Raw genomic sequence first — 457,938 nt, forward strand, 5'->3', positions numbered from 1 at the left:
CTCGCATAACCTCCCTCGCGGAAGGCTTGGAGCATCTGGTTGTTTGCGACCGCAGCAACCAGACCGTGTGGCCGTTCGCTGCGGTGACACCCCTCTAGGGCCCATCCCCAACCCCGTCAAACGCAAATTTCACTTTTATGGCAATTTTTCGCTGCGTAACCACTGCAAGGCTTGTGGACCGCCCTACCCTCGCTTCCTGCCAGTCTTGATGAGCCGGATCGTGCAACTCCGCGTCCCGGTACCGCGCTATAAGCCGCTTCGCCCTATTGAAACGCCAAACGAAAAAGCCGGCGCACGCTAATTGCGTACGCCGGCTCTATCTTCCGCTCATCCGACATCGGTCGGACGGGAATTACTTGCGGAGCGTGAGACCGCCACCGAAACGCTTGTTGAAGCGGGCGACCTGGCCACCGGTGTCGAGCATGGTGCCGCGACCGCCGGTCCACGCCGGATGCGCGAGCGGATCGATTTCAAGCGTCATCACATCGCCTTCCTTACCCCAGGTCGACCGGGTCTGGTACTTGGTACCATCGGTCATCTGGATCGTGATCATGTGATAGTCGGGATGCGTATCGGCCTTCATCGTATGTCTCCGGTATAAACGGCTGGTTCCGACCAGCCTAAAGCACGGCGGGCCCGTACACACAGCGGCGCCGCGATGCAAGCGAGCCCCCCGTTTCGGCAATTACGCCTTAGGCGGGTCGGCGATCATCGCGGTGAAATTCGCTTCTGCGACCAGCTGACCGTCGACCAGGGCGAGCCCTGCGAATTTACAGACGCTTGCGCGCTTCTGCACGAACGTCACGTCGAGCTGAAGCAGAACCCCGGGCTCGACCGGCTTGCGAAACTTCGCACCGTCGATCGCCATGAAATAGACGAGCTTTCCCGAACCCGCGAGACCGAGCGATTCGACCGCCAATATGCCGGCGGCTTGCGCCATCGCCTCGACGATCAGCACGCCGGGCATGATCGGCCTGCCGGGGAAATGCCCCTGAAAGAACTGCTCGTTCATCGACACCGCCTTGATGGCGCTGATCGATGTGTCGGGGACGAGATCCACGACACGATCAACCAGCAACATCGGGTAGCGGTGGGGCAATGCCGCCATCACCCGGCCGATATCGAGCGGTCCGCTCGATCGACCGGGCGCAGCGTCAGCCACGTCGACGTTCACGTTATCCGTGCTCACCGACGAAGTTCTCAGCGGCCCTGCGGCGTCGTGCGCGCAGGCGTCGCGCGGGCGGGTGCCGCTGCGGCAGGTGCGGCTGCCCCACCCTGCTGGCCCTGCTGGTTCGGCTGCCAGCCGGCAGGCGGCGTGATGCCGACGGTCGGGACGAGACGGTCGAGCTCGGCCGTGATCGACGCCGTGATATCGGCAGCCGGCTGTGCGAACAATGCGGCATCGGGACGAAGCAGCAGGGTCACGTTCTTGGCGCGAACCGCATTGCTGACCGCATCGCCGAGCTTCGCCTGGATCTGTTCGATGACATATTGCTGGGCGCGCTGTGCCGGCTGGGTCAGACGCGCGAGTTCCTGGTTTGCCGCGGTCTCGCGTGCCTGGATCGCCTGAGCCTGGCTCTGGAGCGACGCCGCATTCGGGGTCGGCGCGCGCTGTGCGGTCTGGAAGGCGGTCACGAGCGGCTGGAGTTCGCGGGCGATCGCCTGGCGGCGGGTCTCGGCCTGGTCGAGCTGTGCCTTGTAGGTCGTCTCGATCTGGCCACGCGCGGTGGTCCAGGCCTTGGAGCCTGCGATCGCGCCCTGCGGGTCGGCGACCGCGATACCCGAAACCTGGGCCTGCGCCGGTGCGACGATCGCCGCCGGTGCGAGCACGGCTGCGGCGAGAAGAAGCGTCTTGAACGTCGTCATCAGAACTGTGTCCCTACGTTGAAAGTAATAAGCTTGGGGTCATCACCCGGCTGCGTCAGGATCGCCTTGGCAAGATCGATACGCAGCGGGCCGAACGGCGAATTCCAGTTCACGCCGATACCCACCGACAGACGCGGTCGCGGCGAATTGCCAAGGAAGGTCTCCTTGAACGGCGCGATCGCGCTGGTCGCAATGACATTGGCCTCGGCGCCTGCGCAGGCGCCGCCGAGCGTATCGGAATAGCCCGTCTGACACGTCGTCGCCCGCTGCGCCGTTTCGGTCGCGCCGGTCGGCGTGTAGGTGTTGAAATAGAGCTGGCGGCCTGCGCTGTCGAACAGCGGCGTGTTGATCGGCAACACGGTGACATTGCCGGCCGCGTCGACCGACGTTGGGAAGACCGCGGTTGGCAACGGCTTGGTGATGCCGAACAGGCTGCCGATCTGTGCATAGATGGTCGGCCGAAGCCCCAGTTCGCGCGCGCCAGAGCCCAGCGGAATCTCGATTTCGGCACGAGCCAGATAATAAGCCCGGCCGCCGAGCGCGTCGTCGACGATCTGATTGCGATCGGTCACTACCGTCTGCGTGCCATCGGCCGCAGTGACATATTGCTGGCGCAGGACCCGCGGACCGACGCCCCGAATGTCAAAGCCGCGGAATTGCGGCTCGCCGAGATAGAAGCGGTCGGTGATGCGGACGCGGTCGACACCCTCGCCACGGCTCTTCTCAAGCGAGTGGATATAGCCGCCCTCGGCGATGATCGAGCCGATAAAGCCGCTGCCGAGGTTCCAGAACTTCGATCCTTCGGCGCGCGTACGGATATACTTCACGTCGCCGCCCAGACCGGCAAAGTCCTGGCTGAACGAGAAGCGCTGCCCGGCGGTCGGGCGCAAACGGCTGTTCAGCGTATCGTAGATCAGCGAATAGCCGATCGACGACGTCCAGCGATTGCCGAGTGCTTCACAGAGGTAGCGCCCGGCCTTGAGCGGGTCGCAGACGCCGTTGGTGAAATAGGAGGCCTGATCGAGGCCGACCTCGTCATAGGACAGGCCGTAGCGGCCCGACAGCGACCAGAACTCGGTCAGCGGCACACCGGCACGGATCTGGAAGCCCGTCGAGACCTGTGAATAGGTCGTCTGGCGGTCGTTCCCGACATAGTTGAAAGAATTGTAATCGCGCCGGAATATGTCGCCGCCGAGCGCGATGTTCTTGTCGAACAGATAGGGCTCGGTGAAGCCAAGCTCGATCGACTTGGAATAGCTCGAATAGTTCACGCCGGCGCGCAGTTCCTGGCCCTTGCCGCGGAAATTGCGCTGCGTGATGTTCGCCTGGATGATGAACCGCTCGAGGCTCGAATAGCCCGCCGACAGCTGCAATTCGCCCGTCGAGCGCTCTTCCAGATTGGTTTCAAGGATGACGCGGTCAGGCGCGGAGCCTGGCGTCTGCTTGATTTCCATCTTGTCCTGGAAATAGCCGAGCGAGTTGATGCGATCCTGCGAGCGCTTCACCTGGAAGCTGTTGAACGCGTCGCCCTCGGCAAGACGGATCTCGCGACGCACGACCTTGTCCTGCGTCTGCGAATTGCCGTTGATCTCGACCCGCTCGACATAGGTGCGCTTGGCTTCGGCGATGTTGAAGTTGATACCCATGGTCAGGGTATCGACGTCCTTCTGGAACTCCGGGTTCACCTCGGTGAACGCATAGCCGAAGAGGCCCGCGGTCTGGCTCAAATTGTCGACCGAATCCTCGACGAGCTTCGCGTTATACCACTCGCCCTTCTTGAGCGGCAGCGTCGAGGCGAGCTTCTTGTTGTCGAAGTCGCGGATCTGGCTGTCGACGGTGACGTCACCGAATTTGTAGCGCTTGCCCTCCTCCACCACGTACGTGATGATGAAGTCCTTCTTGTCCGGCGTCAGCTCGGCGACCGCGGACGTTACGCGGAAATCGGCATAGCCCTCAGTCAGGTAGAACTGGCGCAGCTTCTGCTGGTCGTAGCTCAGGCGATCCTGGTCATAGCTGGTCGCCGAGGACAGGAGGCGGAAAAGCCGTGCCTGCTTGGTCGCCATCTGGCCGCGGATCTTGTCGTCCGAGAACACCTCGTTGCCGAGGATGTTTATCTGGCGGACCTTGGACTTCGGCCCTTCGCTGATCTCGAACACGACATCGACGCGGTTCTGGTCGAGATTGACCATCTTCGGATCGACGACCGCGGCAAAGCGGCCCTGCCGGCGATAGAGCTCGATGATCCGCGCGATGTCCTGTCGGACCGCGGTGCGCGTGAAGATCTGCCGCGGCGCGAGCTTGATCTCCTTGGTGATCTTGTCCGCCTTGAGCGCCTTGTTGCCCTCGAGGATCACGCGGTTGATGATCGGATTCTCGCGGATACGCAGGACGATATTGCCGTCCTCAACCCCGGCGATCGAGTAATCCGCGAACAGGTCGCTCGCCTGCAGGTCCTTGAGCGCCTGGTCGAGCGTTTCCGCCGTGTACGGGATGCCGACACGGAGCTTGGTGTAGCTCAATACGGTCTCGGGCTCGATGCGCTGCGAGCCTTCGACACGCAAAGTCTTGATCAGAGTCTGGGATACAGGCGCCGCTACGGGCGTTGTAGGAGCAGATGCAGGGGCAGCCGCCTGTGCACGTGGCGGACCGGATCGTGCCTGCGCAGCGGGGGCTGAACCCGCAGGCGCAACCTGTGCCCAGACCGGCACGCCGGACAGCATCGTACCTGCCAGGAGCAGGGCGCCGTTACGCGCCAAAGTGTAACCGTTGATTGCTGTCACCAAACCCACCCCAAGAAACTTGCATACGCAAGGGCGCGCCCGCCCTGCCCTAACCGCGTCAGCCGATCAAGCCGGCCAGATTCTTCCACAACCCGAAATTGCCGAGATCGTTGAAGGTCACGAGAAGCATCAGTGCGAGGATCGCCGCAAGACCGCCGCGATACGCCCATTCCTGAACGTCGGGACCGACGGGCTTTCGTCGGACTGCCTCTATCGCATAAAATAGCAAATGTCCGCCATCAAGCATCGGCACTGGCAGCAGGTTGATGAACCCCAGATTGATGGACACCAACGCAATCAGAAAGATATAGGCATCGAGGCCGAGCGACATCTGCTCACCCGAGACCTTGGCGATACTGAGCGGTCCGCCTAGCTCCTTGACGGAGCGACGGCCCGAAATCACCTGGCCCAGCGTCTCGACCATCATCGAGACGATCTCGCCGGTCCGCTTCACCGCGACGGCCGGTGCTTCGAGCAAGCCGACGCGAACGACGATGGGTTTGCCACCGGCGATCCCGAGCCGGCCGATCCGATATTCATTCCCGAACCGGTCGCGCTGGAGCTCGGTACCGATCACGACATCGCGCGACACCAGTCGTCCATCACGCAGTACATCAATGCGGGTGCGCTCACCGGCACGGATGCGGGCATAGCGTGCCATGTCGTCGAAGGTTTCGACCGAACGCCCGCCCAGCGCGGAGACTCGGTCGCCCTGCTGCAGCCCGGCAAGTGCCGCCGCGCTGCCCGGAACGGTCGCCCCGATCACCGGCGGCATCCGGACGTCGCCATAGGCCAGTGCGAATCCGGCAAGGATGACGATTGCGACGACGAAATTGACCACCGGGCCTGCGGCAACGACGATCGCACGCTGCCAAACCGGTTTCGACTGGAATGTCCGCTGACGTTCCTTGGCGGGCAAGGCGAGCCATTCAGCGGAGGGCTGGCTTGCCGGGGTCATGTCCCCGGCGAATTTCACATAACCGCCAAGCGGCAGCCAACCGAATTTCCAGCGGGTTCCGCGACGATCCGTAAAGCCGGCGATCTCGCGCCCGAACCCGATCGCAAAGGCGTCGGCCTTGATCCCGAATATCCGTCCAGCGAGATAATGGCCCATCTCGTGGACGAACACGAGCGGTCCGATGACGAGCATAAAGGACAGGATCGTCAGCAGGATACCGGGCGCTTCGATCAAACCACGCAATCCTTCACACGCTCGCTCGCAAGGCGCCGCGCCTCGGCGTCGATCGCCAGAACGGCATCGACGCTATCCGGTGCGGCCGGATCGTAGCGTATCAGCGTATCCTCCACGATTGCGGCAATTTCGAGGAAGCGGATCCGGCGGTTGAGAAAGGCTTCGACCGCCACCTCGTTCGCCGCGTTGAGAATCGCCGGGCGCGCCCCGCCCGCGTCCAGTGCTTCGCGCGCCAGCCGCAATGCGGGAAACCGGACCGGATCGGGCGCTGCGAAATCGAGTCGGCCGATGCCAACGAGATCGAGCGGCGCCATCGGTGTCGCCATCCGGTCGGGCCAGGCCAGGGTATGCGCGATCGGCGTGCGCATGTCGGGCGGGCCGAGCTGCGCGAGAACCGAACCATCGACATAGTCGACCAGGCTGTGGATCACCGACTGCGCATGGATGACGATCTCGATCCGGTCGGGCGCGAGCGGGAACAGCCGGGCAGCCTCGATCAGTTCGAGCCCCTTGTTCATCATCGTCGCCGAATCGACCGATATCTTGGCGCCCATCGACCAGTTGGGATGCTTGACCGCCTGTTCGAGCGTCACGCCGCGCATCTGATCGGTCGTCCAGTCGCGGAAGGGCCCGCCGCTGCACGTCAGAATGATCCGCCGCACGCCTTCGGGCCGCGCTGCATCAAAGCATTGGAAAATCGCGTTATGCTCGGAATCCGCCGGGAGCAGGGTCGCGCCGGACCGCGCAGCTGCGCGCAAGATGACGTCGCCCGCGGAGACCAGCGGTTCCTTGTTCGCGATGACGACCGTGCCGCCCTGCTCGATTGCCGACAGGACGGGCTTGAGGCCCGCACAGCCGACGATCGCGCCCATCGTCCATTCGGCGCCCGATGCGGCGGCCTCGGCGATCGCGTCCGCACCGCCACCGGCTCGGACACCCGTTCCCGCCAGCGCCGCCTGCAGCTCTGGCAGGCACTGCTCGTCGGCAACCACCGCGAATTCGGCGCGGGTCCGGATCGCGGCCGCGGCGAGCCGCGCGACGTCACAATTTGCGGTCAGCGCGACGACGCGAAAACGATCGGGCTCGCGTTCGACGAGATCGAGCGTCGACGTACCGACCGACCCGGTCGCACCGAGAATCGTGACGCTTTTCATGAGTATAAGCTCGGCAACATGATGAGTAACGCCGCGACCGGGGCGACCGGGACAAGCCCATCGAGACGGTCCATCACGCCACCATGCCCGGGCAGCGTATTGCCGCTGTCCTTGACGCCTGCGACGCGCTTCAACCAGCTTTCGTACAGGTCCCCCATCTGCGCCAGCGCCGCGAGAAACGGCGTGGCGAGCGCAAGGTGGAACGGCAGCGCATATTCGACGTGAAGGATCGCCGCGACGATGCCCGCGAGCACCACGCCGCCAATCAGGCCCGACCAGGTCTTGTTCGGGCTGATCACGGGTGCAAGCTTGGGTCCGCCCAATGAGCGTCCGGTGAAGAACGCGCCGATATCGCACGCCCATACCAGCGACAGCGCCCAGAGCGTCAGCAGCACGCCGTCCTCCTGACGCCGGATGATCATCAGCGCGAGCACGGGCAGCCCGCAATAGATAATTCCGAGCGCCAGCGGAGGCTTACGCGTGGTGATGACGACGAAGAACGCCGCCCCGGCAAGCAGGCCGAGCGTGAAGAAGTCGTGCACGACGAGGATCAGCGAGGCCGGCGCCATCAGCGCGAGCGGCACGGACAGCGCGAACTGCGTCATGCGCCTGGTTTTCGCGTCGGCGCCCTGCAGCATCGCCCATTCGGCCATCATGAACAGCGCGGCCACCACGCCCAGCAGCCAGAAGGCGATGCCGCCCAGCGTCAGGGCAATGCTCGCGACGACGATCATGCCAACGCTGGCGATCATCCGGAGCTTGAGGTTGGACGGTGTGCGAAGCGCCTGATCGGGGGCGCGTTCGGGATCGGTAAGCGTCACAGCCCACCGTAGCGGCGTTGCCGCACGCCAAAGGCCGCAACGGCCTCGGCGAGCGCGTCGCCGTCGAAATCGGGCCAGAGCGTGTCGACGAACAGCAGTTCGGCATAGGCCGCCTGCCACAACAGGAAATTCGACAGGCGTTGTTCGCCCGAGGTGCGGATCATCAGGTCCAGCGGGGGAAGATCGCGCGTGTCGAGTTCGCCCTCGACCATCGCCGCGTCGATGCTTGCCGGATCGAGCACCCCGTCGCGCGCGCGTTCGGCCAGACGGCGGGCGGCGAGCACGAGTTCGGCATGGGCGCCGTAGTTGAGTGCGATCGCGAGTAGCGGACCGGTGTTGGCCGCGGTCCGCGCGATCGCATCATCGACCATCGCGACCAGATCGGGCGAAAAGGCATGATAGTCGCCGATGACGCGCAAACGGACATTCTCGCGCGTCAGTTCGTCGAGATCGCTGCGGATGAAATGCCGCAGCAACCCCATGAGATCGCTGACCTCTTCCGCGGGGCGGCGCCAGTTTTCGGACGAGAACGCATAGAGCGTCAGCGCCTCGATCCCCATCGCACGCGCCGCGCGGGTAACGTTTCGCACCGCATCGACGCCCGCCTTGTGGCCGGCAAAGCGGGGGAGGAAGCGCTTCTTCGCCCACCGCCCATTGCCGTCCATGATGATCGCGACATGACGCGGCACCGCGCCGCCCCCAGGAACGGCGACGAGCGACGCAGCCTGGGAGGCTCCGGCCGAAGCAGCGCCAAGCGGCCTCACTTGCCCAGGATTTCCTTTTCCTTGGCGCCCGCGGTCGCATCGAGATCGGCGATCGTGCTGTCGGTGAGCTTCTGCACCTCGACTTCGTGACGCTTGCGCTCGTCCTCGCCGAACACACCCTTCTTCTCGTCGACCTTCAACGAATCCATCCCGTCGCGGCGGACGTTACGGACTGCAATGCGGGCCTTTTCAGCATATTGGCCGGCGAGCTTGGCGAGTTCCTTGCGACGCTCCTCGGTCAGATCGGGAATCGGCAGACGCAGCGTCTGACCGTCGACGATCGGGTTGAGACCCAGCCCGGCGGAGCGGATCGCCTTGTCGGTCGGGCCGACATTCGACTTGTCCCAGACCTGCACCGACAGCATCCGCGGCTCAGGCGCCGACACGGTCGCGACCTGGTTGAGCGGCATCGACGAGCCGTAGACCGTGACCATCACCGGATCGAGCAGCGCGGTCGAAGCGCGGCCAGTGCGAAGCCCGGCCAGATCATGCTTCAGCGCTTCGACGGCACCCGCCATGCGGCGTTCCAGGTCGCTCTTGTCATACGCTGCCATCTTAACTCTCCTGCTCGTTCTGGACGATCGTCGACACGCCATCACCCGCCAGCACCGCGGCAAGATTGCCGGGTTCGCGGATGTTGAAGACGACGATCGGGATATCATTGTCGCGGCACAAAGCGATCGCGCTCGCGTCCATGACCTTGAGGTCCTCGGACAGCACCGTGCTGTACGAGATCGTCTCGTAGCGCGTTGCGTCCGGGTCCTTTTTCGGATCGGCGCTGTAGACGCCGTCGACCGACGTGCCCTTGAACAGCGCGTCGCACTTCATCTCGGCAGCCCGCAGCGCGGCGCCCGAATCGGTGGTGAAATAGGGGCTGCCGACACCGGCGGCGAAGATCACGACGCGGCCCTTTTCGAGGTGCCGTTCGGCGCGACGCCGGATGAAGGGTTCGCAGACGCTCGCCATCGGGATCGCCGACTGGACGCGCGTGTCGATGCCGATCTGCTCGAGCGCGTTCTGCACCGCAAGCGCGTTCATCACGGTCGCGAGCATGCCCATATAATCGGCGGTCGCGCGCTCGAAGCCCTTGGCAGCGGCGGCGAGGCCACGGAAGATGTTGCCACCCCCGACGACGATGCAGATCTCATAGCCCTTGGCGCGGACGTCGGCGATCTCGCCGGCGACACGTGCGGTGACGGTGGGATCGATCGAAAGACCGGCGGGTCCCATCAGGACTTCGCCCGACAGTTTGAGCAAAATGCGTTTGAAGCGCGGAGGCGTCATAAATCTCGAATTGTGATTGGCGGGGCGGCGCGGACCTTAGGCGGCGAGGCCGGGGATGTGAAGCGCTGCGACGTGCCTGTGTGGACTCTGAGCGGTCAGGAGACGGAAAATCGTCGACCGCAGGAGGGCGCGCGAGGGGAAATGCCGTCATTTTCGCGGAGATGGAGGCCCGGAAGGGGGCGGCGTCGCGAACGAACACCGATTGCATAGGGCCTGGATCCCCGTCTGCGCGGGGATGACGGAGTAGTACGCGGTTACTCCGCGATCCTTCTCCCCTCGGGGAGACGGTGGACCAGCGGGGCCGGATGAGGGGCGTGAGGTTCGAGACCTCGCCACTCCCCTCACCCTTCCCACGACCGAGTGGCCGTGGGCCCCTTCCCTCTCCCCGGACGGGAGAGGGAGGGCGTTGTTACGCCTGCGGAACGCCCGAGGCGGCAGCGACTTCGGCGGCGAAGTCGGACTGTTCCTTCTCGATGCCTTCGCCGAGCTGGAAGCGGACATAGTCCACCAGCTTGATCTCGGCGCCCGCGTCCTTGCCGGCCTTGGCGACGACGTCGGAGATCTTGGTCTTGCCGTCCATCACGAACAGCTGGCTGACCAGGGCGTGCTCCTTGCGGTACTTGGCGATGCCGCCTTCGACCATCTTTGCAATGATATCAGCAGGCTTGCCCGATTCGGCGGCCTTTTCGGTCGCGATCGCGCGCTCACGCTCGATCTCGGCCTCGTCGAGATCGGCTTCGTTCAGCGCCTTCGGGAACGCCGCTGCGATGTGCATCGCAAGCTGCTTGCCGAGCGTCTGGAGCACTTCGTCCGAAGCCTCCGACTCGAGCGCGACGAGCACGCCGATCTTGCCGAGGCCCGGCGATGCCGCGTTGTGGATGTACGGAACGACCGCACCCTTGCTGACTTCGAGCGTGCGCGAACGGCGCAGCGACTGGTTCTCGCCGATCGTCGCGACGTTGTTCGTGAGAACCTCCTCGACGGTCTTGCCCGATGGCATCGCCTGCGTCTTGAGCGAGTCGATGTCGCCACCGGTGGCGAGCGCGATCTGCGTCACGTCACGGACAAACGACTGGAACTGATCGTTCTTTGCGACGAAGTCGGTTTCCGAGTTGACCTCGACCGCAGCACCCTTGGTGCCCGAAACGGCGACGCCGACCAGGCCCTCGGCCGCGGTGCGGCTGGACTTCTTGGCGGCGGCGGCGAGACCCTTGGTCCGCAGCCAGTCCATCGCCTGCTCCATGTCGCCGGCGTTCTCGCTGAGCGCCTTCTTGCAGTCCATCATGCCCGCGCCGCTCTTTTCGCGCAGATCCTTGACCATTGCTGCCGTGATATCAGCCATGTCCGTAAATCCTCTTTAGTCTGAATGTAGTTGCGGGCGAGGTAAGGCCAGATGCCCTACCCCGCCCGCATGACGGTTCGGCGACGACGCTTATGCGTCGATCTGGCGCTCGCCCTCGGCCGCGAACTCTGCGGCGGTCTCGGCATTCGCCGCAACCTGCGTCGTGTCGGCGGTCGGCTCGACGGTCGGCTCGGCGATCGCCTCTTCCTTCGGCGGCTCGACCATCGCACCGATGTCGGCACCGGTCCGGCGCCGCTGCTCCTGGCCACCACGAGTCGCTGCGATTGCAATGGCTTCGCAATAGAGGCGGATGGCGCGCGCGGCGTCGTCGTTCGCGGGGACCGGGAAGGCGATGCCGTCCGGCGAGACGTTCGAATCGAGGATCGCCACGACGGGAATACCCAGCGTGTTGGCTTCCTTGATCGCCAGCTCTTCCTTGTTCGCGTCGATCACGAACATCACGTCGGGAATGCCGCCCATGTCGCGGATGCCGCCGAGCGAAAGCTCAAGCTTGTCCTTCTCGCGGGTGAGCTGGAGCACTTCCTTCTTGGTCAGGCCGACGGTGTCACCCGACAGCATTTCCTCGAGCGTCTTCAGACGCTTGATCGAACCCGAAATGGTCTTCCAGTTGGTGAGCATGCCGCCCAGCCAGCGATGGTTGACGAAGTGCTGACCTGCGCGACGTGCGGCGTCGGCGACGGGCTCCTGCGCCTGGCGCTTGGTGCCGACGAACAGGACCTTGCCACCGCCGGCGACGGCCGACGAGACGAATTCGAGCGCGCGCGCGAAGAGCGGCACGGTCTGCGAGAGGTCGAGGATGTGGACGCCGTTGCGGTCACCGAAGATGTAAGGCTTCATCTTGGGGTTCCAGCGATGCGTCTGGTGACCAAAATGTGCGCCCGTTTCAATGAGCTGCTGCATCGAGACGACTGGTGCCGCCATAGGATATGTCCTTCCGGTTGTGCCTCTGGGAAGCGGATGACGTGCCGGCCGAATGACCGAAACGCACCGGGCTATGATGCCTCCCATGCGGGGTTAGAGGCGGGGCCCTTAGCCGGGGACCGCGCCAAATGCAACGGCTTACCTCCGACTTGACAAAAGAACGCAATAAGAACATAACGGGGCCAGAACAGAACAGAGGTTCGACTCGGCGCAGAATCACCCCGGAACGGCGGTGATCCAAATGCGACGAACGGAACGATGTTTTCGACCGGGTGTTGCGAACCTTAACACAATGTTCGCATTTGCAGGGAAGGCGAGCGGGAAGATGAGCGGGATGATGATAGTGAGCTTCATGGTGTTCTCGGGGTCGTTCGCAGTCGCGACCGCGGTGATCCTGACGTCGATCGCACCGCAATGGTCGCGCATCGTCAGCCTGGCATCGGGCAATGTCGAGCCGGCCTTCGCCCCGCTGCAGACGCTCGCGCGCGCCGAGCGCCGGATCGCGGTCCGCCGCTGGTCTTCGACCGGCATGCCGCAGCCGTCGCAGCGCTGGAATGCCGCCGCCTGAACCTTGGCGGGTTGGCCTGGGCGCCTGATCGACAGGCGTCTTACTGATCCGCGGGCGTGGCCGGCTTGTGGATTACACGGGGATCGAACTTTACGGGTCTGCCCCGGGTCAGCAGTCCCGGGGCTCGGTCGGTCGGATCAGAGACCCGGTTTGGCGGACGTCTCGCCGCTACGGACGCCGGCGCGCTGGCGGCGGACCCTGGCATAGCTGGCGATGCTGAACGGCATCGAGACGATATAAAGAAGGCAGATGACGCTGAGCGTGTGCCAGGGGGCGCTGACGAGCGCGGCACCGAGCAGGACGACGAGCGCGATCGCCTCGAACCGGACGTTGCGACGCAGCTTGAGCGAACTCCACGACCAGGTCGCGATGCTCGACACCATCAGCAGCGCGACGAACGCGATCCAGGGTGCGACGATATAGGGCGAGGCGAAGAATGGTTCGTCGGTCCAGAACCAGAAGAACATCGGCATGAGCGCGAGCCCTGCCCCGGCGGGCGCGGGCACCCCGGTCAGGAAGCCCGCGGACTTGTGCGGCTGATGGCTCTCGTCGATCTTGGCGTTGAAGCGCGCGAGGCGGAGCGCGCAGAACACGGCGAAGATCAGCGCGCAGATCCAGCCCATCCGCGGCAGCGCGGCAAGCGACCAGAGATAGACGATCAGTGCCGGCGCAACCCCGAAGGAGATGGCATCGGACAGCGAATCGAGTTCCGCACCGAACCGGCTTTCGCCGTGGAGCATGCGCGCGATCCGGCCGTCGAGTCCGTCAAGCACGCCTGCGACCATGATCATCGCGACCGCGCTTTCCCATTGGCCGCCGATCGCGAACCGGACGCCGCTGAGGCCCGAGCAGAGGGCGAGTGCGGTGACCGCATTGGGTGCGACCGCGCGGAGCGGCAGACCGCGACGCGGCCGGCGCGCCCGCATCGCGCGGCCCGCCGCCTGCGACTCGTCGGCGCGGCTGGCGGATCCGTAAGGCGTCCCGTCCCGATCGTTCACCGGACCATCATTCAAAGGACCATCATGCTCTGGTCGATCATTCGAAGGACCATCGATCGCAGGACCATCGATCATTGGGCAATGCCGCCGACGGGCACGCCGCCGACACGGCCGAGCACGGTTTCGCCGGCGATGCTGCGCTGGCCGAGACAGACCTGGGGGACGACATGATCGGGGAGATAGACGTCGACGCGGCTGCCGAATCGGATGAGCCCGATCCGCTGGCCGACCGCGACCATGTCGCCCGCCTTGACGAAGCCCAGGATGCGGCGCGCGACAAGCCCGGCGATCTGGGTGAAGCCGATCCGCATGCCGTTGCGATCCTCGACCACGAAATGCTGGCGCTCGTTTTCCTCGGACGCCTTGTCAAGATCGGCGTTGAGGAACTTGCCCGAGATATAGACGACCTGGCGGATCGTGCCCGCGATCGGCGTGCGGTTGATGTGCACGTCGAACACCGACATGAAGATCGACACGCGCACCAGCGGGGCGTCGCCGAGACCATTCTCGCCGGCGAGTTCGCGCGGGATGGGGACGCGCTGGATCATCGTGATCAGCCCGTCGGCGGGGGCGACGATCAGCCCCTCGCCCTGCGGCGTGGTGCGGACGGGGTCGCGGAAGAAGGTCGCGACCCAGATCACGACGCCGACCATCGGCCAGAACAGCACATGGCTGAGCATCGTCAGCAGCAATGTGATGCCGGTCGCGATGGCGACGTATTTATAGCCTTCCGGATGGACTGCGGGAAATCGCCATTTGACCGTGGAGGTCGTGACGGGCGGCTTGTCGAGCGATGCCATAGCGTGCGGGTCTATCCGTGCCGGACGCGCGATACAACGATGAACAGCCTTTTCGCGACAGGACCGTGGGTTGCGCGAGGTTGCTCGAGGTTGCCTCGCACGACATTCGGTCGTCGATCGGCGCGCGCCCGACGGTTGATCGGCGGGGCCGGCTCCCCTAGACGCTCCCCCAACCCCCTCCCCCGAAGGATGATATATGGCGAAGATCAAGGTTAAGAATCCGATCGTGGAGATCGACGGCGACGAGATGACCCGGATCATCTGGGAATGGATCCGCGAGCGCCTGATCAAGCCGTATCTCGACATCCAGCTCGATTATTATGATCTGGGCGTCGAGCATCGCGACGCGACCGACGACCAGGTGACGATCGACAGCGCGCTCGCCACGCAGAAGCACGGCGTCGCGGTCAAGTGCGCGACGATCACGCCCGACGAGCAGCGCGTGACCGAATTCGGCCTGAAGAAGATGTGGAAGTCGCCCAACGGCACGATCCGCAACATCCTGGGCGGGACGATCTTCCGCGAGCCGATCGTGATCAAGAACGTCCCCCGCCTGATCCCGGGCTGGACCCACCCGATCGTCGTCGGCCGCCATGCGTTCGGCGACCAGTATCGCGCGACCGATTTCCTCGTCCCCGGCCCCGGCAAGCTGCGCCTGGTGTTCGAAGGCGATGACGGCGCGACGATCGACCGTGAAGTGTTCCAGTTCCCGTCGGCGGGCGTCGCAATGGCGATGTACAATCTCGACGACTCGATCCGCGACTTCGCGCGCGCGTCGATGCATTACGGCCTGAACCTGAAATGGCCGGTGTATCTGTCGACCAAGAACACGATCCTGAAGGCCTATGACGGCCGCTTCAAGGACCTCTTCGCCGAGGTTTTCGAGAGCGAATTCAAGGACAAGTTCAAGGAAGCGGGCATCGTCTACGAGCATCGCCTGATCGACGACATGGTCGCATCGGCGCTGAAGTGGAACGGTGAGTTCGTGTGGGCGTGCAAGAACTATGACGGCGACGTCCAGTCGGACCAGGTCGCCCAGGGCTTCGGCTCGCTGGGTCTCATGACCTCGATCCTGCTGACCCCGGACGGCAAGACCGTCGAGGCCGAGGCCGCGCACGGCACGGTCACGCGCCACTTCCGCATGCACGAGCAGGGCAAGGCGACCTCGACCAACCCGATCGCGTCGATCTTCGCCTGGACCGGTGGTCTCAAGTATCGCGGCAAGTTCGACGACACGCCCGACGTGACGAAGTTCGCCGAGACGCTCGAGCGCGTCTGCGTCCAGACGGTCGAGAACGGCCACATGACCAAGGATCTCGCGATCCTGATCGGCCCCGACCAGCCCTGGATGACGACCGAGCAGTTCTTCGAGCAGGTCCGCTCGAACCTCGAAGCCGAAATGGCCAACTGGGCGTGACGGACGGCCCCTCCCGGAAACGGGAGGGGCCTTTTTTTTTGGGTGCGGGTTGGGTGGTAGCGGCCTTCCGTGACGCCGCGCGCTCCTGCCGCGGCGAGGCTCGGCCGGCCCGGCGTCCAAGGCCCGCCCGGCTCTCCGACTCCCCCGCCTTAGCTTTCCGGTCCTGGCCCTCTCCGCCGTAATCCTGACGGAGGTCAGACCCAGGGTTACGGGCGGTGCGCTGCTTGGCTCTGGGTCCTGACTTTCGTCAGGATGACGGTTGGGAGATGAGGCGTGGGTGGTTGCCGAGTAGCGGGGCTTGGCTTTGCGCAGCTTCGGTTTGCGCTGGTCAATCGCTGCCTGCTCCGCGCCGCGCCCCCACCCCGCCCCGCTCCGCCCCGCCGCGCCGCGCCGCGCGTCCCTTCCCGCCCTGCGCCCCGCCACCTCCGTCATCCTGACGGAAGTCAGGATCCAGGGTTACGGGTGGTGCGCTGCTTGGCTCTGGGTCCTGACTTTCGTCAGGATGACGGGTTGGGGTGGGGTTGGTGTCCCGTGCCCGGCATTGCTCGGCTCGCCTTGGCCCGGCTCGGCCCCCCTCGCCCCAGTCCCGCCCGGCTCGCCCCCCGCGCCCGCCGCTCTCAGGAACGCGAACCGCGCGGGCGGTGGGGCGGTATTATTCCCTGACGAATCGGGGAGGCGTCGCCTAAGGTCGGGGGATGGCATTACGGCTCGACAATCAGGGTTTCAGCGACACACTCGTCATTCTCGGTGCGGCGGGGCTGGTGATCCCGGCGTTTGCGCGGTTCAGGGTCAGTCCGGTGATCGGGTTCATCCTGGTCGGGCTGCTGGTCGGGCCGGCGGGGCTGGGGTCGCTCACCGGAGCGGTGCCGTGGCTCTATTACCTGACGATCTCCAACCCCGAGGCGATTGAGCCGTTCGCCGAGTTCGGGATCATCCTGCTGCTGTTCTCGATCGGGCTCGAGCTGTCGTTCCGACGGCTCTGGTCGATGAAGCGGCTGGTGTTCGGGACGGGGGCGGCCGAGCTGATCGGGTCGGCGATGATCATCGCGGTCGCGCTGCATTTCATCGGCCAGGGCTGGGCAGGCGCGATCGGGCTGGGCTTTGCGCTGGCGCTGTCGTCGACCGCGCTGGTGCTGCCGCTGGTCGGGACGACCGGCGCGGTCGGGCGCGGGGCGTTTGCGATGCTGTTGTTCGAGGATCTGGCGCTGGTGCCGCTGATCTTCGTGCTGGGCGCGCTCGCCCCGACCGCGACCGCGGACGGGTGGAGCAATCTGGCAGGCGTCGCCTTGCGCGGCGCGGCCACGGTCGTGGCGATGTATGTCGGCGGGCGGCTGATCCTGCCGCGGCTGTTCGGGCAGGCGGCGCGGACCAAGAGCCCCGAACTATTCCTGGCGGCGTCGCTGCTGGTGGTGATCGTGGCGAGCGTCGCGACGACCGCGGCGGGGCTGTCGCCGATCGTCGGCGCGCTGCTCGCCGGGCTGCTGATCGCGGAAACCGAATATCACAGCGAGGTCGAGGTGATCACCGCGCCGTTCAAGGGGCTGGCGCTGGGCGTGTTCCTGATCACGGTGGGGATGAGCCTGGACCTGCGGCTGATCGCGCAGAACTGGCCGTCGCTGCTGCTCGCGGTGACCGGGGTGGTGGCGACCAAGGCGGTCGTGACGTTCCTGTTCCTGCGCGTCGCCAATTCGCGGCGCGGGGTGGCGGCGGAGACCGGGCTGCTGATGGGGAGCCCGTCCGAGACGACGCTGATCGTGCTGGCGACCGCGGCGCAGGCGCAGCTGATCCTGCCGTCGACCGCGAGCTTCTGGCAGACGGTGACCGCGATCGGGCTGACGATCACGCCGCTGCTCGCCAAGCTCGGCCGCACCGTGTCGCGTCAGCTGGAAAGCCGGTCGACCGCGGATGCGGGCGATGTCGAGATCGACGAGGAGGGGCCGGGGACGGTCGTGATCGGCTTCGGCCGGGTCGGGCGGATGGTCGCGGACATGCTCGCGGTGCACGGCCAGCGCTATGTCGCGGTCGAGGCGGATATCGATTCGGTCGAGGCCGCGCGGGCGCAGGGGCATCCGGTGCTGTTCGGCGACGTCGCGCGGCTCGAACTGGTCGACCGGCTGAAACTGGATACCGCCAAGGCACTGATCCTGACGATGGACGACCCGGTGCTGACCGTGCGGCTGGCGCGGCGGGTGCGGCTGCTGGCGCCCAATTTGCCGATCGTCGCGCGCGCGCGCGATACCGCGCATGCCGCCGAGCTGTACCGCGCAGGCGTGACCGATGCGGTGCCCGAGACGCTGGAGAGCTCGCTGCAGCTGGCGGAGGCGGTGCTGGTCGACCTGGGCGTCGCGATGGGGCCGGTGATCGCGTCGATCCACGAGAAGCGCGACGAACTGCGGCAGGAGATCAAGGCGGCGGCGGACATGCTGGTCGAGCCGCGGGTCCGCAAGGCCAAGCGGACGCCGCGGAAGGTCTAGCGCGGGGCGTCACGCGTCGGTGAGGGTGAAGTCCCTGAACCGTTCGCGCAGTGCGGTCTTCAGGAGTTTTCCCGTCGCGGTGTGGGGCAGTTCGTCGACGAAGACGATCGCGTCGGGGAGCCACCATTTGGCGACGTGCTGCGCCAGGTGATCGCGGATCGCGGTGTCGGTGACGGTGCTGCCGGGTTTGCGGACGACGATCAGCAGCGGGCGCTCGTCCCATTTGGGGTGGTGGATGCCGATCGCGGCGGCCTCCGCGACGCCGGGGCAGCCGATCGCGGCGTTTTCGAGATCGACCGAGCTGATCCATTCACCGCCCGACTTGATGACGTCCTTCGACCGGTCGGTAATCTGCATCGTGCCGTCGGTGTGGAGCATCGCGACGTCGCCGGTGTCGAACCAGCCCTCCGCATCGACCGCGTCGCTGTCCGCGCCGAAATAGCGCTGCACCACCCAGGGCCCGCGGACCTGGAGCGAGCCGGCGATCGAGCCGTCGCGCGGCAGCACCTGCCCCTGATCGTCGATGATGCGCAGTTCGATGCCGAAGGGGACGCTGCCCTGCTTGGTGACGAGATCGAGCTTCTCGTCATGCGTCATCATGTCCCAGTGCGGCGGCGCGAAGCCCGCGGTGCCGATCGGCGAGGTCTCGGTCATGCCCCAGAGGTGCTTGACCGACGCGCCCATGGTCATGATCCGGTCGATCATCGCGCGCGGGGCCGCCGCGCCGCCGATCGTCACCAGCTTCAGATGCTCGGGCGCCTCGCCGGTGGCGTCGATATGCCCGAACAGCGCGAGCCAGACGGTCGGCACGCCCGCCGAATGCGTGACATGCTCCTGGTTCATCAGCCGGCACAGCACGCCGGGATCGTTGATCGCCGAATAGACGACCTTCGCCCCCGACAGCGCGCAGGCGAAGGGCAGCCCCCAGGCGGCGGCGTGGAACATCGGCACGACGGGCAGCACGACCGCGCTGGGGGACAGATCGAACACCCAGGGCGCGACCTCCGCCATCGCGTGGATCAGCGTCGAGCGGTGCGTGTAGAGCACGCCCTTGGGATTGCCGGTGGTGCCGCTGGTATAGCAGAGCATGCACGGATCGCGCTCCGGCCCCTCGACCCAGGCATAGTCGCCATCCTGCTCGTCGAGCAGCGCGCGGAAGCCGTCGGGGCCGAGATCGTCGAAACAGACATAATGGCGGATGCTCGACCATTGGCCGCGCAGCCGGTCGACAATGGGCTGGAACGCCTTGTCGTAGAGCATCACCCGGTCTTCGGCGTGGTTGGCGATATAGACGAGCTGTTCGTCGAACAGCCGCGGGTTGATCGTGTGGATCACCCCGCCCATCCCGATCGTGCCATACCAGGCGATCAGGTGGTGCGCGTGGTTCATGGCCAGCGTCGCGACCCGGTCACCGGGACGGACACCAAGCTTCTCAAGCGCTTGGGCAAGTTTCTTCGCGTCGCGTGCGATCCCGGACCAGTCGGTGCGGGTCTCGCGGCCGTCTGCCCAGTAGCTGACGATCTCGCGGCGGCCATGCTCGCGCGCGGCATGGTCGATCAGCCGGGGGACGCGAAGCTCAAAGTCCTGCATTCCACCCAGCATTCTCGCTCTCCCAAGCATTTGGCCCAAGCCGTTATCCGACGAGAGCCAGCCGCGTTTCCGAGGTCTTGAGCTCCACCTTTGTCACACCGTGCAACGACTCGATGTGCTCTGCAAGCTCGCCGTCGAGCAGGAAATCGCGGCCGAGCAGGATGCTGACCTCGCCGTCGGGGAGCATCGCGCGGACGCGGACCTCGCCGCGCGCGCCGCGGTGATCGGCGAGCAAGGACGCGAGCCCGGCGAAGGCGGCCATGTCCGAGATGGTCACGACGACCTGGAAGCGCGCGATGTTGGCGAGCCCCTCGAACGGCTGGATCCGCTTGATACTGACGCGCGGCGTGTCCTCGCCGGGCTTGCGGTCGAGCTCGACGGTGATGAGGCCGCAGCCGCCTGCCTTGGCGGCATCCTCGAGATCCTTCGAGACCTGATCGTCGAAACAGGTCGCCATGAACTGGCCGCTGGCGTCCGAGCATTGCGCCATCATGAAGCGCTTGCCGCGCGCCGACGTGCGGTAGCGCGCATCCTCGACCAGCACCGCCATCGTCGCGCCGGCGCGGCTGCCGTCGTCGGGGATGTTGAGCTCCGACAAGGCGGTATAAGCGCGCGCGCCGTGGCTGTTGGCGATGTGGCGGTGGCGGTCGACCGGGTGCGCGGAGAAATAGAAGCCGAACGCCTCCTTCTCCTGATCCATCCGCTGGCTGAGCGTCCAGCGCACCGAGGGCGGCAGCTTGATCGCGTCGCCCGCGGGCTCCGCGTCGCCGAACAGACCGCCCTGCCCGCTGGTCTTGGCGGCGTGGGTGCGTGCGGCGATCGCGAGGATCGTCTCGGCGGTGGCGTGGATGCCGGCGCGGTTGGGCTCGAACCCGTCGAACGCGCCCGCGGCGGCGAGCGTCTCGAGCTGGCGCTTGTTGAGCAGGCGCGGGTCGACGCGCTTGGCGAGATCGTCGAGCCCGGCGAACGGGCCGTTCTGGACGCGCTCGACGATGAGCTTCTCCATCGCGCCTTCGCCGACCGACTTGAGCGCGCCAAGCGCGTAGCGCACCGCGGGTTCGCCGTCCTTCACCTCGACGTCGAACTCGGCCTGGCTCGCATTGATGCAGGGCGGCAGCGTGGCGATGCCGAGGCGGCGCATGTCGTCGGTGAAGATCGCGAGCTTGTCGGTCTGGTGCAGGTCGTAGCACATCGACGCAGCGAAGAATTCGTGCGGGTGGTGCGCCTTCAGCCACGCGGTCTGATAGGCGAGCAGCGCATAGGCGGCGGCGTGGCTCTTGTTGAAGCCGTAGCCGGCGAACTTGTCGATCAAGTCGAACAGCTCGTTGGCCTTGGCCTTGGGAATATTGTTCACCTTCGCGCAGCCCTCGACGAAGATCGCGCGCTGTGCGTCCATCTCGGCCTTGATCTTCTTGCCCATCGCGCGGCGCAGCAGATCGGCGCCGCCGAGCGAGAAGCCCGCGAGGATCTGCGCGGCCTGCATGACCTGTTCCTGGTAGACAAAGATCCCGTAGGTCTCCGACAGGATCGATTCGAGCGCGGGGTGCGGATATTCGATCGTCTCGGTGCCGTTCTTGCGGCGGCCGAAGGACGGGATATTGTCCATCGGGCCCGGTCGGTAGAGCGAGACGAGCGCGATGATGTCGCCGAAATTGGACGGGCGGACCGCGGACAGCGTGCGGCGCATGCCTTCCGATTCGAGCTGGAACACGCCAACCGTGTCGCCCTTCTGGAGCAGCGCGTAGACGCCGGCATCGTCCCATTCGAGCGCGTCGAGATCGACCTTGATCCCGCGCTTGGCGAGCAATTGCACGCCCTTCTGGAGCACCGAGAGCGTCTTCAGCCCGAGAAAGTCGAACTTCACGAGGCCCGCGCCCTCGACATATTTCATGTCGAACTGCGTGACGGGCATGTCCGAACGCGGATCACGGTAGAGGGGGACGAGCTGGGCCAAGGGCCGGTCGCCGATCACCACGCCGGCGGCGTGAGTCGACGAGTGGCGCGGCAGCCCCTCCAGCTTCATCGCCAGATCGAGCAGCTTTCGCACGCCATTGTCGTTGGCATATTCCTTGGCGAGCTCGCCGACGCCATTCAGCGCGCGCTCGAGCGTCCAGGGATCGGTCGGGTGGTTGGGGACGAGCTTTGCGAGCCGGTCGATCTGGCCATAGCTCATCTGCAGCACGCGGCCGGTGTCTTTCAGCACCGCGCGCGCCTTCAGCTTACCGAAGGTGATGATCTGCGCGACCTGATCGCGGCCGTATTTCTCCTGGACGTAGCGGATCACCTCGCCGCGGCGGGTTTCGCAGAAGTCGATGTCGAAATCGGGCATCGACACGCGTTCCGGGTTCAGGAAGCGTTCGAACAGGAGCCCCAGCTTGATCGGATCGAGATCGGTGATGGTCAGCGCCCAGGCGACGACCGAGCCTGCGCCCGAGCCACGGCCGGGACCGACCGGAATGTCGTGATCCTTCGCCCATTTGATGAAGTCGGCGACGATCAGGAAATAGCCGGGAAAGCCCATCTGGACGATCACGTCGACCTCGAAGGCGAGCCGCGCGCGATAGACGTCGCGCCAGCCGTCCTCGGCCTCTCCGTGCAGTTCGGTGATGCGCGCGAGACGCGCCTCGAGCCCGGCCTCGGCGTCGTCGCGGAGCAGTTTCGCCTCGCCCTCGATATCGCCGGCGAGGCTGGGGAGGATCGGCTTGCGGTAGGGCGCCATGACCGCGCAGCGCTGGGCTACGACGAGCGTGTTGGCGATCGCCTCGGGCAGGTCGGCGAACATCTCGTGCATCACCGGCGCGGGCTTCATCCACGCTTCGGGGCAGCTGCGGATGCGGTCCTCGGTCTCGACATAGGTCGAGTGCGCGATGCAGAGCATGGCGTCGTGCGCGTCGCCGAACGCACTTTCGGTGAAGCAGCACGGGTTGGTCGCGACGAGCGGCAGGTTGCGGTCGTAGGCGATGTCGATCAGCGCGTCCTCGGCGGCGATCTCGGTCGCGTCGCCGCGGCGTGAGAGTTCGATGTAGAGGCGGTCGCCGAACAGGTGCTGGAGGCGGTCGAGATAGGCGCGGGCGCGGTCGGGCTGGCCCTCCGCGAACAGCCGCGCGAGACCGCCCTCGCCGCCCGCGGTCAGCGCGATCAGCCCGTCGGCATGGCGTTCGAGCGCGGCGAAATCGACATGCGCCGGCATCTCGATCGGGCGGTCGAGATGCGCCATCGAGACGAGCGCGCAGAGATTGTCATAGCCCTTCGCGTTCTGGGCGTAGAGCGCGATCCAGTCGAACGGGGTGGCGATGCCGTCGGGCATGTCGGGGCGGCTGAGGCCGAGCATCACGCCGATGACGGGCTGGACGCCGTCCTTCTTGGCGGCGTCCGAATAGGCCATCGCGGCGTAGAGGCCGTTGCGGTCGGTCAGCGCGGCGGCGGGAAAGCCGAGCGCGCGCGCCTGCTTGGCGATCGCCTTAGGATCGATCGCGCCGTCGAGCATGGTGTAGCAGGAAAAGACGCGGAGCGGGACGTAACCGGAATGCATGGGTGAGAGGTAGGCGTTGCGGCGTGATTCGACCAGACGCGATGGCGGGGGGTGCGGGGTGGGACGCGATGAGTTGAGTCTGTGTGTGTGGGTTTTTGGTTCGAGGCTGTTCTCCCGCGAAGGCGGGATTCCAGTCTGGGCCGCCGCCTTCGAGGGGGAACATCCTTGTGGCGAGGGTGCTCCCCACAAGCACCACCCCGGCGAAGGCCGGGGCCCAGTTGGGGGACGTTGCCAACTGAGGTCTGCGCTTCGTTACTGTGGCCTTTCCAACTGGGCCCCGGCCTTCGCCGGGGTGGTAGGAAAGGAGGTGGGAGTCCGGGCTGGGTCCCTGCCTTTGCGGGGGACCAGTCTTGTGGTGCGGGTGCTGCCTACAGTTACCACCCCGGCGGAGGCCGGGGCCCAGTTGGGGGACGTTGCTGACTGAGGTCCACGCTTCGTTACTGCGACCTTTCCAGCTGGGCCCCGGCCTTCGCCGGGGTGGTAGGAAGGGCGCGCTAGAGCAGTTTTTCGATGTCGGTGCGGATGTCGGCGGGTTTGGTGGTGGGGGCGTAGCGGTCGACGACCTTGCCGGCGCGGTCGATCAGGAACTTGGTGAAGTTCCATTTGATCGCTTTCGACCCCAGCACGCCGGGGGCGTCCGACTTCAGGCGGTCGAACAGCGGGTTCGCTTCGCCGCCGTTGACGTCGACTTTCGCGAAGACGGGGAAGGTCACGTCGTAGGTGAGCGTGCAGAAATTCGCGATCTCCGCCGCGTCGCCGGGTTCCTGCGCGCCGAACTGGTTGCAGGGGAAGGCGAGAACCTCGAAGCCGCGATCGGCATAGTCGCGGTGGAGCGCCTCGAGCCCCTCATATTGCGGGGTAAAGCCGCATTTGGAGGCGGTGTTGACGATCAGCAGCACCTTGCCGGCATAGGCCGCGAGCGACGCGGGGGTGCCGTTGGTGGCCTTCACGGTGAAGTCGGTGATGGTCATGCGCGGTCCTCGTGTCGGGCGAGCAGATAGGTCAGGTTCTGACGGACGCCCGGCCATTCGTGCGCCAAAATGCTGTAGACGATGGTGTCGCGCAAGCGGCCGTCGGCCATCACCTGGTGCCCGCGCAACACGCCGTCGCGTTTCGCGCCGAGCCGCTCGATCGCGGCCTGTGAGCGTTTGTTGAGGCTGTCGGTGCGGATCTGGACGCATTCGCAGCCGAGCGTGTCGAACGCATGGGTCAGCAGCATCCGCTTGGCCTCGGTATTGACGCCGGTGCGCTGGACCGCGGTGGCGTAGAAGGTGCCGCCGATCTCGAGCCGCCGGTTCGCCGCGCTCATCCGCATGAAGCGGGTGCTGCCGCGGACGATGCCGTCCACCACCACCGCAAAGACCCGCGCGCGGCCAAAGTCCTGCTGCTCGAACGCCGCCGCGAGCCAGCGATCGGGCGCCTTCATCAGCGCGACATTGGCGTAGAACAGGTCCCAGAGATTATCCGCAGACGCGGCGGCGACCAGCGCGTCCTTGTCCGCCGCGACGAGCGGGCGGAGCGTGACGTGACGCCCGACGAGCGTCGTTTTCGCGTCCCAGCTCATGCCCGGTCGCTCATGCCAGCCGGCCCTCGTGCAGCCGGAACACGCGGTCCATCCGCGCGGCGAGCCGCTCGTTGTGAGTCGCGACCAGCGCCGCTGTGCCCTGTTCGCGGACCAGCCGGACGAATTCGGCGAAGACGATGTCGGCGGTATGCTCGTCGAGATTGCCGGTCGGCTCGTCCGCCAGCACGAGCGCGGGCTTGTTGGCGAGCGCGCGGGCGACCGCGACGCGCTGCTGCTCGCCGCCCGAGAGCTGGCTGGGGCGGTGCGTGAGGCGGTGGCCGAGCCCGAGCTGGGTCAGGAGTTCGGCCGCGCGCGCATCCGCCTGTGCGCGCGTCGCGCCGTGGACGAGCTGCGGCAGGACGACATTCTCGGTCGCGTTGAAATCGGGGAGGAGATGATGGAACTGATAGACGAAGCCGAGGCTGTCGCGGCGCACCACCGTGCGCTCATGCGCGTTGAGCTTCGACGCCTCGGTACCGGCGATCTTGATCGATCCCTGGAAGCCACCTTCCAGCAGCCCGACCGCCTGGAGCAGGGTCGACTTGCCCGAGCCCGAGGGGCCGAGCAGCGCGACGATCTCGCCCGGCGCGATTCCGAGGTCGATGCCGCGCAGCACGTCGATCGTCGCGCCGCCCTGCGTGAAGCTCTTGGTCAGACCGCTGGTCTGCAGGACATAGTCGTACGCCTGCGCGCTGCGCCGCTCGATCGGAAGGCCATTATTCATAACGCAGCACCTGCACGGGGTCGGTACTCGCCGCCTTCCAGGCCGGATAGAGCGTGGCGAGGAAGCTGAAGATCAGCGCCATCAGCGCGATCACGATGATCTCGACCGGATCGGTCTTCGACGGGAGTTCGGTCAGATAGCGGATCGAGGGATCCCAGAGATTCTGCCCCGTCACGAGCTGGACGAAGTTCACCACGCCCTGGCGGTAGAACAGGAAGACGAAGCCGAGCCCGAGCCCGGCGAGCGTGCCGAGCGCGCCGATCGTCGTGCCGACGACGATGAAGATCCGCATCAGCCCGCCGCGCGTCGCGCCCATCGTCCGCAGGATCGCGATGTCGCGCGTCTTGGCGCGGACCAGCATGATCAGCGACGACAGGATGTTGAAGACCGCGACAAGGATGATGATCGACAGCACGGTGAACATCGCGACGCGCTCGACCGCCAAAGCCTCGAACAGCTGGGCGTTCATCGTCCGCCAGTCCTGGATGACCGCGCGGCCGCTGATCTTCTCGGCGAGCGGCCTCAGGATCTCGCCGACCTTGTCCGCATCGACGGTCTTCAGCTCGACCATGCCCGCGGCGTCACCCATCAGGAGGAGCGTCTGCGCATCCTCGATCGGCATGATGATATACGCCTTGTCATAGTCGTAGACGCCGATCTCGAAGATCGCGCCGACCTTGTAGCTGACGATGCGCGGGACGGTGCCGAACGGCGTGGTCTGACCCTGCGGGCTGAACAGCGAGATGTCCGAGCCGACCTGCGCGCCGAGCGACTCGGCGAGCCGCGAGCCGATCGCGATCCGGCCGGACCCTTGCGTGATCGACTGGAGCGACCCCATCAGCACCTTGTCCTGGATCGTCGAATTGCGACGGATGTCGTCGACGCGCATGCCGCGGACCAGCACCGCCTCCGCGCGGCCGTTATAGGTGGCGGCGAGCGGCTGTTCGATCAGCGGCACCGCGCTGGTGACGCCGGGGGTGGCGCGCGCCTGTGCGACGATCTCGCGCCAGTCGGGCATCCGGCCGCCGAGCGGCTGGACCACCGCATGGCCGTTGAGACCGACGATCTTGTCGAACAGCTCGGCGCGGAAACCGTTCATCACGCTCATCACGATGACGAGCGCGGCGACGCCGAGCATGACGGCGACGAGGCTGATCGAGGCGACGAGGAAGATGAACGCCTCGCCCTTGCCCGGCAGCAGATAGCGCCGGGCGATCATCCGTTCATAGCGTGACAGGATCATGGGTGCGGGGGTTCGATCGTTAGAAGAGATGTCCATCGGCTCTAGGACGCGGCCCCGCGCGAGGCAACCATGGCCGCGTCTGGATTGGTCTGTTGCGGATTCGACACAGCCCCCTGCCAATCGTGTGGCGCGCCCCGCAAACAGGGTGACAAACACCACGCAATTACTTAGCAAAAACCTCGCTGAGACACAGGCAACGGCCGTGGTTCGGGGAATGCTTTGACGCCGCACCGAAGGTGCAGAGCGGAAGCGACAAAATGGGGGCTGACGAGCGATCGTCACGCAGGCGCCCGGATCGGAAACGGTCCGGGCGTTTGCTTGTCCGGGCCATTTTCCTTACAACGAATACACTATTCGCCGCTCCCGGAACCCCCGAAGTGCAACAGGCACCGGACGAAGAGTGGGAGCTTCCAATTCTCACCCTTCGCCCGGATCTCTCTTTATAGCAGATAGAGTAGAGCAGCGTTTGTGAACCGTATCAGAACGAGCGCGAGATCGTGACGCCGTAGGTGCGCGGATCACCCGGCTGGCCGACGACCAGCCCCGTGCTGCCCGATTGCAGCGCGAGCAATTCGTAATAATCCTTGGCGAAGACGTTGCGGACCCAGCCGAAGACGTTCAGCCGGTCCTCGCCGCGGAAGCCCAGCCGGACATTGCCGAGCGCATAGCCCTTGATGTCCGTATAGGCCGAGGCGGACGGGTTGGACGAGAAGGTCGAGCGGTAGCTGCCGTCATAGCCCAGATACACCTGGCCATCGAGACCGCCGATCCGTGCGGGCAGGTCATATTCCGCGCCGTAGGAAAAGGCCCATTTCGAGATGCCGGGCAGACGCTGGCCCGATATGTCGCAGTTTGCCGGGCTGATCCCGCCCGGGGTTCCGGCGGGGCTCGGCGTCTGGCCTGCGGTCGCGGTGGTGCCGCCCGACAGCTCGGGCGGGCATGGCGCATCGACGAAGCGGACATATTTGGCGTCGGTATATGCGCCGTTGACGTAGAGGTTGAAGCGCGACGTCGGGCGGAACGCCGAGTCGAATTCGAACCCGCGCGTCCGCACCTTGCCCGCATTCGCCAGATAGCCGCGCAGCACGCCCAGCTGCCCGTTGGTGACGGTCGCCTGGTAATCGTTGATCTCGGTCCAGAAGCCCGCGAGGTTGAGCGTCACGCGGCGGTCGAGAAACTGTGTCTTGAGGCCGAGTTCGTAATGGTTGACGGTCTCGGGCTTGACCGTCGCCGAGGCGAGGATCGGGTTGTTCGCGCCGTCGAGCGGGAGCCCCGACAGGTTGATGCCGCCCGATTTATAGCTGCGCGCATAGGTCGCATAGGCGTGGATGTCCTGGGCGACGTCATAGGCGAGCGTCGCGTCGCCCGACACGTTCCAGTCGTCGAAGGCGGGGGTGTAGACCTGGGGCGCGAGCGTGCTGCACCGGTCGCGGGTGACCGAGCTGGCCGCCTGCGCGGTCGTCGAGCAGTTGAGCACCGCGCCTGCCCCCGCCCCCGCCCCTGTCGTCACGACCGAGACGTAGGAGCCGGTCTTCTTGTCGTAATTGACGCGCAGGCCGGGGGCGAAGGAGAGGGTGTCGGCGATGTGCCAGGTCACCTTGCCGAACCCGGCCGCCGACGTGTTCTTGAAGCCGATCGTGTTGGTCGCGGTCAGGCCGTCGAGCACCGCGGGGTTGGACGCGTTCGCGCTGGTCGGGTTGAGCAGGTAGCGGCTGGCGGCGGCGCCCTGGACCTGGAGCCCCTGCGTGTCGATCGTCTGGTGGAAGTAGAACAGCCCGGCAACGTAATCGACCGTGTTGCGGCCGTTCGACGAGAGGCGGACCTCCTGGCTGACCTGTTCTTGCTGCGACGGGTTCGCCGAGACCGAGGTGATCGGCAGGCCGATGAAGTCGCGGTCGTTCGACGGCTTCCAGTCCCAGATGCGCCATGCGGAGACCGAGGTCAGCGACACGGGTCCGAGATCCCATTCGGCGAGCAATGCGGCGCCGCCCAATTCCTGCCGTGCGCGCAGCGGGGTGTCGAGATCGGTCACGCGGTCGAACGCGTCGCGCGACGGCGGGGTGTAGTTGAGCGCGGCGGCGAGCGCGTCATATTGCCGCGACACGGGCCGCTGCGTGGTGCCGACGCGTGCGAAGATCTGCGCGCAACAATCGGGGTTCTGGTGATTATAATCACCAGACAGCGTGAGATCGAGATTGCCGGTCGCGTGCCAGAAGAGCTGGCCGCGCAGGCTCTGATTGTCCTGCGCGTTGACGTCCTTGCCGGTGCGGAGATTGCGGATCGTGCCGTCGCGCCGGGTGATCGACGAGGACAGGCGGATCGCGAGCCGGTCGTCGACGAGAGGGCCCGACACCGACGCCTTGGCCTGGACGAAGCGGAGATTGCCGGTGGTGAGCTCGATCCGTGCCTCGGGAATGAAGCTGGGCTTGCGCGTGTAGATGTTGATCGCGCCCGCGGTGGTGTTCTTGCCGTAGAGCGTGCCCTGCGGCCCGCGCAGGATCTCGATCCGTTCGGTGTCGGTGAAGTCGAACGTCGCCGAGGCGATGCGGCTGTAATAGACCTGGTCGACATAGATGCCGACGCCCTGCTCGATGCCGTCATTGGTGAGGCCGAACGGCGCGCCGAGCCCGCGGATGTTGGCGGCGGAGTTGCGCGGGTTGGTCGAGTAGAATTGCAGCGTCGGCTGAAGCTGCGTGATGCGGTTGACGTTGTACGCGCCGGTGTCGGCGATCGCCTGGCCGCCGATCACCGACATCGCGATCGGCACGCTCTGGATCGTCTCGGCACGGCGGCGCGCGGTGACGACGATGTCTCCCCCGCCCTGCTGTGCCGCGCCGAGCCGGCCGGTGTCGCGCTGTGTGTCCTGCGGCGCGGGTGCGGCCTGATCGGCGGGTGTGGGCAGCGGTGATGCGGCCGCCTGCGCGGCGACCAGCATCGCGAAAATATGGGCCATGATCGTCTCCCTTGAACCTTGGCACTAAAAGTCCATTGATTTGGTGGGATTTCAATCTGGAACGGCTTTGCGGGGGCAAAGCTGCGCTATCGGGGGCGCGGAAAAAATCTTCGCGGGGCGATCTTGAAGGTTTTTTCGGGGTGACCAGATCACTGCCGCACGGCGCCTGATGGGCCGTGTGCCCGGGCCGCGCACAGGCGGGCCAGGGCTGATGTTGGATTGCTCAAGACGAGGATTTGACCATGCGACTCGACCTTACCCCCTATCGCCGCTCGACCGTCGGGTTCGACCGGCTGTTCGACATGATCGAGACGAACGCGCGCGCCGCGACGTCCGACAATTACCCGCCGTTCAACCTCGAGCGGATCGCGCAGGACCGTTACCGCATCACGCTGGCGATCGCCGGCTTCTCGCGCGACGAGATCGCGATCACCGCGCAGCAGAACCTGCTGCTGGTCGCGGGCAAGAAGGAGGAGCGCGCGCCCGAGGGCCAGCTGCTCCATGTCGGCATCGCCAACCGCTCGTTCGAGCGGCGGTTCGAGCTGGCGGATTTCGTGCTGGTGGAGGATGCGCGGCTGAACGACGGGCTGCTGGTGATCGACCTGGTCCGCGAGGTGCCCGAGGCGATGAAGCCGAAGAGCATCGCGATCAAGACCGGCGCGCCGCTGGCTGCGGTCGATACGGTTGCTGTCGATCAGGCTGCCTGATTTTTGATCAGCGCTGTGGGGCGTCCGGATCCTTTGGGTCCGGGCGCCTTTTTTTGTGTCTGGGGTTCGGAGTTGGAAGAATTTGTTCGCGCGGAGGCGCAGAGATTTTCTTGGCCGCGTTGCGGCCCTCATGAATTCCTGCGCGAACCGGAGTGAGGCCGACTGCGATAGGCCAAAAATGCACTCCGCGTCTCCGCGTCTCCGCGTGAACACATTCTTCTGTTCGGACCAGACGGAGCAGGGTTTGTTCGCGCGAAGGCGCGAAGGCGCTAAGATTCTGGGTCCCTTTGCGCCTTTGCGCCTTCGCGTGATCGATATTTCGCCCTTGCGGGCGCCCGTGAGGGCGCCCGGTCGGGTCAGACGAGGCGGCTCTGTTTTACGGCGGCTTCGATGAAGCTGGCGAACAGGGGGTGCGGGTCGAAGGGTTTGCTTTTGAGTTCGGGGTGGAACTGGACGCCGACGAACCAGGGATGGTCGGGACGCTCGACGATTTCGGGGAGCGTGCCGTCGGGCGACATGCCCGAGAAGACCAGACCGCCCTGTTCGAGCACGTCCTTGTAGCCCGTATTCACCTCGTAGCGGTGACGATGGCGTTCCGAGATGTCGGTGCCGCCATAGATCGCCGCGACGACGCTGTTGCCGTCGAGCTTGGCGTCATAGGCGCCGAGCCGCATCGTGCCGCCGAGATCGCCCTCGGCCGCGCGCGTCTCGAGACCCTCGCGGCCCATCCATTCGGTGATCATGCCGACCACCGGCTTGTCGGTCGGGCCGAATTCGGTCGACGAGGCATCGGGCACGCCGCCGAGACCGCGGGCGCCCTCGACGCACGCCATCTGCATCCCGAAGCAGATCCCGAAATAGGGGATCTTGCGTTCGCGCGCGAACTTGACCGAGGCGATCTTGCCCTCCGCGCCGCGTTCGCCGAACGCACCGGGGACGAGGATCGCGTCGCAGGGCTCGAGCTGGCCGGCGATGTCGCTTTCGGCATTCTCGAATAGCTCGGCGTCGATCCAGCGGACGTTGACCTTGACGCGGTTGGCGATGCCGCCATGGACCAGCGCCTCGTTGAGCGACTTGTAGGCGTCCTGCAGCCCGACATATTTGCCGACCACGCCGATCGTGACCTCGCCCTGCGGATTGGTCAGCCGGTCCATGATCTCGGTCCAGCGCGACAGGTCGGGCGCGGCGGCGGGTTCGATCCCGAACGCGCGCAGCACCTCGATATCGAGGCCCTCGCCGTGGTACTGGAGCGGCACCGCATAGATGCTCTTCGCGTCGAGCGCGGGGATGACCGCGCTGGCGGGGACGTTGCAGAACAGCGCGATCTTCGCGCGCTCCGACGGCGGCAGCGGGTGTTCGCAGCGGCAGACCAGCACGTCGGGCTGGACGCCGAGCGCGGCGAGTTCGCGGACCGAATGCTGGGTCGGCTTGGTCTTCAGCTCGCCCGCGGCGGCGATATAGGGGACGAGCGTCACGTGGATACTGATCGCCTTGCCGCGCCCTTCCTCGTTCTTCAGCTGGCGAATCGCCTCGATGAAGGGGAGCGATTCGATGTCGCCGACGGTGCCGCCGATCTCGCAGAGCACGAAGTCGACATCGTCGGTCTCGGCGCGCGCGAACGCCTTGATCGCGTCGGTGACGTGCGGGATGACCTGCACCGTCGCGCCGAGATAGTCGCCGCGGCGTTCGCGGGCGATGATCTGCTGATAGATGCGGCCGGAGGTGACGTTGTCCGACTGGCGCGAGGGCACGCCGGTGAAGCGTTCATAGTGACCGAGGTCGAGATCGGTCTCGGCGCCGTCGTCGGTCACATAGACCTCGCCGTGCTGATAGGGCGACATCGTGCCGGGATCGACGTTCAGATACGGATCGAACTTCCGGATCCTGACGCTGTAGCCGCGTGCCTGGAGGAGGGCGGCAAGCGATGCCGCCATCAGACCTTTACCGAGCGACGATACCACGCCCCCGGTGATGAAAATGTACCGAGCCATGGGAAGAGTCTCGTAGCGTGTGTTGGGGACGAACGACAAGCGCCCGCGGATCACGCAGGGCGCTTTTGTCGGCGAATGGAGTGTTTAGCGGGCGAGCGGGACCGCGCCATTGTCGGCAGGCGCCGGTGCGGCGGCGCCGGCATTCTCTGCACCACCGGCGAACGGTGCCGCATCGCCCTTGGGCTCGGCGGTCGGAACCGCGGTGGCGGCGGCGGCGGGCGTGCGGGCGAGCGACGTGTCGATGTCGGTGCTGCGGTGATTCGCCGCGAGGATCGCGAGCAGGATCGAGAACAGCACGAACATCGTCCCGAGCACGCCGGTTGCGCGCGTCAGGAAATCGGCGGCGCCGCGGGCCGACATCAGCCCCGAGGGACTGCCGCCCATGCCCAGACCGCCGCCTTCCGACCGCTGCATGAGGATCACGGTGACGAGGGCGGCCGCGATGATCGCGTGGATGACAAGCAGGAAGGCGAACATTGCGCGGAAAACCCCGGAACTTTACGAAGCCGCGCACATAGGCGAGCCGGCGGCAACGATCAACCGCATCCCGGGCTCCGGATATCGCACACGACACCGAAACACACGGAAACAAGCCGTGCGGGCGGGCGTTGTGACAGCGTAATGACGTTCCTTAACGGGACGTAGACCCTGAAATTCAGATGGCGGATCAACGCTGTGGCATCAATGGCAGTCAATACTCTATCGACGTGGATGACGGCTCTGGTCGATTATGTCCGTTCGGGTGAACCGGATCTGACCAATCGCCAGATGGCGCTTTTGCTGCTCGTCTATCTCAAACCCGGCCCGCATACGGTGCGCGGTCTGGCGCGTGCACTGAACGTATCGAAGCCCGTCGTCACGCGCGCCTTGAACAGATTGGGTGCCCTCGGCTATCTGCGCCGGCAACGCGACGATAGCGACAAGCGCAACATCTTCGTCGCGCGGACGAGTGAAGGGGCAGATTTTCTTGAAGAATTCGGGCAGTTCATCGGCGATAACGACGCCGCGCCCCGCGCCGCGACAGCCTGACGGCGTCATTCAGCCGCGTGATTCTGCCGACTCGCGTCGCCAGAGTTTCGCGCTGACCGGGCGTTCGGTCGATCTCGACCTGCGCACGCACGCGGTCCGCCGCGACATTGCCGACATCCGCCTTGCCGAGCATGTCTTCGCGCCGCATTATGCGGTGCCGATGATCCGGCTGGTCGCGCGCACCGCGACGCTGCGCGCGGGCCGCGACACGGCCAGCGATCCGGTCACCGCGCTGGCAGTCGGCGACACGATCGAAGTGCTCGAGATTGCGGGATCGTCCGCCTGGGGCGTCGCGCAGCCGCACGGCCTTGTCGGCTATGTCGAGATCGACGCGCTCGACCTGCCGGACGGCAAGGCGGTGGCGGCATGACCGCGACGGTCTTCATCGACGGTGCGGCGGGCACCACCGGGCTCGAGATCCGCGACCGGCTCGCCGGGCGGTCCGACATCCGGATCGCGTTGCTCGACGAGGCGAACCGCAAGGATCCCGCGGCACGCCGCGCGGCGCTCAACGATGCCGATTTCGTCATCCTCTGCCTGCCCGACGACGCCGCGCGCGAAGCGGTCGCGCTGATCGACAATGACCGGACGCGGGTGATCGACGCGTCGAGCGCACACCGGGTCGCGCCGGGCTGGACCTATGGGTTCGCCGAGCTGCCGGGCCAGGCGGCGCGGATCGCCGCGGCGACGCGGGTGTCCAACCCCGGCTGCTATCCGACCGGCTTCCTCGCGCTCGTCGCGCCGCTGGTCGCGGCCGGGCTGCTGCCGGCGGGCCATCCGCTGAGCGTCAACGCGACGTCGGGCTATTCGGGCGGCGGCAAGGCGATGATCGCCGAGTTCGAGGGGGCCGGTGCCACCCCGACCGCGTTCCGCGCCTATGCGCTGGGCCTTGCGCACAAGCATATCGCCGAGATGACGCAGCATGCCGCGCTGACGCATGCGCCGATCTTCGCGCCCGCGGTCGCCAATACCTATCGCGGGATGGTCGTCGAGGTGCCGTTGCACCTTCATGCCCTGCCCGGCCGGCCGACGCTGGCGGCGGTCGAGGACGTGCTGCGGCAAGCCTATGACGGCGCCGCGCTCGTAACCGTGGCGGCAGGCGATGCGGCGGCGATCGCGATCGAGGAAAATGCCGGAACCGACCGGTTGACGTTGCGCGTCTGCGGCAACGATGCGACCGGTCATGCGCGGCTGGTCGCGACACTCGACAATCTGGGCAAGGGCGCCGGCGGCGCCGCGGTCCAGAACCTCAACATCATGGCCGGGGTCGACCCGGTCGCCGGTCTGGTTTCGTAAGACCGACTGACCCAGGAGCTCTCATGCACCGTAATCCCGTAGCCAAGCTGCTCCTGTTCGGCGCGACCGGCGATCTCGCGCAGCGGATGCTGTTGCCCTCGCTCTATGGCCTGCACGCCGACGGGCTGCTGCCCGAGGGGCTGACGATCACCGGCGCGGCGCGTCACGATCACGACGACGCGGCGTATCGCACCTTCGCGCGAGCCGCGCTCGACGAGTATCTGAAGGACGATCGCAAGGACGAGGCGACGATCGACGCGTTCCTCGAGCGTGTGCATTACCAGCCGACCGACCTGTCCGATCCGGCGAGCTTCCAGCCGCTGGCGGACAAGATCGGCGACATTTCGGGCGGGCTCGCCATCTATCTGTCGACCGCGCCGTCGCTGTTCGAATCGGCGATCGAGGGGCTGCACAAGGTCGGGCTGGCGGGCGAGACGGTCCGCGTCGGGCTGGAAAAGCCGCTGGGCTATGACCTGCCGACAAGCCGCGAGATCAACGACGCGGTCGCCAAGGCGTTTCCCGAGAACCGGACCTACCGGATCGATCATTATCTGGGCAAGGAAACCGTCCAGAACATCCTGGCGCTGCGCTTCGGCAACTCGTTCTTCGAGCCGGTGTGGAATGCGCAAGGCATCGACAACGTCCAGATCACGATCTCCGAGACGGTCGGGCTTGAGGAACGCGCGGGCTATTACGAGAGCGCGGGCGCGCTGCGCGACATGGTGCAGAACCATATCCTGCAACTGCTCGCGCTGATCGCGATGGAGCCGCCCGCACGGTTCGAGGGCACCGACGTGCGCGACGAGAAGTCGAAGGTGTTCCGATCGCTCCGGCTGATCAAGCCCGAGGAGGCGCCGCACGTCACCGTGACCGGGCAATATGCCGAGGGCGCGGTCAACGGGAAGTTCGTGAAGAGCTATTCGGAGGAGCTCGGCCAGACGTCGACCACCGAGACGTTCGTCGCGATCAAGGCGCATGTCGACAACTGGCGCTGGCAGGGCGTGCCCTTCTACCTGCGCACCGGCAAGCGCATGGCCGCGCGCGGCAGCGAGATCGCGATCCAGTTCAAGGCGGTGCCGCATTCGATGTTCGCAGGGCGCGGCGGGCTGCTCCAGCCCAACATGCTGATCATCCGCCTGCAGCCCGAAGAGCATGTCCAGCTGCTGGTGATGGCGAAGGAGCCGGGTCTCGACCGCGAGGGCGTGCGGCTGCGCGAGGTGCCGCTCAACCTGAGCCTCGACGCCGAGTTTGCGGGTACGCGCCGGCGCATCGCCTATGAGCGGCTGCTGCTCGACCTGATCGAGGGCGACCAGACATTGTTCGTGCGGCGCGACGAGGTCGAGGCGCAGTGGACCTGGATCGATGCGATCCGCGAGGGCTGGAAAGCGAACGGAATGAAGCCCAAAAGCTATCCGTCGGGCAGCTGGGGCCCGTCCGCCGCGATCGCGCTGACCGAGCGCGACGGCGTGACCTGGCAGGACGACTGAGCATGTTTTCCTCCGTTCGTCCCGAGTAGCCGTCGAGCTTGTCGAGATGGCGTATCGAGGGATCGGCCCGGTTGTGGCATTGTACCTCGATACGGGCTCTCGGCTTCGCTCGATCCCTACTCGGTACGAACGGGACTGGTTGGTACGAACGGGCCGCTGAGTACGAACGGGACTGCTGGGTGCGAACGGGACTGGCGGACACGACCTGAACTGTTGGGCACGAACACTAATTTCTAAGTGAGTTTGAGCATATGACCGAGATCGAATGGTGGGATTACGAGGACACCGAGGAGCTCGCAGCCGCGGTTGCCGGCGACATCCAGTTCGTCATCGAGAGCGCGCTCGACGCGCGCGGCTCGGCGGTGATCGCGCTGGCGGGCGGCAAGACGCCGATGGCGGCGTATGAGAAGCTCGCCCAGGCCAAGCTCGACTGGAAGAAGGTCACGATCATCCCCGGCGACGAGCGGATCGTGAAGCTGGGCGATCCGATGTCGAACGTTACCGCGCTCGCCAAGATCTTCCTGCCCAAGGGTGCGCGGGTGAAGCCGATCGTCCCCGATGCGATCTCCGACTACAAGGCGGCAGGCCGTTCGGCGGATGCGCTGATGCAGGACCTGCACTGGCCGCTGGACTTCTGTTTGCTCGGCATGGGTACCGACGGCCATACCGCGTCGATCTTCCCCGGTCCCGATTTCGACGAGGCGCTGAGCGGTCCCAAGGAACGCCGCGCGGTGGGCGTGATGCCCGAGCCGCTGCCGCCCGAGGCACCGGTCGCGCGCGTGACGCTGTCCGCGGCGGCGATCGCTTCGTCCAAGGCGCTGATGATCATGATCACCGGCGAGGAGAAGAAGACGCTGCTCGAACAGGCGATCGAGCAGGGTCCGTCGTCCAAATATCCGATCGGGCGCGTGCTGGCCGAGGTCGAGCTGCCCGTCGACATCCACTGGGCCGCCTGAGATGCTGAACGCCGTCGTCTCCGCGGTCACCGACCGGATCATCGAACGGTCGCGCGACAGCCGCGCCGCCTATCTCGCGCTGATCGACCGCGAGGGCGAGGCGCAGGTGCGCCGGCCGTCGCTGGGCTGTGCGAACCTCGCGCATGCCTATGCGGGGACCGAGGAGGACCGCGATGCGATGAAGGCCGATGCCGGCATGAACATCGGCATCGTGACGGCGTATAACGACATGCTGTCGGCGCATGCGGTCTATTACCGCTATCCCGAACTGATGAAGGTCTGGGCACGCGAGGCCGGTGCCACCGCGCAGGTCGCGGGCGGCGTGCCGGCGATGTGCGACGGCGTGACGCAAGGCTATCCGGGGATGGAGCTGTCGCTGTTCAGCCGCGACACGATCGCGCTCTCCACCGCGATCGCGCTGAGCCACGGCACGTTCGAGGGCGCGGCGCTGCTCGGCATTTGCGACAAGATCGTGCCGGGGCTGCTGATGGGCGCGCTGCGCTTCGGGCACCTGCCGATGGTGCTGATCCCGGGCGGGCCGATGCCGACCGGATTGCCCAACAAGGCCAAGGCCGCGGTGCGCGAGAAGTTCGCCGAAGGGCTGGTCGGCCGCGAGGAGCTGCTCGAGGCGGAGATCGGCGCCTATCATTCGAAGGGCACCTGCACCTTCTACGGCACCGCCAATACCAACCAGATGATGATGGAGGTCATGGGCCTCCACATGCCGGGCGCGGCGTTCGTCAATCCGGGCACGAAGCTGCGCCAGGAACTGACGCGCGCGGCGGTCCATAGGCTCGCGAAGATCGGGGCACGCGGCGACGACTACCGGCCGCTCGGCCGCTGCGTCGACGAGCGGGCGATCGTCAATGCGGCGGTCGGCCTGCTCGCGACGGGCGGCTCGACCAACCATCTGCTCCACGTCCCCGCGATCGCGCGTGCGGCGGGGATCGTGATCGACTGGGAGGATTTCGATCGCCTGTCGGCGGCGGTGCCGCTGATCGCGCGCGTCTATCCCAACGGTTCGGCGGACGTGAACGCGTTCGAGGCGGCGGGCGGCATGCCCTATGTGATCCGCGAACTGCTGGGCGAAGGGCTGCTCCACGGCGACATCATGACGATCGGCGGGCAGGACCTGTCGGCCTATGCCAAGACCGCGGTGGTCGCGGACGGTGCGCTCGAATGGCGCGACACGCCCGACAGCGGTGACGAGACGATCCTGCGTCCGGCCACCGCGCCGTTCTCGGCGGATGGCGGCATGCGGATCCTCGCGGGCAATATCGGCCGCGCGTGCATCAAGGTGTCCGCGGTCGAGCGCGATCGCTGGATCGTCGAGGCCCCCGCGATGGTGTTCGACGACCAGCTCGACGTGATCGAGGCGTTCAAGCGCGGCGAGCTGGAAAAGGACGTCGTCGTCGTCGTCCGCTTCCAGGGGCCGCGCGCGAACGGCATGCCCGAGCTGCACAAGCTGACCCCGCCGCTGGGCGTGCTGCAGAATCGCGGGTTCAAGGTGGCGCTGGTCACCGACGGGCGCATGTCGGGCGCGAGCGGCAAGGTGCCGTGCGCGATCCATTGCTCGCCCGAAGCACTGCTCGACGGCGCGATCGGGTTGATCCGCGACGGCGACATGATCCGCGTCGATGCGGTCAACGGCACGCTGGAAGCGCTGGTCGATGCGGACGTATGGGCGACGCGCGAGATGGTGACGCTGCCACCCGCGGTCAGCGGCATGGGTCGCGAGCTGTTCGGCATGTTCCGCGGGCTGGCCGACGAGGCCGAAAAGGGCGCGTCGGCGATGCTGGCGGGCGCGGGGCTTTAAAGCCCGCGCGAACCGTTCGTTCCGGGCGATGTCCTTCAACGTCGCTCAGGACGAACGGCGATAAGAGATCAAGGATCGGGAGAGACCAATGGAAATCGTAGCGGCAGATATCGGCGGGACGCATGCGCGCTTTGCGATTGCCGAGGTCGAGAATGGCCGCGTCGTCAAGCTGGGCGAGCCGGTGACGATGAAGACCGCGGACCATGCGTCGCTGCAGACCGCCTATCAGGCGTTCGAGGCGGGGCTGGGACGGCCCCTGCCCCGCGCGCTGGGCATCGCCGTCGCGTCGCCGGTCGCCAACGACGTGATCCGGCTGACCAACAATCCGTGGATCATCCGCAAGTCGCTGATCACCGAGCGGCTGAACGCGGACCAGTGGGTCGTCGTCAATGATTTCGGCGCGGTCGGCCATGCCGTCGCACAGGTTCCCGACAGCGACTTCATCCATCTGTGCGGCCCCGACACGCCGCTGCCGTCCGAGGGGATCACGACGATCTGCGGGCCGGGCACGGGGCTTGGCGTCGCACAGCTGCTGCGGCACCGCGACCGGTACCAGGTGCTCGAGACCGAGGGCGGCCACATGGACTTCGCGCCGCTCGACGGGATCGAGGACGCGCTGCTCAAGCGGCTGCGCAAGACCTTCACGCGCGTTTCCGCCGAGCGCGTCGTCGCCGGGCCGGGGATCGTCGCGATCTACGAGACGCTGGCCGAGATGGAGGGGCGTTCGGTGCCCAGCCGCGACGACCGAACGATCTGGACCGAGGCGATCGACGGCACCGATTCGATCGCGCTCGCAGCGCTCGACCGTTTCTGCCTCGCGCTTGGCGCGGTGGCGGGCGATCTCGCGCTCGCGCAGGGCGCCAAGGCGGTGGTGATCGCGGGCGGGCTCGGCTTCCGGATCAAGGACCGTCTGGTTCGCTCGGGCTTCGACCAGCGCTTCGTCGCCAAGGGCCGGTTCCAGACGATGATGGCGGCGATGCCCGTCAAGCTGATCACCCATCCCCAGCCCGGCCTGTTCGGCGCCGCGGCGGCCTTCGCACAGGAACACACGCAATGACCGCAACTATCGCAGACATCATGCAAACCAGCGCCGTCATCCCGGTGCTGGTGATCGAGGACGCGGCACTCGCCCGTCCGCTCGCCGAGGCACTGGTCGCGGGCGGCCTGCGCGTGCTCGAGGTGACGCTGCGCACCGGCGCCGCGCTCGAGGCGATCGCCGAGATGAAGAAGGTCGAGGGCGCGATCGTCGGTGCGGGCACCGTCGTCAACACCCGCCAGTTTGCCGAAGTGATGGACGCGGGCGCGGAGTTCATCGTCTCGCCCGGCCTGACCGAGCGGCTCGCGACGCCGATCATCGAGAGCGGCGTGCCGTTCCTGCCCGGCATCGCCAATGCGGCGGACATCATGACCGGGCTCGACCTCGGCCTCACGCATTTCAAGTTCTTCCCGGCGGAGGCTAGCGGTGGGCTGAAGGCGCTGAAGGCGCTGGCGGCGCCGTTCTATCAGGCGCGGTTCTGCCCGACCGGCGGGATCACCGAGGCGTCCGCGCCCGAGTGGCTGGCGTTCAAGCCGGTGCTGTGCGTCGGCGGGAGCTGGGTGACCGGCGGCACGATGGCCGAGATCGAGATGAAGGCACGCGCGGCCAACGCGTTGCGGGGGTAAGCGTGCAGATCGTCACCCCGGCTGAAGCCGGGGTGACGATCGCGCTACATCTCGCCGCGGGCCTTGCGGATTGCGTACCATTTGCGGACATTGGCGTTGTGCTGGTCGAGCGTGTCGGCGAAGACATGGCCGCCGGTGCCGTCCGCGACGAAATACAGCGCCTGGGTCTGCGCCGGGTCGAGCACCGCGTCGATCGAGGCGCGGCCGGGATTGGCGATCGGGCCGAGCGGCAGGCCGGGGCTGGCATAGGTGTTGTAGCCGTTTTTCGCCTGCAGTTCGGAGCGCAGGATGCGGCGGCCGAGCGGGCGCCCCTTGGTGATCGGGTAGATGACGGTCGGATCCGCCTGGAGCGGCATGCCGACGCGCAGGCGGTTGCCGTAAACCGCGGCGACCATACGACGCTCGGACGGCTTGCCGGTTTCCTTCTCGACGATCGAGGCGAGGATGATCGCCTGTTCGGGGGTCGCCACCGCGATGCCCGGCTTGCGCGCCGCCCAGGCCTTGGCGAGATAGGCGGTCATCGCCGACTGCATCTGCGCGACGACCGTGGCGCGCGTGTCGCCGCGTTCGAACGCATAGCTGTCGGGCAGGATCGAGCCCTCGGCGGGGACGGGCACGGTACCGGTCAGGCCGTCGGCCTTCATCAGCGCGTCGTGGACGAGGACCGAAGGATAGCCTTCGGGGACCGCGACGAGCCGCTGGACGACCTTGCCGCCCTGCATCAGTTTCAGGATGTCGGACGGGCTGGCCTGGGCGGGGATGCGGTATTCGCCCGCCTTGATCGGATCGCCCGAGCCGAAGATGCGCGCGTAGAGCCGGAAGCGGCTGGCGGAGCGGATCGCGCCGGCCTTTTCGAGTTCGGTCGCGGCGGCGGCGAGGCTCGACCCCTGCGGCACCTGGACGGTGAGCGTGCGCGCGGCCGGGCCGGCGCCGCCCCAGCCCTGGACGACGAGGAACAGCGCGACGATCGCCACGAGGGCGAGGATCACTCCGAAACAGCCGACCTTGCGCATTAAAGTTCCCCGGCGGAGGCCGGGGCCCAGTTGGGCAGGCCCTCCGATAAAAGCACCATTCACCCAACTGGACCCCGGCCTTCGCCGGGGAACAGGTTACTTGACCAGCGTCATCACCAGCGAGGCGTTGGTGCCGCCGAAGCCGAACGAGTTGTTCAGCACCGCGCGGACTTCGCGCTTCTTGGCGACGTGCGGCACCAGGTCGACGCCGATGCAGCTGTCGCTCGGATTGTCGAGGTTGAGCGTCGGCGGCACGATCTGGTCGCGCAGTGCGAGGATGCAGAAGATGCTCTCGACCGCGCCGGCGCCGCCGAGCAGATGCCCGATCGCGGACTTGGTCGACGACATCGACAGGCCCGAGATCGCATCGCCGAATAGCCGGCGGACTGCGCCGAGTTCGAGCTCGTCGCCCATCGGCGTCGAGGTGCCGTGCGCGTTGATGTAGTCGATGTCCTCCAGCTTGAGGCCCGACTTCTTGATCGCCATCTGCATCGAGCGGAACGCGCCGTCGCCCTCGGGATGCGGCGCGGTGACGTGATAGGCGTCGCCCGACAGGCCATAGCCGATCACCTCGGCATAGATCTTCGCGCCACGCGCCTTGGCGTGTTCATATTCCTCGAGCACGAGCACGCCCGCGCCCTCGCCCATCACGAAGCCGTCGCGGTCCTTGTCATAGGGACGCGAGGCCTTTTCGGGCGAATCGTTGAAGTTGGTCGACAGTGCGCGCGCCTGGGCGAAGCCGGCGATGCCGAGCGGGCAGACGGTGCCCTCCGCGCCGCCCGCGAGCATCACGTCGGCATCGTCCATCGCGATCATCCGCGCGGCGTCGCCGATCGCATGCGCGCCGGTCGAGCAGGCGGTGACGACCGCATGGTTGGGTCCGCGCAGACCATATTTGATCGAGACCTGACCCGAGATCAGGTTGATCAGACGGCCATGGACGAAGTGCGGCGAGACGCGGCGCGGCCCCTTGGTGTGGAGGACGATCGATTCGCTCTCGATGCCCGGCAGGCCGCCGATGCCCGAGCCGATCGACACGCCCGCGCGCCAGCTTTCCTCGACCGTCATCTCGGTCAGGCCGGCGTCTTCGAGCGCCTGGCCCGCGGCGTCGATGCCATAGATGATGAAGGGATCGACCTGGCGCTGGACCTTGTGGTCGACGCGCTTGGCGGGATCGAAGCCATATTCATGGTCTGCGGGCTTCACCTCGCAGGCGATGCGACAGACCTGGTCCGACGCATCGAACCGGGTGATCGGGCCCGCCCCCGACTTGCCGGCGAGAATGTTCGCCCAAGCCGTTTCAACATCGGCCCCCAGGGGGGTGACCAGGCCTAGCCCGGTTACGACGACACGCCGCATGACCTCAAACTCCACATGCTTCCAAAACGAAACGGCTCCCCGCCCTCTTAGCCCAAGGACGGGGAGCCGCTCAGATCATAGCCACCAGGGCAAGCCCGACGGATCGGACCTCAAGCCCTGATCAGGCCTTGTGCTCGTCGATATAGGTGATCGCGTCCTTGACGGTCGCGATCTTCTCAGCCGCGTCGTCAGGGATCTCGACGCCGAATTCTTCTTCGAACGCCATGACCAGCTCGACGATGTCGAGGCTGTCGGCACCCAGATCGTCGATGAAGCTCGCATCTTCGGTCACCTTGTCGGCTTCGACGCCGAGATGCTCGACGACGATCTTCTTCACGCGGTCTGCGGTCTCGCTCATGTTCGTTCCCTCTATCTTTGGGGGTTTTTACCAGTTCCTGAACGCCCGTAGAACGGGGTCCGTTTCGTGGCAAGGGTCAGTTCATCGCCTTGCCGGGTCGCTTTGCGCGATTGCGGGCGAAAACCGGGCGTTAGCCCGGCTCATGCCGCGGATCCGTGACGTCAGATCATCGCCATCCCGCCGTTCACGTGCAGCGTCTGCCCGGTGACATAGCCCGCCTCGCGGCTGGCGAGATAGACGATCGCGGCGCCGATGTCCGCGCCCTCGCCCAGCCGGCCGGCCGGAATCTTGGTCGTGAGCGCGGTCTTCTGCGCGTCGGGGAGCGCGTCGGTCATCGGCGAGGTGATGAAGCCGGGGGCGACGCAGTTGACGGTGATGCCGCGGCTGGCGAGCTCCTGCGCCATCGATTTCGACATGCCGATCAGCCCCGCCTTCGACGCGGCGTAATTGGCTTGGCCGGGATTGCCGGTGACGCCGACGATCGAGGTGACCGAGATCATCCGGCCGAAGCGCGCCTTCATCATCGGCTTGGCGGCGGCGCGCATCAGGCGGAACGCGGCCTCGAGATTGACGCGGATGACGCTGTCCCACTCGTCGTCCTTCATCCGCATCGCGAGATTGTCGCGGGTGACGCCGGCATTGTTGACGAGGATGTCGATCTTGCCGAGCTTCTCCACCGCCTGGGGGACAAGCGCGTCGACCGCGGCGGGGTCGGACAGGTCGCAGGGGAGCGCGACGTGATCGCCGCCGAGGGTGGCGAGGAAGGCGTCGAGCTTGGCGGCGTTGGAGCCGGATATGGCGAGGCGCGCGCCCTGTGCGGCTAGGGCTCGGGCGATCTCGGACCCGATCCCGCCCGATGCGCCGGTGACGAGGGCGGTCATGCCTGTGAGGTCGAACATTCTAGTCTCCAATAATTTGGTTCACGCGAAGGCGCGATGGCGCGAAGGGGGTGTAGCCGTTGACGATCCGACGGAGCCCCTCCTTCAGCGTTTCGCCTCCGAAGTTGATCAGCAGCCCAAGTGGCTGCCTGGTAAGTCGCAAATAGGTCAGCAATTGCTTTGCGTGAGCGGCGTTCAGCCGCTCGACGGATTTGATTTCGACGAGCAGTCGATTGCCGATGATGAGGTCGATCCGAAATGCCGCATCGAAGTGCAGGCCTTCGAACTCGATCGAAACAGGTCGCTGCCGCTCGACCTGATAGCCCAGAGTGGTGAGCTTGGACGCCAGAACAGTTTCGTAGACGCTCTCGAGCAAGCCTGGGCCCAGTTCGCGGTGAAGGCGCAGAGACACGTTAATGACGTCAGAAGCGGCAGCCTCGATATCCATCATCTTCGCGCCTTTGCGCCTTTGCGTGAATTACATCTTCTTCACGAAATCCTCGATGTCGTCCATCGTGATGACGCTGGTGGTTTCGGCGTCGGGGGCGGTGCGTTTTACCATGGGGGCTAGGACCTTGCCGCCGAATTCGACGAAGTGGCCGACGCCCGCTGCGTGCATTGCGAGCACCGATTCGCGCCAGCGGACCATGCCGGTGACCTGCTGGACGAGCAGGTGGCGGATCGCGCCGGGGTTGGCGACGGCGACCGCGTCGACATTGGCGAACACCGGCACCAGCGGCGCGCGGAGGTCGGCGTCGAGGAGCGCGGCCTCCATCGCTTCGGCGGCGGGCTGCATCAGCGGGCAGTGGAACGGCGCGGAGACGGGGAGCAGGACCGCGCGCTTGGCGCCGAGATCCTTGGCGAGGCCGATCGCCTTCTCGATCGCGAGGCGGTGGCCCGAGATCACGACCTGCGACGGGTCATTGTCGTTGGCGACGGTGCAGATCAGCTCGGCCCCGCCCTCGGCGAGGATCGAATCGACCGCGGCGCCGGCGATCAGCTGCGCCTTTTCGAGGTCGGTGCCGAGCAGTGCGGCCATCGCGCCCTCGCCCACCGGCACTGCCGCCTGCATCGCCCGGCCGCGCAGCTTCAGCAGCCGCGCGGTGGTCGAGAGGTCGAGCGCACCCGCGGCGCAGAGCGCGGTATATTCGCCGAGGCTGTGCCCGGCGACATAGTCGGCCTTGTCGGCGAGGCGCAGACCGCCCTCCTTCTCGGCGACGCGCAGCGTGGCGATCGCGTTCGCCATGATCGCGGGCTGCGCATTCTCGGTGAGGAGGAGGTCGTCGGCGGGCCCCTCTTTCATCAGCCGGAACAGATTCTGGCCGAGCGCCTCGTCGACTTCGGCGAAGACCTCGCGCGCGGTGGCGCTGGCGTCGGCGAGCGCCTTGCCCATGCCGACAGACTGGCTCCCCTGGCCGGGGAAGATGAACGCGCGCATGACCTCTCCTCTTTGAAGCGGGCGGACTAGAAAGGTGTGGCCCGAGTTGCAACCGCGCGAACCTGAACGAACCCGCCAGGTTTGCGACAAAATGCGACCAATTCGCGACCCCTGCGACAAGCGCCTGCGACAAGCGGCCCCCAGATTATGGAGGACGCCGCAGCATCGGCGCCGTGTTTCAACGGGAGAGTATCATGAAAAAGTTCATCCTCAGCGCGCTTGCCGCCACCCTCGTCGCCAGCCCGCTGCTGGCCGCCGCTCCGGCCGAGGCGCAAGCGCGTCGCGAAGTCACCACCGTGCGCCAGAACAACAATGGCCGCACCGTCGTCACCAAGCGGACCACCGTCCGCCCGAACCAGTATCGCAATTTCCGCACCGGCCAGCGATTCGACCGCCGCTATGCGCAGAACTACCGGGTGATCACGACCTACCGCAACTATCGCCTCGCCGCGCCGCCGCGTGGCAGCCAGTGGGTCCGTTCGGGTCGTGACGCGCTGCTGGTCAACGGCCGCGGCAATGTGGTCCAGGTGCGGGGTGGTGCGTTCCGGTAATCGCGCCGTCAGGGTCGTAACCAACCTTGCCTTTCCCCGATAATCGGGTAAGGGCCATCGCAACCGGGGTGAGGGATTCGCGTCTCTCGCCCCGGTTTGCATTCTAGACGACAGCCGGAGGGGTGCACGCATGGGGCGTGTATCAGCGATCGGCCAAGACGAAGGACAAGACATGGCTCTTTACGAGCACGTGTTCCTTGCGCGCCAGGATCTGGCACAGGCGCAGGTGGACGCTCTGGCGGAAATCGCCACCAAGATCGTGAACGACAACGAAGGTCGGGTCGTAAAGACCGAGAACTGGGGCTTGCGTTCGCTGGCGTACAAGATCGCCAAGAACCGCAAGGCGCACTATGTGATGCTCGAGATCGATGCCCCGGGCAACGTGATCGCAGAGCTGGAGCGCCAGACGCAGATCAACGAAGACATCATCCGTTACATGACGGTCAAGGTCGACACGCTCGAAGAGGGCCCGACCGTGATGATGCGCAAGTCGGACCGCGACCGTGAGCGTCGTGGCGACCGCGAAGGTGGCCGTGAAGGCCGTCCTGACCGCGGCGATCGTCCGGACCGTGGTCCCCGTCGTGACCGCGAAGAGGGAGCTGAATAATCATGGCACGTCCATTCTTCCGCCGCCGCAAGAGCTGCCCGTTCTCTGCCAAAGACGCTCCCCGGATTGACTATAAGGACGTCCGGTTGCTGCAGGGCTTCGTGTCCGAGCGTGGCAAGATCGTCCCGTCGCGTATCACTTCGGTGGCCGCAAAGAAGCAGCGCGAACTGGCCCAGGCCATCAAGCGTGCGCGTCATCTGGGCCTGCTGCCCTACATCGTTAAGTAAGGAGCGCCCCCATGGACGTCATTCTGCTTGAGCGCGTCGAAAAGCTCGGCGCCATCGGCGACGTGGTGAAGGTCAAGGACGGCTATGCCCGTAACTTCCTTCTCCCGAACAAGAAGGCGCTTCGTTCGAACGAAGCCAACCGCAAGGTTTTCGAAGCGAACCGTGCGCGGATCGAGTCGGACAACGCATCGCGCCGTGCCGATGCCGAGACCGAAGCGAAGACCTTCACCGACGCGAGCGTGACCCTGATCCGTCAGGCGTCGAACACCGGTCAGCTCTACGGCTCGGTCGCGGTTCGCGATCTGGTCGATGCGCTGGTGGCCGATGGTCACAAGGTCGGCAAGTCGGCGATCGTGCTCGACAAGCCGATCAAGGCGATCGGCGTGTACACCGTCAAGGTTGCACTCCACCCCGAGGTGTCGGTGTCCGTCAAGGTCAACGTCGCCCGGTCGCCGGAAGAAGCCGAGATGCAGGCTCAGGGCGTCGACGTCATGTCGTCGATGTTCGAGCGTGACGAGGCTGGCTTCGTCGAGGATTACGATCCGAACGCAGAGCCCGGCGCGACCGCCGAAGCCCCGCGCGACCAGGAGGAAGAGGCACAGGGCTAACCCCCTCGCCTTTCCTGGCCAAATCGAAAAAGGCCCGTCCGGAGCGATCCGGGCGGGCCTTTTTCATGTCCGCGGCAGGAACGCCAGCGGCTCAGGGGCAGGTGACGCAGGCGCCGACCATCGCGGCGAGGGGGACGAGCGCGAAGATGACGGGGAGGATCTGTTTCATGGCCGGCGAACTCTATGAAAAGGGACGCGGCGATAATGCCCAAGGCCGGTGAAAGGTTGCGGGCAGATGAACCGCGCGGCGCGGCGAACCGGCGGCATTCCCCCCGCCCCCTGCTCCACCGCAGAAGACGCACATTCTGGCCAAAATCGATTGTCAGCGCGCGATTGTGATCGCTGAGTGCAGGTTCCAGTTTTTGGAAAGGTTAAGATAATGCGTACGAGTCTCCAGAAATATCCGACGGTTGCCCTCCTGCTGATCGGGTCGATCGGGCTGGGCGGTTGCGCCACCAAGGGCTTTGTCCGCGAGCAGATCGCGACCGTCAACACGCGCATCGACGGCATGGACGGCCGCCTGCGGACCGTCGAGGGCACGTCGGGCGAGGCGCTGACCCAAGCACAGGCCGCAGCCGGCCAGGCGCAGCAGAACGGCCAGCGGATCGACCAGATCAACGGTCGCGTCGACGGCATGGAGCAGAAGATGCAGCAGCAGATGCAGCAGCGCCAGCGCAAGCCGCGCGGCTGAGCCTGACCCTGCATCCATGCCAATACCCGGGACGGCTTTCGCCGCGCAGGATCGCAATCGTGAGAGGATCTTGCGCGTGAGAGGGCCGTTACCGGGACGGTACCGGGCGGCGGCGCTTGCCGGCCTGGCGCTGGCGCTCGTCGCCGCGCCGGTGCCGCTGGCGGCCGCTGCCGGCGCCAAGGTCGCCGCGAAGACTGGTGGCAAGGCGGGTGGCAAGACGCGCGCGAAGCCGCGGCGCGGGGTGGCGGTGGCCGCCCCGGTCGTGCCGCTCGCGCTGCCGCTGCTGTCGCCGGCCGCGGACCAGATCGTCGCCTGGGTCGCGGCGGCGAAGGACAATGCCGGCCTGCCCTATGCGGTGATCGACAAGCAGGCGGCGTCGCTGCTGCTGTTCGATGCGAAGGGCGCATATCTCGGGCAGACGCCGGTGCTGCTCGGCGTCGGAATCGGTGACGATTCGTCGCCGGGCGTCGGCGCGAAGGATCTGGCCGAGATCGGGCCCGCCGAGCGGACCACGCCTGCGGGCCGGTTCGTCACGAAGTTCGGGCGCGCGTTCGGACGCCAGTCGGTACTGTGGGTCGACTATGCCAATTCGGTCGCGATCCATGCGGTGATCACGACGCATAAAAAGGAACGCCGGGTCGAGCGGCTGGTGTCGCCGAGCCCCGACGACAACCGGATCAGCTTTGGCTGCATCAATGTCGGCAGCAAATTCTATACCGGCGAGCTGAGCCCGCTGTTCCGCCGCAAGGGCGGCGTGGTGTATATCCTGCCCGAGAGCCGGACGCTCGACGACGTGTTTCCGCGGGCCCGGCTGCTGCCCTATCTGAAGCCGACGCCGGTCGCGGCGACCCCTGGTGCGGAAAGCGAACCGACATGATCCTGCTCTGGCTCGCCGCGGTGGCCGCTGCCCCCGCTCCTGCCCGCACCCCCGCTCGCGCCGACCGCCCCGTGGTGGTGAGCGCGCTGACCACCGAGGAGCTGATCGCGCAGTGCCGCGGCAAGGATGCGGACCCCGCGCCGAGCTTCTGCACGGGCTATATCCTCGGCGCGTTCGACACGCTGTCGATGGCGCGCGAGATCTGCCCGTCGGCGACCAAGGGCTCGACGATCGACGCGGTGGCGACGACGCGCAAATATCTGCGCACCAAGGGGAAGAAGGCGAAAGCCGCGCCGATCTTCGTGGTCCGCGATGCGCTGCGCCGGTCCTTTGCGTGCAAGCGGAACGCCAAACGCTAGCCTGCCCGCCGTACCGGTAGCGGTACGGCCCTATGACAATCCGCCGAAGTGCCACCCGCGACGATTCGTCGGCGGGCGGAATGGCAATGTGCAACGCCATGGTGAACGGCGGTGGCCTTCGATAACCGAAATAGTGCCTATTCTGAACGTCGTCGCAACATTCGTATGAATCGGTCATATTTGGGTATTGTCATATAAGTCATAATGGAGAATTCATGTCCCCGGAACCGGACCAAGCGCGAACGCGCAGCCGGACAAGGGGGCCTTCATGAACTTCAGACATACCACGTCCTATATTGCGCTGGCCGGATCGCTGTTGCTGACGGCGATCCCCGCTGCGGCGCAGACCGCGACGGACAGCCCGGCGACGCCGGCCCAGGCCAAGGTCGAGGCCGATGCGCAGACCGCGTTCGCCGCGGGCGATACGGCCAAGACCGTGTCCGACGACATGATCGTCGTCACCGGATCGCGGATCCAGCGCCCCAACATGACATCGGCCGCGCCGATCACCTCGGTCACCGCGCAGGACATCCGCGCGCAGGCGGCGATCACCGTCGAGGACGTGCTCAACCGCCTGCCGCAGGTGTCCCCCGACAGCCAGCAGACCTATCAGGATTCGGACGGCCGCCAGCGGATCAAGCTGCGCAGCCTCGGCTTCGAGCGGACGCTGGTGCTGGTCGACGGCAAGCGGCTGGGCACGCAGAACGGCCAGGACGTCGGCATCATCCCGCCCTCGCTGCTCGAACGCGTCGACGTGCTGACCGGCGGCGCGTCGTCGGTCTATGGATCGGACGCGGTCGCGGGCGTGGTGAACTTCATCCTGAAGAAGGATTTCGAGGGGATCCAGCTCGACGGCAATTACAGCTTCTACAATCACGAGAACAAGGACACGATCGTGTCGCCGCTGGCGCGCGCGAACGCGTTCGAGGCGCCGCGCGGGCTGACCAATGACGGCGGCCGGTCCGACGTCACGCTGACCGCGGGCACCAAGCTGTTCGACGGCGCGCTGCGCGTGTCGGGCTTCGTCAATTACCGCCAGGCCAATGACGTCCCCTATGACGCACGGTCGAGCTCGGCATGCCAGCTGGTCCAGACCGGCAAGGACGGCCCGCTGTCCTGCTCGCTGTCCACCTATTCGCCGAGCGGCTATATCTCGCCGCGCAGCGGGGCGAACAGCGGCGTCGGCTATGTCAACGATCCCGCCGGCACGCGCAGCTTCGTGCCGTACGGCGCGGGGGCGGGCAACGCGGCCAACCCCTATGACGGCTATTCCTACCAGCGCGAATTCGAACGCTATACGGCGGGCGGCTTCGTCAGCGCGAAGATCGCGCCCGAGCTCGAGCTCTATGGCTCGGGGATCTGGTTCCGCGACAGGTCGGTGAACCCCTATCCGACGCGCGTCTACAGCTACACCGCCTATGGCGACACGCCGTATCAGGTGAACTGCAACAACCCGTTCCTGTCGACGTCGCAGGCCAGCACGATCTGCGGTGCGCAGGCGGGGACGTCGGCGCTCGCGCCGCTCGACGTGCGCTATCGCTTCAACGACCTGCCCTTCTCGCCCGACGTCTATCTGAACAAGGGGATCCGCGCGACCGCGGGCATCCGCGGCACCGTCGGCGAGGCGTGGACCTATGATCTGGGCGGCGTGTTCTCGCGCAACCAGCAGGACATCACCTTCGGCAATTTCGCCGATTTCGACCGGGTGAACCGCTCGCTCAACGTCGTCAGCGTCAACGGCACGCCGACCTGCGCGGCGACCGTGTCGGGGGTCGACCCGGCCTGTGTCCCGTTCAATGCGTTCAGCGCGGGCACGCTCGGCGGACCGCTGGCCGATTACCTCTTCACCGCGCGCAGCGGCACTTCGACCGGCGTCGCCAAATTGTGGGACATCGTGTCGTCGGTGACCGGTGACCTCGGCAAATACGGGATCACCTCGCCCTTTGCGAACCAGGGCGTCGCGATCGCGCTGGGCGGCGAATATCGCAAGGACAGCTATGCCTCGTCCGCGGATGCGATCTACCGCGAGCAGAATGGCGGCGAGGATTTCAACCTCAGCCAGGACGTCTGGGAATCGAACATCGAGGTCCAGGCGCCGCTGATCGAGGAGCGCCGCTTCGCGCATCTGCTGCAGGTCACGGGCGGCTATCGTGTGTCGAAATACAGCAGCAATCCCAAGACCTTCAACACGTGGAAGCTCGAGGGCACCTATGCCCCGGTCAGCGACCTGACGTTCCGCGCGTCGTTCAACAAGGCGCAGCGCGCACCGACGGTGTTCGAGATCCGCCAGGCGACCGCGATCAACTATAGCCGGCAGGGCGGATCGCAGAACGACTTCTGCGCCCCCGTGCCGCGCCAGATCGCGGACCCCGCCAATCCCGGCCGGACGATCACCACGACCACGCCGATCGCCTCGCGCGAGGTGTGCGCGGCGACCGGACTGTCCGACGCACTCTATGGCAGCGCGACCCTGCTGTGCCCGAACGACCAGTGCACGGTGCGATCGGGCGGGTTCACCGCCGATCCGGAAACCGCCTATACCCAGACCTATGGCCTGGTCGTGAAGCCGAGCTTCCTGCGCGGGCTGGTCTTCTCGGTCGATCGCTACCGGATCAAGATCAACAACTCGCTCGGCTATAACGACGACAGCTATTACACCGATGGCTGCCAGCGTTCGAACGGCGACCCGTTCTTCTGCTCGGGGATCGTCCGCCAGCCCGGCACAGGCATCCTCTACGCCGCCGCCGCGAACAACCCGACCAGCGGCTTCATCCGCGCGGGCACGACCAATTATTACTTCTCGATCGCGCGCGGCTGGGACTTCCAGAGCCAGTATACGCTGGGTCTGGGCGGGGCCGGCAAGATCGACTGGAACTTCAACGGGTCGCTGACCACCTTTGCCGGCGGGCAGGATTCGCCGCTCCAGCCCAAGCGCAATTGTGCGGGCTATTATGGCAATGGCTGCGGCCAGCTGCTGCCGAAATGGTCGCACGGGCTGCGGACGACCTATACGACGAGCGACGGCATCTTCAGCACCTCGTTCAACTGGCGCTATGTCGGGTCGCTGACGAGTGCGGACAATTCGGGCGATCCGGCGATCGGCGGCACGCCCGACCGGGCGCGGACGACCTTCTACAGGATCGCGCCGGTGAATTATTTCGACCTGGCGCTGACCTTCGCCGTGTCGCGCGACTTCTCGCTCCGGCTGATCGCGAACAACCTGCTCGACAAGACGCCGCCGATCCTGGCGAATTCCTATGACATCAGCCTGGCGCGCAGCAACACGATCCCCGCGCGCTACGACGCGCTGGGCCGCAACCTCGCGGTCGGGGCGACCGTGCGGTTCTGATCGAACCGGGGCGTATCGGGGGGCTCGTCGTTCGCGACGGGCCCCTTTTTTTTGGGAAGCGCGCCGGCGACGTCCGTCCGTCGCTCCGCCCTCAAGACGCGTTAAGATCCGCGTGCCGGGCGCCGGCAATTTCGACGTCATGACGCAAACGGAACAAGACTGCGTCGAGAGTGTTCGAACCTGTTGTAAGTACAGGGAGAGTTAAATGTCAGATTATCGGGGCGGCGAGCCAATTCGTCAGAAGAGCGGCGCAGGCAAGACGATCGTCATCGTCCTTGTCGTCATTGCGGCCATCGTCGGTGTCCTCTTTGCGACCGGGTTCTGGAGCGCCAACGTGAAGGAAGGTTCGCTTCCGGAGGTCTCCGTCAAGGGCGGCGACATGCCGAATGTCGATCTCGACTCTAAGGCGGTCGTCGTCGGCACGAAGAAGACCGAAGTCGAGGTCCCCAAGGTCAAGACCGAGACCGAAACGGTCGACGTGCCCACCGTGGGCGTCAAGGACAATGGCGAGAAGTAAGACTTCGCCCGATGTCACGAGCCCTCACCTGACGGTGGGGGCTTTTTTTGTGACGCGACGCGGATGTAAGGGCGTTATCGCCGGGCACCGGGCAGCCGGTGTCAACGGCTCAACTTGGTGGAAACTCGACTTTCAGCCTATAAAGCGAGCATGAGAATCCTCATGCCGAGAAGGTGCAAAGCCGGCAGTGCGAGCGCAGTGACGAAGCGCCATTTTGTCAATCGGCGATAGCAGAGAAAGCCCGCCGTCATAGCAGCGACGAGCATGATAGGCTGAGCGAGCAAGAACAATACCAGCGCCCACGCGCCGACAGACTGTCCACCGTCCATCGCCATCGGCGAAACTAACGCGAGCATTGCCGCTCGACCCAATAGAGTGCCAGACAGCAGCGATGCCGCGAGCGGAAGCATACGCGTCACGGTAATTGCCAGATGTTTTGCCGGGCATGAACGCTCCTTTGCTTCCAACCTCGCTAAGCTTCGAATGTCTGCAATTACGCGAAGGTGGAAGTGTCAGCTTAATCCATGTGCCAAGTTAACCTGTTACGAACAAGGTTGACAATGGCCATGGACGACGCTCGCAGCATATAGAATTCCTGCCACGAAAGTACTGAAGTATCTCGTCGAATCAAGGTACGCAGAAGCACAAAGAAGTCGATCTCAAAACATAACTTATGTTATGCATTCTGTGATTTATCCATGTCCGCATTAGCCGTAAGGTACGTCTTAAAGGCGTATTTTCCATAAATCGTAGTATCAATAGTTAATTGTGGATACTGGGATCAAACTTAATAATAGTCCTGAGCAGCCTGTTTTATTACACGCCGGTGCGTTCGGCAGGCGGTTCTGCTGGGGGGGGGGGGGGTACCGTGAGCAGTGCCTGTCGAACACCATCGTTGGTCAAAGCTCTTGTATCTACGATAAGCACGAACGGGAGTGTGGGGGGCCGTGGGAGATGGCGCCCGCCCCCCCCTCGCCGTACCGTTTACTTGCGGCCGAACAGTTTCTCGATGTCGCCGTGCGCGAGCTTCACCCAGGTGGGGCGGCCGTGGTTGCATTGGCCCGAATGGGGGGTGATCTCCATTTCGCGGAGGAGCGCGTTCATCTCGGGGACCGAGAGGATGCGGCCGGCGCGGACCGAGCCATGGCAGGCCATCGTGCCCGCGACCGCGTCGAGCCGTTCCTTGAGCGACAGCGCCTCGTCGAACGCGGCGAGTTCGTCGGCGAGGTCGGTGACGAGCCCTTTGGGATCGCTCTGGCCGAGCAAGGCGGGGGTCGCGCGGACCAGCATCGCGCGCGCGCCGAAGCGTTCGAGGTCGAGCCCGAAGTCGGACAGTTCAGCGGCGCGCGCCTCGAGCCGGTCGCAGGCGGGTTCGTCGAGCTCGACGACCTCGGGGATCAGCAGCGCCTGGCTGGCGACCGTGCCGCCGGCGAGCGCGGCGCGCATCCGTTCGAGGACGAGGCGTTCGTGCGCGGCATGCTGATCGACGAGGACGAGACCGTCCTCCGCCTCGGCGACGATATAGGTCTTGGCGACCTGGCCGCGGGCGACGCCCATCGGGAAGGAGGAGGTTTGCGGCGGCGGCGTCCAGGCGGATTCGGCTCTTGCCTGCGGGGGGGCGGCGAAGAAGGTCGGGCGGGCGTCGCTGACGCTGGCGTAGCTGCGGGATTCCAGGGGTAGCCTTTGGGGCGTGCCCTCACCTTCCCACCCGCTTTGCGGGCGGGCCCCTTCCTCTCCCCCGGGGGGAGAGGAGGTTTCTGGCTGCCACATGGCGAGCGCGGAGTCGCTGGCGCGCTGGCTGCGGTGGCCGGCGGCGTCGAGCGCGCGGCGGAGGCCCGAGACGATGAGGCCGCGAACCATTGCCGGGTCGCGGAAGCGGACCTCGGTCTTGGCGGGGTGGACGTTGACGTCGACCTGGTCGGTGGGGACGTCGAGGAACAGCGCCACGACCGCGTGCCGGTCGCGCGGGAGCATCTCGGCATAGGCGCCGCGGATCGCGCCCATCAGCAGCCGGTCCTTCACCGGCCGGCCGTTGACGAACAGATACTGGTGATCGGCGATGCCGCGATTGTAAGTGGGGAGACTCGCGACCCCGCCGAGCACGAGCATGCCCGAGTCGACCGGCCGTTCGAGATCGATCGTGACCGCATTGTCGGCGAGCGAGCGATCGGTGAGCGTCGCGACCCGGCCCGGCCGGTCCTCGACCTGCGTCGCCGCCAGCGTGCGGCGGCCGTCATGCTCGATCGTGAAGCCGATATCGGGACGCGCCATCGCCAGCCGGCGGACGACGTCGAGACAGGCGGCATATTCGGCGCGCGGCGAGCGGAGGAACTTGCGGCGGGCGGGAACGCGCGCGAACAGATCCTCGACGACGACGCGCGTGCCGGGGGGCAGCGCGGCGGGCCCCTCGCGCTCGACGCGGCCATTGTCGACGATCCGCGACCAGCCCTCGGCCCCCCTCACCCGGCTCTCGATCGTCAGCCGCGCGACGCTGGCGATCGAGGGCAGCGCCTCGCCGCGAAAGCCGAGCGTCACGACCGATTCGATGATCTCGTCGGGCATCTTCGAGGTTGCGTGCCGTTCGAGCGCGAGCATCATGTCGGCGGGCGTCATGCCGCATCCGTCGTCGGCGACTTCGATGCGCGATGTGCCGCCTTCGACGAGGAGAATCGCGATGCGCCCGGCGCCTGCGTCGATGGCGTTCTCGACTAACTCCTTCAACGCGCTGGCGGGTCTTTCCACCACTTCACCGGCGGCGATACGATTGACGAGATGCTCGGGGAGACGCCGTATTGACATGGGTTTGCGTCTAGACCAAGCGACGGCATCCCGCGACCCGCAAACGCCCGCTTATTAGGCACCCGGTGCTCGAAAACACCGGCGGGGCCCGCGAGATGATGTGCGAAATGCCGCCCGTCCGGCGGCCAGGATTACGGGACCCTGATTGAATGGCCTTCTACTCGCGTTTCTTCAAGTTCATGTCGCACGACATGGCGATCGACCTCGGCACCGCGAACACGGTTGTCTATGTCCGTGGCCGCGGCATCGTCCTGAACGAGCCGTCGGTGGTCGCGGTCGAGACGATCAACGGCATCAAGCGCGTCAAGGCGGTCGGTGACGACGCGAAGCTGATGATGGGCAAGACCCCGGGCAACATCGAGGCGATCCGCCCGCTGCGCGACGGCGTGATCGCGGACATCGACGTCGCCGAGCAGATGATCAAATATTTCATCCAGAAGGTGCACGGCCCGCGCCGCTTCGCCCGCTGGCCCGAAATCGTGATCTGCGTGCCGTCGGGGTCGACCAAGGTCGAGCGCCGCGCGATCCGCGACGCCGCGTCGAACGCGGGCGCGAGCACGGTGTGGCTGATCGAGGAGCCGATGGCGGCCGCGATCGGCGCCGACATGCCCGTGACCGAGCCGATCGGCAGCATGGTCGTCGACATCGGCGGCGGCACGACCGAGGTCGCGGTGCTGAGCCTGCGCGGTCTGGCCTATACGACGTCGGTCCGCGTCGGCGGCGACAAGATGGACGAGGCGATCGTCAGCTATGTCCGCCGCAACCACAATCTGCTGATCGGCGAAGCGACCGCCGAGCGGATCAAGCAGGAGGTCGGCATCGCCAAGCCGCCGGTCGACGGCATCGGCACGATCATCCACATCAAGGGCCGCGACCTGGTCAACGGCGTGCCCAAGGAAATCCAGATCAACCAGGGCCAGATCGCCGAGGCGCTGAGCGAGCCCGTCGCGACGATCGTCGAGGGCGTTCGCGTCGCACTGGAGAACACCGCGCCCGAGCTGGCCGCGGACATCGTCGACCAGGGCATCGTCCTGACCGGCGGCGGCGCGCTGCTGCAGGGGCTGGACGAGGTGCTGCGCGACGAGACCGGCCTGCCGGTGACGGTCGCCGAGGACCCGCTGACCTGCGTCGCGCTGGGCACCGGTCGCGCGCTCGAGGACCCGCTGTTCCGCGGCGTGCTGATGAGCGGCTGAGAAGCGTGTAGGTGGGAAACGGGTCAGTGGAAATCGCATCGACCGAGTCGCGGGGATAGGGCCCCGGACCCGGCGATGCCCGAGAACGAGGGGACAGGCGCATGGCGCCAGCCCGCGATCGCCGGACGGGGTTTTCCCGACGGCGTCAATATGGGGTGTTCGTAGGCTATGTGCTCGCCATCGCCGGTGCGGTGGTGGGCGCAGCGTTGCTCGTCGTCTCGACCTTCAATCCGCCCGCCTTTGCCGGCGCGCGGATGGGCGTGGCGGGCCTCACCGCGCCGGTCTCGTCGGGTCTCGCCTGGGTCGTGGGCGGGGTCGCCGCGGTGCCCGAGGCGATCGGGACCTATTTCTTCGTCCGCCAGGAAAATGTCGCGCTGCGCCGCGAGCGTGACCAGACGCGGGCGCTGCTGATGCGTGCGCGGACGATCGCCTATGACAATCGCCGGCTGCGATCGCTGCTGAAGGTCCGCGACCGGATCGCCGAACCGGTCGTCACCGCGCGGCTGGTCAGTTCGAGCGCGTCGAGCGGGCGCCGCTTCGCCTTGCTCAACGCGGGCCGCTGGAGCGGGGTGCGGCCGGGCATGGCGGTCCGTGGCCCCGACGGGCTGGTCGGGCGCGTCGTCGAGACCGGCCCGAATGCGGCGCGGGTGATGCTGCTGACCGACGGCGACAGCATCGTGCCGATCCGCCGGACGCGCGACGGCCTGCCCGCGATCGCGGTCGGGCGCGGCGACGGCATGCTCGACGTCCGGTCGGTCAACGCGACCAACGTCAAGTTCAACGCGGGCGACCTGTTCGTCACGTCGGGCGTGGGCGGGCTGTATTCGCCCGGCATCCCGGTCGCGCGGGTGATGACCGCGGGTGCGGATTCGGTGATGGCGCGGACCTTCGCCAACCCCGACACCTTCGATTTTGCGGTGGTCGAGCCCGGCTTCATGCCGGTGCCGCCGCCGCGCGCCCTTGCGCCGTCCGACAATAGCGCCAAGTGACTGCCAAACCACCCTATCCCGTCTTCCCCCAGATGATCGACCAGCCGTGACCACCCGCAACAGCGTCGACTACAAGCCATTCGAACCGAAGGTCGCAGGCGGCCGGGCGCGGGCGATCCCGTGGCTGACCGTCATGGCGGGATCGCTGATGACGATCGTGCCGCTGATCGCGACGATCCCGATCCTGCCGCCGTTCGGGTTCGTCATGCTGCTCGCATGGCGGCTGCTCGCGCGCTACGCGCTGCGCCCCTGGGCGGCGGCACCGCTCGGGCTGTTCGACGACCTGCTCAGCGGGCAGCCGCTGGGCAGCGCGGTGCTGCTCTGGTCGCTGGCGTTCGTGGCGATCGACATGATCGAGCAGCGGCTGGTGTACCGCGATTTCTGGCAGGACTGGCTGATCGCGAGCGGCGGGATCGCGTGCTGCGTGATCGGCGGGCGATTTCTGGGCGTACGGGTCGGCACGCATGTCGACACCGTGCTATTGGCGCAGATCGTGATCACCATGATGCTCTTCCCGCTGGCGGCACGGATCGTCGCGACGATCGAACGACGCAGGGTCCAGGAATGAGGCGGGTTTCCGAATGAGACGGCCGCCGCGTGTCGTGACCGAGATGTCGCAAGCCTATAGTTTCTCGCGCCGTGCCTGGATGCTGGGCGCGGTGCAGGGCGGCGTCGGGCTGATGCTGGCCGGGCGGATGGCATGGCTGTCGATCGCGCAGAACGAACGCTACACGATGCTGTCCGAGAGCAACCGCGTGAACATGACGCTGTTGCCGCCGCGGCGCGGCTGGATCGTCGACCGCCACGGCGTGCCGATCGCGAACAACCGCACCGATTTCCGCGTCGACATCATCCCCGACCGGTTGCGCGACAAGGAGCGCGTGCTGCCGCTGCTCGGCCGCATCCTCCAGCTGCCGCCCGAGGAGATCGAGCGGATCGCGATCGACCTCGACCATGCCGCCGGGTTCCAGCCCGTCCAGGTCGCGGAGAATCTCGACTGGGAGCGGTTCGCCGCGGTCAGCGTGCGGCTGCCCGAGCTGCCCGGCGTCGCGCCGACGCGCGGCTTTGCGCGCAACTATCCCGCGGGCGCCGCGGTCGCGCATCTGACCGGCTATGTCGGCGTGCCCAATGCCGAACAATACAAGAAGACGCGCGACCCGCTGCTCGTCACCCCCGGCTTCAAGCTCGGCAAGGACGGGCTCGAGAAGATGCTCGAACCCGCGCTGCGCGGCGAGGCGGGCGCGAAGCGGGTCGAGGTCACCGCGCGGGGCAAGCTGGTCGCCGAGCTCGCGACCAAACCCGACGTGCCGGGCAAGACCGCGCGGCTGACGATCGACGCGGGACTGCAGGAATATGCCGCGCGCCGGCTGGGCACCAATTCGGGGTCGGTGGTCGTCATCGACTGTCGCACCGGCGAGATGCTCGCGATGGTGTCGATGCCCGCCTATGACCCCAACAGCTTTTCGGACGGGATCAGCCATCTCGAATGGCAGATGCTGAGCGACGACGATCACGTGCCGCTGATGAACAAGGTCACGCAGGGGCTGTATCCGCCGGGTTCGACGGTCAAGCCGATGAACGGGCTGGCGCTGCTCCATGCCGGCGTCCCGGCCGACGCGCGGGTCAATTGCTCGGGCGCGATGCGGCTGGGGACCAGCGTGTTCCATTGCCACAAGCGCGGCGGGCACGGGCCGCTCGACCTCAAGAACGCGATCATGCAGAGCTGCGACATCTATTTCTACGAGATGGCGCGGCGGGTCGGCTATGCCGCGATCGCGCCGATCGCGCGGACGCTGGGCATGGGGCAGAAGTTCGACCTGCCCTTTTCGACGCAGCGGTTCGGGACGATGCCCGACCCCGACTGGAAGCTACACAAGTACAAGCGGCCCTGGACGGTCGCGGATTCGCTCAACGCGTCGATCGGCCAGGGCTATGTACTCGCCAACCCGTTGCAGCTCGCGGTAATGGCGGCGCGGATCGCGTCCGGCCGCGACCTGCAGCCGAGCATTCTCGCGAGCCAGGTCCACCGCGACGCGCCCGCGCTGGCGATCGATTCGGAAAATCTCGCGCGGGTGCGCGAGGCGATGTTCGGCGTGATCAACCAAGGCGGCACCGGCGGCGCGGCCAAGCTGCTGATCCCGGGCGTCGCGATCGCGGGCAAGACCGGCACCGCGCAGGTCCGCCGCATCACCATGGCGGAGCGGCGCTCGGGCGTGCTCAAGAACGGCCAGCTGCCGTTCAAGCTGCGCGACCATGCGCTGTTCATCGGCTTCGCGCCCGCGGACAACCCGCGCTACGCGCTCGCCGTGGTGCTCGAGCATAACGGGCATACGGTGCGCAACCTCGACACGCCGATGATCGGGCGCGACATCATGACCTACATGCTCGACCGCGAGCGCGCGCTGAAATCGCTTGCCGAGGTCGAACCGACCTGGGGCGGCGACATCAGGACGCGGATGGCGGCGACCGCGGCGAGCTATCGCGCGGCGCAGAGCGCCCCGCCCGCCGCGATCGCGACCAAGACCGACGCGACCGTGCCAAGCGACGCGCCGGCGGTCGAGAACGCCACCGATGTCGCCAACCGGACCCAGGCGGATCTGGCCACCGCGGGCGGCGGGGTCGCGGAAGACGGAACCACGGAGCGCGGCCAATGACATCGCGGATCATCCCCGAACAGCTTGCCACCCTGCCCTGGCGGACGTTGCTGCTGGTCACGGCGATCGGGACCTTCGGGCTGGTCGTGCTCTATTCGGCGGCGGGCGGCTCGCTGCGCCCCTGGACGCTGCCGCAGGGCATCCGCTTCTTCATCCTCCTGGCAGGCTCGGTCGTGCTCTCACGCATCCCCGAGCGCGTCTGGAAGGCGGCGGCGTGGCCGACCTATGGTGCGCTCGTCCTCGCGCTGGTGCTCGTCGAGCTGCTCGGCGCGGTGCGCGGGGGCAGCCAGCGCTGGCTCGATCTCGGCTTCATCCGGCTGCAGCCATCCGAATTGATGAAGCCGGCGATCGTGCTCGCCTGTGCGCGCTTCTACGACATGCTGCCGCCCAACGAGACGCGGCGGTTCGCGGCCGTCTGGCCCGCCGCGGTGCTGATCGGCATCCCCGCGGCGATCGTGATGAAACAGCCCGATCTGGGCACCGCGCTGATGATCTGCGCAGGCGGCGCGACGGTGATGTTCCTGGCGGGCATCCCGCTGAGGCTGTTCGTCGGCGGCGCGGTGGCCGCGTCGGTCGCGATCCCGCTCGCGATCAACTTCGCGCTGCACGATTATCAGCGCAACCGGATCCTGATCTTCCTCGATCCCGAAAGCGATCCGCTGGGCACCGGCTATCACATCAGCCAGTCCAAGATCGCGATCGGATCGGGCGGGCTGTGGGGCAAGGGGTTCCTCAACGGCACGCAGAGCCATCTCGACTATCTCCCCGAGGGGCATACCGACTTCGTGTTCGCGACGATGGCCGAGGAATGGGGGCTGGTCGGCGGCTGCCTGCTGATCCTCGCCTTCCTGCTGGTGATCCGCTGGGGGATCGAGGTCGGCCAGCGCGCGCAGTCGCGGTTCGCGCGGCTGGCCGCTGCGGGGCTCGCCACGACGATCTTCTTCTATGTCGCGATCAACCTGATGATGGTGATGGGCCTCGCCCCCGTGGTGGGCATCCCGCTGCCGCTGTTCAGCTATGGCGGGTCGTCGCAGATGACCGTGCTGCTGTGCCTGGGGATATTGATGTCGATCGACCGGGAAAATCGCAAGACGACCCGCTGGTAAGCAGAAAAAGACAGCAATTTGGACGAAAGGGGGTTGCGGCCCCCGATGAGTCTGCTAACAGCGCGCCTCCAGCAGCGGGGCGCCACACCAGGGCGCCACTCAAAACCGCCCCGGAATGGACGCATAGCTCAGTTGGTAGAGCAGCTGACTCTTAATCAGCGGGTCCTTGGTTCGAGCCCAAGTGCGTCCACCATTCTCCACCGCAGAAAACAGATGTTTTCCACTGCGGCGGAGTCATGTCTGTTCGACATGGTCTGATCTGTCTTCCGACAGTTTCTCTCCCAACTGAATGATATGCGCCTGCCGCGCGACCGCGATCTTTCGCGCCTTGTTCGCGATTGGCTCGCTGCAGGTTCGCATGACGTTGAGCATCGCGTGACCGGAGATCGGCCGCACGACCGGGTTGCCCGTCTTCGACTGTATCAGGGGGCCTACTCGCCTAGCTGAGCCCCTGCCCGCGCGATCGCGCGGTACCCTGCGCCTGTGGCATCCTTGGAGCCGAATACGTCCCAGACGCGCCGGCAGCGGCGCTCCGACTAGGTCATTGGGTCGCAGTCCCTGCCCGTCCCAGCTGGGGCGGCATCGTGACGAGCAGGGAACCCTTGCGGGGAGGCGAGGCCTCATCGGCCGGATGAGGCTTTGTGGTTAAGAAATGGTTAACGCCCTCGACCGGAGCGCCGTTTGTACGCACGGTGACGCTGGTCGAAGGCCGTGGCACCTCGGCACGGATCGACTTCGGTAATGTCCCGACCATGACGGGACAGATGATGTGGAGTAATAGCTCGTCCGCATCGCGCATCGGCCCCGCCTCGCGGGTGGTCGCAAGCATGCGTTCATATTCGGCAACTGCGATGGCTGAACCGCTTCTACGGCTCACCATCGCTGACCTTGCCGATCTCTCAGCTGTGCACCTGACGTCTGTTGCCAGTGACAGCCGGGCTCGACTCTGACTTAGATATAGGCCGGCGTCGTACCATGGCCCTGGTATTTCTCGCCTTTCACGCTGCTGCGATTGAACATGCCGAGATCTCGGTTGCCCGCCTTCATACTGCTCGGCATCCGCTGGCAGTAACCACGATCCTGGTTTGTCGATCCAGCGCCATGTGGTGTCGAAGCCTTGTCGCGCATCGTGAACTCCCATTAACCCTATTGTTTAACTCTTTACACATTCGCGTTAATTGCGACGTAACTGAGTTCGTCAGAGTCCAAGAATTGAGCGGCGCATTGGTTCCGACCGAAAATTCCGGTAAATTTAGCGAGCAACCAAAGTACCATAGTGCGCTTGGTGCCGTGATACCCAGGGCCGAGGACGTGGCGAGCCGGGCAGGCCCCAGGGTCGCAACGAGCGCCTGTTCGAGCAAGCCGCGATCAACCCGCATCGTGGTTCGCGGTCGCTGATGGGCAAGCGCAAGGTTTTGCCAAACCGTCTCACATCCCTGCGGCCGGAGCTCGGTTCGTTGCCGCCTGTCGAGCGCATCCGACACCCGATCGTGCTTGAATGTCCGCCATGGTCTGCGACGGTCCGCTACGACGGGCGTTGGCCCCTGCCATGCCATCAGGCGGGGGCCGGACTGGCGAAACTCGGTACGCCCGACATGGGCATCACCTGCCTTTATGGTGGACGATTAGCGCCCCGTCAGCCGCTCATCATAGCTCGAGGTCGGCGCCGTGAAGAGCGCATCGGGAGGCTTATAGGGATCCTAGGACCCGAATGCTTTGCGGGCCTAACCATGGTCGACTTGGACATTCTTACCAAGAGAACGCACCATGGGTGACCGGGAAAACCGCGCATACAAGAAGCGCTACGCCAAGGGCCGCACCGCTTACGGCCGCGATCGCGCAAAGGGCGCTGATGCCAATGGCGGCACGTTCAACACCTCCCTGACGAAGCGGTACGCGGGCTATTATGACGCGATGTGACCAAGGTGCCCGGTTCGAAAGAGCCGGGCGCTTTACATGGGGCGGCCCTGCGCATGTTCCCTGAAAACGCTTGGGCCATTCCAATCAATTTGAACGGCACTATTCAGCAGACGCGCTCGCGTTATGCCCGATGTTAATAGCCGCGCATGATCTAAAATGGGAAACCTAAGGTAAGAATTATTTTGCGATCATGCTCCATCGAACCGTATGGGCCGGAGAACAAAGAAAAGGCCGGGGGGCGTATAGTGACATCGAGCAGCGGCATCGGAACAGAATTTAGGCAGGACACTGCAAGGAAACCGGGCCAGATCGATGCAATACAAGCCCTGCGGGCGTTTGCGGCTCTCGCGGTCGTTGCGCATCATGCGTTCCGCGCCACGACGCTGCATGACGCGCCCCCGGGCGCTTACGCACCGCAAAGCTGGATTATCCAAGCCGGGGCTGCCGGCGTAGACGTCTTCTTCGTCATCAGCGGCTTTCTGATGGCATTCATTTCTCAGAAATTTTTCCTAGGCCGGAATTCGCCTGCTGACTTCATGATCGACCGGATCGTGCGCGTCTGGCCCCCATATGCATTGGTCACCTTGGTGGCGTGCGCCCTGATCGCTGCGAGGTCTGGCTTCGGCCCGGAGCTCGCTATGCCACGCCTATTGACGATCTTTTTCATCCCCTCATTCGACATATCAGGCAACCTGCAGCCAATTATCGGGCCGGGGTGGACGCTATGTTATGAGATGATGTTCTACGCCTGCTTTACTCTCGTAATCGCAAGTGGCCGCAAGCACGCCATACTGAAGCTTTCCATTTTAATCGGCGCTCTATATCTTTTGGGTGTCTTTAGCACCAATAAGGTAATGCACGTATTCTTAGCCGAGCCTATCGTTTTCGAGTTCGTCGTCGGTGCGCTCATCGGCTTCAGGTTTAGGGAGACAAATCAGACGGTGCGTTTGCCGATCGTGTGGATCGCTGCTGGCTTGATGGGCATGCTCGTCGGAGTATATGCTGACATTCCCCTGCAATACCGGGTGTTCACCTACGGCATCCCAGCGACCCTGCTGTTCGTCGGGTTTCTGTCTCTAAGCGATAACATCCGGTGGCCCTCGGCGCTGCTCTTCATCGGAAATGCCTCATACGCTATCTACCTGACGCACATACTCGTGATCTATATGTTCACTCGTCGCATGCCCATCTTCGTAGAGCACGGGTTGGAACCGCTCGCCGTCTATGGGGCATCGTCGATTGCGATATTGGCCGCCATCGTCGTCGGTTCGCTATTCTACATGGCTGTCGAAAAGCCGGTGTTGCGCTTATCTCAGCACCTAGTTGCTGGTCCGGCAATGGCGCGAACGCGGCCTTCAAGAAGCGCACCTGCAACTGCCGTGAATGGTGCAGAATAGCAGAAGGGCTAATATTGCAGCAGCGCCTCGTCCCCAGGCAGGTAGCGCTCTTCGGTCAGGTCCAGTGACCGGACTGTCGACGACCTGGCCGCGTCGCGGTGCAGCCACCCCGGCGGCGCGGTCTTCGGCCGCTTGCCGCACTCACCGCAACGGAAGAACCGGGTCAGCCTCGGTCCCCCGGTAGGCTTCGAGGTTGACCTCCGTATGCCGTCCACAGCCATAGATCAGATCTATGGTCTGGATATCGAGGGGCCGCATGTTTTCGAGGTCCATGGGGAGCGGGATCGACCACTGCAGTCGCGCCTCATCGACCGCGTCGACCGCTGCCGCGATGCGCGCCCAATCAGCCTGGTGGAGATCATCCTCTAAGGTATCGAGCAGCGTGGCGACAACAGGCGCAGACGCCAGCGTGCCATGCTTCTCACGGCGGAGGATGTCTCCGCCATGGAGGGCAACGGCTCGCGATCAGTCGCGACGTCGGCGTGTCAATTTTCTCAGCTGGGCTTGATTGAGTTCCCGGGTCCGCTTGCGATCGGCGATCAACGCCCGCCGAAGCGCTGCACCGTGCAGCGGCTGTGCAATCCACCTTGACGACCGCGCGCGCGCAGGCCGCGCCTTACGTCTCGCGGGTGAAAGCCTCCGTGCCTTTTTGAGCATTGACGCTCGAGCCTGGCTCAGTGCGGCATTGGCCTTCTGCGCCACGGGAGTGTTGCCACCGTCAGCGGGAACTGCGGTCGAGATGGCGGCTGTCTGCGGTCTGACAGGCGGTGCGATGGGGGCTTTTGGGGTTTGGGCGACGGGAGCCTTGACCAGAGCCGGGCGGGGATCTGCCTGGCGGGTGTAATAGGCTGCGCCAACCGTGCTCATGATCCCCAGAACGACCGCGGCGATCGCCGAATATCGTGCCGTACGGATGCTTCGTTGGTTACGGGCCGTGAGGACCGACAAACGCTTGTCGATGTCCTGACGCTGGTTCGCGAGCGCCCAGAGCGCCGCGTTGCTCCCGATCCTCGCGCCGTAGTGCGAACCCGGAATCGTGCTCGCGGCGACCAGATATTCTCGATCGGCCGGCTCGATGGCCGGCGGTTGCAGGGGAGGATCGTCGGGGAGTGCTTCCGCAGACCGGGTTGCCGTTGAGGGAGATTCGCTGCTTGCCATGGCAAAGCTACGTATCAGATTGAATTAGGTTTTATGCAGCCAATCGGTCCCGACATAGCACACCGACGCCAATACTCCCCGGATGGCAGGCCGGGTCCTGCTTCAGGCCGCGACCGTTCCTCGTGGCGCAGGGCCATTCGATCGGGACGGCTGGGGCTTGGGCGCGGTGGCCGCCATATAGCCGACCAGCATCCACAAGGGGGCGGCGACCTTCATCGAGAAGATCGCGGTGCCGCCGATCATCATGTTGGCGAAGAGATAGACCGCGGTCGCCCAGGCGCAGCGCTTCGAGGCGGTGTCCGTCGCGCGCTGGCCGAGCGAGAAGAACAGCCAGATCGCGATCAGCCCGAAGATCGAACTCGACGCGGTGACATAGCCGAAGCCGGTATCCATGAGATGCCGCGCCTTCATCGCATTCGCACCGAATATGGTCGGAATGTCGAGCTTACGCAGCGCCTCGGTGGTGATGCCCAGTCGGCCGATCAGATCGTCGGTATGCTCAACATTGTCACCGACGACGAGAAACGCCAGCAGGACCAGGACCGGTGCAATTAGGAGGGTGAACCACCGCGACAGATGGGGAAATATGAAATATCCCATCATCGTCACCACCGCCAGCGCCGATGACGTCCGCGTGTTGTTCGAGAGCAGGATCAGCAGGATCGTCGCCACCATCGTCGTCCGGATGGCGACGCTCAGCCGCCCCCATGTGGCGACGAGGAAGACGCAGAGGATTCCGGCGAAGTTCGCGTTCGAAACCTGCTCCAGGAACACCGACGAGGTCCGCGCGCCCGAAAACACGCCAAAGGAAAAGCGCGATTCGAACCCCGCCGCATTGTTGAACAGGCCGGTCTCGTTGAACTCGCTCACCTCCATGCCGCGCGTTGCCGCATAGTAATTGCCCGGCTGGAACACCGACACATAGGCGGTCGGGAAGGCGATCTCGAAGATCAGCACCGTCAGCGTGATGATCGTGAGCAGCGCAAAGGCGAGATGCACCTGGGGAAAGCTGCACCGACGGCCGAGCAGGAAGAAGGACGCGATGATCGCGACGTTGCGAAAGGCATCGGGGAACACCGCATCGCTCGCGAGCGACGTGAACACCGCAAGGAGCGCAAACAGGTAGAGCAAGCCGATCGCCGGAGCGTCTTCGCCGTCTGGACGGCGCTTGAGCAGCGCCAGCCCCATCGCGCCGCCGAGCAGCAGCCCCTCCATCGCGATCGGCGCCGCGGACGTGAGGCCCTTCACATGCGCGCTGATGATCGCGAGCATCGCATTGTACAGGCTCGCGGAGAAGACGAGCGTGACCGCGAGGATCCCGAACCTTTGATCGCTGATCAGCGCCTTGCCGCCGGGTGGCGCCGCCGTCTTGGGCCGCGCCCTGACCCCGGTGATAGGTTGTGAAGTCTTCATGGTGTCACCGTTTGCAGTTGGTGCGGATAATCGAGGCCGACGCGCCGCTCGAGGAACATTCTACGGCTGCGCGTCGATGGCCAGCCCTAAATCCCGGCTCAGGATGTGCCCAGTTCGGCGGCGGCGGGCGGCTTGCGGCCACCGCGCAGCAGCCTGTTCATGCCCTTGAGCAGCGGGAGTTCGATGGTCCGGTGGACGACGATCCCGGCGACGCTGCTGACGACGAGCGCGAGGATAACGAAGACGGCACCGTTCGCCATGCCCAGATCGAGACCGACGACATGGGCCGCGACGCGGGTGCCCGCGATCACGAAGATATGGCTGAGATAGATGCTGTAGGACGCGTCGCCGAGCAGGGACAGTTTCGGCAGGTCGGGCAAATGGCCCGAGATCTCGATCTGGAGCGCCGCGCACAGCAGAATGACCGCGGGTATGCCGAGGACAATGAATTGCGAGACGGAAGGCCTTTCGAGATCCATCCAGAACAGCATGGCGAACGCGCCAAGCCCTGCCACCGCCCAGATGCCGGGCGACAGGCGCGGAAGACGGCGGATCGTACACGCCAGAACAATCCCCGCGAGAAATTCGGCGAGGCGGTCCGTACCGTAGAAGGCCGCGGTCGTCCCGGAGAGCCACGTCTTGGCCGACACGTACACGAGCGCCAGCAGCACGGCGACGAACAGGGGCCTGAGCGACTGCCTGACGGCCAGCGCGCACGCAAACACCGCGTAGAACATCATCTCGGTATTGAGCGTCCAGCCTGGAACGATGACCGGTGTCAGGACTTCCGCATTGGTCGCGGCAACGGCCGGGTTCCAATAGGGGAGAAACAGGAGCGAGAAGCCGAGATGCGGGAGGTCGAACTTGGTCGACCGCAACAGATCGCCGAAGAACAGCGCGACCATCGCGGCAAATATCGTCAGGACCCAGTAAAGCGGCGCGATCCGGATCAGGCGCTTGACCAGGAAGTCGCCAATGCCGACCTTGCGGTCCCTGGTCGTCCACCACATGACGAACCCGCTCAGGACGAAGAATATGTCGACGCCGAAGGATCCGGACAGCGGAAGTTCGCGAATATTCGCCACCTGCTCGACTTGTACGACCGCGTGGAAATAGACGACGGCCAGTGCAGCGACACCGCGCAGATATTGCAAGGACGACAGGTGCATCCCGGATTTTGGTACGGAGGTCACTGATTGTCCGCCTTACAGTTTAAACAGGTTTACTAGCCCTGCGGCACGCGACCGGTGCTGCAGGACAGGATATTCAACTATTATACGCTCAGAATTGGGCATCTGACGGGGTACAACCTCAGAGTCATAGGGTGCTCGTCGAACCACGTCGGCGGTTCAGCGCCATGTCGACGGGCTTAAAACCGCGTTATCAGATAGATAGAGGGCATATCTGACCGCACGCTGGTCCCCATCCGGTGTCGTGAGCGGGCTTCTGGCATAGAATGGCGCTGACTTCCACGGGATTCCCGGCGTCGGCGCGACCCGGAATGGCACTGACCGCGGCGGACAGGCGTGTCGTCGCATCGAAGCATCTGGTTACCGGACGATTCACTTTAGCGATGATCTCGGCCATGTTCATGCCGGACACGCGCCACCTGTGTCACACGAGTCGACGGCATCTCTCGAACTCTGTCAGTAATTGTGACGCTCTCGATAATTATTCCACGGCAACGTCTTGTTGCGGAAGAAAAATTTAACACAAATTGGCTATTTGAGGGATCGCACTGTGCTTCACATCGAGAGCACGGCATTCCATCCAAACCTCGTAGGTGAAGTAAGATGATTCTTCCTCGTGTCATCGCCGCTGCCACGGCCCTGCTGTCCTTCGCCACGGCCGCCGAGGCCGCGCCGCGGTTCGGCGTCAATCTCGCGGGATGTTCGTTCGTCGCGAACGGCGCCCTGTGCCCGACCGTGGCCGACGTCGCCTGGTACGTCGACAAGGCCGGGTTTCGCAGCATCCGCCTGCCGTTCAACGGCAGCCAGATGAATGACCCCGTCGTCCTCCAGCGGGTGGTCGACGTCGTCAAGGCGGCCAGCGCGCGCAACGTGCCCGTGATCCTCGACCGCCATGACTATAAATGGCCGACGCCGGCGGAGCAGATCGCATTCTGGCTGCCGATCCTGCGCAAGCTCGACAATTCCGAAATGGTCATGATCGACCTGATGAACGAGCCGCGCTTCTTCACCGATCCCGTGGTGACGAACGACTGGATGCAATGGGTTCGCGATACCAACCAGATCGTCGCAGGCATTCGCAAGGCGGGGTTCAAGCACCGCATCCTCGTCGAGTGGCCACAATGGTCCGCGTCATTCCGGTTCGACAAGAACGAACCGGCCAGCCGGGACTGCGAGAGCGCTGCATGCGCGATCGATCGCTCGGGCGGCCTCATCGACCCGCTGAACCGCATCATCCTGTCGCCGCATCGCTATTTCGACACCGGCTCCAGCGGTACCAATGCGGAGTGCGTCAGCGAACCGGCGGGCGACGGCGGACTGAAGATCTTCGCTGCGGCTGCCCGGAAGCGGGGATATCGGGCGATCCTGGGCGAATATGCACTGGGAAGCTCCAAGGGGCTGCCCGCATCCTGCACCGCGATCGCGGCGAACGTCGTCAAGTCGATCAAGACCGACAGTGACGTCTGGCTCGATGCGATGGCCTGGGGCGGCGGTCGCGCGTGGACGGAATCCTATTTCTTCAAGATCGAACCGACCAAGGGCACGCGGGAATCGGTGCCGGTGGCGGCCTACACGAAGATGATCGCGGGACAGTAAGCCGCGAGGGCCCCTCCCTCGCAGGCGCGGCGTGAAGGGCCGTATTCCGGCTCTTCACGCCCCTACCGGCCGACCTGCATCAGGATGGCGTCGGAGGGGAGCAGCTTGTCGAGGAAGGGCAGCAGCGCGGCGCCGATGACCGGTGCGTCGGCGGCGAGGGCGCCGCGGATGATCGTGGTCATCGGGGGCTGTACGGTGACCGCCAACGCGCCGGCGAGGCGGGCGATCAGGCGGTCGAGCAGCGCGGTGTCGAGCCGGCCGCCGATGACGATGGCGTCGGGATCGATCAGGCAGGTGATGTTGATCAGCGGTGCGATCAGCGCCTTGGCGGCGAGATCGACCCAGCGTTCGAGCACGCGGTCGGTCTGCGGATCGGCGGGCCGGATGTCCTTCTGGCTTTCGACATCGAGGCCGGCGTCCTTCAGCATCTGCAGCAGCGCCGAGATCGAGACGATGTCCTGCACGACCGCGCCCGGCGCCGGGTTGGTCGCGTCGGGCAGCAATCCCAGTTCGGCGCTGCGCTTGTTCGCGCCCTCGACGAAATGGCGGTCGATCATCAACCCGCCACCAAGCCCGGAATTGATCAGGATATAGAAGAAGCTCGCCAGCGGTGACCCCGCCCCCGCCTGCGCCTCGCCGATCGCCGCCGCCGCCGCATCGTTCTCGATCACGGTCGGCCAGGGCATGACCGGGGCGAGCAGCGCGGGGATCGAGAGGCCCGCCCAGCGATCATAATCCGACGGCCGCCCCGGCAGCGTGATGACGCCCAGATCATTGGGTACCGCGACCCCGACGCCGATCACGCGGTCGCGTCCGACCCCGGCCTCCGCGAGCAGCGATTCGAGGTTGTGCGCGACGAACGCGACGACGTCCTCGGGCATCGCAAAGGCGATATCCTGCGCGATCCGGCTGCGCACCTGACCCGCGAGATCGAGCGCGACCAGCGTCAGGTGATCGCGATCGATGTTGAGGCCGATCGCGACGCAGCCCAGCGGCTCGATCGTCAGCTGGATCGCGGGCTGCCCACGCGGGCCCTGAAGGCGGCCGACCTCTTTCACCAGACCGGCGTCGATCAGCCGGCGCGTGATGTTGGCGATCGTCGGCGCGGTCAGCCCGGTCGTCCGGCTCAGCTCGACACGGCTGGTCTCCGGGCTGAGCCGGATGGCCTGCAGAACCACGCGCTGATTATAGTCGCTCGCACGCGCCAGGTTCGTGCCCGACAACGACACTGCGAGGCGCGCACCGCGCGCTTCCCGTATCGGTTTGTCCATCGTGATATGCCCCTCCGACGTATTCTTACACGTCCGGCGAAAGAAAAGTCGATGGGCCCGGCCGGGCTCATCGATCCGCCCGGGCCCTATCACGCGCCACCCCGCTGCAACCGCATGGAAAACCGACCGCGTGAAAGAAAATTAAATTTCTTAATCTGCTTGCGCCCCGGTACGTCGGCCCCTAGCCTTGACCCCAGCACATCATGTCGCGCCGCCGTTCAATGGTTCGACAGTATCTTTCCGGCAATCCCGACGAGGACGCCGGCCCCGGACGTGTATTGGAGAGGCGCATTGGCAGCATCACGAGGCATCGCCTGCAAGGACACCGGGCGATTAGTGAAGCGTGTACGGAGCAATGTTCTTCCCGGACTTGCGGGTGCGGAGATGTCGGCCGCATGATCGGGGTGTCATCTGCTGCACTACTTCGCCGCGACATGCTGAAGGCCGGCGCTGCGGCGCTGTGCGCGGCAGCGGCGACGCCCGCGTTCGGCTTCGCGGCGTCGGCGCCCGTCGCTGGCGGCGCCCGGCCGCCGCGCGATCAGCGTCGCTTCGTCAGTCCGGCGGTTGAGCAGGAGATCGTGCGGGTGAAGGCGAGGATCGCGGATCCCGCGCTGCGCCATCTGTTCGAGACCTGTTATCCCAACACGCTCGACACGACGGTCCGGTTGGGGATCGTCGACGGCAAGCCGGACGGGTTCGTCATTACCGGCGATATCGAGGCGATGTGGCTGCGCGACAGCTCGGCGCAGATGCAGACCTATGTCCATCTCTGCCGCCGCGACCCGGCGCTGCGCCGCCTGTTCCACGGCGTCATCCAGCGCCAGGCGCGGTGCATCCTGATCGATTCCTACGCCAATGCCTTCATGGCGGATCCGCAGGCCAAGTCGAACCTGGGCGCGATCGACGACCTGACCGAGATGCGCGCGGGCGTTGCCGAACGCAAATGGGAGCTCGATTCGCTCTGCTATCCGATGCGGCTCGCCTATGGCTACTGGAGCGAGACGCGCGATACCGCGCCGTTCGATGCGCTCTGGGCCAAGGCGATGGCGCGGGCGGTGGCGACGATGCGCGAGCAGCAGCGCAAGACCGATGACGGCCCGTACCGGTTCGAGCGCGTCAATCGCCACGCGACCGAAACGCTGATGCTGAAAGGCGTCGGGGCGCCGACACGCAAGGTCGGGCTGATCCATTCGATGTTCCGCCCGTCGGACGATGCCTGCACGCTGCCCTTCCTGATCCCGTCGAATCTGTTTGCGGTGTCGGCGCTGCGCATGCTCGCCAAGGTTCATGTCGAGGCGCGGCACGACGGCGCCGCGGCGGCGGAGTGCGTTGCGCTCGCCGACGAGGTCGACGCGGCGCTGCGCACGCATGGCCGGATGGCGTATCGCGCGGGCGGCACGGGCGGCACGGGCACGGGCGGAGACGTCTGGGCGTTCGAGGTGGACGGGTTCGGCAATGCGATCTTCATGGACGATGCGAACGTGCCGAGCCTGTCGGCGCTGCCGCTGCTCGGCGCCGCGTCGCGCACCGATCCGCTGTACCGTCGGACCCGGGCAGCCGCCTGGAGCGCGCGCAACCCGTATTTCTTCACCGGCAGCGCGGCGGACGGAATCGGCGGCCCGCACAAGGGGCTGGGCATGATCTGGCCGATGTCGATCATCGTCCGCGCGATGACCAGCGATGACGATGCGGAAATCCGGCAATGCCTGCGCTGGCTGAAGACCACCGACGCGGGCACCGGCTTCATCCACGAATCGTTCGACAAGGATGACCCCAAACGCTTTTCGCGGCCCTGGTTCGCCTGGGCGAACGGGCTGTTCGGCGACCTGATCCTCGATCTCGAGCGGCGCCGCCCCGCCCTGCTGCGCGAGACCTTCTGATTCCCCCGACAGCCCGACCTTTAGGAGACCACCGCGTGATCCGCGCTACCCGTCGCGAGCTGCTTGCCGGCTCGACCCTTGCCGCGTTCGGCACGGCCCTTCCCCTTGCCGCACGCGCGCAGTCGCCGGCAGTGACCAGGCCCGACCTGTTCATCGGCACGGGCGGGCATGGGCACACCTTCCCCGGCGCGACCCTGCCGTTCGGGATGGTCCAGCTTTCGCCGGATACCAACAATCATGGCTGGGATGCCTGTTCGGGCTATCACCAGTCCGACCGTTCGATCATGGGCTTCTCGCACACGCATTTGTCGGGGACCGGGATCGGCGACATGCTCGACGTGCTGCTGGTGCCGACGCGCAAGCCGCTGAAGCTCGTCGCGGGGCCGCGCGAGACGCCGTCCGACGGCTATCGCCAGCGCTATACCGACGAACATGCCGAGCCGGGCTATTACCGCGTCAAGCTCGAGTCGGGGGTGCTCGCGGAGCTGACCGCGACCGAGCGGACCGGGCTGCACCGCTACACCTTTGCCAAGGGTCCGGGGCATATCCTGATCGACCTGACGCACTGCAAGCAGGAGACCGCGGAGGAGGCGATCCGGATCGAGGACGCGTCGTTGTCGATCGGCGAGGACGGCCTGCTGACGGGCAGTCGCCAGGTCTTCCGCTGGGCGGAGGGGCGCCGCATCCATTTCGCGATGCAGCTGTCGCGCAAGCCCGACCGCGTGCAATTCTATGGCGACGGCGACACGCCGGTTGCGGGCGGCGGGCGCGGCGTGACCGGGCACCGGCTGAAGGTCGCGCTGTTCTTCGACGATGCGGGCGCGGCACCGATCCTGGTCAAGACCGGCATCTCGGCGGTCGACGTCGCAGGCGCGCGCGGCGCGCTGGCCGAGGCACCGGGCTGGACATTCGACGCGACCTGCGCCGCTGCGCGCCGGATCTGGGCGAAGGAACTGGACATGGTCCGGGTTGCGGGCGGGACGCCGGCGCAGCGGACGATCATGGCGAGCGCGCTCTACCACACGCTGATGGGCCCGACCTTGTTCAGCGACCGCGACGGTCGCTATGTCGGGCTCGACCAGCAGGTCCATACCCTGCCCGCGACCGAACGCGCGTACAGCGCCTATTCGCTGTGGGACACGTATCGCGCGCTGCATCCGTTGATGACGCTGGTCCGCCCCGACATGGCGGAGCGCTTCGTCCACGATCTCATCCGCCAGACGCAGCAGAGCCCCTATGGCCCGCCGACCTGGCCGTTGCAGGGGTTCGAGACCGGGTGCATGAACGGCTGGCATTCGGTCGCGGTGCTCGCCGAGGCGCATGCCAAGGGGATCAAGGCCGATTATGCGGCGGCCTGGCCCAATATCCGCCGGCGTGCCTTCGACCCGCAGTACAAGGACAGCCTCGCGACGCTCGGCCGCGATCATTACATGCGGCTCGGCTATATTCCCGCGGACAAGATCAAGGAGTCGGTCAGCCGGACGCAGGAATATGCGTATGACGACCATGCGATGGCGCTGCTCGCCGACGCGATCGGTAAGACCGACGATGCGGCGCTGCTCCGCAAGCGCAGCGGCAACTGGCGCAACGTGATCGATCCGAAGATCGGCTTTGCCCGGTCGCGCTTCGCCGACGGAAGCTGGTGGGCGGCCTATGATCCGATCCAGCTCGGCCACATGCCACAACCGCGGTGGCGGGACTATACCGAGGCGAATGGCTGGCAGGCGACCTTCCTCAACCAGCACGACATATACGGGCTGATCGCGCATTTCGGCGGCGATGCGGCGTATGACGCGAAGATCGATTCCTTCTTCAACGCGCCCTCGACGCTGCCCGCCAACGCGCCACCCGACATTGCCGGGCTGGTCGGGCAATATGCGCATGGCAACGAGCCCGGGCATCATGTGGCGTATCTCTATGCCTATGTCGGGACGCCGTGGAAAACCCAGGCGATGGTCCGCCGCTTATGCACCGAGATGTACAAGGACGATCCCGACGGCGTGATCGGTAACGACGATTGCGGCCAGATGAGCGCGTGGTTCATCCTGTCGTCGCTCGGATTCTATCCGGTCGATCCGACGACGGGGATCTATGTCTTCGGGTCGCCGCTGTTCGACAGCGGCGAGATGCGCGTCGGCGCGGGCAAGACGCTCCGGGTGCGCGCGATCGGCAATGCGCCCGACCGGCCCTATGTCCAGTCGGTGCGCTGGAACGGCAAGCCCTGGACCCGCAACTGGATCGCGCATGCCGACCTGATCCAGGGCGGCGAGCTGGAATTCACGATGGGCGCGAAGCCGTCGCGCTTCGGCACGCGCGCCGAGGACCGTCCGCCCTCGGCGCCGCGCTGACGCCCGCTGTCGAGGTCGGGATCAGAAGAAGGTCTCGACCACCTCGACGCAGGTGAAATCGTCATCGACCACCAGCACCCGCCGCCATTTGTCGAAGGTGAGGCAGGGGTGCGAGATGTCGAAGGCGATGACGTCGCCGACCGCGATGTCATCGCCGGGGGTGATCGCCAGATAGGCGTGCTGGTCCATCAGCCCGGTCACCGCCCAGTGCGCGGGGGCGTCGACCGGGCGGCGGTCGCGCGCCTTGCGGAACAGCGTCGCGGGCCGGGGAAGCCCGGCATCGAAGGCAACGTCGCGCTTGCCCATCGCGATGACCGCGCGCGCCGGATCGGGGATCGACTGCACCACCGCCCATACGCGCAGCGCGGGCAGCAGCGCGTCGCCAAAGCTCGGCGCGACCGGATTGCGTTTCAGGATCTGGTCCTGCGCGATGCGGTACAGGCCGTCGTCATGGCTGATGTAGCAGCCAGGGCGCAGCACGACCTGGACATCGCCGGCCTTTGCCAGCGCGGCGGTTTCCTCTGCGACCACGTCGTACCAGGCCGAGCCCGCCCCCGACAGGATCGCGGGCGTCCGCGCGATCCGCCCCGTCGCGAGCAGATCGCGCGTGATCGTCACCGCACGACGGATGAACCGCCGGACCTCCGCCTCGTCGCTCAGCACCCCTTCGTAGAATTCGACCCCGGCGAGATGGAGATGCCCCGGCCAGTGCGCGACCGCGTCGAGCACCCCGGCGAGCGCGGCGGCATCGCGGACGCCGGTGCGGAAGCCCGACTGGTCGGGCTCGGGGGCGAGTTCGACGAGCAGGTCGAGCGACACGTCGGCGGCGCGGCACGCCTCCCCGAGCAGCGCCACCCCGGCGGCGGAATCGACGATGCAGATCAGCCGCAGCGCAGGATCGGCGAGCAGATCGACGATCGCGGCGATATTGGCGTCGCCGACGATCTGGTTCGCGATCAGGATGGTGTCGATGCCATGCGCCGCCGCGACCTGCGCCTGCTGGCTGGTGGCGACCGTGATGCCCCACGCGCCGGCATCGATCTGGCGCTTGAAGAGCGCGGGCGCCATCGTCGTCTTGCCATGCGGTGCGAGCGACACGCCATAGGCATCGATGAACGCGCGCATCCAGTCGAGATTATGCTGCATCCGCCGCGCATCGAGCACCGCCGCCGGAAACATGACGTCCCCCGCGAGCAGGTTCCAGCGCGCGGCCGCATCCCGACCGATACCCTTGTGCAGCTTCACACCGACGTCGCTCACGGCAGACCTCCCAGATAAAGAAAATTGTTTACATTATTTCGACCCGCGGTGACAGTGTCGATCCAGCCCGGCCACGACAGACGCGTGGCACTGACCTCTGGAACCTCTGGGAGGTGAAATGATGGCGACAGTCATTGCCGGTGTCGACGTGTATGACGGCAGCGGCGGCGCGGCCTTCCGCGCCGACGTCGAGATAGGCGACGGGATCATCGCGCGGGTCTCGGCGGCCGCTGCGTCGCCGCCGCCGGGCGCGATCGACGGGCGGGGCCTGGCGCTCGCACCCGGGTTCATCGACGCGCATACGCATGACGATCTGGTCGTGATCGCGGCGCCCGCGATGACCGCGAAGGTGACGCAGGGCGTGACGACGGTGGTGGTCGGCAATTGCGGGATCAGCGCAGGCAGTGATCTGAGCGCGCATGCCCCCCTGCCCGACCCGCTGGTGCTGCTCGGTGGCGCGGACGAATTCCGCTATTCCGATTTCGCGGCCTATGCGCAGGCGGTGGACGCCGCGGTCCCGGCCACCAATGTCGTCGCGCTGATCGGCCATACCGCGCTGCGTGCGCGACACATGGACGGGTTCGACCGCGATGCGAGTGACGACGAACGCGCGGCGATGCGCCGCGACCTGGAGGACGGGCTGGCGGCAGGCGCGTTCGGGCTGTCGACCGGGCTCGCCTATGCCAATGCCAACGCCGCCTCGACCGCGGAGGTGATGGCGATCGCACAGGCGTTGCGCGGTACCGGCGCGCTCTATTGCACGCATCTGCGCAGCGAGGCGGCGGCGATCGTCCCCGCGCTGGACGAGGCGTTCGCGATCGGCCGGCACGCCGCCGCGCGCGTGATCGTGTCGCATCTCAAATGCGCGGGCGCGCCGCAATATGGTCGCAGCGGCGAAATCCTCGCGATAATCGAGGACGCCGATGCGCATCAGCCGGTCGGGTGCGACTGCTACCCGTATACGGCAAGCTCCTCGACGCTCGATCTGAAGCAGGTCGTGCCGGAGACGCCGATCCGGATCACCTGGTCGGACGCCGAGCCCGCCCAAGCGGGACGGATGCTCGCGGACATCGCCGCCGAATGGAACGTCGACCTGCGCGCCGCCGCAACGCGGCTGCAACCGGCGGGTGCGGTGTATCACTGCATGACCGACAGCGATGTCGACCGGATCCTCGCGCATCCGCTGACGATGGTCGGGTCGGACGGCCTGCCCTGCGATCCCCGGCCGCATCCGCGGCTATGGGGCAGTTTCCCGCGCGTGCTCGGCCATTATGCGCGCGACCGCGGCCTGTTCCCGCTGGCGACCGCGATCCGCAAGATGACCGGGCTTCCCGCCGATCGCTTCGGCCTGCACGACCGGGGCTATGTCCGCGCAGGGCTCGCCGCGGATCTCGTATTGTTCGACCCCGCACGCATCGCCGACCGTGCGACCTATGACGAGCCGACGACCGCGGCTGATGGCGTGGTCGGTGTCTGGGTCAACGGCGTCGCGACGCTCGCGCTCGGTCGACCGACCGGCGCCCGCGCGGGCCGGCTGCTGCGCCGCGCAAACCCCATTACCCAGTGAAGGAATGATCAGATGACGGACGGACTCAAGCGTTATGGCGTCGAAGGCGGCAGCGGCACCGGTGGCCAGCATCTGCCGTTCGCGCGCGCGGTCGGCGCAGATGGCTGGCTGTTCGTATCGGGCCAGGTGCCGATGGTCGATGGCGAGGTGATCGACGGCGGCATCATCCCGCAGACGCATCAGGCGATCCGCAACGTGCTGAAGATCCTCGATGAAGCCGGATATGGCCCCGAGCATGTCGTACGCTGTGGCGTATGGCTGGACGACGCGCGCGACTTCATGTCGTTCAACCGCGTATTTCAGGAATATTTCGGCGCGCATCCCCCCGCGCGCGCCTGCGTCGTGTCGCAGATGGTCGTCGACTGCAAGGTCGAGGTCGACTGCGTCGCCTGGAAGAAACCGTAAGTGCAGCCGGGCGGCATGCTGCTGACCGAGGCGGCGATCGCCGTCGCCGCGCTCATCGTGCTGATCGTGCGGGTGCGGCTCAGCCCGTTCATCGCGCTGACGCTGGTGTCACTCGCGCTCGCGCTGGTCGTCGGCATCCCGCTCGGATCGATCGTCAAGAGCTTCGAGGCGGGCGTCGGTGGCGCGCTCGGGCATATCGCGCTGGTCGTCGGGCTTGGCACGATCCTCGGCAAGATGATGGTCGAAAGCCGCGGCGCGGAGCGGATCGCGGACAGCGTGATCGGCTTTTTCGGCCCTGCGCGCGCCGACTGGGCGATGATGACGGTCGCGCTGATCGTCGGCCTGCCGGTGTTCTTCGAGGTCGGCTTCGTCCTGCTGGTGCCGATCGTCTTCACGCTGGCGCGGCGGCTCGGACAGCATCCGATGCGGATGGGGCTGCCGATGGCGGCGGGGCTGTCGGTGGTGCATGCGATGGTCCCGCCGCATCCGGCGGCGTTGCTGGCGACGCAGGCGTATAATGCGGATGTCGGGCTTACCGTGCTGTTCGCGTTGATCGTCGGCATCCCGACCGCCGCGATCGCCGGACCGCTTTATGGCCGGCTGGTGATCCGGCATCTCGCACCGCAGCCGATCGCCCCCGCCGCGGTCGTCGAGGCCGAGGACACACGGAGCCTGCCCGGCTTCGGCATCACGCTTGCGACATTGCTGCTGCCCGTCGTGCTGATGCTCGCCGGCAGCCTCGCGACGATGATCGCGCTGCCCGGATCGCGGCTCGACGGCATCCTCCGCTTCGTCGGCACGCCGGTCGTCGCGCTGCTCGCCGCGGTGCTCGTCAGCTACTGGACGCTGGGGCTCGCGCGCGGGATGAACCTCGGGACGATCCAGAAGTTCACCAACGACTGCCTCGCGCCGACCGCGATGATCACGCTGGTGGTCGGCGTGGGCGCAGGATTCGGCCGCGTCCTGATCGACAGCGGCGTATCCGACGCGATCGTCGCCGCAGCGACCAGCGTCCACATGCCGATCGTGCTGCTCGCCTGGCTGATCGCGGCGCTGATGCGCGTGGCGACCGGGTCGGCGACGGTGTCGATGGCGACCGCCGCGGGGATCATCGCGCCGCTGGCCGCGGCCAATCCCGGGATCCGGCCCGAGCTGCTGGTGCTCGCGACCGGTGCGGGATCGGTGATTCTCAGCCACGTCAACGATGGCGGCTTCTGGCTGGTGAAGGAGTATTTCGGGCTGAGCGTCGCCGACACGATCCGTAGCTGGACCGTGTGCGAAACGCTGATCTCGGTGGTCGGGCTGGCGCTGACGCTACTGCTGTCGCTGGTCGTCTAGCCTATCTGCCCCCGATCGTCGTCGCGGGGCTGTTCCACCCGCGCAGCCGCACCGTGGCGACGCCGCGGTCGCCCGGATAGGAGACGGTGACGTCACGCGTCTCTCCGGGCAGCAGCGAGACGTAATTGTCGCTGAAATAGGCTGGCAGGATCTGCACGCCCTTGCCGTCGAACAGCGTCAGCTTGGTCTGCAACGCGGGTGTCGTGCCCCGATTGGACAGCGTGACCCGGAGCGAGCGTTCGCCCGCCGCCGCCGCCGCTGCCGCCACGTCAGCCCGGAGCGTGGCCTGTGGCATCGCCGACAGCGCGCGCAGATCCGCGGGGTTCGCCGCCTGCCAGTAGAAATTCTCCGACACGCGGCTCCCGTCGGCGGCGGACGCGTCGAGCCGGACCAGCACTGGCCCCTTCGCCAGCGCCGCATCGAGCGCCAGCGGGAAGAGCGCGACCGTGGCGTTGGCGGGCAGGTCGACGGTCTGCGCGTGGGTCGCGACGGTCGCGCCGGTCAGATCGGTAACCCGCGCGGTTGCCCTGACGCCGGTCAGCGGCCGGCGCGTGGTGTTGACCATCACCACCTGACGGCCCGGCTGGTTCATCTGGATATGAACCGGCTCCGCCCCCTTCTTGGTGCCGTAGAACGCGGCGTGCGTGTCATAGTCCGACGAGTAGATCTGGAAATCGCTCGAGGGCCAGGCAGGGTGCGTCATCCACAGCATCCGGGCGCTGTTGGTGGTCCACAGCCCGGCATTGAACCCTTCGAAGATCGCGCGGTGCGACTCGTAGTTGAGCATCTGCGCCTTGCGCTCGAAATCGGCGAGATCGCGGGCCGGACCGAATTCGGTGTCCATCGCGCGCACGAAGCTCGCCATCGAGACGCCGCGTTCCTGATGCCAGTCGTGATAGACCCAGGTGTCGCTGATCGGCCAGCGATCCTCGACGGGGACGGTGCGCTGCCACGATTCCAGCGTCGGAAAGCTCGCCGTGCCGACCTCGATCGCGAAGCCGTGCGGATAGCCGGTGAAATAATCCTCCGGCGGGTGCCATTCATAGGGCCCCGATCCGCCGAGATTGATGACGCGCGAATTGCCCTTGTAAAGCCGGGTGCCGTCCTCCTGCCAGACCATGTCCTGCAGCGCGGTCTGCAGGATCGGTTGCGGCACACCTTCGTTGCGGCCGAACCAGAGGATGATCGACGGGTGGGTGCGATAGCGCCGCACCACGTCACGCGCATTGGCGACGAACAGCGGCACGTCCTGCGCCTCCGCGTCATTGTCCTGCGTCGATTCCCAGAAGTCGTTGAGCACCATCAGCCCGTGGCGGTCGGCGAGCGCGTAGAATGCCTCTTCGGTGCTCTGCCCCATCCAGTTGCGGATGATGTTCATCCCCGCCTCGCGGTGGAGCCGGAAATAGGGGGTCAGCCGGTCGGTGCCGACCCGCTTCATCATGTCGTCCATGCCCCAGTTGCCGCCGCGCGCGGCGATGCGGACGCCGTTGACGCGCAGCACCATCTGCGGCGACAGCGGATCGTCGGGCAATGCAGTGACCGCAGGCGATGTCTCCGCCCCCGGCATCAGCGAATTCGCCCAGCCGCCGCGGACCTTGCGCAGCGCCGGGTGACGTTCGTCGATCACCGGCGTGCCGAGATCATGCGCGAGCGCGGTATCGACCAGCACACGCCGCAGCGCCCCCGCGGTGTCGAGCGACGACAGCTCATACGTCACGCTGCGCATCCCGAAATCAAGACTGCGGCGGTCGGACACGACCCGGTCGCTCACCACCGTCAGATCGAGCCGGTGCAGCGCCGGGTCGCCATAGCCGTTGGGCCACCAGAGTTTCGGCTTCTGCACCGCGAGTTGCGGGAAGCTGCTCGGGGTGAAGCGCACGACCTGGCTGGCACCGGGCGGAAGCGTCACACGCTGTTCAACCGCGACATCGTCGAACGCCGCACGCACGGTCGCCGAGGCCGGCGCGGTGCCGTGGTTCGTCACCGGGACCTCGATCGAGACCTCGGCGACCGCATTGTCGGGCCGCGGCAGGCGGGTCGAGACCGCCGGATCGCCGATCGTCACGAACCCGGTCGCGGCGAGATCTACACCCTGCCACAGCCCGGTGTTGCGATCGCGCACGCCGGGGATCCAGTCCCACCCCTCGCTCGCGCCGAAGGTCGGACCGTCGCTCATCAACGCGCCGCCATTGTCGCCGCGCCCGCCGGCGAGCGACTGTTCGTGCGCGATGCCGGGATGCGGCGGCGGCGCGACGAGCACCGCGATGCTGTTGCGCTGCCCGGGCCGGAGCCGGTCGGTCACGTCGAACCGCCCGCGGATAAACGCGCCCTTCACGTCGCCGATCGCGGTGCCGTTGACCCACACCTGCGCCGCATAGTTGACGCCGTCGAACGTCAGCGTCAGCCGCTTGGCCGGGGTCGCGGGCAGCGTGAATTCGCTGCGATACCACCAGGATTGCCGCGACAGGCTTTCGGGGATCGCCATGTTGTTCAGGCCGATCGTCGGATCGGGATAGACGCCGCGATCGACGAGCGTCGTCAGCACCGTGCCCGGCACGGTCGCGGCATACCACGAGCGGGCATCGAACCCCGGCTGCGAGATCGCGGCCCCGTTCACTTCGACGGTCGGCGCCGCGACCAGGCGCCAGGCATTGACGGCATAATGCCCCTCGCGCGTCGGTGCGAGTGCGGGGGCGGTCGATACGGGGCTTGCGACGGGTTTCGAAAAGGGCGCCTTGCCGGTCGGGAGTTCCCAGGCCGGTTGCGGGGCGGTCAGGCCATATTGCGTCTTGACCTGCAGCGGCCAGGACGGGCTGGCATCCTCGAACCGGATCAGCGCCGCGTCGGGCTGACGCCGGGCGAGCGACGCGATCGCGGGTGCGGCGAGCAGCATGGGATCGAGCGCGAACGCGGCGATCCGCCCCGCAAACCCGGGCTGACCAGGCAGGCGCGGTCCGAGCGCGACGACACCGGTGGCCGGCGGCATCGCCGCGGCGGTGGCGGTGCCGACGAGCCGCCCGTCGACGAAGAAGCGCACCCGCCCCGCATCCGCGGTCGCGGTCAGCAGGTGCCAGGACTCGCGGGTGATCGCCGCAGTGGCGCGGAGCGTCGTCGCGCCCATCTGGAAAACGGGCTTGCCATCGTCGAGCGCGAACATCCGTGCGGCCGCGCCGGCGGGTTTGCCGATCGCCGCGACCGGCACGCGCCCCTTGGGCAGCAGCGTCGGGTTGATCCATGCGCGCATCGTCCATTGCGGCATCGGCGGCAGTGCCTCGTCGGCGGCATAGCCCTGTACCGGACGTTCGAGACCGTCGGATCCGGCGAGGAACACCGCGTTATACGGCCCGATCGCCGCCCGCTTCGGGTGCGCGATCCGCGACGACGGCCAGTCGACCTGCTGTGCCGCCGCCTGCGCCGGCCCCTGCATGGGGGCGACGCCGGCGCACAGCGACGCCGTATAGATCCTGATGGCACTCATCTCGCAGGCTCCCCTTGGGTGTCGTTCGCGTTATTTCGGCAGCACGGTCCGCGTCCCGGTGATCGTCACGTCCGTCCAGATCCCCGCCGCGTCCCCGGGCTGCCCGCCGCCGACGAACAGCCGGTAGCGGCCCGGCACGACGGCATGCGTGCCGTCATGCTCGACCATGCCGAGGCTGCGCGGGTCGATGGCGAAGTCGACGGTGCGGACTTCGCCGGCGCGCAGCGGGATCCGGCGGAACCCGACGAGCTGGCGTTGCAGCACGGGAATCGTCCGCCCCTGTTCCTGCGCGTCGACGGGTGCGAGATAGGCCTGGACCACCTCGTCCCCGGCGAGCTTGCCGGTGTTGGTCACGGTGACGCTGACCGCCAGCGGCTGTCCCGCGGTCACACTCGCTGAAGGTGCCGTCCTGGGGGCGTAGGCGAAGCGCGTGTAGCTGAGGCCGTGGCCGAACGGGTAGAGCGGCGTACCGCTGAAGAAACGGTAGGTCCGGTTCTTCATGCTGTAATCGATATAGGCCGGCAGATCGCGCGTCGTGGCATAGACCGTCACCGGCAGACGCCCGCCCGGATTGATATCGCCCGCCAGCATCCGCGCGATAGCGGTCCCGCCGGACTGGCCCGGATACCAGGCGGCGACGACCGCATCGGCATGGTCCCTGCTCCACGGATCGGCGATCGCGGAGCCGGTCAGCTGCACGACCACGATCGGCTTCCCGGCGGTGGCGAGCGTTTCCAGAAGCGCGCGCTGCGGCTCGGGCAGTTCGATCGCGGTGCGGTCGCCGCCGAGGAAGCCCGGCACGTCGAGCCGCAGCGCCTCGCCCTCGAGCGTCGGCGACAGGCCGGTGAACACCACGACCACATCCGCAGCGCCGGCGGCGGCGAGCGCCTCGCCGCGCTGCGCGTCGATCGGCGCGACCCAGCGCAGGCCGATCCCGCCATCCTCGCTTGCGTGCACATAGTCGATGCGGAGGTCGTGCGGTTTGGCGTCGGTGACGGTGACCTCCGCCTCGACTGCGCTATCGCTGCCGTCGTCGGTGATCAGCGGCTTGCCGTCGAGCCACAGCTTAACCGGATCATGGCCTTCGCAGTCGAAGCAGCGGGGGACGTCGAGCCGCAGCCGGTAGCGGCCGGGGCCCGGCGGCGTCAGTTGCCCGGTCCAGCGGACGCCGTAGCCTTTGCCCGACAATCCTGGAACGGGCGGTGCGCGATCCCAGTCGAAGTCGATCGTGCGGTCCTGCCGGGTCGCGACCCGCCGGGTCATCGCGCCGTCGCTGAAATACTCGCCTGTCAGCCCCGGCCTGCCATTCGCGGACAGGGCGGTTTCGGGGACGGGCAAGGCGACGCCCGCCGCCAGCCCGCTGCCCTGCGCATAGGTGACGCGATCGGCGCCGAAACGCGCGCGAATGCCCTGCAACGGCGTGACCGGCGCGCTGGCGGTGCCGTGATAATTCGCCTCGAGCACGTCGAGCGAGTCGGCATTGGGCCCGATCACCGCGATCCGGGTCCCGGGCTTGAGCGGCAGCCGGTCCTTGTTGGTGAGCAGCACCAGCGACTTTTCCGCCGCGGTCTGCGCGAGCGCGCGGTGCGCGGGCGTGTCGACCTGCGACGGCGCGATGCGCGTCCAGGGGCTGCGCTGGCCAAAGGCGATGCCGAGCGCCGCGCGCGACGCGAGCACACGACGCAGCGACGTGTCGATCGCGGCTTCGGGTACTAGACCCTTGCGAACCGCGGCGGGCAGCGCATCATAGCTCGGCCCGCAATCGAGATCGGTGCCCGCCTGCAGCGCCGCCGCGGCCGCCGAGGGCAGATCGGGGCGGTAATAATGGAAAACGGAGATATAGCCGACCGCATCGCAGTCCGATACGACCATGCCGTCGAACCCCCAGTCGCCGCGCGCGCGGTCGGTCAGCAACGCGGACGACGCACAGGCGGGTACGCCGTGAAGCGAGTTATAGGCGCACATGATCGACCGCGCGCGGCCTTCGGTCACCGCCATGCGGAAGGCCGGCGTATAGGTCCCGGCCATGTCGCGCGGGGAGATATCCGCGTCGAAGCTGTTGCGCCCCGCCTCCGGCCCCGAATGCGCCGCGAAATGCTTCGGCGTCGCGATCGCCCTGGGATGCGCGGCATCGGGCCCCTGGATGCCGCGAACGAACGCGACGCCCAGCTTGCCCGTCAGATAGGGATCCTCGCCATAGGTCTCCTGCCCCCGCCCCCAGCGCGGATCGCGGAAGATGTTCAGGTTGGGCGACCAGATGTGCAGCCCCGCGAAACGCCGCCGGTCGCGCGTCGAGCGCACGCCGTTGTACTTCGCCCGCGCCTCGGTCGAGACGACCGTGCCGACCTGATCGAGCAGCGCGGTATCCCAGCTCGCCGCCAGACCGATCGCCTGTGGAAAGACGGTCGCGATCCCGTTGCGCGCGAGGCCGTGCAGCCCCTCGCTCCAGTAATCATATGCGGGCAGATCGAGCCTGGGCAGCGCCGGCGCGCTGCTGCCGAGCTGCGCGGCCTTCTCCTCCAGCGTCATCGCCGCGATCGCCGTCTCGACGGCGGGTGGCGTCGCTTGAAGATCAGGCGCCTGGATATCGGCGGCCATCAGCAGGAACGGCAGCATCGGCTTTCCCCAGTTAATCGGATCCGATGACCGACCCGGTCATGCTCAACGGCATACCGGGCCGGGGTCATCAGAAGTTCGCGCGCATGCCGACCCGAAACGCGCGTCCGACGACGTCGTAGAGACCGGGGTTGGTGATATCGCTGGGGACGGTGGCGGCGTCCTTGTTGAACATGTTGTCCACCTTGACATAGCCCTGCACCGCGTCGGTGAATTTGTACGAGGCGCTGATGTCGACGTAGAAGGCGCTATCGAGGTGATTGCGATCGATCGTCGGGTGATCGATCGTCGAGACCGGGCAGTTGGTCTGGCAGACGATATATTCGTTGCTGATCACGCCCGCGCTGATCCACCGCTCCTGCAGCGTCATGCTGAAGAGGTCGGTCGTCCAGTCCTGGACCGCGAGAACCTTCCAGCTCGGCGTCGCACCCTGCCCCAGATTCACGCCCGCACCCTGAATGGGGATCGTGTTGGGCAGACCGCGATCCGAGACGAAGTTCTTCACATGGGTCGCCAGACCGCGCAGCGACGCCTGGCCGGGCAGCCCGATGCCCGACAACGGAACCTGGTAGCTCGCCTCGATGTCGAAGCCGTCGGTGAAGATCGACGCGAAGTTGAACGGCTGGACGGTGACCGAGGCGTTGTTCGGATCGCTGATGTCGAAGCTGTTGCAGGTGAAGGTCACGCCGGCGAAGCAGAGGTTGATCTGGGTCTGCGCATCGAGCGCCGCGATCGCGCTCTTGATCTTGATGCGGTAGTAATCGACCGAGATGTTCAGCCGCGGCGCCCAGGACGGACGCGACAGGATCACGCCGAATTCGGTATTGCGCGCGACTTCGGGGCGCAGCGCGGTGTTCCCCGTGGTCGTCTGGAGCACGGTGAGCGTACGACCCGGATTGAACGGATCGGTCGTGCCGGTGCGATTGCTCGTGACCGGCGCGGCGAAGAGCTCGCTCAGATTGGGCGCGCGGATATCGCGCGAGGTCACGCCGCGGAAGCGGATGCCGTCGACCGGCGTGTCCCAGGTCGCGCCGACCTTCCACGTATAGACCGTCCCCGACGTGCTGTAGTTGGTCGCGCGCCCGGCGGCATTGAGGTTCGCCTTGCCGACCCCGTCCGAGTTGAACAGCGGGGCATTCACCTCGAGGAAGGATTCATAGACGCTATAGGCGCCGCGGCCGTCGCGGTAATTGCCCGCATACCAGTTGCCGCCCTGCGGGTTCAGCAGCGGGTCGCTGGGGTATTGCGCATCGTACGCGCCGCTGGTCACGACGCCGTTGCCGTAAGGATCGGCATTCACCTGATAGAATTCATGCCGATATTCGCTGCCGAACGCGACCGACAGTGCGCCGGCTGGCAGCTGCAGCGGCTCGCCGCTGACGGAGAAGCTCGCGACGTCCTGGGTCTGGCGCGTATGCTGGTACGGTCCGTTGCCCGGAAGGATATAGGCGAGCGCCGCGGCGCTGGGCGTCTGGCCGCCGATGATGTTGAGCGGGACACAGCCGCTGGCGACAGCGGCGGGATTGGCACAGGTGATGCTGCCATCGGGCGCGCGGACCGCCTGGATCGCGGCATTGTAGCGCGGCATCAGCGGGATATCGCGGACGGTGATGTCGGTGATGCCCGTGCCGTGCTGATAATAGGCATCATAGCGCCAGTCGCCGCCGAACGCCTGGATCTTGCCCTTCGCGCCGGCGACGAAGCGATATTGCTCGCGCTCGGTACGGACGCTGATCGAGTCGGGGAAGATCGCGTTGTCGACGCCGTAGCGGAACTGGGTGATCCCGTTCGCCGCGCAGGCCTCCTGGACCGAGGTAGGGACATAGGGGTTGGCGCATTGCAGCGTCAGGTTGCCGAACTGCGCGGATCCGACATTGGGAATGTTGCCCGTCGTCACCCGGGCGACGTTGACGGTGGTGTAGAGTTCATTGTCGGGATCGATGTCGAAGCCGATCCGGCCATAGCCGCTGAGCCGCGTGATCGTCGACTTGAGCGAATTGGCGTTGGTCACGTTGCCCGACCGGTCGCCGCCTTCGCACACGCCATTGTAGCAGCCGAGCACGTTGCCGTTCGCATCCTTCAGCGGCACGCCGTTCGAGCCATATTCGAACTGCCGCGGATTGCCGTTCACGTCGAACGCAGTGCCCTGGAGCGGGCCGGCGGTGATCAGGCCGTAGAGCGCCGTGTTGTTCGCCTGGGTGAAGCTGCGATCGAGATATTGCGGGCCGCCGTCATTGGTGATGCCGCGGTTGATCAGGTTGCGCGAGACCAGCCAGTTGCGCCCGCCCGGACCGCTGCCGTCGGGATTCGATCCGACGCCGAAGCCGGCCGATCCGATCCCGTCCTCGTGGCTGTATTCGCCGCTGCCGATGAGATGCAGCCGGTCGTTGAACAGCGACTTCCCGACCGCGGCCTGGACCGTGTAGTTGCCGTCATCGCCGTAGGTGCTGATGCCCGACTGGAGATTGGCCTTGAAGCCGGTGAAGCGGGTGTTGGTCACGAAATTGACCACGCCGCCGACCGCGTCGGAGCCGTAGGAGGCGGAGGCGCCCCCGGTCACGACGTCGACCCGCTCGATCAGCAATTGCGGGAACAGGCTGACATCGGCGACGCCGGTGACGTTCGCGCCGACGACCCGCTGGCCATCGATCAGGGTGAGCGTGCGGATCGGCTGAAGGCCGCGAAGACTGAGCGCGCTCAGCCCCTGCACGCCGGTCGAGGTGCCGTTGGCGCCGACGGTGGCGCCCGTGCTGCCCTGGAGCGAGGGCAATTGCGCGACGGTCGTGAAGACGTTGGGCTGCGCGTTCTTGGCGATCGACTCGGCGCTCAGCACCTGAGTCGGGGTCGGTGCGGTGAAGCCCGACGAGATGATCCGCGAGCCGGTGACGACGATGTCGGACTGCGGGGTGGCGGGCGCGGGAGCCGCTTCCGTTGCGGGCGCGGCGTCCGGTGTCGGGGCCGCCTGCGCCGCGGGGGTCTGGCTCTCGGCGGGCACCGGCTTCGTCGCGTCCTGCAGCACGTCCTGCGCAAAGGCCGGTGTCGCCAGCATCGTCGATGCCGCCAGAACCGAGCGCAGCACTGCAAAATTGATCACTTGGCGCATCACATACTCCCCACATCAACCGGGGCGCTTGCTGGCCCAATGTCGTTTCGGGGGTCGGCTTAAGTCGATCAATCTCCCTGCGCAACATAAGTTTCATAAAATGTCTTTTTATATTTATATCCATCTTTTGAGACTTTTTTGGTAATATATTGGTACCCTGCACCTGATAGTCGCCCGGAATTAACCGTATTTGTGAGCGGCTTGCAGCATGTTGTCGATACATAACATGGATTAGATATGTTCAGTCCGCTGCGGCGCGCGATTGGCCTTTCCAAGGGCTAGGTGCGCCTCGAAGGTTCGGAAAATCCGTTGGCACGCTAACGATCGTCCGATTTGCCAGACGTGACAGTATCGGGAGGGTGGACCCCGTCTTCATCCGTGCGAATGCGTCTTCCGTCAAGCGCACCGAAAAGACCAACAACAGACATAAACAATACCAGATCGACTCACCTGGATAAAAAGATTATAAAAATATCAATGCCGGTGAGCGTTTCGCAATGTCGCCCGTCATATTAGCGTAATAACAGGGGGGCGAGATCATGGTTGGGCATTCTTTCGGATCGATGTTGGTGCGGACAAGCGTCGTCGCAATCGCCGCGGTGGCAGCGACGCCGCTCGCTGCACAGTCAGCGATGATCCGCGTCGACGTCGCGCCGCAGCCGCTGGCCCAGGCACTGCAGACGCTGGCGCAGCAGGCCCGTGTCCAAGTCGTGTTCGATCAGGCGCGGGTCGGCACGCGCCGGTCGACCGCGCTGGCCGGGTCGATGACCGCCGCCGACGCGTTTCAGCGCCTGTTGCGCGACACCGGCCTTGCGGTCTCGCAGACCACGCAGGGCGTGTTCGTGGTGGCGGCGCAGGATAGCGCAGCCCCCGCCCCGCCCACCGGGTCCGCCCCCGTCACGCTCGACCCCACGTCCGAAACGCCAGCGCCGGCGCCGGCGGACATCATGGTCACCGGCACGCGCATCACCCGGCCCAATCTGAAGTCGGCGAGCCCGATCACCAGCATCGGTGCCGCGGAGATCAAGGCGCAGGGCGCGGTCAACCTCGAGGAGGTGACGAACCGGCTGGGTCAGGTGCAGCCCGATGCGCAGCAGAACTACCAGCAGAGCAACGGCCAGCAGCGCGGCGTCAAGCTGCGCGGGCTGGATTTCAACCGCACGCTGTCGCTGATCGACGGCCAGCGGATCGCCGGGACCGAATCCGTCGACACCAACCTGATCCCGGTCTCGCTGGTCGAGCGCATCGACCTGCTGACCGGCGGCGCATCCTCGGTCTATGGCTCCGACGCGATCGCGGGCGTCGTAAACTATGTGATCCGTCGCGATTTCGAAGGATTGCAGCTGTCGGGCAATTACAGCTTCTACAATCACGACAACCGCGCCAACGCTTCGACACCCGTCGCCCAGCGCTACGGGATCGCCACGCCGACGGGGATGACCAACGATGGCGGCCGCGCGGATCTGAGCGCGACCTACGGCCACAACTTCCTCGACGACCGGCTGAATGTCTCGGTCTACGGCACCTACCGGACCGCGGACGGCATCTTCTTCCGTGACCGCGACGCGTCGGGCTGTCAGCTGCGCCGCGACACGGGCAACCCGCTCAGGGTCAACAACCTGATCTGCGGCGTGACCGCGGCGTCGCCCAACGGGACGCTGACGGCGAACGGCGTGAATTATTCGAACGTCACCGGCAGCCCCGGCGTCTTCGCGCCCGCATCGACGATTCCGGGCTATGCGAACCAGGCGGACCGGCTCGCGGCGCGTGGTTATGAGCGCTTCAACGGCGGCGGCTTCATCAATTTCAAGGCGTCGCCCGCGGCCGAGTTTTCGGCGGGCGTGATGTACCTTCGCGATACATCGGAGAACCTGCTCTACGGCCCCTATGTCCAGGGCAGCTACCGGGTGAACTGCGACAATCCGCTGATGTCCGCATCGCAGGCGCAGACGATCTGCGGCGCGAATGCCGGGACCGGCGCGTCGGCGCCGCTCGGTGTCCAATATGGTTTTCCGGGGCTGGCCGGCGACCGCGACAAGGAAAGCTTCAGGAACACGCAGACGCGCATCAACGCGTCGGTCCGCGGCGAGATCGCCGAGGGCTGGCGGTATGACGTCGGCGGCGTCTACAGCACGAGCCGGCAATTATGGGAGCCCGGCGGCAACCCGGTCGCCGCCAAGGTCAGCCGCGCGCTCGACGTCGTCAACGTGAACGGCGTGCCGACGTGCCGGTCGGTGGTCAACGGCACCGACCCCGCCTGCGTCCCGCTCAACGTGTTCACCGCCAACAATCCCGGCAGCGCCGCGCTCAGCGACTATCTGTTCGACGAGGGGCTCGGCGTGCAGGACCTGCGCGCCAAATTCTATGACGTGACCGCCAATCTGACGGCGGACTTCACCCGCTACGGCATCCGGTCGCCATTCGCCGAACAGGGCCTGGCGGTGGCGGTCGGCGGGGAATATCGCCGGCAGGAGGAGCGGACGACGCGCAACACGCGCTTCATCGAAGTCTATGGCGGCGTACCCGACAGCCTGACCACGCAGGACGTCGTCGAGGGCAATGCCGAAGCCCAGCTGCCGCTGGTGCAGAACGTGCCGTTCTTCAAACTGCTGCAGGTCAATGGCGGCTATCGCCTGTCGAAATACAGCACCAATCCCCAGACCTTCAACACGTGGAAGATCGAGGCGGTCTATTCGCCGAGCGAGGACGTCACGTTCCGCGTCGGCCGGAACCGGGCCGCGCGCGCGCCCGGCCTGAGGGAGGCCGATCAGGTCGTCGGCTATCAGAATGCGACGATCGTCGACCCCTGTGCCAGCGTCAACGGCGTCGCGCCGAGGGCCAGCATCGAGGCGTGTCGCCTGACCGGATTGCCCGACGCGCAATATGGCAATGGTCTGGCCGCGGGTATTCCGGGCAGCCTGCGCTGCGTCGACGATGTCTGCCGCCAGCGCAACAACGGCACGCCGATCGATCCCGAGGACGCGCAGACGCTGACCTATGGCCTGGTGCTGACGCCCCGGTTCCTGCCGCGGTTCAGCTTCTCGGTCGACCGGTACAAGATCCGCGTCGACAACGTGATCAGCTATCTGGGTGCAAGCTTTGCAGTCGATGGCTGCGTGATCACCGGCGACCCCTATTATTGCAGCCGGCTGGTGCGCGATCCGACGACCTATCAGCTGAACGGCACGGGCACGACGGCGGGCTATATCCAGGGCGGCAATCTGAACGCGTACCGGCTCTATGCGAGCGGCTATGATTTCCAGGCGCAATATTCGGCGCGGCTGGGCGGGACGGCGGGCAAGCTCGACTTCCTGATGAACGGCACGCTGACCACCGACCAGGGCGGCCAGGCCGCACCCGATCAGCCGCGGACCAATTGCGTCGGCTATTTCGGCGGATCCTGCCCGCAGCCGACACCGCGCTGGATCCATAATGTCCGCACCACCTATTCGAGCGACGACGGAATCTTCAGCGCGTCGGTCGCGTGGCGCTATATCGGTGGCACGACCGCGGGTCAGAATGGCGGCCCGAACTCGACGCCGGCGACCGAGGTCTCCGACTTCACGCGGATCCCCGCCTATCATTATTTCGATCTGTCGCTGGGCGTGAACATCGCCAAGCGGATGACGCTGACCGCGGCGGTCAACAATATCTTCGACCGCCAGCAGCCGATCCTGACGAACACCTATGATTACGCGCTGTCGCGCGGGAACACGATTCCCCAGCGTTACGACACGCTGGGACGCCAGATCTCGATTTCGGCAACGACGCGCTTTTGATGCGCGTGGTCCAAGGGGCGGTCCGCCGGCGCATGGCCCTCGTCATCGCGCCGTGCGTTGCCGCGGCGTTCCTGCCGGTCGGCCAGCCCGCGGTTGCCGGCCCCTCCCCGCTGCTTCCGCTGCCCGCGCATGCGACAGCCGGTACGGGCAGCGTCCGCATCGACAACGGTGCGCGGATCGTCGTCCCTGCCGGCGACACGGGCGCTGCCAGTGCGGCGCGGCGCGCGGTCGAGATCGTCGCCCTCACGCGCGGCATCACGCTGAACGTGGCCGACCGCGGACCGGGGGCGATCAGTTTCGTGCGGCTGCCCGCAGCAAATGGGGGGAGCAGCGAACGATACCGGCTCGACGTGACGCCCGCGGGGATCCGCATCGCCGCGGCCACCGATGCCGGGCTGTTCTATGGCACGCTGACGCTGGCGCAGATGCTGTCCCCCGATGCGCGGTTCGGGACGGGCGTCGCGGTCCCCGTCGTGGCGATCGACGATGCCCCGCGCTTTGCGTGGCGCGGGGTGATGCTGGACGTCGCGCGCCACATGCAGCCGATCGCATCGATCGAGCGCGTCATCGACATGATGGCGCAGCACAAGCTGAATCGCCTGCAACTTCATCTGACCGATGACCAGGGCTGGCGGATCGAGATCAAGCGTCATCCCGAGCTGACGCGGATCGGCGCCTGGCGCGCCTCGTCCACGTCCAACGCGGGTGCGCCGGCGGGCCGCTATGGCGGCTTCTACACGCAGGACGAGCTGCGCGCGCTGGTCGCCTATGCCGCGGCGCGCGCGGTGACGATCGTGCCGGAGATCGACCTGCCCGGCCACGCACAGGCAGCGGTCGCCGCCTATCCGCAGATCGGCGTGACGGGGGACCGGCCGCCGGTGTCGGGCGACTGGGGCATCAACCCCTATCTGTTCAACGTCGACGATCGCAGCATCACGTTCGTCAAGCAGGTGCTCGACGAGGTCATGGCGATCTTCCCGTCGACGTATATCCATATCGGCGGCGACGAGGCGCTGAAGGAGCAGTGGCAGGCATCAGCCGCGGTCCAGGCGAAGATGCGCACGCTAGGCATCGCCGATGAAAAGGGCCTGCAGAGCTGGTTCGTCGGTCAGCTCGGCGCGCACCTCGCCAAGCGCGGGCGCCGCCTGATCGGCTGGGACGAGATCCTCGAGGGTGGGCTGCCACCGACCGCGTCGGTGATGTCGTGGCGCGGCGAGGCGGGCGCGATCGAGGCGGCGAACATGGGGCACGACGTCGTGCTGTCGCCCGGCCCGGTCCTGTATCTCGACAATCTGCAAAGCGGGCGCGACGACGAGCCGCCGGGACGCATGGCGGTACAGACGCTGGCCGACGTCTATGCCTATGACCCCCTGCCCGCCGGGATTGCCGCGGCAAAGGCGCATCACGTGCTGGGGCCGCAGGCCAATCTGTGGGCCGAATATATGGTCACCCCCGCGCAGCGCGAACATGCGCTGTTTCCGCGCATCGCGGCGCTGGCGGAGATGGCCTGGTCGCCGCGCGCCGCGCGCGACTGGCCGGGCTTCCTCGCGCGGCTCGATTCCCAGCTCAACCGCTATCAGCGGCAGGGGATCGCCGCCGCGGACAGCGCCTTTGCGGTCGATTACACCGTGGTCGGCGGGGTCGGTCCGGCGGTGCGCGGCAAGACGGTCACGATCGGCATGGCGAACCAGGCCGGCTATGGCACGATCCGCTACACGACCGATGGCGCGGCGCCGTCATCGACTTCGCGCGCCTATGCCCGACCGCTGAGCGTGGCGCCGGACACGGTCGTCCGCGCAGTGACGTTCGCACCCGACGGCCGCGCGCTCGCCGCCGTGCGCAGCTTCGATACCGCACCCGCCGCGCTGTTGACGCGGGCAAGTGCGAGCCTCGAAACCTGTGCCGGCGCGGGGATCCGGCTGCGCCTGCCGCTGACGCCGGATGCGACGGGCGGCGGGCCGGCGTACAGCATGAACATCTATGACGGCTGCTGGCTGTACCGCGCCGCGCCGCTCGGACAGATCCGGGGCATCACGGTCTCGCTCGGCCGGCTGCCGCGCAACTTCGCGCTGCGCCAGCCGCAGCGCCAGATGGTCGCGTGGCGCTACAACCCGACATATTTCGGGACGCTGATGGTGCATGCGCGGACCTGCGACGGGCCCGCGCTGGCGATGGTGCCGCTGCCCGATCCGGCGACCACGCCGAACCGGTTCACGCTGACCGCGCCGCTGGCGGGTGGGACGACCGACACGGACCTGTGCCTGATCGTCGCGCCGCCGGTCGGTGGACCGCTCTACGGCGTCGACACGGTACGCTTTACGCTGAAGGACATTCGATGACCGATCCCCTGCGCCCATCGCGGCGCGACGCAATCGCCTTCACGGCCGGAACGCTTGGCGCAGCGATGGCCTTTCCCGGCGGCACGTTCGCGGCAACCATTGGCGCGGCGACCACCGGTGCGGCGCTCGTCCCCTTCGGTGCCACGCCGTCGAAGCGGCAACTGGCGTGGCACCGGCTGGAACAGACCGCGTTCGTCCACTTCACGATCAATACCTTCACCGACCGCGAATGGGGCTATGGCGACGAGGATCCCGCGATCTTCGACCCCAAGCAGTTCGATGCCGACCAGATCGTCGCCGCGGCAAAGGCGGCGAACCTGCGCGGCCTGATCGTCACCGCCAAGCACCACGACGGCTTCTGCCTGTGGCCGAGCAAGTTCACGAAACACAGCATCGCAAGCAGCCCCTACAAGAACGGCAAGGGCGATATCGTCGGCGAACTGGCCGCCGCATGCCGGCGGCAGGGGCTGAAGTTCGGGATCTACCTGTCGCCCTGGGATCGCAACCATCCGGACTATGGCCGGCCCGAATACATCACCTTCTTCCGCAACCAGCTGCGCGAGCTGCTGACGCAATACGGACCGATCTACGAGGTATTCTTCGACGGCGCGAACGGCGGCGACGGCTATTATGGTGGTGCGCGCGAAGTGCGGAAGATCGACGCGGTCCCCTATTATGACTGGCCGTCGATCATCGCCTTCGTCCACGCGCTACAACCGATGGCCTGCACCTTCGATCCGGTCGGCGCGGACCTGCGCTGGGTCGGCAACGAGGAGGGCGAAGCCGGCGACCCGTGCTGGGCGACGATGGACGACAAGGGCTTCACCGAGGAAAAGGGCAATGCCGGCGTTCGCGGCGGCGCAATCTGGTGGCCGGCCGAGGCGGATGTCTCGACCCGCTATGGCTGGTTCTGGCACGCCTATGAGGACGGGCAGAGCCGCAGCCCCGCCAATCTGATGAAGATCTATTTCGAGACGGTCGGGCGCAGCGCCGGGCTGTTGCTCAACCTGGCCCCGGATACGCGCGGGCTGGTGACCGACGAGGATGTCGCGAACCTGACCGCGTTCGGCACGGCGATGCGCGCGATGTACGCCACCGACCTGAGCAAGGGTGCGATCGCCTCCGCGAGCAGCGTGCGCGGCGGGCATGACGCGGCGCTGGTGCTCGACGGCAATCCCGAAAGCTTCTGGGTCAGCGCCGATCGGGCGCCGGTCCCGACGTTGACGCTCGACCTGAAACAGCCACGGCTGTTCGATGTCGTCAGGCTGGCGGAGCATCTCCCGCTCGGGTTGCGCGTCGACCGGTTCGCGATCGACGCGCAGGGCCCGACCGGCTGGACCGAAATCGCCAGCAAGCAAGGCATCGGATCGCAGCGGCTGATCCGGCTCGACGCGCCGATCACCGCGCGGCGGGTCAGGCTGCGAATCACCGCAGCCGCCGCGGCGCCGGCGATCACCGAATTCGGCGTGTATCTCGCGCCCGTGCTGCTCGATCCGCCGCACATCGTCCGCGACCGCGAGGGCGTGGTCACGCTGACCAGCGATTCCCCCGGGCTGGCGATCGCCTACACCACCGACGGCAGCGTGCCGACGATCGCATCGCCACGCTACACGGTGCCGTTCGCGATGCGCGATGCGGGGATCGTCCAGGCGATCAGCATCCACGCGGCCAAGGGTGCGGTCAGCAACGTGGGGCGTCGCAACTTCGACATCCGCAAGAGCGACTGGAAGATCTTGCGGGCCAGCGCGCCGCTGGCCGAGCTGCTGATCGACGAGAAGAACCGCACCGACTGGGTCGCGCCGCTGACCGGTGCGGACGGCAAGCCGTGTTCGGTGACGATCGATCTCGGACGCAGCGTCGAGCTGCGCGGGTTCGTGCTGAAACCCGCCTGGCACGCGCCGCAGGGGGCCGGCGACCCCGCCGCCTGGCGCGTACGCATCGGCGACGACCCGGGGCTGGCCGACGCGCCACAAGAGCAGGGCGAGTTCTCGAACATCGCTGCCAACCAGGCGCCGCAACGCCTCGCCTTCGCGCGGCCGCACCGTGGCCGCTACATCGAGATCGCCTTCACCCGGACCGCCAAGGGCGAGACGCGGCTGGCCATCGCGGAGCTCGGGGTGCTGACGCAGTAGACCGGTCGCGGCGCGGCGTGTGATGGCGAGTAACCAAAAGCTAAGTCTTTGTTGTTTAACATAGCGCAATGTTCATATCGCTTACTGCGCGGATCGTCGCGATCGGCCTCATCGTGGTCCTGGCACTGGGGTCGCTGGCCGGGCTGCTCGCCGACGCCTCGTACCAGGCCAGCCAGAGCTTCCAATGGGCCGCCCATTCCGCGCAGGTCATCGAGACGACCGAGGCGGCGCTGAACGATCTGCGCGAGGCCGAATCGGGCCAGCGCGGGTTCGTCATCACGCGGGATCCGGCCTATGCGCGGTCCTTCGCCAAACGCCTGGACAGCGCCGCCCGGACCATCGCGCGGGTTGCGGGCCAGACCCGCGACAACCCGCGCCAGCATGCCCGTGCGCGCGAAATGGCATTGCTGATGAAGGAGCGGTCCGCCTTTCTGCGCCAGCCGCTCGACCTTGCCCGCCGGGGCAATTTTGCGGGAGCGGTCACGATCATCGCCAGCGGCCGTGGGCGCGACCTGATGGATGCGATCAGCGTGCGCGGGGAGGCGTTTCTCGAAGAGGAACGCGCGTTGCAGACCACGCGGCAGGATGCGGCGGCGCAGCGCCTGCGCCGCGGCAAGCGGCTTGCCATCTTCGGCGCGATCGCCGTCGCGCTGATCGTCATCGGCGGCTTTACCTTGCTGGTGCAAGGTATCCGCCGCCCGCTGGAAACCATGTTGCGCGCGATGACCGCGCTCGGCAGCGGGGACGAGCAAACACGGATCGATACCGCGATGGGGTCGCGCGAATTCAACCGCCTCGCGATCGGCTATAATGCGATGGCCGACCGGCTGGAGGGCGCGGTTTCCGATCAGGGCGCGAGCGAGCGCCAGCTGCAGGTCGTCAACGCCGAGCTCGAGCGCAATACCAAGACGCTGCGCGAACGCGGCGACGTGATCGAGCTGCTCGGCGGCATGGCGCATCGCATGCAGGCCGCACGCACCGACGACGAGCTGGCCCAGATCATCCGGGTGTTCGTACCGCAGGTCCTGCCCGACATTCCCGGCGCGTTGTACGCGCACAACAACTCGCGCAACTGCCTGGTCCCGGTCGCCAGCTGGGGAGACATCGTCGTGCCGGACGACGGCTTCGCGCCGGAGCGGTGCTGGGCACTGCGCCGTGGCCAGAGCCATTCGGTCGTGGATCCGCGCCGCGACATCGTCTGCGCGCATGTCGCCGAGGGCGAGGTCTATCACTGCGAGCCGCTGCTCGCGGGCGGCGAGGTCATCGGCGTGCTCTATCTGCGCGGCAGGATCGAGGCCGAGAACCGCTTCCGGATGAACGTGCTGACCGAGAACATCGCCTCGGCGCTGGTGAACCACCGCCTGCAGCGGTCGCTGCGCGAACAGACGATCCGCGATCCGCTGACCAGCCTGTTCAACCGCCGCTACATGGAGGAGGCGCTCAAGCTGGAGATCGCCCGCGCCTCGCGGTCGGGCAATCCGCTCAGCCTGGTCATGTGCGACGTCGATCATTTCAAGCGGTTCAACGACGAGTTCGGTCACGACGCGGGGGACGCGGTGCTCCAGCAGGTTGCCGCCGAGATGCGCAGCCGGTTCCGCGACGGCGATGTCGTCTGTCGCTTCGGCGGCGAGGAGTTCACCATCATCGCGCCGGGCACGACCGCCGAGGCGCTGGCCAAGCGTGTCGATATCGTCCGGCAGGCGATCTCCGAGATCGCCGTCCGCCACGGCAACCGCGCGCTGGGATCGACCAGCATGTCGTTCGGCATCGCGACCTGGACGGACATCATGGACCGGGAGGGCGCGACGCTGATCCAGGCGGCGGACATGGCGCTGTATCAATCCAAGCGCGACGGCCGCAACCGCGCGACGATCAGCGCGCTCGCGGCCTGATCGGGGCGCTCCGGAGATCGATATCCTCCGCCGTACCGGGCGGTGTCAGAAGAGCTTGCGCAGCCCCACCCTGACGGACCGGCCGACCGGATCGATATACGCCGCCTGGAACCGGTTCGGCGTCCGCCCGAGCCGGTCGCGAACCGCGATACGGTCGTTGAGCAGGTTTTCGACCGTCAGCTGCAGCGTCATGTTGCTTGCCCAGGGATGTTTGACGATCTGGTCGACCTTGAGCGAGCTATAGGGCACCAGCCAGGTCCGACCTGAAAAGCGCAGATCCGACGCCGCCAGGTCGCTGCGGATCCGGGTCGGCCCCTGCAGACGGCCGAACACGCCGATACGCGCAGCCCCGAGCGATCCGCTGAGGTTCAGCTCGGTTTCCCAGCGCGGTCGTCCGCCGGTGCCGGTCAGCGTGTCGCCATCGAGGAGATCGAGTGCCGGCCCCCCGCTCCGCAACGACAGGCGATCGTCGAGCCGCCACGTCGTGGTCATCGACATGTTGAGGTGCGCCCGGGGCCGGGGTGGCGCCGGCGGTGGCACATCCTTCGCGGCGATGCCGACGGGCGGCGTCAGCGGCGCAGGCGCACGCCCGATCGGCGTCGACAGGCTGATCGTCGCCTGCATCTTCGTTTCGCGTTCGCGGGCGATGTTGACCGGCCGCAGGTCGGCGCTGACGAGCTGTCCTGTCGCATCACGCTGGAACGCCCCGGCAAATGCGGTCTGGAAGGCCGGGGTGGCGCTGCCCAGCGTCGCGGTCTGATTGTCGATGCGCGTCTGGAGATAGTTGAGCGTGAGCCGCAGATCGCGGGCCTTGATCGGCGACACGGCGACACCCAGCGTGACGAGCCGCCGGCGTTCCGGGTCGAGCGCGGGATTCCCGCCGGCGATCGTCGTGACGAGCACGCTGGTGCCGGTGGTGAAATCGAAAAACGGCGTGTTCGGGGTGGTTACCGTCGGGTTGGTCAGCAGCGCGATCGCCGGCGGGGTCTGCGCGGCATTGACCGAGGCGATCAGCTGGACCGGCCGCACTGGCGACCATGTCAGGCCGTAGTTGGAACTGAGCAGCCGGCCATAATCGGACACGTCCGAGACGCCGATCATGCCGTTGACCGACAGCTGTCCGAGAAACGCGAGAACGTCCTGATTGGCAGAGGCGATCGGCAGATCCGCGTTGACGCTGCCCCCCCCGGTGGTGCGCGTCAGATCGAGCGTCGTGTCGCGCAAGCCCGGCAGGCTGCCCGAACTGCTCGACCGGGCATAATCCCCCGAGAGCGTGATCTGCGCGTCGCCGGCCGGCAACCGGACCAGCGGGCCGTTCGCGACCGCCTTTGTCAGCAATGTGCCGGTAACGGTCCGGCTGCGATCGGCCAGCCGAAGCGCCGCCGCCTCGGAACTTACGCGCGCCAACGGATCGCCCCCCGCATCGATCGCGGCCTGCAGATCGTTGATCGGCACGCCGCGTTCGGACCGCGCCACCCCCTGCACCCGGTCATAGCTGGTCGTGACGTTCCACCCCCAGCGCCGGATACTGCCCTGAACCATGCCCGATCCATGCAGCGTCAGGCTGGTGCTCCGCTGCCGGAGCACCGCGTCGGGCAGGTAGCGATAAAGCAGGACATCATCCGCAAAGGGCAGCGCGCCGCGTCCTCCCGGCACGCTCAGCAGCGCGGGCGCCAGACCGTTCACGCCGATGTTACGCTGCGCCTCCATCGACAGGTTGAGCGATCCGCTCATCGTCCGCCCGATCGGCGCCGCGAGCGTTCCGTCGACCGAAATCCTGTCGCTGCGCTGCTGGAGCGAGCGATAACGCCCGATATCGGTGACCGCGGGTGCGCCGGCGCCGGCGGCATAGCCCGCCAGATTGTCGCGCCCCGCCGGGTCGTCCGGCACGGCGGCGATCGTGACCGGGGCCCCGACGAGCGCATCGAGCGCGGGATCGATACTGGCCCCGCCTACTCCCGTAACGGTGCCGCCAAGCGCATAGAGGGTGTCCGGATCGGGCAGGATCGCGCGTTCGCTCTGCAGGATCGGGTTGAGCCGAAGATGCGACAGCGTCAGCGTCGCGCGGCGCGGCCCGTCGATCCGCGCGGCGGTCACCTCGGCATAGCTTGTCTCGCCCCCGCCTTCGGTCGTGACACCCGTGGCCTGCTGGTAGGTGACCGCGCGAAACCGCTTCTTGGTGATGAAGTTCATCACCCGGATGGTGGACGGAAACCCGAAGCGTGCGGCCTCGGACTCGGGCAGGACCTCGATCTTCTCCATCGCCTCCTGCGGCAGGCTGTAGAGTTCGTTCATGCTCGACATGCGTCGACCGTTGAGCAGATAGACCGGATCGCCGCCGCTCGCCGACGTCGTCAGTGGCTTCAGGCGTTCGAGCAGCGTCTTGAGATCGGTCGCACCCAGCGACTGGATCCCGGCCTGATCGAGGGTCGCGGTCGGATCGATCGCCCCGACCGCGCTGCCCGCGCTCCGCTGGCCCGTGATGACGATGTCGTCGCCCGACGCCGATGCCGGCACGGGTATCGCCTGCGTCGATCCGGCCGCGGGACAGACCACGCCGCCCCCGAGGCAGACGAGGATCGACGGGTACAGGCGGACCGGCGCGTGAACCCTCACGAACGGCGGATCGGGATGGCGGGGGGATCGATCATCGTCACACTCTCACGCAGGGGCGACATCGAGTGGAGCGGTATTATATGTCGGGAATAGGGCGGCTTATGAAAGCAGGCAGGGCAGAATGCCTGAAGGCAGCGCGGTCACGCCGCGGATCTTGGCGTCGGGACGCGATCCGGCGCATCGGCGGCATGGGATGACGCAAGACTATTGCCTATCGTCCGGGCCGGATTACGCTTCGTAACCGTAGCGCGAGACTGCGAGTCGGAGATCGATGGTCGCGCGCTGCTGCAGGTCTATCCGAGGTGATCCGCTATGGCCGTCAGGGACAAGGCTTCGATCGATACCCAGCATGCCGTGATCGTCGTGATCCGGGGCGATCCCGTCCCCGACGCCGCGATCCCGACGATCGAACTGGATCTCGCGAAATTTCAGAGCGGTCGCTGGGCACTGCAGCTCGACGCGGCATTTGCCCGGCGCGAGGAGCCGGCGGTGATCCTGGCGCAGGGGGTCGCGTGTCTGGCCGTCGCGTGGTGGGCGCAATTGTCGCCGCGCAGCTATCTGCAGGCGATCGAGGGCGCGGTCCTGCTGTCGCCGCTGTCGGTCGGTTTCGGTCAGGAGGCGATCGCGGCGGCGGCGCGGCCAGGGCCGACGACACGCCTGCCCTTCCCGTCGGTCGTCGCCTGTGCCCCCGGCCCGTTCATCGACCGGGTACTGGCGCTGGCCGATCGCTGGGGCAGTCATTTCGTCGAGCGCGGATCGATTGCCGCACAGCCGCCGACGACGCGCACCGCCACCCCGACCGAGGAAGAGGCAGGGCTGATCGCGCTGCTCCCGCTGCTCGAGCACCGGGTGCCGGGCGATGCGTTCACGCCCGGCCCCAGCCCCGCACGGCGCCTTCGCCGACCCGCCGCGATCGACTGAGCGCGCCGCAGACCAGCGGCGTCCTGCGCGAGCGGAACCGGCCGCGGATCCACTCGCCGAACGGCTGGGTGAGCGCATCGGGATAGGGGAAGGTCGAGGCGGCAAGCCCGACGCAAGGTGGCAAAGCGTGCCGCGTCGAGATCGCGCAGGTCGATCCCGGGGATTGATTGGAGCGACCGCCGGCGCCGGCGCCGTTCCCTAAACCCAGGCTTGATCGCGCCAAAGCCGCTATCGATGGCGGTTGGCGCGTCGGCGTGGCAGAGGGCGCGCTCAATTCATCCGAGGCTTCATGACCGATCTCGCCGTCCTTTACGAACATCCCGCCTGGTTCGTGCCGCTGTTCGCGGCGCTCGACGCGCGCGGCGTCGAGTTCTCGCGCGCCACGCCGGACGGGTTCTGGAACCCCGCGGACCAGACCGCGCCGGCGCGCGTCGTGTTCAACCGCATCGCGATGTCGAGCTTCCTGCGCAGCGACGAGCATCCGATCTTCGACACGATGGCGATGCTCGATCACTGGCGCCGCACCGGTGCGCGCGTGATCAACGGCGCCGACGTGCTCGCGATCGACGCCTCCAAGGCGCGGCAATTGTCGCTGATCGCGTCGCTCGGCCTCGCAATCCCCGAGACGCGTATCGTCCACCGCGCCGCCGACGTCGTGGCCGCGGCGCAGACGCTGCGCTTCCCGCTGGTCGTGAAGGCCAATATCGGTGGATCGGGCGCGGGGATCATCCGCTTCGACAGCCTCGACGAACTCCGCACCGCGGTTACCGACAATGGCCTGCCGAGCAGCGTCGACGGCGTGCTGCTGGTGCAGGAATATGTCCCCGTCCGGGGTGGCGCGATCACCCGGATCGAGACGCTCGACCGCAAGTTCCTCTATGCGATCGAGGTCGCGGGCGGCGGCGCGTTCGATCTCTGCCCGGCGGATGCGTGCGTCGTCCCCGGCTCGGGGATCAAGATGGCCGCGGTCGAGCCGTCGCAGGTGCTCAAGGATGCCGCCGAGGCGATCGCGCGCGCGGTCGATCTCGATGTCGGCGGGGTCGAGGTGATGATCGACGACCGCGACGGCGTCGCGCGCTTCTACGACATCAACGCGCTGTCGAACTTCGTCGCCAGGCCGCTCGACGTCCTCGGCTGGGATCCGCACGACCGGCTCGTCGATTACCTGATCGAACAGATTGGGAAGACTCGTTGATGCGCTATGGATACTGGACTCCGGTTTTCGGCGGGTGGCTTCGCAACGTCCCCGACGAGGGGATGGAGGCGAGCTGGGCCTATACCAAAGCGCTGACGCAGAATGCGGAGCGCTGGGGCTATGATCTGACGCTGATCGCCGAGCTGAACCTTAACGACATCAAGGGCGTAGAACAGCCCGCGCTCGATGCGTGGTCGACCGCGGCGGCGCTGGCGGCGGTGACCGACAGCATCGAGCTGATGGTCGCGGTGCGCCCCAATTTCCACCACCCCGCGCTGTTCGCCAAGGCGGCCGCCAATATCGACCGGATCTCGGGCGGGCGGCTCGCGCTCAATGTCGTGTCGTCCTGGTGGGCGGACGAGGCGAAGCAATATGGCCTGCAGTTCGACCAGCATGACGATCGCTATGCGCGGACCGACGAATGGCTCTCCGTCGTCGACGGGTTGTGGACGCAGGAGCGGTTCGACTTTGCCGGGCAGTTCTACACCACCGAGCAGGCGATCTGTTCGCCCAAGCCCGTCAAGCGCCCGACCGTCTATGCCGGCGGCGAGAGCGAGAAGGCGAAGGCGATGATCGCGGCCAAGTGCGACGCCTATGTCATGCACGGCGACCCCGCGGCGGCGATCGCACCCAAGATCGCCGACATGGCGGCACGACGCGAAGCCGCGGGCGGTGCGCCGATGCAGTACGGCATGGCCGCCTATGCGATCGTCCGTGACAGCGAGGCCGAGGCAAAGCGCGAACTCGAGCGCATCACCAGCGTCACCGAACTGCCCGCGGGCTATGCCAATTTCGACCAGTGGCTATCGGGCACGCAGCTCGAACGCGAGTTGAAGATCCAGGAATATTCGGTCTCCAACCGCGGGCTGCGCCCCAATCTGGTCGGCACGCCCGAACAGCTGAAGGAGCGGATCGCGGAATATGAGGCCGCCGGTCTCGACCTGCTGCTGCTCCAGATGAGCCCGCAGGCCGAGGAAATGGAGCGGTTCGCGGTGCAGGTCATGGGGTCCGCATGATCCGCCTGCGCGACGTTTCCAAAACCTACCCGGCAAGCGATGCGGCGGCGCTCGACGGCGTGTCGCTGGAGATCCCGGCGGGCGGCGTGTTCGGGGTGATCGGTCAGTCGGGCGCGGGCAAGTCGACGCTGATCCGGCTGATCAATGCGCTCGAACGGCCGACGTCCGGGCGCGTCGAGGTCGACGGTATCGACGTCGCAAGCCTGTCGGCGGCGGATCTGCGCGCGCTCCGGCGGCGGATCGGCATGATCTTCCAGAATTTCGGGTTGCTCTCCTCGCGGACGGTCGCGGCGAACGTCGCCTTCCCGCTGGTGCTCGCGGGCGTCGCAAAGGCAACGCGCGAGAGCAAGGTTGCCGCCTTGCTCGACCGGGTCGGCCTGTCCGATCACGCCGCCAAATACCCCGCCCAATTGTCCGGCGGCCAGAAGCAGCGCGTCGGCATCGCCCGCGCGCTCGCCACCGATCCCGACATCCTGCTGTGCGACGAGGCGACGAGCGCGCTCGACCCCGAAACCACGCGCTCGGTGCTGACGCTGCTCCGCGACCTCAACCGCGACCTCGGGCTGACGATCGTCCTGATCACGCACGAGATGGACGTCGTCCGCTACGTCTGCGACCGCGTCGCGGTGCTCGAACGCGGCCAGGTCGTCGAGACCGGCACCGTCACCGACATCTTCGCCAACGCCGCGCATCCGGCGACCCGGCGCATGCTGGCGGCCCTCGCCGCATGACCTTCTTCGAAAATGTCGACTGGTCCGATATCGGCCAGGCGTGCCTCGACACGCTCATCATGCTCGGCGGGTCGCTGGTGTTGACGATCCTGCTCGGCGTGCCGCTGGGCGTGCTGCTGTATCTGACCGGCAAGGGGCGGCTGATCGAGAACCGGCTTGCCAATGGCGCGCTCGGGATCGCCGTCAATATCCTGCGATCGGTGCCGTTCATCATCCTGCTGATCGTGATGATCCCGCTGACCGTGCTGCTGGTCGGCACGTCGCTGGGCGTCGCGGGCGCGATCCCGCCGCTGGTGGTGGGGGCCGCGCCATTCTACGCACGACTCGTCGAGGGATCGCTGAAGGAGATCGACCGGACGACGATCGAGGCGGTGCAGGCGATGGGCGCGACGACCCGCCAGATCGTGACGCGCGCGCTGATCCCCGAGGCGATGCCGGGGCTGATCTCGGGCGCCACCGTCACCGCGGTCGCGCTCGTTTCGTTCACCGCGATGGCCGGCGTGGTCGGCGCGGGCGGGCTCGGCGATCTCGCGATCCGCTTCGGCTATCAGCGTTTCCAGACCGACGTGATGGTCGTCACCGTCGTCCTGCTGGTCGTGCTCGTCCAGATCATCCAATATGCCGGCGACGCGCTCGCCCGCCACTTCACCCGCCGCTAGGAAATGCCATGAACCGCCGCACTCTGCTCGCCTCGCTCTCGCTGCTCGCGCTCGCCGCATGCGGTGGCGCCAAGACGGATGACGGCACGGCGCTGACCGTCGCCGCGACCGCGGTGCCGCATGCCGAGATTCTCGAATCGATCAAGCCGGCGCTCGCCAAACAGGGCGTCGATCTCAAGATCCGCGTCTTCAACGACTATGTGCAGCCCAATCTGCAGGTGGAGCAGAAGCAGATCGACGTCAGCTATTTCGAGACCAAGCCCTATCTCGACGAGTTCAACGCCTCGCGCGGCACGCATCTGGTTCCCTATGCGGGCGTCCATGTCGAGCCGCTGGGCGCCTATTCGCGCAAGTGGAAGACGATCGCGCAGGTCCCGATCGGCGCGACCGTCGCGATCCCGAACGAGCCGAGCAACGGCGGCCGCGCGCTGCTGCTGCTGCAAAAGGCCGGGCTGATCACGCTGAAGAACCCGACCAACCCGCTGTCGAGCCTCAACGACATCGCGACCAACCCGAAGAGCCTCAAGTTCAAGGAGCTGGAGGGCGCCACCCTGCCCCGCACGCTCGGCGAGGTCGATCTGGCGCTGATCAACACCAACTACGCGCTCGACGCGAAGCTCAATCCGGTGCGCGACGCGCTCGCGATCGAGGACAAGAACAGCCCCTATGTCAATTTCGTCGTCGGCCTGCCCGGTGGCGACAAGGATCCGCGCGTCGTCAAGCTGATCGCTGCGCTGCGAAGCCCCGAGACGCGGCGCTTCATCGCGGACCGTTATGCGGGCGCGGTGCTGCCGGCGTTCTGAGCCGCGGTGACGAATGGGTCGCTGCACGTCATCCGCCCGGGCGCGTCGACCCGCCCCGAGACGCGGCGGCGATAGGTCGGCGCCGACGCCGCCGTGATCGTGACGTCGTACCAGCCATGGCTGTTGCGGAGCGGCCAGCGGTAGTGCGCGTCGACCAGCCTGGTCGTCAGCACCCCTGCCCCGACGCGTTCAACCTGCGCGACCAGCCCGTGTTCGCGGTGTCCGGCGGGGAGCACTAATGCCAGCTCGGTCGGTGTCGCGTGCCAGACGAGCCGCGACACCAGGCCCGGGTCGTCACGATGCCCCGTGAAATGCCGATGGAATCCGTTGGGGCCGAGCACCCAGAGATCATAGCGCCCCTCCGTGTCGAAACCCCATTGCCCATCCAGCGTGCGCCCGGGCTCGACGGTGAAGCGGCGTGGCGGCTGGTCCAGGCTCCGGCGGTCATAGACGTGGAAGACCGCGGCTTGCGTGCCGTCGGCCGCAAAGTGCAGCCGGATCGCGTCACCCGTCATCGTCTCAGCGACGCGCAGCGCATAGGGTAGCGGGCGGGACCGGCGGATGCCGGGTTCCTGCCACGGGAGGGACTCACCCCGTGGTGCCTGCGGGCTCGGCTGCCGGGGGATCGCCGCGGCGCGGGCGGCATCGGCGCGCGGATCGGGCATCGCCGCGAAGGGCGCGACGTCGGCGGCGGTGAAGTCGAACGCCGAGGTCAGGTCGCCGCAGACCGCGCGGCGCCACGGCGCGATGTTGGGCTCGTGGACATCGAACCGCTGTTCGAGGAAGCGGATCACCGAGCTGTGGTCGAACACCTGCGAATTGACCCACCCGCCCCGGCTCCACGGCGAGACGACGTACATCGGCACGCGCGGCCCCAGGCCATAGGCGCGGCCGCGATAGGCGGGGAGGTCGAGTGCCGCATCGCCCTTGCTCGGGTTAAGGTGATAGCTGCCGGTCAGATCGACCGTCGATCCGCCAAGCAACGTGCCGTCGGCAGCGCGCGACGGCGGCGCGGGCGGCGGGACATGATCGAAAAAGCCGTCATTCTCGTCGAACATGACGAACAAGGCGGTCCGCGCCCAGATTTTCGGGTCCGCGGTGAGCGCGTCGAGCAGCTCGGCGGTATAGGCCGCGCCCTGTGCCGGGCTCGACGGACCGGGATGCTCGGATCCCTTCGCGGTGGCGATGACATACGAAACCTGCGGCAACCGCCCGGCCAGCACGTCGGCACGCAGCGCGTCGAGCCCGCGCGTCGTCAGCGCCCGATCGCGCAGGTCCGCGTCGCCAGCCGCATGATGCGCCGCGCGGAAGGCGGCGAACCCGACCAGCGGGTTGTCGGTGAAATTGTCCGCCATGTCCTGATAGATGCGCCAGTCGACCCCCTTGGCCTGCAACCGCTCGACGACCGTGGTCCAGCGATAGGGGTCGGGATCGCCGCCATCCTCGGGCAAGCTGTCATGCGAATTGCCGATCGCCGGACCGCCCAGCGTGCCGCCGGGATCGTTGGTACCGCTCCACAGGAACAGCCGGTTCGTGTTCGTCCCCGTCTGCACCGAGCAGTGATAGGCGTCGCACAGCGTGAACGCCTCGGCGAGCGCGAACTGGAACGGCAGGTCCTCGCGCCGGTAATGGCCCATCGCCCGCTGGCTCTTCGCCTCGGGCCAGTGCGCCATCCGCCCCTCGTCCCAGCCGCGCTGCGCATCGGGCCAGCTGTGCGGCGTTCCCTCCATCCGCATCAGGTCGAAATTGGTGCGCGTGGCGAGATGGAAGGGCAGCACGGTGCGCGCGCCGCCCGGTGCCGTCCGGTCGCGCTGATACCAGACCGGCGCCGTCGCCCCGCCCACAGACGATGCGGCCACGGGGATCGGCAACCGGTCGGCAAAGCCGCGGACGCCGCGCAACGTGCCGAAATAATGATCGAAACCGCGATTTTCCTGCATCAGGATGACGACATGCTCGACATCCATGATCGAGCCCGTCTTCACCTCGGGTGCGATCGCCGCCGCGCGCGCGATCGCCGCGGGAAACGCGGACAGCGCGGCCCCGGTGACGCCTGCACCGAGCAGTGTACGACGGGAGACATCGGTCATCGGGGCAACCCACAGGAGGAGCGCATGGTAAGCAAACGCGAGCGGACCATGCCCGGTTCAGATCGGCAGTCGAGCGACAGCGGCGACGGCGTGTTCATCCAGGATCGCTAAAGCCGACAGGTTGCACGAGCGTGACATGCGATCGTCGACGATGTCCGTAACAGGTCCTCTGCTGGTCAGCGGCCGGAGCCGTCGCAGCCCCGTCCGCGCCGACGCAGGCGCGCGGCATGGACGGCGTCGACCGTGTGGCTGTGCCCGCGGCGTTCCGCCCGGACCATCTGCCCGACGCGTTTGCCGTGGATCATCAGCGGCAACCCGAGCAGCGCGAGCGGGAAGAAGAGGAGCATGAGCGGCGATCCGTCGACCGCCACGCACAGCGCACAGGAGACGGCCATCAGCGCGAAGCCGCCCGCCTTCCATTGCAGGTCGCGCCGCGTCATGCCGCCTGCCTCCGCACGCGCGTCGCGACGGGATCGCCGATCACGAGGGTGCCGGCGGCCGCCAGCAGCCGCGCGATGCCGCCGTCCTGGTCGTGGCACAGCACGATGTCGGCGGGGAAATCGGCTTCGCGGGCGAGCGCCTGCGCCAGACCGCCAACCTCGAAGTCGAGCCCGATCGCGGGATCGTGCAGCCGCGCTGCAGCGGCGCGGGCGCGGCCGATCAGCGCCGGCGCATCGGCGACGCCCTGCCCCTCGATCGCGGTGAAGCCGAGCGCGCGGGCGTAACGCACGGTTTCGATCAGCAGCGTCCCGCATGCACAGTCGGCATCGACGATCCGGACCGCGTGGCGATGCCGTTCGCGCAGATCGGCGAGCGCCGCCGCGATATGCGGCCAGCGCGGATCGCGCGTCGCGCGGCGTGCGCAGGCTCGGGTCATGGTGGCGGGCATGTCCGCCTTCGCTTCAGCCGTGGCGCCGAGTGCCGGGGTCACACGCCCGTGGCCCGCCTTGTTCTGGCCGAGAGGAATGACGCGCCCGCGTGCGCGGGGCTCCGGCGTGGGTTCAGACGACATGTTCGCGCTTTTGCCTGTGTGATCGGGCGTCCAGGCGCCCGCAAACCCGAATTACGAACCGCGGCATAGGGATTCGAGAGCGATTCCCCGAAACCCCATAGTGGCGCCATAGTGGGCGCAACGGCTCGTCGCATTTCAGTGCGTGGTCGCTGGCGTGGCGCGGACGCGGGGCCGCCAGCGCTCGCTGACCGCGATACCGTCGAACAGGTGATGCCCGAGTAGCACCATGACACTGCCCGCGCTCGCCCCCAGAAAGCCGATCGCGGCGAGCGCGAAGGCCAACGCACCCGCGGCGTGAGGGGAAAGCGCGAGGGCGGACAGCCGCCACACGGCGATGTACGCCATTGCGCAGAGGAGAAGTCCCACCGCGCGCAGACCAAGATCCGCGCGCCGCGAACGATGCCACGCTGCCATGCCACTCTCCTTGTCGTGGCCCTCCAGCTATCGGCCGCGGCATAGCAATTCGAGAGCGATCCCGGCCTTTTGCGTAGCGGCGGCATAGGGTTGGGCAGTTTTCTCGCATGCGGCGGCCGCCGCGGGGGCCCCGGAAGGGGGTGTCTGCCCGCGCCATTTATGCGTAAACCCCCGGCATGAACCGACCCGAAATCCTGATCCCCGCCCCCATGCTGCCGAGCGTCGTCGACGCGCTGGGCGAGCGGTTCGTCGTGCACCGGCTATGGGAGCAGGAAGACCCCGACGCGTTCCTCGCGACGGTGGCGCCGCGCGTCCGCGGGCTTGCGGCGAGTTCGCTCGCGGGGCGGATTGACGCGTCCTGGTATGACCGGCTGCCCGCGCTCGAAATCGTCGCCAATTTCGGCGTGGGCTATGACGGGATCGACGCAGACGCCGCCGCGGCGCGCGGGATCGTCGTGACCAATACGCCCGGCGTGCTGGACGAGGAGGTCGCCGATCTGACCATCGGGCTGCTGCTGGCGACGCTGCGCGGGATCCCGCAGGCCGATCGCCATGTCCGCGACGGTATCTGGGCGGAAACGTCGTTTCCGCTGTCGCCGAGCCTGCGCGGACGACGGATCGGGATTCTCGGGCTTGGCGCGATCGGCAAGGCGGTGGCGCGGCGGCTCGCGGCGTTCGACGTGCCGATCGCCTATCACGGCCGGTCGCGACAGGCGGATATCGGCTATGACTATCACGACACGCCGGTCGCGCTGGCCGCGGCGTGCGACGTGCTGATCGCGATCGTGCCCGGCGGTCAGGGGACGCAGCATCTGGTTGACGCCGCGGTCCTCGAGGCGCTGGGCGCGCAGGGCGTGTTCATCAACGTCGCGCGCGGCAGCGTCGTCGATCAGGACGCGCTGATCGCGGCGTTGCAGCAGGGCACGATCCTGGCCGCCGGGCTCGATGTCTATGAGGACGAACCCAATGTCCCGGCCAGCCTGCGCGCGTTGCCGAACACGGTGCTGCTGCCGCATATCGGTTCGGCGTCGAAGACGACGCGCGCGGCGATGGGCGGGCTGGTGGTCGACAATCTGCGCGCGTGGTTCGAGACCGGGCAGGCGCTCACCCCGGTCGCGGAGACGCCGAACCCCGTCTGAGGCGGGTCACCGCCGCACGTCGGCGGGCGCGCCGGTGAAGTCGGCGAGATCGGTCAGCGTCGTCCGGCTGTGATCGCCCGCGGTGCCGTGCTTGAGCGCGGCGAGCGCGAGGCCGCGGCGCGCCGCCGCCTCGCACCCGTCGTCGAGGCAGGAGAGCACGCCCGCGGCGAACGCGTCGCCGGTGCCGATCCGGTCGACGATCTGCGTGACGAGGACAGTCTCGGTCTCGAACGAGTCGTCGCGGCGATCGACGCGCGCGGACAGGGCGTGCGTATCGGCATCGATCACCCGGCGCGCGGTCGAGGCGATGCAGGCGAGCGTCGGAAACCGCGCGAACGCGGCCTCGCACGCGCGACGCCGCGCGTCCGGCGTGTCACCGGCATGGTCCTCGCCGAGCAGCAGCGAGATATCGCGGTGACTGCCGAACAACAGGTCCGCACCGTCGACGTGGTCGACCAGCACGCCTTGCGGATCGGCGCACCAGCGCGCCCACATGCTCGCGCGGAAATTGCCGTCGAACGAGACCCTGGCCCCCGCCGCCCGCGCCGCCGCGATCGCATCGAGCGACAGCTGCGCGGCACCCGGACCGATTGCGGGAATGATCCCCGACAGATGCAACCAGCCGACGCCGTCCAGCATCGCGGGCCAGTCATAGGCGCTCGACGGGGTCACGGCGAAGCTGCTGTCGAGGCGGTCATAGACGATCTGCGCGCCGCGCGACCCGCTTGGCGGCGACAGGAAATACAGGCCGAGCCGGCCGTCCGCGCGCACCACGCGCGAGACGTCGACGCCGGCGGCACGGACCGAATCGAGCGCCGCATTGCCGATCAGGCCGTGCGGCAGCGTCGTGACGACCGCGGCGGGCACGTCGATCCGCGCGAGTGCGACCGCGACGTTCGCCTCCGCGCCGCCGAAATGCGCGTCGAGCCGGGCGTCCTGGAACAGATGCCCGCGATCGGGCGCGGCGAGCCGCAACAGCATCTCGCCGAAACACACTATCGTACCGGTCATGCGACGGGCTCTCCGATGGCGCCGCGCAGCGCGGCCTCTGGCCCCTGCGCCTGCCACGTTACCACCGCATCGCCCAGCGCCGCGTGGTCGAAATCGGCGGGGAATATGCCGAGCTCGCCGACGAACCGCGCGACGACCCGGCGCGCGTCACCCGCCGTGTCCGCCCAGATCGCGGCGTAGCGATCGCGGAGCGGATCGTCGGCCATGGCGGGCGCGGCGGCGGTATAGGCGATCCACGCGGCGATGCTGAGCCGATGCTTCGGGCTGTCGAGCCCCTGCGCCTGCCGCCCGGCGACGGTCGCGATCCAGCGTTGCGGGAGCTTCTGCGATCCGTCCATCGCGATCTGGTCGAGACGGTGGTGCAGATCGGCATTGGCGAAGCGGTCGAGGATCGCGTCGATATACGCCGCCGGGTCGAGCCCCGCCGCCGCGGTCAGGCTCGGCACCGCCTCCTCCTGCATCTGCGCGATCACGAACGCGCGCAGCGCCGGGTCGGCGATCGCCTCATGGACGAAGGCGTGGCCCCGTTGCAGCCCGACATAGGCGAGCGTCGAATGGCTGGCGTTCAACAGCCGCAGCTTGGCGAGTTCAAACGGCGCGACGTCGTCGACGATCTGCGCCCCCGCCGCCTCCCAGCGCGGGCGCGGGCCGGCGAAGCGGTCCTCGATCACCCATTGCCGGAACGGTTCGGTGACCAGCGCGGCGGCGTCGTCGACCCCGATCGCGGTCGCGACGCCCGCACGGTCGGCCTCGGTCGAGGCGGGCACGATCCGGTCGACCATCGTGTCGGGCGCGGTCACGTGCGCGCGCACCCAGCCGGCCAGATCCGCATCGCGGCGCTCGACGAACGCGAGCAGCAGGCGCATCAACAGCGCGCCATTGCCCGACAGATTGTCGCACGACACCAGCGTCAGTCCCCCTGCCCCCGCGCCGCGCCGCCGATCGAGCGCCGCCGCCAGAAAGCCGAAGATCGTCCGCGGCACGCCGCCGCTCAAATCGTGCGCGATCGCCGGGTCGTCGACGAGCAGCGCGCCGGTCGCCGGATGCCGGTAATAGCCCTTTTCGGTGACGGTCAGCGTCACGACCTGGGTCGCGGGGTCGGCGAGCGCGGCGATCACCGCGTCGGGATCCTCCGCGGCGACCAGCAGCGTGTCGATCACGTCGATCAGCCGGGTCGCGCTGACGCCGTTCGACCGTTCGGTCACGGTATACAGCCCGTCCTGTGGTGCGAGCGTGTCGCGCACCTGCGGCGAGCGCAGCGACACGCCGGTGATCCGCCACCCTACGTCCGGCGTCGACGCATCCTGCGTATAGACCGCCTGATGCGCGCGGTGGAACGCGCCGATCCCGAGATGGACGATCCGCCCGACCGTGACCGCCGAGGATGCCGGCTGCGTCACGTCAGAGGCGAGCGCGGATCGCGTGGCCCTGGACAGCCTCACAGCCGGTATGCCTTGCGGACCAGATCGCTCGTCAGTTCGCGCGCGAGCTCCGCTGCCTCCCAATCCTCCAGCCGGTGCTCGGCGACCAGCCGCGCGAGATAGCCGCAGTCGATGCGGCGCGCGACGTCGTGCCGCGCCGGGATCGACAGGAAGGCGCGCGTGTCGTCGTTGAAGCCGACGGTGTTGTAGAAGCCCGCGGTCTCGGTGGTCATCTCGCGGAACCGCCACATGCCCTCCGGACTATCGTGGAACCACCATGCGGGGCCGAGCTTCAGGCACGGATAATGCCCCGCCAGCGGCGCCAGCTCGCGTGCATAGACCGTCTCGTCGAGCGTGAAGAGGATGATCGACAGCGCGGTCGAGGTCCCGAACCGGTCGAGCAGCGGCTTGAGGGCGTGGACATAGTCGGTGCGTCCGGGAATGTCCGCGCCCTTGTCACGGCCATGACTGGCGAACAGCCCGGCATTGTGGTTGCGGACCGAGCCCGGATGGATCTGCATGACCATGCCGTCCTCGACGCTCATCGCCGCCATCTCGGTCAGCATCTGCGCGCGGAAGAGCTCGGCGTCGGCCGCGGTCCAGTCATCGCCGGTGATGCGCGCGAACAGCGCCTCGCATTCGGGGGTCGACAGGTTCGCGGTCGCGGCGGTCGGGTGGCCGTGATCGGTCGCGGTGGCGCCCGCCGCGCGGAAATCGGCGCGGCGCTTGCGGTGCGCGGCCAGATAGCCCTGCCAGCCATAGACGTCCTCGCCGGTCAGCTCGCCGAAGCGGCGTAGCGCGCCGGCGAATTGCTCGTGCTCGACATCGATCACGCCGTCGGGGCGATAGGTGGTGACGACACGGCCGTTCCACCCGCTCTCGCGGATCCGGTGATGCGCGTCGAGGCTGTCATGCGCGCCTTCGGTGGTGGCGAGGAAATCGATCCGGAACCGGTCGAACAGCGCGCGCGGGCGGAACGCCGCGGTCGCGAGCTTTTCGCCGATCGTGTCGAAATACAGGTCCGCGGTCGCCGGCTCGAACGCGACGTCGAACCCGAACACCTCGGCGAAGACATGGTCAAGCCACATCCGCGACGGCGTGCCGCGGAACAGCGCATAATGGTCGGCGAGCAGCCGCCACGCCACGCGCGGATCGGCGCTCCGCGTGCCATCGCGCCGCGGGATCGTCAGCGCGTCGAGATCGACGCCCTGGCTGTAGAGCATGCGGAACAGATAATGGTCGGGCGCGAGCAGCAGCGACGTCGCGTCGGTCCAGTTGGCGTTGTCGGCGAACCAGGTCGGATCGGTATGGCCGTGCGGGCTGACGATCGGCAGGTCGGCGATCTCCGCATAGAGCGTGCGGGCGATCGCGCGGGTCGTCGGATCGGCGGGGAACAGCCGGTCGGGATGAAGCTCGAGAGGACGGGTCATGCAAGGGCTCCTGCCGCAAAGGCGATACCGCGTTCAAGTCCGCGCAGTTCGGCGAGCCCGCGCATCCGGCCGAGCAGCGAATAGCCCGGATTGGTCGTGCGCGTCAGGTCGTCGAGCATCTGATGACCGTGATCGGGACGCATCGGGATGCTGCGCCCTTCGCGGACCGACAGCCGGTGGACCGCCGCCATGACCGCCGCCATGCCCGCATCGCCCTCCAGATGATCGGCTTCGTGGAACGCCCCATCGGCCTCGCGCTGGACCGAGCGCAGATGGAGGAAGCCGATCCGTGAGCCGAGCCGGTCGACCATGCCGGGCAGGTCGTTGTCGGCGCGCACGCCGAACGACCCGGTACACAGGCACAGCCCGTTCGAGACGTTGGGCACGCGCGTGAAGAGATCGGTCACGTCGGCCTCGGTGCTGACGACGCGCGGCAGGCCGAAGATCGGAAAGGGCGGATCGTCGGGATGGACGACCAGCGCGATGCCGAGCTCGTCGGCGAGCGGGCACACGGCCTCGAGAAACGCGACATGGTTGTCGCGCAGCCGCGCCGCGTCGATCGCGTCGTAGCGGCCGATCGCCTCGAGGAAGGCGGCCGAGGTGAAGCCCTCCTCGCTGCCCGGCAGGCCCGCGAGGATCGTCCGTTCGAGATCCGCGCGCGCCGCTGTGTCCATGGCCGCAAAACGCGCCGCCGCCGCGTCGCGCACCGCAGGCGCATAGCTCTGCTCGGCACCCGGCCGCTGCAGCATGAACAGGTCATAGGCGGCCACCACGATCGCCTCGTACCGAAGCGCGCGCGATCCGTCGGGCAGTTCCCAGGCGAGATCGGTCCGCGTCCAGTCGAGCAACGGCATGAAATTATAGGTGACGACGCGAATGCCGCAGGCCGCAAGATTGCGCAGGCTCTCGCGGTAAGCGTCGATCAGCCGGTCCCATTCGCCCGAGCGGGTCTTGATGCCCTCGTCGACCGGCAGGCTCTCGACCACCGTCCAGTCGAGCCCGGCGTCGCGCACCATCTGCTTGCGCGCGGCGATCGCCTCGCGCGTCCAGACCTCGCCTTTCGGGACCTCGTGCAGCGCGGTCACCACCTCGGTCGCGCCGGATTGCCGGATGCTGTCCAGCCGCACCGGATCGTTCGGCCCGAACCAGCGCATCGTCTGCGTCATCAACACACTCGTCATCCTCTTAAACCCTCAACCCCGTGCGCGGCGTAGCGCGCAGCAAACTCCACAAGACGACCGCCGCGAGCAGATCGAGCGCCGCCAACGCCGCGAACAGCGGGTCATATCCCCACGCATCCGCGCTCTGCCCGATCAGCAGCGTGAACAGCATCCCGCCGACCCAGGCCGACGTCCCCGCCATCCCGGTCGCGGTGCCGACCGTCCGGCTGTCGAACATGTCGGAACACAGCGTCACCAGCGCGCCGCTCAGCATCTGGTGCGCGAAGCCGCCGATGCAGAACAGGATGATCGCGACGCCGGGCGATTGCGCAAGACCGATGCAAGCCGGCCCGATCATGCACAGCGCGCCGATCGTCATCGTGATCTTGCGCGACGCGACCAGCGGCACGCCGCGCTTCATCAGCCAGCTCGGCAACACGCCTGCGGCCAGACTGCCGAAATCGGCGGCGAGGAACGGCATCCACGCCCATAAGGCGATACTCTTCAGATCGAGCTTCCACACCGACACCAGATAGAGCGGGATGAAGAAGTTGAACGTCTGCCACGCCGGTTCGGCCAGGAATTTGGGGACCGCGATCCCCCAGAAGCTGCGGCTGCGCAACAGGTCGCCGCGCGTCGCGGGCTTGGCGGTGACGTCCTCGCCGCGGGTCTCGATGATTGCGGCGCGCTCGTCCTCGCTCAGCGCGGGATGGTCGGCGGGGCTGCGATAGCCCCAATACCACAGGAACGCCCAGACGAGGCTGAGCCCCCCAGTCACGATGAATGCCGCCTGCCAGTTCCAGGCGAGGATGCAGAAGGCGACGAGCGGCGGCGCGATCATGTTGCCGACGCTGGTGCCCATCTGGAACACGCTGGTCGCCAGCGACCGCTCACGCGGGGGGAACCATTCGGACACCGTCTTGGCGCCCGCGGGGATCGCCGCCGCCTCGCTCGCGCCGAGCAGCGCGCGGAACAGCGCGAGGCTCGGCCAGCCGGTCGCCAGCGCATGCGCCATGTTGGCGAGCGCCCAGCCGACCGCGAACAGGAAGAAGCCGAGCCGTGTGCCGAGCAGGTCGAGCACGCTGCCGGCGACGGTCTGCATCACCGTGTAGCTGGCCTGGAACGCCAGCACGACCCAGCTGTAATCCTCGGTCGACATGCCGAATTCGGTCTTGAGCTGCGGTGCGGCCACCGACAGGGTCGAGCGCGCGAGATAGTTGAGGATCGTCCCCAGCGTCACCAGCGCGATCAGCCGCCAGCGCAGCGGCACGCTGCGCCAGCCGCGCCGCGGGTTGCCCGGCGCGCTCATCGCGTGATCTCGATACCGGACACGATCGCATCGCCCTTGATCGGCACGAATTTCAGGTCGAGCATGCCGTCGGTGACGCCCACGACGATCCGCCGCGTGACGCGCGTGAGCGGCGCGCCCGCGACCGCGGCGATGTCCAGCGCGGCGATCGCGCGCTTGCCGTTGGCGACGACGTCGAACTGTCGGGCGCCGGCCGCGAGCGCGGGTTCGACGAAGCTCAGCTCGACCGTGTAGCGCCCGTTGGCGAGCGGCACGCGGTAGCTGAACCGGCCTTCGCGGTAGGTTTCGGCGACCGCGCCTTCGGGCGTCCCCGCGACGATTTTCTTCTCGGGGCGCGGCCCATAGCCCGAATAGGCGTTGATATCGCCGAAACTGCCGCCGGCGAAGAACGCGTCCGAGCCATAACGCTTGCCCGCGATCTCCGGTGCGACCAGCGCGCCGCTGTCGATCCGGACCGACCGCGCAGCCTCCGGCGCCACCCGCCATTCGATCCCGTCGTCGACCGCCCCGGTCGGGAAGACGCCGCGCGCGACGACGCGGTTCGCCCCCGCCGCCAGCGCGACGTTCGACCAGGCGCAGATCATCTGCGGACAGGCGCTCAGCGTGCCGACGACGCGGTCGTTGACGAGCAGGTCGGTGCGCGGCGCGTTGCTGTACACGCGGACGTCGGCGACCGGATAGGCGCGGTCGACATAGCGCCGCCCGGCGACGTGCACGGTCGGCGTCGCGGTCCAGTTCGCCTTGTAGAAATAATAGGCGTCCTTGCGGATCTTCCGGTCGTAGGTGACCAGCCCCTTGGTGTTGATGTCGATCGCATCGCCCTCGCGCCGGACGGTCGTCGCGAAGTCGAACGAATTCCACAGCCATGTCCCCCACAGATAGGGTTTGGCGGACAGCGTCGCCCAGGCGGTTTCGTGGATGTAGCTCTCATATTCCTCGGGCTGGTTGCGACCGCGCTGGTCGACCTTGCCGCCGAGCGGATTGTCGGTGTGGATCGTCGTCGCGCCGCCCGCGCCATATTCGGTCACCGACACGGGCTGGTTCGGGCGCAGCACGCGGAGCGAGTCGAGATGCTTGCCGAGATCGCCGGGCTGTCCGTAATACCAGCCGAAATAGCGGTTGGCCCCGCCGAGATCGGCGGCCTCCGCGGTGATCGGAACGTCCGCGGAGCCGAGCAGCCGGCCTTCGCAACAGGTCGCCAGCGCGGTCGCGCGGGACGGATCCTCGCTCTTCGCCAGCGCGTTCAGTTCGCGCAGCAGCGGCAGCGGATCGGGCGCGGGCGTATCCTTGCTGGTGGTGATGAACGCCGGCAGCGACTTGCCGAAATCGACCTCGTTCGCGATCCCCCAGTTGAACACCGACGCATGGTTGCCGTTCTGCCGGATCAGCTCGCGCAACTGTTGGCGCGCATCGTCGCGCAGCCCGGCAGTCGCGACCGCATCGTCCCCCCAGGTCCAGCGCGACACCAGCGGGATCTCGTCCCACAGCACCATGCCGTACCGGTCGGCGAGGTCGTGGATCGCCTGGCCGTGCTGGTAATGGGTGAGCCGGATGCTGTTCACGCCCATTTCGCGCATGATCGCGAAATCCTGCTCGATATCCGCAGGCGCGGTCGCCCAGCCCTTGCCCTCGCGATCCTGGTGATAGCCGACGCCCTGGAGCCGCAGCGGCTTGCCGTTGAGCATGAAGCCGCGGGCCGGGTCGGCGCGCATCTCGCGGATGCCGAATGCCTGCTCAACCCGGTCGAGCACCGCGCCGGACGGCGTCGCGATCTCGACCACCAGCCGGTGCAGATACGGATCGGCGACCCCGTTCCACAGATGCGGCGTCGCGATCGACAGCGACTGGACGCTCTCGGACGCGGCGTCGGCACGCAGGGGGATGCGGCGGGTTCCGGTCGCGACCGTCTTGCCGCCCGCGTCGATCAGCCTGACCACCGCGTTGACCGCCTGAGCCTTGGTGCCGTCGTTCCGGATCCTCACGCGCACGGCGACCTTCGCCATCGTCGCGTCGATCGAGCTGGTCGTCGCGAAGATCCCGCTGCCGCCGGCATCGAGCATGTCGACATGGACCGCGTTCGTGACGATCAAGCTGACCGGACGATAGAGTCCGCCATGCACGAAGAAATCGCCCGCGAGCGGCAGGATGTCGGCGGTCGAGGAGCCCTGCGCCGGCTGCGTATTGTCGACCTTGACCAGCAGCGTGTTCGCCTGCCCGGCGCGGAGCGCGCGCGTGGCATCGAGCCGGAAGCGTGAAAACCCGCCCTTGTGCCCGCCGATCCGCTGGCCGTTGAGCCAGACCTCGGCAGTGCGGCTCGCCGCGTCGAACTGGAGCCAAGCGTGCTGTCCCGCGTCCATGGCAGGCGGGGTGAAGGTCATGCGGTACCAGCCGACGCCCTGATATTTGTCGACCGACTCGGCATTGTTCAGATGGGTCTGGGGGTCGGGCATGTAATAGCCGACGCGGTTCCAGGTGTGCGGTACGCTGACCCGCTCCCAGGATCCGGCGGCCTGTGCCGCCTGCGCCGGATCGACGTCGCCGCGCTGGAACTCCCAGCCCTGAGCCAAGGGGACGACCGATCGCTCGCTCTGTGCGGCAGCGGGCGCGGCCATGACGGCGATGACGGCCGCCGCGACATATCTGGTCTGCATAACCCTCTCCCTGATCTTTTTTTGGCAGCTTAATTCCTGACAATTGGCCTGACCAGTTAATTTTTAAGTTTGGCTTGGATTTTGGACGGTTTTTGGAAGGTCGGGTTGCACGGTGCCACCTCTCCAACGCGCCCGGCCCTCTGCGTGTCAGGACAATAAGGCTGTCGCGGCTTGGCATGTGATCGGGTTTGCGGCCGTCCGGTAAGGCAGGTCGGGCGCCCAACATCAGCCCGCGCGCGGACCTCTTTTTTGATTCAAATCAAGAACAGAGATCAACGTTAAGAGAAAGGTAACGGAATCGGGGTATATTTTAGTTGTATTCGAAGGACTAAGCCACCGCGGCCGTTCGTTTTATACAACGATCGACCTTCTTCTCATCAAGACCTTCGCCACCGACATTGCCGCATTCAGCGGCTCTTCCGACGCCTTGCTACTACGACTCCCGCTGCTGCGGATGGGAGGTTCGTAGCGTCCATCCGCGGTGACTTTCGAGGTATATCCAATGACGTCGATCCTTCGGGCAGCCGCGTGTGCGGCGGTGAGTATGGCTGCGCTCGTGGCAGGCGGCGGGGCCGCGCAGGCACAGGTGCCGGTCGGCGCCGGTGGCCAGCTGCAGCAGATCCCGCCCCTGCCGCTGACCGATACGCCCGATCCCGAGCTCGGCCTGACGCGCAAGACGCCGGTCGCGATCCCGGCCGCGGGCGGACCCTCGGCCCGCGTGGATGCGATCCGCGTCACCGGCGCCATGCTGTTCCCCGAAGCGACGCTGGTCGCCGCGACGGGGTTCGCGCCTGGTGCGACGCTCGATCTCGCAGGTCTGAAGACGCTCGCGGCGCGGATCACCGACTATTATACCAGCCGCGGCTATTTCGTCGCGCAGGCCTATCTGCCCGCGCAGGACGTGCAGAGCGGGACGGTGACGATCGCGGTCGTCGAGGGCCGCCTCGGCGCGATCGGGCTGCGCAACGAATCCCGCCTGGCCGACAGCGTCGCGAACGGCATGCTCGACGGGCTCGAAGTCGGTGATCCGGTCGCGGTCGCGCCGATCGAACGCCGGCTGCTGATGCTGTCCGACCTGCCCGGCGTGCGCGTGCGCTCGACGCTGAGCCCCGGCACCGCGGTCGGCACGTCGGACCTGCTGGTCGACATCACCCCGGGCCGCAGCATCACGGGCAGCGTCGAGGCCGACAATGCGGGCAATCGCTATACCGGCGCCTACCGCGTCGGCGGGTCGGTCAACTGGAACAACCCGACCGGCTCGGGCGACGTGCTCGGCTTGCGCGCGCTGACGTCCTTCTCGGGGCTCGCTTATGGCCGCGCCTCCTATCAGGCGCCGATCGGCAAGGTCACACTCGGCGTCGCCTATGCCCATCTCGACTATGAGCTCGGCAAGGAATTCGACAGCCTCGACGGCAGCGGCAATGCCGAGATCGCCAGCGTCTATGCCAGCTACCCGCTGATCCGGTCGCGCGGCAGCAACCTGTACGTGACGGTGGCGGGCGATGCGAAATGGTTCGACGACCGGTTCGGGATCGTCGACACGGTCACCTATCGCCGTGCGCAGGTCGTCACGGGCGGCCTCAGCGGCGACTCGCACGACACGCTGCTCGGCGGCGGCTGGAACGCCTATTCGCTGAGCGTCTCGGTCGGCACGCTCGATATTCGCGGCGCCTATGAGCGGTCGGTCGACGCGCTGACCGCGCGCACCGATGGTCGCTACGGCAAGATGCAGTTCAGCCTGGCGCGGCTGCAGACGATCAGCGGGCCCGTCTCGGTGTTCGGCTCGGTCCGCGGGCAGGTCGCGTTCAACAATCTCGACATCTCCGAGAAGATGGAGCTGGGCGGCGCCTATGCGGTGCGCGCCTATCCCGAGGGCGAGGCCTATGGCGACCAGGGCTATGTCGCGACCGCCGAGGCGCGGCTCGCGCTGCCGCGGGTCATCCCGGGCGCGCTGCAGCTGTTCGCCTTCGTCGATGTCGGCGAGGTCGATTATGTGAAGCGGCGCTATTTCGATGGGTCGAACCATGCGGTGCGCAGCGCCTATGGCGCCGGCGCGACCTGGACCACGCCATACGACATCGTGCTGCGCGCGACCTATGCGCGCAAGCTGGGCAACGCCGAGGCGACCGCCGCCCCCGACCGGTCCGGCCGCGCCTGGTTCCAGATCGCCAAGAGCTTCTGACGCCCGCGCGCGCGCCAGCGACCAGCACCGACATTTCGCGGCCATCCGCCGCCACCCGAGGATACCGCCCATGACCCCGATCCCCGCATCGATCCGCCATCGCCCCGCCGCCGCCGCTCCCTCCACCGCACCGACGCGTCAGCGCCGCGGCGGGCTGTTCGGCACGACCGGGCTCGCGCGGTTCGCGTGGCTGATCGGCATCAGCCTTGCCGGCACGGTCGCCGCGCGCCCCGCCACGGCGCAGACGCTGCCGACCGGGGGCGAGGTGGCCGCGGGCCAGGCGAGCATCGCGACGCGCGGGCCGGCGATGACGGTCACCCAGACCAGCGACCGCGCGGTGCTGAACTGGCAGTCCTTCTCGATCGGCAAGGGCGCCAGCGTGACCTTCGACCAGCCGGGCACGAGCTCGGTCGCGCTCAACCGCGTCGTCGGGTCGGACCCGTCATCGATCCTTGGCAACCTGTCGTCCAACGGCAAGGTCTTCCTGGTCAACGGCAATGGCATCGTGTTCGGCAAGACCGCGAGCGTGAACGTCGGCGGACTGGTCGCATCGACGCTGAACATCAGCGATGCGGATTTTATGGCCGGCCAGTCGCGCTTTGCCGGGACCAGCACCGCGGGCGTCCAGAATGACGGCACGATCACCGCCAAGGGCGGCTATGTCGCGCTGCTCGGCGCGCAGGTCGGCAACAGCGGCGTGATCCGCGCCAATTTCGGCACGGTCGTGCTGGCGGCGGGTGAGGCGATCACGCTCGACGTCGCGGGCGACGGGCTGCTCAACGTCGCGGTCGACAAGGGCGCGGTGGGCGCGCTGGTCCGCAACGGCGGGCTGATCCGCGCGGATGGCGGCAAGGTCGTGATGACCGCGCAGGGTGCGGGCGAGCTGCTCCACACCGCGGTCAACAATAGCGGCATCATCGAGGCGCGGACGCTGCAGAACCGCAGCGGCACGATCCTGCTGCTCGGCGACATGCAGACCGGCACCACCAATCTCAGCGGCACGCTCGACGCGAGCGCACCGGTCGGCGGCAATGGCGGCTTCGTCGAGACGTCGGCGGCGACCGTCAACATCGCCGACGGTTCCAGAGTCTCGACGCTGGCGCGGTCGGGCACGACCGGCAGCTGGCTGATCGATCCGCAGGATTATGTGATTGGTGCAGGCGGCAACATCTCGGGCTCGACGCTGTCGGCGCAGCTCGTGACGACCAGCATCACGATCAGCACGCTGCCCGCGGCGGGCGACACGACGACGGGCAATGGCGACATCTTCGTCAACGACGCGGTCGCGTGGACCGCTTCGGGCGTGCCGACGACGCTGACGTTGAACGCGTTTCGCGACGTCGTCATCAACGCGCCGATCAGCGCGACCAACGGCAACATCGTCGCCTGCTGCGGCCGCGACGTGAACGTCAACGCCGACCTGACGACGGTCAATGGCAGTATCCTGCTCAACGCCGGGCGCAACGTGAACGTCTATCATGCGATCACGACGACCGACGGCAACATCGCGCTGTGCGCGGGGCATGACGTGATGATCGACGCTGCCGTCACGCTGACGCGCGGCACGACGATCCCGGCGCAGAGCCTGGGCCTGCCGGTCGGGCTGACGCTGATCGCAGGCGCGGACGGCACCGGGCCGGGCGTCAACGGCGGCACGATCGTGTTCTCCGCGCTGTCGCCGCCGACGACGGTGACCGCGGCGCCGGTGTCGATCACCTACAACCCGGTTTCGTATACGACGCCGACCGACTTCTCGAACGAGTTCGTGCTGACCGAGGGTGCGGCGATTTCGCAGCGGATGCTGGTCTTCCCGTCCGCGCAGAAGGTCGCGGACGGCACCAATGCGGCGGTGCTGAGTGGGTTCAACGCATCAGACACGTCGGGGCTGCCGAGTGGCGTCACCCTGGTCGCGGGGACGGACGCGACGGCGACGTTCGACAGCGCGGACGCCGGGGCGGGCATCGGCGTCAGCTATAGCGGCTATACGCTGACCGGCGCGAATGCGGACCAATATGCGCTTGCGGGATCGTGCTGCACGGCGGGCTTCCGGACTACGGGGACGATCACTGCTGCTCCGGCGCCTGCTCCGGCGCCTGCTCCTGCACCGGCTCCTGCTCCTGCTCCTGCACCAGCACCAGCTCCTGCCCCTGCTCCCGCACCTGCACCTGCTCCTGCACCCGCTCCCGCACCTTCGCCAGCACCGGCACCGGCACCGGCACCCGCACCTGCTCCTTCCCCGGCTCCAGCTCCAGCTCCAGCTCCAGCGCCTGCGCCTGCGCCTGCGCCGGCTCCTGCTCCCGCTCCAGCTCCAGCACCAGCACCAGCACCAGCACCAGCACCAGCACCGGCGCCGGCACCAGCACCCGCACCCGCACCCGCACCCGCACCCGCACCCGCACCCGCACCCGCGCCCGCGCCGTCGCCAGCACCCTCGCCTTCGCCAACGCCGATACTGACGCCGACACCGACACCGACGCCGGTGATCGTCACCGTCCTGCCGACCGCGACGCGGCCGTTCCTCGAGGTGCCACCAGCCCAGGTCCGGCGGCCGAACGTGCCGGTCGGGACGGTGGTCGACGGCGGCGTGAGCGTGCCGCCGGAGGGTCCGGGACCGTTCCCGATCCCCCCGGCCCCCGTGACGCCGGTCCCCGTGACGCCGCCGACCCAGTCGTCGCTGGGGGAACTGACGCAGCCCGTGCCGCGCACCCCCGTGGTCCCGGTCTATCCGCGCAAGCAGGCGCGCCACTGATATGGCAGGCTTCGGGTCGCGAACAGCGCGGCGCGCGGTGCTGGTCGCGGTCGCCCTGGCGGCTGGGGGCGCGTCCGCCGCCGGCGCCCAGCCGGTCGCGGCCGGCACATCGGCGACCGCGCGGTTCGGGGCTGCCGCTGCTTCCCGCGATGCCCGCGACACGGTCGACTGGGTGATGCGGTCGCGCGACAACCAGGCCCTGCCGTTCGTCGTGATCGACAAGGTGAACGCGGTGGTCTTCGCGTTCGATGGCGTGGGGGTGCTCCGCGGCACGGCGCCCGCGCTGCTCGGTCTCGCCCGCGGCGACGACAGCGTGCCGGGGATAGGCCAGCGCAAGCTCGCGACGATCACGCCCGCCGAGCGGACCACGCCCGCCGGCCGGTTCCAGGCGTCGATCGGCGCCGATTTCGAGCAGGATATCCTGTGGATCGACTATGCCGCTGCGCTGTCGCTCCACCGCGTCATCGCCGGCCGCCGGGTCGACGACCGCGCCGGACGGCTGGCCTCGGCGACGCCGCAGGACAACCGGATCTCCTATGGCTGCGTCAACGTGCCTGCGCGCTTCTACGACGGGGTGATCAAGCCGTTGTTCACGGGCACGGTCGGGATCGTCTATATCCTGCCCGAGACCCGACCGCTGCGCAGCGTGTTTGCAATGACGGCCTCAGCGCCGGACGCCGTGCCTCACTGACCCCAGGAGCGCTCGCGATACCATTTGGTCAGCACGTACTTGACCCCCTGTTCGACCGGCATGCCCTGGTGCACCGACCCCGGATTCGGCGCGCCATAGTCGTCCATGTTGTTCCAGATGACGAGGTTGCCTGCCTTGGGCGCGATGATCACGTCCGCTGTCGGAAAATTGGTCCGGCCTCCCGCCTCCGGTTCGTTCAGGAACGTCATCGCCGACCAGGTCCGCTGTCCGCCGACCGCGACCTGATCCTGCCAGTAGAGCTGGCCGGTATCGAAGAAGTCGTGATGCGGCTTGAACTCCTGCCCGACCGCATAGCGCTGGCCCTGCAACGCCTCGCCGTAGCGCGGTTTCAGCCCGGTCAGCGCGTCGAGCCGGGTCTCGACCGCGGTGACCGCGTCGGGGCCCGCATAGAGGTAACAGGTCTCGCTGGTCCGGTAGGCGGGACGCGGATCGTCGGCGACGACCGGCGACGGCACGCGATCCGCATCGATCAGTGCGATCAGCGTCGCGCACACGTCGAGCGGTAGGAAATCGCGGACGATGTACAGCTCGATCCCGGGTGCCGGAATGCGAACGGCGCCGGGATAGCACAGGATCTGCTCGCGGACCTGTGCCGCGGACTCCGCGCGCGCGAGCGCTTCGACCGGGCCGTCGCGTCGGTCGGTGGCGGAAAGTGGCGATGTGGCGGACGGAACGGCGACCATGGGCACTCCAGACTGTCGGGCGCGTCGGTGGCGGACCGGCGGTCCGGCCCCGTGGCCAGACCATCACATAGATCAAGCCGTACAGGCGCAAAAGCCGTTTCACCGCCGAATTCGGCCGCAATGCTCGATACTTGTCCGCGGGGAAGGCAAAATCCGGGTGCGACTTAATCGCGTGACGATCGTTGAGCCGCCATTCCCAAAGGAGACGAATGATGAGCAACGAGACCGACGTGTCCGTCCTGAACGGCCTGATCAAGACGACCCTCGACAGCATGAAGGGCTATGAGGACGCGGCCAAGGACGCGGAGAGCACGCAGTATGCGACGATGTTCGCCGATTTCGCGCGCGATCGCGCCCAGGTCGCGACGAACCTGCAGGCACAGGTCCGCGCACTCGGCAGCGAGCCCGAGATGGATTCAAGCATGCTCGCCGCAGCGCATCGCACCTTCATGGACCTGAAGCAGGCGCTGACCGGCAAGGACGACAAGGCGATCATCCTCGAGGTCGAGCGTGGCGAGGACCACATCAAGGCCAAGTATGAGGACGCGATGAAGGACGGCCAGCTGTCGCCCGCATCGCTCGACGTGGTCACCAAGGGCTATGCCTCGGTCCGCGAAGGCCATGACAAGATGAGCGCGCTCAAGCACAGCCTCACCTGATCCGAAGGGGCGACCGGTTTCGCCGGTCGCCCTTTTTCCTCCGCGCTATCCTGCCGCCTTGCGCAGGATCCGCGACAGGTCCTCGACCGAATAGGGTTTGTGCAGCAGCTCGAACCCGTCGGTACCATCCTGCGCCAGCACGTTGCTGTAACCCGACGTCAGCACCACCGGCAGCCCGGGATGCGACGCCCGGATCGCCTTGGCCAGATCGATGCCGTTCATGCCCGGCATCACGACGTCCGAAAACACGATGTCGAAGCGCGCCGCGTCCTCGCCCAGCACCGCCAGCGCCTCCTGCGCATCCGCCGCCCAGACCGTCACATAACCGAGCTCGGCAAGCGACTGGGTGGTGAACGTGCCCACGTCCTTGTTGTCCTCGACCACCAGCACGCAGTTGCCATGGCCGTCCGCCAGCCCCTCCGGGACCGCCCCCGGCAGGTTCGCGGTGCGCTCCTCCGCGCGCGGCAGATAGAGCGTGAAGACCGTGCCGCAGCCGACTTCGCTCTCGACGATGATGTCGCCATCGGACTGTTTGGCAAAGCCGAACACCTGGCTGAGCCCAAGGCCGGTGCCCTGCCCGACCCCCTTGGTCGTGAAGAACGGCTCGAAGATCCGCTCGAGCTTTTCGGGCGGGATGCCCGACCCGGTGTCGCGCATCGAGATCGCGACGAACTGCCCCTCGACCGCCGGATGCGAGCGCACCGCCGGGATCATCGTGGCGGTCCGCAGCGCGATGTCGATCCGCCCGGCGCCGTCCATCGCGTCGCGCGCATTGACCGCCATGTTGACCAGGGCGGTGTCGAGCTGGCTCGGGTCGACATTGGTGAAGCAGGGCGTGTCGGGCACGTCGATCGCGATCGTAATCCGCGATCCGGTCAGCGTGCCGAGCATGTCGGCGATGCTGCCGAGACTCTGGCCGACATCGATCACCTCGGGCTGGAGCGCCTGCCGCCGTGCGAAGGCGAGCAACTGTCCGGTCAGCTTTGCCGCGCGATCGGCGGTGTCCGAGATCGCGTCGATATAGCGCTCGCGCCGTTCGGGCGGGAGGTCGGGGCGCTTGAGCAGGTCGGTTGCGGACCGGATCACGGTGAGCAGGTTGTTGAAGTCGTGCGCGACACCACCGGTCAGCTGGCCCACCGCCTCCATCTTCTGCGACTGGCGCAGCGCGTCCTCGGCGGTCTGCAGCTCGCTCGTCCGCGCGATGACCTGCTGCTCGAGCGAGGCCGCGAGCGCGGCGAGCGCCTGTTCGGTGCGGCGGCGCTCGGTAGCGATGCGGGTCCGATCCGCAACCTCGCGCGCGAACGCGACCTCGTCCGCGCGCCAGTGCCGCGCCCAGCCGCTGGCGAGATACAGCATCGCCACGATCCGGCCGTTTTCGGTGATCGGCATGTTGATGATCGCGCGGGCCTGCACCGCCTCGAGCGCGGCGCTCGTCGCGTAGGTCCGAGGGTCGGCGCGCGCATCGGTCACGCAGACCTCCTCGCCGCGCTTGAGGTCGTCGATATAGGTGCCGAAGTCGCGAAGCCTGAACGTGCCCGAAAGCTGGTCGACCCCTGGCGCGGTCCAGTCGCTGTGCACCGTCACGGTCTCGGCGTCCGGATCGATCTCGCCATAGCCGGTCCGGCTGAGGTCGATCGTCCGGCCGATGATCTGGACGGCCTGGTAGGAAATGTCGTCGGGACAGTCGGTGTCGCGGAACATGTCGCCCAGCTCGACCAGCGCCGCGCGCATCATCTCGCCGCGGCGCTGGTCGGTGATGTCGGTCGACACGCCCGCGATCCGCAACGCCTCGCCGGTGGCGGAATAAAAGGGCTGTCCGCGCGATCCGATCCACCGCAGTTCGCCGTCCTGGCGGTAGATGCGGTAGACGACCTCGTAATCCGTCCCCTCCTCGACGCAGCGTTGGACCTCGGCGACGCTCAGCGCGCGATCGTCGGGATGGATCGCGGCCAGCCGGTCGTCATAGGAAAACGGCGCGTCCGTAGGCCGGCCGAAGATCTCCTTGCAGGTATCCGATGCGGTCAGCCGCTTCGTCGCGATCTCGAGGCTCCAGGTCCCGAACCGCGCCGCCTTGAGCGTGAAGGCGAGCTCGCGCTCATGCTCCTGCTGCTGTCGCAACCGGTCGGTCAGTTCCGCCATCAGCGAGGCGTTGCTGCTCTCGAGTCCCTTCAGCCGCTCACGCTCGAGCGTCACGTCGACCTGGCTGGCGAAGAAATAGGCGAGCACGCCGTGCGTGTCGAAGACCGGCGCCATCAGCAGCCGGTTCCAGAACGTCTCACCGTCCCTGCGGTGGTTCTGGATCTCGATCTCGATGGATTCGACCCGGCGAACCGCGTCGCGGATCCGGTCGATCGTCGCGGGATCGGTTTCCGGCCCCTGGAGGAACCGGCAGTTGCGCCCGAGTATGTCCTCGCGCGGATAGCCGGTGAGCCGGCAGAACGCGTCGTTCGTGAACACGATCGGATTGTCGGGCAGGCGCGGATCGGTGATGATCATCGGCATCCGCGTCGCCCGCACCGCGGCGACGAACGGGTCGGTGCCGAGGTCCTGCCCGATCAGCTCGGCGGCGATTCGCTCGGCGTCGGCCGTCAACGGACGAGCGCCGGGGTCGGCGCGGTCGGGTGTATCGTTCAAGACCGTCTACTCGCCCTTTGCACTAAGTCGCTGATATCTAGGCTACGCGCAAAGACACCGCAACGCCGGGCTGGCGTGACGAATAATCGAGATCAATATGCGACGAAGGGCGGCCGCGTGATGCGGCCGCCCCTCCCCTCATCAGCGCACCGAACCGCGGCGCACCATGTTGACGATCGCGAGCAGGATCACCGCACCGACCAGCGAGATCAGGATCGACTGGATGTTGAGCGCGCCGTCCATGATCGAGGCGCCACCAATGAGCGGCGTGATCAGGAAGCCTGCGAGCAACGCGCCGACAATGCCGACGACGATGTTGAGGAAAACGCCCTGCTGTGCGTCGGTCCTCATGATCATGCTGGCGACCCAGCCGATGAGTCCGCCGACGACGAGAAGGATGATGAGGTTCATGATGAGGCTCCTGTTGATACTGGTACAGGCTGCTCAACGGACCGGGTGCTGCTAACGTTCAGTTCGGCCGCGCATAGTGCTTTGTGACATTGGTATAGGGGCACTAGTCCGGTTGGTAGGTCGGGGTTGGCCGTGACGGAACCGGTCGTGCGCTCCAGCGCTAAGGAGGCATGACCAGTACCCCCGGCAAGCCGCTGCATGCGCCCACCCTGCATCATCTCGAACAGCTCATGGCCGGATTGCTCGAAGGGGTGATCCTGATCGACCCGACCGGCGTGATCCTGAGCGCCAACCCCGCCGCGCTCAAGATGCACGGCGTCCGCGGCGTCGGCGAGCTGGGTGCGACGGCGGACGATTATGCCGCGCGGTTCGCCCTGCGCTACCGCGACGGGCGTAAGGTGCCGCGGCGCGAATATCCGCTGCTCCGGCTGCTCGCGGGCGAGAGCTTCCCCGACCTGATCGTCGAAGTCACGCCGCGCGATGCGGACGAACCATGCTGGGTCCATCAGGTCCGTGACATCGTCATGGACGAGGATGGCGGCGAGCCCGACTGCCTCGCGCTGGTGATCAGCGACGTGTCCGAGCGGTTCGACGCGGAGGACCGGTTCGAGGCGATGTTCCATGCCAACCCCGCCCCCGCGCTGATCATCCGCATCGCCGACCAGCGTTTCGTCCTGGTCAATCAGGGGTTTGTCGACCTGTCGGGCTATGACCGCGACGCGATCATCGGCAAGACGCTGTTCGATTTCGACTTTCTCGCCGATGTCGAGCGCAAGGCGTTCGTCAAGGCGTGCGTCGCGCGCGGCGAGGTCGTGCCACAGCTCGAGGCCGAGCTGCCGCTCGCCGGCGGCGACACGACGCTGGTCATCCTGGCGGGGCAGCCGATCGAGGTCGGCAACCGCGACTGCCTGTTGTTCACCTTCGCCGACCTCGAACCGCGGCGGCGCGCGGAACATGCGCTGAAGGCGAGCGAGCGGCATTTCGCCGCGGTGTTCGAGATGGCGCCGGTGGCGATGGTCGTGACCCAGACCGACGACAATCGCATCCTGCAGGTGAACGCGGCGTTCAAGACGCTGACCGGCTATGACGATCGCACGGTGATCGGCCGGGTCGCCGACGACCTGCAATTGTGGAATGATGCGGGCCAGCGCGAACAGCTGGAAACCGAGATCCGCGCGCAGGGCGGGTTCCGCGGACAGGATGTCCGCCTGCTCCACAAGAATGGCGAGGCGCTCGACTGTCTCGCCTCCGCCGAAAACATGCGGATCGACGGCGATGCCTGCGTGCTCTGGCTCTATCAGGATATTACCGCGCGGCGGCGCGGCGAGCTCGAGCTGGTCGAGGCGATCGAGGCGGTGATGAAGGACGCCAACTGGCTCGGCCGGTCGATCATGGACAAGCTGGCGACGCTGCGGAACCCGCGCCCCGGCGCCGCCTCGGACGCGCCGCTGCTCGATCTCAGCAAGCGCGAGCGCGAGGTGCTCGAGCTGATCTGCCAGGATCTCGACGATGCCGCGATCGCCGAGCGGCTCGAACTGTCACGCAACACCGTGCGCAACCATGTCGCGCGGCTCTATGCCAAGATCGGCGTCAACCGGCGCAGCGCCGCAGTGGTCTGGGCGCATGAACGCGGGGTCGGCGCCTGAGAAAGCGCGCGCCGCCCCGAGGGGCGGCGCGGCCGGTGGTCAGGCGGACTGCGGGATGATGCTGATCATCGCGTCCTCGCTCGGCTCCTTGGCGGGCTTGAGCTTGAGCGCCTGATCCGCGGTCACATGCCGCGTGCGGGTCGCGGGCTCGAGCGTCACGGTCTCGCCCGTTTCGAGCGACCGCTCGACCGCTGCCAGCACGCGCATGTCGAACAGGCCCTCCTGCCCGTCGGCTTCGGGATGACGGTCGTTGAGGATGCAGTCGGAGAAATACTGCGTCTCGTTGCCGAACTGCTCGACCGGATCGAAGGCGTGCGTCTTCTCCTTGCCGTCCGCGGTGCGCTCGACATAGGTGATGCCGGTCGTCGGGCCGAACATGAAGGCGGGCGCGGCATGGATGCTCGCCTTGGTGCCGACCAGTTCGAACCCCTCGGACGAGGCGGTCGCATAGCTGACGGTGAACTGCGCGATGCGATCGTCGGCGAATTTCAGCGTCACCGCGACGGTGTCGTGGAAGTTGAAGCCGCGACCCGGCGTCTTCGTCCCGACAGCATGCACGGCGATCGGCTCCTGCCCGAACAGGTTGCGTACCGCGTTCAGCGGATAGGTGCCCATGTCGGGGACGGGCCCGCCCCAATAGCCGTTATGCCCGCGCGAATTCTCCTCGCGGACATTCTGCATGAAGGTCGACGAGAAGGCGCGGAGGTCGCCGAACTCGCCCGCCCGCGCGCGCGTGATCATCTCGACCGTGCCGGGTTCGTGATGCAGCCGGTAGGCGATCATCAGCTTGGCGCCGCCCTTCTTCTCGGCGGCGATGATCTGCTCGGCCTCCGCGACGCTCGACGCCATCGGCTTTTCGAGCAAAACATGGATGCCCGCCTCGAGCGCGGGGACGGCATATTGCATGTGCAGGAAATTGGGCGTCGCGATATAGACCGCATCGATTTCGCCCGAAGCCAGCAGCTCGCCATATTGCGCGTAGGAATAGGCCTTGAGCTTGTAGAGCTTGGCCAGCTTGTCCGCCTTGACCGGGTCACCGGTGACCAGCGCGGTCATTTCCGAATTATTGGTCCGCGCGATCCCCGGCATGAACGCCTGCTGCGAAATCTGCCCGCCGCCGACGACGGCGTAGCGCACCTTCTTGGTAAGTCCGAACATGACAGTCTCCGTGGTTCAGGAAGGATGGAATGAGGCTGGCAACTCCGCGCGACGGGGTTTTGTTGCACTGCACCCTGCGCAACGAAGCTGGCGAGCGAGGTCGTTACGGACGCGCGCGGATTATCTGCCGACGGTCTTGGGCTAACCGCCAGCGCGCGCGTTATCCTGTCGGCCATTTGCGGTCAGAGGACTGATAGTGCTGAAGTTTCTAGTGGCCGAAAGCGAAACACCCGAACAGCGCGACGCCCGCCGCGAGCATGCGGGAAAGAGCTCGGGCGAGACCTATGCGGCGACGCTCGAACAGCTCCGGCCCGATGCGCAGATCACGATCGTCGCACCCGCGGACGACGACGCGCGCGTGCTTACGACGGGCGAGATCGGCGATTTCGACGCGGTGTTCGTCACCGGCTCGCCGCTCCACGTCTATGACGACTCGCCCGAGGTGCAGCGCCAGCTCGCCTTCATGCGCGCGGTGTTTGCGTCGGGGACACCGTCTTTCGGTTCCTGCGCGGGGCTGCAGCTTGCGGTTGCCGCAGCAGGGGGCACCGTCCGCAAGATGCCGCAGACGATGGAGGCCGGGATCGCGCGCCGGATCACACGGACGCAGGCGGGGCGCGATCACCCGCTGCTCGCCGGCCGCACGGAGAGCTGGGACGCACCCGCGATCCACGGCGACGAGGTCGAGCGGCTGCCGGACGATGCGACATTGCTCGCGAGCAACGCAGTCACCGCGATCCAGGCGGCCGAGATCCGGCATGACGGCGGGATTTTCTGGGGCGTGCAATATCACCCCGAACTGGCCCCGCGCGAAATCGCGATCGCGCTCCGCCGCCAGGCCGGAAGCCTGATCGAGGCGGGGCTCGCCGAGCGCGAGGCCGATGTCGAACAGCGCGCGGCGCAACTCGACGCGCTGCACGACGAACCCGACCGCCGGTCGCTGCTCTGGCTGCTCGGCGTCGGCGACGATTTCGCGCAGGAGGCGGGTCGCCGGCTCGAACTCACCAATTTCCTGACGCATCTGGTCGAGCGGGGCGACTGACCCCTGCCCTTGCATTCTCACGCCGCGCCCACATCTGCCGTAGCGTAAGCAGCGCGATCTCCGGGGGGATCGTGCGCCGAACGGGGAATGGGGCGGATGTACGATCAACTGGCCGAGAGCGTCATGCTCGAAAGCGACAATGGCGACGTGCGGGCGATCCTCGAAAAGGTCGCGGCGCTGACGGGCATGGGGTTCGTCGCGGTCGCGCGCGTCACCGACACGCGCTGGATCGCCTGCCAGGTCCTCGACCAGATCGATTTCGGCATGTCGCCGGGGGACGAGCTGCGGATCTCGACGACGATCTGCGACGACATCCGCCAGTCGGGCAAGGCCGTCGTCATCGACGACGTGTCGACGAACGATCGCTGGCTGACGCATCCCGCGCCGTCGCTCTATGGCTTCAAGAGCTATGTCTCCTTCCCGATCACGCTCGCCGACGGATCGTTCTACGGCACGCTGTGCGCGATCGATCCGCGCCCGCGCCAGCTGAGCGGACGCGAGACCGCCGCGGCGCTGGCGGGGTTCGCGGCGGAAGTCGGCGCGGTGCTGTCGCGGAACGTGGCCGCGGGCTGAGCGGGCCGGATCACCGAAGACCGAGCCAGCGTCGCGCCGCCGTCCAGTCGCGCAGCACCAGCCGCTCGACGACCAGCACCAGCAGCATCGACACGCCGAACAGCGGCAGTGCGAGACCCAGCAGGATCAGCAGCACCACGAACCCCGCCGCAACGCGCGGTCGCGGCCGCGCGGGCGGTGCGCCGAGCGTGTCGGCGGGCCGACGCCGCCACCACAGCACCACGCTGCTGACCGACACCAGCGCCAGCCCGATCGCGGTCAGCAGCCCGAGCAGCTGGTTCGCCCAGCCGAACAGCTGTCCCTCATGCGCGGCGACGCCGTAACCGACGATCCGGTCGATCAGCCGGCGCTGCGCGAAATCCTTGCGCGTCAGGATCGCACCCGTGGCGCCGTCGAGCGTCAGGTCGGTGCGCAGCGGCCGGTTCGCGGCATCGGACTTGGCGGTCCAGGGCTGGCCCATGCCCGCCGGCGGCGCGATCAGGACCGGCGGCGCGAGCGCGAGCGGGCGCAGCGTCGCGATCAGCCGGTCGAGCGGCACGTCCGAGACCGCGGGATGCGCCATCGTCATCCCGCCATGTTCGGCATGCGCGCCCACCATCGCGCGCGTGCCGGCATCGGCGGCACCGCGCGCGCGCAGCTCCGCGGCATTCCCCGCCGACCAGTCCTGCCTGACCACCCGCCCCTCGGCGACCGTCCGGATCGCCTTCAGGTAACTCCCCCAGCTTGCGGCCCAGGGCAGGCCCGATATGAGCAATGCGAGCGCGAAGACCGATACCCAGAGCCCGGTGACGCCGTGCAGGTCGCGCCAGAACCGCCGCCCGCCCGCACGCAGCCGCGGATAGACCACCCCCGCCAGCCCGCTGCCGCGCGGCCACCACAGGACCAGCCCCGACAGGATCATGACGATCGCCCAGGAGGCGGCGAGCTCGACCAGATAGGAGCCGGGCGTGCCGATCAGCAATTCGCCGTGGAGCCGGAAGATGATCCGCATCAGCCGGCTGTCCTCGTCGACGGTGTGGAGGACCGCCAATGTGTTCGGATGGACATAGACGCGCGTCTCGGTGGTGCCTGCGCCGACGATCACCTGCACCGCCTCGTCGGGCCGCTCGGGCAACTGATAGCGGTGGAGCACCGATCCCGGCACCGCGCGCACCGCCGCATCGGCCTGTCGCGCCGCCGAGGCGCGCGCGCCGTCCAGCGGGAGATGCGTATAGGGGCGATCGATCAGCGTCTCGATCTGCGGGCGGAACAGGTAGATCGAGCCGGTGACCGACAGCCACAGCACGAACGGAAGGCAGAACAGCCCGGCATAGAAATGCCAGCGCCAGATCGTCGGATAGCCCGGCCAGCCACGACCGGGGCCGGGTCCGCCTGGAGAGGCCGGGGCGGCGGCGGGAGCGGACGCACGCATCAGAACCGCGCCTTCACGCCGGCATAGACGGTGCGCGGGACACCGGCATAGATCGACCCGGTCGCCGTCCGCAGCACCGCTTCCGGATTCTGCTGCCCGGTCGCCGCGTTCAGGCTGTTCGCAATTACCGAGGCCGAGCCGACATAGGTCGTGTCGAACAGGTTCTGCACCGAAGCGAACAGCCGCAGCCGCGACCACACCCCCTCCCCCCTTGGTGGATCATAATGGAGGTTGAGATTGGCGAGCGTATAGCCCGCCACACTCAGCAGATTGCCATTGTCGATCGCATAGCGGTCGCGGTAGGTCAGCTCGACGAACCCGCCCAGCCCCGCCACCGCGCCACCCGGCTGGTCATAGCCGAGGCGGACATTGACGAAGGTCGGGATGACGCCGGGGATGCGGTTGCCCGCGCGGTCGAACGTCGCCGACACCGCGCCCGATGTCAGCCGCTCGACGAACGCCGTATAGTGGTGGTCGTTGTAGCTGTAGCTCGCATCGATCCGCGCGCCCGGCAGGACGGCTGGCAGCGGCGTCCAGCTGAGCCCGAGCTCGACGCCGCGGTGGACCGAGCGCGGCGCGTTGGTGGTATAGGCGAGCAGGTTGACGCCCGCCGACTGGCTGACCTGTTCGTTGCGGAACCATTCGTAATAGCCCGTCACCTCCGCCTTCAGATTGGTCCCGAGCGCGACTTCGGCGCCGAGGTCGATCCCGGTGTTGCGCTGGGTCTTCAGCGTCACGTTGTTGCCCGGCACCCCTGCCGCGGTCACGAACAGCGCGCCGGCCTGCGGGATGCCATAGCCGGTGCCGACGCGCGCATGCAGGCGGACCGCGTCGATCGCCTGCCAGACGAGCGAAGCCTCGGGTGCGACGTTCCAGAAATGGCGCTCGGCGGGGATCACGCTCAGCACCGGGTTCGCGCCGAGCGGATAGGCATAGCCGGTCTGCGTCACGCCGATGATCGATCGCTCCGTGCCGATGCCCGCGATGAACTGGAGCCGCGACGTCAGGCTCAGCTCCTCGCGGGCGCGTGCGCCCATGTTGCGGACGTCGCCGAACACCGTCTGGGTCGGCGCGCCGATGCCGTCGCGGCCCGCGGGCGTCTTGTTGAAGCTGTAGCTCTGGTTATCGAGGTAATTGTAGAACACGCCGACAAAGCTGGTCGCCGCCATTCCGAACAGCGTGCCGCGATGCGTGACGTCGCTGGTGATGTTGTAGCTGTCTAGCGTGCCCTTGAACGGCGTCGCGCTGGTCGGCTGGTTGACGACGCGGCTGTCGAACGTCGCCTGCGCCCGCCACGTCGCGGTCGTGCTCAGGTCATGCTCGTAGCGGGTGCCGATGATCGTCCGGCGATCGTTGCGCGCAAGGTCGGCCTCGGCCGCGGTCTGCGCGATCCGCGCGCCGTTGACGCCGTTGGCGAGCACCGAGATCGTCCCGCAACCGGGCGCCGCGCCGACCCGTGTCGCGCAGCCGCGCTGATAGGGATTGGCGTGATACTGGTCGAGCGAGAGCCGCGTCGAGAGCGCGAATTCGCCCTCATTGTAGATGATCTTCGCGGTCAGCCGGTCGCGGTCCGAGATCGCATAGGTCGCCAGCGCGTTGATCGTGCCGGTCTCATACCCCGTATGCCCGGTCGACCCGTTCGCGCGGACGAAGCTGCCGAACAGCGCATAGTCGAAATCCGCGCCGGCATCGCCGATCGTCGCATAGACATTGGCATAGCCGTCGCTGCCCGTGTCGATGCCGATCTCGGCACCGTCGATGTCACGGCCGCGCCGGGTGCGGAAATTGACCGCGCCACCGATCGCGTAATTGCCATAGCGTGCGGAGGATGGCCCGCGCACCACGTCGACCGCGCCGTAAGCATGCGGATCGGTCAGGTCGAACCGGGCCAGCCCGTCGGGCTGGGTGACGGGGAAGTCATCCTCGAACACCTGGATGTTGCGCGCGCCGAAGCTGTTGCGCGCGTTCGAGCCGCGGATCGACACGCCGACGTCGCGCGGGCCGTTGCCCTGGATGACGACGACGCCGGGCGACAGCTTGACGATGTCGGCTATCGTCGTCGCGGGGGTGTTGCGGAACGCGGCGTCGTCGATCGTCGTGACGGTCTGCCCGGTCACGCGCGTCGTCAGCGACAATGCGTTGCCGGTGACGATGATGTCGTCACCGGCAATCGCCACGGGGGCGGTACGACGCGGCGCGTCTGTCGGGCTGCTCGGTTCGTCGAGCAGGCGCAGTTCGGCATCGATCGCGGCACGATCGCGCAGCAGCGCCGCGCGCCGGGCTGCGATATCGGCATTCTGGGCGGCAGGGAGAGGCGCAGCCGCGATCGGCGCGGCACAGGCGATCGCGGAGATCGCCGCCATGAGATGGCATCGGGACATGAAGAGTTCCTGGTCGGACGCGGCCGGGTCCCGTCGGGACCGGGCCGTATAGGGGTGGCGGGCAGCCGCCACCGGCCCGCGCTTTGGCGGACAGGGTCGGCATCGCATGGGGTCACCGCGCGGCCCGTTCAGGGCATCGCGCTGGCAACCGCTCAGCCGCGGACCGGGGGACCTCGCAAGGGGGGACGCAGAAACTCGGGTGCGCGGGCGACGACGGGCGTCGCGACGCGGAAGACGGTGGCGACGACGAACGCGATCGCCAGCGCGAGCAGCACCGGATCGGCCGCGGCCAGCCCCGCCGTCGTCAGGCCGGAAAAGGCGCAGGGCATGTCGCGGCCCGCATGCTGAGTCTTATCCGGGTCATGCGTCATCCCCGGCATCGCCGCGTGCGTCGTCTGCGACGTCGCCGTAGCGAGGGGGGAAGGACCGGCCCCTGCACATAACTGGATCGTGAGCACGCCGTTCGCCACGACCGGCATGAACCCGCCGGGGACGAGGATCTTCATCGCCAGCGCGACCACGACCAGCCATGCGGCGAGCGCAGGATGATCGCGGAGCAGGCGGCGAAGCGGTGTCACGCGCCTGTCCTAGCGAGTCGGTGCGGATCTGTCGCCGGTCGTCGCGGCGGTCGGGCAACCCGCCTGTCCCGCCGCTGGACTCCCTGCTTCCCGCGGCTCGGCGAGCCGCGCGCAGACGCCGCCGGGCGGCGCTGCGCCGGTCCAGCTGAGCCGGTAGCGGACGAGCAGCCCGTCATGATCGGACAGCTTCGGGCTGCCCGGCGCGCCATCGAACATCGCGCGGACCGCGACCGGCACGATCCGGACGCGCGTGCCCTGCGCGAAGAACTGGAGATCCTGCGTGTCGAGCCACGGCGCGTCGCCGTCCCAGGACAGCGACACCGAGCACGCCGCGCGCGCCTGGCAATATTCGTGCACCAGCCCGAACGGGTGATGCAGCCGGAAATCGTCGAACCGGGCGGGCGAGCGGCGCATGTTGAAGTCGCCCCCCAGGATCATCGGCCGCGACGGCGTGCGGCGCGCGGCGAGAAACGCCTCGAGCTCGCGGGTCTGCGCGCGGTGCGCGGCGCGGTGCCGCGCGGGCGCGACCTTCGACGCCTTGCGCGCATTCATGTGCGTGTTGGCGATGTCTATTCCTTCGGGAACGCCGGGCACCGCGAGTGTCGCCAGCACCACGCCCTTGTTCGACAGGCAGTCGAACCCCGCACAGGCCCGCCGCGAATAGGGATCGCGGGCGACGCCGGTGATCGCGAAGCGGCTGGCGATGACCAGTCCCGAGCTCATCAGCCGCACGCCGAGCTCGCCCTTGGCCAGCTTGGCACGCCCGGGCAGCCGGTCGTCCTGCGAATAGACGCTGCGCCGGGTCCGTGACGGTCCGCTCGCGAGCGACGGATAACCGGTGGCGACCACCCCGCGCACCGCCGCGCGCGAGAAAACCTCCTGGAACAGCACCACGTCGGGGGCGGTCCCGGCCGCGCGCAGATCGCGCAGGATCCGCCCGATCGCCGCAAGATCACGCCCGCGCCCCGACCGGGCGGGCCATTGCAGCCCCTCGATATTATAGGTCAGCACGTCGATCGTCGTGCTGCGTTCGCCCGACGCCGAGACCTGGATCGCAGGCGGCCCGCCGCCATCCCCGACGTCGACGCCGCCACAGGGCAGCGTCCGGAACCGCGGCAAGGTGGCGCATCCTGCGAGGCCGAGCGTGAGCGCGACCCCCAGCAGGATGCGGCCTGAAATCACCTACCAGCTCAGCCCGGCGCGGGCGTAGAGATAGCGGCCGTTGAAGCCGAACGGCGAGTAATAGGGGAAGCCGATCACGCCGGTCGTGTTGTTCGCCGTGATGGTCGCGTCGGGATAGACGTCGAACAGGTTGCTGACGCCCAGCCCGAGCTGTGCGCCCTTGGTCGCCTGATAGCGGAGCTCGACATCGGTGATGACGTGCTTGCCGCTGTGCACGTCCGCGGCGGGCGTCGTCCCCGGCTGGTTGACGTCGCCATAATAGGTGACGCGGGCGAGCGCGCCGAGCTGGTCGAGCGACCAGTCGATCGAGCCGGTGACCTTCTCGCCCGGCGTGCCGTCCTCCAACGTCAGGATCCGGCTGCGCGCGAACAGCGTCGGCGCGGGGTCGAGCGTCGAGGTCGAGGTCGGGACGCGGGTCACCTTGCCGTCGTTGATGTTGCCCGCCACCGTCAGGTCGAAATTGCCCGCCGCGACGGTCCGCACGCGGTAATGCGCGACCGCGTCGATGCCCTTGGTGGTCGAGGCGAGCCCGTTGATGAAGAACCGCGCCGCAGTCGCGCCCGATCCGGCGAGCAGCCCGGCGATCTGCGCATTGACTTCGGGGGACTGGCTCGTCGACGTGGTGATGTTCTCCGACAGCCCGATCTGGTTGCGGATATGGATGCGATAGGCGTCGACGGTCAGGTCGAACCCGCCGAACCGCAACACCGTGCCGAGCGACAGGTTGGTCGATTTCTCGGGCTCGAGCGGCAGCCCGCCGAGCCGCGCCGCAACCGGGCTGACCGAGGGGAAGGTGCCGGTCTGGATCGGCGCGCCATTCTGGATCACGGTCGAGATCGAGGTGAAATATTGCTGCTGCAACGCCGGCGCGCGGAAGCCGGTCGAGGCCGTTCCGCGCACCGCGATCCAGGGTGCGACGTCATAGCGTGCGGAGATCTTGCCCGTCCCGGTCGAACCGAAGTCCGAATAATCCTCGCCGCGCCCCGCCAGCCCGATCAGCAGCGCGTCGGTCACCTGCGCCTCGAGATCGAGATAGGCGCTGAAGTTGCGGCGATTGCGGTCGACGACATTGTCGGTCGAGAAGCCGCCAAAGCCCTGCGCGCCCACCGCCGCGCCCGCGACCGCGCCCGTCACGGGCGTAGTGTAGGAGGCACGTTCGCCCGCCTGGATCTCGAAGCTCTCGCGCCGCGCCTCGAGCCCGAAGGCGACGTTGAGCCCCTGCAGCACGTCGAGCTTGCGGTTGACGTCGAGCCCGGCGACCAGCTGGCCATAGATCAGCGCGCCGTCGGAAAAGTCCTGCGGCGTCGCGGCGCCATAGGCATAGTTGGCGGAATTGAGCGTGCGGAAGCCGATCTTGTTGCGGCCATAGCTGACGTTCAGGTCGACGCTCCAATCCGCGACCTCGCCCTTGAGTCCGACCGCCGAATTGATGTCGCGCGACTTGGTGTTGATCAGCGGCAGGAAACCGTCGGGATAGCCGGCCAGCGCGGTCGTCGCGCTCGCCAGCCGCGGGAAGGCCGCGCTGCGCGTGTCGCGGTCCTGATAGCCGAACCAGCCATAGAGGCCCCAGCTGCCCGTCAGCGTCGTGCCGGCATTGGCGAAGACGCTATATTGCTCGACCTGCGGATCGCCGAAGCGTCCGGTGACGCGGGTCGGGGTCACGCGCGGATCGAAATCGGCGCGGTTGGTCGCCTGGCGGTTCAGATATTCACCCGACAGCGTCAGGAACCCGTCCTCGCCAAAGCCCAGCCCCTGCCAGCCCGAGACGGTCACGGCATGCTCGCCGGTCGTGCTGCGGCTGCCGCGCGCGGTATCGATGTCGGTGTTGTAGAAGCCGTAATTGACCGTCGCGCCGCCGCCCGAGCGGGCTTCGCGCAGCCGCAGGTTGACGACGCCCGCGATCGCATCCGACCCATATTGCGCCGATGCACCGTCGCGCAGCACCTCGATCCGGTCGAGCGCGACGGTCGGGATGGTGTTCAGATCGACCGCCGCCGAGCCGCGGCCGACCGAACCGCCGATGTTGAGCAGCGCCGCGGTATGCCCGCGCACGCCGTTGATCAGCACCAGCGTCTGGTCGGGCGACAGGCCGCGCAGCGTCGCCGGACGGATCGCATCGGTGCCGTCGACCGCGGAGGCGCGCGGGAAGTCGATCGACGGGGCGATCGCCGACAGCGCGGCGCCGAGCTCGGTCGTGCCCTGGCGCTGGAGCGACGCGCCGCTCAGCACGTCGACCGGCGACACGCTGTCGAGCCGCGACCGGCCGACCGCGCGCGTCCCCGTGACGATGATCTCGTCCTGCGCGGCCGGCGCTGCGCCGTTGGGCCCCACGGCGGCGGGTGCATCCTGCACGGCCTCCGCAGGCGCGGGCGCGACTTGCGCGTCGGCCTGCGCGGCCACGAAAGCGAGAGTCGAGGCGGCCAGCGCCAGCGCGGTACGATAGGCAGTCATGTCGAAGTCCCTGTTGGCGATCGTTCTGTGACGATCTTTCGCGTGCACGAAGATGCACAACGCATTCACCCGGCCCGATAGGTCCCAAGCGACTGGGCGATAAGTGAAAAGAATGCGCGACCGGATGCGCGGGCTGCAACGGGGCATCGCGGCGGCGACATCGAACCGTCACCGTAACGACGCGGGGGCGTCACGGATCTGGTTAATGGATCCCCCCGAGGCTGCGCGGTCGCGGCCAAGGGGACGCTTCATGACCTATCTCTCCACCTTGCTCACGGGCGTCGCCACGGTCGCGATCGCAGTCACGGCGCCGGCGGCCGCGCAGACCGCAGGCGACCCTGCGACGCTGCCGGTCGCGACGCCCGCCGCCGACGCGCCGCCGGGTGACGAGATCGTCGTGCTCGGCTTTGGCGAGAGCCGCCAGGTGCAGAGCGTGACCGCCGCTGATCTCTCGCGGCTGACGCCGGGGTCGAGCCCCTTGAAGGCGATCGAGAAGCTGCCGGGCGTCAATTTCCAGGCCGCCGATCCGTTCGGCGCCTATGAATGGGCGGTCCGGATCTCGCTGCGCGGGTTCAACCAGAACCAGCTCGGCTTCACGCTCGACGGCGTGCCGCTCGGCGACATGAGCTATGGCAACGTCAACGGCCTGCACATCAGCCGCGCGATCATTTCGGAAAACGTCGCGCGGACCGACGTGGCGCAGGGGGCGGGCGCGCTCGGCACCGCCTCGACCAGCAATCTCGGCGGTACGATCGAATTCTTCAGCGACAGACCGCGCGACACGCTGAACGTCACCGGCGGCGGCACCTATGGCTCGAACGACACCTATCGCGGCTTCGCGCGGATCGACAGCGGCGATCTCGGCGGCGGGCTGAAGGGCTATCTGAGCTACGGCTTTCTCACCACCGACAAGTGGAAGGGCGCGGGCGTCCAGCGCCAGCACCAGGCGAACGGCAAGATCGTCAAGGATCTGGGCAGCCTCGGCAGCCTGTCGGCGTTCCTCAACTTCTCCGACCGGCGCGAGCAGGATTACCAGGATCTGAGCTACGACATCATCCGCCGCCGCGGGCTGGGCAATGACAACATCGCCGACAATTATCCGCTCGCGCTGCAGATCGCGAAGGTCGCGCAGAACCAGGCGGCAGCCGCGGCCGGCGCGGCACAGCCCTGGGCGGGCGTCGGCACCGCGTTTCCCGCCGGGATCGGCACGGTCGACGACGTCTATTTCGACGCCGCGGGCGTCCGTCGCGATTATCTGGGCGGGGTCACGTTCGACGCCAACCTCACCCCCGGCCTGACGCTCAGGACCACCGGCTATTATCACGACAACAAGGGTCAGGGATCGTGGATCACGCCCTATTCGCCGACCCCGGCCGGCGCCGCCAATGCCGATGGCACGCCGATCGCCGCCGCCAGCCCGCTCGGCTTCCGCACCACCGAATATGCGATCAAGCGCGGCGGGGCACTCAGCAACCTCGCCTATGAAACCGGCGCGAACACGCTCGAGCTCGGCGGCTGGTATGAAAGCAACAGCTTCACCCAGGCGCGCCGCTTCTACAGCATGACCGATACCGCGACGCCGAACCGCGACGTGCTGAAGTTCCAGGACAATCCCTATGCGACGCAATGGGACGGCAAATACACCACCGACACGATCCAGTATCATGTCGGCGACACGCTCCGCCTCGCCGACGACCGACTGACGCTCAATGCCGGGTGGAAGGGCTTCACCGTCACCAACCGTGCGATCATGCTGCCCGCGACGACCTCGCCGCTCGCGGTCGGGCGGATCTCCGCCAAGGACTGGTTCCAGCCCCAGGCCGGGCTGCTGTTCAAGCTCGCGCCCGGCACCGAGCTGTTCGCGGACTATAAGGAAAACGTCCGCGCCTATGTCTCGTCGGCGACGACCGGGCCGTTCTCGACCACGCAGGCCGGGTTCAACGCGATCCGCGACCGGCTGAAGCCCGAACGGTCGAAGACCGCGGAAGGCGGGCTGCGCTTCCGCCAGGGCCCGGTCCAGGCCTCGGCGGTCGGCTATTATATCGACTTCTCGAACCGGCTGCTCGGCTTTGCCAATGGCGCAGGGATCATCGGCAACCCGGCAACGCTCAACAATGTCGGCAGCGTCCGGACCTATGGCGCGGAGGTCGCGCTGACCTACCGCGTGTTCACGCCGCTGTCGCTGTTCGCGAGCTATTCGTACAACAACTCGCAATATGCCGACGACGTGCTCGACGCGCGCGGTGCCGTGCTGGTCGCGACCGACGGCAAGACCGCGGTCGACAGCCCCGAGCACATGGTCAAGGGCGAGATCGTGTTCGAACAGTCGGGCGTCACCGCACGCGTCGGCGCGGACTATATGAGCAAGCGCTACTTCACCTATCTGAACGACCAGTCGGTGCCGGGCCGCGTGCTCGTCGATGCCAGCATCGGCTACCGCTTCGAGGGGGACGGTCCGCTTCACGGCGTGTCGATCGAGGGCAGCGTCACCAACCTGACCGACAAGGGCTATATCTCGACGATCGGCTCGAACGGCTTCACCGCCAGCGGCGACAACCAGACGCTGCTGGCCGGTGCACCGCGCCAGGTGTTCGTGTCGCTGAAGAAGGGGTTCTGACGCACGGGCCGGATCGGGACGCTGACGCCCCGGTCCGGCACGCCCGCGTTCAGAACGCCGCAGACAGCCCGGCGAAGGCGGTCACGCTGTCGCGGTCGTCGCGCAGCGCATAGCCCGCGACGCCCGCGCGCAGCGACAATGCGCCGGCGACCTGTCCGTCGACCCCCATTGCATAGCTCATGTAATTGCGATCGGCGCGTTCGACGCTGCTGGTGAAGCGGATCGGCGCGCCGGTCGGGGTCATCGTCAGCGTGCGGGCATCGTCGTCGAACTCGCGCTCATAGCCCGCCCGCACGAACACGCGGACCGGCTCGCCCGGCAGCGACCGCACGACCGCGCCGAACCGACCGGTCAGGCTCTCGATCTGCTGGCGACCGAACGCCGCCGCGGTCGACAGCCCGCCCGCCTCGGCATAGCCCGCCAGCCGGACGCGGTCATATTGCACCGCCAGATCGGGCCCGAAGGCGAGACCGCCGGTGCGGACCAGGTCGAGCGCGCCCGTGATCCGGCCCGCGACGTAATTGCCGTCGGTCTCGCCGTCATGCGTGCGGATCGTCGGCCCGAGCTGCACGCTGCGCTGGATCTGGCGATAGTCGATCTCGCCATAGCTGCCGTCCGCCAGCAGCCGGACCGGCCCCAGCTCGCCGCGCGCATAGCCGCTCGCGGACCAGGCGCGCGGCTTGTAGCGTCCCGCGCCGTTCTGGAAATCGCCCGTCCCGTCCGAATAGGCGCCGGCGATCCCGACGCCCGAGGCCGCGCCGATCGCGAGGTCCGCACCCAGCGTCCCGCTGAAGCCCCGCTCGGTGATGCCGACGCGCTGCGCCGAATTGCCACTCGCGTAATAATGATAGGCCGCACCGCCAAACACCGACAGCGCACGACCGTCACGCTGCGACCCGCCGCGTTCGGGGCCTTCGAGCAGGTCGCGTTGCGCGCGGAACATCGCCTGCGCGGCATAGCCGAGCCCGGCGATCTGCTCGGGCGCCTGGACGAGGCTGGCGATCGCCTGCCCCTGGATCCGCTGCGTGATGCCCGCGGGGTGAACGCTGTCGGCGAGGATATAGGTCTCGTTCGCATTAGGCGTGACCAGGGTTGCGCGGGTACAGGCGAGCGACGAGGGCACGGTGCAGGCGACCCCGGTGATGTTGGTGTAGCCATAGGTCGCCGGGCTCGTCACGAGTTCGTTGAACAACCGGTCGGTATCGAAATACAGCGCGTTGACGTTCGCCGCCGCGAGCGCCGCGGCATAGGTCCGGTTGAACAAGGCGAGCCCCGCCGCACCGCCGGTCTGCACCGCGAGCGTCACGATCCGCTGCGCGCCTACGGCCTGCAGCCGGCTGACCTGCGTGGCGAGCTGCGTCGCGGCGGTGGTCAGGATCTCCGGGTTCGCGCCGCCCCCGGCCAGGAACGCGAAATAGTCGTTGCCGCCGCCCTGCACATAGACGAGGTCGCGCGGCCCGAACGTGCCGCCCGCGCCGAGGAAGTTGGTGATCTGAGTCGTGATCGGGATCGACAGCGCGTTCGCTGCGGTCACGCGCGCGCCGCCGACCGCATAATTGGTCCCGCCCTGGCCATAGACCGGGGTCAGCGGCAGCCCGAGCCGCGCCGCGACCACTTCGGGTGCCACCGGATCGGGATTTGTCGTGAAGCTGCCCGCGTCGCGCGGCAACCGCGGGTCGAGCGTCAGATAATAGCCCCCATCGGCCAGGCTGTCGCCGAACACGACCATGCGGTTGACCGGCGCGGCGGCGGCGGTCGCGCCACTCGCGGTCTGGGCCACTGCGGGGGATGCGATCGCCAGGGTCGTGCCCAGCAGCGCCGCGACGGCGGACGTCGTTTTCATAGATCCTCTCCTGTGCGGCAAGGGGTCGTTGCCCCCTGCTCTGGCACTGTCGTGGATCTGTCACATTGTGACGTCAAGCCGTCTCGCGCGGGGTATCAGCCGTCGAGCTGTGCGCGGGTCGTCGCGCCGACGCGCATCCCGGTCACGCTGACCACGAGCGTCTCCATCTGCGCCTCGACGAACCCCGCGGCAAGAAACGCGCGGATCTCGGTCATCGGCAGCGCGAAGCCGCGGCGCCACGCATAGACCGCCATCCGCCGCAGCGCCTCGAGCCGCGGATCGGCGAGCTGCGACCGGCTGCCCAGCCCGAACAGCCCGCCCATCGCGCGCGACACCGCACCGGGGCTGGCAAGACTGCGCAGCGTGTCGCGCTTGGCGAGCGCGATGACGCTCCATTCGAGCGCGGAAAACCCCGCCGTCTCGTCGGCGGCGTCACCAGAAAGATCGACCACCAGATCGGCGGCCAGATCCGCGGCGAGGTTCGCGGCCGGATTTACCGGCGCGGCGGCTGCAACCCGCGCGGTGTTGCGTGTGCCACAGGGTGCGGCGAAATGCGTGTCGAGGTCGAGATAGGCCATGAATATCCCCTTTCGGATCGGGCAGCACCGGACCTGCGTCGATGGAGGGTCCATCGGCACGGCATGGGGCGGCGCGGGTGCGGTCGTGGTGACAGTGTCGTTCCGACGTCGGAGCAACCTTCGATACCGAGCGGTATACAAACCGATCGACCCGAACGTCAACCACCTTCTGTACCGGGCGGTAGTTTTTTATGCGTCGGGGTTCCCCGCCGCCCCGCCGGAGAGAAATCTACTGAGCGACATCAATTTCCCGGGTGGCTGACGACGAGCCGTCGCTGTGTTGCGACGAACCGCCCGGCGCCCACCGGCTCCCCGCCAGACTGACGCGTTGGGACAGCATCTTTGGACAGGAGAACGGACATGTCGCAGTCCCCTACCGACCATACCGACGACGCGCCCCCGACGACCTGGAAGAAGGGCGACCCGATCGCCGCCGAGGGCCTGCCGACCACGACCGGGGACAGCATCGTCGGCCGCACGGTGACGATCAACCGCCCGGCAGCCGAGCTGTTCGCCTATTTCCGCGACTTCACCAACCTGCCGCGCTTCATGGAAAACGTCGTGTCGATCACCCCGATCGACGCCACGCGGTCGCACTGGGTGGTCAAGGCGCCCGCCGGCCGCACGGTCGAATGGGACGCGGTCGTGACCGACGAGACGCCCGACCGGGTGATTGCCTGGACGTCCGAACCGGGCGCCGATGTCGCCAACAGCGGCCGGGTCGAGTTCCGCGATGCCGGCGCACGCGGCACCGTCGTCACCGCGACGATCGTCTATGATCCGCCCGCCGGCATCGTCGGCAAGATCGTCGCCAAGATGTTCCAGCGCGAACCCGCGATCCAGGCGCGCCGCGACCTGCGCCGGTTCAAGCAACTGATGGAGACGGGCGAGATCGCGACCGCCGCCTTCACCCGCAAACAGCATGACGAGGAGTTCGCCTGATGCGCGCATTGGCATGGCATGGCCGCCACGACGTCCGCGTCGACACGGTCGACGACCCCGAGATCCTCAACCCGCGCGACTGCATCATCAAGGTGACGTCGACCGCGATCTGCGGCTCCGACCTGCATCTCTATGACGGCTATATCCCGACGATGCAGGCGGGCGACATTCTCGGCCACGAATTCATGGGCGAGGTCGTCGAGACCGGTCCCAAGTCGACGCTGAAGAAGGGCCAGCGCGTCGTCGTGCCGTTCACGATCGCGTGCGGCAGCTGCTATCACTGCGGCAAGCATCAATATTCCGCCTGCGACAACGGCCTGCCCGCGGACAATCAGGACATCGCGCAGGAGCTGTACGGCCAGCCGATGAGCGGGCTGTTCGGCTATAGCCACATGACCGGCGGCTATGCGGGCGGCCAGGCGGAATATGTCCGCGTGCCGTTCAGCGACGTCGGCCCGATCGTCATCCCCGACGGGATCGAGGACGACAAGGTGCTGTTCCTGTCCGACATCCTGCCGACCGGCTGGCAGGCGGCGGAGAATGCGCAGATCGAGCCCGGCGACACGGTCGCGGTCTGGGGCTGCGGCCCGGTGGGGCTGTTCGCGGTTCAGTCGGCGTTCCTGATGGGCGCCGAGCGTGTCATCGCGATCGACCATTTCCCCAAGCGCCTCGCGCTCGCCAAGCGGTTCGGCGCGGAGACGATCAATTTCGAGGAAAGCGCGGTCTATGAGGCGCTGATGGCTATGACCGGCGGGATCGGTCCCGATGCGGTGATCGACAGCGTCGGGCTGGAGGCGCACGGCTTCTTCGTCGACAACGTCATCGACCAGATCAAGAAGTCGACCTTCCTCGGCACCGATCGCACACACGCGATCCGCCAGGCGATCATCGCGTGTCGCAAGGGCGGCCGAGTCTCGATGCCCGCGGTCTATGGCGGGCTCGTCGACAAGTTCCCGCTCGGCGCGTTCATGGAGAAGGGGCTGACGCTCAAGACCGGCCAGACGCACGTCCAGCATTACATGCCCGCGCTGCTCAACGCGATCCTCGAGGAGAAGATCGACACGACCTTCCTCATCTCGCACCGCATGGATCTCGAGGAGGCGCCGCAGGGCTACAAGATGTTCCACGACGATCAGAACGAAGTGACCAAGGTCGTGCTCAAGCCCGGCTTCAACTGAGAGGATATCGACCCATGGCTACAGCATCACCACACGGCAAATTCGCCGTCATCACCGGCGCCTCGACGGGCATCGGCTTCGAGCTCGCGACGATCGCGGCGCAGGACGGCTATGACATCCTCGTCGTCGCGGACGAGGCGCTGATCGAGGCGGCGGCGGCCGACTTCCGCCAGTTCGGGACCACGGTAACGGCGCTCGAGGCCGACCTGTCGACCACCGACGGCGTCGACGCGCTGCTCGCCGCGACCAACGGGCGCCAGATCGACATATTGTGCGCGAATGCCGGCCGCGGACTGGGACACGGTTTCCTCGACCAGAGCGTCGCCGACTGGCGCGCGGTGATCGACACCAACATCACGGGCACGCTGTATCTGGTACAGAAGGTGCTGCCCGCGATGGTCGCGCGCAACGACGGCAAGCTGCTCGTGACCGGGTCGGTCGCGGGCTATATCCCCGGCGCGTTCCAGGCGGTGTATAACGGGTCGAAGGCGTTCATCGACAGCTTCACCGAAGCGCTCCGCAACGAGATCAAGGACGCGGACGGCGTCACGCTGACCACGCTGATGCCGGGGCCGGTCGACACCGAATTCTTCGACCGCGCCGACATGAACGACACCGATGTCGGCACCGATCCCAACAAGCGTTCGCCCAGCGATGTCGCGCGCGACGGCTGGGACGCGCTGATGGCGGGCAAGGGCTCGGTATTCTCGGGCTGGATGACCAAGCTGCAGGGCGTCATCGCCAATGTCGTGCCCGGCTCCGTCCTGGCCGAGCAGCATCGCAAGATGGCCGAACCCGGCAGCGCGAAGGACTGATCGCGGCATGAAGCGACGCGGCGGGCTTCGGTCCGCCGCGTCGTTTGCCACGATAAACATCGGCATGGTAGGTCTCCGGCTCAGCCAGGAGCCCCTATCGTGCCCGATCAGCCGCCATCGTCCGATACCGTCCCCCCGCCGCTCCCGCTCGACGAGCAGCTCTGCTTTTCGCTCTACGCCGCGACGATCGCGATCAACCGCGCGTACAAGCCGATGCTCGACCAGCTCGGCATCACCTATCCGCAGTTCCTCGTGCTCCAGACGCTGCACGAGGCGGAGGATGGCCGGACGATCGGCGCGATCGCCGAACGGCTCGCGCTCGAGCCCAGCACGATCACGCCGCTGGCCAAACGGCTCGAGGCGGCGGGGCTGGTCACGCGCCTGCGCAACCCGGCGGACGAGCGGCAGATGCATGTCCGGTTGACCCCGGCGGGCCGGACCTGCTGGGCGGGTACGGGGTGCCTCGGGCCGATGATCGTCGACCGCAGCGGGATGACGCCCGACCGGCTGCGCGCGCTCAACGCCGAGGTCACCGCGTTGCGCCGCGCGCTGGGCGATCCGGACAGCGCAGGACGCTAGCTGGCACCGCCGCCGGACCCGGCGACGTGCAATGCCGACGATGCTTTCCCATATAGGTCAGGCACCTGACACGATCGGGGCACGAACGGAGACGAAGCATGGCAGGCGGCTGGACGCGCGATGGCGCGGTGCAGGATCAGATCGACGATACCGTGATGGATGCGGTGATGGCAGCACGCGCGCGGATGCCCGTCGGCGAGAGCGAGGAACAGTGCATCGCCTGCGGCGACGACATTCCGGAGGGCCGACGCCAGGCCGTGCCGGGCGTGCGGACATGCATCGCCTGCCAGAGCGGTCGCGATCGCCCCGCGGCATCGCTGTTCAACCGCCGCGGCAGCAAGGACAGCCAGCTTCGCTGATGCGGAGGGTGTTGGGGGATCGCGTGCCGCCTGAGTCGGCGCTAGGGGTGACGCCATGCTGACGACGACCGCGCTGCAACCGCTGGCCCATGACCTCGACGAGACCGCGCCCGATTTCGTCGTGATCGACGTCGAGACAGCCTGTGCGCGCGTCAGCAGCATCTGTCAGGTCGGGATCGTCGGCTTCCGGAACGGTGCCGAGGTATTCGCCTATGAGACGCTGGTCGATCCGCGCGACGAATTTCACGCGTTCAACACGCGGATCCACGGCATCGCCGCGCATCATGTCGTCGGCCAGCCGAGCTTTGCCGACATCCATGCGACGGTCACCGCGCATCTGTCGGGGCGGACCACGGTCGCGCATTCCTATTTCGACAAGGGGGCGCTCGCCGCCGCGTGCCGCGTGCACGATCGCCCGGCGATCGAGACGACCTGGCTCGACAGCGTGCGCGTTGCCAAGCGTGCCTGGCCCGATCTGGCGAACCACAAGCTCGGGCAGCTCGCGCGCTATCTCGGGATCGAGCATCGTCACCACGACGCGCTGAGCGATGCGCGCGCCGCGGGCTGGGTGATCGTCAAGGCGATCGACCATACCGGCCTGACGCTGGCCGACTGGCTCGCCCCGCCGCGCGTCGCCGGCCCCGCCCCCGCCGCGGCGCTCGACGGGCCGTTGCGCGGCGAACGGATCGCGCTGCTCGGCCAGCCGCGCGACGGGCCGCTCGCGCACCGTGTCGCCGCGCTCGGCGCGCGGGTGATGACCTCGGTCGGCGCGACCACGACGATCCTGCTCGTCGCCGGCCCCGATCCGCAGGCGCGCGCGCTGCGCACGCATCCCGCCCGGCTGAAGGCGGAGGCCTATCGCCGTGACGGTGGCGCGATCCGCATCCTGGGCGAGGCCGACCTAGACGCGCTGCTCCACCGGGTCTGACGTCGGGACGTGCCGGGGATCGGGTAAAGCTTCCGACTTCGCATGCGGCTGTTTGCCCGGCTCGTCCGTTGGGGGCGCGAACATCAGGAGTTTGACGATGAAGGCCATGACGCTGCGATCGCCCGCGGGGCTCGACACGCTGCAGAGCGAAGACCGTGCGGATCCGGGCGTGCCGGGCGCGGGAATGATCCGTGTCGCGCTGCACGGCAGTTCGCTCAACTACCATGATCTGGGCGTCGTCACCGGCCGGATGCCGACCGAGGACGGGCGCATCCCGCTGTCCGACGGCGCAGGCGTGGTCGAGAGCATCGGCGACGGGGTGACCGAATTCGCGGTCGGCGATCAGGTCGTGTCGTGCTTCTTCCCCGACTGGCAGACCGGCACGCCGACGATCGGCGATTTCTCGCGGACGCCCGGCGACGGCATCGACGGCTTCGCACAGGCGCATGTCGTCCTGCCCGCGACCGCCTTCACGCACACGCCCAAGGGCTATGACGCGGTCGAGGCGGCGACGATCACCACCGCCGGGCTGACCGCGTGGCGCGCGCTCGTCGTCGACGGCAAGCTGAAGGCGGGCGACACCGTGCTGCTGCTCGGCACCGGCGGCGTCTCGATCTGGGCGTTGCAGATCGCCAAGGCGATGGGCGCGCGGGTCGCGATCACCTCGTCATCGGATGAGAAGCTCGACCGTGCGCGCGCGCTCGGTGCCGATTTCACGCTCAACTATCGCGACGAGTCCGATTGGGGACGCAAGGTCGTCGACTGGACCGGCGGGCGCGGCGTCGACCATGTCGTCGAGGTCGGCGGCCCGGGCACGCTGGCGCAGTCGATCACTGCGGTCCGTGTCGGCGGGCACATCTCGCTGATCGGCGTGCTGACGGGTAACAGCGGCGAGGTCCCGACCGCCGCGCTGATGGGCAAGCAGGCGCGGCTCCAGGGCCTGATCGTCGGCAGCCGTCAGGAACAGCAGGACTTCGTCCGCGCGATCGACGCGACCGGGATCAAGCCGGTGGTCGACCGCCGCTTCCCGCTCGACCAGCTTGCCGAGGCGTTCGCGCTTCAGCAGAGCGGCGCGCATTTCGGCAAGATCGGCATCGAATGGTAAGCGCAGCGACCGGGTGATCACCCCCGGCGCGGCGGGATCGGTGCCGCGCCGGTCAGCCGCGGCGGGCGGTAGTCGAGCGCGGCGTGGTCCGCGCTCGGATACCGGACCTTGGACGGCCGCCCCTCCCCGCGCATCCGCCGATCCGCCTCGTCCCAGCCGGGCAGGTTCGCGGTCTTGGTAGTCCAGTGGGCGATGCTGGCCTCGTCACACCAGTGCATCAGCTTCGGCATCGCCTTCAGATGCGAGCCGTCGGTAATATAGCGCTTCATGTCCGCGGCATCGCGCCAAACCGTCATCGTCCAGAAGGTCAGTGCACGGTCGCGCAGGATGGCCCCGGCGAGATACCCCTCCGCGCGGCGCACCTGCGCGCTGGTCTTCAGCGCATCGAGCGCAAACAGCGGCACGAACCGCAGCGTGCGCAACCGAAGCCGGGTGATGCTGATAAAGGCCATGCGCGACACCTACGCCTGCCCGCATTGCCCAGCAACTGCACGATCGGCCCTGCACGGCGGAGCGATGCGCGTGCTGGTTCGTTCGACCCGCATATCCCCCCTAAACTCCACGCAGGACACGAGATTATGAGCGATCCCCGCAGCAGCGCCCCCACGTCCTTTCCGAACGAACCGCAGCAGCCGAGCCCCGGTCTCGAGGTCCAGATGCGCAACAAGCCCGATCATGGCGAGGACAGCTATGTCGGCAAGGGGCTGCTGAAAGACCGCGTCGCGCTGATCACCGGCGGCGATTCGGGGATCGGTCGCGCGGTCGCGATCGCCTATGCCCGCGAAGGCGCCGACGTCGCGATCTCCTACCTCGCCGAGGAACAGGCCGATGCCGACGAGACCAAGGCCTGGGTCGAGAAGGCCGGCCGCCGCTGCATCCAGCTGCCCGGCGACATTCGCGACCGCGATCACTGCGCGGCACTGGTCGAGCGCACCGTGGCCGATCTCGGCAAGCTCGACATCCTCGTCAACAACGCCGCCGCGCAGACGACCAACGAAGGGCTCGACGGGATCGACGACGACGAGATGCAGGATGCGTTCTCCGCCAATGTCTTCGCGATGATCCGCCTCGCCAAGGCCGCGGTGCCGCACATGAAGCCGGGCGCCGCGATCGTGAATTCGACCAGCGTGCAGGCGAAGATCGCGACCGAGAACATGATCGTCTATTCGACCACCAAGGGCGCGATCGCGAGCCTGACGATCGGGCTGTCGAACCTGCTCGCCCCCAAGGGCATCCGCGTGAACTGCGTCGCGCCCGGCCCCGTCTGGACGCCGATCCAGCCGATCGCCAAGGGCGGCGACGAGCTCGAGACGCTCGGCCAGAACACGCCGCTTGGCCGCGCGGGCCAGCCGGGCGAGCTCGCCCCGGCCTATGTCCTGCTCGCCTCCGACGAGGGCAGCTACATGTCGGGCGCGCTGCTGCCGGTGACAGGCGGCATGCCGATGCTGTGAGCGCCCGCCCCGCGCTCCACTTTGTCGGGTTTCGCGGCGACGAATACAGCGTCGCGCTGCGCATCTTCGGCCCGCCGGATTTCATCCATATCGGATGGGACCGGTGGGCCCGGCAGGAAGTGATGCCGGGCGACATCGCCGTCTTCGCGCGCGGCACCTCCGACGACGAACCCTCATTCTACAGCGTCCCCGATCTCCGCGAGGGCTGACGCTGCTCCCCCAATTTCTCCAGAACAAAGATCCTTCCATGTCAGACCCCAGCGTCACGACCGACTATTCCGCACGCGATGCGCGGATCGCGATCAACACCTTCACGACGGTGCTGCGCCGACCGCAGGTCCCGCACGAGGTGTTCGCGACCTATTGGCGCGACGTCCACGGACCGCTCTGCTCGCGCATTCCCGGGCTCGGCTGGTACGTCCAGATGCATCTCGATCGCGCGCAGGATGCGCATCTCTGGCCGGCGATCGACGGGATCGCGCCGTTCGACGACTATGTGCTCGATGGCGGGGTCGAGATCGGCTTTGCCAGCGCCGCGGATCAAGAGATTTTCAACGCCGCCTGCCCGATCCTGTTCGCCGACGAACAGAACATGTTCGCCGCGACCGTCGCCTATGCGCTGCCGCAGGGGTCGCGGACGCTGGTCGACCGGATCGCCAACCCGGTGCCCAATGGCGGGGAGAGCATCGACCGGCTGCACGTCCATTTCGGGATCGGCGACACCGATGCCGCCGGGTTTGCGGACTTCATGACGCAGTTCGCCGAGACGCTCGCCGCCGACCCCGCGGTGCTGAAGCTGCGGCTGCATCTGCCCGAGCGCTACGACAATGCGGACCCCGCGCCGCCCGCGCCCGACGTCGCGCACACCGTGCCGCCCGAGCGTGAACAGGTCGCGATCCTCGAATTCGCTTTCGAGACACCGATGACCCGCCGCCGCTTCTTCGCCTCGGACCGCTTCACCGCCACGATCGACGGACAGAAGGCACATATCGGCCATGTCGCGGCGTTCGCGGTCAGCGGCGTCTACACCTATGTCCGTGACGGCGAACTGACCGTCGCGGGCCTCCGCGGCAGCCGTCCCGCGCAGCTGATCGAGCGGCTGGGCGCCGCCAACCAGGTACAGGACGACGTCCGCAAGCTGCTGCTGACCGGGGCGCTCTGACCCCGTTCAATCAATGCGCCAGAAAGACGGGGATCGGGCTGCTGGTCAGCATGGTCCGCGTCACCCCGCCGAACAGCGCTTCGGTAAAGCGCAGATGCCCGAACCCGCCCATCACGACATAGCCGTACTGCCCGCTCGCGGCGGCGGCGAGCAGCTGTTTGGGCGCGCCGCCGGGCTGGACTTCGATCCGGCGGATGACGGGGTGGATGTCGTAGCGCGACAGATAGGTGGCGGCGTCCTCGATCGGCGACGCCATCGCCCCGTCGTCGACCGAGAACAGCGTGACCTGGTCCGCGAGCCTGAGCATCGGCACCGCCGCGCGCAGCGCCGCCGCGGCGCAGGGCGACCCGTCCCACGCGACCAGTGCGGTCGCCAGATCGATCCCCCGGGACTCGCCCGGCACCGCAAGCACCGGCTTGCCCGACTTGACGATCAGCTCGCTCGCGGTGCGGCGCATGTCGATCACCGACGGGTTGTCGAGCCGGCGGTTGAGGACGATGACGTCGGCGAGCGCCGCGGCACGGACGATGCACGCCGCCGCCTCCCCGGTCGCATCGACCCAGTCCCACGCGACATCCTCGCGCGCGAACCGAGCCTCGAGCGTCACCTTGTTGGCACGCTCGCGCGTCGTTTCGTCCGCCAGCACCGCCGCCATCGCATAGCCGGCCTCGCTATAGTCGTTGCCCAGGATCGGCGGGATATAGGTCACGTCGAGACAGGTGATATGCCCCGTCAGCGCACGCCCGAGATCGAGCGCGGCCTGGAGCCGGGCCTCCTGGCCCTCGTCGTCATGCGCCAGCACCAGAATGTTTTTCATCGGACGCCTTTCGGGTTGGATACAGCCCCGGTGCTAGGCCGTCCGGCGGGCGCGCGTTATTGCGGTTTATACGGATCCGCCCCGGGTTGCGGGGTCGCAGGCCGCTCGGTGAATTCGCGCTCGACGATCGTGATGCGCGCGACCATCGCGACGAAGAAGGCGGTCGACCAGCCGAGCAGGATCACGCCATTGGCGCCCTCGATCGCGCCGACGATCCGCCACGATTCCCCGAGCAGCACGTCGCCATACCCGATCGTCGCATAGGTCGAGGTCGAGAAATACAGCGCGGTGCCGAAATCGGCGAGCGCGCCCGTCCCGCTGTACAGCAGCGCATAGGCCCAGATCTCGATCCCGTGGACGACGAACAGCGCGGTCGCGGCGCCGACGATGCCGATCACGTCATGCCAGCGCCGCCGCACCCCGGTCCTGCGCCCCTGCCGCCGGATCACCAGCAACAGCCCGGCCAGCCCGGCAAGGTGGACCAGGATGGTGGCCAGCACCATGCCCGTCGCCACCGCGAGCTGGACGAAGAGGTTCATCGGCCGAGCCTAGGGCGGCTACCCGCGCTTTCCCATGCGGGTATCTACCTAGAGCGGCCCCGGTGCAGGCGGGATGAACACTGTACGCCGATGGCCGCGCGGCGTAGAACCGGACGACCGGGGAGACAGCAGATGACGGCACGACGCGATGGCGCACGGCGCTACAATTTGGGCGCGATCGCGTTCCACTGGATCATCGCAGCGCTGGTCTTCATCCAGCTCTATGTCGGCTGGACCTTTGCCGACATGCCGCGCGGCGACCTGCGCACCGGCTGGTTCGACTGGCACAAGACGCTCGGCTTCACGATCCTCCTGCTCAGCATCGCCCGGCTGATCTGGCGGATCGCCAATCCGCCGCCGCCCTTCCCCGCTGCACTCCAGACCTGGGAACGCGTGCTCGCCCGCGCCAACCACGCGCTGTTCTACGTCATCCTGATCGGCCTGCCCGCGACCGGGTGGATGTATCTGTCGACGGGCAAGCCCGCGCTGACCAGCAGCACCACCTCGCTGATCGGCGGCTTGAGCTGGCCGTTCATCCCCGGCCTGCCGCGCGGCGCGCATGAGGGGTTCGAAGAGGCGCACGGCCTGCTCGTCTGGCTGACCTGCGCGCTGCTCGTCCTGCATGTCGGCGCCGCGCTGAAGCATCAGTTCGTCGACCGTATCGGCAACCGGATGCTGCCGTCGGGCGCGCGGGGCGACGGCTGACCGCCGCCCCGCCGCCTCAGCGACGCGGCATCCGCGCCGCGGTCGCCTCGATCTCGACGAGGTAATTGGGGCCTGCGAGTGCTGCGACCTGCACCGTCGACCGCGCGACCGTATGGGGGTTGTCCGCGCTCCCGAAGAACTGCTTGAAGCCGTCGTTCATGCCGGCAAAGTCCATCTTGCCGTCGCCGCGCTTCGGATCCGCGGTAACGAACACCGTCAGCTTGTAGACATCGGCCATCGTGTAGCCGTGCTCGGCCAGGATCGCCTTGATCTTCGTGAAAATGCTGACCGTCTGCGTCCTGGTGTCGCCGAACGACTCGACGCCGGTGACCGGTTTCGACGGATCGATCGGCGCGGCGAGCTGCCCCGACAGCACCAGCGTCTCCGCGCCCGCGGGGATGGTCACGCTCTGCAGGATCAGCGACGGTCCCGGCCCGGGATTGGCGTGGCGGACGATCTGCGCGGTTGCCGGCGTCGCGAGCATCGCCGCCGTTGCTAGGCCCAGACCGGCACGGGTCAGTCTGCGCGAGACGCGGTTCACGATCGGTCGCACTGGCATGGTCGTCTCTCCCAAATATTCGGTGGTCCCGCGCGTCAGGACGCGTCGGGTGTGTGAAGGGCTTTGGTCATCGGCACGAACGGGACCGCGATCCCGTCCGCGTCGACGGTGATCCCGGGCTCCGCGACGAAGCCGTGGCTTTCGTAAAAGGGGACCCCCGACAGCGTCGCCATCAGCGCGAGCTTGTCGAAGCCCGCCGCGCGCGCCGCCGCCTCGCTCGCCGCCATGATCGCCGATCCCACCCCGCGCCGCGCAAAGCCGGGGGCGGTAAACATCGCACGGATCCGCGCCGCATCCTGCCCCGGTACCAGCAGCGCGGCGGACCGGTCGGCATAGCGATCGCCGCCGAACAGCGTGGCGAAGCGGCTCCACCCCCCGCACCCCGCCAGCGCGCCGTCGATCTCCGCGACCAGATAGCTGCTGTCGTCGACCAAATCGGTGTCGACCCCGAAGATCGTCCGGATCGCACTCGCCAGCGCATCGGGAGCGTAGAAGCCCTGCCCCAACGTCGCCGCCGACGTCGCGATCAGCTGCTCCAGCGCGGGGACATCCTCGCGCCGTGCCGCCCGGATCGTCACCCCGCCCGTCGTCGCCGTGCTCATCACCATGCCGATCACGCCGCCACCCGGTCCGGCCGCGCACCCAGATCGGCACGCTGAAGCCCCGCGATCGCGGCGATCGCATGATGCGCGGACTGGACCGCGCCTTCCTGCCATCCCGGCGTCTGGCTCAGCGCGGCGCTGGCAAAGACGGTGCGGCCCGCGGGCTGGCACAACAGACGATAGCCTTCGGTATCGATATCACCCTCCTGATGCCCCGCCATCCCGACGAACCAGTTCGGCCATGGCCCCAGGCTGTACGGAATCTTGTTCCAGTTGACCGCGACGCCATTGACCAGATCCTTGCCGTGCCCCGGGTGCAGCCGCTCGACCGCCGCGCGCGCGCGCTCGACCTGGTCGGCGATCGGCAGCTTCGCAAAGCCTTCCGCCCGCTCCCCCGAGGTATAGCAGGCCAGCAGCATCCCGCGCGGACTGAACAACCCCGCACTCGGATACCAGATCAGCGACGTCTCGCCACCGACGAACGAGATGCCGCCATAGATCTGGTCCTGTTCCCAGAAGCGCGGCGAATCGAACGCGACCTTGTTCGAATGGTCGTACACCACGCCCGCAATCGCCTGCGCGACGGGTTTCGCAAAGTCGCAATCGACCTTGGCGAGCACAGGAAAGGGGATGGTGCAGACCGCGAAATCGGCGCGCGCGATCCGGCCCGCGCCCGTCTTCGTATCGCGCCAGGCGATCTCGACGCCATCGGGGCGGTTGCGGATCCGTGTCACGTCCGCGCCGCGCACCACCTTGCGGGCCAGCGCGCGCTCGAACCCCGCGGGGATCCGGTCCATCCCGCCGACCGGCTGGAACATCGTCGCCTGCATGTAGACATTGTCCTCGAACAGCATCGCCGGCAGCTGTTCGTTGGCGAGCAGCCGGTCGAGCGGCATCGGCGCGGGCGGTCGCGCGAAGACGCCGACGCCCGCATCGGGAAACGCCTGGAATCCCGATCGCAACGTCCCCGCGAAATGCCCCGTCGCGTCGAGATCGCCATAGGTCTTGAGAAACGGCAGCAGCGCCTGCTTGTCCGCCGCGCTGAGACTCTGGTCGAGCGCGCCCTGGTTGACCGCCTTCATCAGCAGTTCGGCGACATGCCCGCGCGTGTCGTTGATCGCGGTGCGCATCCGCACCTTGTCGCCCTTCTGCCCCATCAGGAAGGCGCTGCGGCTCGAATTGATCTCGACCTCGAGCGGAACGCCGAGCTTGCCGCAATAGCCGAGGATGCGGTGGTGGAAGCTCGGCAGCCGCGCCGGCCCGGCGTTGAAATAGGCGCCGTCGGAGAAGCGCGCGACCTGGTCCGCCTCGCCGTCCATCACGATCCGGTCACCGTCGCGGACCGTCCAGTTGCGCCCGCCGACCCGGTCGCGCGCCTCGAGCACGGTGACGTCGAACCCCGCCTGCTGCAGTTCATAGGCGGCGACCAGCCCGGCGATCCCCGCCCCCAGCACGATCACCGACCGCCCCTTGCCAAAGCCGGCGGGCAGATCGGGCATCGGCGCCGCCGCCGCGACATTGCCCGCGATCCCCAGCGCCTCCATCGCGCCGAAGGTCGCGGCCGCGCCGCCCGCCATGCCGATATGCTGTAGGATCGATCGCCGCGTGATCATCTGTGAGTCCGCCCCGTTTGCGCGGCCTCGACCGCGCGTCCCCTGGAAAGTCGCTCACCTTCGCGTCGTCCGTCCTGTTGGCTCGGATCCGCGGCACACTCCCCCGGCGACCGGCGCGTTGCCCGCACCAGCTCGTTATCGTTCGTCCCTGCGTTTTGTTATGACCCCATGACACCCCAATTGAATCGATCGCGCAAGCAGTTTTTGTCCTGTTTCGCGCGCATCCCGGTGCTATTGTTACGCGCAAGGAGATTGCGGTATTCCAATCCATCGCTCCGCCGCCGCGCGGTGCCGGTCCGTCCATCATGCACGGCGCAGGCCGGGGCAATCGGCAGAACCCGCGGCAACCCGCACCCGCCATCCCGCGTTAAGCCCGCGCACATGATCAAGGTCGCCAGCTATAATATCCACAAGGGCATCGGTCTCGACCGCCGCCGGAACCCCGAACGCGTGGTCGAGGTGCTGCGCGAGATCGACGCCGACGTCATCGCGCTGCAGGAGGCGGATCGGCGGTTCGGCACACGCGCCTGCGTGCTGCCCTATCACCTGCTCGAGGAGCATAGCGACTGGAAGCCGATCCCCGTCAGCCTCAGCGCGCTGAGCATGGGGTGGCACGGCAATGTCGTGCTGGTGCGCAAGTCCGCGGTGATCGTCGACAGCGAGGCGATCCACCTGCCCTCGCTCGAGCCGCGCGGCGCGGTGATGGCGGACGTGCGGACCACGGGCGGGATGATCCGCGTCGTCGGCATGCATCTCGACCTGTCGGGGCTGTGGCGACGGCGTCAGGCGGCGGCGGTGCTCGCGCATGTCGACGCCTGCGCGACCCGCCACCCGACCGTGCTGATGGGCGACCTCAACGAATGGAGCGCGGGCTCGGGCTGTCTGCGCGACTTCGGCCGAGACTTCGCGTTCGCCGATACCGGCGCGAGCTTCCATTCGCGCCGCGCGATCGCCCGGCTCGACCGGATCATGGCGTCGCGCGACCTGCGCATCGCTAGCTGCGGCGTGCACAGCAGCGCCGCCGCGCGCAAGGCGTCGGATCATCTGCCGATCTGGGCGACGCTGGAACCCGCATGACGCGGACCGTTCCCGTCAGCTCTTATCGCTGCCCGGTCGGGGGCTGAGCAGGTGCGCGAGAAGGAACTGCGCCTCGCCCTGGTCTGCTATGGCGGGATCAGCCTGGCCGTCTACATGCACGGCATCACCAAGGAGATCTGGCATCTCGTCCGCGCCAGCCACGGCCATCATGCCGGTGGTGACCGCGGGACCGGCAGCCAGGCGGTCTACCGCGACCTGCTCGACGAGATCGAGGCGCAGGGTGCGCTCAAGGTCCGCGTGCTCGCCGACATCATCGCCGGCGCCAGCGCGGGCGGGATCAACGGCATCTTCCTCGCCCAGGCGATCGCGACCGGGCAGAGCCTCGATCCGCTCACCGATCTCTGGCTGAGCTCGGCCGATGTCGAGGCGCTGATCGATCCCCATGCCGCGCCGCATTCGCGCTTCTCGAAGGCCTGGGCCCTGCCGCTCGCCTGGATGGCGGCGGGGCGCAGCGCGGACAAGGTCCAGACGCTCGACGACACGACGCGCGAGGAGGTGAAGGCCAAGCTGTCGCATTTCGTCCGCTCGCGCTGGTTCGAGCCCCCGTTCGGCGGCGCGACCTTTACCGGGCTGCTGCTCGACGCGTTCGACGCGATGGCCGCCAGCGAACGCGGGCCGCGGCTGTTGCCGCCGGGCCAGCCGCTCGACCTGTTCGTGACGGTCACCGATTTCACCGGCCATCCCGAACGGCTCAAACTCAATTCGCCGCCCGAGGTGGTCGAGACCGAGCACCGCGTCGTCGTCGACTTTTCCGATCATGGCGCGCCGACCGACAGCCTGGCGGGCATCCCCGAACTCGCCTTCGCCGCACGCGCGACGTCGAGCTTTCCGGGTGCGTTCCCGCCGTTCATGGTCGCCGAGCTCGACGGCGTGCTCGCCGATCGCAAGACGGCCTGGGCGTCGCGCGATGCCTTCCTCAAGCGCATCCTGCCCCGCCAGTCGGCGACCAACGGCGCGGATCAGGTCGTGCTGATCGACGGATCGGTGCTCGCCAACGCGCCGTTCCGCCCCGCGATCGACGCGCTGAAGGAACGCCCCGCGCGCCGCCAGATCGACCGCCGCTTCGTCTATATCGATCCGTCGCCGGGAATGAAGTTCCGCCTCCCGCCACAGAACGGCACGCCGGGCTTCTTCCAGACGATCATCGGCGCGATCAGCGAATTGCCCCGCCAGCAGCCGATCCGCGACAATCTCGACGCGATCGCCGCGCGCTCGGCGCAGATCGACCGGATGCGCGCGATCATCGATGCGATCCGCCCCGATGTCGAGGCGGAGGTCGAGCAGCTGTTCGGGCATACGCTGTTCCTCAACAGCCCGACCGCGGCGCGGCTCGCCAACTGGCGCGCGCGTGCGCAAAAGGCGGCGGCGGCCAGCGCGGGCTATGGCTATGCCGCCTATGGCCATCTGAAGGTCGCGGGCGTGGTCGAGACGCTGACTTCGCTGCTGTTCCACGCCGGCGGCGAACCCGGGCCGCAGCGCTGGGACCGGATCCGCGCGGCGATCGCGACCGCGGTGACGGCGAGCGGCGCCGAGGAGATCGGCGCGGCGCATGGCGGCGGCGCGAGCCCCGCGACGATCGCGTTCCTGCGACGCTTCGATCTCGGCTTCCGGATCCGCCGATTGCGCCTGATGGCGCGCCGCCTGACGGTGCTCGAAGCCGAGGTCGAGGAGGTCGCACTCGCCCCGATCCGCGACGCGATCTACGCGTCGCTGTCGGACTATCTCGAATGCCAGCGGACCGATGCGCATGCCGCGCTGCGCCGCGAGGTCCGAACGCTGCGCGACGACGCGATGCCGCTGCTCGACGCGCTGGCCGCCTCGCTCGACCTCAACCGCCGCGACGCCGAGACTGATGTGCGGCTCGCGGAGGCGTTCGTCGCGCTCGACCGGCCGGTGCGCCGCTCGATGCTGCTCGCCTATCTCGGCTTCCCCTATTTCGACACCGCGACGCTGCCGCTGCTGCAGGGTGAAGGACTCGACGAATTCGACCCGATCAAGGTCGACCGGATCGCCCCCGACGACGCGGTCGCGATTCGCTCGGGCGGGGCGGAGGCGACGCTGAAAGGGATCCAGTTCAACAGCTTCGGCGCGTTCTTCAGCCGTGCCTACCGCGAGAACGACTATCTCTGGGGCCGGCTGCACGGTGCCGAACGGATGATCGACATCACCGTCTCGACGCTGCCCCCGTCGGTGCGGATGAAGCCCGGCCGTGTCGCCGCGATCAAGCGCGCCGCGTTCCTCGCCATCCTCGACGAGGAGGAGGAACGGCTGACCGCTGTGCCCGGCCTGTTCGCGGATCTGCGCCGCGAGATCGGCTGAAACGCACCGTCGGCGACCGCCAGCCCGGTCCGGAACAGGGTTAAGTTGGCGCAAGGCTGGCCAAAAGCGGACGGCGGCTTTACCCCCGGGCGGATGCAAGGGGATAAGTCATGCAGTTCCTGAAGATCCTGTTCTGGTGCCTGCTGGCGTTCATCGCCGCAGTCTTCACCATCGCCAACTGGGCGACCGTGCCGATCCGGCTCTGGGGCGGCCTGATCGCCGACGTGAATCTGCCGATGCTGTTGCTGGTCACGTTCCTGATCGGGTTCCTGCCGACCTTGCTCTACAATCTCGCGATGCGCTGGCGCCTGCGTCAGCGGCTCGCGACCGCGGAGCGGACGATCCTCGACCTGCGCGCCGCGCATGCCGTGCCGCCGGTGGGCTACCCTACCCCGTCCTATCCGACTCCGTCCTACCCTGAGGAACCGGCAGTCGCGTCCGCCATCCCGCCCGCCGCCGCGCCGACCGCGGTCCCGCCGGGAGTCGCATGATGAGCAGCCCGATCTATGTCGCGATCGACACCCCCGATCTGGCCCGCGCCAAGGCGATCGCCGGTCGCGTCCGCCACCATGTCGGCGGGATCAAGCTCGGCCTCGAATTCTTCTGCGCGCACGGCCAGCCCGGCGTGCATGCGATGGCCGAGTTCGAGCTGCCGATCTTCCTCGATCTCAAGCTGCACGACATTCCCAATACCGTCGCCAAGGCGGTGCAGGCGCTCGGCGGGCTCGCCCCCGCGATCCTGACCGTCCATGCCAGCGGCGGTCGCGCGATGCTCGAGGATGCGAAGGCCGCCGCGCCAGTCGGGACCAAGGTCATTGCGGTGACGATGCTCACCAGCCTCGATGCGTCCGATCTCACCGCCACCGGGATCACCGGCAGCGCGCATGACCATGTCGCACGGCTGACAGAACTGGCGCGCGACTCCGGGGTCGACGGCATCGTCTGCTCGGGCGCCGAAGTCGCCGCGGCCAAGGCGATCTGGCCCAAGGGGTTCTTCGTCGTGCCCGGTGTCCGCCTTCCCGACGGCCATGTCGGCGACCAGAAGCGCGTCGTCACCCCGCGCGCGGCGCTCGACGCCGGCGCCTCGATCCTCGTGGTCGGTCGCCCGATCACCCAGGCCGAAGACCCCGACACCGCCGCCCGCGCGATCGCCGCGACGCTCTGACCCCGCCGTCCACGGTCATCCCGACGATCTACCCCCGTCATCCTGACAGAGAATGTGGGAATTCACAGGCCGCCGGGATCTAAGGAACACCATGACTACCGCCAAGATCTGCGGCCTCTCGACCCCCGCGACGCTCGACGCCGCGATCCGGCACGGGGCGAGCCATGTCGGCTTCGTCTTCTTCCCCGCCTCGCCGCGCCACGTGACCTTCGACAAGGCCGCCGAACTCGCCGCGCGCGTGCCGGGCCATGTCGCCAAGGTCGGCGTGTTCGTCGATCCCGAGGACGAGATGCTCGAACAGGCGATCGCATCCGCGGCGCTCGACGTGCTGCAGCTCCACAAGGTCACGCCCGCACGCGCCGCCGCGATCCGCGCGCGGTTCGGGATCGAGCTATGGGTCGCCGTCGCAGTGCGCACGCGCGGCGATCTCGACGGCGCGCACGCGTTCGTCGGTGTCGCGGATCGCATCCTCTACGACGCCAAGACGCCCGATTCGGCCGCGCTGCCCGGCGGGATGGGGCTGCGCTTCGACTGGGACCTGCTCGACGGGTTCCGGCATCCGCTGCGCTGGGCGCTGTCGGGCGGGCTCGACCCGGCGAATGTCGCCGAGGCGATCCGGCGCACCGGCGCAGAGCTGGTCGACGTGTCGTCAGGGGTGGAGAGCGACCCCGGCACGAAGGACGACGCCAGGATCGCGGCATTTCTGAAGGCGGTTGCTGCGTTCTAGCACCACCCCGGCGAAGGCCGGGGCCCAGTTGGGGACGGTACATTGCCAGGTCCTGCCCGTCACCACGACCTTCCCGACTGGGCCCCGGCCTTCGCCGGGGTGGTGCGTATCGGAAACGCTAGGGGTGACAGCGTTTTCCGAAATGCTAAAGCGCTCCGCATGAACGCTCCCAATTCCTACCGCGCGCAGCCCGACGAACGTGGCCATTTCGGCGATTTCGGCGGCCGTTACGTCGCCGAGACGCTGATGCCGCTCGTCCTCGAACTCGACGAGGCGTATCGCGCCGCCAAGGCCGACCCTGCGTTCAAGGCGCAGTTCGACGACCTGCTCGAACATTATGTCGGCCGCCCGAGCCCGCTCTATTACGCCGAACGCCTTACAGAGGCGCTGCGTGAATCCGCAGAACCTGGCATGGGTGCGCAGATCTGGTTCAAGCGCGACGAACTCAACCACACCGGCGCGCACAAGATCAACAACTGCATCGGCCAGATCCTGCTCGCGATCCGGATGGGCAAGACACGGATCATCGCCGAGACCGGCGCGGGCCAGCACGGCGTCGCGACCGCGACCGTCTGCGCGCGCTTCGGCCTGCCCTGCGTGATCTACATGGGCGCCAAGGACGTCGAGCGTCAGGCGCCCAACGTGTTCCGCATGAAGCTGCTGGGTGCGGAAGTCCGTCCCGTGACCAGCGGCGCGCACACGCTGAAGGACGCGATGAACGAGGGGATGCGCGACTGGGTCGCGAACGTCCACGACACCTTCTACATCATCGGCACCGCGGCGGGCCCGCACCCCTATCCCGAGATGGTCCGCGATTTCCAGAGCGTGATCGGCACCGAGGCGCGCGCGCAGATGCTCGACCGCGTCGGCCGCCTGCCCGACCTGCTCGTCGCCGCGATCGGTGGCGGATCGAACGCGATCGGGCTGTTCCACCCGTTCCTCGACGATGCCGATGTCGCGATGCTCGGCGTCGAGGCGGCGGGCCATGGGCTCGACAAGCAGCATGCAGCGAGTCTTGCGGGCGGCTTCCCCGGCGTGCTCCACGGCAACAAGACCTATCTGCTGCAGGACGAGGACGGCCAGATCACCGAGGCGCATTCGATCTCGGCGGGGCTCGACTATCCGGGCATCGGCCCCGAGCATGCCTGGCTGCGCGACATCGGCCGCGTCGACTATGACAGCGCGACCGATCAGGAGGCGCTCGACGCGTTCCAGCTGCTCTGCCGGACCGAGGGCATCATCCCCGCGCTCGAACCATCGCATGCCATCGCCACAGTGACCAAGAAGGCGCGCACGATGCGGCAGGACCAGATCATCCTCGCCAATCTGTGCGGCCGCGGCGACAAGGACATCTTCACGGTGGCCGAAGCGCTCGGGGTGGCGATTTGAGCCGCCTCGCCGCCACCTTCGCGCGCACCGCGGCCGAGAACCGCGCCGCGCTCGTCGCGTTCGTCACCGCGGGCGATCCCTCGACCGCCGCGACGCCGGCGATCCTCGACGCGCTCGTCGCGGGCGGCGCCGATGCGATCGAGCTCGGCATGCCGTTTACCGACCCGATGGCCGATGGCCCCGCGATCCAGGCCGCCAACATCCGCAGCCTCGCGCAGGGGACGCGCACCGCGGACATCCTCGCGATCGCCACCGCCTTCCGCGCGCGCCATCCCGAGACGCCGCTGGTGCTGATGGGATACGGCAACCCGATGCTGCGGCGCGGCGCGGACTGGTTCGCGCAGGCCGCGGCTGCCGCGGGCGTCGACGGCGTGATCTGCGTCGATGTGCCGCCCGAGGAAGACGATGCGCTTGGGCCCCAGCTGCGCGCCGCCGGGATCGACCTGATCCGCCTCGCCACCCCGACCACCGACGCGGCCCGGCTGCCGACCGTGCTCGATGGCGCGAGCGGGTTCCTCTATTACGTCTCGGTCGCGGGCATCACCGGGCTGCAACAGGCGCAGCAATCCTCGATCGAGGACGCGGTCGCGCGGCTGAAATCGCAGACCGACATCCCGGTCGCGGTCGGCTTCGGCATCCGCACCCCCGAGCAGGCGGCGAACGTCGCGCGCGTCGCCGACGGCGTCGTGGTCGGCTCGGCGATCGTCGAGCTGGTCGCGCAGCACGGCACCGCTGCGGCCGAGCCCGTCCGCGCCTATATCACGTCTCTCGCCGATGCCGTCGCGTCCGCAAGAAAGGAAATTCGCATGGAGATCGGCGCATGAGCTGGCTCAACAGCGTCCGCAACGTCCTGCCGTTCGTCGCCAAGCGCGAGACGCCCGAAAATCTCTGGCACAAGTGCAAGGGCTGCGGGCAGATGGTCTTCACCAAGGAGCTGGAGGAAAATCTCCACGTCTGCCCGAAATGCGACCATCACGACCGCATCGGGCCGAAGATCCGTTTCGCACAGCTGTTCGACGAAGGCAGCTGCAGCGAGCTGCCCGCGCCGCCGGTGCCCGAGGATCCGCTCAAGTTCCGCGACCAGAAGCGCTACACCGATCGCCTCAAGGCGGCACGCACCGACAACAGCGAGCGTGACGCGCTCGTCAATGCCCGCGGCGCGATCGACGGCCACCGCGTCGTCGTCGGCGTGCAGGATTTCGGCTTCATGGGCGGATCGATGGGCCTCGCGGTCGGCGAAGCGTTCGTCCGCGGCGTCGAGGCAGCGATCGAGGATCGCGTGCCCTATGTGATCTTCACCGCCAGCGGCGGCGCACGCATGCAGGAGGGTATCCTCAGCCTGATGCAGATGCCGCGCAGCACCGTCGCGATCCAGATGCTCCACGACGCCGGCCTGCCCTATATCGTCGTGCTGACCGATCCGACATCGGGCGGCGTGATGGCAGCCTATGCGATGCTCGGCGACGTCCAGATCGCCGAACCCAAGGCGACGCTCGCCTTCACCGGCCGCCGCGTGATCGAGAGCACGATCCGCGAGAAGCTGCCCGAGGATTTCCAGACGTCGGAATATTATCTCGAACACGGGATGATCGACATGGTCGTCCACCGGAAAGACCTGCGCGAACAGCTCGGCACCGTCATCGGCTATCTGAGCGCCCGCGAAGCGGCGTAACCTACCCCCTCTCCCCTCGGGGGAGAGGGTCGGGGTGAGGGGCAGCCCAGCACTGCTGCGCCCGGAACCGCCCCTCACCCCAAGCCCTCTCCCCGAGGGGAGAGGGAGTTAGAAGAATGCCCGACCACGCCACCTCCTCCTCCCCCGCCGTCCAGGCGCAGCTCGACCGGCTGACCACGCTGTCGCCCGGCGCCGACATCCTCGGCCTCGAGCGCATCACCGCGTTGCTGGCGCGGCTCGGCGACCCGCATCTGTCGCTGCCGCCGGTGTTCCATGTCGCGGGCACCAACGGCAAGGGATCGACCTGCGCGTTCCTGCGCGCCGCGATCGAGGCGGCGGGGCTCAGCGTCCATGTCTATTCGAGCCCGCACCTCGTCCGCTTCAACGAACGCATCCGCCTCGCCGGCCGGCTGCTCGACGACGACGCGCTCGCCGCGCTGCTGTCCGAGGTGCTCGACCACGCCGCGGACCTGCAGGCGAGCTTCTTCGAGGTCACCACCGCCGTCGCGTTCCTCGCCTTCGCGCGGACGCCCGCCGCGGCGACTATCGTCGAGGTCGGGCTGGGTGGCCGGCTCGACGCGACCAACGTCATTCCGAACCCCGTCGTTACCGGCATCGCCGCGCTCGGGATCGACCATCAGGCGTTTCTAGGCGACACGCTGCTCGCGATCGCGGGCGAGAAGGCGGGCATCGCCAAGCGCGGCGTGCCGCTCGTCACGATGGACTATGCCCGCCCGCTGCGCGCGCGGATCGCGGGAATCGCCGAGGCGGCGGGCGCCCCCGTCCTCGCGCGCGGCACCGCCTGGACGAGCGAGACGACGCGCACCACGATGCGCTACACCGATGCGGACGGCACGCTCGTCACCAACCGCCCGCGGCTGGTCGGCCTGCACCAGTCGCGCAATCTCGCGCTGGCAATCGCGATGCTGCGGCATCAATCGGCGCTCGCCATCCCTGACGCGGCGATGCGCGCCGCCGCGGACGCCGCGCACTGGCCCGCGCGGATGCAGCGCCTGTCCGACGGCCCGCTCCATGCGCGGCTGCCCGCGGGCAGCGACCTGTGGCTCGACGGCGCGCACAATCCCAATGCCGCGCAGCCGGTCGCGCGCGTGCTGCGGACGCTGGTGGCAGGCCGTCCCGCGACGCTCGTGCTCGGCATGCTCGCCAACAAGGATGCCGACGCGGTGCTCGACATTCTCGGCCCGCAGGTCGGCCACGTCGTCGCGCTCCCCGTTCCGGGTCATGCGCATCACGCCCCCGACGCGCTGGCGGCGATCGCCCGACGCGCCGGGTGCAGCGCGGAGACCGCCGCGAGCCCCGCCGAGGCGCTCGACCGCATCGCCGCGCAGGGTGACGCGCCGCAGTTCGTGCTGATCGCCGGTTCGCTCTACCTCGCGGGCGAAGTGCTCGCCGGGAACGACGAGCTGCCGCACTGATCCCTTATTGCTATTGACTATCAATAACGAACAAGCGACCTTGGTCTTGTAACCACGGAGTCGCGTATATGACCGATGCCAACCACTTCGCCGGCACGGCGCTTGCCAGCATGACGACGCTGCTGCCGTATCCGCTGCCGTCGTGCGAGAATGCGCGGATCGCGCTGTTCGCGATGCGGCGGATGGGCGCGAACGGGCTTGGCGACGCGCGCGCCGCGCACACGCTGTTCACCGCGTTCGGACAGGGTTTCCGCCGGCCGCTGATCCTGATGCGCGCGCTGATGGCCGATCTGGCGGGCAGCGCGGCGGGGACGATCGCGATCGCGCCGTGCTGCTGCGCGCGGATGACGCCCGCGGAGGCGGCGCTGCTGTCGATCCTCGCGCGCGTCGAGACCGCGCCTGACACCGCGCGGCTGCTGATGACCGACCTGCTCGGCGTCCGCCGCGTCGACGGCGTCCTCACCAGCGCCGCCGCAGTCGCCGCCGCTTTCGCGGACGAGGGGCGCCCGGTTACGAGTTGAGCCGGGTCACGCGCCGGTGTCAGTCCGCCCCGGCCGCGATCGCCGGGTCGCGCCGCACGCTTTCGACGACGAACCCCTGACGCCACAGGATCCACAGCAGCACGAGCCCTGGCACCGCGACGACCATCGTCAGCATCCAGAAGCCGGGCCAGCCCAGCGCGTTGGCGGCATAGCCCGCGGGTGCCGCCAGCCACGTCCGCCCGACCGCCGCGAACGACGACAGCAGCGCGAACTGAGTCGCGGTATAGGCAAGGTTGGATAGGCCCGAGAGATAGGTGACGAACACCGTCAGCCCGATCCCGCTCGTCACCTGCTCGGTCGCGACCGCGATCGTCAGCCAGGTGTTCGAATGCCCGTGCCAGGCGAGGATGACGAACATGAAGTTGCTGAGCATCATCAGCATGCCCGACACGAACAGCGCGCGGCTGAGGCCCAGCCACGCCATGAACGGCGCGCCCAGCGCGGTTCCGACGATCAGCCCCCAGAACCCGACCAGCTTGTTGATCGCGATGAATTCGGTGTCGCTGAACCCCAGCTCGACGATCATGGGGTTGAGCATGCCCTGCCCCATCGCATCGCCCAGCTTGTAGATCAGCACGAACAGCAGGATCAGCACCGCGCCGCGACGCTGGAAGAATTCGCGGAACGGCCCGATGATCGTATCCTCGAGCCAGCGCCCGCGCGACGCCTGATCTTGCGATGCCAGCACCCGGTCATGCAGTCCGCGCCCCGCCCAGAGCGCCGCGAGTGCGCCGGGAATGACGCAGAAGGCGGTCAGTCCATAGCCCATCGCCCAGCCGAGCCCGAGCCCTTCGGACGAGGCGATCGCGATCGTGCCGACCCCCGCCGCCAGATTGCCGAGCCGATAGCCGAACTGGTTGTTCGCGGTCCCGTGCGGCAATTCGTCTTCGGGCAGGATCTCGATCCGGTAGGCGTCGATCACGATATCCTGAGTCGCGCCGAGGAACGCGGTCACGATCGCCCAGAAGGCGAACACCCCGAGATGCTCCTGCGGCGCGCTGAACCCCAGCATCCAGACCGAACCGAACAGCAGCGCTTGGACGAAGAACAGCCACGCGCGACGCTGTCCGACCCAAGCCGTCAGCACCGGGATCTGGAACCGGTCGATGAACGGCGCCCAGAGAAATTTCAGCGTGTACGGGGTCGTCAGGCCGATCGCGAAGCCGATCGTCTTCTTGTCGATCCCGACCTTCGACAGCCAATAGCCCATCGTCCCCAGCAACAGCGCGAGCGGAAAGCCGCTCGATATCCCCAGCAGCAGCGCCGCGATCGGCCGGGGCCGCAGATAGGGGGCCATGGTGGCGAGCAGGGATCGGCGCGGAACGGCTGTACTGGACATGGCGCGACCATAGCGGGCTGTCGACGCGAGGGAAGGCGGAAGACGTCGCCGCTTCGCCTTGGTCGCGACGAAGCTAAACGCGCCCCGTCAGACGGGCGCGCTGAACAGCCGCAGGCCCGAGGGCAGCTTCTTCGGCTCGCTCCCCGCCATCCGCGCCTCGATCGCGGCGATCGCGGCAAGCAGGTCACGCTGCGAATAGGGTTTGGAGAGACACCCCGCGGCCAGCGTCGTCGCCTCGACCGGGCAGTTGCCCGTGACGAACAGCACCGGCACCCCGCGTTCCAGGGCCGCACGCGCCACGTCGAGCCCCGATCCGTCGCTCAGGCTGACATCGGCGAGGATCAGGTCGATCGCGGACTCGCTTTCGATCACCGCCAGTGCATCGCTGACCCGGTCGACCGTCGCGACCACGGTAAATTTCGATTCGGTCAGGAAATATTCGGTGTCGAACGCGACCAGCGGTTCGTCCTCAACAACCAGCAAGCGGATGATCAGCCGCTTCTTCTTTGCGAACAGCATCGACATCACGCCCCTTCGCGCAACGAATGGTCGTTACGCCCATGCGACATAACGCACCGCATCACGAAGGGACGCAAATATTTTCGCGCTGCACCCCGATCCATAGTATCAGCCGCGCCATGACGACTTCAAAAGACGATAACCCGACTGCCAGCCCGTCGAACGACGCGCCTGCAACAGCCCCCGCAGCCCCCATCAAGGGCGACCGCATCGCCAAACTGCTCGCGCGCGCGGGCGTTGCGTCGCGCCGCGACATCGAACGGATGATCGCCGAGGGGCGCGTCGCGCTCAACGGCACCACGCTCGACACGCCGGCGACGATCCTGCGCAACCTTTCCGGCGTCACCGTCGACGGCGATCCGGTCGAGGCGCCCAGCGCGGCACGGCTGTTCCTGTATCACAAGCCGACCGGGCTGCTCGTCACCGAGCGCGATCCCGCGGGCCGGACGACGATCTACGACCGCCTGCCGCGCGAACTGCCGCGACTCGTTCCCGTCGGCCGCCTCGATCTCAACACCGAGGGGCTGTTGCTGATGACCACCGACGGTGGCCTCAAGCGCCAGCTCGAGCTCCCCGCGACCGGCGTCGAGCGCGCCTATCGCGCCCGCGCCTATGGCAACATCACCCAGCCGCAGCTCGAGGAGCTGATCGAGGGGATCGAGATCGAGGGCGTCCGCTACGGCTCGATCAACGCGAATATCGAACGCCGCACCGGCGCGAACGTCTGGATCGAGATGATCCTGACCGAGGGCAAGAACCGCGAAGTCCGGCGCGTGCTCGAGCATCTGGGTCTCCAGGTCTCGCGCCTGATCCGCACCCGCTACGGTCCGTTCGTGCTCGGCGATCTCGCCCCCGGCCAGATCGGCGAGGTGCTCCAGCACGACGTCGTCGCCTTCCAGAAGGAGCTCGCGCGCGGCAAGCCCGAGGGCCCCGGCGCGCGTCCGAACATCGGCATCAGCGCCAGTGCCGGCGCGGGTGCGGGGATCGGCGCCAAGTCGCCTCAGCGCGGCGCCAATGCGCCCCGCCCCGCCCCCTCGGCCCGGCCCGCGACCGCGGCACCGCGCCAGCCCGCGCGCAGCCCCTATGCGGCGCCGGCAAGCTCCGGCTTCTCGAGCGGCGCACCACCGGTCGATCGCGCCGCACGACCGGCCCGCCCGGCCCGGCCCGAGCGCATCCGCCCGACCGCGGCGATGGTCCGCGGCGACGTCACCGATCCCTGGGCCAAGCCCGATGCGCGCGGCGGCAACCGTGCGGCCGCGACGCATCACGCCCAGCCGACCGGCGCCGGCACCGGTCGCCCGACCTATCGCCAGGAGCGCGCGGACCGCGGCGAGGAGCTGAGCACCAGCCCCAAGATCAAGCATTTCCGCGCCGCCAAACCGCCCCGCGACCGCGCCGCCCCGACCCGCGTCGGCGGCGGCGGTAGCGGGGGCACGACGGCCCCGCGCCGTCCCGACTCGCCCCAGCGCCAGGACCAGCGCCAGGACCAGCAACGCGGCTTCCGCCCTCAGACGGACGACTCCCGCGCGCGGACCGGTCTCGACAAGCGCGCCGCGCGGAGTGCCGCCGGTCGCCCCGGTGCGGATCCCCGCCCGCCGCGCGATGCGGCACCGCGCCCCGAACGCGGCAGCCGTCCGCCCGCGCCCGGCAAGGGACCATCAGGGGGGCGCGGTCACCCGCCCCGCGCACCACGCGGAGGTAAACGCTGATGCGGATCATCGCAGGCCAGTATCGCGGTCGCCAGATCGTCGCGCCCAAGGGTGACGCGACCCGCCCGACCGCCGATCGCATGCGCGAGGCTCTGTTCTCGATGCTGACCAGCCGGGTCGGCAGTTTCGAGGGGCTCGCGGTCGCCGATCTCTTCGCGGGCTCGGGTGCGCTCGGGATCGAGGCCTTGTCGCGCGGTGCGGGATCGTGCCTGTTCGTCGAACAGGACAAGCCCGCGCTCGATGCGCTGAAGGCCAATCTTGCCAAGCTCGGCATCCGCGGCGACGTCCGCGCGACCTCGGTGATGGCGATGGGCCCCGCGCCCGCGCCGCTCGACATCATCCTGATGGATCCGCCCTATGACACCGGGGCGGGCCTCGTCGCGCTCGACAAGCTCGCCCGGCTCGGCTGGACCAGCCCGGCGACGTGGATCAGCCTCGAGACCGCGAAGGCGGAGGTCGTCCATCTGCCGGGCTTCGAGGTCGACGCCACGCGCGTCCACGGCAAGGCGCGGCTGACGCTGCTGCGCCCCGCCTGACGTAACGGTCTCCCGCGCAAGCGGGAGACCCCGTCCTAGGCGGCGGCGCGGCGCCCGACGATCAGCAGCCCGCCAAGGCTCAGCACCCCCGCGGCCATCAGATACACCCCGACCAGCCCAAGCCCGCGCGGCGCCAGCGCCTCCGCCACGATCGGCGCGAGCGCGCCGCCGAGCACGCCGCCAAGGTTGAACGTCATCGACACGCCGGTGTAGCGCACGCCCGCCGGAAACAGGCTCGGCAGCCACCCGCCGAGCGGGCCATAGGCGAACCCCATCACGAACAGCGCGCCCGACAGCCAGAGCGACACCGTGACCAGCGATCCCGACCCCAGCATCGGCCCCATCAGCGCGCCGACGACGACGCAGCCCGCAAACCCGACGCTAAGCATCCGCGTCGCCGTATACCGATCCGCCAGCACGCTCGCGAGGATCACCCCCGCCGCGAGGAACCAGATCGCGACCAGCTCGACGCCAAGGAACGCTTCGCGCGAATAGCCGAGCGTCTTGGTGCCGTAGCCAAGCGCAAACGCGGTCGCGAGATAGAAGAGCGCGAAACACGCGATCACCCCGAACGTCCCCGCCAGCGTCGCACGCAGATGCCGCGTCAGCAGCTCGGCGATCGGCACGCGCGGGATCGCCTCGGTCTTCTCCGCTTCCAGAAACGCGGGCGTCTCGGTCAGCTTCAGCCGCACCCACAGCCCCAGCCCGACCAGCACTGCGCTGACCAGGAACGGGATCCGCCATCCCCAGGCAAGGAACTGCGCCTCGTCGAGGACCAGACCGATGATCAGGAACAGTCCGTTGGCGGCGAGAAATCCGACCGGCGCGCCGAGCGGCGGGAACATCCCGAAGGTGTTGCGGCGGTGCGGCGGCGCATTCTCGACCGCGAGCAGCGCGGCCCCACCCCATTCGCCGCCCAGCCCCAGCCCCTGCCCCAGCCGCATCAGGCAGAGCAGCGCCGGCGCCCACCAGCCGACCTGCGCATAGGTCGGCAGGAACGCGATCGCCACGGTCGATCCGCCCATCAGCAGCAGCGACGCGACCAGGGTCGACTTGCGCCCGACCCGGTCGCCGAAATGCCCGAACAGCACCGCGCCCACCGGTCGTGCGACGAACGCCAGCCCGAACGTCGCATAGCTCAGCAGCAGCTGCGCCGACGCCGACTGGCCCGCGAAGAACAGCGGCCCGAACACGAGCGCCGCCGCGGTCGCGTAGATGTAGAAGTCGTAGAATTCGACCGCGGTGCCGACCAGGCTGGCGGCGAGGATGCGGCGGCTGGACCTAAGCGTGCTCATGCCGCGTGCATCGCCGCCCGCCGCCGCCCCGTCAATCGCGCGCTCGGCTTTAGCGCCCCAAGGCGTGCGCAACCCCGAGCAGCATCCAGTACAGCCCGCCCGACAACAGCATCGCGACCGGCAGCGTCATGATCCACGCCAGCCCCATGTTCACCAGTGTCCGCCGCTGCAGTCCGCCGCCATTGGCGACGCTCGAACCGGCGATCCCCGACGACAGGATATGCGTCGTCGACACGGGCAGGCCGAACCGGTCCGCCATCAGGATCGTCGCCGCCGCGACCAGCTCCGCCGACGCACCCATGCCATAGGTCAGATGCGACTTGCCGATCCGTTCGCCGACGGTGACGACGATCCGCTTCCACCCGACCATCGTGCCGAGCCCGAGCGCGAGCGCGACCGTGACCTTCACCCAGATCGGGATGTAGCGCGTCCCCTGCTCCAGCCCGCCGCCATAGGTTTTCAGCTCCGTGATCTCCTGCGCGGTGAAGCGCGCCTGCGCGGTCTTGTCCGCCGCGACCAGCTTGGTCGTGTCGAGCACGAGGTACATGTCGTTGCGCAGGTTCGACGTCGCCGCCGCGGGCACCTTGCCGAGCGAGCCATAGCCCTCGATCCGGCGGGTGACGTCGTTCGACAGCGTGGCCAGCGCGCCATAGACGACGGGCTCGGCGACCTGCTTGGATTTCAGCGCGGTGGTGACGCGCGCGCGGGCGGCCTCGACCGTCGAAGGCGTGCCGTCGGCATGCGCGGCATAGGCCGACGACGCCGCGCGGGCGCTCTGGACGAACGCCGGCGTCGCGCTTTCGGGCATCGTCCGGTTCAGCGCATAGGCGGTCGGCGCGCAGCCGATCAGGATGAGCATGATCAGCCCCATCCCCTTCTGGCCGTCATTGCTGCCATGCGCAAAGCTGACCGCGGTGCAGGTGCCGATCAGCAGCGCACGGATCCCGCGCGGCGGCGGCGTATCGCTCTCGGGCGCCTCGTACAGCTTGCGGTCGCGCAGGAAGCGCTTCATCACCAAGAGCATCAGCAGCGCGCCGACAAAGCCGACCACCGGGCTGAACGCGAGCGCGGAGAGCACCTTGGTCACCTGCGCCATGTCGACGCCCGACGTGCCGTCCGCGCCGCCGTTGATCAGCTGGTTGGCGAGCCCGACGCCGAGGATCGAGCCGATCAGCGCATGGCTCGACGAATTGGGCAGCCCGACCGCCCAGGTCGCGAGGTTCCACAGGATCGCCGCGAGCAGCAGCGCGAAGATCATCGCGAACCCGCCCGCGCTGCCGACGTTGAGGATGAGGTCGACCGGCAGCAGCGTGATGATCGAATAGGCGACCGCACCCGACGACGTCATCACGCCGACGAAGTTGAAGAAGCCCGACCAGACCACCGCGAGCGGCGCGGGCATCGAATGCGTGTAGATGACCGTCGCGACCGCATTGGCGGTGTCGTGGAAGCCGTTGACGAATTCGAACCCGAGCGCGATCAGCAGCGCGAGCCCGAGGAACGCGAACGCACCGACCGCGAGCGTCTCGCCAACCTGCGCGGTATCGGTGGCAATGCTGAACCCCGCATAGGCCAGCCCCCCCAGCAATATTGCCAGAAAGATCCAGCGCCCGGCCGGATGCAGATCATGATCGAGCCGCGGTCCGCTGCGCGGTGCGCGGTCGATCGCGTCGACCGTTAATGGGGAAGTAGCCATGATCGCGCAGTCGGCCCTAACGATTACAACTTTATGACAACGCGATGCATCGCCGCGCGGCGATACCAGAATGACACAGTGACGAACCCCACCCAGAGCGCAACCGCCCATGACCCTCCCCCGCCAGGGGGAGGTGGCAGGCGCAACCTGACGGAGGGGGAGGACCGCCGCGCCTCTGATAGAGCGGTCCTCCCTCGATCGCGCATCGGATCGAGCGCGACGACGCTACCGCCCCGCGAGGCTCGCGAGCTGCGTCCCGTTGCGCGTCAGCAACGCGGCGGTCTGCACCGTGGCGTCCTGCATCATTTCCGCGCGGCACCGACGCGACTCGGCAAAGGCATTCAGCCCGCCGGTCCGCGGGGCGCAGGTCCGGTTAACCGCCGACTGCACGCGACGCGCAAGCACACGCCGCCCGGCGTCGCTGGCCACGTCGAGCCCGGCATGCGAGACACGGATCGTAACGGGGTCGCGCACCGGATCGGCGGCAGCGCCGGTCGCAAAAAGGCACGCGGAAGCGATCGCCGCCGAAGCGACGCTGTGGAGGATCTTCATGATGACGTCCTTTGCTGGTCCTGCGGTCCGCAGGCACGCCGGCCTGCGCGCGACTAAGCCTGACCGTCGGGAGGACCGTCTCTGCGCGGCCTCTCCGACGAAGACCCTCGTCGCTGCGCACGCCCTACGCCCGGATCGTTACGCGCCCGCGACGGTTTGGCGACGGTTCGTCGGTCGCCCCGCGATTTCGATTCCCCCCTTCCGGATGGCGACCGAACGCGCGCTCACATCCCCTGATAGCGCGCGAATTCGGGCAGGCTCGCCAGGTCCGCCATCCACGCCAGCCGCTCCGCGACCTGGATTAGCGCGCCCGGTGCGACCGACTCGGGATCGTCGAGCGTGCACGACTGGATGTCGATGATCCCCGGCAGCGCGACCGGGTTGGTGTAGAACAGGCCCGTCCCGCACGTTCCGCAGAACAGCCGCCGCCCGTGCTCGGACGACGCATAGGTCACCGGATCGCCCGAAATCGTCACCTGCTCGGTCCTGAACGCGATCCAGCCGACCATCGGCGCGCCTGCGCTGCGTCGGCAATCCTCACAGTGGCACAGCGCGTGATGCGCCGCCTCGCCCGTCGCGACATAGTGGATCGCTCCGCAGTGGCATCGTCCCGACAACATGCACGCCTCCTGTTGATATTCTCGATTTGTTCCACACATCGCTGCGCCGTGCAAGCCTTAGCCGCTTGCCCGATCGCGCCCCGTTCCCTACCTGTTCACCGGTGAACCAGATCGCCCATCCGTCCGACGCAAACCGCCAGCCGCCCTATCTCCGCGGCCTCAACGATCCCCAGCGCGAGGCGGTGCTGACCACCGACGGCCCCGTCCTGATCATCGCCGGCGCGGGCACCGGCAAGACCGCGGCGCTGACCGCGCGACTCGCGCATCTGATCTTCACCAAGAAGGCGTGGCCGTCGGAGATCCTCAGCGTCACCTTCACCAACAAGGCCGCACGCGAGATGCGCGAGCGCGTCGGGCGTCTGGTCGGCGACGCTGTCGAGGGGATGCCGTGGCTCGGCACCTTCCACGCGATCGCCGCCAAGATGCTGCGCCGCCATGCCGAGCTCGTCGGGCTGCAGTCCAACTTCACGATCCTCGACACCGACGACCAGCTGCGGTTGCTCAAACAGCTCATCCTCGCCGCCGATATCGACGAGAAGCGTTTCCCGACGCGCAGCCTCGCCGGGCTGATCGACCAGTGGAAGAACAAGGGCCTCGTCCCCGCCGATATCGATGCGGGCGAGAGCGAGCGCTACGCCAACGGCCGCGGCGGCGAGCTGTACGAGCAATATCAGACCCGGCTGCGCGCGCTCAACGCCTGCGACTTCGGCGACCTGCTGCTCCACATGCTCGTCATCCTGAAGACACACCGCGACGTGCTGGCGCAGTATCAGCAGCGCTTCAAATACATCATGGTCGACGAGTATCAGGACACCAACTCGTCGCAATATCTCTGGCTGCGTCTGCTCGCGCAGGAGCGCAAGAACATCGCCTGTGTCGGCGACGACGACCAGTCGATCTATTCGTGGCGCGGCGCACAGGTCGAGAACATCCTGAAGTTCGAACGCGATTTTCCCGGCGCGAAGGTCATCCGCCTCGAACAGAATTACCGCAGCACGCCGCACATCCTAGGCGCGGCCTCGGGCGTGATCGCCAACAATGGCGGCCGCCTCGGCAAGCAGCTCTGGACCGAGCTCGACGTCGGTGAGAAGGTCAAGGTCATCGGCGTCTGGGACGGCCCCGAGGAAGCGCGCCGCGTCGGCGAGGAAATCGAAAGCGTCCGTCGCACGGGCAAGAGCCTCGACGAGGTCGCGATCCTGGTCCGCGCGCAGCACCAGACGCGCGAGTTCGAGGATCGCTTCATCGCGATCGGCATGCCGTACAAGATCGTCGGCGGATTCCGCTTCTACGAACGCGCCGAGATCCGCGACGCGCTCGCCTATCTCCGCGTCGTCAACCAGCCCGCGGACGATCTCGCCTTCGAACGCATCGTCAACGTCCCCAAGCGCGGCCTGGGCGACAAGGCGGTCGCGCGCATCCACCAGCTCGCGCGCGCCACCGGCACCCCGCTGACCACCGCCGCCGCGCGCATCCTCGACACCGACGAACTGACCGGGGCCGCCAAGAAGTCGCTCGGCCGCCTCGTCGGCGACATCGCGCGCTGGCGCGACATGGCGACCAGCCTGCCCCACGCCGAACTCGCACGGCAGCTGCTCGACGAGAGCGGCTACACCGCGATGTACCAGGCCGAGAAATCGGTCGAGGCGACCGGCCGGCTCGAGAATCTGAGCGAACTCGTCCGCGCGATGGAGGAATATGACTCGCTCGGCGCGTTCCTCGAACACGTCTCGCTGGTGATGGACAATGAGGGCGGCGCGCAGGATCCGCAGGTCACGATCATGACCATCCACGCCGCCAAGGGCCTCGAATACGACACCGTGTTCTGCGTCGGCTGGGAGGAAGGACTGTTCCCGTCGCAGCGCTCGCTCGACGAGGGCGGCGTCAAGAGTCTCGAGGAGGAACGCCGCCTCGCCTATGTCGCGATCACGCGCGCGCGGCGGCTCGCCGTCATCCTCCACGCCGCCAACCGCCGCATCTACGGCCAGTGGAATTCGTCGATCCCGTCGCGCTTCGTCGCCGAACTGCCCGACGAGCATACCGACACCGAGACGACGATGTCGGGCGGCGCGAGCCTCTGGCAGGCGAACTGGTCCGACCGCGCCGATCCGTTCGCCGACGTCGCACGCGGCACCGGCCGCGGCCCCGGCTGGCAGCGCGCGGCCACGCCCGGCGGCGGCTTCTCGACCAAGCCCGCCCGCGTCGTCGAAAGCCGGTCCAGCGCGATCAGCCTCGGCAACAAGGGTCGCGACGACCTGTCGCTCGGCCAGCGCGTGTTCCACCAGAAATTCGGCTATGGCAGCATCGCCGAGATCGAGGGCAACAAGCTCGAGATCGACTTCGAACAGGCCGGCCGCAAGCGCGTCATGGACAGCTTCGTGACGATCGCGCCGTAGGACGACCGGTCGCCGCCAACCTGTACGGGAGCCGACAACCCCGTTCAGGAACGATGCCGAACCAGGATCGTATCGTCCTTCCAGCCCGATCTCGGGCAAGAGGACACCTCATGAAGTTTACGCATCTCATCGCCGCCGGGCTCGCCTTCGCCACGCTCGGCCTCGGCGTGGCCGCGCCCGCCGAAGCCCAGCGCGATCGGGGCCATAGTCAGCAGTATCGCGACAACGATCATCGCGGTGATCAGCGTGCCGATCGTCGCGACTATCGCCGCAACGACCATCGTGGTCGCCACGACGGGCGTCGCTTCCGCGGCCGCGACAATGACCGCCGCAACTGGAACAACAATCGCCGCTGCCGCACCGAATGGCGCAACCATCGTCGCGTCCAGATCTGTCGTTGACGAAAGCCGGGTGGCGGCGCGATGTCGCCACCCGTTACCGGGACACCCTACCGTGAAAGGATTTCGATCATGAAGCGTTCTCTCGGCCTCGCGACGATGATCGCCGCGACCTGCCTGTCCGCCGCCGCACCCGCCGTCGCGCAGACCAGTGCCGACAACGCCCGTTTCGCCGCCGCCCAGGCGCGCCTCGACAGCGAGTTGCAGATCTTCCGCGAGGAATTCGATCGCTACCAGTCGCTGCGCGGCAATCGTGGCGGCAGCTATGTTCCGCCGGCGCCGCAGGGCGGCTATCGCCAGGCACCCGACCGGTACGAAGGCGGCTACCCCGACGAACGCGACGAGGGCAATTACGACCCGGCCCGCGACTATCGCGTTGGCCCGAATTATCAGGAGCGCACCCTGTCCGCCAACGACCGCGTCTATGCGGGGCAGGACGGCCGCTATTACTGCAAGCGCAACGACGGCACGACCGGGCTGATCATCGGCGCGGCAGGTGGCGGCATCCTCGGCAACGTGATCGACGGCGGCCGCTCGCGGATCGTCGGTTCGCTGCTGGGCGCCGCCGCAGGTGGCCTCGCCGGCCGCGCGGTCGAGCAGAACAACAGCCAGATCCGCTGCCGCTGATCGGGTGCGGCGACCGGGCGTCCAACACGCCCGCCGCCGTTCGCGCCCCCTCCCCCGAAACCCCGTCATCCTGACGAAAGTCAGGATCCAGAGCCACAAGCGATACCGCATCCGGCTCTGGATCCTGGATCAAGTCCAGGATGACGGGCTGCTACTTCGCCGGCCCCATCAGCTTCTGCGCGAAATAGGTCATCTGCAGCGCCTGCATCCGTGCCCCCTGCTCGATGTCCGCGTCGCCCGAATGCCCGCCCGCGGTATCCTCGTAGAACAGATACGGCAGGCCATATTCCTTCAGCCGCGCGGCGAACTTGCGCGCATGCTGTGGCCCGACCCGGTCGTCCTTGGTCGTCGTCCAGATATAGGGCTCGGGATAGGCCCCGCCGCGCTTGATGTTCTGATAGGGCGAGATCGTCTCGAGAAACGCCTTCTCCGCGGGGATCTTCACCGACCCATATTCATCGACCCATGACGCGCCCGCGGCGATCTGTTCGTAGCGGATCATGTCGAGCAGCGGCACCTGGATCGTCACCGCCTTCCACAGATCGGGATGCTGGTTGAACTCGACCCCCATCAGCAGCCCGCCATTCGACCCGCCATAGATGCCGAGCGTCGCCGGGCTGGTCAGCTTGCGCGCGATCAGGTCCTGCCCGACCGCGGCGAAATCGTCATAGATGATCTGCCGCTTGGTCTTGCGTCCTGCATCATGCCATTTCGGCCCGAATTCGCCGCCGCCGCGGATATTGGCGAGCACGAAGCTGCCCCCGCGCTCGAGCCACAGCTTGCCCATCACCCCCGAATAATAGGGCGTCATCGACGATTCGAACCCGCCATAGGCGGTCATGATCGTCGGCGTCGTCCCGTCGAGCGGCACGTCCTTCCGGTGGACGATGAAATAGGGGATCTTCGTCCCGTCGGTCGAGACCGCCTCGAACTGCTCGACGACGTCGCGCGACGCATCGAACTTCGCCGGCAGCGCCTTGATCTGCTTGGGCACGCCGCCAGGCCCCGCATCGAGCGTCCACAAGGTCGTCGGCGCGAGGAACCCCGTCACCTGCACGAACGTCGCATTGCTGCGATCGGTCGTGCTCGCGACGTCGACCGAGGCATTGTCGGGCAGCGCGACCGCCCGCGACGTCCAGCCCGCCTTGCCGTGCGTGAACACCATCGCCCGCCCGCGGACATTGTCATAGACGCTGGCGACCACGTGATCGCGCGTCACCGACACGCCGTCGACCGACTGGCGATCGGTCGGTGCGAAGACCAAAGTCGGCGTGAACTTGCCCTTGCGCACCTCGGCGAGCGGCGCCGAGGCGATCGCGCCGGCGGGGATCTGCCCCCACGCCTCGCTGGTCGAGAAGATCACCTGACCGTCGACCATCCCCGACGGGAAGACGCGGTCGGGAACGTCGAGCTTCACCAGCCCGGCCGGCGTGACGACATGCTTCTCGCCACCGAAAAAGGTCGGGCGCCGCTGGATCATCGTCACGCGGTTGCCCTGCCCGTCGGTCATCACGCTGGCATAGGTGCCAAGCTGGTCCGACGCCTCGCCGCGGAAGATCTCGCGCGCAGCACTCAGCGGCTGGCCGCGCTTCACCTCCTTGACCACGAACGGATAGCCCGATGCGGTCATCGACCCCGCGCCCCAGTCGCGCGCGACCAGCAGCGTGTCCTTGTCGACCCAGCTCGCGCCCTGCTTCGACGTCGACAGCGCAAAGCCGTTCGCGACGAACTGCCCGGTCTGCAGATCGAATTCGCGATACGACACCGCATCCTCGCCGCCCTCGGACAGCGAGACGAGGCACAGCCGCTCGTCGGGCTGAAGGCAGGTCGCCCCCTTCCACACCCATTTCTTGCCCTCGGCCTTGCTCAGCGCGTCGAGGTCGAGCGCGGTCGTCCAGACCGGATCGGCCTGCGCGTAGCCTGCCTCGCTCGTCCAGCGCCAGATCCCCTGCGGATGATCGGCATCGCGCCAGAAATTGTAGATCCGGCCGAAGCGCTGGTCGGGCATCGGGATCCGGTCCTTCGCCGCCGCGATCGCCAGCGCCTCGGCATAGAAGCTCTTGTAGCGCGGATCGTTCTGCAACCGGGGAAGCGTCTTGGCATTCTCCGCCTCGACCCAGGCGAGCGGCTTGGCGCCATCCTTGTCCTCGAGCCAGATATAGGGATCGGCGGCGGTGTCCGCGGCCGGGGTCGGGGTTGGGGTTGGGGTCGGGGCAGGCTTTGTGTTCGTCATCGGTGCGACTTGGGCGAGCGCACCGCCCGCCGCAAGGCCGGCGCCGCCCGTCAATATCGTTGCCGCAAGCGCAGCCGTAAGAACCCGCATCGTCCATTTCCCCGAATAGCTTGGCGTCATTCATGACGGTGTCTATCGCGGTCCGCAATGCAGTCCGACCAGACAACGGCCCTGGATGGCCTTCCCAAGCCCCGCCGCTTCCTCGCGATCGCCGCCATCTCGGCGGGTACCGCGCTGACCATCATCGACGGCGGCGTCGCCAATGTCGCGCTGCCGACGATCGCACGCGATCTCGGCGTCGACAGCAGTGCGGTGGTGACCGTCGTCACCGTCTATCAGCTGATCCTGGCGATGGCGCTGCTCCCCTTTTCGGGGCTCGGCGACCGGATCGGGCTGAAGCGCATGTATCAATATGGCCAGCTCGTCTTCACCGTCGCGACCCTGCTCTGCTTCTTTGCCAAGAGCCTGCCCTTCCTGCTCGTCGTCCGCGCCGCACAGGCGCTCGGCGCGGCGGCCGCGCTCAGCGTCTCGTCCGCGCTGATCCGCTCGATCTATCCCGCCAAGCAGCTCGGCCGCGGGCTCGGGATCAATTCGGTGGTGGTGTCGAGTTCGGCCGCGCTCGCGCCGACGCTAGGCGGGCTGGTCCTCGCGGTCGCGCCCTGGCCCTGGGTCTTCGCCAGCGCGGTGCCGTTCGCGATCCTCAGCCTGATCCTCGGGCGCGCCCTGCCCGATCCAAGCCCGCGGAGCGAACCGTTCGACGTGCTCGGCGCGGTCATGTGCGCGGCGATGATCGGGCTCGTCATCGGCGGGTCGGAGACCGCGGTGCACGGCGACAGCCCGGTCGTCTCGGCGGCGATCGTGCTGACCGGGGTGGCGATCGGCTGGGTCTTCGTGCGGCGCGAGCGCGGCGAGACCAAGCCGATCTTGCCGATCGACCTGCTCGCCCGCCCCGTCCTCGCGCTGTCCGCGATCGGCGCCTACACCGCGTTCATCGCGCAGATGACGCTGCTGTTGTCGACGCCGTTCCGGCTGACCCAGGCTTACGGCTTTTCCGCGGCCGAGGTCGGTGCGGCGATCGCGCCATGGCCGCTCGCGAACATGGTCGTGGCGCCGCTGTCGGGATGGCTGTCCGATCGCTATCCCGCCGGGCTGCTCGGCGGCATCGGCATGGCCGTCTCGATCGCCGCGCTCTTGCTGCTCGCGTTCATGCCCGCCGATCCGAGCTATTTCGCCATCGCCTGGCGGATGGCGCTCTGCGGCTCGGGGTTCGGGATGTTCATGGCGCCGAACGCGCGCCTGATCATCGGCTCGGCTCCCCGCGAGCGCGCCGCCGCTGCCGGGGGGCTGATCTCGACGGTCCGGCTGGTCGGCCAGACGACCGGCGCGACCGTCGTCGCCGCGCTGCTCGCCATCGGGGTCGGCGCGGGCACGACGCCGCCGCTGGTCGCCGCCGGCATGGCGCTGGTCGCGGGCCTGTGCAGCGTGTCGCGCCTGCGCCCCTCGATCCGCAACCCGCCGATCGACGAGACGCGCGACGTCCAGCCCGCCGCGCAGGCGCGCTAGCCGCCGGTTCGCTCAGAACGCCGCGATCGGCCTCGCCTCGCCCAGCATCGCCTGCCGGACCAGCGGGATCGGTGGCCCGCCATAGCGCAGCAGCCGGTCGTGGAACGCCTTCCACGCACGCCGCCCGCCCCGGCCCGCGGTCCAGTCCTCGCGCAGCCGGCGGATCATCAGCTTGCCCATCGTGTAGTTGAGATAGGCCGGATCATAGGTCCCGCGCAGCGCCTGTTGCCGCGCATTGCCCTCGTCCTGGTAACATTGATCGACGAACAGCGTGAACGCCTCCGCCTGGGTCATGCCGCGCGCATGCATCCCGATCGCGGCGAGGAACCGGCAGTCGCGCAGCAAAGCGTTCGACAGCTGGCCGATATGGATGTCCGCGCGGCCGCCGCCCAGCCCCGCCTCCCACATCATCTCCTCGGCATAATGCGCCCAGCCCTCGGCATAGCCATAGCCGACGAACACCCGCCCGATCAGCGACGGCACGCGATTGGCGTGGAGGAAATGGACGAAATGCCCGGGCATCGCCTCGTGGATCGAGGTGAAGAGCAGGTCCGCCTTGCCCGGCACGAACGCGTCCCGCACCGCCTGCGTCCAGCGCGGATCGGGCGGCGAGATGTAATAGACCGACGGCACGCCGCGATCGAACGGGCCCGGCGGATCGATATAGGCGAGATTCTGCCGGCTATAGGGCGGGCTCTCCTCGACCAGCGCCTGTTCGCTGCCGGCGAGCGTCAGCAGGTCGCGCCGGACGATGAACGCGCGCAGCATCGGGATCTGGCGGCGCGCCTCGGCGACCGGTCCGTCGACCGGCTTGTCCGCATTCACCTGCGCCAGACAGTCGCGGACCGTCAGGCCGAACGCGAACCGGGCACAGGCCGCGGCGAGCGCACGTTGGTTGCGCGCCAGGTCGGCCCGCCCCGCCGCCTCGAGCGTCGCGATCGGCGTGTCGACCCCTTCGGTCTCGCGCAGCATCTTCGCGAACAGCGCGGGCCCCAGCGCGAACGACCGTGTCGCGCCCGGCCGCTGCGTCTCGACCCAGAGCGCCAGGTCGCGCATCGCCTCCGACGCGGTCATCGCCGCATCGGCGAGCTCGCGCTGCAGCCCCTCGTCCGCGACCCCGGCGAACGCCTTGACCGAATCGTCCATGTAATAGGACGCAAAGCCGCGGAACGCGTTGGCGGCATAGTCGATATGGCTGATCGGCATTGGCGTCGCGAGGTTCGCGCGGATCTGCAGCGTCGCCGCCGGGATCCGGCGCAGCAGCGCGATCAGCGCGCGCATCCGCCGGACCGGGTCGGCATAGGCACGCACGACATAGACATTGGGATCGAGCCCGCCCGCGACATACCAGGCCGGGTTGCGATGCGGCGCGTCCGCCGCCTCGAGCCAGAACAGCTTGTCGCGCGCGACCATCACTAGATAGTCGCGCTCGAACCGCTGGTCGGGGCTGAGCGCCGCCGCCTCGAACCGCCCCGCCGCCGCGATCGACCGGTGCAGGAACGCCGCCTGCCGACCCAGCCCTTGCGCGCTCCAGTCGGGCAGCCCGCCATCATGCTCATGCCGCCCCTGATAGACCGCAAAGGCCGGGTCGAGCGCGAACCACGTGGCGACGAACCGGTCGCGGAACGCGGTCCACGCATCGGGCGCGATCGCAGCGACGGGGGCGGTGACGGGCGTGGCGGCGACGCGGTCCCGCGTCTGCGGATCGTCGGGCGTACAGCTGCCCAGCGCCAGCAGCAGCGCCGCCGTCCTCGCCGGGAACCTCGTCCGCATCAATCTCCCCCCTCACGCCGTAGCGTGCCCGCAATGCTGCCAGCGGAATCGCGCGGACGCCAGAGTTGGAACGGCCAATAGCCCGGACCGTTGACGTGAGGACTTTGGCGACAACCCCGGAGATTGACATGCCCTTCATTAAAACCCGCGACGGTACAGACATTTACGTCAAGGACTGGGGCAGCGGGCGGCCCGTGATCCTCACCCATGGCTGGCCATTAAATGCCGACAGCTGGGATGCGCAGGCGATGGCGCTGGCCGAAGCGGGCTTCCGCGCGATCGCCTATGACCGCCGCGGCTTCGGCCGGTCGGGCCAGCCCTGGTCGGGCTATGACTATGACACGCTGACCGACGATCTCGCCGACGTCATGGCCGCGACCGGCGCGACCGAGGACGCGACGCTGGTCGGCTTCTCGATGGGCGGCGGCGAGGTCGCGCGCTACATGAGCCGCCACGACGGCAAGGGCGTGATCGCCGCCGGGCTGATCGCCTCGGTCGTGCCCTATATGCTCAAGACCGACGACAATCCCCACGGCGTGCCCGAGGCAACACTCGCCGGCATCGGCAACGGGATCCAAGAGGATCGCCCCGCCTTCTTCCGCACCTTCCTGCAGCAGTTCCTGGGCGTCGGGTTCATCACCTCGCCGGTCAGCGACGAGATGGTCGACTGGGTCTGGGGTCTGGCGATGCAGGCGGGGCTGCGCCCGACGCTCGCCTGCGCCGAGTCGTTCGGCCATACCGACTTCCGTACCGACCTCGCCGCCTTCCGCGTGCCGACGCTGATCGTCCACGGCACCGCCGACAAGACCGTCCCGATCGACGCCACCGGCCGCGCCGCGGCCAAGGGCATCGCGGGTTCGCAGCTGGTCGAATATGACGGCGCCCCGCACGGGCTGACGCTCACCGAGAGCGACCGCTTCACGCAGGATCTGCTGCGCTTCCTCGGCCGGTAACCCCGCCTATCAATCCTCCCCCGCAAGGGGGAGGATCGTAAGTCAGTTCCCCAGCGGCACGATCACCTCGTCCGGGTGCGCGACGTTCAGCTCCTTGCGGACCATCTCGTCGACCATGTCCGGATTGGCATGGTCCGGGTTGAGCAGCGCCACCCGGTTCTTGAGCACCTCGCGCTTGCGGTCGAGCACGGCATAGTCGCGCTCCCGCTTCGCCAGCTGCCGCTTGTAATCACCGTACGCGAACATCCCGTTCGGCCCGAGCACGGCATAGGCGCCGAAGAACGCCATCAGCGTCAGCCCCAGCGCAGGCCAGGCGGCCTTGCGCATCGTCCGCCGCAACTTGGTGCTCTTCGTCGTGCTGGTCGTGCGCGCCATGGGGTCCTCCGGGTCTTAGCCTATCAGCCGCCGATCAGGATGTCGCGACCCGCATAGCGCGCCGCGTCGCCCAGCTCTTCCTCGATCCGGATCAGCTGGTTGTACTTGGCGAGCCGGTCCGACCGCGCAAGGCTGCCCGTCTTGATCTGCCCGCAATTGGTCGCGACCGCGAGGTCGGCGATCGTCGAATCCTCGGTCTCGCCCGAGCGATGCGACATCACCGCGGTGTACTTGGCGCGCTGTGCCATCGACACGGCTTCCAGCGTCTCGGTCAGCGTGCCGATCTGGTTGACCTTCACCAGCAGCGAATTGGCATAGCCGCCCTCGATCCCGCGCTTCAGCCGCTTCGGGTTGGTCACGAACAGATCGTCGCCGACCAGCTGGACCTTGTCGCCGATCAGGTCGGTGAGCGTCTTCCAGCCCTCCCAGTCGTCCTCGCCCATGCCGTCCTCGATCGAGAAGATCGGATAGCGGCGCGTCAGGTCGGCCAGATACTCGGCCATCTCGGCGCTCTCGAGGATCTTCCCCTCGCCCGAAATGTCGTACTTGCCGTTCTTGTAGAACTCGGTCGCGGCGCAATCGAGCGCGAGCATCACGTCCTCGCCGGGCTTGTAGCCGGCCTTCTCGATGCTCGACATGATGAAGTCGAGCGCCTCGGTCGTGCTGCCGATGTTCGGCGCGAAACCGCCCTCGTCGCCGACGCTGGTCGACAGGCCCTTCGCGCTCAGGCCCTTCTTCAGCGTGTGGAAGATCTCCGAGCCGCAGCGCACCGCCTCGAGGATGTTCGATGCGCCGACCGGCACGATCATGAATTCCTGGAAATCGATCGGGTTGTCGGCATGCTCGCCGCCATTGATGATGTTCATCATCGGCACCGGCAACAGATGCGCCTGGACGCCGCCGACATAGCGGTACAGCGGCAGGCCGCGCGCTTCGGCGGCCGCCTTGGCCGCGGCCAGGCTGACGCCCAGGATCGCGTTCGCGCCCAGCCGCGCCTTGTTCTCGGTGCCGTCGAGCTCGATCATCGCGCGGTCGAGGTCCGACTGGTCCTCCGCGTCCATGCCCAGCACCGTGTCGGTGATCTCGTCATTGACCGCATCGACCGCGCTGTCGACGCCCTTGCCGCCCCAGCGCGTGGCGTCGCCGTCACGCTTCTCGACCGCCTCGTGCGCACCGGTCGAGGCGCCCGACGGCACCGCGGCGCGGCCGAAGCTGCCATCCTCGAGCAGGACGTCGACCTCGATCGTCGGATTGCCCCGGCTATCGAGGATCTGGCGGGCGTGAATGTCGATGATTGCGGTCACGTAACGATGCTCCTACAAATCCCCAAGCTGGTCGATCGCCCGGGACGTTCGCGCTGCCTCTACCGCCTCGCGTCATATCGGGCAATCAGGCCGACTAGGGGAACCGTGCCTGCGCACCGGTGTTGAGGGCGTAGCATTTCGAAAGGGACGACCATGGCCGATACCGACGCACAGCCGATGACCACAGGCGATGTCGCCGCCGCCGGCACTGCCACCACCGCAGAGCCGCTGAAGGGCGGCGTCATGCGGCTCGACGACGCCGCTGACACCACCGGCACCAAGGCGACCGAGGCCAAGCAGGTGATCAAGGACAATGCCAGCAAATATGGCCAGCAGGCCGCCGACAAGGCGCGCCTGTTCGCCGAGGACGGCAAGGCCCGCGCCGGCACCGCGCTCGAGCAGGTCGCACAGCTGCTGACCGACGCCGCCGCGCAGGTCGACGACAAGCTCGGCGCACAATATGGCGGCTATGCCCGCAGCGCCGCGGACAGCGTCTCGGGCTTCGCCGAGCAGGTCCGTAGCAAGGACATCGACGCACTGGTCGACGACGTCACCGCGCTCGTCCGCAAGTCGCCCGCCGTTGCGGTCGGTGCGGCCGCGGCCCTCGGCTTCGTCGTGGCACGACTGGTCCAGTCGGGCATCGATGCAAATCCGAAGGACTGAGGTCTTGGCGGATCCCATCCCCTTTGCGCTCGATGGTGACGAAAGCCTGACCGCGGTCGTCGGCCGTCTGGCCGGCGAGACGCGCGCGCTCGCGACCGCGGAAATCGCAGTGTACAAGGCAAAGTTCGGCGAGACGGCAACGGCGTACAAATCGGCGGCGATGTTCTTCGCCATTGCCGGGGTGTTGGCGCTGGCCGCGTTGATCGCACTTCTGGTCGGTGCGATCTTGACGCTGGCGACGCTGGTGGGGCCAGGATGGGCGACGGCCATCGTCGTCCTTGTCGTGCTGGCGATTGCCGGCGCGCTCGCGATGGTCGGCAAGTCGAAGCTTAAGCCCGAAAGCGAGCCCGCCACATGACATCCGCCAAAGTCGCCGCCGCAGAGATCGAAGCGGCCCTCGCCCGCCAGCGCGTCATGATGACGATCGGGCAGTTGCAGGACCGCCTCAATCCGCGTCGGCTGGCGCTCAACGCCAGCCGCGACGTCGCCGATGTCGGCACCGCCGCGCTCAATGCCAGTGTCGAGACGGTACGCCGCAATCCCGGTCCCGCCGCGGGCGCTGCGGCTGTGGCGGGACTGTTTCTCGCCCGTCACCGTATCGTCGGACTGTTTCGCCGCGGGCGCTGATCGCGCCCCAACCATATTGTCCCGGCCGCGTCCCGATGGCGCCGCCGGAAATCAGAAAGACCGTCCCATGACCGACGCCCACACCAAGATCGAAAACGCCGAACATCGTCTGCGCGAGGGTCTCGACACCGTCCGCGACACCGCCGCCAAGGTCTATCACGACGCCGGCGACAAGGCCGCCGAGGCGCTCGACGCGTCGAAGGAGACCGCACGTCGTACCGTCAACAGCCTCGAATCCAACCCGCTCGGCATTCTCGTCGGCGGCCTGGTCGTCGGTGCGCTCGCCGGTGTGCTGATCCCGCGCTCGGCGCGTGAGAAGTCGCTGCTCGCGCCGCTCGGCAAGCGTCTCGGCGAGACCGCGATCGCCGCCACCGCCGCCGCCAAGGCGGCCGGCCAGTCGGAGCTCGGCGAGCTCGGCCTTACCAAGGACAATGCCCGTGGCCAGGCCAAGGGTCTCGTCGAGGGGATCGTCAAGGCGCTGACCACCGCGGGTACCGCAGGTGCGAAGGCCGTTTCGCAAAAGACCCCCGGCTAAAGGACCGGTCCGCAAAGGGTTCAAAGCGCGGGTCGAACACGCTAGGGCGTCTGCAACCCCCATTCCAAGGACAGCAGCGCATGAGCAAGCTTCATCTCGTATTCGGCGGCCGCGTCAGCGACCCGCGCACCCTGGATTTCAACGACCTCAGCAAGATCGAATTCGTCGGCGTGTTCCCCGACTATGCCAGCGCCGAAAAGGCCTGGCGTGCTGCGGCGCAGCGCACGGTCGACGATGCCGAGATGAAGTTCGTCGTCGTGCATCTCCACCGCATGCTCGAACCGAACCTGACGACGAACCCGACGGCGTAACACGCCGCGCGGCGACGAGGCGGCCCGGACCGCGGTCGGCACCCGGTGCCCGACCGCCCACCGCCTCTACTCGCTATAGCTGGCAAAAGACGGTCACCCACCTCCCGTCATCCCGACGAAAATCGGGACCCAGAGCCGCAGACGCCATCCGGCGTCACCTGCCTACCGGCTCATCCCCACCCCCGTCATCCTGACGAAAGTCAGGATCCAGAGCCACAGGCGACACGTTCCGTAAATCTGGGTCCTGACGTTCGTCAGGATGACGGAAGAATTTTGGACCGCTAAACCAGCATCCGGCCCCTCAGGCCGTCCGGTACCGCCACAGCAACAACGGCCGCGCGAGCACCAGCCCCGCCAGAAACCCGCCGATATGCGCGCCGACCGCGATCGAGCCATTGGCCCCGACCGAAGCGCCGAACCCCGCGACCCCCATCATCAGCTGAATGCCGATCCACGCCGCGGCCAGCCATAGCACGTGCACGACCCCCGCCGGCACCGGCCCGATCGCGCGCGCGCGTCGCTCGCCATAGAGCAGCGCATAGGCACCCACGACCGCCGAGATCGCGCCGCTGGCGCCGACCATCGGCGCGATCGATCGCGGATCGAGCACCCATTGCCCGGCCGCCGCGAAATACGCGCCGACGATGTAGAGGACGACGATCTGCGCGGTACCGATCGCCCGCTCGACGAACTGGCCGCAATAGACCAGCATGACGAGGTTGAGCGCGAGATGCGCCCAGCCGCCATGGAGCAGCGCCGCGGTCAGCGGCGTCGCCCAGGCGGGGATCGCAAAGTCGTGACCGCCCGCCATGCCCAGCTCAGTCAGCCGGAGCGGGATGAAGCCCGCATTCACCACCCAATAGGGCAGCGCGCCGGTTACCAGCAAAAGCCCCGAGATCACGACCGTCACGATCGTGATGATCGCCGTCGCCCGCGTCTCGAAAAATGTCATGATGCCTAGATGAACTCGATCTTGGAGACGACGTAATAGCGCTCGCCCGCGGGCACCGTGACCTCGACCTCTTCGTCGAGCTTGCGCCCGATCAGCCCGCGGCCCAGCGGCGAGTTGTACGAGATCCGGCCGGTCTTGGCGTTCGCCTCGGTCTGGCCGACGATCTGGTACTTCACCGGCTTGTCGTTCTCGTCGAGCAGCGTGACGGTCGCGCCGAACACGACCTTGTCGCCCGAAAGCTCCTTGGGGTCGATGATCTGCGCGCGGCTCAGCTTGTCCTCAATGTCCGAGATCGATGCCTCGACCTGGCCCTGACGCTCCTTGGCGGCGTGATATTCGGCGTTCTCCGACAGGTCGCCATGCGCCCGCGCTTCCTCGATCGCATCGACGATCGTCGGGCGTTCGGCCTTGAGGCGCTTCAGATCCGCCGACAGCGTCTCATAGCCCTCTTGCAGCATTGGCATCTTTTCGACGGTCGCCATATCTCGTCCCCAATTCATTACCCAACGCAAGCCGTTACGCGGCCCGCTCACACATCACGCTCTCATGTCGGGATCAGTTGTGCGACTGCGAATAATAGGATTGCAAGGGCCGTACTTCAAGGCTGTGCGTCGAAAGCTTCGCGATCGCCTTGGCCGCCTCGAGCGAGGCGGGGGCGGTCGTGAAGTAGGGAATCCGCTGGCCGAGCGCGGACGCACGGATCGGTTGCGAGTCCTTCAGGCTCTGCCACCCTTCGGTCGTGTTGAAGATCAGCGCGATGTCGCCGTCCTTGATCCGGTCGACGATATGCGGCCGCCCCTGCGCGACCTTGTTGACCGTTTCCACCGGCAGGCCGGCGCGGGCGAGATGCTCCGCGGTACCCCCCGTCGCGACGATCGAGAAGCCGGTGTCGACCAGCGCCTTGACCGCCTCGACGATCATCGCCTTGTCGCTGTCCTTCACGCTGACGAAGACGCTCCCCTTGGTCGGCAGGATCGTCCCCGCCCCCAGCTGCGCCTTGGCGAAGGCAATCGTGAAATCGGGATCGATTCCCATGACTTCGCCGGTCGACTTCATTTCGGGTGACAGCACGGGATCGACGCCGGGGAACTTGTTGAAGGGGAACACCGCCTCCTTCACCGCATAATAATCGATATGCCGGTCGATCTTGGGCAGGTCCTTCAGCTGCTCGCCCGCCATCACGCGCGCCGCGATCTTGGCGATCGGCGCACCGATCGCCTTGGCGACGAACGGCACGGTCCGCGACGCGCGTGGGTTCACCTCGATGAGGTAGACCAGCCCGTCCTTGACCGCGAACTGGATGTTCATCAGCCCGACCACCGACAGCGCATGCGCGAGCGCGATCGTCTGCCGCTCGATCTCGGCGACGATCTCCGCCGACAGCGAATAAGGCGGGATCGAACAGGCGCTGTCGCCCGAATGGACGCCCGCCTCCTCGATATGCTGCAACACGCCCGCGACGACGACATCGGTCCCGTCGCAGATCGCGTCGACATCGACCTCGATCGCATCGCGCAGATACTGGTCGATCAGCACCGGCGAGTCACCCGACACCTGCACCGCGGTCGCGATGTAGTGCTCGAGCTGCCCCAGCGTGTCGACGATCTCCATCGCCCGCCCGCCGAGCACATAGCTCGGCCGCATCAGCACCGGATAGCCGATCCGCTCGGCCGCCGCGACCGCCTCGTCGCGGCTGCGCGCAAGGCCATTGGCAGGCTGCAGCAGCCCCAGCTTGGTGATCAGCGCCGCGAACCGCTCGCGGTCCTCCGCCAGATCGATCGCGTCGGGCGTCGTCCCCAGGATCGGAATCCCGGCGGCTTCGAGCGCACGCGCGAGGTTCAGCGGGGTCTGCCCGCCGAACTGCACGATCACGCCGACCAGCTCGCCCTTCGACGCCTCGACATGCAGGATCTCGAGCACGTCCTCGGCGGTCAACGGCTCGAAATACAGCCGGTCGCTGGTGTCGTAATCGGTCGACACGGTCTCCGGGTTGCAGTTGACCATGATCGTCTCATAGCCCGCATCGGCGAGCGCGAAGCATGCATGGCAGCAGCAATAATCGAACTCGATCCCCTGCCCGATCCGGTTCGGCCCGCCGCCGAGAATGACGATCTTTTTCCGGTCGGTCGGCGCCGACTCGTTCTCGGGCTCGCCGAAGCTCGGCGCCTCGTAGGTCGAATACATATACGGCGTCTTGGCGTCGAATTCCGCCGCGCAGGTATCGATCCGCTTGAACACCGGCCGGACGCCGAGCTTCAGGCGATGCTGGCGCACCTCCTCCTCGGTCACGCCGCCGGTCATCGCCTTGACGACCTCATGGATCAGCCCCGACCCGCGCGCGATCCCGCGGTTCATGCCGCGTAGATTGGCGGATTGCAGCGCGAGCCAGGCGAGCCTTTTGTCGCTGAACCCCATGCTCTTCAGACGCCGCATGCCCGCCGCGTCGATCGGCAGCCCGTCCTTCATCACCTCGGTCTCGGCCGCGATGATCTCGGCGATCCGCTCGAGGAACCACGGATCATACTTGGCGATCGCGTGCACCTCGGCGACGGTGAAGCCCTCGCGCAACGCCTGCGCGGCGACCAGCAGCCGGTCGGGGGTCGCGACGGCCAGTGCCGCCTCGATCTCCGCGCGCGGCGCGCCAACCAGATGGTCGACCTGGTTGAAGCCCGACAGCCCGGTCTCGAGCCCGCGCAACGCCTTCTGCATCGATTCATGGATGTTGCGACCGATCGCCATCACCTCGCCGACCGACTTCATCGCGGTGCCGAGCGTGCTCGACGCACCCTTGAACTTCTCGAACGCGAAGCGCGGGATCTTGGTGACGACGTAATCGATCGTCGGCTCGAAGCTCGCGGGCGTCGCGCCGGTGATGTCGTTCTCGATCTCGTCGAGCGTGTACCCGACCGCGAGCTTGGCCGCGACCTTGGCGATCGGGAAGCCCGTCGCCTTCGACGCCAGCGCCGACGAGCGCGACACGCGCGGGTTCATCTCGATGACGACCAGCCGGCCGTCCTTCGGATTGACTGCGAACTGGACGTTCGAACCGCCTGTTTCGACACCGATTTCCCGCAGCACCGCGATCGATGCATTGCGCATGATCTGGTATTCCTTGTCGGTCAGCGTCAGCGCCGGCGCGACCGTGATCGAATCGCCGGTGTGAACGCCCATCGGATCGACATTCTCGATCGAGCAGATGATGATCGCGTTGTCCTTGCGGTCGCGCACCACCTCCATCTCGTACTCTTTCCAGCCGAGCAGCGATTCCTCGATCAGCACCTCGGTGGTCGGCGACAGGTCGAGCCCGTTGCGGACGATCGCGATGAACTCCTCACGATTATACGCGATGCCGCCGCCCGAGCCGCCCATCGTGAAGCTCGGCCGGATAATCGACGGAAGCCCCGTCTTTTCAAGCCCTTCCAGCGCTTCCTCGACAGTATGTGCGATCGCCGAGCGCGCGCTTTCCAGCCCGATCCGGTCCATCGCGTCGCGGAACTTCAGCCGGTCCTCCGCCATGTCGATCGCATCGGCATCCGCGCCGATCATCGTCACGCCGAATTTCTCGAGCGTGCCGTCATGGAACAACGCGAGCGCGGTGTTGAGCGCGGTCTGCCCGCCCATCGTCGGCAGGATCGCGTCAGGCCGTTCCTTCTCGATGATCTTGGCGACGATCGCGGGCGTGATCGGCTCGACATAGGTCGCGTCGGCCAGCTCGGGATCGGTCATGATCGTCGCGGGGTTCGAATTGACGAGGACGATCCGGTAACCCTCCTCCTTCAACGCCTTGATCGCCTGCGTGCCCGAATAATCGAACTCGCACGCCTGGCCGATGACGATGGGTCCTGCGCCGATGACGAGGATCGAGGTGATGTCGGTGCGTTTTGGCATTTACTTCGATTCCGTTGGCGGCTCGGAAATATACCCGAGCATGATGCGGCGGTCTGCATTCCTAGAAAGGTAACATCTGCCCGCTTTGGTGAGCTTGCCGACCGGGCCGGCTTTCACCAATGCGCGCGTTGTATGATAGCTTTCGAGTGAGATCTGACACGTCTGGGCGATTTGTTCATCGCTCTGTCCCTTCTGCGCGCAAGCCGACTGGCTGACGACCAGGCTCGCAAGGAACAGCAGCAGCTTCATAGCATTCCCACAAACCGCTCGAACAGATACAGACTGTCCTGCGGCCCTGGGCTCGCTTCCGGATGATACTGCACCGAGAAGGCCGGCTTGTCGGTCAGCTCGAGCCCCGCATTCGACCCGTCGAACAGCGACACGTGAGTCTCGCGAACGTTGGCCGGCAGGCTGTCGCGCTCGACCGAGAAGCCGTGGTTCATGCTGGTGATCTCGACCGCGCCGTCAGACAGGCGCTTGACCGGATGGTTGGCGCCGCGGTGGCCCTGGAACATCTTGGTCGTGGTCGCGCCGACCGCGAGGCCGAGCAGCTGATGGCCCAGACAGATGCCGAACAGCGGCTTGCCCGTCTCGAGCAGCTGGCGGATCACCGGCACGGCATATTCGCCGGTCGCGGCGGGATCGCCGGGGCCGTTCGACAGAAAGATGCCGTCGGGGGCGAGCGCCATCACCTCGTCATAGGTCGCGGTGGCGGGCACGACGGACACCTTAGCCCCCGCCGCGACGAGGTTGCGGAAGATGTTGCGCTTCGACCCGTAATCGATCGCGACGACATGCGGGCGGGCCGCGCTCGCGACGGGGGCATCGCCTTCGCCCGGCGCGAACGGTTGGGGCGACGCATCCCCTTCCCCGTTCGTGCTGAGCGCAGTCGAAGCACCGCTCTCCCCATAGCCAAACCCCAGCCGCCACGTGCCGCCCGGCGCCTGATCCCCCCAGCCATAATGCATCTCGGTCGACACGCCCTTGGCGAGGTCCATGCCCTCGAGGCCCGGCCAGCCCCGCGCCATCGCCAGCAGCGCGGCGACGTCGAATTCGCCGCTCGCCGAATGCGCGATCACGCCGTTGGGCGCGCCGCCGACGCGGATCCGCCGCGTCAGCGCGCGCGTGTCGATCCCCGACAGGCCGATCCGCGCATGCCGCTTCATCCAGCCGTCGAGGCCCTCGACCGCGCGAAAACTCGACGGCCCGGTCACATCCTCGCGGACGATGATGCCCAGCGCGTGTGGGTCGTCCGCCTCGATATCGTCGGGGTTCGCGCCGACATTGCCGATATGCGGAAAGGTGAAGCAGATCATCTGCCCGGCAAAGGACGGATCGGTCAGCACCTCCTGGTATCCGGTCATCGCGGTGTGGAAGCACACCTCGCCGACCGCCTCGCCCTCGGCGCCGAACCCGCGCCCCCAGATCACGTCGCCATTGGCAAGCACGAGCACGCCGGTCGCGCCGGCGGGCTTTGCCGAAGACATGGGTGTAGGCTGGGCGTCGGCCATCAGGCTGGGCACTCTCTTTACGTTGACGATGTCGCTAAGTGGTGTCCGCTAAGGCCGGCTTGCCGCAGCGTCAATCTGTTAAACCTTGGCTCGACGCGCTATCGCGTCCGGCTATCCCGAACCGCCTGAAAGACCCGTATATGATTCGCGACGACATCAAGGCCGCGCAGCTCACCGCGATGAAGGCCGGCGACAAGGAGAGCCGCAACGCCATCTCGTTGATCCAGGCCGCAATCAAGAACCGCGACATCGAGGCGCGGACCGGCAAGGCGCCCGAAAGCGACGACGCGCTGGTGATCGAAGTGCTCCAGAAGATGGTGAAGCAGCGCCGCGAGTCGATCGAAATGTTTTCGAACGGCGGCCGCCAAGAACTCGCCGACGCCGAGGCCGCGGAGGTCGCGGTGATCGAACGATTCCTGCCCGCGCAGATGAACGAGGCGGAGACGACGGCCGCGATCCTCAAGATCAAGGACGAACTCGGCGCGACCGGCATGAAGGACATGGGCCGCGTCATGGCCGAACTGAAGGCGCGCCACGCGAGCGAGCTGGACATGAGCAAGGCGAGTGGCCTGGTGAAGGCGGCGCTGTCTTAAGAAGATTTTGTTCGCGCGGAGGCGCGGAGGCGCGGAGGGGGTTGCGCTCGGGGCTTCTGCTGCGCGTCAGCGCAAGTATTGCTCTTATCTGCCGCTGCGCGGCGATAGTGGTGCGCACCCGCTCCCGGCGGACGCACCCCCTCCGCGCCTCCGCGCCTCCGCGCGAACAAGCCCTGCTTCTTCTCCTCTTCGGATTGCAGGTATCACCCCAACAGTGATACCGAGCTATACTCGCGCGCATGGCCCTGACCCCGCAATTTCTGGACGAGCTACGCGGCCGCACGTCGCTGTCGGCGCTGATCGGCAAGACCACCAAGCTCACCAAGGCCGGGCGCGAGCACAAGGGCTGCTGCCCGTTCCATAACGAGAAGACGCCCAGCTTCTACGTCAACGACGACAAGGGCTTCTACCACTGCTTCGGCTGCTCCGCGCATGGCGACGCGATCAAGTGGATGACCGACCAGCGCGGCCTGCCGTTCATGGACGCGGTCAAGGAGCTCGCCCAGGCCGCCGGGCTCGACATGCCCGCGATGGACCGCCAGTCCGCCGCCAAGGCCGAACGCGCCAAGGGCCTGCACGAGGTCATGTCCGACGCCGCCGACTGGTTCGTCGAGCAATTGAACGGCCTCGCGGGCAACGACGCGCGCGCCCTCCTCGACCGCCGCGGCATCACGCCCGAGACCGCCCGCGCCTTCGGCATGGGGTTCGCGCCCGACAGCCGCGGCAAGCTGAAAGCCGCGCTCAAGACCTACGGCGATCCGATGCTCGTCGAATCGGGCATGCTGATCAGCGTCGACGGCAAGGACCCGTATGACCGGTTCCGCGGTCGGCTGATGATCCCGATCCGCGACCCCCGCGGCCGGACGATCGCGTTCGGCGGGCGCGTGCTCGACGGCGGCGAGCCCAAATATCTCAACTCCCCCGACACCCCGCTCTTCGACAAGGGCCGCACGCTCTACAATCTCGACCGCGCCGCCCCCGCGTCGCGCAAGTCCGGCCGCGTCCTCGTCGTCGAGGGCTATATGGACGTCATCGCGCTCGCCCAGGCCGGCTTTGGCGAAGCGGTCGCCCCGCTCGGCACCGCGCTCACCGAGGCACAGCTCGAACGGCTGTGGCGGATGGTCGACGTCCCCCTCCTCTGCTTCGACGGCGACTCTGCCGGCCAGAAGGCAGCCCTGCGCGCCGCACACCGCGCGCTCCCCCTGCTCGCCCCCGGCCGCAGCCTCGCCTTCGTCACGCTCCCGCAAGGCCAGGACCCCGACGATCTCGTCCGCGCGGGCGGCCCCGGCGCGTTCGAGGCGCTGCTGAAAACCCCCGAACCGCTCGTCGACCGCCTCTGGGCGTCCGAAGTCGCCGCTGAGGCCCTCGACACCCCCGAACAGCGCGCCGGCCTCAAGCGCCGTCTCCACGAGCTTGCCGAAGGGATCGCCGATCCGTCGGTGAAGCAGGAATATCAGTCCGAGTTCAAGGACCGCTTCTACAAGCATTTCAAACCCGTCCGCGCGCCCTTCGTCCCCCGCGGCGAACGCCCCAAGGGCGGGTGGAAGCCCCCCTCCGCGCCGGTCACCGAGGACGCAAAGGCCTTCCTCGCCACGGGAATCGACCGCGTGCTGGCAAAAGCCGTGCTCGCCGGGCTGATCCGCCATCCGGTCGAGATCGCCCGCCACATGGAGGTGCTGGGCCCGCTGCAACTCATCGACGGCGCGCTCGGCCGGCTGTTCGAGGCGGTCGTCGATGTTGCACTTGAGGACCAGAAGCTTGATAGCGGCCGCTTGCTCACCATATTGGCGAGGTCCGGTTTCAATTCAGTCGCGAGTGACCTGTTGCGAGCCGATACGATGCCCTACTCGTTCACGCAGACCACGGCCGATCCCGCCCGCGTCCGCGCCGACCTAGACGAGGCGATCGCGATCATGGTCGCGCGTCCCGAGGTCGATGCGGCGCTCAAACAGGCGACCGCGGCGATGCAGACGCACTTCACCGAAGATGCGTTCGAACGACAAGTGGCAATGGTAAGAGAGAAACAGGCGTTGGAAGTCCGACTTGCAAATCTTGTACAGTCGAACGAAGACGCCCGAGCGTTGGGTACCGAGGGCGATTGATGGCTAAGGCGAACATGGCGGAACCCGCCGAGACGAACGACACCGGCGATGCGCCACTGATCGACATGAACGATGCGTCGATCAAGAAGGTCATCGCGCGCGCCAAGAAGCGTGGCTACATCACCTATGATCAGCTCAACGAGGCCTTGCCGCAGGGCGAGATGTCGTCCGACCAGATCGAGGACATCAGCGCCGCGCTGAGCGAGATGGGCATCAACATCGTCGACAACGACGAAGCCGGCGAGGAAGGCGAAGCCGAGCCCGCCAAGGACGACGACGACGAGCCCGAGGCCGCCGACGCCGAGGCCGACACAGGCCCCGCGATCGAGAAGAAGAAGGAGACCGTCGATCGCACCGACGATCCGGTCCGCATGTATCTTCGCGAGATGGGCGCGGTCGAGCTGCTCAGCCGCGAGGGCGAGATCGCGATCGCCAAGCGGATCGAGGCGGGTCGCGACACGATGATCCTGGGTCTGTGCGAATCGCCGATCACCTTCAACGCGATCATCGACTGGTCGACCGCGCTCAACGAGGGCACGATGCAGCTGCGCGAGATCATGGATCTCGACGCGATGCTGTCGAAGGACCCCGCGCCTGAGGCGATGGCCGAGGACGGCGAGGCCGACGACGGCGAGATCAGCGAGAAGAACGCCGGCCCCTCGTTCAAGGAAGAGGCCGAGCCCGAAGAGCCGTCCGCCGACGAGGACGAGGATGGCGAGCGCCGCGCCCCGCGCGCGTCCGACGACGAGGAGGAGGACAACACCCTCAGCCTCGCGCAGATGGAGGAACAGCTCAAGCCGATCGCGCTCGAGCGCTTCGCCAACATCACCGCGCTCTACAAGAAGTTCAGCAAGATCCAGCAGAGCCGCGTCGACGCGATGGGCATCGGCGGCGATTTCTCGGCCGCCGACGAGCGCAAGTATCAGAAGCTGCGCGAGGAGCTGACCGCCGAGGTCGAGAGCGTCCAGTTCCACAACGCCAAGATCGAATATCTCGTCGATCAGCTCTATGCCTATAACCGCCGCCTGACCGCGCTGGGCGGCCAGATGCTGCGCCTCGCCGAGCGCCACAAGGTGCCGCGCAAGGACTTCCTCGATCGCTATATCGGTCACGAGATCGACGAGAACTGGCTGGCGACGGTCAACAAGGTCGACAAGAAGTGGACCGCGTTCGTCGCCAACGAGAGCGAGGCGGTCGAGCGCATCCGCGCCGAGATCGCTGACATCACGCAGCAGACCGGCATGGCGCTCACCGAGTTCCGCCGGATCGTCAACATGGTCCAGAAGGGCGAGCGCGAGGCGCGTATCGCCAAGAAGGAAATGGTCGAGGCGAACCTGCGTCTCGTGATCTCGATCGCCAAGAAATACACGAACCGCGGGCTTCAGTTCCTGGATCTCATCCAGGAGGGCAATATCGGCCTGATGAAGGCGGTCGACAAGTTCGAGTATCGCCGCGGCTACAAGTTCAGCACCTATGCGACCTGGTGGATCCGCCAGGCGATCACCCGCTCGATCGCCGACCAGGCCCGCACGATCCGCATCCCGGTCCACATGATCGAGACGATCAACAAGCTGGTCCGCACCAGCCGCCAGTTCCTCCACGAGCAGGGCCGCGAGCCCACGCCCGAGGAAATGGCCGAGCGCCTCTCCATGCCGCTCGAGAAGGTCCGCAAGGTGATGAAGATCGCCAAGGAGCCGATCAGCCTCGAAACGCCAATCGGCGACGAGGAGGATTCGCATCTCGGCGACTTCATCGAGGACAAGAACGCGATCATCCCCGTCGATGCCGCGATCCAGGCGAACCTCAAGGAAACCGTGACGCGCGTGCTGGCGAGCCTCACCCCGCGTGAGGAACGCGTGCTGCGCATGCGCTTCGGCATCGGCATGAACACCGACCACACGCTCGAGGAAGTCGGCCAGCAGTTCAGCGTGACCCGCGAGCGCATCCGCCAGATCGAGGCAAAGGCACTGCGCAAGCTCAAGCATCCGAGCCGCAGCCGGAAAATGCGGAGCTTCCTCGACCAGTAAGGGTTGCGGAATTTCTGATCGAACGAACGGGCCGCGGTGGAAACACCGCGGCCCTTTTCGTTATCGTACCGGCGTCAATGCGAGAAAGCACTGGCCCCCATATCCCCCGAACAACGACGAGCCGGCGTTCGCAAGACACCATGCCCTCCCCTGTTCTCCCGCGAAGGCGGGAGCCCAGTCTGAATCCCCGCCTTCGCGGGGAAACAAGTCTTATGTGTCCGAAAGGGATGGCCGCCGAGAGCATCCGCGCTAGGTTGCGTGAGCGTAACGCCACCCTCGGCCCGCCGGCGCTGCTCACAGTCTCGCTAGGTTGTTCTGGACAGTTCCGATAGCGGATCGTTCGTTAACTGTGACACGTCATGCAGGAATGGAGAAATTACGGGCGATAACGCAAGTCACTCTAGCCGTATCATAATCGCCTGGGGCTGGGGCCGCGCATACGGAGTAAAGTTCGCTCACTCCTGTCTGAACTACCCTCTCGCAAATCTCTATCAATTTTTCTCCGTGGGCAGATTAGGCCTGCCCACCCTTTGCTTAACCGTTGTCGATGAAACAGGCTTTTTTGCCTGCGGAGCAACCTGATGAGGCGACCTACCCCTCGGAGCAGGTACAGTAAACTTTACCTTGCAGTCATCAGATATGAGGGCCCGTGAATTATCAGGCATTATAGCTAAAAATTTACCAGACATTTGCCTTAAGACTACCGCTCGAGAGCATGCTGTATGGCTATTCTTAGCCTCTTTATATGTCCTAAAACGATCCGCCTGCCCGTGCCCGGCGCCTATGCAAAAAAGAGCAATGAGAAAGTTACTAAGAATGGATCCTGCTTCATAAGTCCAGTTGCTGACCCCACGCTTTTCGCAGAATAACATCCACAAAAGAGTTCCCGGCAATAGAATGCCCACCCATAACAGCCGATATGAGAACTGGTCGTCGTTCCACAGCCTCCAGAGTATTATGGTTGAACAGACGGCAAATGCTGAGATCGCTGTTCCCATTACGACCCGCCGAAATGTACGGAAGTGAGAAATTCCCTTAACTCTCTGGTCTTCAGGTAGCGCGTTGATTTTGTCGATCGTATAGGGGTTAGGAGAACTCAACCGCGCCAAAGTCAGCAAAAGTGGTATGATGAGGGATAGGACGTATACCGGAACCATATCGTTAATAGACACGGATACGAGATCAGCAGCGGACGCATGCACTACGAGATCCGCGCCAAATCCTAAACAGTAGCTATACAGATAAAACGCCGACCCGAGAATATGTGCAATCGGAATGGCAACAAGAGTGTGACTTAGGCGCTCGTTACTGGTCATCGCAACTTGATAGCAAGATCACCTTCAATCCGCTATCCGTTTCGTCACGTTCTCCTACCGCAAGGCCATTGCATCATCTGGTCTAAACGGCTAACGCAACGGTCACGACGCCAAAATAGATACCTTTATTTATCAATAGTTAGCGGATTTGCCGTGCTTACCCTCGGCTGCACCGATAGCGCCCTGTCGCATCGCATCTGCAGTCAAAACCACCCCAGAATACGTCAAAGCCCCGCCATGCCCCGCCTGATCCTCTTTAACAAACCCTACGACGTCCTCAGCCAGTTCACGGACGCGAAGTCGCCGACGCCGCGCGCGACGCTGTCGCAGTTCGTCGAGGTGCCCGGCGTCTATCCGGCGGGGCGGCTGGATCGCGACAGCGAGGGGCTGTTGCTGCTGACCGACGACGGTCGCCTCCAGGCGCGGATCGCGGACCCGAAGTTCAAGCTGGCCAAGACCTATCTCGTGCAGGTCGAGGGCGAGGCGGGCGAGGCCGCGCTCGATGCCTTGCGCGACGGCGTCGTGCTGAAGGACGGCCCCACCCGCCCCGCCGAGGTCGAACGGATCGACGCGCCCGACCTCTGGCCGCGCGTGCCCCCGATCCGCGTGCGCGCGAGCATCCCCGATTGCTGGCTGAGGATCACGATCCGCGAAGGCCGCAACCGCCAGATCCGCCGGATGACCGCGGCGATCGGCCACCCGACGCTCCGCCTCGTCCGCTGGAGCATCGGCGACTGGACCCTGGCGGATCTCGCCCCCGGTCGCTGGCGCGACGCCTGACCCGGCCCCGCGCCGCCCGCCTCAACACCACGGCCCACGATCGACACAAGCCACCACCCCACCCACACCGTCATCCTGACGAAAGTCAGGATCCAGGGTCACGAGGGCGGCCCTCCATGGCGCTCGTCACCGCCCCGCCCGCTGTAAGGAACGCTGCTGGCCTTATCGCGGCAAAAGGCGCAGCCTGCCCGCATGGCCTGGTCTGATCCAGCCTCGACTCGCACCCCCGCCTCCGCGGTCGCCGGGTCATGCCCGACAGGGGGTCGTCACCCCCGCGCGAAAAAACGCGCTATCGTCTCAACATTCGCAACATTCGCGGTCCCCGCCCCTGCCCCGAACCCTGCCGGGTGCCCGACGGCAGGCACGAAAAAGGGCGCGGGGACCATCGCCCCCGCGCCCTCGATCGCGTCTCGCAGGATCCGATTACTCGGCGGCTGCGGTGCCCTTGGCGGGGCGCATGTCGCGACGCTCGGCGATACGCGCTGCCTTGCCGGTGCGGCCACGCAGGTAATACAGCTTGGCGCGACGCACGGCGCCCTTGCGGACGACTTCGATCGAATCGACGTTCGGCGAGTAGAGCGGGAAGACGCGCTCGACGCCCTCGCCGAAGCTCATCTTGCGCACGGTGAAGTTGCTGCCCATGCCCTTGTTCGAGCGCGCGATGCACACGCCCTCATAGTTCTGAATACGGGTGCGCTCGCCTTCGACGACCTTCACGCCGACCTTCAGCGTATCGCCGGGGCGGAAATCGGGGATCGTCTTGTTGGCCAGGAACTTCGCGATGTTCTCGGCTTCGATCGTCTGCAACAGGTTCATAGTCAGTCCTCGTGTCGCCGCGCGCCAGAGGGCGACTGGACCCGAGCGCCCTCATGGCGCTCCCAAAGGTCCGGTCGCCGTGACCGTGTATCGATCTCCGCGCGGCGTTTGCGCCATGCGTCGATCTTCGCATGATCCCCCGATCGCAGCACCTGCGGGATCGTGCGCCCTTCCCATATCTGAGGTCGGGTATAATGCGGATATTCGAGAAGCCCCGTTTCGAAGCTCTCGTCATCCCCACTAGAAGCCGCGCCCATTACGCCGGGCAGCAGCCGAATGCAAGCATCGAGGAGCACCAGCGCGCCCATCTCGCCGCCCGACAGGATATAGTCGCCGATCGACACCTCCTCGATGGCGCGCGCCTCGAACAACCGCTCGTCGAACCCCTCGAACCGCCCGCACAGCACGGTGACGCCGGGGCCTGCTGCGAGCTCACGAACGCGCTCCTGCGTCAGCGGCCTGCCGCGCGGCGTCATCGCCAGCACCGGCCGCCCGTCCGCGACGCTGTCGATCGCCGCGGCGACCACGTCCGCGCGCAGCACCATCCCCGCGCCGCCGCCCGCCGGCGTGTCGTCGACCGAGCGATGCTTGTCGGTCGCGAAGTCGCGCAGCTGGACGGGCTCGCATGACCACCGTCCCTCCCCCAGCGCCCGCCCGGCCAGCGACGTGCCGAGCGGCCCGGGGAACATCTCGGGGTACAGCGTCACGATCGTCGCCGCCCAGGGCAGCTCGCCCGCGGCCAGCCGCGCCAGCCGCGCCTCCTCCTGCGCCGCGGCGAGGATCTTGGGCACGACGTCGGCGGGGAATTCACACCCCCGCGCCTTCAGCCATTTCAGGCGTGCAAGGAACGCGTCGGCGCTGTCCTCGACATACTCCGCCTCCACCCCGCACCGTTCGATCGCAGGCTCAGCGACCTGCGCGACGTACCGGCGCACCCCGTCCGCGGTGTGCGACGCATAGGCGTGGAGATCGCCTTCCGACCAACGACAATAGCTCATGCCGCACGCCGCTATCACTCCCGCGCCCGGCTTGCGATAGCGATCGAGCGTTTCGCCACCGGAACGGATTCGCCGCGCCGCGCTTATAGCGGGATGGACGATTGCATCATCATCGGCGCCGGCCCCGCAGGCCTCACCGCCGCGATCTATCTCGCGCGGTTCCACCTCTCGATCCGGCTGTTCGACTGCGGCAGCAGCCGCGCCGCGCTGATCCCCTGCACGCACAACCACGCCGGCTACCCCGAAGGCATCCGCGGCACCGACCTCCTCGCCCGGATGCTGGCGCAGGCGGAGACCTATGGAGCGGTACGCGAGGCCGCGCGGGTCGATGCGATCGAGGTGGACGACGACGGCTTCACCGTCCGTTTGGGCGACCGCCGCGCCCGCGCCCGCAGCGTCCTGCTGGCAACAGGCGTCGTCAACAACCGCCCCGCCATGCCCGACGCGCTCCATGACGAAGCCCTGGAGGCCGGGCTTCTCCGCTATTGCCCGATCTGCGACGGCTATGAGGTCACCGACAAGCGCGTCGGCGTGATCGGCACCGGCGATTACGGCATGCGCGAGGCGCTGTTCCTGCGCGGCTACACCGCCGACGTCACCCTGATCGCCCCGGACGGCGGCCATGATCTCGATCCCGCCTGCGAGGCGGCCCTCGACGACGCCGGTATCGTCCGCGTCGGCGGCCCCTGCGGCAACTACGCGATCGAAGACGGCCGGTTCGCGCTCGACACGGTCGACGGGCGGCTGTCGTTCGACAGCGTCTATCCGGCGTTAGGCTCGGTCATCCGGTCGGAACTTGCCGTCGCCGCCGGCGCACGTGCGACGGACGAAGGCTGCCTCGAAGTCGACGACCACCAGCGCACCTCGATCCCCGGGCTGTTCGCGGCGGGCGACGTGGTGAAGGGGCTCGACCAGATCAGCCACGCGATGGGCGAAGCCGGAGTGGCCGCAACGACCATCCGCAACATGCTGTCGGAGCAGCGCCCGATCCGGCGCTGACTTTGGATGCCTCACCGCGAAGGCGGGGCCCCCGCGTTCGTGAAAGAGCTAAGCTCGAAGGAACTATTCGGTAGCGAAAGACGCCTCGACTACGAGTCGTTCCGCATCCCACTCTGGAACCGCCTCAACGCGCATCGGCACCATGAACCGCTTTGCAGTCGGCCGTTCGATCTCGATCACGTCGCCCGCACCGAAATTATCGATTGCGACAACGCGTCCGATCGCCTCACCATCGGTAGAGACGACGGGGAGCCCGATCAGGTCGGTGTGGTAATATTCGCCATCCTCGAGCGGTGGCAACGACGATCGCGGCACCGTCAATTCGGTCCCGCGCATCGCTTCGGCAGCGTTCCGATCGGCGACCTCGGCAAAGCGAGCGATCGTGCCGTTGTTGCCAGGGCGCGCCGACTTGAGCGTCAGCGTACCGTCGTTGAAACTCTTATAGCCCGACATGGTCTCGGCAAAGACCTTCAGCCGCACTTCGCCGCCGATACCGTGCGCGCCGATCACGACGGCGAGCGTGACGCTACCCTTGCGCGGAGCCGGTGTCGGGTCCGGGGCTATCGTCGGCGCCTTCTGCGGGGTCTTCGGCGGAGACGCCTTCATTGCTGGCATCTTCGATGTCCTCGGGTGCGGGGGCTGTTCTTGGATCTGGATCGGGGGTCATCATGCGCTCCTTGTGGGTGATGGACCGACAAAGAACGCATGAACCGCCATTCGGGTGCGGGCGTGGCCCACTCCAAACCGTCATCCTGCGCTAGACCCAGGATCCAGAGCCAAGGACGCTGCCGTCTCTGGCGCTGGATCCCAGCCTTCGCTGGGATGACGTGGAAGACGATCTTACGAAGCGGCTTCTTCGGTCTCGGCAGGAGCATCCGCGTCGGCAGCAGGTGCCGCCTTTGCAGCCGCTTCGGCCTCGGCAGCTTCGGCCGCCTTGGTCGCACGCTCTTCAGCGCGCTCGGTGGCCTTCTCGCCGGGCTTGCCCTTGTTCGGGTTGTTGCGGGCCGAACGCTCAAGAACGCCTGCTGCGTCAAGGAAGCGGGCGACGCGGTCGGTCGGCTGTGCGCCGACGCTCAGCCAATGCTTTGCGCGATCGGCGTCGAGCTGCACGCGCTGCTCGTTGTCCTTGGCGAGGAGCGGGTTGTAGTTGCCGATCTTCTCGATGAAGCGGCCATCACGCGGGCTGCGCGCATCGGCAACGACGATCTTGTAATAAGGACGCTTCTTGGAGCCGCCACGTGCGAGACGAATGTTAATTGCCATGATATTTTCCTTCGTTTTCTAATATTTCGCCCGGCAAACGCCGGGGTAATGGGTTGAGTAAGAGGTTATTTCTTCTTCAGAAAATCGTCGAAGCCCGCAGGCAGCTGTGGCATCTTCCCGCCCAGACCCGGCAGGCCACCCCCGGAATTGCCCCCAGGGAGCCCACCTGCGCCGGCCTTGTTGAGCATGTCGCCCATCTGCGGCCCGCCGATCGCGTTACCGATGCCGCCAAGACCGCCACCCATGCCGCCCTTGCCGAGCATCGCCATCATGCCCTTCATGCCGCCCATCTTCTTGATCTTCTTCATGGCGGTCGACATTTCGAGGTGCATCTTGAGCAGCTTGTTGACCTCCTGCACCGTGGTGCCGGAGCCCTTGGCGATGCGGATCTTGCGCTTGGCGTTGATCAGCTCGGGCTTGGCGCGCTCCTTGATGGTCATCGATCCGATCATCGCATCCATGTGGACGAGAACTTTCTCGCCGCCGACCGAAGCGACCGCGCCCTGCGCCTTCTTCATGCCGGGGATCATCCCCGCCAACGCGCCGAGCCCGCCCATCCGCTGCATCTGCGCCAGCTGAGCCCGCAGGTCGTTCATGTCGAACTGCCCCTTGGCCATCTTGGCCGCCATCCGCTCGGCGTCTTCGGCCTGGATCGACTCCGCGGCGCGCTCGACGAGGCTGACGACGTCGCCCATGCCGAGGATCCGCCCGGCGACCCGCTCGGGATGGAACGCCTCGAGCGCATCGAGCTTCTCGCCGGTACCCGCAAACTTGATCGGCTTGCCGGTAACCGCACGCATCGACAGCGCCGCACCGCCGCGCGCATCGCCGTCCATCCGGGTCAGCACGATCCCCGTCAGCGGCACCTGATCGGAGAAGTTCTGCGCGACGTTGACCGCATCCTGACCCGTCAGCGAATCGACGACGAGAAGGATCTCGGCCGGGTTCGCGACGTCGGCGACCGCCTTCATCTCGTCCATCAGCGCCTGATCGACATGGAGGCGACCCGCGGTATCGAGCATCAGGACGTCGAAGCCCTGCAGCTTGGCCGCCTGCATCGCGCGCCGTGCGATATCGACCGGCTGCTGGCCGGTGACGATCGGCAAGGTCGCGACCGAAATCTGCGTGCCGAGCGTCGCGAGCTGTTCCTGCGCGTTCGGGCGATTGACGTCGAGCGACGCCATCAGCACCTTCTTGCGATCGCGCCCACCCGGCCCTGCCGACAGCCGCTTGGCGATCTTGGCGGTGGTGGTCGTCTTGCCCGAGCCCTGAAGCCCGACCATCATGATGATCGCGGGCGGCGTGACGCCCAGATCGAGCTCGGACGCATCCGCGCCCAGCATCTCGACCAGCGCATCGCTGACGATCTTGACGACCTGCTGCCCCGGCGTGACCGAGCGCAGGACGTTCTGGCCGATCGCCTTCTCGGTCGCCTTATCGACAAAGTCGCGCGCAACGGGCAGCGCGACGTCGGCTTCGAGCAGCGCTACACGAACCTCGCGCATCGCCGCGCGCACGTCCGCTTCGGTCAGCGCACCCCGGCCGCGAAGGCGGTCGAAGACGCCGCCAAGACGATCGCTCAGGCTTTCGAACATCGAGACACTCCCAATCACCATTACCGGACACATGACGACGCCCAACGCAAAAGCGCCGGCGGGCGAAACCTCGCCGGCCAGCGTGCATCCTTGGATGCTCGTCACATGTGCCCCGTAACGGAACGTGGCGTGCTGCTTACGCGACCCGGGCCGCCGACGCAAGCGACCCGTCCGTCGATGCGCTGCGACGGCGTCCAGCGTCAAAGTCCCTCCCCGGCATATTGGACGGATCGACCCTCTTAACCGGTCCTACACTTATGCTATGTCATATGTGTGTCCGCCCCGACCTCACAGGCGATCCAGCCCATGACCGCACCGCCGGCGGCGACCCGTTCGCCCCGCACCATCAACCGGGAATTCGTCACCGGCGCCGTGACCGGGGCTGCAGCGTTGATGCTCGTCGGTACGGGCGGCGCCGTTCTGGTCGGCATCTTTGCCCGTCTGACGGGACGCAGTTCCGGTATCGACCAAGGTCTGGTTGTCGCCGTGCTGCTCAACGTCGCGCTGTTGCTCTTTGGCTGCCTGCGCTATCGCACGCTCACTGCCGAGCTCAACGAGGCGACCGATGCGGGTCATCGCGCCCGCGTTCTGGCACAGCGGGATTCGCTGACCGGATTCCTCAATCGCCGCAGTCTGTCCGAAGATGGCGCGACCCTGTTCGGCAGCGCGAGACGCCGGGGCAAGGTGGTGGCGATGCTCACGATCGACGTCGACTTCTTCAAGAGCGTCAACGACATGCACGGCTATGCCGTCGGCGACCAGGTGCTCGTCCATGTCGCGGAAACGATCGCGGCCATCGCCCCCACATCAAGCCTTCTGGCACGCTTGGGTGCGGACGAGTTCGCCTGCGCCTTCGTCTTCGATCCGGCGCATCAAGGGGTAGCCGATCGGATCGCGGAGCGTCTCGTCACCGGCTTCGCGCGGCCCTTCCGTGCGAACGGCGTCGACATTCACGCCACCGTGTCGATCGGTGTCGCGCGTTCTGACGCGGACTGTGCCTCGATCGACGCGCTGTTGCGCAACGCGGACATCGCCCTCCACGCGGCCAAGACGGCGGGCCGCAATCGCCACGTCTGGTTCAACACCGCGATGGAGCAGTCGCTGCAGGTGCGTGGCGAGCTCGAGTCCGGACTTCGCCTCGCGGTCGCCGCGCAGGACATCATTCCTTATTTCGAACAGCAGGTGGATCTCGCCACGGGGCTTACCACCGGGTTCGAGGTTCTGGCGCGCTGGGACCATCCAACACGCGGGATGATCCCCCCGGACGTCTTCATCCCGATCGCCGAGGAGATCGGCGTCATTGGCGACCTGTCACTGTCGCTCATGCGCCAAGCCTGTACTGCGGCACGCGACTGGGATTCGGCGCTGACGCTGTCGATCAACATTTCCCCGGTACAGCTGCGCGACGCATGGCTGGCGCAAAAGATCATCAAAACGCTGGTCGAGACGGGCTTTCCCGCCAGCCGGCTCGAGATCGAGGTCACCGAAAGCGCGCTGTTCGACAATCTGGCGCTTGCCCAGTCGATCGTCGGCAGCCTGAAGAATCAGGGCATCCGGCTGGCGCTCGACGATTTCGGCACCGGCTTTTCGAGCCTTGCGCATCTGCGCGCGCTCCCGTTCGATCGCATCAAGATCGACCACAGCTTCGTCGCGTCGATCCTCGACAATGCGGAGAGCATGGCGATCGTCAACACGATCGTCCGGCTTGGCGACAGCCTGAACCTGCCGGTCACCGCCGAGGGCATCGAGGATGCCGCGGTCGAGGAGCGGCTGCGCGCGCTCGGCTGTGCCAAGGGACAGGGCTATCTCTACGGTCGCCCCATGAACGCCGCGCAACTGCGTCGACTGCTCGCCGAACAGCGCCTGCTCGCACACCAGCCCGATGGCGACTTCCCGCCGGTCCGCGGCATTGCGCCACGACTCGCGGGCTGATCGCGGACCCGCTCCGGCCTGACCACGGACGTCCCGACTGCCCAGCGGCCATCCTTACTCCAGCCCGGCGCTGCAAGCCGTGGACTTTGCCCCCCGCCCCTCCTAGATCGCGCATCATGCCGTCTGCCCCGCTGCCAGAGGTCGTCAGCCTCGGCTGCCGTCTCAACATCGCCGAAAGCGAGACCATCCGCGCGCTCGTCGCCGGGCGGGACGTGGTGGTGGTCAACAGCTGTGCCGTCACCAACGCGGCAGTAAAGGCGACGCGGGTTGCGATCCGCCGGGCCCGGCGCGATCGCCCGGATGCGCAGATTGTCGTCACCGGATGCGCAGCGCAGATCGACCCGGGTGCCTTCGCGGCGATGCCCGAGGTCGATCGCGTGATCGGCAATGCCGACAAGCTCTCCCCAGCCGCATGGGCCACGCTCGCACCGGTGGTCGTCAGCGACATCATGCAGGTTCGCGAAACCGCGCCGCATCTGGTTGCTAGCTTTTCGTCGCATGCCCGCGCCTTTGTGGAAGTCCAGAACGGCTGCGATCATCGCTGCACCTTCTGCGCGATTCCCTTCGGACGCGGACCAAGCCGCTCCGTCCCCGCGGGCGCGGTCGTCGACCGGGTCGCCGGGCTGGTCGATGCGGGACACCGCGAGATCGTGCTGACGGGCGTCGACCTGACCAGCTATGGCCCCGACCTTCCCGGCGCCCCCACGCTCGGCCAGCTTGTCGAGCGCATTCTGCACGCGGTGCCGCGGCTCGAGCGGCTCCGTCTGTCGTCGCTCGACGGCATCGAGATCGACGACCGGCTCTTCGCGCTTCTGACGACCGAGCCCCGGATCATGCCGCACGTCCACCTCTCGCTCCAGGCGGGCGACGACATGGTGTTGAAGCGGATGAAACGACGTCATTCGCGCGCCGAGAGCGTGGCGCTCGTCCAGCGGCTCAAGACCGCCCGTCCCGACATCGCGATCGGCGCGGACCTGATCGCCGGGTTTCCGACCGAGGACGAGGCGATGTTCCAGAACACGCATGCGCTGATCGCTGACTGCGACATCGTCCATTCGCACATCTTCCCCTATTCACCGCGGGCCGGCACACCCGCCGCCCGGATGCCGCAGGTCGAGCCCGAGATCCGCCGCCGACGCGCCGCGATCCTCCGCGAGACGGGCCAGGCTGTTCGCGCGGCATGGTTGCAGAAGCTGGTTGGGACGACGCAGCACCTGCTGGTCGAACGTCCGGGCGACCGCGGCCATGTCGGAAATTTCGCGGAAGTCCTGCTGGACGCGCCTGCGGCACCAGGCGACATCCTTCGAATCACGATCACCGGCGTTCTGGGCGAGCGCCTGAGCGCAACACGGGAATCCCTATGAGCACCACCCCAAGCTGGCACGACAAACTCATCGGCGGCTTCAAGCGTACCTCTGACCGGCTCGTCGGCAATCTTGCGGGCCTTAGCGGCGCGCGGCTCGACGATGCGACGCTCGACGAGATCGAGGAGGCGCTGATTGCATCGGACCTCGGTCCCGAAACCGCCGGCCGCATCCGCCATCGTCTTGCCGAGGGCAGTTTCGAGCGCAACATGGAAGAGCTCGGCATCCGCGTCATCGTCGCGGAAGAGGTCGAAAAGGTCCTCGCCAAGGTCGCCAAGCCGCTCGAGATCGACGCCTTCCCACGCCCGCAGGTTATCCTGGTGATTGGCGTCAACGGGTCGGGCAAGACCACCACCATCGCCAAGCTCGCGCATCTGCTGATGGAACAGGATTACGGCGTCATGCTGGCGGCAGGCGACACGTTCCGCGCCGCTGCGATCGGCCAGTTGCGCACCTGGGCCGAGCGCGTTGGCGTGCCGATCGTCACCGGACCGGAAGGCGGCGACGCAGCAGGCGTCGTCTGGGATGCGGTAAAGAAGGCGACCGAGACGGGGATCGACGTGCTGATCGTCGACACCGCGGGCCGCCTGCAGAACAAACGCGAACTGATGGACGAGCTCGCCAAGATCCGTCGCGTGCTCGGCCGTATCAATCCCGAGAGCCCGCACGACATCGTCCTCGTCCTCGATGCAACGACCGGGCAGAATGCGCTCCAGCAGATCGAGGTCTTCAAGGAAGTGGCGGGCGTGACCGGGGTCGTGATGACCAAGCTCGACGGCACCGCGCGCGGCGGCGTGCTGGTCGCAGCGGCGGAGAAATACGGCCTGCCGATCCACGCGATCGGTATCGGCGAAGGCATGACGGACCTGCGCCCGTTCGACGCAAACGAGGTCAGCCGGATCATCGCGGGCGTCGAAAGCGTCCGAAAATAACACGCCGCCCCGCTCTCCGGTCTTACCGCAATTCCTGGATACAATAGTGACCAAGCCCCCCCTGTCTCCCGGCCTGCGCATGGCGATCGATTATGGTCCGCTGGCGATCTTCTTCGCGGTGAACTTCCTCACCCCCGGCGCACCGATCGCGCGCGTGGTCACCGCGACGACCGCGTTCATCGTCGCGACGATCGTCGCGATGATCGTCTCGAAGGTAAAGGCGGGCCATATCTCGCCGATGCTGTGGATGTCGGGTGCCCTGATCGTCGTGTTCGGCGGCCTGACGATCTATTTCCATGACCAGCGCTTTATCCAGATGAAGCCCACGATCATCTACGCGATGTTCGCCGCCATCCTGACCTTCGGGCTGGTGACCGGGCGCCCGCTGCTTCAGTCGCTGCTCGGCACCGCCTATCCAGGACTGACCGCCGAGGGCTGGCGCAAGCTCACGCGCAACTGGACCGTGTTCTTCGTGTTCATGGCAGTGTTGAACGAAGTCGTCTGGCGGAACACCACGTGGGATTTCTGGGTCGGCTTCAAGCTCTGGGGCGCGATCCCGATGACGTTGATCTTCGCCTTTGCCAACATCCCGATGCTGCTCAAGCATGGATTGCAAACGGGCGACAAGGCCGTCACCGACCTGCCGCCCGAAGGGTAATCCTTTTCCGTCATCCCGGCCAACCCGGGATGACGGTAACGGGATCGGCTCAGCCAGCGACCTTCGCGTAACGCTCGCCGACGACGTCCCAGTTCACGATATCCCACCACGCCTTCAGATAGCCCGGACGATCATTCTTGTACGTCAGGTAATAGGCGTGCTCCCAGACGTCGTTGCCGAGCAGCGGCGTACCGGGCTCCTTGGCATCGTCCATCAGCGGGTTGTCCTGGTTCGGCGTGCTCGTCACCTTCAGCTTGCCGCTGTCATCGGCGATCAGCCATGCCCAGCCCGATCCGAACTGCCCTGCACCCTTGGTGTTGAACTCGTCCTTGAGCTTGTCGAGGCTACCGAAGTCGCGATCGATCGCTTCGGCGAGCCTGCCCGACGGCGCCTGCCCCGTCTTGGCTGCCATCGTCTTCCAGAAAAAGTCGTGGTTCCAGAAACCGCCGCCATTGTTGCGCACGAGCGGTGGCTGCGACGAGATCATGCCGAGGATATCCTCGATCGACTTGCCCGCGAGCGCGGAGTCCTTCTCGACGCCCTCGTTCAGCTTGGCCGTGTATGCCGCATGATGCTTGTCGTGATGAAACTTCATCGTTTCCTGATCGATCACGGGCTCGAGCGCGTCATAGGCGTAAGGCAGCGGGGGAAGTTCGAAAGCCATCAGGAGTCTCCTCAAAGACAATGGGTGAATGGGGTCGGACGTCAAACGCCCGCGGCCCCCAAATGGTCCCCGGACGGTCGTTACACAAGCGGACCGGACGTCGATCAGCCGCTGGCGTGCAACAGCTCGTGCCGCTTGAGGGCATGTCGCAACTGATCATAGCTGAGCCCGAGCGCCTCGGCGGTAGCGCGCTGGTTGAAGCGATGCTCGGCCAGCGCGCGCGACAGCAGGTCACGCTCGAACCGGGACACGCGCGACTTGAAATCCGACGGCCCGTCCTCGCACGCGACGACCGGATCGTCGGCGTCATCCTCTGCCGCGTTACCAGTCCCGCCGGCAGACGGCGCCACCGCGGCCGGCGGCTGGATTGGCTTGCGATCCGCAGCGCCTGGCCTGTGCGGCGACTGGAACGGATCGATCTCGATCGCATCGATCGGCCCCTCATGCTCCCAGCGATAGACCGCGCGTTCGACGACGTTACGCAGCTCGCGGACATTGCCCGGCCAGTCATAGTCCGCGAGAGCAGTGCGTGCGGAGGGTCCGAACCCCTCCCACCGCTCGCGCCCGAGCTCGGACGCCATTCGTCGACCGAAATGGTCCGCCAGCACCATCACGTCACCCGCCCGCGCACGCAGCGGGGGCAGCGTGACGACCTCGAATGACAACCGATCGAGAAGGTCGGCGCGAAATTCATGCCGCATCACCTTGTCGGGCAGATGCTCGTTGGTCGCAGCCACGATCCGGACGTCGACGCGCAGCGGCCGCGACGAGCCGATCCGCGTGATCTCGCCATATTCGACGGCGCGCAGCAACCGGTCCTGCGCCGCCATCGACAGCGTGCCCAGCTCGTCGAGGAACAGGGTTCCACCATCTGCCTCCTCGAACCGCCCGACCCGTGCCTTGGTCGCACCGGTGAAGGCGCCGGCCTCATGTCCGAACAATTCTGCCTCGATCAGCGTCTCGGGCAGCGCGGCGCAGTTCATGATCACGAGCGGCTGGTCCCAACGCGGGCTCAGCCGGTGGAGTCGCTCGGCGACCAGTTCCTTGCCCGTGCCGCGTTCCCCGATCACGAGCACCGGTCGGTCGAGCGCCGCCGCGCGCGACGCACGTTCGAGCGCTCCCATGAACGCGCCGGACTGGCCGATGACCTGCGTTGTTCTCTCCATTGCCAAAGTGTGGCGGAAATTCCCAACGCATAGCAAGGAACAATCTGCGCGCTCGACGCTCAGCCGGCACAACCGCATGATTTCCGGGCTTTTCTAAAACTGGCACGACTGATGCAAAGCTTTGGACAACCCGCCCAAAGGCGGAACCAACCATCGCCTCAAAGGGGACTCATCATGATCAAGACCGACATCGTCCGCACCGTCGCAACGCTCGCCTGCACCTTCGTCGTCAGCGCCACCTTCATTCTCGCGGCGGTGGCGCCCGCGCATCAGGCGCCCGCTACGCGACACACCGCAATCGTGGCATAAGGTTCGTCCGCCGCACGAAGATCCCTGGAGTAGAATTTACATGGGCATTTTTTCCCGCACCCGCGACATCGTCGCCGCCAACTTCGCCGACCTCATCGAGAAGGCGGAAGATCCGGCCAAGATGATCCGGATGATCATCCTGGAGATGGAGGAAACGCTGGTCGAGGTCCGCGCCTCCGCCGCGCGCACCATCGCGGACCAGAAGGAGATGCGCCGCCATATCGCCAAGCTGGAACAGCTCCAGGAAAACTGGACCGAGAAGGCCGAGCTCGCGCTGAGCAAGGACCGCGAGGATCTTGCCAAGGCTGCGCTGGTCGAACGCCAGAAGGCGTCCGACATGGCCGAGCAGCTCAAGGCGGAAGTCGGCGTCCTCGAGGACGCGCTTAGTGCCTCCGAGGCGGACATCGCCAAGCTGCAGACCAAGCTGCGCGAGGCGCGGACCAAGCAGAACGCAGTTCAGACGCGGCTGGAAAGCGCGAACAACCGCACCCGGCTTCGCGAGATGTACAACGGCCCGAAGACGCACGAGGCGTTCAGCCGCTTCGACATTCTCGACCGACGTGTCGACGAGGCCGAGGGTCGCGCCGACGCGATGGGGCTCGGTGTCGTCAAGACGCTTGAGGAAGAGATCGCCGAGCTGCGCAGCAACGACAAGGTCGATGCCCAGCTCGCCGCGCTCAAGGCCCGCCTGAAGAAGGACGACTGAAATGGATTTCGAAGGACTCGTCGCCATTCTCGGCGCGCTCGTCGGGCTGCCCTGGCTGATCCTGCATTATGTCACCAAGTGGAAGACCGCACCCAAGATCACCGATGAGGACGAACGACTGCTCGACGAGATGCAGCTCCTCGCCCGCCGGCTCGAGGACCGGGTGCTGACGGTCGAGCGGATCATCGCCGCCGACAATCCCGACTGGAAGCCTGGGCTCGGCACCAGCCAGTCGTCCTATCTGTCCGATCGCCAGGCTGACCGCCCGATCGACACCCGCTTTGAACGCAACATGGATCGGAGGAACTGAAATGTCCGCCAGCCGCACCCAATTCTACCTCGACAAGCAGAACGCCAAATGGAAGGGCGTCTGCGCGGGGATCGCCGACTATACCGGGATCGATGTACTCATCGTCCGCGTCTCGGTCGTCCTGCTGACGCTGGCCGGGGGCTTTCCCTGGACACTGATCGCCTATTGGCTGGTCGCGTGGATGGGACAGCCAAAGCCGTTCGGTCTGTACGAAACACCCGACGACGCGAAGTTCTGGCAAGGCGTCCGCTCGAACCCGAAGCGCTCGACCGCAGAGGTCCGCAGCAAGTTCCGCGACATCGATCGTCGTCTCGCCGACATCGAGACGCACTATACCAGCCGCAGCAGCAGCAGCCTCGCGGCAGAGATCGACAGCCTGCGCTGAGACGCGGCGTAGACGGGGAGAATGACGATGAATTGGGGTGGACCGGGCTTCGTCGTCGCGATCATCGCGATCACGACGATGGGATGGGTGATCAACAACTGGATCCGCGCAAAGCACGGCTATGCGCTGGCGGATGAGTGGAGCGGAAAGACGCACCGGGTCGACCCGAACGACGCCCGCAAGCTGGAGCTACTGTCCGGTGAGAACGAGCGCCTGACCGGCCAGGTCTCCCGTCTCGAAGAGCGGATTGCCGTTCTTGAGCGCATCGCCACCGATCCCGCGGAGCGTACCGCCCGCGAGATCGAGGCTCTCCGCCTCCAGCCGCGATAGAGGACGCCGCCATGATCAGCCCCCTGCTCATCCCCATCCTCGGCATATCCTGCGGCCTGCTCGCGATCTTCGGCGGCGTCTTCGTGAAGCCCTGGTTCGCCTATCGGCAGCGCCGGATGGAAATCGATGCACAGCTCGTCGCTGAAAAGTCCGCACAATATGCGGCACAGAATGAACGTCTCGAACAGCGCGTGAGGGTGCTGGAACGGATCGTCACCGACCGCGGGATCGGCCTGGCGGACGAGATCGACCTGCTCCGCGACGAGCGCCCCCTAAACTAATCCGTATTCAGGAGCTGACCGATGAATCCCTTCACGATGGTCGTCTGTATCGTTTTGATCGTGGCGGTCTCCCGCGTGCTCCGGGCGCGGTACCAAGCCCAAGGATCGCTTTCCGCCCCGGCTGACACCGCCGACACGCTGCGTCTGCGCGACGAGGTGCGCCAGATGAAGGAGCGCATCCAGGTGCTCGAACGCGTCATCACCGACAACCACAAGAGCGTCGATCTCGACCGAGAGATCGAGCGGCTCCGCGACCGCTAGGAGGAGGCGGACATGACCGAACCGAACGTCTATATCACGCTCGCGCTGACCGGCCTGGTGGCGCTCGCGATGATCGTCACCGCGGGACTCGCCGGCTGGCGCGGCTGGCTGTCGATCAGGCGCCTGGAGATCGACCAAGCGCACGACACCGGCCTGCCCGTGGCGGTGTCGACTGGCGCGCGCATCGAGATCGCAGACCTGAAGGAACGCATCAAGAAGCTGGAGGCGATCGCCGCCGGGGTCGACCTGTAGCGCGGCAATCGTGTCCTGCCGCACGCGCAGCGGTTGCGGGCGAGATGACGCGGGAGTACCGCGACGCCATGCCCAAGCTAGCCGATATCCATGAGGAATATGACTTCCTCGAACCCGACGACCGCTACCGCCTTCTGATCGACCTCGGACGCGATCTCGAACCAATGCCCGATGCGCTGAAGACCGATGCGACGCTGGTTCGCGGCTGCTCGGCATCCGTGTGGGTCTATCCGATGAAGACCGACGACGGCCGGCTCCATTTCCTCGCGGACTCGAACGCCGCGATCACAAAGGGGATCATCGCGCTCGTCCTTCAAGCGGTGCAGGACCAACCGCCGGCGGCGATCGTCGCGACCGACATCGGTGCGGAACTGGCGCCGTTCGATCTCGGCAAGCAACTCAGTTCGAACCGGACGCAGGGAATTCCGAACATGATCGCGTTGATCCGCGAGACCGCCGAACGCTACGCCAGCTAGGCGGCTTTGAGGCCGTCTTCCACCCGGGAAGGGGACGGCGGAGCGGCATCACCCCCGCGCAGCGTCGTTACGATCTCGCCAACGTCGGCGCCGGCGGGGACCAGCATCCACCGATCCGGCTTGGCCGCATCGATCATCACGACCGCATTCTTGGGGCATACCCCGAGACATTTGACTTCGACCACGCCGCGGTCGGCCTTGCGTCCCTTCTTCAGCCCGAACGCGGCGCGCAACAACTTGGCGAGCGGCGTGCGGCGCTTGTCGCCGAACCCGCCTGCAAGCTTCTTCGAACATTTGCCGCAGACCAGCACGCTGCCCTGCCAGCGGCTCGCCAGCACGCGGATCACGCCGGCTTCCACGTCCGTGCATCCTCTGCGGCGCGCAAGACCTCGTAAGCGGCCTGGACACCCTGGAACCGTGTTGCTGCATCCTTGTCGCCCGGACGCACATCGGGGTGATTGGCCTTGGCCATTCGCCGCCACGCGGCACGGACATCCTCGAACGTCGCATCGGGTTCGAGCTGCAGCACTTCAAGCGCACGCATCTCGTCGCGCGACCGACTGCCGTCGCCCGATCCCGCCCAGGCATAATGCTTAGGATCCGCATAGCCATCCGCGGTGCGCGTTTCCGCCGCCTCGCGCTCGGCGGCTTCCTCAGCGCTCAGACCTTCGAAATAATTCCAGCCGCGATTATACTCGCCCGCATGCGTCATGCAGAAATACCAGCGGTCCGGGCTGTTGGGCGATTTCGGCGCCGGGCAATTGCCGGGTTCGTTGCAGCCGTGCCGGTCGCACAATCGAACCGTCACCGCCTCGCTGCTCGAGCCATAGCCGCGCCACCGCGGAAATCCCCAATCGGGTGTACGTGTCGTGCTTCGCGCCATAGCCGTTCGAGATAGGCGTCCCCACCGACAACGCAACCGCGTACCGCACCGCCAAACGATCAAGCCACGCGGCCGTACCTGCGGCCGGGACCGACATTGCGCCTTGAGTCAGGAGGCGTTCATCGCCTAATGAACATGAATAAATTGTCATCTGGCATAGGGTAAAGCGTCTGCTCCGGGCGCATCCCGGCCGACGTCGCGGCGACAGGAGCCTTGGTGCAAACTCTCATTCCGAAGCTAAGCACGTGGCGGGCCGATCTTCCCGCGTCGATCGTGGTCGCCCTTGTTGCCCTGCCCCTGTGTCTGGGCGTTGCGCTAGCGTCAGGTGCGCCACTGTTCGCAGGCGTCATCGCCGGAATCGTCGGCGGCATCGCTGTTGGGCTATTCTCGAAATCGCCGCTGTCGGTCAGCGGACCGGCTGCGGGCCTGACGGTAATCGTCCTTGCGGCGATCGAAAGCATGCCAAGCTACCAGATGTTCCTGATGGCCGTCGTGCTGGCGGGCGTGCTTCAGATCGGGTTTTCGCTGACGCGCGCGGGTATCCTCAGCGAATTCGTGCCCTCCTCGGTGATCACCGGGATGCTGGCCGCGATCGGCCTGATTCTTATCCTCAAGCAAATTCCGCACGCCGTCGGCTTCGACCGCGAGGCCGAGGGGATCTTCGAATTCTCCACCGCCAACGGCGTCAACACCTTCTCGCGAATCATCGAAAGCCTGAGCGCGAGCGTGACCCCCGGTGCAATCCTGATTGCCGGGATCAGCCTGGCATTCCTGTTCTGGTGGGACGGCGCGAAACCAAAAAATGGCCCGCTCCGGTTCGTCCCCGGCCCGCTCGTCGTCGTCCTGATCGGCGTACTCGGCAATGCGTTGCTCGGCGCTGTGAAGCCTGATTGGCAGCTCCAGGCGACACATCTCGTCCAGGTACCCGTCACGCAGAAGCTTTCCGAATTTCCCACGCTGTTCACGCTCCCGGACTTTTCCGGCATCAGCATGGGCATCGTCTGGACAACTGCGGTCACGCTCGCAATCGTCGCGAGCTTGGAGTCGCTGCTCAGCGTGAAAGCGGTCGACGAGATCGATCCGCGCCGTCGCTCCACCGACAAGAACTGGGAGTTGCTCGCGCAGGGCGGGGGTAACATCCTGTCGGGAATGATCGGCGGGCTTCCCGTCACGTCGGTGATCGTCCGATCGTCGGCCAATGTCGACGCCAAGGCGGAGAGCAAGCTTTCGACCATGCTCCACGGCTTCTGGCTGCTGATCAGCGTTGCACTGATCCCGTCGCTGCTGAACCTGATCCCGCTCTCCGCGCTTGCCGCGGTGCTGATCGCGACCGGTTACAAGCTGACCAAGCCGAAGCTGTTTCTGGAACGCTACAAGCAGGGCTGGACGCAGTTCATCCCCTTCGTCGTCACGGTCGGCGCGATCCTGTTCACCGATTTGCTCGAGGGCATCGTGATTGGCATCGTAGTCGGCTTCGTGTTCGTCATTGCACGCAACTTCCGTACCGCGATCACCTTTGCCTGCGATGGCGACGACTGCCTCGTCCGTGCCCGCCGCAACCTGTATTTCATCCACAAATATGAATTGCAGAAGTCGCTGAACCGCGTGCCTGACAATACCCAGGTGCTGATCGATCTGTCGTCGACCAGCTATGTCGACCTCGACAATATCGACATCATCAACGCATTCATCAAAGGCGCGGAATATCGCGGTATCACCGTCAGCCTGCGCGGCGATATCGCCGGCAAGCGTGCTGCGTTGATCAACGCGCCATCGAGCGAGGTTCTGTACACATGAGACGCTACAAACAGCTGCTGCTCGCCAACAAGGCCTGGGTCGCAGAGCATACCGACGAGAATCCCGACTTCTTCAGCCGCCAGACGGTCGGCCAGAAGCCGGAATTCTTGTGGATCGGCTGCTCGGACAGTCGCGTCAGTCCCGAACAGATGACGATGACTCAGCCGGGCGGGATGTTCATCCACCGCAACATCGCCAACCTCGTCAACGATCACGACCTGAACCTCATGTCGGTGCTGCAATATGCGGTCGACGTGCTGAAGGTGAAGCATGTCATCGTATGCGGCCATCACGGTTGCGGCGGCATCATGGGTACGCTGCAAGGTGGGCTGGACGGCCCCGTGGACGAGTGGCTCGACACAGCGCGCGAAGTACTGCGCGATCACCGCGACGAGATCGATGCGCAGCCGACCCAGGAAGCGAAGGTCAACCGGTTCGTCGAGGTCAACGTCCGCGACCAGCTCGTTCGCCTCGCGCGTACCAAGACGGTGCAGGATGCATTCGCCAAGGGCCAAGAACTGGCGCTCCACGGCTGGGTGTACGACATGCGCGACGGCCACATCAAACCGCTGATGGAGATCGCCGCCGATACGGTTCTCGACGAGATCGGCCGGCCGGAGAAGGTGCTGGTGTGACGTCAGTCCCTCCCCCTACGGGGAGGGCAGAATCATCCCGGCATCTTGAACCGGACATTCTGGGAAAGCCCGCCGCAGCCGACACCGCCATCGGGGCGAAACGTCTTCGTATATCGGGCGCCCGCGACGGTCTGTGTGCCGGCCTTGGTGAAAACGAACGGCGGATAGCTGAGCACGGCGCGCTCGTTCAGCACCTTGCCGTCCGGCCCCACATCGAACTGTGTCCGGGTCCAGCCTTCAAATCCCCAGATGCGGGCCTCATCCGGGAACGTGCCGCCGGCCGAAAGGAATCGGGGCGGGGCATCGAGGATCGCGCACTGGCTGGCCGCCAGCCCCGACCGGTCGAACGTGGCACGTGCCGCCACCGGATCCCCCGCCTGCTGCTGTAGCGACGCCAGCCGGATCAGCGCACCGACACGCATCGGGTCGTTCGCTGCCAAACCCTTGTCGTCCGCGACCGCCTGTAACGGCGCCACACGCCGGCTTCGGCTTCTGGTCGAGTCCGCTATGAGCAGTTGCAGCGCCGATCGCGCTTGCGGATCCTGCGCATAACCGGGCTTCGACAGCAGCGGCGTGATAGCGCGGGCATAGGCACCCTGCTTCCAGCTATCGGCACTTTCGGTCTCACGCACACGGATGTCGAGCGGGAGCAGCGCGATCGGCGGGGCGCCGTTTGCCTGAGCAATAGCGAACGCCCGCTGCGCCAGCTCATGCGCCTCCTCACGACCCACGACCGCATTGCCGACGAGCTGGTACAAGGGTGGCAGCGTGGCGAGCGATGTCGGCCCCGACTTGCCCTCCGCCGCCGCGAGTGCGGCACGTTGCCCGACGATGGCGGCGGCATCCGCGCCACGTTCGCGTACCGGTATCGAAAACCCCTTGGACTCGAGCCAGGCCGCCATGTCCGCGTCGAGAAACTTGGTGATCGACGGCCGCTCGAACGCGGTCGAGCAGCGCATCTCGACGCGGATATTATAGCGGAAGAACGCGGGAAAGGACTTGGTCTGCTCGGGCGTCCATGACCAGTCGCGGACGGCACGCGCAAATTCGAGCGCCACCGCGCCACCGCCTGCGGCATAGATGGGCGAGACGCCGCGTACCACGCCGTCATTGTCGATCGTGAATTCGACGACCGCCATGTCCGCAGGCCTCAGATCGGCCTCGCCACCGCAGGCGGGTACCTCCATCTGTACCGCCGGATCAAACTCCCCCTTGCTCAACCGGCCCGCGCCGGTCATCGCCATGTACCGGCGGGCCTCTTCGCTCTTACCCGCCAACAGTGACGCGATCGCCGCATCTGACCGCGCGGAAACGTCGCGCGAATCTGTCTGCGACGTCATCCCGCCATAAAATTTGACCGCCTCAACCGCTTGCGTCCGCGCCTGTTCATACTGCCCCCGGTTCAGCGCCAGGATCGCGCGCCGCCGCGCGATCAGAGCCTTTACATCCGCATCGGCAGGCGCCGTCCGGACGAGCGCATCGACCTTCGCAAGGGCTGCATCCGCGGCGGCGGGATCGGTGAACGTCGTCGTGTCAGCTAGGGACAACAGCGCCGCGACCTTCAGCGACGCTCCGTCCGCCGCAGCGGCGGCGCTCGCAAACGAAACGCTCGCCCCCGCATAATCGAGCGCATTCTGCGCAATGAGGCCCAGATCAAAATAGGCCCGCCACCGATCCTCGGCGAGCGTCGGGTCCTTCGCAGGCAACAGCGCGAGGCCGTCGCGTGCCGCGGTCACCGCATCGTCTGAGCGATCGAGCTTGAACAGTGCCGCACTCTTGCGGATCAGCGCAATGCCCCGGCTCCGCGATCCCGGCTTGGTTCGTGCTTCAAGCGTCGTCCAGGCCGCAAGCGCAGCGGTACTGTCGCCCTTCGCATCCAGCGCCGCGGCCGCTTCGAAATCCTGCTGCACCGTGGTTGCGGGCCCCTGTGCCGCGACCTGCGCAGCGATCGCCGCCATCACGATGCCTGCACCCATCAGTCCTGCCCGGTCGATACGCATCACATCCCCCACGTCTTTCGGGCAGTCTGCATGCGATCGGGCGAGGATGCCAGAGGGTCTGTAAGCCGGGTTCTGTCCATTTCCGACCCTTCGGTCGAAAGTTGGGCGACCATTCCTCTAGGACGACGGTTGCCCGCCGCCTCAAGCAATCAACCCGGGTGACGAGCCGGAACGAAGCCCATGTGCCACCCCTATTCGATCTTGCTCCCGGTGGGGTTTGCCGTGCCGCCCCTGTTACCAGGCGCGCGGTGCGCTCTTACCGCACCCTTTCACTCTGACCGCCCCGACTTGCGCCGAGGGTTGGCCGTCTGCTCTCTGTGGCACTGTCCCTGGGGTCACCCCCGCCGGGCGTTACCCGGCACCGTCGTTCCGCGGAGCCCGGACTTTCCTCGCGGATGCCATTACAACATCCCCGCGGTCGCCCGACCCTCTGGCGCGCCGATCCCTAGTCGTCGCCCATCGGTTTGGGAAGCAGCAAAGCGAGCAGGATGCACCGGCATTCCGCATCGATCTCGCCGTCTACAAGCTCGGGGCGAAACCGGCGCTGGAACGCCATGATCGCCGCCATCCGGTTCTCCACGTCATAGCCGAACCGTTCGAGCGCGAGGCAGAAGCCGCCCTCCGTCCAGCCGGGATCCATCAGATTCTTGGTCGGCCGCGGCAGCGCAAGCCGGCGTCGCGCCAGTTCGTGCCACGGGAACAACTCGCCGGGATCGCGCTTGCGCGTCGGCGCGATGTCGGAATGACCGACGATGTTACCCCGCGTGATCTCGTGGCGGTCCTTGATCTGCGCCACCAACGGCAGCAGCGCGGCGATCTGTTCCGGCGGGAACGGGCGATAGCCGAACTCATGCCCAGGATTGACGATCTCGATGCCGATGCTCGCCGAATTGACGTCCTCGATCCCGCGCCAGTGCGATCGTCCCGCGTGCCAGGCGCGCTTGTCCTCGGCGACCATCCGCAGGACGGTACCGTCCTCCTCGATCAAATAATGCGCCGACACCTTCGCGTCCGGATCGCGCAGGCGGGCAATCGCGGACGGGCCGTCCTGCATGCCGGTATAGTGCAATACGATCATGCTGACAGGCAGCGTTCGGTCGTCGAAATTCGGTGACGGCGTCTCGATGATCGTCAAGCCAGCTTCCCCTCCAGCCGGTCCGCGCGTGCGGTCCGGATCGTGACGATCGCGACGCCGAGCATCGCAACGCCTCCGCCTGCAAGCATCAATAGCGTCAACGGGTTGCCGAAGTAATAGGCCGCGGCGAACACAGAGATAATTGGTGCGGCGAGCGTCATCGGCGTGACAACGCTAACCGAATGACGCTGCAACAGCCACGACATCGAGCCCTGGCCGATCACCGTCGATCCGATCGCGGAAAACGCCACCCAGCCGACCGTGCGGAGCGGCAGGTCAGGGATCGCGCGCATCGCTACGGGCTCGGTGATCATCGCCACGACCGCCATTACCAGGCTCCCCATCAGCCCGACCCAGGCATAGATCGTCAGGACCGGCACGCCGACGAGCCGCCGCTGGATCAGCGAGGTGATCGCCCAGATCAGGCTTGCCAGCGCGGTCAGCGCAAGACCGGCGCCCTCGCGCGCTGCCGACGGATCGAAGACCAGCAGCACCACTCCCAGGATCGACAGGCCTATCCCCAGCATCCGGGGCCAGTGGATCCGTTCGCGAAAAACGACGATCGCGAGCAGCAGCGCGAACGGGACGCCAAGCTGGCCGGCGATCGCCAAGGCGCCGATATTCGTCGCGACCGACAGCGACAGATTGATCACCAGATAGAAGATGCCGCCCGACAACAGTCCGAGCAGTGCCAGCGTCGCGGTCCGTCCCGGCACCAGCCGGAACCAGCTCGCGCAGACTGCGAACACGATGACCTGACGCAGGAACCCGGCCGTCATCGGCGCGATCTCCGTCACCGCCATCTTCACGGCGATGATGTTGAGCCCCCACAGCACGTTCATCACGACGACGATCGCAAAGTCGCGCAGGCCGAACCGATGCGTCGCTGGAGGTGCGGCCTGGATCGTCATCCCCCAACGCTTGCCGGGATCGGGCCGCGATGTAAACCGCAGCGGCACTCTATCTCGGGATCACGGCGCGGACGAGCGAAGCCGCAGATCGCCAGTGGTTGACGACGGCGTTTCGTAGAAGCCGCGATAGCGCTGGCTGGGTTCGAACAACGGGGTCTGCCCGCTCACCGTCTCCCCCGCGCCCATGACGAACAGGCCGCCGGGCCGCAACGCCCGTGCGATCGTCGAGAACACCCGCAATTTCGTCTCCGCCGTCAGGTACAACAGGACATTGCGGCACAGGACCAGGTCGAAACGTCCTGCGGGCGCCGCATCGGACACGAGATTCACGCGCCGGAACGTGACAAGCTTTACCAGCTCTGGCTTGGCGACCCAGTCCGCGCCGACACCGTCGAACCACCGCATCATCCGACGGATCGGCAACCCACGCTGAATTTCGAACTGCGTGAAACGCCCCGACCGTGCGCGGGCGATTGCGGCGCCCGACACGTCGGTCGCGATGATGTCCGGAACCGGCGCACCGGTCGTCTCGTGCCGCTCGGCGAACAACATCGCCAGTGACAGCGGCTCCTGCCCGGTCGAACATCCCGCGCACCAGATCCGGATACGATGACCGGCTGCCTCGGCATCCGCGATCGCCGCAACGAGGTGCTCGAAGACCTGCGCGTCGCGGTAGAAGGACGTTTCCTGGTTTAGTAGCGCATCGACGATATGCTCGCCGATCTCCCGATCCTTTCCGGCCAGCAACTGCGCAACCAGCTCGTCAAGGCTGCCGAGCTGGCGTTCACGCAACAGCGGCTTGAGCGCTGTATCGAGGCGCCAGGAGCGATAGGCCGCGATCTGCTGCCCCGTCCGCGCTTCCAGCAGCGCGGTCAGCACGTCGATCGTCGCCTGGGAGGCCGCCGGGGCCGGTGAGGATGACGGGGCCGTGGTCGGCATGCTCCGCCCGCGCAACGCTGACGCGCCCATCATGGACGACGCTGCGACGCGATGAGCCGCCCGATCGCCTCGGGGGGCAGTATCGCCGCAGCAACACCCGACGACACGACTGCGCCCGGCATGCCCCAGACGACCGACGTCGTCTGATCCTGAGCCACCACGCTGCCGCCGGCGTCATGGACCTGTCGCGCCCCCTCCGCACCGTCGCGGCCCATGCCGCTCAGCATGATAGCCAGCGCGCGCGCGCCAAAGACTTGGGCGACCGATCCCAGCATCGGATCGACCGAGGGCAGGCAACCGCTGCTGACGACGCCCTGCCTGAGGCGGATCGCGGCACCGCCGTCGCTCAGCCGCACGCAGGTCATGTGGGCGTCGCCGGGGGCGATGAACAGGCGGCCGGGGCGGATCCGCAGGCGGTCGGTCGCGACGTCGCACGGCCGGCCGGACAGGACCGTGAGTTGTGCCGCGAAATACGGCATGAACGACGCGGGCAAATGTTGCGTGATCAGGATCGGCAGCTGGAACGTGGCGGGCAACTCACGCAGCAACTGGCTCAGCGCGTGGATCCCGCCGGTCGATGCACCGATCGCGACGATGTCATAGGCGTCGCCGGCCGCGACGGAACGGCCCTGATCCGCAGCACCCCGGCCGCACAGCGGCTCAACCGCGGCCGTGACGTTGCGCGCGCTTCTCAGTCCCGACGCGCGGGTAGGCACGATCGCGGCCGGGGCTTCGCACAGGCGTTCGAGCTTTTCGACCAGTGCGGTTGCAAAGCGGCCAGACATGCCGCTGGCGCCCGGCTTCACCAACGTTTCCGCCGCCCCGAGCGCGAGCGCCTGGACCGCGGCCGCACCGCCCTCATCGGCTGAGGAGGAGACGATCAGGATCTTGGCACCCTGCCCCGCGGCAATCAGGTCCGGCAGCGCGGTCAGCCCATCGACCCCCGGCATTTCGATATCAAGCAGGATGAAATCGACCTCGGCGGAGCGCAGGAACTCGAGTGCGGCTCCCGCATTGGCAACCGCGCCGACGACCGTGAACTGCGAGCTCGCGTCGATCAGCCGCGCCATCACCGCGCGGGCGACCACCGAATCATCGACGATCAGGACACGCGCGACGGCGGACGAAGGCGACCGCGGCAGCGGTGGAAGGGGCAGCGAGGCGGCCACGGCGTCGTAAGACCCGCTCAGGCCATGCCGACGATTTGCAACTTCGATGCGAGGGTTTCGCGGTCGAACGGCTTCATGACATATTCGTCGGCACCCGCCTCGATCGCGGCGCGGATATACGCCATGCCGTTCTCGGTCGTGCAGAAGACGACCTTGGGACGCTGCGTGATATCGCTGTCGCGCAGCGCTCGCAGGAAATCCATGCCGCTCATGACGGGCATGTTCCAGTCGAGCAGGATGACGTCTGGAACCGACTCCAGACAGCACTGGAGCGCCTCCTGGCCGTCACATGCCTCGCGAACGGTAAAATCAAGCGTTTCGAGGATGTGTCGCGCGACCTTGCGGATCACCTTCGAATCATCAACGACAAGACAGGTCTTCATGGAAAGCCTTCCGGGGTGATCATGGCGCCCGCCTTAGCCGGCAAAGCGTAAGCACCGGGTTAAGCGCGCGCGAGTAGGCCGCCGTTTAGGCGACGAGCGCGGGCAAGGACGACGGCACCACCGCGGCCAGGTCGAGCACCAGCATCGGCTCGCCATCGCGATCGACCAGCCCCGACGCCGCTGCCGCCCAGCCGTGGTTGAGCGCCAGCCCCGACGACAGCGGCAGCCGCTCGAACGGCGCGACATCCTCGAGCGAGTCGACCAGGATCGCATAGTCATGCCCGTCGACCTGCGTGATGACTGCCCGCCTGGCGGTTTCGGGCGTCGGCGCGAGCCCCAGTGCAGTGCCGGTATCAATCACCGTCACAACCCGACTGCGAAGCGCGGTCAGCCCACGGATCGCCGCCTCCGCCTGCGGCACAGCGACGACATCACCGATATCGACGACCGAGCCGACCTGTTCTGCCGGAATCGCGACGCCGCGTCCGGCAATATGCGCGATCAGAAACAATTCCATCAGCGCGCTCCCCCACTCGTCACGGCGCGAATATACGGTGCTGAATCCCCTTGTAGCGCGCCGGCCTGCGCCGCGACCCGCCGCGCGAGTTCCTCGATCAGCGCCGGACGATCATAGCGATAGATGCTGTGGTCCTGCGCACCTGTACCCTCCCGATTACGGCGCAGCGTGACGATCGGAGCGGCGACCGCCTCGACCGGTCCATCCTCCATCGCTAGCGCGACCGCAGGCGTCTCGCCCGCGGCGAGGCGTGTCACACACCGATAGCCCGACGCCTCGAGCGCGGGTTTGAGGAACGTCTCCATCCACCCGCTGCTGTCGCTCTGCAACAGGCAGACCGGGCGCGAGGCGCGCCGGACCGGCTCGCCCGCGAACAACGCGTGCGGATCGATCAGCTCGACCTGCTCACCGCCGATGATCACGACGCCCGCGATCGGCCCGCCGCCATGAGCCGGGGCCATTTCGGGCGGCAATTCGACGATCTCGATCGCCTCCGCGATCGCATAGGCCATCTCGCTATCGCCATCGGTCAGACGGAGTACCGCGACTTCTTCGCGGTCGCCAATCGTGCCGACCGAATGCAACGGCACGATCGCCCCGCCGATCGCGAGACGCAACGCGCCCGCCGTAAAGCTGATCGCCGACGTCGCCACCGGTTCGACCCGGTCGATCACCGCCAGCGCGATCACGCGGCGCTTTCCGTCCAGATCGTCGAACAGCAGCGCCTGTACGCCGGCCACGCTGTCCGCCGCCGCCTCGTCGTGCGCGACCGCGAGGGCGGAAAACCGCAGCCCCGCGACATGCGCGATCCCCGCTCCGTCGAGCAGCAGCATCGGCAGGCCGCTGTCGGGCAGCGTCTGGCCGGCATAGACGCCGGTCGCCATCACGTGCGGCGAGGCGGGTTTGACGACCAGTTCCTCCGCGTCGAGCACATCGTCGACGCCGAGCGCATAGTCGCCTTCGCGGGTCGACACGATCACGAGCGTGCCCGGGTCATGGTCGCCCAGCCCGAACAGCGCGGCCAGCGAGACCAGCGGCATCCGCCGTCCCCTGACCGCGACGGCCGATGCATCTCCGATCGTGTCGATCCGCACCTGCGTTCCACGGACCCTGACGATCTCCTCGATCGACTGCCGCGCCAGCGCGAAACGCTGCGTCCCCACACTGACGATGATCGTCGACAGGATCGACAGCGTCAGCGGCACGTGAATGACGATCCGCAGACCCCGGCCGGGCATGTTGCACAGTGCGATGCGTCCGCCGATATGCTCGATATTGGCGCGCACGACATCCATGCCGACGCCGCGTCCCGAGACTGTCGTGACCGTGTCGCGGCTCGACAGTCCCGCTTCAAATACGAGATCGAGCTTTGCGTCCTCATCCATCGCGCCGATCTGCGCTTCCGTACGCACGGCCTTGTCCTTGGCCTTGCTGACGATCCGCGCGACGTCGATGCCACGTCCGTCGTCGCTGATCTCGATGAGGATCTGGTTGCCCGACTGGCGTGCGGACACGACAAGTCGCCCCGTCGCGGGCTTGCCCGCGGCCAGACGGTCGGCCGGCGACTCGATCCCGTGATCGACGGCGTTGCGGATGATATGTGCCAGCGGATCGCGAATCAGCTCGATCAGCTCACGGTCGAGCTCGACGTCAGAACCCTCGATCACCAGGTTAACCGCCTTGCCCAGTTCCGCGCTGGTATCGCGGACCATGCGCGGCAGCGCCGAAAACAGCGCATCGATCTTCTGCATCCGGGTCCGCGTCACCGTGTCTCGCATGTCGGCGACGGTCAGCGAGAGCCGTTCGAGCGCAGCATCAACATGCGGATCGCTGACGTTATCTCGCAATCGCCGCGCCAGTTCGTTGCGCGCGAGCACCATGTCGGACATGCCGCTCATCATCCGGTCGAGCAGATCGACGTTCAGACGGACACTGCGGCTGCTGGCCCGCACGGTTGCGACATGCACGGGCACGGCCGCCGGCGTGGCGTCCTCCGCCAGCGCCGTGATCAGCAGTTCCTCGCTTGCATCATCCAGCGCCGCGCCGGCATCGATCGCCTCGACGATCTCGCCGATCCGGTCGACGATCGCGAGCACGGCATTCACCAGCGCGGTGTCGGGCACGCGCTTGTTGTCCCGAACCGCCGCAAGCACGTCTTCAGCGGCATGGCTCAGCCGGGCCAGCCGGGGGATGTCGAGAAACCCGCAGCTGCCCTTCACCGTGTGAACGAAGCGGAAGATTGCGTCGAGCCGCGCGCGATCCGTCGGCGCCGCCTCCCAGGCGACAATCTCGCCCGACAGCGCCTCCAGCGTCTCGCGCGTCTCGGCTATGAATTCCTGTAGAAGATCGTCCATGCGGGCCCCGGAACGCGTGCGTCGGGCCCGTCATGACGAACAGGGGTTAAGGCCGCGTTAGGATCGCTCCTCCCCCACCGCACCACCGTATCCAGCCAAGTTATCGCGCGTTGAACACCGCACCGAAGATCATGACGCCGTCGGACGGTTCAAAGATCTGCATGCTGCCCCCGCTCTCGGCGACGAGCGTGTGCACCATATAAGCGGCGGCCGCGCGCGGCGTTACCGCAGTATCGCCAGGACCGTCGACCAGCGTCCGACGAATTTCGGGGTCCAGGACGAGCCGCGGCCCCTCGACCTTCACGACCACCTCGAGATGGCCGGCATTGTCCTCGCCGCCAATCTCCATCCGGCCGCCACGCACCAGCGATTCGCTGCCGATCAGCACCAAATTGAGCAGGACCTTGATCGCCGCCTTGGGCATCGTTTCCTCGTCCACGAGCCAGGCGAGCTCGATCCGCTTGTTCTCGGCGATCAGCCCTTCAATCGCGGACTTGGCCTCGCGGGTTGCGACCTCCTCGCCAAATCCTCCCGCAGCACCGAAGGCCAAGCGAAAGAATTTCAGCTTGCTCGCCGATGCGCGTGCGCTGTCCGCCAGCAGCTCCATGCACCGCGCACGCATTGCCGGATCGGCTTCGTCTGCCAGCAGTTCGAGCCCGTTGTTGAGCGCGCCGACCGGCGACAGCAGGTCGTGACACAAACGCGAACACAACAGGCTGGCAAAATCGACCGGGCTGACAGTCATGAATATCCTCTCGAAAACATGTGCCGTTCTGACCTCGCCACGATTGGCTGGCAAGCGGCAAGGCGCATCGTTGGCGCTTCGCGCTCTATGCTCGGCGGATCACATCAAATCAGCACAATGGCAACCTCGGCAAATGCACCGGGGGCGTGAGACCGCCAAGCGCGGGCTTGCCTGCCGCCGATGATCAGCCAGATCGCTCCGTCGCCCATCGCCTGCGCGGCGTCGCGCGGCGACGGCACGGGGTTGCCCGTGGGATGCGAGTGGTAATGACCGATGACCGCTGGGCCGCCGTGGCGCGCGCGACGATGCGCGGCCAGCAGCGCTGCAGGATCGATTTCGAAGCTGCGGGCGGGATGTTCCGCGACGTTCGCGCAAGGCTCTGCCGTTGCGATCGCATCCGGCGCGCCGAACAGCAGTCCGCAAATCTCCCCGTCCTGCGATGCCGCCGCCAGAGCGATAATCCTATCGAGGACGCTGCTTGAAATCGTAACGCTCATCGCCACATCGCTACCGCATGGACCGGGGGGTTGCCACGATTGAAGCGAGAATCGCCGCGGCGGCCGATGGATGGCGTCTCGACCGCGCGCTCGCGGATGCCGTTCCGACGATGTCACGCGAACGGTTGAAGACGTTGATCGCCGCCGGTGCGGTATCGCAGGCGGGTCAAGCCTGGCGCGATTCTTCGAAAAAGGCGTCCGCCGGTCAGACCTTCGCGATCGCCGTGCCGCCACCGACGCCGCTGCATAACGAGGCGCAGGACATCCCGCTCGTCATCGCCTATGAAGACGAGCATCTGATCGTCGTCGACAAACAGGCGGGTCTGGTCGTGCATCCTGCAGCAGGCAATTTCGACGGCACGCTCGTCAACGCGCTGCTTCACCATTGCGCAGGGAATTTGTCGGGGATCGGTGGGGTCGCGCGTCCGGGCATCGTCCACCGGATCGACAAGGATACCTCCGGGTTGATGATCGCCGCGAAGAGCGACCGCGCGCACGAGGGACTGGCCAAGCAGTTCCACGATCACAGCATCGACCGCCGCTACCGCGCGATCGTCGGCGGGATCCCGCGCCCTTCCTCAGGAACCGTCGATGCCCCGCTGGCGCGCAGTCCGCAAAACCGGAAGAAGATCGCGATCGTCCAAGGCGGCAAACGCGCCGTCACGCATTTCACGACACTGCAACCGCTTCGCGATGCCGCGCTGGTCGAGTGTCGGCTCGAAACGGGTCGCACGCATCAGGTGCGCGTCCACATGGCCTCAATCGGGCACGCCTTGCTCGGCGACCCGGTCTACGGTAGAAACCGGCCCGGTCAGAAGACGCTGCTCGAAACGCTTGGTTTCCGCCGTCAGGCCTTGCACGCCGCGTATCTCGGGTTCATCCATCCTATAAATAGTAACGCTTTGGCGTTCGAAAGCAGGATGCCTGCGGACATGCAGGAACTGTTCAGCGAGCTTCACGTATAGATATCGGACCCTGCCGCCGTGCGGTATGGTTTCGCAGAAAGGGAAGACTACCATGGCAGCCCGCTCCAACGTTCCAGCGACGATACCTGCGCTCGGCAGCGAGGCGGGTCTCAATCGCTATCTCGCCGAGATCAAGAAATTTCCCATCCTGCAACCCGAGCAGGAATATATGCTCGCCAAGCGGTTCCAGGAGCATGGCGACACCGATGCTGCGGCGCAGCTCGTGACGTCGCATCTCCGTCTCGTGGCGAAGATCGCCATGGGTTATCGTGGCTACGGCCTGCCCACCTCCGAGTTGATCTCTGAGGGCAATATCGGCCTGATGCAGGGCGTGAAGAAATTCGAGCCGGAGCGCGGCTTCCGCCTCGCGACTTATGCGATGTGGTGGATCCGCGCGTCGATTCAGGAATATATCCTGCGCAGCTGGTCGCTCGTGAAGATGGGGACCACCGCAGCGCAAAAAAAGCTGTTCTTCAATCTGCGCCGGATGAAGAGCCGCCTCGATGCATTCGAGGACGGTGATCTGCGCCCTGAGCACGTGACGAAGATCGCCACCGATCTCGGTGTCGCCGAGACCGACGTCGTCAGCATGAACCGCCGCATGGCGATGGGTGGTGACACCTCGCTCAACGTCCCGATGCGCGAGGACGGCGAAGGTCAGTGGCAGGATTGGCTGCAGGACGACGCACCGCTCCAGGACAAGATCGTTGCCGACGCACAGGAGGCCGACGTCCGCCACTCGATGCTGGTTTCCGCGATGGACGACCTCAACGATCGTGAACAGCATATCCTGACCGAACGCCGCTTGACGGACGATCCTAAGACACTCGAGGAATTGTCTCAGGTCTATGGCGTCTCGCGCGAGCGAGTCCGCCAGATCGAAGTTCGCGCGTTCGAGAAGCTGCAAAAGGCTATGATGCGCATTGCCGGCGAAAAGCGCCTGCTCGCCGCTTGACGCCGTGCGCACCGTCGTCATCGGCGGCGGTGCGGCCGGTATTGCGGCGGCGCGGACGCTGCATGACGCCGCGCATGATGTGTTGCTGGTCGAGGCGAGCGACCGCCTTGGTGGTCGGGCGCATAGTCTTTCAATAGACGCGTTATTGAGCCGCGAGAGCAGTGAGGCAGACGCGAATCCTGTCCCTGCGGGGTCTAATGTCGATGCCGGTTGCGGGTGGCTCCACTCTGCGCAGCGCAACCCATGGACCGCGATTGCGGAGCTTTCGGGTTTCAGCGTCGACCGGTCGGACGCGAACTGGCGCACGCAATGGCGTAACCTCAGTTTTTCGCCCGAAGAGCAGGCGTCTTCGTCTACCGCCTATCAGGAATGGAACGCCCGCGCATTGGCGGCAGTCGACGGTCCCGACCGCGCCCTGTCCGAGCTTGTCGGTGTGAACGATCCGTGGCGGCCGAGGATCGACGCGATCTCAGGCTATGCGAATGGCGCCAGCCTGTCGCAGGTGTCGCTCCATGACTGGGCTGCGTATGAAAATGCGGCTTCGGACGATAATTGGACCGTCAAGCAAGGCTATGGCACGCTTGTCGCCAGTCACGCTGTCGGTCTGCCGATCCGTCTCACTACGCCGGTCACCCGTATCAACCATGGCGGTCGGCGGATCAGGCTCGACACGCCGTCCGGGACGATCGCTGCGGATCATGTCATCGTCTGCGTGCCCACCACCGTGCTGGCCAAGTCACAGATCAGGTTCGACCCGCCCTTGCCTGACAAGCATGCCGCCGCCACCGACCTCCCGCTCGGTTTAGCCGACAAGGTGTTCCTGCATGTCGATCGACCGGAATGGCCGGCGAATGCGCATCTCGTCGGCAACCCCTATGCTGCGTGCACCGCCAGCCACCGCCTGTCGCCGTTCGGCTGGCCGATCGTCGAAAGCTTCTTCGGCGGCGACTGCGCGGAGATGCTGGAGGATGGCGATGCCGCGGCGTTCGCGATCGACGAACTCGTTGCCCTGCTCGGCAGCGACTGGCGCCGTCGCTTCACGCCGCTTGCCGCGACGCGCTGGCGCCGAGAGCCGTGGATCGGTGGTAGCTACAGCCATGCGCGGATCGGGTGCGCTGGCCAGCGTGCGGTGCTTGCCGCGCCGGTCGACGGCCGGATCTTCTTCGCCGGCGAGGCCTGTCACCGTGAGGATTTCTCTACGGCGCACGGCGCATATGAAACCGGCGTCGCGGCGGCGCGGGCGATCATTGGCGGGGGCGCGGTGATCGCATAAGGAGCGGCGATGGGCCTTATCCGCATCCTCGCCAAATTCGCGTTCGTCTTCGTCGTCGTGACGGTCGCCTGGGTCGGCCTGTACCGGGTCGTTCCGCCGCCCTTCACCTTCACGATGATGGGCGACCTACTGTCGGGGCATACGGTGACGAAGGACTGGATGCCGTTGTCGGAGATGGATCCCGACATGGCGCGCGCCGCGATTGCGGGCGAGGATTCGGGGTTCTGTTCGCACAGCGGCTTCGACTTCAAGGCGATTGCCGGGGCGGCGGCGCGCAATGCGCAGGGTGGGCGGATCCGTGGCGGGTCGACGATCAGCCAGCAGACCGCGAAAAACGCGTTCCTGTTCCAGGGCGGCGGCTATGTCCGTAAGGCGTTCGAGGCGTATTTCACCGTCCTGATCGAGACGCTGTGGCCGAAGCGGCGGATCATGGAGGTGTATCTCAACATCGCCGAGACCGGGATCGGCACCTATGGCGCCAATGCCGGGGCGATCCGGTATTTCAACCATGATGCGTCGCGGCTGTCGGCGACCGAGGCGGGACGGATCGCGGCGGTGCTGCCGCTGCCGAAGAAGCGGGCGGCGATCGCGCCGCGCGGTTTCGTCCGCCGCCACGGCAACACGCTGTCGCGCCGCGTCTCGACGGTCCGCACCCAGGGGCTCGACGGCTGCCTCCGCTAGGGACCGGCAGCCGCCGCACCCGGCAGATCAGAACGGCAGCTTGAAGCCCGGCGGGAGCTGCAGGCCGCTGGTCATCTTGGACATTTCGGTGCCCGACACCGCATCGGCCTTGGCGCGGGCATCGTTGAACGCGGCGGTCAGCAGATCCTCGAGCATCTGCTTCTCGCCGACCTGGATCAGCGAATCGTCGATCGCGATGCCGATGATCCGGCCCTTGGCGGACGCCTTGACCTTGACCAGCCCGCCGCCCGACGCGCCCTCGACCTCGATCGTGTCAAGATTGGCCTGCGCCTTTTCGAGTTCGGTCTGGACGTTCTGCGCCATGGCAAGGATTTCGTCGATATTCTTCATGCGTTGCTCCTTTGACCCGGCCACGATTCAAGCTTGGCGTCGGGAAACGCTGCCACCGCGGCCTTCATGATGGGGGATTCGAGTATGGCCTGCTTCACCGCCTCGTCGGCGGCGTCCTGCGCCTCGCGCAGCGTCGGTTCGCCCGGCGCGTCGACGATCGACACCTTCCAGGCAGTCCGCGTGACCGACTTCAGCAGCGTGCCGAGCTCGGCCAGCGTGTCGGCCGAGACCGGCCGGCTGCCGGAGAGCGCGAATTCGGGCGGCGCATAGGAGACGATCCGCGCGCCGTGACGCAGCCGCGCGGCGATCGCCAGCCCGCCCGAATCGTCGAGCAGATCGACCAGAGCCGCGAAGGTCGGCGGCAGGATCGGTCCGGTGTCGACGGGTGCCGGCGGAGCGGACGCCCCCGCCCCGGCCCAGGGCGGCGCTTCGCCGGAGGATGCGGGAGCCGGCGCCGGTGCCTGCGTCGACGCGGCGGCGGGCGCAGCGGGTGCCGGAGCGCCGGCGAGCTGCCGCGCGAGTTCGCCGGGATCGGGCAGCGTCGATGCGTATATCGTCCGCAGCAGCGCCATCTCCGCCGCCTCGATCGGCAGGACTGCCTTGGCGACCTCGTCATGGCCCTTGAGGAACAGCTGCCAGAGGCGATGCAGCGCGGGGTAGGACAGATTGGCGGCCCACTCCTCGCGCGCGGTGCGCTCTTCCGCGGGCTGCGCGGCGTCGGCCGGCGTCCCGACCTTGGTCAGCGTGATGCCGTGAACGGTTTCGAGCAGTGACCGGAGCACCGACAGCGGATCGACGCCATAGTCATATTGCCGCCGCAGCGAGGCGAGCGCCCCCGCCCCGTCGCCCGCCAGGATCAGTCCGAGCAGGTCGCGCACCGCGCCGCGATCGGACAGGCCGAGCATCTGCCGCACCGCGTCCGCGGTGACGCCGCCACCTTCGAGCCCGGCATGCGCGATCGCCTGGTCGAGGATCGACAGGCCGTCGCGCGCGGACCCTTCCGCGGCGCGTGCGATCAGCATCAGCGCCTCGGGCTCGGCGACGACGCCCTCTTCGGTCGACACCCAGGCGAAGTGCCTGGCGAGCTGTTCCGCCGAGATGCGGCGCAGGTCGAAGCGCTGGCAGCGCGACAGGACCGTCACCGGCACCTTGTTCACTTCGGTCGTCGCGAACAGGAACTTCACATGCGCGGGCGGTTCCTCCAGCGTTTTCAGAAGCGCGTTGAACGCGTTCTTCGACAGCATGTGGACTTCGTCGATGATGTAGATCTTGAAGCGCGCGGTGACCGCCGAATAGCGCGACGCGTCGATGATCTCGCGGACGTCGTCGACGCCGGTATGGCTCGCGGCGTCCATCTCGATCACGTCGATATGGCGGCCCTCGGCGATCGCGCGGCAGGGTTCGCAGACGCCGCACGGGTCGATCGTCGGACCACCCTGCCCGTCCGGACCGATGCAATTGAGCGCCTTGGCGATCAGGCGCGCGGTCGACGTCTTGCCGACCCCGCGCACGCCGGTCATCAGAAAGGCATGCGCCAGCCGGTCGCGCTTGATCGCGTTGCCGAGCGTCTGGACCATCGCGTCCTGCCCGATAAGCTCGGAAAAGGTCTGCGGGCGGTATTTGCGCGCGAGCACGCGGTACGCGACATCCGCCTTAGCAGCCGGCTGCGGCGGTTCGCCCAGGTCGAAGGAATCTGACATTGCGGTCGTCATAGCGGCTGTCGGGTCCGGTGTCGAAGGGCATGGCCGGGACCGCGAATGTTGCGAATGTTGAGACGATAGCGCGATTCAACATTGGGCGTCGGGTCGACATCGGGCGTCGTCGCGGTGCAGCGCGAGGTCGGGATGCGGCCGTTCGGGACGGCGTATCGAGGGCCGGAACTGGGAACGATCTGGGCCATGGTGCGGCGTACCACAAACGCGGGCAGATTTACAGCGAAATGGAACGTTTCGGGAACGTCTTTGCGAAAGCTGTTTGGGATCAGGGGTTTGGCGGCGAAGGTAGGGGCGCCACGGCGACGCCGTGTCGTCAGACGGCGCTGTGCGCCGCTGGCCGCGCTCACATTTGCTTGCAAATGTTCGCGGTGGGAGCCGGGACGACCCGGGGCGAAATCGTTGTGGCTGCTTCCTTCCGGATCTGACCAAGTTGGCGACGACCCCGTCCGCCCGACTCCCGCTGCGCATATGGCGGGGTCGGACGGGATGATCAAGCCGCTTTACGGCCTGATCCTGGGGAAGGCCCGTTTTTAGCGGTTGACGCGAACCGTGCGGCAGACGCGCTGGCGATGATGGTTGCGGACCACGTTGCGGCAGACCTGACGCGTGCGCGTACGATGACGGACGCCGGGACGGTTGTCGTTGTGACGGACGACGGTCCGCTCATGGACGACGGTGCGCTGTGCGGATGCCTCGGCGGCGAAGCCGACGGGCGCGAGGCCGGTGAGCGCAACGAGACCGGCGGCGGCGAGGGTAAACAACTTCATGGAAAGTCTCCTGAGCGGTCTGGATTCGCGTGAATCCCATAACCTATGTTAGCAAACTCGCGCCGCCTCATTACGGTTCCGTATCAACGACGGAAACAGCGGCGAACCGGGCCGTAATAGCCGCGCTGGATCCGGCACACGACGCGCGAGCGGCCATAGCCACGCGGCCCGCCATAGCCGTAATGCGCGCGATAGCCGCCGTGGTGCCCGCGATAGCCGCCGCGATATCCATCCCGGTACCCGCCCCGGTAGCCGCCCCGGTAACCGCCATCCCGATAGCCGTCATAGCGATGGCGCGGGCCATGCCAGCCGCGGTCATGATGCCCGCCGCCGCGCGGCCCGTCCCAGCCGTAACGCTGTGCGTCCGCGGGGGCCGCTGCGACCAGGGTACCGGCGGCCAGGGCGCCAGCGGCGAAGAAAGCGATGATCCTCATGAGAGCTACTCCACTCGAGCCCCGGGCAGCGGGGCTGTATCAATGCCCCGTATACTGGGGCGGTGGGGGCTTGATCGCCGAACCGCCGTGGCTCGACGCTGAACCGGCCGTTGTCATTCTGTAAGGTTCGCTTGGTCGGTCAGCCGGGGATGCGCACCGTCAGTCCGTCGAGCGCCTCGGTCAGGCGGATCTGGCAGGCGAGCCGGCTGGTCCGGGTCGCGCCGGGGGCGAGATCGAGCATGTCCTCCTCGTCCGCGCTCGCCGGCGGCAACCGGGCGACATCGGCGGCGTCGACGATGACATGGCAGGTCGCGCAGGCAAGCTGGCCCTCGCACGTGCCCTCGAGCGGCTGGCCGTCCGCCTGGGCGGCGTCGAGCAGCCGGTCGCCGGGGGTGGCGGCGACGCTGCGCATGCTGCCGTCGCGGGCGATGAAGTGGACAATCATGGGAAGCGGACGATCATGGCCATTGCCCTTCCGCCGCGGCCGCGATCGCGTCGATCGCGGCGGCGAGGTCTGTTTCGGTGGTGTAGCGGCCGAAGCCGAGGCGGATGCTCGACCGGGCCTGGGTCTCGCTCAGCCCGATCGCGCGGAGCACATGGCTCGACCGCCCCGACCCGCTCGCACAGGCCGAGCCTGCGGAAAAGGCGATGTCGCGCAGGTCGGACATCAGCCGGTTCACGTCGAGCCCCTCGCGCCGCACGTTGAGATTGCCGTGATAGCGCGGGTCGGTGGCGCCGTTGATCGTCCAGCCGGGGCCGAGCCGGTCGCGGGCGAGCGCCCAGAGGCGCTCGACATGCGCGGCGTCCTGGTCCCTGCGGTCGGCCATCAGTTGCGCGGCGACGCCGAAGCCGGCGCACAGGGCGGGCGACAGCGTGCCCGAACGGCCGGGCGCTTCCTGCCCGCCGCCGTGCATGAGCGGAGCGAGCGTGACGCCGTCGCGGATCCACAGCGCGCCGATGCCCTTGGGACCGTGGATCTTGTGCGCGGAGATTGCGATCAGGTCGACGGTGTCGGGGATTGCTACGCGGCCATAGCCCTGGACCGCGTCGACCAGCATCAGCGCGCCGGCGGCGTGCGCGGCCTCGGCAAGCGCGGCGATCGGCTGGATCACGCCGATCTCGTTGTTGACGAGCATCGCGGCGACGACGCCTGCGCCGGATGGGACGCTGTCGACGATCCCGTCTGCGCCGACCGGCAGGATCGTCACGTCGCGCCCCTGCGCTGCTTCCGCCGCCGCGGTGTCGAGGACGGCGGCGTGTTCGGTGGCGAGCGTCGTGATCGGCCCGGCGGTGCCCTTGATCGCCCAGTTCAGCGCCTCGGTCGCGCCGCTGGTGAAGGCGATGCGGCCACCGGGGGGGAGCAGCGCCGCGACCTGATCGCGCGCCAGCTCGACCGCGGCCTTCGCGCGGCGGCCTTCGCGGTGGGGCGAATGCGGGTTGGCATGCTGCGATTCGAGCCAGGGGAGCATCGCGGCGAGCGCCTCGGGCGCGAGCGGGGTGGTCGCCTGGTAATCGAGATAGCTCATGCGGCCGCCCTGATGTCGCGGGCGATGCGCGTCCAGGCCTCGGCGAAGCGCGCGACGTCGTCGGCGGTGGTGGTCCAGCCGAAGCTGACGCGGACGACCTGCGCGGCGGCGTCGGCGGGATAGCCCATCGCGGCGAGGACATGGCTCGGCCGCATGCTGCCCGACGAACAGGCGCTGCCCGCCGAGACCGCGAACCCGGCCATGTCGAGGCGGATCAGCTGCGCCGCCGCGCCGACGCCGGGCATCCGGTAGGAGGCGATGGTCGGGATGCGGGGGCTGGCCTGCGCGACGATCTCGCCGCCATGTGCGAGGATCGCGGCGTCAAGTTCGGCGCGCAGCTCGGCGAGCGGCGCGAACCAGTCGCGCGGGGCTTCGAGTGCGGCGGCGAAGCCGAGCGCGCCGGGGAGATTCTCGGTCCCGCCGCGATAGCCGCGCTCCTGCCCGCCGGTCGGATCGAGCAGGCCGAGGTCGCGGACGAGCAGCGCGCCGATCCCGGGCGGGCCGCCGAGCTTGTGCGCGGAGACGATGATGAGGTCCGCGTCGGGGAGCGGGAGCTTGCCGGCGGTCTGCGCGCAATCGGCGATGCGGGGGGTGGCGGTCGCGGGCTGGAGGACGCCGGTTTCGCTGTTGGCGGACTGGAGCGCGGTCCAGTCCCGCCCCTCGGTCCTGACGATGCCGCCCGCATCGACGTCGAGCATGACCGGGCGGTCCGCCGCGCGCAGGACCGCGTCATGCTCGACCGCGGCCACGCCGATGCCCGGCCGGCCGCGCAGCGCGAGGCTTGCGGATTCGCTCGCGCCGCTGGTCAGGATCACGTGGTGCGGCCAGTCGAGCGCCTGCGCGATCCGGCGCCGCGCATCCTCCAGCGCCGCCCGTGCCGCGCGCCCCTCGGCATGCGGCGAGGACGGGTTCGCCCAGCGCGCCATGCCCTCCATCACCGCCGCGACGGCCTCCGGACGCATCGGCGTCGTGGCGGCGTGATCGAGGTAGATGCGGGGTTCGTTACGGGACAGGGTCGGTTCCAATTGCGAAAAGGGGTGCATTACCTATATAGCGCGCATCGTCCGGCACTCCACCCGAGTGCGTATCCCAGCTCGCGAGTGCCCATGCCAGAAGTCATTTTTCCCGGTCCCGAAGGCCGTCTCGAAGGTCGTTTTGCGCCGGGTCCGCGTCCGCGCGCGCCCGTTGCGATGATCCTCCACCCGCACCCGTCGGCGGGCGGCACGATGAACAACGCGATCGTGCAGCAGCTCTACAAGACCTTCCAGCGGCGCGGCTTTGCGACGCTGCGGTTCAACTTCCGCGGTGTCGGCAAGAGCCAGGGCGTGTTCGACAACGGCGTCGGCGAGCTCTCCGATGCGGCGAGCGCGCTCGACTGGGTGCAGAGCTTCCATCCCGAGGCGCAGACGACCTGGATCGCGGGCGTCAGCTTCGGTGCGTGGATCGGCATGCAGCTGCTGATGCGTCGCCCCGAGATCCGCGGCTTCATCTCGATCGCGCCGCCTGCCAATCTGTACGACTTCACGTTCCTGGCACCCTGCCCGTCGAGCGGCATCATCATCCAGGGCGAGGGCGACGAGGTCGCGACGCCGGGTGCGACGCAGAAGCTGGTCGACAAGCTGCGCACGCAGAAGCACATCACCATCCATCACGACACGATCCCGAAGGCGAACCACTTTTTCGAGCACGAGATGCCCGAGCTGATGGGGTCGGTGGACAAGTATCTCGACATGCGGCTGGATCCGAATTCGCCGATCCGGTGAGCCTAAGCCCTTCTCCCCTCGGGGGAGAAGGTGGCGCGTTAGCGCCGGATGAGGGCACGCTGCGAGCGTTGCGCTTCACAACGTGCCCTCACCCTCCCACCGCTGCGCGGCGGGCCCCTCCCTCTCCCCCGGGGGGAGAGGGGTTAGAGGGTCCAGATTGCTACGTTGGCGAGCAGTACCCCGGCCATTACGAGCATGAGTATGCCCTTGCGGCGGTCGTGGTTCTTCACGATCAGCGTGATGCCGCCGATCAGGCAGGCGAACATGCCGAGCATGGCGATGGCGGGCGCGGCGGCGGCGATGGCGGTCAGGGCGGCGGTCATGCGCCAGCGTTACGCCGAGCCGCGCCGATAGGGAAACCGGACGTGCCGCATTGACTTGATCGTCCGCGAAAATAGCATGGCCCCCGTCCCTTCCGGACCTGGGAGCCGCCATGCCGATCCTGATCGCCCTGCTCGTCGCGCAGGCCGCACCCACGCCCCCTGCCCCCGCGAATTGCCGCTATGACGAGGCGGCGATGCTCGCGCTCGACGAACGCGCGTTCGACCAGACACCGACCAGCGGCTGGCGACCACTCGCCGCGGCGGGATGCGATCTGGTCGCGGCGGATGCGATCGCGGCGTGGCGCGCGAGCCATGCGGGCGATCCGCGTACGGCGGGCCTGCTCAACTGGCACGAGGGACAGTTGCGCGCCAATGCCGGCCAGACCGCGCCCGCGATCGCGCTGTTCGAGGCCGCGCGCAAACCGCTGCCTGAGGATATGGGGTTCGGCTGGAACCTGTATGTCGACGGCAGCATCGCCTTTCTGCGCCGAGATCTGGCGGGCCTCGATACCGCCCGCGCCAAGCTCGCCGCACTCCCCCGGCCGGCGGGCTATGCCCCGGTCGGCGTCGACGGCAAGCCGCGCGCCTATGCCTGGCCGATGAACCTCAATATCCTCGACGGCTTCGTCGCCTGCTGGAACCGCGGCTACAAACAGGCCTATGCCTGCGCGAAGCCCGCGGTCCGCACGCTGCCGCCCGCGACCGGCTGAGATCAGCCCGCCAGCACCGCCGCATAGGCGGCGCGGTCGACATTGCCGCCCGACAGGATGACGAGCAGCCCGGGTTCGGGATGCACCTTGCCCGCCAGCAACGCCGCGAGCGCGACCGCGCCGCCGGGTTCGATCACCAGCCGCAACCGCTCCGCCGCCCAGCGCTGCGCCGCCGCGGTCTCCGCCTCGCTGACCGCGACGCCGGTCGCATCGCGGCGCGACAGGACGTCGAAGGTCAGCGGCGACACGCGCTGCGTCTGGAGCGAATCGCACGCGGTCGGCGGCGGGTTCGGCCCGACCGGCTCGATCCACGACGCTTCGAGGGACCGCCGCATGTCGTCCCACCCCTCGGGTTCGACCACCGTGATCGCCGCGTCCTTGACCGCGAGCGCGACCCCCGCCGCAAGCCCGCCGCCGCCGCACGGGACGATGATGCGGGAGGGCGACCCGAGGCCCAGCGCCGCCATCTGCGCATGCGCCTCGATCCCCGCGCTGCCCTGCCCCTCGATGATCCACGGGTCGTCGAAGCTGGGCACCAAAGTCGCGCCGCGCGCCTTGGCGAGGCGTGCGGCGATCGCCTCGCGGCTCTCGGTCGCGCGGTCATAGGCGACGACCTCCGCACCGAGCGCCAGCGTCGCGTCGCGCTTCGTGCGCGGGGCGTCCGACGGCATGACGATCGTCGCGGCGATACCGAGTCGCCGCGCCGCCCACGCCACGCCCTGCGCATGATTGCCCGACGAGAAGGCGACGACGCCGCGCGCGCGGATCTGATCGGGAATCGCGGTCAGCCGGTGCCAGGCGCCGCGAATCTTGAACGCGCCGACCGGCTGCAAGGATTCCGCCTTGAACGCGACCGCTATCCCCCGGATTTCGGCCACGAACAGCGGCGTCGGCGGCAGGATGCGCGCGATCTTCTCTGCCGCGTCACGGACCCCGGCCCGTGTCGGCTGTCGCAAAATCGTCACACGTCGTCTCCTGTGGTGCAGATGCTATTTACATGGGGGGCGAGCGCCCCTAAATCGCGCTTCCGCTGCCCCATGGGACTTCCAACCGCAAGGCAGTGTTTTCGTAATTTGTCTCAGGACATTGGAGGTCCCTTGAATTGGTCAAGCATCATATCGCGCTGGGGTTAGCGAAAGCCCATTCGACCGCCGACACTCCCCTCATCGGGGGCGGCATCGACATCGCTAAGGGGCGCCCGGTCAATCCGGTCACGCTCGTTCGTCCGCACGCTGCTGCGCGCGCCGCTCGGTTCTTCGTCGAGAAGTTCCCGGGCCGCTCGATGTATGCGGTAAAGGCGAATCCATCTCCCGAACTCCTGCAGATCCTGTGGGACAATGGCATCACGCATTACGACGTGGCGTCGATCGCCGAAGTGCGCCTGGTCGCGCGGACGCTGCCAGAGGCGACCCTGTGCTTCATGCACCCGGTCAAGGCCGAGGAAGCGATCGCCGAGGCGTATTTCACGCACGGCGTCCGCACCTTCAGCCTCGACAGCCTGGAAGAGCTGGACAAGGTCGTGCGCGCCACCCGCGAAGCCACCGACCTGACGCTGTGCGTCCGGCTGCGCGTGTCGTCCGAGCATTCGAAGCTGAGCCTTGCGTCGAAGTTCGGTGCCGCACCGCATGAAGCCAAGGAGCTGCTGTTCGCGGCCCGCCAGGCAGCGGATGCGCTCGGCATCTGCTTCCATGTCGGCAGCCAGGCGATGACGCCGGAAGCCTATTCGAACGCGATGGAGCGTGTCCGCGCGGCGATCGTCGAGGCAGCGGTCACGGTCGACGTGATCGACGTCGGCGGCGGCTTTCCGTCCTCCTATCCGGGGATGGAGCCTCCGCCGCTCGAGCGCTTCTTCGAGACGATCCACCGTGCGTTCGAATCGCTGCCCGTCAGCTATTCGTCCGAGCTGTGGTGCGAGCCCGGCCGGGCGCTGTGCGCGGAATATTCGTCGATCATCGTGCGCGTCGAAAAGCGCCGCGGGACCGAGCTGTACATCAATGACGGCGCGTATGGCGCGCTGTTCGATGCGGCGCATATCGGCTGGCGCTTCCCGGTCGAGCTGCTCCGCGAGCCGGACAGCCGTGCCAAGGACATGGAGTTCAGCTTCTATGGTCCGACGTGCGACGACATGGATCACATGGCCGGGCCGTTCCTGCTGCCCGCCGACATCCAGGCCGGCGACTATATCGAGATCGGCATGCTCGGCGCGTACGGCTCGGCGATGCGGACCGCGTTCAACGGGTTCGGATCGGACGAGACGGTGATCGTCACCGACGAGCCGATGGTCTCGCTGTACGACGAACGGTACCAGGACCTCGCGTCCAACGTCGTCACGCTGTAACCACTAGCTATTATTTCTACCGTCATTCCCGCGCAGGCGGGAATCCATAAACGCGATCGGCGCGGCTCCACCTAGCTCCCGAGTTTATGGATCCCCGCCTGCGCGGGGATGACGACGTTTGAGGATGATGACCATGACCGAAGACACCCGCATCGACGCGCAGCGCAAGGCTGAGCTCCTGTCCACCACCGTCGAACATATCGACATCACGAGCTTCGACGCGCGGCCGATCGTCGACGCGATGAAGAAGATGTCGTTCACCAGCCGCGACCTCGGCCGTGCGACCGACATTTACAACCAGATGCTCGCCGACAAGGACTGCACGATCTTCCTCGTGATCGCGGGCTCGACCTCGGCCGGCGGTTGCATGGACCTCTATGCCGAGCTGCTGCGCAACAACATGATCGACGGCATCGTCGCGACCGGCGCGACGATCGTCGACATGGATTTCTTCGAGGGCCTCGGCCACAAGCATTACCAGGCGCTCGAAGTGCCGCACGACGACGTGCTGCGCTCGCTGATGATCGACCGGATCTACGACACCTATATCGACGAGGAAGAGCTCCAGCACGTCGACCACACGATCTTCGAGATCGCCGAGACGCTGGAACCCCGCCCCTATTCGAGCCGCGAGTTCATCCGCGAGATGGGCAAGTACCTCGTCCAGCACGGCAAGAAGGAGAACAGCCTCGTCAAGCTCGCCTATGAGCATGACGTGCCGATCTTCTGCCCGGCGTTCGTCGACAGCTCGGCCGGCTTCGGTCTGGTCAAGCATCAGGTCGATGCCGCGAAGGCGGGCAAGCCGTACATGGTCCTCGACGCGATCGCCGATTTCCGCGAGCTCACCGAGATCAAGATCAAGGCGGGCACCACCGGCCTGCTGATGATCGGCGGCGGCGTGCCGAAGAACTTCATCCAGGACACCGTCGTCTGCGCCGAGATCCTCGGTCACGACGACGTCCAGGTCCACAAGTACGCGGTGCAGATCACGGTCGCCGACGTGCGCGACGGCGCCTGCTCGTCGTCGACGCTGCAGGAGGCGGCGTCGTGGGGCAAGGTCAACACCGGCATCGAGCAGATGGTGTTCGCCGAAGCGGGTTCGGTCATGCCGCTGCTCGCGTCGGACGCCTATCATCGTGGCCTGTGGAAGGACCGTCCGGTCCGCAAGTGGGGCGCGAGCTTCGACAAGGCCTGAGGCGGGCGCGCTGATCCTCCCCTGCAAGGGGGAGGATTCTGCGATTGCTCCCGGTGCGCGATTGATGCAGCCTCCTCCGGGGAACCGGGGGAGGCTTTTTCATGCATGACGACCTGATCCACAGCGAGATCCTGCGGCCGATGGTCGCGCTGATCGCCTGGACGCTGGTGATGCTGCTCTGGATGCTGGCGACGCGGCTGCCCGCGATGAAGGCGGCGGGGGTCGACCTCAGCCAGCTGGTCGGCACGCGCGCCGCCGATGCGGACCGCTCGCTGCCCGCCAGTGCGCAGTGGAAGGCGCACAACTACAACCATCTGATGGAACAGCCGACACTGTTCTACGCGGTGTGTGCGGTGCTCGCGCTCAGCCATACCGGCGACGGGGTCAACGCGTGGATCGCCTGGGCCTATGTCGGCTTGCGGATCGCACACAGCATCGCGCAGGCGACGACGAACCGGGTGCAGACGCGGTTCATCCTGTTCCTGCTGTCGAGCCTCGCGCTGATCGCGCTCACGCTGCACGCGGCGATGGCGGTATTCTGACGGGACCATTGCCGGCGATGCGTGTCGATCGCCCCTTCCCCTGCGCAATCGAGATCGGCTAGCTACCGCGCCATGACCTTCGACCGCCGAACCTTGCTCGCCCTGCCGCTCGCGGCCGGGATCGCCCCCGCCGCCCTGCTCTCCGACGCCGCCGGCCAGTCCGCGGCCAATGGCGGGACCAGTCGAGGCGCGCGGCTCGCCGGCGATCCGGTCTGGCCGCCCGCCGAGCGGTTCGCGCTGTGGCCCGGCATTCCCGCCGGCGCGCCGACCCCGCTGCCGCGCCCGCGCCCGGTGATCACCGGACGCCCGGGCGGCTACCGCGACGTGCAGATGCGCGGCGTCGTCCAGCCCGAGGTCGGCGTGTTCCGCGCCGCCCGCCCCGATGGCCGTGCGGTGCTGGTGTGCCCCGGCGGCGGCTATTCGATCACCTCGCTGCGCAACGAGGGGATCGACGTCGCACGGGTGCTGAACGGCTTCGGTGTCACGGTGTTCGTGCTCAGCTACCGGCTGCCTGGCGAAGGCTGGGCGGACCGCGCCAACGTGCCGCTGTCCGACGTGCAGCGCGCGATGCGACTGATCCGCGCCAATGCGCGGCGCTATGCGATCAACCCCGAGACGCTGGGCGTGCTCGGCTTTTCGGCGGGCGGGCATCTTGCCGGGTCGCTCGAGATCCATCATGGGCTCGAGGTCTATCGCCCGGTCGATGCCGCGGACCGGCTGTCGGCGCGGCCGGCCTTTGCGGGGCTGATGTACGCGGTGTCGAACATGGATCCGGGGCGCAGCCATGGCGGGTCGCGCGCGCAGCTGCTGGGGCCCAATCCCGATCCGGCGATGCAGGCGCGCTATGCGATCGACCGCAATCTGCGCAGCGGCGACGCGCCGCTGTTCCTGGTCCATGCCGAGGATGACGACACGGTGCCGGTCGCCAACAGCCTCGACATGCTCGCCGCCGCGCGCCGCGTCGACATTCCGGTCGAGGCGCATATCCTGCGGCGTGGGCGCCACGGCTTCGGCACGCGCCTGCCCGCGAGTTCGCCGGGTTCGCTCTGGCCGCAGTTGTTCGACCGCTGGATGCGCGAGGCGATCGGGCCCGAAGCGCCGCTCTGACGGCGGGTGTGTGTGCCCCCTCCGTTCGCCCTGAGCGAAGTCGAAGGGCAGGCCGCGAACGCTGGCGCCGGGCCTAGCCGAACACCCGCTTCAGCGACCGTTCGAGCATCATCAGCTGCCACAGCGTGCGGCCATGCTCGGCACGTCCGCCGCGATGCGCCTCGGCGAGCGCGGTGATCGCGGCCATGTCGAACCAGCCCGTCTCGGCGAGCATCCGCGATGATCCGAGCGCGCTCGCCTCGCCCGCCAGCGCGCCGCGGAACCACGCGCTGATCGGCGTCACGAAGCCCATTTTCGGGCGATAGAGGATCTCCTTCGGCAGATAAGGCTCCATCGCCTTCTTCATCAGCCATTTGCCCTCGCCGTGACGCAGCCGCATGCCGACGGGCAATGTCGCGCAGAACTCGACCAGCCGGTGGTCGAGCAGCGGTTCGCGCGCCTCAAGCCCGACCGCCATGCTGGTGCGGTCGACCTTGGTCAGGATGTCGCCGGGCAGCCAGTGCTTGAGATCGGCATATTGCGCGCGGTCGATCGCGTCGCGCGCGGGCGCATTGGCCATCGTCGCGACATAGCGTTCCTCCGCGCGGTAGCCGCCCAGCGCGGCCTGCGCGGCGCCCGAGAACAGCCGGGCGCGGACCTCGGGCGTCGTCACGCCGACCGAGCGGGCATAGGCCTCGCCGCCCCCTGCCGCGAGCGCGAGCAGCGTCGATTTCGCGCGGAACGGTCGCGGCGCCCAGTCTGCCTTGGGGTAATGCCGACCGAGCGCGCCGAAAATCTGCGTCCTGAGATGCGCGGGGAGCATGCCGCGCACGCGTTCCTCCGCCGCCTGGAAGCGGTAGCGGCGATAGCCCGCGAGCGCCTCGTCCGCGCCGTCGCCCGACAGCGCGACCGTCACCCGCTCGCGCGCCAATGCGCAGACCTGATAGGTGGCGAGCGCGGATCCGTCGGCGAACGGCTCGTCGAACGCGGCGACCAGCGTGTCGATCAGCGCAAAGTCGTCGGGATCGACCACGCGCTCGGCATGATCGGTCGCGAAGCGGCGTGCGATCGTCGTCGCATGGCCGCGCTCGTCATGCCCCGCCTCGTCGAAGCCGATCGTGCAGGTCCGGACCGCGCGCGGGCTCGCCTCCGCCATCAGCGCGACCACCGCCGAGCTGTCGACCCCGCCCGACAGGAACGCGCCCAAGGGCACGTCGGCGACCATCCGCGACCGCACGCCCGCGCGCATCCGCTCGACCAGTTCCTCGCCCAGCGCCTTGGTGGAGCCGGTCGCGCGGTTGGAGAAGTCGACGTCCCACCAGCGGCGCGGCGCGGGCATGCCGCGCCCGCGCTCGATCAGCAGGAAATGCCCGGCCGCGAGCTTCTTCACGCCCGCGACGAGGCAGGCGTCGTCGGGGACGTAGCCGAGCGCCATGTAATCCTCGACCGCGGACAGATCGGGCGCGCGCCGGACGAGCGGGTTGGCGAGCAGGCCCTTCAGCTCGGAGGCGAACGCCACCGACCCGTCCGCCAGCTCGACATAATGAAGCGGCTTCACCCCCAGCCGGTCGCGCGCGAGGAACAGCGCGCGGGCGCCCGCGTCGTGGATCGCGAAGGCGAACATGCCGTTCAGCCGGTCGAGCATCGACGGCCCCCAGGCGCGCCAGCCGTGGAGCAGCACCTCGGTATCGCCCGCGGTCCGGAACCGGGCGCCGGCCGCGATCAGGTCGGCGCGAAGCTCGGCGAAATTGTAGATCTCGCCATTATAGCTGATCGTCAGCTCGCCATCGGACATCGGCTGCGGCGAGCCTTCGAGGTCGATGATCGACAGCCGGCGATGCCCCAGCCCGACGCCCGGCGCGGTCCAGATGCCGTCGCCATCGGGACCACGATGCGCGAGCGCGGCGATCATCGCCTGGATGCGGTTCGGATCGACCGGCTTTGGCGTGCCCGGGTGAAAGATCCCGGCAATCCCGCACATTCAGCGCAGGCCCGCGGCGTGATCGGCGACCGTGCCGACCGGTCCGAGCGCGGCAAGGAAGCGCGCCATCGGTCGCGGATCGCCGCCCTCGACCGACAGATGCACCGCAACCGCGCGCTGCGGTCCGCCGAACAGCCGCGCCTTCATCGTCTCGATCTTCACGATCATCCCGTCATCGGTGGTAGCATCGCCGACCCGGTACCACGTCGCGACGATGCGCTCCACGGGTCCGGGCGCGGTAATCCGCATCGCCGAACCGCGCGCGCCCGCGGCGTCCGCGACCGGGGGCAGGTCGGCGACGCGGACCCAGCGATCCTCCTCGCGCAGCACGCCCGTGCCGAACGCGATCAGCTCGTGCCCGTCGCCCTGCCGCCCGAATACCGCGAGCGCCATGTCGACGGTCGCGCCCGAGGCGTCGGCGTAGCGGCCGAACAGATAATGGTCGGCGCCCGGATACCAGGGCATCCACGGCGCGCGGACGCTGACATCGACGCGGTGCCAGCCGGGCACGTCGGGCAGCGTGATATGCGCTGGCAGCATTTGCCGCCGCTCGGCGATGGCCGTGCTCCACGCGGGAAACGCCGATGCCACCGCCAGCACGAGCAGCGTGATGATGGCGAGGTCGCCGCGATAGCGCGGGACCGCCTGCAGCTGCGCGGGATCGAAGGCGGGATCGTCGGGCGCGCGGTCGAACCAGCGCCAGCCGATCGCGAGCACCGCCGCCATCACGAGCGCGAAGAACAGCCAGCCATAGACGATGTGATCGATCCCCGTCGCCGCCTCGACCGAGGTCAGCTCGGCGGCCCAGATCGTCCCGAACGCACGAAACCCGTTGGCGACGACCGGCACGACCACCGACACGGCGAGAAACACCGCCCGCCGCCGCCACGACACGAAGCAGACATTGGCGACCAGCACCGCGAACGCGACCATCGCGATCACGAACTTGGCGCCCGAGCACGCCTCCGCGACCTCGAAATAATAGCGGCCGGCATGGATCAGCACGCCGTCGACGACCGCGGGCACGCCGACCAGATGCAGCAGCGGCATGACGATCGCGACCGTCACGGCCTGCAAGGGCGGCTCGATCCCCTCGCCAAAGGGCACGAGGAACAGCGCATAGCCGAGCGGAAACAGCAATCCGCGCGCGACATTGGGGCCGAGGATCGCGACGACCGCGCCCTGCAGCATCAGTACCAGCCCCAGTTGCCGCGCGAGATTGACCGAGGCCGCGTCGCCCATCAGCCACCCTGCCCCGCCGACCGCGACCAGCGCCAGCCCCGGCCACCAGCCAACGGGCGTCAGCTGCGCGAGCGCGCCACGCCGCTGCCACACCAGCCAGGCGATCACCGGGGTAATGAACAGGCAGTGGCCGAAGGTCGTGCTGGTCCACCAGATCGTCGTCAGATCGGCGACGTCGCGGCGGAACAGCGCGAGCAGCAGGGTCGCCGCGATGCCGAGCGCGAGCAGATGCCGGGGCCAGGACGTCGCGGGGCGATCGGTCACGATGCGGACTGGCCGCCATCGACTCCGAACAGCGCGTCGAGCGGTGCGAGCCGCGCGTCCCAGCCATAGCGTCGCAGCACCTGCGCGCGCGCGGCCCGCCCGAGGTCGGCCGCGTCGGCGGGTTCGTCGAGCAGCGCGAGGACCTGCGCGGCGAATTCGCGCGCGTCCGCCGCGACGCGGATCGTGCCGGCGTGGTCGATGCCCTCCGCTGCCGCCGCCGAGGCGACGACAGGCCGCGCCATCGCCATCGCCTCCAGCACCTTGTTCTGGATGCCGCGGGCGAGTTTCAGCGGGGCGACGCAGACATCGGCCGCGGCGAGCCAGCCGCGCACGTCGTCGACCGCGCCGGTGACGATCACCGCCTCGCCTGCCAGCGCCTGCACCGCCGGAGTCGGGGCGCGGCCGACGATCGCGAACCGCGCCGTCGGGTGTTGCGTGCGGATCCGGGGGAGGATGTCGCGGGCGAACCACGTCACGGCGTCGATATTGGGGCGGTAGTCCATCTGGCCGGTGAAGACGATCAGTGGGTCTGCGTGGGCGCTGCCGATGACCAGCCCACTCTTCACCTCCCCGGCGGAGGCCGGGGTCCAGTTGGGCGATGTTGATGGCGACGGACTGTCCGCTGTTACTGCGACCTTTCCAACTGGGCCCCGGCCTTCGCCGGGGTGGTAAGTATGGGTTGGGGTCTGCCCGCCATGCGCAGCCGGGTCGGGCGCGCCGCCCTTCACCTCCCCGGCGGAGGCCGGAGTCCAGTTGGGGGACGTTGATGGCGACGGACTGTCCGGTGTTACTGCGGCCTTTCCAACTGGGCCCCGGCCTTCGCCGGGGTGGTAAGTATGGGTTGGGGTCTGCCCGCCATGCGCAGCAGGGTCGGGCGCGCCGCCCTTCACCTCCCCGGCGAAGGCCGGGGTCCAGTTGGGGGACGTTGATGACGACGGACTGTCCGGTGTTACTGCGGCCTTTCCAACTGGGCCCCGGCCTTCGCCGGGGTGGTAGGGTGGGGTTGCGGCCTGCCCAGACTTGCCAGCCTTCCCCGCCGGATCGAACGTGGCGGAGTCGATGCCGTTCTCGACCGCGAGGATGCGGCCGGTGGCGCCGCCGGTGTGGAACAGGGCGGCTTCGGCTTCGCTGACGAACAGGCTGGCGGAGACCCTCGCCGCAACCCCCCGCTCGAAGGCCCCTAACAGCCGTGCCTCGCGGCGCATCATCCAGCGCATCGGGCCGCGCGCGTCATCCGCGAAGCCTGCGAACTTGGCGGAGTCCATGTCGACGAAATCCATGACCACGGGTGGCCCGTCATCGGGGAGGTACTGCGCCATCTGACCCGAGAAACAGTAGATGCCGTCGACGCGTGGCAGGATGCGAGCGACCGCGGCCTGCATGGCGGGAGAAGCGAACGCCGTCAGCGAGACGGGCTTGCCGGTGGCCAGCGCCTCGAGTCCGGCGCGCGCCTGCGACTTGCCGCGTGGCAGGATCGTGCAGCTCGCCAGCATGTCCGTGAAGGCCGCAGGCGGATCGAGGTCCGCCGCGTCGTCGGCAAATGCGACGAGATGGACGCGCATGCGTGCGCTGAGATAACGGAGGACGTGGAAGCTGCGGATCTTGTCGCCGCGATCGGGCGGGAACGGCACGCGGTGCGCCAGGAACAGCAGATCGCTCACCCCAGACCCCGGGAGATCCACGGCCCGGCGAGATTGGCCGCCCAGAGCGGCATCTTCTTCCAGCTACGCACCATCAGCGCATATTTGGGATTGAGCGGATTGACCTCGCGCGCGGGGCCGTCGCTGCGCTTGGCATAAAGCCGCGGCACGGGCGTAAATCCCCAGTTCTTCTTGAACGCGGCCGCGCCGGTACCGGTCTTGGACCGTCCGAAATCGAACCGCGTGCAGCCGCGCGCACGGGCATGCGCCATCAGCGCGAAATACATCCGGTCGTTCGCGCGCAGGCCGCGCGCCGCCTCGGTCCCGCCGCCCCAATAGGGATAGACCGTCCCGCGGTGATAGAGGCTGAGCACGCTCGCGACCGCGCGGCCGCGGTGGCGGACGGTCAGCACGTCGGCATCCATCGTCTCGACGACGCTGCGGAACAGCCGCGCGGGAAAGACCGGCGTCCCCAGATTGCGCACCGATTCGGCATAGACGCGGTAATGCTCGGCGAGCATCGCCCGGTCGCGGCCGGTCGCGATGTCGAGATCGAGGCCGAGCGCGCGCCGCACCTCGGCGCGCTGCTTGCGCGGGATGGCGAGCAGTTCGGCATCGTCATCCGCCGCCAGATCGCGCGCGAACCCCAGATAGCTGTCCGCGTCACTGTCCCAGCCCGCGGGCACAGCGCCACCGCGAAGCTCGACCGACGGGCAGCCGCGCCGCTGCGCCAGCTCCCAGGCCGCCGCCGCGAGCGGCTCGACCGCGGCATCGCCGAGCACACCGCCATCGACCGCGAACCCCGCCGAGACGAGCGCCCGTCCGAACAGCGGCGACCGCATCTCGGTCAGCGGCAGCACGCCGGTGATCGTGCCGCCCCGCTCCGCGACCAGATAGCGTGCGCGCTGGCCACAGCCGTGCGCGACCGCGAGGCTCCAGGCGGGCAGATGGAACGGCGTCGCCGCCGCCGTCACATCTACGAACGCCGCGATCCGCGCGCGCTCGTCCGCGTCGGCGAGATCCGCCTCGCGCACGGTGGCCGTCGTCACCGCAGCCGACCCGCCTCAACCGCGACCGCGACATCGACGCGGCCCCAGTCATGCCGCCCGATCAGCCCGCGCAGCTTGCCCGCCATCGCGCCAAGCCGCGAATAATGCCGGATCTTCGAGCGCAAAGGTGCCGCCGCGACGCGCGGCTGGGCGGGATCGATCTCCCAGGGGTGGAAATAGAACATCGCCGGGTGGTCGGCGGCGTTCACCTGGCGCACCGCGAAATCCATCAGCGCGGCGGGCAGCAGCCGGAAGAACCCGCCCCCCGTGGCGACGCGACGCGTGCCGAACTGCGCGACGGTGACGGGCACTTCGAGCAATGCGCTGTCGGCCAGCGGGCGGAAGGCGAAGCGCGGTGCGTCGCGCCATCCATAATGGTCGTGCGCGAGCGGTGCGACGCTCGACGAATAGGCATAGTTCCCTTCGGCCAGCACGGCGTGCGCCCAGGGCGTGCGCTGGTCGATCGAGAAGCTCGGCGCGCGGTAGCCCGTGACACGCTGTCCCGCCGCATCCTCGATCGCGGCGCGCGCACGCGCGAGGTCGGCGCGGAACAGGCCTGCGTCCATCGTGAAGACGCGCTGGTGATCCCAGCCATGGCTCGCGATCTCGTGCCCGGCATCGACGATCCGGCGGATCAGCGCAGGATAGCGGTGCGCGACCCAGCCGAGCGTGAAGAAGGTCGCGTGCACGCCGCTTTCGGCGAACAGCGCGAGCACCGCATCGGTATTCGCCTCGACGCGCGGCTGGAGGCCGTCCCAGTCGGCCTTGTCGATCACCGTCTCGAACGCGCCGACCTGGAACCAGTCCTCGACATCGACCGACATGCCGTTGCGGATCGGGCCGGCCTTTACCGCCGTCGTCACCGGATCACGCCGCGTCGTGCCAGTGCGACGCGCCGCGGATCGGCTTGTAATCGGGCCTAGGCTCGTCGCCCTCGACCCACTCGACGAGCAGCGTCAGGACACGGCGCAGCGCCTGGTCCTGCTGCTCGACCCGCGCCTCGAGCATCGCGAGACGGTCGAGGACCGCAGGGTCGGTGGCCGGGTCGGTGGCGGGGTCGGACGTGCCGCGCGGCTGTGCCTTGGGTTCGGCGGCGGGTTCGGGGGCAGGCTCGGGCGTGGGCGTCGTCGCGCGTGTCGGCAGGTCCGCGGTCAGGTCGCTCTGCACGGCGCGGACGACGGCGCCGTCGATGACGCGCAGATCCTCGATCGCGGCATAGAGCATGACGCGGCCCGCCAGCATGTTGAGGCGGCGGGGGATGCCGTCCGACCCGTCGAACAGCGCGGCGACCGCGTCGTCGGTGAACGCCGGATTGCCCTCCCAGCCGACCACCGACAGGCGGTGCGCGATATAGTCGGCGACCTCATGCGGCTCCATCGGGTCGAGATGGTGGATCGCGATCACCCGCTGGCGCAACTGTTCGAGCCCGTCGGAGCCGTGGAGCCGGTCACGGAATTCGGGCTGGCCGAGCAGCAGGATCTGCAGCAGCGCATGGCCGGCGGTCTGGAAATTGGACAGCATCCGCAGTTCCTCGAGCGCGGACACGGGCAGCGCCTGCGCCTCGTCGACGATCAGCAGCGTGCGCTTGCCGGTCCGTGCGACGGCGTGCAGCCCGCGTTCGATCGCGGTCAGCAACTGCGCCTTTTCGAGCCCCGCCGGGTCGACACCGAGCGCGGTCGCGACGATCCGCAGCAGGTCGCTCGCCTCGATCGCGGTCGACACCAGCCGGATCGCGTTCAGGCTCTGATGGTCGATCGTGTCCATCAGATGCCCGACCAGCGTGGTCTTGCCCGCACCGATATCGCCGGTCATGACGATGAAGCCCTCGCCCTGCGCCAGGCCATAGCCGAGATACGCCATCGCCTTGCGATGCGTCCCCGATTCGAACCAGAATTGGGGATCCGGGGTGAGCTGGAACGGGCGTCCCGTCAGTCCGTAATGTTCGTCGTACATCTGCCAAATATCCTAGAACTGATACCGTGCACCGAGCAGCGCCTGTGCGGACCAGTCGCTGTCGAAGTCGCCGACCTTGAAGCTGTATAACCCGAGCGACGCGGTCGTGCCGAGCCGTCCGAAATTGCGGTAATAGGTGCCGGTCGCGCCATAGGACCAGACCCCGCCATCGCCCGCGGTAACGAAACCGCCGCCGAGCTGGCTGTCGAAATAGTTCACGAACGCGGTCGCATTGATCCCCGATACCGAAGACAGCGACCGCGCGAAATAGAGTTGGCCGTAATAGCTCTCGTCCTCGAGGCCGGTGACGACGAGGCCGGGCGCGCCGCGCGGCGCGAACAGCCGGCGATTGGCATAGCCGATCCCCCCGCCGAAGGTCGTCCGCCCGCGCGTCGCGACGAGCACCGCGTCGATCCCGCGCGCACGGTAGCTCGAGGTGGAGATCGACTGGAACACGTCGTCGAGGCAGCCGCCCGGTGCCGCGCCGGTCGCGCCGAAGACGCAGCCGTTGAACTGCTGCGCAAAGCCCTGGTTGGGCGCGAGGAAGCTCGTCGGCAGGTTGGCGAGGCCGGTGCGCAGCTGGCGGCCGAAGGTCTGCACGCCGTCATAGACGTTGACCGCGACGCCGACGTCCTTCGACGCCTGGTAGGTCGCGGTGCCGGTGAAGCTGAGCGAGCCATAGCGTTCGCCGATCCGTGCCTCGACCGAAGTGCGCCGGTTCGGCCGCCAGATCACGCCCGCGTCGTAATAGAGCCCGTCGGTGCGATAGGCGATGCGGAGCGGCGATCCCGGCGCGGTCCGGAACCGGCCGTCGCGTTCGAGCACGGGGACGCCCGCGGCATCGACCAGCGCATCCTTCTGGCTCGTCTCGATCCGCTCATAGCCGAGGCCCGCGGTCAGCGCGACATAGGGCGACACCGGCAGCACCGCGTCGCCGCGGCCGAAATAGCCCTGGTAGCGCTGGCTGAGCTGGCCCGCGGTCTCGCGGTCGAACCCCGCGCTCGCGGTCAGCCCGACCGGCAGCAGCGTGCCCGGCCGAAACCCGGCGCTGGCGGTCGCGGTGTGGCCGATCGAATCGTCGTAATAATCGAGCCGCTGCCCGCCGGTCGCGGCGGTGCCGAAGGTCGGGGTCTCGACCTTGGTATAGCCCAGCCGGTAGTTGGCGTTGAGCGCGACGTCGCCCGCCTGCGCGGCGAAATTCGGGCCGCCATAGACGGCATAGACCTGCGCGATGTTCGACACGTTGCCGACCAGCACGCCGGGCGCGGCGCCGCGGATGTCCGAGCGCGATCGCGTGGCGATTCCGCCTGCTTCCAGCGAGAGGTTGCGCGTCAGCTGCGCCTCGACCCGCGCGAGGCCCGAATGGATGTCGGTGTCGCCGATATCGTCGTCATAGGCGAAGCGGCGTTCGTAGCGATAGCTGACCTGCCCGTTGATCCGCGCGGTCGACACCGCCGCATCGACGCCCGCCGCGAGCGAGGTGTAGGTGAGCACGTCGCCACCGCCGAGATCCGCGGTGAGGATCTGCGTCGCCTCAATATAGGGCCGTATGACGACACGCCGCGCGCCCTGCCCGCTACCGGATCCCGTTTCGGAGACCGACTGGGCGAGTGCAGGCCCTGCGACGAACAGCGCCGCGGCCCCGCCGAGGATCAGGCGGACATCGCTCACCGGGCGCCGCCTTGCTCGTAATAGCTGCCGAACCGCGCGCCGCCGGGAACGAACGACACCGCGTTGAGCACCAGCTGGATATGCTCGCAGCTGTCGAGCCGATTGACCGCGGCGCGGACCTCGCTTTCGGGCGTATGATCGGCGCGGACGACGAGCATGACCTGCCCGACCAGCATCGCGAGCACGCCCGCGGGCGACGCGGCGAGCGCAGGCGGCGAGTCGAAGATCACGATGCGCCGCGGATCCGCCGCGAGCAGCCGCGCGAGCACCGCGCGGGTCCGCGCGCTGGCGAGCAGTTCGGTATCCATCGTGGTCCGGTCGCCCGCGGGCAGGATCGAAAGATGCGGCACGTCGGTGCGGATCACCAGCGTCTCGACGTCGATGCTCGTATCGGCCAGCGCATCGAGCAGGCCGGGGCCATCGTCGAGCCCGAGCTGCCGCAGCACGTCGGGCTTGGCGACATCGGCATCGACCAGCAGCACCTCGGTATCGCGCTCCGCGGCGATCGAGAGCGCGAGGTTGATCGCGCAGAAGGTCTTGCCGTCGTTCGGCCGCGCCGAGCAGACGAGGATCGTGCGCGCCTTGTCGGGCACCGCGCTGGCCTCGATCTGCGCGCGCGTGATCAGCAACTGTCGCTTGATGAGGCGGAACTCCTCCGCCAGCGGGCCGACCGGCGCGCCGGGCACCATCATGCCGTTCGCCGCCAGCATCCCGCGATCGATCATCGCCGTGTCGCTGGCGACGAACGGCAGATGAAACTCGTCGGGCAATTCCTGCCCGATCGGCGCGCGAAGCTCGGGCGGGATCGCGAGGAAGGTCGCATCGTCGGAGTCCGGCGCGTCGGCTTCGAACGCGGCAACGGGCTCGGCGGCAGGCTCGGGCGCGCGTGCCGGTTCGACCGGCGGCACCGGCGGCCGGGCGCGCACGTGCTGGTTGAAGTCATAGACCGTGGCGGCCCGTTCGAGCAGCGACGGCGCGCGTGGCGGCTCGCCGCTGGCTTCGTGCGATTCGGGGATCTTGCTACGCATGGTCACGTCCTCAGGCCGCCAGGCCACGCTGCAGGATCTCGACACCCAGCAGCAGCACATAGGCGGCGCCGAGTGCTGCCGTGCCGCCGAGGAACATCCGGAACTGCTTGGCGCGCAGCTCGGACTGGGTGCGCGTCACGACTTCGCCGATCGACCCGATCACCGGCATCCCCGCGACGCGTTCGAGCCGGGCGCTCGTCGCGAACGTGCCGCGGAGCTGGCCGAGCAGGAACGCGCCGCCGATCCCGGCACCGAGCCCGGCGATCAGCACGCCGGTCAGCAGCAGCATCCGGTTCGGTGCGCTCGGCTTTTGCGGCGTGGTCGGCGGGTCGATCACGCTGAACTTGACGCGATCGGTCTGCGACTGCGCCTGGCCGCGGAGCGCGATCTGTTCGCGCTGGGTCAACAGCTGGTCATACTGGTCCTTCAGGACCTGATAATCGCGGTCGATCGCGCCCTGTTCCGCGGCGACGGTCGGATCCTCGGAGAGCTTCGCGTTGAGCTGGTCGAGATCGCCCTGCAGCTGCGCGCGGCGGATCCTGAGCGACGCGACCGCCGCCTGCTTGTCCGCCATCATGGCCTGCAGCGAGACATAGAGCGGATTGGGCGACGAGCCCGCGCCGCTGCCGCCCGACAGCGGTTCGCCGCGCGCCGCCGCGGTTGCCTGGGCGAGCTGCGCGCGCAGTGCGACGACGTCGGGATGGCTTTCGGTATAGCCGCGCGCACGGGCATCGGCGAGCTGCCCCTGGATCGCCGCCAGCCGGGCGCGTGCGGGTCCGGCCGCACCGGCGACGCCGCCGCTGCCCGCGACGGTTCGCGCGACGCCGGCCATCTGTCCCTGCACCGCCGCCAGTCCCGATTGCGCCGCCGCGAGATCGCCATCGACCTGCGCCATCTGCGACCGCGCGGCACCGATCCGGTCGGCGACCGACCCGGTGCCGGGCAGCGCGCCGAGATAGCGGTTCTGGAAGTCGGCGCGCTTGGCCTCCGCGTCCTGCAGCTGCTTCTGCCGCTGCGCCAGTTGCTTGTCGAGAAAGCTGAGGCTCTGGCTGGTGCTCGTCCGGTCGCCTGCCAGATTGCCCTCGACGAAGATGTCGATCAGCTTCTGCGTGATCGTCCGCGCCAGCTTCGGACTCGCCGCGGTCGTCGCGATCTCGAACAGATTGTCCTGCGCCGACGTGACCTTGATCGACTGGGCGAGGCTGGCGACGCGGTCGGCGACGTCGCGGTCGCTGGCCACCGTGTTGGCGAGGTCGGTGCCGCGCACGACCTTCTCCAGATTGACCGCGGAGGTCAGCGTCTGGCGGATCGTGTCGATGTCGGTGCGGCTCGAGGCCGACGGCTGGTCCATGCTCGCGGGCAGCAGGTTCTGCATCTGGACGAAGACGCGCGCGCGCGATTCATAGCGGCTCGGGATCTGCGATACGAACAGCCAGCCGAGCACGCACACGCCCCACGCGATCGCGAGCGCGAGCCACCGCCGCGTCCAGATCGCGTGCAGCGCGACCCGCGCCTCGTCATAGATGCCGTTCATACCGACACGCCTCAGAACATCGATTCGGGGATGATGATGACGTCACCGGGCTCGAGCCTGACATTGGCGGACGAATCGCCCTTTTTCAACAGGTTCGAGATTTGCAGCGAGAACTCGCTCTGCTTGCCGCTCGCCCGGTCGTAGCGCACCAGCCGCGCCTTGTTGCCCGCCGCATACTGGCTGAGCCCGCCGACCGCGATCATCGCGTCGAGCAGCGTCATATTGGCACGATAGGGAATCGAGGCGGGCTTTTCGGTCGCGCCGACGATGCGGACCTGCTGGCTGTAGGTGCCGCTGAAATTCTCGACGATCACCGAGACGATCGGGTTTTTGACATATTCGCCGAGCGCCTTCTTCATGTCGTCGGCGAGCTGGGCGGGCGTCTTGCCGACCGCGGACATGTCGTTGACCAACGGCGTCGTGATCCGGCCGTCGGGGCGGACCTGGACCTTCGACGACAGTTCGGGATTGCGCCAGACGAAGATGTTGAGCTGATCGAGCGGGCCGATCACATATTCCTCGCCCGGCAGCTCCTTGTTCGCGACATAGGCTGCGGGCGGCAGTTCGGGCGGACCGCCGGTGCTGCTGCAGGCGGCCAGCGACGACGCGGCGAGCCCCAGCGTGAACAGGGAACGGGAAACGGGTCCGGAACGCATGGGCACTGATCTCCTGGCGCCATCCCGGCAACGGGTGTCCGATGGCCGGTTAAACTCGCACGGGCTATGCAGGGAAACAGGTGAAGATAGCGTTTAGGAGCGCCCCGCAACCCCGCCCGCCGCCACGCTCATGGCTGGGGTTGGACTGAAGTAACGATCTCGAGCGCGGGTGGATGCCCGAGAAACGCCGCCGGGCTCGCGCTGGCGCCGTATGCGCCCGCCATGAAGATCGCGATCAGGTCGCCGGGCACGACCGGCGGCAGCGCGACGCGGTCACCGAGCCGGTCGAGCGGGGTGCACAGCGGTCCCACGACCGACACTGCGTCCGCGGCCGCCGCCTCCCCCATCCGCGCGGCGACCGCGATCGGATAGTTGCGCCGGACCACGGTGCCGAAATTGCCGCTCGCCGCGAGCTGATGGTTCAGCCCGCCATCGACCACGACGAAGACTTCGCCCTGGCTGTGCTTCACGTCGATCACGCGGGTCAGGTACACGCCGGCCTCGGCGACCAGCCACCGCCCGAGCTCGATCGCGAACCGGGTGTCCCGCAGCACCGCCGCGCGTGTCTCGAGTGCCGCGTGCAGCGCCGCGCCGACCCGCTCGACGTCGAGCGCGATGTCGTTGGCGAAATAGGGGACGCCGAACCCGCCGCCCAGATTGACCAGCGGCGGCGCGACGCCCGCCGCGTCGGCGAGTCGCGCGGCGAGGTCGAGCGTGGCCGCCTGCGTCTCGATGATCGCGCCCGCGTCGAGCGCCTGGCTGCCCGCATAGATGTGGAACCCGCGCCAGTCCGCGCCCGCCGCGACGATGGCGCGCACCAGCGCTGCGGCACGCTCCGCATCGACGCCGAAGGGCGAGGCGCGGCCGCCCATCCGCATCCCCGATCCGCGCAGTTCGATATCGGGGTTCACGCGCACTGCCATCCGCGGCGCGATGCCGAGCCGCGCGCCGATCGCGAAGCCGCGCGTGGCCTCGCCCTCCGATTCGACGTTCAAGGTCGCGCCCGCGCGGATCGCCGCGGCGAGTTCGTCGTCGCGCTTGCCGGGACCGGCAAAGCTGATCGCGTGCGCCGGCTTGACCGACAGCGCCATGCCGAGCTCGCCTGCCGACGCGACGTCGAGCCCGTCGACCAGCGGTGCGACCGCCGCGAGCAGCTCCGAATGCGGGTTCGCCTTCATCGCGTAGTGGAGGTCGATCGCGGGCATCGCCGCGCGAAACCGCGCGATCCGCGCCGCGACGATGGCGCCGTCATAGACGAACAGCGGCGTGTCGCCGGCCTGTGCGACCCAGTCTGCCGCGGACCGCCCGCCGATCGTCAGCGCGCCCAACTGGTGCGCAAATTCGGGCGGCAACGCCCCCATCGGCTTCATCATGCGTGTTCCTGTTCCTGTGCCGACGACCATGCCCGGACCTCGGCCGCGATCGCGGACCGGTCGAGCTTGGCGTTGGCGTTGCGCGGCAGCGCGTCGCGCCACAGATAGCCGGCGGGCTGCATGAAGCTCGGTAGCGCGGTGCGCAACCGGGTCCTGAGCGCGGGCTCGGCCGCCGCGTCGCCCGCGAGCATCACGACGATCGCCTGCCCCAGCCGCCGATCGGCCACGCCGACCGCGACCGCCTCGCGGGCTTCGTTGCCGGCGAGTACCGCCTCCTCGACCTCGAGCGGGCTGATCCGGTTGCCCGCGCTCTTGATCATCTCGTCGTCGCGGCCGACGAAGCGGAGCAGCCCGTCCGCGCCCTCGACCACCGTGTCGCCCGACCAGACCGCCATGCCCTTGCCATCGGGCGCGGGGCGGAAGCGCTTCGCGGTCCGCTCGGCATCGCGCCAATAGCCCTGCGCGACCAGCGGCCCGGCATGCACCAGCTCGCCCGGCTCGCCCGGCGCGGCGCGGGTGCCGTCGGGCCGGATCACCGACACCTGCGCGAACGGGATCGCACGCCCCATCGCGTCGGGGTGCGCGTCGATCAGCGACGGGTCGAGATAGGTCGAGCGGAACGCCTCGGTCAGCCCGTACATCGCGTAGATATCCGCGCCGGCGAACCGCGCACGCAGCCCTGCGACGAGCCGCGGGGTCAGCGCGCCGCCCGAATTGGTCAGCCGCCGCAGCCGCGCCGCGGTCTCCGCCGGCCAGTCCGCCTCAAGCAACTGCACCCAGAGCGGCGGTACCCCCGCCAGCGTCGTCGCGCCGACCCGCTCGACCGCCTTCACGACGTCGCGCGCCACCATATAGTCGATCGGCGCGACCGCCGCGCCCGCCGCCCAGGTCGAGAAGAGCTGGTTCTGGCCGTAATCGAACGACAGCGGGAGCACGCCCAGCACCCGGTCGTCGCGCGTGAGCTTCAGATAGTGCGCGACCGACACGGCGCCGAGCGACAGATTGGCGTGGCTCAGCATCACCCCCTTGGGCCGCCCGGTCGAGCCCGAGGTGTAGAGGATCGCGGCGAGCGTCGCCGGATCGGCATCGGACGGGCCCGGGCCGCCCTCGCCTTGCAGATCGAGCGCGGTCTCGTCGACGATTGCGCAGTCCGCGGGCACGTCGCCCGGCTCGAGCGTCGCCGCGCGCGCGCCCTGCGTCACCAGCAGCACAGCACCGCTGTCGGCCAGGATATGCGCCACCTGTGCGCGCCGCAGCAGCGGGTTGACCGGAACATGGACCAGCCCCGCGCGCGCCGCCGCGAGCGGCATCACGCAGGCGACCCGCGTCTTGGGCAGCCAGGTCGCGACGCGCGCGCCCTCTGCAAGACCCTGCCCCGCCAGCCAGCCGGCGAGCGTGCCGACCGCGGTTTCGAGGTCGCGGAACGTCATCGTCCCTGCGCGGTCGATCAGCGCAACGTCGTCGGCTGCGCCGTGCGACGTAAGGTGATCGATCGGAAACGGGACGGGGTCGGGCGAGGTCATGGGTCCTCCATAGCGCCAAGCCGTTGCCGAATTCACCCCCACAGGCTAGCGGGGCCCGGTTCGCAACGGTTCAGGCGATGCTCGTGATCTTCGAAGGTACTTCCCAGGTTGAAACGACGGTCCGCGCCGTCCTTGCCGACATCCTTGGCCTCAGCGCCGAGCGAGTCGCGGCATTCACCGACGACACGCCGTTGTTCGGCGCGCTCCCCGAACTCGATTCGATGGCGGTGGCGAGCGTGCTGACCGAGCTCGAGGACCGGCTCGGCATCCTGATCGAGGATGACGAGATCGACGGCGAGATGCTCGAGACGTTCGGCGCGCTCGTCCAGTTTGCGGCGCGGAAGGCGCTGGTCTAGCCTCGGCCGGGATGACCGGCCCCCGCTTCGATCACTATGACTGGGCCGGCGGGCGCGAGGCGATGCTGCGCTTCGGCCCCGATGCCGGACCGCTGGTCGTTGCGGTACTGCCGCTGTTCGAGGAGGCGAACCGCACGCGCGCGTTCCTCGTCGCGATGCTGCGCGCGCTGGCCGGGCGCGGGATCGGCAGCATCCTGCCTGATCTGCCCGGTACCGGCGAGAGTGTGGTCGAGACGCGCGAGCTGCGGTTGCCCGACCTGCGCCAGGCCTTTGCTGCGCTTGTCGGGACGCTCGACGTGCCGGTTTACGCGGTCACGATTCGGAGTGGTGCGCTCGTCGATTGCGACGCCAGTCTTGCCGGGCGATGGCGGCTCGCGCCGCAGGCGGGCGATGATCTGTTGCGCGACCTGAACCGGATCCGTGCCGCGTCGACGATGCCCGACGCGGAGGGTTACGCGGGCAACAGCCTGTCCGAGGCGCTGCTCGCGGATCTGCAGGACGCGGTGCCATATGCCGCGTCGCGAACGGTGCGACTCGAGAGCGATCCGCGTCCGGCGGATGCGCGCTATGCCGGGGCGCCGCTGTGGCGGCGGTCGGAACCGGGCAGCGATGCGGCACTCGCGCAGGCGCTCGCCGCCGATGTGGCCGGGTGGATCGCGACATGCGGCGATTGATCGCAGTGCCCTGCGAGGGCGAGACGCTGGTCGCGACGCTCGACGACGCGGCGGGCGCGACGGGGGTGCTGATCGTGTCGGGCGGCAACGAGATCCGCAGCGGCGCGCACCGCGGCATGGCGATGCTCGCGCGGCGGCTGGCGGCGGGGGGCACGCCGGTGTTCCACTATGACCGCCGCGGCATCGGCGATTCGAGCGGCGAGAATGGCGGCTTTCTGTCGGCGCAGGCCGATCTGGTCGCCGCCGCCGCCGCGTTCCGCGCCGCTGCGCCGCACGTCACGCGGCTGGTGGGGTTCGGCAATTGCGACGCCGCGAGCGCGCTCGCGCTGTTCGGCGGGGCGGCGGGGATCGACCGGCTACTCCTCGCCAACCCCTGGGTGATCGCGCCGACCGACGACCTGCCCCCTGCCGCCGCGATCCGCGCGCGCTATGCGGCGCGGCTGCGTGATCCGGCCGCGTGGCTCAGCCTGCTCCGCGGCGGGATCAATCTGCGCAAGCTGGTCCGGGGTCTGGTGAGGCTGTGGCGCGGGTCGGGGGAGGTCGAGGGCGACCTTGCGAGCCGGGTCTGCGGCGCGATCGACGGCTGGGCGGATCGCGTCGTCATTCTGCTCGCGACCGGGGATGCGACCGCGCAGGTGTTTGCGGCACGCTACCGCGGCGCGGCGCGGATCGTGCGACTGGCTACCGGTTCGCACAGCTTCGCCGGGACCGCGAATGCCGGTGCGTTGGAGGCGGCGCTCAGGGACGTGATCGACGGCACGGACGATGCAGGCGCCGCCAGTTCCCCCCACTCGTCATCCTGACGAACGTCAGGACTCAGGGTTACGGGCGATTCCGTCTTTGGCTCTGGATCCTGACTTTCGTCAGGATGACGGAGGGTATGAGGGGCGTGAATCCGACGCACGCCCCCCGCGCTTACTCCGCGGCTTCGGCCAGTTCCGCGAATTCCGCCGCCGCCAGGAACCGTTCGGCGTCGAGAGCGGCCATGCAGCCCGTGCCTGCCGCGGTCACCGCCTGGCGGTAGACCTTGTCGGCAACGTCGCCGCACGCGAACACGCCCTCGACGCTGGTGCGCGTCGAGCCGGTCTCGACCGAGATATAGCCGTCCGAATCAAGATCGATATGCCCGCGGAACAGCTCGGTCGCGGGGTGGTGGCCGATCGCGACGAAGCCGCCATCGACCGCGAGGCGCGAGCGTTCGCCCGTGACGGTGTCCTCGAGCTCGAGCGCGACGAGCCCGGCATTGCCGCCGCCGTCGACGAATTCGCGGACTTCCTTGTTCCACAGCACGGTCACGCCCTTGTGTGCGAACAGCCGCTCCTGGAGGATCTTCTCCGAGCGCAGCGAATCGCGGCGGTGGATCAGCGTCACGTCGGGCGAATGGTTGGTGAGGTACAGCGCCTCCTCGACCGCGGTGTTGCCGCCGCCGATTACCGCGACCTTCTTGCCGCGGTAGAAGAAGCCGTCGCAGGTCGCACAGGCGCTGACGCCCTTGCCCTTCATCGGCTCCTCGCTGTCGATGCCGAGCCACTTGGCCTGCGCGCCGGTCGCGATGACCAAAGTCTCGCCCTCGTAGACGTCGCCGCTGTCGCCGGTCAGGCGGAACGGGCGGCTGCTGACATCGACCTTGACGATCGTGTCCCACATCATCCGCGTGCCGACATGTTCGGCCTGCGCCTGCATCTGCTCCATCAGCCACGGGCCCTGGATGACATCCTTGAAGCCGGGATAATTCTCGACATCGGTGGTGGTGGTCAGCTGGCCGCCGGGCTGGATCCCCTGGACGACGATCGGCGCCATCCCGGCGCGCGCGCCATAGATCGCGGCCGACAGCCCGGCAGGCCCGGAACCGAGAATGAGCATGCGGGTCGTGTGCGTCGTCATCGTGATATCCTTGGAGTTTCGGATCCCATCTAGGCGATGGAGCATGCGATTTGAACCAGCGCCACCGCAATCGGCGTGCATCGTTTGCCGCCCCGCTTCGTTGGAAGGCAAAAGCGGAGAGACGTATGAGCGACGACCGGACCATCGAGATCGAAGACTATACCGCACCCGCCGGCGGCTGGGGGTCGATGAAATCGCTCGTGGAGATATCCGCGCGCGAAAAGATCGGCCCCGAGGCGTTGCGCGAACTCACGCGGCAGAACAAGCCCGAGGGCTTTGCGTGCGTCAGCTGCGCCTGGGGCAAGCCCGCGCATCCGCATACCGCCGAATTCTGCGAGAATGGCGCTAAGGCGACCGCGTGGGAGCTGACATCCTACCGCGTGACGCCGGCCTTCTTTCAGGAGCATACGGTCACCGAGCTGCTCGGCTGGAAGGATTTCGATCTCGAACAAGCCGGTCGCCTGACGCATCCGCTGAAATATGACGCGGCGACCGACAAATATACCGCCTGCAGCTGGGACGAGGCGTTCGCCGGGATCGGTGCGAAGCTCAAGACCTATGACCCGACCAAGGTCATCTTCTACGCCTCGGGTCGCGCGAGCCTCGAGACCTCGTACATGTACAGCCTCATGGCGCGGATGTACGGCAGCCAGAACCTGCCCGACAGTTCGAACATGTGCCACGAGACGACCTCGGTCGGGCTGAAGTCGGCGATCGGCTCCGCGGTCGGGACGATCCACCTTTCGGATTACGAGAAGTGCGACGCAATCTTCTATTTCGGGCAGAATCCGGGCGTGAACAGTCCGCGCTTCCTTCACCCGCTGCGCGACTGCGCCAAGCGGGGTGTCGAGATCGTCGTGTTCAATCCGCTGAAGGAGCGCGGTCTGGAGAAATTCCAGGATCCGCAGAATCCGCTGGAGATGGTCACCGGCAAGTCGACGCCGATCGCCTCGCAATATCACCAGGTGAAGACCGGCGGCGACGTCGGCGCGCTGATGGGGATGTGCAAATATCTGATCGAGGCCGACGATCGCGCGCGCGAACTCAACACGCTGCGGATCCTCGACCACGCCTTCCTCGCCGAGCATACCACCGGGTTCGAGAAGTTCGCGGACGTCGCGCGCAGTACCGACTGGGCGACGATCGAGCATGAAAGCGGGCTGTCGCGCGTCGAGATCGAATCGGCCGCGAAGGTCTATGCCAAGTCGAAGGCGGTCATCGCGGTCTATGGCATGGGGCTGACCCAGCATGTCGGCGGGATCGACAACGTCCACATGCTCGTCAACCTGATGCTGCTGCGCGGGAATATCGGCAAGCCGGGCGCGGGCATGGGCCCCGTCCGCGGCCATTCGAACGTCCAGGGGCAGCGTACCGTCGGGATCACCGAAAAGCCGGAGCTCGCCCCGCTCGACAAGCTCGCCGAGCAATATGGCTTCGAGCCGCCGCGCGAGCTCGGCTGGGACACGGTCGCGTCGTGCGAGGCGGTGCTCGACGGCGAGGCGCAGGCGTTCATCGGCCTGGGCGGCAATTTCGTCCGCGCGATTCCCGACCATGCGCGGATGGAGCCGGCGTGGCGCGGGATCGACCTGACGGTGCACATCGCCACCAAGCTCAACCGTTCGCACCTGCTGCCCGGCAAGACCTGCTATCTGCTCCCCTGCCTCGGCCGGATCGAGACGGACATGCAGGGTACCGGGCCGCAGAGCGTCTCGGTCGAGGATTCGTTCAGCCAGATCTATGGCTCGAAGGGCAAGGCGACGCCCGCCGCGGAGACGCTGCTGTCCGAGCCTGCGATCCTTGCGGGTATCGCCAAGGCGACGCTGGCGCCCAATCCGAAGCTCGACTGGGATGCGTGGGTGCGCGACTATGCGCGGATCCGCGATGCGATCGCCGAGACCTATCCGGACATGTTCTCCGACTTCAACGCCAAGATGTTCACCCCCGGCGGCTTCTGGAAGGGCGTGCCGGCGGCGCACCGCGAATGGCTGACCGAGAGCGGCAAGGCGGAGATCAACGTCCCCCACTCGCTCAACGTCACTGGGTTCGAGGCGAGCGAGGGGCGGTTCCGGCTGATGACGCTGCGATCGAACGATCAGTTCAACACCACCGTCTATGGCTATCACGACCGGTTCCGCGGCGTGAAGGGCACGCGCGACATCGTCTTCATGAACCGCAGCGACATGTTGCGCATGGGGCTGACCGACGGTGACGACGTCGATCTGGTCGGCGATGCTGGCGACAATGGCGACCGCCGCTTCAACAAGCTGCGTGTCGTCGAATATTCGATTCCGGAAGGGTGCGTCGGGGCCTATTACCCCGAGTGCAACCTGCTCATGCCGGTCGCGCACCATGCGCGCGAAAGCCATGTGCCGGCCGCCAAGTCGGTGCCGGTGCGGATCGAGAAGACGCGCTGAGCACGCCCCGGATCCTCGGCGTCGTCCTGGCGGGCGGGCGATCGTCGCGGTTCGGGTCGGACAAGGCGCAGGCGCTGCTCGACGGCCGTCGCCTTGCCGATCACGCCTGTGCGCTGCTCGGGCCGTATGTCGATGACGCAGTGGTCGCCGGGCGGGATGGCCTGATCCGCGACCTGCCGGGGCCCGATCTGGGGCCGCTGGGGGGCATAGCGGGCGCGCTGCACCATGCGGCGGGGCTCGGCTACACCTCGGTCTTCACGATCGCCTGCGACGTGCCCGTGCTGCCCGACGGGCTGCTGGCGGCGCTCGCCCTCCGCGCGCCCGCCTTTTGCCCCGACGCGCCCGTGCTGGGGCATTGGGAGACCGCGTCCGCCGCCGCGCTGGTCGCGCATATCGAATCGTCGCCGCGCCGTTCGGTGCGCGGCTGGGCCGAGGCGATCGGCGCCTTGCCGATCCCTGCGCATGGGGTCATCCCGAACATCAACACCCCCGAGGACATGGCCGCGCTGTGACGACTGCCCGTACCGAAGCGATCACCATCCTGCGCCCCGACGCCGTCGCGGCGGGCACGCGCGCGATCGCGATCGAGGTGCCCGTCGCGATCGAGATCGACGGGCTTGGCTATGCGGTAATGATGATGACGCCCGCCGACCTGCCCGCCTTCACCACCGGGTTCCTGCTGACCGAGCGGCTCGCCGACAGCGCCGACGACGTCCGCGACATCGACGTGTTCGAGGCGGAGGCGGGCTGGATCGTCCGGGTCGGCCTGTCGGAGCGGTGCAGGGGGCGGATCCACGACCGCGTCCGCCACCGGACCAGCGACACGTCCTGCGGGCTGTGCGGCATCTCCGGGCTCGAACAGCTGCGCAAGCCGGTGGCAGCCACCCCGCCCCGCCCCGACGTGCCCGTCACCGCGATCTTCGCCGCGCTGGCGGGGCTGCGCGCGCACCAGCCGCTCAACGCCGCGACGGGGGCGATCCATGCCGCCGCCGCCTGCGACCGGTCGGGAGGCGTCCTGGCCGCCTATGAGGATGTCGGCCGCCACAATGCGCTCGACAAGCTCGTCGGCGGGCTGGCGATGCGGTCGACCGAGCGCCCCGCCTTCATCCTCGTCACCTCACGGATCAGCTTCGAGATGGTCGACAAGGCGCTGGTCGCGGGCGTGGCGATGCTGGTCGGGATCTCCGCGCCGACCAGTCTCGCGATCGATCACGCGCGCGCGCACGGCCTGACGCTGCTCGCGCTCGCCCGCAGCGACGCGATCCTGGTCGTCAACGACCCGTTCGGTGTGTTTGAAAATGGTAGCGAAGGAGGGACTTGAACCCCCGACCCCAGGATTATGATTCCCGTGCTCTAACCAACTGAGCTACTTCGCCGTACCGTCTGCGGGGAAGCATTCTTCCCTGCGAGGCGCGGCCTATAGGAAGCGGATTCGAGGCGGTCAAGCAAACATGTGACGCGAAATCGCTTCCCAGGGTCCGCCGCGATACCACCAGGCGCCAAGCCCGGCGATTTCGACGTCCCGCGCCACGAAGTCGCGCTGCAGGTTGCCGAGCAGCAGCCTGGCGACCGACGGATTGACCTTGTTCTGGATCGTGACGTGCGGACGCCAGCCGCCCGCGTCCTGCGGCGTCAGCATCCCCGTGAACGCATCGGCCAGCCGCGCGCGGATTCCGACCAGCTCGGGCGATTCGATCCGGTAGGCGACACCGCGCCCCAGCGACATCAGCCCGCCGATCCGCGCCCGCGGTGCGGGCAGCCCGCGCGTCTCCTGATTCAGCCGGTGCTTCAGCTCGTCGAGGCCCGAGGGCGGCAGGTGATGGAACAACGTCAGGTGCGAATCGAGCTGGTTGCGTTCGGGCGGGAAATGCTCGCGCCGCATCGCGTCGAAGAACGCGGTGTCCTGACGGCCGAAGAGCGCGGTGACGATGATCGGGGCGGCTTCGGTCGTGCTTGCCATCATGCAGGTACTTCCCCGGCGCAAGCCGGGGTCCAGTTGGAAAGGTTGATGTAACTTCGGGTGACGTCCGCCATCGACGTTTCCCAACTGGGCCCCGGCCTCCGCCGGGGAGGTGCAGGGTGCCGATCGACTGAGATCAAATCTCGATCTGGCTGCCGAGCTCGACGACGCGGTTGGTCGGCAGGCGGAAGAATTCCATCGCGCTTTCGGCGTTGCGCAGCATCCACGCGAACAGCTTTTCGCGCCAGAGCATCATCCCCGGCTTGTCCGAGGCGAGCAGGGTCTGCCGCGAGAGGAAGAAGCTGGTGTCCATCATCTTGAAGTCCGCGCCGCAGCTGTGCACCTGGCGCAGCGCGGCGGGGACGTCGGCATCCTCCATGAAGCCATAGCGCAGGATCAGGCGGTGGAAGCCGTCGCCGAGCTCGTCGCGCACCGCACGGTCGTGCGCGGGCCAATAGGGCTGGCCGACGATCTTGACGGTCAGCAGGATGACGCGCTCGTGCAGCACCTTGTTGTGCTTGAGGTTGTGGAGCAGCGCGTGCGGCACGCCGTCGGAGGTCGAGGTCATGAACACCGCGGTCCCCGGCACGCGCGACGCGGAGTTCGCCGCCGAGCCGATGAACACCTTGATCGGCATCGCCGCCTCGCGCATCCGGTCGATCATCAGCTGCCGCCCCTTCGACCAGGTCGTCAGGAAGGTGAAGATGATGAGGCCGATCAGCAGCGGGAACCAGCCGCCATCGGGCACCTTGGTCAGGTTCGCGGCCAGATAGGCGCCGTCGACCAGGAAGAAGATCGCGAGCAACGGGATCGCGGCGATCTTCGGCCAGTTCCACAGCCGGAACAGCACGACACCAAGCAGGCAGGTGTCGATCAGCATCGCCCCCGTCACCGCGATGCCGTAGGCGCTGGTCAGGTTCGACGAGGTGCGGAAGAACAGCACCAGCAGGATCACCATCACCATCAGCGCACCGTTGACCAGCGGGATGTAGATCTGGCCCGCGGTCGCGGCACTGGTATGCTCGATCCGCAGCCGCGGGATGAAGCCGAGCTGGATCGCCTGCTGCGTGACCGAGAACGCGCCCGAGATCACCGCCTGCGACGCGATCACCGCGGCCATCGTCGCGAGCAGGACGAGCGGCAGCTGGAGGCTTTCGGGGGCGAGATTGTAGAACGGGCTGACGAGCGCCGCCTGCCCGTCGCGGAACAGCAGCGCGCCCTGCCCCATGTAATTGAGGATCAGCGCGGGCAGGACGAAGAACAGCCAGGAGATGCCGATCGGCCGGCGGCCGAAATGCCCCATGTCCGCATAGAGCGCCTCCGCGCCGGTGACCGCGAGCACAACCGAGCCGAGCGCAAGGAAGGCGCGGGTCGGATCGATCAGGAAGAACTCGACCGCATAATGCGGGGAAAAGGCCCAGAGCACGCCCGGCGTCTGGATGATGCTGAGGATGCCGAGCACCGCGATGACGCTGAAATACACCAGCATGATCGGCCCGAACACCATGCCGATTCGCGCGGTGCCGCTCTTCTGGACCCAGAACAGCGCGATCAGAATCGCGATCACGATCGGCAGGACGAGCCCGGCGAAGCTCGGTGCGGCGACCGCGAGCCCCTCGACCGCGGACAGCACCGACACGGCGGGGGTGATCATGCTGTCGCCGTAGAACAGCGCGGTCGCGAAGACGCCGAGCAGGATGATCCCCTTGCTCCAGCGCCGCGTCTTGGTCTTGCCCGAAACGAGCGCGAGCAGGGCGAGACTGCCGCCCTCGCCCTTGTTGTCGGCGCGCATGATGATGATGACGTATTTCACCGTCACGACGATCATCATCGACCAGAACATCAGGCTGATGACGCCCATGATGTGCGCCGAATCGAGCGCGAGCTTGTGGTGCCCGGCGAACGTCTCGCGGAACGCGTAGAGCGGGCTCGTGCCGATATCGCCGAAGACGATGCCGATCGCGCCAAAGGCGAGTTTCAGCATGCCGTCCGCATGATGGTGGCCGGTATCCGGATCGAGACCGGCGGGGGGCACGGTCGAGGCCGCGGCTGTGGGATCGACGCTCACTGGACGGTGAATCGACCCGGAAGTGCAGCAATCATCATCGAAATTCCGATTTCACCCTGTGCCCCAAGCTGGCGCATTTAGCATGGGGGTTGGAGAGCGGCAACGGGACCGCCGGCAACGTGGATTAACCGGGGCTGATCACGCCGCTTCGCCTGTTGCAAGTAGAAAGCTATCAGTAACGGGCGTTGCCGTGCGTGGCCAACGTGCGCAGGAAAACGTCAGCGCGTGACGACTTCGCGAATCACAAAATGCGAGGCCAGCCGCGTGACGCCCGGTAGTTGCGACAGCGTCTCGCGGTGGATGCGTTCGAACGTCTCGCCGCGGCGGAGCTCGACGTGGAGCATGTAATCCGCCTCGCCGCTCATCAGGAAGCATTGCACGACCTGCGGGCAATTCACGATCTCCGCCTCGAACGCCGCCATCGTCTCCTTGCGCTGGTCGCGCAGCGTGACGTTGACCAGGACGATGCTCGGATCGCCGCGGGCCGCGCGCGACAGCACGGCGCGGTAGCCGGTGATCGCGCCGCTCTCGCGCAGCTGCGAAACGCGGCGGTGCGCCGCGCTCGGCGACAGCCCCACCGCCTCACCCAGCTCGGCGCTGGTCAGGTCGGAATTGGCGGCCAGCAGGTCGAGGATCCTGCGCTCGATCGCGATACTCACAAATTTCCCGCTTCGTCGTTCGTGGATGCAATATTCTCCCAAATCCGATAGGGCAGCGGGACGGCTTTGCGAACCCTTCCCGGTCGATGCGCGCTACACTGCGGTCAAAGATAATGGAGTGGAAATGATGCGCGTCGGTGTTCCCAAGGAAATCAAGAATCACGAATATCGCGTCGGCCTGACCCCGCCGTCGGTCGCCGAACTGGTCGCCGCGGGCCATGAAGTCGTCGTCGAGACTCAGGCAGGCGCGGGCATCGACTTCGAGGACCAGGACTATGTCGACGCGGGCGCGACGATCCTGCCGACCGCCGCCGCGGTGTTCGCCGCCGCCGACATGATCGTGAAGGTCAAGGAGCCGCAGCCGGTCGAGATCGCGATGCTCGAACCGCGCCACCTGCTCTTCACCTATCTCCACCTCGCCGCGGACAAGCCGCAGGCCGAAGGCCTGATGAAGTCGGGCGCGACCTGCATCGCTTACGAGACCGTCACCGACCATCGCCGCGGCCTGCCGCTGCTGAAGCCGATGTCCGAGGTCGCGGGCCGCATGTCGGTGCAGGTCGGCGCGCACTATCTCGAAAAGGAACAGGGCGGCCGCGGCGTCCTGCTCGGCGGCGTGCCCGGCGTGGCACCGGCCAAGGTCGCGATCCTCGGCGGCGGCGTGTCGGGCGTCAACGCCGCGCAGATGGCGGTCGGGATGCGCGCCGACGTGACGATCTACGACATTTCGAACGATCGCCTTGCCGAGCTCGACATGTTCTTCTCGAGCCAGATCAAGACCGCCTATGCGTCGAAGGCGGCGATCGCGGCGGCGGTGAAGAACGCGCATCTCGTCATCGGCGCGGTGCTCGTCCCCGGCGCGGCGGCCCCCAAGCTGGTCACGCGCGAGATGCTCAAGACGATGAAGCGCGGTTCGGTGCTGGTCGACATCGCGATCGACCAGGGTGGCTGTTTCGAGACGAGCCATGCGACCACGCACGAGGATCCGGTGTTCGAGGTCGACGGCGTGATCCATTACTGCGTCGCCAACATGCCCGGCGCGGTCGCGCGCACCTCGGCCTTCGCGCTCAACAACGCGACGCTGCCGTTTGCGCTGAAGCTCGCCAATCTGGGTGCGGAGGCCGCGATGAAGGCCGACCCGCACCTCGCCAACGGGCTCAACGTCTACAAGGGCAAGATCGCGTACAAGGCGGTCGCGGATGATCTGGGTTTACCTTACGAAGCTTGGTCGAATTAAGCGGGAACGGATGCGGAACACGGGGGTTGGACAGGCGGAAGGAATTTCACGCATGTCCGACACCCCGAACCCCAAGTCCGAGCCCTTTTCGAACGCCGAGAAGGATCCGCATGACTGGACGACCGGCGACGAGAAGATGACCGGCGCACAGGCCAGCTATCTGAAGACGCTGTCCGAAGAGGCGCATGAGGAATTCGACGAATCGCTGTCGAAGGCGGATGCCTCGCTCAAGATCGACGAGCTCCAGGGCAAGACCGGCCGCGGCCAGTAAGCCCTTTTGCGGCACGGAACGGGACCCAGGATCCCCGGCATCGCGCCGGACGATCCGGGTCCCGTTTTGCGTCGGTGCCTAGCTCGCCGGTGCGGCGTCCTGTGCGGCCATCACCTGATCGAGCAGCGCGAGGCGCACCGCGATCTCGTCGTGATAGGACACGCTTTTCGGGGTCAGCGCGAGCGCGCGGGCCCAATAGGGTCGACCCGCCGCGAAATTGCCCGACCGGACATAGGCGAGGCCAAGGAAGAAGGGCGGCGCCGGGTGGCGCGGTGCGATCCGCATCGCCTGCTGGAACGCGAACAGCGCCGGGGGCGAGACCTGATCGCCGTCATGCGCGGCCAGCGCATTGGCGAGCCCGGTCCACAGGACGAGACTTTTCGGCGCGACGCGGATCCCACCGAGCAGGACCTTCACCGCCGCGCGACGCTCGCCGATCCGCGTCATCGCATCTGCCGCAACCAGATAGGCGGCGGCACCGGTATAACGTTCGAGCATCTTGTCGCGCAGCTCGATCATCGACCCGTCGTCAGGCGTGATCGTCGTGCCCGTCACGACCGGATGCCCGGCGAGCCCGGGCTCGCCCTGCAGCGCATAGCCCGCCGCACCGAGCATCAGCGCGGCGGCGACCATCGACCAGAGCAGCCGGTCGACTCTCAGCACCGCCAGCAGCGCGAACGCCCCGACCGCGATGATCCCGAGCCAGAGCCAGCCCATCAGCGCGTCCTCCGGCGGAAACTCGACCGCGCGATCCACGCGCCGATCGCCAGCAGCGCGATCGGCGCCAGCCATAGCGGCCAGGTCAGCCCCGACAGCGGCGGGTCATAGGTGACATAATCGCCATAGCGCGACACCAGCCAGTCACGGACCGAGGCGGGCGTCTCGCCGCGCGCGATCCGTTCGCGGACCAGCGCGCGCATGTCGGCGGCCATGTCGGCATCGCTGTCAGCGATCGACTGGCCCTGGCAGACGAGGCAGCGCAGCGTCTCCATCAGCGCCTTGGCGGAGGCTTCCTTGGCGGGGTCGGCGAGCTGGACATTGGCGTAATGCGCAGGCGGCGTCACGGGCTGCGCGGCGGCGGGTGCAGCGGAGAACAGCAGCGCGGCGACCGTCGCGACTGCCGCTAGCGCGAGGCTTGACCGCCCGCTCATCGGGCTTCCCTGACGGCCTGAACGATCTCGCCGATATTGTCCTCGCGGATGTCGCCGATGATCTGCTTGACGACGATCCCGCGGCCGTCGACCACGAAGGTTTCGGGCACACCCGACGAGCCGAGCGCGAGCTGGACCCGGCTCGCGGTGTCGCTGCCGATCCGCGCATAGGGATCGCCGTTGCGGCGCAGGAAGCCGGCGATCGCGGGCGTCGTGTCGCGGATCGCGATCGCGTCGATCGGGATGCCCATCGTCTTCAGCCGCATCAGGTGCGGGGCCTCGGCGATGCAGGGTACGCACCAGCTGGCGAACACGTTGAGCAGCCGCGGCTGACCACCCTTGAACGAGGCGCTGGTCAGGCCCGGCTTGCCCGGCACCATCGCGGGCAGCGCGAAATCGGGCAGCGGCTTGCCGACCATCGCCGAGCGGACGACCTTGTCCGCCGGCCGGAACAGCCCGCTCGCCACCACCGCGAACAGCAAGGCGAAGATCGCCAGCGGCGCCCAGAGCGCGAAGCGCTTCATGCCCAGGCCGCCCGGACTGCGCTGCGCCGCTCGCGACGCAGCCGCCCGACCAGCGACAGCGCGCCGCCCAGCGCGATCAGCACGCCACCGAACCAGATCAGCGTCACGAACGGCTTCCACCACAGCCGCAGCTGCCACCGCCCCTGCCCGTCGGGCTGGCCGAGCACGGTATAGAGCTGGCCGTCGAGCGCGGTCAGGATCGCCGATTCATTGGTGCTGGTCGGCGGATTGGCGAAGAAACGGAGCTGCGGGTGGAGCCGCGTGCTGTCATCGCCGCGCGTCGCGGTCAGCTGCGCCTCGAGCGCGGACCAGTTCTCGCCGATCACCGGCGAGATCCCGTCGAGTGTGACGCTATAGGGCCCCACGCGCGCCGCTTCGCCCGCGCGCACCGCGACCAGCGTTTCCTTGGTGAACGCGCTGTCTGACGCCATGCCGGCCAGGCTGACTGCGATGCCGAGATGCGCGAGGACCATGCCATAGGTGAACATCGGCGTGCGCCGGAGATTGCGTTTCCACAGGGGCGCAACGCTCGCCACCGCGAGGCCTGCGGCGAGGCTAAGCCCTGCCCAGGGCAGCACGCCCGGCCAGACGAACAGCAGCGCGACCGCCGCCACTACGGTGGCCGCGATCGGCAGCGCGACCCGGCCGACGACCGCCCTCGCCTCGTCACGACGCCAGCGCAGCAGCGGCCCGACTGCCATCACCGCGACCAGCGCCAGCGCGATCGGCCCCGCCGCCTTGTTGAAGAAGGGTGGCCCCACCGACAGTTGCACGCCGAAGCTCGCCGCGACGATCGGGTAGAGCGTGCCGATCAGGACGATGCCGAGGATCACCGACAGCAGCAGATTGTTCGCGACCAACCCGCCCTCGCGGCTGACCGGATCGAAGGTCGTACCTGCGCGCACGGTGCCGATCCGCGCCGCGAACAGCGCGAGCGCACCACCGATATAGATGGCGAGCAGCGCGAGGATGAACGCGCCGCGCTCCGGGTCGACCGCAAAGGCGTGGACGCTGGTCAGGATGCCCGAGCGTACCAGGAACGTGCCGATCATCGACATCGAGAAGGCGACCACCGCAAGCATGATCGTCCAGGCGCGCAGGCCGTCGCGCGTCGCCAGCACCGTCACCGAATGGAGCAGCGCGGTCGCCGCGAGCCATGGCATCAGCGACGCGTTCTCGACCGGATCCCAGAACCACCAGCCGCCCCAGCCGAGCTCGTAATAGGCCCAGTAGCTGCCCGCGGTGATGCCGAGCGTCAGGAAGATCCATGCGATCAGCACCCAGGGCCGCATCGCTTTGGCGAAGCCCGGCCCGACGTCGCGCGTGACCAGCGCACCGACCGCGAACGAGAAGGCGACCGAAAGCCCGACATAGCCGGTGTAGAGCGTCGGCGGGTGGAACGCCAAGCCGGGGTCCTGGAGCAGCGGGTTGAGCCCCAGCCCGTCGGGTGCCGCCGGGGTCAGCCGTGCGAACGGATTGGAGGAGAAGAGCAGGAACGCGTAGAAACCGAGCGCGATCGTCGCCTGCGCGCCGAGCGTCGCGACCAGGGTGCGTTCGGGAAGCGTACGTTCGAAGATCGCGACCGCGCCGCCTGCCAGCCCCAGGATCGTCACCCAGAGGAGCATCGACCCCTCGTGATTGCCCCAGGCGCCGGCGAACTTGTAGAGCCACGGCTTGGCCGAATGACTGTTCTCGACGACCAGCTTCACCGACATGTCGGACTTGAGGAACAGATTGATCAGCAGCGCCATCGCCAGCGCGGCAAGCACGCCCTGGACGATCGCCACCGGCCGCACCGCCGCGGCAACGTCGTCGCGGCCGCGCGCGATCCCGATCACCGCCATCGCGAGTTGCAGCGCCGCCAGCGCGCCGGCGAGCCAGAGCGCCGCGAGTCCGGCTTCGGCGATCATGAGCCGCGGTCCGGTGCGAGCGTCTTGGTCTCGTGCATCTTGCCCGCCATTTCAGGCGGCATGTATTTCTCGTCGTGCTTGGCGAGCAGGTTGGACGCGACAAAGCGGCCGTCGGGCTGGAACTGCCCCTCGGCGACGACCCCCGATTTCTCGCGGAACAGGTTCGGGACGATTCCGGCGAAGACGACGGGCGTGGTCGCGGCGCCGTCGGTGACGGTGAAGTGGACGGTGACGCCGTCCGCGGCGCGCTTGACCGAGCCGTCCGCGACCATCCCGCCAAGCCGGACCGCGCGGCCGAGCGGCAGCCCGTCACGCTTCACGTCGGAGGGCGCGTAGAAGAACGACGCCTGATCCTTCAGCGCGGACAGAGCGAGCAGCCCCGCGACGACGACCGCGCCGAGTGCTAACAGGGCGAGAGTGAGCCGCTGATGCTTGGCCTTCATCGCTCCGCCTTCCGCATTGCCAGATAGCTGAGCAGTGCGACGACGGCGCCGCCGCCCAGCGTCACGGCATAGGCGGCAATCACGAACGGCCAGGCGGTCATGCGCGCACCTTCACGCTCTGGCCATCCGACGCATCCGCGCCTCGGCCTTGGCGGTGGCGAGCAGGGTCCGCATCCGCATCAGCACGATACCGGCGAAGACGAAGGTGAAGCCCGCGAGCATGATCGGCAGCGGCCAGAGGATCGCGCCGTCGATCGTCGACTTGGTCAGCCCGATGCTCGGCCCCTGGTGCAGCGTGTTCCACCAGATCACCGAATAGCGGATGATCGGCAGCAGCACCGATCCGGCCACGCCGTAGAGCGCGGGCACGCGCCCGTCGCCGCCGCGGTCCGCATCCGCCTTCGCCAGCGCCATATAGCCGAGATAGACGAAGAACAGCAGCAGCATCGAGGTCAGCCGCCCGTCCCATTGCCACCACGTCCCCCAGGTCGGCCGCCCCCAGATCGAGCCGGTCATCAGGCACAAAGCCGCGAACACCGCGCCGGGCAGCGCGATCGCGCGCGCGGCGATACCGGCCAGCGGGTGACGCCAGACGAGCAGCATGATGCTGGAGATCGCGATCCCGCTCCAACCGCCCATGCCGAGCCAGGCGGCGGGGACATGGATGTAGAGGATCCGCACCGTCTCGCCCTGCAGATAATCGGGCGGGGTCTGCGTCAGTCCCGCCCAGCAGCCCAGCGCGATCAGCGCGACGCCCGCCCAGAACAGCGCAGGCGTCAGCGGCCTGGCGATCTTCAGGAAGCGCGCGGGATTGGCAAGGGCGTGCAGGGTGGCCACTGGGTGTTACCACTATGGCAAGTCGTGACGGACTTAAAGCCCCTCTCCCCACGTGGGGAGAGGGAGCGGCCCGCCGTGTCACCGTCCCCGCGAAAGGGAGACGGACTTAACGGCCGATCAGGCGCTTTGCGATCGAATCGGCGACGTCGGACGACGGTTCGCCGCTGCGGTCGCTCTCGTCCCAGACCTGGATCAGCCGCTCGGGGATGCGTGCGATCCGCGCCTTCACTTCGGCTTCGTCGCCCTGGCCGAGATATTCGAGGCCGACATTGATGATGCCGCCCGCGTTGATCACGTAATCCGGCGCATAGAGGATGCCGCGTGCGTGCAGTCGCGCACCGTCCTCGCGGACGCTGAGTTGGTTGTTCGCGCCGCCCGCGACGACCTTGGCCTTGAGCGCGGCGATCGACATTTCGGTCAGGATCGCGCCCAGCGCGTTCGGGCTGAAGATGTCGGTGTCGGTCGTCAGGATCGCCTCGGCGGGGACTGCTGTTGCGCCGAGCTCGCCCGCCAGCGCCTGCGCGCGGCCCTCGTCGACGTCTGCGAGCGTCAGCACCGCGCCGTCCCTGGCGAGCAGCCGGGCGAGCCCGCCGCCGACCGAGCCGACGCCCTGGATCGCGACTCGCACGCCCTTCATGTCGGTTGCGCCGAGCCCGCGCTGCGCCGCCGCCTTGACGCCCAGATAGATGCCGAGCGCCGTGTACGGCCCCGGATCGCCGCCCGCCGCACCGCTCGCGACCGGCAGGCCCGAGACGTAGCGCGTCTGGGTCGCGATCACCTTCATGCGCTCTTCGGACATGCCGACGTCTTCGGCGGTCACATAGCGGCCGCCGAGCGATTCGACCGCGCGGCCGAACGCCTCGAGCTGTTCGGTGGTGATCACGTCGCCGGGCTTGGCCGCGAGGACGACGCCCTTGCCGCCGCCGAGCTCGAGCCCGGCCATCGCGTTCTTGAAGCTCATGCCGCGCGACAGGCGCAGCGCGTCGGTCACCGCGCGGCCATTGTCCGCATAATGCCAGAAGCGCGTGCCGCCGGCCGCGGGCCCGAGCTTGGTCGAATGCAGCGCGATGACGGCGCGGAGACCCGAAACCGGATCGGTGAAGACGTGAACGCCCTCATGGTCGTCGAAATCGGGAAGGTCCCAAACCGCTGTCATCGCCGGCTCCATCAGGAAGAAGAAAATTGCTTAAACCTGAAATATTATTTTCCGGCCGGTTTTACCAGCACAAAGCGGCGCAAGGCCAAGCAGTTGGGAAAATAATGGGGCGACCGACGGGACTTGAACCCGCAACATCCGGCATCACAAGCCGACGCTCTAACCAATTGAACTACGATCGCCGCGAAGGCCCGTGCCCCTAAGCGGGCTGTTCGGGTCCGTCAAGCGCCGCGATCATGCGCGGCGTCGAATGTCGTCAAAAACTGCCTTCGATCGCCTGGCTATAGCCGCCCGCCCCGCGCACGAAGCCGATCGATTCGAGCCGCTGCTGGACGATCGGGTCGGTCGGTTGCAGCGTCAGCACCGCGCGGTAGCGGCCCGTGCCGTCGATCCGCAGCGTGATCCCCTCGGTCCCCGCCTGGCTGGCGAGCGGCACGATGAGCGCGTCGCCCTCGCATTTGGGCGTACCGCTGACCGACTGCGGCAGCGTGATCCCCGCCACCTCGCCGCCCAGCGTCGCACGCACCCGCCCCTCGGCACGCTCGCACTGGCCGTCGGCGAACCGCACGGTCACGCCGTCGAGATCGAGCGTGGTGACCGGCACCGGCGCGAACACCGCGCCGGTCGGGATCGTCGCGGTCAGATCATCGACGCCGAACCCGTGACGGCTAACGCTCGCCGCCCCGCGCAGCGGCCGCGGATCGGTCTCGGGCCCGGCCAGCACGATCCGCGCGCGCCCCGCGAGCAGCGGCAAGGGCGCGAGCCGGGCATGGAGGTCGCCGAGCGACAGTTCGCCGAACCGCGCATCGGTCAGCGTCGCGCCCCAGATCGTGCCCGTCACGCGGCGCGCGACGAGGCCCGCATCCTCGATCCCGACCCAGCCAAGCGCAGCGCGCATCGGCAGGAATACGATTAGCGCGAGCAGCAGCATGCCGCCGAACATGGCGGTCGGGCCGGTCCGCAACCGGATCCGCGTGACGCGGCGTGCGCCGACGCCCACGAAGCGTGCGCTGTCGCTCATGCGGCGCGCGCCTTCAACGTCATCGTCACGCTCACCGTGCGGTCACCCTTGTCGGTCATGGTCAGTGCGTCGACCAGGATGCCCGCGCGCTCGAGCCGCGCGAGCCACGCGGTCAGCGCGCCCGGCCGCGCCGACGGCATCACGATCCGCACCCGGTCCGCGCCCTCCTGGTCGAGGCTGGTGATCGCGAATCCCGCCAGGTCCGCCTGGGTCCGCACGATCGCATCGAGCGATCCGGTCAGCGGCGTGGGACGCGATCGCTGCGCGTCGCGGAGCAGCGCGACCATCGCCTGCGTCTCGCCGAGCCGGGTCACGGCGTTGGCATGGCGTTCGCGCGCGCTCGACAGACCGTCGCCGACCGGCCGGATCACCGCGCCCCAGAGCAGCGTCAGCACCGCGAGCGCCGCCATCACCAGCAACAGCCGCTTCTCGCGCAGCGATCGCCCCTCGAACCAGTGCCGCAACCCGGTCATGCGCCCTCGCTCCCGCCTGCACGGCCCGCCGTGATCGTGAATTCGCCCGACACGCGCCCCGCCGCCGCCTGGAAGACGCCCGCCTGAACCGCAAAGCCGGCACGCTCGAGCGCACTCCTGAGATCGGTCGCCAGCGCCTCGCGCTCGACGGCGACGCCCAGTCGGACGGTCCCGTTCGGCTGGAAGTCGAGCGCGGTGATCTCGCTGCCCGGCGTCGCCTGGACCACGGCGAAGATCGTGGCGGTGGTCGTGCTGAAGCCCAGCCCCGGCCCGCGCACGCGCGACAGCCGTTCGCCAAGTTGGCGCCCGGCATCGTTCACCGTCTCGCCGCGTGGCAGGCCCGAGCGGGCGACCTGTTCGGTCTGCGCCTCGATCATGTCCGCGCCGAAGCTGTATTTCGCGATCCGGACCAGCGTGATCGCCAGCGTCACCGCGAGGATCAGCCCCGACAGCACCGCCAGCCGCCGGATCAGCGCCCAGTCGAGCGAGAATCGCCGCCGCCGCGCGAACATCCCCTGCCGCAGGTCGAGCGGCCATGTCGCGACCGCCGCCGCCAGCGCCGCCTCGAGCGCGGCGGGCTCGACGGCCACCGGCGGGGTGTCACCCGTGACCAGCGCGGTCAGCCCCGGTTCGTCGGCAAATCCGGTCGACGTTCCGCGCACGACCGTGTCGCCGGCAAGCTCGGCGCGGACATAGCCCTCGTCGGGGCGCGGCAGCAGCATCGGTGCGGGGAGCATCGCCACCGGGTCGACGCCGGCCGCCGCGAGCATCCGCAACCAGCCCTGCATCGCCTCGATCCCGACCACGCCGATCGGCCGGTCGCCCTGCCCCTCGTCCCCGACCGCGACATGGAGTTCACCGAGCGGCGCCGCGCTCGCCTCTGCCGCGAGCAGCCGGGCGGCGGCGGTCGCCTGCGCGGCGCTGCGCGACGGTAGTTCGGCCCAGTGCAAGGTCACCGCCTCCGCCGGCGCCACCGCGATGACGCCCGTGTCCGCGCCGAGGTCACTTCGCTCATCGGCGGTCGGGATCCCCTCGCCCTGCGCGACGATGCGCTGGTCGGCGATCCGCATCCAGCGAAAGCCGGTCACGCCGGAGGGAAGGAACAGGAGCGTGGTCATGATGGCTCGCCCCATTGCCGCGATACGAGCCGCGCGGGAAGCGTCGTCGCGTCCATCAGTGCCTGTTCCTGCAAAACCGTCGTCCCCACCGTCACGTCGATATCGAGCGTGAACCATTTCGACACCACTGCCGTCCCCCGTTCGCCATCCGCATTGGCATTGCCCTGCAACGCCGCGCTCTTGAAGAACACGTCAGTGGTCGCGACCCCTTGCGGCGGGCGTTGCAGGATCATCTGGCGCGCGCCCGCGATCGACATCGTGTCGGGAAACAGCATCGCCAGGATCGGCGCCTGTTCGGGGAGCAGCGTGTTGACGTTGATCGGCGCGGCCTGCGCGACCGGCAATGTACAGATCCACGGCCTGATCGTCGCATAGATTTGCGGCGTCATGCCGACCACCGCGCGGAGTTCGCTCGGGTCGGTCATCAGCGTGCCCGCGGTGCGATAGGGCGTCTCGCGGTTCAGATAGGCGCCGTCCTCCGCGCCCATCGCCTGCTGGTCCTGATCGCTGTCGATCCAGTCGGCGGCGCCCGCGGCGATCTGTTCACCGACCTGCGCGGGGATGTCGAGCAGCCGCATCAACCGGACGAATTGCGGCCGCATCAGCGGGTCGGTGACATAGGCGCCGGCGCGCCCGCTCACCAGGCTGTTGAGATTGAAGCAGTTTCCTCCGTCCCGCACGCGCGCGGTCGCAAAGCCGCCGCCGGGCAGCGGCATCCCGAACGGCTTGCCGCTCCAGTCGCCCTGCAACGTCACGCGTTTCACATTGGGGCCCAGCATCGCGTCGATCCGCGTCAGCGCGAGCGTCTCGGCGGCTAGCGCATAGGCGCGCGCCTGCTCCCCCGCCGCGGCATTGCCCGCGAGCCGCGTCGACAGCCGCAGCTTCTCGAGCGCCGCCCCCGCCATCACCGCGACGATCGCGACGAGCATGAGGACGGTCAGCAGCGCGGCGCCGCGTTCGTGTTCAGGGGGCTTCATTCTGGACCTCCCGCGCGGGCGGCGCATAGCCCGATCCAACGAGGAACAGCTGGCGATAGACCAGGCCGTCGGTGCGCTGGACGCTCAGCTCCATCGCCTCGGGCAAGGGCACGCCCTGCACGCCGTCCCAGCGGTCGCTCCACGCGCCGCCCAGTCGGTAGCGCAGCCGGACCTGGCGGACATTGGGCAGCAGCACGGCGGGCGGCAGCGGCGGCGCGCCGTCGACCATCGGATAGGCGATCCGCTGCAGCGCGCCGTCCGCGACGCGGTACGCGACCTTCTGCGTGCTCGATCGGGCTGCGCCGTCGATATTGGTCCAGCCACCGCGGACGAGGCGGAGCATCGGTGCGACGTCCGACCCGCTCTCGCCGACGAAGGCAGCCAAGGGCGCACCGGATTCGTCGCGCGTGCCCCGCAGCGCCGCCTGGCCGAGATCGGCGGACAGGATCGACATCGTCCGCGTCAGCGCGCCGAGATCGTCGAGCTTCGTCCCCGTCGCACTCTGCGCCTTCACGCTGAACGACAGGATCGCCACCCCCGCCGCCGCGATCATCCCGAAGATCAGCAGCGACACCATCACCTCGACCAGTGTGAAGCCGTGTTCGGCGGAGCGCCTCACGGGGGTGAAGCCGTGTTCGGCGGAACGCCTCACGGGGGTGAAGCCGTGTTCGGCGGAGCGCACCGTGCACCGCCCGGTCATGACGTCGTCACCGTCGTCGCGCTCTGGCGCGGAGCGGGGCGGATCATCGTGAGGCGACCGAGCACGGCGCCGCCGCGATCCGCGACCGCCACGTCGATCCGCAAGACGGACGAGCCGCCCATCGCGCGCACCGACCGCGTCCAGGCCCAGCGGCGCCCGCCATTGGTCTCGGCGCCGGTGACGGTTCCGGCGGTCGGCGGCTGCGCCTGCGTCACTGCGTCGATCGCGACGTTGCGCGCGACCATCTGCGCGACCAGCGTGTCGTCGAGGATCGACGCGCCGCGGATCGTCGCGCTCTCCAGCCGGACGAGCGCCATCGCCGCCAGGCTGAACACCGCGAGCGCGACCATGATCTCGATGAGCGTGAACCCGCGATCGGTTTCAGCAGGCATCGATGCGCGGGGCAATTCAGCGCGCATCGGCGCGCACGGTGCCATCGGCGTCGATCGTCACGGTCGCGTTCGCCCCGCCGCGGCTGAGCGTCACGACGGCGGGCCGGTCGACCAGCCCGGTCGGGTCGAAGGTCACGCGGACGCGGCCGCTCATGTCGCCGATCACCGCGCGCGTGCCGTCGTTCCACCGTTCGACGCGCATCGGTTTCTCGCTGATCGGCGTCCAGCCGCCCGCGAGCCGCTGGTCGAAGCCATAGCCGCCGCCGGTAATCCAGACACTGACCGGGCGTGCCTCGACGATCGCCGAATCATGCGCCGCACGCGTCCGCGCCGCGAACCGCGTCGCCTCGTCGAACACGCGTCCGCGCGGATCGGGCATCACAAAGACCGCCACCGCCGATGCGAGCCCTATGATCGTCACCACGACCATCAGCTCGACCAGCGTGAAGCCGTGTTCGGCGTTAAGCCGGGACCTACTGCCAGCTGCCAATATCGGCATCGATCCCCTCGCCGCCTTCCTTGCCATCGGCGCCGAAGGTCCAGACGTCGGCCTCGCCATGCGTGCCGGGCGAGGCATAGAGATACGGGCGACCCCAGGGATCGTTCGGCAGCTTCTTGAGATAGCCACCGCGCTGGTAGCGCGACGGATCGGTCAGCCCGGCGGGTGCGGTGACCAGCGCGTTCAGCCCCTGCGACGTGTTGGGGAAGGTCATGTTCTGCAGCTTGTAGAGCTCCAGCCCGCCCTCGATCTGCGCGATGTCGGCCTTTGCCTTCTGGATCCGCGCGGTATCGCCCGAGGGCAGCACGTTGAGCGCGACGATCGTTGCGAGCAGGCCGATGATGACGATGACCACCATCAGCTCGACGAGCGTGAAACCGGCCTCGCGGCGCTTCTTCTTCTCTTCCGGACGCATACAAAACCTCATTGGCCTGCCAGCGTATTGAGCTGGAGGATCGGGAGCAGGATGGATAGCACGATCGTCGCGACGATGCCGCCCATCACGACGATGATCAGCGGTTCGAGCAGCGACAGAGCGGTGGCGGTGAAGCGGTCGAATTCGCGTTCGAGATAGTCGGCGGCGCGTTCGAGCATCTCGTCGAGCCGCCCCGCCGCCTCGCCCGACGCGGCGAGATAGGTCAGCAGCGGCGGGAACACGCCCGCGCGCCGCATCGCCGCGGACAGGCTGCCGCCGCCGCGGATCGCGTCGACGATCTGGTCCGACGCGAGCCGCAGCCGACGGTTGTGGATCGTGCTCGCGGTCAGGTTGAGCCCGTCGAGCAGCGGCAAGCGGCTCGCGACCATCGTCCCCAGCGTCCGCGCCATCCGCGCCGCATGCAGATCGCGCAGCAGTCGCCCGAGCATCGGGATCCTGAGCAGCCAGCTGTCGAAGGCGAGCCGGAAGCCCGGATCCTTCAGCGCGCGCCACAGGATCAGCCCCGACAGCAGCAGGACCAGCGCGATCACCCACCAGTATCCGACGAGGAACGCCGAAAACGCCATCACCATCCGCGTCAGCAGCGGCAGCTCCTGCCCGACCGTGTCGAACTGTTCGACCACCTGCGGCACGACGAACATCATCAGCGCGGTGACCACCCCCATCGCGACAAGCGCGAGGATCGAGGGATAGGCGAGCGCGGTGATCAGCTTGCCGCGGATCTCCGCCTGGCGTTCGAGCAAAGCCGCGAGCCGGTCGAGGATCGTCGGCAGCGACCCCGAACTCTCGCCGGCCGCGACCATCGCGCGGTAGAGCGGCGGAAAACTCTTGGGCTCGCGCGCCATCGCATCCGCCAGCCGCCGGCCCTCGACGACGCCCGCATGAACGTGCTGGACGATCGCGCGGACGCTGTCCTGCTCGGTCTGGCGGGTGATCGTGCGCAGCGATTCCTCAAGCGGCGACACGCGGTTGAGCGTGGCGAGCTGGCGCGTGAACAGCGTCAGATTCTTGCCCGACATCTTGGGCTTGCCGAGCTGCAGCCCGAACAGCGGCCGCCCCTTGGTCGCCTGGGGCGGCGCGCCCGGGCTGATCTTGACGACGTAGAATTTGCGCGCGTCGAGCGTTGCGCGCGCGAGGTCGATGTCCGCCGCGGCGATATGGCCGCGGCGCTCGGCGCCCTTGGTGTCGATCGCGACATAGTCGAAATCAGCCATGCGGGTTGCCCGGTTGCTTAACGCTTCCGTTCGTTTCGAGCGAAGTCGAGAAACCGTTGCCGCGCGCGCGGACAGGCGTTTCTCGACTGCGCTCGAAACGAACGGAAGGCCAGAGGGGCGTCATGCCGCCGCCACCTCGACGACTTCGGTCGTGTCGCGGCGCGAGACGCGGACCGCTTCCTCCGCCGTGGTCTGTCCCGACAGCACCAGCTCGCGCGCCGACTGCGCCAGGTTCGGCGACTTGGCGAAGGCATGCGCGGTGATGTCGGATTCGGCGCCGTCGGTGTTGATCAGCCGACGGATCGTATCGTCGATGCGGACCGCCTCGAAGACGCCAATCCGGCCCTTGTAGCCGGTCTGGTTGCAGTCGTCGCAGCCTTGCGCGACGTACACTACCTGGTCCGGCGCGATGCCGAGCAGCGGTGCGACCGTGTCCGATGCGGGTACCGCCTTGCGACAGGTCGGACACAGCCGCCGCACCAGCCGCTGCGCGATCACCGCGCGGAGCGTCGAGGCGAGCAGGAAGCTCTCGACCTTCATGTCGCGCATTCGCGTGATCGCGCCGATCGCGTCGTTGGTGTGGACGGTCGACAGCACCAGATGCCCGGTCAGCGACGCCTGCACCGCAATCTCGGCGGTTTCGCGGTCGCGGATTTCGCCGACCATCACCACGTCGGGATCCTGGCGCAGGATTGCGCGCAGCCCGGCGGCGAAGGTCAGCCCGACCTTCGGATTGACCTGGGTCTGGCCGACGCCGTCGACCGCATATTCGACCGGATCCTCGACCGTCAGGATGTTGCGGCTGCCGTCGTTGAGCAGGCGCAGCGCGGCGTAGAGCGAGGTCGTCTTGCCCGAGCCGGTCGGTCCGGTGACGAGGATGATCCCGTTCGGCTCGCTCAGCGCCTCGTTCAGCAGCGCGAACAAGGCGGGCGGGAGGCCCAGCGCCTCGAGGTCGATGCCCGCATTTTCCTTGTCGAGGATACGCAGCACCACGCGTTCGCCCGCCCGGCTCGGCAGCGTCGAGACGCGGACGTCGAGCAGCTTACCGCCCAGCGTCAGCCCCATGCGGCCGTCCTGCGGCACGCGGCGCTCGGCGATGTCGAGGCGCGCCATCACCTTGATCCGGCTGACGACCACCGGCGCGACGTTGGGCGGCATGCGCAAAGTCTCGCGCAGCACGCCGTCGATGCGCATCCGGACGACGAGCCCGGTCTCGTACGGCTCGATATGGATGTCGGATACGCCGTTGCGTGCGGCGTCGGCGATGATCCCGTTGATCAGCCGGATCGCGGGCGCGTCGTCGGCGGTGTCGAGCAGATCCTCCGCAGTCGGCATGTCGCCTGCGAGCAGATCCAGCTCGTCGCCCATCCCGACCGCGGCGAGCGCATTGGCCTGGCCGTCCATCGCATAGACGTTGGACAGCAGCCGGTCGAACGCGGGCGCCTCGACCGTGCCGATCGCGAACGGGCGGCCGAGATAGCGGCGCAGTTCGAGCAGCACCTTCGGGTCCGCGCCCGCGCGCATCGCGATCGTGAGCGGTGAATCGGGGTCGGTGTGGTCGACGACGACTCCGAACTTGCGTGCGAAGGCGTAGGGGATGGTGATCTGGGGGAGTGCGACCTCAAGCCCCTCCCCTTCAGGGGAGGGGTTGGGGGTGGGGCCTGTCCCGGCAATGGCGGCGCTTGTGGCATCGCCCCACCCCAACCCCTCCCCTGAAGGGGAGGGGCTGAGGGCGCCCAGTTCATGCCCCTCGCGGATGATCATTTCTTCACCGGCCGGAAGACCGTGCTCGTGCTGCGCACCGGCACCGCGATCCGCGGATCCTCGATGCTGCCGGGGATCGGTCCCGACGGGATCGGCGGCGCCGCGCCCATGTAATCGCGCACCAGCTGATCGATCGACGGCTCGCGCTCGGGCTCGGCGAGCCCCTGCTGCAACCGCAGATAGCCATAACGCTGTTCGGTGATCCGCCGGCTGTCGCCCGCGGTGCGCAGGATCGTCGGCCGGATGAAGATCATCAGATTGGTCTTCGACCGCTGCTTCGCCTTCGACGTGAACAGATGCCCGAGCACGGGCAGGTCGCCGAGCAGCGGGATCTTCTCGATCGTGCGGCGTTCGTTGTCGTCGAGCAGGCCGCTGATCACCGCGATCTGCCCGTCGTCGACGGTCCGCACCGTCTCGACCTCGCGCTTGTTGAGGATCAGGTCGCTATTGTCGCTCGACACCGGCCCGGCGATCGAACTGACCTCGAGCCGCAGGTTGAGCTTCACCGTCCCGCTCGAATTCACCTGCGGTCGCACGGTCAGCTCGATGCCGACATTCTGGCGCTGCGTGGTGCGGAACGCGTTGTCGAAATTGTTCGACAGCGCCTGCCCCGTAGTGATCGGGATCTCCTGCCCGACCAAGCTGTGCGCTTCCTGGTTGTCGAGCGTGACGAGGTGCGGGACCTGGAGCAGGTTCGACGTCGTGTCGCTCTTCACCGCGTTAATGATCGCGCCAAAGAAGGTGCTGCCGATCTTGCCGCCAAAGCCGCCAAACCCGCCGGTCGCGGCAAGGATCGAACTGATCGCAGATTGCTGAAGCGTGTCGGCGGCGCTGCTGGTGTTCTTCGTCACCGTCGTGCTGCCGTCGGTGTTCGTCGTCGTCGTGGTCGAGGTGTTGAGCTGTGTCGCGCCGATCGCACCCGCGATCTGCAGGATGTTGGGCGCGGAATTGGAGAAGGTCGACGCACCGAACGCGCCGCCGCTGGGATCGCCGACGATGAACTGCGCACCCAACGTCCGTGCGGTGGTGTCCGAGACCTCGGCGACGATCGCCTCGACGAGCACCTGTTCGCGGCGCGTGTCGAGCTGGCGGACCACCTCGGCGAGCTGACGCTGGATCTCGGCGGGCGCGGCGATGACGATCGCGTTGGCGCCGATGAAGCGCGTGACGACCGCGGCGGTGCGGCCCCCCGCGGCGGTGATCGCGGGCTGGCCAGAGCCCGATCCCGACGATCCGCCGCTCGACTGGACCGGCTGGCTCACCTGCGCCTGCTGGGTGCCGCCAAAGCCCGATCCGCCGCCGTTGCTGCCGCCGCTGCTGTTCGCGCCGAAATTGGAGCGCGACAGCGGCTGGCTGCTCGGCTGGGTCGGGGTCTGGCCGACCAGTTCCTGCAGCACCGGCAGCAATTGCTCGGCGTCGGCGTTTTCGAGGAACACGACCTTGATCTCGGTGCCGTTGCGCGCCTTCTGGTCGAGGTCGGCGGCGACCTGCGCCAGTCGCGCGACCGTGGTCGGATCGCCGCGCAGCGCGACCGCGTTCGATCCCTCGACCGCGACCACCGATGCGGTCGGTCCCGATCCCGCGCCGCCGCCCTGCGCGCCGCCCGGGGCCCCGCCGGTGCCGATCAGGCCCTGCAGCGCGGTCGCGATGTCGCGCGCGCTCGCATTCTTGAGCGCGACGACGCGCGTCGACGAGGTGTCGGTGTCGACCCGGCGGATGACCTCGCGGATGCGGCGAATATTGTCGGCGAAATCGACCACCACCAGACTGTTGCCGCCGCGGTTCGCGGTGACCGACCCCTGCGCGCTGACCAGCGGCCGGACGGTGTCGACCGCGCTCGCCGCGTCGGTCGCGCGCAGCCGGATGATCTCGGTGACATAGCTGTTGCGCGCCGCGCCCGCGACGCCGATCCGGCTCGGCTGCGACGCCGCATTGTCGAGCGGCTGCACGCGGAACGCCCCGTTCGAGGTCGGCACCGCGACCAGCCCGTTGGCGCGCAGCGTGGACAGGAACACCTCGAAATATTCGGACCGGCTGAGCGGCCGGTCGGTGACGACGGTCACCTTGCCCGACACCCGGTTGTCGATGATGAAGGTGCGCCCCGTGACCTTGGCGGCATCGGCGATGAACGCGCGGATATCGGCGTCGCGGACGTTGAGCGTCGTCTGCGCGCGCGCTTCCGCCGCCAGCGTCAGCGCCAGCACCGGAGCAAGGACCGAGGCGAAAACCAGATTCTTCATTGCAGCCTTGGTCTTGGAAAGGGGAAGGGAAGCGAGAGTCATGCCGGAGATCATTGCGGAGGTGCGATCGTGATGGCGAGCGGCAACGTGTCCTTGCCGCGTTCGACGGTGATGGGCACGTTGCCGCCCTGCGCGAAGTCGGCGGCGATGCGGTCGAGATCGCCCGGCCCGGTGACGGGACGCCCGCCGATCGAGGTGACGATGTCGCCGTCGCGCAGCCCCGCCTGGCGGAAGGCGTTGCCCGAACCCTGCGACCGGACCGTCAGCCCGCTGACGCGGCCGCCGTCGATACGCGGGATGAAACCGATCTCGCTGCGCAACTGGCCGATCGCGATGCCCGCGTTGCCCGGCGGTGGCGCCGCACCCGGCGCTGCGCCGGTCGGCGACACCGGCGCGACCGCGTCGGACTGGTCGAGGAACAGGTCCTCGTCGACGCCGCCGCGATCGATCGTGACATGGTCGAACGCGACCGCCTTCAGCCGGACGCCGGGCTGGATCTCCTCGCCGACGACGATGCTGGTCTGGACATTGTCCGCGCCCGCGATGATCGCCGAGCTCCGGCCGGTCGCATCGTCGATCCGCGTCCCGAACAGCGTCAGCTGCAGCGCGGTGACCGTCGCGGGTCCGGCACCGGCGGGCGCACCCAGCCGGAAGAACGGATCGAAGCTGCGCAGGATGTCGCCATTCGCCCCCGCCGGCGCGATCGCTGCCGGGCGCCACGCGCCGAGCGGCGTCACCGGCGCCACCGCGACCCAGATCAGCCGCGCGCATTGCACCGCCAGCCCCGCCATCAGCGCGAGCTCGGCGGCGGAATATACCGTGATCACGGGCAGCCGCCGCAGGATACGGCGCGCCCGTGCGTCGATCGTCAATCGCATGAGCGAACCCCCTCCCGACGCGGTGCCGCCGCCATTGGCGCCCCCAATGGCGCTAGGCATGCCATGTTACAGTTACGCGTCAATCTGGCGATAGATTTATGCCGCGCTGGCGCAAGCGCGGATTGCCCGGCAAAACAGCATCATGGTCATCCGCTCCGCCGACACGCCGCCCGCCCCCTCTCCGGTCTCGCTCGGCAGCGGCCTGCCCGCCGAGCCGGTCGTCGCACGGCTGACCGCAGCCCCCGGGGTCCAGCGCGTGCCGAGCCCCAAGCTGACGCTGTTCCTCAACCGCAGCTTCCTGCCGCCCGCGCTGTGCGCCGCACTGCTCGAGCGGATCGACGCCGTCCGCCGCCCGTCGACGATTTCCGATTCGAACGGCGATGCGAGCTACCGGACGAGCGAGACGGGCGACCTCGACCCCGCCGATCCGGTGGTCACCGACGTCGAGGCGCGGATCGCCGCGCTGACCGGGCTCGACGGCCTTTATGGCGAACCGCTCCAGGGGCAGCGTTATGCGGTGGGGCAGGAGTTCAAGGGCCATACCGATTATTTCGAGCCGACCGGTGTCGACTATGACCGCTATTGCAGCGTCGCGGGCAATCGCACCTGGACCGTGATGGTCTATCTCAACCAGCCCGAGGCAGGCGGCGCGACGCGGTTCAAGGCGATCGACAAGATCGTCCAGCCCGAGACCGGCAAGCTGCTCGCCTGGAACAACCGCCGGCCCGACGGCTCGCCCAACCCCGCGACGCTCCACCACGGCATGAAGGTCCGCAGCGGCGTCAAATACGTCATCACGAAATGGTACCGCGAGCGCCCCTGGGGGTAGCCGCCCCTACCCCGGTACCCGGGATTCAGAGCCACGCAGCGGTCCGCCCGTGACCCTGGGTCCCGGCGTTCGCCGGGATGACGGAGGGGTGGCAGATGAACCGCTCACCCCACCCACCCGTCATCCTGGGCTCGACCCAGGATCCAGAGCCGAGCAGCGCCGTCCTTTGGAACTCTGGATCCCAGCCTTCGCTGGGATGACGGGCCGGTGGCAGGCCCCCCGGCCCAGCCCCGCCGCCGCCCGACCTCAGAACGTCGTGCTCAGCCCCAGCGTGAAGACCCGGCCAAGATTGTAGCGGTTGATGAACACCTGCGCGCCATTGTCGAAGGTCTGGCCTTCCTGAAACCGCGTGCCGGTCAGGTTGCGCGCTTCGGCCTTCAGTTCCCATTTGCCGCCGACGAGCTCGAAGCCCTGCCGTGCGACCAGGTCGAGGCGGATGCCGGGCTTTTCGATGATGTCGGGCTGGAAGCCGACGCCGCTGAGGTTCGAGGGGCCGCGGTTGGTCACGCGGTTGCTCGCATAGTTGAACAACAGCGTGATCGCCGAGAGCGACGCCGTATCCTCGAGCCCGACCTGGACGTTGACCAGATGATCCGACTGGCCGGTCAGTGACGCGCCGTCGCGGAACTGGAGCGAGGCCGGACCGAAGCCCGCCTGGCACCCGCCGAGCGTCTGGTTGAGCACGTTCGGGACGCAGCTATTGTCCGCGGTGATCGACGATTTCGAATAGGTGTAGTTGGCGATGAACAGCGCGCGGCGCGTCGCGAAAAAGTCCGAATTGAGGAAGTCGAGGTCGAAATATTTCTGGAGCTCGACCTCCGCGCCATAGAGCGTCGCCTCGGGCAGGTTGGTGAAGCCGGTCTGCAGCCGGTCGTCCGCGCCGGTGTAGAAGCCGACCTGCTCGACCGGGTTCTTGATCTCCTTGTAGAAGCCGCCGAGCGTGAAGCGCTGGTCGCGCGCGAAGAACCACTCGTAGCGGCCCTCGAGATTGTAGAGCTCCGAGTCCTTCAGCAGCGGGTTGCCGAAGAACAGCCGATCCGATTCGGGATCGCGGAACTGCTGCGGTGCGAGCTCGCGGAACTGCGGGCGCGAGATCGTCTTCGACGCGCTCGCACGCAGCTGCATGTTGTTCGCGAAATTATAGGTGAGCGTCGCGGCGGGCAGGAAATAATCGTTCTTCAGCCGCGTCGTCGTCGTGCCGATCGGCGTCACCTGCTCCTCGGCGGTCTCGTAGCGGACGCCGATCGTCGCACGGACGCCGTCGGTCGCCTCGGCCTCGGCCTGGACATAGCCCGCATGGATGCGCAGCGACGCGTCATAGGCATAGGCGCCGAGCGGCGTGCTGAACTGCAGCTGGATCTGGTTCGCGTTGAGCGAATCGATCCCGAGCAGATAGTCGGGACGCAGCAGGTTGTAGGGATAGCCCGGCGCGGTGCCGCCGCCCGCGGCGGTCTGATAGTTGAACTGGAGGCGCGTCGAATTGCGCTTCGTGTCCGAATAGAAATAGCCGGTCGACAGCGTCATCGGCCGCTCGGTGTCGAGCTTGTACGACAGGTCGCCCTGCCCGGTGTACAGATCCTCGTTCAGCTCGCTGAAGATGATCGAGGCGAACGGCGTGAAGCGCTGGGTCACCTGATAGGCGCCGTTGCACTGCGCGCCGTCCGAGCCGTTGGGCGCCTCGACGCTGATCGGCAGGCCGGTCGTGGTGGTTGCCGAGCACAGATAGTCGAACTGCCGCTCGTACGGCGCGTTGCGCTTCGAATTGGCATAGGCGCCGCGCGCGTCGAATTTCAGCGCGTCGGTCAGCTTGAATTCGCCGACCAGCTGGCTCTCGAACAGCTGGCGTTCGAACCAGTTGGTGTTCTGCTGGAAACGCAGCCCGCTCGAATTGTTGTAGACGGTCGCCGACGATCCGCGCGCCTGCTTCAGCGTGTCGTGGATATAGACGGTGGTCGAGCGGATCGTGTTCGGGCCGAATTCGTACCCCAGCCCGATCAGCGCGTTGGTGACGATCCGGTTGTCGGTCAGCAGCGTCTGGAAATCATTGCGCAGCGTGCCGTCGGTCGACACCGAATCCTGCTGAGTCGACGAGCGCGTGCGGAAGGTGTTGCTCGCGCTCAGCGACGCGATGATGCCCAGCCGGTCCGAGCCGAAGTCGAACACCGATCCGCCGCTCAGCTCGCCCGACCAGTTAGCCGGCAGCTGATTGTTGCGCTGGAGCAGCGTCGTGTTCGCGTTGGTCAGCTGCGCGACCTGGTCGGTCGGGATGATCCCGGTGCCGCCGGGCGCGTTCTTGATGAAGGCGGGCACCTTGCGCGCGCCGTCGTCGAAGCCGATCCAGTCCGCATCGCCGCCATAATAGGTATAGCCGAGCTCGCTGGTCGTCACGGTGTCGGCAGAGATCGACCCGCCGATGCTCAGGAAGTTCTTCTCCGGGATCGCCTTGGTCGTGAGGTTGATCACGCCGCCGCCGAATTCGCCGGGATAGTTCACCGAATAGGTCTTCTGGACCAGCGCCGAGCCAACGATCGCGGTCGGGAAGATGTCGAGCGGAACCGACCGGCGGAGCGGCTCGGGGCTCGGCAAGGGCGAACCGTTGAGCAGCGACGACGAATAGCGATCGCCGAGGCCGCGGACATAGACGAAGCCGCCGCCGACGACGCTGAGGCCGGTGACGCGCGTCAGTGCGCCGGCGATGTCGCCCTCGCCCGTCCGCGCGATGTCCGCGCTCGACAGCACCGAGACGATCTGTGCGGTCGCGCGCACGGTGTTCGGGATGTTGCGCCCGACGACGACGATGTCCTCGCCCGCTGCGGCGTCATAGCCGGGGCTGGAGACCTCGACGCCGGCTTCGGGTGCGGCCTGCGGTGTGGCCTGCTGTGTGGTCTGCTCTTGGGCCGTCGTGCCCGGCGTCGCGGCATTGGTCTGGTCCGCCTCGGCCTGCGGCGTCGCGGCGGGCCGGGGCGGTGCGGCCGGCGCGGGCGCGGTCTGCGCGAGCGCGGCGGGCGCGACCAGCGTCGAGGTGAGGAGGAGCAGTGTTCCGTAGGCGCGGCGCTTGGACATGGCCTGTAATCCCGATTCGTAAAGTCATAGGCGAATGCCGGGACGGTCCCCCAAGGACCGCCCCGGCATCACGGCGCATTCAATTGGCGCCCGCCTCAGCGGCCCTGGCAGGCGAAGTAGACCGAGCTGAACGCGGGCGGTCCGACGTCCTGCAGCGCGGCATCCGCCGGCCGGACCGTCGTGCGGCCGCCCGTCGTCTGCTCGCCCGCGATCATGTTGACGCAGGCGACGTTCGCCGGGGTCTTCACCACGCCGTTGACGAAGGTCATGTCCGCACCACCACGCAGGCGGATCGCGGCCGGGGCCAGCGCGGTCTGGATGAAGGTGAAGTTGGCGTAGCGGCCGAACGTGCGCGGCAGCAGGTCCTCGGCATTGTTCGAATCGATCTCGGTCGAGAAGGAGTCGGCGGTCGCACCGAGCGTGCGCTGGGCGGCGATCATGAACTGGATGAAGCCGCGATAGCCATTGTCGATATCGAAGCCGTCATCGTCCGCGCCGGTGATCGCGATATACTTCAGGTTGCTCGTGCCGCCGAAGATCTCGATGCCGTCATCCGCCGAATTGTGGCTCTGGATGTGGTTGAGCGTGGTGCCCGAGCCGGTGCCGCCGAGCGTCAGGCCCTGAAGCTCGTTGCCGTCGCTGATCGCGATGCCGCTGTAGCGGATCTGGACGTACTGCATCGTGCCGCTGCTGTCGGCGGCCGTCGGGCCGCCATAGAAGCGCCCTGTGACACCCTCGATCGCCTGCTGGCAGGTCGTGCTGCTGCCGGCGGCATTGTTCGGGCCGGTGCCGGTGGCGCAGACCGCGACCGGTGCGCGGCCGAGCATGACGATCCCGCCCCACTGGCCCTGCGTCGCGTCGCTGACGCCGTTCGACGCCAGGTTCTGCTGCGAGGTGAAGACGATCGGCGCGGTGGCGGTGCCGACCGCGTTGATCTTCGACCCGCGGTTGACGATCAGCAGGTCGTTGGTCGTCTCGCTCGAATCCGCGGCGATCACGACGCCGGCCTCGATGTTGAGGATCGCGCCATTGTCCGCACCGGTCGTGCCGACATCGGTGCCGATTTCGGTCTGGCCGCGCAGGCGATAGAAGACGCCCGCAATCTTCGGCAGCGTCAGCGTGCCGCTTATCACGGTCGGCAGACGGCAGGCGCGGAACGTCGCGACCAGGCCGTCATCGGTCGTGCCGGTCGGGCAGACGCTCGTCGCGGTGACCGCGCCGACCGAAGGCACCGCGGTGCAACGTGCGCCCGAGCCGCCGAATTCGGCCGAGGTCGAGTTGCAGGTCCAGCCCTGGAACGCGGTGTCGGTCGGGCCGTTGAGCGCGCCGACGAAGTTCGTGCTGGTGAAGAAGCTGTTGAGCGTCGACGGATCCATCGGCGTGGTGAGCGACGTCGCCGAGGTCGGATACAGGCCGTTCAGGCCGGTGCTGACGCCGCTGACATTGTTGTTCGTGCCGGCGTTGACGACCGCGAGCTGCTCGTCAGGCGTGATCGTGATGGTGTTGACCGTGGTCGGGGCGGCGAACTGTGCCGCGGTGATCGCGCTGGGCGTCGGCGTCGGCGTGGGGGTCGGCGTCGGGGTCGGCGTTGCCGGCGGGATCACGATGGTGCCCGCACCCGGCGACGCGACGCTGTCCGCGCCTCCGCATGCCGACAGCGCCGCACAGGCGGTGCTGGTCAGCAGGATAAGGCCGATGCGCTTGAAGCTGGTCATTCACGGAACTCCCGGTCGATCATTGATTGCGTGGATCGACTCGGGTCCCCCTGCCGATCTCTCAACGGCGGTTAGGCGGCGTAGATGACAGCGAGATGCGGTTTCGATGACGGCTGAGTGACGGCGGTGTTTCAGCAATGTGACACCGGGGCCGCGAGGTACGCGCTGAGCCGGGGCGGGACGACGACGGACGGTATCGCGGGGCCCGGGGTGCATCACCCCGCTTTCGCTGCGCGGCACAATGATTTAAGGGGCACGGACGCTAGCAAGGCCCTTATCCGGGCAATCCCGCGGATTTCACCGCGATTACAGGAATTTTCGACGAGTATGGCCTCTTTCAAGGACCCCGGTTTTCAGGAACGTACCGCCTCTGCGAACGACGCGAAGCTGAAGGCGCTCGAGAAACTGCGCGCCAAGCCTGCGATCGATCCGGCGGTCGCTGCCGAGCGCGCCGCCGCCCGCGCCGCCAAGGAGGAGGCCGAGCGCGCCAAGCGCCAGGCCAAGCGCGATGCCGAAGAGGAGGCCAAGGCTGCCAAGAAGGCCGCCGCCGCCGAAGCCGCAGCCCGCGCGCTCGAGGCCGAAGCCAAGTCGCAAATGTCCGACGCCGACAAGAAGGCACTCCGCGACGCCAAATATGCGGCGCGCAAAGCCAAGAAGAAGTGAGGAAACGGCCGGGGAATTCTCCGGCCTTTTTTCTTTTGCGCTGGCGGGATTTTCGGCCGGCGCCTTGCCACACCGTCATCCTGACGAACGTCAGGACCCAGAGTCACACGCGCCACCGCCTGCAACTCTGGATCCTGGATCAAGTCCAGGATGACGAAGGCGGGTGACGCTTACCCCACACACCGTCATCCTGACGAACGTCAGGAGCGAGAGCCACGGACGCCAGCGCGCGTGACCCTGGGTCCCGGATGACGGACGGGGGAGAAGCCCCCCGCCCTCAGGCTGCGAGCGCGTCCTGCTCTTCGGGCGCGAGCCGGATCATGTAGTCGAATGCCGCCAGTGCCGCCTTCGAGCCTTCGCCCATCGCGATCACGATCTGCTTGAACGGCACCGTCGTCACGTCGCCGCCCGCGAACACGCCGGGGATCGACGTCTCGCCGCGGTGATCCACCTCGATCTCGCCGCGCATCGTCAGCGCGACCGTGTCGGTCAGCCATTCGGTGTTGGGCACCAGTCCGATCTGGACGAAGATTCCCTCGAGCTCGACCTGATGCAGCGTGTCGTGGTTGCGGTCCTTATAGCTGAGCCCCGTCACCTGCTTGCCGTCGCCGAGCACCTCGGTGGTCATCGCCGAGGTGACGACCTTGACGTTGGGCAGGCTGGCGAGCTTGCGCTGGAGCACCGCGTCCGCACGCAGGTCGCTGTCGAACTCGATCAGCGTGACATGCGCGACGAGGCCCGCCAGGTCGATCGCCGCCTCGACGCCGCTATTGCCGCCGCCGATCACCGCGACGCGCTTGCCCTTGAACAGCGGGCCGTCGCAATGCGGGCAATAGGTCACGCCCTTGTTGCGATACGCCTCCTCGCCCGGCACGTTCATCTGGCGCCAGCGCGCACCGGTCGACAGGATCACGGTCCGCGCCTTCAGCGACGCGCCGCTCGCAAGCTCCACCTCGTGCAGGCCGCCGACCTGGGTCGCAGGGATCAGCTTGCTGGCGGTCTGCAGGTTCATCACGTCGACGCCATATTCGGCGACATGCTGCTCCATGTGCGCGACGAGCTTGGGCCCCTCGGTATGCGCGACCGAGATGAAGTTCTCGATCGACATGGTGTCGAGCACCTGGCCGCCGAAGCGCTCTGCCGCTATTCCGGTGCGGATGCCCTTGCGCGCGGCATAGATCGCCGCTGCCGCACCGGCGGGGCCGCCACCGACGACGAGCACGTCGAACGGATCCTTGCCCGCGATCTTCTCCGCCGCGCGCGCGGTGCTGCCCGTGTCGAGCTTCGCGACGACCTGCTCGACGCTCATCCGGCCTTGCGCGAACGGCTCGCCGTTGAGGAAGATCGCCGGCACCGACAGGATGTTGCGGTTCGTGACCTCGTCCTGGAACACGCCGCCCTCGATCGCGACATGGCTGATCCGCGGGTTGATCACGCTCATCAGGTTCAGCGCCTGGACCACCTCTGGGCAGTTCTGGCAGCTGAGCGAGAAATAGGTCTCGAACGCGAAATCGCCGTCGAGCCCGCGGACCTGCTCGATCACCCCCTGCGTCAGCTTCGACGGATGCCCGCCGACCTGAAGCAGTGCGAGCACCAGCGAAGTGAACTCATGCCCCATCGGGATGCCGGCGAAGCGCACGCCGATATCGGTCCCGGCGCGGCGGATCATGAAGGACGGGCGGCGCTTGTCGTCGTCCTTGCGGACCATCGTCACCGAATCGGACAGCGCGGCGATCTCGGTCAGCAGGCCCTCGAGCTCGCGCGACTTGGCGCCGTCGTCGAGCGAGGCGACGAGTTCGATCGGCTTGACGATGTTCGCCAGATAGGTCTTGAGCTGCGCGGTAAGGTTCACATCGAGCACGGACGCTCTCCTGTCTGATGAAAGGGACGCGCGGCAGGCTGCCGTCGCGAAAATCGTCACCCCGGACCGGGTCCGGGGTCCACCGTGCCGCACGACACCGGATGTCATGCGGCAGGGTGGCTGCCGGACCGAAGTCCGGCAGGCCGGGGAAGGAGCGAACCCCTCCCCCTTGGGTGACGAAGCCGGGCGACCGGTTCCGTCAGCGGCTCAGATCTTGCCGACGAGATCGAGCGACGGGGCGAGCGTGGTCTCACCCTCTTCCCACTTGGCGGGGCAGACCTCGCCGGGGTGCGCTGCGATATACTGTGCGGCCTTGACCTTGCGCAGCAGCTCCATCGCGTTGCGGCCGACGCCTTCCGAGGTGATCTCCATCAGCTGGATCACACCCTGCGGATCGACGACGAAGGTGCCGCGATCGGCCAGGCCCTGGCCTTCGCGCATCACGTCGAAGTTGCGCGTGATGGTGCCCGACGGATCGCCCAGCATCGTGTAATCGATCTTGCCGATCGCCGGCGACGTGTCGTGCCAGGCCTTGTGCGAGAAATGGGTGTCGGTCGACACGCTGTAGACCTCGACGCCCATCTTCTGGAACGCGGCATAATTGTCGGCCAGATCCTCGAGCTCGGTCGGGCAGACGAACGTGAAATCGGCCGGGTAGAAGAAGAAGACCGCCCACTTGCCCGTGACGTCGGCGTCCGACACCTCGATGAACTTGCCCTGGCGATAGGCCTGGGTGGTGAACGGCTTCAGCTGGGTGCCGATGATCGACATGGGGTAGCTCCTTAGAATTGTGCGACGCATCATATATGGGATGCTGCGGCGCAGCGTGAAATGCAGAATGCCGATCTAGTACATTCACGCAGTCGATCATAGAAGCGCCAAAGATCGACTAAGGCACTGAAAGAACCCCGAAAACAGAAACGCCGGCCCGCTCGCAATGGAGAGGACCGGCGTAAATCTGGTGGGCGCGACAGGGATTGAACCTGTGACCCCACCCGTGTGAAGGGTGTGCTCTACCGCTGAGCTACGCGCCCGAAACTGGTTCGGAAGCGGGCCTTTAAGCGCGGTATGCCGCGCTGTCCAGCCCTGTCGGTCATGATCGGTCGATCAGTTGACCGAATCCTTCAGCCCCTTGCCCGCCTTGAACTTGGGCTGGGTCGATGCCTTGATCGTCATCGGCTCACCGGTGCGCGGGTTGCGTCCCGTCGAGGCCTTGCGCTTCGAGACCGAGAAGGTGCCGAACCCGACCAGCCGGACTTCCTCGCCCTTTTTCAGCGCGGCCGAAATCGCGTCGAAAACGGCTTCGACGGCCTTGACCGCATCGCCCTTGACCAGCCCCGACGTGTCCGCGACCGTCGCGATCAGTTCCTGCTTGTTCATACAGTTAATCCCCCAAACAAATACCGAATCGGCAGCGATGGAATCGCGGCGCCAATCTCCAGGCAGTAACGCGGCGGTATCGTCTGCTGTCAAACGAAACCGCCGCGCGATGCTCTAACCGCGCGGTTCGGTATCGGCCATCGTGACGCGGCGAAATACCGCGCCGGATGCGCTCAGTGGTGAAGACCACCCCCGACCGGCGGGATCGGCGCGGGCGGCAAGGCCGCCAGTTCGTCCGCATCGGTCCACTCGATCGCCTCGAGCGGCTCGGTCAGGGCAAGCCGCAAAACCTCGTCGACATGGCTGACGGGGATGATCTTCAGCCCCTCCTTGATGTTCGCCGGAATGTCCGCGAGGTCCTTCTCGTTCTCCTGCGGGATGAGCACGGTGGTGATCCCGCCGCGCAGCGCCGCGAGCAGCTTTTCCTTCAGCCCGCCGATCGGCAGCACGCGACCGCGCAGCGTCACCTCGCCGGTCATCGCCACCTCACGCCGCACCGGCACGCCGGTCATCGTCGAGACGATCGACGTGACGATCCCGACACCCGCCGACGGACCGTCCTTGGGCGTCGCGCCTTCGGGCAGATGGATGTGGATGTCCTTGCGGTTGAACAGCGACGGCTTGATGCCATAGCTCGGCGCGCGTGCCTTGACGTAGCTGAACGCGGTCTCGATCGATTCCTTCATCACGTCGCCGAGCGTCCCCGTCAGCTTCGCTGCGCCCTTGCCCGACACGGTGACGCTTTCGATCGTCAGCAATTCGCCGCCGACCTCGGTCCAGGCAAGCCCGGTGACCGCGCCGATCTGGTTCTCCGTCTCGGACAGGCCGTGGCGATATTTCTGCACGCCTGCGAACTCGGCGATGTTGTCTGGCGTGATCGTCACGCTCGTCGCCTTGCCCTCGAGGATCCGGCGCAGCGCCTTGCGCGCGAGCTTGGCGATCTCGCGCTCGAGCGTACGCACGCCCGCCTCGCGGGTATATTGCTGGATCAACGTGCGCAGGCCCTCCTGCGTCAGGACGAACTCGCCGTCCTTCAGGCCGTGCGCCTCGATCTGCTTGGCGATCAGATGCCGCTCGGCAATCTCGACCTTCTCGTCCTCGGTATAGCCCTCGAGACGGATGATCTCCATCCGGTCGAGCAGCGCCTGGGGGAGGTTGAGCGTGTTCGCGGTCGTCACGAACATCACGTCCGACAGATCGAGGTCGATCTCCAGATAATGATCCTGGAACTTGCCGTTCTGCTCGGGATCGAGGACCTCGAGCAGCGCCGACGCCGGGTCACCGCGGAAATCCTGGCCGAGCTTGTCGATCTCGTCGAGCAGGAACAGCGGGTTCGACGCACCCGCCTTTTTCAGGTTGGTGACAATCTTGCCCGGCAGCGAGCCGATATAGGTGCGACGATGCCCGCGGATCTCGGCTTCGTCGCGCACGCCGCCCAGCGACTGGCGGATGAACTCGCGCCCGGTCGCCTTGGCGATCGACTTGCCGAGCGAGGTCTTGCCGACGCCCGGAGGGCCGACGAGGCACAGGATCGGCCCCTTCAGCTTGTTGGTGCGCGCCTGGACCGCGAGATATTCGATGATCCGGTCCTTGACCTTCTCGAGCGCATAATGGTCCTCGTCGAGCACCGCCTGGGCCGCCGAGATGTCCTTCTTGATCTTCGACTTCTTGCCCCAAGGGAGCCCCAGCAGCACGTCGAGATAATTGCGCACGACGGTCGCCTCGGCGCTCATCGGCGCCATCGTCTTCAGCTTCTTGAGTTCGGCGGTCGCCTTCGAGCGCGCTTCCTTGCTCATCTTGAGCGTCGCGATCTTCTGAGTCAGCTCGGCGATCTCGTCGCCTTCACCCTCATCGCCCTCGTTGCCGAGCTCGCGCTGGATCGCCTTCAACTGCTCGTTGAGGTAATATTCGCGCTGCGTCTTCTCCATCTGGCGCTTGACGCGGCTCTTGATCTTCTTCTCGACCTGCAGGACGCCGAGCTCGCCCTCCATCGCCGCAAACGCCATTTCGAGGCGCTTGGCGGGGTCGGTCTGCATCAGCATCGCCTGCTTGTCGGCGACCTTGATCTGGATGTTGGCAACGACGGCATCGGACAGCCGGGCGGCCTCGGTGATCTCGGACAGCTGGGTCGCGGTCTCGGCGGGCAGCTTGCGGTTGAGCTTGGCGTAGTTCTCGAACTGGTCAACGACCGAGCGCATCAGCGCAGCGATCTCGGGACCCTCGACCTCGGCATCGGCGACCGTCGCGACTTCGGCGGTGAGGAAGTCACCACTCTCGTCGAGCGTCTCGAGCGTCGCGCGAACCTTGCCTTCGACCAGCACGCGTACCGTGCCGTCGGGCAGCTTGAGCAGCTGGAGCACGGTCGCGGTCACGCCCATCGTGTAGAGATCGTCGCGCGCGGGATCGTCCTCGGCCGGGTCGAGCTGCGCGACCAGGAAGATCTCCTTTTCTGCCGCCATCGCCGCCTCGAGCGCCGCGACCGATTTCTCGCGGCCGACGAACAGCGGAACGATCATGTGCGGAAACACGACGATGTCGCGTAGCGGAAGAACGGGATAGTGGGTCATGCAAGCTCCGGTACCGGACCGAACAAGGTCGGCGTCAGCTCATTATATGGTGAGGATGGCGGATCCATCAATCGCCGGGCTACGTAATCGCCGAAGCGCGGTCCGAACCGTGGCATAACGCAGTATCGTGCGGATTCCGTAACGCCCTTGTGCCGGCCGGACTTGTGTCGATCGGGCCACCGCGCGAGAACGCGCCGCATGATCCCGCGCCTCCTCCTCGCCGCCAGCTGCACCGCGCTGCTCGCCATCCCCCCGGCCTCCGCGCAGCTGCCGCGCAAGGGCGAACCCGCGATAACCGCGCAGACGCAGCGTTCGGGGGGCGTGCTCACCCCCGAACAGACCGCGCTGCAGTTCGACCATGCCGACCTTGCCTTCGAGGTGCTGCCCGATGCGCAGCGGCTGAACGGCGTCGCGACGCTGCGCTTCACCGCGCGTGCGCCGGTCGCGCGGCTGCCGATCGATCTCGACCGCAACCTGCCGGTGACCGCCATCGCGATCGATGGCGTCGCGCTGCCAGCCTCCGCCTGGACCAATCCGGAGGGGCGGCTGACGATCACGCTGCCCCGGCCGGTGCCGGCGGGCGGGAAGGTGAGCGCGACGATCACCTATGGCGGCACGCCGCATGTCGCGGTGAAGGCGCCGTGGGACGACGGGATGGTCTGGTCGAAGACCCCCGACGGGCGCACCTGGTTCGCGACCACCGCGGAGGGCTATGGCTGCGACCTGTTCTGGCCGTGCCTCGACTTCCCGACCGGCGAGCCTGCGCTGGTCGATCTCCACATCACCGTACCCAAGGGGCTGAAGGCGCCGTCGAACGGCGTGCTGGTGGGCGTCGACACGTTCGCCGACGGTCGCACAACCTGGAACTGGCGCGCGAAGCACCCCAACACATACGGCATCGCGCTGAATGTCGGGCCGTATGAGGAGGTCCGCGGCACCTATAAGAGCCGCTTCGGCAACAGCATTCCGATGTTTTACTGGTATCTGCCCGGCGAGAAGCCGCAGGCGGAAAAGCTGTTCGCCGAATTCGCCCCGACGCTCGACTTTTTCGAGAGCATGATCGGCCCCTACCCGTTCGGCGACGAGAAGCTGGGCGTCGTCGAGACGCCGCACAAGGGCATGGAGCACCAGACGATCAACGCGTACGGCAACGACTATGCCAAGGCGCCCGAGGGGTTCGACTGGCTGTTCCAGCACGAGTTCGCGCATGAATGGTTCGGCAATCAGCTGACCGCCGCCAACTGGGACGATTACTGGCTGCATGAGGGCTATGGCACCTATATGCAGCCGCTCTACGGCCAGTGGCGTGAGGGGCGCGCGCGCTATGCGACGATGCTGCAGGGTGAGCGCGGGGCGATCATGAACCGCATGCCGATGACCCAGCAGCGGATCACCACCGAGGAGGAGGTGTACGAGCTCGACAAGGGCGGCGCCGGACAGGACATCTACAACAAGGGGTCGTGGATGTTGCACACGCTGCGCGGCTTGATCGGCGACACCGCCTTTTTCGACGTGACGCGCCGCGCGGTCTATGGCCGCCCCGATCCGAAGCCCGGCAACTTCACCCCCCGCTTCGGCTCGACCAAGGAGTATGAGGCGATCGTCCGCCGCGTCACCGGCAAGGATTATGGCTGGTTCTTCGACGTGTATCTCCGCCAGGCGGCGCTGCCCGAGCTGATCGAGACGCGCACCGGCACCATGCTGACGCTGGCGTGGAAGGTGCCGGGCAATGGCCGCTTCCCGCTGCCGGTCGAGGTTCAGATCGACGGCAAGACCCGGACGCTGCCGATGACGACGGGCACCGCGACGCTCGCCGTGCCGAAGGGCGCGCATGTCGTGATCGACCCCGATGCGCTGGTCCTGCGCCGGAGCATCGCGCTCGAGGAGGTGGCCGCATGGAAATCCGCACAGGCAGCGAAGGCGAAACCGCAATGACCGACGCGTCCCCGGTCCCTCGCGAAAGCGGAGGCCCAGCAGCCGCAACCGTCGCCGCGCCTGACCCTGGGCTCTTGCGTGCGCAGGAGAACCTGTGGCCCGCCCGCGCCGCGGAGATGGCGGCGATCTTCATGGTGGGCGACGGGCTGCTCGGGCTGCTCCAACCGCGGCGCCACGTCGATCTGTGGAAGGAGGACGCGCTCGGCACCGAGGCGCTGGTCCAGCCGTTCGTCGACCGCCCGGGCCGCCGCCGCCTCTATGCCGTCGTCCAGATCGCCGCGGGCCTTGCGCTCGCCGCCCGGCAACGCGCGCGCTGACGCGACCGGCGGCAAAGCTGGCGCGCGGTCTCAGGGGAGCGTGAAGCTGGTCGTCGTGATCCGGTGGAGCGTCGTCACGGGCCCGCGCGGCAGGCTGTGCTCGGTCATATCCTTGGCGGCGGCGGACAGCAGATAGCGGCCCTTCTCGACGAGCGGCGGTGTGATCGCACCTGCGCCATCGGTGACCAGCTCGGTCGAGACGCGCGTCGGCGAGATCAGCGTGACCTTCGCGCCCGCGACCGGCTTCCCCTCGCGCGTCAGGACGAAGCGCGTCCCGTTCGCGGTCGCGGGTGCGATCTCGAACGGCAATTTGGTGCGCGGATCGGCACGACCGGCGCGCGCGTAGTAGATGATGCCCTCGCGCTTGCCCGGATCGCCCCAGGGCGCGAACACGTCGTCGTCCCAGACATGCACGTCGCCCGCGGGCAGTTGCGCCTCGAGGAACCCGGCCTTGCGAACCAGCGCGGCTGCGGCTGGCGCGACGATTCGCGGGGCCTTCAGATTGGCGAATTCGGGATCGCCGCCTACGGGCATCGGTTCGGCGGGCTCGCCGAGATAGATCCGCGCGGGTCCTGCCCCGTCGCGCTCGACCCACACTTCATGCGCATCCGCCGCGCCTGCTGCCATCAGCGCGAGCATCGCTGCGCCCATCCATGCCGTCTTCACATCCGCTCTCCCGCTTATTGGGTCGAAACCCGCTGGGGCGATGCTAATGCAAGTCACTCGCGGATACCACCCCAGCCGTGATCCTGAAGAACGTCAGGATGACGGAGTGGGTGACGGATAAGCGCCCCTAGGGCACGACCGTCGTGAACAGATAGGCGGCGAAGATCACGAGGTGGAGGACGCCCTGCAGCACGGTCGTGCGTCCGGTGCCGAGCGACAGCGTCGCCACGAAAAGCGACAGCGCGAGCAGCGTCATCCCCTTGGCGTCGATCCCCAGCGCAAGCGGCAGGTCGAGCACCAGCGAGACGATCGCAACGCTCGGAATCGTTAGCCCGATCGTCGCCAGCGCGGAGCCGAGCGCGAGGTTGAGGCTGGTCTGCAACCGGTTGCGCCGCGCCGCCTTGTATGCGGCCAGGCTCTCGGGCGCGAGCACCAGCGCGGCGATCACCACCCCGACGACGGCGAGCGGCAGGCCCGCGCCGAGCACGGCGGCCTCGATCGTCGGCGACAGCGTCTTGGCAAGCAGGACGACCGACACCAGTGCGGCGAGCAGCATCCCGAACGCGATTCCCGTCGCGCGCTGCGATGGCGGGGCGGCGTGCGCGTGCGTCTCCATGTCGTCAGCCGAGGGCAGGAAATAGTCGCGGTGACGGACCGTCTGGACCAGCACGAACGTGCCGTAGAGCACCAGCGAGATGATCGCGACGAACACCAGCTGCGACGGCGCATAGGTCGGCCCGGTCGTCGACGAGGTGTAATTGGGCAGGATGAGCGACAGCACCGACATCGCCGCCAGCACGCCCAGCGCGGCGCTCATCCCCTTCAACGTGAAACGCTGTTCGTGATGCCGCACCGCGCCCGCGAGCAGGCAGAGCCCGATGATAAAGTTGAGGATGATCATGATCGCCGCGAACACCGTGTCGCGCGCGAGCGCCGCAGCGTCGCCGGCATCCGACAGCATCAGCGACACGATCAGCGACACCTCGATCACCGTCACGGCGATCGCGAGCACGAGCGTGCCGAACGGCTCGCCGACCTTATGCGCGATGACCTCGGCATGATGGACCGCGGCGAGTACGCTGGCGATTAGCACCACGATCGCCGCCGCCGTCCCGATCGACCCCATCTTGGCGAGGCCGAAGAGCACCGCGACGAGCCCCAGGCCGGGTGCGATCAGCGTCCAGACCGGCAATGCCAGCCGGTCCGGCATCGTCTCCACCACCGTTACCTTCGGTTGTTCAGCCACCTCGATCGTCATGCGGTCTCCCTCGTTGCACTAAGACAACGAATGCCCGACGCCCCGATAAGGGTCCGTCCCGCTGACGATCCACCGCCCACGCGGCCGCGAACGCACGCCCCGTCATCCTCACGTTTGTCAGGATGACGGACAATGAAGCGCCTTCCCGGAACAAAAAAAAGGGCGCCGATCGCTCGACGCCCCTTCCTCACCGGTATCGCCGCGGATCAGGCCGCGTCGCCGGCCTTCTTCTTCTCGGCATAGACGCGGATCGGTTCCTTGCGGCCCTCGATCACGTCCTTGTCGATCATCACCTCGTCGACGCCGTCCATGCCGGGCAGGTCGAACATCGTGTCGAGCAGGATGCTCTCGAGGATCGAGCGAAGCCCGCGTGCACCGGTCTTGCGCTCGATGCCCTTCTTGGCGACCGAGACGAGCGCGTCGTCGGTAAAGCCGAGCGCGACGTCCTCCATCTCGAACAGCTTCTGGTACTGCTTGACCAGCGCGTTCTTCGGCTCCTTCAGGATCTTCACCAGCGCGTCGACGTCGAGATCCTCGAGCGTTGCGATCACCGGCAGACGACCGACGAACTCGGGGATGAGCCCAAACTTGAGCAGATCCTCTGGCTCGACCGACTTCAGCGTCTCGCCGGTCTTGCGCTCGTCCGGTCCGGCGACATAGGCGCCGAAGCCGATCGACTTGCCCTGAAGGCGATCGCCGATGATCTTTTCGAGACCCGAAAATGCACCGCCGCAGATGAACAGGATGTTGGTTGTGTCCACCTGCAGGAATTCCTGCTGCGGATGCTTGCGACCGCCCTGCGGAGGAACGCTCGCCGTCGTGCCTTCCATAAGCTTGAGCAGCGCCTGCTGAACGCCCTCGCCCGACACATCGCGCGTGATCGAGGGGTTCTCCGCCTTGCGGCTGATCTTGTCGATCTCGTCGATATAGACGATCCCGCGCTGCGCCCGCTCGACATTGTAGTCGGAGGCCTGGAGCAGCTTGAGGATGATGTTCTCGACGTCCTCGCCGACATAGCCGGCCTCGGTCAGCGTCGTCGCGTCGGCCATCGTGAACGGCACGTCGAGGATGCGGGCGAGCGTCTGCGCGAGCAGCGTCTTGCCGCAACCCGTCGGCCCGACGAGCAGGATGTTCGACTTTGACAGCTCGACATCGGCACCCTTGGCGCCGTGGTTGAGCCGCTTGTAGTGATTGTGCACCGCCACCGACAGGACGCGCTTGGCGCGCTTCTGGCCGATCACATAATCGTCGAGGACGTCGCAGATCTCCTGCGGAGTCGGCACGCCGCCGTCCTTCTTGGACACCAGCGCCGACTTCGTTTCCTCACGGATGATGTCGTTGCATAGCTCGACGCACTCGTCGCAGATGAAGACCGTCGGCCCGGCGATCAGCTTGCGCACCTCGTGCTGCGACTTGCCGCAGAACGAGCAATAGAGGGTGCTCTTCGAGTCGCCACCGCTCAGCTTCGTCATTCAATCACCTCTCGCGCATGTCGGTGCGCGTGCCGTTTCCGGGGCGGTCATCGTAACGCACCCCGGATATCCTACAATCAAATAAACCCGCCAGGCTTACGATTCGCCTTATGCAGGCTTCGCCGCGTCGTCCGCGGGGGCGGGACGCTTGTCGAAAACCTCGTCGACCAGACCGAAATCCTTCGCCTCGTTCGCTTCGAGGAAGGTGTCGCGGTCCATGCGACGCTCGATCTCCTCGATCGGCTGACCCGTATACTGCGAATAGAGCTCGTTCATCCGCTTGCGGATGCGCAGGATCTCGCGCGCCTGGATCTCGATGTCGCTCGCCATGCCCTGTGCACCGCCCGATGGCTGATGGATCATGATACGCGCGTTGGTCATCGCGACGCGCATGCCGGGTTCACCGCTCGCGAGCAGGAAGCTGCCCATCGAGGCGGCCTGGCCGATGCACACCGTGCCGACGCGCGGACGGATATACCGCATCGTGTCATGGATCGCCATGCCCGCCGTGACGACACCGCCCGGCGAGTTGATGTACATGAAGATGTCCTTCTTCGGGTTCTCGGACTCGAGGAAGAGGAGCTGAGCGGTGATCAGCGAGGCCATGCCGTCCTCGACGCCGCCCGTCACGAAGATGATGCGCTCGCGGAGCAGGCGCGAGAAGATGTCGAACGAGCGCTCACCGCGGTTCGACTGCTCAATAACGATGGGAACAAGGCCTGCTTGCGTCTGCTGCAGGCCGAGCCCGGCGCTGGCCAACGGGCTCGCGAAATCGCCGGTCTCGAACGGATTGTGCATGGAAATCTCTCTTATGCCCCAGTGAACCGCCAACATCGGCGCTCGCACGGGGGAGTTCAAGCCCTGCTACCCGTCAGGAGAACCACCTACCCCCCGTCCCTCGGGGAGAGGGAGTCAGACGCCAGGCGCGGGGTAGGCCAGGTAGGCCAGCCGCCGAACCTCGCGGCGTCCGCGGACGACCGTGTCGAGGATCAGCCCCGTAAAGACGTTCAGCGCGGCAAAGATCCCGAGCCCGGTGATCAGGATCGCGGTCGGGAAGCGCGGCACCTGATGGATTTCGAGATAGGTCAGCACCAGCGGGATGCCGAGCAACAGCGCGAGCAGCGCGAACGCCCCGCCGATCGCGCCGAAGAACCACAAGGGCCGCTCGATCCGGTACAGCGTCATGATCGTCCGCAGGATCCGCCAGCCGTCGGCATAGGTGCTCAGCTTCGATTCGGACCCCTCGGGCCGCGCGAAATAGGGCGTCTCGACCTCGCCGATCGGCATCTTGAGTTCGAGCGCGTGGACGCTGATCTCGGTTTCGATCTCGAACCCCGCCGACAGCGACGGGAAGCTCTTCACGAACCGCCGCGAGAAGACGCGGTAGCCCGACAGGATATCGGTGAAGCTGCGCCCGAACAGCCGCGCGAGCATGCCGGTGAGCAGCGCGTTGCCGAACCGGTGCCCGCGGCGATAGCTTTCCTGGACCTGGCTGATCCGCGATCCGACGATCATGTCGAGCTGCTCGTCGAGCACGCGCGCGACCAAAGCCGGCGCGGACGCCGCGTCATAGGTCGCGTCACCGTCCGCCATCACATAGATATCGGCATCGATGTCCGCGAACATCCGCCGGACGACCGCGCCCTTGCCCTGGATCCGTTCGGTCCGGACGACGGCACCGGCTGCACGGGCGACCGCGACCGTCCGGTCGGCGCTGTTGTTGTCGTAGACGTAGATCGTCGCGCCGGGCAGCGCGGCGCGGAACCCCGCTACCGTCTGCGCGATCGCGGCCTCTTCGTTGTAGCAGGGCAGCAGGACGGCAATTCTCGGTTCGGTCATGCCCTGCCCTGTACAGTCGAAGACGGCGTAACGATCAACGCGTCTTCCAATCAACGCAAATCCCCGGCGGCGGCAGGGGCCCAGTTGGGGAAGGTCCATAACGAAGCTTTGCGCGCCGTCACAGCAACCTTTCCAACTGGACCCCGGCCTCCGCCGGGGAAGTGGCCCGAAAACGGGGGGAGTGCCTCAGCGAAGAGGCACTCCGATCGGCTTACGCCTCGGTCTTGGTCGCAGCCTTCTTGGCGCGCGGCTTCTTGGCCGGCGCGTCGGCAGCTTCGGTGCCCTCGGCATTTTCAGCCGCGACCGGCGACGATTCCGTTACCGCCGTCTCAGCCTCGACCGGAGCCGCCTTCTTCTTGGCGGGAGCCTTCTTGGCAGGCTTGGCCTCGTCCGCGGCGTCCGAAGCGGGCGCCTCGTCGGTCACCGCTGCGTCGTCGGCAGGTGCTGCCTTCTTCTTGGCGGCAGCCTTCTTCTTCGGCTTGTGGTTGTCATGGTCATGCACGTGCGTGCCGCTGGCGAAACCGTCCTCGCTCTCGATCGCAGCTTCCAGCTCCTCGCGGGTGGCTTCGCGGTCGGTGATCTCGGCCTTCTCGAACAGGAAGTCGACGACCTTGTCCTCGTACAGCGGGGCGCGCAGCTGGGCAGCGGCCATCGGCTCGGACTGGACATACTGCATGAACTGCTGGCGCTGCTCGGCGGGATACTGCTGGGCCGCCTGGGCGAGCAGACGCTGCATTTCCTGGTTGGACACCTCGACGCCGTTCGCCTGGCCGATCTCGGACAGGAGCAGGCCGAGGCGTACGCGACGCTCGGCGATCTTGCGGTAATCGTCGCGCTCGCCTTCCATCTCGGCCATCGCGGCCTCGGGATCGGCTTCGTGCGTGGCTTCGTGCTGGAGCTGCGACCAGATCTGGTTGAACTCGGCTTCCACCATCGACGGCGGAACCTCGAAGTCATGACCCTCGGCGAGCTGGTCGAGCAGCTTGCGCTTCATGTGCGTGCGCGTGAGCCCGTTATGCTCCTGCTCGATCTGACCCTTGAGCAGGCCCGAAAGCTGCTCGAGGCTCTCGAGACCCAGCGACTTGGCAAGATCCTCGTCGATCTTGCTCTCGCCCGCGGTCTTGACCGACTTGACGGTGATGTCGAACGTGGCCGGCTGACCCGCGAGCGACTTCTCCTGATACTCCTCGGGGAAGGTCACGTTCAGGACCTTCTCCTCGCCGGTCTTCACTCCGACGAGCTGATCCTCGAAGCCGGGGATCAGACGTCCTGCACCCAGCTCGACGCCCATGTCGGTGCCGGTGCCGCCGTCGAACGCGACGCCATCGGCGGTCTTGCCGACGAAATCGACGGTGACGAGATCGCCCATCGCCGCGGCATAATCGTCAGCGGCGTCGTCCCACTTCTTCTGCTGGTCGGCGAACTTCTGGAGCTGCTCGGTGACCGCCTCGTCGGCGACGGGCACGGTCAGGCGCTCGAGCTTCAGGCCGTCGATCGCGGGTGCGGGGACCTGCGGCAGGACCTCCATCTCGACCTTGACGACCGCGTCCTTGCCGAGGTCATAGCCGTCTTCCAGCTCGACCGAGGGCTGCATCGCGGGACGCAGCTGCTTTTCGGCGACAAGGCTCTGCACGCCTTCCTGGATCGCGGCGTTCAGCGCGTCCTGCGTCAGCGCGGGGCCGTGCATCTTGCGGATGAGGTTTGCCGGCACCTTGCCCGGACGGAAGCCCGGCATCTTCATCTGCGGCGCGAGGCGCTTCAGCTCGACATCGACCTTCGAATCGATATCCTTCGCAGTGATGGTGAGGGTGTAGGCGCGCTTGAGGCCCTCGTTCAACGTCTCGACAGTCTGCATGTCCGGCCTTTGTCTAAAAGAGCATTCGGGAAAAATTCATCTGGCGGTCGCCCCGCCAGTGCGGCGGAGTGGTGCGGGCGAAGGGACTCGAACCCCCACATCTTGCGATGGCAGGACCTAAACCTGCTGCGTCTACCAGTTCCGCCACGCCCGCACAGGACATCGCCGTAGCGGGCGCGTCTATACCAACGTTGTATCCCGGGGCAAGCACGCAAGGTAAGTCGGTGAGCAACTCGATACGATCGTGCGCGTTGATGCGGAAGAAGGAGAGAGCATCATGGCTACCCAACCCCCTGCAGAATTCCCGACGCCCTCGTCGCCTGCCGAGCCGACGACGCCGCCGCCCGAGTTCAATCCGCCCGCGCCGGACATCGACGTTCCCGATCCGGGCGCGCCCTCGACCGATCCCGCCCCCATCCAGCCAGAGTTCTGATCATGGCCGATCCCCATGCGGGCACCAATCCCGAAACCCGCCCCGAGGACCGTGACGCGGACACGCGCAGCGACATCGAGCAGGCGGTGCAGTCGCGCTCCGACGCGGTTGAACGCGGCGAAGGCGGCGACGAGCCCGAGACGTTCACCAAGACGGGCATGCCCGACGGCGTCGGCGGAACCGGCGGCGTGATCAAGAACCAGGATTCGGACGCGCAATAAGCCGCACCGGTCAGCAACCATAAATGCGGGGGTGGATAGCACAGGCTGTCCACCCCCTTCTTGCAGGAACCGCCCATTTCCACGCCCGCCAGCACCCCGCTTTTCGGGCTGCTCCCCGACCTGGCCCAGCATCAGACGCTGTACGTGGCGCTCGGTGTCGCGGTGCTGGTCTTCGTCCTCGCGCAGCGGATCCCGATCCTGCGGACGGTCGTCAATCTCGTCATGACGCTGGCGCTGGTCGGTCTGCTGTTCGTCGCGATCGGCCAGCGCAGCCAGTTCGATCCCTATCTCGGCAAGATCGCCAAGTTGCTGCGGATCGAGGACCAGACGGTTGTCGGTGGCGAGGTGCGGATCCGAATGTCCCCCGACGGGCATTTCTGGGCGCGGGCGCGGATCGACGGGGTCGAGCGACGGTTGCTGATCGACAGCGGTGCGACGATCACCGCGATTTCGACGAAGACGGCCGACGCGGCCGGGATCGATGCGCGAACGAGCGTGGTGCCGATCGTGCTCCAGACCGCCAATGGTGCGATTCCCGCGCAGTCGGGCCGGATCGGCGAACTGAAGCTCGGCGCAATCGTCGCCCGCGACCTTCAGGTGGTGGTGTCGCCCGCGTTCGGCGACACCAACGTGCTGGGGATGAACTTCCTGTCGCGACTCGCATCGTGGCGGGTCGAGGAGAATGTGCTGATCCTGGTGCCGCATCATCCGCAGAAGGTGGAGACGTAACGCGGAGCTGAGAGCCTCCACCCCGGCGAAGGCCGGGGTTCAGTTGGGAGGTCGAGGTAACGGAACGCAGCGCCTGATCAGCGACGTTTGCCAACTGGACCCCGGCCTTCGCCGGGGTGGTGCCGAGGGGGAAGTTACTCACTAGTTCCTCGTTCCCCCGCGGAGGCGGGGGCCCAAGAGTCCAGCAGCGTCGCGCGCGGTTACCCTGGACTCCCGCCTTCGCGGGAGAACAGAGACCGGGAGAACAGGGCTTACGGCGCCACCGAGTCCCCGAGCGCGCTCTTCAGCACTTCGTTCACCACCGCCGGGTTCGCCTTGCCGCCCATCGCCTTCATCGTCTGGCCGACGAAGAACCCGAACAGCTTGTCCTTGCCGCCGCGGTAATCCGCGACCTTGTCCGCGTTCGCGGCCATCACCTCGGCGATGACCTTCTCGATCGCGCCGGTGTCGCTGGTCTGCTTCAGCCCGCGATCCTCGACGACCTTCGCCGCGCCGTCGCCGGTCTCGAGCATCACCTCGAACACCTGCTTGGCAAGGCTGCCCGACAGCGTGCCGTCGGCGATCAGCCCGAGCAGTTCGGCTGCCTGCGACGGCGACACCGGCGAGTTGGCAATGTCCCTGCCCGTCCGGTTGAGCGCACCGAAAAGCTCCGACGTCGTCCAGTTCGCCGCCGCCGCCGGCTTCACGCCCGCATCGAGCAGCGCATCGAACCAGCGCGCCGCCTCGACCTCGGCGGTCAGGACGGTCGCCTGATAGGCGGTAATCCCGAGCGCTTCGTACCGCGCCCGCTTCGCGTCGGGCAGTTCGGGCAGCGACGCGCGGCATTCCTCGAGGAACGCGTCGTCGAGCACGAGCGGCAACAGGTCGGGATCGGGGAAGTAGCGGTAATCATGCGCGTCTTCCTTCGACCGCATCGACCGCGTCTCGTTGCGATCGGGATCGTAGAGCCGCGTCTCCTGCACGATCTTGCCACCGGCCTCGAGCACCTCCACCTGGCGCCTGGCCTCCTGCTCGACCACCGCCATCACGAAGCGCACCGAATTAACGTTCTTCGTCTCGGTCCGCGTGCCGAGCTCGTCGCCGGGCTTGCGCACGCTGACATTGACGTCGGCGCGCATCGAGCCCTCTTCCATGTTGCCGTCGCACGATCCGACATAGCGCAGGATCGACCGTAACTTGCGCAGATACGCGCCCGTCTCGGCCGGCGATGCGAGATCGGGCTTCGACACGATCTCCATCAGCGCGACGCCCGAGCGATTGAGATCGACATAGGACTGGGTCGGATGCTGGTCGTGCATCAGCTTGCCCGCATCCTGCTCGACATGGATGCGCTCGACGCCGATCCGCTTACCCGCGGCGTCAGGGTTCTTCTCGTCGAGGCTGATGTCGATCGCGCCTTCGCCGACGATCGGATGATAGAGCTGGCTGATCTGATAGCCCTGCGGCAGATCGGCGTAGAAGTAATTCTTCCGGTCGAACCGCGACCATTTGTTGATCTGCGCCTCGATCGCCATGCCGGTGCGCACCGCCTGGCGGATGCACTCGCGGTTCGGCACCGGCAGCATGCCGGGCATCGCCGCGTCGACGAGGCTGACCTGTGTGTTGGGCTCGGCCCCGAACGCGGTCGCCGCGCCCGAGAACAGCTTGGCGTTCGACGTCACCTGCGCGTGGACTTCGAGGCCGATCACGACCTCCCACTCGCCCGTGTCGCCCTGAATGCGATAGTCGCTCATATCCGGTTCCGATGATGAATATAGTTGATCGCGGTCAGTGCCGCGTTGCTGCCGAGCAGGCCGACCACCCAGCATGCCGAAAGAATACGCAGGATCGCGCCCTCGAAACCGAGCACCAGCGCCTCGTGATGCGCGGCCGCGGCGGCACCGCCGGCCAGCACCAGGAACACCGCGCCCAGCCGGTAATCGCCGCGCAAAATCACGCTGTTGCCAACGCAAAGGCACAGGATGAACACCGCGAGCCCGAGAAAGAAGCGCGCGAGCACGGCGTGATCGAACGGCCGGTTGTCGATCTCGGTCAGCGACACGCCGACATAGGCGCTGAGGATCGCCCCGAACGCGACGTTGAGCGCGTTCTGCGCTTCGCGCAGCACGGCGACGTTGCGCGTGACGAAGGCGCGATCGGTTACCACCACGCCTCGGGCCGGGCAGTGAACCCCGCCCGCTGCTCGATCGCGAGCCCGGCGTTCAGCACGCCCTGCTCGTCGAGCGGCTTGCCGATGATCTGAAGCCCAAGCGGCAGCCCCTGCTTGTCGAGACCACCCGGCACCGACATCGCGGGCAGACCCGCGAGCGACGACGGCACGGTGAAGACGTCGTTCAGATACATTGCGATCGGATCGGACGACTTTTCACCAAGCGCGAACGCCGCCGATGGGGCGGTCGGGGTGAGCAGGACGTCGCACGTCTCCCACGCCTTTTCGAAATCGCGCGCGATCAGCGTCCGGATCTTCTGCGCCTGCGTATAGTACGCGTCGTAGTAGCCGGCCGACAGCACATAGGTGCCGATCATGATGCGGCGCTTCACCTCGGGACCGAAGCCGTCGGCGCGGGTCGCGGCGTACATGTCCTGCAGCCCCGAGCCCGCGGGCAGGTCGCGGATGCCGTAGCGCACGCCGTCATAGCGCGCGAGGTTCGACGACGCCTCGGCTGGCGCGATGATGTAATAGGCGGGCAACGCATATTTGGTGTGCGGGAGCGAAACCTCGACGATCGTCGCGCCGGCGTCCTTCAGCCAGTCGATGCCCTTCTGCCAGAGCGCCTCGATCTCCTCGGGCATGCCGTCGACGCGGTATTCCTTGGGGATACCGACGCGCAGGCCGGCGAGGCTGGCCGACAGACCCGCTTCCCATTTCGGCACGTCGAGCTGGAGCGAGGTGCCGTCCTTCGCATCGAACCCGGCCATCGCCTCGAGCAGGATCGCGCAGTCGCGCACGTCGCGCGCCATCGGCCCAGCCTGGTCAAGCGACGAGGCGAACGCGATCGTCCCCCAGCGCGAGCAGCGGCCATAGGTCGGCTTGATGCCGCTGATGCCGGTAAAGGCGGCGGGCTGGCGGATCGAACCGCCAGTGTCGGTGCCGGTCGCGCCGGGGCAAAGCCGTGCGGCGACCGCCGACGAGGAGCCGCCCGACGACCCGCCGGGTGCGAGCGCGGCGTTGCCGCCGTCGTTGCGCTTCCAGGGTGAGATCACGTTACCGAACGCGGAGGTCTCGTTCGACGACCCCATCGCGAACTGGTCCATGTTCAGCTTGCCGAGCATCCCCGCGCCCGCATCCCACAGATTCTGCGAGACGGTCGACTCATAGGTCGGCGTGAAGCCTTCGAGGATATGGCTCGCCGCGGTCGTCGTGACGCCCTTGGTGCAGAACAGGTCCTTCATGCCGATCGGGACGCCGGCCAGCGGCTTGAGCGTCTCGCCGGCGGCGCGCGCGGTATCGGCGGCGGTGGCGGCGGCGATCGCATGGTCGGGCGTCTCGACCAGGAACGCGTTGAGCGCCTTGGCCTGGCTCACCTTGACGATGAACGCGTCGGCGACGTTGCGCGCCGAAAAGCTGCCGTCGCGCACGCCGTCGCGGATGCCGGCGATGCCGAGATCGGTAAGGTCGGTCATTATTCGATCACCTTGGGCACGGCGAAGAAGCCGTGCTCTGCCACGGGGGCGTTGGCCAGGACCTGCTCGCGGATATTGCCGCCGGTCAGCGGATCAGCGTTGACGACGTCGTCGCGCAGCCGCAGCGTGTTGGGGATGACGGCGGTCATCGGCTCGACGCCGGTCGTATCGACCTCGCCCAGCATCTCGATCCAGCCAAGGATGTTTCCGAGTTCGGGCGCGATACGCGCGGCGTCCTCGTCGGTGATCGCGATGCGCGCAAGGCTCGCGATCCGCTTCACGGTTGCAGTATCTACGGACATGGCGCTCGGCTAGCACCGCGCGGCGCGAGCGCGCAACACCCTTCGTGTTCCCCCGCGGAAACGCACCCGTTGCAACCGCGCCGCGCATGCGGCACGGGGACGGCACCGCCTGCACGGAAGGTCCCGCTTGGCCCGCAAGTTTCTCTATTTCGTTACCGCGATGATCGTCCTCGCGATCGCCGCGCTGCTCGCCTATCGCCTGTTCGGGACCGAGCTGATGCGGATCGCGATGGTCCCGAGCGAGACGTTCCAGGCGCAGCGCAAGGCGCCCGCGAACATCTATGCGCGCAAGATCCTGTGGCTCGCGCGCCCCGATCGCCCCGGCAATCCCGCGCTCTGGACACCCGAAGGCTATGCGCCCGGGACCCCGGGAACGGGCGCGGCGATCTTCTTCATCCACCCGACCTCGTACATCAGCCGCGACCACTGGAACGCGCCGATCGACGATCCCGAGACCAATGCCCGAGCCGAACTGTTCCTGCGCGGCCAGGCGAGCGCGTTCAACGGCGCGGGCGACATCTGGGCGCCGCGCTATCGCCAGGCGACCTTCGGCGCGTTCCTGACCAGCGAGGCCGACAGCGAACGCGCGCTCGCGCTCGCATACGGCGACGTCACCGCCGCGTTCGACCGGTTCCTCAAGGAAGCCGGCCCGACCCGCCCAATCATCCTCGCCGGACACAGCCAGGGCGCGCTCCACCTCACCCGACTGCTGCGTGACCGGATCGCGACCGACCCGAAACTGAAGGCGCGGATCGTCGCCGCCTATGTCGTCGGCTGGCCGGTCTCGCGCGTCACCGACCTGCCGCGGATGGGCCTGGCCGAATGCCGCAGCGCCGACCAGACCGGCTGCATCCTGTCATGGGAAAGCTTTTCCGAGCCCGCCGATCCGTCGCTGGTCGTCGAGACCTATGACCGGACCACGGGGTTCGACGGGCAGCCGCGCAAGGGCACGCCGATGATCTGCACCAACCCGCTGACCGGCACCGCCGATGCGAGCGCGCCCGCGACCGCCAATCTCGGCACGCTGGTCCCGTCCGCCGACCTGTCGAGCGCGACGCTGTCGGTCGGCAACGTGCCCGCGCGCTGCGGCAACCGGGGTATCCTGCTGATCGGCGAGGGCCCCGATCTCGGGCCTTACGTGCTCCCCGGGAACAACTACCACGTGTACGACTATCCGCTGTTCTGGGCGAATGTGCGCGCGGACGCCAACCGCCGTCTTGCGGCGTTCACGCGATGATCACGGTCTCCCCCGCGCAGTTTCGCGATGCGCTCCCGAATGGCGGACGGCTGATCGGCCTCGACGTCGGCACCAAGACGATCGGCACCGCGCTGTGCGATGCCGGTTGGTCGTTCGCGAGCCCCGCCTTGCTGATCCGCCGCACCAAGTTCCAGAAGGACAAGGCCGCGCTTGCCGAGATGATCACGGCGCAGAAGGTCGTCGGGCTCGTCATCGGCCTGCCGATCAACCTCGACGGCAGCGAAAGTCCGCGCTCGCAATCGACGCGGGCGTTCGCGCAGAACCTGAAGGACATGGGGCTGCCGATCCTGCTCCAGGACGAACGCTGGTCGACCGTCGCGGTCACGCGCACGCTGATCGAACAGGACGCCAGCCGCGCCAAGCGCGCCGAGCTGGTGGACAAGATGGCGGCGGCGTACATCCTCCAGGGCGCGATCGACGCGCTGGTGACCGCGCAGATCTAGCGGACGACGCGGCGCCCCGCCACGCGGTACAAAGTCGACGTCCCGTTGGTCCACACGACGCGCAAGTCCGCGGCCTGCGCAGCCCCCGGTGGATACCCGATCGTCCAGACATGCGTGAACGCCGCGCGCGGGAAGCCGGCGATCGCTGCGCTGAAGTTGGACCCGATATCGGAACATTGGGCAGGAAAAACGCTCTGACTCGGATCGGCGAGATAGGGGGCGGCGGCCTGATGCCGGATGCTCAGCAGTTGCTGGCCCTCGATCACCCACTGAACGTTGGTGAAGACGTCGCGCCGGACGATCGCCAGCCCGGGCAGGTGATCGCGCCGCAGATCGGTCCATGCGCCAAAACAGGGCCGTGCGACCAGCGAAAGAACCGCCGCGCCGCGCGGGATTGCAGCAATGGCGGAAAGCTCGCTTTGCTGCTCGGCAGAGCGCTCGACAAAACTCAATGTCGTGCCGCCCAGTCGGACAACGACGAACAGCACCGCCAGCCACGCGGTCGTTCGTGTCGTCTTCCCGGTCACCGGCGGCGCGATCGCGATCAGCGCGAGCATCACCATGGCGGGCGCGATCCGCATGTCGACATAGGCGCCCCCCATCAACAACCTTGGCAGTAAAGCGAACGCCGCCAGACACGCCAGCGCAGGCCAGCCGAGGATCCGCGAAAACCGCCAATCACGGCTGCGCGCTGCGGCATAGAGGACAAGGACGGGCGGGATCAGCGACAGAAGGTCGAACGCCTGCCACCGGTCCCTGAAGATCGACAGGATCCACCCGACCTTGGCGGGCATGTTGAACCAGTCCGACGCACCGAGCCCGGCTTCCCCGTGCCCGGACCCAAGCCCCGCTTGGAAGGCCATGATACCCAGCGGCCCCGCGAGCGGCAGGCACTGGGTGATGGTCCCGCCGAGCGCTGCGCCCCAGCCCCGCCCCGCCGCCCGCAACCGCGCGAGTTCGGCGGCCGCCGCCATCAACCCGAACATCCCCCAGCCGAAGCTGTGCGCCACCCACAGCACGGGAGCGATCGCAACGAATGCCACCGCGCGCACCGCAAACCGCCCCGCGCGCCCCCAGCGGATCCAGACGGCCAGCGCGCAAAAGGCCAGCGCCTGCGACAGCGCGAAATTGACGAACCCGAACTGGAACGGCCAGGCATAAACGAGCGGCACCACAAGGATCGCGGTCGGCGGCACGCGCCCGTGCGCCTCGCGCGCGGTCCATAACAGGCCGATGACCGTCACCACCGGAATCGCGATCACCGCCAGCTTCGTCGCGGGCTCGAATCCGAAGATACGGGCGAGCGCAGGCACCACCAGGTCCATCCCCAGATTGGGTATCAGTGCCCAGTGAAACGTATAATAGCGCGTTAAATCGGGCGAATCCCCCAGCGCCATCGCGATGTGCCACCGCCCCATATGCCCCGGCAGATCGCCCAGCGGCGGCAGCGCGGGCCACAACAACGGCACCGCCGCCGCGACGACGAGCGCGACCATAAACCAGCCGTGCTCCCACCACCGCGCGCGCTGCGTGGTCACGTCAGTCTCGTTATCAGTCCCCACCATGTGTCCCTGATCGCAGGCCGCCCCTAAAACCGGGTTAACCACCCCGCGTCGAGCAACGAACCTTGCCCCCGCCGCCGCAGCCCACTACCCAGCGCGCTTGATGCAACGTTCAGATCACCGCCCCGCCACCCTCATCGAGGGCGGCGCCGTCTTCCCGCACCGGCACCTGACCGGGATCGACGGGCTCCAGCCGCACGAGATCGCGTTCCTGCTCGACGAAGCGGAAACCTGGGTCGAGGCGAACCGCACTCATGCGACCCCCGATAAAAGGCTCGCGGGCCTGACACAGATCAACGCGTTCTTCGAGAACAGCACGCGGACTTTGCTGTCGTTCGAGATCGCGGGCAAGCGGCTCGGCGCCGACGTCGTCAACATGCACGCTGCGCAGTCGAGCGTGAAGAAGGGCGAGACGCTGATCGACACCGCGATGACGCTGAACGCAATGCGCGCCGACGTCATCGTCATCCGCCACATGGCGAGCGGGGCGGTGCGGCTGATCGCCGACAAGGTCGACTGCCCCGTCCTGAACGCAGGCGACGGCCGCCACGAACATCCGACCCAGGCGCTGCTCGACGCGCTGACGATCCGCCGCCGCCGCGGGTCGATCGCGGGGCAGCGCGTCGTGATCTGCGGCGACGTGCTGCACAGCCGCGTCGCACGCTCGAACATCCTCGCACTCACCGCGCTCGCCGCCGAGGTCCGGGTCTGCGCACCCTCGACGCTGATGCCTGCGGCGATCCACAAGATGGGGGTCACCCCGTTCACCGATTTCGATGCCGCGCTGGAGGGCGCCGACGTGGTCATGATGCTGCGCCTGCAGAACGAGCGGATGGACGGCGCGTACGTGCCCTCCACGCGCGAATACCGGATGCGCTACGGCCTGACGCTCGACCGGCTCGCGCGCGCGGCGCCCGATGCGCTGGTGATGCACCCCGGGCCGATGAACCGCGGCGTCGAGATCGATTCGGCGGTCGCGGATCATGCCCGCTCGGCGATCACCGAGCAGGTCGAGATGGGCGTCGCGGTCCGCATGGCGTGCCTCGACGTGCTGACCCGCCGGGCGCGCGGTGTGGAGGGCTGGGCATGATCCTTGCGCTCACCAATGCGACGCTCGTCTGCCCGGTCGGCGGCATCACCAAGGGCAATCTCCTGATCCGCGACGGCGTCGTCGTCGCGACCGGGCTGGTCGAGATCCCCGCGGATGCGCAGACGATCGACTGCGCGGGCAAGACGCTTGCTCCCGGCATCGTCGATCTTGGCGTGGCGAAGATTGACCGGGCCGCGTTCCGCGCGGGCGGCATCGTCCGCGTCGGGCTGATGCCCGACCAGTCGCCCGTGCTCGACGATCCCGGCATCGTCCAGCGCGCTGCGCTGATCGGCAAGCCCGACCTGTGGATCCACCCGATCGCCGCCGCGACTCAGGCGCTCGCCGGTCATGACCTTGCCGAGATGGCAGTCTGCCTGTCGGCGGGTGCGCGCGCGGTCGGCACCGGCAAGGGCTGGATCGCCGACAGTGGCGTCATGCACCGCGTGCTCGCCTATGCGCGCGACCTCGACATCGCGGTCGTCACGCATGCCGAGGATGGCGGACTGACCGCGGGCGCCGTGGCGACCGCAGGCGAAACCGCGACCCGGCTTGGCCTGCCCGCCGCCCCCGCGATCGCCGAGGCGCTGGCGATCGCGCGCGACCTGATGCTGGCCGAGGACACCGGTGCGCGGCTTCACATCCGCCAGGTGACGACCGCCGCAGGCTTCGACCTGATCCGTGCCGCCAAGCGTCGTGGTGTGGCGGTGACCTGCGGCATCACGCCCGCGCATCTCCATTTGTCCGACATCGCGGTCAGCGACTTCCGCAGCTTCGCGCATCTCTCGCCGCCACTCAGGAGCGAATCAGATCGCCAGGCGGCGCTGGCGGCGGTCGCCGACGGCACGATCGACGTGATCTGCTCCGCGCATGATCCGCGCGGGCCCGAGGAAAAGCGCCTGCCCTTCGCCGATTCGAGCGCCGGGATGGCGGGGGCCGAGACGCTGCTGCCGCTCGCGCTGATGCTGGTGCGCGACGAACGGGTCACGCTGTCGGGGCTGTTCGCGCTGCTGAGCCGCAACCCGGCCGCGGTGCTCGGGCTCGACACCGGGACGCTCGAGGTCGGCAAGCCCGCCGATCTGCTGCTGTTCGACGCTCAGGCGCCGTGGCAGATCACCGGCGACGCGTTCGCCGCCAGCGCGAACAACACGCCGTTCGACGGCCTGCCGGTGCAGGGCAAGGTACTGCGCGTCTGGAAAGGCGGCCGCGAGATCTGACGGGCATCGTGCGTCGGAGCCCGCCTGTCATTCAGCGGGTCGCGACCTCAACGCCGCCGCCACGCAGCCAAAGCGCCATCTGGTCGCCGGCGCCCTGTCGCACGAAACAGGCGCCACCGGTCGCGCGGTAGCGCCGGCACACCTGATTGGCCTCGTCGCGGCCGAACCCGCCGACCGACAGGCGGTAATAGGCCTCGCCGTTCGTCCTGAACGCCATGCCGTTGGGCTGGCGGCCGGAGAAGCCGTCGAAGCGACGCGTGGCCTGGCTCCAGGCGGCCCTCGCGACGCCGGCATTGTCATAGGCGCCGATCTGGACATACCAGTCGCCCGTCCCTGCCGAGATCGCGCGCACGCCGCGTTGCGCACGCGCGGCGAGCACGGCGCCCTCGCTGCGGCTGGCGAGCATCGTCGGCGTGCCGCCGGGCAGTGCCTGAACGACCTCGCGCGGCGCGGCGAAGGTGATCCGCGACGGGGCTGGAGTCGATCCCGCTTCGGCCAGAGCGACGGGCCGCGCGCTGCGTTCGACCGCGGCCAGCGCCTCGATCGGCGAGACCGTCGGCATGAGCGGTGCGCGGTTGAGCGCGAGTGCGGCGGGCTGGCCGGCATCGGCGACCGCGCGCACGCCGAGCAGGCCGGCGACCTGATCATATGACGTCGTCGGCTGAGCGAAACGGGCCCATTGTTCGAGCCTTGCATCGACCTCGGTCGGCGCAAGATCGGCGGCCGCGACGACCCGCGCGGCCTGCCACTGGCCCGCCAGCGCGAGCGCGAGCGCTAGGTTCTGCCGGGCCTTCGCATTGCTTTCGGACGAGCGCGCAACCTCGGTCAGCAGCCCGATCGCGCCGCCTGCATCACCCGCCAGCGCCAGCGCGAGGCCACGATCGCTCGGCGGTATGATCGATGCGTTGCGTTCGAGCGTCTGCCGCGCGCCCTGCGTGTCGCCACCGGCGATCTGCGTCAGCGCCAGGTTGAGCGCCGCCTTCCCGTCCGCCGGCGACAGCGCCAGCACATCGGCAAACCCCTGCCGCGCCGACGTGAACCGCCCCGCCTGGAGATAGCCCTGCGCGAGCAGCAGCCGATACGCCGCCGATTGCGGCATCATCGCCACCGCCGCCTCGGCAAAATAGACCGCGGCGCCGCCATCGTGCCGGGCCAGCGCGACCTCTGCACGGTGCGCGTTCACCGCGCCCGCCTTGGCTTCGAGATCGGCCTTGCGATTGCTCGCCGACGCCAGGCCGCGGCCGGTCTCGCCCGCACTGCACCCGACCATCGTGCCGCCCAGTACAAGGGCCGACAGCCCCATCGAAAGAAGGATTCGTGTCGTCATCGGCTATGATCCCACCGGTTCATTTCGGGGCCCTGGTCACGGGAAGCTGCGCAACGAGCGCGTCGACCTCGGGCAGATTTTGAAGAAAGGCATCGAGCGCGAGCGTCACGAGGTGTTGCGACGAATGCCGCGTCATTGCACTCGCGAGTCGAAGCCGGACATGACGATCGCTGTCGAGGCGAAGCGTGAAGGCGGCCTTGCCGTTGCGCGTTCTGGCTGCGCTCTCGCGGGCGATCCTGCGTGCTGTCGCGAGCGTCACCGATGCCGAAGCAGCATCATCCTCGACGGGTTCGGCCGTGGCGGTACCCAGCGCGAGCGGCCGCATCGCCGGGCGGGCGTCGCCCTTGCGCGCCAGCAGCGACGCCGACAGCGAGCCCAGCGGCTTCGGCACGTCGGCCGATTCGGGATGCGACTGGACGGGCGGGCGGGCGGGCATCGCGCTCATCCGACCACCCGCCGGCCGAAGCCTGGCGCGGGCCCGCGCTGCCCGAACCCCGCGCCTGCGTTGGGCACGCTGAACACCGTGCGCCGGAAATTCTTTTCGAGCCGGTCGGTGACATAGGTCCAGAGCGCTTCGATCTCCGCCGCGGACTTGCCCTTGGGATCGACCTCCATGACCGTGCGGCCGTCGATCATCGAGGCGGCGAAATCGGTGCGCTGGTGGATCGTCATCGGGGCGACGGTGCCGTGCTGAGAGAGCGCGACGATCGCCTCGGCCGTGATCCGCGCCTTGGGGGTCGCGGCATTGACGACGAAGATCAGCGGCTTGCCCGCGCGATCGCACAGATCGACGGTTGCGCCGACCGCGCGCAGGTCATGCGGGCTCGGTCGGGTCGGGACGACGATCAGCTCGGCGATCTGGATCACCGTCTGGATCGCGACCGTGATCGACGGCGGCGTGTCGATCACCGCCAGCTTGAACCCCTGCTGGCGAAGAATTTCGAGATCGGCGGCGAGCCGCGCGACCGTGGTCTGCGCCAGCGCCGGCGCCTCCGCCTCGCGCTCGTTCCACCAGTCGGTCAGCGACGCTTGCGGATCGATATCGATCAGCACGACCGGCCCCTGCCCGGCGCGCTCCGCCTGGACCGCGAGATGCCCGGACAGAGTCGTCTTTCCCGACCCGCCTTTCTGCGATGCCATCGCCAGAACGCGCATAAGCCCCCTTACGTCTCGTCAACCAAGGCACGCGATGCCATGCCAGCGGATAAGAAGCGGTTAACGCGTGGTTCCCAAGCCGTTACGACGACGTGCCGCGCCCCCGCACCTGACCGCCGCACGGCTTAACCCGATCTTTGCCTTCGCCGGGCTATCGCGACATGACGATCATCATTTGGCTTTAACGAGGTACTCGATGCGCAACCTGATTCTGGGCGCGGCGGCGACGGTAGCGGCGCTGGGCGCGGTGCCGGCCGCGGCGGACGTGAAGGCCGGCGTCGATGCCTGGAGCCGCGGCGACTATGCGACCGCGATCGACCAGTGGCGTCCGCTCGCGATCGCGGGCGACGCCGATGCGCAGTTCAATCTCGCCCAGGCCTATAAGCTCGGCCGCGGCGTCACGCTCGACCCCGCGCTCGCCGAAAGCTGGTTCCGCAAGGCGGCGCTGCAGGGTCATGTCCAGGCGCAGGACAATTACGGCCTCGCGCTGTTCCAGGCCAACAAGAAGGCGGACGCGCTGCCCTGGCTCGAAAAGTCGGTGGCGCGCGGCGAACCGCGGACGCAGCTCGTGCTCGGGACGATGTTGTTCAACGGCGACGCGGTGCCCCGCGATTACCCGCGCGCCTATGCGCTGATGTCGCGCGCGAGCACGTCGGGATTGCAGTCGGCCTCGCAGACGCTGGCGCAGATGGACCAGTATATCTCCCCCGAAGACCGCCAGCGCGGCACGGCGCTCGCCGAGCGCTATGCAGCGCAGGAAAAGATCGCGCGGTCGGGACTGTCGCCTGCGTCGCCGCCGCCGATCTCGGCCACTGGCCCTGCCAGGCCCGCTCCCCAGCCCGCTCCCCGGCCGGTAACGCCGGTCGCGCGCACCACGGTCCCCGCCTCATCCGTGTCCCCCGCGCCGGTGCCCCCGCGCGCTGCGCCGGAGCGTGCTGCCTCGCAAGCCGCGACCAGACCCGCACCGGTCACCCCGCCCCGGCTCGCGTCCGCGCCCAAGCCGGCGCCGAAGCCCGTGCCGAAGCCAGCAGCGAAGCCGGTCGCCGGGTCGGGGAAATGGCGGATCCAGCTTGGCGCGTTCCGCGATCGCGGCAATGCCGAGACGCTGTGGGGCAAGGTCAAGGGCAGGCTGGGCGGCGCGCAGCCCAGCTATGTCGCGGCGGGACCGGTGACGCGGCTGCAGGCGGGCGGATTCGCCAGCCGGGCGGACGCGACGCGCGCCTGCGCCGCGTCAGGCCAGCCCTGCGTCATCGTCGCCCCCTGACGCATCCCGACACGCCCGGCGTTCAGCCGCGCCGGCTCGGGATCCAGCTCGTGTCGCGTTCCGGACTCTGCGGCAACGCGGCGAGGACCGCCAGCGCGTCGCGGTCGTCGATCGTGATGACCCCGCGCCGCCACGTCGCGATCCCCGAGGTCCGCAGCTGGCGCAGCGTCCGGTTGACATAGACCGGGGTCAGCCCGGTCATGTCGCCGATATCCTCCTGCGTCAGCGGCACCGGCACGACATTCTCGATCGTCGGGTCGTTGCGCCGCAGCCGGGTGCGCAGTTCGAGGATCAAGGCGGCGATCCGGCTCGCCGCGCTGGTCCGCCCGATCGACGCGAGCCGCTCCATCAGCAAAACGCGCTCCTGCTGCGAGACGAGGAACAGCAATGCCGCGAGCCGCGGGTTGCTGCTGAACACCTGCCCGATCGCTGTGGTCTCGATCACGCCGAGCTTCGCCGCCGAGACCGCTTCGATCGTGTCACACGCGGTCGGGGCGGCAAGGCTCGGCATCCCGACCAGATCGCCGGGCAGATGAACCTTGACGATCTGCCGCGCGCTCTCGCCGACGATGATGCTGCACGCAACCCAGCCGCTCAGCAGTATATAGACCTGTGGGTCAGGTTCCCCCTGCATCCGCAGGATCTCGCCACGCTTCAAACCGATCGTTGGCCCGGCGAGCCGGCGGAAGGTATCAATGTCGTCGTCATCCGCACAGGTGAACGCCTTGAAGCGCTCATAGTCCCAGCCAGCATCCATTCGTCTCAGCCAATCAATCGCAAGTCTTTGGCATCGACCCCTAATTTTTGGATACAGCTTAGCAAGCCGGGATATGGCGCAGTGGCTTAACCTGGATTACCAAAGAGGGACTCGGTGGCTGGAAACGCGCTTGACGGCGCTCATTCGGTCACCCAGGCGGCGCGCGGCAGGCCCTGGGCATAGAGCAGCGCGGTCAGATCGCCATGGTCGATCCGTGCCGCCGCGGCTGCCGCGACGATCGGCTTGGCATGATAGGCGACGCCCAGCCCCGCCGCCTCGATCATCGCCAGGTCGTTCGCGCCGTCGCCGACCGCGAGCGACTGTTCGACCGCGATCCCGTGCTCGGCCAGCGCGGCGTGCAGCGTCGCCAGCTTGGTGTGCGATCCGACGATCGGCCGCGCGACCCGCCCCGTCAGCGTGCCGTCGGCAATCTCGAGCACGTTGGCGATCGCGACGTCGAAGCCGATCGTCCGCGCCACCGGCTCGGCAAAGCGCGTGAAGCCGCCCGACACGAGCACGGCCTTCGCGCCGCGCGCGCGCATCGTCCGTACCAGCGCCTGCGCACCCGGCATGATCGTGACCCGTTCGGCGAGGCAGCGTTCGATGTCGCTCTCCGCCAGCCCCTCAAGCAGCGCGACGCGCGCATCGAGTGCCGCCTCGAAGTCCAGTTCGCCGCGCATCGCGCGCTCGGTGATCTCGGCGATCTGCGGCTTGATGCCCGCATAGTCGGCGAGCTCGTCGATGCACTCGACGGTGATCATCGTCGAATCCATGTCCGCAATCAGCAGCGCCTTGGTCCGGGTCAGGCTCGACTGCACGACCACATCGGTCTTGCCGAACGCCCCCTCGAGCGCGGTCCGCGCCGCGTCGGGCGCCATGCCGAAGATCAGGTCGGCGGCGTCACCTTCGTCGATCCAGCCGCTCGCACCCGGCGCGCAGCCGGCGTCGCGGAGCCGGTCCATCGCGGTCGAAATATCGCCTGCGGTCAGCGTGCCCGAGGCTATAAGCGTTGCCGTGAACATAGAACATCTCCCGAAGGTCGCGCTCATCGCAGGGCCGACCGCGAGCGGCAAGTCCGCGCTCGCGCTCGCCATTGCCGCGCGCCACGATGGCGTCGTCATCAATGCCGATTCCGCGCAGGTCTATGCCGATCTCCGGATCCTCACCGCGCGTCCTTCGGTTGAAGAGGAAGCGAGCGCCCCGCACCGCCTGTTCGGCCATGTCGACGCCGCCGACGCGACCTATTCCGCCGCGCGCTGGGCCGCCGAGGCGACGCGCGCGATCGACGAGGTGGCGGCGGAGGGCAGACTGCCGATCCTGGTCGGCGGCACGGGCCTCTATGTCCGCACGCTGCTCGACGGCATTGCCCCCGTCCCCGCGATCGACCCCGACCTTCGCGAGCAGGTCCGCGCGCTCCCCGTCGCCGAGGCGCATGCCGCGCTCGCGCTGCTCGACCCGCCCGCCGCCGCACGGCTCAACGCCGCCGACACTACGCGCGTCGCGCGCGCGCTCGAGGTGGTCCGCGGGACCGGCCGCACGCTCGCCGACTGGCAGACCGAACGGGTGGGCGGGATCGGCGACCGGCTGGACGTTCGCGCGCTGATCCTGATCCCCGACCGCGACTGGCTGAACGCGCGCATCGACCAGCGCTTCGCCGAGATGGCCGAGACCAGCCAAGCGGAAGTCACCGCACTCCTCGCCCGCACCGACATCCCGCCGGACGCACCGATCCGCCGCGCGATCGGCGTTCCCGAGATCGCCGGACTCGTTCGCGGAGGGGTGTCGAAAACCGACGCGATCGCGGCCGGATCGCTCGCTACGCGGCGCTATGCCAAGCGGCAATATACCTGGCTTCGCCACCAGCCGCCGGCCGCCTGGACGCGCACTAACGCGCTCGATTTTTCAACGCGCTTGCAGCAATTTGAAACTATATTGCTAAAATGATGTTTGACACGCATCTTTTATATCGGTAGCCGCCCCCTCCACGAGGCGCTAAAGGCGGCGCATTCGAAAGGATTTTGACGTGATGACCGAGAAGAGTGGAGCCGATATCCTGATCGAGGCGCTGTGCGATCTCGGCGTGGAGGTCGTGTTCGGCTATCCGGGCGGTGCCGTGCTGCCGATCTACGACGCGCTGTTTCGCAGCGGCCGGATCAAGCACATCCTGGTGCGCCATGAACAGGCCGCGACGCATGCGGCGGAGGGTTATGCCCGCTCGACCGGCAAGCCCGGCGTGGTGCTCGTCACCTCGGGGCCCGGCGCGACCAATGCAGTCACCGGGATCACCGATGCGCTGATGGATTCGATTCCCATGGTCGTGATCACCGGACAGGTGCCGACCGCGCTGATCGGCACCGACGCGTTCCAGGAGGCCGATACCGTCGGCATCACGCGTCACTGTTCGAAGCACAATTATCTCGTGAAGGACCCGGCCAAGCTCGGCGGGGTGATCCACGAGGCGTTCCACATCGCCACCTCGGGTCGTCCGGGGCCGGTGGTCGTCGACATTCCCAAGGACGTGCAGGTCGCGACCGCGCGCTACACTAAGCCCGGCCCGATCCAGCACAAGACCTATCGCCCGCAGGTGAAGGCCGACCAGTCGCAGATCGAGCAGCTGGTGGACATGCTTGCTGCGGCCGAACGCCCGATCCTGTACACCGGCGGCGGCATCATCAATTCGGGCCCTGCCGCGAGCCAGCTGCTGTGCGAGCTCGTCCGCATCACCGGCGCGCCGGTGACGTCGACGCTGATGGGCCTCGGCGCCTATCCCGCGAGCGGCGAGCAGTGGCTCGGCATGCTCGGGATGCATGGCACCTACGAGGCCAACATGGCGATGAACCAGGCCGACCTCGTCGTCGCGCTCGGCAGCCGGTTCGACGACCGCGTGACCGGACGGCTCGACGCGTTCAGCCCGAACTCGCGGAAAGTGCATATCGACATCGATCGCTCGTCGGTGAACAAGACGGTGCGCGTCGATCTCGGCATCATCGCGGACGTCGGCCATGCGCTCGAGGACATGGTGCGGATCTGGAAGAGCCGTCAGCATCCCAAGCCCGACACCACCGACTGGCAGCGGCGGATCGCCGGCTGGCGCGCGGTCAAGTGCCTCGACTTCCCCGAGAACGACCCGAACGAGATCATGCCGCAGCGCGCGATCCGGGCGCTGTTCGACGCGACCAAGGCACGCAACCCGATCATCACGACCGAGGTCGGCCAGCACCAGATGTGGGCCGCACAGCATTTCGGGTTCGAAAAGCCGAACAAGTGGCTGACCAGCGGCGGTCTCGGCACGATGGGCTACGGCCTGCCCGCCGCGATCGGCGCGCAGCTCGGCAACCCGAACGCGCTGGTGATCGACATCGCCGGCGAGGCGTCGATCCAGATGAACATCCAGGAGCTGGCGACCGCCACCCAATACCGGTTGCCGGTGAAGATCTTCATCCTCAACAACCAGTATATGGGCATGGTCCGCCAGTGGCAGGAGCTCACCTATGAGAGCCGCTATGCCGAGAGCTATTCGGATTCGCTGCCCGATTTCGTCCGGTTGGGCGAGGCTTATGGCTGGAAGGGCATCCTGATCGAGACGCGCGACCAGCTCGACAGCGGGATCGCGGAGATGCTGGCCCATGACGGCCCGGTGATCGTCGATTGCCGCGTGTCGCAACTGACCAACTGCTTCCCGATGATCCCGAGCGGTGCTGCGCATACCGACATGATCCTTCAGGCGAACGAAGTGTCGGGCACGATGGACGACGAAGCGAAGGCACTGGTTTGATGCATATTTCCCAGGAAAAGGCCGAGCGGCATACGCTCGCCGTGATCGTCGACAACGAGCCGGGCATCCTCGCCCGGATCGCCGGCCTGTTCACCGCGCGCGGCTATAATATCGAGAGCCTGACCGTGTCGGAGATCACCGCCGACAAAGCGGTCAGCCGCATCACGATCGTCACCAGCGCGTCGCCCGCGACGATGGAGCAGATCCTCGCGCAGCTCGACCGGCTCGTCCCCGTCCACAAGGTCACCGACCTGACCGCGCAGGGCGCGCATGTCGAGCGCGAGCTGGCGCTGGTCAAGGTGCGCGGCACCGGCGACCACCGGATCGAGGCGCTCCGCCTCGCCGACGTCTACCGCGCGCGCGTGGTTGACGCGACGACGTCGAGCTTCGTGTTCGAGGTGACCGGCGGGATCGACAAGATCGACAAGTTCGTCGAGCTCATGGGCGAAGTCGGCCTGATCGAAGTCGCCCGCACCGGCATCGTCGCGATCGCCCGCGGCAAAGAGCCGGCGTAAGTTTACCCCGTCATCCCGACGCAAGTCGGGACACAGAACCACGAACGGCGCCGCCTGGAACCCTGGGTTCCGGCGTTCGCCGGAATGACGAAAGAAGGAAGAATATAATGCGTGTCTATTACGATCGCGACGCCGACCTGAACCTGATCACCGACAAGAAGATCGCGATCGTCGGTTACGGCTCGCAGGGCCATGCGCACGCGCAGAACCTGCGCGATTCGGGCGTCAAGGACGTCGCGATCGCGCTGCGCGAGGGCTCGCCGACCGCCAAGAAGGCTATCGAGGCCGGCTTCGCGGTCAAGTCGAACGCCGAGGCGGCGGCCTGGGCCGACATCGTCATGATTCTCGCCCCCGACGAGCATCAGGCGGCAATCTACGCGACCGACCTGCACGACAATCTGAAGCAGGGTGCGACGATCGCGTTCGCGCACGGCCTCAACGTCCATTTCGGCCTGATCGAGCCACGCGCCGATCTCGACGTCATCATGATCGCGCCCAAGGGCCCCGGCCACACCGTGCGCAGCGAATATGTCCGCGGCGGCGGCGTCCCCTGCCTGATCGCGATCGACCAGGACAAGTCGGGCAACGCGCACGACATCGCGCTCGCCTATGCATCGGGCGTCGGCGGCGGCCGCTCGGGCATCATCGAAACCAATTTCCGCGAGGAATGCGAGACCGATCTGTTCGGCGAGCAGGCCGTGCTCTGCGGCGGCATCACGCACCTGATCCAGGCCGGGTTCGAGACGCTGACCGAAGCCGGCTACGCCCCCGAAATGGCCTATTTCGAGTGCCTGCACGAGACCAAGCTGATCGTCGACCTGCTCTATGAGGGCGGGATCGCCAACATGCGCTATTCGATCTCCAACACCGCAGAATATGGCGACATCACCACGGGTCCGCGGATCATCACGTCGGAGACCAAGGCCGAGATGAAGCGCGTGCTGGCCGACATCCAGTCGGGCCGGTTCGTGAAGAACTTCATCCTCGACAACCGCGCCGGCCAGCCCGAGCTCAAGGCGGCGCGCAAGCAGGCGCTGGCGCATCCGATCGAGAAGATCGGCAGCGAGCTGCGCGGCATGATGCCGTGGATCGGGAAGAACGCGCTGGTGGATAAGGCGAAGAACTAAGGCCGGTATTCGCCGCCTTCCCTACGCTCGTTCGTGCTGAGCGACGTCGAAGCACCCCGCTTGGGGCAGGCCCTTCGACTGCGCTCAGGGCGAACGGGGGGTATTTGGCTACCGATAAGGGGCCGCTGCTTGCCCCCCCACCCCACCCCACCCCACCCCACCCCGGCGCAGGCCGGGGCCCAGTTGGGAAGGCCGGAGTAACGGAGCGCCGTCTTGCGTTACCACCGTCCCCCAGCTGGACCCCGGCCTTCGCCGGGGTGGTGGCACTTGGAGTAAGCGCGCCCCTCCCCCAGTCCCCGTTTCCCGCGAACGCGGGGGTCCAGGGTCTCGGGCGGTGATCGTGGTTCAGCTGGGCCCCCGCATCCGCGGGGGAACACCCGCCCCCCCCCACCGACCCAAATCCGAAACACAGCGTTGGCATAACGTCATTTGACGCGCTCCCTCCGCTCGGCCAGCATCGCGCGTTCAACAGGAGACCCCGCATGCGCCTAGCCCTAGCCACCATCCTCGCCCTCACCGCCGCTCCCGTATTGGCGCAGACTGCCGCCGTCCCCGGCGCCCCCGTCAAGGCGCGTGTCGCCGCGGGTACCTATGCGGTCGATGCCAACCACACGCAGGTGACGTGGCAGCTCAACCATATGGGCTTCTCGATGCTCGAGGGGCAGATCGGCGCATCGGGTGGCAGCATCACGATCGATCCGGCGAAGCCCAACGCGACCAAGGTCGAGGTCAATTTCGCGATCGACCAGCTGTCGGTCACGTCCGCGCCGTTCGCGGGCCATCTGAAGTCGAAAGACTTTTTCGACGCCGCGACCTACCCGACCGCCAAGTTCGTCTCGACCAAGGTCGTCGCGACCGGCGACAAGGCGACCATCACCGGTGATCTTACACTCAAGGGCGTCACCAAGCCGGTCGTGCTGCAGGCGACGTTCGTCGGTGCGGGCGCGAATCCGATGAACAAGAAGCTGAACTTCGGCTTCCGCGCGACGACCTCGATCAAGCGCAGCGACTTCAACATCGGCGCCTACGCTCCCGTCGTGTCGGACAAGGTCGACCTGACGATCAACGCGGCATTCGCTGCGCAATAATACGTACGCCGACCCTATCGCGCTGGACATTTACCGTGTCCGCGCGATAGGGAAGACGCAATGTCTCACGGTCGCCTTCTGCTGCTTCGACTTACGCGCCCTTAGGCGCGCCGATCGTTTGCGTGGTGGCCAGCCCCCGCGCCTCGCGCCTAAGGGCTGACCCGAACGCTCCCGATCACGAGAGACACGAGCCATGCTGCGCGACCCATCGACCAAATACCGACCCTTCCCGCAAATCGACCTGCACGACCGCCAATGGCCGTCCAAGACGATCGTCAAGCCGCCGCGCTGGCTGTCGACCGATCTTCGCGACGGCAATCAGGCGCTGATCGACCCGATGGATGCCGAGAAGAAGACGCGCTTCTTCGACCTGCTCTGCAAGGTCGGGCTGAAGGAGATCGAGGTCGGCTTTCCAAGCGCGGGCGCGACCGAGTTCGATTTCATCTCAGGGCTCGTGAAGACCGGCCGCATCCCCGACGACGTGTCGATCCAGGTGCTGACCCAGTCGCGCCGCGACCTGATCGAGACGAGCTTCGCCAGCCTCGTCGGCGCGAAGACCGCGATCGTCCACCTCTACAACGCGGTGTCGCCGGCATGGCGCAAGATCGTGTTCGGCATGGACCGCGCGCAGGTGAAGCAGATCGCGATCGACGGCGCCAAGGTGCTGCGCGACGAGGCCGCCAAGCAACCGAACGTCCGCTGGCAGTTCGAATATTCCCCTGAGACCTTCTCGACCGCCGAGCTCGAGTTCAGCCTCGAGGTCTGTGAGGCGGTGATGGACGTCCTGATGCCGACGCCGGACAATCCGATCATCTTCAACCTGCCCGCCACCGTCGAGTGCGCGACGCCGAACATCTATGCCGACCAGATCGAGTGGTTCGGCCGCCATATCCGCAACCGCGATTCAGTCGCAATCAGCCTGCACACGCACAACGACCGCGGCACCGGCGTCGCCGCCGCCGAACTCGGCATGATGGCGGGCGCGGACCGGGTCGAGGGCTGCCTGCTCGGCAATGGCGAGCGCACCGGCAATTGCGATCTCGTGACCGTCGCGCTCAACATGTACACGCAAGGGGTGGATCCGAAGCTCGACCTGTCGGACATCGACGCGGTCGTGAACACGGTCAACTACTGCACCAACATCCCCGTCCATCCGCGCACGCCCTACGCGGGCGACCTCGTCTTCACGGCGTTTTCTGGCAGCCATCAGGACGCGATCAAGAAGGGGTTTGCCGCGCAGGAGGCGAAGAACGACACATTGTGGGAGGTGCCGTATCTGCCGATCGACCCCGCCGACCTCGGCCGCAGCTACGAGGCGGTGATCCGCGTCAATTCGCAGTCGGGCAAGGGCGGCGTCGCCTGGGTGATCGAGCAGGACAAGGGGCTGAAGCTGCCCAAGCGGTTGCAGGCCGATTTCAGCCGTCACGTCCAGGCCTATGCCGACGAGACGAGCCGCGAACTGAATGCGGCCGATATCTGGCAGCTGTTCGAGCGGACCTATCTGCCGCACGCCGACGACCGCGTGGAGCTCCGCGACTATGAGGAAAGCGGCACCGCGGGGCAGCGCGTCTTTATCGGCCGCGTCGCGATCGATGGCGAGGAACGGTCTATCTCGGGCCGCGGTAACGGACTGATCTCGGGCGTGATCGCGGCGATCGCAGAGTCGACCGGGCCGACGCTCGATGTGGTGGACTATAACGAGCATGCGATCGGTCATGGTGCGGACGCGCAGGCGGCGGCCTATGTCGAATGCCGGACCGCGGCGGGCAAGACGGTGTTCGGCGTCGGCATGGACACCGACATCGCCACCGCCTCGGTTCGCGCCGTCCTCAGCGCCGCCAACCGCGCCTGACGCCCGGAAGGGCGGCCACCGGCAGGGCCAGTGGCCGTTCTTTCAGGCGAGCTTCGCCAGCAGCGCCTGTGCCGCCTTTTCCGACGATGCGGGGTTCTGCCCGGTGATCAGCAGGCCATCCTCGACAACATGAACGCCCCAGTCGGCGGTCTTCGAATATTTGCCACCCTGCTGCGCGAGCATGTCCTCGACAAGGAACGGCACGATATCGCTGAGCCCGACCGCGGCCTCTTCGCTGTTGGTGAAGCCGGTGACCGTCTTCCCCTTCACCAGCGGCGAGCCATCGGCCGCCTTCACGTCGCGCAACACGCCGGGCGCATGACAGACCAGCGCGACGGGCTTGCCCGCGCCGATGGTCGTCTCGATCAGCGCGATCGACGCCGGGTCGTTGGCGAGATCCCAGAGCGGGCCGTGACCGCCTGGATAGAACACCGCGTCGAAGTCGGCGATCTTCATCTCGGACAGTTTCCGCGTGTCGGCGAGCGCCGCGCTGGCCTCCGCGTCGCCCTCGAACCGGCGCGTCGCATCGGTCTGCGCGTCGGGCTTCGCGCTGCTCGGATCGAGCGGCGGCTGGCCACCGGCCGGCGAGGCGAGCGTGATGGTCGCGCCGGCATCCTTGAACACATAATAGGGCGCGGCAAGCTCCTCGAGCCAGAAGCCGGTCTTGCGGCCGGTATCGCCGAGATCGGCATGCGAGGTGAGAACGACGAGAATGTTCACCATAAGTCTCCGGATGCGTGGGTTATGGGCAGGGAACGAGCCGGCTGCAGGATCGGCGCCGCTCACGGGCACCAAATGCGCCCGGTCGTGGGACTATCGCCTCCACTAGATCACGCGTTCGCGCACGATCCGGCACCCGATCGCGGCATCGGGGTAGATGTCGGTCTTCATCGTCTCGACCTCGACCCGCCTCACCCGCGCGTCACCCAGGCACAGCGCCGCGATCGCCTCGCACAGCGTCTCCTGCAACGCGAACGGACGCTCCGCCGCCATTGCCAGGATCCCGGCACGGACGAAGTCGTAATCGAGCACCTCGCCGATCGCGTCCTCGCCAAGCGGCCCCGGATATACGACCGTCATCTCGACCGAGACGACGACGCGCTGCGGTGCCACCTCGTGCGGATAAATGCCCAGCCGCATCATCACCTCGAGCCCGTCGAGGATCGTCGTGAACTCAGCCATTGCGCTCCCCATGATGCCGGTCGAACATCACGTCGCCGTCGCGCGCCAGAAACCGCTGCCCGCAATCGACGAACAGATTCTGTCCGGTCACGCCCTTCGCACCCAGCAACCACGCGACCGCATCGGCGACCGCCTTCGCCCCGACCGGGCGCTGGAGCAGGTTGTCGCTCGCCACTGCCTCGAATTCCGCGTCGGTCTGGTCGCCGCTCGGCAGGGTCAGCCCTGGCGAGACCGCGTTGACGCTGATCCGGGGCCCCAGCGCCTGCGCCAGCATCACCGTCGCCCCCTCCAGCGCGATCTTGCCGCAGCTATAGGAGAAGAAGTCGGGGTTGAGGTTGGCGACCTTCTGGTCGAGCAGATTGACGATCGCGCCGTCACGGACATCCTCCTGCGACGCCAGCGCCGAGGCGAGCAGCACCGGCGCGCCGCAGTTGATCGCAGCGAGCTCGGCGAACAGCGCAGGATCAACCGCGGGCGGTCGATCGAACGCGAACTTCGATGCGCAATTGACCAGCCCGTCGATCGGACCGCCGATCGCGCCCCGCGCCGCCGCGAATAGATCGCCGACCCCGCGCAGATTGCTCAGATCGCCCTCGACCGCCGCCGCACGGCCGCCGCTCGCGACGATCTCGTCGACCAGCGCATCGGCTTCCTCGGGCGAGTGCCCCTGATGCACGACCACCGCATGCCCGTCCGCCGCCAGCCGCCGGACGATCGCGGCGCCCAAGCGCTTCGCCCCGCCGGTGACCAGGACGGTTCGGATCATGCGCGCGCGCCCATCAGCGACAGCACCTCCTTGCGGCTGCGCTCATCCTCGCGGAACACGCCCATCATCCGGCTGGTGACCATCGTCACCCCCGGCGTCCGCACGCCGCGCGCAGCCATGCAGGCATGCGTCGCCTCGATCACGACCGCGACGCCCTGTGGCTTCAGCTGCTCCCAGATGCAGTCGGCCACTTCCGCGGTCAGCCGCTCCTGCACCTGCAACCGGCGGGCAAAGCCGTGCAGGACGCGCGCCAGCTTCGAGATGCCGACGACATGGTTGCGCGGCAGATAGGCGATGTGCGCCTTGCCGATGATCGGTGCCATGTGATGCTCGCAGTGCGACTGGAACGGGATATCCTTCAGCAGGACGATCTCGTCATAGCCGCCGACTTCCTCGAACACGCGTTCGAGATGCCGCGCCGGATCGTCGCCATAGCCCGCGCAATATTCCTTCCACGCGCGCGCGACCCGGCGCGGGGTGTCGACCAGCCCTTCGCGCGTCGGATCGTCGCCGGTCCAGCGGATCAGCGTCCGGATCGCCGCCTCGACCTCCTGCGGAACGATCAGCTTGCCATCCGGGCCGACGGCTGGCTCGGCATCGGCAAAAGGCGTTTCGGCGATCATCACAGCGCTCCATCATTCCGCCGCAGGCCGGCGTGCAAGGTCCTCGGTACGAAAGCCCGACCGAGGTATCATAATATCGACAATATCGCAGCGGACTCCCGCCCGCCGCGCGCCATGCGGCCGTCCGCGGCCCGAACACAAGGGCCGCATCATATCGCTTGCGTTACGGCGTGTCAGGCACGCCGCAGCCGTTCCGCATGCCAGGCGACATGATCCGGCATGAAGGTCGATATGAAGTTATAGCTATGGTCGTATCCCGGCTGCATCCGCAACGTCAGCTCGATCCCCGCCGCCGCGCACGCCTCCGCCAGCAGCGCCGGCTTCAGCTGTTCGTCGAGGAAGCCGTCGGCCTCCCCCTGATCGACGAGGATGTCGGCGACCCGCGCGCCATCGGCGATCAGCGCACAGGCGTCGTAGGCACGCCAGTCGGCACGGTCGGGCCCCAGATACCCCGTCAGCGCCTTCTCACCCCAGGGGCAGTGCAGCGGCGCGACGATCGGCGCGAAGGCCGACACGCTGCGGAACCGGTCGGGATTGCGCAGCGCGATCGTCAGCGCGCCGTGCCCGCCCATCGAATGCCCGGTGATCCCCTGCCGCGTCATGTCCGCCATCGGAAATTCCGCCGCGATCAGCGCGGGGAGTTCGTCCTCGACATAGCGCTTCATGTTGAAGTTCGCCGCCCAGGGCTGCTCGGTCGCATCGACGTAGAAGCCCGCGCCCTGGCCGAAATCATAGGCGTCGTCGTCGGGAACCCCCTCTCCGCGCGGACTCGTGTCGGGCGCGATCAGGATCACGCCGTGTTCGGCACAGGCGCGGCGATACTCGCCCTTGTCCATGACATTGGCATGCGTGCAGGTCAGCCCCGACAGGAACCACAGAACCGGCAAGCGCGCATCCGGCGCGTGCGGCGGGATATAGACGGCAAAGGTCATGTCGGTGCCGGTCGCGGTCGACGCGTGGCGATAGACGCCCTGCGTGCCGCCGAACGCCGTGCTGGTCGATAGCGTCTCCATCACGCGACCCGATGAGCGGCGCAGAGCTTGTTGCCCGACGGGTCGCGCAGATACGCCAGATACAGGGTGCGACCCGCGGTGCCGTGCCGGACGCCGGGCGGATCCTCGCAGGCGGTGCCGCCGTGCGCGAGCCCCGCGGCATGCCAGGCGTCCGCCGCCTCGGGCGAGGCCGCGACGAACCCCATCGTGCTGCCATTGCCGTGCGTGGCCGGCTGCCCGTCGATCGGCGGCGTGACGAGGAAGCGGCCGCCGGCGTGCGCGTACACGATCCGGCCCCATTCATCGATTACGCCTTCGGGCACGCCGAGTGCGCCCAGTGCGGCGTCGTAGAACGCCTTCGACGCCGCGATATCATTGGCACCCAACATGATGTGGCTGAACATATTTCCCCCTCAGTAGATCACGACGGAGCGGATGCTCTCGCCGGCGTGCATCAGGTCGAACCCCTTGTTGATCTCGTCGAGGGACAGGCGGTGCGTGATCATCGGGTCGATCTCGATCTTGCCGTCCATATACCAGTCGACGATCTTGGGCGTGTCCGTACGTCCCCGCGCGCCACCGAACGCGGTCCCGCGCCAGTTGCGTCCGGTGACGAGCTGGAACGGCCGCGTGCTGATCTCCTTGCCCGCCTCGGCCACGCCGATCACGATCGAGGTGCCCCAGCCGCGATGACACGCCTCGAGCGCCTGGCGCATGACGGTCGTGTTGCCGGTCGCGTCGAACGTGTAATCCGCGCCGCCGTCGGTCAAAGCGACGATATGCTGGACGATGTCGCCCACATCCTTCGGGTTGGCGAAATGCGTCATGCCGAAGCGGCGACCCCATTCCTCGCGGTCGGGATTGATGTCGACGCCGACGATCATCCCTGCACCCGCCAGTCGCGCGCCCTGGATCACATTCAGCCCGATCCCGCCGAGCCCGAACACCACGACCGTATCGCCGGGCTGGACCTTCGCGGTGTGGACGACCGCGCCGACGCCCGTCGTCACGCCGCAACCGACATAGCAGGAGGTGTCGAACGGCGCGTCGGGGCGGATCTTGGCCAGTGCGATCTCGGGCAGCACGGTGAAGTTCGAGAAGGTCGAGCAGCCCATGTAATGGAAGATCGGCTGGCCCTTGTAGCTGAACCGCGTCGTGCCGTCGGGCATCAACCCCTTCCCTTGCGTCGCGCGGATCGCGGTGCACAGGTTGGTCTTCTGGCTCAGGCACGACTTACACTGGCGGCATTCGGGCGTGTAGAGCGGGATGACATGATCGCCGACCGCGACGCTGGTGACGCCCGCGCCGATCTCGCGGACGACGCCCGCCCCTTCATGCCCCAGCACGCTCGGGAAAAGGCCTTCCGAATCAAGTCCGTCGAGCGTGTACGCATCGGTATGACAGATGCCCGTGGCCATGATTTCGACCAGAACTTCGCCGGATTTAGGTCCCTCGAGGTCGAGCTCGACGATCTCGAGCGGTTTTTTCGCCTCGAAGGCTACGGCGGCGCGGGTCTTCATGCATGGGTCTCCTTGGTGGCGCATCAGATGAACCGCAGCCCCTGGGTCTGCAACCGCGGATCATGCAACAAAACCCGCACCTCTGCGCTTGATCGTTGAATATCAAGGAGATGGTGTGATGAAGGATCCGAAAAAGGGCGACGAGGTCACCTGGAAATCCCCCGGCGGCACCGCGCACGGCACGGTCGAAAAGAAGCAGACCAGCGACACGACGATCAAGGGTCACACCGTCCGCGCGTCCAAGGACGAGCCGCAATTCATCGTAAAGAGTGACAATGGCGGCAAGGCAGCGCACAAGGCGGGCGCGCTCAACAAGGCGTGACCACGCGTGCAGTGCCTAACGCACGCATGCGAACAGGAAGGAATGCTTATGGCTACAGCTCCCAAGACCGGCGGCATCCACGCCCCCGTCCAGCCCTCTCCCGAGCTCGGCGAGATCGTCGGTAACGACAAGCTCCCGCGCAGCGAAGTGATCAGCAAGGTCTGGGTCTATATCAAGGCCCACAATCTGCAGAACCCTGAGAACAAGCGCGAGATCCTCGCCGACGAGAAGCTGAAGAAGGTCTTCGGCCGTGACAAGTGCACAATGTTCGAGATGAACAAGTACATCTCGCAGCACGTCAAGGCCTAAGCCTGACCGGGACGCCAGGCGACGTTGCCACCTTCGCGGAGGGGTCAACGTCGCCTGATTGCTCCTGACCCCTCGCGACCCGGCCGCGCCAGACGACAACCCCTGTCGCCGGCCAAACTACATCCCTGACGAATGTCGCGATGCCCGCAGGCGGCGGATCGCTTGATAATGTCGGTGGTGGTGACCCCGAGTGGATTTGAACCACTGGCCCCCAGATTAGGAATCTGGTGCTCTATCCGGCTGAGCTACGGGGCCACGCACGCGACGTCCATACTAGCCCCATTCCCGTCGGTCCAGACCACGCGCATCCGCGGAAGCAGGCGAATATGACGGCCAGACCGAACCTGCGCAACGCGGCTGCAGGGCGGGCGAACGTCGAACGGCGGACGTACTCCCTGCTCAAACGGGCTAGGCCGCCGAAAAGGCGCATCATCCAAACCACCTATGCAACTGTTAACAAACGCATTACAGTTTTGTGACGGAGGCAAATGGGGCCGTGATGAAAACGATGATCGCCACGGCTGCAAGACCCATGCTGATCGGCCTGGGAGTCATTCTAGCGATTGACCTTGTCGTACTCGGGATGTTCCTGCGCTGGGCCTATGTCGAGCACGCGAATGTGACGGAGAGCATGCTCTATGGTCAGCTGCTCTACTCGTCCGTCGACGGATCGCTGATGGAGATCTGGGGATATCTCAAGGAACTGACGATCATCGGCCTCGCGCTTTATGCGTTCCTCCACGCGAAAGAGCTTTTCTACGCGGCCTACGCGTTCCTGTTTCTGGTGGTACTCGCCGACGACTCGCTGCGGCTTCACGAGCATATCGGCGCGGTACTGTCCCAGTACGCCGTGATCGGACCTCATGGCGAAATCCTCGCACAGGCAATCTTGTCCGGCATTCCCCTGGCGCTGACCCTGTTGGGCATGGTCAGGCTTGCTCGCGATCGCATCGCCCCCGCACTCATGCTGCTCTTCGGCTTCTGCGTCACCGCGTTCTTCGCCGTGGTCGTCGACAAGCTTCATGAGATGATGATCGGCCCCGGGCATTTTCAAACGATCAGCACGCTCGTCGAAGATGGCGGCGAACTGATAAGTCTGACGCTCATTCTCGCCATATGGGGGATTTTCGGCCGCATAATCGTCCCGCACGTGACGGGTGACATGATGCCGCACGATGCGCTTGAGGTTGCTTAGCGACGACCGAACCGCTCCACGTCGCTGACGCCGGGACACCGCCGCCTGTCGCCAATCGCGCGATTTTTCGTGACGCAGCGTGGATTTGACCTGTCCCGTCTTGACCTTGGTTAGCTGCCTGCGGTGTCTTGCAATTCGAGCGGACGTCCGCTTAAGGCCCGTAAAGTACGCATTTGGCGGCTCAATCCAGGACTTCGAAGATGCCAAATAGCGTTTCGCCGACGAGCGCAGTTCCGATGAATACGCCTGAGATCTGCGTCGTGATCCCGGCTTATCGTGCGGCGCAGTTCATCGGCAAGGCGATCGACTCTGCCCTGTCCCAGACCGACGTCGCGCTCGAAGTGATCGTCGTCGACGATCATTGTCCTGATGACACGCACGCAGCCGTGACGGCGCGCTATGGTCATGTCGCAAACCTCTCCGTGATCCGGCTCGACCGGAACGGCGGACCATCGGCGGCACGCAATGCGGGATTTGCGGCGGCTCGGGCGCCCTGGATCGCCGTGCTCGATGCCGATGACGCGTTCGAACCCGGCCGGTTGCGGCACCTCCTCGACGTCGCCGGTGCGTTTGCCGCCGATATGGTTGCGGACAATGTGCGATTTCTGGACGAGGCCCAGGCAGCGTTGAGCCCGCCACAAATCCGCGCGATCCGGTCCGCCACGGAGATTGGCCGCCACGCCTTCGTTGCGGCGGCCCGGCCGTTCAACCAGGACATGGACTATGGTTTGCTCAAACCGATGTTCCGCCGTCAGTTTCTCGAAGACCATGCCATTCGCTATGATCCGGCCATCCGTCATGGTGAAGACTTCAAGATGTATTTCGATGCCATGCTGTGCGGGGCAAAGTTCGTCATTACCCCGCAACCCGGCTATGTCTGGACGCTGCGCACATCGGGCAAAAGCCAGACGACCGTCGATTATACGGCGCAGATCGCGATGAGCGCATCGCTGGCGAAACGCTCCGACGTTGTCGGCGACGGCAAGCTGGTCGCGCTATTGCACGATCGCAGGCGGGCGCTTGGCCGGCTCGAGACCTTGAACGGATTTCGCCACGCGGTGCAGTCAGGCAAGCGCGTCCAGGCCATCCGGCTGTTCCTTGGACATCCCTTCATCGTGCGGCAATATGCCGGGCGCGCGATCAGGAAGGTCGCACGACTGATCCGCTAGCGCCGCCGCGCATCGCGTGCGCGCACGACCCCCGCCTTATACTTCGCAACGACAGTGATAGAGTGAGCCCGAGACGATGCGTATGCGCAAGTCAATTGGATGAATGGCCGGTTCTCAGGCAATATATTTCATACTCCAGCTGGTCAGCTCGGTCGTATTGGCGCGCATCCTCACCCCGTACGAGGTCGGCATCTTCGCCGTCGCCTTTGCGGCCAGTGGACTGATCTCCATCATTCAGTCGCTCGGATTAAACAATTATCTCATCCGCGAGAAGAATCTCACGGCAGAATTGTCGTCGACCGTCTTCAGCATCAATCTCGGCGTCGCAATCGTCCTGGCCTTCATCATTGCCGGGTTCGGCCTGGTCAGCGGTGCGGTCTTCAACGAGCCTGCGGTCCGGCCCGTGCTGTTCTGCCTGGCGATAATCCCGATCATCACGGCCGCCGGCTTCATGCCGCTGACGTTGCTCGAGCGTGACGGCGATTTCAAAGCCGTGTCGATCATCAAGATGCTGGCGACTGCGTCGGGCACCATCGCCACCGTGGCCTTCGCGGTCGCGGGCCAGAGCTATATGAGCTTTGCCTATGGGCAGATTATCGCCGCCTTGATCAGCACCGCGATGGCGATCGGCCTCGCGCCGCATCATGCCAGGGTAAAGGTCGGGTTCGACAACTGGCGCGACGTGCATCGGTTCAGCATCAACGTGCTTGCCACCCTGGGCATTTCCCGGGTCTTCTCGCGGTTGCAGGATATGGCGCTCGGCCGCTTGCTGGGGTTGGCCGCGCTTGGCATATATTCCAGGTCCGGCAACATTTTCAGCATGTTGTGGGACAGCGTGTTCCTGGTGATCTGCCGCATCATGTTCGTCGATTTTGCCGCGGGGATCCGCGCCGGCTTGCCGATCGGGCCGCGCTATCAGAACGCGCTGGCCCTGTTCACCGCGCTGATGTGGCCGACTTTCCTGGGGCTTGGCGTGCTGTCGGGGCCGTTCGTGCTGCTCATCTATGGCGCGAAATGGGTTTCGATCGCGATGTGCCTGTCGATCCTGTGCGTCGTCGGCGTGTTCAACACCGCCATCGCGATGGCGTGGGATCTGTTCATCATCGCCGACGAAACCGGCCGTCAGGCACGCTTCGAGTTCGTGCGCAGCATCGTCGGCTTCGTCGTATTCTCGGCAGCCTGCTTCATCAGCATCGAGGCCGCCGCGATGGCGAAGGTCATCGATGCGATTTTTGCCTGCGTGCTCTACATGCCGCATATTCGCCGGATCACGGACAGCCAGTACCGGGACATGTTCGCCATCTATCTGCGCAGCGGAATGGCCACCAGCGTCGCGATCGCGCCGGCGATCATCGTCATGGCCTGGCATGGCTGGGCCGCGACGACGCCGCTGGTCCCGATCGTCCTGGCCGTCGGCATCGGCATCGCCCTGTGGGGCATCGCGCTGCGGCTGCTGAAGCATCCGTTGTTCTTCGAGATCAAGTCCGCGCTGAAACCAGTGCTCGCGCGCGTTACGGGGTAAGGCCGGGCTACCCCATCTTTAGTTGATCGTATCGAGTGGCGTGACCGGGAGGGGCAGGGGCAGCACGGCAACGCCGTCCTCGACCAGCGCCCTGGCCTCGGCGAGGCTCGCCTGGCCGTGGATCGGTACGGGGGCCTCGTCGCCGAGATGCATCGCGCGTGCGCGATCCGCAAAGGCGCCGCCGACCCAACGCGATGACGCGAGCAGTTCGGCCTGTTTCGATGCCAGCATCGTCATCATCGCCTTCATCCGCGCAGGCGTCGGCCCCTCGGGCACGCGGTTGCCCTTGCCCGAGACGGCCGGCGCCATCACCGCCTTCGCCACCTCTGCATCGCCGCAGAGCGGGCATTCGACCTGTCGGGCTGCGCGCTGCGCCTCATAGGCCGCGCTCGAGCCGAACCACGCCTCGAAGACATGCCCGGTGCCGCATTTAAGGTCGAAGACGATCACCGGATCACGGCCACGGAGGGGATCGGCCGCCGATGATCGAGCGCCGGGATCCTGGCGCGGACGTCCGTCACGCTGTCCGGGCTGATCTCTGCAAAGCCGAGCCCTGCCGCCTCACCCATGTCGAGCACGACCGTGCCCCAAGGATCGATCACCAGCGAATGGCCATAGGTCGCGCGACCATCGGCGTGGACGCCGGTCTGCGCCGCGGCGACGACGTAGGAGGCCGATTCGATCGCCCGGGCGCGGAGCAGGACATGCCAATGCGCTGCCCCCGTCGGCCTGGTAAACGCCGCCGGGACCGAAAGCACCGTCGCGCCGGCATCGCTCAACGCGCGGTACAGGTCCGGAAAGCGCAGGTCATAACAGATCGATGCGCCCAGCATGCCGACCGGCGTCTGCGTGACGATCGCCGCATTCCCCGCGGCATAGGCCGCGGATTCACGCCAGCTTTCTCCCGTCGGCAGATCGACATCGAAGAGATGCAGCTTGTCGTAGCGCGCGCGGATACTGCCCGCCGGATCGATCACGAACCCGCGATTGGCAAATCGCCCGTCTGCCCGGCGGACGGCGAGCGAGCCGACATGCACCCAGATCCCCGCCTCGGCCGCAGCGGCGCAGACACGCGCGAGCACCGGGTCGTCCGCTTCGGCCACGATCGACGCCGCGGCCCGTGCGCGATCGCGGTCGATCAGACCCGACATTTCCGGGGTGAACAGCATCACCGCGCCCTGCCCTGCCGCCGACCGGATCGCAGCGACCAGCGTGGCGGCATTGACCGCGGGATCGATCCCGCTGGTCATCTGCAGAAGCGCGATGCGGGGCATCAGGCCAGGAGAGGGTCGAGCCCACCCCGGGCATCGAGCGCGGCAAGGTCGTCCGACCCGCCGATATGCTTCCCGTCGATGAACACCTGCGGCATGGTCATGCGACCACCCGAGCGCTCGACCATCTCCTTCTTCTTCGGCCCGCCCATCGTCACGTCGAACGTTTCGGGTTCGACGCCCTTGGCGGCAAGGAGCTTCATCGCCCGCGTGCAATAGGGGCAGAATTGTTTGATGTAGATTTCAACTTTAGCCATTATTTTCAGGTGTGGTCTGACCGCGCGCTTGTCAATAATCGGTGTCGTCCAGAACACGCGCCCAGCACAGGATCGTCACCGATTCAGCCCCCGCCGCGAGCAGCGCGCCCGTGCACGCCGCGCTCGTCGCCCCGCTCGCATAGATGTCGTCGATCAGCACGACCGCCCTGCCGCGCAGCCGGTCGCGCCCGCCCGCCGCGACGGCGAAGGCGCCCGCCACCGCCCTGCCGCGCTGACGCCTGCCGAGCCCGCGCAGCACGGTCGTCTGCCGCGTCCGGACGAGGACATTCAGGTCGGCGGGCACAGTCGACAGGTTCGCGAGCGTCGTCGCGATGAGCGCCGCTTGGTTGAACCCGCGCGACCAGAGCCGCCAGCGGTGCAGCGGCACGGGCACGATCAGCGCTGCCTGCTCGGGCATGAGGCGGTGCATGGCGCGGGCCATCGTGGCGGCGAACGCGGTTCGGCCGCCATATTTCAACCGCAGCGCCAGGCCGCGTGCCACCGGTCCATAGGCGACTGCGGCGCGGACGCCCGCGTGACGCGGCGGCTGGGTGAGGCACGCGGCGCACAATGCGCCCTCGCCGCGATCATGCACAAAGGGCAGGTTGCACGCGGCACACCAGGGCGGACCAAGAAAGTGCAGGCCGTTCCAGCAGCTTGCGCAGAATCGATGGTCCGCCGCCACCGGACTGCCGCAGCCGGGGCAGCGCGGTGGCAGCGCCAGCCGGATCACCGCGCCAATCGGATCGAGCAACCGCATCCGCCCTTGTCGTCAAAGCATGCAGACGGCACAAGCGCGGCGTGCAGATCCCAGACCCCAGCCAAGGCAGCGCCCCGGAAATCTTCGACCGGGTCGCCCGCCGCCAGCGCCGCGATCGCGCGCGTGCCGCCTATGCCGACGCGGATTTCGTGCGCGCGACGATGCTCGACGGGATCGCCGAGCGGCTCGATGCGGTGACGCGGGACTTTGCCGACATTCTCGATCTCGGCTGTTTCGACGGCGCGTTCGTCGCGCCCCCGGGAGCACGGGTCGTACGCTGCGATGCGGGCCATGGCTTTGCCGCGCACGCGGGCGGCGTTCAGGCCGACGAGGACCGGCTGCCCTTTGCTGACGCATCGTTCGACCTCGTCGTCAGCGCGGGCGTGCTCGACCAGGTCAACGACCTGCCCGGCGCGCTGTCGCTGATCCGCCGCGTGCTGCGCCCGGATGGACTGTTCCTCGGCGCGTTCGTCGGGGCCGGGAGCCTGCCAGCACTCCGCCAGGCGTTGCGGGTGGCGGAGGCGGAGCGACCCGCCGCGCGGCTGCATCCGCAGATCGACGTCCGCTCGGCGGGCGATCTGCTGATGCGCGCGGGGTTCGCGCTGCCGGTAGCGGACATCGAGACGCTGAACGTCGGCTATCGCGATGTCGGGCGACTGCTCGGCGATCTTCGCGGGATGGCGGCGACGAACGTGCTCGCGGGCCGCAGCGCGCTCGGCCGGCAGGCGCTGGCGGGGCTCGCACAGGCCTTTGCCGAGCTCGCCGACGCGGACGGGCGGACTGCCGAACGGTTCGAGATCATCTTCCTCACGGGCTGGTCGCCCGCCCCGTCACAGCCCAAGCCGGCGCGACGCGGCAGCGGTACCGCCTCGCTCACCGATGCGCTGCGGACCCGGCCACGCGACCCGACCTGAGCCTAACGGGCGGGGTCGGCCGCTCGGCGACCCGGACCGAACGGGATGCGCAGCGTGACGACCGCCCCGGATCCGGTCGCCCCCGGCAGCGTGCTCTGGACTGCGTGGACCTTGCCCGTCCCGCCGCCCGGCAGCCGGAACGTCATCGGTGCATCGGGTGAACTGACCGGCGGCGTGGGAAGCCGTGCAAGACGCTGATCGCTCGGCCGGCCACAGACGACGATCTCGCCACCGGGCGGCGTCACGGGACAGGGGGTCGCCGCCCGGGCGACCGGGGGGCGAAGTTCGCGTGGCAGCGGGGGGCCGGCGACGGCCTGCAGTCCGATCAGCACCGCGATCATCTAGAACCTCCGCGCCACCCCCGCATAAAGCCGCGCATCGGGGGTATCATGGGTCAAGCCTGCCGCCCCAAAAATGTCAAACTGAAGATCGTCACGGACCATCCAGGCGAGCGACAGCGCAGCCAGTGCCTGGGTGCTGCGACCGGTCGGGTCATCGTCACGCAGCGCCTGCAGTTCGGCGTTCAGCGTCACCGCCTTGTCGAGCGTGAAGGCGAGGCCGACCGCGCTGCTATAGGCGAGATGCCGACCATGCCCGTCATCGTCGACCGCGGCATCGACCTCGGGTGTCAGGTCGAGCGACACCGTGTCGGACATTTCGAATGTCACCGGCAGCAGCAGTCCGCTGCCCCAGTCGCCATCACCGACCGGCGACCGGCCGACGGGCAGCGTCACGAACGGCAGGACGGCGATCGACAGGCCCTTGCCGTCGGGATGGCTCAGGCTGGCCTTCATGCTCAGCGACACGTCGCCGATGCGGTCCGCGACGTCGATCCCCGTTTCGTCGCGCGTCCGGTCATGGCCGAACGGCGTCCATCCCACCCGTGCCTCGACCGTGTCGCTGACCCCGACCCGGACCAGCGTATCGGCGATCAGGACACTGTCCTCGCGCGAGCCCGCCCCGTCGTCGCGCGTCCAGTCGGCGAGCGCGGTTTCGACCGAGACGCGGCCTTTTTCCATGGTGCAGGCGGGCGTATCGATCCCCGGGCGTTCAGGGCAATAGTCCCGCTCCTGCGCCCGAACTTGGGTCGAACAGGCCAGCATCAGCGTCGCCAGCACACCCGCGGCAAGCCGTGTCGCAGGCCCACCCGCCGGTGCGTTCATCGCAGGCGGACCCAGGTCGGGGCATGATCGCTCGCCTTCTCGCGGCCGCGATAGGCCTTGTCGACACCGGCATCGATCATCCGGTCGGCCGCCTGCGGGCTGAGCAGCAGATGATCGATCCGGAAGCCCGCGTCGCGCTGCCACGCGCCCGCCTGATAATCCCAGAAGGTCCACACGCCTCCCTTGGGGAACTGCGTTCGAAGGGCATCGGTCCAGCCCTGCCCGAGCAGCGCACGATAGGCACTCCGGCTTTCGGGCTGCATCAACGCATCGTCCTGCATCCGCGACACCGAAAACGTGTCGTCGTCATTCGCGATCACGTTGTAATCGCCCGCGAGGATGGCGGGCACCTCCTCGGCCAGCAGCACGCGCGCGCGCGCCGCAAGCCGCGTCATCCAGCGCAGCTTATAGTCGAACTTCGGGCCGGGCTGCGGATTGCCATTGGGCAGATACAGCGCGGCGATCGTCAGCCCTTCGACCTCGGCCTCGATATAGCGGCTGTGCTCGTCCTCGGGCTCGCCTTCGAGGCCGCGTTGCCGGAGCTTGGGGGTCTGGCCCTTGGCGAGGATCGCCACGCCGTTCCAGGCCTTTTGCCCATGCCAGACAACACCATACCCCGCCGCCTCGATCTCCGCGGCCGGAAAGGTTTCGTCGCTGGTCTTGAGTTCCTGCAGACAGACGATCTCGGGCTGCTCTTCGGCAAGATATTCGAGCAGCCGCGGGAGACGGGCCTTGATCCCGTTGATGTTGTACGTGACGATCTTCACCGGGCGTCAGACCGAAAAGCTCGAGCCGCAACCGCAGCCCGAGGCTGCATTGGGATTTTCCACGCGGAACGCCGCGCCGGCGAGCGATTCGACATAGTCGACCGCGCAACCGCGGACGAGGTCGATGCTGATGCTGTCGACGACCAGCCGGACGCCGTCGCGTTCGGCGACCACGTCATCAGCCTCGGCCGCATCGGCGAAACCGAACTTGTACTGAAAACCCGAACAGCCGCCGCCATCGACCGAAAGGCGCAGGATCGCGGGCTTGCCCTGTCGGGCAGCAATTGCGGCGACGCGCGCTGCGGCGGAGGGGGTCAGGGTGATGTCGGGAGCCAAGGTTGCCATGGTCCCGAGATAGGCGGTCCCGCTATCCGCGGCAACCTCGCCCTACCGCGGAGAACCGCGGGCAGGGCTTGATAGAAAACCGTGCGCCTCAGTCCTGCGCCGCCGGACCGTCCGTCGAGACCGGGATCGCACCGACCGAGCGATCCTGCGCGGCGAGAAGGTAGTCGGCGGTCGTGAGGAACGGGATCGGGTTCACGGCATGACCGTCGATCCGGACCTCATAATGAAGATGCGGGCCAGTCGAGCGACCGGTCGAGCCCATCAGCGCGATCAGCTGGCCGCGCGTCACGCGGGCATTGTCGCCGACGAGGATCTTCGAGAGATGGCCGTACCGGGTCGCGATGCCCTTGCCGTGATTGAGCTCGACGAGATTGCCATAGCCGCCCTGGCGACCGGCATGCGAGACGATGCCGTCAGCCGTGGCGTAGATCGGCGTGCCGACAGGACCCGGAATGTCGACGCCGGCATGCATCGCGGCAGTCCCGCGGAACGGATCCGAACGAATGCCGAAATTGCTGGTGAACGACAGCAGATGGACCGGCTGGACCGAAGGGATCGCGATCACCCCCTGCTGCAGCGTGTCGAGCTTCTTCCAGGTCTGGAACAGCGTGCGGAACTGGGCGTCGGCGCGGACATCGGCCAGCGCCTCGGGGCTGTCGGCGGCGACCAGCGGTCCGCCCATGGCGGCCTGCTTGCTCGCCTGGGTGCGCTTGGCCGCGGCAGCGACGCGTTCGGGGCGCAGGCCGAGCTTGCGCACGGTGTCCGTGGTGTCGGCATAACGCTGATCAAGGATGGTCTGGGCAGCGTCAGCGAGAACGCGCTGGCGGCCCTCGACCTTGACCAGCGGCTTGACGACATCGGCGGCCAGCGCATCGGGCGCGGGGTCGATCGCCAGCGTGGCCAGCGCCATCGCCTTGGCGTCGCCCTTGCCGGTCAGGGCGGCGGTGATCAGCTGCTGGCGCTGTTCGACCCGCGCGGCGTGCGCTGCGGCGGTCTCGCGAATGGTCGCGACGCGCGCCTGCATCTGACCGATGCGGCGCTCCATCTGCGCGACCTGGAGTTCGGAATCGGGTGCGGCAACGACGCCGGTCGCGGCTGCGGCGCCATAGGCTGCCTGCGCGGCACCATAGCCGGAAAAGCCGAGCGTTACGGCGCTGAGTGCCGCCATCGCGGCCTGCTTGCGGCTGCCCAGGCGAACCCGGCGGACCGACTGGCCGTCGTGAACCGTCAGGTCCCGCGCGGCGAACAGCGTCTTGATACGAAAGGCTGCGCGGTTGGCTAAGGCTGCAGCGGAAACGGTGATATCGACCATTGGTCCCCGACAAAAAACAGGAGCCGGATCGCAAACGGGCCCGGCGCCAAGACTCTGTCCTGAACCGCAGCCCCTCCGCGTCCCAGACAAGTCAGGATGTGTGCCGATTTGACCCACTTCGGCAAGAGCTGCGCCGCTAACTTGGGGTGGACCGGGACGCGCGTGCGTTGAGCCGTTGAAACCAAATGGTACCGGTAAAAAGGAATCGCCTCGCCAGGGGACGCCGCGCCCTGCCCCGTGGAACGGTCTTTATTGCGGGGTCAGCGCCTTGGCGGCGGCAAGAACGGCTTCGGCATGGCCGGGGACACGGACCTTGCGCCACGATGTCGCCAGTCGGCCGTCCGCGTCGAACAGGAAGGTCGCGCGCTCGATCCCCATATATTTGCGGCCGTACATCGCCTTCTCGACCCAGACCCCGAAGCCCTCGCAGACCGCGCCATCGACGTCGGTCGCCAGCGAAACCGTCAGACCGTGCTTGGCGCTGAACTTGGCATGCGCGGCGGGCGTGTCCTTCGACACGCCGAGCACGCCGACCCCGATCTCTGCGAAGGCCGACTCGAGCGCGGAAAAGTCCTGTGCCTCGCGCGTGCAGCCGGCGGTATCGTCCTTGGGATAGAAATAGACGACCAGCGGCCGCGCCAGCGTCGTCAGCGCAACGGCCGTGCCATCGGGCATCGTCACCGAGACGTCCGGGATCATCGCACCGTCATCCATCCTGCTCTCCTGTCAGTTCGTGCCAGAACGCGGTCACCTGTTGCCGGACCTCGGCGAGGCCCGCAAGAACCGCAGGCCAGTCGTGCAGCCCGAGCGCGCGCGCGATCAACGCCTGGGTCGGCGGTCCGGGCGGCGCCGCGTCGGGCGCGACGAGCCGCAGCGTCACGAGCAGGCGCGTCAGGATATCATGCGCGGCGAGCATCGTCGCGGGCATCCGCCCTTCGGCGACGAGCTGCGCGATCGCACGCCCCAGATTGGCATCGAAGCCGCTGCGCTCAACGAGTTGTACGACATGCGTCGCGAATTCGAGATCGACCAGACCACCCGGCAGAAGCTTCGCGTCGAGCGGCCCCTTGGCAGGCTTGTGCGCGGCCATGTCGGCGCGCATCCGCGTCGCATCGCCGACGACGTCGCGCTCGGTCCGCGCGCCGGTCAGGACATCGGCGATCACCGCGGACAGCGCCGCTCTGGCGGGCGCGGATCCGAAGACCGGCCGCGCCCTGGTCAGCGCCATATGCTCCCACGTCCAGGCTTCCTCATGCTGATAGCGTGCGAAGCTGTCGAGCGTCACGACCAGCGGCCCCTGCGCCCCCGATGGCCGCAGCCGCGTATCGATCTGATAGAGCGGCCCGGCCGCGGTCGCGACCGACAAGGCCGCAGTCACCCGCTGCGCCAGCCGGTTGTAGTAGAGCGTCGCGCCAAGCGGTTTGGCGCCATCCGACTCGGCGGTGAAATCGCCGGTGAACAGATAGACGAGGTCGAGATCGGACGCATGCGTCAGCATCGCCCCGCCCATCCGGCCAAGCGCGAGGATCACGAGTTCGCTACCCGGCACCTGGCCATGGACGTCGGCAAAGCTGCGAATCGTCGCCTCCGCCAGCACCGCGATCGCCGCCTCCGCCACGCGCGCATAGCCCGCCGCGACGTCGAGCGGATCCGACGTCCCCGCAACGATCTGCGCACCCAGCGCAAAGCGCAGTTCGCCGACCACGCGCCGGACGTGATCGAGCCGCCCCTGATAATCGAGCCCCGCCTCGCCCGCGCGCATCCGGTCGATCAGCGCGTCGACCGCCGCGACCGGGGCGAGCGCCGTCGCATCGATCAACCCGTCGAGCAGCGCGGGGCGCCGCGCCAGTTCCTCCGCCAGCGTCGGCGCGTGGCTCAGGATCGCCGCGAGCAGCGTGGCGAGCGCCGGTCGTGCTTCGAGCAGTCGGAATACGTTGATCGCGCTCGGCAGACGCTCGAGCATCGAATCGAGTCTCAGCATCGCGGCCTGCGGCTCGGGCGCGGCGGCGAGCGCCGGGACCAGCGTCGGCAGGACCGCCTCGAGCGCCGCCTGCGCGGCACTGCTGCGCAGTGCGGGATAGGCCCCTGCCCGCCACGCGGCGATCCGCTGGCGCGCGGGTTCGGGTTCGGCAAACCCCGCCTCTGCCAGCTCGGCGTCGAGCCGCGTCGGATCATGCGAAAGCCCGGATGCCGCGCCATCGTCGAGCGCGTCGTAGATCCGCCCGGTCGCCGCCACATGCGGGGCGAGCAGCGCCAGCAGCGCCGCGCTGCCGTCGAGCCCGTGCAGCCACGCCACCCGCTCGAGCGCATCGCCGGTCGGCAAGGCATGCGTCTGCCGGTCGTCAATCATCTGCACCCGGTGCTCGATCGTCCGCAGCAGCGTATAGCTGTCGATCAGCGCGCGCGCCTCGTCACCGCCGATCCACCCCGCCTCCGCCAGCCGCGCAAGCGCGACGCGCGTGGCCGGCGCGCGGAGTAGGGGATCGCGACCGCCATGGATCAACTGATGGATTTGCGCGAAGAATTCGGCTTCGCGAATCCCGCCGCGGCCGCGCTTCAGATCGTAACCCGGCCCGAAGGCCTGACCCTGCGCATGATGATCGCGGATCCGTCGCGAGATGCCGCGAATCTCGCCGATCGCGCCGAAATCGAGCGCGCGCCGCCAGACGAACGGGCGGACCGTGTCGAGGAACTGCCTGCCGAGTGCGATGTCGCCCGCTGCGGCGCGCGCGCGGATGAAGGCGGCACGCTCCCAGGGGAGCGCCTGCGCCTCGTAATAGCTGATCGCCGCATCGATCGGCAGCGCGATCGGCGTGATCTCGGGAGACGGCCGCAGGCGGAGGTCGACGCGCAGCACATAGCCGTCGCCGTCACGTGCCTGGAGCAGTTCGACGACGCGCTTGCCGATCCGCACGGCGGCGGCTTCGGGTTCCTCGCGCGGGCGGAGCGGCAGGGTGTCCGGATCGTAGATCAGGATCGGATCGATATCCGACGAATAATTGAGTTCGCCACTCCCCTGTTTACCGAGCGCGATCGCGGCGAACCCGCGCGCTTCGGCGCCGGGCGTGCGTTCTTCGATCGCGGTGCGGATCGCCGTGTCGAGCGCGTGGTCGGCAAACCCGGTGAGCCGCTGCGTCACGGCGCTGAGGTCGAACACGCCGGCCAGGTCACCGATCGCGACCCTCAGCGCGAGCGCACGCCGTTCGAGGCGGAGGCGTCGTGCGACCGGCATGTCGAGGTCGAGCGAAGCCGGGATCGGATCCAGCCGCCCCTCTGCCAGCTGCGTGGCAAGCACAGGCTCGCGGTCGAGGAGCATGGCGAGGAAGGGGGACCAGCGTCGCGCGCGCTGCGTTGCGGCGATGATGTCCGACGCCCGATGCGCGTAATCCATGCCACACCCCACAATTCTTTTATAAAGTCAAGCCAGGGTAGCAACAAAAGCTCTTGAGGCTCGTTGACCCTGCATGACCCATCTGCACCCGACTATTCGCCGTGACCAGACCGATCATCTGGTCGTTCGCGCGCCTCGCAAGACGGATGCGATCGGACAGTCGCTTCGCGGTGCGTTCGATCGCGACTCCGGAATGCCCGACGAGTTCATGTCTTTGTTGCGTGAACTCGACACCATGTCGCCACGACCGCACTGATCCAAACGCCAGCCGCGGCAGACGTTTATTTCAACGCCCGCGGCTCAGTTCCTCGACATCACCCATGATCGAATCGAGTGCTGTCTTGGTCGTATCGGTTTCATGATCACGGCGCGACGGCAGCGATCCATCCGTCAGAATGGTTTCGAGCGCGACACGGCCACGCGCGACACGGCTCTTGATCGTGCCGACCGCCACGTTGCAGATCTCCGCTGCCTCTTCATACGCGAACCCGCCCGCGCCGACGAGGATCAACGCCTCGCGTTGCGGCTGCGGCAGATGCATCAATGCGCGCTGCATATCGCCCAGCTCGACATGCCGGTCCTGGCTCGCGGGTGCCGCAAGGATACGATCCGCCACCAGATCGTCCCACTCACCCTTGAAGCGAGCGCGGCGCATCTGTGACAGATAGAGGTTGCGCAGGATGATGAACGTCCAGGCGCGCATGTTCGTACCGGCCTGGAAGCGCAGCCGTGCGGCCCACGCCTTCAGCAGCGTCTCCTGCACCAGGTCGTCCGCAAGGTCGCGGCTGCCAGACAGCGAACGCCCGAACGCACGGAGGTGCGGAATCACCTGGGCAAGCTGGACCTTGAACTCGGCATCGGAAAGCGAGACGTGCTCAACGGGCGCGACCTGAGGCTCGGCGCCGTCGACTTCGTCGTCACGCTGGGCGGGCTGTACCATGAAATTCCGATCGTTCCCGAATGACGACCGCCGCCCAGAGGACGGCGATCTTGAGCATACGGATCGGCATCAACCGGTCCGCCACGCCACGCATATGCTATCGAATGACGAGAAATGCAAAAATGGCGATAACCAGGACCAGTGATATCACAAGGATATAGCGGGTCATATGCGGTGTTGCGCCGGCGCGGGCGTCTTCGCCGGCGACGTGGATCTGCTCTTTTGGGTCAACCATAAGACTGAAACCCCCGAACGCCGTTTTGGGTCCGTAACTATCAAAAACTTGATGCCGGGGTTGCTGACGATATCGTCGACGGCAACCCCGGCCCAAGTCTAGCGGCGCATCAGGCGCCCGGAACGGTCGTCTGATCGAAGAACAGCGCCTGGCTGATTGCCGCCTTCACTGTCGAACGCTGGAACGGCTTGGTGATCAGGAAGGTCGGCTCGGGACGCTCACCGGTCAGGAGACGTTCGGGGAACGCGGTGATGAAGATCACGGGAACCTCGAATTCGGCAAGGATGTCCTTGACCGCGTCGATACCCGAACTGTCGTCAGCCAGCTGAATATCGGCGAGCACGAGACCCGGACGCTCTTCCATCGCGAGGGCCACGGCCTCGTCGCGGGTCACCGCAACACCGGTCACGTCGTGACCCAGGTCGCGCACGATCGTCTCGATATCCATCGCGATGATCGGCTCGTCCTCGATGATAAGGACGCGCGCGCGGGTCTGACCTTCGATTTCCGCCAGTGCCGCGGCGACGAGCTCGTCGACCTCGTTCGCATCGACGTCGATCAGATAGGCCGCGTCTTCGGGCGTGAAACCCTCCATCGCGGTCAGCAACAGCGCCTGACGCGACAGCGGCGTCATTCGCGACATACGTGCGCGAGCAACTGCGGCGTGGCCGTCGGTATCGCCGACACCCTCGTCACCCATCTCGTCATAATTCGCCGACGACCAGATCGCCTGGAACATCCGATAGAGACCGAGACGCGGATCGACGTCCTTCGGAAATTCATCAGGCGCCGCGACGATCGCCTCGAGCGTCGCGCGAACATATTTGTCGCCATGACTCTGGCTGCCGGTCAGGGCCCGGCCGTAGCGCCGCAGAAAGGGAAGATGCGGTGCGAGTTGCTGTCCAAGCGACATGGGTATTGGTAACTCCCTGATCGTTACGCCGGCCCGGTGAGGACGACGATACTAGAATATGACGCGACCGACCGATTGCCAGACCCTCGGAACCTTTTGGCCCGACGCCCACGACAATATCGAATTTTCGCTCCAACAGGGAACTAACGAGAGGCTATTTGGTTTCACGGACAATCACCGCGAGTGTATGACGCAGGTCTAGCTGTGTCATGTGCCGCCCGCGGCCTATGGTAAACATCATCTTACGTGCGTCGTGCAGGGGGAAATTTTGAGTTTGGGCCACGACACGCAGAACGAAACTCCCGCCGGCACTCCCGCTGGCAAGGGCACCGGCAAGCCGCGCGACACGGCCCGCGATCGGCAGATGGGAACGGCATTGCGGTCGGTCTATCAGCAGACCGTCGAGGAAGCCGTTCCTGACGAGTTTCTGGCGCTGCTCGGCAAGCTGGACTGAGGGCGGGCCGCATGGCCTCGCCAACCGGTTCCGTGAGCAAATCCGGCACCCCGTCACCTGCCGCCCCGGGCTCCACAGAGACCCTGACCGACACCAGCTCTGTTGACGCCAATGCGACGGCGGCTCGTCGACCGTCGCAGATCGCCACCGCGATCGGGCGGCTCCCCACCGGGGCCAAGCTTTTCCTGATCCTCAGTGCAGCGCTTCTGCCGCTCGCGCTGATCGCGATCTTCGCTACGCTTCAAACGACGCGTGTTGCCGATGCGGAAGCCCGTGCACGGTTGCGGGTCGCTGCGGCAGAAAGCGCACGATCGATCGCCATCGAACTGATCGGCGACATGACCGCGTTGCGCGTTGCGGTGAACGCGCTGGGCTTCGACCCTGCCGACGCCCCGAGCTGCGCCCGCGCGCAGGGCGTGTTCGCGCAGCAGGCCTCCTCGGGTACGCGCTTCGTCATAACCGACCGCGCCGGCCGGGTGCTGTGCGGGCGCGCGCTGCCCGAAGCCGTCGCACTGGATTCGACCAGCAACCCCGTTGCCGCCGCGATCGTTCCGAACCGCGGCTTGGTCCTCGCGATCACCGGCCCCGGCGGCGAGACATCGGCACGCGCTTATTTCCCGCAGCCCTTTCTTGAACGGATCGGCCGGCCGTCCAACCAGACCTTGGAATTTAACAGCGCGCTGATGCTCGGACAGGACGCGCTGCTCCTCGAATCGATCGACGACGAGGCACCGCTCGACCGGCTGGAGACGATGCGCACTGACCTTGGCGTCGCGGGACTTGCTCTGCGCACGAGCATCCGCAGCGCACCGATTACCTCGTCGCTGATCATCGCGCTGCTGCTGCCGCTGCTGATGTGGGCGGCGGCGGCGGGGATCGGGTGGTTCGTCGTCGACCGCCTGCTGATCCGTCCCTTGCGGCAATTGCGCGCCGCGGTCGCCGCGTTCACGCCGGGTGAGGTCATTGATACCGGCACCGTGCGCACCATGCCCGCGCAGGAGATCCGCGAGCTCGGCGACACGTTCCAGGTCATCAGCCGTACCGTGGCGGCGCACGAAGCGGGCCTGGCGGCCGGGCTCGTGCGACAGACCAAGCTGACGCGCGAAGTGCATCACCGGGTGAAGAACAACCTCCAGGTGATCTCCAGCCTGATCAACTTCCACGCCCGCAGTGCACGCAGCGCCGACGCGACCGAGGCCTATTCGTCGATCCAGCGCCGGGTCGACGCGCTGGCGGTCGTGCACCGCAATCACTTTGCCGAGCTCGAGGAAAATCGCGGTCTCAACATGCGCACGATGCTGGGCGAGCTGTCCGCCAACATTCGCGCCACCGCCCCCGATCGCTCGCATGGCCTTGGCATCACGCTCGACGTCGCTCCGTTCCTCGTCAATCAGGACGTCGCCGTAGCGGTCGCGTTCCTCGCGACCGAAACGATCGAGCTGGCGATGACCTGCGATCCATCGGCACAGATCCGCGTATCGATCCAGCCCGGCGCCACGCCCGACCGCGCAGTGCTCCGCGTCGTCTCGCGGGCGCTGATCGAAAGCGACGCGCTGCGCGAGGCAGCAACGCGCTATGGCCGTGTAATGGAAGGCCTTTCGCGCCAGTTGCGCTCGGCGCTCCATCATGACCCACTGGTCGGCGCGTATGAGATCGCCTTTGCCGTCATCGGACGCGATTGAGCACGACGAAACACCTCGTCGAAAAAAACTTGAAAACGGCAGGAACCACCTTTCCCGAGCGCCGTTCTATAGTTCGGATAGCGACTTTATGCCCCCCCGCTCTCGCTATCCAAGTGACAGGCCCGGAAGCATCACCCTCCCCCCCCCCCGGTGACGCTTCCGGGCCTTTATCATTCCAAATCAGATGCGTGCCTGGTTGCACCAACGGAACGAAACCGGCGCCCGTACATTTCTCCCCTCGGTGGCATTCAAGCCCTTCTAGGAGGAAGTATTATGCGTAAGTTGGTTGGATTGGCCGTTGTGGCCAGCGCGCTCATCGTGTCGGCATGCAACACGGTCGAAGGCGCCGGCAAGGACGTGAGCTCGGCCGGCCGCACCGTGGCGAAGACCGCGAGCGACGCCAAGTAAGCCTTTGCGCTTGAGATACGAAAACGGGGCCCGGTGCAGCTGCACCGGGCCCCGTTTTTACATCTGGCGCCGATCGCTCAGTGCGTTTCGGCGATATCGGTGGAGTCCGACGTCTCATCCTGCGCCTTGGCCTTTGCCCGGCTGCGCTCGGTGAACCAGATGCCGATCAGCGCGAATTCATACAGGATCGTCAGCGGGATCGCGAGCAGCAGCTGCGACCCGATATCCGGGGGCGTCAGCACCGCGGCGATCGCGAACGCGGCGACGATGGCGTAGCGCCGCGCGCCGACCAGCTGCTTGCGCGTGACGATCCCGGCGCGCTCGAGCAGCATCAGCAGCACGGGCAGCAGGAAGGCGATCCCGAAGCCGAACAGGAACTGCATCGTGAACGACAGGTAATTGCCGATCGCCGGCAGCGCCTCGCGCTTCACGCCGCCGACCACGCCGTCGAACCCCAGCAGGAAGTGGAGCGCCATCGGGATCGCGACATAATAGGCCATGGCCGCGCCTGTGAGAAACAGGACGGGGGTCGCGAGAATGAACGGCAGGAGCGCGTTCTTCTCCTTCTTGTACAGGCCGGGGGCGACAAACTGCCACAGCTGGTTGGCGATGACCGGGAAGGACAGCATCATCGCCGCGAAGAACGCGACCTTCACCTGGACGAAGAACGCCTCGAACACTTCGGTGTAGATCACCGTGTCCTGCCCCGCGGCGAGCAGCGGGTGGACGAGGAAGCCGAAGATATCCTCGGCGAAATACATCGCCACGGCGAACGTCACGACCAGCGCGGCGATGCAATAGAGCAGCCGCCGCCGCAACTCGATCAGATGGTCGAGCAACGGGGCGCGGCTCTCGTCGATCTCACTCATGACGCTATGCTCTCGGCAGTCTGGAAGTCGGTCACGACGACGCTACGTCGGACTTGCCCGTCCGCGCGTCGGACGACGTGGCAGCCGGCACGGCGTGTTCGTGCCGATCCTGCCCGGGTATCGCGTCGACACTGTCCCGGTGATCCGGGGCCGGCGCTTCGATATCGAGGCCGGCCGGCGCCGGCTTATCCGCCGAGGGCCCGGATGCCGGGAGCACGACGGGCTTCTCGACCATCACGGGTTCGGACGACGGCAGATCGTGATGGATGTCGGGTTCGGGCGAATGGACGATCTGCGCGGTGTCGGTCGGCGGGTGCTCACGCATGATCCGCTCATTCTCCGACGCCCAGCGCTTTTCCATTTCCTCGAGCTCCGCCTCGCGGACCATCGAGTCGAACCCCGACCGGAATTGCCGCGCGACGCCGCGCGCCTTGCCGACCCAATAGCCGACGACGCGCATCGCCTTGGGGAGGTCCTTTGGACCGATCACGACGAGCGCGACGAACGCCACGAGCAGGAATTCGGACGGAGCGATATCGAACATTCAGGCGCGCCTATCTGGACCCGTCGAGTCTGGGAACGTCAAGCGCGGCTCAGCGGTCTTCACGGACGCGATTGCCGTCGCGATCGAAGGCCGGATCGGCGGTCTTCTGGGCTTCGATACGCGCGGATGGCTTGGCCGGCGTCTCGTCGTCGGGCTCGGCCATGCCCTTCTTGAAGTTCTTAACGCCCTTGGCAACGTCGCCCATCAGGCTGGAAAACCGACCGCCGCCTAGAAGGAGGATCGCGACGACCGCAAGAACGAGCAGATGGATCGGGCTGAATCCGCCCATGACAATTCTCCTGAAAACCTGCCTCTATCTAGGCGTCATCGTCACGCTTTGCCACAGTGCTTTCATGGCTGCCGCGATCTGTACGGTCCTCGACGTCGACATCGACCGGATCGAGCAGCCCCGCAGCGCGGAGATCGTCGATGCCCGGCAGGTCGCGACGGGTCTTCAGCCCGAAATGCACCAGGAACGCGGCCGTCGTGGCATAGAGCAGCGGCCGCCCCGGAACCTCGCGCCGCCCTGCGGGCCGGACCCAGTCCGCCTCCATCAGCACGTCGAGCACACCCTTGGAGATCTGCACGCCGCGGATCGCCTCGATCTCCGCGCGGGTGACGGGCTCGTGATAAGCGATGATCGCCAGCGTCTCGATCCCCGCCCTGCTCAGTCGCCGCGGCTCTTCGGATTCGCGACGCAGCACATGGGCAAGGTCGGGCGCGGTCTGGAACTGCCAGCGATCGCCGCGCCGGACGATATTGAAGCCGCGCCCCGCATAGTCCTCGACCAGCACCTCGATCGCGGCGCGGACGTCGCGCGCCGTCGCGATCGCCCCGACATGCGCGCGGATCGCGTCGAGCGTCAGCGGCGCGTCGGCGGCGAACAGCACCGCCTCGACCGTGCGGACGAGCGCATCGGGCCGCGTCATGCCGTCGTCGCGCGCAGATAGAGTGGGGCAAAGGGCGCCGCCTGCCGCAGCTCGACGCGTCCCTGCCGTGCCAGTTCGAGCGCCGCGACGAAGCTCGATGCGAGAGCCGAGCGACGAAACCGCTCCGCGCCGGGCGCGACCGCGGATGCAGGCAGGAACGCCTCAATCCTGCTCCAGTCGAGCCGCTCGCCGACCATTATCGACACGCGCTCGAGCGCCGCCTCCAGCGTCATGACCGCGCGGTCCACCACCACGTGCATCACCGGCCGGGTGCGCCCCGATACCCGCCCATAGGCCGCGATCAGGTCGAAGATCTCCGCCGTCCAGATCGCCTTGCGGACCGTCCGCAGCCCCTCGGGCGCGCCGCGAACGAACACGTCGCGCCCCGTCCTGTCGCATGCCATCAACCGCGCCCCCGCCTCGCGCATCGCATCGAGCCGCTCGAGCCGGTGCTGGAGCCGCCGCGCGAGGTCGTCCGGATCGGGCTCGACCGACGGATCGCGGGGCAGCAGCAGTGCCGACTTCAGATAGGCCAGCCATGCCGCCATCACGAGATAATCCGCGGCGAGTTCGAGTTTAAGCGCGTGCGCATCATCGACATAGGCCAGATACTGCTCGACCAGCGACAGGATCGAGATCGTCCGCAGATCGACCCGCTGCGCGCGCGCAAGCGACAGCAGCAGGTCGAGCGGTCCCTCCCATCCATCCAGATCCAGCGTCAGCTGTGCATCGTCCATCCGCGCTGCGTACAGCATCCACGCATCCGTCGCAGCCCGATCGTGAGTGGATTAGGCTTCGGCAGAGTTCTGCATGGCCCGGTCGAGCAGCGCATCCCGGGTCGCGATCAGATCGTCGAACCGTCCCTGTGCAGGCCCCACCGACGCCATCGCACGACCGAGACGAGCCCGCGCCACCGCGGAGATCGGACCCAGCCGGCCGGCAATCTCGACCATCTCGTCCATGCGCGCCCAGCAGTCGAGGACCAGATCACATCCTGCCGCGATCGCGCCCGCCGCCTTGTCGCCCGCGGTGCCCGACAGCGCCTTCATGTCGATGTCGTCGGTCATCAGCAGCCCATCGAACCCGATGCGGTCGCGGATGATCCGGTCGATCACGACCGGTGACAGCGTCGCCGGGCGATCCGCGTCCCACGCGTCGAACACGATATGCGACGTCATGCCCATCGGCGCCTGGTTTAGCGTGCGGAACGGCTCGATATCGACCTCAAGCTCGGCATCGGTGGCGGTGACGGTGGGCAGGTGATGGTGCGTGTCGACGCGCGCGCGGCCATGGCCGGGCATGTGCTTGACGACACCGACGACACCGCCCGCGGCCAGCCCCTCCAGCGTGGCGCGTCCGAGCGCTGCGACGCGCATCGGATCGGACCCGAACGCACGCGAGGCAACCGCCTCGGTCGTGTCGGGTTGCGCGACGTCGAGCAGCGGCAGGCAGTCGACCGTGATCCCGACCTCGCTCAGCATCACCCCGAGCGCCTGGGCGTTCGCCCGGGCTGCCTGGATCGCGGTCATCGGCGCGCGGTCATAGGCAGCGTCGAACACCGGTCCGGCGGGAAAGCTCGGCCATTCGGGCGGCCCCATCCGGGCGACGCGCCCGCCCTCCTGATCGATCAGGATCGCCAGGTCGTCGCGCCCCGCCATCGCGCGCAGCGAATCCGTCAGCGCGCGCAGCTGGGCACGATCAACGACGTTGCGTTTGAACAGGATATATCCGGCCGGTACGCACTCGGCAAAGAATGCGCGTTCCTGCGGGGTGAGCACGGGGCCGGACAGGCCGAAGATGACGGGCTTCATGCGCCTCGCCTAGCGAACCGCCCCCGCGTCGTCACGTTCAACCTGCCGCAGCGCGACGATCAGCTGGCGACGAAGCAGGTTTCGCCGGCGACACGCAACCGTCCGCAAATATCGGCGGCCTGGTTCGCGCTGCCCGCATCGACGCGCAACCGGTACAGCGTGTTGCCACCGCGTGCGACCGGCTCGACGAACTTGTTCAGCGGCGCGAGATAGCTGAAGCGCTTGGCGAAGTTGGTCCATGCCGAATTGGCCACCGCAGCACTCGGAAAGGCACCGAGCTGGACGAGCGATCCGCTCGCGACTGGGCCCGCCGCTGCCGGCCGCGCCTGCAGCGGGGGTGCCGCGACCAGCCGGCCGCCCGATGCGGGCACTTGCGCCACCGCGTTGCGGCCGGCAGGATCGTCCGCCCCCGTCGACGTCGCCACCGCACGGCGTCCGGCAACCGGCGCCTCGGGCACGCCCGTCAGGTCGATCGCACCATTGCCGGCGCCCTTGCCCGCGCTGGTCGCGATCGCGCTGTCGCCCTCGCCATTGACCTTGAGGCCGCCGACCGCATCGGGCTTGACCTTGTACGGGGTCGCCGGCGCGGCGATCAGCTGGCCGTCGCCCGACGGCACGCGGTTCTGCAGCGTGTAGACCCCGAAGATGATCGCCGCGAGCAGACCCAGCCCCAGCACGACGAGCGCGACGACACGCGCGATCGGCGGGCCGTCACGATCGTCCGACTCGATCGTCTCCAGCCAGGGCAGTCGATCTTCCTCGCGCAGGTTCATCTCGTCGGCCATCAATTCAACTCCGAAACCGCCTCGACGCCCATGATGGCAAGGCCGTTGCGGATGATCTGCCCGATTGCGTCCGCCAAGAAAAGCCGTGCCGCCGTGGCGCCGGGATCCTCGACCACCAGGAAGCGCCGCTCGGGCCGATCGTTGCCGACATTCCACAGCGCATGGAACGCTGCGGCCAAGTCGTAGAGATAGAACGCGATCCTATGCGGCTCGCGCGCCGTAGCGGCGGTTTCGACGATTCGCGGAAACTGGCTGGCGAGCTTCATCAGCGCGAGCTCGTCCGTATCAAGCCGGGACAGGTCCGCCTCGATTGCGGCGATCCCCGCCTCGTCCGCGCGCCGGTGCAGCGAGGCGATCCGTGCATGCGCATATTGGACGTAGAAGACCGGATTGTCCTTCGACGCCTCGACCACCTTGGCGAAGTCGAAGTCCATCTGCGCGTCCGACCGCCGCGTCAGCATCGTGAAGCGCACGACATCCTTGCCGACCTCGTTCACGACATCGGCGAGCGTGACGAAATTGCCCGACCGCTTGGACATCTTCACCGGCTCGCCATTGCGCAGCAGCCGGACCATCTGGACCAGCTTGACGTCGAACCGCGTCTTGCCGCCGGTCAGCGCGGCCACGCCCGCGACGATCCGCTTGACCGTGCCGCCGTGATCCGCGCCCCAGATGTCGATCAGCTGGTCGGCGGTCTGGCTCTTCTGGAAATGATAGGCAAGGTCAGCACCGAAATAGGTCCACGATCCGTTCGACTTCTTGATCGGCCGATCCTGGTCGTCGCCGAACTGCGTCGAGCGGAACAGCGGCAGCTCGACCGGCTCCCAGTCGTCCGCCATCTCGCCCTTGGGCGCCTCAAGCACGCCGTCATAGACCAGATCGCGCGACCGCAGCTCGGCCTCCGCCGCCTCGGGCTTGCCGAGCGCCTGCAGTTCGGCCTCGGAGGAGAACACCTCATGCTCGATCCCGAGCAGCGCGAGATCGGCGCGGATCATCACCATCATCGCCGCGACCGCGCGCGTCCGGAACGTCGCCAGCCACTCGCTTTCGGGCGCACCGACGAACCGGTCGCCATATTCGCTCGCCAGCGCCTGCCCGATCGGCACGAGGTAATCGCCGGGATACAGGCCCTCTGGGATCGTCACCGTCTCGCCCAACGCCTCGCGGTACCGCAGGTGGACCGAGCGCGCGAGCACGTCGACCTGCCCGCCGGCATCGTTGACATAATATTCGCGGATCACCCGGTGTCCGGCAAATTCGAGCAGGCTGGCCAGCGCGTCGCCGACCACTGCGCCCCGGCAATGCCCCATGTGCATCGGTCCGGTCGGGTTCGCCGACACATATTCGATGTTGACGGTGATCCCGTCGCCCAGCGTTGAGCGCCCGTAATCGGCGCCTGCGACCGGCACCGCGGCCAGCTCGCCGCGCCAGGCATCGTCGGTCAGCTTCATGTTGATGAAGCCCGGTCCCGCCACGCTCGCGCTTTCGACGGACTCGATCTTGCCGAGTTCGACGACCAGCGCATCCGCCAGCACGCGCGGGTTGGTCTTGGCGGGCTTGGCCAGCACCATCGCCGCGTTGGTCGCAAGATCGCCGTGGCTTGCATCGCGCGGCGGCTCGACCGTCACGTTCTTGCGGTCGAGCCCGGCCGGCAACAGTCCCGCCTCGGTCAGCGTGTCGAGCGCCGCATCGATATGCGCGGCGAAGCGGGTATAGAGCGTCATGCCAATTCCGGTATCGTAAGGAAGCGGGGGCTCTAGCCCAAAGCAGGGCCGGGCTCAATTCATCCCGCACCGGCCCGGTCAGGTGCGGACCAGCCCCTCGATCGCCAGGGTCCGGGCGCTGGCCGGGAACAGCGTCGCCATCGCGCGGCCGGGCTCGACGCCGAAATGCGCCGCGACCGCACCGCCGATGAACGCGTCGAGCGCCATCGTCGGCCTGAGGTCGCGCCCCTCGTAAAGCGCCCCTGCCCCCAGCCCCGGCCAGTCGGCGATCACGCGCCCGCCCGCGACCCCGCCGCCCAGCACCATCGCCGACGCGCCCGTCCCATGATCGGTGCCGCCGGTCCCGTTGACCGCGACGGTCCGCCCGAACTCGGTCGCGACAAGGACCATCGTCTCCGCCCAGAGCGGCCCGAGCCCCGTCTGCAACGCGCCGATCATCGCATCGAGGCCCTTGAGCTGCGCGGCGAGGCGCCCGCGCTGGCCGGCATGCGTGTCCCAACCGCCGGTCTCGATCATCGCGATGCGGGCGCCGTTCGTCGGCGCGATCAACCGTGCGGCGAGCGTGCCCGTCGCCGCCGCATTCTGGCCGTTCGCCGCGGCGAGGTCGCTGGTCAGGCTCCGCGTCGCTATCGCCTCGCTCCACAGGCCATGAAGCTGCGCGTCGCCCTGATACAGCATCGCGACGCGCTGAAGCAGATCGTCGGACGCGTCGGGCAGGTTGGACGGCGCATAGGAGGCGACCTCCCGACGGCCGCGCAGCGCCATCGGCACGGTCGCCGCGACCGCGATGCCGCGCGCCGAATCCGCGGGCAGCAGGTCGAGCAGGCGATTGAGCCACCCGTCCTTGACCTGATAGGCCGTGGCGCCGCCCGTCTCGAGGACGTTCTGACCATCGAAATGCGATCGGTCGCGATAGGGGGACGCGATCGCATGCGCGAACACCGCCTCCTTGCGCGCATAGAGGCCCGCGGTCGTCGCAAGCGCGGGATGCAATGCGAACAGGCCGTCGAGCCTGGTGCCCGACGCGACGTCGGCGGCGAGATCGCCGCGGACGCCCGCGAAGGCCGGGTCGCCGATCGCACCGATCGTCCCCAGCCCGTCGGCCGCGCCACGCTGGATGATGAAGACGAACCGCATCGCGGTGGCGGCGCGGGCAAAGGCCATGCGCGGTGCAAAGGCGCTGGCGAGGCCGCCGAGCATGGCGGAAGTGATGACGTGACGACGATCGAGCATGGCTTATCTCCGCATCGATTCGGGTGCGACGAGCAGCAGCGCGAGCGCCTGCCCGGGGCTTTCGGCGCGCGCCAGCGCCTCGGTCGTGGCGGCGCTCACCGATCCGGGGAACAGCGTCGCCGCCAGTCTGCGGGCATCGATCGCCCCGCCCGCGCGCGAGGCGAACCGCTCCGCCGCCTCGACCCGGCGCATCACCGCATCGGGCCCCGCCCAGCTCGCGGCGATATCGTCATAGCCGGCCGGCTGCCCGGGCTTCCACACCGGGTGGCCAAGCTGCGTCAGCAGGCCTGCGATCGCGCCCGGCTGGACATTGGTCATGCCCAGCGCGCGCATCGCCGCGATCGACCATTCCCAGGGCGTCTTGAATTTCACCGGCGTCTCGATCCAGGCCTCGGGCGACGCGATCAGCGCGCGGTACACGCTCGGCAGGTCGCCGCCCGTCTCGAGGAAGACGGCCCGCAAGCGTGCGACCATCGCCGGCGGCGGCACGTCACCGGCGAAATGCCGGGCAAGCTTGGTCGCGACATGCGTCGCGGTCGCCGGGTTCACCGCGAGGTCGCGGAGTACCGCTCGCGCCTGATCCTCGCCATCCTCCGCATAACGTTTGCCGAGCACGGTTCGCACGCCGGGTTCGTGGACCGCCGCCGCGAACCGGAACCGCCCCGCCGGGCCCTGATCCCGCCCGCCGCCACGTCCCAGGCCCGCCACCGTCCACCCCGTCATCGCTCGAGCGAGTTCGGTGACGTCGCCCTGGCCATAGCCGGTGCGCACCCCCAGTGTGTGCAGCTCGAGGATTTCGCGGGCGAGGTTTTCGTTCAGCCCGACCTTGCGCCCGCCCCGCGCCGCGACCCGCATGCCGAGTGCGCTGCTCGGGCCGACCGATACCGCCTGGTCGAGATAGAGCAGCATCGCCGGGTGCCGTTCGACCGCCGCCAGCATGTCACCGAACCGGCCCAGCACGTGCGGCCGGATTGCCTCGAACTCGAGCGTCCCCGCCAGCCCGACCACCGTCAGCCGGTCGGCCGACACCGCAAAGTGATTCGCCCAGAAATGCACCAGCCGCTCGACGAACGGAGTCTGCGTGGTGAGCGCGGCGATCGCGCGCGCGGCAACCGCAGCACCGTAATCGTCCCGCGCCTGCTTCCCAATCGCCTGCCGTGCGGCCCGCACCGCGTCGCTGCGCACCGGCGGTGTCGCCGGCGCGGTGCGCATGGCATCCGGCGGCGGTGCGGCCGCGCGAGCCGCACGTTGCGCTTGCTGATAGCTGGCGAGATCGGTTGCAACGCGCGCGCTGTCAGGGGCGGCGGCAATCGCCGGCGGGCGGATCGCAAACGCCGGCATCTGCGTCGTTAGCCAGTCCCTGCCGTTACCGACCACGTCGTCGGGTCGCGCACCAATTCCGAACCGGTTCAATGCGATGCTCGCCTGGGTCATCCGTCATCTCCTGCAGTCTGGTCCTAGGCCGGGAGTGTCGCAGGATTATGCCAATCGCGGCGAATGGTTGCCGTGCACGCCGTGCAAGTGCGACGGCCTCCTTTGCAATTGCTGCTTATGCTGCACCGCAATATCTTCAGGGCATCAAAGCTGGGTGACCACCCGATTGCGCCCGGTACGATCTTTCACTGCGGAGCACATATCATGCGCAAGACCGTATACATCATCGCCGCCGCGGCGGCCGCCCTCACCTCGACGATCGGCATGGCCAAGGAAGCCAAGCAGTCCTTCGAGTATGAAGGCAGCACCTATGTCTACACCAGCAGCGTCGAGAACGGCCGCCAGGTCATCAACGGCCGCCGATTCCCGTCGGGCCAGGCGTTTCACCTCATCGTGCGCGGCGACCGCGTGTCGGGTACGGCGGGCGGCGTGCCGGTAGCCTTCGCGACGACCGAAGCATCGGGCGCGGCCGGCGGTATCGCCGCCGTCGCACGCTAAGATGCTGACGGCTCAGCCGATTTCGCGCGGACATTGACCCCGCGAAATCGGCCGGGCTTCAGAACCCCTCGGGCAGATCGATCGGCCCGACCAGCTCGCGGTAGCGCGAGATGGCATAGCGATCGGTCATGCCGGCGATGAAGTCGGCGATGTGCCGGCTGCGATCCGGATCCGCCTCGGGCAGGCGATCGCGCCATTCCTCGGGGATCGTGCCGGGATCGTCGCGATAGATCGCGAACAGCCCGGTCACGATCCCGTGTGCGGCATCCGCCGCGGCGATCTGGCGCGGATGATGATACAGGTTCGCGTACATGAACCGCTTCAGATCGCGCTCTTCCTCGCGCATCGCATCGGAAAATCCGACAAGGCATTCGCCCGCGTCGCGCACGTCCTCGACGCTGGTGACACCGCTTGCCGCGATCCGGCGACGCGTTTCGGCGATCAGGTCGTTGGCCATCGTGCCGATCTGCGAGCGCACCAGTTCACCCATCAGCCGCTTTGCCTTGACATCGGGGAAGCGCGCGCAGGTATCGTCCCAGCCGCGCGCGATCAGCGGGACCGCCATCAGCTGGTCGAGCGTCAGCAATCCTGCGCGCAGCCCGTCGTCAATGTCGTGATTGTCATAGGCGATGTCGTCGGCGATCGCCGCGACCTGTGCCTCGAGCGACGAGAAGCTCGTGAGCGCAAGATCGAACGCCGAATCCGCCACGCGCAGCGCCCAGCCGGGGTGGCGGACCGGGCCGTTATGCTTGGCCAGCCCTTCGAGCGTTTCCCAGGTCAGGTTCAGCCCGTTCCAGCGCGGATAGGGGCGCTCGATCTCGGTCAGCGTGCGCAGCGTGTGGCCATTATGGTCGAACCCGCCCTGCCCGGTCAGCGCGATCTTCAGCGCATCCTCGCCGGCATGACCGAAGGGCGGATGGCCGATGTCATGCGCGAGGCACAGCGCCTCCGTCAGATCCTCGTTGAGCGCGAGCGTGCGGGCGACCGCACGACCGATCTGCGCGACTTCGAGACTATGGGTCAGCCTGACGCGAAAATGATCGCCGTCGGGCGCCATGAAGACCTGTGTCTTGTGGCGCAGCCGGCGGAAGCTGATCGAGTGGATGATCCGGTCGCGATCACGCTGGAACGCGTCACGCGGGCCGCGGACGGTCCCGTTCTGTTCCTCGTGAAGCCGACCTTTGCTCCGCGCCGGGTCCGAAGCCCAGGGCGCACGCGCGCTCACTTGGCGGGCAACTTCGTGACGACCTGACCGGCATCGCTGGTGAAGGAGAAGGTCGAGACGCCCTCCTTGGCGAGCGCATTGACGAAGGTCCGCGCCTCCGCGGCGGTCTTGAACGGCCCCGCCAGCACGCGGTTCGTCGCGCCCCACGGCGCCGTCCAGCCGCCACGCGTTCCGACGACGGTCGGCGCCTTCGCCTTCACGCCCTTCCACGCCTTGGGCAGGTCACCCTCGGTCGCGCCGGTCGACACCTGGACCCAGATGCGCTCGGGGTTGGCGCGCGCGATCCGCTTCTCTTCTGCCGCTGCCTTGTCGGCGATCGCCTTCTTCTCGGCGGCGGCCTTCTTTTCGGCGGCAATCTTCTTGTCGGCGATCGCCTTGCGATCGGCGACCTTCTTGTCCGCCGCCAGCTTCGCGCGCGCCGCCTTCGCCTCGGCGAGCCGGGTCGCGGCAAGCGCCTCCGCCTCGGCGGCGGTATCGCGCTCCGCCTTGGCTTTCGCGTCGGCGAGCGCACGTGCACTGGCGTCGTCGCCCGCACCGAGCCCGGAGGCCGTTGCCGGCACCACGGGTGCAGCCCGAGCTATCGGCGCGACACCGAGTTCGGATGCCGGGATCGACAGCCCGGCAATGATTCGTGCAAGGATCGAATCCTCGCTGACGGGGATGGTCCGCCCGGTCGGAGCAGGCGTGGCGGCGACCGCGACCTGCGTCGGGGTCGACCCGATGCCGGGCGCGACGGCGGCGGGCGTCGCCGGAACCGTTGTAGCGGCGACACCCGCCGCCGCTGGCGTGGTCGGGACAGTGGACGGCACCGTGACCGGGGCCGTCGCGGTTCGCGGCATCACCGACAGCGTTGTTCCAGCCGTCGTCACCGGCGAGACGGGCAGCGCCGCCATCTGGGTGACGATCGCAGAGGGCAGCGCACCGGGCGTATCGGGCGCGCGCGTCGGCGAAGACGCCGCCACGCTTGCCTGCGAGACCCGGTTCGCGTCCGCCGCCGCACCCGACGTCGTCCGGGCCGGTAAGGGCTGGACGAAGGTCGATGTCGGCGCGGACGGGGGGAGCGTCGTGGTCGCTGCAGGACCGGTCGGCCGCTGGACCGGCTGTGTCGATGCCAGCACCACCGGCGGCTTGGGCAGCGGCTGGACCATGACCATCGGCGCAGACGCCTGCACGGTTGCCGCCGGGCGGACGGGCGAAGGCGTTGGCGACGGAGTCGGCGTGGTCGTAGGGGTCGGCGTCAAAGCGGCGACTTCGGCGCGACCCGACCGTGCGGTCTTGTCGCGGCGGGTAACCGATCGATCGGCGGCCGCCTTGGCACGGCCCGTCGGCTGGGGTGCGGGCTGCGGCTCGGCCGCCGCGAGCATTACCGGCGCGGTCGGATCGGCACCCAGTTGCGGCAGGACCGGCGTCATCCGCGCATCGGCGATCCGTTGCGGAGTCGCATGCACTTCGCCGAAATGCACCGCAAAGGCGCGATCTGCGGGCGCAAGCAATGGCAGACGCTGGAAAAAGGGCTGCAGACCGCGGGCCGCAGCCCCGGGCATCATCGTCGTGACGATCGTCTCTGCGCCGCGCACGTCATTGTTCATGGCCAGGATGAACGCGCGCGCGCGCCATGCCCCACGGTCCTTCTTGAGGACCAGCGGGTCGAGCTGCTGCAGTGCCAGATCACGCTTGCCGGATATGCCGAGCGACAGGGCGTAACGCCGGACAGTCTCGTCATCGGGGGCATCGCGCAACGCGACACGATAGTCGCGCTGCGCCCGATCCTGTTCGCCGATCAGGTCATAGGCCAGCCCGCGATCCGCGGCATAATAGCGCGGCTGGAGCCCGAACGCCTCGGCCTGCGCGAAATAGCGGAGCGCCTCGCCCGGTCGCTCGGAGCGGACCAGGATCGAGGCCATGCCGGCCTTCACCCGGCCGTTGCGCGGATCGACCTTCTCGGCGCGCGCGAACAGTGCCGCGGCACCGCTCAGATCACCGAGCCCGATCGACAGATCCCCCGCGCGGACCAGTGCATCGACGTTGCGGGGGTTCGACGCGAGCTGCCGCATCGTGTCGCCGAGACGATCCGCGTCGGTCGTTCCGGGCAAGGGCTGGACGACTTCCTGCGCCCGCGCGCCGCTCGGTGCGGTGACTAGAACCAGCGCGAGCGCGGCAGTCAGGAGATGATGGGTCGGGAAGATCATGGGTGCCCGTAGCTAGACCCGAGCGCGCGGGAACGGGCAACATGCCGCAGCGCGCTACGCGCCAGGACGGGGCGCGCCGGCGACGAACCGGCGCGCCCCTTTGTGCAGGCCGTTACTGGTTGTTCTGGCGGTGCAGGAAGCGCGGAATGTCGAGCGGATCGGTCGAGGCCGCCTCGCCGTCTTCCTTGGCCGCGCCGCGCGCCGCATTCGACATGCGCTCGAACAGCGTCCCGCCGAGCTTGACGCGCGGCGTCGCCGGTGTGGCGGCTTCGGGCGCAGCTTCCGCACCCGGAGCGAGCCAGCGACGGCGTGCACCACCCTCGTCCGCAGCCGGCATCGGCGCCGGGGCCGCGGGCGTGGGAGCGGCATAACGATCGTCCGCGTAGGAGCGCGGCGGAGCCTGATAGGCAGGCGCCTGGGGCGTACGCGCGGTCGGCTGCGGCGCAGGCTGAGCCTGGACCGGCGGCTGCACCGGGGCGGGTGCAGGTGCCGCCTGTGTCGGCGCGGGGGCATAGGACTGCGGTGCGGCCGGTGCGGCGGGGACCATCTTGTCCTGGCCCAGGACGAGTTCCTCGTCGGTGGCGCCGGACTGTACCGCGTCCGCGCTCGACAGGTCGAGCGGCTCGTCGCCCGTGCCAGTCGTGCCGGTCGGTGCCGCGGACTCGCTCGGACGGAACGACGTCGATTCGTCGTTCTTGCGGCCCATGCCGAAGCTGAACGAGCGCGTCGGCTCGGGCGCGACGGCGGGCTTGGCGTCCGCATCGATCCCGGTCGCGACGACCGAGACGCGGATCTTGCCTTCCAGCTCCTGGTTGAACGCCGAACCCCAGATGATGTTGGCATCGGGATCGACCAGGTCGCGAATGTGATTCGCGGCTTCGTCGACTTCGAGCAGGCGCATGTCGTCGCCGCCGGTGATCGAGATAATTACGCCCTTGGCACCCTGCATGCTGACGCCGTCGAGCAGCGGGTTCGAGATCGCCTTCTGCGCTGCCTCGAGCGCGCGGTTGTCGCCGCTCGCCTCGCCGGTGCCCATCATCGCCTTGCCCATCTCCTGCATCACCGAGCGGACGTCGGCAAAGTCGAGGTTGATGAGGCCGGGCATGACCATCAGGTCGGTGATGCTGCGCACGCCCTGCTGGAGGACCTCATCCGCCATCGAGAACGCTTCCTTGAAGGTCGTGTTCGCGTTGGCGATCAGGAACAGATTCTGGTTCGGAATGACGATCAGCGTATCGACGTACTTCTGCAGTTCCTCGATGCCGCCATCCGCCGACTTGGCGCGACGATTGCCCTCGAACGCGAACGGCTTGGTGACCACGCCGACGGTCAGGATGCCCATGTCGCGCGCCGCCTTGGCAATGACCGGGGCGGCACCCGTGCCGGTGCCGCCGCCCATGCCGGCGGTGATGAAGCACATGTGCGCGCCTTCGAGCATCTTGGCGAGCTGGTCGATCGTCTCCTCGGCGGCCGCGCGGCCGATCTCGGGACGGCTGCCGGCACCGAGACCCTGCGTGATCTTGGTACCCAGCTGGATCCGTTGCGGCGCGGTCGACTGCTTGAGCGCCTGCGCGTCGGTGTTGGCAACGAGGAAGTCGACGCCCTGGACGTCGGCCCTCATCATGTTCGCGATCGCGTTACCGCCCGCGCCACCGACCCCGATCACCGCGATGCGGGGGGCCAGCTCGTCCACTTCGGGACTCAGAAATTCGATGCTCATCGCCTGCTTCTCCGCCCATCCCGGTGATACGCTACGGCCGGGCCCCTGATTAACCTGTGTGCACCAACGCTACCGGCTGTTCCAGCCGAAATAGCGTCAGCCGTTTCGAAACTCTCAATAATTCGCGCGTGCCGCCTGAATCAACTTGCGGACCATGCCGATTCCCTTCGGCCGGTGAACGATCGTCCGCTGCGGTGCAATACCGCGCAGGTCGATCGGATCGGTCGCCGCATAGAAGGCCAACCCCGCTAGCGTCGCAAAGGCCGGTCCGCCATGCGCCTCGGGCAGAGCGGTCAATCCGCGCGGTCGGCCGATCCGGACCGACCGCCCCAGCGCCTGTTGCGCATAATCGGCAATGCCCTTCAGCTCCGCACCGCCACCGGTCAGCACGACTTGGCGCCCCACCGGCCCCTCGAACTTGAGCGTGCTCAGCGCATTGCGCACCTCGCCCATCTGATGTTCGAGGCGCTGGCGGATGACGCTGATCAGCTGCGCCTTGGTGATCTGCGCGCCCTCGCCCGCGCCGTCCTCGGCCGAGATCGGCATGACCGGGATCATGTCGTGGTTGTCGCGGGGGGAGGCATTGGCCGAACCATGGAAGCACTTCATCCGCTCGGCATTCTGCCGCCGCGTCCCGAACGCGCTGGCGATGTCGTCGGTGATGTCCTGCGCGCCGATCGGGATCGAGGTCAGTCCGACGAGCATGCCGCCCGCGAACAGCGAGACATTGGTGATCCCCGCTCCCATCTCGACCAGCGCGACACCGAGCTCACGCTCCTCGTCGCTCAGGCACGCGAGCCCGGTCGCCACTGGCGAGGCGATGATCGACTTCACCTCGAGATGCGCCGACCGCACGCACAGATCGAGATTGCGCACCGGCGAACCGTCTGCGGCCACGACATGGATATGCACGCCGAGCCGGTCGGCATGCAGCCCGAGTGGCGTCTTAACCCCGGTCAGCCCGTCGAGCGTATAGAGCGCAGGCTGCGCGTGCAGCACCATCCGCCCTTGCGGATCGATCGAGTTGCGGCCCGCCGCGAGCAGCGCGTCGATATCCTGCTGCTCGACGCGGTGGCCGCCCAGTTCGAACTCGACCTCGGCGACGTCGGACACCAGCCCGCCGGCCGAGAAGCCGACCCAGACATTCTCGATATTGATCCCTGCGATCCGTTCGGCCTGCTCGACCGCCTCGCGTACCGCGGCCTCGGTCGTCGCCATGTCGGCGATATAGCCGCGCTTGACGCCACGGCTCTCGCGCTGGCCGGTGCCCAGCACGATCAGCTCGCCGCCATCCCCCTTTTGCGCGATCATCGCCGAAACCTTCGACGACCCGATATCGAGCGCCGTGATCAGCCCTTCCGGTGCCACCTTCGCCATGTCATCCCTCCCCGCCCGTTACGTTCGCGTCCGCCGTCTGCGACGGTATAGTCGTCTGTGGCTCGCTGGATACCGGCGCGGGCACGTCGACGCTGTGCGCCAGGCTCGCCCCCGGCTTGCGCGCGACCAGCTTGGTCGGGTCGCGCATATCGAAGCGGATCCAGCCGCGGCCGAGCAGCGGCCGTGCGCCGTCGAGCTCGGCGAACTTCACCAGCGCACGCGGCGCCCCGTCCTCGGGCAATGCCAGCGTCTCGCCGCTCTCGAAGGTCAGGTCCCAGCGCCGGTTGCCGACCCAGGTCGCCGCCTTCACCCGCGGCTTGAGCGCGGGGGCGGCGGCGAGCAGCGCCTGGTAGGACGCCTCCTGCCGGTCCGCGCCGGGCCCGATCACCAGCGGCAGGTTCGGGATCGCGTCGGGCTGCACCGGTTCCAGGAGTACGCCCGACGCATCGATCAGCGTCAGATTGCCATTGTCCTGCCACACCGCCGCGGGCGTGCGCTCGACGATGTCGACCAGCAAAGTATCGGGCAGCCGCCGCGAGACATGCGCGTCCGCGATCCAGCCATAGCGCAGCAGCTTCTGGCGCACCGCCTCGAGATCGACGAGCGGCATCGCGCGGCTCTGTTGATCGAGCGCGACCGCATAGACCGACATCCGGTCCATCCGCTTCAGCCCGGTGACCTCGATCTGGTTGACCTTGAACCCCGCGCGCCCGGCACCCTCAGCCATCGCGCCGCCGATCATGCCGGGAATGCCGATCCAGGTCGCCGCCGCGATCACGACCGCGCCGCCCGCGCCGAGGATCGACCAGGTCGCGATCTTCTTGAGCGTGTCCTCGCTGACCGGGAGCATCCCGACCAGCCGATCGAGCACCGACACCTTCTTGACCGCGACCTTGCGCCGCGGGGCGGGCCGCTTGGGGGGCGGGCCACGCTTGATCGTCCGGCTCATGGCGCCCCGCCCGGCGCCAGCGGATGATCCGACAGCGCCTCGTCGACGATCGCCTGGACGAGCTCGGCATAGCTCATGCCGATATGCCGCGCCTGTTCGGGGACGAGGCTGAGCGGGGTCATGCCCGGCTGCGTGTTGACCTCGAGCAGGAACAGCCCGTCGACCCCGCGCTCATCGTCCCAGCGGAAATCGGAGCGCGACGCACCCTTGCAGCCGAGCAGCCGGTGCGCCTCGAGCGCGAGGCTCTTGCAGGCGTCGGCGATCTCGTCGGGAATGTCCGCCGGGCAGACATGCTCGGTCATCCCGTCGGTATATTTCGCGTCGTAATCATACCAGCCGCTCTTGGGCTTGAGTTCGGTGACGCCGAGCGCGCGACCGCCCAGCACCGCGGTCGTCAGCTCGCGCCCGCGAATATACGGCTCGGCAAGCAGCTCGTCGAAGTCGATCCACGGCCCGACCGCGTCGCGCGCGATCGGATTGCCGTAATTGCCGCTGTCGGTGACGATCGCCACGCCGACCGACGACCCCTCGTTGACGGGCTTGAGCACATAGGGGCGTGCCATCGGATCCCCCTCGAACAGGTCGACCGAGCGGACGATCCGCCCGCCCGGCATCGGCACACCGGCCGGGACGAGCAGCAGCTTGGTCAGCACCTTGTCTATCGCGATCACCGAGGTCGCAAGCCCCGAATGCGTATAGCGCAACCCCATCAGGTCGAGCAGCCCCTGCACCGAGCCATCCTCGCCGGGCGTCCCGTGCAGCGCGTTGAACACGAGATCGGGCCTGGCGTCGGCCAGCCGGGCGGCGACGTCGCGTCCCATGTCGATCCGCGTGACGCGGTGGCCGAGCGATTCGAGCGCATCGGCACAGCCATTGCCCGACATCAGCGAGACCTCACGCTCCGCCGACCAGCCGCCCATCAGCACGGCGATGTGAAGAGGACCGCTCATTTCGCCACCCCGACCCGCTGGATTTCCCATTCCAACGTCACTCCAGAATGCGCCTTCACCTTGGTCCGTACCTCTTCACCCAGCGCCTCGATCTCCGCGCTCGACGCGGACCCGAGGTTCAGCAGGAAATTGCAATGCTTCTCGCTGACCTGCGCGTCGCCGCGAGTGAGCCCGCGGCACCCGGCGGCGTCGATCAGCGCCCAGGCCTTGTGCCCCTCGGGATTCTTGAACGTCGATCCGCCGGTGCGCGACCGGAGCGGCTGCGACGCCTCGCGCTCGGCGGCGATCCGATCCATCTCGGCCCCAATGACAGCCGGCTCGCCGGGCGTGCCCGAGAACACGGCCTCGACCACGACCGCCCCCGCCGGCAGGTCCGAATGCCGATACACATAACCGAACCGCGCCGCGGGCCAGGTCTCGACCGCACCGTCGCGCGTGACGACGGTCGCCTCGATCAGGATATCGCTGACGTCGCGTCCATAGGCGCCCGCGTTCATCCGCACCGCACCGCCGACCGTCCCCGGAATCCCGCGCAAGAATTCGAGCCCGGCGATCCCCGCATCGCGTGCAGCGCTGGCGACCGTGATCCCCATTGCCCCCGCCCCGGCACGAACGCGACCGTCCTGGACCGACACCTTCGCCATTGCCTTGGGCAGCCGCACCACGACCCCCGGCACACCGCCGTCGCGGACGATCAGGTTGGAGCCGACGCCGACCGGCAGGACCGGCGTCGACGGATCGAGGGTCTTCAACAACCCGGCCAAATCCTCGACATCCGCCGGCCGCACCAGCCATTCGGCAGGCCCGCCGGTCCGGAACCAGATGAAGTCCGCAAGCGACCCACCGGCCTCCACGCTCCCCCTGATGGTCTCCCGCGAAGGCGGGAGCCCAGTCTGGGTTCCCGCCTTCGCAGGGGCACAAGGAGATGCAGAGCTCACGCCGGCACCTTCGCACGCTCGACCGCGATCGCATCGGCCAGCCCGGCCGCCCATTTCGTGATGTCGCCCGCGCCAAGACAGACGACCATGTCATCCGCCTCGATCGTAGCCGCCAGCTCGGCCGCCAGTGCATTCGCATCCGCGACCACGCCCGCAAACCGGTGGCCGCGCCGCTTCAATCCCTCGACCAAAGCCGCCGCATCGACACCCTCGACCGGCGCCTCGCCCGCCGCATAGACCGGCGTCACCAGCACCCGGTCCGCATCGTTGAATGCGGTCTGGAAATCCTCCATCAGATTGCCGAGCCGTGAATAGCGATGCGGCTGCACGACCGCGATCACGCGCCCCTTCGCGCCCTCGCGCGCGGCGGCCAGCACCGCGCGGATCTCGACCGGGTGATGCCCGTAATCGTCGATGATCGCGACACCGCCGCCCTCGACCGGAACCTCGCCCACCTTGGTGAAGCGCCGCTTCACGCCGCCGAACTTGGCAAAGCCCTGCTGGATCGTCGCATCCTCGATCCCCAGCTCGAGCGCGACGCCGATCGCGGCCAGCGCGTTCTGGACATTGTGCCGCCCGGGCATCGGCATCTCGATTCCCGCAATCGTCCGCGTCGCACCGTCGCGCGTCCGCACCACGCAATCGAAGCGGTTGCCACCCGGGATCGGCGTCACCTCGACACCGCGCACGTCCGCCTGTGCCGAGAAGCCATAGGTCACGATCCGCCGGTCGCGCACGCGCGGCAGGATCCCCTGCACCTCGGGATGATCGAGGCACAGCAGCGCCGCGCCGTAAAAGGGCACATTCTCGACGAACTCGACGAACGCATCCTTCACCGCGTCGAACGATCCGTAATGATCGAGATGCTCGGGATCGATGTTGGTCACGACCGCGATCGTCCCGTCGAGCCGCAGGAAGCTGCCGTCGCTCTCGTCCGCCTCGACCACCATCCAGTCGCTCGCACCCAGTCGCGCGTTCGATCCGTAGGAGTTGATGATCCCGCCATTGATCACCGTCGGATCGACCCCGCCCGCATCGAGCAGCGCGGCGACCATCGACGTCGTCGTGGTCTTGCCATGCGTGCCTGCAACCGCGACGGTCGACTTCAGCCGCATCAGTTCGGCGAGCATCTCCGCACGCCGCACCACGGGCACGCGCGCATTGAGCGCCGCCTCGACCTCGGGGTTCGAGCGGACGATCGCGGTCGAGACGACCACCACCGCCGCGTCGCCGATATTCTCCGCGGCATGGCCGATCGCGACCGGAATGCCCTTGTCGCGCAGGCCCTGCACGACATAGCCCTCGGCCACGTCAGAGCCCTGCACGCGGTAGCCGAGATTCTTCATCACCTCGGCGATGCCCGACATGCCGATCCCGCCGATCCCGACGAAATGGATCGTCCCGATATCGGTCGCTACACCCTTCATGCAAATTGTACCTTTGGCTTGGATGGGCGCCCGACCGGCAGTCGCGACACCGGCGCATCCAGGCTTTCGACCAGGTCGGCCAGATCGCTTGCCGCATTGGGCCTGCCGCAACTGCGCGCGCGTCCCGCCGCGTTCTGCAGCGCGGCGGGATCGAGCCCGAGCTTCTGCATCTGCTTGGCGAGTTCGACCGCGGTGAAATCGCCCTGCCGGATCGTCCGTGCGCCGCCGGCGCGGGTGATCTCGCGGGCGTTGACGGTCTGGTGATCGTCGGTTGCGCCCGGCAGCGGCACCAGGATCGCCGGCCGCCCCGCCGCGGTCAGCTCCGCGATCGTCGAGGCGCCCGCGCGCGCGATCACCAGATGCGCCCAGGCAAGCTGTTCGGGCATGTCGGGCAGATAGGTAGCGAGCTCGGCCGGGATGTGATGCTCGGCATATTGCGCGCGCACCGCATCGATATCCTCGATCCGCGCCTGGTGCGTGACCTGTAGCCGCCGCCGGAACGTCACCGGCAGCATTGCCAGACCATCGGGGACGACCTGAGACAGGATGCTCGCGCCCTGGCTGCCACCGGTCACGAGAACGCGGAAGATGCCATCCTCCTCGAGCAGCGGATAGGGCCTGGCACGCAATGCGAGCACCGCCTCGCGCACCGGATTGCCGACGAGATGCGTCTTGGCGAGAAGCCCGGAGGCGAGCCGTTCGGTCGGTTCGGACGAGGTCGCGATCGCGTCGACGCGGCGCGCCACGAGCCGGTTCACCCGCCCCAGCACCGCATTCTGCTCGTGCACCGCGGTCGGGATCCGATTCGCGAACGCCGCCAGCAGAGCGGGCAGCGCGGGATAGCCGCCAAAGCCGATCACCGCCGCCGGCTTGAACGTGCGATAGAGTTCGCGTGCCATCATTCGCCCGCGCCACATCGATCGCGTTGCCTTGGCCCAGCCCAGCGGTCCGCCGGTGAAGCGTCCGGCGGGCAGGACATGCGTCTGGATTCCCTCGAACAATCCAGGGAAGCGCACGCCGCGCTCGTCGCTGACCAGCGCGACGCGGTGACCGCGCCTCGTCAGCTCAGCAGCAAGCGCCGCCGCGGGCACCATGTGTCCGCCGGTCCCGCCTGCCGCGAGCACGAAATGCCGGGGACGTTGATTCACAGTCATTCACCACTCCAGCGGACGACATAGGGGCTCCGCGTGAGAAACGGATTGCGCCGGGTAAACGCCAGCAGCAACCCCATGCCGACCGACAAGGCGATCATCGACGACCCCCCATAGCTGATGAACGGCAGCGTCATGCCCTTGGACGGTGCGAGCCCGGTGTTCACCGCCATGCTGACCAGCGCCTGTGCACCGAACTGCGTCGCCAGCCCGGCCGAGGCCAGGAGCTTGAATTCATCCTGTTCGTCCAGCAGCTTGACGAACACGCGCACGACGATCGCAAGGAAGATCACCGCGATCACCGAACAGGCGATCAGCCCGAACTCCTCGCCGATCACCGAGAAGATGTAATCGGTATGCGCCTCGGGCAGCCCGAACTTGGCGATGCCGCCGCCGGGCCCCGTGCCGGTCCAGCCGCCCGCGGTCAGCGTGTTGTGCGCGGCATTGGTCTGGAAGTGATCCGACGCGCCCTCGCCCTCGATCCCCGGGAACAGGAACGCGTCGATCCGCGACCGCGCCGTGCCGTAGAACATATAGGCAGCGACCAACCCGACCGGCACGCAGCCGACGAGGCCTGCCATCACGCGCATCGGCGTTCCCGCGATCATCAGCAACGCCATCCACACGGTGCAGTAGATGATCGTCTGGCCGAAATCGGGTTGCAGCATAAGCATGACTGCGATCGTGCCGGTCAGCCCGCCCGTGATCAGCACGGTCGGCAGTTCGGGATCCTTCGCGCGCAGCGACAGGAGCCAGGCGACAGTGACGATGAAGACCGGCTTCAGAAACTCGGACGGCTGGAACTGCGCAAAGCCATAGCCGATCCAGCGACGCGCGCCGTTGACCTCGGATCCGACGAACGGCGTCACCGCGAGGATCAGCAGCAGCACCGCCGCCGCGGTCAGCGCCATGCGCCGCGCCATTGCGACGGGCATCATCGACACCCCGAACAGCACCGGCATCGAGACGCCGACCCACATCAGCTGACGCCAGAAATAATAGAGCGGCGTCAGCTTGTGATGCTCGCCCGAATAGCGGACTGCGGTCGCGGGCGACGCCGCAGCCACCGCGATCAGCCCGATCGCGATCAGGAACAGCGTCAGCAGCAGCAGCATCCGGTCGATATCCCAGAACCACGTGCCAAGCGGCGACTGATCGCCACGCCCGCCGCGCCGCTTCATCTTCGCGACGATCCCGGTCTTCTGCCCTGCGCTCATCATCGGTGTCCGCATATCGCTCATGCCAGCGACTCGACCGTCGCGCGGAAGGCCGCGCCGCGCGCTTCGTAATCGGCGAACTGGTCGAAGCTCGCACAGGCCGGGGACAACAGGATCGTGTCGCCGGGCCGGGCATTGGCCGCCGCGCTGCGGACGGCCGCGTCGAGCGTGCCGACATGGTCGACCGGCATCGACCCGGCCAGGATCTCGGCGAACCGCGGCCCGGCCTCGCCGATCGTATAGGCGTGCACGACATGGCCGAAGCCGGGCCTGCACGCATCGAGGTCATCCCCCTTCGCGCGCCCGCCGACGATCCAGTGGACCCGCTCAAATGCCGCCAGCGCGGGCGCCGCGCTCTCCGGATTGGTCGCCTTGCTGTCGTCGACATAGGCGACGCCGTCATAGGAGGCGATCTGCTGCATGCGGTGCGGCAGGCCGGTAAAGCTGACCAGCCCGCGATCGATATCGACCTCGCTCACACCCAGCGCGCGCGCGACCCCCACGGCGGCACGCGCGTTTAGCGCATTGTGCGGCCCCTGCAGCGACGGCCAGCCGCCCTGGTCGCCGATGTCGATCCGGTCGATGAACTGGATCGTAAGGTCAGCGGGAGCGTCACCCAGTAGACGATGCTCCGCCTCTGCGCCGTGGTCGACGATCGCGAGATGCGGCACCGTCTGCATCGCGAACAGCCGCGCCTTCGACGCCGCATAGCCGGCAAAGCCGTCATAGCGATCGAGATGGTCGGGGGTAATGTTGAGCAGCACCGCGACGTCGCAGTCGAGCGTCTGAGTCAGGTCGATCTGATAGCTCGACAGCTCGAGCACATAGACGCCGCCCTCGGGCAACGGATCCTGCCCCAGAATCGGCAGCCCGATATTGCCCCCCATCAGCGTCGGCACGCCCGCCGTCCGCAGGATATGATGCACGAGCGCGGTGGTGGTCGACTTGCCGTTCGTGCCCGTGATCCCGACGACCTTGTGCGACGGCAGGTCGGCGCGGGCCTGCGCAAAGAGTTCGATGTCGCCGATGACGGGAACGCCCGCCGCACGCGCGGCCGCGGCGAGCGGATGCGTGTTGAGCGGCACCCCTGGCGACACGATCAGTGCGTCGAACCCCGCCAGATCGTCCAACGGATCAAACCGAAGATCGACGTCATCGAGGGTGACCGACAGGTCTTGAATGCTCTCGGCCAGAACCGCGCGCTTCTTTTCGTCGTCGTCCCACGCGACCACGCCCGCGCCGCCAGTGACCAGCGCCTGGACGGTCGCCGCACCCGATCGCGCCAGCCCCAGCACCGCACAGCGTTTTCCGCGCCAGGCCTCAGCGACGATCACCGCAGCTTCAACGTCGACAGGCCGACCAGCGCCAGGACCAGCGCGATGATCCAGAAGCGGATCACGACGGTCGGCTCGCTCCAGCCGAGCTGTTCGAAATGATGGTGGATCGGCGCCATCCGGAACACCCGCTTGCCGGTCCGTTTGTAAAAGAACACCTGGATGATCACGCTCATCGCCTCGGCGACGAACAGCCCGCCGATGATCCCGAGCACGATCTCGTGATGCGCGACGACGGCGATGGTGCCGAGCGCGCCGCCGAGCGCGAGGCTGCCGGTGTCGCCCATGAACACCGCCGCGGGCGGCGCGTTGAACCACAGGAACGCCAGACCGCCCCCGACGACCGCGCCGCAGAAAATGGCGAGCTCGCCCGCGCCGGGCACGTGCGGGATGCCGAGATAGTCGGCGAACTTCACATTGCCCGCGAGATAGACGATCACCATGAACGCGACGCTCGCGATGATCACCGGCATCGTCGCCAGCCCGTCGAGCCCGTCCGTCAGGTTCACGGCATTGCCGAACGACACGATCGTGAAGGCGGCGAAGACGGGGAAGAACCAGCCGAGATCGATATACATGCGCGACGTGAACGGCAGGTAGAGATGCGGCCCGTTCTGCGACATGATGATCGTCGCGGCGATCCCGGCGATCGCGAATTCCAGCAACAGCCGCGTGCGACCCGAAATGCCCGCGGTGCTCGCCTTCCGCACCTTGTCATAGTCATCCATGAACCCGATCGTGCCAAAGCCCAGCGTCACGAACAGGCACGACCAGACATAGGGGTTGCTGAGGTCCATCCAGAGCAGGATCGCCAGCGTCATGCTGGTGAGGATCATCAGCCCGCCCATCGTCGGCGTGCCGCGCTTGGCGAGATGCGTCTGCGGGCCGTCGGCGCGGATCGGCTGGCCCTTGCCCTGGCGCACCCGCAGCCAGCCGATGAAGCGTGGCCCGATGATCAGGCCGATGATCAGCGCAGTCGCGACCGCCCCGCCCGTCCGCGTCGACTGATAGCGGAGCAGGTTCAATATTCCCGGGAAACCCAGATGTGCGGCGATCCAGTACAGCATTTACGTCTTCCCGCCCCCGAGACTCGTCACGACCCGCGCGAGCCCTACACCGTTCGATCCCTTGATGAGAACCGCATCGCCCGGCGCCAGGATCGTCCGTAACGACGTCAGCGCGGCCGCAGCGTCGCCCACATGGACGGTTTCGACTTTACCCTCAAGCGCTTGCGCGAGCGGCGCCATCGCTTCACCGACCAGCAGCGCCATTTCGACGTTTGCCGCGACAATCGGCTCGGCAAGCCCGGCATGATAGTCGGCCGACGCCGCGCCCAGCTCGCGCATCTCGCCGAGCAGCGCGACATGCCGCCCCGGCTCCTTGGCCAGCACGGCCAGCGTCGCACGCATCGACGCGGGGTTCGCGTTATAGCTTTCGTCGATCACGAGCGCCTGCCCGTCCGCGAGCGTCGTCATAAACCGCGCACCGCGTCCCTGCAGCCCGCCGAGTTCGGCGAGCGCCAGTCCCGCCAGCCCGAGATCCGCGCCCGCCGCCTCGACGCACGCGATCACCGCCAGCGCGTTCGAAACCCAGTGCATTCCCGGCTGCGCCATCGTGAAGCTCAGCTCGTGGCCGTCCTGCTGGACCGTCACGAACGTCGCGCCGGTCGCCAGCCGGACCGTCTCGATCGCGCGGACATCGGCACCCTTCGCGATGCCGAAGGTCACGATCCGCGCCGCATGCGGCGTCGCCGCTGCGGTCAGCCGGTCGCGATGCGGGCTGTCGAAGGGGACGATCGCGACGCCGTCCGGCTCGAGCCCGGCGAAGATCTCGCCCTTGGCATCGGCGATCGCGCTTTCGTCGCGGAAGAATTCGGTATGCGCCGGCGCGATCGCGGTCACCACGGCGATATGCGGACGGACGATCTGCGTCAGCTCGGCCAGCTCACCCGCATGGTTCATCCCCATCTCGAACACGCCGAAGCGCGCGTCGCCCGGCATCCGTGCAAGGCTCAGCGGGACGCCGGTATGGTTGTTGTAGCTCTTGACCGAACGGTGCACCGCCCCCGGCGCGCCGCGATCGAGCGCCGCGAACAGTGCCTCCTTCGCGCTCGTCTTGCCGACCGATCCGGTAACGCCGATGATCGTCGCGCCGCTGCGCGCCCGGCTTGCGCGTCCGAGCATCTGCAAGGCCGTGAAGCTGTCGGCGACCAGCACATGCGGATGCGCGCAGGGTTCGGAGACGATCGCCCCAGCGGCGCCCTGCGCGAACGCCTGGTCGAGATACAGATGGCCGTCGCTCGCCTCGCCCTTCATCGCGACGAACAGGTCGCCCGGACCGACCTCGCGCGAATCGAACGCGACGCCCCTCACGGCGAACTCGGCCGAAGCGACCCCGCCGGTCGCGGCGGCGATCTCGGCGGACGTCCACAGGGGCACCGCATTGCTCATGCCGCACACTCGCGCGCGACGCCGACATCGTCGAACGGCAACACCATGTCGCCGACGATCTGGCCCTGTTCATGCCCCTTGCCCGCGATCAGCACGATGTCGTCGCTGCCCGCCTCGTCGATCGCCGCCTGGATCGCCGCGCGCCGGTCGCCGATCTCGATCGCGCCGGGCGCGCCCTTCAGCACGTCGCGGCGGATCGCGGCGGGATCCTCGGTACGCGGATTGTCGTCGGTGACGATCACGCGGTCGGCATAATGCATCGCGACCTGCCCCATCGTCTCGCGCTTGCCGGTATCGCGGTCGCCGCCCGCGCCGAACACGACGATCAGCCGCCCGCCCGCATGCGGCTTGAGCGCGGCGATCGCCGCCTCCAGCGCGTCGGGGGTATGCGCATAGTCGACATAGACCGGCGCACCCGAGCGCGCGATCACCGCACGCTCGAGCCGCCCGCGCACGGGCTGCAACCGCGCCAGATTGGCGATGGTCGTCGCGATATCGCCCCCGGTCGCGATCACCAGCCCCGCCGACACCAGCGCATTGGCTGCCTGATATCCGCCGATCAGCGGCAGCGTCACGCGGTAGGTCTGCCCGCCCGCCTCGATCGTCAGCCCCTGCCCCAGCAGCGTGGGATCGCGATCAACCAGTCGCAGCGTATCGCCGCGCGTGCCGACGGTCACGAGCCGGTTACCGCGCTCCCGCGCGAGGTCGATGACCCGCGCCGCCTGCGGATCGTCGGCCCACACCACCGCCGCGCCATCCGGGCGCAGTACTTCCGAAAACAGCCGGATCTTGGCGGTGAAATAGGCCGCCATATCGCCGTGATAATCGAGATGGTCGCGGCTGAGATTGGTGAAGGCGGCCGCCGATACGGGCAGTCCCTCGGTGCGATACTGGGTCAGCCCGTGGCTCGATGCCTCGAACGCGAGATGCGTCACGCCTTCGCGCTCGAGCCCGGCGACGTTCGACAGGAAGGTGACGGCGTCTGGCGTCGTGAGGCCCGTGGTGACGCGTTCGTCGGCGGTCGTGACGCCCAGCGTCCCGATCGACGCGGCGTGATGGCCGGCCATCCGCCACAATTGGCGGGTCATCTCGACGCAACTCGTCTTGCCGTTGGTGCCCGTGATCGCGACCGTCGTTGCGGGAAAGGGTGCGAAGAACGTCGCCGCAAGCTGCGCAAACCGTTCGCGCGGGGTCTCGTCGGCGATGTACGCTGCACCCTCGACCGCGAGGCCCGGCCGCGCGACGATGCCGATCGCGCCGGCACGGATCGCGTCGGCGATATAGTCCTCGCCATTGACGCGGGCGCCCTCGAACGCCCCGAAGATCGTCCCCGGTGCGACCTTGCGATGGTCGATCGCGAAGCCCGTAACGTTGCCGTCATACGCGTCGCACGGTGCAGATCCGTGCGCTGATGCCCCGCCATCGCTGACGGGGCCCTTACCGATCAGCGTTGCCAGTTTCATGCACCGATCCTCATGTATCGCCCCTCATTCCGCACCGGACGTCGGCTTTGCGCCAAAGGCCGGCGTGCCCGGCGCATGCCACAACAGCGGCAACAAGTCGCTTTCGTCAATGTCGCGGTTCGCATCGGGAATGACGCCGAGCATCGATCCGGTCCGGCTGATCACGCGCGATACCACCGGCGCCGCGGTCCAGGCCGCAGTGGTGAAACCGTAAGATTCCTTGTTACCCTTGGCGGAATCGAGCGTCACCACGACGACGTAACGCGGCGCGTCCATCGGGAAGGCAGCGGCAAAGGTCGAGACGTTGGTGTGCTTGTTATAGCCCCCCGCCTGCGCGATCTCGGCCGTACCGGTCTTGCCGCCGACGCGGTAGCCGGGCGCCTCGCCCTTGCGGCCCGTGCCATATTGCACGACCAGCCGCAGCAGCTGCCGCATCCGCGCGCTCGTCGTCGTGCTGATCACGCGTCGCCCGGCGGGGATATGCGCCGGATCGATCTTCAGCAGCGTCGTCGGGCGCCAGATCCCGCCATTCACCAACGTCGCATAGGCGTTGGCGAGGTGCAGCGGCGTTACCGCGATCCCGTGCCCATAGGCCGACGTCATCAAGGTCGTGCGCGCCCAGAAGGTCGGCCAGATCGGCCGGCCCTTCTCGCGCAGTTCGATATCGGGCTTCGTGTCGAAGCCGAGCTTGCGGAACATGTTCTGCATCCCGGCCGCACCGATCTGATCGGCGATCCGCGCGGTCGCGATGTTCGACGAATAGATCAGCGTCTCGGGGATGTTCAGCCAGCGCTTTTCTTCATCGCCCGGATCGTCGTGGATCGTGTAGCCGCCGACGCGCAGCGGGACGGTCGCGTCGAAGCGCCGCGCCATCGAGGTGACGGTGCCCGAATCGATCGCCGCCGCCATCGCGATCGGCTTGAACACCGACCCCAGCTCGTACACGCTCTGCGTACCCATGTTGCGCAGTTGCTCGGTGCCCGCCATGCCGACCCGGTTGGGGTTGAAGACCGGCATCGACGTCATCGCGATCACTTCGCCGGTGTCGACGTCGAGGACGATGCCCGCCGCGCTCTTGGCCTGGAACGACGCGACCGCACGCGCGAGCTCGCTTTCCATCGCCGCCTGGACGCGCGTGTCGATCGACAGCGCGACCGGCGCGCCGTTCAGCGCGGGGTTGGTCAGCCGCTCGTCGAGGACGCGCTCCATCCCCGACATGCCGTGGCCGTCGGTCGACAGGAACCCCAGCGCATGCGCCGCCATGGTCGATTGCGGATACAGGCGCTGCGTCTCGCGCGCGAACACGATCGCGGGTTCGCCGATCGCGTTGACCTGCTCGACCAGAGCGGGCGACGCGCGGCGTTGCAGGTAGCTGAAATTCACATCCTTGGTCAGCAGACCGTAGAAAAAGGCCTGGTTGCCGCGATCGGGCATCAGCGCTGCCAGCCGCGCGGCGATCTCGGTCGGATCGCCGATCATCTTCTTGGGATGCACCGCGATCGTCCATGCGTCGATCGTCCTGGCCAGCGGCGCGCCATTGCGATCGACGATATCGCCGCGCGCCGCGATCGCCGCGGCGCGGGCGCCGGGATCGCTCAGCGACGACTGGATCGCGAGCACGCCGAGCCGGCCGATCACGACCAGCACCGCAGCCCCGAACAGGAACATCAACATCATCAGGCGCGTGTGCGCCGTCGCGACCAGCGCGTGGCGCTGCGTTGCGGTACGCCGCTCGGAAACCGGCCGGGCGACGAGAGTGGTCAACGCAGACGCCCTGCCTCGGCCCGGGCGCCGCTCAGGATCGAACCCAGCGTGTTGTCGGACAGCAGCTTGCGGTCGAGCATCGCGACTGCCTGCGGACGGACCTTGGCGACCGCGGCGAGGCGCTCGGGAGCGGCCGCGCGGACGATCGCCGTGTCGGTGGCGCGGGCGGTCTGGACGGTGGCGCGGACAGTGACGGGCTTGAGTGGCGCTGCGGCAGCGACGGCCTGCACGGCGACGTCGACCGCCTGCGGTGCCGCGGCGGCGGCCGCAACCGGCAGCGACGGCACGAGCAGCTGCGCGGTCTGGACGGTGGCGCCCGCGGGCCCGCCGATCTGATTCACGTCGAGGCTGGCGAGGGCCGATTCGCTGGCGACGAACTGCCCCGCGGTCGGCGCGGACAGCGCCAGCGTATCGCCGTTCCAGCGCTCGAGCTGCGCGAGGTTCGCGCGCGTGTCGAATTCGGTCTCGAGCGCGCGGATATCGCGCTCGGCCGACCGGATCTGGCCGTTGACGGTCTCAAGCTTCTTGCGCTCGGCGGCCACCTGCAGCGAAACGAGGTAAAAGCCGAGCACGACGGCAACGCAGCCACCGAACCAGCCCACACCCTTCAACCGATACGCCGCCGTCATGTCGTCACCTCTTCCGTCCAAGGTTGCGCGGAGGTCCGCCGCGCCGTTCGTAAAGTCGCAGAGCGTGCGCGCGGATTACGCGCCAGCTCGTCCTCGCCGGCGCGCACGGGGCGGCCAACATCGGTAAAACTCGGTTCTACCACGGTTTTTGCCTGTGGAAGATGACGGGAACCTGAAGGCGCACTGCCCGACCGCGTGCGCAGGAACCGCTTCACCATGCGATCCTCCAGGCTATGGAAGGTCACGATGGCGAGCCGTCCGCCGGGCTTGAGCGCGCGCTCCGCCGCCAGCAGGCCATCGGCGAGCTCGCCGAGTTCGCGGTTGATATGGATCCGGATCGCCTGGAACGCGCGCGTCGCCGGGTCCTTCTTGTCGTGCGCCTTGTACCCCAGCGCGCGACGGACGACATGCGCGAGCTCGCCGGTACGCGTCATCGGTCGTGCGGCAACGATCGCCCGCGCGACGCGACGCGACTTGGGCTCGTCGCCAAAATGATAGAGGACGTCGGCGATCTCGTCCTCGTCGGCCTCGTTGACGAAATCGGCGGCGGTCATGCCCGCCTGCGCCATCCGCATGTCGAGCGGTCCGTCCGACTGGAAGGAAAAACCGCGCTCGGCCTGGTCGAGCTGCATCGACGAGACGCCGATGTCGAGCGTGATGCCGTCGACGGGCAACGCGTCGCGTGCCTCGAGTTCGGCGACCATCGCGGAAAAGTCGGCGGCAACCAGCGTCAGCCGCTCCTCGCCATCGGCCCAGTCCTGTCCGGCGGCAATCGCGTCGGGGTCGCGGTCAAAGGCGATGACGCAGGCGCCGCGCGACAGCAGCGCCCGCGTATAGCCGCCCGCGCCGAACGTCCCGTCGACGATCGTCTCGCCGGGGGCAGGGGCGAGCGCGGCGATCACCTCGTCGAGCAGGACCGGAATGTGCGGGGCGGCGGGGATCGTCTCGCTCACAGCGAAATCCCCTTTTCGGCCATGTAGAAGCGCGCCATCTCCTTGACGACGGGGGGCATGTCGTCGGTCGCTACCAGCGCCGCGGGATCCCAGATCTCGATATAGTCGAGGACGCCGTAGAAGAATGCGTGCCCCTTTATCCCGGCATAGAAGCGCGGGAAGGCGGGCATGATGAAGCGGCCCGAGCCATCGAACGGCACGGCCTCGCCCGACGCCGCGCGACGTTTGATGTTATAGTCATATTCGCCGTCTTCACGGGTATTCTCGGCCTCGCGGCGGTCGAGCTTTTCGGCGAGCAGCGCGACATAACCCGGATCATAGGCGACCAGGCAGCGGTTCTTCTGGTGTGCGCCGATGATGATGGTTCCGCCGTCCTTGCCGTTCGCCTTGGGGGCATTTGCCGACAAGATCGTCCGAAGAGCGGAAGGGATGGCTACCCGGCCCTTGTCGTCGACAAGGCCGATGCCATCTCCTTGATATCGCCCTCGATCCGACACGCCAATATCCCGCGAATGGCGCGCACGTCTTCCCGCCTCGAACCGCAGCCTTCGCCGCGGCCCGGCCGCGCAATCGCGAACGGTGAACGTGCCCCTGTGTTAATCTCCGTCTATCACAGCGGAACGGGGACGCAACGGGATATTTGGGGATTTCCGGGAATCAAGCGCTGTATTGCCCTTGATCCGGGACCATGTGCCCTGCCGGGACGGCCCGGTGCGCACATTGATCTACGGCAAGATCGAGTCGACCCTGGCATGCGGACGCGCTGCGTGTCAGCGTGGTCCCGTGATTTCCCCGGCGCGGCAGCGACGGAAAGCCCGGATCAGTTCGGAGTAGCGGGTGCCTGTGCGTTGACGCTGGGTGCGAGGCCCATTTCCGCGAGTGGCTCGTCAGAGCCATCGGCGGCGGCGGTCGTATTCGACACGGCCATGTTCGCGACGACATCGGCCTGCGCCGAGCCGGCGGCGACCACGGGTCGTTCGCGCGTCGCCGACCCGATGATCGCGCTGGCGAGCCCGATGAAGATCACCACTGCGGCGAGCCCGATCATGCCGACCTTGATCCGCTGCATGGTTTGCGAAGGTGCGCGTTGCGTTTGCATCTTGTCGCGCGCATCTACCCGATCATCGCGCACTTGTCGAATTTCACCATCCCGCGGCGCGCCGCCGCCCTCGCTCACATCAGGCCCTTCGCCGCGCGCCATTCGGGATTGTACAGCGTCGAGAGGTAGCGGAACCCCGTATCGCACAGGATCGTCGCGATCCGCTTGCCCGGTCCGAGTTGCCGCGCCAGCGCGACTGCGCCCGCGACGTTGATCCCCGACGACAGGCCGAGGCACAGCCCCTCCTCGTCGAGCAACTGCCGGGTCCAGGCATAGCCTTCCGCATCCGAGATCCGGAACTGCGTATCGATCGGCGCGCCGTCGAGATTGGCGGTGATCCGCCCCTGCCCGATGCCTTCCGCAACCGAGGACCCTTCGGACTTCAGCTCGCCATGCGCATAATAGTTATACAGCGCAGCGCCGTGCGGATCGGTCAGCGCGATGCAGATCGCCTCGTCCTTCGCCTTCAGACCCAGGCCGACGCCAGCGATCGTCCCGCCCGTCCCCGCCGCGCAGGTGAAGCCATCGATCCGCTCGTCCATCTGCCGCCACAACTCTTCGGCGGTACCGATGATGTGCGCGTGGCGATTGGCGGTGTTGTCGAACTGGTTCGCCCAGATCGCGCCCGGCGTCTCCTCGGCGATGCGCCGCGACGTGTGCACGAAATGACACGGGTTGGAAAAGGCGGCGGCGGGCACGAGCACGAGTTCGGCACCCAGCGCGCGCAGCGTGTCCATCTTCTCGCGACTTTGCGTCTCGGGCATCACGATGATCGTCTTGTAGCCCTTGGCATTGGCGACCAGCGCCAGGCCGATCCCGGTATTGCCCGCGGTCCCCTCGACAATCGTCCCGCCCGGCTGGAGCAGGCCGCGTGCCTCGGCATCCTCGACGATGAACAGCGCAGCGCGATCCTTGATCGAGGCGCCCGGATTGGTGAATTCGCACTTGCCGAAGATATCGCACCCCGTCGCGTCGCTCGGGCCCTTCAGTCGCACCAGCGGCGTATTCCCGATCAGGGCAAGCGTATCGGGGGCGGTCAGCGTGTCGGATCTCATCTGCATCGCCTGTAGATGGCGCCACTCCCGGTCCGCCACAAGCGCGCTAAAACTATCCACCGGACAAGCCGGCGCACCAAGCCCCGTCAGGCCGCCCCTTTCACGCCGCGTCGCTCCTCACCGCTTCGATGCGGGCCTGAACGCAATCCAGCGCGTCGGACAATTTGGCGCCGAGCAGCAATTCACCCCCCTCGTCGGCCAGGCAGAGCGCCTGGGTGATGAGCGTCGATATCGCCGACAGGCGCTCGGCGACAGGAATTTGGCCCGGCATGCAACGTCCTCTTACAACGGTTCCGTGAAATATAGTGGCAGATGCGTGACATCGGACGACCCCGGTGCCTTTATTCCCCCGCCGCTACCGGTCGAATGTGGTGGCGCAACACTGCCGGGCGCCATCGCCGATGCGACGAACCGGCGCATCCCGGGGATGACCCGTCCCGCCGCGCGCGCATCGCGGCCGCTACGGCTTGACGCGATTTGCTGCATGCGCGAAGCCCCGAAGATATGAAGAAGACGCTCCCCCTCACCGCCGTCGCCGCGCTGCTCGCGCTGGCTGCCTGCAACTCCAAACCGGCTGCACCCGAGGTGGTCGACAGCAATCCCGATCCGATGGCGAACCAGCTCGCCAATGCGGCACCGGTCGAGCTGCCGCCGTCGATCAAGTCGGAGCAGACGATGCGCTGCAAGGACAACAGCCTGGCCTATGTGACCTTCTTCCAGGGGGGCAAGCAGGCCGTGGTTCGTCTCAAGGAAGGCGGTCCGGCCACGACGCTCAAGGCGCCTGCCGAGGGTGAGCCACTGGTCGCCGACGGCGGCTGGTCGATGACGGGCACCGAGAAGTCGATCGAGCTGACCCAGCCGGGCAAGCCCGGCCAGACCTGCCACACCTGATCCTTCAGCCGGCCACGGCCGGATGATCCCGCGCCCCGGACGACCGCCAGCGTCGCCCGGGGCGTTGTTATGCCGCGATGCCTTGCCATCGGCGTCGCACGACGGCACGCTGGCCGTCATGGCAACCATCGCGATCTACAGCCTGAAGGGCGGCGTCGGGAAGACCACGCTGGCGGTCAATCTCGCCTGGTGTTCGGCAACCCGGTCGGCACGCCGCACGATCCTCTGGGACCTCGACCCGCAGGCCGCGAGCAGTTTCCTGCTGCACGGTACCGCCGGGCGGGATCAGGCCCAGGCGATGTTCTCCCGCGATATCAGCGTCGCCAAGCGCGCCCAGCCGACGCCGGTCGCGAAGCTCGACCTGATTACCGCCGACGCCTCGCTCCGCGGTCTCGACCAGCTGTTTCACACGCTCGACAAGAAAAAGCGGCTCGGCAAGTTGATCGGCGCGCTGACCGATTATGATCGCGTCCTGCTCGACTGCCCGCCGGGTCTTACCGAAACCGCCGATCAGGTGATGCGCGCCGCCGATCTGATCGTCGTCCCCGTCATCCCCTCGCCGCTGTCGCAGCGCGCCTATGAGGAGGTGATCCGCCATCTCGGCGGCAAGGTGCCCGTGCTGCCCGTCCATGCGATGGTCGATCGCCGGCGGCGCCTGCATGCCGACGCGCTGGCCGCCAACCCCGACTGGCCGGTCATTCCAATGAGCAGTGTGATCGAGGCGATGACCGTACAACGCGCGGCGGTCGGGGCCTTCGCACCGCGCTCGACCGCCGCGGCGGCGTTCGATCAGCTGTGGCGGACGATCGAACACCGGCTGGCGGCGGGGTCGGCAGCGGGCTAAGGCGCGACCGATGGATATTCTCGATCCGCGCCTCGTGCTTGGCGGCTATGCGGCCGGCGTCTTCCCGATGGCCGACAGCCGCGACGCGATCGACGTCTACTGGGTCGAGCCGCGCCAGCGCGCGGTCCTGCCGCTCGACGGGTTCCGGCTCTCACGCTCGCTGCGCAAGACCATCGTCGCGGACCGCTTCCGCGTCACCGTCGACACTGCGTTCGGCCAGATCCTCGCGCTCTGCGCCGAAAGCGTTGAGGGCCGGCCCGAGACGTGGATCAATGCGGGGATCGAGCGGGTCTTCCACACACTGCATCTGATGGGCTTTGCGCATTCGGTCGAATGCTGGGACGGCGACCGGCTGGTCGGCGGGCTATACGGGCTGGCGCTCGGGCGGGCCTTTTTCGGCGAAAGCATGGTCAGCCGCGCGACCGACGCGTCGAAGGTCGCGCTGGCGCATCTCGTCGCGCGGCTGAAGGCCGGCGGCTTCGATCTGCTTGATTGCCAGTTCCAGACTTCGCATCTCGAATCGCTCGGCGCAATCGAGATCGAGCGTGCCGATTATATCGCGTTGCTCGCCGCGGCGCTCGACGGGGTGGTCGGCTCGACCGGCTCGTCCGGTGCGGCTGCATCATTGGCCGCCACCGGGGATTTCTTCGCACTCGACCGCGCCGCCGCAGGTGCGCCCGACGATGTCGTATCCGGCCCGGTCGCGGGGAAGGTCATCGCGCAGCTCTTGGTCCAGACGTCGTAGATCGGATGCTGCACCGCGTTCAGCGCGGGGCGCTCCTTGTACAACCAGCCCGAAAATGTCCGCCGCCATTTCTTGTCGACGCCGCGGACGATCACCTGGACAAAGGCCCCCGTCAGTTGTTCGGGCTCCCAGGGCGCGGTCTGTTCGCAGGCGCGCAGGCGGAGGACGACGTCGCCCATCCGGGTCGCCTGTCCTGGCTTCAACGTGACGTCGCGCGTCACGCCGTTCCGCTTGTTGAGCAGGCCGATCACCGCGACGCGCTCTGCCATCGGCGTCCCGCCATTGGCGAGCGCCGCGCCGCCCGTGTCGATCGTCTCGACCGACCCGTCACCGGCCTGATCGCCGCCCGGCAGATCCTGCTGGACCACGACGGTCGTATCGGCCTTGCGGTTCGTCCAGGCGCGATAGCCGAACCAGCCACCGACCGCGAGAACCACGACCAGGATCGCCGCAGCGATCCGGCGCTGCATCACTCAGGCACCCACGCTTCGTAATCGCCGGTCGCCGCAGCGCGCTGGCCACCCTTTTCCATCGCGCCCGTCGGGCGATAGGCGAGTGCGGTACCCGTCAGATTCGGCAGGGCGGGCTTCTGCCAGGGGCGGACCGGCGGCAGGGCACGATCGGGCACGTCGGCGACCTGATGGTGCAGCCAGCTGAACCAGGCGGGCGGTACCCGGCTGGCGTCGGTCGCACCCTGATAGATCACCCAGCGACGCGGATTACCCGCGGTATCCTTGCCGCCTTCATAATAGACGTTGCCGAGCGCGTCCTCGCCCATCCGCGTCTTGCCGCGGAGCCCGAATTTGGTGCCGAGCGTGGCGCCGTTCCACCAGGTGAAGGTCGATGCGAGAAATCCCATAGCCGCCGCTTAGCGGGTGCGCGCCGCGCCATCAACCTCGAACGCAGTGCCGGCGCCATGGCAAGACGGCGCTGTGTCGTGGATATGGCGGTTCAGCCCGGCGCGCCCGGCCATTCGACACGGTCGCCCTCGGCGATGCCGAGTTCCCCGGCACGCCCGCCCATGATCTCGAGCACCGCGCCGACGGGTTCGCCCGACGGGATCTGCGCTTCGGAGAAGGGGATCGTGTTCTCGGCGATCCGCGCGATCGTCCGGTCGGCGCGGATATAGATGATGTCGAGCGGGCTCGGCGTGTTCTTCATCCAGAAATTCGCCTCGCGCGGCCCGCTGCCGTCGGTCGGATAGGGCCAGAACAGCATGCCCCGATTCGGCTTGAGATCGGTCCGGTACATCAGCCCGCGGGCCTGCTCCGCCTCGGTCTTGGCGCTCTCGACGGTGAACACATGCGCGCCGTTCGCGCTGTGGATCGTCACGGCCAGCGTCGCGGCGGCCTGACCCGGTGCAGCACCGGTGCCCGTGCCGGTCGCAGTGTCTGCGGCGGTAGCGTCTGGGGCGGCGGAGTCGCCGGCCCGAGCGTCGCCGTTCGAACACGCGCAGAGGCCGAGCGCCAGAAGCGCGGCGAAGACGGTTTTACTCATTACATATATCCCCGGTTGCGGCGGGCCGGTTACCACGCCGGCGCGGATCGCTCCACCGTGACGGCCAGCGGCCCCTTGCGACCGGTCACGATTCGCGCCTGCAACGGCTGATCGGGCTCAACGACGTCGATCCCCGCCCGCCGCAGCGTTTCCATATGGATGAACACGTCACTGTCGTCGCTTGCCCGTACCAGGAAGCCATAGCCCTTGAGCCGGTTGAACCACTTGACGACGACGGGTTCGAACGGGCCTGCGGCATCGATCAGCGCGACCGGATCGATCCGGTCGACCGGCGCCGCCGTGCCCGGTCGTACCGCCGTCTCCTCGACTGCGCCGCTCAGATCGATCGACAGGACCTCGCGCGCCTGGAAGCCACGCCCGCGCTGCACCGCGACCACGTCGACCCGCGCGCCCTCTGGCAGGCTGCGCCGGCCATGCGGCTGGAGCACCGAGAAATGGATCAGGATATCGCCGATCGCCGTATCGTCAGCGACCGCGAAGCCGAAACCGCGCGTCACATCGAACCATTTGATCACCCCGCCGAGCACCAGCGGCTCCGCGACAGCCTGCTCCACGCCCTGCCCGATGTCCGAAATTGCGCGCGGTCCTGCAGCCGCCACCGCGTCCGGTACCGTGTCCGGCCTGTCCCCGTCATATTGCGCTTCACTACGCATCGTTACGCACCCCTGCACCTTGCTAGCACGCTTCGTCGCAGCCGCAACAACCTGCAATGCGTCTTCAGTCAAAATCTGTCGTATCGATTGTTTCAGACGGGGACGCGGCAAGAATTTTGCGTGCCAGATCGAAACCGTGGCCGGCGCGCACCATCGCGCTGAGCTGCTTTTGCCGCAGCGCACGATTCTCGGCCCCACCCCCGTCGCTATTCTCCGACCGGGCATACGGGCCCAGCCGCTTGCGCTTCGCATAGGCCAGCGCCGCATCGACGTCGCGCGCCGCGATTTCGGGGGCCAGCGCATCGGCATCGGCCTCGTCGATCCCCGCCTCGCGAAACGCCCCCGCGACGCGCCGCGCACCCAGGCCGCGGCGCTGCATCGCTGCCGCCCGCGCCTCGGCAAAGCCGCGATCGTCGATATAGCCGAGATCCGCGAGCCTCTGCGCCAGCCCTTCGGGATCGGCGGGTGGCACCGCCGGACCGGTTTCGGGCGCCTCGACCCAGCCGCGCTCGCGCACCTTGCGCCGCAGATAATCGCTCAGGCGGCCGCGCGTGGTCGCGAATCGCTCGACATAGCGCAGCGCCAATCCCTCCAGTCCCGCGGCATCCAGCGGTTTTGGCGGGCGTTTCTCCTGTCTTTCTCGGCGGCGATCCTGGGTCACGCCATCATTGTGCCACACTGGGATAGGATTTTGAACGCCACGACCGTGCATGGCTGGCCTTTGCACGGTCTCAAGCGGCGGATGTCCTCGGACAGGCCGCGACGTGGAAGACAGGACGCACATGACGATCGACACCTTTCAGACGACGGCGACGAACGGGCTGGTAAAGCCTGCGGTCGCACCGTCGGCCGATCCGATGCCGGCGCAGCGCACGGCGACCCCCACTGCGGACACGCTGCCGCGCCGCTTCGCCGACTTCGCGACACTTGGCGAGGCGCTCGACTATGCGGCGACGGGGCAGCGCGGCCTCAACTTCCATGACGCGCGCGGTACGCTCAGCCAGCCCTATCCCTATGCGACGCTGCGCCGCGACGCGCTGGCGATGGCGGATCGCCTGATCGCCGCCGGCGTCGCCCCTGCCGACCGCATCGCGCTGGTCGCCGAGACCGGCCCAGAATTCGCCGCGCTGTTCTTCGGTGTCGTCTATGCCGGCGCCTGGCCGGTGCCGCTGCCCCTGCCGACGTCGTTCGGCGGCCGCGATTCCTATATCGAACAGCTTCGCGTCCAGCTTTCCAGCTGCGATCCCAAGATGCTGATCTTCCCGCCCGAGCTCGCGCAGATGGCGAGCGAGGCGGCGCGTCTGGCGGGCACGCACGGGATCGACTGGTCCGAATTCGCGACCCGCGAAGCCCCCGCCGCCACGCTGCCCGAGGCACGTCCGGACGACATCGCCTATCTGCAATATTCGAGCGGCTCGACGCGGTTCCCGCACGGCGTCGTCATCACGCACGAGGCTTTGCTCAACAATCTTGCTGCGCACAGCCACGGCATGGAAGTCTGCGACACCGATCGCTGCGTGTCCTGGCTGCCCTGGTATCACGACATGGGGCTGGTCGGCTGCTTCCTGTCGCCGATCGCCAATCAGGTCTCGACCGATTACCTCAAGACCGAGGATTTCGCGCGCCGTCCGCTCGCCTGGCTCGATCTGATCAGCCGCAACACCGGCACGACGCTCAGCTATTCGCCGACCTTCGGCTATGACATCTGCGCGCGCCGCATGTCGTCGCAGACCAAGGCGAGCGACCGGTTCGACCTGTCGCGCTGGCGCGTCGCGGGCAATGGCGCCGACATGATCCGTCCCGACGTGATGCAGTCGTTCGTCGACGCCTTCGCCGATGCCGGGTTCCAGGCCTCCGCCTTCCTGCCCAGCTACGGCCTCGCCGAAGCGACGCTGGCGGTATCGCTGATGCCACCGGGCGAGGGGATCCGTGTCGAGCTGGTCGAGGAAACCCAGCTGTCGGGCGGTGCGCGCGGCGAAGACCGCCCGCAGCGCTACCGTGCGATCGTCAATTGCGGCAAGCCGGTGCGCGACATGACGATCGAAATCCGTGAAGAGGACGGCACGCCCCTCCCCGAGCGTGCGATCGGCAAGGTCTGGTGCAAGGGCAAGTCGGTAATGGTCGGCTATTTCCGCGACGACGCCGCCACCGCGGCGTGCATGTCCGACGGCTGGCTCGATACCGGCGACATGGGCTATATGTCCGACGGCTATATCTACATCGTCGGCCGGGCGAAGGACATGATCATCGTCAACGGCAAGAACCACTGGCCGCAGGACATCGAATGGGCGGTCGAGCAGCTGCCCGGGTTCAAGGCGGGCGACATCGCCGCGTTCGCGATCACAACCCCGGGGGGCGAGGAAACCCCCGCCGTCCTCGTCCAGTGCCGCAGCTCCGACGAGGGTGAACGCCTGCGCCTGCGCGACGAGATCCGCGAACGCGTCCGCTCGGTGACGGGCATGAACTGCGTGATCGAATTGATCCCTCCCCGCACGTTGCCGCGCACCTCGTCGGGCAAGCTCAGCCGCGCCAAGGCGCGCAACCTGTACCTGAGCGGCGACATCAAGCCCTATGACATCGCCGCCTGACGACGCCTGCCCCGCCGCACCGTCCCGCCAGTGCGGCGGGACAGTCGCGGCCCCTGCCCCCGACCCGGTTATTTTTCACAACGCAGGGGATGGGAACGTTGCGATAACCAACGTGCATTAAGCCCGGCGGTGTGAACAGCCAGTCGCCTTCCGGATCCGATACGCCCCCGCCGACCATGCCGGCGCGTACACGAATGTCGACGCATCACATGCCCATCGATATGCGCGCGCTGCTCGCGCTGTCGGAAGGGTGCGATCCCAGGGAATGGGGCCGGCTTCGCGCGGCGCAGCTCGACGCCGGCCGGCAACTCGCCTGGTTCGCCCTCGCCGCCAACCTGCTCGCGACCGCCGTCTGTGCCGCATTGCTCTATCCCCGGATGCCGTTCTGGCAGGTCGCGTCATGGTCGATGCTTCTGATCGCGGGGACCGTGTGGGTGACCGTCCGCCGCCGCCTCGCTCCCTCGCGCGCTGCCGGGCATGGCGGCAGGACGGATATCCGGGCAACCTTGTGGGAGGGGGGCAGCCTCGCTTTGGCTTGGTCGGTCATCCCGGTTTTCTTCTGCCCGCAAGTCCCGGTTGCAACGAGCATCGGGCTCGGGCTCACGCTGATGATCGTGATGACGGGGGCAGCCTTCGCGATGGCGCCGCTGCCGCTCGCCACGCTCATGTTCATCGGCACGCTCGGTTTCGTATCGTTCGTCCAGCTCATGCTGATGCACGCGGTTGCGATCGCCGGGGGGGTGCTCGCCTTCACGCTGTTGTTGATGACCGCCTGCCTCAGCCGGACGCGCGCGCTGGTCACGATCCACAATGCGCAGGCGGTGCTCGACGAACGCGACGAGACGATCAGCGTGCTCCTGCTCGAGTTCGAGGAAAGCGCAGCCGAATGGCTGTGGGAGACCGACGCGACACGACGCGTCATCCGGCCCAGCGCCCGTTTCGCGCGGGCGTGCGGTCGCGCGCCGGCGGATATCGACGGCATGCCGATCCTCCAGCTGCTCGCCGGACCATCCTGGGACAGCGGCACGTTCGCGGCAGGCCTGCGCGCGCTTGCCGAAAAGCTGCGCAACCGGGACAGCTTCGTCAACCTGAGACTGCCGATCCGCTTCACCGAACAGGAGCGCTGGTGGCAGCTGGCCGCCGCGCCGCGATACGACGACCGCGGGATATTCTGCGGCTTTCGCGGCGTCGGCGCGGATGTCACGGACCAGCGCGCGTCCGCGGACAAGATCAACCGCATGGCGCGCTTCGACACGTTGACCGGGCTGCCCAACCGCCGGCTGATCACCGAGACGCTGTCAGACGCGATGATCGCGGCGGAGGCCTGTGGCGGACGCTGCGCGTTCATGATGCTCGATCTCGACCGGTTCAAGGCGGTCAACGACACGCTCGGCCACCCGGTCGGCGACCGGCTACTGTGCCAGGTCGCGGAACGGCTCGGCCATATGATGAGCGCGAACGAATCCTGCGGGCGGCTTGGCGGCGACGAGTTCGCGCTCGTCGTCCGCGACGCCAGCGATACGGGCGCGGTCGAGGCGCTCGCCGGACGCATCATCACCGCATTGTCGCGGCCCTACGACGTCGATCACTATACGCTGCATATCGGCGCCAGCATCGGGCTTGCCTTCGGGCCGCGCGACGGGCGCACGTCGGAGATGCTGATCCGGTCCGCCGATCTGGCGCTCTATCGCGCCAAGGATGCCGGTCGCGGTGTGTTTCGCGTCTACGAACCCGCGCTTTACGTCCAGGCGGAGGAGCGGCGGGTGCTTGAGATCGCGCTGCGCGGCGCACTCGATCGGGGTGAGATGTCCCTCGCCTATCAGCCGATCATCGACACGCAGGGCGGCATGCTGCGCGGCTTCGAGGCGCTGCTGCGCTGGGAAAGCCCGGAGTTCGGCATGGTCCCGCCGTCCCGCTTCATCCCGCTCGCCGAAGACGCACGGATCATCGCGCAGATCGGCGCCTGGGTCCTGCGCACCGCCTGCGCCGAAGCCGCGAGTTGGCCGGAGGGTCTGCGCATCGCCGTCAACGTATCGCCGGTCCAGCTGCAGAATGACGGTTTCGTCACGACCGTCGCGACCGTGCTCGCCGACAGCGGACTGTCAGCCGACCGGCTCGAGCTCGAGGTTACCGAGGGCGTCTTCCTGCGCGAGGATCGTGGCGCGACGACGACCCTCGCGCGTATCCTCGACCTTGGCGTACGCCTGAGCCTCGATGATTTCGGCATTGGCCACTCGTCGCTGGGCTATCTCAGCCGCACCCGCTTTTCCTCGATCAAGATCGACGGCAGCTTTGTCCGTGCCGCAGCGCGCGGCGGCCGTGAGGCGCTGGCGATCATCCGCGCGGTGGTCGCGCTCGCGCAAAGCCTCGACATCGCGACCATCGCCGAAGGCGTGGAGACGCAGGACGAGCGCCAGCTTGTCGCGGCACTCGGCTGTACGCACGCGCAAGGCGATCTGTTCGGCCGCGCGCTCCCCGTCACCGAAACCCGCACGCTGGCGGAGCGCGACTGGACTGATTCGGCCGCGGCCTGATGTCGCAATGACGCGTCAGCCGAGCATCCCGGCATAGCTTTGCAGCGGCGGCGGCAGCAGGATCGCCCGGGCCAGACACCCCCGACGACGACGACCAGCGCGCACAGGCTGATCTGCATCGACCTGCGCCGGTCGTGCACCCGATCAGCGCCAGAAGGCTTTCCGGTCGAGCAGCGCCGAGTGCGCCGCGGCAGCGCGGTCGAGCCGCTTGGCGTGTTTGCGATCGTCGACCAGCGCCGCTTCATTATCCTCCATCCCCAGCCGGGCGAGGATCGCGGGCACCGTTGCCGCGTCGTTCAGCGTGCCGAGCCGGTCCTGCAGCGTTTCGAGCGTCGAGACGAACTTGGCCTGCCGCTTTTGCTGCGCCGTATCGGCGAACAGGTCCGCGAAGAATTCCGTCGCATAGCGCAGCGTCTTGGCGTCCTTGCGGATCGCATGGCGTTCGTCGTCCGTCAGCAGCGCGAGCGATGGCGCGCCAATCTTGAGCGCCTTGCGTCGCTTGCGGAGCGCCGCCGCTGCAAATTCGCGGGCGGGCGCCTCGCGCACCTCCCGCGTCGCGTCCGCCGTCGACCAGTCGCCGACCGCAAGCCACTGCGTCAGATCGAGCATCACCGCCCGCACGCGCGACGACTCCAGCGCCACATCGACCTCGTCATAGGCCAGACCGCGCGCCGCCTCGATCCGGTCAAAGACGTCCCCCGCGCCCAGCTTCGCCGCCGCCATGTCCGCCAGCACGTCGAGATCGCGCGCCTGCCCCAGCGTCTGCGCCAGCCAGCGCAGCTCGGACCGGAAATGGGCCGTCTGCTCGCGTCCCAGCACGCGCTTGAAGAGCCCGAGCGCGGCGCGCGTCCGCCGCAACGCGACACGCGCCTGGTGCAGCGCTTCCGGCGCGCGCGTCTCGAGCAGGATCGTCTCGTTCAGCCGATAATGCCGCAGGCAGGCGCCAATAACCATCCGGAGCGCCTCGATCGTCGTCGCGTCGCCATCGAGCGATACCGGCTCGGCCTTGAAGGCGCGACGCACCGGCCCGGTCAGGCCGTAACCGCGCTCGGACTTGGTCACGACGCCGAGCCGCAGCGGCACCATATCCGCGATCCGGCGGGCCAGCGTGAACAGCGCGGTCGGGTCGCCGCGCTTGAGTTCGATCTCGACTTCGCAGACCGGCGACTGCCGCTCGCCAACCCGGACCATCCCGCGGTCCAGCACGAGCTCGATCTCCGCCCCGTTCTCGCTGATCTCCCAGCTGCGTCGTTCCACCGACACGGTGAAGGCCGGCGCGAGCCGTTCGGTCGTCCCGTCGAGCAGCGCGAAGACCGGCGTGGTGTCGTCGAGACGCGGACGATCGTCCATGACCGGCCGTTCCCATTCGGGGCGTGAAAACAGCCCGGCGCCCTTTGCCGGGTCGATCTTGATCGTCTGGATCCGCGTATCGCCCGCGCGCCGGATCCGCAGCGACGCGCCGTGCTTCCGTAGCGTTTGCTCGGGCGTGTCGAAATAGATCGCCTCGAGCATCGTGGTACGGGTCGCCTCATCCGACGGCAGTTCGCGCGCGACCTGGTCCGCGGCGTCCGCCGTCAGGACGAGCTTCAATTCAACTTCCTGCATCATCCGCGTATCCGATCTGCGTCCCCCCTCGACATAACGCATATCGGCGATTGAAGGGCCAACCGGATGTGCCCGCTGCGGCTAGCTTGGCAGCTCGTCGCGGCGGCCACGGCCGTCATGGACGGTGCGGATGATGCTGCTGACACTGACCGGGGGCGTCGGGATGTGCAGCGCCTGCGTCGGTGTACCGATCACCGCCGCGCGGGCACGCAGGCTGGATTTCAGGAACAACGTCTCCGATGCGAGGAAACGCCGCGGCGTCGTGCCGAGGAACGTTGTCGCGTCGCGCAGGAAATGGGACGCGTCGAAATAGCTGCTGTCGATCGCCGAATAATCGACATGGCCATCGGGCCGGATCAGCCGGATGAACGACCGCAGGAAGCGCGCGCGCCGCAACAGCATCTTGGGCAGCATACCGAAATGGCGGGTGGCGAGCCGCCTGAGCGCGTGCGTCTCGATCCCCAGCCGGTCGGCGACATCCTGCATCTCGATCACCCCGTCGGTCACCGTCAGCGCGGCGAATGCACGGATCAGTTCCTCCTGCGGGTGCCGGCGCTGGAACAGCGGTTCCAGCACGTCGTCTAGGAACGGCTTGATCATCGCATCGTCGGACAGCGCGTCGAGCCCCGTCGTCAGCCGGCGCGACACTTCCGGACCGAGCAGCGTCTCGAGCGGCACGATGCGGTTGCGGAAATCACCCGCCAGCCGCGACGTCATCCGGGACCAGCCGATCGCGCTGATTCCGATCCCGACCGCGACGCCGCCATGCGTGACGGTGCGAAACGCGCGGCTGGTCGGGCCGTAGAGACTGGCGCGCTCGAGCGGCCCGAACCGGTGGTTGCCGATCGCCACGGTGATCGGCCCCGCATCCGCCAGAATAGAAATCATAACTGGTGCAGGTAGATACCAGTTGACGAGCGGATTGCGATCACTGGCCGAATAGATCGCATATCCGGTCAGGCATTCGGCAAGGTTTGCCTGGGGCAAGTCATACCGCATCCGCATTCCCGGTGGCATCGCAAATTTTTCCGGCGATACACCCGGAGAGTGTGTTCCACCAAAAACTTGATCTACGTTCATACCACCCACTCGTTTCTGTACGGAAGTATCCGCGCGCTTGCGGCCTATGGCTATACTGCTTTGCAGCGAAATGCTAGTTGTCCTATAATCTGGCTTAGTATTGATTGGCTTCAATACTTTGCCCGTTCTTCGCCGGGTCTCGACATTGAAGACCGGCCACCGCCGCCGCCGTCCCGATGATGGACGTCGCGCTCGCGCCGCCTCGCGCGGCACAGCAGGGATGCGGGATTGATGGGGTTGACACTGGTATCGGCATCGCTTCTCGGTGCCGCCGAACCCATCAGGAAAGAACAGCGATGACAGTGATCGTAACCGGCGCCGCCGGCTTCATCGGCATGCATGTCGCGGACGCGTTGCTGGCACGTGGCGAGACGGTGTTCGGCATCGACGAATGCAACGCCTATTACGACCCCGCGCTCAAGGCGGCGCGGCTCGCCTATCTGCGTGACCGGCACGGCGCGGCCTTCACCTTCGCCAAGCTCGATTTCGCGGATACGCCCGCGCTCGACGCGGCGGTGGCAGGCCTCGACATCGACCGGATCGTCCATCTCGGTGCGCAGGCCGGCGTCCGCTACTCGATCGAGAATCCGATGGCCTATGCCCGGGCCAATCTGGTCGGGCATCTCAACATCCTCGAACTCGCGCGCGCGCGGCAAGTCCGGCACCTGGTCTACGCCTCGTCCTCGTCGGTCTATGGCGGCAATGACAGCGTGCCCTTCCGCGTCGAGGATCGCACCGACCGCCCGCTGTCGCTCTATGCCGCGACGAAGAAGTCGAACGAGCTGATGAGCGAGAGCTACGCGCATCTCTATCGCCTGCCGCAGACCGGGCTGCGCTTCTTCACCGTCTACGGCCCCTGGGGTCGTCCCGACATGATGATGTGGATCTTCACCAAGGCGATCCTCGCCGGCGACCCCATTCCGGTGTTCAATGCAGGCCGGATGGAGCGCGACTTCACCTATATCGACGACATCGTCGCCGGCATCGTCGCCGCGCTCGATGCGCCGCCTGCGGATGACGGCCAGGCGAAGCCCGGCGGCAGCATGGGGCCGCACCGCGTCTACAATATCGGCAACAGTCGCGCCGAACAGCTCGGCGAGGTCATCGACGTGCTCGAGCAGGCGATCGGTCGCAAGGCGATCCGCCAGGACCTGCCGATGCAGGCGGGCGATGTCGTGCGCACCTGCGCCGATGTCAGCGCGATCGGCAACGATCTCGGCTTCGCCCCCACCACCAGCATCACCGAGGGCGTGCCACGCTTCATCCGATGGTATCGCGACTATCACGGCGTCTAGGCGTTAGGATGGTCGAGACCGAACCCCGAGCCCACCCTTTTGATGCACGGAGCAGCCCGATGACCGACGCCCCGACCTATACCCCCCCGGCAATCTGGACCTGGAACCGCGACAATGGCGGCCGGTTCGCCGCGATCAACCGGCCGGTTGCCGGATCGACGCATGACAAGGAGCTGCCGGTCGGGCGCCACCCGCTGCAGCTCTATTCGCTCGGCACGCCGAACGGGGTGAAGGTCACGATCATGCTCGAGGAGCTGCTCGCGCTCGGCCATGCCGGCGCCGAATATGACGCCTGGCTGATCCGGATCAACGAAGGCGACCAGTTCGGCAGCGGCTTTGTCGAGATCAATCCCAATTCCAAGATCCCGGCGCTCATGGATCGCAGCGGCACGACGCCGCTGCCGATCTTCGAATCCGGCGCGATCCTGATGCATCTCGCGGAGAAATTCGGCGCGTTCCTGCCGACCGAACCGGCAGCGCGCGCGACCTGCTTGTCCTGGCTGTTCTGGCAGGTCGGCAGCGGCCCGTTCGTCGGCGGCGGCTTCGGCCATTTCTACGCCTATGCGCCGGTCAAGATCGAGTATGCGATCGACCGGTTCGCGATGGAGGCCAAGCGCCAACTCGACGTGCTCGACCGGCGTCTTGCCGACAGCGCGTATCTGGCCGGTGCCGCCTATACGATCGCCGACATGGCCGCCTGGCCTTGGTACGGGGCGCTGGTCCAGGGCCAGCTCTACGACGCCGGTGAGTTCCTTCAGGTCCAGGACTATCCGAACGTGAAGCGCTGGGCGGATGCGATCGGCGCACGCCCCGCGGTCCAGCGTGGCCGCATGGTCAACCGCGTCATGGGCGATCCTGCAAGCCAGCTCCACGAACGCCATGACGCCACGGATTTTGCGACCCGTACACAGGACAAGTTAAGCCCGCCATCATGAATGGCGCTATAAATGCTGTGGTGCAGCATTACTGAAAACATTGCGCGCGATTAGTGTATTTGGAGAAGTTTGCCCAAGTAATCCATTTAGTTGCAACTTTATCTCCCAGCTCCCGTTCCTTGAACCGTTGTGCACACAGGATCGCCCGCCAGAGGCGATCGAGGCCGACCGTGTGCCGACGTGCCTGGTTCAGGGAGATGAAGCCAATGACCCAATCAACCCATCTGATCGATGCTCTCGATGCCCGTGTCGAACGGCGCAACGACCGGCGTGAGTTCTTCAAAAATGCACTTGGTGCGGCTGCGATGACGGCAGCCGGAGCGACCGCTCTGTCCCTCTCGAGCGCAGCCGCGGCACAGTCGGTAACCGACGCCGACGTCCTGAACTTCGCGCTCAACCTCGAATATCTCGAGGCGCAATTCTACTCCTATGCAGCCTATGGCACAGGACTCGACAATGCTCTGCTGACCGGCAGCGGTACGCAGGGTGCGGTTCGTGGCGGCCGCAAGGTCGCGTTCACCGATCCCATCGTCGAGCAATATGCACGCGAAATCGCACAGGACGAGATCGCGCATGTCAGGTTCCTTCGCACTGCGCTCGGCAGCTCGACGGTGTCGCAGCCGGTGATCGACGTCAGCGTTTCGCCGACCAGCGCCTTCTCGGTCGCCGCGCAGGCCGCCGGGCTCGTGCCTGCCGGCACCGCTTTCGATCCCTATGCCTCTGACGAGGCGTTCCTGCTCGGCGCGTTCATCTTCGAGGACGTCGGCGTCACCGCCTACAAGGGTGCCGCCCCCTTGCTCACGAACAAGACGTTCCTCGATGCCGCGGCCGGCCTGCTCGCGGTCGAGGCCTATCATGCCGCGATCGTCCGCACGACGCTGTACGGCAAGGGTATCGACGTGCCGTCGTTGCGCACCTCCGCCGATGCCATTTCGCGCGCGCGCGACAGCCTCGACGGTGGTGGTGCCAACACGACGATCTTCGGCGCGAACGATATCGATCAGGGGATCTCGTCCTACAGCGCGACGCCGATCAACCTGTCCGCCACCCAGGCGGCGGTGACCGTGTCGAACATCGTGCCGCTGGACGCCGACGGTGTCGCCTATAGCCGCTCGGTGAGCCAGGTGCTCAACATCGTGTACCTGAACAGTGGCGCAGTGGCCGCGGGCGGGTTCTTCCCGGCAGGCATGAACGGCAACATCAAGACGAGCACCGCAGCAGCCTGAACCGCTTCAGCTCTGCCGTCAGCTTTCTTTGCTATTCAGGGGATTAACCCAATGACCGACCTCAATACCAAGCTCGAAATATTCGACGCCATCGCCGCCCGGCGCAACGAACGCCGCGGCTTCCTGCGCTTTGCCGGTGGCAGTGCGCTCGCCGTCGGCGGTGCCTCGCTGCTCGCGGCCTGCGGTAACGACGATGCCGATCTGGCGCCGTCGCCGACGCCCACGCCGACACCCGCGACGGGATCCGCCATCACCGATGCCGACGTGCTGAACTTCGCGCTCAACCTCGAATATCTCGAGGCGCAGTTCTACGCATTCGCGACGTTCGGCGTTGGCCTCAACGCCAGCCTGCTGACCGGTACCGGGACTCAGGGGGGCGTGACGGGTGGTCGACAGGTGCCGTTCCAGGACGCGATCGTCCGTGAATATGCGCGCGAAATCGCCATCGACGAAGTCGCGCACGTCGCCTTTCTGCGCCGGGCACTCGGCACCGCCGCGGTCGCACAGCCTGCACTGGACATCTCTGCCGGCACCGCGGCTGCGCCGGGCGCCTTCACCTTGGCCGCACGTGCGGCACGTGTCGTACCGGATACGGGCGTGTTCGATCCGTATGCCGACGACAACAGCTTCCTGCTCGGCGCGTTCATCTTCGAGGATGTCGGCGTCTCGGCGTATAAGGGCGGCGCAACGCTGATCGGCAACAAGACCTATCTCGAGGCGGCCGCCGGCATCCTCGCGGCAGAGGCGTATCACGCCGGCCTGATCCGCACGATCCTGTATCGCAAGGGATTGCAGACGCCGTCGCTGCGTACCGCCGCAAACCAGATCAGCGACGCGCGCGACAGCCTGGACGGCACCGTCACCAACGCCACGACGGGCATCATCGGCGACATCGATCAGGGCATCACCGGCATGGATCCAACCGTGTCGAACATCGTCCCGACCGACGCCAACGGCCTGGCGTTCAGCCGGTCGGTCGCACAGGTGCACAACATCGCCTATCTGACCAACACCGCAAAGATCGGCGGGGGCTTCTTCCCCAACGGCACCAACAACCGCACCGATGCACTGCGCACCAGCGGCGCCAACGCGTGATCGTCGTCACGAACTGAAACAGGACAACCTGGGCCGCGGCGCACATCGGGCGCGTCGCGGCCCCTCGTTTGGGGAACGACCATGAAGCATTCCATGAAACTGACCACGCTCGCCGGCCTCGCCGTCGCGGGTGTTTTTGCCGTTCCGGCCGCCGCGCAGGAAACCACCGCGGATCGTCCGTTCTCGGGCGTCTATATCGGTGCGGCCGGTGGGTATGACGTGCAGGGCAATGACGTCGGCTCGTCGATCCTGTTCGACCGCAACGGCGACGGCGCTTTCAACGACAGCGTCAACACCATCACCGGCGCCAACGCCTTCTCGCCGGGCTTCTGCAACGGCTCGGCGCGTACCGGTGCCGCGGCTTCCGGCTGCCGTAACGACGACGATGGCTGGGCCTATTATGGTCGTGCAGGCCTCGACGTTCAGCGCGGCAACATCGTCGTCGGTGTCGTCGGCGAATTCGGCACGAGCGACATCACCGACAGCACGTCGGGCTTCTCGACCACGCCTGCGAGCTACACGATGGCGCGCAAGCTGAAGTGGGAAGCGTCCGCCCGCGGCCGCCTGGGCTATGCGGCCAACACCACGCTGTTCTACGGCACGTTCGGTGCGGGCTATGCCAAGATCGACAATCTGTTCTTCACGACAAACACGGCGAACGCGTTTTCGGCGACTGGCTCGAAGAACCAGTGGGGCATTCTCGGCGGCGGCGGCATCGAGCAGAAGCTGACCAAGAACATCTCGATCGGCATGGAATACATGTTCCACCAGTATCAGGATGACGATGCGCGCGTTCGCGTGACGGCGGGCACGGCACTGGCCGGCAGCCCGGTTCTGCTGGCGAACAACCCGTTCCTGATCGCGCCAAACACCAGCGGCACCGATTTCCGCCGCAGCGACGAGAAGTTCCGCTGGCACAGCCTGCGCGCCACGGCGGCGTTCCGGTTCTGAGCCCATGCGCTGCCAGCATCGCGTGATGCTGGCAGCGCATAGCGTCCGGCGAGCCTAGAGCCCCTCGCCCCCGACCCATTGCGCATTCGACAGGCGCCTGGCCAGATCCCAGCTTTGCTGCCGGATATCGGGAACCGCGACGACCTCCCACAATCCGCCGCGGGTCATCGGCCCGATACAGTGAAGCCGCTGTTCGGCATGCCCGTCGCGGCCGATCGCCTGTGACTGGGCATCGACGTCGACCCCGAGACGAAGCGGATCGGGCCGGATCGCCCCGTCCGCGATCAAATGCCGGATCAGCGGCTCGCTCGATCGCATCAGATCACCCTGCGGCCCGGTACAGTTCACGATCCGCGCCGCCCGCGTGACGACCGCCTGGTCCGTGCCGCGGGGTCGCCAATTTAGATCCACAGCATCACCGGCTGCCGCGGCGGACACGATCTTCCCCGCTGTGAACCGGAGCCGCCCGGTCGAGACCAACGCATCGACCCGGTCCGCGACCTCCGGCGCCAGCCGATGCCGGTGGACGTCCCAATAGGGTCGCGCGTGCCGCAGGAACCGTGCGCGCTGCGATGTCGGGGCGGCCGCCCAGAGCATCTGGGTCACGGGGCGAAGCTCGTCGACCGCCGCGCGCCAGCCATCCGCCTTGGCACGATCGCGGACGTGCCGGACGATCGCCGACAAATCCCCCTGCGGCTTGTCGAGGACCCGCGCGGGCGGCGCGCCATCGACATGCCGCCGCGGTGAGAGCCCGCGCCGCGACACCGCCAGGATCTGTCCCGAAAACCCGCCGGCATCGAGCAGCAGCGCGGCGTCGATCGCGGTCAACCCGGTCCCGACCAGCACGACCGTGTCGTCCGGCCCGAGCCCCTCGCCAATGTCCGACGCCCAGGGATCCGCGCTATAGCGTCCGGGCGGAAGGTCGTCGGGGTTGAGCCCCGGCGGCGTGTGCGGCGGCAGGTTGCCGAGCGCGAGCACCGCACTGTCCGCGGCAATCGCGCTGCCATCCGCCATCGTCACCGCAAGCCTGTCGGTGCTGGCGAAGTCGATCGCGCAGACCTCGCCTTGCGCAAGCACCAGCCGTCCCGCCGATTGCGCGATCGTCGCGTCGAGCATCTCGCGCAGATACAGGCCGTAGGTCGTGCGCGGCACGAACGTCTTGCGGTCGCCGTCGCCGCGCGCTTCGAGCCAGCGGACGAAATGGTCGGGATCGTCGGGGAGCGCGCTCATGTTGCCCGCGCGCACGTTGAGCAGGTGGCTCGGATGCGCCGCGCTATACGCGACGCCGCGTGCGAGCTGGCGCTGGCGCCGCTCGACCAAAGTCGCGCGCGGTCCGCCGTGCCGCATCAGGTTGATCGCCAGCAACGTGCCCGAAAAACCGCCCCCGACGATGACGACATGATCGTCCGGTCCCGCGATACGTGTCATCCTGCCCCCATTTGCCGCAAAATCATCGTGCCCGCTCGATAGGCGCAAAGCGGCCCGACGCACAGCCGGCACGCGCAACGCACGGGGAACATAGAAGGATTGCACAAACGACAGCGCTGTTGCACTTTCTCGTCCATGGCCTGCCGGTCCCGGTCTGGCCCTCCCCCGGAGATCGCCCTGTGAAATCGAAGTTCGCCGTTCTTGTCTCGCTGATCGCCATCGCCGCCGCCACGCCCGCCACCGCGCAGGACCTTCACGCCTGTATCGACGAGGCGTGTACGCTCGAATCGATCCTGCCGCAGGACGCGGCATCGGGCACGCCCGCAGCCGATGCGGCGGCCGCGACGCGCTATGGCCGCTGGGGCTTCGACCTTGCCGGCATGGACAAGAGCGTGAAGCCCGGCAACGACTGGTTCGACTATGTGAACGGCAGCTGGGTCAAGAGAACGCAGATCCCGGCGGACCGCTCGTCCTACGGCGCCTTCGCGGTACTGCGCGACCTGTCCGAGGCACGCATGCGCACGCTGGTCGAGGGCTATAAGCCCGGCGACGCCGCCAACCCCGATCGCGCCAAGGTCGCGACGCTCTACCAAGGCTTCATGGACGAAGCCGCGATCGAACGCGCTGACGCTGCACCGCTGTTGCAGCGGCTCGCCCCGGTCAAGGCCGCGACGACGAAGGACGATGTCGCGGTGCTGATGGGCAAGTCGATGGGCGGGTTCGGCGCCAGCTTCTTCGGTCCCGGCGTCAACGACGACGCGAAGCAGCCCGACGTCTATGCGCTGTATCTGCGCCAGTCGGGCCTGGGGCTCGGCGACCGCGACCTGTATCTTGATCCGAAATTCGCGCCGCAGGTCGTGCGCTACCAGGCCTATGTCGCGCAGATGCTCGGCATGGCGAACTGGCCGAACGCGCAGGCCGCCGCGGCAAAGATCGTCGCGATGGAGACGCGGATCGCGCAGGCGCACTGGACCCGCGCGCAGAGCCGCGACCGCGACAAGACCTACAACCCGATGACGCTCGCGCAGCTTCAGGCGCAGGCGCCGGGCTTCCCCTGGGCCAAGTTCTGGACTGCCGCGGGCATCGACAAGGCCAACCGCGCGATCGTCGCGCAGAACACCGCCTTTCCGAAGATCGCCGAGGTCTTCGCCACCACCGACCTCGACACGCTGAAGGCCTGGCAGGCGTTCCGCACCGCCGACGACATCGCGCCCCTGCTGTCGAAGCGGTTCGTCGACGCCAATTTCGACTTCCGCTCGAAATTCCTCAACGGCCAGCCGCAGCAGCGCGATCGCTGGAAGCGCGGGATCGGCGTTACCGAACGCGCGCTGGGCGAGGCGATCGGCCGCGATTACGTCGCGCTCTATTTCCCGCCGGCTTCGAAGACCAAGATGGACGAACTCGTCGGCAACCTGCGGATCGCACTGCGCGGGCGGATCGACGGTCTGCCCTGGATGGGTGCCGCGACCAAGCAGGAGGCGCAGGCCAAGCTCGCCAATTTCAGCGTGAAGGTCGGCTATCCCGACAAATGGCGTGACTATAGCGCGCTGCAGATCACCCCGGGCGACCTGATCGGCAATGTCGAGCGCGCCGGGCGGTTCGAATGGGACTATCGCCGCAACCGCATGGGCGGCCCGGTCGACAAGGCCGAATGGGGCATGACCCCGCAGACCGTGAACGCCTATTACAACTCGGTGAAGAACGAGATCGTCTTCCCCGCAGCGATCCTCCAGCCGCCGTTCTTCGATCCGGATGCCGATCCCGCGGTCAATTACGGCGGCATCGGCGGCGTGATCGGGCATGAGATCAGCCACGGCTTCGACGACCAGGGTCGCAAGTCCGACGGCAAGGGCGTGCTGCGCGACTGGTGGACCGCGCAGGATGCCGCCAAGTTCGAGGCACAGGCGGTCAAGCTCGGCGCGCAGTACGAGGCCTATACCTTCGAAGGCCTGCCCGGCGTGAAGATCAACGGCCGCGCCTCGATGGGCGAGAATATCGGCGATCTCGGGGGCGTGCTGATCTCGCTTGACGCCTATCACACCTCGCTCGGCGGCAAGCCTGCGCCGGTGCTCGACGGCTATAGTGGCGACCAGCGCTTCTTCCTCGGCTGGGGTCAGGTCTGGCGCACGCTGTTCCGCACCGAGGCGCTGCGCCAGCAGCTCGTCAGCGATCCCCATTCGCCGGGGCAGATCCGTGCGATCAACCCGCTGCGCAACGTCGACGCCTGGTACAAGGCGTTCGACGTGAAGCCCGGGGACGCGCAATATCTCGCGCCCGCGGACCGCGTCCGGATCTGGTAAGGCCGCAAGCCCGCCGCCGGACACAAAAAATCCGGCGGCGGGCCAAGGTCGGGGCGGCGGGGCTCCGTCCTGTCAACGAGGGTGGCGGTGTTCCTGCTCGTCCGTCGTCATCCTCGCCCCCCGACCGTCGACGGCCGGGACGCGGTCAGCGCATCGCCTGGTTCAGGAATGCCACGCTGTCCGAGAGTACCGGCGCCTTGCCGCGGAACGGCTTGGACAGCGCCATCGCCACATCCTCGTGGCTGAGCCCCGGATAGTCGACATGCCGCACCGGTGCATCGAGCGCGGTGAGCTTTGCCGTCAGGTTGTCGGCGTTGTGCGCCTTCACCTGCGTGTCGTCGCCCGCCGACACGAGCAGCATTGGCGGCGCATCGCGTCGCGCGAAGTGGATCGGCTGGGTCATCACCGGATCCGCCGCCCCCTGCATCGCATCGATCGCGCGCCTGGCGGTGAACGGGTAGAAGTCATAGGGCCCGCACAACCCGACCGCGGCCTTGATGATCCGCGGATCGACACCTTCGGCACGCAACCAGCGCGGGTCGAGCGTCAGCATCGCGACCGTATACGCCCCCGCGGAGTGACCGGCGACGGCGATCCGGTTCGGGTCGCCGCCCGACGCCTCGATATGATCGCGCGTCCACTTCACCGCCTCGGCGCCATCCTGCAGGAAGGCGGGGAAGCGGACGTCGGGAACCTTGCGGTAATCGGGCATGACGACGACGTAGCCCGCCTTCGCATAGGCGCGCGCGGCAAACGCATAGGCGCTACGCGACCCGTGCACCCAGCCGCCGCCATACCAGAAGATCAGCACCGGCAGCCCCGTCTTCGCGCCGCCCGATGGCCGCCACACGTCGAGTTTCTGGCCATGCGTGCCGAACGGAACGCCCTCCCGCACCCGCGCAGTGCCGCGGCCGCCGCCCATTACCCCATCGAGCACGCTGAGCGTGCCGGGCCCCGCAGTGAACGCCGTGCCCGCAATCAGGATCACGACCAGCGCGATGACAATGGCAACGCGGCGCATCAGCGGCGGAAATCTGCGGTAATCGATCCGCTGGCCGCCAGTTCGGCCTCGTGCCCGGCCTCGCGCCACGTCTCGCCGAGCGCGGCGTCTTCCCATTCGCGCATCGCCGGATGCGCGATGATCCGCTCGACCCATGCAAGGCCCTGCGGACCGACATCGATCCCGTAGGTGCGGACGCGAAACGCGACAGGCGCAAAGAAGGCGTCGACGGCGGTAAAGTCGGCGCCTGCGAGCCAGGGCCCGCCGAACCGGTCGAGACCTTCCGCCCAGAGTTCGGTGACGCGCGCGACGTTGCGGTCGAGCGCGTCACTGCCGCGGACCGGATCGACGCGGACGCCGACGTTCATCGTCCGCTCGTTGCGCAATGCCGCGAACCCGCCATGCATCTCTGCCGCCGCGCAGACCGCCCAGGCGCGCGCATCGCCATCGGACGGCCAGACGCCGTCGTGCCGCTCGGCGAGGTAGAGCGCGATACCCAGCGAATCCCACACCGTCCGCTCGCCATCGATCAGCACCGGCACCTGCCCGGTCGGCGAGAACAGCCGGAACGCATCGTAATTCTCGGGCGCGAGGAAGGGTTCGATCCGATCCTCGAACGCGATCCCCAGCGCCCGCATCAACACCCACGGCCGAAGCGACCAGCTGGAATAATTCCGGTTCGCGGTGACGAGCGTATAGCCCATCAGGCGGTATAGCGCGCGGTGGTCTTGGCCGCGACCTCGTCCGCGGTCACGCCGGGCGCGAGTTCGACCAGCCTGAACGGCGCATCATGGTCGCTACGCTGGAACACCGCCAGGTCGGTGACGATCATGTCGACCACGTTCTTGCCGGTCAGCGGCAGCGAGCAGGACGGGATGAACTTAGGCGTCCCGTCCTTGGCGGTGTGATCCATGACGACGATGATCTGCTTGACGCCCGCGACCAGATCCATGGCGCCGCCCATGCCCTTGATCATCTTGCCCGGGATCATCCAGTTGGCGATGTCGCCGTCTTCGCTGACCTCCATCGCGCCGAGCACGGTCAGGTCGATATGCCCGCCGCGGATCATCGCAAAGCTGTCGGACGAGCTGAAATAGACCGACGAGGGCAGTTCGCTGATCGTCTGCTTGCCCGCGTTGATCAGGTCGGCATCTTCCTCGCCCGCATAGGGGAACGGCCCGATCCCGAGCATCCCGTTCTCCGACTGGAGCGTGACCGTCATGCCGTCGGGAATGTTGTTCGCGACGAGCGTCGGGATGCCGATGCCGAGATTGACGTAATAGCCGTCCTTGAGTTCCTGTGCGGCCCGCGCCGCCATCTGGTTGCGATCCCACGGCATCAGTTGAGCGTTCCTTCCTGGATGGTGGTGATGGTCGTGACCTGGTCGCGCAGTTCGGCGCTGACGCCGTCGACGATCGCCTGCAGCGCGGCATCCTCGGCGATGCCCCAGGTGCCCGCATAGGCGCGGGCGGCGTGACGGATCGTGTCGGCGAGGAGGTAGCCGAACACCGTCGGATCCTCGAGGATGCCCGCGTCGATCAGCACGTTGCTGCCCGCATTGTTGGTGATCCAGATCCGCGCGACCTCGACCGATTCGTCCGTCAACGCGGCGCCGGGATCGAGCTTGATCGCGTTGGGGTGGTCGGTCATCAGTGGATTCCCTGTGTCGGCGCCCAGTGGATCGCGGGCGGAAAGACCTCGTCACGGCTACCTTTCAGCGCGGTGCCGTAGACGGGGTTCGGCAGCACGAACCACCCTGCCCCCCATTTCGCCGTGATCGCGGGCGACTGCACCACCGCACGCCGCGCGGCGGGGGTCTGGCCTGCGTTGAACAGGTCGCTGAAATCGCCGAGCTGGTCGCCGCCCATCGCGACGACGCAATAGCGCGCGGCGATCGTCGCGCGGCGGCCGTCCTTCTTTGATCCGGTCGCGTCGTCGCCGGCGAGGAACAAGGTCTCGCCGTGGCGGGCGGGGCCAAGGCCCGCGGCTTCGATCGCCGCCTGCGTCTGTGCGGCATTGGCGGCGGCGCGGTTGGAGTTGAAGACCACCGTCACGCCCATCGCGCGCAACTGCGTCAGTGCGGCAAGCGCGCCGGGAACGGGCGCGACCTGCTTGATGCCGGTGCGCTCCCACTCCTGCCAGCGCGGTTCGGACCAGGGCCGCCCCGTGGACGCATCATATTCGAAGCCGAGATTGAGCAGCACGGTCTCGTCGACGTCGAACACCACGGCCTTGGGCTTGCTGCCGCATGCGGTCCAGCGCGGCGCGGCGAGCGTCGCGCCTGGCGCGAGGACGACCGATGTCGGCGTGCGCTGCGCACGGACATAGCCGACAAGCGCGTTCCATGCCTGGATGCTGGCGGCGGCGGCCTCGCCCGAGGCGTAGAGATACTGCATGCCCGCCGGGACGCCGTCGACGGTCACCGGTGCGGAGACGATCGCGGTCGGCGAGGTCACGCTGACGCACCCTTGCAGAACCAGTGCCCCTGCGAGCGCAGCGGTCCAGGAAAAATGGCTGCGTTTGCGGCACATTATCGGGCCTGGTTTCACGCGGAGACCCGCTCGCGGACGGTGCGGAATTCGATCTTCTTGTCGTAGGGCGCACCGACGATCATCCGCTTCACATAGATCCCCGGCAGGTGGATAGTATCGGGATCGAGGCTGCCAACGGGAACGATCTCCTCGACCTCGGCGACGCAGATCTTGCCCGCGGTGGCCATCGGCTGGTTGAAGTTGCGCGCGGTCTTGCGGAAGATCAGGTTGCCGCTCTCGTCCGCCTTCCAGCCCTTGATGATGCTCAGGTCCGCACGGATGCCCCGTTCGAGGATATAATCCTGCCCGTCGAAGCTCTTCACCTCCTTGCCCTCCGCCACCAGGGTGCCGACGCCGGTCTTGGTGTAGAAGCCGGGGATGCCCGCGCCGCCCGCGCGGCAGCGCTCGGCAAGCGTCCCCTGCGGGCAGAATTCGACCTCGAGCTCGCCGCTCAGATATTGCCGCTCGAATTCCTTGTTCTCGCCGACATAGGACGAGATCATCTTCTTCACCTGGCGCGAACGGAGCAGCTTGCCGAGACCCTGCCCGTCGATCCCGGCATTGTTGCTCGCGATCGTCAGGTCCTTGACGCCCGACGCCTCGATCGCGTCGATCAGCCGCTCGGGGATGCCGCACAGCCCGAACCCGCCCGCGCAGATCGTCATCCCGTCGAACAGCACACCCTCGAGTGCCGCCGCCGCGTCGGTGTAGCGCTTGTTCGCCATGCATCCTCCTATCGTCTTTACCGCGGCATAATGCGCCGGGCAGTGGACGGCAATGTCGGGCGGGCGTTCTCGACTTGGTGACGATTGCCGGGCTACGGTGGCGGCAGGAGATTGTCATGACCCAGCGTACCGGCGGCCAAATTCTCGTCGACCAACTCGTCGCACAAGGCTGCGACCGTATTTTCACCGTGCCCGGCGAAAGCTTCCTCGCGGTGCTCGACGCGCTGCACGACACGCCCGCCATCGAGACGGTGGTGTGCCGGCAGGAAGGCGGCGTGGCGTTCATGGCGTGCGCGGACGGCACGCTGACGCACCGCCCCGGTATCGCCTTCGTCACGCGCGGGCCCGGTGCGACCAACGCATCGATCGGCGTGCATGTCGCGATGCAGGACTCCCAGCCGATGATCCTGTTCGTCGGCGATATCGACCGCGGCACGCGTGACCGCGAGGCGTTCCAGGAGATTGATTTTCAGGCGATGTTCGCGCCCATCGCCAAATGGGCGGCGCGGATCGACGATGCCCGGCGGATCCCCGAATATGTCGCGCGCGCGTATGCGACCGCGATGTCGGGCCGCCCCGGGCCGGTGGTGCTCGCACTCCCAGAAGACATGCTGCTGGACGTGGTCGAGGCGGTCGACCGACCGCGGGTCGAGCGCGTCGCGCAGGCGTGCGACGCGGACATGATGGACCTGCTCGCGGATCTGCTGACGACCGCCGAGCGGCCGGTGGCGATCGTCGGCGGCGCGGGCTGGGATGCGGCTGCGTCGGGGGCGTTCTCGACCTGGGCGGATCGCAACGGCATTCCCGTCGCCGCGGCGTTCCGGCGCCAGGATGCGATCCCGAACGCCTGCCCGGTCTGGGCGGGCAATCTCGGCTATGGACCCAATCCGAAGCTGGTCGCGCGGGTGAAGGAAGCCGATCTGCTGCTCGTCGTCGGGCCTCGGCTCGGCGAAGCGACGACCGATGGCTATGCGCTGGTGACGCCCGATCATCCGGGGCAGCGGATCGTCCATGTCCATCCCGATCCCAATGAGTTGAACCGCACCTATCACGCCGACGTCGCGGTATGCGCGGGGATGGCCGAATTCGCCGAGGCACTGCTTGCGGTCGACCTGCCGCCGCGAACCGCGGGTCAGGAGGCGCATGCTGAGTGGCGCGCCTGGTCGACGCCGGCGCCGCGCGATCTGGTCATGGACCTTGGGCCGTGCGTCGCGGCGATGCGCGAGCGGCTACCCGCGGATGCGATCCTCTGCAACGGCGCGGGGAATTACTCGGGCTGGTGGCATCGCTACTGGGCCTATGCCGGGCCGGGCACGCAGCTCGCGCCGACCGCCGGAGCGATGGGCTACGGCGTACCCGCCGCGGTCGCCGCGTCCCTGCGGCATCCCGAGCGGACGGTGGTCGCGCTGGCGGGTGACGGGTGCTTCCTGATGAACGGGCAGGAGATGGCGACCGCGGTCGCGCAGCGGGCGGACATGCTGGTGCTGGTCGTCGACAATGGCGGCTACGGCACGATCCGGATGCATCAGGAGCGCGAATATCCGGGGCGGGTGTCGGGAACCGCGCTGCGCAATCCCGACTTCGCCGCGCTGGGCCGGGCCTATGGGTGCTGGGCGGAAACGGTCACCAAGACCGAGGATTTCGCCGCGGCGCTGGACCGGGCGATGGCGCGCGGCGGGGTGCGGATGCTGCATCTGGTCACGGATATCGAGGCGATTACCGCCGGGACGACGCTGGCGGCAGTGCGCGGGGCGGCGTGATCCTTATTGGGTAAGCACGCCACCGGCACACGTCATGCCCCACCCCGGCGAAGGCCGGGGCCCAGTTGGGGGACAGTAGTAACCGCGGACGGTCCTCTGTTACCTCGACCTTCCCACCTGGGCCCCGGCCTTCGCCGGGGTGGTGGTTATAAGGGTGCATGCTTCTTACTGTTCCCCCGCGAAAGCGGGGGCCCAGGGTGCCGCACACTGTCAATACTTAGCTGGGCCCCCGCGTCCGCGGGGGAACGGCGTGTAGTTAGCCAACAGCGTTAAGGGGCAGCCCCTCAGCCCGCGAGCTTAGCCCGCACCGCCGCAACCGCATCCGCTGCCTTGTCGCCATCAGGCCCGCCGCCCTGCGCCATATCAGGACGGCCACCGCCACCCTGCCCGCCAAGCGCGGTGACTGCGATCTTCAGCAGGTCGACCGCATTGTGGCTCGCGACCAGATCCGCGGTCACGCCGACCGCGACCGAGGCGCGGCCGTCGTTGATCGCGACGAGCATCGCGATCCCCGAGCCCAGCCGCTGCTTGGCCTCGTCGACCGCGCCGCGCAGGCCCTTCGCCTCGAAATCATTGAGCACCTGTCCGATAAAGGCCACGCCGCCGACCTGCTCGGGTCCCGCCGCCTCACCCGAACCGCCGCCGCCAAGCGCCAGCGCCTTCTTCGCATCGGCCAGCTCACGCTCGAGCCGCCGGCGATCCTCGATCAGCGCCGCGACGCGCGCGGGCACCTCGTCGGGAGTCGATTTCAGCGCCGCCGCCGCCTCGCGCAGGCGATCGTCGCGCCCGGTCAGATAGGCACGCGCGGCCTCGCCGGTCAGCGCCTCGACACGCCGCACGCCGCTCGACACCGCGCCTTCGCCGACGACCTTGAACAGCCCGATATCGCCGAGCGCGGTGACGTGCGTGCCGCCGCATAGCTCGATCGAATAGGTCTTGCCCCCGCCAGTCACAGGGTCCTGCGATCCCATCGAAACAACGCGGACCTCGTCGCCATATTTCTCGCCGAACAGCGCCATTGCACCCATCGCGATCGCGTCGTCGGGTGTCATCAGCAGCGTGGTGACCGCGCCGTTGCCGCGGACCTGCGCGTTCACATCGGCCTCGACCTGCGCGATGTCGGCGGGCGTCATCGCGACCGGCTGCGAGAAGTCGAAGCGCAGGCGATCGGGCGCGACCAGGCTCCCCTTCTGCGCGACATGCTTGCCGAGGCGCTCCCGCAAGGCCTCATGCAGCAGATGCGTCGCCGAGTGGTTGGCACGGATCTGCGCACGACGCGCGACGTCGATCTGCAGCTTGACGGTATCGCCGACCTTGATCCCGCCCGACTCGACCATCGCATGATGGACGAACACGCGGCCGAGCTGCTTCGACGTCTCGGTGACGGTCGCGCGCAGCCCGGTGTCGGTCGAGATGTGCCCGGCATCGCCGACCTGCCCGCCGCTCTCGCCGTAAAAGGGCGTCTGGTTGACGACGATCGACACCGTATCACCCGTCGTCGCATGGTCGACGCGCGCGCCGTCCTTGACGAGCGCGACGACCTCGCCCTCGCCGGTGTCCGAGGCATAGCCGAGGAACTCGGTGCCGCCGCTCTGCTCGACGATGTCGAACCAGATATCGTCAGAAGCCTTGGCGCCCGAACCCTTCCACGCGGCCCGCGCCGCGCGCTTCTGCTCGGCCATCGCGGTGTCGAAGCCTTCGCGGTCGACCGCGAGCCCGCGTTCGCGCAGCGCGTCCTCGGTCAGGTCGTACGGGAAGCCATAGGTGTCGTAGAGCTTGAACGCGACGTCACCCGCAAGCGTCCCCTCGGTCATGTCCGCGGTCGCCTCGTCGAGCAGCTTCAGCCCCTTGTCGAGCGTCTGGCGGAACCGCGTCTCCTCCTGCTGCAGCGTCGCCTCGATCAGCGGCTGCGCACGGAACAGCTCGGGATAGGCCGCGCCCATTTCGGTGACGAGCGACGGCACCAGCCGGTGCATCAACGGCTCCTTCGCCCCCAGGATATGCGCGTGACGCATCGCGCGGCGCATGATCCGGCGCAGCACATAGCCGCGGCCTTCATTCGCAGGCAGCACGCCGTCCGCGACCAGGAAGCCTGCGGTGCGCAGGTGATCCGCGATCACGCGGTGGCTGGCGGTATTCGCGCCGTCGGTCGCGGTATGCGTCAGCGCTCCGCTCGCCGCGATCAGCGCCTTGAACGTGTCGGTATCGTAATTGTCGGTGACGCCCTGCATGACCGCGGCGATCCGCTCGAGCCCCATGCCGGTGTCGATCGAGGGCTTGGGCAAATTGCCGACGATCTCGGCATTTTCCTGCTCATATTGCATGAACACGAGGTTCCAGATCTCGACGAAGCGATCGCCGTCCTCGTCGGGGCTGCCGGGAGGGCCACCGGGGATGTGATCGCCGTGATCGTAGAAGATCTCCGAGCATGGCCCGCACGGCCCGTTGTCGCCCATCGACCAGAAATTGTCCTTGGTCGGGATGCGGATGATGCGGTGCTCAGGCAGCCCGGCGATCTTCTTCCAGAGATCGAACGCCTCGTCGTCGGTGTGATAGACGGTCGCGGTCAGCTTGTCCGGCGACAGGCCCCACTCCTTCGTCAGCAGCGTCCACGCGTGCGTGATCGCCTGTTCCTTGAAATAATCGCCGAACGAGAAATTGCCGAGCATTTCGAAGAAGGTGTGATGCCGCGCGGTGTAGCCGACATTGTCGAGATCATTGTGCTTGCCGCCCGCGCGGACGCACTTCTGGCTGGACGTCGCGGTCGTGTAGGGGCGCGATTCGAGGCCGGTGAAGACGTTCTTGAACGGCACCATCCCCGCATTGACGAACATCAGCGTCGGGTCGTTCTGCGGGACGAGCGGCGCAGAGGGCACGATCTGGTGTCCCTGCGAACCAAAATAGTCGAGGAAGCCGCGGCGGATGTCGTTCGTCGATGTCATGCCGCCGACTTAGGCGAGCAACGGGGTTCGCTCAAGTGACCGCGTTACGCGGATTGGGGCAGTGCCGCCGCCAGCCAGTCATCGGCGTGAAGCCCGTAGATCAGGCTGTCGCGCAGCCCCATATGCGTCTCCCATTCGCCGCGCAGCAGCCGTTCGCGCCGGAACCCCAGCCGTTCGAGCAACAGGATCGACGCGCGGTTCTCGCTGTCAGCATCGGCGAACACGCGGTGCTGCCCCTCGGCGAACAGCTGGTCGAGCACCGCCGACACCGCCTCGCTCGCAAGGCCGCGGCCCCAGTGCGCGCGCGCGAGGATGAAGCCGATCTCGGTCACCCCCTGCCCGCGCATCCGCCCGCCCGACACCCAGCCAATCGCCCGGTCGTCGCCGTGCCGCGTGATCGCCCAGGCACGCCAGTTTACGTCAGCGGCATCCTCGACCAGATAGAGCCGCGTCGCCTCGATCGACGTTAGCGGACCATCCGCCGAATAGGTCATCAAGTCCGCGTCGGCGAGCGTCGGGTGCAACGCGACCGCGTCGGCCTGGACGAGCCGACGCAGCCGGAGCCGCGGGGTCACCAGCACCGGATGGGGCAGCGCGCGACGCTTCAAGCGATCAGGGCGTCGACGAGCGCACGCACTTTCTTCTGACGCCACTGCGGCAGCGGCGCGACGAGCCAATAGCCGCCGCGCGACGGCTGCGCGTCGCCGATGATCCGGATCAGCCCCGCCTCGAGCCCGCGCCGCGCCAGCAGTTCGGGCACGGTCGCCCGCCCGAGCCCCGCCGCCGCCGCATCGATCGCCAATCCTGCATCACCGACGCGAACCAGTGCCGTGGCATCTCCCGCCGCCGGGTCAAGCGCGGGCGCGCCGGGCCAGGCGATGATCGCTTCGGACGCGCTGCCGGTCGCCGCGATCGTGACGAGCCCTTCGGATTCGAGCGCCTCGCCCTCATTCTCGCCAGGACCATCGCCCCAGCGGATCGCGAGGTCGAGATTGGCCTCGGTAAAATCCACCGTCTCGTCCGCGGTGATCAGGACGAAGCGCAAATCGGGATCGGCCGCGGCGATCTCGGCGAGCCGCGGCATCAGCCATTTCTCGGTCAGATCGCGCGGCGCGGCGATCGTCAGCGACTTGGACGTCTGCCCCGCCTGCATCGCGCGGACCGCCTCCTCGAACTGGAGGAAACCGTTGCGCAACGGACCGAGCCCCGCCTCGGCCTCGGGCGTCAGCTCGAGCCCTCGCGTAGTACGCCGGAACAGCACGACGCCCAGCGTGTCCTCGAGCGCGCGGATCTGCTGCCCGACCGCCGCGGGGGTGACCGCGAGCTCGTCGGCGGCGCGCGTGAACGACAGGTGGCGCGCCGCCGCGTCGAGTACGCGCAGCCCGTTCAGCGGCAGGTGCGTGCGCTTCATGAAATCACCGCCGGCGCACTCAGCGAGAAATGCGGGATCGCCACCTCGAACACCGCACCGGTATCGTCGACCATCCGGTAGGATCCGCGCATCGCCCCCGTCGGCGTCGCAAGCGGGCAGCCCGAGACATAGTCGAAGCTCGCACCCTGCTCGATCAGCGGCTGTTCGCCGACGACGCCCTCGCCCTCGACGGTGTGGCGCGCGCCATGCCCGTCGGTGATGATCCAGTGTCGCGTCAGCAGCTGGACCGCGCCGGGCCCGTCATTTTCCAGCCGGATATGATAGGCCCAGAACCAGCGCCCGCGCTGCGGTTCGGACTGTTCGGGCAGATAGCTGACCGAGACGCGTACCGTCACCCCGCGCGTCGTCGCCGCACTGGGGAACAGCGCCTTCACAGCCCGACCTTGCCCAATGCCCGGTCGAGATCGTCGATCACGTCGCGCACGTCTTCGAGCCCGACGTTGAGCCGCAACAGCCCCTCGGTCACGCCCATCTCAGCCTGCTTGTCGGGCGAGACGCTGGCATGCGTGGTCGAGGCAGGATGCGTCATCAGCGACCGCGAATCGCCGATATTGTTCGAGATATCGACCAGCTCCAGCGCATCGAGCAGGCCATGCGCCTGTTCACGCCCTTCGACCTCGAACGCGAAGATCGGGCCGCACGCGTCCATCTGACTCATCGCGAGCTCGTGCTGCGGATGGCTGGCGAGGCCCGGATGCAGGATCCGCGGCACGCGCGCTTCCAGAAACGCGCCGACCTTCTGCGCATTTTCCGACTGGCGACGGATACGCAGATCGAGCGTCTCGAGCCCCTTGAGCACCACCCACGCATTGAACGGCGACAGCGTCGGCCCGGTGTTGCGCGTGAAGGGCAGCAGCGTGTTGGTGATGAAATCCTCGGTCCCGCATACAGCGCCGGCGAGCACGCGACCCTGCCCGTCCATCATCTTGGTCGCGCTGTACGCGATGACGTCCGCACCGAACTCCATCGGCCGCTGCAACGCCGGCGTCGCGAACGCATTGTCGACGACGGTCGTGATCCCGCGCTCGCGCGCGATGTCGCACACCGCCTTCAGGTCGACGATGTCCATCGTCGGGTTGGCGGGCGTCTCGAAGAAGAACACCTTGGTCTCGGGCCGGACCGCGTCAAGGAACGCCTGCGGGTCGCGCGCGTCGACGATCGTCGTGGCGATCCCGAACTTGGGCAGCAGCGTATCGGTCAGCCAGCGGCACGATCCGAACGCCGCGCGGCCGCCGACCAGGTGATCGCCGCTCTGCAACTGACACAGCAGCGCCGCGGTCATCGCCGCCATGCCCGTCGCCATCGACCGGCACGCCTCGGCCCCCTCGAGCAGCGCGATCCGCTCCTCGAGCATCTGCACCGTCGGGTTCTGGAGCCGGGAATAGGTCATCCCGTCCTGCTCGCCGGCAAAGCGCGCCGCGGCGTCGCCGGCCTTGTCGTAGCAATAGCCCGAGGTGAGGAAGAGGGCTTCCGACGTTTCGCCATATTCGCTGCGGGCGGTGCCGCCGCGGATGGCCTGCGTCTGCGGACGCCAGTTCTGGGTGATCGAACGATCTTGGCCGGTCTTGCGCTTCATGGCGACGCTTTGCCGGGGGCGGGCGGTGATGACAACCCCCGCGGAGGGTCGCGCGCGCTAGTAGCGCCCCCAGGTAAACCTGGATGACAGCGCATAATTCCACACCGCGCCGACCAGCACGCCGATCATCGCCGACACCGCCCAGGCGTCGTTGCGCACATCGTGCATGAACGCTGCGATCCCGACATTGGCAATCGCGCCAACCGAACAGATGAGCGCGAACGATACCCAGCCATCGGCGAGCTGCCGCCATCCCTTCAGCCGCCGGTCGCGATAGGTCAGCGCGTTGTTGAGGAAGAAGTTCATCGTCAGCGCGGCCAGCGTCGCGCCGATCTGCCCGACCAGGAACGACGTCCCGATCCCGACGAACAGCGCGCTGAGCACCGCCATGTGCACGCCGATGCCGAGCACGCCGATCGCCGAGAACATCGCGAACCGCACCGGCACGAACCGCCCGAACATCCGGTCGTACAGCGCGATCAGATATTCCAGCGCGACGACGTGATCGAGCTTGCTCTCCCCCTCGGTCCGGCAGCGGAAGGTATAGGGCAGCTCGGCGAACCGCAGCGGCTCGGGCGACGCGGTCAGCAGGTCGAGCAGGATCTTGAACCCGATCGCCGACAGTCTGGGCGCAAGCGCGCGCGCGACGTCGGTACGGATCGCGAAGAAGCCGCTCATCGGATCGCTCAGATCCGCCTTGAGCACGCGCCGCGACAGCCGTGTGGCGAGCGCGGACTTGGCGACGCGGTCGCGGTCCCAGTCGCCGGTCCCGCCGCCGCTGACGAAGCGCGAACCGATCACCACGTCGTGATCGCCCGCCTGAAGGAGGTCGAGCATCTTTGGCAACAGCGTCTCGTCATGCTGCAGATCGCCGTCGATCACCGCGACGACGGGCGCGGCGGTCGCGCACAGCCCCTCGATACAGGCCGAGGACAGCCCCCGTCGGCCGATCCGCTGGATAACGCGGACGCGCATGTCGCTGCGCCCGAGCACGCGCGCCGCCTCGGCGGTGCCGTCCGGGCTGTCGTCGTCGACGAAGATCGCTTCCCAGCGCCGTCCCGCCAGTGCCTGGTCGAGCTTGGCGATCAGCGCGGCGACGTTTGCCTTTTCGTTGAACGTCGGGATGACGACCGCGATCTCGAGCGTGTCCGGCCCCGAGCCCCGCTCCGCGTCCAGCTCGACCGGACTCACCCGAGCGATGCGATCACCGCGTCGCCCATCGCGCGCGTCGTCAGCGTGCCGCCGAGGTCAGGGGTCCGCGCGCCGGCCAGGATCGCCGCCGCCACCGCCGCCTCGATCCGGTCGGCCGCGTCGGCCTTGTCGAGCGAATGCCGCAGCATCATCGCCGCGGACAGGATCGCGGCGCAGGGGTTCGCCTTGCCCTGCCCGGCAATGTCGGGCGCGCTGCCATGGATCGGTTCGTACAGACCGTGACCCTGGCCATCGAGCGCAGCGGAGGGCAGCATGCCGATCGATCCCGCGCACATCGATGCCTGGTCGGACAGGATGTCGCCGAACAGATTGCCGGTGACGACCACGTCGAACTGGCCGGGATCGCGCACCAGCTGCATCGCCGCGTTGTCGACATACATGTGGCTGAGCGCGACGTCGGGATAGTCCGCCGACACCTCGATCACGACGTCGCGCCACAGCTGCGACGTCTCCAAGACATTGGCCTTGTCGACCGACAGCAGCTTGCTCTTGCGGGTACGGGCGGTCTCGAACCCGACGCGCGCGATCCGGGCGATCTCCGCCTCGTCGTAACGCATCTCGTCATGGCCTTCGCGCAGGCCCTCGGCCGTCGTCCGGATGCCCTTGGCGCCGAAATACACGTCGCCGGTCAGCTCGCGGACGATCACCATATCGATCGTGCGTGCGATCTCCGGCCGCAGCGACGACGCATCCTCCAGCCCCGCGAACAGCTTGGCCGGACGCAAATTGGCGAACAGCCCCAGCTCCTTGCGCAAGCCCAGGATCGCCTGTTCTGGTCGCAAATGCCGTTCGAGCCGATCGCAATCGGGGTCGCCGACCGCACCGAACAGCACGGCGTCCGCGCGCCGCGCGAGCGCCAGCGTCTCGGGCGGCAGCGGATGCCCCGCCGCCTTGTACGCCGCACCACCGACCAGCGCCTCGTCAAAGCTCAGATCGAGGTCGAGCCGGTCGAGCACGCGGCGCGCCTCGGCAGTCACTTCGGGTCCGATGCCGTCGCCGGCCAGTATCGCGATCAAGGGCATGTGCGTTCCTCCGCCGCCGCCCTTGCCGGGCAAGCCGCGCTCACGCAACCGCCCTTTTGAGCCGATCGACGAGGCGAGCCCGCGCTGCGAGCGGTTCGGCACGGCGTTCGACCAGAACATCGCGAGTCAGGAAATGCTCGGTCAGCCGCAGTCCGTCGAAGATGTCCGGCCACCCCGCCTCGCCCCCGGCAGTAAGAAAAGCGGGCAGCGGCAACAGCTTGGCTTCATAGCCCTGCGCCGCACCGCGCGACACCGCCGCCCCGCTCCGCGGACTGACGAATGCGAGGTCGTCGACCGCGCCGCTCGCTACGCACTGGTCGAGATCGAGACCGAAACCGAGCTCCGCGAGCAGCAGCAGTTCGTACCGTACCAGCGCCGCGGCCCAGCCGCGCGCCGACGGCGCCGCCTCGATCGCGCCGAGAACGCCGTCCAGCGCGTCGTGGATATGCGGATAGGGCTGCGCCTCCGGCAGCGCGACCGCGGCCAGCGCCGTCGCCCATTCGAGCGCACCCGCCGCGAGCGGCTCGCCGTGCAGCGTCGCGCGGCTGTGGATCAGCTCGGCGGTCAGCGCGGCGAGCTGGTCACCGGTCCGCGCGCGCCATTCGCCCTGGATCACGTTCGCCGCGAGCAGCACCGGCCGCATCGCGCGCGACCGCCCGCCGCGCACATAACCCGGCTGCACGCCGTCCTCGCGCGTCAATGCCCGCACGATCGCGCCATGCTCGCCATGCTGGCGAACGGCGACGACGATGGCGGACGCGCGAAGATGCATCGCCCGTTCTTACGCGTGCGTCGTGACGAACGGGAGCCTCGAAAACTTCGCTTGTTCCAGATCCACCTGTCAGGCGCGCTCAGCGCCGGATCCCGCGCATCATGCGTGCGAGCCGCGGATGCGACAGCGTCCGCTTCGCCCAGCCCGCCGCGCCATCGAACGCCCCCAGCGCGGCCACCGTCGCGCGGTTCGCCAGCATCGGCCGCAACAGCAGCAGATCGACGCACGCCGTCCCCGTCGTCGCGAACTGCCGCTTGTGCTGCCCCTCCCCCTCGGTGAAATCGAACCAGGCGAAGCGGTCGTCGAACAGCTGCCGCATCGCCTCGACCTGCAACACCGCACCCGGCGACAGAGCGTTCTCGGCGGGGTCATGCCCGACATGGTCATAGCGCAGCGTCCCGCCCTGCGCGGTACAGCAGAGATAGGCGATTGGCCGGCCCTCGACGAACAGCAGCCAGGCCCGCACCCGGTCCGCCGCGGCGAGCGCCTCGAAACCCTGCAGCGCCGCCTCGCCGTCGGGGAGCCCCGATCCCAGCAGCCGCTCCTGATAGGTGGTCGCCGACACCGTCCGCGCCAGCGGGTGAAACACCGCGATCTCAGCAGGGGTCCGATAGGCGCGGATGTCGAGCCTGCCGCCCGACAGGGTGGCCAGCCGCTTCGACTTGCGCTTCAGCCCCGACCGCGCGCTGCCCGACAGCGTCGCGAGCCATGCCGCCTCGCCGATCCGCAGGTCTGCGTGATACCGGACATAACGCTGCCGGACGACGGTCAGCAGGCGATGCGTGTCCAGCGCGTCCACCCGGTCCGCGGGCAACGAGGTGACCACATAGCCATCGGCCTGGGTCGGCAGCGCGGGCAGGATCGGTACATCGCCCGCCAGCACATCGTCGAGCGACAGCGCGACGCGCACCAGCCGGCGCGGGATCGTCGCCAGCGTGCGCGCGCCGAGCTGGAACTTCAGGCGGACGCTGACCGCGGTCATCAGGCGCGTTCTTCGACCCAGTTCGACCAGAGCTGCTCGGCCTGGCGCAGGCCCCGCCGGATCGGATCGCGCGCCAGCGGCCGGTCGTGCCGGCCAAGGACCAGCGGCGGGCGATCGCGGAAATGCCGGGTTGGCAAATCCGTGCGCAGCTCCGCCAGCGTCGCGCACAGCGCCTCGAACCGGCGGACATGGACCGCGTTCGCGCGCGTGCCCTGCCGATTCGCCAGCTCGAAACCATGGCTGACGATCGTCGCGGCGACATGCCCCCGGGCCGCGGCGTGTTCGAGCGCATCGCGGCTCTCGTTCGCGGACAGGGCGCAGAGCTGCAGCGTGCGCAACTGACCCGGCCGATCCTCGATCACGGTCACCGGGATCTCGATCAGACCCTGCACGGCGACCGGCGCGATCTGACGCGGCGACAGCGAGATCCTGCTCGCATCGCACGCAGCCGCACCGTTATGGCTGCTGTCATAGGCGAAACCGAGCACAGCGAGCGCGGCCAGCGTATCGTCGTTCGCGGCATAGCTGCCCGCGCGAAACGCGATCGGGTCGGGCGCACCCGCGTCGATCAGCAGTTCGGTGGCGCGCAGGATCAGCGCGTATTGTTCGGCCAGCGGATAGTCGGACAGGTCGAACTTCGCGTGATTCGCGCCACAATCCCGGGCAATTGCGGCGGTCCAGGCGGGATGGAGATGCAGCTGGACCTCCTGCCCCGCGTCGAGGATCGTCGCGACCATCCGCCGGACCGGCTCGATCCCGAAGGTCAGCGCGGGCATCGGGTCGACGAAGAAACAGGCCTTCAGGCCGTACCGCGCGAGCTTGTCGAGCTGATAGCTGATCCCGACGCCCGCGGGCTCGACCGACCGGTGGTAGATCGCATCGCTACAAAGCCCCTCGCGGTGGTGCCGCCAGGCAAATTCGGTGTCGATCGTCAGGAAAACTGCCGTGGTCACGTCACTGGCCTAGTGTCCCGTGGTGAAGATAAGGTTTCCGCCTACGAGACAGGCGTGACCCGACCTCCGCAATCTATCGGCCTCAGCCGAAGATTGATCAACATTATTAAACTGAATTATCTTGAATGGTAAAAGTCGTACACCTGCTGTGCGACCGCTGCGGACACGCCCGGCGCCTGCTGCAGATCCTGCAGGCTGGCGTTGCGGACCGCGCGACCGGTGCCGAAATGCATCAGCAGCGCCTTCTTGCGCGCCGGGCCGATGCCCGGAACCTCGTCGAGCGGACTCGCGCCGATCGCCTTGCTGCGCTTGTCGCGGTGGACGCCGATCGCGAACCGGTGGACCTCGTCGCGTAAGCGCTGGAGGTAGAACAGCACCGGCGCGTTGACGGGCAGCTGGAATTCACGACCGTCGAGCATGTGGAATACCTCGCGCCCGTCGCGGCCATGCTGCGGCCCCTTGGCGATCCCGACGAGGCACACGTCCTCGACGCCGAGCTCCTCGAGCGCGGCCTTCACCGTATTGAGCTGCCCCTTGCCGCCGTCGATCAGCACCAGGTCGGGCCATTCGCCCGAGTCGCGGTCGGGATCCTCGGCCTGCGCGCGCGCGAACCGCCGGGTGAAGACCTCACGCATCATCCCGAAATCGTCGCCCGGGATGGTCTCCTTGTTCTTGATGTTGAACTTGCGATACTGGCCCTTGCGGAAGCCTTCGGGGCCGGCGACCACCATCGCGCCGGTCGCGGCAGTGCCCTGGATATGGCTGTTGTCGTAGATCTCGATCCGCTGCGGCGGCTCGGCGAGGTCGAACAGGTCGGCGACCTCGCGCAGCAGCTTGGCCTGCGTCGTCGACTCGGCCTGACGTCGCTCGATCGCCTCGACCGCATTGCGCTTGGCCTGATCCATCAGGCGACGGCGATCGCCGCGCTGCGGCACCTGCACCGCGACCTTGTAGCCCGCGCGCTCGCCCAGCGCCTCGACCAGCAGCGCGCCTTCGGGAAGCTCGCGGTCGAGCAGGATCTGCCGTGCGGGCGGCACGTCTTCATAAAACTGCCCGAGAAAGCTGGTCAGCACCTCGTCCTCGGGCACGTCGTTGGTGTGCTGCGGGAAGAAGCTGCGATGCCCCCAGTTCTGACCGCCGCGGATGAAGAACGCCTGGATGCCGATCAGCCCGTCCTTGCACGCCATCGCGAAGATATCGGCGTCGCCCACCCCTTCCGCGTTGATCGCCTGCGTGCCCTGGATGAACGTCAGCGCCTTCAACCGGTCGCGCAGCAGCGCGGCGAGTTCGAAGTCCATGTTTTCGGCGGCAGCCTGCATCTGCGCGCCGAGCTTGGCCTGCACGCCGGTCGACTTGCCCGCGAGGAAGCTCTTCGCGTCCTCGACCAGCTCCTTGTACGCACCCTCGTCAATCCGGCCGACGCACGGCGCGGAGCAGCGCTTGATCTGGTAGAGCAGGCACGGACGGTCGCGGGTCTTGAAGAAGCTGTCGGTGCAGCTGCGCAACAGGAACAGCTTCTGGAGCGCGTTGAGCGTGTTGTTGACCGACCCTGCGCTGGCGAACGGGCCGTAGTAATTGCCCTTCGCACGCCGGGCGCCGCGGTGCTTCTGGACGCGCGGAAAGTCGTGATCGTCGCGCAGCAGGATGAAGGGGAAGCTCTTATCGTCGCGTAGCAGCACGTTGTAGGCGGGGCGATAGCGCTTGATCAGCTGCGATTCGAGCAGCAGCGCCTCGGCCTCGTTGTTGGTCGTGACGATCGTCATCGACCGGGTCTGCGACACCATCCGCTGCAGCCGCTTGGCCAGGCGTTCGACCTGGACATAGTTGGCGACCCGGTTCCTGAGTGCCCGCGCCTTGCCGACATAGAGCACGTCGCCGCGCGCATCCTGCATCCGGTAGACGCCGGGGCGGATCGGCAGCGTGTCGAGCACGTTGCGGATCGCCGCGACGCCCGCCGCAAGATCGGGCGCCTCGCCGCCGCCGCGGACAGCGAAGGTGGATTTGTCTTCGTTGAAACGGTCGGGGGAATTGGGGGAGGACATCGCTGGGGAATCTAGGGAGTCGAAGGGGGTTATGCCAGCCGAGGACTTGATGGTCACGCGAAGGCGCGATGGCGCGAAGAGTAGAGAATTTTCGCGCAGAGGCGCAGAGGACGCAGAGAGAAGAAGCGATTAGGGTTGGCATCTGTCCTCGAACCGCCGGAGGCTCATGGCCCGTGTGGCAGTCGGAAGATCCATCCCAAGCGCCACGCCTCCGCGCTCTCTGCGCCTCTGCGCGAACTAATTTTCCTTCTTTTCGCGCCATCGCGCTTTCGCGTGAGCAGTCTTCTTCATGCCCTGCGGGCAACGGCAGACGATCAGGCTTGCGCAAACACCTTGGTCCCAACGATCCCGATGACGGTCAGCGCCATGAAACACGCCTGCACGCCGCTGACCTTGTCGCCAAACAGGATCACGCCACCGATGATCACGCCGATCGCCCCAGCGCCGGTCCAGATCGCATACGCCGTACCCGCCGGCAGCCCACGCATGGCGAGCGCGAGCAGGCCCATGTTGACGAAGCTCAGCACGATCGGAACCGAAGACGCCTGCCACGTGGCAACGGTCGCCGCCCATTTGAGGCTGAGCGCCCAGGTGATTTCGGTGATCACGGCAACGCCGAGGATGAGCCAGGACATAAGAGTATCTCCAACGGGCTCAGATTGGAGACGCAGCCGCCGGAAACCCGGGAAGAGACGGCCGCCTGTAAAAAACGAAAAAGGCGCCGAGCGAACGACCGTTCCCCGCGGAAGCGGGGGTCCAGGGTTGCCGGCGCTGTGTCGTGAGAACCTGCCCCCCGCTTTCGCGGGGGAGCAGACGATTAGTTCAGGCGGCCAAGCCCCGAGATCGACCGATCGACCATCGCGCGGTCGGCGGCGGCATCGTGATGCTCGGCGATCAAAATACCGGCTGCCTTGGCAGCGGCGTCGGCGGCCCGCGCACGGACCTCGGCGATCGCGGCGCGCTCTGCGGCGGCAATCTTATCCTCGGCCATCTTGGCGCGACGCGTCATCAAATCCTCGGCACCCGCCTTGGCCTTGGCGATGATCGCCGCGGCTTCGGTATGCGCATGCGCCTTCATCGCTTCGGCTTCGAGATGCGCAGTCTTGGCCTTGGCCTCATACTCCGCACGGATCGCCTCGGCCTCGGCGCGCAGCGCCTTGGCCTCGTCGAGCTGCGTGCGGATCCCGGCGATCTTGGCGTCGAGCGACCGCCCGATCATGCCGGGGACCTTCTTCCACACCATCAGCGCCAGGACGATGATCATCGCGATCGCGACCCAGCCGGTCGAGTTGACGCCGAGCGCGGTCGGGTCGACGACATGCTCGACGGTACCGGGCGCGACGGTGTGACCCTGCAACCCCTGATTGTCGATCGAGCCTTCGGGCGCCATGCCCTCGGCCGAGATCACCTTGGCCGGTGCGTCCGGGTTGGCGGCGGGGGTATTAGCCATGAGCCATCGTCCTGCGTACCGCATCGCTCGCCGAGTCCAGGCTCACCTGAAGTCCGGCAACCTTGTCGGCCAGTTGCTGTGCCGCTTCGGCTGCGACATTCTGAAGATTGGCGAGGGCCTGCGCCTTCGCATTCGCCACGGCGAGATCGTGATGACCCAGACGCTCGGCGATTTCGGCATCGGCCGCATGGACCTGCTGCTCGAAAGCCGTTGCCGCCCGCTTGGCCGCGGCCGCGGTCTCGGCCTGTGCCGCGACGCGCGCCGCATCCATTTCGGCCTGCCAGGTCGCCTGGACCGTATCGGCCTGCGCCCGTGCAGCGACTGCCGCTGCCAGATCGCCCGCGATTCGGCCTTCACGCGCGTCCACGGTCGACACGATCTTAGGCACCATCCCCTTGCCGATCCCGAAATACAGGATCCCGAAGGTGAGGAGCAGCCAGAAGATTTGTGAAGCGTAGGTGGCGGCTATCTGGGCAATCTGGGGCATGGCAGTCCTTCGTGATACGGCCGGACGGGATATCGCCCGGCCAGATCAGCGCATGTTAGGCGACGAACACCAGGATGATCATCGTGACGAATGCGAGCAGACCGAGAAGCTCGGCAGCCGCGAAGCCGATGAACAGACGGCCCTGCTGGCTGTCTGCAGCGCCCGGGTTGCGCAGCGCGCCGGCGAGGAACTGGGCGAAGACGTTACCCACGCCGAGTGCGGCGAGGCCCATGCCGATCGCTGCGAGGCCGGCACCGATCATCTTTGCTGCGTTGACGTCCATGTTAAAACTCCCTTGGAAAATCAGTAGTGGTTCGAAAGAAAACTTAGTGAAGGTTGACCGCGTCGTTCAGATAGACCGACGTCAGCAGCGCGAACACATAGGCCTGGATCGCGGCGACCAGCAGCTCGAGCAGCGTGATGCCGATCATCAGCAGCATGCTCGGCGCGGTCACCAGACCGATATAGACGCCGCCCAGGTTGATGCCGTTGATCACGAAGGCCGCGAGCACCTTGAGCAGGATATGCCCCGCCGTCATCGCCACGAACAGTCGCAGACCCAGCGAGAACGGACGCACCAGAAACGACATCAGCTCGACGACGAAGATCAGCGGAATCATCAGCGCGGGCGTGCCGCTCGGCACGAACAGCGAGAAGAAGTGGAAACCGTGCTTGCCGAAGCCGACGATCAGGACGATCGCAAAGCTGATCAGCGCCAGCACGCCGGTGACGGTCATGTGGCTGGTCACGGTGAACGGGTGAACGCCCGGCACGATACCGAACGGCATCAGGCCGATGATGTTCGCGAACAGGATGAACATGAACAGCGAGAAGACGTAGGGGATAAAGCGCTTGCCGCCAGGCCCGACATTCTGCTCGAGCATGCCCGAGATGAAGCCCGTAAAGCCCTCGACCGCGGCCTGCCAGCGACCGGGGACGAGCTCGCGCTTCATCCCGCCGATCATGAAGGCCCAAAGTGCGACCAGAGTCACCACCATCCACATCGCGGAATTGGTGAAGGACAGGTCGTAACCACCTACGATCCAGTGCGAGCCGAACGCCGGCTCGATCAGGAACTGGTGCATCGGATCGATCTTGCCGCCCTGTTCTGCCGCCACGTGGAATCCCTGCCGTCTTGAAACGACAAACGCCCGGCTACTCCGGGCGTTCGCCTGAAATTCGAATGATTTGCCTGAACGCGACCGCGATTCCGAGGAACAGCAACACGATCAGACCCCAAGGCCCAGTGCCGACCCAATGGTCAATCAACCATCCGATCAGCGCACTGCCGACGAGACTCCCGATCAGGGCGGAGATGACCCGATTGCCCTGCGAGTAACCCCGCTCGGCATCCGGCCCTCCCTGCCCCTTTTTCAGCGTCTCCCGAGCCTTGACCTCCCTCAATCGCTCATCGAGCGCGGAAAGTCGCGGATCTTCAACACCGTAGGGGTCCTGTCCGGGTTCGATCTCCGCCACGACATGCTCTCCACCTGATACGACACCGGGGAGATATACGCAGCGACGAGCGATCCCGCCAAGGCGCGGTCCGTTTAGAAAAGGGGGGGGGCCAAGTCAACCGGTGTGACAGTATCGTCATCAATGTGGTGACTGCGGGGCGCGTTACGCCGTCTATCATCCGTCATCCTGACGAAAGTCAGGATCCAGAGCCGCAGGCGGACCATGTGTGGTTCTGGATCCTTCGTCGAGCCCGGGATGACGTAGGGCCTTAGGACGGCATGCTCAGACGCAGCGCGAATCACGCTCCGGTGCGGCGGCGGTGCGCGTCTTCCACACACCACCCGGCGTCTTGTACTTTTCGCCCGGATTGGTCCCCGCGATCAGGTTGCAACCGCTGGTGAACGCCAGCTGCTCGACCGTCGCGCCGCTCGCCTGCGCCTTGGCGGTATAGGCCGACTTGCGCTGGATGTTGATGCTGTTGACCAGCGCACGCAGGTCGCCGCTCGCCGCGCCGACCAGCCCGAGATAGCCGTCGGGCTGCTCGCCGACCTCGCCGCCCGCGCGCGCCGCGGCATAGGCCGGGTCACGCTGCGCCGACGCGGCGACCGACAGGCCGCCAAGCACCGCCACCGCTGCGATCATCGTCAAAGCCTTGATCTTCATCTCAGAATATCCCCGGATTCTGCTGGATCAGCGATTTCGCCTCGCCATCGAGACGATAGACCACTTCCTGCGTCACATTGATGTTGAGGTTGATCTCGATCGGCTTATCGGGCGCCGACACGTTGATGCAGCCCGGCAGGGCGGCGGCGGTCGTGACCAGAAAGACGATCGTCCTCATCCTGTGCAAGATCGGTCTTTGCTCCAGCTTGTTCAATCCTGTTTCGGTCATGGCACGATCCTGCTTTCGGCGGGCTGAATGGATGGGGCTGCGGGAACGGCAGGCCCGGGGGATGGCGGTGCGGACTGCTGCTGGATCAGTGCGGGCAGGTTGCGTTCGATCAGCCGCTTCGGGTCATAGAAGCTCTGCGCCGAATCGAGCAGTCCGCGAAACGGCGCCTTGATCCGGATGTTGAACACGAAGGGCAGCTTCTGCAGCCGGCGGACGATGAAGTTCGACTTCGCCCCCTCGCCCTGGCTGATCCCGGCAAAGCGCACGTCGGTCACCATCTCGCCCGCGAGCGGCCCGTTCATGCCGACGCGCAGTGACTGGTAGCGCAGCGACTTGAGCGCCTGGAACGCGATGTTCGCCCAGATGCCGAGATCCTTCTGGCTGAGATCGCCGACATAGGCGAGCGTCCCGCCGCCCGGCCGGACGCGCAGGTCGCCGCCCTCGATCCGGCCGCCCGTCTCGTCGAAGATCATCGGCAGCACGCCGTCGAAGATCCCTGTCGCGTCGAGATTCTTGAAATCGAACTGCTGAAGGAACTGGTCGGCGGCCATGTTGGCGATGTGGAACGTCATCCGCCGTTCGCTCTGCGCGGAGAAATCAAGCAGCGTCGGGTCGAGCGTCAGCGATCCGCCCGCAAACGGCCACGCCCCGCCCTCGACCTGGACGCGCGCACCCGGCAGGGTCTGATAGCGGATCGTCCCGTCGCTGACCGGAATGCCGGGGTTGAGCGTGCGGATCGTCGCGACCTGCCCCGGTGCGCTTTGCAGATTGAGCAGGTCGGTGAAGCGGATGTCGGTCGCGATCCCGGTCACCGGGCCGAACGCGGCGGCAAGGTCGGTGCCGGCGGTCCGAAACACCCCCGTGCTCGTCACGCCGTCGGGGGTCCACGCGATGTGCCCGTCGCCGCTGACCGATCCATTGACGTCGGCGATCACGCCGAACGTCAATGGCGTCAGCGCCTCGGGTTGCAGCGCGTCCTTGGCGAACACGATCCCCGGCACCAGCAGGTCAGCGCGGCCGATGCCCGTGCTCAGTGCGTGGACAAGCGTGACGTCGGCGACCTTGGTGCTGCTGACCGGTTCGAACAGCGTTCCGGCCGCAGTGATCGTGCCGCCGACCAGCGACAGCGTCACGCCGCGCGCCGCGACCGGCTTGAACCGCGCGGTGGCGGCGGCGTCGCTGACACCCATCGTGCCTTCGAGCGCCAGCGCACCGCCGATCAGCGTCCAGTCGCCCGCCGCCTCGTTCAACAGCAGCGGCACAGTGCCGATCTGCCCTGCCCCGCCGGTGAACGCGCCGGCGATTCCCTGCGCTGTCATCCGCCCGGTGATCGTCGCGAAGTCGAGCCGCGTGACCCGCTCGGGCGCGCCGATCCGGGTCTGCACGCCGTCGATCGCAAAGCCCCGGTCGGCCAGCCGCAGCGTCGCTCCGCTCGCGTTCAGCGTCAGCGACGTCCGCCCCAGCCGCCCCGACAGCGCGGCCGCGGCGATCCGCGCACCGCCGCGCAGACGTCCGCGATCGGTCTGCACCAGCGCTCCGTCGATCGGGCATAGCGACAGCCGCGCAGGGTCGAGCACCAGCCCCGACACCGCCAACCGCTGCACCGCTAGCGGCGTGCAGCCAGTGTTGACGACGAGCCGCGTGTTACCGTCCCAGCGGGCATCGATCGGCATCGACAGGCCTTCGACCCGGTCCTTGCCGCCGCTGCCGATCGGACCGTCGAGTGTCACCCGCGTCGTGATCGCGGTCGCCCCGCCGGGCGTCGCGCTGAACCGCACCGGGGTCAACACCAGCCGCGCGCCGTCCACGACATAAGGCGCGACCGTCGCGACGCCGCGGACGGGCGCACCCGGCCGGGCCTGGGCTAGCGCGATGCGCGCCTGCGGCAACCCGCCACCCTGCGTCGCAAGAGTCGTATCGAGCGTGACGCCTCCGCCAGACGCACCGGCTCCGGGCCATGCGAACCGGAGCCCCTCCCCGCCATCAAGCGAGATCCTCGCGCCGCTCGCCGATGCGAGCGCGAGGCGTGACAGCACGGCCTCGCCGCGCCCGCCGCGCTGCCGCACCGCGATCACCGCATCGGCGGCAAAGCCCTTTGCGGCCCGCGTCACGGCCTGCACCGCGGCGTCCATGAGGGGCGCGACCGGCGACCCGGCTGCCGATCCCTGCAACGCCTCCACCCCGGCAAGCCGACGTGGGGCGATCGCGGCACCCGCCGCGCGAACGCGACCTTCGAACGCGATCGTCTCGCCGAGCCGGTAGGATCCTGCGATCGACACGCGACGTGCGCGGCCCTCGGCCGTCCGCACGGTATCCGCTGCGATATCCGCCTTGCCCGAGGTTCCCGCAGCAGTGCCCGCGAAGGCGACGTCGCCCTTGGCCGCGGCGAACGTCGCTCCGGGCAGGACGGCCGGTCCGGTCGCCAGCGCGGCCCGCCCCTGCCAGCGATCGAGCGCCGCACCGAGCGTCAGGTCGAGCGTCGCGACCACGCTGTCCGCGCGCGAATCGCCGCACGCCAGCCGCCCCAGCCGCACGGGGCCCTTCAGGATCGGTTTCGCCTCGTCGATCCCCACGCGTACCGTCGCGGCAAGGCGGTCACCCGTACAGCCGCCGACGCTCAGCCGGTCGCTGACCGCAGCAAGCGAGCCCCTGAAACCGTTATCGAGCTTCCCCGTCCCGGTGAGTTTCAACCCGACCAGCCCGTAAGGCGTCTCCAGCCGCATCCGCGCATCGTCGACGGTCGCGTCGAGCGCGGGCAGCGCGAACGGCTTGCCCGAGGGTGCAGGCAGGAGGCGGTCGATCGCCCCCAGCGACAACCGTCCACCGACCAGCCGCCCGCGCAGCCGCACCCGCCCCGCGCGCACCGCCTCCAGATACGGTCCCGACAGCCCGATCCCGGTCCGCGTCTCGACCCAGTCTGCGACCAGATCGGGATCGGCCTGATCGCCGAGCACGACATTGGTCAGCCTTTGCCCGCCAAGCGCCAGATCGGCGATCTCGTAGCGCGCAGGCACCTCGGCACGCGCGAGTTCGCGATCGATGAAGCCCGTAGCGATCTGCTTCCGGAGTACCCAGACTCCGATGAGCAGGGCGAGCAGGAGGAGCGCTACGACCAGCACGATTCGCTGAATCCGCGCGAGCCCGCCGCGACGGCGAGCCGGCGCGTGACGGCGAGGGTCGGGCCCTGTCTCGCTCGTCTCCGTCAACCGCTTACTCCGTCACGCTTTCCCGGCCTGCATAGGCGGTAGCGGGGGCGTCATGCAATTGCGGCTGGATGTGCTAGCATCCGGCCATGGCGGGGGCAGACGATATAGTCGACGAGCGCAAGGGACACCGGGCGCGGCTGCGCAAGCGGCTGTTCGAGGGCGGTGGCGAGGCGCTGCTCGATCACGAGCTGATCGAATATCTCCTCGCCGTCGCGATTCCCCGTGCCGACACCAAGGCGCTCGCCAAGGCCCTTATGCGCGAATTCGGGGGCATCGGCGGGGTTCTGACCGCCGATCCGGCGGCGCTCGCGCGGGTCGATCGCATGGGCGAGATTTCGACCGCCGCGGTCAAGATCGCGCACGCCGCCGCGCTTCGCCTGTTGCAGGCGCGCGTCGGCGAGCGGCCGGTGCTCGCCAACTGGCAGGCGCTGCTCGACTATCTGCGCGCGGACATGGCGCACCACGTCATCGAACGGTTCCGCGTGCTGCATCTCAACACGCGTAACATGCTGATCCGCGACGAGGTGATGAGCGAGGGTTCGATCGACCAGGCCGCGGTCTATGTCCGCGAGGTGATCCGCCGCGCGATCGATCTCGGCTCGGCCTCGATCATCCTCGTCCACAATCATCCCAGCGGCGACCCCTCCCCCAGTCGCGCGGACATCGAGATCACCCGCACGATCGCGGAGGCGGGCAAGCGGCTGGGAGTCGCCGTACACGACCACATCGTCATCGGCACTGCCGGCCATGTAAGCCTTCGCGCGCAAGGGCTGATTTAAGGAGCGCGTGACGCAAAAAGGCCGCCGGGGTCAGCCGGCGGCCTTGATGTCGCGAGGATCCTCCCGCGCGTTTGGTTCACCCGGCTTGGGTCAGGAACCTGGTCAGCTCGGTCTTGGTCAGCATCTTGTTTTTGTCGGCATCCGCCTGCGCGAATGCGCCGTCGACCCATTTGCGCGTCTCGGGCGCGGCCGCGACCGTGGTCGGGTCCGACTGCGTCTTTAAGGCGACCATCCAGGCGCCAAATTCGGACGTGCTCAGCAGATTGTCGCCATTCTTGTCATATCCCGGAAATTCCGCATCGACGACCTGCGCCACCTGCGCCCCCGTCACCGGCTGCTGCGCAGTCGCTCCCGCAGGATTGCCCTGCATCGTCGAAGATGACGGCGACTGCAGCGAAGATTCCGTCTGCGCCATGGGCTGCGCCGGTGAGTTGGGCGCCCCGCCGGGCATGGTCTGAGCCGATGTCGGCGTCGCAAGCGCAATCGCACCGATAAGTAGAGTAAATTTCAGCATGTCTTCTCTCCTGCTGCGACCTAGGTGGCGACTTTCCAATCGCGAAGGTCGTTCGTTCGGATAGTAGGCGACAACAATGCATGACTGCCGCGCAGGGTTCCGTTGGCCTCGCCCGATCGCCCCGGGGCTGGATTTGAACCTTGCCGTCCGGCCTGCTACCGCGCGAGCGATCGCCGCCGTGGGTCCCGCCGGGGCGCGCGTCGCGCCCCCTCTCCCCAGCCACAGGAAATCCCGATGGTCCCCCGCTATTCCCGCCCCGACATGGTCGCGATCTGGACGCCCGAAGCGCGCTTCAAGATCTGGTTCGAAATCGAGGCGCACGCCACCGACGCGCTCGCCGAACTCGGCGTCGTGCCGAAAGAGGCCGCGGCCGCGATCTGGGAAAAGGGCGCGTTCGAGGTCGACCGGATCGACGAGATCGAGCGCGAGACCAAGCATGACGTCATCGCTTTCCTGACCAACGTCGCCGAGCATGTCGGCCCCGAGGCGCGCTTCATGCACCAGGGCATGACCTCGTCTGACGTGCTCGACACCTGCCTCGCGGTCCAGCTCGCCAAGGCGAGCGACATCCTGATCGCCGACCTCGACGCGCTGCTGGTCGTGCTCGAACGCCGCGCGCGCGAGCACAAGATGACACCGACGATCGGCCGCAGCCACGGCATCCATGCCGAGCCCGTTACCTTCGGCCTCAAAATGGCGCAGGCGCATGCCGAGTTCGCGCGTAATCGCGCACGGCTGGTGGCGGCGCGCGCCGACGTCGCGACCTGTGCGATCTCGGGCGCGGTCGGCACGTTCGCCAACATCGACCCGTTCGTCGAGGACTATGTCGCGGGCAAGCTCGGGCTGTCGGTCGAGCCCGTCTCGACCCAGGTCATCCCGCGCGATCGCCATGCGATGTTCTTCGCGACACTCGGCGTGATCGCCAGCTCGATCGAGCGGCTCGCGACCGAGATCCGCCATCTCCAGCGCACCGAAGTGCTCGAGGCGGAGGAATATTTCTCGCCCGGCCAGAAGGGCTCCTCGGCGATGCCGCACAAGCGCAACCCGGTCCTGACCGAGAACCTGACCGGCCTCGCGCGCATGGTCCGCGGCTATGTCACCCCCGCGCTCGAGAATGTCGCGCTGTGGCATGAGCGCGACATCTCGCACTCGTCGGTCGAGCGGTACATCGGGCCCGACGCGACGATCACGCTCGACTTCGCGCTCGCGCGACTGACCGGGGTGATGGACAAGCTCGTCGTCTATCCGGCACGAATGGAGAAGAACCTCAACAAGATGGGCGGACTCGTCCATTCGCAGCGCGTCCTCCTCGCGCTGACCCAGGCCGGGGTGAGCCGCGAGGACGCCTATCGCCTCGTCCAGCGCAACGCGATGAAGGTGTGGGATTCGGACGGCGCACTTTCGCTGCTCGACCTGCTCAAGGCCGATCCCGAAGTGACGCTGAGCGATGCCGAGCTCGAGGACAAGTTCGACCTTGGCTATCACCTGAAGCACGTCGACACGATCTTCGCCCGGGTGTTCGGCGCGGCGTAACGGCACGGCATTAGCCCCCACCCGTCATCCTGACGAACGTCAGGACCCAGAGCCACGCAGGGTAGCGACTGGTACTCTGGGTCCTGACGTTCGTCAGGATGACGGTGGGTGGATGAGGGGATGCTGCGGACCACCTCCAAAATGCACGCAACGCAATTACGATTTCATGTTACAAAATTGCGACATCCCGCAACTATCGCCATATCACCGATGCCGGATATTACTCCGGCATCGGAGACCTACCCATGCGCATGTTCGAAACCGTGACCAGCTCGATGCTGGCGATCGCGGCTCAAGCGCTGGTGGTCGGGGTGGTCATTTCCACCCTCTGATCCATCGGCCCGCCCGCCCCTCCAAGGAGGGGCGCGGCTAGGGTCGCAGGCTCCCGCCTTCAGGCTGCTAGCGATACACCCCGTCGATTATCATCGTCGTTGGCACCACTAGGTGCGTCGGGTTTGCGCACGCGTATCGCACGGCGGTTTGCACCCACCGGCCGCCCACGTCGTAGAACCGCCGCCAGCCTAGCCGGCAAACCCCGGATCCGCAGGCTCGACACCCCGCCGATCAACCCAATCGCTACGTCCAGATACGCCGACACTTCGAACGATGTCAGCCAGATCGCGATGTCGGGCGCGCCCATCATGGTAACCCGGACCCTGTCGCCGTCATCGGCGAACATCATGACGCACGCTGCCGCAATCAGCACCAGACCGACCGCGACGTCGCCGCGCGTCAGCCGCGCCACCCGCCTGACCGGCGCCTCGACCAAAAGCATGCGGAGGAACCGAGACAGGGGGATCGTGGGCACCGCGAGCACCAGCAGCCAGCAAGCGAGAAACGTCACACCGATTGCCGCCACACTATCCCCCTGTCACGCGCGCCAAGCAGCGCGGCCTATTCCGCGGCGAAGACGCCCTTCAGCTTGGCGAAGAACCCTTGGCTGTCGGGGCATTCGTCGCCGGTCTCGGTCTCGCGGAACATTTCGAGCAGTTCCTTCTGCCGGTTCGACAGGCGGGTCGGGGTCTCGACGTCGATCTGCACGACCAGATCGCCATGACCGCGGCCCTGCAATACCGGCATGCCGGCACCGCGCTGACGCAGCTGCTTGCCCGACTGGATACCCGCCGGGATCTTCACTTCGTGCGTGCGCCCGTCGAGGCCGGGGATCGACAGCGATCCGCCGAGTGCCGCGACCGTGAAGCTGATCGGTGCGCGCGCGAACAGCGTCGTACCCTCGCGCTCGAACAGATTATGCTTGGTGACGTGGAGGAAGATATAGAGATCGCCCGCCGGTGCACCGCGCGCGCCGGCCTCGCCCTCGCCCGTCATCCGGATCCGCGTGCCTTCATCGACACCGGGCGGCACGTTGATGCTGAGCGTCTTGGTCTTCTCGACCCGGCCCTCGCCGCGGCAATCGGGGCATGGATCGGCGATCACCTGACCCGCGCCGTTGCAGACCGGGCAGGCGCGCTCAACCACAAAGAAGCCCTGCTGTGCGCGGACCTTGCCGTGACCGCCGCAATGCTGGCAGGTCTTGGCACGCGTACCGGCCTTAGCGCCCGACCCGTCGCACGTGTCGCACACGGCCGAGACGTCGACGGTGATCTCGGTCGCCTTGCCGTGGAACGCCTCTTCCAAGCTGACTTCCATGTCGTACCGCAAATCCGCGCCGCGACGTGCCGACGATCGGCCACCGCCGCCGCGCTGCGCGCCGCCCATGAATTCGCCGAAAACGCTCTCGAAAATGTCGCTGAAGCCGCCGAAATCCTGCGCGCCGCCGCCATGATCGCCGCCGCCGCCATTCTGGAACGCGGCATGGCCGAAGCGATCATAGGCCGCACGCTTCTGGGGATCCTTGAGGCAGTCATACGCCTCGCTGACCGCCTTGAACTGGGCCTCCGAATCCTTGCAACCGGCATTCTTGTCCGGGTGATATTTCATCGCGAGCTTGCGGTAGGACGACTTGATCGTCCCCGCATCCGCGGTCCGCTCGATTTCGAGCAGTTCGTAATAGTCTGTCTGGGTACTCATAACGGCCCTCTTAGCCCTCTCCCCTCCGGGGAGAGGGTTGGGTGAGGGGCCGTTCCGGACGACAGCGCGCGGAACTGCCCCTCACCCCGGCCCTCTCCCCGACCGGGCACCCATGAAAATATTACTTTCATGGGACCCTGGGGAGAGGGAGTTTCAGTTACGCCTTCGGGTTCTCGTCGACTTCCGAGAATTCGGCGTCGACGACGTCGTCGTCCTTCTTCGCCGCATCGCCATCAGCCGACGGCGAGGCATCCGCCTGAGCCTGCTTCTCGTAGATCGCCTGGCCGAGCTTCATCGCGACCTGGGCGAGCGCGGTGCTCTTCTCGGTCATCGCATCGGCATCGCCGCCTTCGACCGCGGCCTTGGTCGCGTCTATCGCGGCCTGGATCTCGGTCTTGAGCGCATCGTCCACCTTGTCGCCATTATCGGCAAGCTGACGCTCGGTCGTGTGGATCAGGCTCTCGGCGTTGTTCTTCGCCTCGGCGCCCGCACGACGCTTCTTGTCCTCCTCGGCGAAGGTCTCAGCATCGCGGACCATCTGGTCGATGTCGCTGTCTGAAAGGCCACCCGATGCCTGGATGCGGATCTGCTGCTCCTTGCCGGTGCCCTTGTCCTTGGCCGAGACGCTGACGAGACCGTTGGCGTCGATGTCGAACGTGACCTCGATCTGCGGCACGCCGCGCGGTGCCGGCGGGATGCCGACGAGATCGAAATTGCCGAGCATCTTGTTGTCGGCCGCCATCTCGCGCTCGCCCTGGAACACGCGGATCGTCACCGCGCCCTGGTTGTCGTCCGCGGTCGAATAGGTCTGCGACTTCTTGGTCGGGATCGTCGTGTTGCGATCGATCATCCGGGTGAACACGCCACCCAGCGTCTCGATGCCCAGCGACAGCGGCGTCACGTCGAGCAGCAGCACGTCCTTGACGTCGCCCTGCAGCACGCCGGCCTGGATCGCGGCGCCCATCGCGACGACCTCGTCCGGGTTGACGCCGGTGTGCGGCTCCTTGCCGAAGAATTGCTTCACGACTTCACGGACGCGCGGCATGCGCGTCATGCCGCCGACCAGCACGACCTCGGAGATGTCGTCGGCCTTCAGACCGGCGTCAGCGAGTGCCTTCTTGCAGGGGTCGAGCGTCCGCTTGACCAGGTCCTCGACCATCCGCTCCAGATCGGCGCGCGTGATCGACTTCACCAGATGCTTCGGGCCGTTCTGGTCCGCGGTGATGAAGGGCAGGTTGACCTCGGTCGACTGCGCCGAGCTGAGCTCGATCTTCGCCTTCTCGGCCGCTTCCTTCAGACGCTGCAGCGCCAGCTTGTCCTTGGCGAGGTCGATGCCCTCCGCCTTCTTGAACTCGTCGGCGAGGAACTGGACGATCTTGTTGTCGAAATCCTCACCGCCGAGGAAGGTGTCGCCGTTGGTCGCCTTCACCTCGAACACGCCGTCGCCAATCTCGAGGATCGAGATGTCGAACGTGCCGCCGCCAAGATCATAGACCGCGATCGTCTTGCCGTCCTGCTTGTCGAGGCCGTAGGCCAGCGCCGCTGCGGTCGGCTCGTTGATGATGCGCAGCACTTCAAGGCCGGCGATCTGGCCGGCGTCCTTGGTCGCCTGGCGCTGTGCGTCGTTGAAGTATGCGGGAACGGTGATG

422 protein-coding genes, 6 tRNA genes, 2 other RNA genes and 2 pseudogenes (1 of these 432 only partly in view) are annotated in these 457,938 nt (G+C 67.4%); 168 read left to right on the forward strand and 264 right to left on the reverse strand.

The annotated features are described in order from the left end of the window. Positions 1-352: 352 nt before the first annotated feature. From rpmE to rpsB, 12 genes are all read right to left on the reverse strand, one after another. Positions 353-583: a 50S ribosomal protein L31 gene (gene rpmE / locus SOM18_RS08020; protein ID WP_031393312.1), complete on the reverse strand. Its 231-nt coding sequence runs from the start codon at positions 581-583 to the stop codon at positions 353-355. A gap of 102 nt (positions 584-685) precedes the next feature. Beyond that, entirely contained in the window at positions 686-1,189 is a 504-nt protein-coding gene (gene fabZ, locus SOM18_RS08025) for a 3-hydroxyacyl-ACP dehydratase FabZ (protein ID WP_414712106.1), read from the reverse strand. An 11-nt stretch (positions 1,190-1,200) separates the two neighbouring features. Then, a complete protein-coding gene (locus SOM18_RS08030) occupies positions 1,201-1,866 on the reverse strand; it encodes an OmpH family outer membrane protein (RefSeq protein WP_031439361.1) in 666 nt (221 codons plus the stop codon). Next, positions 1,866-4,586: an outer membrane protein assembly factor BamA gene (gene bamA, locus SOM18_RS08035; RefSeq protein ID WP_081874098.1), complete on the reverse strand. Its 2,721-nt coding sequence runs from the start codon at positions 4,584-4,586 to the stop codon at positions 1,866-1,868. Before bamA ends, SOM18_RS08030 begins: the two co-directional genes overlap by 1 nt. Positions 4,587-4,704: 118 nt before the next feature. Beyond that, the gene (gene rseP / locus SOM18_RS08040) at positions 4,705-5,838 is read right to left on the reverse strand and encodes an RIP metalloprotease RseP (protein WP_031439363.1); all 1,134 of its coding nucleotides are present in this window, start codon (positions 5,836-5,838) and stop codon (positions 4,705-4,707) included. Further along, positions 5,835-6,992, reverse strand: coding sequence for a 1-deoxy-D-xylulose-5-phosphate reductoisomerase (locus SOM18_RS08045; RefSeq protein WP_320481524.1), 1,158 nt, complete (start codon positions 6,990-6,992; stop codon positions 5,835-5,837). The genes rseP and SOM18_RS08045 overlap by 4 nt, the downstream gene beginning before the upstream one ends. Next, positions 6,989-7,744, reverse strand: a complete 756-nt coding sequence (locus tag SOM18_RS08050; RefSeq protein WP_031394215.1) for a phosphatidate cytidylyltransferase — start codon at positions 7,742-7,744, stop codon at positions 6,989-6,991. Before SOM18_RS08050 ends, SOM18_RS08045 begins: the two co-directional genes overlap by 4 nt. A gap of 65 nt (positions 7,745-7,809) precedes the next feature. Further along, a complete protein-coding gene (locus tag SOM18_RS08055; RefSeq protein WP_037533279.1) occupies positions 7,810-8,502 on the reverse strand; it encodes an isoprenyl transferase in 693 nt (230 codons plus the stop codon). 71 nt (positions 8,503-8,573) lie between these two features. After that, positions 8,574-9,131, reverse strand: a complete 558-nt coding sequence (frr, locus tag SOM18_RS08060; protein WP_031394213.1) for a ribosome recycling factor — start codon at positions 9,129-9,131, stop codon at positions 8,574-8,576. A gap of 1 nt (position 9,132) precedes the next feature. Continuing rightward, positions 9,133-9,861 carry a UMP kinase gene (pyrH, locus tag SOM18_RS08065; protein WP_031394212.1) on the reverse strand — a complete coding sequence of 243 codons (729 nt, stop codon included), beginning with the start codon at positions 9,859-9,861 and terminating at the stop codon, positions 9,133-9,135. Between the two features lie 409 nt (positions 9,862-10,270). Further along, the gene (gene tsf, locus SOM18_RS08070; RefSeq protein WP_031439366.1) at positions 10,271-11,203 is read right to left on the reverse strand and encodes a translation elongation factor Ts; all 933 of its coding nucleotides are present in this window, start codon (positions 11,201-11,203) and stop codon (positions 10,271-10,273) included. Positions 11,204-11,293: 90 nt separating this feature from the next. After that, entirely contained in the window at positions 11,294-12,145 is an 852-nt protein-coding gene (rpsB, locus tag SOM18_RS08075; RefSeq protein WP_320481525.1) for a 30S ribosomal protein S2, read from the reverse strand. A gap of 334 nt (positions 12,146-12,479) precedes the next feature. Here rpsB and SOM18_RS08080 point away from each other — a divergent pair, with 334 nt between their 5' ends. Continuing rightward, positions 12,480-12,713 (forward strand): hypothetical protein, encoded by a 234-nt coding sequence (locus SOM18_RS08080; protein ID WP_197975102.1) that lies wholly within the window; start codon positions 12,480-12,482, stop codon positions 12,711-12,713. Positions 12,714-12,850: 137 nt separating this feature from the next. On the opposite strand, the gene pssA is transcribed toward SOM18_RS08080, so the two are convergent. Then, complete coding sequence (gene pssA / locus SOM18_RS08085; protein ID WP_031439368.1) at positions 12,851-13,639, reverse strand: CDP-diacylglycerol--serine O-phosphatidyltransferase; 789 nt, start codon at positions 13,637-13,639, stop codon at positions 12,851-12,853. 143 nt (positions 13,640-13,782) lie between these two features. Continuing rightward, positions 13,783-14,511, reverse strand: coding sequence for a phosphatidylserine decarboxylase (locus SOM18_RS08090; RefSeq protein ID WP_031440639.1), 729 nt, complete (start codon positions 14,509-14,511; stop codon positions 13,783-13,785). Positions 14,512-14,707: 196 nt separating this feature from the next. Between SOM18_RS08090 and SOM18_RS08095 the strand changes: the two genes are divergently transcribed. Both SOM18_RS08095 and SOM18_RS08100 read left to right on the forward strand, forming a co-directional pair. After that, entirely contained in the window at positions 14,708-15,928 is a 1,221-nt protein-coding gene (locus SOM18_RS08095; RefSeq protein WP_031394019.1) for an NADP-dependent isocitrate dehydrogenase, read from the forward strand. A gap of 695 nt (positions 15,929-16,623) precedes the next feature. Continuing rightward, on the forward strand, positions 16,624-18,402 hold the full coding sequence (locus SOM18_RS08100; RefSeq protein ID WP_037528646.1) for a cation:proton antiporter: 1,779 nt from the start codon (positions 16,624-16,626) through the stop codon (positions 18,400-18,402). Between the two features lie 9 nt (positions 18,403-18,411). Here the strand turns inward: SOM18_RS08100 and SOM18_RS08105 are convergent, their stop codons facing one another. From SOM18_RS08105 to SOM18_RS08135, 7 genes are all read right to left on the reverse strand, one after another. After that, positions 18,412-20,004: a long-chain fatty acid--CoA ligase gene (locus tag SOM18_RS08105; RefSeq protein WP_031440807.1), complete on the reverse strand. Its 1,593-nt coding sequence runs from the start codon at positions 20,002-20,004 to the stop codon at positions 18,412-18,414. A 31-nt stretch (positions 20,005-20,035) separates the two neighbouring features. Next, positions 20,036-23,524: a DNA polymerase III subunit alpha gene (gene dnaE / locus SOM18_RS08110; protein ID WP_031440808.1), complete on the reverse strand. Its 3,489-nt coding sequence runs from the start codon at positions 23,522-23,524 to the stop codon at positions 20,036-20,038. A gap of 494 nt (positions 23,525-24,018) precedes the next feature. Continuing rightward, positions 24,019-24,495 (reverse strand): glutathione peroxidase, encoded by a 477-nt coding sequence (locus SOM18_RS08115; RefSeq protein WP_320481526.1) that lies wholly within the window; start codon positions 24,493-24,495, stop codon positions 24,019-24,021. Then, on the reverse strand, positions 24,492-25,088 hold the full coding sequence (locus SOM18_RS08120) for a GNAT family protein (protein ID WP_320481527.1): 597 nt from the start codon (positions 25,086-25,088) through the stop codon (positions 24,492-24,494). The genes SOM18_RS08115 and SOM18_RS08120 overlap by 4 nt, the downstream gene beginning before the upstream one ends. Before the next feature lie 10 nt (positions 25,089-25,098). After that, positions 25,099-25,812: an ABC transporter ATP-binding protein gene (locus tag SOM18_RS08125; RefSeq protein ID WP_042467156.1), complete on the reverse strand. Its 714-nt coding sequence runs from the start codon at positions 25,810-25,812 to the stop codon at positions 25,099-25,101. Continuing rightward, entirely contained in the window at positions 25,805-27,055 is a 1,251-nt protein-coding gene (locus SOM18_RS08130; protein WP_031440811.1) for a lipoprotein-releasing ABC transporter permease subunit, read from the reverse strand. The genes SOM18_RS08125 and SOM18_RS08130 overlap by 8 nt, the downstream gene beginning before the upstream one ends. Before the next feature lie 478 nt (positions 27,056-27,533). Further along, the gene (locus SOM18_RS08135; RefSeq protein ID WP_320481528.1) at positions 27,534-30,008 is read right to left on the reverse strand and encodes a TonB-dependent receptor; all 2,475 of its coding nucleotides are present in this window, start codon (positions 30,006-30,008) and stop codon (positions 27,534-27,536) included. Positions 30,009-30,250: 242 nt separating this feature from the next. On the opposite strand from SOM18_RS08135, the gene SOM18_RS08140 reads away from it, so the two are divergent. Next, the gene (locus SOM18_RS08140) at positions 30,251-30,715 is read left to right on the forward strand and encodes an Hsp20 family protein (RefSeq protein WP_031440813.1); all 465 of its coding nucleotides are present in this window, start codon (positions 30,251-30,253) and stop codon (positions 30,713-30,715) included. Positions 30,716-31,071: 356 nt separating this feature from the next. Here the strand turns inward: SOM18_RS08140 and SOM18_RS08145 are convergent, their stop codons facing one another. After that, a complete protein-coding gene (locus SOM18_RS08145) occupies positions 31,072-32,706 on the reverse strand; it encodes a CTP synthase (RefSeq protein ID WP_031395051.1) in 1,635 nt (544 codons plus the stop codon). Positions 32,707-32,790: 84 nt separating this feature from the next. Next, positions 32,791-33,183 carry a preprotein translocase subunit SecG gene (gene secG, locus SOM18_RS08150; protein WP_031395050.1) on the reverse strand — a complete coding sequence of 131 codons (393 nt, stop codon included), beginning with the start codon at positions 33,181-33,183 and terminating at the stop codon, positions 32,791-32,793. 234 nt (positions 33,184-33,417) lie between these two features. Between secG and SOM18_RS08155 the strand changes: the two genes are divergently transcribed. From SOM18_RS08155 to eda, 8 genes are all read left to right on the forward strand, one after another. Continuing rightward, complete coding sequence (locus SOM18_RS08155) at positions 33,418-33,735, forward strand: MarR family transcriptional regulator (RefSeq protein ID WP_031395049.1); 318 nt, start codon at positions 33,418-33,420, stop codon at positions 33,733-33,735. Further along, a complete protein-coding gene (locus tag SOM18_RS08160) occupies positions 33,674-34,105 on the forward strand; it encodes a hypothetical protein (RefSeq protein ID WP_235188378.1) in 432 nt (143 codons plus the stop codon). The genes SOM18_RS08155 and SOM18_RS08160 overlap by 62 nt, the downstream gene beginning before the upstream one ends. Beyond that, positions 34,102-35,031: an N-acetyl-gamma-glutamyl-phosphate reductase gene (gene argC / locus SOM18_RS08165; RefSeq protein WP_031440815.1), complete on the forward strand. Its 930-nt coding sequence runs from the start codon at positions 34,102-34,104 to the stop codon at positions 35,029-35,031. The genes SOM18_RS08160 and argC overlap by 4 nt, the downstream gene beginning before the upstream one ends. 23 nt (positions 35,032-35,054) lie before the next feature. Beyond that, positions 35,055-36,518, forward strand: a complete 1,464-nt coding sequence (gene zwf, locus SOM18_RS08170) for a glucose-6-phosphate dehydrogenase (protein ID WP_031440816.1) — start codon at positions 35,055-35,057, stop codon at positions 36,516-36,518. A 251-nt stretch (positions 36,519-36,769) separates the two neighbouring features. Then, positions 36,770-37,474 carry a 6-phosphogluconolactonase gene (gene pgl, locus SOM18_RS08175; RefSeq protein ID WP_031396120.1) on the forward strand — a complete coding sequence of 235 codons (705 nt, stop codon included), beginning with the start codon at positions 36,770-36,772 and terminating at the stop codon, positions 37,472-37,474. Position 37,475: 1 nt separating this feature from the next. Next, positions 37,476-39,290: a phosphogluconate dehydratase gene (gene edd, locus SOM18_RS08180; RefSeq protein ID WP_031440817.1), complete on the forward strand. Its 1,815-nt coding sequence runs from the start codon at positions 37,476-37,478 to the stop codon at positions 39,288-39,290. A gap of 88 nt (positions 39,291-39,378) precedes the next feature. Then, the gene (glk, locus tag SOM18_RS08185; RefSeq protein WP_031396123.1) at positions 39,379-40,347 is read left to right on the forward strand and encodes a glucokinase; all 969 of its coding nucleotides are present in this window, start codon (positions 39,379-39,381) and stop codon (positions 40,345-40,347) included. Continuing rightward, positions 40,344-40,952, forward strand: coding sequence for a bifunctional 4-hydroxy-2-oxoglutarate aldolase/2-dehydro-3-deoxy-phosphogluconate aldolase (gene eda / locus SOM18_RS08190; protein WP_031440818.1), 609 nt, complete (start codon positions 40,344-40,346; stop codon positions 40,950-40,952). The genes glk and eda overlap by 4 nt, the downstream gene beginning before the upstream one ends. A gap of 44 nt (positions 40,953-40,996) precedes the next feature. On the opposite strand, the gene mltG is transcribed toward eda, so the two are convergent. The 6 genes from mltG to fabD form a co-directional block, all read right to left on the reverse strand. Next, a complete protein-coding gene (gene mltG / locus SOM18_RS08195; protein WP_031440819.1) occupies positions 40,997-41,965 on the reverse strand; it encodes an endolytic transglycosylase MltG in 969 nt (322 codons plus the stop codon). Between the two features lie 96 nt (positions 41,966-42,061). Further along, positions 42,062-43,324 carry a beta-ketoacyl-ACP synthase II gene (fabF, locus tag SOM18_RS08200; RefSeq protein ID WP_031440820.1) on the reverse strand — a complete coding sequence of 421 codons (1,263 nt, stop codon included), beginning with the start codon at positions 43,322-43,324 and terminating at the stop codon, positions 42,062-42,064. Between the two features lie 121 nt (positions 43,325-43,445). Further along, positions 43,446-43,682, reverse strand: a complete 237-nt coding sequence (locus tag SOM18_RS08205; protein WP_031393971.1) for an acyl carrier protein — start codon at positions 43,680-43,682, stop codon at positions 43,446-43,448. Between the two features lie 161 nt (positions 43,683-43,843). Further along, on the reverse strand, positions 43,844-44,581 hold the full coding sequence (gene fabG, locus SOM18_RS08210) for a 3-oxoacyl-[acyl-carrier-protein] reductase (RefSeq protein ID WP_031440821.1): 738 nt from the start codon (positions 44,579-44,581) through the stop codon (positions 43,844-43,846). A 1-nt stretch (position 44,582) separates the two neighbouring features. Next, complete coding sequence (locus SOM18_RS08215) at positions 44,583-45,011, reverse strand: GxxExxY protein (RefSeq protein WP_031440822.1); 429 nt, start codon at positions 45,009-45,011, stop codon at positions 44,583-44,585. A 27-nt stretch (positions 45,012-45,038) separates the two neighbouring features. Continuing rightward, positions 45,039-45,998: an ACP S-malonyltransferase gene (gene fabD, locus SOM18_RS08220; protein WP_320481529.1), complete on the reverse strand. Its 960-nt coding sequence runs from the start codon at positions 45,996-45,998 to the stop codon at positions 45,039-45,041. A 194-nt stretch (positions 45,999-46,192) separates the two neighbouring features. On the opposite strand from fabD, the gene SOM18_RS08225 reads away from it, so the two are divergent. The 9 genes from SOM18_RS08225 (at position 46,193) to SOM18_RS08265 (ending at position 53,784) form a co-directional block, all read left to right on the forward strand. After that, on the forward strand, positions 46,193-46,549 hold the full coding sequence (locus SOM18_RS08225) for an RcnB family protein (RefSeq protein ID WP_031440824.1): 357 nt from the start codon (positions 46,193-46,195) through the stop codon (positions 46,547-46,549). A gap of 172 nt (positions 46,550-46,721) precedes the next feature. Next, positions 46,722-47,156 carry a 30S ribosomal protein S6 gene (gene rpsF / locus SOM18_RS08230; RefSeq protein WP_031393977.1) on the forward strand — a complete coding sequence of 145 codons (435 nt, stop codon included), beginning with the start codon at positions 46,722-46,724 and terminating at the stop codon, positions 47,154-47,156. Between the two features lie 2 nt (positions 47,157-47,158). Beyond that, positions 47,159-47,383 carry a 30S ribosomal protein S18 gene (gene rpsR, locus SOM18_RS08235; protein ID WP_031393978.1) on the forward strand — a complete coding sequence of 75 codons (225 nt, stop codon included), beginning with the start codon at positions 47,159-47,161 and terminating at the stop codon, positions 47,381-47,383. Between the two features lie 11 nt (positions 47,384-47,394). Beyond that, positions 47,395-47,991: a 50S ribosomal protein L9 gene (gene rplI / locus SOM18_RS08240; RefSeq protein ID WP_031440825.1), complete on the forward strand. Its 597-nt coding sequence runs from the start codon at positions 47,395-47,397 to the stop codon at positions 47,989-47,991. A gap of 379 nt (positions 47,992-48,370) precedes the next feature. Beyond that, the gene (locus SOM18_RS08245; RefSeq protein ID WP_031393980.1) at positions 48,371-48,682 is read left to right on the forward strand and encodes a hypothetical protein; all 312 of its coding nucleotides are present in this window, start codon (positions 48,371-48,373) and stop codon (positions 48,680-48,682) included. 76 nt (positions 48,683-48,758) lie between these two features. Next, complete coding sequence (locus tag SOM18_RS08250; protein ID WP_209567457.1) at positions 48,759-49,559, forward strand: hypothetical protein; 801 nt, start codon at positions 48,759-48,761, stop codon at positions 49,557-49,559. Further along, on the forward strand, positions 49,556-49,918 hold the full coding sequence (locus SOM18_RS08255; RefSeq protein WP_042466865.1) for a Rap1a/Tai family immunity protein: 363 nt from the start codon (positions 49,556-49,558) through the stop codon (positions 49,916-49,918). The genes SOM18_RS08250 and SOM18_RS08255 overlap by 4 nt, the downstream gene beginning before the upstream one ends. Positions 49,919-50,186: 268 nt before the next feature. Further along, positions 50,187-53,267: a TonB-dependent receptor domain-containing protein gene (locus SOM18_RS08260; protein ID WP_031440197.1), complete on the forward strand. Its 3,081-nt coding sequence runs from the start codon at positions 50,187-50,189 to the stop codon at positions 53,265-53,267. A gap of 205 nt (positions 53,268-53,472) precedes the next feature. Continuing rightward, the gene (locus tag SOM18_RS08265) at positions 53,473-53,784 is read left to right on the forward strand and encodes a hypothetical protein (protein ID WP_031440198.1); all 312 of its coding nucleotides are present in this window, start codon (positions 53,473-53,475) and stop codon (positions 53,782-53,784) included. Between the two features lie 137 nt (positions 53,785-53,921). Here the strand turns inward: SOM18_RS08265 and SOM18_RS08270 are convergent, their stop codons facing one another. Beyond that, the gene (locus SOM18_RS08270) at positions 53,922-54,203 is read right to left on the reverse strand and encodes a hypothetical protein (RefSeq protein ID WP_156360244.1); all 282 of its coding nucleotides are present in this window, start codon (positions 54,201-54,203) and stop codon (positions 53,922-53,924) included. A gap of 565 nt (positions 54,204-54,768) precedes the next feature. Then, a complete protein-coding gene (gene mutL / locus SOM18_RS08275; protein WP_320481530.1) occupies positions 54,769-56,583 on the reverse strand; it encodes a DNA mismatch repair endonuclease MutL in 1,815 nt (604 codons plus the stop codon). A gap of 149 nt (positions 56,584-56,732) precedes the next feature. Here mutL and SOM18_RS08280 point away from each other — a divergent pair, with 149 nt between their 5' ends. The 6 genes from SOM18_RS08280 (at position 56,733) to SOM18_RS08305 (ending at position 62,718) form a co-directional block, all read left to right on the forward strand. Further along, on the forward strand, positions 56,733-57,776 hold the full coding sequence (locus SOM18_RS08280; RefSeq protein WP_031439534.1) for a rod shape-determining protein: 1,044 nt from the start codon (positions 56,733-56,735) through the stop codon (positions 57,774-57,776). Positions 57,777-57,877: 101 nt separating this feature from the next. Further along, positions 57,878-58,765: a rod shape-determining protein MreC gene (mreC, locus tag SOM18_RS08285; RefSeq protein WP_159512646.1), complete on the forward strand. Its 888-nt coding sequence runs from the start codon at positions 57,878-57,880 to the stop codon at positions 58,763-58,765. A 46-nt stretch (positions 58,766-58,811) separates the two neighbouring features. Beyond that, on the forward strand, positions 58,812-59,333 hold the full coding sequence (gene mreD, locus SOM18_RS08290) for a rod shape-determining protein MreD (RefSeq protein WP_031440173.1): 522 nt from the start codon (positions 58,812-58,814) through the stop codon (positions 59,331-59,333). Between the two features lie 13 nt (positions 59,334-59,346). After that, positions 59,347-61,419: a penicillin-binding protein 2 gene (gene mrdA, locus SOM18_RS08295; protein WP_031440172.1), complete on the forward strand. Its 2,073-nt coding sequence runs from the start codon at positions 59,347-59,349 to the stop codon at positions 61,417-61,419. Beyond that, complete coding sequence (gene rodA, locus SOM18_RS08300) at positions 61,416-62,525, forward strand: rod shape-determining protein RodA (RefSeq protein ID WP_031392826.1); 1,110 nt, start codon at positions 61,416-61,418, stop codon at positions 62,523-62,525. Before mrdA ends, rodA begins: the two co-directional genes overlap by 4 nt. A 117-nt stretch (positions 62,526-62,642) precedes the next feature. Then, a tRNA-Lys gene (locus tag SOM18_RS08305) sits at positions 62,643-62,718 on the forward strand. Positions 62,719-63,476: 758 nt separating this feature from the next. On the opposite strand, the gene SOM18_RS08310 is transcribed toward SOM18_RS08305, so the two are convergent. After that, positions 63,477-63,653: a hypothetical protein gene (locus SOM18_RS08310; protein WP_160172618.1), complete on the reverse strand. Its 177-nt coding sequence runs from the start codon at positions 63,651-63,653 to the stop codon at positions 63,477-63,479. Positions 63,654-64,292: 639 nt separating this feature from the next. Between SOM18_RS08310 and SOM18_RS08315 the strand changes: the two genes are divergently transcribed. Together SOM18_RS08315 and SOM18_RS08320 are read left to right on the forward strand one after the other, a co-directional pair. Further along, positions 64,293-64,445: a hypothetical protein gene (locus SOM18_RS08315; RefSeq protein WP_157840552.1), complete on the forward strand. Its 153-nt coding sequence runs from the start codon at positions 64,293-64,295 to the stop codon at positions 64,443-64,445. 245 nt (positions 64,446-64,690) lie between these two features. Further along, on the forward strand, positions 64,691-65,842 hold the full coding sequence (locus tag SOM18_RS08320; protein ID WP_320481531.1) for an acyltransferase: 1,152 nt from the start codon (positions 64,691-64,693) through the stop codon (positions 65,840-65,842). A 465-nt stretch (positions 65,843-66,307) separates the two neighbouring features. Here SOM18_RS08320 and SOM18_RS08325 read toward each other — a convergent pair whose 3' ends face one another. The 3 genes from SOM18_RS08325 to SOM18_RS08335 form a co-directional block, all read right to left on the reverse strand. Then, complete coding sequence (locus tag SOM18_RS08325; protein ID WP_152555433.1) at positions 66,308-67,000, reverse strand: hypothetical protein; 693 nt, start codon at positions 66,998-67,000, stop codon at positions 66,308-66,310. A 102-nt stretch (positions 67,001-67,102) separates the two neighbouring features. Beyond that, positions 67,103-68,413, reverse strand: a complete 1,311-nt coding sequence (locus SOM18_RS08330) for a hypothetical protein (protein ID WP_320481532.1) — start codon at positions 68,411-68,413, stop codon at positions 67,103-67,105. Positions 68,414-68,511: 98 nt separating this feature from the next. Then, positions 68,512-69,606, reverse strand: a complete 1,095-nt coding sequence (locus SOM18_RS08335; RefSeq protein WP_152555432.1) for an acyltransferase family protein — start codon at positions 69,604-69,606, stop codon at positions 68,512-68,514. A gap of 600 nt (positions 69,607-70,206) precedes the next feature. Here SOM18_RS08335 and SOM18_RS08340 point away from each other — a divergent pair. Beyond that, a complete protein-coding gene (locus SOM18_RS08340; protein WP_031440167.1) occupies positions 70,207-71,199 on the forward strand; it encodes a cellulase family glycosylhydrolase in 993 nt (330 codons plus the stop codon). A gap of 62 nt (positions 71,200-71,261) precedes the next feature. On the opposite strand, the gene SOM18_RS08345 is transcribed toward SOM18_RS08340, so the two are convergent. Further along, on the reverse strand, positions 71,262-72,470 hold the full coding sequence (locus tag SOM18_RS08345; protein ID WP_042466829.1) for an ROK family transcriptional regulator: 1,209 nt from the start codon (positions 72,468-72,470) through the stop codon (positions 71,262-71,264). 395 nt (positions 72,471-72,865) lie between these two features. Between SOM18_RS08345 and SOM18_RS08350 the strand changes: the two genes are divergently transcribed. Beyond that, positions 72,866-74,350, forward strand: a complete 1,485-nt coding sequence (locus SOM18_RS08350; protein ID WP_031440165.1) for a glycoside hydrolase family 125 protein — start codon at positions 72,866-72,868, stop codon at positions 74,348-74,350. 35 nt (positions 74,351-74,385) lie between these two features. Next, positions 74,386-76,698, forward strand: coding sequence for a GH92 family glycosyl hydrolase (locus tag SOM18_RS08355; RefSeq protein WP_320481533.1), 2,313 nt, complete (start codon positions 74,386-74,388; stop codon positions 76,696-76,698). Between the two features lie 21 nt (positions 76,699-76,719). Here SOM18_RS08355 and SOM18_RS08360 read toward each other — a convergent pair whose 3' ends face one another. After that, positions 76,720-77,958, reverse strand: a complete 1,239-nt coding sequence (locus SOM18_RS08360; RefSeq protein WP_031440163.1) for an amino acid deaminase — start codon at positions 77,956-77,958, stop codon at positions 76,720-76,722. Between the two features lie 121 nt (positions 77,959-78,079). Between SOM18_RS08360 and SOM18_RS08365 the strand changes: the two genes are divergently transcribed. Genes SOM18_RS08365 through SOM18_RS08375 form a run of 3 tightly spaced genes read left to right on the forward strand, consistent with a single transcriptional unit; the run spans position 78,080 to position 81,268 of the window. After that, the gene (locus SOM18_RS08365; protein ID WP_200874019.1) at positions 78,080-79,525 is read left to right on the forward strand and encodes an N-acyl-D-amino-acid deacylase family protein; all 1,446 of its coding nucleotides are present in this window, start codon (positions 78,080-78,082) and stop codon (positions 79,523-79,525) included. A 12-nt stretch (positions 79,526-79,537) separates the two neighbouring features. Beyond that, entirely contained in the window at positions 79,538-79,930 is a 393-nt protein-coding gene (locus SOM18_RS08370) for a RidA family protein (RefSeq protein WP_031440161.1), read from the forward strand. Next, positions 79,931-81,268 (forward strand): gluconate:H+ symporter, encoded by a 1,338-nt coding sequence (locus SOM18_RS08375; protein ID WP_320481534.1) that lies wholly within the window; start codon positions 79,931-79,933, stop codon positions 81,266-81,268. It abuts the gene before it with no gap. A gap of 1 nt (position 81,269) precedes the next feature. Here the strand turns inward: SOM18_RS08375 and SOM18_RS08380 are convergent, their stop codons facing one another. The 3 genes from SOM18_RS08380 to SOM18_RS08390 all read right to left on the reverse strand — a co-directional run bounded on the left by SOM18_RS08380 (position 81,270) and on the right by SOM18_RS08390 (position 90,465). Further along, positions 81,270-84,746, reverse strand: coding sequence for a glycosyl hydrolase 2 galactose-binding domain-containing protein (locus tag SOM18_RS08380; protein WP_320481535.1), 3,477 nt, complete (start codon positions 84,744-84,746; stop codon positions 81,270-81,272). Positions 84,747-84,776: 30 nt separating this feature from the next. Beyond that, entirely contained in the window at positions 84,777-87,362 is a 2,586-nt protein-coding gene (locus SOM18_RS08385) for a glycoside hydrolase family 3 protein (RefSeq protein ID WP_031440159.1), read from the reverse strand. A 70-nt stretch (positions 87,363-87,432) separates the two neighbouring features. Next, positions 87,433-90,465, reverse strand: coding sequence for a TonB-dependent receptor plug domain-containing protein (locus tag SOM18_RS08390; protein ID WP_320481536.1), 3,033 nt, complete (start codon positions 90,463-90,465; stop codon positions 87,433-87,435). A 569-nt stretch (positions 90,466-91,034) separates the two neighbouring features. Here SOM18_RS08390 and SOM18_RS08395 point away from each other — a divergent pair. The 4 genes from SOM18_RS08395 (at position 91,035) to SOM18_RS08410 (ending at position 100,607) form a co-directional block, all read left to right on the forward strand. Next, positions 91,035-94,244, forward strand: coding sequence for a TonB-dependent receptor (locus SOM18_RS08395; protein WP_320481537.1), 3,210 nt, complete (start codon positions 91,035-91,037; stop codon positions 94,242-94,244). Positions 94,245-94,276: 32 nt separating this feature from the next. Continuing rightward, on the forward strand, positions 94,277-96,583 hold the full coding sequence (locus SOM18_RS08400; RefSeq protein WP_320481538.1) for a beta-N-acetylhexosaminidase: 2,307 nt from the start codon (positions 94,277-94,279) through the stop codon (positions 96,581-96,583). Then, a complete protein-coding gene (locus SOM18_RS08405) occupies positions 96,580-98,715 on the forward strand; it encodes an alpha-L-fucosidase (protein WP_320481539.1) in 2,136 nt (711 codons plus the stop codon). The genes SOM18_RS08400 and SOM18_RS08405 overlap by 4 nt, the downstream gene beginning before the upstream one ends. Before the next feature lie 68 nt (positions 98,716-98,783). After that, the gene (locus SOM18_RS08410) at positions 98,784-100,607 is read left to right on the forward strand and encodes a diguanylate cyclase (RefSeq protein WP_031440155.1); all 1,824 of its coding nucleotides are present in this window, start codon (positions 98,784-98,786) and stop codon (positions 100,605-100,607) included. Between the two features lie 45 nt (positions 100,608-100,652). Here the strand turns inward: SOM18_RS08410 and SOM18_RS08415 are convergent, their stop codons facing one another. Then, positions 100,653-103,223, reverse strand: a complete 2,571-nt coding sequence (locus SOM18_RS08415) for a TonB-dependent receptor domain-containing protein (protein ID WP_320481540.1) — start codon at positions 103,221-103,223, stop codon at positions 100,653-100,655. A gap of 312 nt (positions 103,224-103,535) precedes the next feature. Here SOM18_RS08415 and SOM18_RS08420 point away from each other — a divergent pair, with 312 nt between their 5' ends. From SOM18_RS08420 to SOM18_RS08445, 6 genes are all read left to right on the forward strand, one after another. After that, a complete protein-coding gene (locus SOM18_RS08420; RefSeq protein ID WP_042466819.1) occupies positions 103,536-104,144 on the forward strand; it encodes an alpha/beta hydrolase in 609 nt (202 codons plus the stop codon). Between the two features lie 289 nt (positions 104,145-104,433). Beyond that, the gene (locus SOM18_RS08425) at positions 104,434-105,339 is read left to right on the forward strand and encodes an ATP-grasp domain-containing protein (RefSeq protein WP_031440152.1); all 906 of its coding nucleotides are present in this window, start codon (positions 104,434-104,436) and stop codon (positions 105,337-105,339) included. After that, positions 105,339-106,355, forward strand: coding sequence for an LLM class flavin-dependent oxidoreductase (locus SOM18_RS08430; protein WP_031440151.1), 1,017 nt, complete (start codon positions 105,339-105,341; stop codon positions 106,353-106,355). The genes SOM18_RS08425 and SOM18_RS08430 overlap by 1 nt, the downstream gene beginning before the upstream one ends. Then, a complete protein-coding gene (locus SOM18_RS08435) occupies positions 106,352-107,086 on the forward strand; it encodes a methionine ABC transporter ATP-binding protein (RefSeq protein WP_081874219.1) in 735 nt (244 codons plus the stop codon). The genes SOM18_RS08430 and SOM18_RS08435 overlap by 4 nt, the downstream gene beginning before the upstream one ends. Then, positions 107,083-107,745, forward strand: coding sequence for a methionine ABC transporter permease (locus SOM18_RS08440; protein ID WP_031440149.1), 663 nt, complete (start codon positions 107,083-107,085; stop codon positions 107,743-107,745). The genes SOM18_RS08435 and SOM18_RS08440 overlap by 4 nt, the downstream gene beginning before the upstream one ends. A gap of 8 nt (positions 107,746-107,753) precedes the next feature. Further along, positions 107,754-108,548 carry a MetQ/NlpA family ABC transporter substrate-binding protein gene (locus SOM18_RS08445; protein WP_031440148.1) on the forward strand — a complete coding sequence of 265 codons (795 nt, stop codon included), beginning with the start codon at positions 107,754-107,756 and terminating at the stop codon, positions 108,546-108,548. Here SOM18_RS08445 and SOM18_RS08450 read toward each other — a convergent pair. The 4 genes from SOM18_RS08450 to SOM18_RS08465 all read right to left on the reverse strand — a co-directional run bounded on the left by SOM18_RS08450 (position 108,518) and on the right by SOM18_RS08465 (position 112,064). Beyond that, entirely contained in the window at positions 108,518-110,638 is a 2,121-nt protein-coding gene (locus tag SOM18_RS08450) for a phosphocholine-specific phospholipase C (protein WP_031440147.1), read from the reverse strand. The two genes, SOM18_RS08445 and SOM18_RS08450, sit on opposite strands and share 31 nt — an antisense overlap. 176 nt (positions 110,639-110,814) lie before the next feature. Further along, positions 110,815-111,078: a hypothetical protein gene (locus SOM18_RS08455; RefSeq protein WP_031440146.1), complete on the reverse strand. Its 264-nt coding sequence runs from the start codon at positions 111,076-111,078 to the stop codon at positions 110,815-110,817. Then, a complete protein-coding gene (locus SOM18_RS08460) occupies positions 111,075-111,650 on the reverse strand; it encodes an SAM-dependent methyltransferase (protein ID WP_245336700.1) in 576 nt (191 codons plus the stop codon). Before SOM18_RS08460 ends, SOM18_RS08455 begins: the two co-directional genes overlap by 4 nt. A gap of 135 nt (positions 111,651-111,785) precedes the next feature. After that, positions 111,786-112,064, reverse strand: a complete 279-nt coding sequence (locus tag SOM18_RS08465) for a hypothetical protein (RefSeq protein ID WP_128082125.1) — start codon at positions 112,062-112,064, stop codon at positions 111,786-111,788. Between the two features lie 176 nt (positions 112,065-112,240). Here SOM18_RS08465 and SOM18_RS08470 point away from each other — a divergent pair, with 176 nt between their 5' ends. Further along, positions 112,241-113,203: a 2-hydroxyacid dehydrogenase gene (locus tag SOM18_RS08470; RefSeq protein WP_031440144.1), complete on the forward strand. Its 963-nt coding sequence runs from the start codon at positions 112,241-112,243 to the stop codon at positions 113,201-113,203. A 6-nt stretch (positions 113,204-113,209) separates the two neighbouring features. Here SOM18_RS08470 and SOM18_RS08475 read toward each other — a convergent pair whose 3' ends face one another. The 6 genes from SOM18_RS08475 to SOM18_RS08500 are packed head-to-tail and all read right to left on the reverse strand — an operon-like array spanning position 113,210 to position 122,185. Then, entirely contained in the window at positions 113,210-114,214 is a 1,005-nt protein-coding gene (locus SOM18_RS08475; protein WP_320481541.1) for a sugar kinase, read from the reverse strand. Further along, positions 114,211-115,656 (reverse strand): mannitol dehydrogenase family protein, encoded by a 1,446-nt coding sequence (locus tag SOM18_RS08480; RefSeq protein ID WP_320481542.1) that lies wholly within the window; start codon positions 115,654-115,656, stop codon positions 114,211-114,213. Before SOM18_RS08480 ends, SOM18_RS08475 begins: the two co-directional genes overlap by 4 nt. Further along, a complete protein-coding gene (uxaC, locus tag SOM18_RS08485) occupies positions 115,653-117,065 on the reverse strand; it encodes a glucuronate isomerase (RefSeq protein ID WP_320481543.1) in 1,413 nt (470 codons plus the stop codon). Before uxaC ends, SOM18_RS08480 begins: the two co-directional genes overlap by 4 nt. Further along, on the reverse strand, positions 117,062-118,231 hold the full coding sequence (gene uxuA, locus SOM18_RS08490) for a mannonate dehydratase (RefSeq protein WP_320481544.1): 1,170 nt from the start codon (positions 118,229-118,231) through the stop codon (positions 117,062-117,064). Before uxuA ends, uxaC begins: the two co-directional genes overlap by 4 nt. A 19-nt stretch (positions 118,232-118,250) precedes the next feature. Then, a complete protein-coding gene (locus tag SOM18_RS08495) occupies positions 118,251-119,534 on the reverse strand; it encodes an MFS transporter (RefSeq protein WP_320481545.1) in 1,284 nt (427 codons plus the stop codon). Further along, the gene (locus tag SOM18_RS08500) at positions 119,531-122,185 is read right to left on the reverse strand and encodes a glycoside hydrolase family 2 TIM barrel-domain containing protein (protein ID WP_320481546.1); all 2,655 of its coding nucleotides are present in this window, start codon (positions 122,183-122,185) and stop codon (positions 119,531-119,533) included. Before SOM18_RS08500 ends, SOM18_RS08495 begins: the two co-directional genes overlap by 4 nt. A gap of 544 nt (positions 122,186-122,729) precedes the next feature. Here SOM18_RS08500 and SOM18_RS08505 point away from each other — a divergent pair. The 3 genes from SOM18_RS08505 (at position 122,730) to SOM18_RS08515 (ending at position 127,807) form a co-directional block, all read left to right on the forward strand. Further along, positions 122,730-124,367: a ShlB/FhaC/HecB family hemolysin secretion/activation protein gene (locus SOM18_RS08505; protein ID WP_320481547.1), complete on the forward strand. Its 1,638-nt coding sequence runs from the start codon at positions 122,730-122,732 to the stop codon at positions 124,365-124,367. A gap of 70 nt (positions 124,368-124,437) precedes the next feature. Continuing rightward, positions 124,438-127,116, forward strand: coding sequence for a filamentous hemagglutinin N-terminal domain-containing protein (locus SOM18_RS08510; RefSeq protein ID WP_320481548.1), 2,679 nt, complete (start codon positions 124,438-124,440; stop codon positions 127,114-127,116). A gap of 1 nt (position 127,117) precedes the next feature. Next, entirely contained in the window at positions 127,118-127,807 is a 690-nt protein-coding gene (locus SOM18_RS08515; protein ID WP_320481549.1) for a L,D-transpeptidase, read from the forward strand. On the opposite strand, the gene SOM18_RS08520 is transcribed toward SOM18_RS08515, so the two are convergent. Next, complete coding sequence (locus SOM18_RS08520; protein ID WP_320481550.1) at positions 127,801-128,511, reverse strand: 2OG-Fe(II) oxygenase; 711 nt, start codon at positions 128,509-128,511, stop codon at positions 127,801-127,803. The genes SOM18_RS08515 and SOM18_RS08520 overlap by 7 nt on opposite strands. A 212-nt stretch (positions 128,512-128,723) precedes the next feature. On the opposite strand from SOM18_RS08520, the gene SOM18_RS08525 reads away from it, so the two are divergent. Continuing rightward, a complete protein-coding gene (locus tag SOM18_RS08525) occupies positions 128,724-129,170 on the forward strand; it encodes a PA2169 family four-helix-bundle protein (protein WP_235188219.1) in 447 nt (148 codons plus the stop codon). Positions 129,171-129,215: 45 nt separating this feature from the next. Here the strand turns inward: SOM18_RS08525 and SOM18_RS08530 are convergent, their stop codons facing one another. Further along, positions 129,216-131,804 (reverse strand): PAS domain-containing protein, encoded by a 2,589-nt coding sequence (locus SOM18_RS08530; RefSeq protein ID WP_320481551.1) that lies wholly within the window; start codon positions 131,802-131,804, stop codon positions 129,216-129,218. Positions 131,805-131,945: 141 nt separating this feature from the next. Continuing rightward, a complete protein-coding gene (locus SOM18_RS08535; protein ID WP_031393553.1) occupies positions 131,946-132,215 on the reverse strand; it encodes a GlsB/YeaQ/YmgE family stress response membrane protein in 270 nt (89 codons plus the stop codon). A gap of 170 nt (positions 132,216-132,385) precedes the next feature. Between SOM18_RS08535 and SOM18_RS08540 the strand changes: the two genes are divergently transcribed. Beyond that, positions 132,386-133,861, forward strand: a complete 1,476-nt coding sequence (locus SOM18_RS08540; protein WP_320481552.1) for a PAS domain S-box protein — start codon at positions 132,386-132,388, stop codon at positions 133,859-133,861. A gap of 39 nt (positions 133,862-133,900) precedes the next feature. On the opposite strand, the gene SOM18_RS08545 is transcribed toward SOM18_RS08540, so the two are convergent. After that, positions 133,901-135,019 (reverse strand): Gfo/Idh/MocA family protein, encoded by a 1,119-nt coding sequence (locus SOM18_RS08545; RefSeq protein WP_031438843.1) that lies wholly within the window; start codon positions 135,017-135,019, stop codon positions 133,901-133,903. 196 nt (positions 135,020-135,215) lie between these two features. On the opposite strand from SOM18_RS08545, the gene SOM18_RS08550 reads away from it, so the two are divergent. Both SOM18_RS08550 and SOM18_RS08555 read left to right on the forward strand, forming a co-directional pair. Beyond that, positions 135,216-136,058: a type 1 glutamine amidotransferase gene (locus tag SOM18_RS08550; RefSeq protein ID WP_031438842.1), complete on the forward strand. Its 843-nt coding sequence runs from the start codon at positions 135,216-135,218 to the stop codon at positions 136,056-136,058. Positions 136,059-136,154: 96 nt separating this feature from the next. Then, positions 136,155-136,631 carry a GAF domain-containing protein gene (locus SOM18_RS08555; RefSeq protein ID WP_031438841.1) on the forward strand — a complete coding sequence of 159 codons (477 nt, stop codon included), beginning with the start codon at positions 136,155-136,157 and terminating at the stop codon, positions 136,629-136,631. A gap of 10 nt (positions 136,632-136,641) precedes the next feature. Here SOM18_RS08555 and SOM18_RS08560 read toward each other — a convergent pair whose 3' ends face one another. The 5 genes from SOM18_RS08560 to SOM18_RS08580 all read right to left on the reverse strand — a co-directional run bounded on the left by SOM18_RS08560 (position 136,642) and on the right by SOM18_RS08580 (position 144,634). Continuing rightward, a complete protein-coding gene (locus SOM18_RS08560; RefSeq protein WP_320481553.1) occupies positions 136,642-138,042 on the reverse strand; it encodes a PepSY domain-containing protein in 1,401 nt (466 codons plus the stop codon). Further along, positions 138,042-140,423: a TonB-dependent receptor family protein gene (locus SOM18_RS08565; RefSeq protein ID WP_031439955.1), complete on the reverse strand. Its 2,382-nt coding sequence runs from the start codon at positions 140,421-140,423 to the stop codon at positions 138,042-138,044. The genes SOM18_RS08560 and SOM18_RS08565 overlap by 1 nt, the downstream gene beginning before the upstream one ends. Positions 140,424-140,575: 152 nt before the next feature. Next, the gene (locus SOM18_RS08570) at positions 140,576-141,001 is read right to left on the reverse strand and encodes a DUF2946 family protein (protein ID WP_192098356.1); all 426 of its coding nucleotides are present in this window, start codon (positions 140,999-141,001) and stop codon (positions 140,576-140,578) included. Positions 141,002-141,010: 9 nt separating this feature from the next. Next, on the reverse strand, positions 141,011-142,183 hold the full coding sequence (locus tag SOM18_RS08575) for an endonuclease/exonuclease/phosphatase family protein (RefSeq protein ID WP_320481554.1): 1,173 nt from the start codon (positions 142,181-142,183) through the stop codon (positions 141,011-141,013). After that, the gene (locus SOM18_RS08580) at positions 142,184-144,634 is read right to left on the reverse strand and encodes a TonB-dependent receptor (RefSeq protein ID WP_320481555.1); all 2,451 of its coding nucleotides are present in this window, start codon (positions 144,632-144,634) and stop codon (positions 142,184-142,186) included. A gap of 250 nt (positions 144,635-144,884) precedes the next feature. Here SOM18_RS08580 and SOM18_RS08585 point away from each other — a divergent pair, with 250 nt between their 5' ends. Then, positions 144,885-147,251: a TonB-dependent receptor gene (locus SOM18_RS08585; RefSeq protein ID WP_320481556.1), complete on the forward strand. Its 2,367-nt coding sequence runs from the start codon at positions 144,885-144,887 to the stop codon at positions 147,249-147,251. A 49-nt stretch (positions 147,252-147,300) separates the two neighbouring features. Here the strand turns inward: SOM18_RS08585 and SOM18_RS08590 are convergent, their stop codons facing one another. Next, entirely contained in the window at positions 147,301-149,094 is a 1,794-nt protein-coding gene (locus SOM18_RS08590; protein WP_031439710.1) for an autotransporter domain-containing protein, read from the reverse strand. Between the two features lie 95 nt (positions 149,095-149,189). Then, positions 149,190-149,672: a hypothetical protein gene (locus SOM18_RS08595; RefSeq protein WP_235188291.1), complete on the reverse strand. Its 483-nt coding sequence runs from the start codon at positions 149,670-149,672 to the stop codon at positions 149,190-149,192. 360 nt (positions 149,673-150,032) lie between these two features. Between SOM18_RS08595 and SOM18_RS08600 the strand changes: the two genes are divergently transcribed. The 7 genes from SOM18_RS08600 to SOM18_RS08630 all read left to right on the forward strand — a co-directional run bounded on the left by SOM18_RS08600 (position 150,033) and on the right by SOM18_RS08630 (position 155,578). Continuing rightward, positions 150,033-150,614, forward strand: coding sequence for an SRPBCC family protein (locus SOM18_RS08600; RefSeq protein WP_031439712.1), 582 nt, complete (start codon positions 150,033-150,035; stop codon positions 150,612-150,614). Beyond that, positions 150,614-151,792, forward strand: a complete 1,179-nt coding sequence (locus SOM18_RS08605; RefSeq protein ID WP_031439713.1) for a zinc-dependent alcohol dehydrogenase — start codon at positions 150,614-150,616, stop codon at positions 151,790-151,792. The genes SOM18_RS08600 and SOM18_RS08605 overlap by 1 nt, the downstream gene beginning before the upstream one ends. A 14-nt stretch (positions 151,793-151,806) precedes the next feature. Further along, positions 151,807-152,607 (forward strand): SDR family NAD(P)-dependent oxidoreductase, encoded by an 801-nt coding sequence (locus SOM18_RS08610; protein ID WP_031439714.1) that lies wholly within the window; start codon positions 151,807-151,809, stop codon positions 152,605-152,607. A gap of 99 nt (positions 152,608-152,706) precedes the next feature. After that, positions 152,707-153,186 carry a MarR family winged helix-turn-helix transcriptional regulator gene (locus tag SOM18_RS08615; RefSeq protein ID WP_031439715.1) on the forward strand — a complete coding sequence of 160 codons (480 nt, stop codon included), beginning with the start codon at positions 152,707-152,709 and terminating at the stop codon, positions 153,184-153,186. Positions 153,187-153,284: 98 nt separating this feature from the next. Further along, positions 153,285-153,545, forward strand: coding sequence for a DksA/TraR family C4-type zinc finger protein (locus tag SOM18_RS08620; RefSeq protein ID WP_031439716.1), 261 nt, complete (start codon positions 153,285-153,287; stop codon positions 153,543-153,545). 55 nt (positions 153,546-153,600) lie between these two features. Further along, complete coding sequence (locus SOM18_RS08625) at positions 153,601-154,473, forward strand: exonuclease domain-containing protein (RefSeq protein WP_320481557.1); 873 nt, start codon at positions 153,601-153,603, stop codon at positions 154,471-154,473. 97 nt (positions 154,474-154,570) lie between these two features. Beyond that, positions 154,571-155,578: a zinc-dependent alcohol dehydrogenase family protein gene (locus SOM18_RS08630; RefSeq protein ID WP_031441240.1), complete on the forward strand. Its 1,008-nt coding sequence runs from the start codon at positions 154,571-154,573 to the stop codon at positions 155,576-155,578. 17 nt (positions 155,579-155,595) lie between these two features. Here SOM18_RS08630 and SOM18_RS08635 read toward each other — a convergent pair whose 3' ends face one another. Continuing rightward, a complete protein-coding gene (locus SOM18_RS08635) occupies positions 155,596-156,030 on the reverse strand; it encodes a DUF3291 domain-containing protein (protein WP_042467394.1) in 435 nt (144 codons plus the stop codon). Between the two features lie 126 nt (positions 156,031-156,156). Between SOM18_RS08635 and SOM18_RS08640 the strand changes: the two genes are divergently transcribed. The 3 genes from SOM18_RS08640 to SOM18_RS08650 are packed head-to-tail and all read left to right on the forward strand — an operon-like array spanning position 156,157 to position 158,191. Next, a complete protein-coding gene (locus SOM18_RS08640; RefSeq protein ID WP_031441238.1) occupies positions 156,157-157,029 on the forward strand; it encodes an SDR family oxidoreductase in 873 nt (290 codons plus the stop codon). After that, the gene (locus tag SOM18_RS08645; protein ID WP_031441237.1) at positions 157,026-157,238 is read left to right on the forward strand and encodes a hypothetical protein; all 213 of its coding nucleotides are present in this window, start codon (positions 157,026-157,028) and stop codon (positions 157,236-157,238) included. The genes SOM18_RS08640 and SOM18_RS08645 overlap by 4 nt, the downstream gene beginning before the upstream one ends. A 38-nt stretch (positions 157,239-157,276) precedes the next feature. Next, positions 157,277-158,191, forward strand: coding sequence for a hypothetical protein (locus tag SOM18_RS08650; protein ID WP_031441236.1), 915 nt, complete (start codon positions 157,277-157,279; stop codon positions 158,189-158,191). 10 nt (positions 158,192-158,201) lie between these two features. On the opposite strand, the gene SOM18_RS08655 is transcribed toward SOM18_RS08650, so the two are convergent. Together SOM18_RS08655 and SOM18_RS08660 are read right to left on the reverse strand one after the other, a co-directional pair. Then, a complete protein-coding gene (locus SOM18_RS08655) occupies positions 158,202-159,008 on the reverse strand; it encodes a universal stress protein (RefSeq protein ID WP_031441235.1) in 807 nt (268 codons plus the stop codon). A 56-nt stretch (positions 159,009-159,064) separates the two neighbouring features. Continuing rightward, entirely contained in the window at positions 159,065-159,547 is a 483-nt protein-coding gene (locus tag SOM18_RS08660; protein ID WP_042467392.1) for a potassium channel family protein, read from the reverse strand. Between the two features lie 132 nt (positions 159,548-159,679). Between SOM18_RS08660 and SOM18_RS08665 the strand changes: the two genes are divergently transcribed. After that, positions 159,680-160,252, forward strand: coding sequence for a cytochrome b (locus SOM18_RS08665; protein ID WP_042467391.1), 573 nt, complete (start codon positions 159,680-159,682; stop codon positions 160,250-160,252). A gap of 16 nt (positions 160,253-160,268) precedes the next feature. On the opposite strand, the gene SOM18_RS08670 is transcribed toward SOM18_RS08665, so the two are convergent. From SOM18_RS08670 to SOM18_RS08680, 3 genes are read right to left on the reverse strand one after another with little or no spacing between them, the layout of a single operon-like run. Next, positions 160,269-160,811, reverse strand: coding sequence for a RidA family protein (locus SOM18_RS08670; RefSeq protein ID WP_042467390.1), 543 nt, complete (start codon positions 160,809-160,811; stop codon positions 160,269-160,271). Positions 160,812-160,846: 35 nt separating this feature from the next. Next, complete coding sequence (locus SOM18_RS08675; protein WP_320481558.1) at positions 160,847-161,419, reverse strand: GNAT family N-acetyltransferase; 573 nt, start codon at positions 161,417-161,419, stop codon at positions 160,847-160,849. Positions 161,420-161,424: 5 nt separating this feature from the next. Continuing rightward, the gene (locus tag SOM18_RS08680; RefSeq protein WP_042467389.1) at positions 161,425-163,026 is read right to left on the reverse strand and encodes a flavin monoamine oxidase family protein; all 1,602 of its coding nucleotides are present in this window, start codon (positions 163,024-163,026) and stop codon (positions 161,425-161,427) included. Between the two features lie 381 nt (positions 163,027-163,407). Between SOM18_RS08680 and SOM18_RS08685 the strand changes: the two genes are divergently transcribed. From SOM18_RS08685 to SOM18_RS08730, 10 genes are all read left to right on the forward strand, one after another. Further along, entirely contained in the window at positions 163,408-164,103 is a 696-nt protein-coding gene (locus SOM18_RS08685) for an endonuclease/exonuclease/phosphatase family protein (protein WP_031441229.1), read from the forward strand. Positions 164,104-164,154: 51 nt separating this feature from the next. Continuing rightward, complete coding sequence (locus SOM18_RS08690) at positions 164,155-166,443, forward strand: patatin-like protein (protein ID WP_031441228.1); 2,289 nt, start codon at positions 164,155-164,157, stop codon at positions 166,441-166,443. A gap of 110 nt (positions 166,444-166,553) precedes the next feature. Beyond that, the gene (locus tag SOM18_RS08695; protein ID WP_042467388.1) at positions 166,554-166,934 is read left to right on the forward strand and encodes a LapA family protein; all 381 of its coding nucleotides are present in this window, start codon (positions 166,554-166,556) and stop codon (positions 166,932-166,934) included. Next, positions 166,934-167,608: an orotidine-5'-phosphate decarboxylase gene (gene pyrF / locus SOM18_RS08700; RefSeq protein ID WP_031441226.1), complete on the forward strand. Its 675-nt coding sequence runs from the start codon at positions 166,934-166,936 to the stop codon at positions 167,606-167,608. Before SOM18_RS08695 ends, pyrF begins: the two co-directional genes overlap by 1 nt. A gap of 91 nt (positions 167,609-167,699) precedes the next feature. Beyond that, complete coding sequence (locus SOM18_RS08705) at positions 167,700-168,335, forward strand: phosphoribosylanthranilate isomerase (RefSeq protein ID WP_031441225.1); 636 nt, start codon at positions 167,700-167,702, stop codon at positions 168,333-168,335. A 159-nt stretch (positions 168,336-168,494) separates the two neighbouring features. Then, the gene (gene trpB / locus SOM18_RS08710; RefSeq protein ID WP_031441224.1) at positions 168,495-169,724 is read left to right on the forward strand and encodes a tryptophan synthase subunit beta; all 1,230 of its coding nucleotides are present in this window, start codon (positions 168,495-168,497) and stop codon (positions 169,722-169,724) included. Next, complete coding sequence (trpA, locus tag SOM18_RS08715; RefSeq protein WP_031441223.1) at positions 169,721-170,548, forward strand: tryptophan synthase subunit alpha; 828 nt, start codon at positions 169,721-169,723, stop codon at positions 170,546-170,548. Before trpB ends, trpA begins: the two co-directional genes overlap by 4 nt. Next, a complete protein-coding gene (gene accD, locus SOM18_RS08720; RefSeq protein ID WP_031395022.1) occupies positions 170,545-171,396 on the forward strand; it encodes an acetyl-CoA carboxylase, carboxyltransferase subunit beta in 852 nt (283 codons plus the stop codon). Before trpA ends, accD begins: the two co-directional genes overlap by 4 nt. Positions 171,397-171,512: 116 nt before the next feature. After that, a complete protein-coding gene (locus SOM18_RS08725) occupies positions 171,513-172,832 on the forward strand; it encodes a folylpolyglutamate synthase/dihydrofolate synthase family protein (RefSeq protein WP_320481559.1) in 1,320 nt (439 codons plus the stop codon). Between the two features lie 68 nt (positions 172,833-172,900). Next, positions 172,901-173,353 (forward strand): DUF6628 family protein, encoded by a 453-nt coding sequence (locus SOM18_RS08730; RefSeq protein WP_320481560.1) that lies wholly within the window; start codon positions 172,901-172,903, stop codon positions 173,351-173,353. Between the two features lie 19 nt (positions 173,354-173,372). On the opposite strand, the gene SOM18_RS08735 is transcribed toward SOM18_RS08730, so the two are convergent. Both SOM18_RS08735 and SOM18_RS08740 read right to left on the reverse strand, forming a co-directional pair. Beyond that, positions 173,373-174,713, reverse strand: a complete 1,341-nt coding sequence (locus tag SOM18_RS08735; RefSeq protein ID WP_320481561.1) for an AmpG family muropeptide MFS transporter — start codon at positions 174,711-174,713, stop codon at positions 173,373-173,375. 87 nt (positions 174,714-174,800) lie between these two features. Beyond that, on the reverse strand, positions 174,801-175,232 hold the full coding sequence (locus SOM18_RS08740) for a response regulator (protein ID WP_031395459.1): 432 nt from the start codon (positions 175,230-175,232) through the stop codon (positions 174,801-174,803). 119 nt (positions 175,233-175,351) lie between these two features. On the opposite strand from SOM18_RS08740, the gene SOM18_RS08745 reads away from it, so the two are divergent. Together SOM18_RS08745 and rsmD are read left to right on the forward strand one after the other, a co-directional pair. Beyond that, positions 175,352-176,941, forward strand: a complete 1,590-nt coding sequence (locus tag SOM18_RS08745; RefSeq protein WP_244648640.1) for a pseudouridine synthase — start codon at positions 175,352-175,354, stop codon at positions 176,939-176,941. Then, the gene (gene rsmD / locus SOM18_RS08750; protein WP_031440061.1) at positions 176,941-177,477 is read left to right on the forward strand and encodes a 16S rRNA (guanine(966)-N(2))-methyltransferase RsmD; all 537 of its coding nucleotides are present in this window, start codon (positions 176,941-176,943) and stop codon (positions 177,475-177,477) included. Before SOM18_RS08745 ends, rsmD begins: the two co-directional genes overlap by 1 nt. Before the next feature lie 35 nt (positions 177,478-177,512). On the opposite strand, the gene SOM18_RS08755 is transcribed toward rsmD, so the two are convergent. From SOM18_RS08755 to SOM18_RS08770, 4 genes are all read right to left on the reverse strand, one after another. Further along, positions 177,513-178,772 carry an MFS transporter gene (locus SOM18_RS08755; protein WP_320481562.1) on the reverse strand — a complete coding sequence of 420 codons (1,260 nt, stop codon included), beginning with the start codon at positions 178,770-178,772 and terminating at the stop codon, positions 177,513-177,515. A gap of 49 nt (positions 178,773-178,821) precedes the next feature. Continuing rightward, positions 178,822-180,468 (reverse strand): inorganic phosphate transporter, encoded by a 1,647-nt coding sequence (locus tag SOM18_RS08760; RefSeq protein ID WP_031439317.1) that lies wholly within the window; start codon positions 180,466-180,468, stop codon positions 178,822-178,824. Positions 180,469-180,693: 225 nt separating this feature from the next. Next, positions 180,694-181,020 (reverse strand): UrcA family protein, encoded by a 327-nt coding sequence (locus SOM18_RS08765; protein WP_320481563.1) that lies wholly within the window; start codon positions 181,018-181,020, stop codon positions 180,694-180,696. 224 nt (positions 181,021-181,244) lie between these two features. Continuing rightward, positions 181,245-181,640 carry a GFA family protein gene (locus SOM18_RS08770; protein WP_031439316.1) on the reverse strand — a complete coding sequence of 132 codons (396 nt, stop codon included), beginning with the start codon at positions 181,638-181,640 and terminating at the stop codon, positions 181,245-181,247. 101 nt (positions 181,641-181,741) lie between these two features. Between SOM18_RS08770 and SOM18_RS08775 the strand changes: the two genes are divergently transcribed. The 3 genes from SOM18_RS08775 to SOM18_RS08785 all read left to right on the forward strand — a co-directional run bounded on the left by SOM18_RS08775 (position 181,742) and on the right by SOM18_RS08785 (position 185,058). Further along, a complete protein-coding gene (locus tag SOM18_RS08775) occupies positions 181,742-184,033 on the forward strand; it encodes an ATP-dependent helicase (RefSeq protein WP_414712107.1) in 2,292 nt (763 codons plus the stop codon). Between the two features lie 110 nt (positions 184,034-184,143). Further along, positions 184,144-184,434: a hypothetical protein gene (locus SOM18_RS08780; protein WP_031440852.1), complete on the forward strand. Its 291-nt coding sequence runs from the start codon at positions 184,144-184,146 to the stop codon at positions 184,432-184,434. 69 nt (positions 184,435-184,503) lie between these two features. After that, positions 184,504-185,058 carry a glycine zipper 2TM domain-containing protein gene (locus tag SOM18_RS08785; protein WP_031440853.1) on the forward strand — a complete coding sequence of 185 codons (555 nt, stop codon included), beginning with the start codon at positions 184,504-184,506 and terminating at the stop codon, positions 185,056-185,058. Between the two features lie 151 nt (positions 185,059-185,209). Here SOM18_RS08785 and SOM18_RS08790 read toward each other — a convergent pair whose 3' ends face one another. Then, on the reverse strand, positions 185,210-187,291 hold the full coding sequence (locus SOM18_RS08790; protein ID WP_320481739.1) for a prolyl oligopeptidase family serine peptidase: 2,082 nt from the start codon (positions 187,289-187,291) through the stop codon (positions 185,210-185,212). 147 nt (positions 187,292-187,438) lie between these two features. Here SOM18_RS08790 and SOM18_RS08795 point away from each other — a divergent pair, with 147 nt between their 5' ends. Beyond that, entirely contained in the window at positions 187,439-188,854 is a 1,416-nt protein-coding gene (locus SOM18_RS08795) for an MFS transporter (protein WP_320481564.1), read from the forward strand. Between the two features lie 12 nt (positions 188,855-188,866). On the opposite strand, the gene SOM18_RS08800 is transcribed toward SOM18_RS08795, so the two are convergent. After that, on the reverse strand, positions 188,867-190,627 hold the full coding sequence (locus SOM18_RS08800) for a DUF885 domain-containing protein (protein ID WP_031440191.1): 1,761 nt from the start codon (positions 190,625-190,627) through the stop codon (positions 188,867-188,869). 128 nt (positions 190,628-190,755) lie between these two features. On the opposite strand from SOM18_RS08800, the gene SOM18_RS08805 reads away from it, so the two are divergent. Then, the gene (locus SOM18_RS08805) at positions 190,756-191,580 is read left to right on the forward strand and encodes an alpha/beta fold hydrolase (RefSeq protein ID WP_031440190.1); all 825 of its coding nucleotides are present in this window, start codon (positions 190,756-190,758) and stop codon (positions 191,578-191,580) included. Positions 191,581-191,622: 42 nt separating this feature from the next. Here SOM18_RS08805 and SOM18_RS08810 read toward each other — a convergent pair whose 3' ends face one another. After that, a complete protein-coding gene (locus SOM18_RS08810) occupies positions 191,623-191,955 on the reverse strand; it encodes an FtsB family cell division protein (RefSeq protein WP_042466854.1) in 333 nt (110 codons plus the stop codon). Positions 191,956-191,978: 23 nt separating this feature from the next. Continuing rightward, on the reverse strand, positions 191,979-193,259 hold the full coding sequence (gene eno / locus SOM18_RS08815) for a phosphopyruvate hydratase (RefSeq protein WP_031393148.1): 1,281 nt from the start codon (positions 193,257-193,259) through the stop codon (positions 191,979-191,981). Positions 193,260-193,412: 153 nt separating this feature from the next. Between eno and SOM18_RS08820 the strand changes: the two genes are divergently transcribed. From SOM18_RS08820 to SOM18_RS08840, 5 genes are all read left to right on the forward strand, one after another. Further along, positions 193,413-193,922, forward strand: a complete 510-nt coding sequence (locus SOM18_RS08820; protein ID WP_031440189.1) for a hypothetical protein — start codon at positions 193,413-193,415, stop codon at positions 193,920-193,922. Between the two features lie 4 nt (positions 193,923-193,926). Continuing rightward, a complete protein-coding gene (locus SOM18_RS08825; protein WP_235188327.1) occupies positions 193,927-194,280 on the forward strand; it encodes a phage holin family protein in 354 nt (117 codons plus the stop codon). Continuing rightward, positions 194,277-194,549, forward strand: a complete 273-nt coding sequence (locus SOM18_RS08830; protein WP_052149343.1) for a hypothetical protein — start codon at positions 194,277-194,279, stop codon at positions 194,547-194,549. The genes SOM18_RS08825 and SOM18_RS08830 overlap by 4 nt, the downstream gene beginning before the upstream one ends. A 67-nt stretch (positions 194,550-194,616) precedes the next feature. Further along, positions 194,617-195,084 (forward strand): hypothetical protein, encoded by a 468-nt coding sequence (locus tag SOM18_RS08835; RefSeq protein WP_042466851.1) that lies wholly within the window; start codon positions 194,617-194,619, stop codon positions 195,082-195,084. Between the two features lie 80 nt (positions 195,085-195,164). Continuing rightward, entirely contained in the window at positions 195,165-195,395 is a 231-nt protein-coding gene (locus SOM18_RS08840; protein ID WP_031440187.1) for a DUF4170 domain-containing protein, read from the forward strand. Positions 195,396-195,696: 301 nt separating this feature from the next. Here SOM18_RS08840 and SOM18_RS08845 read toward each other — a convergent pair whose 3' ends face one another. The 5 genes from SOM18_RS08845 to carA all read right to left on the reverse strand — a co-directional run bounded on the left by SOM18_RS08845 (position 195,697) and on the right by carA (position 201,746). Further along, the gene (locus tag SOM18_RS08845; protein ID WP_031440186.1) at positions 195,697-196,347 is read right to left on the reverse strand and encodes a rhomboid family intramembrane serine protease; all 651 of its coding nucleotides are present in this window, start codon (positions 196,345-196,347) and stop codon (positions 195,697-195,699) included. Positions 196,348-196,352: 5 nt separating this feature from the next. Beyond that, complete coding sequence (greA, locus tag SOM18_RS08850; protein ID WP_031394601.1) at positions 196,353-196,829, reverse strand: transcription elongation factor GreA; 477 nt, start codon at positions 196,827-196,829, stop codon at positions 196,353-196,355. Between the two features lie 73 nt (positions 196,830-196,902). Continuing rightward, complete coding sequence (carB, locus tag SOM18_RS08855; protein WP_320481565.1) at positions 196,903-200,235, reverse strand: carbamoyl-phosphate synthase large subunit; 3,333 nt, start codon at positions 200,233-200,235, stop codon at positions 196,903-196,905. Then, positions 200,236-200,484, reverse strand: a complete 249-nt coding sequence (locus SOM18_RS08860) for a hypothetical protein (protein ID WP_031440184.1) — start codon at positions 200,482-200,484, stop codon at positions 200,236-200,238. Then, positions 200,481-201,746, reverse strand: a complete 1,266-nt coding sequence (carA, locus tag SOM18_RS08865; protein ID WP_031440183.1) for a glutamine-hydrolyzing carbamoyl-phosphate synthase small subunit — start codon at positions 201,744-201,746, stop codon at positions 200,481-200,483. Before carA ends, SOM18_RS08860 begins: the two co-directional genes overlap by 4 nt. Positions 201,747-201,886: 140 nt before the next feature. Here carA and SOM18_RS08870 point away from each other — a divergent pair, with 140 nt between their 5' ends. The 4 genes from SOM18_RS08870 to SOM18_RS08885 all read left to right on the forward strand — a co-directional run bounded on the left by SOM18_RS08870 (position 201,887) and on the right by SOM18_RS08885 (position 208,564). Beyond that, the gene (locus tag SOM18_RS08870) at positions 201,887-202,339 is read left to right on the forward strand and encodes a GatB/YqeY domain-containing protein (protein ID WP_031440182.1); all 453 of its coding nucleotides are present in this window, start codon (positions 201,887-201,889) and stop codon (positions 202,337-202,339) included. 239 nt (positions 202,340-202,578) lie between these two features. After that, positions 202,579-204,441, forward strand: a complete 1,863-nt coding sequence (gene dnaG, locus SOM18_RS08875) for a DNA primase (RefSeq protein ID WP_031440181.1) — start codon at positions 202,579-202,581, stop codon at positions 204,439-204,441. After that, complete coding sequence (gene rpoD, locus SOM18_RS08880) at positions 204,441-206,468, forward strand: RNA polymerase sigma factor RpoD (protein ID WP_031440180.1); 2,028 nt, start codon at positions 204,441-204,443, stop codon at positions 206,466-206,468. Before dnaG ends, rpoD begins: the two co-directional genes overlap by 1 nt. A 1,553-nt stretch (positions 206,469-208,021) precedes the next feature. Continuing rightward, positions 208,022-208,564 carry a pseudouridine synthase gene (locus SOM18_RS08885; RefSeq protein WP_320481566.1) on the forward strand — a complete coding sequence of 181 codons (543 nt, stop codon included), beginning with the start codon at positions 208,022-208,024 and terminating at the stop codon, positions 208,562-208,564. Positions 208,565-208,987: 423 nt separating this feature from the next. Here the strand turns inward: SOM18_RS08885 and rplS are convergent, their stop codons facing one another. Continuing rightward, positions 208,988-209,380, reverse strand: a complete 393-nt coding sequence (gene rplS / locus SOM18_RS08890) for a 50S ribosomal protein L19 (RefSeq protein ID WP_031395442.1) — start codon at positions 209,378-209,380, stop codon at positions 208,988-208,990. Between the two features lie 2 nt (positions 209,381-209,382). Continuing rightward, the gene (trmD, locus tag SOM18_RS08895; RefSeq protein ID WP_107045176.1) at positions 209,383-210,108 is read right to left on the reverse strand and encodes a tRNA (guanosine(37)-N1)-methyltransferase TrmD; all 726 of its coding nucleotides are present in this window, start codon (positions 210,106-210,108) and stop codon (positions 209,383-209,385) included. Positions 210,109-210,471: 363 nt separating this feature from the next. Between trmD and SOM18_RS08900 the strand changes: the two genes are divergently transcribed. Then, positions 210,472-211,377: an NAD(P)/FAD-dependent oxidoreductase gene (locus tag SOM18_RS08900; RefSeq protein ID WP_320481567.1), complete on the forward strand. Its 906-nt coding sequence runs from the start codon at positions 210,472-210,474 to the stop codon at positions 211,375-211,377. A 63-nt stretch (positions 211,378-211,440) separates the two neighbouring features. Here SOM18_RS08900 and rimM read toward each other — a convergent pair whose 3' ends face one another. The 3 genes from rimM to ffh form a co-directional block, all read right to left on the reverse strand. After that, entirely contained in the window at positions 211,441-211,983 is a 543-nt protein-coding gene (rimM, locus tag SOM18_RS08905) for a ribosome maturation factor RimM (protein ID WP_037528514.1), read from the reverse strand. Between the two features lie 234 nt (positions 211,984-212,217). Beyond that, positions 212,218-212,640, reverse strand: a complete 423-nt coding sequence (gene rpsP / locus SOM18_RS08910; RefSeq protein ID WP_031439660.1) for a 30S ribosomal protein S16 — start codon at positions 212,638-212,640, stop codon at positions 212,218-212,220. A 65-nt stretch (positions 212,641-212,705) separates the two neighbouring features. Next, entirely contained in the window at positions 212,706-214,235 is a 1,530-nt protein-coding gene (ffh, locus tag SOM18_RS08915) for a signal recognition particle protein (protein WP_031439661.1), read from the reverse strand. Between the two features lie 306 nt (positions 214,236-214,541). On the opposite strand from ffh, the gene SOM18_RS08920 reads away from it, so the two are divergent. The 4 genes from SOM18_RS08920 to SOM18_RS08935 all read left to right on the forward strand — a co-directional run bounded on the left by SOM18_RS08920 (position 214,542) and on the right by SOM18_RS08935 (position 219,121). Continuing rightward, complete coding sequence (locus tag SOM18_RS08920; RefSeq protein WP_042466603.1) at positions 214,542-216,167, forward strand: putative bifunctional diguanylate cyclase/phosphodiesterase; 1,626 nt, start codon at positions 214,542-214,544, stop codon at positions 216,165-216,167. Positions 216,168-216,283: 116 nt separating this feature from the next. Next, the gene (gene mtaB / locus SOM18_RS08925; protein WP_031439662.1) at positions 216,284-217,531 is read left to right on the forward strand and encodes a tRNA (N(6)-L-threonylcarbamoyladenosine(37)-C(2))-methylthiotransferase MtaB; all 1,248 of its coding nucleotides are present in this window, start codon (positions 216,284-216,286) and stop codon (positions 217,529-217,531) included. Further along, complete coding sequence (gene ftsY / locus SOM18_RS08930) at positions 217,528-218,463, forward strand: signal recognition particle-docking protein FtsY (protein WP_031396330.1); 936 nt, start codon at positions 217,528-217,530, stop codon at positions 218,461-218,463. Before mtaB ends, ftsY begins: the two co-directional genes overlap by 4 nt. Positions 218,464-218,509: 46 nt before the next feature. Beyond that, entirely contained in the window at positions 218,510-219,121 is a 612-nt protein-coding gene (locus tag SOM18_RS08935) for a septation protein A (protein WP_268745756.1), read from the forward strand. 49 nt (positions 219,122-219,170) lie between these two features. On the opposite strand, the gene SOM18_RS08940 is transcribed toward SOM18_RS08935, so the two are convergent. After that, positions 219,171-219,785 (reverse strand): superoxide dismutase, encoded by a 615-nt coding sequence (locus tag SOM18_RS08940; protein ID WP_031439664.1) that lies wholly within the window; start codon positions 219,783-219,785, stop codon positions 219,171-219,173. Between the two features lie 104 nt (positions 219,786-219,889). Continuing rightward, a complete protein-coding gene (gene pspF, locus SOM18_RS08945; protein ID WP_031439665.1) occupies positions 219,890-220,951 on the reverse strand; it encodes a phage shock protein operon transcriptional activator in 1,062 nt (353 codons plus the stop codon). A gap of 174 nt (positions 220,952-221,125) precedes the next feature. On the opposite strand from pspF, the gene SOM18_RS08950 reads away from it, so the two are divergent. The 9 genes from SOM18_RS08950 (at position 221,126) to SOM18_RS08990 (ending at position 224,261) form a co-directional block, all read left to right on the forward strand. Beyond that, a complete protein-coding gene (locus SOM18_RS08950) occupies positions 221,126-221,260 on the forward strand; it encodes a hypothetical protein (protein WP_260171278.1) in 135 nt (44 codons plus the stop codon). A gap of 40 nt (positions 221,261-221,300) precedes the next feature. Beyond that, positions 221,301-221,966, forward strand: a complete 666-nt coding sequence (gene pspA, locus SOM18_RS08955; RefSeq protein WP_031439666.1) for a phage shock protein PspA — start codon at positions 221,301-221,303, stop codon at positions 221,964-221,966. A 1-nt stretch (position 221,967) separates the two neighbouring features. Beyond that, positions 221,968-222,276, forward strand: a complete 309-nt coding sequence (pspB, locus tag SOM18_RS08960; protein WP_037528521.1) for an envelope stress response membrane protein PspB — start codon at positions 221,968-221,970, stop codon at positions 222,274-222,276. Between the two features lies 1 nt (position 222,277). Continuing rightward, positions 222,278-222,661, forward strand: a complete 384-nt coding sequence (gene pspC / locus SOM18_RS08965) for an envelope stress response membrane protein PspC (RefSeq protein ID WP_031396336.1) — start codon at positions 222,278-222,280, stop codon at positions 222,659-222,661. A 27-nt stretch (positions 222,662-222,688) separates the two neighbouring features. Further along, the gene (locus SOM18_RS08970; RefSeq protein ID WP_031439667.1) at positions 222,689-222,991 is read left to right on the forward strand and encodes a hypothetical protein; all 303 of its coding nucleotides are present in this window, start codon (positions 222,689-222,691) and stop codon (positions 222,989-222,991) included. 11 nt (positions 222,992-223,002) lie between these two features. Next, positions 223,003-223,272 carry a hypothetical protein gene (locus SOM18_RS08975; protein ID WP_031396338.1) on the forward strand — a complete coding sequence of 90 codons (270 nt, stop codon included), beginning with the start codon at positions 223,003-223,005 and terminating at the stop codon, positions 223,270-223,272. A 21-nt stretch (positions 223,273-223,293) separates the two neighbouring features. After that, positions 223,294-223,533: a hypothetical protein gene (locus tag SOM18_RS08980; protein WP_031439668.1), complete on the forward strand. Its 240-nt coding sequence runs from the start codon at positions 223,294-223,296 to the stop codon at positions 223,531-223,533. A gap of 12 nt (positions 223,534-223,545) precedes the next feature. Continuing rightward, the gene (locus SOM18_RS08985; RefSeq protein WP_031396340.1) at positions 223,546-223,785 is read left to right on the forward strand and encodes a hypothetical protein; all 240 of its coding nucleotides are present in this window, start codon (positions 223,546-223,548) and stop codon (positions 223,783-223,785) included. Positions 223,786-223,853: 68 nt separating this feature from the next. Further along, entirely contained in the window at positions 223,854-224,261 is a 408-nt protein-coding gene (locus SOM18_RS08990; RefSeq protein WP_081874150.1) for a SufE family protein, read from the forward strand. Here the strand turns inward: SOM18_RS08990 and SOM18_RS08995 are convergent. Together SOM18_RS08995 and SOM18_RS09000 are read right to left on the reverse strand one after the other, a co-directional pair. Next, on the reverse strand, positions 224,258-224,620 hold the full coding sequence (locus tag SOM18_RS08995) for a (2Fe-2S) ferredoxin domain-containing protein (protein ID WP_320481568.1): 363 nt from the start codon (positions 224,618-224,620) through the stop codon (positions 224,258-224,260). The genes SOM18_RS08990 and SOM18_RS08995 overlap by 4 nt on opposite strands. Further along, on the reverse strand, positions 224,605-225,144 hold the full coding sequence (locus SOM18_RS09000; protein ID WP_031439670.1) for a J domain-containing protein: 540 nt from the start codon (positions 225,142-225,144) through the stop codon (positions 224,605-224,607). The genes SOM18_RS08995 and SOM18_RS09000 overlap by 16 nt, the downstream gene beginning before the upstream one ends. A gap of 216 nt (positions 225,145-225,360) precedes the next feature. On the opposite strand from SOM18_RS09000, the gene SOM18_RS09005 reads away from it, so the two are divergent. Then, positions 225,361-226,941, forward strand: coding sequence for a SulP family inorganic anion transporter (locus SOM18_RS09005; protein ID WP_081874151.1), 1,581 nt, complete (start codon positions 225,361-225,363; stop codon positions 226,939-226,941). Beyond that, positions 226,938-227,576 (forward strand): carbonic anhydrase, encoded by a 639-nt coding sequence (locus SOM18_RS09010; RefSeq protein ID WP_031439672.1) that lies wholly within the window; start codon positions 226,938-226,940, stop codon positions 227,574-227,576. The genes SOM18_RS09005 and SOM18_RS09010 overlap by 4 nt, the downstream gene beginning before the upstream one ends. A gap of 32 nt (positions 227,577-227,608) precedes the next feature. Here the strand turns inward: SOM18_RS09010 and SOM18_RS09015 are convergent, their stop codons facing one another. The 11 genes from SOM18_RS09015 to SOM18_RS09065 form a co-directional block, all read right to left on the reverse strand. Next, positions 227,609-229,576: a hypothetical protein gene (locus tag SOM18_RS09015; RefSeq protein WP_192070030.1), complete on the reverse strand. Its 1,968-nt coding sequence runs from the start codon at positions 229,574-229,576 to the stop codon at positions 227,609-227,611. 45 nt (positions 229,577-229,621) lie between these two features. Further along, positions 229,622-230,010, reverse strand: an RNA gene (gene rnpB / locus SOM18_RS09020) — RNase P RNA component class A. 11 nt (positions 230,011-230,021) lie between these two features. Further along, positions 230,022-230,654 (reverse strand): N-acetylmuramoyl-L-alanine amidase, encoded by a 633-nt coding sequence (locus SOM18_RS09025; RefSeq protein WP_081874152.1) that lies wholly within the window; start codon positions 230,652-230,654, stop codon positions 230,022-230,024. A gap of 53 nt (positions 230,655-230,707) precedes the next feature. Next, the gene (locus SOM18_RS09030; protein WP_031439674.1) at positions 230,708-231,622 is read right to left on the reverse strand and encodes a DMT family transporter; all 915 of its coding nucleotides are present in this window, start codon (positions 231,620-231,622) and stop codon (positions 230,708-230,710) included. Between the two features lie 60 nt (positions 231,623-231,682). Further along, the gene (locus SOM18_RS09035; RefSeq protein ID WP_235188288.1) at positions 231,683-232,561 is read right to left on the reverse strand and encodes a CheR family methyltransferase; all 879 of its coding nucleotides are present in this window, start codon (positions 232,559-232,561) and stop codon (positions 231,683-231,685) included. 29 nt (positions 232,562-232,590) lie between these two features. Next, positions 232,591-233,730 carry a chemotaxis-specific protein-glutamate methyltransferase CheB gene (gene cheB, locus SOM18_RS09040; protein WP_081874147.1) on the reverse strand — a complete coding sequence of 380 codons (1,140 nt, stop codon included), beginning with the start codon at positions 233,728-233,730 and terminating at the stop codon, positions 232,591-232,593. A 17-nt stretch (positions 233,731-233,747) separates the two neighbouring features. Next, a complete protein-coding gene (locus SOM18_RS09045; protein WP_031396352.1) occupies positions 233,748-234,113 on the reverse strand; it encodes a response regulator in 366 nt (121 codons plus the stop codon). Between the two features lie 85 nt (positions 234,114-234,198). Next, positions 234,199-234,630: a chemotaxis protein CheW gene (locus SOM18_RS09050; RefSeq protein ID WP_031396353.1), complete on the reverse strand. Its 432-nt coding sequence runs from the start codon at positions 234,628-234,630 to the stop codon at positions 234,199-234,201. After that, a complete protein-coding gene (locus tag SOM18_RS09055) occupies positions 234,630-236,984 on the reverse strand; it encodes a chemotaxis protein CheA (RefSeq protein WP_081874148.1) in 2,355 nt (784 codons plus the stop codon). The genes SOM18_RS09050 and SOM18_RS09055 overlap by 1 nt, the downstream gene beginning before the upstream one ends. A 100-nt stretch (positions 236,985-237,084) precedes the next feature. Further along, a complete protein-coding gene (locus SOM18_RS09060; protein WP_031396355.1) occupies positions 237,085-237,729 on the reverse strand; it encodes a histidine phosphotransferase family protein in 645 nt (214 codons plus the stop codon). 104 nt (positions 237,730-237,833) lie between these two features. Continuing rightward, positions 237,834-238,226 (reverse strand): Mov34/MPN/PAD-1 family protein, encoded by a 393-nt coding sequence (locus tag SOM18_RS09065; RefSeq protein WP_107932437.1) that lies wholly within the window; start codon positions 238,224-238,226, stop codon positions 237,834-237,836. A 17-nt stretch (positions 238,227-238,243) separates the two neighbouring features. On the opposite strand from SOM18_RS09065, the gene SOM18_RS09070 reads away from it, so the two are divergent. Genes SOM18_RS09070 through mtgA form a run of 4 tightly spaced genes read left to right on the forward strand, consistent with a single transcriptional unit; the run spans position 238,244 to position 242,100 of the window. Continuing rightward, on the forward strand, positions 238,244-239,191 hold the full coding sequence (locus tag SOM18_RS09070) for an RluA family pseudouridine synthase (protein ID WP_031439679.1): 948 nt from the start codon (positions 238,244-238,246) through the stop codon (positions 239,189-239,191). A 52-nt stretch (positions 239,192-239,243) separates the two neighbouring features. Beyond that, positions 239,244-240,146, forward strand: coding sequence for an RNA polymerase sigma factor RpoH (gene rpoH / locus SOM18_RS09075; RefSeq protein WP_031396358.1), 903 nt, complete (start codon positions 239,244-239,246; stop codon positions 240,144-240,146). A gap of 4 nt (positions 240,147-240,150) precedes the next feature. Continuing rightward, positions 240,151-241,419 (forward strand): flavin monoamine oxidase family protein, encoded by a 1,269-nt coding sequence (locus tag SOM18_RS09080; protein WP_031439680.1) that lies wholly within the window; start codon positions 240,151-240,153, stop codon positions 241,417-241,419. Between the two features lie 9 nt (positions 241,420-241,428). Continuing rightward, entirely contained in the window at positions 241,429-242,100 is a 672-nt protein-coding gene (gene mtgA / locus SOM18_RS09085; RefSeq protein WP_031439681.1) for a monofunctional biosynthetic peptidoglycan transglycosylase, read from the forward strand. Between the two features lie 27 nt (positions 242,101-242,127). Here mtgA and SOM18_RS09090 read toward each other — a convergent pair whose 3' ends face one another. From SOM18_RS09090 to SOM18_RS09125, 8 genes are all read right to left on the reverse strand, one after another. After that, a complete protein-coding gene (locus tag SOM18_RS09090) occupies positions 242,128-242,451 on the reverse strand; it encodes a YbaB/EbfC family nucleoid-associated protein (protein WP_320481569.1) in 324 nt (107 codons plus the stop codon). Next, positions 242,448-244,151, reverse strand: a complete 1,704-nt coding sequence (locus SOM18_RS09095) for a DNA polymerase III subunit gamma/tau (protein WP_192007210.1) — start codon at positions 244,149-244,151, stop codon at positions 242,448-242,450. Before SOM18_RS09095 ends, SOM18_RS09090 begins: the two co-directional genes overlap by 4 nt. Before the next feature lie 381 nt (positions 244,152-244,532). Further along, positions 244,533-244,626: signal recognition particle sRNA small type (gene ffs, locus SOM18_RS09100), an RNA gene on the reverse strand. A 70-nt stretch (positions 244,627-244,696) separates the two neighbouring features. Next, complete coding sequence (locus SOM18_RS09105) at positions 244,697-244,933, reverse strand: hypothetical protein (RefSeq protein WP_031441523.1); 237 nt, start codon at positions 244,931-244,933, stop codon at positions 244,697-244,699. 83 nt (positions 244,934-245,016) lie between these two features. Beyond that, positions 245,017-245,367 carry a hypothetical protein gene (locus SOM18_RS09110; RefSeq protein ID WP_052380984.1) on the reverse strand — a complete coding sequence of 117 codons (351 nt, stop codon included), beginning with the start codon at positions 245,365-245,367 and terminating at the stop codon, positions 245,017-245,019. 139 nt (positions 245,368-245,506) lie between these two features. Then, on the reverse strand, positions 245,507-245,812 hold the full coding sequence (locus SOM18_RS09115; RefSeq protein ID WP_031441521.1) for a 2Fe-2S iron-sulfur cluster-binding protein: 306 nt from the start codon (positions 245,810-245,812) through the stop codon (positions 245,507-245,509). A gap of 13 nt (positions 245,813-245,825) precedes the next feature. Next, the gene (locus SOM18_RS09120) at positions 245,826-246,893 is read right to left on the reverse strand and encodes a cysteine desulfurase family protein (RefSeq protein WP_192007211.1); all 1,068 of its coding nucleotides are present in this window, start codon (positions 246,891-246,893) and stop codon (positions 245,826-245,828) included. Next, positions 246,890-247,855: a cysteine desulfurase family protein gene (locus tag SOM18_RS09125; RefSeq protein WP_414712108.1), complete on the reverse strand. Its 966-nt coding sequence runs from the start codon at positions 247,853-247,855 to the stop codon at positions 246,890-246,892. Before SOM18_RS09125 ends, SOM18_RS09120 begins: the two co-directional genes overlap by 4 nt. Positions 247,856-247,999: 144 nt before the next feature. Between SOM18_RS09125 and SOM18_RS09130 the strand changes: the two genes are divergently transcribed. After that, positions 248,000-248,656, forward strand: a complete 657-nt coding sequence (locus SOM18_RS09130) for an alpha/beta hydrolase (RefSeq protein ID WP_031395613.1) — start codon at positions 248,000-248,002, stop codon at positions 248,654-248,656. A gap of 143 nt (positions 248,657-248,799) precedes the next feature. Here SOM18_RS09130 and SOM18_RS09135 read toward each other — a convergent pair whose 3' ends face one another. Further along, entirely contained in the window at positions 248,800-248,979 is a 180-nt protein-coding gene (locus tag SOM18_RS09135; RefSeq protein WP_320481570.1) for a hypothetical protein, read from the reverse strand. Between the two features lie 110 nt (positions 248,980-249,089). Here SOM18_RS09135 and SOM18_RS09140 point away from each other — a divergent pair, with 110 nt between their 5' ends. Beyond that, positions 249,090-249,689, forward strand: a complete 600-nt coding sequence (locus SOM18_RS09140; RefSeq protein WP_197975088.1) for a hypothetical protein — start codon at positions 249,090-249,092, stop codon at positions 249,687-249,689. 2 nt (positions 249,690-249,691) lie between these two features. Here the strand turns inward: SOM18_RS09140 and SOM18_RS09145 are convergent, their stop codons facing one another. Beyond that, positions 249,692-250,654 (reverse strand): threonine/serine dehydratase, encoded by a 963-nt coding sequence (locus tag SOM18_RS09145; RefSeq protein ID WP_320481571.1) that lies wholly within the window; start codon positions 250,652-250,654, stop codon positions 249,692-249,694. Between the two features lie 137 nt (positions 250,655-250,791). On the opposite strand from SOM18_RS09145, the gene SOM18_RS09150 reads away from it, so the two are divergent. From SOM18_RS09150 to SOM18_RS09165, 4 genes are all read left to right on the forward strand, one after another. Then, complete coding sequence (locus SOM18_RS09150; RefSeq protein WP_031440749.1) at positions 250,792-252,027, forward strand: type III PLP-dependent enzyme; 1,236 nt, start codon at positions 250,792-250,794, stop codon at positions 252,025-252,027. A gap of 133 nt (positions 252,028-252,160) precedes the next feature. Beyond that, positions 252,161-253,222 (forward strand): 1,9-bis(guanidino)-5-aza-nonane synthase, encoded by a 1,062-nt coding sequence (locus SOM18_RS09155; protein ID WP_320481572.1) that lies wholly within the window; start codon positions 252,161-252,163, stop codon positions 253,220-253,222. 116 nt (positions 253,223-253,338) lie between these two features. Then, the gene (locus SOM18_RS09160) at positions 253,339-253,764 is read left to right on the forward strand and encodes an MAPEG family protein (RefSeq protein ID WP_031440748.1); all 426 of its coding nucleotides are present in this window, start codon (positions 253,339-253,341) and stop codon (positions 253,762-253,764) included. A gap of 72 nt (positions 253,765-253,836) precedes the next feature. Further along, entirely contained in the window at positions 253,837-254,871 is a 1,035-nt protein-coding gene (locus SOM18_RS09165; RefSeq protein ID WP_320481573.1) for an alpha/beta hydrolase, read from the forward strand. A gap of 73 nt (positions 254,872-254,944) precedes the next feature. Here SOM18_RS09165 and SOM18_RS09170 read toward each other — a convergent pair whose 3' ends face one another. The 12 genes and pseudogenes from SOM18_RS09170 to SOM18_RS09225 form a co-directional block, all read right to left on the reverse strand. Next, positions 254,945-256,831 (reverse strand): XrtA/PEP-CTERM system amidotransferase, encoded by a 1,887-nt coding sequence (locus tag SOM18_RS09170; protein ID WP_031440634.1) that lies wholly within the window; start codon positions 256,829-256,831, stop codon positions 254,945-254,947. Then, positions 256,832-258,337, reverse strand: coding sequence for an exosortase A (xrtA, locus tag SOM18_RS09175; RefSeq protein WP_031440635.1), 1,506 nt, complete (start codon positions 258,335-258,337; stop codon positions 256,832-256,834). Then, positions 258,334-258,870 (reverse strand): annotated as a pseudogene (locus SOM18_RS09180) (glycosyltransferase); the annotation flags it as partial. The pseudogene SOM18_RS09180 and the gene xrtA, both read right to left, overlap by 4 nt. 1,124 nt (positions 258,871-259,994) lie before the next feature. Beyond that, positions 259,995-261,026 (reverse strand): FemAB family XrtA/PEP-CTERM system-associated protein, encoded by a 1,032-nt coding sequence (locus SOM18_RS09185; RefSeq protein WP_320481574.1) that lies wholly within the window; start codon positions 261,024-261,026, stop codon positions 259,995-259,997. Continuing rightward, positions 261,023-261,850, reverse strand: coding sequence for an XrtA system polysaccharide deacetylase (locus SOM18_RS09190; RefSeq protein WP_031440174.1), 828 nt, complete (start codon positions 261,848-261,850; stop codon positions 261,023-261,025). The genes SOM18_RS09185 and SOM18_RS09190 overlap by 4 nt, the downstream gene beginning before the upstream one ends. Positions 261,851-261,893: 43 nt before the next feature. Continuing rightward, positions 261,894-262,979, reverse strand: coding sequence for an ExeA family protein (locus tag SOM18_RS09195; protein ID WP_042466841.1), 1,086 nt, complete (start codon positions 262,977-262,979; stop codon positions 261,894-261,896). Between the two features lie 12 nt (positions 262,980-262,991). Beyond that, positions 262,992-264,650, reverse strand: a complete 1,659-nt coding sequence (locus SOM18_RS09200; RefSeq protein WP_320481575.1) for a hypothetical protein — start codon at positions 264,648-264,650, stop codon at positions 262,992-262,994. Continuing rightward, on the reverse strand, positions 264,647-265,678 hold the full coding sequence (locus SOM18_RS09205; protein ID WP_042466842.1) for an AAA family ATPase: 1,032 nt from the start codon (positions 265,676-265,678) through the stop codon (positions 264,647-264,649). Before SOM18_RS09205 ends, SOM18_RS09200 begins: the two co-directional genes overlap by 4 nt. A gap of 10 nt (positions 265,679-265,688) precedes the next feature. Beyond that, positions 265,689-267,212 carry an XrtA system polysaccharide chain length determinant gene (locus SOM18_RS09210; RefSeq protein WP_159511139.1) on the reverse strand — a complete coding sequence of 508 codons (1,524 nt, stop codon included), beginning with the start codon at positions 267,210-267,212 and terminating at the stop codon, positions 265,689-265,691. Positions 267,213-267,223: 11 nt separating this feature from the next. Next, positions 267,224-267,868, reverse strand: coding sequence for an XrtA/PEP-CTERM system exopolysaccharide export protein (locus SOM18_RS09215; RefSeq protein WP_031393819.1), 645 nt, complete (start codon positions 267,866-267,868; stop codon positions 267,224-267,226). 128 nt (positions 267,869-267,996) lie between these two features. Beyond that, complete coding sequence (locus SOM18_RS09220) at positions 267,997-269,238, reverse strand: pyridoxal-dependent decarboxylase, exosortase A system-associated (RefSeq protein ID WP_320481740.1); 1,242 nt, start codon at positions 269,236-269,238, stop codon at positions 267,997-267,999. Further along, positions 269,238-270,764, reverse strand: coding sequence for an AMP-binding protein (locus tag SOM18_RS09225; RefSeq protein WP_320481576.1), 1,527 nt, complete (start codon positions 270,762-270,764; stop codon positions 269,238-269,240). The genes SOM18_RS09220 and SOM18_RS09225 overlap by 1 nt, the downstream gene beginning before the upstream one ends. Positions 270,765-270,841: 77 nt before the next feature. Here SOM18_RS09225 and SOM18_RS09230 point away from each other — a divergent pair, with 77 nt between their 5' ends. From SOM18_RS09230 to SOM18_RS09240, 3 genes are read left to right on the forward strand one after another with little or no spacing between them, the layout of a single operon-like run. After that, positions 270,842-271,120 (forward strand): acyl carrier protein, encoded by a 279-nt coding sequence (locus SOM18_RS09230; protein WP_031441379.1) that lies wholly within the window; start codon positions 270,842-270,844, stop codon positions 271,118-271,120. Between the two features lie 11 nt (positions 271,121-271,131). Next, on the forward strand, positions 271,132-271,794 hold the full coding sequence (locus SOM18_RS09235) for a hypothetical protein (protein ID WP_320481577.1): 663 nt from the start codon (positions 271,132-271,134) through the stop codon (positions 271,792-271,794). Further along, positions 271,782-272,597 (forward strand): hydrolase 1, exosortase A system-associated, encoded by an 816-nt coding sequence (locus SOM18_RS09240; RefSeq protein ID WP_320481578.1) that lies wholly within the window; start codon positions 271,782-271,784, stop codon positions 272,595-272,597. The genes SOM18_RS09235 and SOM18_RS09240 overlap by 13 nt, the downstream gene beginning before the upstream one ends. 112 nt (positions 272,598-272,709) lie before the next feature. Here the strand turns inward: SOM18_RS09240 and trxB are convergent, their stop codons facing one another. Next, positions 272,710-273,678 carry a thioredoxin-disulfide reductase gene (trxB, locus tag SOM18_RS09245; protein WP_031395129.1) on the reverse strand — a complete coding sequence of 323 codons (969 nt, stop codon included), beginning with the start codon at positions 273,676-273,678 and terminating at the stop codon, positions 272,710-272,712. Positions 273,679-273,803: 125 nt separating this feature from the next. Here trxB and SOM18_RS09250 point away from each other — a divergent pair, with 125 nt between their 5' ends. From SOM18_RS09250 to fdhD, 3 genes are read left to right on the forward strand one after another with little or no spacing between them, the layout of a single operon-like run. Continuing rightward, positions 273,804-276,092, forward strand: a complete 2,289-nt coding sequence (locus tag SOM18_RS09250) for an FdhF/YdeP family oxidoreductase (RefSeq protein ID WP_320481579.1) — start codon at positions 273,804-273,806, stop codon at positions 276,090-276,092. After that, on the forward strand, positions 275,999-276,604 hold the full coding sequence (gene mobA / locus SOM18_RS09255) for a molybdenum cofactor guanylyltransferase (protein ID WP_320481580.1): 606 nt from the start codon (positions 275,999-276,001) through the stop codon (positions 276,602-276,604). Before SOM18_RS09250 ends, mobA begins: the two co-directional genes overlap by 94 nt. After that, the gene (fdhD, locus tag SOM18_RS09260; protein ID WP_320481581.1) at positions 276,601-277,413 is read left to right on the forward strand and encodes a formate dehydrogenase accessory sulfurtransferase FdhD; all 813 of its coding nucleotides are present in this window, start codon (positions 276,601-276,603) and stop codon (positions 277,411-277,413) included. Before mobA ends, fdhD begins: the two co-directional genes overlap by 4 nt. On the opposite strand, the gene SOM18_RS09265 is transcribed toward fdhD, so the two are convergent. The 4 genes from SOM18_RS09265 to SOM18_RS09280 all read right to left on the reverse strand — a co-directional run bounded on the left by SOM18_RS09265 (position 277,392) and on the right by SOM18_RS09280 (position 280,779). Next, positions 277,392-277,468 (reverse strand) — tRNA-Met (locus SOM18_RS09265). The two genes, fdhD and SOM18_RS09265, sit on opposite strands and share 22 nt — an antisense overlap. Positions 277,469-277,533: 65 nt before the next feature. Next, entirely contained in the window at positions 277,534-278,052 is a 519-nt protein-coding gene (locus SOM18_RS09270) for a 2'-5' RNA ligase family protein (RefSeq protein ID WP_031440734.1), read from the reverse strand. 136 nt (positions 278,053-278,188) lie between these two features. After that, a complete protein-coding gene (locus tag SOM18_RS09275) occupies positions 278,189-280,036 on the reverse strand; it encodes a potassium transporter Kup (RefSeq protein ID WP_107932838.1) in 1,848 nt (615 codons plus the stop codon). Positions 280,037-280,338: 302 nt separating this feature from the next. Beyond that, positions 280,339-280,779, reverse strand: coding sequence for an Lrp/AsnC family transcriptional regulator (locus tag SOM18_RS09280; RefSeq protein WP_031440732.1), 441 nt, complete (start codon positions 280,777-280,779; stop codon positions 280,339-280,341). Positions 280,780-280,906: 127 nt separating this feature from the next. Here SOM18_RS09280 and ald point away from each other — a divergent pair, with 127 nt between their 5' ends. Both ald and SOM18_RS09290 read left to right on the forward strand, forming a co-directional pair. Then, positions 280,907-282,013: an alanine dehydrogenase gene (gene ald / locus SOM18_RS09285; RefSeq protein WP_031440731.1), complete on the forward strand. Its 1,107-nt coding sequence runs from the start codon at positions 280,907-280,909 to the stop codon at positions 282,011-282,013. A gap of 52 nt (positions 282,014-282,065) precedes the next feature. After that, on the forward strand, positions 282,066-282,284 hold the full coding sequence (locus SOM18_RS09290; protein WP_031440730.1) for a DUF3072 domain-containing protein: 219 nt from the start codon (positions 282,066-282,068) through the stop codon (positions 282,282-282,284). A 78-nt stretch (positions 282,285-282,362) separates the two neighbouring features. Here SOM18_RS09290 and SOM18_RS09295 read toward each other — a convergent pair whose 3' ends face one another. From SOM18_RS09295 to SOM18_RS09390, 20 genes are all read right to left on the reverse strand, one after another. Continuing rightward, a complete protein-coding gene (locus SOM18_RS09295; RefSeq protein WP_031440729.1) occupies positions 282,363-283,001 on the reverse strand; it encodes a tetratricopeptide repeat protein in 639 nt (212 codons plus the stop codon). Further along, positions 283,001-283,435 (reverse strand): cytochrome c-type biogenesis protein, encoded by a 435-nt coding sequence (locus tag SOM18_RS09300; RefSeq protein WP_192070006.1) that lies wholly within the window; start codon positions 283,433-283,435, stop codon positions 283,001-283,003. The genes SOM18_RS09295 and SOM18_RS09300 overlap by 1 nt, the downstream gene beginning before the upstream one ends. Then, the gene (locus SOM18_RS09305) at positions 283,432-283,959 is read right to left on the reverse strand and encodes a redoxin family protein (protein WP_031440727.1); all 528 of its coding nucleotides are present in this window, start codon (positions 283,957-283,959) and stop codon (positions 283,432-283,434) included. The genes SOM18_RS09300 and SOM18_RS09305 overlap by 4 nt, the downstream gene beginning before the upstream one ends. Then, the gene (locus SOM18_RS09310; RefSeq protein ID WP_320481583.1) at positions 283,956-285,869 is read right to left on the reverse strand and encodes a heme lyase CcmF/NrfE family subunit; all 1,914 of its coding nucleotides are present in this window, start codon (positions 285,867-285,869) and stop codon (positions 283,956-283,958) included. Before SOM18_RS09310 ends, SOM18_RS09305 begins: the two co-directional genes overlap by 4 nt. Next, the gene (gene ccmE, locus SOM18_RS09315; RefSeq protein WP_031395338.1) at positions 285,866-286,312 is read right to left on the reverse strand and encodes a cytochrome c maturation protein CcmE; all 447 of its coding nucleotides are present in this window, start codon (positions 286,310-286,312) and stop codon (positions 285,866-285,868) included. The genes SOM18_RS09310 and ccmE overlap by 4 nt, the downstream gene beginning before the upstream one ends. A gap of 111 nt (positions 286,313-286,423) precedes the next feature. Continuing rightward, complete coding sequence (ccmC, locus tag SOM18_RS09320) at positions 286,424-287,149, reverse strand: heme ABC transporter permease CcmC (RefSeq protein WP_031440724.1); 726 nt, start codon at positions 287,147-287,149, stop codon at positions 286,424-286,426. A 106-nt stretch (positions 287,150-287,255) separates the two neighbouring features. Further along, a complete protein-coding gene (locus tag SOM18_RS09325; protein WP_056405669.1) occupies positions 287,256-288,305 on the reverse strand; it encodes a Leu/Phe/Val dehydrogenase in 1,050 nt (349 codons plus the stop codon). A gap of 105 nt (positions 288,306-288,410) precedes the next feature. After that, a tRNA-His gene (locus SOM18_RS09330) sits at positions 288,411-288,487 on the reverse strand. 74 nt (positions 288,488-288,561) lie between these two features. After that, positions 288,562-289,326: a type II secretion system protein N gene (gene gspN / locus SOM18_RS09335; RefSeq protein WP_320481584.1), complete on the reverse strand. Its 765-nt coding sequence runs from the start codon at positions 289,324-289,326 to the stop codon at positions 288,562-288,564. Next, positions 289,323-289,799: a type II secretion system protein GspM gene (gene gspM / locus SOM18_RS09340; protein ID WP_037532937.1), complete on the reverse strand. Its 477-nt coding sequence runs from the start codon at positions 289,797-289,799 to the stop codon at positions 289,323-289,325. The genes gspN and gspM overlap by 4 nt, the downstream gene beginning before the upstream one ends. Next, the gene (gspL, locus tag SOM18_RS09345) at positions 289,796-290,917 is read right to left on the reverse strand and encodes a type II secretion system protein GspL (RefSeq protein WP_320481585.1); all 1,122 of its coding nucleotides are present in this window, start codon (positions 290,915-290,917) and stop codon (positions 289,796-289,798) included. The genes gspM and gspL overlap by 4 nt, the downstream gene beginning before the upstream one ends. Further along, positions 290,914-291,894, reverse strand: a complete 981-nt coding sequence (gspK, locus tag SOM18_RS09350; protein WP_320481586.1) for a type II secretion system minor pseudopilin GspK — start codon at positions 291,892-291,894, stop codon at positions 290,914-290,916. The genes gspL and gspK overlap by 4 nt, the downstream gene beginning before the upstream one ends. After that, positions 291,881-292,576: a type II secretion system minor pseudopilin GspJ gene (gspJ, locus tag SOM18_RS09355; RefSeq protein WP_320481587.1), complete on the reverse strand. Its 696-nt coding sequence runs from the start codon at positions 292,574-292,576 to the stop codon at positions 291,881-291,883. Before gspJ ends, gspK begins: the two co-directional genes overlap by 14 nt. Positions 292,577-292,590: 14 nt before the next feature. Next, positions 292,591-292,986 carry a type II secretion system minor pseudopilin GspI gene (gene gspI, locus SOM18_RS09360; protein ID WP_031440015.1) on the reverse strand — a complete coding sequence of 132 codons (396 nt, stop codon included), beginning with the start codon at positions 292,984-292,986 and terminating at the stop codon, positions 292,591-292,593. 16 nt (positions 292,987-293,002) lie between these two features. After that, positions 293,003-293,485, reverse strand: a complete 483-nt coding sequence (locus SOM18_RS09365; RefSeq protein WP_081874201.1) for a GspH/FimT family pseudopilin — start codon at positions 293,483-293,485, stop codon at positions 293,003-293,005. Then, positions 293,460-293,900 carry a type II secretion system major pseudopilin GspG gene (gspG, locus tag SOM18_RS09370; RefSeq protein WP_031395041.1) on the reverse strand — a complete coding sequence of 147 codons (441 nt, stop codon included), beginning with the start codon at positions 293,898-293,900 and terminating at the stop codon, positions 293,460-293,462. Before gspG ends, SOM18_RS09365 begins: the two co-directional genes overlap by 26 nt. A gap of 8 nt (positions 293,901-293,908) precedes the next feature. Continuing rightward, a complete protein-coding gene (gene gspF / locus SOM18_RS09375; protein WP_037532279.1) occupies positions 293,909-295,135 on the reverse strand; it encodes a type II secretion system inner membrane protein GspF in 1,227 nt (408 codons plus the stop codon). A 120-nt stretch (positions 295,136-295,255) separates the two neighbouring features. Beyond that, complete coding sequence (locus tag SOM18_RS09380; RefSeq protein ID WP_320481588.1) at positions 295,256-296,899, reverse strand: GspE/PulE family protein; 1,644 nt, start codon at positions 296,897-296,899, stop codon at positions 295,256-295,258. Beyond that, positions 296,896-299,139, reverse strand: coding sequence for a type II secretion system secretin GspD (gspD, locus tag SOM18_RS09385; RefSeq protein ID WP_031440019.1), 2,244 nt, complete (start codon positions 299,137-299,139; stop codon positions 296,896-296,898). The genes SOM18_RS09380 and gspD overlap by 4 nt, the downstream gene beginning before the upstream one ends. A gap of 50 nt (positions 299,140-299,189) precedes the next feature. Beyond that, complete coding sequence (locus tag SOM18_RS09390) at positions 299,190-300,017, reverse strand: type II secretion system protein N (protein ID WP_166747623.1); 828 nt, start codon at positions 300,015-300,017, stop codon at positions 299,190-299,192. 142 nt (positions 300,018-300,159) lie between these two features. Between SOM18_RS09390 and SOM18_RS09395 the strand changes: the two genes are divergently transcribed. Further along, the gene (locus tag SOM18_RS09395) at positions 300,160-300,846 is read left to right on the forward strand and encodes a prolyl hydroxylase family protein (RefSeq protein WP_042466491.1); all 687 of its coding nucleotides are present in this window, start codon (positions 300,160-300,162) and stop codon (positions 300,844-300,846) included. A 246-nt stretch (positions 300,847-301,092) separates the two neighbouring features. Here the strand turns inward: SOM18_RS09395 and SOM18_RS09400 are convergent, their stop codons facing one another. Together SOM18_RS09400 and SOM18_RS09405 are read right to left on the reverse strand one after the other, a co-directional pair. Beyond that, the gene (locus SOM18_RS09400) at positions 301,093-303,909 is read right to left on the reverse strand and encodes a TonB-dependent receptor domain-containing protein (protein WP_056680319.1); all 2,817 of its coding nucleotides are present in this window, start codon (positions 303,907-303,909) and stop codon (positions 301,093-301,095) included. 95 nt (positions 303,910-304,004) lie between these two features. Continuing rightward, positions 304,005-305,624, reverse strand: a complete 1,620-nt coding sequence (locus SOM18_RS09405) for a hypothetical protein (protein WP_031438961.1) — start codon at positions 305,622-305,624, stop codon at positions 304,005-304,007. Positions 305,625-305,951: 327 nt separating this feature from the next. On the opposite strand from SOM18_RS09405, the gene SOM18_RS09410 reads away from it, so the two are divergent. Then, on the forward strand, positions 305,952-306,287 hold the full coding sequence (locus SOM18_RS09410; RefSeq protein WP_031396424.1) for a DUF6481 family protein: 336 nt from the start codon (positions 305,952-305,954) through the stop codon (positions 306,285-306,287). 277 nt (positions 306,288-306,564) lie between these two features. On the opposite strand, the gene ahpF is transcribed toward SOM18_RS09410, so the two are convergent. The 5 genes from ahpF to lon all read right to left on the reverse strand — a co-directional run bounded on the left by ahpF (position 306,565) and on the right by lon (position 312,095). After that, entirely contained in the window at positions 306,565-308,148 is a 1,584-nt protein-coding gene (gene ahpF, locus SOM18_RS09415) for an alkyl hydroperoxide reductase subunit F (protein WP_031438962.1), read from the reverse strand. 207 nt (positions 308,149-308,355) lie between these two features. Then, on the reverse strand, positions 308,356-308,919 hold the full coding sequence (ahpC, locus tag SOM18_RS09420) for an alkyl hydroperoxide reductase subunit C (protein WP_031396422.1): 564 nt from the start codon (positions 308,917-308,919) through the stop codon (positions 308,356-308,358). A gap of 188 nt (positions 308,920-309,107) precedes the next feature. Continuing rightward, positions 309,108-309,182, reverse strand: a tRNA-Val gene (locus SOM18_RS09425). Between the two features lie 73 nt (positions 309,183-309,255). Continuing rightward, positions 309,256-309,528, reverse strand: a complete 273-nt coding sequence (locus tag SOM18_RS09430; protein WP_031438963.1) for an HU family DNA-binding protein — start codon at positions 309,526-309,528, stop codon at positions 309,256-309,258. Positions 309,529-309,701: 173 nt separating this feature from the next. Beyond that, positions 309,702-312,095, reverse strand: coding sequence for an endopeptidase La (lon, locus tag SOM18_RS09435; RefSeq protein WP_031438964.1), 2,394 nt, complete (start codon positions 312,093-312,095; stop codon positions 309,702-309,704). A 198-nt stretch (positions 312,096-312,293) separates the two neighbouring features. Here lon and SOM18_RS09440 point away from each other — a divergent pair, with 198 nt between their 5' ends. Continuing rightward, complete coding sequence (locus SOM18_RS09440) at positions 312,294-314,030, forward strand: M1 family metallopeptidase (protein ID WP_320481589.1); 1,737 nt, start codon at positions 312,294-312,296, stop codon at positions 314,028-314,030. Then, entirely contained in the window at positions 314,027-314,347 is a 321-nt protein-coding gene (locus SOM18_RS09445; protein WP_235188234.1) for a hypothetical protein, read from the forward strand. Before SOM18_RS09440 ends, SOM18_RS09445 begins: the two co-directional genes overlap by 4 nt. Positions 314,348-314,377: 30 nt before the next feature. On the opposite strand, the gene SOM18_RS09450 is transcribed toward SOM18_RS09445, so the two are convergent. The 7 genes from SOM18_RS09450 to SOM18_RS09480 all read right to left on the reverse strand — a co-directional run bounded on the left by SOM18_RS09450 (position 314,378) and on the right by SOM18_RS09480 (position 321,591). Further along, positions 314,378-315,013, reverse strand: coding sequence for a DUF4198 domain-containing protein (locus SOM18_RS09450; RefSeq protein WP_235188235.1), 636 nt, complete (start codon positions 315,011-315,013; stop codon positions 314,378-314,380). Between the two features lie 127 nt (positions 315,014-315,140). Next, entirely contained in the window at positions 315,141-316,271 is a 1,131-nt protein-coding gene (locus SOM18_RS09455; RefSeq protein WP_200873997.1) for a calcium:proton antiporter, read from the reverse strand. A 206-nt stretch (positions 316,272-316,477) separates the two neighbouring features. After that, positions 316,478-317,743 (reverse strand): ATP-dependent Clp protease ATP-binding subunit ClpX, encoded by a 1,266-nt coding sequence (gene clpX, locus SOM18_RS09460; protein WP_031396414.1) that lies wholly within the window; start codon positions 317,741-317,743, stop codon positions 316,478-316,480. A 108-nt stretch (positions 317,744-317,851) separates the two neighbouring features. Further along, positions 317,852-318,541 carry an ATP-dependent Clp protease proteolytic subunit gene (locus SOM18_RS09465; RefSeq protein ID WP_031396413.1) on the reverse strand — a complete coding sequence of 230 codons (690 nt, stop codon included), beginning with the start codon at positions 318,539-318,541 and terminating at the stop codon, positions 317,852-317,854. 114 nt (positions 318,542-318,655) lie between these two features. After that, the gene (locus SOM18_RS09470; protein ID WP_031438969.1) at positions 318,656-319,582 is read right to left on the reverse strand and encodes a glycosyltransferase family 2 protein; all 927 of its coding nucleotides are present in this window, start codon (positions 319,580-319,582) and stop codon (positions 318,656-318,658) included. A 211-nt stretch (positions 319,583-319,793) separates the two neighbouring features. After that, positions 319,794-321,437 (reverse strand): trigger factor, encoded by a 1,644-nt coding sequence (tig, locus tag SOM18_RS09475; RefSeq protein WP_031438970.1) that lies wholly within the window; start codon positions 321,435-321,437, stop codon positions 319,794-319,796. A 69-nt stretch (positions 321,438-321,506) separates the two neighbouring features. Continuing rightward, positions 321,507-321,591, reverse strand: a tRNA-Leu gene (locus SOM18_RS09480). Positions 321,592-321,714: 123 nt separating this feature from the next. Here SOM18_RS09480 and SOM18_RS09485 point away from each other — a divergent pair. From SOM18_RS09485 to SOM18_RS09495, 3 genes are read left to right on the forward strand one after another with little or no spacing between them, the layout of a single operon-like run. Then, a complete protein-coding gene (locus SOM18_RS09485; protein ID WP_166747620.1) occupies positions 321,715-321,870 on the forward strand; it encodes a hypothetical protein in 156 nt (51 codons plus the stop codon). 2 nt (positions 321,871-321,872) lie between these two features. Beyond that, positions 321,873-322,091 (forward strand): hypothetical protein, encoded by a 219-nt coding sequence (locus SOM18_RS09490; protein ID WP_031438971.1) that lies wholly within the window; start codon positions 321,873-321,875, stop codon positions 322,089-322,091. 60 nt (positions 322,092-322,151) lie between these two features. Next, positions 322,152-322,820 (forward strand): retropepsin-like aspartic protease family protein, encoded by a 669-nt coding sequence (locus SOM18_RS09495; protein ID WP_235188236.1) that lies wholly within the window; start codon positions 322,152-322,154, stop codon positions 322,818-322,820. A gap of 251 nt (positions 322,821-323,071) precedes the next feature. Here the strand turns inward: SOM18_RS09495 and gatB are convergent, their stop codons facing one another. The 4 genes from gatB to gatC are packed head-to-tail and all read right to left on the reverse strand — an operon-like array spanning position 323,072 to position 326,746. Further along, complete coding sequence (gatB, locus tag SOM18_RS09500) at positions 323,072-324,553, reverse strand: Asp-tRNA(Asn)/Glu-tRNA(Gln) amidotransferase subunit GatB (protein WP_031438973.1); 1,482 nt, start codon at positions 324,551-324,553, stop codon at positions 323,072-323,074. Further along, a complete protein-coding gene (locus SOM18_RS09505; RefSeq protein ID WP_235188237.1) occupies positions 324,550-324,966 on the reverse strand; it encodes a hypothetical protein in 417 nt (138 codons plus the stop codon). The genes gatB and SOM18_RS09505 overlap by 4 nt, the downstream gene beginning before the upstream one ends. Beyond that, on the reverse strand, positions 324,960-326,444 hold the full coding sequence (gatA, locus tag SOM18_RS09510; RefSeq protein ID WP_031438975.1) for an Asp-tRNA(Asn)/Glu-tRNA(Gln) amidotransferase subunit GatA: 1,485 nt from the start codon (positions 326,442-326,444) through the stop codon (positions 324,960-324,962). Before gatA ends, SOM18_RS09505 begins: the two co-directional genes overlap by 7 nt. Then, positions 326,444-326,746 carry an Asp-tRNA(Asn)/Glu-tRNA(Gln) amidotransferase subunit GatC gene (gene gatC / locus SOM18_RS09515; RefSeq protein WP_031438976.1) on the reverse strand — a complete coding sequence of 101 codons (303 nt, stop codon included), beginning with the start codon at positions 326,744-326,746 and terminating at the stop codon, positions 326,444-326,446. The genes gatA and gatC overlap by 1 nt, the downstream gene beginning before the upstream one ends. Before the next feature lie 127 nt (positions 326,747-326,873). Here gatC and SOM18_RS09520 point away from each other — a divergent pair, with 127 nt between their 5' ends. Both SOM18_RS09520 and ruvX read left to right on the forward strand, forming a co-directional pair. Beyond that, entirely contained in the window at positions 326,874-327,983 is a 1,110-nt protein-coding gene (locus SOM18_RS09520) for a DUF3089 domain-containing protein (protein WP_031438977.1), read from the forward strand. Further along, positions 327,980-328,447, forward strand: a complete 468-nt coding sequence (gene ruvX / locus SOM18_RS09525; protein WP_031438978.1) for a Holliday junction resolvase RuvX — start codon at positions 327,980-327,982, stop codon at positions 328,445-328,447. Before SOM18_RS09520 ends, ruvX begins: the two co-directional genes overlap by 4 nt. Here the strand turns inward: ruvX and SOM18_RS09530 are convergent. Then, positions 328,444-329,985 (reverse strand): hypothetical protein, encoded by a 1,542-nt coding sequence (locus tag SOM18_RS09530; protein ID WP_152555335.1) that lies wholly within the window; start codon positions 329,983-329,985, stop codon positions 328,444-328,446. The genes ruvX and SOM18_RS09530 overlap by 4 nt on opposite strands. A 127-nt stretch (positions 329,986-330,112) precedes the next feature. Here SOM18_RS09530 and SOM18_RS09535 point away from each other — a divergent pair, with 127 nt between their 5' ends. Then, positions 330,113-331,099 (forward strand): aspartate carbamoyltransferase catalytic subunit, encoded by a 987-nt coding sequence (locus tag SOM18_RS09535; protein ID WP_031438980.1) that lies wholly within the window; start codon positions 330,113-330,115, stop codon positions 331,097-331,099. Continuing rightward, complete coding sequence (locus SOM18_RS09540) at positions 331,096-332,313, forward strand: dihydroorotase (RefSeq protein WP_031438981.1); 1,218 nt, start codon at positions 331,096-331,098, stop codon at positions 332,311-332,313. Before SOM18_RS09535 ends, SOM18_RS09540 begins: the two co-directional genes overlap by 4 nt. Before the next feature lie 31 nt (positions 332,314-332,344). Here the strand turns inward: SOM18_RS09540 and SOM18_RS09545 are convergent, their stop codons facing one another. From SOM18_RS09545 to SOM18_RS09555, 3 genes are read right to left on the reverse strand one after another with little or no spacing between them, the layout of a single operon-like run. Continuing rightward, positions 332,345-333,640: an SPOR domain-containing protein gene (locus SOM18_RS09545; protein ID WP_031438982.1), complete on the reverse strand. Its 1,296-nt coding sequence runs from the start codon at positions 333,638-333,640 to the stop codon at positions 332,345-332,347. A gap of 19 nt (positions 333,641-333,659) precedes the next feature. Next, complete coding sequence (locus SOM18_RS09550; protein WP_414712109.1) at positions 333,660-334,085, reverse strand: hypothetical protein; 426 nt, start codon at positions 334,083-334,085, stop codon at positions 333,660-333,662. Then, positions 334,082-334,795 (reverse strand): ParA family protein, encoded by a 714-nt coding sequence (locus SOM18_RS09555; RefSeq protein ID WP_031441008.1) that lies wholly within the window; start codon positions 334,793-334,795, stop codon positions 334,082-334,084. Before SOM18_RS09555 ends, SOM18_RS09550 begins: the two co-directional genes overlap by 4 nt. Before the next feature lie 196 nt (positions 334,796-334,991). On the opposite strand from SOM18_RS09555, the gene SOM18_RS09560 reads away from it, so the two are divergent. Then, positions 334,992-336,059 carry an SPOR domain-containing protein gene (locus tag SOM18_RS09560; RefSeq protein ID WP_056405462.1) on the forward strand — a complete coding sequence of 356 codons (1,068 nt, stop codon included), beginning with the start codon at positions 334,992-334,994 and terminating at the stop codon, positions 336,057-336,059. Between the two features lie 22 nt (positions 336,060-336,081). On the opposite strand, the gene SOM18_RS09565 is transcribed toward SOM18_RS09560, so the two are convergent. Together SOM18_RS09565 and serB are read right to left on the reverse strand one after the other, a co-directional pair. Further along, entirely contained in the window at positions 336,082-336,816 is a 735-nt protein-coding gene (locus SOM18_RS09565; RefSeq protein WP_320481593.1) for a Crp/Fnr family transcriptional regulator, read from the reverse strand. A gap of 140 nt (positions 336,817-336,956) precedes the next feature. Beyond that, complete coding sequence (gene serB, locus SOM18_RS09570) at positions 336,957-337,838, reverse strand: phosphoserine phosphatase SerB (RefSeq protein WP_031441006.1); 882 nt, start codon at positions 337,836-337,838, stop codon at positions 336,957-336,959. On the opposite strand from serB, the gene miaA reads away from it, so the two are divergent. The 6 genes from miaA to leuA all read left to right on the forward strand — a co-directional run bounded on the left by miaA (position 337,831) and on the right by leuA (position 345,173). Beyond that, positions 337,831-338,760: a tRNA (adenosine(37)-N6)-dimethylallyltransferase MiaA gene (gene miaA / locus SOM18_RS09575; protein ID WP_320481594.1), complete on the forward strand. Its 930-nt coding sequence runs from the start codon at positions 337,831-337,833 to the stop codon at positions 338,758-338,760. The genes serB and miaA overlap by 8 nt on opposite strands. Before the next feature lie 82 nt (positions 338,761-338,842). Next, positions 338,843-340,591: an acetolactate synthase 3 large subunit gene (locus SOM18_RS09580; RefSeq protein ID WP_031439772.1), complete on the forward strand. Its 1,749-nt coding sequence runs from the start codon at positions 338,843-338,845 to the stop codon at positions 340,589-340,591. After that, entirely contained in the window at positions 340,591-341,106 is a 516-nt protein-coding gene (gene ilvN / locus SOM18_RS09585; protein ID WP_031395186.1) for an acetolactate synthase small subunit, read from the forward strand. The genes SOM18_RS09580 and ilvN overlap by 1 nt, the downstream gene beginning before the upstream one ends. Positions 341,107-341,213: 107 nt before the next feature. Next, complete coding sequence (gene ilvC / locus SOM18_RS09590) at positions 341,214-342,233, forward strand: ketol-acid reductoisomerase (protein ID WP_031439771.1); 1,020 nt, start codon at positions 341,214-341,216, stop codon at positions 342,231-342,233. Positions 342,234-342,715: 482 nt separating this feature from the next. After that, positions 342,716-343,321, forward strand: coding sequence for a YceI family protein (locus tag SOM18_RS09595; RefSeq protein ID WP_031439107.1), 606 nt, complete (start codon positions 342,716-342,718; stop codon positions 343,319-343,321). 193 nt (positions 343,322-343,514) lie between these two features. Then, entirely contained in the window at positions 343,515-345,173 is a 1,659-nt protein-coding gene (leuA, locus tag SOM18_RS09600; protein ID WP_031439106.1) for a 2-isopropylmalate synthase, read from the forward strand. 42 nt (positions 345,174-345,215) lie between these two features. Here the strand turns inward: leuA and SOM18_RS09605 are convergent, their stop codons facing one another. The 7 genes from SOM18_RS09605 to SOM18_RS09635 form a co-directional block, all read right to left on the reverse strand. Further along, positions 345,216-345,893: a type 1 glutamine amidotransferase domain-containing protein gene (locus SOM18_RS09605; protein WP_031439105.1), complete on the reverse strand. Its 678-nt coding sequence runs from the start codon at positions 345,891-345,893 to the stop codon at positions 345,216-345,218. 105 nt (positions 345,894-345,998) lie between these two features. After that, complete coding sequence (locus SOM18_RS09610) at positions 345,999-346,355, reverse strand: dihydroneopterin aldolase (protein WP_031439104.1); 357 nt, start codon at positions 346,353-346,355, stop codon at positions 345,999-346,001. Continuing rightward, positions 346,348-347,121 carry an SDR family oxidoreductase gene (locus SOM18_RS09615; protein ID WP_031439103.1) on the reverse strand — a complete coding sequence of 258 codons (774 nt, stop codon included), beginning with the start codon at positions 347,119-347,121 and terminating at the stop codon, positions 346,348-346,350. The genes SOM18_RS09610 and SOM18_RS09615 overlap by 8 nt, the downstream gene beginning before the upstream one ends. After that, a complete protein-coding gene (folE, locus tag SOM18_RS09620; protein ID WP_081874053.1) occupies positions 347,118-347,744 on the reverse strand; it encodes a GTP cyclohydrolase I FolE in 627 nt (208 codons plus the stop codon). The genes SOM18_RS09615 and folE overlap by 4 nt, the downstream gene beginning before the upstream one ends. A gap of 173 nt (positions 347,745-347,917) precedes the next feature. Continuing rightward, entirely contained in the window at positions 347,918-348,757 is an 840-nt protein-coding gene (gene fghA, locus SOM18_RS09625; protein ID WP_031439101.1) for an S-formylglutathione hydrolase, read from the reverse strand. Beyond that, complete coding sequence (locus tag SOM18_RS09630) at positions 348,757-349,140, reverse strand: VOC family protein (protein WP_031439100.1); 384 nt, start codon at positions 349,138-349,140, stop codon at positions 348,757-348,759. The genes fghA and SOM18_RS09630 overlap by 1 nt, the downstream gene beginning before the upstream one ends. A 9-nt stretch (positions 349,141-349,149) precedes the next feature. Beyond that, positions 349,150-350,256, reverse strand: a complete 1,107-nt coding sequence (locus SOM18_RS09635; RefSeq protein ID WP_320481595.1) for an S-(hydroxymethyl)glutathione dehydrogenase/class III alcohol dehydrogenase — start codon at positions 350,254-350,256, stop codon at positions 349,150-349,152. Positions 350,257-350,374: 118 nt separating this feature from the next. Between SOM18_RS09635 and SOM18_RS09640 the strand changes: the two genes are divergently transcribed. Together SOM18_RS09640 and SOM18_RS09645 are read left to right on the forward strand one after the other, a co-directional pair. After that, positions 350,375-350,578, forward strand: coding sequence for a DUF2945 domain-containing protein (locus tag SOM18_RS09640; protein WP_031394798.1), 204 nt, complete (start codon positions 350,375-350,377; stop codon positions 350,576-350,578). Positions 350,579-350,626: 48 nt separating this feature from the next. Continuing rightward, positions 350,627-350,887, forward strand: a complete 261-nt coding sequence (locus SOM18_RS09645; RefSeq protein ID WP_031394799.1) for an SWIB/MDM2 domain-containing protein — start codon at positions 350,627-350,629, stop codon at positions 350,885-350,887. Between the two features lie 178 nt (positions 350,888-351,065). On the opposite strand, the gene SOM18_RS09650 is transcribed toward SOM18_RS09645, so the two are convergent. Then, positions 351,066-351,142, reverse strand: a tRNA-Arg gene (locus SOM18_RS09650). 244 nt (positions 351,143-351,386) lie between these two features. Here SOM18_RS09650 and SOM18_RS09655 point away from each other — a divergent pair. The 3 genes from SOM18_RS09655 (at position 351,387) to SOM18_RS09665 (ending at position 354,773) form a co-directional block, all read left to right on the forward strand. Further along, complete coding sequence (locus tag SOM18_RS09655; protein WP_152555344.1) at positions 351,387-352,082, forward strand: hypothetical protein; 696 nt, start codon at positions 351,387-351,389, stop codon at positions 352,080-352,082. A gap of 236 nt (positions 352,083-352,318) precedes the next feature. Next, a complete protein-coding gene (locus SOM18_RS09660; RefSeq protein ID WP_320481596.1) occupies positions 352,319-353,251 on the forward strand; it encodes a glycosyltransferase family 2 protein in 933 nt (310 codons plus the stop codon). 103 nt (positions 353,252-353,354) lie between these two features. Beyond that, positions 353,355-354,773: an oligosaccharide flippase family protein gene (locus SOM18_RS09665; protein ID WP_320481597.1), complete on the forward strand. Its 1,419-nt coding sequence runs from the start codon at positions 353,355-353,357 to the stop codon at positions 354,771-354,773. Positions 354,774-354,791: 18 nt separating this feature from the next. Here the strand turns inward: SOM18_RS09665 and SOM18_RS09670 are convergent, their stop codons facing one another. From SOM18_RS09670 to SOM18_RS09685, 4 genes are read right to left on the reverse strand one after another with little or no spacing between them, the layout of a single operon-like run. Continuing rightward, positions 354,792-355,223, reverse strand: a complete 432-nt coding sequence (locus tag SOM18_RS09670) for a DUF1178 family protein (RefSeq protein ID WP_320481598.1) — start codon at positions 355,221-355,223, stop codon at positions 354,792-354,794. Then, complete coding sequence (locus tag SOM18_RS09675; protein WP_031439094.1) at positions 355,220-356,047, reverse strand: carbon-nitrogen hydrolase family protein; 828 nt, start codon at positions 356,045-356,047, stop codon at positions 355,220-355,222. Before SOM18_RS09675 ends, SOM18_RS09670 begins: the two co-directional genes overlap by 4 nt. Further along, complete coding sequence (gene grxC / locus SOM18_RS09680; RefSeq protein ID WP_031396302.1) at positions 356,047-356,301, reverse strand: glutaredoxin 3; 255 nt, start codon at positions 356,299-356,301, stop codon at positions 356,047-356,049. Before grxC ends, SOM18_RS09675 begins: the two co-directional genes overlap by 1 nt. 31 nt (positions 356,302-356,332) lie before the next feature. Beyond that, on the reverse strand, positions 356,333-357,061 hold the full coding sequence (locus tag SOM18_RS09685) for a ComF family protein (protein ID WP_320481599.1): 729 nt from the start codon (positions 357,059-357,061) through the stop codon (positions 356,333-356,335). Between the two features lie 41 nt (positions 357,062-357,102). Between SOM18_RS09685 and SOM18_RS09690 the strand changes: the two genes are divergently transcribed. Further along, on the forward strand, positions 357,103-357,975 hold the full coding sequence (locus tag SOM18_RS09690; RefSeq protein ID WP_042466463.1) for a class I SAM-dependent methyltransferase: 873 nt from the start codon (positions 357,103-357,105) through the stop codon (positions 357,973-357,975). A gap of 2 nt (positions 357,976-357,977) precedes the next feature. On the opposite strand, the gene SOM18_RS09695 is transcribed toward SOM18_RS09690, so the two are convergent. The 7 genes from SOM18_RS09695 to SOM18_RS09725 all read right to left on the reverse strand — a co-directional run bounded on the left by SOM18_RS09695 (position 357,978) and on the right by SOM18_RS09725 (position 364,953). Further along, complete coding sequence (locus tag SOM18_RS09695) at positions 357,978-358,316, reverse strand: hypothetical protein (protein WP_031439342.1); 339 nt, start codon at positions 358,314-358,316, stop codon at positions 357,978-357,980. Further along, entirely contained in the window at positions 358,317-359,138 is an 822-nt protein-coding gene (locus SOM18_RS09700; RefSeq protein WP_081874095.1) for a transporter, read from the reverse strand. It abuts the gene before it with no gap. Then, on the reverse strand, positions 359,135-359,905 hold the full coding sequence (gene xth, locus SOM18_RS09705) for an exodeoxyribonuclease III (RefSeq protein ID WP_031439344.1): 771 nt from the start codon (positions 359,903-359,905) through the stop codon (positions 359,135-359,137). Before xth ends, SOM18_RS09700 begins: the two co-directional genes overlap by 4 nt. Positions 359,906-359,911: 6 nt before the next feature. Next, entirely contained in the window at positions 359,912-360,250 is a 339-nt protein-coding gene (erpA, locus tag SOM18_RS09710; protein WP_031439345.1) for an iron-sulfur cluster insertion protein ErpA, read from the reverse strand. Positions 360,251-360,338: 88 nt separating this feature from the next. After that, a complete protein-coding gene (locus tag SOM18_RS09715; protein ID WP_031439346.1) occupies positions 360,339-361,562 on the reverse strand; it encodes a M23 family metallopeptidase in 1,224 nt (407 codons plus the stop codon). A 249-nt stretch (positions 361,563-361,811) separates the two neighbouring features. Beyond that, positions 361,812-362,276, reverse strand: coding sequence for a peroxiredoxin (locus SOM18_RS09720; RefSeq protein ID WP_031439347.1), 465 nt, complete (start codon positions 362,274-362,276; stop codon positions 361,812-361,814). After that, positions 362,269-364,953, reverse strand: a complete 2,685-nt coding sequence (locus SOM18_RS09725) for a bifunctional [glutamine synthetase] adenylyltransferase/[glutamine synthetase]-adenylyl-L-tyrosine phosphorylase (protein ID WP_320481600.1) — start codon at positions 364,951-364,953, stop codon at positions 362,269-362,271. Before SOM18_RS09725 ends, SOM18_RS09720 begins: the two co-directional genes overlap by 8 nt. 73 nt (positions 364,954-365,026) lie before the next feature. Here SOM18_RS09725 and SOM18_RS09730 point away from each other — a divergent pair, with 73 nt between their 5' ends. Then, complete coding sequence (locus tag SOM18_RS09730) at positions 365,027-365,209, forward strand: hypothetical protein (RefSeq protein ID WP_031439349.1); 183 nt, start codon at positions 365,027-365,029, stop codon at positions 365,207-365,209. Positions 365,210-365,239: 30 nt separating this feature from the next. On the opposite strand, the gene SOM18_RS09735 is transcribed toward SOM18_RS09730, so the two are convergent. Both SOM18_RS09735 and SOM18_RS09740 read right to left on the reverse strand, forming a co-directional pair. Continuing rightward, positions 365,240-365,893 (reverse strand): sigma-70 family RNA polymerase sigma factor, encoded by a 654-nt coding sequence (locus tag SOM18_RS09735; RefSeq protein ID WP_031439350.1) that lies wholly within the window; start codon positions 365,891-365,893, stop codon positions 365,240-365,242. 344 nt (positions 365,894-366,237) lie between these two features. Beyond that, complete coding sequence (locus SOM18_RS09740; protein ID WP_031439351.1) at positions 366,238-367,041, reverse strand: response regulator; 804 nt, start codon at positions 367,039-367,041, stop codon at positions 366,238-366,240. A 268-nt stretch (positions 367,042-367,309) separates the two neighbouring features. Here SOM18_RS09740 and SOM18_RS09745 point away from each other — a divergent pair, with 268 nt between their 5' ends. The 3 genes from SOM18_RS09745 (at position 367,310) to SOM18_RS09755 (ending at position 369,585) form a co-directional block, all read left to right on the forward strand. Beyond that, positions 367,310-367,495, forward strand: a complete 186-nt coding sequence (locus tag SOM18_RS09745; RefSeq protein ID WP_146163677.1) for a NepR family anti-sigma factor — start codon at positions 367,310-367,312, stop codon at positions 367,493-367,495. 11 nt (positions 367,496-367,506) lie between these two features. Further along, positions 367,507-369,177 carry a sensor histidine kinase gene (locus SOM18_RS09750; protein WP_081874096.1) on the forward strand — a complete coding sequence of 557 codons (1,671 nt, stop codon included), beginning with the start codon at positions 367,507-367,509 and terminating at the stop codon, positions 369,175-369,177. Between the two features lie 273 nt (positions 369,178-369,450). After that, the gene (locus SOM18_RS09755; protein ID WP_031394885.1) at positions 369,451-369,585 is read left to right on the forward strand and encodes an entericidin A/B family lipoprotein; all 135 of its coding nucleotides are present in this window, start codon (positions 369,451-369,453) and stop codon (positions 369,583-369,585) included. Between the two features lie 77 nt (positions 369,586-369,662). Here the strand turns inward: SOM18_RS09755 and tatC are convergent, their stop codons facing one another. The 10 genes from tatC to SOM18_RS09805 form a co-directional block, all read right to left on the reverse strand. After that, positions 369,663-370,454: a twin-arginine translocase subunit TatC gene (gene tatC / locus SOM18_RS09760; protein ID WP_031394886.1), complete on the reverse strand. Its 792-nt coding sequence runs from the start codon at positions 370,452-370,454 to the stop codon at positions 369,663-369,665. Between the two features lie 31 nt (positions 370,455-370,485). Further along, a complete protein-coding gene (gene tatB / locus SOM18_RS09765) occupies positions 370,486-370,998 on the reverse strand; it encodes a Sec-independent protein translocase protein TatB (RefSeq protein ID WP_081874097.1) in 513 nt (170 codons plus the stop codon). Positions 370,999-371,047: 49 nt separating this feature from the next. Further along, positions 371,048-371,287: a twin-arginine translocase TatA/TatE family subunit gene (locus tag SOM18_RS09770; protein WP_031394888.1), complete on the reverse strand. Its 240-nt coding sequence runs from the start codon at positions 371,285-371,287 to the stop codon at positions 371,048-371,050. Between the two features lie 28 nt (positions 371,288-371,315). Next, positions 371,316-371,927 (reverse strand): SMC-Scp complex subunit ScpB, encoded by a 612-nt coding sequence (gene scpB, locus SOM18_RS09775; protein ID WP_031439354.1) that lies wholly within the window; start codon positions 371,925-371,927, stop codon positions 371,316-371,318. Beyond that, positions 371,924-372,682, reverse strand: a complete 759-nt coding sequence (locus SOM18_RS09780) for a segregation and condensation protein A (RefSeq protein ID WP_235188268.1) — start codon at positions 372,680-372,682, stop codon at positions 371,924-371,926. Before SOM18_RS09780 ends, scpB begins: the two co-directional genes overlap by 4 nt. 33 nt (positions 372,683-372,715) lie before the next feature. Further along, positions 372,716-373,738 (reverse strand): glycoside hydrolase family 3 N-terminal domain-containing protein, encoded by a 1,023-nt coding sequence (locus tag SOM18_RS09785; RefSeq protein ID WP_320481601.1) that lies wholly within the window; start codon positions 373,736-373,738, stop codon positions 372,716-372,718. 59 nt (positions 373,739-373,797) lie between these two features. Beyond that, positions 373,798-374,523 (reverse strand): SPOR domain-containing protein, encoded by a 726-nt coding sequence (locus tag SOM18_RS09790; protein ID WP_107045989.1) that lies wholly within the window; start codon positions 374,521-374,523, stop codon positions 373,798-373,800. Further along, positions 374,523-376,247 carry an arginine--tRNA ligase gene (gene argS, locus SOM18_RS09795; RefSeq protein ID WP_031440063.1) on the reverse strand — a complete coding sequence of 575 codons (1,725 nt, stop codon included), beginning with the start codon at positions 376,245-376,247 and terminating at the stop codon, positions 374,523-374,525. Before argS ends, SOM18_RS09790 begins: the two co-directional genes overlap by 1 nt. Before the next feature lie 78 nt (positions 376,248-376,325). Continuing rightward, positions 376,326-377,480, reverse strand: a complete 1,155-nt coding sequence (locus SOM18_RS09800; protein WP_031440064.1) for a DUF1501 domain-containing protein — start codon at positions 377,478-377,480, stop codon at positions 376,326-376,328. 3 nt (positions 377,481-377,483) lie between these two features. After that, positions 377,484-378,914 (reverse strand): DUF1800 domain-containing protein, encoded by a 1,431-nt coding sequence (locus SOM18_RS09805; RefSeq protein WP_320481602.1) that lies wholly within the window; start codon positions 378,912-378,914, stop codon positions 377,484-377,486. Positions 378,915-379,118: 204 nt separating this feature from the next. On the opposite strand from SOM18_RS09805, the gene SOM18_RS09810 reads away from it, so the two are divergent. Continuing rightward, positions 379,119-379,412 carry a hypothetical protein gene (locus SOM18_RS09810; protein ID WP_031439544.1) on the forward strand — a complete coding sequence of 98 codons (294 nt, stop codon included), beginning with the start codon at positions 379,119-379,121 and terminating at the stop codon, positions 379,410-379,412. A gap of 58 nt (positions 379,413-379,470) precedes the next feature. Here the strand turns inward: SOM18_RS09810 and SOM18_RS09815 are convergent, their stop codons facing one another. The 21 genes from SOM18_RS09815 to SOM18_RS09915 form a co-directional block, all read right to left on the reverse strand. Continuing rightward, on the reverse strand, positions 379,471-380,637 hold the full coding sequence (locus tag SOM18_RS09815) for a deoxyguanosinetriphosphate triphosphohydrolase (protein WP_031439543.1): 1,167 nt from the start codon (positions 380,635-380,637) through the stop codon (positions 379,471-379,473). Then, positions 380,634-382,826, reverse strand: coding sequence for an SPOR domain-containing protein (locus SOM18_RS09820; RefSeq protein ID WP_320481603.1), 2,193 nt, complete (start codon positions 382,824-382,826; stop codon positions 380,634-380,636). The genes SOM18_RS09815 and SOM18_RS09820 overlap by 4 nt, the downstream gene beginning before the upstream one ends. Positions 382,827-382,938: 112 nt before the next feature. After that, positions 382,939-384,546, reverse strand: coding sequence for a cell division protein FtsZ (ftsZ, locus tag SOM18_RS09825; RefSeq protein ID WP_320481604.1), 1,608 nt, complete (start codon positions 384,544-384,546; stop codon positions 382,939-382,941). Between the two features lie 114 nt (positions 384,547-384,660). Next, a complete protein-coding gene (gene ftsA / locus SOM18_RS09830; protein WP_031393123.1) occupies positions 384,661-385,923 on the reverse strand; it encodes a cell division protein FtsA in 1,263 nt (420 codons plus the stop codon). A gap of 1 nt (position 385,924) precedes the next feature. Further along, the gene (locus tag SOM18_RS09835) at positions 385,925-386,872 is read right to left on the reverse strand and encodes a cell division protein FtsQ/DivIB (RefSeq protein ID WP_320481605.1); all 948 of its coding nucleotides are present in this window, start codon (positions 386,870-386,872) and stop codon (positions 385,925-385,927) included. Then, positions 386,869-387,822, reverse strand: coding sequence for a D-alanine--D-alanine ligase (locus tag SOM18_RS09840; protein WP_031439539.1), 954 nt, complete (start codon positions 387,820-387,822; stop codon positions 386,869-386,871). The genes SOM18_RS09835 and SOM18_RS09840 overlap by 4 nt, the downstream gene beginning before the upstream one ends. Beyond that, entirely contained in the window at positions 387,819-388,676 is an 858-nt protein-coding gene (gene murB / locus SOM18_RS09845; protein ID WP_235188281.1) for a UDP-N-acetylmuramate dehydrogenase, read from the reverse strand. Before murB ends, SOM18_RS09840 begins: the two co-directional genes overlap by 4 nt. Positions 388,677-388,756: 80 nt before the next feature. After that, positions 388,757-390,187 (reverse strand): UDP-N-acetylmuramate--L-alanine ligase, encoded by a 1,431-nt coding sequence (murC, locus tag SOM18_RS09850; RefSeq protein WP_031439537.1) that lies wholly within the window; start codon positions 390,185-390,187, stop codon positions 388,757-388,759. Then, complete coding sequence (gene murG, locus SOM18_RS09855) at positions 390,184-391,341, reverse strand: undecaprenyldiphospho-muramoylpentapeptide beta-N-acetylglucosaminyltransferase (protein ID WP_031395403.1); 1,158 nt, start codon at positions 391,339-391,341, stop codon at positions 390,184-390,186. Before murG ends, murC begins: the two co-directional genes overlap by 4 nt. Further along, a complete protein-coding gene (locus SOM18_RS09860; protein WP_234387761.1) occupies positions 391,338-392,570 on the reverse strand; it encodes an FtsW/RodA/SpoVE family cell cycle protein in 1,233 nt (410 codons plus the stop codon). The genes murG and SOM18_RS09860 overlap by 4 nt, the downstream gene beginning before the upstream one ends. 5 nt (positions 392,571-392,575) lie before the next feature. After that, positions 392,576-393,889, reverse strand: coding sequence for a UDP-N-acetylmuramoyl-L-alanine--D-glutamate ligase (gene murD / locus SOM18_RS09865; RefSeq protein WP_031439536.1), 1,314 nt, complete (start codon positions 393,887-393,889; stop codon positions 392,576-392,578). Further along, on the reverse strand, positions 393,886-394,956 hold the full coding sequence (mraY, locus tag SOM18_RS09870) for a phospho-N-acetylmuramoyl-pentapeptide-transferase (RefSeq protein WP_031395401.1): 1,071 nt from the start codon (positions 394,954-394,956) through the stop codon (positions 393,886-393,888). The genes murD and mraY overlap by 4 nt, the downstream gene beginning before the upstream one ends. Then, on the reverse strand, positions 394,957-396,339 hold the full coding sequence (locus tag SOM18_RS09875) for a UDP-N-acetylmuramoyl-tripeptide--D-alanyl-D-alanine ligase (RefSeq protein ID WP_320481606.1): 1,383 nt from the start codon (positions 396,337-396,339) through the stop codon (positions 394,957-394,959). Further along, complete coding sequence (locus SOM18_RS09880) at positions 396,336-397,802, reverse strand: UDP-N-acetylmuramoyl-L-alanyl-D-glutamate--2,6-diaminopimelate ligase (RefSeq protein ID WP_320481607.1); 1,467 nt, start codon at positions 397,800-397,802, stop codon at positions 396,336-396,338. Before SOM18_RS09880 ends, SOM18_RS09875 begins: the two co-directional genes overlap by 4 nt. Positions 397,803-397,826: 24 nt before the next feature. Continuing rightward, positions 397,827-399,566 carry a peptidoglycan D,D-transpeptidase FtsI family protein gene (locus SOM18_RS09885; RefSeq protein ID WP_037528403.1) on the reverse strand — a complete coding sequence of 580 codons (1,740 nt, stop codon included), beginning with the start codon at positions 399,564-399,566 and terminating at the stop codon, positions 397,827-397,829. Next, a complete protein-coding gene (locus tag SOM18_RS09890) occupies positions 399,563-400,195 on the reverse strand; it encodes a hypothetical protein (RefSeq protein WP_031440797.1) in 633 nt (210 codons plus the stop codon). Before SOM18_RS09890 ends, SOM18_RS09885 begins: the two co-directional genes overlap by 4 nt. Next, complete coding sequence (gene rsmH, locus SOM18_RS09895) at positions 400,192-401,148, reverse strand: 16S rRNA (cytosine(1402)-N(4))-methyltransferase RsmH (protein WP_031440796.1); 957 nt, start codon at positions 401,146-401,148, stop codon at positions 400,192-400,194. The genes SOM18_RS09890 and rsmH overlap by 4 nt, the downstream gene beginning before the upstream one ends. Next, a complete protein-coding gene (locus SOM18_RS09900; RefSeq protein ID WP_320481608.1) occupies positions 401,145-401,555 on the reverse strand; it encodes an MraZ C-terminal domain-containing protein in 411 nt (136 codons plus the stop codon). The genes rsmH and SOM18_RS09900 overlap by 4 nt, the downstream gene beginning before the upstream one ends. 413 nt (positions 401,556-401,968) lie before the next feature. Continuing rightward, complete coding sequence (locus tag SOM18_RS09905) at positions 401,969-402,325, reverse strand: hypothetical protein (RefSeq protein WP_320481609.1); 357 nt, start codon at positions 402,323-402,325, stop codon at positions 401,969-401,971. After that, complete coding sequence (locus SOM18_RS09910) at positions 402,322-403,302, reverse strand: cysteine synthase A (protein WP_031440794.1); 981 nt, start codon at positions 403,300-403,302, stop codon at positions 402,322-402,324. The genes SOM18_RS09905 and SOM18_RS09910 overlap by 4 nt, the downstream gene beginning before the upstream one ends. A 100-nt stretch (positions 403,303-403,402) precedes the next feature. Further along, the gene (locus SOM18_RS09915; RefSeq protein ID WP_157840482.1) at positions 403,403-403,573 is read right to left on the reverse strand and encodes a hypothetical protein; all 171 of its coding nucleotides are present in this window, start codon (positions 403,571-403,573) and stop codon (positions 403,403-403,405) included. Positions 403,574-403,806: 233 nt separating this feature from the next. Between SOM18_RS09915 and SOM18_RS09920 the strand changes: the two genes are divergently transcribed. The 3 genes from SOM18_RS09920 to aat all read left to right on the forward strand — a co-directional run bounded on the left by SOM18_RS09920 (position 403,807) and on the right by aat (position 405,782). Further along, entirely contained in the window at positions 403,807-404,193 is a 387-nt protein-coding gene (locus SOM18_RS09920; protein WP_031395590.1) for a hypothetical protein, read from the forward strand. Between the two features lie 118 nt (positions 404,194-404,311). Then, entirely contained in the window at positions 404,312-405,037 is a 726-nt protein-coding gene (locus tag SOM18_RS09925) for a ParA family protein (protein ID WP_031440793.1), read from the forward strand. A 10-nt stretch (positions 405,038-405,047) separates the two neighbouring features. Next, positions 405,048-405,782 (forward strand): leucyl/phenylalanyl-tRNA--protein transferase, encoded by a 735-nt coding sequence (gene aat, locus SOM18_RS09930; protein WP_031440792.1) that lies wholly within the window; start codon positions 405,048-405,050, stop codon positions 405,780-405,782. A gap of 35 nt (positions 405,783-405,817) precedes the next feature. On the opposite strand, the pseudogene SOM18_RS09935 reads toward aat, so the two are convergent. The 5 genes and pseudogenes from SOM18_RS09935 to SOM18_RS09955 form a co-directional block, all read right to left on the reverse strand. Beyond that, positions 405,818-406,252: pseudogene (locus SOM18_RS09935) on the reverse strand (DUF2155 domain-containing protein); the annotation flags it as partial. Further along, positions 406,252-406,641 (reverse strand): NADH:ubiquinone oxidoreductase subunit NDUFA12, encoded by a 390-nt coding sequence (locus tag SOM18_RS09940; RefSeq protein ID WP_031395586.1) that lies wholly within the window; start codon positions 406,639-406,641, stop codon positions 406,252-406,254. The pseudogene SOM18_RS09935 and the gene SOM18_RS09940, both read right to left, overlap by 1 nt. A 92-nt stretch (positions 406,642-406,733) precedes the next feature. Continuing rightward, positions 406,734-407,279 (reverse strand): DUF192 domain-containing protein, encoded by a 546-nt coding sequence (locus tag SOM18_RS09945; RefSeq protein WP_042467142.1) that lies wholly within the window; start codon positions 407,277-407,279, stop codon positions 406,734-406,736. 29 nt (positions 407,280-407,308) lie between these two features. After that, positions 407,309-407,953, reverse strand: coding sequence for a cold shock domain-containing protein (locus tag SOM18_RS09950; protein WP_081874299.1), 645 nt, complete (start codon positions 407,951-407,953; stop codon positions 407,309-407,311). 64 nt (positions 407,954-408,017) lie between these two features. Further along, positions 408,018-408,614 (reverse strand): regulatory protein RecX, encoded by a 597-nt coding sequence (locus SOM18_RS09955; RefSeq protein WP_320481611.1) that lies wholly within the window; start codon positions 408,612-408,614, stop codon positions 408,018-408,020. Between the two features lie 196 nt (positions 408,615-408,810). Between SOM18_RS09955 and SOM18_RS09960 the strand changes: the two genes are divergently transcribed. Continuing rightward, positions 408,811-410,541 carry a fatty acyl-AMP ligase gene (locus SOM18_RS09960; RefSeq protein WP_037528158.1) on the forward strand — a complete coding sequence of 577 codons (1,731 nt, stop codon included), beginning with the start codon at positions 408,811-408,813 and terminating at the stop codon, positions 410,539-410,541. Positions 410,542-410,750: 209 nt separating this feature from the next. After that, positions 410,751-413,075 (forward strand): putative bifunctional diguanylate cyclase/phosphodiesterase, encoded by a 2,325-nt coding sequence (locus SOM18_RS09965; RefSeq protein ID WP_320481612.1) that lies wholly within the window; start codon positions 410,751-410,753, stop codon positions 413,073-413,075. Positions 413,076-413,219: 144 nt separating this feature from the next. Here SOM18_RS09965 and SOM18_RS09970 read toward each other — a convergent pair whose 3' ends face one another. Together SOM18_RS09970 and SOM18_RS09975 are read right to left on the reverse strand one after the other, a co-directional pair. Then, entirely contained in the window at positions 413,220-414,683 is a 1,464-nt protein-coding gene (locus tag SOM18_RS09970; protein ID WP_031440785.1) for a CHAD domain-containing protein, read from the reverse strand. 78 nt (positions 414,684-414,761) lie between these two features. Further along, the gene (locus SOM18_RS09975) at positions 414,762-415,667 is read right to left on the reverse strand and encodes a helix-turn-helix domain-containing protein (RefSeq protein ID WP_320481613.1); all 906 of its coding nucleotides are present in this window, start codon (positions 415,665-415,667) and stop codon (positions 414,762-414,764) included. 389 nt (positions 415,668-416,056) lie between these two features. Here SOM18_RS09975 and SOM18_RS09980 point away from each other — a divergent pair, with 389 nt between their 5' ends. From SOM18_RS09980 to SOM18_RS10000, 5 genes are all read left to right on the forward strand, one after another. Then, positions 416,057-417,055: an NAD-dependent epimerase/dehydratase family protein gene (locus SOM18_RS09980; RefSeq protein WP_320481614.1), complete on the forward strand. Its 999-nt coding sequence runs from the start codon at positions 416,057-416,059 to the stop codon at positions 417,053-417,055. A gap of 59 nt (positions 417,056-417,114) precedes the next feature. Then, the gene (gene yghU, locus SOM18_RS09985) at positions 417,115-417,990 is read left to right on the forward strand and encodes a glutathione-dependent disulfide-bond oxidoreductase (RefSeq protein WP_031440783.1); all 876 of its coding nucleotides are present in this window, start codon (positions 417,115-417,117) and stop codon (positions 417,988-417,990) included. Between the two features lie 206 nt (positions 417,991-418,196). Then, positions 418,197-419,216 carry a ferritin-like domain-containing protein gene (locus tag SOM18_RS09990; protein ID WP_031440782.1) on the forward strand — a complete coding sequence of 340 codons (1,020 nt, stop codon included), beginning with the start codon at positions 418,197-418,199 and terminating at the stop codon, positions 419,214-419,216. 51 nt (positions 419,217-419,267) lie between these two features. After that, positions 419,268-420,311 (forward strand): ferritin-like domain-containing protein, encoded by a 1,044-nt coding sequence (locus SOM18_RS09995; protein WP_031440781.1) that lies wholly within the window; start codon positions 419,268-419,270, stop codon positions 420,309-420,311. Between the two features lie 81 nt (positions 420,312-420,392). Then, complete coding sequence (locus tag SOM18_RS10000; protein WP_042467135.1) at positions 420,393-421,262, forward strand: outer membrane protein; 870 nt, start codon at positions 420,393-420,395, stop codon at positions 421,260-421,262. Between the two features lie 54 nt (positions 421,263-421,316). Here the strand turns inward: SOM18_RS10000 and SOM18_RS10005 are convergent, their stop codons facing one another. After that, positions 421,317-422,690: an FAD/NAD(P)-binding protein gene (locus SOM18_RS10005; RefSeq protein WP_037528144.1), complete on the reverse strand. Its 1,374-nt coding sequence runs from the start codon at positions 422,688-422,690 to the stop codon at positions 421,317-421,319. Positions 422,691-422,869: 179 nt separating this feature from the next. Here SOM18_RS10005 and SOM18_RS10010 point away from each other — a divergent pair, with 179 nt between their 5' ends. After that, complete coding sequence (locus SOM18_RS10010; RefSeq protein WP_056405373.1) at positions 422,870-424,990, forward strand: M13 family metallopeptidase; 2,121 nt, start codon at positions 422,870-422,872, stop codon at positions 424,988-424,990. Between the two features lie 145 nt (positions 424,991-425,135). On the opposite strand, the gene SOM18_RS10015 is transcribed toward SOM18_RS10010, so the two are convergent. From SOM18_RS10015 to SOM18_RS10040, 6 genes are read right to left on the reverse strand one after another with little or no spacing between them, the layout of a single operon-like run. Further along, on the reverse strand, positions 425,136-426,011 hold the full coding sequence (locus SOM18_RS10015; RefSeq protein ID WP_031440777.1) for an alpha/beta hydrolase: 876 nt from the start codon (positions 426,009-426,011) through the stop codon (positions 425,136-425,138). Continuing rightward, complete coding sequence (locus tag SOM18_RS10020) at positions 426,011-426,694, reverse strand: glutathione S-transferase family protein (protein WP_031440776.1); 684 nt, start codon at positions 426,692-426,694, stop codon at positions 426,011-426,013. Before SOM18_RS10020 ends, SOM18_RS10015 begins: the two co-directional genes overlap by 1 nt. Next, positions 426,694-427,329: a 3-oxoacid CoA-transferase subunit B gene (locus SOM18_RS10025; RefSeq protein WP_031440775.1), complete on the reverse strand. Its 636-nt coding sequence runs from the start codon at positions 427,327-427,329 to the stop codon at positions 426,694-426,696. Before SOM18_RS10025 ends, SOM18_RS10020 begins: the two co-directional genes overlap by 1 nt. After that, entirely contained in the window at positions 427,329-427,640 is a 312-nt protein-coding gene (locus SOM18_RS10030; protein ID WP_042467134.1) for a DUF5076 domain-containing protein, read from the reverse strand. The genes SOM18_RS10025 and SOM18_RS10030 overlap by 1 nt, the downstream gene beginning before the upstream one ends. Beyond that, on the reverse strand, positions 427,640-428,521 hold the full coding sequence (locus tag SOM18_RS10035) for a 5'-nucleotidase, lipoprotein e(P4) family (RefSeq protein ID WP_042467132.1): 882 nt from the start codon (positions 428,519-428,521) through the stop codon (positions 427,640-427,642). Before SOM18_RS10035 ends, SOM18_RS10030 begins: the two co-directional genes overlap by 1 nt. A 14-nt stretch (positions 428,522-428,535) precedes the next feature. After that, the gene (locus tag SOM18_RS10040; RefSeq protein WP_031440773.1) at positions 428,536-429,246 is read right to left on the reverse strand and encodes a CoA transferase subunit A; all 711 of its coding nucleotides are present in this window, start codon (positions 429,244-429,246) and stop codon (positions 428,536-428,538) included. A 116-nt stretch (positions 429,247-429,362) separates the two neighbouring features. Between SOM18_RS10040 and SOM18_RS10045 the strand changes: the two genes are divergently transcribed. Then, positions 429,363-431,006, forward strand: coding sequence for a thiamine pyrophosphate-binding protein (locus tag SOM18_RS10045; protein ID WP_031440772.1), 1,644 nt, complete (start codon positions 429,363-429,365; stop codon positions 431,004-431,006). A gap of 284 nt (positions 431,007-431,290) precedes the next feature. Here the strand turns inward: SOM18_RS10045 and alaS are convergent, their stop codons facing one another. The 20 genes from alaS to SOM18_RS10145 all read right to left on the reverse strand — a co-directional run bounded on the left by alaS (position 431,291) and on the right by SOM18_RS10145 (position 451,345). Continuing rightward, the gene (alaS, locus tag SOM18_RS10050) at positions 431,291-433,948 is read right to left on the reverse strand and encodes an alanine--tRNA ligase (RefSeq protein ID WP_031440771.1); all 2,658 of its coding nucleotides are present in this window, start codon (positions 433,946-433,948) and stop codon (positions 431,291-431,293) included. A gap of 44 nt (positions 433,949-433,992) precedes the next feature. Continuing rightward, positions 433,993-434,556 (reverse strand): GNAT family N-acetyltransferase, encoded by a 564-nt coding sequence (locus SOM18_RS10055; protein WP_031440770.1) that lies wholly within the window; start codon positions 434,554-434,556, stop codon positions 433,993-433,995. Beyond that, complete coding sequence (locus tag SOM18_RS10060; RefSeq protein WP_031440769.1) at positions 434,553-435,359, reverse strand: LysR family transcriptional regulator; 807 nt, start codon at positions 435,357-435,359, stop codon at positions 434,553-434,555. Before SOM18_RS10060 ends, SOM18_RS10055 begins: the two co-directional genes overlap by 4 nt. After that, a complete protein-coding gene (gene apaG, locus SOM18_RS10065; protein WP_031393907.1) occupies positions 435,356-435,754 on the reverse strand; it encodes a Co2+/Mg2+ efflux protein ApaG in 399 nt (132 codons plus the stop codon). Before apaG ends, SOM18_RS10060 begins: the two co-directional genes overlap by 4 nt. Further along, positions 435,751-436,956: a trans-sulfuration enzyme family protein gene (locus SOM18_RS10070; protein WP_031440768.1), complete on the reverse strand. Its 1,206-nt coding sequence runs from the start codon at positions 436,954-436,956 to the stop codon at positions 435,751-435,753. Before SOM18_RS10070 ends, apaG begins: the two co-directional genes overlap by 4 nt. A 57-nt stretch (positions 436,957-437,013) precedes the next feature. Beyond that, positions 437,014-438,147: a glycosyltransferase family 2 protein gene (locus SOM18_RS10075; protein ID WP_320481615.1), complete on the reverse strand. Its 1,134-nt coding sequence runs from the start codon at positions 438,145-438,147 to the stop codon at positions 437,014-437,016. Beyond that, the gene (gene leuB, locus SOM18_RS10080; RefSeq protein ID WP_031440766.1) at positions 438,144-439,190 is read right to left on the reverse strand and encodes a 3-isopropylmalate dehydrogenase; all 1,047 of its coding nucleotides are present in this window, start codon (positions 439,188-439,190) and stop codon (positions 438,144-438,146) included. Before leuB ends, SOM18_RS10075 begins: the two co-directional genes overlap by 4 nt. Positions 439,191-439,230: 40 nt before the next feature. Then, positions 439,231-439,962, reverse strand: coding sequence for a DNA repair protein RecO (recO, locus tag SOM18_RS10085; protein WP_107932224.1), 732 nt, complete (start codon positions 439,960-439,962; stop codon positions 439,231-439,233). A gap of 79 nt (positions 439,963-440,041) precedes the next feature. Continuing rightward, positions 440,042-440,944 (reverse strand): GNAT family N-acetyltransferase, encoded by a 903-nt coding sequence (locus SOM18_RS10090; RefSeq protein ID WP_031439557.1) that lies wholly within the window; start codon positions 440,942-440,944, stop codon positions 440,042-440,044. Further along, positions 440,944-441,897 (reverse strand): polysaccharide deacetylase, encoded by a 954-nt coding sequence (locus SOM18_RS10095; RefSeq protein WP_031439558.1) that lies wholly within the window; start codon positions 441,895-441,897, stop codon positions 440,944-440,946. Before SOM18_RS10095 ends, SOM18_RS10090 begins: the two co-directional genes overlap by 1 nt. Positions 441,898-442,013: 116 nt before the next feature. Beyond that, complete coding sequence (gene uvrC, locus SOM18_RS10100) at positions 442,014-443,939, reverse strand: excinuclease ABC subunit UvrC (protein WP_031439559.1); 1,926 nt, start codon at positions 443,937-443,939, stop codon at positions 442,014-442,016. 314 nt (positions 443,940-444,253) lie between these two features. After that, positions 444,254-444,574: a DMT family transporter gene (locus SOM18_RS10105; RefSeq protein WP_031394303.1), complete on the reverse strand. Its 321-nt coding sequence runs from the start codon at positions 444,572-444,574 to the stop codon at positions 444,254-444,256. Between the two features lie 182 nt (positions 444,575-444,756). Next, positions 444,757-445,389: an ATP synthase subunit B gene (locus tag SOM18_RS10110; protein WP_037529993.1), complete on the reverse strand. Its 633-nt coding sequence runs from the start codon at positions 445,387-445,389 to the stop codon at positions 444,757-444,759. After that, on the reverse strand, positions 445,382-445,876 hold the full coding sequence (locus SOM18_RS10115) for an ATPase (protein ID WP_031394301.1): 495 nt from the start codon (positions 445,874-445,876) through the stop codon (positions 445,382-445,384). The genes SOM18_RS10110 and SOM18_RS10115 overlap by 8 nt, the downstream gene beginning before the upstream one ends. Before the next feature lie 55 nt (positions 445,877-445,931). After that, entirely contained in the window at positions 445,932-446,159 is a 228-nt protein-coding gene (locus tag SOM18_RS10120) for a F0F1 ATP synthase subunit C (protein ID WP_031394300.1), read from the reverse strand. A gap of 43 nt (positions 446,160-446,202) precedes the next feature. Continuing rightward, complete coding sequence (locus SOM18_RS10125; protein WP_031394299.1) at positions 446,203-446,961, reverse strand: F0F1 ATP synthase subunit A; 759 nt, start codon at positions 446,959-446,961, stop codon at positions 446,203-446,205. Positions 446,962-447,031: 70 nt separating this feature from the next. Beyond that, positions 447,032-447,352: an AtpZ/AtpI family protein gene (locus SOM18_RS10130; protein ID WP_031394298.1), complete on the reverse strand. Its 321-nt coding sequence runs from the start codon at positions 447,350-447,352 to the stop codon at positions 447,032-447,034. Between the two features lie 264 nt (positions 447,353-447,616). Beyond that, entirely contained in the window at positions 447,617-447,997 is a 381-nt protein-coding gene (locus SOM18_RS10135; protein ID WP_031439562.1) for a YdbL family protein, read from the reverse strand. 1 nt (position 447,998) lies between these two features. Then, complete coding sequence (locus SOM18_RS10140; RefSeq protein ID WP_081874129.1) at positions 447,999-448,175, reverse strand: YnbE family lipoprotein; 177 nt, start codon at positions 448,173-448,175, stop codon at positions 447,999-448,001. A 47-nt stretch (positions 448,176-448,222) separates the two neighbouring features. After that, positions 448,223-451,345 carry a YdbH domain-containing protein gene (locus SOM18_RS10145; RefSeq protein ID WP_320481616.1) on the reverse strand — a complete coding sequence of 1,041 codons (3,123 nt, stop codon included), beginning with the start codon at positions 451,343-451,345 and terminating at the stop codon, positions 448,223-448,225. A 173-nt stretch (positions 451,346-451,518) separates the two neighbouring features. Between SOM18_RS10145 and radC the strand changes: the two genes are divergently transcribed. Continuing rightward, positions 451,519-452,211, forward strand: coding sequence for a RadC family protein (gene radC / locus SOM18_RS10150; protein WP_320481617.1), 693 nt, complete (start codon positions 451,519-451,521; stop codon positions 452,209-452,211). Positions 452,212-452,287: 76 nt separating this feature from the next. Here radC and SOM18_RS10155 read toward each other — a convergent pair whose 3' ends face one another. Beyond that, positions 452,288-452,725 (reverse strand): hypothetical protein, encoded by a 438-nt coding sequence (locus tag SOM18_RS10155; protein ID WP_031394654.1) that lies wholly within the window; start codon positions 452,723-452,725, stop codon positions 452,288-452,290. A 234-nt stretch (positions 452,726-452,959) separates the two neighbouring features. Here SOM18_RS10155 and purB point away from each other — a divergent pair, with 234 nt between their 5' ends. Beyond that, complete coding sequence (gene purB, locus SOM18_RS10160) at positions 452,960-454,258, forward strand: adenylosuccinate lyase (protein WP_031441496.1); 1,299 nt, start codon at positions 452,960-452,962, stop codon at positions 454,256-454,258. Positions 454,259-454,649: 391 nt separating this feature from the next. Here purB and SOM18_RS10165 read toward each other — a convergent pair whose 3' ends face one another. The 3 genes from SOM18_RS10165 to dnaK form a co-directional block, all read right to left on the reverse strand. Continuing rightward, positions 454,650-455,117 (reverse strand): hypothetical protein, encoded by a 468-nt coding sequence (locus tag SOM18_RS10165; protein ID WP_031441497.1) that lies wholly within the window; start codon positions 455,115-455,117, stop codon positions 454,650-454,652. A gap of 35 nt (positions 455,118-455,152) precedes the next feature. After that, complete coding sequence (gene dnaJ, locus SOM18_RS10170) at positions 455,153-456,289, reverse strand: molecular chaperone DnaJ (protein WP_031441498.1); 1,137 nt, start codon at positions 456,287-456,289, stop codon at positions 455,153-455,155. Positions 456,290-456,446: 157 nt separating this feature from the next. Continuing rightward, positions 456,447-457,938, reverse strand: partial view of a molecular chaperone DnaK gene (gene dnaK / locus SOM18_RS10175; RefSeq protein ID WP_031441499.1) — the 3' portion only. 416 nt of this gene lie beyond the right edge of the window; the window shows 1,492 of its 1,908 coding nt (coding positions 417-1,908); its start codon lies beyond the right edge, outside the window; the stop codon is at positions 456,447-456,449.

This window comes from Sphingomonas sp. CFBP9019 (assembly GCF_034045155.1).
Classification (GTDB): Bacteria; Pseudomonadota; Alphaproteobacteria; order Sphingomonadales; family Sphingomonadaceae; genus Sphingomonas; species Sphingomonas aerolata.

Excerpts from the sequence above, each read along its gene's own strand:
- rpmE (WP_031393312.1), bottom strand. The coding sequence starts at position 583 with ATGAAGGCCGATACGCATCCCGACTATCACATGATCACGATCCAGATG.
- SOM18_RS08030 (WP_031439361.1), bottom strand. The coding sequence starts at position 1,866 with ATGACGACGTTCAAGACGCTTCTTCTCGCCGCAGCCGTGCTCGCACCG.
- bamA (WP_081874098.1), bottom strand. The coding sequence starts at position 4,586 with ATGCTGTCCGGCGTGCCGGTCTGGGCACAGGTTGCGCCTGCGGGTTCA.
- SOM18_RS08045 (WP_320481524.1), bottom strand. The coding sequence starts at position 6,992 with ATGAAAAGCGTCACGATTCTCGGTGCGACCGGGTCGGTCGGTACGTCG.
- SOM18_RS08050 (WP_031394215.1), bottom strand. The coding sequence starts at position 7,744 with ATGATCGCCAGCGTTGGCATGATCGTCGTCGCGAGCATTGCCCTGACG.
- frr (WP_031394213.1), bottom strand. The coding sequence starts at position 9,131 with ATGGCAGCGTATGACAAGAGCGACCTGGAACGCCGCATGGCGGGTGCC.
- pyrH (WP_031394212.1), bottom strand. The coding sequence starts at position 9,861 with ATGACGCCTCCGCGCTTCAAACGCATTTTGCTCAAACTGTCGGGCGAA.
- tsf (WP_031439366.1), bottom strand. The coding sequence starts at position 11,203 with ATGGCTGATATCACGGCAGCAATGGTCAAGGATCTGCGCGAAAAGAGC.
- rpsB (WP_320481525.1), bottom strand. The coding sequence starts at position 12,145 with ATGGCGGCACCAGTCGTCTCGATGCAGCAGCTCATTGAAACGGGCGCA.
- SOM18_RS08080 (WP_197975102.1), top strand. The coding sequence starts at position 12,480 with ATGATGATAGTGAGCTTCATGGTGTTCTCGGGGTCGTTCGCAGTCGCG.
- pssA (WP_031439368.1), bottom strand. The coding sequence starts at position 13,639 with ATGCGGGCGCGCCGGCCGCGTCGCGGTCTGCCGCTCCGCGCGGTCGCA.
- SOM18_RS08090 (WP_031440639.1), bottom strand. The coding sequence starts at position 14,511 with ATGGCATCGCTCGACAAGCCGCCCGTCACGACCTCCACGGTCAAATGG.
- SOM18_RS08095 (WP_031394019.1), top strand. The coding sequence starts at position 14,708 with ATGGCGAAGATCAAGGTTAAGAATCCGATCGTGGAGATCGACGGCGAC.
- SOM18_RS08100 (WP_037528646.1), top strand. The coding sequence starts at position 16,624 with ATGGCATTACGGCTCGACAATCAGGGTTTCAGCGACACACTCGTCATT.
- SOM18_RS08105 (WP_031440807.1), bottom strand. The coding sequence starts at position 20,004 with ATGCTGGGTGGAATGCAGGACTTTGAGCTTCGCGTCCCCCGGCTGATC.
- dnaE (WP_031440808.1), bottom strand. The coding sequence starts at position 23,524 with ATGCATTCCGGTTACGTCCCGCTCCGCGTCTTTTCCTGCTACACCATG.
- SOM18_RS08115 (WP_320481526.1), bottom strand. The coding sequence starts at position 24,495 with ATGACCATCACCGACTTCACCGTGAAGGCCACCAACGGCACCCCCGCG.
- SOM18_RS08120 (WP_320481527.1), bottom strand. The coding sequence starts at position 25,088 with ATGAGCTGGGACGCGAAAACGACGCTCGTCGGGCGTCACGTCACGCTC.
- SOM18_RS08125 (WP_042467156.1), bottom strand. The coding sequence starts at position 25,812 with ATGAATAATGGCCTTCCGATCGAGCGGCGCAGCGCGCAGGCGTACGAC.
- SOM18_RS08130 (WP_031440811.1), bottom strand. The coding sequence starts at position 27,055 with ATGATCCTGTCACGCTATGAACGGATGATCGCCCGGCGCTATCTGCTG.
- SOM18_RS08135 (WP_320481528.1), bottom strand. The coding sequence starts at position 30,008 with ATGGCCCATATTTTCGCGATGCTGGTCGCCGCGCAGGCGGCCGCATCA.
- SOM18_RS08140 (WP_031440813.1), top strand. The coding sequence starts at position 30,251 with ATGCGACTCGACCTTACCCCCTATCGCCGCTCGACCGTCGGGTTCGAC.
- SOM18_RS08145 (WP_031395051.1), bottom strand. The coding sequence starts at position 32,706 with ATGGCTCGGTACATTTTCATCACCGGGGGCGTGGTATCGTCGCTCGGT.
- secG (WP_031395050.1), bottom strand. The coding sequence starts at position 33,183 with ATGTTCGCCTTCCTGCTTGTCATCCACGCGATCATCGCGGCCGCCCTC.
- SOM18_RS08155 (WP_031395049.1), top strand. The coding sequence starts at position 33,418 with ATGACGGCTCTGGTCGATTATGTCCGTTCGGGTGAACCGGATCTGACC.
- argC (WP_031440815.1), top strand. The coding sequence starts at position 34,102 with ATGACCGCGACGGTCTTCATCGACGGTGCGGCGGGCACCACCGGGCTC.
- zwf (WP_031440816.1), top strand. The coding sequence starts at position 35,055 with ATGCACCGTAATCCCGTAGCCAAGCTGCTCCTGTTCGGCGCGACCGGC.
- pgl (WP_031396120.1), top strand. The coding sequence starts at position 36,770 with ATGACCGAGATCGAATGGTGGGATTACGAGGACACCGAGGAGCTCGCA.
- edd (WP_031440817.1), top strand. The coding sequence starts at position 37,476 with ATGCTGAACGCCGTCGTCTCCGCGGTCACCGACCGGATCATCGAACGG.
- glk (WP_031396123.1), top strand. The coding sequence starts at position 39,379 with ATGGAAATCGTAGCGGCAGATATCGGCGGGACGCATGCGCGCTTTGCG.
- eda (WP_031440818.1), top strand. The coding sequence starts at position 40,344 with ATGACCGCAACTATCGCAGACATCATGCAAACCAGCGCCGTCATCCCG.
- mltG (WP_031440819.1), bottom strand. The coding sequence starts at position 41,965 with ATGCGCAAGGTCGGCTGTTTCGGAGTGATCCTCGCCCTCGTGGCGATC.
- fabF (WP_031440820.1), bottom strand. The coding sequence starts at position 43,324 with ATGCGGCGTGTCGTCGTAACCGGGCTAGGCCTGGTCACCCCCCTGGGG.
- SOM18_RS08205 (WP_031393971.1), bottom strand. The coding sequence starts at position 43,682 with ATGAGCGAGACCGCAGACCGCGTGAAGAAGATCGTCGTCGAGCATCTC.
- fabG (WP_031440821.1), bottom strand. The coding sequence starts at position 44,581 with ATGTTCGACCTCACAGGCATGACCGCCCTCGTCACCGGCGCATCGGGC.
- SOM18_RS08215 (WP_031440822.1), bottom strand. The coding sequence starts at position 45,011 with ATGATGGATATCGAGGCTGCCGCTTCTGACGTCATTAACGTGTCTCTG.
- fabD (WP_320481529.1), bottom strand. The coding sequence starts at position 45,998 with ATGCGCGCGTTCATCTTCCCCGGCCAGGGGAGCCAGTCTGTCGGCATG.
- SOM18_RS08225 (WP_031440824.1), top strand. The coding sequence starts at position 46,193 with ATGAAAAAGTTCATCCTCAGCGCGCTTGCCGCCACCCTCGTCGCCAGC.
- rpsF (WP_031393977.1), top strand. The coding sequence starts at position 46,722 with ATGGCTCTTTACGAGCACGTGTTCCTTGCGCGCCAGGATCTGGCACAG.
- rpsR (WP_031393978.1), top strand. The coding sequence starts at position 47,159 with ATGGCACGTCCATTCTTCCGCCGCCGCAAGAGCTGCCCGTTCTCTGCC.
- rplI (WP_031440825.1), top strand. The coding sequence starts at position 47,395 with ATGGACGTCATTCTGCTTGAGCGCGTCGAAAAGCTCGGCGCCATCGGC.
- SOM18_RS08245 (WP_031393980.1), top strand. The coding sequence starts at position 48,371 with ATGCGTACGAGTCTCCAGAAATATCCGACGGTTGCCCTCCTGCTGATC.
- SOM18_RS08255 (WP_042466865.1), top strand. The coding sequence starts at position 49,556 with ATGATCCTGCTCTGGCTCGCCGCGGTGGCCGCTGCCCCCGCTCCTGCC.
- SOM18_RS08260 (WP_031440197.1), top strand. The coding sequence starts at position 50,187 with ATGAACTTCAGACATACCACGTCCTATATTGCGCTGGCCGGATCGCTG.
- SOM18_RS08265 (WP_031440198.1), top strand. The coding sequence starts at position 53,473 with ATGTCAGATTATCGGGGCGGCGAGCCAATTCGTCAGAAGAGCGGCGCA.
- mutL (WP_320481530.1), bottom strand. The coding sequence starts at position 56,583 with ATGTCAATACGGCGTCTCCCCGAGCATCTCGTCAATCGTATCGCCGCC.
- SOM18_RS08280 (WP_031439534.1), top strand. The coding sequence starts at position 56,733 with ATGGCCTTCTACTCGCGTTTCTTCAAGTTCATGTCGCACGACATGGCG.
- mreC (WP_159512646.1), top strand. The coding sequence starts at position 57,878 with ATGGCGCCAGCCCGCGATCGCCGGACGGGGTTTTCCCGACGGCGTCAA.
- mrdA (WP_031440172.1), top strand. The coding sequence starts at position 59,347 with ATGAGACGGCCGCCGCGTGTCGTGACCGAGATGTCGCAAGCCTATAGT.
- rodA (WP_031392826.1), top strand. The coding sequence starts at position 61,416 with ATGACATCGCGGATCATCCCCGAACAGCTTGCCACCCTGCCCTGGCGG.
- SOM18_RS08310 (WP_160172618.1), bottom strand. The coding sequence starts at position 63,653 with ATGCGCGACAAGGCTTCGACACCACATGGCGCTGGATCGACAAACCAG.
- SOM18_RS08315 (WP_157840552.1), top strand. The coding sequence starts at position 64,293 with ATGGGTGACCGGGAAAACCGCGCATACAAGAAGCGCTACGCCAAGGGC.
- SOM18_RS08325 (WP_152555433.1), bottom strand. The coding sequence starts at position 67,000 with ATGGCAAGCAGCGAATCTCCCTCAACGGCAACCCGGTCTGCGGAAGCA.
- SOM18_RS08330 (WP_320481532.1), bottom strand. The coding sequence starts at position 68,413 with ATGAAGACTTCACAACCTATCACCGGGGTCAGGGCGCGGCCCAAGACG.
- SOM18_RS08340 (WP_031440167.1), top strand. The coding sequence starts at position 70,207 with ATGATTCTTCCTCGTGTCATCGCCGCTGCCACGGCCCTGCTGTCCTTC.
- SOM18_RS08345 (WP_042466829.1), bottom strand. The coding sequence starts at position 72,470 with ATGGACAAACCGATACGGGAAGCGCGCGGTGCGCGCCTCGCAGTGTCG.
- SOM18_RS08350 (WP_031440165.1), top strand. The coding sequence starts at position 72,866 with ATGATCGGGGTGTCATCTGCTGCACTACTTCGCCGCGACATGCTGAAG.
- SOM18_RS08365 (WP_200874019.1), top strand. The coding sequence starts at position 78,080 with ATGGCGACAGTCATTGCCGGTGTCGACGTGTATGACGGCAGCGGCGGC.
- SOM18_RS08370 (WP_031440161.1), top strand. The coding sequence starts at position 79,538 with ATGACGGACGGACTCAAGCGTTATGGCGTCGAAGGCGGCAGCGGCACC.
- SOM18_RS08380 (WP_320481535.1), bottom strand. The coding sequence starts at position 84,746 with ATGAGTGCCATCAGGATCTATACGGCGTCGCTGTGCGCCGGCGTCGCC.
- SOM18_RS08385 (WP_031440159.1), bottom strand. The coding sequence starts at position 87,362 with ATGCTGCCGTTCCTGCTGATGGCCGCCGATATCCAGGCGCCTGATCTT.
- SOM18_RS08390 (WP_320481536.1), bottom strand. The coding sequence starts at position 90,465 with ATGCGCCAAGTGATCAATTTTGCAGTGCTGCGCTCGGTTCTGGCGGCA.
- SOM18_RS08400 (WP_320481538.1), top strand. The coding sequence starts at position 94,277 with ATGGCCCTCGTCATCGCGCCGTGCGTTGCCGCGGCGTTCCTGCCGGTC.
- SOM18_RS08405 (WP_320481539.1), top strand. The coding sequence starts at position 96,580 with ATGACCGATCCCCTGCGCCCATCGCGGCGCGACGCAATCGCCTTCACG.
- SOM18_RS08410 (WP_031440155.1), top strand. The coding sequence starts at position 98,784 with ATGTTCATATCGCTTACTGCGCGGATCGTCGCGATCGGCCTCATCGTG.
- SOM18_RS08420 (WP_042466819.1), top strand. The coding sequence starts at position 103,536 with ATGGCCGTCAGGGACAAGGCTTCGATCGATACCCAGCATGCCGTGATC.
- SOM18_RS08425 (WP_031440152.1), top strand. The coding sequence starts at position 104,434 with ATGACCGATCTCGCCGTCCTTTACGAACATCCCGCCTGGTTCGTGCCG.
- SOM18_RS08430 (WP_031440151.1), top strand. The coding sequence starts at position 105,339 with ATGCGCTATGGATACTGGACTCCGGTTTTCGGCGGGTGGCTTCGCAAC.
- SOM18_RS08435 (WP_081874219.1), top strand. The coding sequence starts at position 106,352 with ATGATCCGCCTGCGCGACGTTTCCAAAACCTACCCGGCAAGCGATGCG.
- SOM18_RS08440 (WP_031440149.1), top strand. The coding sequence starts at position 107,083 with ATGACCTTCTTCGAAAATGTCGACTGGTCCGATATCGGCCAGGCGTGC.
- SOM18_RS08445 (WP_031440148.1), top strand. The coding sequence starts at position 107,754 with ATGAACCGCCGCACTCTGCTCGCCTCGCTCTCGCTGCTCGCGCTCGCC.
- SOM18_RS08450 (WP_031440147.1), bottom strand. The coding sequence starts at position 110,638 with ATGACCGATGTCTCCCGTCGTACACTGCTCGGTGCAGGCGTCACCGGG.
- SOM18_RS08455 (WP_031440146.1), bottom strand. The coding sequence starts at position 111,078 with ATGACGCGGCGCGACCTGCAATGGAAGGCGGGCGGCTTCGCGCTGATG.
- SOM18_RS08460 (WP_245336700.1), bottom strand. The coding sequence starts at position 111,650 with ATGTCGTCTGAACCCACGCCGGAGCCCCGCGCACGCGGGCGCGTCATT.
- SOM18_RS08465 (WP_128082125.1), bottom strand. The coding sequence starts at position 112,064 with ATGGCAGCGTGGCATCGTTCGCGGCGCGCGGATCTTGGTCTGCGCGCG.
- SOM18_RS08470 (WP_031440144.1), top strand. The coding sequence starts at position 112,241 with ATGAACCGACCCGAAATCCTGATCCCCGCCCCCATGCTGCCGAGCGTC.
- SOM18_RS08475 (WP_320481541.1), bottom strand. The coding sequence starts at position 114,214 with ATGACCGGTACGATAGTGTGTTTCGGCGAGATGCTGTTGCGGCTCGCC.
- uxaC (WP_320481543.1), bottom strand. The coding sequence starts at position 117,065 with ATGACCCGTCCTCTCGAGCTTCATCCCGACCGGCTGTTCCCCGCCGAT.
- uxuA (WP_320481544.1), bottom strand. The coding sequence starts at position 118,231 with ATGACGCAGACGATGCGCTGGTTCGGGCCGAACGATCCGGTGCGGCTG.
- SOM18_RS08495 (WP_320481545.1), bottom strand. The coding sequence starts at position 119,534 with ATGAGCGCGCCGGGCAACCCGCGGCGCGGCTGGCGCAGCGTGCCGCTG.
- SOM18_RS08500 (WP_320481546.1), bottom strand. The coding sequence starts at position 122,185 with ATGCAGACCAGATATGTCGCGGCGGCCGTCATCGCCGTCATGGCCGCG.
- SOM18_RS08505 (WP_320481547.1), top strand. The coding sequence starts at position 122,730 with ATGGCTGCGCTCGTGGCAGGCGGCGGGGCCGCGCAGGCACAGGTGCCG.
- SOM18_RS08510 (WP_320481548.1), top strand. The coding sequence starts at position 124,438 with ATGACCCCGATCCCCGCATCGATCCGCCATCGCCCCGCCGCCGCCGCT.
- SOM18_RS08515 (WP_320481549.1), top strand. The coding sequence starts at position 127,118 with ATGGCAGGCTTCGGGTCGCGAACAGCGCGGCGCGCGGTGCTGGTCGCG.
- SOM18_RS08520 (WP_320481550.1), bottom strand. The coding sequence starts at position 128,511 with ATGGTCGCCGTTCCGTCCGCCACATCGCCACTTTCCGCCACCGACCGA.
- SOM18_RS08525 (WP_235188219.1), top strand. The coding sequence starts at position 128,724 with ATGAGCAACGAGACCGACGTGTCCGTCCTGAACGGCCTGATCAAGACG.
- SOM18_RS08535 (WP_031393553.1), bottom strand. The coding sequence starts at position 132,215 with ATGAACCTCATCATCCTTCTCGTCGTCGGCGGACTCATCGGCTGGGTC.
- SOM18_RS08540 (WP_320481552.1), top strand. The coding sequence starts at position 132,386 with ATGACCAGTACCCCCGGCAAGCCGCTGCATGCGCCCACCCTGCATCAT.
- SOM18_RS08545 (WP_031438843.1), bottom strand. The coding sequence starts at position 135,019 with ATGTTCGGACTTACCAAGAAGGTGCGCTACGCCGTCGTCGGCGGCGGG.
- SOM18_RS08555 (WP_031438841.1), top strand. The coding sequence starts at position 136,155 with ATGTACGATCAACTGGCCGAGAGCGTCATGCTCGAAAGCGACAATGGC.
- SOM18_RS08560 (WP_320481553.1), bottom strand. The coding sequence starts at position 138,042 with ATGCGTGCGTCCGCTCCCGCCGCCGCCCCGGCCTCTCCAGGCGGACCC.
- SOM18_RS08565 (WP_031439955.1), bottom strand. The coding sequence starts at position 140,423 with ATGTCCCGATGCCATCTCATGGCGGCGATCTCCGCGATCGCCTGTGCC.
- SOM18_RS08580 (WP_320481555.1), bottom strand. The coding sequence starts at position 144,634 with ATGACTGCCTATCGTACCGCGCTGGCGCTGGCCGCCTCGACTCTCGCT.
- SOM18_RS08585 (WP_320481556.1), top strand. The coding sequence starts at position 144,885 with ATGACCTATCTCTCCACCTTGCTCACGGGCGTCGCCACGGTCGCGATC.
- SOM18_RS08590 (WP_031439710.1), bottom strand. The coding sequence starts at position 149,094 with ATGAAAACGACGTCCGCCGTCGCGGCGCTGCTGGGCACGACCCTGGCG.
- SOM18_RS08595 (WP_235188291.1), bottom strand. The coding sequence starts at position 149,672 with ATGGCCTATCTCGACCTCGACACGCATTTCGCCGCACCCTGTGGCACA.
- SOM18_RS08600 (WP_031439712.1), top strand. The coding sequence starts at position 150,033 with ATGTCGCAGTCCCCTACCGACCATACCGACGACGCGCCCCCGACGACC.
- SOM18_RS08605 (WP_031439713.1), top strand. The coding sequence starts at position 150,614 with ATGCGCGCATTGGCATGGCATGGCCGCCACGACGTCCGCGTCGACACG.
- SOM18_RS08610 (WP_031439714.1), top strand. The coding sequence starts at position 151,807 with ATGGCTACAGCATCACCACACGGCAAATTCGCCGTCATCACCGGCGCC.
- SOM18_RS08620 (WP_031439716.1), top strand. The coding sequence starts at position 153,285 with ATGGCAGGCGGCTGGACGCGCGATGGCGCGGTGCAGGATCAGATCGAC.
- SOM18_RS08625 (WP_320481557.1), top strand. The coding sequence starts at position 153,601 with ATGCTGACGACGACCGCGCTGCAACCGCTGGCCCATGACCTCGACGAG.
- SOM18_RS08630 (WP_031441240.1), top strand. The coding sequence starts at position 154,571 with ATGAAGGCCATGACGCTGCGATCGCCCGCGGGGCTCGACACGCTGCAG.
- SOM18_RS08635 (WP_042467394.1), bottom strand. The coding sequence starts at position 156,030 with ATGGCCTTTATCAGCATCACCCGGCTTCGGTTGCGCACGCTGCGGTTC.
- SOM18_RS08640 (WP_031441238.1), top strand. The coding sequence starts at position 156,157 with ATGAGCGATCCCCGCAGCAGCGCCCCCACGTCCTTTCCGAACGAACCG.
- SOM18_RS08650 (WP_031441236.1), top strand. The coding sequence starts at position 157,277 with ATGTCAGACCCCAGCGTCACGACCGACTATTCCGCACGCGATGCGCGG.
- SOM18_RS08655 (WP_031441235.1), bottom strand. The coding sequence starts at position 159,008 with ATGAAAAACATTCTGGTGCTGGCGCATGACGACGAGGGCCAGGAGGCC.
- SOM18_RS08660 (WP_042467392.1), bottom strand. The coding sequence starts at position 159,547 with ATGAACCTCTTCGTCCAGCTCGCGGTGGCGACGGGCATGGTGCTGGCC.
- SOM18_RS08665 (WP_042467391.1), top strand. The coding sequence starts at position 159,680 with ATGACGGCACGACGCGATGGCGCACGGCGCTACAATTTGGGCGCGATC.
- SOM18_RS08670 (WP_042467390.1), bottom strand. The coding sequence starts at position 160,811 with ATGCCAGTGCGACCGATCGTGAACCGCGTCTCGCGCAGACTGACCCGT.
- SOM18_RS08675 (WP_320481558.1), bottom strand. The coding sequence starts at position 161,419 with ATGGTGATGAGCACGGCGACGACGGGCGGGGTGACGATCCGGGCGGCA.
- SOM18_RS08680 (WP_042467389.1), bottom strand. The coding sequence starts at position 163,026 with ATGATCACGCGGCGATCGATCCTACAGCATATCGGCATGGCGGGCGGC.
- SOM18_RS08685 (WP_031441229.1), top strand. The coding sequence starts at position 163,408 with ATGATCAAGGTCGCCAGCTATAATATCCACAAGGGCATCGGTCTCGAC.
- SOM18_RS08695 (WP_042467388.1), top strand. The coding sequence starts at position 166,554 with ATGCAGTTCCTGAAGATCCTGTTCTGGTGCCTGCTGGCGTTCATCGCC.
- pyrF (WP_031441226.1), top strand. The coding sequence starts at position 166,934 with ATGAGCAGCCCGATCTATGTCGCGATCGACACCCCCGATCTGGCCCGC.
- SOM18_RS08705 (WP_031441225.1), top strand. The coding sequence starts at position 167,700 with ATGACTACCGCCAAGATCTGCGGCCTCTCGACCCCCGCGACGCTCGAC.
- trpB (WP_031441224.1), top strand. The coding sequence starts at position 168,495 with ATGAACGCTCCCAATTCCTACCGCGCGCAGCCCGACGAACGTGGCCAT.
- accD (WP_031395022.1), top strand. The coding sequence starts at position 170,545 with ATGAGCTGGCTCAACAGCGTCCGCAACGTCCTGCCGTTCGTCGCCAAG.
- SOM18_RS08725 (WP_320481559.1), top strand. The coding sequence starts at position 171,513 with ATGCCCGACCACGCCACCTCCTCCTCCCCCGCCGTCCAGGCGCAGCTC.
- SOM18_RS08730 (WP_320481560.1), top strand. The coding sequence starts at position 172,901 with ATGACCGATGCCAACCACTTCGCCGGCACGGCGCTTGCCAGCATGACG.
- SOM18_RS08735 (WP_320481561.1), bottom strand. The coding sequence starts at position 174,713 with ATGTCCAGTACAGCCGTTCCGCGCCGATCCCTGCTCGCCACCATGGCC.
- SOM18_RS08740 (WP_031395459.1), bottom strand. The coding sequence starts at position 175,232 with ATGCTGTTCGCAAAGAAGAAGCGGCTGATCATCCGCTTGCTGGTTGTT.
- SOM18_RS08745 (WP_244648640.1), top strand. The coding sequence starts at position 175,352 with ATGACGACTTCAAAAGACGATAACCCGACTGCCAGCCCGTCGAACGAC.
- rsmD (WP_031440061.1), top strand. The coding sequence starts at position 176,941 with ATGCGGATCATCGCAGGCCAGTATCGCGGTCGCCAGATCGTCGCGCCC.
- SOM18_RS08755 (WP_320481562.1), bottom strand. The coding sequence starts at position 178,772 with ATGAGCACGCTTAGGTCCAGCCGCCGCATCCTCGCCGCCAGCCTGGTC.
- SOM18_RS08760 (WP_031439317.1), bottom strand. The coding sequence starts at position 180,468 with ATGGCTACTTCCCCATTAACGGTCGACGCGATCGACCGCGCACCGCGC.
- SOM18_RS08765 (WP_320481563.1), bottom strand. The coding sequence starts at position 181,020 with ATGAAGATCCTCCACAGCGTCGCTTCGGCGGCGATCGCTTCCGCGTGC.
- SOM18_RS08770 (WP_031439316.1), bottom strand. The coding sequence starts at position 181,640 with ATGTTGTCGGGACGATGCCACTGCGGAGCGATCCACTATGTCGCGACG.
- SOM18_RS08780 (WP_031440852.1), top strand. The coding sequence starts at position 184,144 with ATGAAGTTTACGCATCTCATCGCCGCCGGGCTCGCCTTCGCCACGCTC.
- SOM18_RS08785 (WP_031440853.1), top strand. The coding sequence starts at position 184,504 with ATGAAGCGTTCTCTCGGCCTCGCGACGATGATCGCCGCGACCTGCCTG.
- SOM18_RS08790 (WP_320481739.1), bottom strand. The coding sequence starts at position 187,291 with ATGACGAACACAAAGCCTGCCCCGACCCCAACCCCAACCCCGACCCCG.
- SOM18_RS08795 (WP_320481564.1), top strand. The coding sequence starts at position 187,439 with ATGCAGTCCGACCAGACAACGGCCCTGGATGGCCTTCCCAAGCCCCGC.
- SOM18_RS08800 (WP_031440191.1), bottom strand. The coding sequence starts at position 190,627 with ATGCGGACGAGGTTCCCGGCGAGGACGGCGGCGCTGCTGCTGGCGCTG.
- SOM18_RS08805 (WP_031440190.1), top strand. The coding sequence starts at position 190,756 with ATGCCCTTCATTAAAACCCGCGACGGTACAGACATTTACGTCAAGGAC.
- SOM18_RS08810 (WP_042466854.1), bottom strand. The coding sequence starts at position 191,955 with ATGGCGCGCACGACCAGCACGACGAAGAGCACCAAGTTGCGGCGGACG.
- SOM18_RS08820 (WP_031440189.1), top strand. The coding sequence starts at position 193,413 with ATGGCCGATACCGACGCACAGCCGATGACCACAGGCGATGTCGCCGCC.
- SOM18_RS08830 (WP_052149343.1), top strand. The coding sequence starts at position 194,277 with ATGACATCCGCCAAAGTCGCCGCCGCAGAGATCGAAGCGGCCCTCGCC.
- SOM18_RS08835 (WP_042466851.1), top strand. The coding sequence starts at position 194,617 with ATGACCGACGCCCACACCAAGATCGAAAACGCCGAACATCGTCTGCGC.
- SOM18_RS08840 (WP_031440187.1), top strand. The coding sequence starts at position 195,165 with ATGAGCAAGCTTCATCTCGTATTCGGCGGCCGCGTCAGCGACCCGCGC.
- SOM18_RS08845 (WP_031440186.1), bottom strand. The coding sequence starts at position 196,347 with ATGACATTTTTCGAGACGCGGGCGACGGCGATCATCACGATCGTGACG.
- greA (WP_031394601.1), bottom strand. The coding sequence starts at position 196,829 with ATGGCGACCGTCGAAAAGATGCCAATGCTGCAAGAGGGCTATGAGACG.
- carB (WP_320481565.1), bottom strand. The coding sequence starts at position 200,235 with ATGCCAAAACGCACCGACATCACCTCGATCCTCGTCATCGGCGCAGGA.
- SOM18_RS08860 (WP_031440184.1), bottom strand. The coding sequence starts at position 200,484 with ATGAAGCTGCTGCTGTTCCTTGCGAGCCTGGTCGTCAGCCAGTCGGCT.
- carA (WP_031440183.1), bottom strand. The coding sequence starts at position 201,746 with ATGGCCGACGCCCAGCCTACACCCATGTCTTCGGCAAAGCCCGCCGGC.
- SOM18_RS08870 (WP_031440182.1), top strand. The coding sequence starts at position 201,887 with ATGATTCGCGACGACATCAAGGCCGCGCAGCTCACCGCGATGAAGGCC.
- dnaG (WP_031440181.1), top strand. The coding sequence starts at position 202,579 with ATGGCCCTGACCCCGCAATTTCTGGACGAGCTACGCGGCCGCACGTCG.
- rpoD (WP_031440180.1), top strand. The coding sequence starts at position 204,441 with ATGGCTAAGGCGAACATGGCGGAACCCGCCGAGACGAACGACACCGGC.
- SOM18_RS08885 (WP_320481566.1), top strand. The coding sequence starts at position 208,022 with ATGCCCCGCCTGATCCTCTTTAACAAACCCTACGACGTCCTCAGCCAG.
- rplS (WP_031395442.1), bottom strand. The coding sequence starts at position 209,380 with ATGAACCTGTTGCAGACGATCGAAGCCGAGAACATCGCGAAGTTCCTG.
- SOM18_RS08900 (WP_320481567.1), top strand. The coding sequence starts at position 210,472 with ATGGACGATTGCATCATCATCGGCGCCGGCCCCGCAGGCCTCACCGCC.
- rimM (WP_037528514.1), bottom strand. The coding sequence starts at position 211,983 with ATGAAGGCGTCTCCGCCGAAGACCCCGCAGAAGGCGCCGACGATAGCC.
- rpsP (WP_031439660.1), bottom strand. The coding sequence starts at position 212,640 with ATGGCAATTAACATTCGTCTCGCACGTGGCGGCTCCAAGAAGCGTCCT.
- ffh (WP_031439661.1), bottom strand. The coding sequence starts at position 214,235 with ATGTTCGAAAGCCTGAGCGATCGTCTTGGCGGCGTCTTCGACCGCCTT.
- SOM18_RS08920 (WP_042466603.1), top strand. The coding sequence starts at position 214,542 with ATGACCGCACCGCCGGCGGCGACCCGTTCGCCCCGCACCATCAACCGG.
- mtaB (WP_031439662.1), top strand. The coding sequence starts at position 216,284 with ATGCCGTCTGCCCCGCTGCCAGAGGTCGTCAGCCTCGGCTGCCGTCTC.
- ftsY (WP_031396330.1), top strand. The coding sequence starts at position 217,528 with ATGAGCACCACCCCAAGCTGGCACGACAAACTCATCGGCGGCTTCAAG.
- SOM18_RS08940 (WP_031439664.1), bottom strand. The coding sequence starts at position 219,785 with ATGGCTTTCGAACTTCCCCCGCTGCCTTACGCCTATGACGCGCTCGAG.
- pspF (WP_031439665.1), bottom strand. The coding sequence starts at position 220,951 with ATGGAGAGAACAACGCAGGTCATCGGCCAGTCCGGCGCGTTCATGGGA.
- SOM18_RS08950 (WP_260171278.1), top strand. The coding sequence starts at position 221,126 with ATGATCAAGACCGACATCGTCCGCACCGTCGCAACGCTCGCCTGCACC.
- pspA (WP_031439666.1), top strand. The coding sequence starts at position 221,301 with ATGGGCATTTTTTCCCGCACCCGCGACATCGTCGCCGCCAACTTCGCC.
- pspB (WP_037528521.1), top strand. The coding sequence starts at position 221,968 with ATGGATTTCGAAGGACTCGTCGCCATTCTCGGCGCGCTCGTCGGGCTG.
- pspC (WP_031396336.1), top strand. The coding sequence starts at position 222,278 with ATGTCCGCCAGCCGCACCCAATTCTACCTCGACAAGCAGAACGCCAAA.
- SOM18_RS08970 (WP_031439667.1), top strand. The coding sequence starts at position 222,689 with ATGAATTGGGGTGGACCGGGCTTCGTCGTCGCGATCATCGCGATCACG.
- SOM18_RS08975 (WP_031396338.1), top strand. The coding sequence starts at position 223,003 with ATGATCAGCCCCCTGCTCATCCCCATCCTCGGCATATCCTGCGGCCTG.
- SOM18_RS08980 (WP_031439668.1), top strand. The coding sequence starts at position 223,294 with ATGAATCCCTTCACGATGGTCGTCTGTATCGTTTTGATCGTGGCGGTC.
- SOM18_RS08985 (WP_031396340.1), top strand. The coding sequence starts at position 223,546 with ATGACCGAACCGAACGTCTATATCACGCTCGCGCTGACCGGCCTGGTG.
- SOM18_RS08990 (WP_081874150.1), top strand. The coding sequence starts at position 223,854 with ATGCCCAAGCTAGCCGATATCCATGAGGAATATGACTTCCTCGAACCC.
- SOM18_RS09000 (WP_031439670.1), bottom strand. The coding sequence starts at position 225,144 with ATGGCGCGAAGCACGACACGTACACCCGATTGGGGATTTCCGCGGTGG.
- SOM18_RS09010 (WP_031439672.1), top strand. The coding sequence starts at position 226,938 with ATGAGACGCTACAAACAGCTGCTGCTCGCCAACAAGGCCTGGGTCGCA.
- SOM18_RS09015 (WP_192070030.1), bottom strand. The coding sequence starts at position 229,576 with ATGCGTATCGACCGGGCAGGACTGATGGGTGCAGGCATCGTGATGGCG.
- SOM18_RS09025 (WP_081874152.1), bottom strand. The coding sequence starts at position 230,654 with ATGATCGTATTGCACTATACCGGCATGCAGGACGGCCCGTCCGCGATT.
- SOM18_RS09030 (WP_031439674.1), bottom strand. The coding sequence starts at position 231,622 with ATGACGATCCAGGCCGCACCTCCAGCGACGCATCGGTTCGGCCTGCGC.
- SOM18_RS09035 (WP_235188288.1), bottom strand. The coding sequence starts at position 232,561 with ATGCCGACCACGGCCCCGTCATCCTCACCGGCCCCGGCGGCCTCCCAG.
- SOM18_RS09045 (WP_031396352.1), bottom strand. The coding sequence starts at position 234,113 with ATGAAGACCTGTCTTGTCGTTGATGATTCGAAGGTGATCCGCAAGGTC.
- SOM18_RS09050 (WP_031396353.1), bottom strand. The coding sequence starts at position 234,630 with ATGGAATTGTTTCTGATCGCGCATATTGCCGGACGCGGCGTCGCGATT.
- SOM18_RS09055 (WP_081874148.1), bottom strand. The coding sequence starts at position 236,984 with ATGGACGATCTTCTACAGGAATTCATAGCCGAGACGCGCGAGACGCTG.
- SOM18_RS09060 (WP_031396355.1), bottom strand. The coding sequence starts at position 237,729 with ATGACTGTCAGCCCGGTCGATTTTGCCAGCCTGTTGTGTTCGCGTTTG.
- SOM18_RS09065 (WP_107932437.1), bottom strand. The coding sequence starts at position 238,226 with ATGAGCGTTACGATTTCAAGCAGCGTCCTCGATAGGATTATCGCTCTG.
- SOM18_RS09070 (WP_031439679.1), top strand. The coding sequence starts at position 238,244 with ATGGACCGGGGGGTTGCCACGATTGAAGCGAGAATCGCCGCGGCGGCC.
- rpoH (WP_031396358.1), top strand. The coding sequence starts at position 239,244 with ATGGCAGCCCGCTCCAACGTTCCAGCGACGATACCTGCGCTCGGCAGC.
- mtgA (WP_031439681.1), top strand. The coding sequence starts at position 241,429 with ATGGGCCTTATCCGCATCCTCGCCAAATTCGCGTTCGTCTTCGTCGTC.
- SOM18_RS09090 (WP_320481569.1), bottom strand. The coding sequence starts at position 242,451 with ATGAAGAATATCGACGAAATCCTTGCCATGGCGCAGAACGTCCAGACC.
- SOM18_RS09095 (WP_192007210.1), bottom strand. The coding sequence starts at position 244,151 with ATGTCAGATTCCTTCGACCTGGGCGAACCGCCGCAGCCGGCTGCTAAG.
- SOM18_RS09105 (WP_031441523.1), bottom strand. The coding sequence starts at position 244,933 with ATGAAGTTGTTTACCCTCGCCGCCGCCGGTCTCGTTGCGCTCACCGGC.
- SOM18_RS09110 (WP_052380984.1), bottom strand. The coding sequence starts at position 245,367 with ATGAGGATCATCGCTTTCTTCGCCGCTGGCGCCCTGGCCGCCGGTACC.
- SOM18_RS09115 (WP_031441521.1), bottom strand. The coding sequence starts at position 245,812 with ATGATTGTCCACTTCATCGCCCGCGACGGCAGCATGCGCAGCGTCGCC.
- SOM18_RS09120 (WP_192007211.1), bottom strand. The coding sequence starts at position 246,893 with ATGAGCTATCTCGATTACCAGGCGACCACCCCGCTCGCGCCCGAGGCG.
- SOM18_RS09125 (WP_414712108.1), bottom strand. The coding sequence starts at position 247,855 with ATGCGTCCGGAGGCCGTCGCGGCGGTGATGGAGGGCATGGCGCGCTGG.
- SOM18_RS09130 (WP_031395613.1), top strand. The coding sequence starts at position 248,000 with ATGCCAGAAGTCATTTTTCCCGGTCCCGAAGGCCGTCTCGAAGGTCGT.
- SOM18_RS09135 (WP_320481570.1), bottom strand. The coding sequence starts at position 248,979 with ATGACCGCCGCCCTGACCGCCATCGCCGCCGCCGCGCCCGCCATCGCC.
- SOM18_RS09140 (WP_197975088.1), top strand. The coding sequence starts at position 249,090 with ATGCCGATCCTGATCGCCCTGCTCGTCGCGCAGGCCGCACCCACGCCC.
- SOM18_RS09155 (WP_320481572.1), top strand. The coding sequence starts at position 252,161 with ATGACCGAAGACACCCGCATCGACGCGCAGCGCAAGGCTGAGCTCCTG.
- SOM18_RS09165 (WP_320481573.1), top strand. The coding sequence starts at position 253,837 with ATGACCTTCGACCGCCGAACCTTGCTCGCCCTGCCGCTCGCGGCCGGG.
- SOM18_RS09170 (WP_031440634.1), bottom strand. The coding sequence starts at position 256,831 with ATGTGCGGGATTGCCGGGATCTTTCACCCGGGCACGCCAAAGCCGGTC.
- SOM18_RS09190 (WP_031440174.1), bottom strand. The coding sequence starts at position 261,850 with ATGTCGGTCGATGTCGAGGACTGGTTCCAGGTCGGCGCGTTCGAGACG.
- SOM18_RS09195 (WP_042466841.1), bottom strand. The coding sequence starts at position 262,979 with ATGTACGACGAACATTACGGACTGACGGGACGCCCGTTCCAGCTCACC.
- SOM18_RS09205 (WP_042466842.1), bottom strand. The coding sequence starts at position 265,678 with ATGCGTAGCAAGATCCCCGAATCGCACGAAGCCAGCGGCGAGCCGCCA.
- SOM18_RS09210 (WP_159511139.1), bottom strand. The coding sequence starts at position 267,212 with ATGAACGGCATCTATGACGAGGCGCGGGTCGCGCTGCACGCGATCTGG.
- SOM18_RS09215 (WP_031393819.1), bottom strand. The coding sequence starts at position 267,868 with ATGCGTTCCGGACCCGTTTCCCGTTCCCTGTTCACGCTGGGGCTCGCC.
- SOM18_RS09220 (WP_320481740.1), bottom strand. The coding sequence starts at position 269,238 with ATGAAGCCGATGGGGGCGTTGCCGCCCGAATTTGCGCACCAGTTGGGC.
- SOM18_RS09225 (WP_320481576.1), bottom strand. The coding sequence starts at position 270,764 with ATGACCTCGCCCGACCCCGTCCCGTTTCCGATCGATCACCTTACGTCG.
- SOM18_RS09230 (WP_031441379.1), top strand. The coding sequence starts at position 270,842 with ATGCTCGTGATCTTCGAAGGTACTTCCCAGGTTGAAACGACGGTCCGC.
- SOM18_RS09235 (WP_320481577.1), top strand. The coding sequence starts at position 271,132 with ATGACCGGCCCCCGCTTCGATCACTATGACTGGGCCGGCGGGCGCGAG.
- SOM18_RS09240 (WP_320481578.1), top strand. The coding sequence starts at position 271,782 with ATGCGGCGATTGATCGCAGTGCCCTGCGAGGGCGAGACGCTGGTCGCG.
- trxB (WP_031395129.1), bottom strand. The coding sequence starts at position 273,678 with ATGACGACGCACACGACCCGCATGCTCATTCTCGGTTCCGGGCCTGCC.
- SOM18_RS09250 (WP_320481579.1), top strand. The coding sequence starts at position 273,804 with ATGAGCGACGACCGGACCATCGAGATCGAAGACTATACCGCACCCGCC.
- SOM18_RS09270 (WP_031440734.1), bottom strand. The coding sequence starts at position 278,052 with ATGGCAAGCACGACCGAAGCCGCCCCGATCATCGTCACCGCGCTCTTC.
- SOM18_RS09275 (WP_107932838.1), bottom strand. The coding sequence starts at position 280,036 with ATGCTGAAACTCGCCTTTGGCGCGATCGGCATCGTCTTCGGCGATATC.
- ald (WP_031440731.1), top strand. The coding sequence starts at position 280,907 with ATGCGCGTCGGTGTTCCCAAGGAAATCAAGAATCACGAATATCGCGTC.
- SOM18_RS09290 (WP_031440730.1), top strand. The coding sequence starts at position 282,066 with ATGTCCGACACCCCGAACCCCAAGTCCGAGCCCTTTTCGAACGCCGAG.
- SOM18_RS09295 (WP_031440729.1), bottom strand. The coding sequence starts at position 283,001 with ATGGGCTGGCTCTGGCTCGGGATCATCGCGGTCGGGGCGTTCGCGCTG.
- SOM18_RS09300 (WP_192070006.1), bottom strand. The coding sequence starts at position 283,435 with ATGAGCGGGCGGTCAAGCCTCGCGCTAGCGGCAGTCGCGACGGTCGCC.
- SOM18_RS09305 (WP_031440727.1), bottom strand. The coding sequence starts at position 283,959 with ATGAAGCGCTTCGCGCTCTGGGCGCCGCTGGCGATCTTCGCCTTGCTG.
- SOM18_RS09310 (WP_320481583.1), bottom strand. The coding sequence starts at position 285,869 with ATGATCGCCGAAGCCGGACTCGCGGCGCTCTGGCTCGCCGGCGCGCTG.
- ccmE (WP_031395338.1), bottom strand. The coding sequence starts at position 286,312 with ATGAAGGCCAAGCATCAGCGGCTCACTCTCGCCCTGTTAGCACTCGGC.
- SOM18_RS09325 (WP_056405669.1), bottom strand. The coding sequence starts at position 288,305 with ATGACAGCGGTTTGGGACCTTCCCGATTTCGACGACCATGAGGGCGTT.
- gspN (WP_320481584.1), bottom strand. The coding sequence starts at position 289,326 with ATGAGCGACAGCGCACGCTTCGTGGGCGTCGGCGCACGCCGCGTCACG.
- gspM (WP_037532937.1), bottom strand. The coding sequence starts at position 289,799 with ATGACCGGGTTGCGGCACTGGTTCGAGGGGCGATCGCTGCGCGAGAAG.
- gspL (WP_320481585.1), bottom strand. The coding sequence starts at position 290,917 with ATGACCACGCTCCTGTTCCTTCCCTCCGGCGTGACCGGCTTTCGCTGG.
- gspK (WP_320481586.1), bottom strand. The coding sequence starts at position 291,894 with ATGAAGCCCCCTGAACACGAACGCGGCGCCGCGCTGCTGACCGTCCTC.
- gspI (WP_031440015.1), bottom strand. The coding sequence starts at position 292,986 with ATGCCTGCTGAAACCGATCGCGGGTTCACGCTCATCGAGATCATGGTC.
- SOM18_RS09365 (WP_081874201.1), bottom strand. The coding sequence starts at position 293,485 with ATGCCGATATTGGCAGCTGGCAGTAGGTCCCGGCTTAACGCCGAACAC.
- gspG (WP_031395041.1), bottom strand. The coding sequence starts at position 293,900 with ATGCGTCCGGAAGAGAAGAAGAAGCGCCGCGAGGCCGGTTTCACGCTC.
- gspF (WP_037532279.1), bottom strand. The coding sequence starts at position 295,135 with ATGGCTGATTTCGACTATGTCGCGATCGACACCAAGGGCGCCGAGCGC.
- SOM18_RS09380 (WP_320481588.1), bottom strand. The coding sequence starts at position 296,899 with ATGATCATCCGCGAGGGGCATGAACTGGGCGCCCTCAGCCCCTCCCCT.
- gspD (WP_031440019.1), bottom strand. The coding sequence starts at position 299,139 with ATGAAGAATCTGGTTTTCGCCTCGGTCCTTGCTCCGGTGCTGGCGCTG.
- SOM18_RS09390 (WP_166747623.1), bottom strand. The coding sequence starts at position 300,017 with ATGCGATTGACGATCGACGCACGGGCGCGCCGTATCCTGCGGCGGCTG.
- SOM18_RS09395 (WP_042466491.1), top strand. The coding sequence starts at position 300,160 with ATGGTCATCCGCTCCGCCGACACGCCGCCCGCCCCCTCTCCGGTCTCG.
- SOM18_RS09400 (WP_056680319.1), bottom strand. The coding sequence starts at position 303,909 with ATGTCCAAGCGCCGCGCCTACGGAACACTGCTCCTCCTCACCTCGACG.
- SOM18_RS09405 (WP_031438961.1), bottom strand. The coding sequence starts at position 305,624 with ATGACCAGCTTCAAGCGCATCGGCCTTATCCTGCTGACCAGCACCGCC.
- SOM18_RS09410 (WP_031396424.1), top strand. The coding sequence starts at position 305,952 with ATGGCCTCTTTCAAGGACCCCGGTTTTCAGGAACGTACCGCCTCTGCG.
- ahpC (WP_031396422.1), bottom strand. The coding sequence starts at position 308,919 with ATGTCGATCATCGGCACCCAGCTGAAGCCGTTCACCACCCAGGCCTAT.
- SOM18_RS09430 (WP_031438963.1), bottom strand. The coding sequence starts at position 309,528 with ATGAACAAGCAGGAACTGATCGCGACGGTCGCGGACACGTCGGGGCTG.
- lon (WP_031438964.1), bottom strand. The coding sequence starts at position 312,095 with ATGACCCACTATCCCGTTCTTCCGCTACGCGACATCGTCGTGTTTCCG.
- SOM18_RS09440 (WP_320481589.1), top strand. The coding sequence starts at position 312,294 with ATGATCCCGCGCCTCCTCCTCGCCGCCAGCTGCACCGCGCTGCTCGCC.
- SOM18_RS09445 (WP_235188234.1), top strand. The coding sequence starts at position 314,027 with ATGACCGACGCGTCCCCGGTCCCTCGCGAAAGCGGAGGCCCAGCAGCC.
- SOM18_RS09455 (WP_200873997.1), bottom strand. The coding sequence starts at position 316,271 with ATGACGATCGAGGTGGCTGAACAACCGAAGGTAACGGTGGTGGAGACG.
- clpX (WP_031396414.1), bottom strand. The coding sequence starts at position 317,743 with ATGACGAAGCTGAGCGGTGGCGACTCGAAGAGCACCCTCTATTGCTCG.
- SOM18_RS09465 (WP_031396413.1), bottom strand. The coding sequence starts at position 318,541 with ATGCACAATCCGTTCGAGACCGGCGATTTCGCGAGCCCGTTGGCCAGC.
- SOM18_RS09470 (WP_031438969.1), bottom strand. The coding sequence starts at position 319,582 with ATGACCGAACCGAGAATTGCCGTCCTGCTGCCCTGCTACAACGAAGAG.
- tig (WP_031438970.1), bottom strand. The coding sequence starts at position 321,437 with ATGCAGACTGTCGAGACGTTGAACGAGGGCCTCAAGCGCGCCTACACC.
- SOM18_RS09485 (WP_166747620.1), top strand. The coding sequence starts at position 321,715 with ATGGCTACCCAACCCCCTGCAGAATTCCCGACGCCCTCGTCGCCTGCC.
- SOM18_RS09490 (WP_031438971.1), top strand. The coding sequence starts at position 321,873 with ATGGCCGATCCCCATGCGGGCACCAATCCCGAAACCCGCCCCGAGGAC.
- gatB (WP_031438973.1), bottom strand. The coding sequence starts at position 324,553 with ATGAGCGACTATCGCATTCAGGGCGACACGGGCGAGTGGGAGGTCGTG.
- gatA (WP_031438975.1), bottom strand. The coding sequence starts at position 326,444 with ATGACCGACCTTACCGATCTCGGCATCGCCGGCATCCGCGACGGCGTG.
- gatC (WP_031438976.1), bottom strand. The coding sequence starts at position 326,746 with ATGTCCGTAGATACTGCAACCGTGAAGCGGATCGCGAGCCTTGCGCGC.
- ruvX (WP_031438978.1), top strand. The coding sequence starts at position 327,980 with ATGATCACGGTCTCCCCCGCGCAGTTTCGCGATGCGCTCCCGAATGGC.
- SOM18_RS09535 (WP_031438980.1), top strand. The coding sequence starts at position 330,113 with ATGCAACGTTCAGATCACCGCCCCGCCACCCTCATCGAGGGCGGCGCC.
- SOM18_RS09540 (WP_031438981.1), top strand. The coding sequence starts at position 331,096 with ATGATCCTTGCGCTCACCAATGCGACGCTCGTCTGCCCGGTCGGCGGC.
- SOM18_RS09545 (WP_031438982.1), bottom strand. The coding sequence starts at position 333,640 with ATGACGACACGAATCCTTCTTTCGATGGGGCTGTCGGCCCTTGTACTG.
- SOM18_RS09550 (WP_414712109.1), bottom strand. The coding sequence starts at position 334,085 with ATGAGCGCGATGCCCGCCCGCCCGCCCGTCCAGTCGCATCCCGAATCG.
- SOM18_RS09555 (WP_031441008.1), bottom strand. The coding sequence starts at position 334,795 with ATGCGCGTTCTGGCGATGGCATCGCAGAAAGGCGGGTCGGGAAAGACG.
- SOM18_RS09560 (WP_056405462.1), top strand. The coding sequence starts at position 334,992 with ATGCGCAACCTGATTCTGGGCGCGGCGGCGACGGTAGCGGCGCTGGGC.
- SOM18_RS09565 (WP_320481593.1), bottom strand. The coding sequence starts at position 336,816 with ATGGATGCTGGCTGGGACTATGAGCGCTTCAAGGCGTTCACCTGTGCG.
- serB (WP_031441006.1), bottom strand. The coding sequence starts at position 337,838 with ATGTTCACGGCAACGCTTATAGCCTCGGGCACGCTGACCGCAGGCGAT.
- SOM18_RS09580 (WP_031439772.1), top strand. The coding sequence starts at position 338,843 with ATGACCGAGAAGAGTGGAGCCGATATCCTGATCGAGGCGCTGTGCGAT.
- ilvN (WP_031395186.1), top strand. The coding sequence starts at position 340,591 with ATGCATATTTCCCAGGAAAAGGCCGAGCGGCATACGCTCGCCGTGATC.
- ilvC (WP_031439771.1), top strand. The coding sequence starts at position 341,214 with ATGCGTGTCTATTACGATCGCGACGCCGACCTGAACCTGATCACCGAC.
- SOM18_RS09595 (WP_031439107.1), top strand. The coding sequence starts at position 342,716 with ATGCGCCTAGCCCTAGCCACCATCCTCGCCCTCACCGCCGCTCCCGTA.
- leuA (WP_031439106.1), top strand. The coding sequence starts at position 343,515 with ATGCTGCGCGACCCATCGACCAAATACCGACCCTTCCCGCAAATCGAC.
- SOM18_RS09610 (WP_031439104.1), bottom strand. The coding sequence starts at position 346,355 with ATGGCTGAGTTCACGACGATCCTCGACGGGCTCGAGGTGATGATGCGG.
- SOM18_RS09615 (WP_031439103.1), bottom strand. The coding sequence starts at position 347,121 with ATGATCCGAACCGTCCTGGTCACCGGCGGGGCGAAGCGCTTGGGCGCC.
- folE (WP_081874053.1), bottom strand. The coding sequence starts at position 347,744 with ATGATCGCCGAAACGCCTTTTGCCGATGCCGAGCCAGCCGTCGGCCCG.
- fghA (WP_031439101.1), bottom strand. The coding sequence starts at position 348,757 with ATGGAGACGCTATCGACCAGCACGGCGTTCGGCGGCACGCAGGGCGTC.
- SOM18_RS09630 (WP_031439100.1), bottom strand. The coding sequence starts at position 349,140 with ATGTTCAGCCACATCATGTTGGGTGCCAATGATATCGCGGCGTCGAAG.
- SOM18_RS09635 (WP_320481595.1), bottom strand. The coding sequence starts at position 350,256 with ATGAAGACCCGCGCCGCCGTAGCCTTCGAGGCGAAAAAACCGCTCGAG.
- SOM18_RS09640 (WP_031394798.1), top strand. The coding sequence starts at position 350,375 with ATGAAGGATCCGAAAAAGGGCGACGAGGTCACCTGGAAATCCCCCGGC.
- SOM18_RS09645 (WP_031394799.1), top strand. The coding sequence starts at position 350,627 with ATGGCTACAGCTCCCAAGACCGGCGGCATCCACGCCCCCGTCCAGCCC.
- SOM18_RS09655 (WP_152555344.1), top strand. The coding sequence starts at position 351,387 with ATGAAAACGATGATCGCCACGGCTGCAAGACCCATGCTGATCGGCCTG.
- SOM18_RS09660 (WP_320481596.1), top strand. The coding sequence starts at position 352,319 with ATGAATACGCCTGAGATCTGCGTCGTGATCCCGGCTTATCGTGCGGCG.
- SOM18_RS09665 (WP_320481597.1), top strand. The coding sequence starts at position 353,355 with ATGGCCGGTTCTCAGGCAATATATTTCATACTCCAGCTGGTCAGCTCG.
- SOM18_RS09675 (WP_031439094.1), bottom strand. The coding sequence starts at position 356,047 with ATGCCCCGCATCGCGCTTCTGCAGATGACCAGCGGGATCGATCCCGCG.
- grxC (WP_031396302.1), bottom strand. The coding sequence starts at position 356,301 with ATGGCTAAAGTTGAAATCTACATCAAACAATTCTGCCCCTATTGCACG.
- SOM18_RS09685 (WP_320481599.1), bottom strand. The coding sequence starts at position 357,061 with ATGCGGTTGCTCGATCCGATTGGCGCGGTGATCCGGCTGGCGCTGCCA.
- SOM18_RS09695 (WP_031439342.1), bottom strand. The coding sequence starts at position 358,316 with ATGATCGCGGTGCTGATCGGACTGCAGGCCGTCGCCGGCCCCCCGCTG.
- SOM18_RS09700 (WP_081874095.1), bottom strand. The coding sequence starts at position 359,138 with ATGAACGCACCGGCGGGTGGGCCTGCGACACGGCTTGCCGCGGGTGTG.
- erpA (WP_031439345.1), bottom strand. The coding sequence starts at position 360,250 with ATGGCAACCTTGGCTCCCGACATCACCCTGACCCCCTCCGCCGCAGCG.
- SOM18_RS09715 (WP_031439346.1), bottom strand. The coding sequence starts at position 361,562 with ATGGTCGATATCACCGTTTCCGCTGCAGCCTTAGCCAACCGCGCAGCC.
- SOM18_RS09720 (WP_031439347.1), bottom strand. The coding sequence starts at position 362,276 with ATGGATGACGGTGCGATGATCCCGGACGTCTCGGTGACGATGCCCGAT.
- SOM18_RS09725 (WP_320481600.1), bottom strand. The coding sequence starts at position 364,953 with ATGGATTACGCGCATCGGGCGTCGGACATCATCGCCGCAACGCAGCGC.
- SOM18_RS09730 (WP_031439349.1), top strand. The coding sequence starts at position 365,027 with ATGACCCATCTGCACCCGACTATTCGCCGTGACCAGACCGATCATCTG.
- SOM18_RS09735 (WP_031439350.1), bottom strand. The coding sequence starts at position 365,893 with ATGGTACAGCCCGCCCAGCGTGACGACGAAGTCGACGGCGCCGAGCCT.
- SOM18_RS09740 (WP_031439351.1), bottom strand. The coding sequence starts at position 367,041 with ATGTCGCTTGGACAGCAACTCGCACCGCATCTTCCCTTTCTGCGGCGC.
- SOM18_RS09750 (WP_081874096.1), top strand. The coding sequence starts at position 367,507 with ATGGCCTCGCCAACCGGTTCCGTGAGCAAATCCGGCACCCCGTCACCT.
- SOM18_RS09755 (WP_031394885.1), top strand. The coding sequence starts at position 369,451 with ATGCGTAAGTTGGTTGGATTGGCCGTTGTGGCCAGCGCGCTCATCGTG.
- tatC (WP_031394886.1), bottom strand. The coding sequence starts at position 370,454 with ATGAGTGAGATCGACGAGAGCCGCGCCCCGTTGCTCGACCATCTGATC.
- tatB (WP_081874097.1), bottom strand. The coding sequence starts at position 370,998 with ATGTTCGATATCGCTCCGTCCGAATTCCTGCTCGTGGCGTTCGTCGCG.
- SOM18_RS09770 (WP_031394888.1), bottom strand. The coding sequence starts at position 371,287 with ATGGGCGGATTCAGCCCGATCCATCTGCTCGTTCTTGCGGTCGTCGCG.
- scpB (WP_031439354.1), bottom strand. The coding sequence starts at position 371,927 with ATGACGCGGCCCGATGCGCTCGTCCGCACGGTCGAGGCGGTGCTGTTC.
- SOM18_RS09780 (WP_235188268.1), bottom strand. The coding sequence starts at position 372,682 with ATGCTGTACGCAGCGCGGATGGACGATGCACAGCTGACGCTGGATCTG.
- SOM18_RS09785 (WP_320481601.1), bottom strand. The coding sequence starts at position 373,738 with ATGAAGCCCGTCATCTTCGGCCTGTCCGGCCCCGTGCTCACCCCGCAG.
- SOM18_RS09790 (WP_107045989.1), bottom strand. The coding sequence starts at position 374,523 with ATGGCCGACGAGATGAACCTGCGCGAGGAAGATCGACTGCCCTGGCTG.
- argS (WP_031440063.1), bottom strand. The coding sequence starts at position 376,247 with ATGACGCTCTATACCCGCTTCGCCGCGCATATCGATGCGGCGCTCGAC.
- SOM18_RS09800 (WP_031440064.1), bottom strand. The coding sequence starts at position 377,480 with ATGCTCGATCGTCGTCACGTCATCACTTCCGCCATGCTCGGCGGCCTC.
- SOM18_RS09805 (WP_320481602.1), bottom strand. The coding sequence starts at position 378,914 with ATGACCCAGGCGAGCATCGCATTGAACCGGTTCGGAATTGGTGCGCGA.
- SOM18_RS09810 (WP_031439544.1), top strand. The coding sequence starts at position 379,119 with ATGCGCAAGACCGTATACATCATCGCCGCCGCGGCGGCCGCCCTCACC.
- SOM18_RS09820 (WP_320481603.1), bottom strand. The coding sequence starts at position 382,826 with ATGATCTTCCCGACCCATCATCTCCTGACTGCCGCGCTCGCGCTGGTT.
- ftsZ (WP_320481604.1), bottom strand. The coding sequence starts at position 384,546 with ATGAGCATCGAATTTCTGAGTCCCGAAGTGGACGAGCTGGCCCCCCGC.
- ftsA (WP_031393123.1), bottom strand. The coding sequence starts at position 385,923 with ATGGCGAAGGTGGCACCGGAAGGGCTGATCACGGCGCTCGATATCGGG.
- SOM18_RS09835 (WP_320481605.1), bottom strand. The coding sequence starts at position 386,872 with ATGAGCCGGACGATCAAGCGTGGCCCGCCCCCCAAGCGGCCCGCCCCG.
- SOM18_RS09840 (WP_031439539.1), bottom strand. The coding sequence starts at position 387,822 with ATGAGCGGTCCTCTTCACATCGCCGTGCTGATGGGCGGCTGGTCGGCG.
- murC (WP_031439537.1), bottom strand. The coding sequence starts at position 390,187 with ATGAAGGGTGTAGCGACCGATATCGGGACGATCCATTTCGTCGGGATC.
- murG (WP_031395403.1), bottom strand. The coding sequence starts at position 391,341 with ATGACTGTGAATCAACGTCCCCGGCATTTCGTGCTCGCGGCAGGCGGG.
- SOM18_RS09860 (WP_234387761.1), bottom strand. The coding sequence starts at position 392,570 with ATGCGGACACCGATGATGAGCGCAGGGCAGAAGACCGGGATCGTCGCG.
- mraY (WP_031395401.1), bottom strand. The coding sequence starts at position 394,956 with ATGCTGTACTGGATCGCCGCACATCTGGGTTTCCCGGGAATATTGAAC.
- SOM18_RS09875 (WP_320481606.1), bottom strand. The coding sequence starts at position 396,339 with ATGAGCAATGCGGTGCCCCTGTGGACGTCCGCCGAGATCGCCGCCGCG.
- SOM18_RS09880 (WP_320481607.1), bottom strand. The coding sequence starts at position 397,802 with ATGAAACTGGCAACGCTGATCGGTAAGGGCCCCGTCAGCGATGGCGGG.
- SOM18_RS09890 (WP_031440797.1), bottom strand. The coding sequence starts at position 400,195 with ATGACGGCGGCGTATCGGTTGAAGGGTGTGGGCTGGTTCGGTGGCTGC.
- SOM18_RS09910 (WP_031440794.1), bottom strand. The coding sequence starts at position 403,302 with ATGAGATCCGACACGCTGACCGCCCCCGATACGCTTGCCCTGATCGGG.
- SOM18_RS09915 (WP_157840482.1), bottom strand. The coding sequence starts at position 403,573 with ATGCCGGGCCAAATTCCTGTCGCCGAGCGCCTGTCGGCGATATCGACG.
- SOM18_RS09920 (WP_031395590.1), top strand. The coding sequence starts at position 403,807 with ATGAAGAAGACGCTCCCCCTCACCGCCGTCGCCGCGCTGCTCGCGCTG.
- SOM18_RS09925 (WP_031440793.1), top strand. The coding sequence starts at position 404,312 with ATGGCAACCATCGCGATCTACAGCCTGAAGGGCGGCGTCGGGAAGACC.
- aat (WP_031440792.1), top strand. The coding sequence starts at position 405,048 with ATGGATATTCTCGATCCGCGCCTCGTGCTTGGCGGCTATGCGGCCGGC.
- SOM18_RS09940 (WP_031395586.1), bottom strand. The coding sequence starts at position 406,641 with ATGGGATTTCTCGCATCGACCTTCACCTGGTGGAACGGCGCCACGCTC.
- SOM18_RS09945 (WP_042467142.1), bottom strand. The coding sequence starts at position 407,279 with ATGAGTAAAACCGTCTTCGCCGCGCTTCTGGCGCTCGGCCTCTGCGCG.
- SOM18_RS09950 (WP_081874299.1), bottom strand. The coding sequence starts at position 407,953 with ATGCGTAGTGAAGCGCAATATGACGGGGACAGGCCGGACACGGTACCG.
- SOM18_RS09960 (WP_037528158.1), top strand. The coding sequence starts at position 408,811 with ATGCCGGCGCAGCGCACGGCGACCCCCACTGCGGACACGCTGCCGCGC.
- SOM18_RS09965 (WP_320481612.1), top strand. The coding sequence starts at position 410,751 with ATGCCCATCGATATGCGCGCGCTGCTCGCGCTGTCGGAAGGGTGCGAT.
- SOM18_RS09970 (WP_031440785.1), bottom strand. The coding sequence starts at position 414,683 with ATGATGCAGGAAGTTGAATTGAAGCTCGTCCTGACGGCGGACGCCGCG.
- SOM18_RS09980 (WP_320481614.1), top strand. The coding sequence starts at position 416,057 with ATGACAGTGATCGTAACCGGCGCCGCCGGCTTCATCGGCATGCATGTC.
- yghU (WP_031440783.1), top strand. The coding sequence starts at position 417,115 with ATGACCGACGCCCCGACCTATACCCCCCCGGCAATCTGGACCTGGAAC.
- SOM18_RS09990 (WP_031440782.1), top strand. The coding sequence starts at position 418,197 with ATGACCCAATCAACCCATCTGATCGATGCTCTCGATGCCCGTGTCGAA.
- SOM18_RS09995 (WP_031440781.1), top strand. The coding sequence starts at position 419,268 with ATGACCGACCTCAATACCAAGCTCGAAATATTCGACGCCATCGCCGCC.
- SOM18_RS10000 (WP_042467135.1), top strand. The coding sequence starts at position 420,393 with ATGAAGCATTCCATGAAACTGACCACGCTCGCCGGCCTCGCCGTCGCG.
- SOM18_RS10005 (WP_037528144.1), bottom strand. The coding sequence starts at position 422,690 with ATGACACGTATCGCGGGACCGGACGATCATGTCGTCATCGTCGGGGGC.
- SOM18_RS10015 (WP_031440777.1), bottom strand. The coding sequence starts at position 426,011 with ATGCGCCGCGTTGCCATTGTCATCGCGCTGGTCGTGATCCTGATTGCG.
- SOM18_RS10020 (WP_031440776.1), bottom strand. The coding sequence starts at position 426,694 with ATGGGCTATACGCTCGTCACCGCGAACCGGAATTATTCCAGCTGGTCG.
- SOM18_RS10025 (WP_031440775.1), bottom strand. The coding sequence starts at position 427,329 with ATGCCGTGGGATCGCAACCAGATGGCGGCGCGGGCCGCACAGGAACTC.
- SOM18_RS10030 (WP_042467134.1), bottom strand. The coding sequence starts at position 427,640 with ATGACCGACCACCCCAACGCGATCAAGCTCGATCCCGGCGCCGCGTTG.
- SOM18_RS10035 (WP_042467132.1), bottom strand. The coding sequence starts at position 428,521 with ATGTGCCGCAAACGCAGCCATTTTTCCTGGACCGCTGCGCTCGCAGGG.
- SOM18_RS10040 (WP_031440773.1), bottom strand. The coding sequence starts at position 429,246 with ATGGCGAACAAGCGCTACACCGACGCGGCGGCGGCACTCGAGGGTGTG.
- SOM18_RS10045 (WP_031440772.1), top strand. The coding sequence starts at position 429,363 with ATGACCCAGCGTACCGGCGGCCAAATTCTCGTCGACCAACTCGTCGCA.
- alaS (WP_031440771.1), bottom strand. The coding sequence starts at position 433,948 with ATGACATCGACGAACGACATCCGCCGCGGCTTCCTCGACTATTTTGGT.
- SOM18_RS10060 (WP_031440769.1), bottom strand. The coding sequence starts at position 435,359 with ATGAAGCGCACGCACCTGCCGCTGAACGGGCTGCGCGTACTCGACGCG.
- SOM18_RS10070 (WP_031440768.1), bottom strand. The coding sequence starts at position 436,956 with ATGAAGCGCAAGACCGGCCAAGATCGTTCGATCACCCAGAACTGGCGT.
- leuB (WP_031440766.1), bottom strand. The coding sequence starts at position 439,190 with ATGCCCTTGATCGCGATACTGGCCGGCGACGGCATCGGACCCGAAGTG.
- recO (WP_107932224.1), bottom strand. The coding sequence starts at position 439,962 with ATGCATCTTCGCGCGTCCGCCATCGTCGTCGCCGTTCGCCAGCATGGC.
- SOM18_RS10090 (WP_031439557.1), bottom strand. The coding sequence starts at position 440,944 with ATGACCGCGGTCAGCGTCCGCCTGAAGTTCCAGCTCGGCGCGCGCACG.
- uvrC (WP_031439559.1), bottom strand. The coding sequence starts at position 443,939 with ATGTCCTCCCCCAATTCCCCCGACCGTTTCAACGAAGACAAATCCACC.
- SOM18_RS10105 (WP_031394303.1), bottom strand. The coding sequence starts at position 444,574 with ATGTCCTGGCTCATCCTCGGCGTTGCCGTGATCACCGAAATCACCTGG.
- SOM18_RS10110 (WP_037529993.1), bottom strand. The coding sequence starts at position 445,389 with ATGGCTAATACCCCCGCCGCCAACCCGGACGCACCGGCCAAGGTGATC.
- SOM18_RS10115 (WP_031394301.1), bottom strand. The coding sequence starts at position 445,876 with ATGCCCCAGATTGCCCAGATAGCCGCCACCTACGCTTCACAAATCTTC.
- SOM18_RS10120 (WP_031394300.1), bottom strand. The coding sequence starts at position 446,159 with ATGGACGTCAACGCAGCAAAGATGATCGGTGCCGGCCTCGCAGCGATC.
- SOM18_RS10125 (WP_031394299.1), bottom strand. The coding sequence starts at position 446,961 with ATGCACCAGTTCCTGATCGAGCCGGCGTTCGGCTCGCACTGGATCGTA.
- SOM18_RS10135 (WP_031439562.1), bottom strand. The coding sequence starts at position 447,997 with ATGAAGATCAAGGCTTTGACGATGATCGCAGCGGTGGCGGTGCTTGGC.
- SOM18_RS10140 (WP_081874129.1), bottom strand. The coding sequence starts at position 448,175 with ATGAGGACGATCGTCTTTCTGGTCACGACCGCCGCCGCCCTGCCGGGC.
- radC (WP_320481617.1), top strand. The coding sequence starts at position 451,519 with ATGGCGGGGGCAGACGATATAGTCGACGAGCGCAAGGGACACCGGGCG.
- SOM18_RS10155 (WP_031394654.1), bottom strand. The coding sequence starts at position 452,725 with ATGCTGAAATTTACTCTACTTATCGGTGCGATTGCGCTTGCGACGCCG.
- purB (WP_031441496.1), top strand. The coding sequence starts at position 452,960 with ATGGTCCCCCGCTATTCCCGCCCCGACATGGTCGCGATCTGGACGCCC.
- dnaJ (WP_031441498.1), bottom strand. The coding sequence starts at position 456,289 with ATGAGTACCCAGACAGACTATTACGAACTGCTCGAAATCGAGCGGACC.